The following is a 461373-nucleotide window of genomic DNA, read 5'->3' as shown; positions in this document are numbered from 1 at the left end:
AACCCGTCGCGCCGCCCTCGACCGCGCCGCGCGCGCCACGCCGCATGGTGAGCCGATCCGTCTGGAGAACGATCCGGAATTCCAGGCCTGAAGCGCCGGATCAGGCGACGCGTCGGTCCGCCTGATCGTTCGATGCCGTTCCGGGCCAGCCGTCTTCCGGCAATTCCACCTCGGGAAAGGCGATGATCTTCTCACGCAGGGCCACATGGCGCATCAGACGCCGCGCCGTCAGCGTGTCGATGGCATCGAAGACCTCGTAGACCTCGTTCGGGGCCTCCTGGCCCACACCGGCCTCGCTGCGGATCTGCCAGAACGGCTTCAGCGTGCCCCATTCGAAGCCGATCGCCTTCACCAGCATGGCTGCCGGGTAGAGCGAATCGGCAACGATCAGCCGTTGCACATATTCAGGGGGAATCGCGCTGAGAATGGCCAGCCCGGCAATGGCATCCTCATACTGGCGGCGGCGCAACCAACGCTCCAGATCCGCCTGCTCAACCGATCGCCGGAGCGCGCGCATCGCCACGTAATCGAAGGAAGCGGCCATCATCGCGCGCGAGAAGCGCGTCGGCCCTCCGTCACCCATGGCCGCGGACACGATGGCGACCAGCATCTCGCCCGGCAGCGCGGCATCGCCGTATTCGGCATCGAATTCCTCGCAGACGAGGGCGCCGTCGAGGCTGAGCAGCATGTCGAACTGCGCCGGCGGCATGTCCGGTCGCGAGCAGACCACGCTGCGCAGGATCGCATTGGCCCGCGCCCGCTCGGACAGGATATCGAAACCCTCCTCACTGAAACGCGCGCTGCGGTTGACGGAGAGAGCCAGGACCGTCTCGTCATCGCCCCGTCGCGCGATCGGGGTCGTGACCCGCTCGCCGATTTCGCCACGCCCGGCAAGAGCCTTCAAGTGCTTCTGCCCCCGTTGCTGCGCGACCGTTTCAAGCAACCGTTCCTTGATGCGCAGCGCACTGTTGAGCAACGGCTCGGCCACGCCCGGATCCTCATCCTGGACGAGCTTGTCGACAATGCCTTCCGGCGCGCGCGGATACATGGCCAGTGTCATGGCGAGATCGCGCTTCGTGGCCGCATCGATCCCGTCACTGAGATTCAGGAAAAGATGATCAAACATCGCCGCCCGATCATCGGGGAGCCGCCGGGCCTTGGCTTCGTAGAGCGCGCGCAGGCGTTCGACCACTTCGGACTTGTCCACGTGGACGGCGACATCCTCGCCCCCTTTCGCGTCCGCCTTCTTGGCCTGCTCGATCTGCTGGACGAGCTGATAGATTTCCTGGAGCATGACGTCTGAACCTCGATCGCGACAAGACGGGTGTTTCAGGCCGCGCGGCTTGCCTGTGCGGCGTCTTCACGCTTGCTGTCTCTTTCGGCAGCGAGGGCATTGACCAGATACGGTCGCCACAAGCCGAGCGCCCCGTGCAGGGTCCGGTTGACGTCGATCGCATCGAAGGGCTGGATCATCACATCCTTGATGCCGAACACCTCGAAGGCCCGGTGGGTTTCATCCACTGCCCGATCCATCAGCACGACGGAAATCCTGTCTTCACTGCGGCTGAGAAGCTGGCAGGCGGCCTCGAGGGCCGGCATGTCGGAAAGCGCATGGCTGACGAAGGCCACCTCGAAATCCTGCTTGCGTGTATGCCGGATCGCCCGGCGACCCGTCTCGGCATCAATGGGCTGCAGCCGGAACTGGCTGCGATCCAGCACGTTGCGCAGAATGCCGCGGGTGCGCACGGACGGGTCGACGATCAGTGCCTGTCGCGTCCGGCGAATCTGCTGGAAGGTCTCCAGAAGCCGCGTCACTGCATGATCACGATAGGGCTTCGTCAGAACTTCGTAGGCGTGCAACTGCAGCGCGATCATCGTCCAGTTCTTGCGCAACCCTTCACTGACGAGCACGAGCCGGGTGCCGTTTTGTGCATGCATCAGGGCGATCACGCTCTTGAGCTTGGCGACATCGGTGTAGGGCAGCACCATGTCGAGGAAGACCATGTCGAAGGTTTCTTCCTGCAGGACCTTGAAGAGCTGCCGGCCGGTATCGGCAAAGCGCAGCCGCGCATCTGGCCGTGCCTCGGAAACGATCCGGGCGAGTTGCTGCCGGGATTCGATATCCGCATCCGCAATCAGGATCTTCGTTTGCTGCATGACCGCCTCCTTACGCAACGTTATGGCGGCAATTCGTTGCAAATCCTTTTATTGATCTTCACAGAAACAGTTGGACACCCATGTCGCCGCATTTGTATTCGCTGCTATCCTTAAGGCTTCCTTTCGTCAGATGGATCCCGGATCACGGACAAGATCAGGCACGCCATAACGCTCCATCGCCACGAAAAAGGGGCCGCGCCAGGCGCGACCCCTCGAATAGCCAAACGTGATCGTTGATTGATCAGCGCTTGGAGAACTGGAACGAACGGCGGGCCTTGGCGCGGCCGTACTTCTTGCGCTCGACGATACGCGAATCGCGCGTCAGGAAGCCTTCCTTCTTGAGGATGGCGCGCAGCTCGGGCTCGTAATAGGTCAGCGCCTTGGACAGGCCGTGGCGCACGGCGCCGGCCTGACCGGAGAGGCCGCCACCCTTGACCGTGACCTGGATGTCGTACTGGTCGACACGGTTGGTCAGCTGCAGGGGCTGGTTCATGATCATCCGCAGCACGGGGCGGGCGAAGTAGACTGCGAGCTCACGACCATTGACCGAGATCTTGCCGGAGCCGGGCTTGATCCAGACCCGGGCGATGGCGTCCTTGCGCTTGCCGGTGGCATAGGCGCGGCCATGGGCGTCGAGCTTCTGGACATGGACCGGTGCTTCGACCGGGGTCTCGTCCTGCTGGCCGAGATCGGAGAGGGACTGCAAGGTGGCCATGATCAGAGCCTCCGGTTCTTGGCGTTCAGGGAAGCGACATCGAGCGCTTCCGGCTGCTGCGCCTCATGGGGATGCTCGGAGCCGGGATAGACGCGCAGGTTGCCGAGGATCTTGCGGAAGAGCGGGCCGCGCGGCAGCATGCGCTCGACAGCCTTCTCGACCACGCGCTCGGGGAAACGACCCTCGAGGATCGACTTCGCCGTGCGGGCCTTGATGCCGCCCGGATGGCCGGTATGGTGGTAATAGACCTTCTGATTGCGCTTGCGGCCGGTGAGGACCACCTTGTCGGCGTTGATCACGATGACATTGTCACCGCAATCGACATGCGGCGTGTAGCTCGCCTTGTGCTTGCCGCGAAGGCGCATCGCCACGACCGAGGCGAGACGACCCACGACGAGGCCCTCCGCATCGATGATGACCCACTTCTTCTCGACATCGGCGGGCTTCAGCGAAAACGTTTTCATTGCGCTGTATCCCTAAAGGGGCAAAACCCCGTTCCAAACGAAGAGCCGCCAGCCCGGGAACCCCGAACGCGGCGGCGATGGGGCGGTTTATGCGCAGTTTGATCCCGCGTCAAGGGTTATCTGGGGAGATTGATGCGGCTGGAAGGGTTGATGTGCAAGGGATTGGGGGTGGTGGTATTGGGGTAACGGGTTGTGGGGTATTTGGGTACCGCATCACTTATCCTCCCCCCATCACTTTCCCTTCAACAGCTACCCAGTGCTGCGCTTTGCCATGCCGAAGGCCGTGCTCGAATGCCGCTACGGCCACATGGCCACGCCGGAATACTCCTTCCGCCTGAACGCATCCTACGCCCCGCGCCGCGACTGGAAGACCGACATCACCCACCTCCCCCCGTTCCTCCTCATCGCCGGCACCAACGACGAAGCCTTCCAAAGCGAAGCCTACGAACCAACGATGGCCCCGCTAAATGGAAACGGCACCTACCGCCTGGTGTCCGATAAGACGAATCTGGAGATCCCGGATTCGCAGGAGACGGCGGAGGCGGTGGTGGCGTTTGTTCGGGGGTTGGGGTTGGGGTGGGGGTGGGGGGCGAGTGAGGATGGGTATTGGGATCTCTCAAGGCGTGTTCTTCGGGCGATAGTCCTTTGGATCAAGACAAGAGTCATAGAATGTTTGATCCATGGGGAACCAGTTGGTTTTGTAGATACCCCGCCTTGATGTCGCGTTGGGTCCACAGGGAAAGGGACAACAGATCTCCAGATTCCGCCCCTGCTCTTCCCCGATATCCTTCACTTCCTGCACGACTTCCGCCAAGTCCTGATCCTGGCTGAAGATCACCGCTACATCCCATTGCTTCTTGCGGGCCGTGGAAACAATGTCGAGCACAAGGCGCGTATCTATCCCCTTTTCCTGCGCGACTTGCACCGTTTCCGTATTGCCAAGCGCGTCGGTGACCTGCTGTTCGCGATAGCGCAACGGACGCGTCGTAACCTTGATCCCGGCGCGCTTCATGGCAATGATGCGGCTGTTCCAGTACCCCGCCCACATCGGGCTTATGCGCGTGTCAGGAATCCCTGTGTAAAAGCGAACAAGGTTCGGCGTCCAGCAATGCGCTGCGCAGACAGCAGCGTGCAACTTCCGTGGATCGAAGTTCGGATGATGATGACCGAAGGCATCCTTTGCATGCTGATACAAATTCTGGCCATCAATGAAGGCCATGGCGTATTTGACGGCAGGCTCTGCCGTCATCGGGCGGCCCCCGGAATTGAGGATAACGCATAGCGCCGTATCGTTGGCAGCAGTTCCTGAGAGAATGGGGAGGCACAAAAATAAACCCCGCCGGGGACTGTTTCCAGCCAAGTCCGACGGGGAGCTAATAAAATTCTTATGCCCAATTCGGACACGATTGTCAACGAAAATTCCGCCGTTTTATCCACCGTTGCCGCCATCGCTCGCCCTGCTAAAAACGCACAAATCCGACGAAGCGAAGACCATAAGTTGATTTAAACGGATTCGCAAATCTTAGGGTGCTTCAAACTTCCTCACCCCCGCGGAATCGCATAAGTCCCCGTTGCGTGGCACACCATCTCGCCCTCCCCGTCCGATCGTATCGCCACATCCCCCACCGCGAGCGTCCGCCCCAGCTTCAATAACCTGCATTCGGCGATCAGGTCGCGCTGGGCGGGTTTGCGCATGAAGTTGAAGTTGAGGTTGGTGGTGACGGCGAGGGCGACGGGGCCGAGCTGGGCGAGGATGGCGACGTAGAGGGCGAGGTCGGCCAGCGACATCATGGCGGGGCCGGAGATGGTGCCGCCGGGGCGGATGTGGCGTTCGTGGTAGAGCATGCGCATGCGCGCGGCCATCGGCGCGACTTCCTCGATGATGAAGCTGCGCCCGCCGAGATGGATCTGGGGGAATTCCTCGTCGAGGAAGGCGGTGATCTCCTCGGCGCTCATCTTCAGCGCGGGCGGCGTTGCGTTTGCTTTGCTCATTGTCCTGACGGCTTTCCTTTGGCACTGTGTCTTGAAAGATCACGTGTGCGTGTCCGGGCGGTTTCCTCTGCGTCCATGAGAGCGCCTCGACCCGCGCAAGACAAGACGAATCCGCGCAGAGCGGACAGGCAATCAGGAGGAGGCCATATGGGTTTCGAACAACACGTACCGGCGGCGGACCAGGCGGCGTTTCCCCTGCGGCGCGCGGATGCGGACGGCATCGCCACCATCACCCTGGACCACGCACCCTCGCGCAACGCGCTCTCGGATGCGATGATCGCAGCGCTCTCCGACACGCTCGATTCCATCGCCGAGGATCGCGGCATCCGCGTCGTGATCCTCACGGCGGAGGGCCCGGCTTTCTGCGCGGGGCACCATCTCAAGGAGATGACCGCGCGGCGCGCCGATCCTGATGGCGGGGCAGCGTATTTCGCTGATCTGATGCAGCGTTGCTCGGCCCTGATGCAGAAGATCGTCGCCCTGCCCCAGCCCGTCATCGCGTCGGTCGAGGGCGTCGCCACCGCCGCCGGCTGCCAGCTCGTCGCGAGCTGCGATCTCGCCGTGGCCGGGGCGAAGGCGCGTTTCGCCACGCCGGGGGTGAATATCGGGCTGTTCTGCTCCACGCCGATGGTCGCGCTCTCGCGCAACCTCGCCAACAAGCACGCCATGGAAATGCTGCTGCTCGGCGAGCTCGCGGATGCCGAGACCGCACACCGCTTCGGCCTCGTCAACCGCGTCGCGCCCGAGGGCGAGGCGCTGGCGCAGGCGCGGGCCATGGCGACAACCATCGCCTCGAAATCAGGCCATACCCTCGCCATCGGCAAACGCGCCTTCTATGCGCAGCGCGAAATGGGGCTCGAGGAGGCTTATGACTATGCGGCGAAGGTGATGGCTGAGAACATGATGGCGCGCGACGCCGAAGAAGGCATCGGCGCCTTCATCGAAAAGCGCGAACCGCGCTGGCAGGGGCGATAGGGCGCAAGGCAGGGCGGGGAGGCCCCGCCCCTCACCACATGTCGAGAGCGACGCGGGCCTCGTCCGACATGCGGCTCTGGTCCCAGGGCGGGTCGAAGGTCATGTTGACCGTGACGCTCTGCACGCCCGCGACACCGGCCACCGCATTCTCCACCCAGCCCGGCATTTCGCCGGCGACGGGGCAGCCCGGGGCGGTGAGCGTCATGTCGATGGCGACATTGCGGTCATCGTCGATCTCGACGCGGTAGATCAGGCCGAGCTCGTAGATGTCGGAGGGGATCTCCGGGTCGTAGACCGATTTCAGCGCCATCACGATATCATCGGTCAGACGATCAATCTCCTCCGGCGGCAGGCCGGATTGCGCGCCAATGGCCGGGGCGTTCGGTTCGGGCGTATCAGTGCTCATATCTCTCAAACCTTTCAGGCGAACATGGTTTCCGCCTTGCGCAAAGCCTCGACAAGTTTATCGACCTCCTCGCGCGTGTTGTACAGGGCAAACGACGCGCGGCAGGTGGATGTCACACCGAAGCGGCTCAGCAGCGGCATGGCGCAATGGGTGCCCGCACGGACCGCCACGCCGTAGCGATCGATCACAGTGGCGACGTCATGGGCATGGGCGCCCTTCATCTCGAAGGAGAGGATCGCGCCCTTCTCTTTCGCCTGGCCGATGACCTTCAGCGAATTCATCTCGCGCAGGCGCTCATGCGCATAATCGCGCAGCATGTTCTCATGGGCGACGATGTTGTCGCGCCCGGTATCCATCATGAAACGAAGGGCCGTGCCGAGCGCAATCGCCTCAATGATCGCCGGCGTTCCGGCCTCGAAGCGATGCGGGGGCGTGTTGTAGGTGACCGTCTCCGTCGTCACCTCGGAGATCATCTCGCCGCCGCCCTCGAAGGGGCCGAGCTTGTCGAGCCACGCCTTCTTGCCGTAGAGCACGCCGATCCCCGTCGGCCCGTAGACCTTGTGGCCGGTGAAGACAAAGAAATCGGCATCCAGCGCGCGCACATCCACATGCATGTGCACGGCGCTCTGCGCCCCGTCGACGAGCACCGGCACGCCGCGCGCATGCGCCGCATCGATGATCGCGCGCATCGGGGTAATGGTCCCCAGCGCATTCGACATCTGCGTGATCGCGACCATTTTCGTGCGCGGCGAGAACAGCTTCTCGAATTCCTCGAAGAGGAAATTCCCGTCATCGTCGACCGGCGCCCATTTGATCACGGCGCCCTTGCGCTCGCGCAGGAAATGCCAGGGCACGATGTTGGAATGGTGCTCCATGATCGAGAGGATGATCTCGTCCCCCTCCCCGATCGCCTCAGGGCCTTCCATCTGACCAAACGCATTGGCGACGAGGTTGTAGGCCGCCGTTGCGTTGCGGGTGAAGACGATCTCGTCGGCGGATTCGGCGTTGAGGAATTCGCGACAGGTCTCGCGCGCCTCCTCGAAGCCTTCCGTGGCGACATTGGCCATGTGATGCAGGCCGCGATGCACATTCGCATAGCCCGTCTCCATGGTCTCGACCATACGATCAATCACGGCGCGGGGTTTTTGCGCCGAGGCGGCATTGTCGAGATAGACCAGCGGCTTGCCGTAGACCTCCTGGGACAGGATCGGGAATTCCCGGCGGATCGCCTCGACATCGAAAGCCTGCGGGCTCTTGCTCACGTCCATCGCCTCATCCTTGCTGTCCGCCACCTTCGCGGCGGCGGACTGTTTTGCTGCGCCCCGGCTCATCCGGCAAGGCCGGAGCGCTTCCTGTGCTGTTTACGAACGCGCGGCCAGCCAGGTGCGTGCGACACTCAGAAGCGCCTCGCGCAGATCCTCATCCGTCTCATTGACGGCTTCCTCGACCGCTTCACCGAGGAAGGATTCGATCAGAAGCGCCTCCGCCTCCGGGCGCGGAATGCCGCGCGCCATCAGGTAGAACAGCAGATCGTCGTCCAGCGCACCGCAGGTCGCACCATGGGCACAAAGCACGTCATCGGCGAAGATTTCGAGCTCGGGCTTGTTGTTCATGGTGGCGCCGTCGGAGAGCAGCACCGCCGAGGACATCATCTGTCCGTCGGTCTTCTGCGCCTCCTTCGCCACAGCGATCCGGCCCTGGAACACGCCGGTGGCGGTGCCGTCGATCGCCGTCTTGAACAATTCGCGGCTCTCGCAATGCGGCGCCACATGGTTCACGAACAGCGTCGTATCCGCATGCTGCTTGCCCGTCAGCATCGTCGCGCCGCGCACACCGCCCTTCGTATGCTCACCGGCGAAGGTCATGTAGACCTGATGCCGCACGAGGCCCGGGCGGGCGACGATGTTGAGCGTATCAAACGCCACATGCGCACCCAGATGCGCCGTCAGGGTCGACAGCGCCTGCGCGCCGGTGCCGTGGCCGTCGATGCGGAAATGCGCGACCTGCGCCTCGTCCCCGACCACCATCTCGACCATGTTGTTGGGCTGATGTGCCAGCCCGTCGGCGCTGTCATGGCTCTCCAGCAGCGTCACGCAGGCGCCCTTCTCGACCACGACGAGGCTGCGCGTCGCCGTCGCCATCGCGCTCTCGCCGGTGACGACGAAACGCAGATGCAGCGGCATCGCCACCTTCGTGCCGGCCTTGACGCGGATCACCACGCCATCCGTCATGAAGGCGCCGTTGAGCGCCACGGCGATGTTGTCACCGGCCTCGGGAATCGCGCCGAGATGCGCCAGATCGGCGTGGCCGTCAGCCAGCGCCTGAGACAGCGTCTCCACACTCACGCCCTCGGGCAGGTCCGCGAGATCCGATGCGCTCGCCACGACATGGCCATTGGCGATGGCGATGCGCGCCGCATGCACCCCGGCGAACCAGGGCGAGGCTTCGAGCGCCGCCTTGGCGGCATCGTCCGACAGAGCCGGCGCCAGCGCTGCGGCTTCGCGCATCAGATTGCGCAGATCGGTGTATTTCCACTCCTCGACGCGCCGATGCGGCAGCCCCGCTTCGGTGAAGCGGGCGAAGGCGGTTTCGCGGGCGCCGGCATCGCCGGGCAGCGTCGCCTTCACGCCGGCGAAATGCTCGGCGATGGCCGCCTCGACGGGCGTGTTGATCCTCTCGACATCTGCCATGATCACGCGGCCTCCTGCGCCTTGTAATCGGCATAGCCATTGGCCTCGAGCTCGATCGCGAGCTCCTTGCCGCCAGACTTCACGATCTTGCCGCCCGCCATCACGTGGACGCTGTCGGGCACGATGTAGTTGAGCAGGCGCTGGTAGTGGGTGATCACCAGGAAGGAGCGATCCGGCGAACGCAGGGCGTTGACGCCTTCCGCCGCGATGCGCAGCGCGTCGATGTCGAGGCCGGAATCGGTCTCGTCGAGGATGCAGAAACGCGGCTCGAGCAGCGCCATCTGGAGGATCTCCATGCGCTTCTTCTCACCGCCGGAAAAGCCGACATTAAGAGCGCGCTTGAGCATGTCCTTGGGGATTTCGAGCTGCTGCGCGGCAGCGTTGACGCGCTTGATGAAGTCGGGCGTGGTCAGCTCGGCCTCACCACGAGACTTGCGCTGGGCGTTGAGCGCGGCCTTGAGGAAGGTCATCGTGGCGACGCCCGGGATTTCCAGCGGATACTGGAAAGCCAGGAAGACGCCGGCGGCGGCGCGCTCGGAGGGCTCCATTTCCAGCACGTTCTGGCCGTCGAGAATGATCTCGCCGTCGAGCACCTCATACTCCTCCTTGCCGGCTACGACATAGGAGAGCGTCGACTTGCCCGAGCCGTTGGGGCCCATGATCGCGGCGATCTCGCCGTTATTCACGGTGAGATCGAGCCCGTTGAGGATGCGGTTACCCTCGATTTCGACAACGAGGTTCTTGATTTCCAACATGTTCTTTCCGTCCTTCAGATCGTTGATACGTCGGTGGCGCGCCCCTGGGGCGCTGCCTTCAGCCGACGGAGCCTTCCAGCGAGATCGAGATCAGCTTCTGCGCCTCGACGGCGAATTCCATCGGGAGCTTCTGCAGCACGTCCTTGACGAAGCCGTTGACGATCAGCGCCACCGCTTCCTCCTCGTCGAGCCCGCGCTGCATGCAGTAGAATAGCTGGTCCTCGGAGATCTTGGAGGTGGTCGCCTCGTGCTCGAACACGGCGGAGGCGTTCTTGCTCTCGATATACGGCACCGTATGCGCGCCGCAATTGTTGCCGATCAGCAGGCTGTCGCAATTGGTGAAGTTGCGCGAGTTCGACGCCTTGCGATGCGCCGAGACGAGGCCGCGATAGGTATTCTCGGAGTGACCAGCCGAGATGCCCTTGGAGATGATCCGGCTGGTGGTGTTCTTGCCCAGATGGATCATCTTGGTGCCGGAATCGATCTGCTGGCGCCCGTTCGACACGGCGATGGAATAGAACTCGCCGCGCGAACCGTCACCGCGCAGGATGCAGGACGGGTATTTCCAGGTGATGGCGGAGCCGGTCTCGACCTGGGTCCAGGTGATGACCGAGTTCTTGCCCCGGCAATCGCCGCGCTTGGTGACGAAATTATAGATCCCGCCCTTGCCCTCGGCATCACCAGGATACCAGTTCTGCACGGTGGAATACTTGATCTCCGCTTCATCAAGCGTCACGAGCTCGACCACGGCGGCGTGAAGCTGATTCTCGTCGCGCTGGGGCGCCGTGCAGCCTTCGAGATAGCTGACATAGGCGCCCTCGTCGGCGATGATCAGCGTGCGCTCGAACTGGCCGGTATTCTTCTCGTTGATGCGGAAATAGGTCGAGAGCTCCATCGGGCAGCGCACGCCCGGCGGCACATAGACAAACGACCCGTCGGTGAAGACGGCGGAGTTCAGCGCGGCATAGTAGTTGTCGCTCTTGGGCACGACGGTGCCGAGATACTTTTTCACCAGTTCGGGATATTCCCGCACGGCTTCCGAGATCGAGCAGAAGATCACGCCCGCCTCAGCCAGTTCCTTCTTGAAGGTCGTGGCGACGGAGACGGAATCGAACACGGCATCGACCGCAACCCGGTTCTCGGGAGCAATACCGGCGAGCATTTCCTGCTCACGCAGCGGAATGCCGAGCTTCTCGTAGGTCTTGAGAATTTCCGGATCGACCTCGTCGAGCGACTTCGGCGCCTCGTTCGACTTCGGGGCGGCGTAATAGTAGATGTCGTTGAAGTCGATCTTGGGATAGCTGACGCGCGCCCAGTCCGGCTCCTGCATGGTGAGCCACCGGCGATAGGCGTCGAGGCGCCATTCCAGCATCCATTCCGGCTCTTCCTTCTTGGCCGAAATGAAGCGGATGATGTCTTCGCTCAAGCCCTTGGGGGCCTTCTCCATCTCGATGATGGTCTCGAAGCCATACTTGTACTGATCGACGTCGATTTCCTTAACGCGATCGATTGTTTCCTGCACTGCAGGCATTTCACCCTCCTCTCACGGCTTCAAGGGCCGCGGATTGGCCGTTGAACAACCTGTCGACACGCGGCCTATGCCGCGCATTCCGAATTTTGGTTTCGATTCGAAAGTAGTCTCGCAAAGGCCGCTGTGAAGTGTGTCACCGCGTCTTTTTGCGTGTTCCAACCGAAACTCAGCCGCAACGCAGATTCTGCCAGCGCAGGAGAGACCCCCATCGCCTCCAGAACATGCGAAGATTTCACCTTGCCCGAGGAACAGGCGGAGCCCGAAGAGAGCGCCGCGCCATTCAGATCGAGCGCGATCAGCGCCGTCTCGGCCCGCTTGCCGGGGACGGCGAAGAGAATGGTATTGGGCAGGCGCGGTGCGTTTTCCGAGAAGATCACCGCATCCGGGCAGTTTTCACGGATCGCCGTCTCGAACTCCGCCCGCAGATCCCGCAGCCGGGACTCCTCTTCGCCGAGCGCTTCGCGCGCCACCCGCGCTGCCTCGCCGAAGGCCGCGATGCCCGCGACATTCTCCGTACCGGCGCGCCAGTTGCGCTCCTGCCCGCCGCCGCGCACCAGCCGGTCGAGCACATAGCCCTCGCCGGCGAGAACCAGCGCACCGACACCCTGCGGACCGCCGAGCTTGTGAGCCGAAAGCGTCAGGGCGTCAACGCCGAGCGCATCGATATCGATCCCGATCTTGCCCGCCGCCTGCACGGCGTCGCAATGCATCAGCCCACCCGCCGCGCGCACCAGCGAAGCCGCCTCGGCGACCGGCTGGATCGCACCGGTTTCGTTGTTGGCGAGCTGGATCGAGACCAGCACCGGTGCGCCGCCGAGATCCGCCAGCCGCGCTTCCAGCCAGGCGAGATCGACCAGACCGTCGGCACGGAGCGGGATATGCTCCACCGCCCCCGGGTCGAAGCGATGGCCTTCGAGCACGCAGGGATGCTCCCCGGCGCCGACGAGAAGCGTCTGTGCAGGCGCGCCATCGACGCGCCGAAAGCCCGGCGCCAGCACCAGATTGTTGGCCTCGGAGCCCGATCCCGTGAAGATGACGTGCTTCCCCCGCCCGCCGACCAGATCCGCGACGCGGTCGCGCGCCGTCTCGATAATCCCACGCGCGGCGCGCCCTTCGCGATGCACGGAAGAAGCGTTTCCGACATCACCCAGAACGCGCACGAGCATATCCCGCGCCTGCGGCCGCATCGGCGCCGTGGCGTTGTAATCGAGATAGGTGCGGTTGGTCATGTCCATATCGAGCCGAGGGCTCCTTGCTATCGAAGGCTGTCAAAGATGCGAAAAAAGCGTTTCGCATCACGAAATTCTTGCATTCGCCCCCGCTTGCCATGCTAAGGACCGCCCACCACATAACGGTGACGCGATCCGGGAGCGACCACAGTTTGGAATCATTCTAACGGCTTAGAATAATTCTAAGGCGGATTTAGGGAGCCTCCCGGTCGGAAGTCAAGGCTTCGCAGGGCAATCCGGCAGTTTTTATACGCGCTTTTGCGTATGTCTCACGGGAAAGCGCTGACGAAAGTGTTTGGTGTAGCCACGGCGCGCGACGATGCGGCTGCGCTGCACGGCGTTCAAAGAGGAATATGCATGCCTGAGGTGATCTTCGCCGGCCCCGCCGGTCGACTGGAGGGGCGATACCAGCCCGCCAAGAAGAAAAACGCACCGATCGCCATCGTGCTTCATCCCCACCCGCAATTCGGCGGGACGATGAACAACCAGATCGTCTACAACCTGTTCTACGATTTCGTGGATCGCGGCTTTTCGGTCCTGCGCTTCAATTCGCGCGGTGTCGGGCGTTCACAGGGAGCCTTCGATCACGGCGCGGGCGAGCTGTCGGATGCGGCGGCGGCGCTCGACTGGGCGCAGACCATGAACCCGGATGCCCGCGCCTGCTGGATCGCCGGTGTGAGCTTCGGCGCCTGGATCGGCATGCAACTCCTGATGCGCCGCCCGGAGATCGAGGGCTTCATCTCGATCGGGGCCATGGCCAATCGCTACGATTTCTCGTTCCTCGCCCCCTGCCCCTCCTCCGGCCTGTTCGTCCACGGCTCCGAGGACCGGGTCTCGCCGGTCAAGGAAGTGATGGGCGTCATCGAGAAGGTGAAGACGCAAAAGGGCATCAGGATCGAACATACCGTCGTGGAAGGCGCAAACCACTTCTTCGACGGCAAGGTCGATGATCTGATGGTGCAGGTCGGTGCCTATCTTGACAATCGTCTCGGCCCCAAGCCGACAAGCAGGAGCGAGGCGCCCGTGGAAAGCCGGGAGGCTCCGGCGGCGATCGCACACCAGCCCGACGGGACTCCCGCGAACGATGCCGCGATTGCCGATCCCGCCGACAGCGTCGATACGGCCTCTTCGCGGGGATGACCCCCTCATCGAACCGCAGGATGCGGTTCCCGAATGAATGAAGCGCCGCAGATCACACGATCTGCGGCGCTTTTCTTTCGAATGGTGAGGCCTGGTTCAGGTCACGCAGCGCGTACGGCCTTCAGGAAGGAATCGACCTCGCGGCCGAGGCCGGATGAGCGCGCGGACAGATCCGTCGCGGCACTGAGCACCGAATCTGCGGCACCCTGCGTCTCGCCGGCACCGGCCTTCACCATCTCGATCGATTCGGTGACCTCACCGGTCCCCTTCGCCGCCTCCTGGACGTTACGGGCAATCTCGTTGGTCGCCGCGCCCTGCTCTTCCATCGCGGCCGAAATCGCGGTGGAGATTTCCTTCATACGGTCGATCACGCCACCGATATCCGTGACCGCAGTCACGACCTCCTCGGTAACACCCTGAATCTGGGAGATGTGGCTGGCGATCTCTTCCGTGGCCTTGGCGGTCTGGTCGGCCAGGTTCTTTACCTCCGCCGCGACGACGGCAAACCCCTTACCCGCCTCGCCCGCTCGGGCTGCCTCGATGGTGGCGTTGAGCGCCAGCAGGTTGGTCTGGCCGGCAATGCCATTGATCAGGGAGACGATCTCGCCGATCTTCTGGGCACCGCTGGCGAGACTGCGCGCGACCTGATCGGTCTGACGCACCTGATCCACCGCCGTGTCGGCGATCTGAGCCGATTGCGTCACCTGCTGGCCGATTTCGCGCACGGACGCGTTGAGCTGTTCGGTCGCCGAAGCCACGGCCTGCACATTCGCCGAGGTCTGCTCGGCTGCGCTGGCGACGGACAAGGCGCGGCCATTGGTCTGATCAGCCGTGTGATGCATGCCTTTCGCCGTATCCTGCATGGCGGCGGATGCGGCCGAAAGCTCGCGCGAAAGATCGGAGACGGTCTCTTCGAACCCGCGCAGCAGCCTGTCGAGGGCCTCGGCGCGCCGTTCCTTTGCCTGGGTCTCCTGCGCAAGGCGCGCATCCGCGTCGCGCTTGGCGACGAGCGCTTCCTTGAAGATCCGGACCGATTCGGCCATCTCGCCGACCTCGTCGCGCCGCGAGACCCCCTCGATGGTCGTATCCAGCTCGCCGCGCGCAAGGGACTGCATCCCCTGCCCGAGCCGCCGCAGGGGCCGGGTGATCCCGCGGGCGAGCACGATGCCGAGCGCAACAAGGATCATCCCGGCAAAGCCGGCGATCGCAAGGAAGATATTGCGGCTGTCGGCGATCGCGGTCTCGACATCGTGGACGAAGACACCCGTGCCGATGGTCCATTCCCAGGGCTCGAAACCGACCACATAGGCAACCTTCAGCGCCTCCTCCTCGCCGCCAGGCACCAGCGGCCAGTCATATTCGAAGAAGCCACCACCGGCGCGCGCGAGATCGGCGAGCTCAAGGATGATGGAGCGTCCGTCCGGCAGGCGCAGCCCGCTCTGATCGGTGCCTTCCATCGCCGGCACCATCGGATGCATCACGGTGACCGCATCATAGCCGTGGATGAAGAAATACTCGTCATCGGCATAGCGGATCGGACGCAGCGCATCGGCGGCCCGCGCCTTGGCTTCTTCCATGCTGAGTTCGCCGCGCAAAGCCTTCTGGTGGAAGTCGGCGACGATGCTCGCGGCAGAGTCGGTAATATTCACCAGCTCCTGCTGTTTGGCCGACCACAAGGCACCGGAGAAGCGCGCCGCGCCAACGATGGCGAGGCTGAGGAGTGCGAAAAAACGCGATCGTGATCACGAGATAGAAGCGACCACCGACGGTAAAGGCCGGGATCGCGGAAGTGGCTTGTCTGGCCATGAATCAGCTCCTGCATCACGCAAGGGAAGGTGCGTTGACGCAGCGCAATATGCGTGATCACTTAAAAGAAAATTACATAACGCGATCAATATGCCCGCTTTTGTAGAAAAATCATGAGTTCCGGGACAGGAGCCAGAGGACTCAATATTAAGAGTTGTTTTTTTACGTGTATCCTGCGCTCTTCAGTTGCTCGCTGGATCGGCGAAGCCGGGTGGCAGCAGCAGCATTGGCGCCTCGTCCCCGCTGCCGGGAGAGCCATCCTCGAACAAGCCGGGCCAGAAATCGCGCTCGCGCTCGCGTTCGAGCAACCGGCGGATATCGTCCTGCATGCGCGTGCGCTCGGCTTCCTGCGCAGCCGCCTCGGCCTGACGCGCCGCCTCGGCCTCGGCTGCGCGTGCTGCCTCCTCGCGCGCAAGACGGGCTTCCTCCTCTGCGCGGGCGGCCTCTTCTGCCGCGAGGCGCTCGGCCTCTTCCTGTGCGCGCCGCGCTTCTTCCTCTGCGGCACGTTGCGCCTCGATCTCTGCGCGGCGCGCGCGAGCGATAGCCTGCGCGGCCTCGATGACAGCCGGTCGCACTTCCGCCGCGCGGCGGGCGCGCTCCTCGAGCAGCGCCTCCCATTCCTGCCGTGCCGCCTCGCGGGCACGCTCCATCCGCAATTGTTCAAGGCGTCGCGTGCGCTCGCCTGCCTCGCGCTCGAATGCCTCGATTCGGTCGAGCTCGCGCTGCAGCACGATCTGTGCGACGCCATTGGTCAGCGGCCCGGTATCGACATCGCGCGTCATCGCACCGACGGCGCCGGTCCAGCCGAGCGTGATGCGTGGCGCCGGGCCGCTCCAGCCTGGAGGCGCCGATGCAGCACGCAGGCTGCCGCGAATATCGACGCCGCCCGCGATCAGATCGAAGGCCGCCGCCCCACGCCATCCGGCCTCCTCCGTATTCGGATCCGGCACGGCAAGTGGTTCGAGCCGCAGGCTGCCTCCAACCAGCGTCACCGGCGCGGTGACGGTGTCAGCGTCGAAAATATCGTCGTCGAGAGCACTCTCGACATGCCCCTGCAGGCGCCGCCCGCCGAGCGGATCCTCTTCCCTGAGCGCCCGTTCCAGGCCAAGCGTGATCGCATCGGGCGCCATACCTGTCACGACCAGGTCTTCAAGGAGCAGGTTACCGCCGCCGGAGAGATCGGCAATGGCGCCGGCGAGGCTCTCGCCCGATGCCCCGAAATCCAGCGCGCCGGTCAGTTGCGCCGAGAACGGTGCGTCCGGCATCAGGGCCTGTGCCGACAAACCGGAGAACTCCACCTCGCCGACGGCGGCGAGAGGGCCGTCGGGGGCGCGGCGCAGACTGAGGGCTCCTGAAAGCCCACCTTCGCCGAACCCCGACGCGAAATTCTCGACCGCGAGACCATCCGTGAGCAGCACCAGATCGAATTGCGCCTCACGCGCCACCTGGCCGCGCCCGAGCGCGACATTCCCGGCACTGATACCGATGCGCCCGCTGCGAAACGGCAGCGCGACCCGGCCGAAGGGCGCCTCACTCCAGCCATTCTCCGGCGAATCGCCGCCGGTATCGGTGAGCAGCACGTCGATCAGCGCCGGCAGCGACAGAGCTGCGACGGCGAGTTCGCCGGACAGTGTTTCGCGACCAAGCCGCAGATCGCCGCGCACACGCTCGCCGGCGATCCGTCCGTCCAGTTCCAGCTGCGTGGCGCCGGGTTCCCGCGCAACCGAGACACGCATCTCCCCGGGAGCCGTATCGAGACCCGCATCGCCGAGAGCGAACAAGCCGAGGGCGGGACGCAGATCCTCGCTGCTCAGCCGGATCTCGCCGTCCCAGATCTCGCGGGTGATGGCATCGATCGACAAGGCCCGCGTCGTTCGAAAGCGCAGGCCCGCCATGTCACCCGAAGCGGTTGCCGCATAGCGATCGGCACCCGAGCGGCGCATCTCCATGGTCAGATTGGACGATTGTCCCGCCACGGCGGGGTGGTCGAGATCGACCCAGTCGCGCGTATCGCGGGTGGCGAGGAAGAAGCGAAAGGACTCGGTGCGCCCGCCCAGGGTCGCGGCCGTCGCGCTGAACGGTCCGCCGGCGACCTCGCCCTCCAGCGACAGCCGCAGCGCCCCGGAGGCGAGTTCGTCACCGGGCGGCAGACGGTCGATCGAGATGGCGAGATCGAGTCCGCCCTCGCGAATGAACGGCGGCGCCAGGCCGACCAGACCATCGCGCTGAAAGCGCCCGAGCAGCGACAGCAACGGCGCCGCGCGCACAGCCTGCAACCGTCCTGAAATCAACCCGGCCCCGTCGGGATTGATCCGACCGGAGAGAGACGCCTCGGCGCCTGCGAGCCCGGCAATGTCGAATCGGTCGACGACGAGCGTCTCACCTTCGCTGCGCAGTCGGGCATCGATGCGACCGCCCCCCTCGTCACCATGGCGCACATCGCGTGCGACGAGACCGATGACCAGATCGTTCTCCCCCGCCGTCAGCGGCACCGCGTCGAGGGGCGGCAGATCTTCGAGATCGATGCCGTCGGCGCGTATCTGAGCCTCCACACGTCCGCGCTGCCCGATTTGCGGCGCGCGATACTCCACGCTGCCGCCTATCTGCGCAGCGCCGGCCCGAAAGGCCAGATCGTCTACGCTCACCCCTTCAGGATCAATGGCCACCTGGCCGGCAATGTCGAGTTCGGGCCCGCGCACCAGCCCGAGCCAGGGCCCTTCCAGGCCGATACGCCCGAGATAGCGCGCAAGGCGATCCCCATCGGCGGCAACCAGCCTGGCATCGCCCGCAATCCGGTCGCCCGCGGTCAGATCGACGGCACCGGCAAAGGACAGCCGCGCCTCACCGGGCAGCGTCACCGCGCTTTGCGCGATCTGCAATTCGCCGTTCTCGAGCATTGTACGAAGCGCCACATCGAGCAGTTCCTCGCCAGCGAACCCGACGCTGCCGAGTTCCAGCGCGAGATCAATCGGCGGCAGCGGCGTTCGCGGCCCCTGCTCCCCGAACCAGGACGTCAGCAGCCCGGCACGCGGGCCGGCCATGATCGTGTCGAGCGCCAGCCGGCGTCCGGCCAGTTCGAGCGCAAGGCGCGGGTCGTCGAGGCGCAGGAAGCCGCTGCCCTCGAGCTGCGAGCCGAGCGACGGATCACCCAGTTCGAGCCGCAATGCGGACAGGGCGAAACCGGGCCCCTCACTGGCGAAATCACCACTGAGCACGATCGGGTCCTGCGTGGCGGGCTCCGCCTCCGTCTCGGCGTTGGGGAGGGCGACGATCCGCATCTCGCCGTCGAGGAGCGGGCGATAGCGGGCGGCCTCGGGAAGCAGCTGCAGCGTCGCGTCGATATCGTATCGCAGCGGTGTATCGACACCGCCGACGAGCCGCATCTCCATGGAGAGATCATCGCTGAGCGTCCCGGTACCGAGGCGGAATGTATCGCCGCCATAGACCCCCTCGATCCGCCATGGTCCGGCCAGCGAGGGCGCATTCAGGCGCAGATCGGCGATCTCGGCCCGACGCATGGCGCCGAATTCAGGCGTGATCGTCGTCACGCTGAGCGCGGTGATGGCGAGATCATCGAAAGCGAGCCCGCCCAGCGCTTCGGGCCCCTCGCGCATGCGCTCGGGGAACCGCAGCGCGCCCTCTTCCATCGGAAGGCGCAGATCAGCGCGGGCAATGCCGATATTGCTGAAGCGCACCTGACCGCGCAACAGGGCCGTCAGTTCCATTTCGGCTGCGACACCCTGCGCGACCAGCGAGGGCGATGCGCCGTCGGGGATGCCGATGGTCAGGCCGTCGACCCGCATGCGCGGCGACGGCAGCAGCCGCAGATCGATGGTGCCGCGCGTCTCCACCGGAATGCCGGCGGCGCGCGACAGCGCCGCCTCGAGATCGAGACGCCTCTCCTCCCAGTCGACGAAAGGCGGGATCGCGAGTGCTGCCACGAGGATCAGTATGACGATAGCCGCCAGAGCGGTCAGACTGTCACGCAAGGCCCATGGACCCCTTCACGCCAGCGATCGAATTCAACAGGTTCACCACGGAGTTAACCCCGTGGCATGGCCGAACCATGACGAAACCCGACGCCGCCGTCCAGCTTTGCAAGCCGGATCGGGTCAGAAAATCGCGGTTTTGCATTCCGGCGCAGTCACGCGCGCCGGAATGGCACCTCACCAGGAGACGATCTTGCCGGGATTCATGATATTCTGCGGGTCGAGCGCGTGCTTGATCGCCCGCATCACCGCCAGCGCCTCGGCGCCGTGCTCCGATTCGAGGTATTTCATCTTCATCTGGCCGACACCATGCTCGCCGGTACAGGTGCCCTCCATCTCGAGCGCGCGCTCGACGAGGCGCTCGACGAAGCGTTTCGCCTTGGCGATCTCTTCGGCGTTTTCCATATCGACGAGCGGCAGCACATGGAAATTCCCGTCGCCGACATGGCCGACGATCGGCGCCATCAGCCCCGCTTCGGCGATGTCGTGCTGCGTCGCCTCGACGCATTCGGCGAGCCGCGAGATCGGCACGCAGACATCGGTGGAAATGCCCTTCGCGCCGGGTCGCAGGGCCATGGCCGCCCAATAGGCGTCATGCCGGGCCTGCCACAGGCGGGTGCGTTCCTCAGCCTGCGTGGTCCAGGCGAAGGGACCGCCGCCGAATTCCTCGGCAATTTCGCCAAAGCGCGCTGCCTGTTCCTTGACGCTCTCTTCCGAGCCGTGGAATTCGAGGAAGAGCTGCGGGCGTTCCTCCAGCGTGGTCTTCGAGTAGAGGTTGATGGCACGCACCTGCATCTCGTCGATCAGTTCGATCCGGGCCACCGGAATGCCGGACTGGATGGTGATGATCACCGCCTCGCAGGCCGCCGCAATGCTCGGGAATGGGCAGATGCCACCGGAAATTGCCTCGGGGATGCCGTGCAGCTTCAGCGTGATCTCGGTGATGATGCCGAGCGTGCCTTCGGAGCCGACCATCAGACGGGTCAGATCATAGCCGGCGCTCGACTTCTTGGCGCGGCGCGAGGTCTTGACGATATCGCCGTTGGGCATCACCACGGTGAGCGCGAGCACGTTGTCCTTCATCGTGCCGTAGCGCACCGCATTGGTGCCCGAGGCGCGCGTGCCGACCATGCCGCCCAGCGAGGCATCGGCGCCGGGATCGATCGGGAAGAACAGCCCCATATCACGCAGATATTCATTGAGCGCCTTGCGCGTGATCCCCGGCTGCACCACGCAATCGAGATCCTCTGCATGGACGGCGATCACGGCGTTCATCCGGCTGGTATCGATCGAGACGCCGCCATAAGGTGCATTGGTATGGCCCTCGAAGGAGGTGCCGGTGCCGAAGGGAATGACCGGGACGTCGTGCTGCGCGCACAGCTTCACGACCTGCGAGACTTCCTCGGTGCTCTCGGCGAAGACAACGATATCGGGGGCCTGGTTCTCGACCCAGGTCAGCGTGTTGGCGTGCTGCTCGCACACCGCCTGTGCGGTGGAGACGCGTGCGCCCAGGAGATCCTTGAGCGCCTGCGTCAGCGTTGCGAGCGTGGCGGCGTCGGGGCGCTTGCGCGCGTCGTTGCGGATCATGTCCATCGTTTCCGGCCCTGTCGATTATCGGTTTCTTCGCTTCGTCTCTATCAGAATTCAGGCCCTGGCGCACGCGCCGAAACCGCGCATCCTTCCCGCTCCGGTCTGGGAAAATCGCGCTGCGCGGCCTTGCCGGCGCAACAACGCTCCCGGCGCCGTTGCGGATTTCCCATGGTACGGCGCGCGGCTTCGTGGTCAAAAGGCGCATGAACCAGCGAGCAAAAGGCGAAAAGCGGCGCGATGGCCAGGATGCGAGCGGCAGCGCAGCCTTATCGGGCCCCTCCCCCCTCCTGCGCGGCATTCGCGACGCGCTGGTGCTGCCGGCCTGGATCGTCGGTTTCTCGCTGCTGGGCGTTGGCTCACTCGCGCAGGATGTCGGGTTTCCCTTTCTCGCAGCCGTCCTTTCGACCCTCCTGATGTGGGCCGCGCCTGCGCAGGTGATCCTGTTCGGCGGGATAGCCGGCGGGACGGCGCTGCCGCTGGTCGCGGTGGCCGTTTCCCTCTCCTCGATCCGCCTTCTGCCCATGACGGTCTCGATGATGCCGATGCTGCGCCGGCCCGGGCAGAGCTTGCTCACACAGGTCTTCGTGGCGCATTACGTTGCGGTCACCGTCTGGGTCGAGAGCAACCGGCGCATGCCGACCATGCCGCCGCAAGAGCGCTTCGGCTATTATCTCGGCTTCGCCAATGCCTGCCTGATGGTGGCGACGACGATGACCGGGATCGGCTTTCTCCTGAGCGCCGCAGTGCCGGCCTTTCTCGCCGCCGGCCTGCTCTTTCTGACGCCGTTATTCTTCACCATCGCGCTGATCGCCGGTGCGCGCACGCTGCTCGACCAGTCCGCGCTCGTCCTTGGCGCAGCGCTCGCGCCGCTGTTCACGCTGCTCGTGGGCCCGGATTTCGATCTGCTCGCCACAGGCCTCGTTGGTGGCACGCTCGCCTGGCTGATCGGACGGGGGCGGCGATGACCACCTGGGAAACCACGATCGCGCCGCTATGGCCCTATCTCGTGCTGATCCTGGTCGGCTTTCTGCCGAGCGAAATCTGGCGAGCGCTCGGGGTGGTCGTCTCGCGCGGGCTCGATGAACGCTCGGAGATCATCGTCTGGGTCCGCGCAGTCGCCACCACGTTGCTGGCCGCCGTCGTGATGAAGCTCCTGCTGACGCCCAGCGGGGCGCTGGCTGCTGCGCCCCTGCTCGCCCGGCTGGGCGCCGTTCTCGTGGGGATCGGGGTGTACTTTCTTGCCCGGCGCTCCGTCATTGCCGGGGTCATTGCGGGCGAATTGATATTAATTTCTGTTACGTATTTCGCATTCGCGTAACCAAACCTGCGCAACAAAATATAACCTGGTGTGCAAAATTGGATCATGACTTGCCGAAATTCCGTCGCAGTGTTAACTTTCTATTTTACTCCAGAACAATTGTCGCCCCACACGTATAGTCTGGCAGCGGCTATTGCAGAGGAGGGATCGATGAAACACGAGGGTATTGATCAACTCCATAGCGTTGCACATGTCGCGTCGCACCGCCCGCGGGAAATGCTGACCCGCCGTGAACGCCTCGAGCGCTGGGCGGCCTTGCTCGAACGTCGTCCGAATACCGAATTTGCGCCCTTTCCCGAGGATTACGAAGCGCCGTTCGATGCGCGCAGCCGCCTGCGGTATCAGGCTTCACCAATAGAAATCGCGCATGCGGATCCGCTTTTGCGCGCGCAGGGCCTCGCCGGAGACGGCCTCGGCGACGCCATCGCCTTCTTCGGCCTGAGAGAGGACGACGCGCTCTATGTCCTCGACAATGCCCGGCTGGACGGGCAGAGCCTGGCAAGGCGCCTGCGTGCGATCGCGGCAAAGCGCGACCGCACCATGCTGGCAGCGGGACTCGTGACGGCGGGTGTTGCCGCAGTGCCGTTTCTGGCCTTCATCTTCGGCTGAAGGCCATGCAGGTCAATCTTCGAGGATCTCGCGGCTCGCCACCGTGGTATCGGCGTTGAGGCGGTAGACCATCGGAATGCCGGTGCCGAGTTCGAGGCTCGGGATCGTTTCCGGCGTATAGCCGTCGAGCACCATGATCAGGGCACGCAGGCTGTTGCCATGCGCGGAGACAATGACACGCTCGCCGCGCATCACACGCGGTTGGATCTCGCGGATGTAATAGGGCAGCACGCGTGCGACCGTGTCGCGCAGGCTTTCGCCGCCGGGCGGCTGCACGTCATAGGAGCGGCGCCAGATATGGACCTGCTCTTCGCCCCATTTCGCCCGGGCATCGTCCTTGTTCAGCCCCGCGAGATCGCCATAGTCGCGCTCGTTGAGAGCTTGATCGCTCAAGGTTTCGAGCCCTTCCTGGTCGATCTCGCCGAGGATGAGATCGAGCGTCTTCTGCGCCCGGGTCAGCACCGAGGTGAAGGCGATATCGAAGGACAGCCCCCTCTCCTTCAGCAGGCGCCCGCCGCGCACGGCCTCCTCGACACCGAGTTCGGTGAGGCCCGGATCACGCCAGCCGGTGAAGAGGTTCTGCTTGTTCCACTCGCTCTGGCCGTGTCGCACGAGCACGAGAAGGCGCTCCATCGCATCAATCCTTTCGTTGCGTTCAAACGTCGTTGAGGCCGAGCACATCGGCCATGGAATAGAACCCGGCGGGCTTGCCCTTGCCCCATATCGCCGCGCGCACGGCGCCGCGCGCGAAAAGAATACGCTGCTCTGCCACATGCTGCAGCACGATCCGCTCATGCGGGCCGGCGAAGATGACGGAGTGATCGCCGACCACCGTACCGCCGCGCAGGGTCGCAAAGCCGATATCGCCGGGATCGCGCGCGCCTGTATGGCCGTCGCGATGGCGTACCGAGCGCTCTTCAAGATCGATCGCACGCCCCTGTGCTGCAGCCTCACCGAGCATGAAGGCGGTACCCGACGGGGCATCGACTTTCTGGCGGTGATGCATTTCGAGGATCTCGATATCGAATTCCTCGCCCAGCACCGTCGCGACCTTGCGCACGAGCGCCGCGAGGAGATTCACGCCGAGCGACATGTTGCCGGACTGGATGATCACGGTCTCCTCGCCGAAGGCACGCAGCGCGTCGATCTGCTCGGCGGAGAGCCCGGTCGTGCCGACGACATGCGCCGTATTCGTCTCGGCTGCCAGCGCCGCATAGGCGAGGCTCGCCTCGGGCGTGGTGAAATCGATCAGCACATCGGCCTCGGTGAGCACGTTGCGCGCTTCGGACGAGACGGTGACACCGAGATCGCCGACGCCGCTGACCATGCCGGCATCCTGCCCCACACAGCCTGAGGTCGGGCGTTCGAGCGCGCCGTGCAGAACACAGCCCGGGGTCTCGTCGATCGTCCTGATCAGCATGCGGCCCATGCGCCCCGAAGCGCCGGCCACCACCAGACGGGTTTTTGCCATCAAGGAACTCCTGTCGAAAGCAGCGGGCGGTATAACGGCATAGTCCCGTAAAGAAAAGCGTCGCGCGGCTTTATTCTTCGATACGCAGGCTGACGATATAGGCTGCGATGTCGGCGCGCTCGCGCGGAAACAGCCGGTAAGTCGGCATCGGAAAGTGGTCTTCCTCGAGAAAATCCCACAAGAAGAGCTCGTCGCGTCCTTCGCGGCGCGCGATTTCCGCGAAACTCGGCCCGTCTCCGGCCTCGGCGGGACGCGCCGCGCGCTCGCTTTCGTCGCGCGCATGGCAGGTCGCGCACCATTCCTGCGCCACCGCCTCGCCCCGCTCCGCCGAAGCCGGCTCGGGCATGCCGCCGGCAAACGGCACCTCTTCCTGCGCCAGACAACCGGCGAGCAGAAACGAGCTGACGAGGATGGTCGAGGTCCGGCATATTCCAGGCATGGCGCTCACTCCCACGCGATTATCCGAACCACACACTATATCACGGCCCGAAGCGGAAGAACCCTGTCATTCGGCAAAGCATGCGCGCCGCGCGGTCCGGTCGAAACACGCAATGCTGGCCTTGCGCCACAGCCCTCCCCGTCCTTCATCAGGCGATCTGATCGTAATTCACGAAGCTCAGATCCGTACGGTTCGCGCCGGTCAGTCCGATGAACCAGAATTCCGTGCCGTCGGCGGCCACGAGCGCCGAGCCGCTGCCGTGATCGGTAAGAGTCAGATCCTCCTCGTCCAGCCCGTCGAGCGCGATGTCATCCTGCATCAGGTCGAAATCCTCGATCACGTCCTGCCCGTCGCCGAGGCGGAAGACGAAAGTGTCCGCGCCGGCGCCGCTTGCCATGAAATCGCTGCCGGTCCCGCCATCGAGGATATTGTCGCCATCGACGCCGTCGAGGAAGTCGTCGCCGGCATCGCCGATGATGTGGTTGTTCCGGGTCGCGGAGCCGACCAACGTATCGTCGCCCGTCGTGCCCTGCAGCACTGTCAGTGGCTCGCTGGCATCGATCGGGTTGCCGTCCATGTCGATGAAGCTGAAATCGTCCATCGTCACGCCGGTCAGATCCTCGAAGAAGAAATCCGTCCCGTCCGCGAGATAGATCTGCGCCCCGTTCCAGTACTCATAGAACGAGATATCCGCGCGTGCGACACCATCAAGGGCGATGCGATCCTGGGCCAGATCGAAACCGATGACATTGTTTATCCCGTCGCCGGCGCGGAAGACGAAAGTATCGGTCCCGGTGCCGGAGTGAAGCGCATCGTCACCGGCGCCACCGTCGAGAATGTTCTCGCCGCCCACGGCATGCAGGATATCATCGCCGGCACCGCCGATGATGTGGTTGTTCTCGTCAATCGCACCGAACAACTCGTCATTGCCGGGCGAACCTTCAATGATGACATCAGAAAACGCGATATCGATCGACTGGCCGTTCATGTCGACGAAGCTGAGATCACTCCTTTCGATCCCGGTCACGTCGATCAGCCAGAACTCGGTGCCGTCTGCAGCCACGAGCTGCGTCCCGCCGGTATGGCCGACGACCTCGAGCGCGATCGGGCTGAGACCGTCGAGGGCGATGCGATCCTGCGTGATGTCGAAATCCTCGATCACGTCCTGCCCGTCGCCGAGGCGGAAGACGAAACTGTCCTGGCCCGCGCTGCTCGCCATGAAATCGTCACCGGTGCCGCCATCAAGGAGGTTGTTGCCATCGACACCGTCGAGGAAGTCATCCCCTTCGCCCCCGATGATATGGTTGTCTTGTCCGGCGCTTCCGATGAGGACGTCATCATCTTGCGTACCGGTGATCGCGCCGAGGACCGGCTCGGGTTCGCCCTCCGGTCCGGTTTCCGGCTCGGGCCCGGGCTCGGGTTCAGCCAGTGGTTCGTGGATGAGGGCATTGCCGTCCATATCGACGAAGCTGAGATCGCCAAGGGCGAGATCGGCCAGTCCGATCAACCAGAACTCCGTCCCATCGGATGCGACGAGTTGCATGCCGCCCGTTGAACCGTTCAGGCTCAGCTCGCTGATCGCCAGACCGTCCAGTGCGATGCGGTCCTGTGTGATGTCGAAATCCTGGATGACATCCTGCCCGTCGCCGAGGCGGAAGACGAAGGTATCCTGGCCGGTGCCGCTCGCCATGAAATCATTGCCGGCACCGCCATCGAGGAAGTTGTCGCCGCCAACGCCATCAAGGAAGTCGTTCCCTGCGTCGCCCGTGATCCGGTTGTCCTGCGCCGAGGAACCGATGAGATCCTCATCGTCCTGTGAACCGGAAATTAGCCCCGGCTCCGCTTCCGGTTCGGGCTCCGGTTCCGGGATGAGAGCGTTCCCCGCCATATCGATGAAGCTGAAATCGCCGGGCACGACCCCCGTGACGCCGATCAGCCAGAATTCCGTGCCGTCCGCCGCGATGAGCTGGCTGCCGCCGGAATAGACGTTGAGGCTCAGATCGGCGATCGCCAGCCCGTCCAGCGCGATGCGGTCCTGCGTGATGTCGAAATTCTCGAGCACGTCCTGCCCGTCACCGAGGCGGAAGACGAAGGTGTCCTGGCCGGAGCCGCTGCGCATGAAATCATTGCCGGTGCCGCCATCGAGGAGATTGTCGCCGCCCTCACCATGGAGGAAGTCGTCGCCGTCACCGCCGATGATGTGGTTGCCCTGGCTGGAGGAGCCGACGAGGCTGTCATCACCGTCGGTACCGGTGATCAGGCCATTCGTGGGCTCCGGCTCAGGAAGAACAAGCGCATTGCCGTCCATATCGATGAAGGTGAAGTCGCCCAGGCTCGCGCCGGTCAGATCCTGGAAGAAGAAATCCGTGCCGTCGGCGAGGAATATCTGGGCCCCGTTCGAGTATTGATAGAATGAGATATCCGTCAGATCGACGCCATCGAGGACGATGCGGTCCTGGATCGTATCGAAATCGATGATGTCGTTCACGCCATCGCCGGCGCGGAAGACGAAGCTGTCGACGCCCGTTCCCGCATGCAGCACGTCATCGCCGGTGCCGCCATCGATGACGTTGTCACCGCCGACAGCGTGCAGCGTGTCATCGCCCGCGCCGCCGATGATGTAATCATCGCTGCCCGCGCGGCCGAAGATGACATCATCGCCGGCAAAGCCCAGATGCGTGGCGAAGCCGCCACCCTCGAGCGCCATCATGTTACGGACATCCTGCTGCGACCAGGATGTGCCGTCGGCGAAGATGATCGTCTCCACGCCCCGCCCGAAATAGATGTTGAACTGGCTTCCCAGATGCACGGATCCGGCATCGCCCGCACCGGGCGCGCTTTCGGCGAGATCGAGCGTAATATCGGTTCCGTCACGCATGATGGTGATTGCGTCGGGGTTGATATCCTCGAAGATCAGGCGGTCATCATTGCCGTTGTGAATGCCGTCGGTGATCGTGTCGTGGCCGTCGCCACGCGCGTACAGATAGGTATCGTTGCCGCTGCGGCCATCGAGAATGTCGTCCCCCGGGCCGCCGCGGATCCAGTCGCGCATGCTGGTGCCGGTGATGGTGTCATCGCCGCCCGTACCGCCAAGCGTGTTTGCATCCTCGAGGATCATGAGGCGATCCATGATCTCGCCATCGGAGAAGTGGATTTCCTCGATCCCGTATTGCGTCGAGCGGAAGTGCTCCTGAACCGTGAGCGTTTCGCCAGTCGCCAGAATCGCGACGTGCAGATCAAGGCCGTCGCGGCTGAGGGCCACGTCCGCGCGGGTCAGATCGACGAGGCGCACGACATCGGTATCGTTCAGGCCGGCAGTTTCGATGATCGTGTCATTGCCGTAGCCGGCAGCATGGATATAGGTGTCGCTGCCGAGCCGCCCGCGCAGGACATCATCGCCGGGCCCGCCATCAAGGAGGTCGGCAGCTCTGGTGCCGACCAGCGCATCCACACCGGCTGTGCCCGCCATGGCGGTCATCGCCTTGATGTCGGCACGGTTCCAGCTGGTGCCATCAGCGAAATCGATCAGCTCGATCCCGCGCGAAGTTCCCTCGAAATGCCGCTCGACCGTCATCGTCTCGCCGCTCGCGAGAATGCGCACGACGAGATCCTCGCTCTCGAAGGGCTGATACAATTCGACCGCATCCGGCGCCAGTTCGACGAGAGTCAACCGGTCCGTTTCGTTGGAGCGGCCGTTCTCGCGGATGACGTCGTCGCCGTCACCGAGAGCGAAATGATAGCTGTCGCTGCCACGCCCGCCGGAGAAGATGTTGTCGGCGGCATTGCCGTAGAAGATCTCATCACCGCTGCCGCCGATCACGTTCTCGATCGAGACGAGCGTTTCGGTGACACTGCCCGTACGGGCATATTCTGCGTCGAGATTGAATTCCCAGGAAGCAGAGCTGTAGGAGTAATCGACGGTATCGTTGCCTGCTCCACCATCGAAACTGTTGGTGCCGCGATTGCTTACGAGCATGTCATCGCCCGGGCCGCCGAAGAGGTCGTTGTTGCCGGTGCCCGCCTCGAGCCTGTCGTTGCCCTCGCCGCCATGGAGCGTATCGTTTCCGGATCCGCCATGCAGGATATCATCACCGGCGCCGCCGATGATGGTGTCATCACGATCGTTGAAGCCGAAAATCTCGTCATCGCCGTCGGTTGTCGCGTTTTCGAGATAGTTGGCGCGCAGTTGGCCCGTATACCAGATCGTCTCGTCGGCGAAGACGATACTCTCCACTCCGCGCTGGTGCTCATTGTCGAACTGAGCCACGAGCCGCACCGAGCCGGCATCGCTGCCATCACCATCTGCCGACGCGGCAATATTGAGGATTGCATCGTCGCCCTCACGCGTCACGATGATCTCGTGCGCGAGGATATCCTCCAGGATCAGCCTGTCGTCTCTGCCACCGGCCAGCACTTCCGTGATCGTGTCATGGCCGTCGCCGCGTGCGTAGATGAAGGTGTCATCGCCCTTGCCGCCGGTCAGGACGTCATCGCCCTGCCCGCCGCGGATCACATCGTCGGCATTGAAGCCGGTGATCGTGTCGTCGCCATCGGTAACGGCCTGCGCAAGAACCATCTCGCGCAGATCCTCCTGGCGCCAGATGGTCCCATCGGCGAATTCGATGCGTTCGACACCGCGATAATAGTAATCATTCAGCTGCCTGATCAGCGTCACCGAACCCGCGTCGCCAACGCCCGGGGCCGACGGTGCGATCTCCAGGGTGACGTCGATTCCGTTGCGCACCAGGGTGATCTCGTCGGGCAGGACATCTTCGAAGACGAGAACGTCGTATCGCCCGGCGACCTGCATTTCCTCGATCGTGTCGTACCCGTCACCGCGCGCATAGACATAGGTGTCGTTGCCCTTGCCGCCGTCGAGGAAATCATCGCCCGTTCCGCCACGAAGCGTATCGTTGGTGTTGAAGCCGATGATCGTGTCATCGCCGTCGCTCGATGCCTGCGCGATGAGCATTTCGCGCAGATCCTCCTGACGCCAGACGGTCCCGTCGGCAAATTCGATGCGCTCCACACCGCGATAATGGTAATCATTCAGCTGCCTGATCAGCGTCACCGAGCCCGCGTCGCCGGCGCCCGGGGCAGATGGTGCGATCTCCAGGGTGACGTCGATTCCGTTGCGCGCCAGGGTTATCGCGTCGGGAAGGATATCCTCCAGGAACAGGACATCGCGCCTGCCGTCATTGTGGTCCTCCTCGATCGTGTCGTGACCATCACCGCGGGCATAGACATAGATGTCGTCACCATTGCCGCCTTCGAGAAAATCATCACCCTGTCCGCCGATCAGCATATCCTGATAACCGGTGCCAGCCAGCGTATCGTCCCCGGTCGTGCCTGTCTGTGCTGCAGCGCGGGCGATCTCGAAATGGTCCCACACGGTATCGGTGAATTCGAAGCGCTCGACTGCATAACGCGTCGACCTGAACTGATCCACGATGGTCAGGAACTCGCCGGTCGCATTGATCGTCACGAACAGATCAGCGCCGGTGCGCGTGATCGACACGTCACTGCTGGCGAGCCCGGTGAACTGAACCGTATCGATATCGCGCCGACCGCCGATCTCGCTGATCGTGTCATTGCCGTTGCCCGCTCCCCAGACATAGATGTCGTAGCCGGAGCCGCCGCGCAGGAGGTCGTCGCCGGCGCCGCCTTCGAGAATGTCGTCGCCGCCTGTCCCGTTCAGCGTCTGGCCACTGTCGTCGCCAGTCACCAGATTGAGCGCAACGCCTGCTGCCTGCGCGATCTGGGTGCGCAGCCAGGTCTCGCCGTCGCCGAAGACGATCTGCTCGATACCGCGCCCGTGAGTGCCGAGCTGATTGACGAGGGTGATCGTCGCGCCGTCATGAGCAATGGTCAGGACGATGTCGTGCGAACCCGATGACGCGGGCGCGAAGCTGACATCCGCAGCATTGATCCCCGCGCCGAAGACAAGCGTGTCGCGGGTATGCCTGTCGGGCGCTTCGATGATGGTGTCGTTGCCGTCACCGGGATTGTAGATATAGGTATCCGATCCCGTATCGCCGGTGAGGCTGTCATCACCGCCGCGCCCCTCGATGCGATCGGCATGCGCGGTTGCGATGATCGTGTCGTCGGCATCCGTGCCGGTCATGACACGGTCCTCGATCTCCTGCTGCGTGAACACCCCGCCGCTCTCGAAGCGGAAATTCTCTACTGCAAAATGCTGGTGCGCGCTGCGGAAATGATCGGCGACGGTCAGCGTCTCGCCGGAAGCCTGCGCCGTGAAGACCAGATCGTCGCCGATGCGGGCGATGTCGAGATCGTCGATTGTCAGATCGCCCTTGAAGATGATCGTGTCGTCGCTGCGATAGTTCACGAAACGGATTGATTCCTCGATCCGGTCATTGCCCGATCCGACGCCCCACAGATAGGTGTCGGCGCCGTCGCCGCCGATAAGCACGTCGTTCCCGGCGCCGCCCTCAATCCGGTCACTGGTCCAGAAGCCGCGAATGGTGACGCCGTCATCGGAACGCGCATCCTCGAAATACTGGCGCCAGACGTCGCGCGAGGTCCATTGCGTGCCGTCTTCGAAATGGAAGTGCTCGATCTCGTAGCGACGGTAATTGATCGTCGAATAGCGGTTCTGCCCCCACAGGGTGAGGGTGTCGTCGGTGCCGGCAATACGCAGCATGAGCGAATCATGATCATCGGCGATGCGCAGGACCTCGATATCCTCCGGCGCGATTCCCGGGCCGAACACCACCTTGTCGCCCTTGTCGCCCGCAAGGATGTTGGTTTCGTCATCCCTGATGACGTCCTGGCCGTCGCCGATGCCGAACATGTAGGTGTCATCACCGTTGCGGCCCATCAGCAGATCGTTGCCCGCGCCGCCGGCAAGGACATCATCGCCCTCGAAACCTTCCAGGACGTCGTCACCGTCAGTGCTGGTGAGCAGGATGTCCTGAATGTCCCAGATGCTCATCGTTGCATCGGGGAGACCCTCGAAATGGTATTCCTCGATCCGGTTGAATTCGTATTGCCCGATGCCGAAGACGATGTCGAAATTCTTCTCGATCGTGAGGCTGGAGCCGTCGCTCAGCGTGATGACCAGATCATGGCTGTCGAGCGGGCGTGAGAACGACAGATCGTCCGGGGTGACGCCTTGCTGGAATACCACCTTGTCCTGCCGACCCGACAGGATGTTGTTGCGTCCGTCGATGATGCGGTCGTGGCCGTAACCGAAGCCGAAAATGTAGGTGTCGTTGCCGTCATCGCCCCTGAGAATGTCGTCACCGGGTCCGCCATCGAGCACATCGTCGAAATGGGTCCCCATGATCAGATCGTCGCCATCCGTGCGCGCCGCATCAATGATCTCCTGGCGCAGATCCCGCCAGTGGCTGATTGTGCCGTCTTCCCATTCGAAGATCTCGATCCGGTTGAAGGCGTGGGCGCCGAAGGGGCCGGTCTCGGTGACCCTGTACTGATCCTTGATGCGCAGGAGATCGTCCGTGCCGTCGATGGTGATTAGCAGGTCCGTGCTCGTGCCGTCACGGGTGAAGCTGATATCCTCCACCGCGATATCGGGGCCGAACAGCACCCGGTCCGGGGCGGTGACGAGGACGTTCGTCCGCTTGTCGTCGATGACGTCGTTGCCGTAACCGCGCCCGAACACATAGGTATCGCCGTCATCGCCGCCGGAGAGGTAGTCGTTGCCGGCGCCGCCATCGATGAAATCGGGATAGAGCGCGCCGTAGATCGCATCGTCGCCATCCGTGCCGGTCGTGACGATGCTCATCACGTCTTCCCAGTCGAGCACGGTGCCGTCCTCGAAATGGAATTCCTCGATCCGGTCGAACCAGGCGATGCCGAGCAGATTGAACAGGTCGAGCTTCACCCCGTCGAACTGCCCCTTGATGGTCAGGCTGTCGGTCTCGCTGCCGGCCAGTGTGATCTGGAGGTCAGGCTCTTCTCCGAGGCGCGCGAAGGTGACGTCGTCGACGGTGATGCCCGAGCCGAACACGACCTTGTCGTTCGATCCCCAATCGGTATCGACCAGTCCCGAGATGAAGGTCTCCGGGAAGCGGGAACCTTCGATGATGGTATCGTGGTCCGAACCATGGCCGAAATGGTAGGTATCGCCACCATCCATGCCCCGGATCACGTCGTTGCCGGAGCTGGCCTCGAACACGTCGTCGGTGCCGAAACCGAAGATCTCGTCATCACCGTCGGTGGTCTGACCGGCAATGACCATCTGCTGGACTTCCTGCCAGCTATAGACCGGGCCGTCACGGAAGAAGAAATGCTCGATCCGGCTGTTGAGCGCGAATTTTCCGTAACCCAGCGACGAATATTCGAACTGATCGGTGATCGTGATCGAATCTCCCGTCCACGCAAAGCTGATCACCAGATCATCGCTGTCGCCATCGCGGCTGAAAGTGACGTCGCCGGCGCGAATGCCGTCGAGGAAGATCATCGAGTCCGGTGCGTTCAGCAGCGGATTCGTCATGATGTCGTGGATCGTGTCGTTGCCGTCGCCGCGAGCATAGAAATAGATGTCGCCGTTATCGCCACCCATCAGAAGGTCGTCGCCGAGCAGCCCCTCGATCTCGTCGGCCTTGCCCGTGCCCATGATGACGTCGTCGCCATCCGTGCCGAGACCGACCGCCGCCGCGATGTCTCCGCTTTCGAAGACCGTGCCGTCGGCGAACTGGATCTCCTCGATGGCGCGATCAGGGGATATCGGCATGCCGCTCAGGGAAACCAGCGGCGTCTCGAAATGGCCGGTGACCGTGATCCGGTCGTTCGTGCCGATCACCGAGATGACGAGATCGATCCCGTCGCGGGTGATCTCCACATCATCCGGATTCTGCATGGCGAGGCGGATGCGGTCGCCGGACTGGCGGCCCTCCGCATCGTTGATCACGTTCTGCCCGAAATCCGCGCCGAACACGTAGACATCCTGGCCCGTACCGCCATTGAAGACCTGGTCGCTGCCATCGGCCACATAGACGATCGACCCGCTCGCCCCGGCGCGTGAAAGCGTGGTCGCGCCGGCATCACCGATGCGCAGATCGGCAATGCCGATCCCCGCCGCCAGCGTGGCGAGGTCGAGCGCCGAGGGCGTCGTCTCCAGCGCCGTAACCAGCCCCTGCACGATATAGTCATGGCGCACGTCGATCCCGTCGGCGCGGCGCATGGCCTCGGTGACGTGACGCAGGAGCGGCCCCCACAGGGCATCCCAGGCCTGCTGCGCCGCAGTCGCGTCAGTGGGGAGTTGTGCCAGCGCAGACGAAAAGGCATCCGCGAGTGCTGCGGGCCCCTCCGCCTGCAGCCGGTCGCGCCCCTCGCTATAGCTGACCCCCGCGAACTGCGCCGCGAGCGGCCCCTGCACCGCGAGGCGCGCCGTGGCCTTGTCGAGGGCGGCATCCCAGCTCTCGACAAGCTCGGCGAGATTGTTGCCGATCGGCACGCCGGCCGCGTCGCGCGGGGTCAGTTCGAGTCCGAAATAGGTTTCGAGGAAGGCGAGTTTGCGCGTGTCGAAATCCGTGCCCATCGCATCGGCGGTGACGCCGTCCACCCCCGCCCAGCGATACAGGATCGCCTCGGCATCCGCGCGCAGATCCGCCCAGGAGGTGCCGACGGGGAGATCGGCGAAGGCCGTGACCTGCGCCAGCAGCGCGGCGTCGTCGGTCATCGCCACGCGCAGATCGGTGACGCGGCCGAAACCCTTCAGCGCCGGCAGCGCGGCTGCGGCTGCGGAGACGCTGGTATCGCCGAGATAGCGTGTATTGGTGGGGTCGTTGTCGAGCAGCACATCGGCGATGGTCGAGGTGGTGCCGTCGCTGCGGGTGAAGCCCGCCACCTCGCGGATGGTGTTGCCGTTGACATCCGTCACGTCGGGATCGCCGGTGCTCAGCGAGATCGAGGCGATGCCGGCCTCCGTGAGCGTCTGCAATTCGCCCGCATCGCTCTCGCCGTTCTGGTCGAGGTCGCGCCAGATCTGGAGCGTGTCGAAACCGGCGTCACCGGCATCGATCACGCCATCGGCGTTGGAATCGAGCGCGGCGAGCTCGGTGAAGCCCGATATCGTGGCATTGCCGAACAGCTCCGAGATATCATCAATGCGGCCATTGCCGTTGATGTCGCGCACCAGCAGCGCGTCGCTCGCACCCACCCAGGCAGTGTGGCGCGCAAAACCCTCGCCGCCGAGATCGAAATGGACATCCCCGCGCTCGCGCCGGGTCAGATCGAGCCCGTCCCCGTCGAGATCGAGCACCAGCGGATCCGTGCCGGTATAGCCGCCGGCAAAACCCGCGCGGATGCTCAGTTCGATGTAATTGCGAAACTCCGCCAGCGACGATTTCCCGATCTCCTGCCTGAAGACCACGACCCCGCCCGTCGCCGCGCCGGTCTCGAGGTCGAGATCATAATCCTCGATCACCGCCTGCCCGCCGCGCCCGCGCGCATGCTGGATGATCAACTGGCCGCTTTCGGACATGCCGTAGCGGAAGTTCATCGGCGGTATCACCGTGACCTGCAACAAGGTAGCGGCGATCAGGTTGCCGAAGATTCCGGGCATTCCCATGAATGCTGTCGCGACTGGCATTGAATAGGCCCAGCCGGATTCCATCCAGCTCATCTGCATGCCGCCTGTCAGGCGGAAGCCGTCCCAAAATGCTTTATCTTCATAGCCGGCATCGCGAACGAACGCACCATTGGAAACGACGAACCAGTCTTCTTCACCATCCGGCGCGCCGGTGCCGTCACCGCCCCACATATGCGTTTCACCGCCAGTACTGACGAGAACATCTTCGCCTTCGCCGCCGACGAGGATAGAAAAGTCATTATTGATCGAGATCAGCCAGTCATCACCTGCGCCGCCGCGCAGCGTCGGAATATTGTCGCCTTCACGCTGGCCACCGATGGACACGAGCACGTCATCACCCGCACCGCCATCAGCGACACCGTTGCCGAAATGGAAGATCCAGTCATCCCCGTCTTCGCCATCAAGTTCAGCTTGTTGGACACCGACAAGAATATCATTGGCCCCGCCACCATGGACCTCCGCCTGATCCTTCGCGAACAGCCAGTCACTGCCGGCGCCGCCGTGATTGCTGGACTGGCCGAAGCCGACGAGGATATCCTCGCCGCTTCCGGCATGGTTCACGGAATCATTGAAACCGATGATGATGTCCGGGTCATCATCGGCGATGAAGCTGCCCTGCGAGCGCAGGATGATACCAAAATCATCCCAGACGAACTGTTCGGGCAGGGTCGCATTCGGATCGGCGGAGACACCGTCTGCGCCGACATATTTCTTGAAGACCGCCGCAGCCGTGGCATCGTATTCGATCTCGTCGGTCACCGAGGATAACAGCTTGCCGATGCCCACACCCGCAGCCTGGGCTGCGGCATCGTTCGACTGGATGACGGAGACGGCCCCGATGAAGGCGGAAAGCAGGCCGGCGCTGACGCCGAGGGCGAGCTTGGGGAAGGCGAGGGCGATACGGGCGATGGACGCAAGCGCATCCATTCCCGCCGTGAGGACCACCTGACCCGGGTTCTCATGCATGCCGTTGGTCGCATCATCGACGAGGCCGAGCTTGTCTTCGACATAGACGATGATGCCGTCAGCGTTACGGATCAAAAGGTAATCGGTGGCATCGTCGACCACATAGCCGCTGCCCGTGAAATGCTCCGCCCTGTTGCCGACGCGCGACCCGAAAGTCAGCTGTAACCCCGCCAGCATCGCCGTCATCGTGCCTTCAGAATAGAAGACCGAGTCATTATACGGAAACTGGATATTGCCGGGGAAATAGTTCCCCATCTGCATGGAATCCCAGACGCCATGATCAGCGTTGCGAATATCATCCGCTGTCAGGACGCCGGATTGTCCATCTTCAATGCGTAGAGAAATCTCTGTAATCAATCCACGCAAAATCTGCTCCGAAAAAATATCCAGCGTCTCCGGATAGAGATCCGGATTGCTGTCTTTCGCAATGGAATTCCCGATCAGCGCGGCGCCTCCGAAGAAGCCGCTATAGGTCGTGATCTGCATCTGCATCAGGATCTGATCAGCCGCATCACGGTCGACGTCCCTGATGATATTGTAATAGTAGAGATAAGCACCCGCACGGTCACCACTATCCAGGATCGCAGTCATGGCATCGACATCAGCCATGGTGAGTACGACATTCGACATGACTCGATCTCCGGTCAGCAGGATTCAGTGAAGGTGCACAGGGTGCGCTTGATCATGCGCATGCGGTTATTGGCGAATTCGCGCCCGCCGAAAATGCGCAGGTCGACGAAGTCAGCACTAAATACAATATTTTGTGTCAATCGGGCATCATACTTGCAAAACCATCCCGGATTCTTGGGATTATAACAAACAATTCTAAGAAATTCGTCATCTTCAGATCCAAGAAAGAATTGCTGATTTCCACGGCTTATTTCGAATTCTTTCAGGCCAAATTCGCCGATAGAGCCTTCAAGGTCACGGATACGAAAATCGTTACGGGCAACACCAAGGTCGATGAAGTTATTGGTCGGTCGCAACTGTACGATATGCATCCTGTCACGCATCTCATCGGCAGCCCTGTGCGCGCTCACGCCGTGTTCGCCCATGTATTCACGTATCGCAACGGTCCATGCCTCGCCATCGGGATAGGTCAGCACGAGCTTGACTGATTTTGTTTCGATCAGATCCGGGATCGGCCCGTCGCGGCTGGAAAATTCGCCGGATGCGAAAACGATATACTTGCGCGGAATCAGCAGATCGCGCGTACCGTCCTCGTAAACGAACCGCACTGTGACGGGCGACGGATCATAAGAGAGATGGCGGTCAGGCGCAGCAACCATGCCCGGCACTGCATCGCCCCGGGCCGGCGCGCTCGCGAGCGCCATCATCAGCATCAACGCCGCCACACCCGGCCAGAACGATGGCAATAACCCTTTCAGCCGCACAACCACTACCCCACTCCTCGACGCTTGATGGTATCGTCAATTCGTACCCCATCGATCCGAAAAAACAATCCAGAATTTTAATGATCTGTTAAGAACCACTCACGCTGCGAGGGGTGGCGCCATCTCGTCATTGGCAGCCTCGGCATTCTCCCCCGCCCCGATCACGCTGTCGATCAGCATCTCGCGTCCGACGATGCGGTCGGGGTCGGTGCCGTCCATGCCGTCGCGCCAGCGGGTCTGGCTGTAATCGACGCTGAGCGTGGAGCCGTCGGCGGCGCGGGTGAGGATGCCGTCGCGCTCGGGACTGCCTTGACCGGCCATCACCTTGCCGATGGCGAGCTGGCCGGCATATTGCGTGAAGCTCTGCGCCAGCGCCTGCGCCGCGCGTGCGAGATTGTCGGTCACGCCGGGCGTGTTCAGCGCGGCGCCCAGATCGCCGGCATCATCGAACAAGGCATGGATGCCGCTATCCCCGAAATGATAAATGCCCCCGTCGATCATCGAATAAGCCAGCGTCGTGCGCAGGATGTCGGCGTATGCGTTTGCAACCTTGCTCGTACCGTCGATGCGCGCGGCCCCGGCAGCCTCGCCGATCGCGTCATCGAACAGGGCCGTCACCAGCTCAGCCTTCGCCCCCTGCCAGTCGGCATTGTCCCCGCCAACCTGCTTCTCGCCATAGAGCAGCAGCGTCAGCAATGACTGGCTGTGCAACGCGTTCATGCCGAGCTCGGATTCATGCGAGATGGAGGTGAGATCGTAGGCGCTCTCTGTGCGGGCAGGCAGCGCACCCTCCAGAACTTCGCCTTCGACGAAATAGCCCTGGATATTGGAGAAATCCGGCGCGTTCGGAGACCCGGTGCCGTAGACGAGATCGTACCAGTATTCGGAACCGAGAATAGGTGGTTTGATATAATTATATAATTGCTGCACACTGCTGATATACGTCATGGTGTCGAAGGTTCTCGCCTCCAGGCCGTGCAACCCGGCCACGAACCCGGCCAGCCCGCCGCCCAGCGAATGCCCCGTCACGCTGATCGTGGTATTCTCGCCCGCCGCTTGTTTGACAGCATTGTAGAATTGCAGCGCGAGTTCTCCCTGGCTCGAAGCCGTCACACCAGCACCGAGAGTCCAGCCATTGATGATGTCACCCCAGCTTTGATCATTCCAAAAATATTGATCCGTCCCGCGATAACTGATGATGGTCTCGCCGTTGTAAGTATAGGCGCGGGCGTAGAATGAGGCGGCGATTGAGTCGGCATGCAGGCCGAATTCCGGATTGGTTACGTTATCGTCGCCATTGTCTTTGGTTACATCCAGATACTCGGCGAATCCGATTCCGTTTGCGCCTGGCAGAAGTTCTATGCCCCTGCCATATCCTCTATTGTACGCGTCAAGGGCAAGAAGAGCCTTGAAAACATCGGAATCAATGCTGGATACGTTGCTCATCTCATTCACCTTGTTAAAATCCGTCGTTGAGGAACCCCACCGCCCTTCGATCGGGCTTCTTCGCGAAGTTCATCCCAGTCGCGTGCCATGAATGGAAGTTTCTCTTCGATCTGGCGTGTTACAGGATCGGATGTCATTTCCAGCGTCATGCGGCGAAACTGAATGTTCGGCCCGATTTTTTCCTCAAACTCGTCTGGCGCGACCCAACGGCCCCCGGATGGTTCGTCGCGGCTTTTGAACAAGAGCATTGTTGGAATGTCGGAACCGGTCACTTCACCCTTTCCCGTCCAATTTGGTGCATCGCGCAAATTGCCCGGCGCGTTTGCGCCCAGGGTGCGGCTGGCTAGCGACTGCATCTGTTCCGTATTGCCTCTCGGCCCATGCATCAGCGTCGCCACCACGACCTGCCCGGTCGACAGTTCCACCACCACGGCCTCGCCATGAAAGCGTGTCCAGGGTGAGCCCAATCTGTAGACGGTCCAGGGCGGAGTCGGTGAAAAACTGACGCCGATCACGCTGGAGCCGGTACGGATCTCGCCGTGATCCTCGATCTCCAGCACCAGCCGGTAGTGGTGGGTGTAGTGAACGCGCGATTGGTAAACCGAGCCGGCGGTCAAATAGATGACCGGTATCGCGATCAATAACGCAACGAGGATCGCGATGCCAAGCAGCCCATAGCGGAAAAAACGCCAGAACCCGCTCATCGCGCCATCCCCTGATCCGCCAAGCCCGCAACCACAACCATCCCGCCGCTCTCCTCAGGCGATGCCCGCCCGGAGCACCCTTCGAACCTTACCCCGCCAATCCAAAAAAACAATCCAGAATTTTAATGATCTGTTAAGAACCACTCACGCTGCGAGGGCGGGGGCGTCCTTCGCGAACAGCCAGTCACTGCCGGCGCCGCCGTGATTGCTGGACTGGCCGAAGCCGACGAGGATATCCTCGCCGCTTCCGGCATGGTTCACGGAATCATTGAAACCGATGATGATGTCCGGGTCGTCATCGGCGATGAAGCTGCCCTGCGAGCGCAGGATGATACCAAAATCATCCCAGACGAACTGTTCGGGCAGGGTCGCATTCGGATCGGCGGAGACACCGTCTGCGCCGACATATTTCTTGAAGAGCGCCGCCGCCGTGGCATCGTATTCGATCTCGTCGGTCACCGAGGATAACAGCTTGCCGATGCCCACACCCGCAGCCTGGGCTGCGGCATCGTTCGACTGGATGACGGAGACGGCCCCGATGAAGGCGGAAAGCAGGCCGGCGCTGACGCCGAGGGCGAGCTTGGGGAAGGCGAGGGCGATACGGGCGATGGACGCAAGCGCATCCATTCCCGCCGTGAGGACCACCTGACCCGGGTTCTCATGCATGCCGTTGGTCGCATCATCGACGAGGCCGAGCTTGTCTTCGACATAGACGATGATGCCGTCAGCGTTACGGATCAAAAGGTAATCGGTGGCATCGTCGACCACATAGCCGCTGCCCGTGAAATGCTCCGCCCTGTTGCCGACGCGCGACCCGAAAGTCAGCTGCAACCCCGCCAGCATCGCCGTCATCGTGCCTTCAGAATAGAAGACCGAGTCAGAATAGGGAAACTGGATATTGCCGGGAAAATATTGTTCCATTTGCATGGCTTCCCAGACACTACGATCGGCATCACGAATTTCGCTTGCGCTGAGGACGCCGGAATGATCAGGGTCTTCAACTGCCGCCTCAATTGTCAAAATCAAACCACGCAAAATCTCTTCGGAAAAAATATCAAGCGTCGGGGGATAGAGATCAGGATTGCTGTCTTTCGCAATGGAATTTCCAATCAGCGCGGCACCACCGAAGAAACCACTATAGGTCGTGATCTGCATCTGCATGAGAATCTGATCGGCAGCCGCACGATCGACATCTCTGATCAAGTTGTAGTAATAAAGGTAAGCACCAGCTCGGTCTCCGCTATCCAGAATAGCGGTCATGGCAGCCGTGTCGGCCAAAGTAATGATCTGGTTGCTCATGTTCCGGATCCTTCGAGTAAAATGCTATCAGCACTCTGAGGTGAACGTGCAGACAGTTTCGCGGATGAAGCGCATGCGCTGGTTGGCAAATTCACGGCCACCATGCAGGCGGAAGTCGACGAATGACGCTGTTATCGCGATGTTGTGCGTGATGTGTGCTCTGTAATCACAAAGCCAGCGTGGATTTAATGCCTGGGAACAATCGATATCTCCAAAATAATCGGACTCATCGCCAATGAAGCGAATATTGCTTTTTCCTTGTGTGAATGAAAGCAGACCTGTTTCCGCATCGCGCTCGGCACGCTCTGATCCATAGCTCCGGGTCCGATAGTCAACCGGACCGGATCGCCTGACTACAACCTTATTGAATTCGTATCGCATCTCTGCACCAACCATACGAGCACTGGTGCCATGTTCGCGTATGTAATCGCGCGTTGCGATAGTCCATGCCTCGCCATCGGGATAGGCTATTGCCAAAGTGACAGCATGGGTGTCGATCTGATCAGGAATCGGGCCGTCGCGGCTGGAGAAATCGCCGGATGCGATAACGATGTATTGTCGCGGGATGCGCAGTTCACGCACGCCATCACTATAGCGAAAAAGAACTGTAACCGGAGATGGATCGAAGGAAAGGTGCCGATTGTCACCAGCTACAAAGCCAGGCACCGTGTCGGCATTGGCCGGCGCAATCGCGAGAACGGCGAAGGCTACAAGCGCATGAAACAGCAAGCCAGCTGCACCTCTAATTTTCTGATCTCTTTTTACCATCATTCCAATTCACCTGTCCCTCACCCGTCGCAACTGACGAATTTCAAATAGGAAAACCACCACCAAAGAAGCCGCTATAGGTCGTGATCTGCATCTGCATCAGGATCTGATCAGCCGCATCACGGTCGACGTCCCTGATGATATTGTAATAGTAGAGATAAGCACCCGCACGGTCACCACTATCCAGGATCGCAGTCATGGCATCGACATCAGCCATGCCCAAGTTGAACAGTTGAATTGGACGAAGCGGGAACATTTTTCCGTAAGCCATTGATGTTATTGAGGTGGGGTCGGTGGGCGTCAGTTTGTGTGGTGCTAAATAATGTAAGAATAGGCGTTTCATTGCTTGACGAATGGAGGTTTCTGAGATGCTAATTCGGCATGTTCGTGCGCGAGAAGACCATCAATGGCTACACCTACATCTACCTTGTGGAGAATGTCCGCGAGGGTGGCCGCACGAAGCAGCGCATCATCCGCAATCTCGGACGCAAGGAAACGGTTCTCGCCAGCAAGGATCTCGATCGCCTGGCCGCCTCGGTCGGACGGTTCACGGAACGGGCCATGGTCCTGGATGCCATCAACAACGGTGATGTGGCGCGATACGAAGCTCGTCGCATCGGCGGGCCGCTGCTCTTCGGGCGCCTGTGGCAGCAACTCGGCATCGATCAGGTGATCGCTGATCAGCTTGGGGAACGCGGCTTCGAATTCCCGGTGGAGCGGGCCGTGTTCACCGCGACGCTGCACCGTCTGTTCGTCTCCGGCTCGGATCGCGACTGCGCGTCCTGGATGCAGGATTACGACATTCCCGGTGCCGACGATCTGTCGCTGCACCATTTCTATCGGGCCATGGCCTGGCTCGGAGAAGATCTGCCAAAGGACGAGCAGAAGGATGCGACGCCCTTTTCGCCGCGTACCGTCAAGGACGTGATCGAGGAGGCGCTGTTTGCGCGCCGGCGCGACCTGTTTACCGATCTCTCCATCGTCTTCATGGACACGACCTCCCTGTCCTTCCACGGCGAAGGCGGCGAGACGCTGGGGGCACGGGGCTATTCCAAGGACCATCGCCCTGATCTCAACCAGATGATCCTCGCCGTCATCGTCGATGCCGATGGCCGCCCGGTCTGCACCGAGATGATGCCAGGTAACACCGCCGATGTCGCCATCCTGCTGCCGATCGTGCAGCGGCTGCGCAGCCGTTTCGGTATCACCCGAGCCTGCATCGTGGCGGATCGGGGCATGATCTCGCAGGCCACGATCACGGCGCTAGAGGAACAGGGTCTGGAATATGTGTTGGGTGTGCGCGAGCGCACCGACGCACGCATGCGCCGGGTTCTCGACGATCCGCAACCCCTCACGCCGCTCCTCGTCGAGCGCAGCCAGGGCGAGACGCAGCTCTTCGCCAAGGAGGTCGTCGTCGACGGGGTCCGCTACATCGTCTGCCGCAACGAGGCGCAGGCCGAGAAGGACCGCGAGGACCGCCAGGCCATCATCGCTGCCCTCGATACGCAGTTGAAGAAGGGCGACAAGGCCCTCGTCGGCAACTCCGCCTACAGGCGTTATCTCAACACCACGACGCGTGATGCCTTCGAGATCGATGCCGGCAAGATCGCCGAGGAAGCCCGCTATGACGGGATCTTCGTCCTGCGCACCAACGCGAGGATTTCTCCGCTTCAGGCGATGCTGCGCTACCGGGACCTGCTCACCGTCGAGACGCTGTTTCGTGTCGCCAAGGCGACGCTCTCGACACGTCCGATCTTCCATTCATCCGATGCCGCCATCCGCGGCCACGTCTTCTGCTCCTTCCTCGCCCTGATGCTGCACAAGGAGCTGTTCGACCGCTGCACCGAAGCCGGGATCAAACCCGAGTGGCGCCCGCTCCTGCGTGATCTCGACCGCCTGCAGAGCGGCAAAATCGAAAAGGACGGACGCAGCATTGCCATCCGTACCCCGGTAAGCGGTCAGGTCGGGCCGGTATTCCGCGCCGTCGGCGTGGCGCTGCCGCCGAACATCGCCGAAACCGAAGCTGCTTGACCGCACGACCCTCCGACCGTGGTGCTAAAAGCGCGAAGGCGCCCCCTATCCCATTGAAAATTCATAATTATCGGAAATCAGGTGTTTAAGTTGGGCCATGGTGAGTACGACATTTGACATGAATCGATCTCCGGTCAGCAGGATTCAGTGAAGGTACAGAGGGTGCGCTTGATCATCCGCATGCGGGAATTGGCAAACTCGCGCCCGCCAAAAATGCGAAGGTCGACGAAATCGGCATTGAAGACTATTTCATCAGTTAATCTTGCGTAGTACTTACAAAACCAGCCTGGATTCTTAGGATTGTAGCAGACAGACCGGAGGAATTCGTCCTCTTCAGATGCCAGAAAAAACTGCTGTCTTCCACGACTTATTTTGAATTCCTCCAGACCAGAATCTCCGATAGAGCCTTCAAGGTCACGAATCCGGAAATCGTTACGTGCGACATCAAGATCAATAATATTGTGCGTACGCATCAGCTCAACAATGTGCATCCTGTCACGCATCTCATCGGCAGCCCTACCTGCGCTCACGCCGTGTTCGCGCATATAATCGCGTGTCGCAACGGACCACGCCTCGCCATCGGGATAGGTCAGCGCGAGCCTGACGGAATGGGTCTCGATCAGATCCGGGATCGGCCCGTCGCGGCTGGAAAAGCCACCCGTCGCGAAGAAAATATACTTGCGCGGAATCAGCAGGTCGCGCGTGCCGTCGTTATAAACGAAGCGGACGGTGACAGGGGATGGATCGACAGAGTTATGATAATATTCCCATGCTCCGATTCCCGGCACTGCATCGCCCCGGGCCGGCGCGCTGCCGAGCGCCACCATCAGCATCAACGCCGCCACACCCGGCCAGAACGATGGCAATAACCCTTTCAGCCGCACAACCACTACCCCACTCCTCGACGCTTGATGGTATCGTCAATTCGTACCCCATCGATCCGAAAAAACAATCCAGAATTTTAATGATCTGTTAAGAACCACTCACGCTGCGAGGGGTGGCGCCATCTCGTCATTGGCGGCCTCGGCATTCTCCCCCGCCCCGATCACGCTGTCGATCAGCATCTCGCGTCCGACGATGCGGTCGGGGTCGGTGCCGTCCATGCCGTCGCGCCAGCGGGTCTGGCTGTAATCGACGCTGAGCGTGGAGCCGTCGGCGGCGCGGGTGAGGATGCCGTCGCGCTCGGGACTGCCTTGACCGGCCATCACCTTGCCGATGGCGAGCTGGCCGGCATATTGCGTGAAGCTCTGCGCCAGCGCCTGCGCCGCGCGTGCGAGATTGTCGGTCACGCCGGGCGTGTTCAGCGCGGCACCGAGATCGCCGGCATCATCGAACAAGGCCTGGATGCCGCTATCCCCGAAATGATAGGTGCCCCCGTCGATCATCGAATAAGCGAGCGTCGTGCGCAGGATGTCGGCGTATTTTTCTTCGTCCTTATTCGTACCGTCGATGCGCTCCGCTCCGGCAGCCTCGCCGACATCGTCATCGAACAGGGCCGTCACCAGCTCAGCCTTCGCCCCCTGCCAGTCCGCATTGTCCCCGCCCACCTGCTTCTCGCCATAGAGCAGCAAGGTCAGCAATGACTGGCTGTGCAACGCGTTCATGCCGAGCGCGGATTCGTGCGAGATGGAAGTGAGGTCGTAGGCGCTCTCTGTGCGGGCAGGCAGCCAGTTGTCGAGCACTTCGCCTTCGACGAAATAGCCTTGGATCTTGGAGAAATCCGGCGCGGTCGGCGTTTCGGTGCCGTAGACGAGATCGTGCCAGTAATCCACATCGGCCTGCTCGCCGGGCAGAAGCGGACCCGGCATGGTCACATAATCGTAAAGCCCTTGCGCACCGCTGATATACGTCATCGTGTCGAAGGTTCTCGCCGACAGGCCGTGCAGCCCGGACACGAACCCGGCCAGCCCGCCGCCCAGCGAATGCCCCGTCAGGCTGATCGAGGTATTCTCGCCCGCTCCATCCTTGACGGCATTGTAGAATTGCAGCGCGAGTTCTCCCTGGCTCGAAGCCGTCACACCAGCACCGAGAACCCAGCCATTGATGATGTCACCCCAGCTTTGATCATTCCAAAAATATTGATCCGTCCCGCGATAACTGATGATGATCTCGCCGTTATAGGTGTAGGCTCGGGCGTAGAAGGAGGCAGCGATTGAGGCGGGATCTTGGCCAGGTTCGACCCCGCCTGCGCCATCATCCAGAAGTGACAAGAAACTAGCATCGCCCAAACCTCTGGGAGTTGCCGTGAGATCAATGCCCGGATTATATCCCCGATTATAGGCATCCAGTGCCAGAAGCGCTTTGAAGACATCATTGTCGATACTGGGCTGGCTGCTTATCTCAATCACCTCCTTAAGAATAGACGTCCTGGAAGCCCTCGCCCCATCGCGTTTGCTTCTTCTTTCAGTTCGTCCCAATCGCGCGCCATGAATGGCAGTTTTTCTGTGATCTGGCGTGTGACGGGATCAGAAGTCATTTCCAGTGTCATTCGCTGGAATTGGAACTCGGGGCCAAGTTTCTCGCGAAAAGAATCTGGTGGAAGCCATTGCCGCGAGTAGGGATCATCGCCGCTTTCGAAAAGCAAGATCGACGGGATCAATTCTCCGGACAACTCTGCGGAGCCCTCCCAATTTCGCGCTTCCATGAAGAATCGTGGGTCATCCTGCTGCAAGGCAAGTCGCGCCAGTATTCGCATTCTATATGTATTGGCTGATGTCTCGTAACCATGCCGCAGCGTCGCCACCACGACCTGCCCGGTCGACAGTTCCACCACCACGGCCTCGCCGCGAATCCGCGTTTTGCTGGTTGGAAAGACGTTCCGGAACCATGGTGGTGGCGGCGAGAAGCTCACGCCAATCACGCTGGAGCCCGTGCGGATCTCGCCATGATCCTCGATCTCCAGCACCAGCCGGTAGTGGTGCGTGTAGCGCACGACCGAATGATAAAGCGTATCCGCACCAATCAGAATGAACGGCATCGTGATCAATATCGCAACGAGCGCGGCGATCGTAAGCAACCCATAGCGGAAAAAGCGCCAGAACCCGCTCATCGCGCCGCCCCGTCATTCCCACGCTCCGCAACCAAAACCATCCCGCCGATTCTCCCCACGCACTGCCCGCCCGGAGCAAGCACCGAACCTTAACCCGCCGACCCGAAAAGACAATCCAAAGTATCAATGCTCTGCTAGCAACTACTCACGCGGCCATTGCCGGTGCGGTGTCACCCGATCCCAACAGCGTGGGCGCATCCTTGTCCGCGCCGGGATGCCCCCAATACCTTGTGTCATCAACATAGCTGGAGCCATCGGCAGTTTCGATGCTGCGCACGTCGAGGCCGGCATGGTTGAGGACGGAGAGGATGGTGGCGTTGGAATTGGATGTGTGGATTCCGCCGCCCATGGTGGGCAATTCGTAGCGGTATTCTCCGCTCAGCGCATTTGCAAAATCCGTCATCCCCGCCCATGCGGCATGAGCATCCGTATAGACGCCAGACCCAAGCAGAAGGGCGGTAATGTCGAGGCTGTTGCGGTCTTCGGGGGTGAGATCAGAATGGTCGCCGTTGGGAAGACCATAAGCGTCACCGCTATCGCGGAGAAAACCAGTTTGAGTGCCGAGGTCAGAGTAGTTTCCCATGTCGCCTGCCGGCCCACCCCGAATGACAGAATCGGTTTGGTTGACGACCGCGATAAATTCACCATTATCGAATGTGACATCACGAAAAACCAGATAGAGATGTCCAGCACCAGAACCAGTAACGGGCTTGGATTCGAGAAAGATGCGGCGTTCAGTGATCATCAGTCATTCCGATCATTTTGAGTGTCAGCGAGCCATTGCTCATAATCCATGAGCCATTCAGGGCCAGGCACGGCAGGACATGTCTTGTGATATTGCGCGCTTGGCGGATATGAGCTAAGAGGGCGCAAAGATCTTTTGAATATTGTGAATGGGTAATTTATCGTGACGGTGAAGGTATTGTTTTCTTTCTTACGCCATGCCGCAAGTTGTTCTTTATCTGCAATGAATGAAACACCTATTCTTGCATCCCGCAATATTGGTGCAAAGCCACCAATCCGATGAACATCCAGAAAATAGACGAAACCAACACTGCCAAACTCAGTCCAGTTTGATCTGCGCCTTGCACTCTCGAATGCATCCTCGGAATCCGGAACCGTGGCACGGTAATATGCCCCGAGCGCCCGCATCACGGCATGCGTGGCGGCGATGCGTTCGTAGATCGAGTCCATCCCGTCCATGATATCGTCGAGGCGGCCTTGCAAGTTCTCGTTCATGTCGCGGCCATCGCCCCGCAGACGCGACCAGCGTCCGCTGGCCTGATGCTGCCGCGCCAGCGCCAGCAATTCGCGATAGCGTTCGTTCGAAACCGGGCCGAAGCTGCAATCATCCTGCTCGGGATAGGTGTTGAAATGCGGGGAAATGTAGAGCCAGGCCAGCCAGATGCTGATACCGCCAGCCAGAAGCAGCCAGGTGACCCGCCAGTGCGTCATCGCCGCAGGGCCCTCACTCCCACTCGATCGTCCCCGGCGGCTTCGAGGTGATATCGTAGACGACGCGGTTGATGCCGTTGACCTCGTTGATGATGCGGGTGGCGACGCGACCGATGAACTTCATGTCGAACGGGTAGAAATCCGCCGTCATGCCATCCACCGAGGTGACGGCGCGCAGGGCGCAGACATAATCGTAAGTGCGGGCATCCCCCATCACGCCGACGGTGCGCACGGGAAGGAGCACGGCGAAGGCCTGCCAGATCTCGTCATAGAGGCCGGCGCGGCGGATTTCCTCGAGATAGATCAGATCGGCCTTGCGCAGGATACCGAGCTTCTCAGCCGTGATATCGCCGGGACAGCGAATGGCCAGGCCGGGGCCGGGGAAGGGATGGCGACCGACGAACTTGTCGGGCAGGCCGAGCTCGCGGCCGAGATCGCGCACCTCGTCCTTGAACAATTCGCGCAGCGGCTCGACGAGCTTCATGTTCATGCGCTCGGGCAAACCGCCGACATTGTGGTGGCTCTTGATCGTGACCGAGGGGCCGCCGGTGAAGGAGACGCTCTCGATCACGTCCGGATAGAGCGTGCCCTGGGCGAGGAAGCTCGCGCCGCCGATTTTCTTCGCTTCCGCCTCGAACACATCGATGAACAGCCGCCCGATGATCTTGCGCTTCTGCTCGGGATCGCTGATGCCGGAAAGCTCCTCCAGGAAGGTTTCCTGAGCCTGCACATGCACCAGCGGGATGTTGTAGGCGTCGCGGAACAGCGTCACGACCTGCTCGGCCTCGCCGGCGCGCAGCAGCCCGTGATCGACGAAGACGCAGGTGAGCTGATCGCCGATCGCCTCGTGCAGGAGCACGGCCGCGACGGATGAATCGACGCCGCCGGAGAGGCCGCAGATCACCTTCTCCGAGCCGACCTGCGCACGGATGCGCTCGATCGCTTCGGCGCGAAACGCCTTCATCGTCCAGTCACCGGTACAGCCGGCGATGCGACGTACGAAATTGCGCAGGAGGGCGGCGCCGTGCGGCGTATGCACCACTTCCGGATGGAACTGCACCCCGTAATAGCGCCGGTTTTCGTCCGCGACGGCCGCGAAAGGCGCGTTCTCGGAGGTGCCGATGATCTCGAAGCCTTCCGGCAGCCGGGTCACCCGGTCGCCATGGCTCATCCAGACGGGATAGCGCTGGCCAATTTCCCAGACGCCCTCGAAGAGTGGTGAGGCTGAGATCGCCTCGACCTCGGCGCGCCCGAATTCGCGGTGATGCCCGCCCTCGACAGCCCCGTCGAGCTGGGCCGCCATGGTCTGCTGGCCGTAGCAGATGCCCAGCACCGGCACGCCGGAATCAAAAATCTCCCGGGGTGCGCGCGGTGAGCCCTCATCCGTGACCGAGGCGGGGCCGCCGGAGAGAATCACGGCTTTTGGATTCATGGATCGGAACGCTTCTGCCGCCGACTGGAACGGCGCAATCTCGGAATAGACCCCCTCCTCGCGCACGCGGCGCGCGATCAGCTGGGTGACCTGGGAGCCGAAATCGACGATGAGAATCCTGTCGTGATGTGCCATGCCTGCATCCGTCCCTCGCGCGCGTGAGCGTAAGCGGATGCGTTACGCCGTTTGCTCCGCGCGCGCAACACACGGGCTTCCCCATAGACGGGGAAAACGACCCGGGTTGCGGCGCCTTACCCATCGTGAAGCGGGAGTTTCGCCGCATGGCCGGGCTGCCCAGAGCCGCGCGGCTGCGTTAGGATCGCCCTGACGAAGCATCAACAAGGCGCCACCCTGAACATCCGGTTTGCGCCATCGGAGGAAACGCGATGATACGATCCCCCCTGCCCCGCTCACGCTTCTCGGTGAATTTCGGCACGCTCTTTACCGAAATCCCCCTGCCCGCGCGTCTCGCGGCGGCGAAGGCCTGCGGCTTCGAGGTGGTGGAGTTCCAGTTTCCCTATGATCATCCGATCAAGGAACTGAAAGCCGCGCTCGACGCCACGGGCATGCGGCTCAACAATCTCAACACCCCGCGCGGGGATACCTCCCGCGACGAATGGGGCCATGCCGGGCTCCCGGGGCGCGAGGCGGATTTCCGGCGCTATTTCGCCCAGGCCGTCGATTACGCGACGGCGCTCGGCGCGCCGCTGATCCATGTGATGAGCGGCGGCGTTGTTCCCGGCCAGCACGAGGCGGGGCTGACCACCTATATCGCCAATATCCGCGAGGCGGCGCGCTCCGTCGCCGACAGGGGCCTCACCCTGCTGCTCGAACCGCTGAACCGCTACGACCGCCCCGGCAACCTCGTCTCGCGCTCCGACGACATCGTCGCGCTGATCGACGAGATCGGCGAGCCAAACGTCAAGCTGATGTTCGATTTCTACCACATTCAGGTGATGGAGGGCGATCTCCTGCGCCGCTACGAGCGCCACATGCCCCATATCGGCCACGTCCAGATCGCCAACGCCCCCCTGCGCCTGGCCCCCGACAAGGGCGAGATCAACTACCCCGCCATCTTCGAAGCCATCGCCGCCTCCCCCTATCAGGGCCCTGTCGGGCTCGAATACAAGCCGTCTGGCCGCACCGAGGACGATTTCGCCTGGATGGCGGAATACGGGATCGTTTGAGGGGGCTGAAGTGCTTGCGCGATCCCCCCCCCCCTCTGCGAGCAAAGCCAATCCTTGGCTCAACTGCCGCTACCCATCGGCGCGCAACACCATATATCAGTGTTGGGGCTACACATATCGAGGAGACGGCCCATGATCGGACGACACGCTGCTCACGGCTCGCTGGTTCGTAATCGCATCCTCGCAAGCGCCGCTCCCCTGTTCGCCATGCTCCTCGCCATCCTTGCGGGTACGGTCCTGCTCGCCCCGGTTAACGCCGAGGCACAGCCGCACCATAGCGTCAGTGCGATTACGGTCGATGTTGCGCCGCTGCGGGCGCGCGGCGTCGGCGTCTTCGCCGACCTGCTGCATGATTCGCTGCGCGCGGAACTGCGCTCGCACTACACCATCGCCGCGGATGCACCGCGTCTGCACGTCACCCTGAACAGCTTCTTCCTGAATGCGAACACGTCGATTGACCATGACGACAGTTTCGGCGGGGGCTTTGCGCAACCACCGCTCGACAATCTCGGCGGTGAAGCGCAGCTGATCGCGCCGGACGGGCGCGTGATCGACAGCTATAGCCTGCTTGCGAACAATCCGGCGACAACGGGCTCCCATCGCCCGCCGCCGGAGCGGGAGCAGATCCGCGCCATGGCATTGACCGAGGTATTCGCCGGATGGGTGGTGCGCCGTTTCTGAGGCGCGCCTCAGCCTTCCAGATCAAGTGGCACGAGCGGCTCGTCCTTGACCTTGTCAAGGCTGAGCGCCGTGCGCACGTTGCGCACATTGGGCAGGCTCGTCAGATCGCCGACGAAATTCTGAAAGGCCGTCATGTTCGTGGCGACGCATTTGAGGATGAAATCCACCTCGCCGGAGAGCGTCCAGCATTCGCGCACCGTCGGCCAGTCGGCGATGCGTTCCTGAAACGCCGCGAGATCCGCCTGTGTCTGGCTGGCCAACTGGACCATGGCGAAGCAGATCACCTCGTAGCCGAGCAATTGCGGATCGAGCAGCGTGCGGTAGCCCTTGATGATTCCCGCCTCCTCCAGGGCGCGCACACGCCGCAGGCATGGCGGGGCCGACAGGCCGACGCGCCTCGCCAATTCAACATTGGTAATGCTGCCGTCTTTCTGCAATTCGGCCAGAATCTTGAGATCGATCGCGTCGAGGCGGTCGCGCATGGAAACTCCGTCGTCTATAACGCCCTCCGCGAGGGCGCGTCTACATTATCGCGTTAGCGCATGCACACAAGCCGCGCAACGAAATTGCGCGTGGGAGTTTTCGACGTGCGCCTTCCGACGGTCTGGGCCTTGACGACAGGGGAAGCCGGCATGCGCAGCCAGGTGCTCGGCCTGTGCGACCGGTTGGGCTTCGCCTTCACGGAAAAACGCATCGGATTGCGTGCGCCCTGGCGCTGGCTGCCGGGGCATCTTTGCCCCAGCCCCCTGCGCGGACTCGCCGCAGAGGGTGATGTTATCGCGCCGCCCTGGCCGGATCTGCTGATCTCCTGCGGACGGCGCTCCACAGCCGTCGCCATCGCCATCCGGCACGCCTCGGGCGGTCGCACCCTGACGGTGCATCTGCAGAACCCACGCACGCCTTCGGATCGATTCGATCTTGTGATCGCCCACCCGCATGACGGCATCGAGGGCTCCAACATTCTCCTCACCGAGACGACGATCCACCGCGTCACGCCGGAAAAACTCGAAGCCGCAGCCGTGCGCTTCGGCCCGCATTATGCCGATCTCGCGCGCCCGCGCCTCGCTGTCCTGCTGGGTGGGCGCACGCGTCGTGGCGGCTTCTCGCCCGGAGATATCACCCGCTTCCTCGCCATTCTCGCTGCCTTTCGCGCGCAGGGTCACACCATCATGATCACCCCCTCCCGGCGTACCGAGCCTGCCCTGCGCGAAGCGCTGGCCGTGCGTTTTGCCGATGATCCGCAGATCACGCTCTGGGACGGGACCGGCGACAACCCCTATTTCGGCATGCTCGCCCTGGCTGACCGCATCCTGGTAACCGCCGATTCGACCTCGATGGTGTCGGAAGCCTTGTCAACGGGCAAGCGGGTGGATCTGTTCAGCTTCAGCGGGATGGGGCCGCGCCACCACCTCTTTGCACGGCGCCTCGCCGCGCTGGGACATGTTCACGATCTCGACACCGACGCGGATGTTGCGCAGACACGACCCGCAACCGCGCCCCCACCCGATGCCGGGGCGATCGCGGCAAAGCGGATCAGCGCATTGCTGCGCCAGCGTCTCGGGGATGCGGCGTGACGCCTGTGCGCAAGCGCGTGATCCGGTTGCGGCCTGATTGACAGCACGCGCCCGGCTATCCAAAACAAGGCGCAAAGGGAGAGCTGCCATGGCGCATCACCACGCGAAAGTCATCATCATCGGTTCCGGCCCGGCCGGCTATTCCGCCGCGATCTACGCCGCGCGCGCGATGCTTGAGCCGATCCTGATCTCAGGCATCCAGCCCGGCGGCCAGCTCACCATCACCACCGATGTCGAGAATTATCCCGGCTTTGCCGACGTCATCCAGGGGCCCTGGCTGATGGAGCAGATGCGCGCCCAGGCCGAGCATGTCGGCACGCGCTTCGTCTCCGACCATATCAGCGCCGTCGATCTCTCGCAGCGCCCCTTCCGGCTCACCGGCGATGGCGGCGAAACCTATACCTGCGATTCGCTGATCATCGCCACCGGTGCGCAGGCCAAGTGGCTGGGTCTCGAATCCGAACAGAAATTCTCGGGTATGGGCGTCTCGGCCTGCGCCACCTGTGACGGTTTCTTCTTCCGGAACAAGCATGTCGCCGTGGTCGGCGGCGGCAATACGGCGGTGGAGGAAGCGCTTTATCTGGCGAATCTGGCCGAGAAGGTCACCCTCATCCATCGCCGCGACAGCCTGCGCGCCGAGCGCATCCTGCAAGAACGCCTGATGCGCAATCCCAGGATCGAGATCCGCTGGAACGCGGCAGTCGACGAGATCTGCGGCGGCGGCATGCCCCCGGGGGTCACGCATCTGAACCTGAAGGATACCGTCACCGGCGAGATTTCGGAGCTGCCGATCGACGGTGTCTTCATCGCCATCGGCCACAAGCCGGCGACCGAGCTGTTCGAAGGTCAACTGCCGATGAAGGCGGGCAACTATCTCGTCACCCATCCGGGCAAGACCGCCACCGACGTGCCCGGCGTCTTCGCAGCCGGCGACGTGACCGACGACATCTACCGCCAGGCCGTGACGGCTGCGGGCATGGGCTGCATGGCTGCACTCGAAGCCGAGAAATTCCTCGCCGAGCACTCCGATGATCCGCAGGAGCGGCTGGAAGAATTGCAGCACAAGCAACCGGTCGGCGCCTGGAACTGAGCGCCGGTGTCACGGGCAGCGGCACGCATTCAGCGCCCGCTGACCACCTCGAAACCACCGGCGCGGCTCGCGCGCACGGGGCGCACCATTGTCCCGCTCTGGCGCGGCGGGGTGAAGGATGTGCGCGGGCGTGAGGCGCTCTCGAACATGCGGTTGATCCCGCCGATCACCTCGAAGGAGCGTCGCGATATGCTCCCGTTACGGGTCCGGTCGGACATTCCGGACTCGGGCGCCTGCGCAACCAGCGGCGTTTCATCCGTATCGAGGCCCGGGATGGGCACGATCTCGACATCCTGGTGCGCGAAGCTCATGATTTCGCGCCAGGCCATGGCGGGCAGCGAACCGCCGGTCATGCGCCGGGTCGATTCGTAATTGTCGTTGCCAAACCAGATCGCGGACACATAGTTCCCTGTATAGCCGCCATACCAGGCATCGCGATAGGCATTGGTCGTCCCGGTCTTGCCAGCGGAGACGACCCCGTCGAGCGCTGCACGACGCCCGGTTCCCGCAGTCGGCACGGTGGCGAGCATCCGGTTCATGTCGGAGACGACAGACGTCGCGAGCACCCTCTCCGGCTCGTGGTCGCGACGGCGCGAATAGAGCGGCTCGCCGAAGCCATTCCACACTTCGAGGGCGACATAGGGGTCCACCCGGTTGCCACCATTGGCGAAAACCGCGTATCCCGCCGTCATGTCCATCACGGTCATTTCAGAGGCGCCGATGGGCAGCGATGTCGTGTCCTGCATCGGTGTGCGCACGCCCATGCGCCGGGTCATCTCGATGATCTTCGCCCTGCCCTCCCGGGCATTGCCATTGCCGAGTTCCAGCGAGAAGCGCACGGGAATGGTGTTGATCGAACGCGCCAGGGCGGTCGTCATGGGCATGGCGCCGGCAAATGAGCGGTTATAATTGTTGGGGCACCAATTGCCGATGCAGATCGGCGCGTCGCGCACGATACTGTCTGGACGGTAAGGCAGATGCGACAGAACCGTCGCGTAGACGAAGGGCTTGAAGGCGGATCCAGGCTGGCGCAGGGCCGAGGTCGCCCGGTTGAACTGGCTCGCGCCGTAGTCACGACCGCCAACGATGGCGCGAACGGCGCCGTCCGGATCCATCACCACGGCGGCCGCATCGCGCACCCCATAGGCCTCACCGTGCTGGCGCAGGATGTTCTCCACGGCCTGATCGGCATGCGACTGCAATTCGAGATCCAGCGGCGTCTTGACGATGAGCACGCGTTCATTACCGAAATGACCTTCCCGGGCCATTTCCCGGACCTGCTCGAACGCCCAGTCGAAATAGAAATCCGCCGGCGTGTCCCGACCCCGGTCGATCGCCGTTGCCGGGTTCTGACGCGCCACCTGTACCTGACCCTCGCTCATGAAGCCCGCATTCACCAGATTCGTCAGAACTTCATTCGCCCGTGCGCGCGCCGCCGGCAGGTTGATATGGGGCGAGAAACGCGACGGTGCCTTGAACAGGCCCGCGAGCATCGCCGATTCGGCAAGCGTGAGATCCTTGACCGATTTTCCGAAATAGAAGTCAGCCGCCGCCGCGACGCCGAAATTGCCGCCGCCCATATAGGCGCGGTCGAGATAGAGCTTGAGGATTTCCTCCTTGTCGAGTTGCACTTCCAGCCACAGCGCCAGAAACGCCTCACGTATCTTGCGATCCATCGAGCGTTCGTTGTTCAAAAACAGGTTCTTGGCCAATTGCTGCGTGATCGTGGAGCCGCCCTGCACCACCGCATCAGCGCGCGTATTGACGACGAGGGCCCGGGTCGTCCCGATCGGATCGATGCCCCAATGCGAAAAGAAACGCCGATCTTCCGTGGCCAGTGCCGCCATGATCAGCTCGTCCGGGAAATCCTCGAGGCGCACCGAATCGTCGTGACGGATGCCGCGACGCCCCACTTCCTCGCCCTGGCGATCAAGGAAAGTGACCGCGAAATCCTGCGTGCGCCGCCAGTCCACATGCGTCTCGTAGAAAGCCGGAATCGCGAGCATGACCAGCACGGCACCGGCGGCCACACTCAGGGTTGCCGCCTCGCTGGTGAGATCGAGCAGGGCGCGGCGAATGCCGCGAAACCGGAAGACGCGCATGACGCGGTTGTAAGCACGCCAGAAGCGCTTGAAATCACCCTGCCCCTCGAACGCGGACGCACTCAGCCAGGCGTCGAAATCCGCCGCCCAACGCTTGATCCGAGTCCAGAGGCTTGTTTCCGGGGCCAGACGCAACGAACCCATCCTTGACACCTATGCGCAGGTCCGACCGCGCATAATCACCGAAAGCGAATTATTAAAGGAATATTAACGCGCGGCTAGCCCACTGACACGACAAACCCCGCAATTCACGCAATTTTCTCGAAAACCCGCACATGGCCGGATGCAACCTGTATGGTTAAAAAGAAATATTTTATAAATGTTAATAATCAACAATGCACGCCGCGCAAGACGATTGATCCGGCGCATTGCAAGGCCGGTATCGATCGCCTATCCACGAGCACAGGCAAACGAAAGCGAACATCATGGCAGAACGCCCCTTCTGGCAGGTCAAGAGCCTTGCGGAAATGAGCGCCGAGGAATGGGAGAGCCTGTGCGACGGCTGCGGGCGCTGCTGCCTCGTCAAGCTCGAGGACGAGGATACCGAGCGCGTCGTCTATACCGATCTCGCCTGCCACATGTTCGATGAGGGAACCTGTCGCTGCCGCGCTTACGAGGAGCGCCTGCGCGAGGTGCCCGATTGCGTGCAGTTGACGCCGGAAACGGTGCAGAAGATCGACTGGCTTCCCCCTTCCTGCGCCTATCGCCGCCTCGCCGAGGGGCGCGACCTGCCCGACTGGCACCCGCTCATCACCGGCGATCCGGAGAGTGTGCACCGCGCCGGCGCCAGCGTACGCGATCGCGTCGAAGCCCTGGAAGGCGGTTTCTCGCTCGTGCTCATGGCCGAGAACGACATGGATGGTCTGATGGCGCGGATCGCCGAGTGGCCCGAGGAGGACGTGCCGGACCAAGGCAGCCGGCCCGGGGAAGCCCGGGATGATTGACCTTTCCGGATACCTCGGGGAAACAGCCCTCTAGCGTATCATGCCGTCAGGTGCATACCGGCTGACGGAACGATGCATCGAACAATGACCTGGAGCGCCCGGCCTGACCCCGTCAGGTCGGAACGCGCTAATCGTGGCGCGGAGGGTGCTCGATGACACCCTCGATCCATACTTTGCGCACCAGAACCATCACGGTCACTGCGAGCGGCACGGCCAGCAGAATCCCGATGAAGCCGAACAGCACCCCAAAGATGATGATCGCGAACAGCGCCACCGCCGGCGGCATCGCAACAGCGCGTTTCTGAATGAGCGGCACCAGGACATTCCCCTCCAATTGCTGTACGGCGAACGCGACGAGCAGCGCATACAGCGTCATTTCCAGGGAAATGTTGAAGCCGAAGACGAGAGCGGGAACGGCGCCGAGAACCGGCCCGATATAGGGAATGAAATTCGTGAAGCCGGCAATCAAACCGAGCGCAGCAGGGGTCGGCAGACCGACAGCCCAATAGCCCAAACCCGAAAGCAGGCCCACGAACAGCATGCTCACCATTTGTCCGACGAACCACTTCTTGAGCGCGGCACCGGTTGCGAGCATGACATTCTCGACACCATGGCGCTGGTCTGGCGGAAACAGGCTGGCAAACAGCTTGCGATAGAGCTTGGGATCGTAGGCGAGATAGATCGCCGCCACGATCAGCAAGAGAAGATTGGTGAAGCCGCCGACGACCGTATAGCCGAATCCCGCCGCCTGGCCGAAAAGACTGGCTCCGAACCCGTCATCGAGCTGGCTCTCGATCTCGCCGAGGGGGTCTTCGATACCAAGCCGTGCCGCGAACCCGTCGATCTGTTCCGGGAGTTGCGACAACAGGTCCGTCAACTGCGTTTGCAATTGGGCACCGAAGAAATAGACGAATCCCGCAAGAACCACCCCTACGATGAACAGCGCAACGTAAAAGGAAATCGACCGCGGCACATGTGCGTGGCGCTCCAGAGCAAAGGAAAAGGCGCGCAGGATCACGGCAATCAGGATGGCGGCAAAGACCAGCAGCAACGTCCCGGCCAGCAACCAGAAGAAATAGGCCATGGCGAACAGGCCGAAAACAATCAGGACACGCCTGAAAAATCGCCTGTCATCATGATCAAGGCCACTGAAACGCGGGGGTCTTTCATTCATGCCGCTTCTCTATCCGGATCATCGCGTTGCGCGATCGCCCATGCGAACCCGAACAGACGGCCCGCACGCGATGCGGACAGGAAACGGTCTTCTCTGCCCTCGGTTCCGGCATGGATGATCGCGCGTGCAATCACACCGCCAGCGAATGCCGCCCCGGACTCGGCTGCCAATAGGCATCGAGCCGCGCGGCGACGTTGCGCACGAAGAACCGCGCCTGCGGCGTCACACGGATGCGATACCCCTCGATCCGGCACAGCCCGTCGGCGACGAGCGGCTCGAGCGCCATGAGCGCGGCGTCGAATATCGCCAGTTCCTGCCCGTATGCGCGCGCCATTTCTGCGAGATCGACCTCAAGCCCCGCCATCAATTGCATGATTGCATCGCGCCGCAGACGATCATCCGCAGTCACGGAGACACCACGCACCACCGGCAGATGCCCGGCATCGATCGCCTGCGCCCATTTGCCGAGATGCGGCTCGTTCTGCACATAGCCCTGCGGCAGGGCGCCGATCGATGAGGCGCCGATGCCGATCAGCGTATCCGCCGCGTCGGTGGTATAGCCCTGGAAATTGCGCCGCAGCGTTCCCGCCCGGGCGGCTTGCGCCATGGCATCACCGGGATGCGCGTAATGATCGAAGCCGATCGCCTGCCAGCCGGCCTCGGCGAAGGCAGCCTCGGCTGCGCGCGCCTGTTCGAGCCGCTCGCCGGCACCGGGTAGCAGATCGGCATCGATGGCGTTCTGATGCTTCTTGAACCAGGGCACATGCGCATAGCCGAACACGGCGGCGCGGTCGATGCCGAGATCGAGCATGGTGCGGATCGATCGGCGCACATGGGCGACACTCTGCTTCGGCAGGCCATAGATGAAATCCGCATTCACGCGGGTGATGCCCACACTGCGCAACAGATCCATCGTGCGCACCACATCCTCCAGCGGCTGCACCCGGTTGACGAGCTTCTGCACCTGCGGATCCATGTCCTGGATGCCGAGGCTGACGCGGTTCACGCCGGCTCGCGCCAGCGCCTGCGCCATCTCCGGTTCGAGCGTGCGCGGATCGATCTCGACGGCGATCTCGGCATCAGGCGCGAAGGGGAAGCGCTCACGGATCCGGTCGATCACGGCGGCGAAATCCTCCGGCGCGAGGATCGTCGGCGTTCCCCCTCCGAAATGCAGATGCGCAACGGGCCCGGCCTGCGGTGTGGCCTCGGCCAGCAGATCCGCCTCACGCATCAGCCGGCGCGCATAACGCGCGATGCGGGCATCGTCGTTGAGCACGCTGGTATGGCAGCCGCAATACCAGCACAGGGCCCGGCAATAGGGCACGTGTACGTAGAAGGAGAGCGGCGCGGCGGGATCGAGAGCGCCAAGCCAGTCGCGACAGACGCCCTCGTCGATGCGCGCATCGAACTGGGCGGCAGTGGGGTAGCTCGTATAGCGCGGCACGGTCTCCAGCGCATAAGCCATGGGGATGGTGGTTCGGGGGAGCGTGTTCATGCACCCAGAATCATCCGGAGGCCAAATCCGCGCCTTGATCCTGCTCAAACAGAACACCGTTTTCCGGTGAATCCGCACTCTCCCCGATCTCGGGCAGGCGAAAGCCGATCTCGGCGCAACCCCAATGCCGCCCGCCGAGGAATATCGGCGCGGAGATCACCCGCACCAGCCCTGCATCATCACGCAGATTATGCGCCACACTGGGACGCAGATTGCGCGCATGCCGGCGCGATTCCCGATCCTGACGCAGCTGCCCCGGACGCCAGGGCGGCAATACACCTCTGGCGGGCGCGGAGCCGGCTCCGGCTGCGACATATCCGCCACGATCCATCGCCGCGACATGCGCGATATCCGGATTGCGCTGCAAGAGGCCCGCGACGAAGGCCGCGAGATGAGCCTCGAACAAATCGGCACAGGGATGCCCATAGGTGACGTCCTCACGCTCGCGCGGCGGGTCGAGCTGCGGCGCGATCAGGTCCGCATGCGCGCAGCTGCCCTCGGCGACGGCGCGCTCGAGCGCCGTGCGGATTTCGCGGGCAAAGGCGTGGACGCGGGAGACGAGGCCGTCATCGTGATGCTGCACCGCACTGAGCATGCGCCGCAGAGGCGCCCGGGCGGGGGCGTTCACGGCGTGACCGAGATCGAAGGCGATATGGAGCCCGTACTGGCTGATCCCGGCAACCGTCCCCATCAGCGGCGGCGCGTCCGGCAAGGTCAGGCGCACCGGCTGCCCGCGCCGGAAACCGTCGGGCATATCGAGCGCCACGAGGGCGCCGGTCATCGAAATGTCGATCGTGCGGGCCGCGTATTGGCGCGTGGCGGTGGCGAGCGTGCAATGCGAGAAAAAGGCCAGACGCGGTGCGGCGCGCCGATCGCCCAACGGCGTCTCGCGGATCATCACCATGAATTGCTCGACGAGCGTTTCGATCAGTTCGCGTGAGGCGCGCGCCTCCGCCGCGATGCGCCGCGCCATTCCCGTCGCCTGCGCCGCGGCCGTACCGATCCGCGCAAGGCGATGACGGATCAGCGGCTCGATTTCGGCGGGTGGCAGCGTGTCGGAGGCGAATTCCGTCACCGCCGCATCGAGGGCACGCCGTGTCATGCGCAATTCCGCTGAGAGCGCCCCGGCTTGCGCGCCGGCCTCCTCGATAAGGCCGGCGAGCCGCTCGATCTCCGGCCAGCCGGCCCGCAAGGCGCGCTCCAGCTCGTCGATCTCGCGGGCAAAATCAAAGAACCCCCGCGTCGCCGATGCGGCGCGCACCGCGCACAGACCGCTTTCGAGGGCCGTCTCGCCAATGGCGGCAACGATATCCTGTATCTGCGAAAAGACGGCGAGCCAGATTGCGGGATCGAACGCGGATGCGGCTTCGGGATCCGCAGCGCACTGGTTGTCCGCGATCAGCGAGAGCGCCCGGCTTGCGGCACGCACCTGCGCGGCGGCGATACCGCGCCCGTCACGCTCTGCCCGCGACGCGATTTCGCCCAGGGCTGCCGCTTCCGCACCGACGCTCTCAGCCAGACGGTCGATCGCCGCGACCGCCTCCGGTGCGGGCGCAAGATCGTAGCCCGGATCGATCTCCGCGTCGTGATAAGCGGCGCGCCCATCCTGCCAATCCACGCCACCGCCATGGCCGATCGCGCCGTAAGCGGCAAGCGTATCGTCGAGGATGAAATCGGCCGAAGCCGGACCGCCATCGGCACGGCTCCGCCCGACCCAGTCGAGGGTCATGAAGTCGCGCCTGAAGCGCGCAAGCCGCTGACGGACCGAAATATCCAACGCATTACCCACCGTCAAAATCTGCAATCAGCGTAAACGGAGATTCTTTTCTTTTGATGAATTTCCGATATGGCAAGCGATTGCGGCAACGGATCAGGGCGTTGACGGATCGTGTCGGACGCGCAACCCTCATGATCAGGACATGAGGAGTCGCGGATATGGATGCAGTCGCATCGTCACAACGCAAGTTCGGCATCGGCCAGGCGCCGAAACGGGTGGAAGATCAACGCTTTCTCACCGGCGCGGGTCGCTATACCGGCGACATGATCCCCGAGGGAGCATTGATGGCCCAGGTGCTGCGCGCAAGCCACGCCCATGCGCGCTTCACGCTGTCGGGTCTCGACGAGGCCCGCGCCATGCCCGGCGTGGCCGCGATCCTGACGCATGCCGATGTCGCCGATCTGGGCGACCTGCCCTGCCCCGGCGCCGTGAAGAACAGCGACGGCTCGAAAATGCCGGTCCCGCCCTACCCCGTCCTGGCAAGCGACGTCGCCCGGCATGTCGGCGACGCGCTTGCCTTCATCGTGGCCGAAACCGCCGATCAGGCCCGCGACGCGGCGGAAGCCGTCATGGTGGATTACGAGCCCCTCGAACCCGTCGTCGGCATCGAGGGTGCCCGCGCGCAGGGCGCTTCGCTGGTCTGGCCGGAGTTCGGCACCAATCTCGCCTTCGATTCGCATCACGGCGATGCACCGAAAACCGAGAAAGCCTTCGCGAAGGCTCATCGCACCGTGGCGCTCGACATCGTCAACAACCGGCTCATCGCCAATTTCATGGAGCCGCGCGCCTGTATCGCGGAATATGATGGCGCGCATGAGAGCTGGACGATGACCGTCGGCAGCCAGGGCGTCCACGATATCCGCAATACCATTGCCGATCATATCCTCAAGGTGGATCGCGCCAAGCTGCGCGTGATCACGCCGGATGTGGGAGGGGGCTTCGGCACCAAGATCTTCGTCTATCGCGAATATCCGCTCTGCGCCGTCGCGGCACGCATCACCGGGCGCCCGGTGGCCTGGATCGGCGAGCGCGGCGAGCATTTTCTCGGCGATGCGCAGGGCCGCGACAACCTTACCCGTGCCGAAGTCGCGCTCGACCGGCGCGGGCGCTTTCTCGGGCTGAAGATCGACATCGCGGCTGATCTCGGGGCCTATCTCTCGCAATTCGCGCCCTTCATCCCCTGGGGCGGCGCGCGCATGTCTCCCGGCTGCTACGACATTCCCGCCGTGCATGCGCGGGTACGCGGGTATTACACCAACTCCCCGCCGATCGACGCCTATCGCGGCGCCGGGCGTCCGGAGGCGGCCTATGTCATCGAGCGGCTGGTCGAGCATGTTGCCCGCGAGATCGGCAAGAGCCCGGATGCGGTGCGTGCGCTGAATTTCATCAAGCCCGAAGCGATGCCGCACACAACGCAAGTGGGGCGCATCTATGATTCCGGTGAATTCGAAGCCGCCATGCGCCGCGCCATGGAGGTGGCCGACTGGGCCGGCTTCAAGGAGCGGCTGCGCGCCTCGAAGAAGGCGGGCAAGGCGCGCGGCATCGGCATGGCCTCCTATATCGAGGCCTGCGCCGGCGGCAGCCCCGAGCGCGCCGATATCAGCATGCAGGCGGATGGCGGCGTCGAGGTCCTGATCGGCACGCAGTCGAACGGCCAGGGCCACATGACGGCCTATGCGCAGCTCGTCTCGCAACATCTCGATCTGCCGCTGGAGAAGGTCACCGTCATCCAGGGCGATACGGCCCTGATCGAGACCGGCGGCGGCACCGGCGGCTCCCGCTCGGTTCCCGTCGGTGGCGCGGCGGTGGACGGCGCCTCGCGCGAACTCGCCCGGAAGCTGATGGAGGAAGGCGCGCGGATGCTCGAAGCGGCCGAGAGCGATGTCGAGATCAGCGACGGCACGGTGCGCGTCGCAGGCACCGACAAGGCGATCGGCTTCACCGAGATCGCCGCCCAGGCCGCTGATGCGGGCGCATCGCTGAAGACGCATTTCAAATGGAAGCCACCGGAGGCGACCTATCCCAACGGCACGCATATCTGCGAGGTCGAGATCGACCCGCAGACCGGCGAGACCGAGATCCTGCGCTATACCATCGTCGACGATTTCGGCATGACCATGAACCCGCTCCTCCTTGCCGGCCAGGTCCATGGCGGGCTCGCACAGGGGATCGGCCAGGCGCTGCATGAGCGCGTCGTTTTTGATGAGAGCGGCCAGCTCGTCACCGCCTCGCTGATGGATTACCGGCTGCCGCGCGCGGCGGATCTGCCGAACTTCCATTTCGAGACGCGCAACGTGCCCTGCACCACCAACGCGCTCGGCATGAAGGGCGCGGGCGAAGCCGGCACGATCGGCGGCACGCCGGCCACGATGAACGCCGTCGTCGATGCCCTCTATCGCGCCTACGGCATCAGGCATCTCGACATGCCGGCCACGCCCGACCGCGTCTTCGCCGCGATCAGCTGCGCCCGCGATAGCGCTCCGGGCGGTGGTTGAGCGCGAGGATCATGTTGAGAACGCCGGCGCCGAGCACCGAGAGCGCGAGCTTGTCAGGCGGCAGGTGAAAGGCGGCGGCGACGAGGATGGTGAGATCGACCCCGAGCAGGACATAACCGGCGCGCAGGCCGAAGCGCTCCTGCAGGTCGATCGCCACGAGATTGACGCCGCCGAGCCCGGTTCGATGGCGAAACAGCACCAGCAGTCCCACACCGGTCACCACACCACCGAACAAGGCTGCATAGAGCGGCGCGATCGCGTCGACGCGCACCCATTCAGGCGTATATCGCGTGAAGACCGAGACGAGACCGATCGCGAGCACGGTCCGCAAGGTCGCGGCCATCCCCAGACGCCGCAGCGCCAGCAGAAAGAACGGCACATTGATCAGAAAGAAGATCACCGGGAACCCGTAACCGCTTGCATAATCGAGCAGAAGCGAGAGCCCGGCGAGCCCGCTCGTCAGGATTTCCGCCTGCGCATAGAAGGTGATCCCGAGCGCGACCAGCAGGGTCCCGATGACCAGCGCGATCGCGTCTTCATACAGCCGATGACGCTCTTTTGCCTGCACGGCATCACCTTCGTCAGATATTGCCCGCATTTTCATCACATGATCCTCTGCAATGCAGAATATGTTGCAATGCAGCATGAAAATGCAAGCCCCATGCCGGAAAAGCGACGCGGGAACAACTCTGACTTGAGCAAGTATCGGTCGGACGCGCATCCCTCCGGAGCCGGCATCGCCTCAATGCGCGTGATTGCCGCTCAGAAGGACATGCGCGGGTACTGTATCTGACCCATTGAGGAGTTCCCCCGTCGCCGGCTCCGTCCAGCGCAGGCCGATGATCGCCGCCTCGCGCGCTCCGGAGATCAGATTGCCCGTGATCTGTACGCGCCCCACGCCATCGACGACGGACACGGCGAAACCGTAGCCGCAATCGCGCAGCACGTTGTTGGCCGCGCTGACATCGCGCAGATACGGCCCGTAGCCCAGCCCGATCCCCGCAGCCTCGACATCCTCGACGACATTGCCTGTGACCGCGGCGTCTGCTTCGGCATAGATACCGTTGCCGTAGAGAATCTCGCCGGTGAGCGGGTCCGGGCGGCGAAAGCTGCCGCGCACGATATTGCCCGCGATGACGGCCAGCCGTCCGGTATCGTTGAGATTGGTCGAGACGATCCCGTTCGCCGCCCGCTCGACGATGTTGTTGGCGATGACACAGCCTTCGAATGCGAATTCCGTGAACAGCCCCACCTCGCCGAAATCGGCGCAATTGTTGCCGATCATCTGCACCCGGTCACCGGCATTGTTGCGTATGGCGGAGAAGGCGCATTCGCGGATCACGTTGTCGGAGACGATCACGCCGCCCGCGCGGAAGATGTTGACGGCATTACCGTATTCACCCGACCCGCCGCTCGCCGCGCCGATCCGCTCGATCCGGTTGCCATGCACGCGCGTGCCGTCATCGCCCTTCGACGCGCGCCAGACCAGGATCCCGTTATCGCTGCAATCGCGGATCAGATTGCCCGTGACGGCAAGGCCGCTGGAGTCGTTGGCGAAAACCGCGATACGCGCACCACTGATCGCGCATTGCGCAACAAGGCCGCCACAGCCGCTGAGATCGAAAGCCGTGCCGGCTGCGCCGTCGACCGCGATCTCCAGCAACCGGCAATCCGTGACCTGTTCGAGCCGGAGAAGCGGCGCAGCATGACCGGAAGCGCCCTCGAGGCCGAACCCCGCGAGGCGCACATGCGCGAGATCGCGCCCGTGAAGGATGGGCGCGTCAGCCGCCTGAACCAGCACGGCGCCGCCGCCTGCAACCAGCGTCGCCCCGTCCGGCAGGCGCGCTTCCGCGACCAGATACCGACCCGGCGGAAGATGCAGGCCGGCTCCGGAGCGTGTCGTTTCCCGCAACGCCGCCTCCAGCAGGGGGGCCTGATCGGCCTCGGAATCGGGTCGGATCCCGAATTCGCGGGCATCACGCAGCATCGGGCTCGCGCCGGAGCCCGCCTGCGCCGCCCCCGCCCCGGCGGCAAGCGCGCCGGCGGCGGCGACGAGACCGGTCGGTACGGCGAGTCCTGCGGTGAGCAGGCGGCGGCGATCCGGCTGCGCCGGCGATTGTCCGGAATTGATCTGTTTCTGCTTCATACGCATCAAATTAGCATCGAACCCTTGACGTTTGCTTGCCGGGGCGCGACGCTCGCATCAGGTTGTGGAACGCAGCGAGAGACTGCACCGTCAGCCGGGGAGGGTCAGGCGTGACGAAGCGGGCGGGCTGTCCGCAGCGGCATGTGCGATCCTTGCGGTTTATTGCTCCGGGCTGGACCTGGACCCGGGGACGATGAGAGGCGAGGTCAACCGATGAAGACGACATCTGCCATCATGCGCGGCGGGGCCTGCCGGCTCGACCGGTTCGCGCGCTCCTGCGCTGCCCTTCTGGCACTCGCAATCCTGTTCGCATTCGCCGCGCCGGCCACATCGGCCCAGGCGCAACGCGCCGTCGTGGTGAACGATCTGAACATGCGCACGGGCCCCTCGACCCAGTATCCCGTGATCACGGTGCTGCGCCGTGGCAGCCCCGTTCTGGTGCATAACTGCACGCGCGGGAGCGCCTGGTGCAATGTCAGCCAGCGCAATGCGACGGGCTGGGTATCGGGGCGCTATCTGGATTTCGGCGGCCCCGTCGCGCCGCGTCGCGGAGGCATTCTGCCCTTCATCTCCTTCGAATTCGAGACCCGGGGTCCGTATGTCCATGAGGCTGAGGCACGCGGCTATCGCGATTATCGCGAGCCTGCCTATCGCACGTCACGCCGCAACAGCTGGAGCCATGGCACGCCCCCGCATCAGGGTGGCATCGCGCCGCGCAGCAGCGTGCGCACCCATGTGATCCCGCCGCCCGTGACCCATGATTACGACGTCGCGCTGCGTCGGCAGGACATGCCCGCCGCTCAGCGCGAGCCTGTCACGCAACCCGCGCCGCAACAGCGCACGAGCCGGCTCGGCACGCCGGAAATGGCCGAGCCGCAGCGCCTGGAGCGCCGTCAAGAGTAATCGCAAAGCGGTGATCGGGCCGCATGGATCCCCTGCGGCCCCGTCACGCGCCGCAAAGACGGGTCATCAGGGTGACGAGTTCTTCGCGTTGAAAGGGCTTGCGCAGACGCGGCCAGTCGTCATCCGGCTCATTACCTGGAAGCTCATCGAAGCCGGTCGCGAGCATGACCGGCAATTCGGGACGCTCGGCGCGCAATTTGCGCGCGAGTTCAAGACCGGTCATACCCGGCATGGCGTGATCCGTGATGACGAGATCCACGGCTTCGCCCGCAAGCACACGATCAAGCGCTTCCTGCGCCGAAGTCACGGACTCGGCTGCGTGCCCGAGTTCGCAGACCATATCGGCGAGCGCCATCTGGATCAGCAGATCGTCGTCAACGACGAGCACGTTCAGGGGGGTCGTCTCCCCACCCATTCCAGCCATGCCCCTCAACTCCCCTAAGCATGCGCCGCCGGATTCCGGCGAAACAACCTTCAAGGCCCCCACAGCCCGCAATCCCGTACAGCCTTCGCACTCACGCGCGCATGGCGGCTGCGACCGATAGCGCCGCCGATGCGGATGCTGCGCCCTCTGGCGATCCCGGCGGAAGCGCGAGTTTAGCGCGCCTCCTCGCAAAAAGTCACGTTGATCGCTGCTACATCCCGGCTCCAGCCTGATGCAAGCTTGAAGGCTTACACCCTGCCACAGGCAATGGATAGGGTGCGGCATAAATGATGGTCAAGGCAGCAACAGCGAGCATCAGGCGAAAGTCGTATTGCGGGGAATGGCTGCGCCACAGGCTCGCGGGGATCGGATGTCTCATCCTCATCCTCAGCCTCGTCAGCACCGCCGCATTTGCCGAGGACGTTCCCGCAGAGCAGGCCTCCGATCAACTGCGCTATTGCGAAGCCATTCACGATTCCGCCCGCGAAGCCCGCGCCGCGTGGCAGGCGCAGGCGCTGCTCGAAATCGAGGCGCGCATTGAAGCGCGGCTCGAAGATCTCGCCCGCGAGCGTGCGGCCTATGAGGACTACCTCGCGCGGCGGGAAGATTTCCTGCGCCGCGCCGAGGAAGGCGTCATCGAAATCTATGCCCGCATGCGTCCCGACGCGGCAGCCGCCCAGCTTGCCGTCATGGATAACCCGACCGCCAGCGCCGTGATCGCCAAACTCAACCCGCGTCAGGCCAGTGCCATCCTCAACGAAATGGAACCGGACCGTGCGGCCCTCCTCACCCGCACCGTCGCCGGCTCGGCCCTCGACCAGGAGAATGCCCTATGAAGACCCGTTCCGCCATCATGCCGGTGCTGGCCGGCTCAGTGCTGCTTGCCGGCTGCGCGACCGATTTCTCCGAGGTCGGCGTCGAGCCGGGCATGACCCCGGTCGGCTCCGGTCTGACCGCCTATCACGCCTCCCTCCCCTCCGGCTCGTTCCCGGATCAGAGCGAGCGCGCCTACCATTCCCTGTGGAGCGACAACCGGGAAAACCTCTTCGCCGATGCCCGCGCGTTGAAGGTCGGCGACGTGGTGACGGTACGGATTCGCATGGCCGATCAGGCCCGCCTCAACAATGCGACGGGCCGCTCGCGGGATTCGGGAGCGAATATTGGCTTCGATTTCGGCGGCAATCTCGGCGGACCGGGCGTCGGCGGCGATTTCGGCGCCGGGGTGAATTCGGGCACCAACTCGCGCGGCCAGGGCACGATCGATCGTTCCGAGCGCATCGATCTGAACGTCGCGGCCGTCGTTACCAATGTCCTGCCCAACGGCAACCTGATGATCAGCGGCTCGCAGGAGGTGCGCGTGAATTACGAGATGCGCGTGCTCAATGTCGCGGGCATCGTGCGCCCGCGCGACATCTCCGCGCGCAACACCATCGACTACGAGAAGATTGCGGAAGCGCGCATCTCCTATGGCGGGCGCGGGCGCTCGATGGAGGTGCAGCAGCCGGGCTGGGGCCAGCAGGTCTACGACCGCGTCACGCCGTTCTGAGCCCTGGCACGGATCGTAACCGGAGGAGATGCGCGTCATGAGCAAGGCCGTCACGACGATCGCGGATCGGGACGTCTACGATCCCGGCATGGCGGGACGGGGCGGGGCGGGTCCGTCCGGCAACCATACCGGGGGAGCCGTAAAACCCGGTCGGGGCGGTTTTCTCGCCGCGCTCGCCCTCCTTACCCTTCTCGCCGGAGGCACCGGGCTGGGCCTCGCCTTCATTGTGCATGAGCGGGCGCTGAGCGTCGAGCAGACGAAGACCACGCCCGCGCCGGAGCCGATGCGCTACAAACCGGGGACCAGCCTCTTCCGCCTCGAACCCATCGTCACCAATCTGCGCCATCCACAGGAGACCTTCATCCGCGCGGATATCGCCCTCGTCCTGGACGAGCCCGATGAAGCAGCGCGCACGCGGCTCGCGGCGGAGGTCTCGGGCGACATCATGGCCTATCTGCGCACCCTCGACCTTGCCCGCCTCGAAGGGGCCAGCGGCCTGCAATTCCTGCGCGAGGATCTGTCGGAGCGCGCCACGATCCGCTCGGAAGGGCGTGTGCGCGAGCTCATTCTCGAGACACTGGTCGTGCAATGACACCGATGCGCGGCGCATTCCCGGCCCTCACTCTCGGCCTCGGCCTTGCCGTCTGGCTTCTCACGGCAGAGACCGCGCAGGCCCAGACGATTGATCTGGGCGACCTGATTCCCGATGGTGAGGCCTCGACCACGGGGCGGATTGTCCAGTTGATCATCCTGCTCACGGTGCTCTCCATCGCGCCGGGCATCATGATCATGGTGACAAGCTTTACGCGTATCGTGGTGGCGCTCTCCTTCCTGCGCTCGGGGATCGGGCTGCAATCGACGCCGGCCAATCTCGTGCTGATCTCGCTGGCCCTGTTCATGACCTTCTATGTCATGGCCCCCACTTTCGACCGGGCCTGGCAGGACGGTCTCCAGCCATTGCTGCAAAACGAGATCACCGAAGAGGAAGCCTTCGCACGCACGGTCGAGCCGTTCCGCGAATTCATGCTCACCCATGTGCGCGAGCAGGATCTCGCCATGTTCGTGGAACTCGCCGAAGAGAGCTTCGGCACCATTCAACCGCGGGAGGAGGTGGAACTGCGTGTGCTGATCCCCGCCTTCATGATCTCGGAATTGCGCCGCGGCTTCGAGATCGGATTCATCATCGCCCTGCCCTTTCTGGTGATCGACATCATGGTTGCGACGATTCTGATGTCGATGGGCATGATGATGATGCCGCCCACGGTGATCGCCCTGCCTTTCAAGATCCTGTTCTTCATCCTGATCGACGGCTGGAACCTGCTCGTCGGCGGGCTCGTGCGGTCATTCTTCTAGAGCGCGTTCCGACATGACGAAAGTCAGGCCGGGCGCTCCAGGTCATTGTTCGACGCATCATTGTCCCCGTCAGCCGGTATCCACCTGACGGCATGATGCTCTGGAGCGCGTTCCGACATGACGAAAGTCAGGCCGGGCGCTCCAGGTCATTGTTCGACGCATCATTGTCCCCGTCAGCCGGTATCCACCTGACGGCATGATGCTCCGGCTTTCCACGGCGTCCTGACGCGCGCATCTGTCCAAGCCAGGCCTCGATCATCCGGGTCATGTGAAGCGCTTCGCGGAACGGGCTGAAGGTTTTGCCGAGCGCGAACTTTCCGCCCGGCGGATCGCGCAGGAGAAGAACCGGGCGATAATAGCGGCGCCCGCGTCGTCCATCGCCCTGATCGACCGATACGGCTTCGATATCGCCAAGCGCGACACGGACCCGCTGCGCACCGAAGAAGCTGCGGGTATGCCGCTCGACGATCCCCGCAGCACGATCGAAACGCAGTTCCTGAAACGTGGTCATGGCGATCATGCCGATTGCGCAGACGCCGCTCAGGACGAGGAGAGCTACACCCGCCCCCATATCGTCGCTGCGCAAGCTGCGTATGGCGAGGGTGAGCATCGTGAAGGTGAGAATCGCGAGCAGGATCGGGAGAATGCCTGGCCGGCGCACGAAGATCAGGCAAACATCGTCATGTCGTTTTACACGCAAACCATACCTCATCGCGCCGAAACATCACTTTGGAGCACGTTTAAAGAGTGCTTTCGAGAAAATTGTCAATCTTTCATTGCGGCATGCGCCCGAGGCAGCGCCTAACCCTCCCGGCGTCCGTCCGGATGCGACTTGCCCTTCACGGCGCCAGGCTTGCCGGCGACAAAATCCTCCTCAAGGTAGCGCACGATCTCGTCCGTCGAGACCACCTTGGCCACCGTACTGCTCGCGACCTTGAGCGCAATTTCCTGATTGGCCGTGGCCGTCGCAACGGCATCGCCGACGACCACGACGTCATATCCGCGCGAATTTCCGGCATAGGCGGTGCTGAGCACGCATTCATCCGTCCACAGCCCGACGATGACGATGGTATCGATATCGAGCGCCTTCAGCTTCTCGTCGAGATAGGACCGGCCCGCCTCGTCGAAGGTCCAGAACATGTCGAGATGCTTGCCATGATAGAGCCAGCCCGCGTCGCGCTCCTCCGGCGTTGGCGCGATCTCGGCGAGCGGCTCGAGCCCGGGCGCGCCGGTGAAGACGTAAGCCGCGTTCTCGGGATTGTCCGGATCGAGCCCGCGCGGTCCGTACCAGCGGTCCATGGCATTGGAAATGCCATCGTCAAAGCGCCGGCTCCAGATGCTCCAGGCGATGCAGACGCCCTCGTTGCGCGCGCGCCGTTCGCGAAACGCGTTCACGATACGGGCGAGTTTCGGAAGGATCTCGCCGGCATAAGGCCTATATTCCTCCTGACAATCATCCAGGAGCAACGCGATCCGGCGCGGGCGATCCCCCAGCTCCCATGCGGCCCGGAAGGCCAGCGGGGTCTGGTTCGGCCCGCCGGGCGTCTTGCTGTGATTGGGCATCGGCTCCTGCGCAATCGCCATGTCGCGATGCTTGCGCGGTTTCGCCAGGGCCTCACGCAGGGTCCGGATCTCGCTTGCGTCATCGATCATGATCGGCTTTCTCCTCGGATTGGCTTTACCGACACAACGGCTTTGCGCGCCGACCGTTCCGGAAAGGTGGCCGGCTGCCGCGCGCGGCAATGGTGCCGCCGCGCGCGGTGGCGGATCAGTCCCGGGGGCCCGAAGCGATCGGCGGCGCGGCGCAAGCCTCGCTCTCCAAACGCCAGGCATTGCGGGCGAAGACCCAGGTTACCCAACCAGCGCCCGCACAAAGGATGGCGCCGAGCACCCAGGTCAGGATGGAACCGAGCTGCAAAAGCCCTCCGATCGCCCAGGCGGTCGCGGCTGCCACGCCGATCACTTCCGTACCCACGAGGATAACGGCGCTGATCGCGATGAGCCAGGCGCCGAAGCGCGAGGATTTGTCGTGATTTGCTTGAATGGACATCGATATCTTTCCGGTAAGGCCGCCTCGGGGGCCGCCGATTGCGTTGCCGGATCCGCGAGACGGATCCCGCCTTGTCGAATGGTCGCAATCAGACGGAGAGCGGCGGCGCGCGAGCCCGGAACGCGATGGCGCGCTTGCACGCCGGCACGGCGGCAGGCAGCACCGTCAGACATGTCGGCGACAGGACCGGAACCGCTGACCGGCCTGCCGGCGTGCCGAGACCCTCCTCGCCCTCCATGGGCGCGGGGGCGATGATGAGCGGCTGCGCCGTCAGGGCCGCGTCGATACCGGAAGCGCTCTGCGCCCCGTTCGCGGGGCCGGATTCGACCGGCAGCGCCGGGACGATCAGCAGGAACAGCGCGCAGAACAGTGCAGCCAGCCGCATCGGCAAACCCGAACCGTCAATCGTCATGCCCGCGCCCTCCCGCTGCGACAAGATGCCCTTTATCAGTATGCCTGCTGCAGCGATTGAGCGCAATATCTGCGCTTTGCGGCTTATCCATGTCGCGTGGCACGCATGAGCGGTTGACGGGCAGCCTCGCCGCGGCCAGAACAGGGCACGCGCTTTGCGTTCCTCTCGCGCCGTTACCCGGCCTTCGGCCAGATCATGGATGTCATCACGATCGTCGGCGTCGTCGCCGGCCTCTTCATCATCATCTCACTCAGCGAGCCACTGGCCGAGCGCACAAGACTGCCCTACACCGTGGTCCTGGCCATCATCGGCGTGATCATCGGCATTCTTGCGATCTATGCAGTGGATACCGGGCCGTTTCTGTTCGGCATTCCCGAGACCTTCCTCGTCTTCGATTTCAGCATCCGCTCAAATGTCTTTCTCTATGTTCTTCTGCCCACGCTGCTTTTCCAGGTCTCGCTCGGACTGAACCTGCGGCGCATGGCGGATGACTGGGTGCCGATCCTGGTCATGGCCGTGCTCGCGGTCATCGTCGCCACATTCGCGATCGGCTTCGCGCTCACGCCCTTCACCAGCCTCCCGCTGGCGGCCTGCCTGATGCTCGGCGCCATCGTCGCGACGACCGACCCGTCAGCCGTGGTCTCGATCTTCCGCAACATTGCCGCGCCGCAGCGGCTGACGCGGATCGTCGAGGGCGAGAGCCTGTTGAACGACGCGGCCGCCATCGCGCTTTTCGGCTTTTTCCTGACCTTCGTGATGATGGGAGTGCCCAACCCCACCCTGCGCGACGCGCTGGTCACATTTCCCGTCCTGATCTTCGGCGGCCTCACCGTCGGCTGGGTTGCGGCGCGGTTCTGTGCGATGACGCTGGCCTGGCTCGGGCGCTTTCCACTGGCCCAGATCTCGCTCAGCGTCGCACTGCCCTATCTCACCTATCTGATCGCCGAGCGCTGGTTCGGATTCTCAGGTGTGATCGCCGTGGTCATGGCGGGGATGACGCTGAACTATCTCGGCCCCGGGCGGCTCTCTCCGGCCAATTGGGCCTGGCTGCGTGAGGTGTGGGACCTGCTCGCGCATTGGGCGGGTGCACTGATCTTCCTTCTCGCGGCGCTGCTGGTGCCGGGGCTTCTCGCCGATATTCAGGCATGGGATCTGTTTCTGATCGCTGTCGTCGTGGTCGCGGCCATGGCGGCCAGGCTGTTCATTCTCTATGCCATTCTGCCGTCGCTGACCTGGCTGGGGCTCTCGCCGCGGGTCGAGCCGGCCTACCGGGTCGCGATTCTCTGGGGCGGGCTGCGCGGCGCCGTCACCCTCGCCCTCGCCCTGGCAGTGACGGAAAACCTGCGCGTCACCATCGACATCAAGCGCGAGGTGGGCATCCTCGCCACAGGCTTCACGCTGTTCACGCTGCTGGTTCAGGGAACGACGCTGCGCCGGGTGATCACGTATCTCGGGCTCGACAAGTTATCCCCGCTTGATCGCGCCCTCGCCAACCAGGTCATCGCCGTGGCGCTCGCCAATGTGCGCGAGGAGGTCGCCGGCACGGCGAAACGGCATGAACTGAACCGCGAGATCGTCAGATCCGAGGCCAAACGCTTTGCCGCGCGCCTCGACACCGCCATGCAGAAGGCGGAGACACTGGACGATATTCTCGACCGTGACCGCATCACGCTCGGCCTCGTCGCTCTGGCGGGCCGGGAGCGCGACATGATCCTCGACACGTTCCGCGAACAGCTGATCTCGGCGCGGCTGGCCGAGCGCATGCTCTCGGATGCCGATCGCCTGATCGAGCGAACACGCAGTGGTGGTCGCGACCAGTACCGTGCCACGGGTCGCGTGAGCCTCGCGCGGGGACGCTGGTACGGCTTTGCCGTGCTGCTTCACAACCGTCTGCGCATGTCCGGCCCGCTGGCGCGGATGACGGCGGACCGGTTCGAGATCATGCTCAACCAGCGGCTGATCCTGCGCGACCTGCACGGCCATATCGACGGCAAGATCCGGCGTATCCACGGACGACGCGTGGCGGATCTGCTGCATGAACTGCTCAAGCGCCGCGAGGATGAGACGAAATCGGCGCTCGAAGGATTACGTCTGCAATATCCCGGCTACGCCGAGGAAATCGAGCGGCGCTTCATCCGGCGCATCGCCCTGCGGCTGGAGGAGCGCGAATACGATACCCTTCGTCAGGACGGCTTGATCGGGCGCGAACTGTTCACGACGCTCAAGCAGGAACTCGCAGACAAGCGCAAACGCGCCGAAACGCGCCCCGCACTCGATCTGGCCGTGCAGAAGACCGAACTCATTCGCCGCTTCCCGCTTTTTGCGGAAATGAGCGAGGAAGGCCGTTCGCAGCTCGCGCGCGTCCTGAAAGCGCGCTACGTGCAGCCGGGCGACGTCCTCATGCGCAAATGGGAGACGCCCCGCGACGTCTGCTTCATCGCCTCCGGCGCGGTCGAGATCGAGATGGCCGGCCAGAAGCACAGGCTGGGACGCGGCGAGATGTTCGGCCAGCTCGCCCTGCTCAGCCGCCAGACCCGCCACATCCAGGTCACCGCGATCAGCCATTGCGCCCTGCTCGTCCTCGACGAACCGAGCTTCCGTCGCCTGATGAGACGCAGCGAAACCATCCGCAATGCGGTGGCGGAGAGCGCGAGGCGGCGCGGGGTGACGATTGATGAGCCCGGTTTACCGGGCTGAGGAGGCGGATTCGTGATGCTCGTCATGTTCCATAGCGACCACGGAGGCAAGCTGCAGCGAGGATGGGTCCAGCGCCTTCAATCTGAGCCTGGCGTTCGAAGAACACGCTCCATCAGCCACGGCGCAAAGGACGGAGCGAGCCATGGACGGATGAAGCTATTTATACGTGCCTATATCAACAAATCACAACTTTTTATCAAAAAACCATTCCACCGAGCCGGACACATCCCCGAGTTCCCGCGCTTGCGGGGCGCGCACATACCCGCGCTTTTCATAGAGCGCGTGCGCGTTCTCGAAGCGGGTATCGGACCACAGGATGATGCGGGTAGCGCCGGCGGCGCGGGCGCGGGTTTCAACATGGTCGACCAGCATGCGCGCGAGCCCCCTGCCCCGGCAATCGGGGCGCACGTAAAGCCGGTGAATCTCGATCGTCTGCGGGGCCGGATTATCCATGGCGATGGAGGCGCAGACGCGCCCGCCATCATCCTCGATCACAAAGAAATCGATACCGTTCTCCGCCGCATGGCTCGCCGGACGCAGGAGATCCGGGAGATCGTCATGCGGATCGGTGAAGCAGCCCGGATACTCCGCAAAGCACAGGGTGAGCAGGCCGAACAGGTCCTGTGCATCCCCGTCGCGCACGGGCCGTATCACGCTCATGCCACGCTCACTCAATGCCGAGCTTGTCCTTGAGCATGGCGTTGACCGCCTGCGGATTGGCCTTGCCGCCAGTCGATTTCATCACCTGGCCGACGAACCAGCCCAGCATCGAGGGCTTCGCCTTGACCTGCTCCACCTTCCCGGCATTGGCCGCGATCACCTCGTCCACCGCCTTCTCGATGGCGCCAGTATCGGTGACCTGCTTCATGCCGCGCTCTTCGACGATGGCGCGCGGATCGCCGCCCTCGCTCCAGACGATCTCGAAGACGTCCTTGGCGATCTTGCCGGAGATCACCCCCTCGCCGATCAGATCGACGATGGCGCCGAGCTGGTCGGCGGAAATGGGTGAATCCGCGATGCCGAGGCCTTCCTTGTTGAGGCGCCCGAACAGCTCGTTGATCACCCAGTTCGCCGCCGCCTTGCCGTCGCGACCCTTGGCGACGCGCTCGAAGAAATCGGCAGATTCGCGCTCGGCGATCAGGACGCCCGCATCATAGACTGACAGGCCGTATGCGGCGATGAAGCGCTCTTTCTTCTCGTCCGGCAGCTCGGGCAGATGCGTCGCGAGCTCGTCGACGAAATCCTGCGTGAATTCCAGCGGCAGCAGGTCGGGATCGGGGAAGTAGCGGTAATCATGCGCCTCTTCCTTGGAGCGCATCGAGCGCGTCTCGCCCTTGCCGGGGTCGAACAGCCGCGTCTCCTGGTCGATCGTGCCGCCATCCTCGATGATGCCGATCTGCCGGCGCGCCTCGTGCTCGATGGCCTGGCCGATGAAGCGGATCGAATTGACGTTCTTGATCTCGCAGCGCGTGCCGAGCGGATCACCGGGGCGGCGCACGGAGACGTTCACGTCCGCGCGCAGATTGCCCTTCTCCATATCGCCGTCGCAGGTGCCGAGATAGCGCAGGATGGTGCGCAGCTTGGTCACATAGGCCTTGGCCTCCTCCGAGGAGCGCAGATCGGGCTTGGAGACGATCTCCATCAGCGCAACGCCGGAGCGGTTGAGATCGACGAAGCTCTGGGCGGGGTGCAGATCATGGATCGACTTGCCGGCATCCTGCTCGAGATGCAGCCGCTCGATCCCGACATGGATCTGCGTGCCGTCGGCCATATCGACCACGACTTCGCCCTCACCGACGATCGGGTACTTGTACTGGCTGATCTGATAGCCCTGCGGCAGATCGGGGTAGAAATAGTTCTTGCGGTCGAAGACGGAGCGCAGATTGATCTGGGCCTTGAGGCCGAGCCCCGTGCGCACGGCCTGGCGCACGCATTCCCGGTTGATCACCGGCAACATGCCCGGCATCGCCGCATCGACCAGCGAGACATGCGCATTCGGCTCCGCACCGAAGGCGGTGGCGGCGCCGGAGAACAGTTTGGCCTTGCTCGTCACCTGGGCATGGATCTCCATGCCGATGACGACTTCCCAATCACCCGTGGCGCCCTTGATGAGCTTCTTGTGATCGACCGGCGCGTTCATGAGACATCCATCCTTAGAAACAACCTGCTTCCGGTTAGCCTCCCGCGCCGCCCACTGCAAGACTCGACATGCATCCGCCCTGCGGAAATCCGATGCAACTTCGCGCCCGCAGGCGCGTTACCTGTCGAGAATACCGAACCGAGAAAGCCTGAGGAGGCCCGTCATGACGCAGCGCGATCCCGGGCAGCGGCCCACGGAGCATGATCCGAACGCACCCCATCGCAACCCGAACCTGATGCAGCCGGGTCACGATCCCGATCAGATCGACCAGCGCCCGAAACCCGCGCGCCGCACATCCTCGCTCTGGATCTGGGTGCTCATCGGCGCGGTTGTGCTGATCGGCCTGATCAGCCTGTTGACCTTCGGCACCACGGAGGTCGGACAGGCGCCGACAGCAACGCTACCGCAGGGCGAGCCGACAATCGACGCGCAGTAGACCAGTTCAGGATTTGGCGCGATCACGCAACCTGTGCGCAAAATAGGCCAGGCTTGCCCAGATAATGGCGCCGCCGGTGCGCACTTGCAGCAGCATCGGCTGCTCGCCACCAACGGGTGCGATCCAGGGCAGGCCGAGCGCATTGATGCCCCAGGAGACGGGCACCGAGATCAGCAGGGCCGCGATCGCCGCGATGAAGACCTTGGCGAACTGGTCCGCCTTCCAGCCGAGAAACGCGGCAATGGCGATCAACACCGGATCGAAGGCACCGAGCACCCAGACCTGCAGGGCAACCGTGGGCGTCTCCATGGCATCTCTCCGATACGGGGCGCGAGCGAAAGCATCCGGGCGACGCGGCGTCGCCCGGAAAGCACTGCGAAATCAGCCGACGATTTCCATACCGGCGAAGAACTGCGCGATCTCGATCGCGGCATTCTCGGCGGAATCGGAGCCGTGCACGGAATTCTCGCCCACGGAGAGCGCGAACTTCTTGCGGATGGTGCCCTCGGCGGCTTCAGCCGGGTTGGTGGCACCCATCACTTCGCGATGCTTAGCGACGGCGTTCTCGCCTTCCAGTACCTGCACCACGACCGGCGCCGAGGTCATGAATTCGACCAACTCGCCATAGAACGGGCGTTCCTTGTGCACGGCGTAGAATTCCTGCGCCTGGGCAGTGGTCATGAGGATGCGCTTCTGCGCGACGATGCGCAGGCCCGCTTCCTCGAAAACAGCGTTGATGGCGCCGGTCAGGTTGCGCTTGGTCGCGTCGGGCTTGATGATCGAGAAGGTGCGCTCGATGGCCATGGGAGATCCGTTCTTTTTGGAATGGTATAGATGGTGCGGCGCTTATAGCCGGGCAAGCCCCGGCTCTCAAGCATCTTCGGCGACCTTCATGCGCTTTCGCGCGCCTTGAGCCAGGCCGCGATCCCCTCCCCCGCCGCAACGCCGGTGGCGAAGCAGGCCTGGAGCAGATAACCGCCCGTGGGCGCTTCCCAATCCAGCATCTCACCGGCGATGAAGGTCCCCGGGCGCGCCTTGAGCATGAACGCATCATCAATGGCTGGAAACGCCACCCCTCCCGCCGAGGAAATCGCCCGGTCCATCGGGCGCAAACCCGTCACGGTGAGCGGCGCAGCCTTGATCGCCGCAGCGAGTGCTTCCGGCGCGCGCGGCAGATCGACGCCATGCGCCTCGCGCAAAAGGCCGATCGCGACGGGATCGAGGGCAAGCGCCTTGCGCAGACGGTTGCTGAGCGTGTCGCTGCGTTTCGATTCACCGGCCCGCGTCAGTTTCGCCGCGATCTCGTCGACGCTCAGATCGGGCCGCAGATCGGCAACGAGTTGCGCAGCGCCCGCCCCGGCCAGTTGCTCGCGCAACGGCCGGGACAGCGCATAGACGGCCCCGCCTTCGAGCCCGGTTTCGGTGACCACCGCCTCGCCGCGCTGGATCATGTCGCCGCAAGCCAGCGCGATGCGCTTGAGGGGCGCACCGGCAAAGCGTTCACGGAAAGTCTCGCTCCAGCCGATTTCGCAGCCCACATTGGAGGGCGCGAGCGGGCTGATCGCGACGCCTGCCTTGCTCAGCGGCCCGGTCCAGGCGCCATCGGAGCCGAGCCGGGCCCAGGACGCGCCGCCCAGCGCCAGAAGGGTCGCCGCCGGGCGGATGCGTTGTTCTCCCTCCGGCGTCTCGAAGACGAGCCCGTCCGGCCCGTCGAAGCCGATGAAGCGGTGGCGTGTCTTCAGGGTGACGCCCATCCCGGCCAGCCGGGCGAGCCAGGCGCGCGCCAGCGGCGAGGCCTTGAAGCTCTTCGGGAAGACCCGCCCGCTCGACCCGACAAAGGTCGGCTCGCCGAGCGTATCGCTCCAGTCGCGCAAGTGCTGCGGCATGAAGGACGTGATCGCCTTCGCCAGCAGCTCCGGTGTCTCACCATAGCGCGCGAGAAAGGCATGCTGAGGCTCGCTATGCGTCAGATTGAGCCCGCCGCGCCCGGCCAGCAGGAATTTGCGCGCGGGCGAAGGCATGCGCTCAAAGATCACCACAGCATGGCCACGCTCGGCGAGAGCCTGCGCCGCCATCAGTCCTGCCGGGCCGGCGCCGACAATGGCCACGCCCCCGTCGCCAGCCGCTTCCGGGGCAGCGCTCATGCGTCGCGCTCGTAAACCAGATTGAGCCGCGTGCGTGCGATCTCGCGGTAACCCGCCTCCTGGAGCAGACGCGGCAAATCGGTCTGCCAGCGCTCGGTACCATCCTCGATGATGATCATTTGCGGATGCAACACCTGTGGAGCATTGCGCAAGAAGGGCTCGAGGATGATGTCTTCGGCGCCCTCCACATCCAGCTTGAGTGCATCAATGCGCTCGTAGCCCTCCGCCTCGACCAGTTCCTGCAAGGTCGTGGCCGTAACCCTGATCGCGCCGGCCTGGCCGGAACCCACAACCTTCACCGAGGATTCCCCGCTGTTGCGCGGATCGATGAACAGGGTCAACTCGCCCGGCTTGTCGGCGACGGCGCAATCGACAGCCTTGATCGTGGCGCCAGGGTTCTGGCGGATATTGAAGACGAGGCGGTCGAAGATATCGGGTTGCGGCTCGATGGCCAGAATGCGCGCCCGCGCTCCGGCATGCATGGCCACAAACAGCGAATAGGCGCCGATATTGGCTCCGATATCGACGAAAATGAAACCGTCCCGGATTCGCGTTGCGAGGATCTCGCGCTCCAGCGGGTCGAAGAATTGCGGCGTGAAGAGAACGCGTTTCTCGCTGACATTGTTGTAGGGGAACAACCGCATGTTCGCGCCGAAGGTCTCGATGTCGACCGGCGCACCCGCAAGCCTCTTCAGGGCGATTCGGCGCAACAGAAAAGTCATGCGCTTCGACAGCCAGGTATCAGACGCAGCACGCGTCCATCTGATGATGCGCGCCACGGATCCGGAAGGAGAAAATGCGCCGAAGGGTTTGGTCTCTGACATGGATGGAACGACTCGCTCTGGGCGGGCTCCATGGCCGGCCCTGGTATAAGGTACACCATTTGCATTCTCAGCCGCCATTCGCAAGCGCGCGAGAAGCGACGACGCGCTCCCCATATCCCGGCATCGACGCGCATGGTGTGACGTCGCGTGGTTGGCGAAAGCCGAGATTTCGGCCATGGTGCAGTTCGCGCAATACGGCGAGGTTGAAAAGATGAGTGGCGCGCAGACGCATCACGCTGGTGACGCACCCGCACCCCCGCTGCAATTCCGACAACATCCGCTGCGCGGTCGACTGCTGGCGGAAATGCATGCGCGTCCGTTCGCGCCACTCACAGCGCCGCATCGCGTCATCCATCTCGCCTTCATGACCGATGAGGAAGCGGCAGGCCAGGCGCGGGCACGGCTCGCGCAATGGTGCGAAGCGCGCGGCCTGCCCTTGCCTGCCGAGAGCGCACGCCATCATCGCGCGCAATGCTCCGGCGTCGCCCTGCGCTTCGAAAGTCACGGCGAGTTCACCACCTATACCTGGGAATTTCCCGGCAATGGCGGCGGGGGCAGCGGAGCTGATACGCATGAACCCGCCCCGGATCGTCTTGCGCGCGTCATGGACGGATTGCAGGATCTGCAAGACGATGACAACGGCTGCGGCCTCCTGATGGTCGCCGTGGACCTTACCCTGCATGGCGGGTCGGCTGATCTGAAGAGCGTTTTCGGTGAAGCCAATCTCGCCATTGCCGATGTGGAAGGCGGTGCGGCCCGGGTCATCACGGATTTCCGGGCGGACGCGCATGGTTTCGTGCGCATCCTTGTCGAGGATCGCGGGCTCAGCCCAGCCCAGGGCGGCGCATTGGTGCAGCGGCTTCTGGAAATCGAGACCTATCGCACCATGGCGCTGCTCGGCCTGCCCGAAGCGCAGGCCCTCGCGCCGACGATCCGGCGGATCGAGACCACCCTGCCCGGTCTTCTCGAAGAGATGCGCCACAGCAAGGGTTTTACCGACAATCGCCGGCTGCTGGATGCCCTGACCGGTCTCGCCGCTGAACTGGAGAGCGACGCGGCCGCTTCACTGTATCGCTTCGGCGCCACGCGCGCCTATGGCGATCTCGTGCGGCTGCGGCTGGAGGCGATCGCTGAAAAACCCGTCACGGGTTATGATTCCTGGTCATCCTTCCTCGACAGGCGGCTCCAGCCTGCAATACGCACCTGCCTGTCGACCGAGGAGCGCCAGGCCAACCTCTCCCGCAAGCTCTCCCGCGCCGCGCAGCTTCTGCGCGCACGTGTCGATGTCGAGCTGGAGAGCCAGAACAGCAATCTGCTCCAGACCATGAATGCCCGTGCGCGCACGCAATTGCGGCTGCAGCAGACGGTGGAGGGGCTCTCCGTCGCGGCGATCACCTATTACATCAGCGGCCTTCTGCATCGTGGCCTCACGGGTGCACGCGAGGCCGGTTTCGCCGTCGATCCCACCATCGTGACGGCGGCGGCGATTCCGGTCATCCTGATCGCCCTCGCGCTGCTTGTGCGCCGGATCCGGCACACGCATGATGACGGCTCGGGCTGAGACGATCCGCGTCAGACGTTGATCGGGCCGCTATGCTGATGGAAACCCTTCAGGTCGCGGAAGACCGGGGTGTCGTAATTTTCAGGCACCGGGGCCTCGCCGGTGAGCCAGCGGAACAGGTCGCGATCGGGCACCTCGATCAGCGCTTCGTAAATGTCGAGCGCGGCATCGGTCATCTCGCCGATGCGCGCATCCGCGAACTGGCCCATCAGCAGATCCATCTCGCGGATGCCGCGATGCCAGGAGCGGAACAGGATGCGACGACGACGCACGTCGAGATCGGCGCTGGAGCGGGTGGTGCCGGTCATGAGGCAGTCTCCTTGGATCGCGCGGGTGGCGCCACGCATGCGTTTGGACGGAAACCCTGCGCGCGCCTTTTGGGCGAAATCGCGCGAAGGCCTCGCCGGGTTCGGTCTGACGGGGTATATAGCTTGCCTGCGTGCGAAAACCAGCCATTCCGAGCGAGCGCCGATCCACAGATGTCCCTGCGTCCCGCCATACTCGACCCCTATTTCGCCCCGGCAACGAGCGTGCCGGGCGTCGGGCCCAAGATCGCGCCCCTGATCGACCGGCTCGTCGGTGCGCAAGGCCAGCCGGCGCGGATCGTCGATCTGCTCTTTCACATCCCCACCGGCGGGATCGACCGGCGGCTGCGCGGCTCGATTGCCGAGGCCCCGTCGGCGAGCAGGTGACGCTCGCCGTCACCGTGGTCGATCACCAGCCGGGCCCGCTCAATCGCTCGAAAGCCCCGTATCGCGTCGTCGTCGAGGATGCGACCGGCGATATCGCCCTGATCTTCTTCAACATGCCCCGCCAGCGCATCCAGGGCCTGTTGCCGGTGGGCGCACAAAAGATCATCTCGGGCAAGATCGAATTATGGGACGGGCGGCGCCAGATGGTGCATCCCGATCGCATCCTCGATGCCCGAGAGGCCGACAAGCTGCCCAGCGTCGAACCCGTCTACGGCCAGACCGAGGGCCTGACCTCGCGGTTGATCGCGCGCTTTACCAATGCCGCGCTGGAGCGGGTTCCCGAGCTCCCCGAATGGCAGGATTTGGCCTGGATGCAGCGCAACGCCTTCCCGCCCTTTCGCGAGGCGCTCGCCGCGCTCCACCGCCCGCCCGACGCCGAGGCGGCGAAGGCCGAGGCGCTGGAGCGCAATCCGGCGCGGCGGCGGCTCGCCTATGACGAGCTCCTCGCCTCCCAGCTCGCCCTCGCCATCGTGCGCTCGCGCATGCGCCGCAAGCCTGGACGCACCAATGCGGGTGACGGGCGCCTGGTCGAGGCCTTCACGCAGGCCCTGCCCTTCCCGCTGACGGGGGCGCAGGCGCGGACCGTCAGCGAGATCCGCGAGGACATGGTCTGCGACAAGCGCATGCTGCGCCTCCTCCAGGGCGATGTCGGCGCCGGCAAGACCGTCGTGGGCCTGCTCGCCATGGCGAGTGCCATCGAGGCCGGACGGCAGGCGGCGATGATGGCGCCGACGGAGATCCTCGCGCGCCAGCATTATGAACGCCTCAAACCCATGGTCGAGGCGCAGGGCCTGCGCATCGCCCTCACCACCGGGCGCGACAAGGCGAGCGCACGCCGCGCCGTGCTCGAAGCGCTCGCCGCCGGCAGCATCGACATCGTCATCGGCACGCATGCGCTGTTTCAGGAGAACGTCATCTTCAAGGATCTCGGCCTCGCCGTGGTCGACGAACAGCACCGTTTCGGCGTGCATCAGCGCCTGGCGCTCGGCGCCAAGGGCGAGGCGGTGGATGTGCTCGTCATGACGGCAACGCCGATCCCGCGCACGCTGGCGCTGGCCCATTTCGGCGATATGGACATCTCCGTCCTCGACGAGAAACCGGCCGGGCGCAAACCCATCGCCACCAAGCTGATCTCGCTCGAACGCCTGGGCGAAGTCGTCGGCAGCATCGGGCGGGCGCTGGATGGCGGCGCGCGGGTCTACTGGGTCTGCCCGCTGGTCGGCGAATCCGAGGCGCTCGACCTCGCGGCCGCCGAGGAGCGTGCGGAGGATCTGCGGCGCATCTACGGCGAGGCGGTCGGCCTCGTCCACGGCAAACTGTCCGGGCCGGAGAAAGACGCGGCGATGGAGCGTTTCATCGCCGGCGAGACGAAGATCCTGGTCTCCACCACGGTGATCGAGGTCGGGGTCGACGTGCCGCAAGCCACGATCATGGTGATCGAGCATGCCGAGCGCTTCGGCCTCGCCCAGTTGCATCAGCTGCGCGGGCGCATCGGGCGCGGCGCCGACGCCTCGACCTGCCTGCTGCTCTATAAAGGCCCGCTCGGCGAGACGGCCAAGGCGCGCCTCGAGATCATGCGCGAAACGGAGGACGGATTCCGCATCGCCGAGGAGGATCTGCGCCTGCGCGGCGAGGGCGAGATGCTGGGCTCGCGCCAGTCCGGCCTGCCCGGATTCAGGCTCGCGCGCCTCGAAACCGACGGCGACCTGCTCGCCGTCGCCCGCGACGAGGCCCGCCTCATCATGGAACGCGACCGCGAGCTCGAAGGCAACCGCAGCGACGCCCTGCGCGCCCTGCTCTACCTGTTTGAGCGCGATGCCGGCGTCCGGCTGCTGCGGGCGGGGTGAGTGCCTCGGCCTTCGCAACGCCCCGCGTTACCGCCCCTCGGCCTCGCGCCAGCCGACGACCGCCTCGGGACGCGCGTCGATGCTGGCAAAATACGGCTTGATATCGACGAGTGGCGTGCCGTCGAGACAATCGAGGCCACGCACGCGCAAGGTATTGCCCTCCATGGATTCGAGCCGCGCCACCGACAGCGCGATCGGATTGGGCCGCGCCGGGCTGCGCAGCGCGAAGACACCGCGGCCAGTGCTGTAATGGCGCGGACGCTGGAGGACGATATCGCGGCGCGCCGCGTTCATGAAATAGAGCACGATCACATGCGAGCAGGTCTCCAGATCCTTCAGCCCCGCCGCGTAACGCGGATCAAGCCGGATCGTGCAGATCGCATCCGATTCGCCCGGATTCTTGGGGCAATCGGCGCGGCTCTTCCAGGGCGTCCCGATCTCCCCGATGAAATAGATCCCGGCATCGAACGTCTCGGGCAGATCGACTGCCACCTCACCCTCGCGCAGGCCATACTCGTCAGCGCTCACATCTCACCTCATCGCCCATGACATGTCATGGCGAGGATAGAGCCCCGCGCAGCGTTTGACGAGAGTGGGTAGCGGTTGCCGCATGCACGCGTTGACAATCCCGAACGCTGCTTCACTCTGCGCGCAATGATGAAGCGAGGCGGATCATGATTGCAGACGGATCGTCACAAGCACGCAACCGGGCGCGTATCCTGCAAGGCGCGGGCACGGAACCCGCCGATGCGGTGATTCGCAATGTCCGCCTGTTCGATCTGGTCACCGGCGATCTGACCGAGACCGACATCGCCATTTGCGGCGATACGATCGTGGCAACCTATGGCCGGTTCGAGGGCGAGACATTGTTCGACGCGCAGGGGCTGATCGCCGTGCCCGGCTTTATCGATACGCATCTGCATGTCGAATCCTCGCTGGTGACGCCGCTCGAATTCGACCGCTGCGTGCTCCCGCACGGGGTCACCACGGCGATCTGCGATCCGCACGAGATGGCCAATGTGCTGGGCACCGATGCCTTCGATTACTTCCTCGCCTGCGCCGATCGCACCATCATGGATCTGCGGGTGCAGCTTTCGAGTTGCGTCCCCGCCACCGATCTCGAAACCGCCGGCGCAGCGATCGACGCCGCAGCGCTCGCGCGCTATCGCGATGCGCCCAAGGTGATCGGGCTCGCCGAATTCATGAATTTTCCCGGTATCATCAACGCGGATCCCGCCTGTCTCGACAAGCTCGACGTCTTCGCCGGGCGCCATGTCGATGGGCATGCGCCGCTCCTGCGCGGGGACGGGCTCAACGCCTATATCGCAGCCGGCATCCGCACCGAGCATGAAGCGACCAGCGCCGAGGAAGCGCTGGAGAAGATCCGCAAGGGCATGACCGTGCTGATCCGCGAGGGCTCCGTTTCCAAGGATCTGCACGCGCTCGCCCCGCTGCTCGACGTGGCGACGAGCCCGTTTCTCGCCTTCTGCACCGATGACCGCAATCCCCTCGACATCGCCGAGGAAGGCCATCTCGACCATCTGATCCGCACCGCGATCGCGCTGGGCTGCCCGCCGCTCGCGGTCTACCGCGCCGCCTCGCTCACCGCCGCGCGCGCCTTCGGGCTGAACGATCGCGGCATGATCGCGCCGGGGCGACGCGCCGATATCGTGCTGATCGGCGATCTCGCGCGTTGCGATGTGCGGGAAGTCTTCAGCGCCGGGCGGCGTGTCGATGACGCGCTTTTCGCCACCCGCGAAGCGGTCGCGCCGATCGGGCTGTCGAGCATGAAGGCGCAGCCCGTCAGCGCGGATGATTTCATCGCCCCGGCGCAATCGGCGGAGCAGCCGGTGATCGGCGTGATCCCGGGCCAGATCATCACGCAGCACCTCGAGGCCACGCTGCCGCTCAATGACGGCATTCTCGACATCGATACGGACCAGGACATCGTGCGCGTCTGCGTGGTCGAGCGCCATGGGCGGAACGGCAATATCGGGCGCGGCTTCGTCAAGGGCTTCGGCATGAAGCGTGGCGCCATCGCCTCCTCCGTCGGCCATGACAGCCATAATATTACGGTGGTGGGCGCTGATACGCGCGATATGGCGCTGGCGGTCAATCGCCTGGGCGAGATTGGCGGCGGCTTCGTCGTGGCCTGCGATGGCGCGGTGCGGGCCGAGCTCGCGCTGCCCGTGGCCGGGCTGATGAGCGATCTGCCTTTCGAGCAGGTCCGCGACGCGCTGGTCCCGCTGCGCGAGGCGGCGCGCGCTCTCGGCGTGACCCTGGCCGAGCCCTTCCTGCAGGTCGCCTTCCTGCCGCTGCCGGTGATCCCGCATCTCAAGATTTCGGATCGCGGGCTCGTCGATGTCGACCGCTTCGCGCTGATCTGATCCGGCGCTCAACCCGCAAGCGTCAGATCCGCCAGACGGGCGCGGTTGATCCCGTCGACATCGTCGGAATCCGAGGCGACGGCGAGGCCGACGAGGATGCCAGGCGCCTGCCCGAAGGCGCGTTGATAATCGCCTTCGAGATCGACATTCTCGCTCTGCCATTGCCCGGTCGGCGTGCTTGCCGGGCGCTGGATCAGATAGACGCCCCGCCCGCGCGTATAGGGGTTGGGCACGATGGTGCCGCGCGGCTCGCCCCCGCCCCAGACATAGACGAGCAACTGGCCGCTCCCGGAAAGCAGCAGCCGGCGCAGGCTGGTGCGCCCGGCGGCGGCGGAGGCGCGCGCTTTCCGGGGCAAAGGCGAAATAGAGCGCGATCGCCCGGTCATCACCGCCGCGCCGCGACAGATCGGTGGCCGGCACGCCCTCATCCACCCGCCAGCGCCATGATGCGCCCCGCGCATCGAAAGCGGGCTCTGGCAGCGCGCGATGGATCAGCGACGAGCTCCCCCGCGCCTCGATGGCGAGCTCACGATCCCCCGCACCCGCGTAATCGGTCGCGGAGATGCGCCGGAAGGTCATATGTTCCCAACTCGCCCGCGCGAGATCGGGTCCGAAGGGAACCGCGAGCGCCGCACCCTGAGCATAAGCGAAGCCCGGAATGGCAGCGGAGGCGCAAAACACGCCGGTCGCCGCGATGAATCCGCGACGCGTGGGTAACGACAGGCTCATGCGATCTCCCATTCATGCAATGGCGCACAGACTAACCCAACCGCCGGCAGATGCCGCTCACGATTACGCTAGCCCGGACGGAGGCTCGAACGGCTCCTGAAGGCCGCGCCAGAACTCCCCTCTCCCGCCGTGGAGAGGGGTTGGGGGTGAGGGGCGCATCAGAATCAAGCGAGGCGGTGATGAAGGCGCGGACGTCATCAATGGCGGAGAACAATCGTCACCCCTGGCCCCTTGCAAGGCCGCCCGACGGCGCCTATCGCTAGCCGGAGATCCTGAAACTGCCGACAAGTTGCCATGTCCCTGCCCAGTCCGGAAAGTTCCTTCGCCACCAAGGTCTTCCCCTCGCCCAATCACGGAGAGCGCAGGCCTGACGCGCGCGATGGCGGAGCGGGGATGCCTGCGCCCTGCGACATGCTGATCCTGCATTATACCGGCATGCCCGATAGCGGCGAGGCGCTGCAATGGCTGTGCAATCCGATCGCGCAGGTCTCGGCACATTACTTCGTCTTCGAGGATGGCCGCGTGCTCCAGCTTGTCCCCGAGAGCCGCCGCGCCTGGCATGCGGGGGAAGCCGCCTGGCAGACGTCCACGGATATCAATTCCCGCTCGATCGGCATCGAGATCGCCAATCCCGGCCATGATGGCGGGTTGCCGCCCTTCCCCGAGGCGCAGATCGACGCGGTAATCGCGCTGTCCCGCGATATCTGTACACGTTGGCGCATTCCACCGCAGAACGTGCTGGCCCATTCCGACGTGGCGCCGATGCGCAAGCAGGACCCGGGCGAGCTGTTTCCCTGGGCGCGCCTGCATGAAGCGGGTGTCGGGCATTTCGTCGCACCGGAGCCGATCATCGACGGGCGCTATTTCGCACAGGGCGAGCAAGGCCAGCCAATCGAAGCGCTGCAGGCGATGTTCGCCATGTATGGCTATCCGCTTGCGATCGACGGCGAATTCGGACCGCACACCCATGCCGTCGTCACCGCCTTCCAGCGCCATTTCCGGCCCGGGCGCGTCGACGGCGTCGCCGATGCCTCGACCATCACCACCCTGCGCAACCTCATCCGCGCCCGTCCGGGAGTCCCCTCATGACCCGCGAAACCATCGCCCTGACACCGCAGCCACCCACAGCCGAAGCCTTCGCGCCCTACGGCACGATGCTGGGCCGCGCGATCGATTTCGCCGATGCGCCCCCCGAGCGCCTGTCATGGCACGAGCCCGCGACAGATTTTCGCCACGAGCATGATTTCGACACCGCTGGCGGTGTGCCGGAATTCATCTGGGTGCGCTATCGCAATCCCGGCCCGGAGATCGCGCGCCTCGAAATGCACCTGTTCACCGAGCAGGCCGTGGTGCCGCTGACCGGCGCGCCGATCATCCACATCGTCGGGCGCAGCCTTGCGGATAACCCGGATCAACCCGATCCGGACAGCCTCACCGCCTTCTGCGTACCCGCCGGAACCGGCCTGTGCATGGCACCGGGAATCTGGCATGCGAGCCTTGCACCCAATGGCGAGGCGATCTGCCTGATGCTCACGCGACGCTCGACGCAAGAGGATCTCGTCGGCCACCTCATGCATGGCAGCGACGCCCGTGAGAGCCGCATCGTGACGCTGGCTGATCTGGGCTGGCCGACACTCCGCATCGCCGGCTGACCCCGCCTCATACGGAAGCGCCGTCATAAGCGGGATCCGCCGCGCCGGCACAGCCGGCAGCGTCGCGCTCCACCGCCTGGACGATTCCCAGATGCCGGCGATGATCGCGTGGGCTCGTCACGATCGTATAGCCACGCGCGCGCAGACGATCAGCCGCAGGATGCCCCTCATGCAGGCGCAGGGCGCCGCCGAGCCAGTTGCAGCGCGGCGCCTCTACCGCCTCGCGCAGGCGGAGCCCGCGCATCAGCCGCCCGACCAGGACCTGCATCACCGCGCCGGGTATCCGCTCGCTCCCAGCCGCACCGATGGCGAGACGCAGACCGCCCGCCCCGGTCACGAGGCACGGCGTCATTTCGGTCACGTCGCGCGCGCCCGCGCGCGGATCGCTCGCCATGCGATAGGAATGGGCAAAGAGCACCCCATGCACGGGATCGGCGATGCCGGCGCCGAAATGCGGGCCGATCGAACCCGTCAGCGCGACCATGTCGCCCGCCGCGTCGATCACGCTCAGATGCGTCGTATCGCGATCGGCGCGTATGCCCGGCGCGCCGAAAGCCACGACGAGGCGCGCACCGGTATCGCAGGCACGCGCCTGTTTCCGGATCAGCGTCGCGCGCGCCTGCGCGAAAGCCGGATCGCACAGCATCTCCAGCGGCATGCCGAACGGCTTGGGCGTGAGTGTGCCGATTTCCTGCGGGCGATCAGCCAGGGCGCAGAGCACCGTCAGCGCGATGTGCTCGGCGAAATCGGGATCACCAGGGTCGAACCCGCCGGCCTCGATGATGGCGGCCATCTGCACGAGCGTATGCCCCCAGCCCTGCCGCCCGATCGTGGTGAGCGCATGCCCGGCGAGGGTGCCATGCAGGATTTCGCCGTCGCCGGTCGCATCCTGCGCGAGATCCTCGGCAGTGACGAACCCGCCGGATGCCGCGATGCGCCGGGCCAGGGCCTCCCGCTCGGCGCGATCATGTCCGAGCGCGAGCAGATCATGCGACAGGGCGCGCAGGAGCCGCGCCAGGGCCGGATGCCGGAAATGCTCTCCCGGACCATAGGGCGTCCCGTCCGCCTTCAGATAGAAAAGTCGCGCACCGGGATCAGCGGCGAGCGCACCGCCCTTTTCCTGCCAGATCGCCCCGAGCGCGGGCGGGATCACAAAGCCCTCCTCCGCCAGCCGATACGCCGGCGCGACGATGTCCGCGAGCGCGATCCGGCCCTGCCGACGATGCGCCCGATCAAGCGCTGGCAACAGGCCGGGGACGGGGGTGGCGGCAAAACCGGTTCGCGTCTTGTCGGCTTGCACTTCGGGGAGGACCATCGGCGCGCAGGTGGTGCCATCGATCGCCCAGAAGCGCTCGCCGGTGAGACCGAGTATCTGGCAGCGACCGAACAGACTGAGATTGATCGGATCGGCGACAGCCAGCGCCAGAACCGTCGCGATCGCCGCATCCACCGCATTGCCACCGGCATCAAGTACGTCGCGCCCCGCCCGCGCCGCGTGAGGCGACGACGCCGCGACCATGCCGGCCCCGCACCCGCCACGCTCTTCATTCTCGCTCATGCGCTTGGCCGCCTGTCAGGAAACAATGGGATCGTCCGATCAGGCTTTGTCGGTACAGAAGGTGATCGCGGCGTGAAAGACGAAAACACGCGCAAAAACCTGCGCGACATACCGTAGCTAGCCCCGCCCCGATCTCCCTGCCTCAGGGACCGGTCTGCCATGGCGGCCTGTCGAGCAACGCGGTGAATGCCTCTACGGAAACCGGGCGCGAAAAATAATAACCTTGCAGGAAATGGCAGCCGAAGGCGCGCAGTGTCTGCGCCTGTTCGGCGGTCTCGACACCCTCCGCCGTCACCCTGATTCCGAGCGCCCGCGCCATCGCCGTCGTGGCCTGGATGATTGCGACGGAGGGCGCTTCGTCAATGGCCTCAATGAACGACTTGTCGATCTTGATCGTGTCAATGGGCAGTTTCGCGAGATAGCTCAGGCTGGAATAGCCCGTCCCGAAATCGTCGATGGCGACGCGTATTCCGGCTTCCCGCAAAGCGTTGAAATTCGATCGTGCACGCTCGAAATCATCAATGATGGCCGTCTCGATCACTTCGATCGCGAGACGCTCGGGCGAGAGCCCGGCGGCGGTGAGAGCCTCGAGCGTACCGATGGAGAAGCCGGAGCGGGTAACGTGTTCGGCACAGATGTTCACGCCGATACGCAGATGGGGCCAGGCCTGTGCCTCGCGGCAGGCCTTGTCCAGGACCCACCAGTCGAGCGCGGCGCGCTCTTGCGGCGTCGTCAGGCTATCGAGAACCGCCGCCGGCCCTGACAGAATCCCACCGGGTCCGCGCAGACGCAGCAGCGCCTCGGCACCGATTACCGCATGGCTGCGCGCCTCCACCACTGGCTGGTAGACAAGCGCCAGATCCTGGGTCAGAAACGGTCCGATACGGTCGCGCATTGTCGCCAAATCATTCGTCCATGGCCATCGAAGCCAGCGCATTGCGCAAGCCGGACCGGATGATAGCATCTCGCTCGCTGAGCGAAGTATCATGAATAGCATGATCCGGCAGCTTTATGCGATAGCAATCCACCAGATTTGTTCTGTTCAATGCAATGATGGGAAGGCTGATTTTTCACCCGTTCAGAGCAACTGAATGCATTCACCTGCACAAAAACCCACCCATAAAAGGCCATATATCAGTAAATATCCGAATATGTTCGCGTAGTCGACCGTCGCTGCTCACCCAACGACACAAACCGAGTCATCAATTCGCAGCGCCATGAGCTTGCAGATCGGCACTACAGGCCTTGGGAGCAGCAGGCCCGTTCCGGATCTGAAAAGCTGCATTGCCGTCAAGACGATGCGATCGCACAAAGAAACAGCAATTGCGCAAATGGCAAGTACTGTGTCGACTTATCGTGCATGCAGGTCTTTTCTGCGACATTGCAACGCGCGGGGAAGCTGAAGAGCAGTTTCTGATTTACCGCGCGCTGGAATTCGGCGATGATCGCCTCCGTGAATATTCACGAACGAGGAGAACGGTCATGTCAAAAACCCGGTTCCGTGTACCTCAGTTCCTGATGGCCACGTTACTGGCCCTCGGTTTCAGCCTCGCCCCCGCAATCGCGACTGCGTCGGACAAGGCGCCGCCCGTCAAGCAGGAAGACGAGGCTGGCGGGATGGATGGCGGCTGCGGCTTCTCGCCGCGCCAGGCTGCGACATCCTGAAGAAACGGGCTCCAGCACTGCGCGCGGCTCCTGCGAGGCGACCGCAAGCCGAAAAAGGCCGGCAAAAGCTCACCCTAAAATCGCTCGTCGTCATCGTCCGGCGAGCGATCTTCCTCGACCACCGGGACGGCATAGCTGCCGGTGAACCAGCGTTGCAGATCGACATCCGCACAGCGCTTGGAGCAGAACGGCCTGTAGCGCTCCACCGACATCTTCGCGCAGATCGGGCACGGTCGCGGAGTGAATTGTCTGGGGGCGCCGCCGTCTCCGGATTCGTTCTCGCTCATCCCTTCTCCTCGGCATCGTTGCATGCGCTGTCGCGCTGGTCGATCTCGCGCAGCGCCGTCTTCAGGATCTTGCCGTAATTGTTCTTCGGCAGCGCCTCGACAAATCGGTAATGCCTGGGCCGCTTGAACCGTGCGATCTGCGACAGGCACAGTGCGTCGAGCGTGGCAGCATCGGCCTCGCCCACGATATAGGCGATGACGATCTCGCCCCATTCCGGATCGGGGCGCCCGATCACCGAGACCTCACGCACGTCGGGATGGGTGAGCAGCACCTCTTCGACCTCGCGCGGATAGATGTTGGTGCCGCCGGAAATGATCAGATCCTTCGAGCGGTCCTTCAGCGAGAGATAGCCGAATTCATCGAGGCTGCCGACATCGCCGGTGAACAACCAGCCATCGCGCAGGGTCTTCGCCGTCGCCTCACCATCCTGCCAGTAGCCCGGCATGACCGGGGCGCCGCGGCAGATGATTTCCCCAGCCTCGCCCGGCGGCAGCACGCGCCCCGCCTCGTCGGCGATCGCGACTTCGACATTGCCATAGGCGACACCCGCCGTGGCGAGGCGCTCGCGCCAGCGCGGGTGAGCGCGATCGCCGATCTCCTCGCGAGTAAGCCGGGTGATGGTCATCGGGCTCTCGCCCTGGCCGTAGATCTGCGCGAAGCAGGGGCCGAAGCGATCGAGCGCGCGCACCGCATCCTCGACATACATCGGCGCGCCGCCATAGACGATAGTGCGGAAGGCTGAAGGATCCGCCTCCTCGCGCGCGGCAGTGAGGCGCTTGACCATGGTCGGCGCGGCAAACATCGACGCGTTGCGCCAATGGGCGGCGAGCGCGAAGATCTCGCCGGCCTCGAAGCCGCCGGATTCCGGCACGACGCTCACCCCGCGCCCCAGCACATGCGCCATGATGTAGAGCCCCGCACCATGGCTCATCGGAGCCGCAAGCAGCGTGGCATCGCCGGCGCGCACCGGATCGACTTCCGCCGCATAGGCGTAGCTCGCCGCGATCAGATTGTCGTGGGTGAGCATTGCGCCCTTGGGGCGCCCGGTCGTGCCGCTGGTAAAGAACAGCCAGGCGAGCTCGCTCCCCGCCACAGGCATGCAGGGGATTGGATCTGCCTCGAAGATCCGCGCATAATCAGCGCTATCGATCCGCACCAGCGCTTCGAGCGACACCGGCGCGTGCGCGGCAACGTCATCGCCGAGATCACCACCCGCGATGCAGATCCGGGCGCCGGAGCGCTGCAGGATATAGCCGATCTCGGCACCGTGCAGCTTGGCATTGACCGGCACGCAGGCACAGCCCGCCCACCAGCTTCCCCAGAGGACTTCGAGAAATTGCGGGCAGTTCTTCGTCACCAGCGCGACGCGATCGCCGGGGACGAGACCGTAGCGGTCGCGCAGGGCGCTCGCGAAACGCGCCGCGCGCCCGGCCAGCGTTGCGTAATCCATCGCGACGCGCATGCCGAGCCCCACTGCGGGGGCGTCGGGGTTGGCGCGTCCGGCCTGTTCGAGCCAGGTGGCGATATTCATGACGTCTTGCTTCTTGCGCGTTGTGATCGGGCGTCTTCGTACGCGCCTTACGCAGCGTTCAGCCAGGACAGGCGCACGGGGAAGCCCTCACCTTCGAGCAGCGAGACGGTTTCGTAAAGGGGCAGTCCCACCACATTGGGATAGGAGCCCACGAGCCGCACGACGAAACTGCCGCCCAGCCCCTGAATCGCGTAACCGCCCGCCTTGCCGCGCCATTCGCCCGATGCCAGATAGATTTCGATCTCCTCGGGCGACAACCGCTTGAAGCGCACCCGTGATTCGACCAGCCGCTCGCGCCGGCTGCCCTTCGGCGTGATCACGCTCACGCCGGTATAGACACGATGCTGGCGGCCCGAGAGCAGGCGCAGGCAGGCGGCGGCTTCGTCCATCGTCTCGGTCTTGGGCAGGATACGCCGGCCGAGAGCGACCACGGTATCGGCGGCAACGACGAAGCAATGCCCGAGCGCTTCGTCCTTCTCCGCCACGCGCTGCGCGGCCTGCGCCTTGAGACGCGCCAGCCGACGTGCCAGATCACGCGGCGTCTCCGTCTTCTCCGGGGTCTCGTCGACATCGGCGGGCAACAGCGCATCGGGCTCGATTCCCACCTGTTGCAACAATGCCAGCCGGCGCGGCGAAGCCGAAGCCAGAACCAGCCTCGGCCGCCAGTCCTTATCCTGATCCTTGAACGACAGCACCACAAACCCCGCTTGAAGAACGTATCCCGGCCAAATCGCGCGCGACGGTAAACGATGCGCCGGCCAAATGGAATGCACCATCGGTAATGACGAGCGGTCACCGCACCGCCGGGGCGGCGCAATGGGCGCCGCCGGCGGTTTCGCCTGAACCGAGGGCGAGGATGGGCGGTGCCGTGAAAGGGTTGGGCGGGGCGCTGACGCCCTGATCGACGGCAAAGACGATCAACAGGAAAAGACCGACGGCTAAGGCGACGGGGCGGCGGCTCGAGATGATTTTCATGGCTGGCCTCCCCGCTTCGGTGCGCCTTCGAAACCCAGCCGCGCGCGCAGCTTCACACCGAGGATCGAGCCGGCGAAGGCGGCGGCGAACCAGACCCAGCCATGCAGGCTGCCCGTCGAGATGCCGCTGAAGAAGGCGCCGACATTGCAGCCGAAGGCAAGCCGGGAGGAGTAGCCGAGCAGCAACCCCGCCACGATCGCCGCGATCCAGGCGATGGCGGGCAGCCGCGTGACCGGCTGATCGAAGCCGCGCCGCCACGAGGCGACGAGCATCGCGCCGGCGATGATGCCGATATTCGTTAGCGAGGTGACATCGGTGAGCAGGCTCTGGCGCACGCGCTCCACATTGGCCGGCGCGCCCCAGAATGCGGAACCGGTAAGATCGGCGCCCAAAGCCGTCGCACCCTTCGCCGCCCACAGGCCGAGCCCGTAGACCACGCCCCATGGCTGGCCGGCAATGACGAGGTTGGCGATCGCGAGCAAGGCGATGAACCCCGCCGCGAGCCAGAGCCGGCGCGGGATGCGGCGATGCTCCGGTTTTGCGCCACGAAGCGCGATGATCGCAACCATAGCGAGCAGCACGAGCGTCAGCGCGAGGCCGCCATAGGCGCCGAAGGCGTCGCCGAAGGCGATCACCGGTGCGGTACCGAGCCCGGTCCACCAGTCGAGATGCCAGGCGCCGGCGAAGCTGCCGATGGCGAAGAACGGCAGCGCCACGGCGCCCACCGCATTGCCGCTGCCCGCATTGACGAGCGTACCGGAGCCGCAGCCGAGCACGATCTGCATGGCGATGCCGAAGACGAAGGCTCCGCCGATCATGGCGAAGCCGACCGGCGCATGCGCTCCGATCAGCTCACCGGAATGTGTCTCGATCAGCGGGATCGCGATGATCGCAACCGCGGCGATGGCGATGAGCTGGGCGACGAGCCCCGCCGGTTCGCGCCGCAGGATCAGCGCACGCCACGGCCCGGCAAAGCCGAAGCGCAAACCCTCCAGCACGATCCCGAAGCCAAGGCCGACCGCGAGCAGTAGGCCGTAGCGCGCACCGGCAAAGGCCGCGACGGCGATCACTGCCGCAAGGCCCGCGATCACCAGCGCGACGCGCCAGAAGAGACCGGCGCGGGGTGCGCCGGCTTGCCCGGCGCTATCGGCTGTGAGACTCGTCATCGGATCAGAACCAGCTCTTCACGGACATCCAGAGATGCTGGAGGCGGCCCGGGACATTGTCCATCGGCAGACCGGCCTGCGACCAGGCGACGACGGATTCGGGATAGAGCTTCACGTTTTCGATGCCGCCGAGTTCGCTCAGAGCGAACCAGTTCGTCGCAGCCCAATGGCCGGTATTGCAGAAGGAGACCAGCGCCTCGCCGTTATCGAGGCCGTTCTCGGCCACGAGCCGGCGCACGGTCTCTTGCTCGATCACGGCAGGGCCGGAGCCGAACCAGTTCGCATGCGTGAACAGACGTGCCTGCGGCAGCGTCCCCGGACGCGCCGCCGCGCCATGCGCTGTCTCACCGTTATAGAAAGCCTCCGGACGCGCATCGATCAGCGTGGCGCTGTCTTCGCCATCGACGATGGCGCGGATGTCGTCGCGGGTGGCGATCCAGGCTTCACCGAGACTCACCGTGATCTCGCTCGGGCGCGGCGCGGGGCTGTCCGTCGCGAGCGCGAGCTCCTCGGCCGTCCAGGCCTCGACGCCGCCATTGAGGATGGCGAGATTGTCGATACCGGCGGATTTCAAGGTCCAGTAGACACGCGCAGCGGCGCCGAAATCGCTGACGCTGTCACCCTGGTGGATCACCACGACGGGCCGCCCTTCCTCGACACCGAGGCTGCGGAAGAGCTCGGTCAGCTCGGCATCCGTGAGCACCTGCCCCGGATTCTCCGCCGGGCCGCGCCAGCGCGCATAAGGCGCGTGCACGGCGCCGGGGATATGGCCGGCCTCATAGACGCCGACCCCCTCCGACGCCTCGCCCTGACGGATGTCGAGAAGCAGCAGATCGGCGTCGCGCTTGAAAGCGGCGAGCTCCGCCGGGCTGACGAGCGGCGACAGCTGCGGGGCGGCGTGAGCCGAGGCGGCAAATCCATGAATGCCGAAACCGGCGACGACGATACCTGCGCCGAGCGCGGTGAGGGAGCGTTGCATGATGGAAACCTCCTTTTTGCAATCCTTGTGCGGAGATAATCCATAAAATCAGCATTGCAAGTGTATTTTTTTATTTCACAAATTTTAAAGGTAATTAAGTTGCTGCCAATCTGCGGCATGGCGGCCATTGACCTCGTCGCCCCCCTGCCCCATTCATCCCGCCATCATCCGACCCGGACCGGCGCCATATGCCCCGTGCATATGGCGATCCGGCTTTTTTGCATGATGAAGAGACCGATGACGCAGGATCCGATCGCCAGAGCCGTGGAAGCCTTCGAGACCGGCGCGGGCATCACGCTCGCGAATGCGCCCGACGGCTATGACGCGATCGTGATCGCCCGCATGGCGCGCGCCCTGGCGCCACGCTCGGAAAATCCGGCGGTACTGGTGCATGTGGCCCGTGACGGCCAGCGCGCGCAGGCCTTCGAGCGCGCCATCGGATTCGTTGATCCGAAGATCCAGGTGATGAATTTCCCCGCCTGGGATTGCCAGCCCTATGATCGCGCCTCGCCGACCGGCAGCATCACCGCGCAACGCATGACGACGCTGGCGCGGCTGGCGCGCACGCGCTCGTCAGAGGAACGCCCGCGCATTCTCTCGACCACGGTCAACGCCATCCTGCAGCGCACGCCCCCGCGCAAGCGTATCCTGAAGGACACGTTCTCCGCCGCGCCGGGCAATGTCATCACCATGCAGGCCATCGTGGACTGGCTTGAGGTGAACGGCTTCATGCGCACCGGTACGGTCCACGAGACCGGCGAATACGCCGTGCGCGGCGGCATTCTCGATCTCTATGCCCCCGGCCTGCCGGCACCCGTGCGGCTCGATTTCTTCGGTGACACGCTGGAGACGATCCGCGCCTTCGATCCCGAGACGCAGCGTTCCTCGACGAGCCTGCGCTCGCTCAATTTCGTGCCGATCAGCGAGGCGCGGCTGACCACCGAGACGATCCGGCGCTTCCGGCAGGGCTATGCCGCGCAGTTCGGTGCGCCGACGCGCGACGACATGCTCTATGAGGCGGTCAGCGAAGGCCGGCGCTATGCCGGGCTGGAGCACTGGCTGCCGCTGTTCTACGACGAGCTCGGCACGCTTTTCGATTTCACCAAGGATGCCCCCCTCATCCTCGACGGCCTCGCCGAGGAAGCCGCCGGCGAGCGGCTGACGCAGATCGGCGATTATTACGAGGCCCGCCGCTCCGCGATGCAAACCCCGCAGCCCGGCGTCGCCCCCTATCGCCCGCTGCCGCCGGATGCACTTTATCTCTCGGCAGATGAATGGCAGGCGCAGCGGCGCCAGCGCGCCGGCGCCGTCCTGACACCCTTCGCCGCGCCGCAGACGTCTGAGCGCATCGTCGTCGATTGCGGCGCCCGCCAGGGCCGCAGCTTCGCCGCCGAGCGCGAGGCGGAGGGCGCCAACGTCTTCGATGCCGCGGTCACGCATATCCGTGACCTGCAGAATGATGGCCGCAAGGTCATGCTCGCGGCCTGGTCGGAGGGCTCGCGCGAGCGGCTCGAACACGTGCTGGCCGATCACGGGCTGGAGCGCGTCAGGGCGCTGCGCCGGTTCGACGAGGTGGAGGCGCTTTCCATGACCGAGATCGGCCTTGCGGTCTGGGGCATCGAATCCGGCTTCGAGGCGCGCGATGTCGTGGTGATCGGCGAGCAGGACATTCTCGGCGATCGCCTCGTGCGCGCGCGGCGCCGGGGCAAGAAACCGCAGGACGTCCTCACCGAAGTTTCCGCCCTCACCCCGGGCGACGTCATCGTACATGCCGATCACGGCATCGGGCGCTTCATCGGTCTCAAGACCATCGAGGCTGCCGGCGCGCCGCATGATTGCCTCGAGATCCATTATGCCGGTGGCGATCGCCTGTTCCTGCCGGTGGAGAATATCGAGCTTCTGACGCGCTACGGCTCCGAGGATACCGAGGTTCAGCTCGACAAGCTCGGCGGCGGCGCCTGGCAGGCGCGCAAGGCGAAGATGAAGCAGCGTATCCGCGAGATGGCGGACGGGCTGATCAGGATCGCCGCCGCCCGTGTCATGCGCGAAGCGCCGAAGCTCACGCCGCAGGAGGGCCTCTACGACGAATTCGCCGCGCGCTTCCCGTTCGAGGAGACCGAGGACCAACTCAACGCCATCGACGCGGTGATGAACGATCTTGCCTCCGGGCGCCCGATGGACCGGCTCGTCTGCGGCGATGTCGGTTTCGGCAAGACCGAGGTCGCGCTGCGTGCCGCCTTCGCCTGCGCCATGGCCGGGCGGCAGGTCGCCGTGGTGGTGCCGACGACGCTTCTCGCGCGACAGCATTTCAAGACCTTCGAGGAGCGCTTCAAGGGCCTGCCCGTACAGATCGGCCAGGCCTCGCGCTTCGTCAATTCCGCTGAGCTCAAGCGCGTCAAGGAAGGTATCGCCGACGGTACCGTCGATATCGTGGTTGGCACCCATGCGCTGCTCGGCAAGACGGTGAAGTTCCGCGATCTCGGCCTGATCATCGTCGATGAGGAGCAGCATTTCGGGGTCAGTCACAAGGAGCGCCTGAAGGAGCTGCGCGCCGAGGTGCATGTGCTCACGCTCTCGGCCACGCCGATCCCGCGTACCCTGCAACTTGCTCTCACCGGGGTGCGTGAGCTCTCGCTGATCGCGACGCCGCCGGTCGATCGCCTCGCCGTGCGCACTTTCGTCACGCCCTTCGATCCGCTCGCGATCCGCGAGGCGCTCTTGCGCGAGCGCTATCGCGGTGGCCAGGCGTTCTACGTGGCGCCGCGCATCGAGGATCTGAGCGAGGTCAAGGCCTTCCTCGATCGCGAGATACCGGAGGTGAAGGTCGCGGTCGCCCATGGCCAGATGGCTGCGGGCCAGCTCGAGGACGTGATGACGGCGTTCTACGAGGGCAAGTTCGATGTGCTGCTCTCCACCACCATCGTCGAATCGGGCCTCGACATCCCCACCGCCAACACACTGATCGTGCACCGCGCCGACATGTTCGGCCTCTCCCAGCTCTACCAGTTGCGCGGGCGCGTCGGGCGCTCGAAAACGCGGGCCTATGCCCTGTTCACGATCCCGGAGAACCGCATGCTCACGCCGCAGGCGGAGCGCCGTCTCAAGGTGCTGCAATCGCTGGATACGCTGGGCGCCGGCTTCCAGCTCGCGAGCCACGATCTCGACATTCGCGGCGCCGGCAACCTGCTTGGAGAGGAGCAGTCCGGCCATATCCGCGAGGTGGGTTACGAGCTGTATCAGCAGATGCTGGAAGAGGCCGTCTCCCAGCTCAAGGAGGGCAAGGGCGAGGTGATGGAGGATCAGTGGTCGCCGACCATCGCCATCGGCGCGCCGGTGATGATCCCGGAGAATTACGTCCCCGACCTGCAACTGCGCCTCGACCTCTACCGCCGCCTCGCTGGCATGGAGGATGAGAGCGCCATCGCGGAATTCGGCATCGAGATGGTCGACCGGTTCGGCGAGAAGCCTTCAGAGGTCGATCAGCTCCTGCAGGTCATGCAGATCAAGGTGTTATGCCGGCGCGCCAATGTCGAGAAGGTCGAGGGCGGGGCCAAGGGCATCACCGTCTCCTTCCGCGACAATTCCTTCGCCGATCCGGCGGGCCTCGTCGCCTATGTCGCCGATCAGGGCCCGACGGCAAAGGTGCGCGCCGACATGAAGATTGTCTTCATGCGCGACGTTGCCGATATCGACCGCCGCCTGAAGACCACCCGCAACATCCTGCGGGAGCTGGTGAAGATCGCCGAGGGCAAGAAGGCGGCGTGAGCAGAATACCTCGCTGCCCCCTGCACCCTTCCCGATTGCACGGCAAGCGATGGCGGCGTAACCATGTGCCGGCGCGGCAATCGGGATACGAGGAGACGGCATGACACAGGCGGCGATAGTCCATGATCAGTATCCGGATGCGCATATCCGGAGCATCCTGCAGCAGACGCGCACGATCGCGATCGTCGGCGCCTCGGCCAATCCCGCGCGCCCGAGCTGGATCGTGATCAAGTATCTCAAGGAACGCGATTTCGACGTGATCCCGGTCAATCCGGGGCTGGCGGGAACCGAGATCCTCGGCCTGCCCGTCTACGGCACACTCGCCGATATCCCCCGCCCGGTGGACATGGTCGAGATCTTCCGCAATTCCGCCGCTGCGGGCCCGATCGTCGACGAGGCGCTCGCGCTCGATCCGCTGCCGAAGGTGATCTGGATGCAGCTCTCCGTGCGCGACGACGAGGCGGCTGCGCGCGCGGAAGCGCAGGGCGTCACCGTGGTGATGAACCGCTGCCCGAAGATCGAATATGGCCGCCTCTCCGGCGAGATCGCCTGGCAGGGGATCAACTCACGGGTGATTTCAGCGAAGAAGCCGACGCTTGCCGCGAAGGGTTTCCAGAAACTCACCCTCGGACAGGGTCCATATAGCGGCGGGCGCCGCTGACATATCCCGCCATTGCGTTCGAAAGATCAAAGCACGATGCGTATCGCCACCTGGAACGTCAACTCCATCCGCACCCGACAGAGCCACCTCCTGGCCTTCCTCGAAGAAGCGAAGCCGGATGTGCTCTGCCTGCAGGAGCTCAAGACGACGCCGGAAAACGTCCCGACGGGCGCGATCGAGGATGCGGGCTACAATGTCGTTATCCATGGCCAGAAGAGCTATAACGGCGTCGCCATCCTCTCGCGCCACCCGATCGAGGATGTGCGCACCGGCCTGCCGGGCGATGATTCCGACGCGCATGCGCGCTACATCGAAGCCGTGATCTCCCGTGACGGCGAGGCTGTACGCGTCGCCTCGATCTACCTGCCCAACGGCAACCCGATCGATGACGACAGGAAATTCCCCTACAAGCTCGCCTGGATGGACCGCCTGATCGCCCATGCGCGCGACCTTCTCGCGGACGAGGAAATCTTCGTACTCGCCGGCGATTACAACGTCATTCCGCAGCCGCGCGATGCGGCAAAGCCGCAAGCCTGGGTGAATGACGCGCTGTTCCAGCCGGAGACCCGTTCCCGCTGGCGGGCGCTTGAGGCGCTCGGTCTCACCGATGCCGTGCGCGCCTGCGACGATTCCGACGGGCTCTACACTTTCTGGGATTACCAGGCCGGCGCCTGGCAGCGCAATAACGGTATCCGCATCGACCACCTGCTGCTCTCGCCGCGCGCGGCAGACCGGTTGGCCGGCTATGCGATCCACAAGCATCTGCGCGGCTGGGAGAAGCCCTCTGACCACGTACCAGTCTCGATCGATCTGAATTGACGGCGCGGCTGCGCGCTCAGACCCTGTCGACGACCTTGCCGTCGGCAATGGTGATGATGCGATCCATGCGCGATGCGATCTCGACATTATGCGTGGCGATCAGCGCGGCGAGGCCCGTGGCGCGCACCAGCGAGACCAGCGTGTTGAACACGTGTCCCGCCGTCTGCGGATCAAGATTTCCGGTGGGCTCGTCGGCCAGAAGCAGGCGGGGTGCGTTGGCCACGGCGCGCGCGATTGCCACACGCTGCTGCTCGCCGCCGGAAAGCTCCGAGGGACGATGCGTGGCGCGTGGGCCGAGGCCGAGAAATTCGAGCAGTTCCTGCGCCCGCTTGCGGGCTTCCGCCTTGGGCAGGCCGCGAATGAGTTGCGGCATCACCACGTTTTCCAGCGCCGAGAATTCCGGCAGCAGATGGTGGAACTGGTAGACAAAACCGATCTGCTCGCGCCGCAGCCGGGTGCGACCGGTATCATCCATATGCGCCGTCGCCGCGCCCGCGATGAAGACCTCGCCGGCATCGGGACGCTCGAGCAGGCCGGCCACATGCAGGAGCGTCGATTTTCCCGTGCCTGACGGGGCGACCAGCGCCACGATCTCGCCGGGCCAGATCGCGAATTCGGCCCCCGTGAGGATGTCGAGCGCTCCGTCCGCCTGCGGATAGCGACGCGCGACGGCGGAGCAATAGAGGGCGGGTACGTCTTCGCCGGCCTGTGCCTGGGACATGGCTTCATTCATGGCCATCACCCGTAACGCAGCGCCTGGACCGGGTCCAGCCGCGCTGCGCGCCATGAGGGATAGAGCGTCGCCAGAAGCGAGAGCACAAAGGCCATGACCAGCACCGCGATGACTTCCGAGGGATCGATCTCGGCCGGAATATCCGAGAGGAAACGCACTGTCGGATCCCACAGATCCTGGCCCAGAACCCATGAGAAGAAGTTTTGCACCGCCTCGATATTATAGGTGAAGACGAGGCCGAGGATGAGCCCGGCAATCGTCCCCACGATCCCGATCGAGGCCCCGGTAATCAGGAAAACGCGCATGATCGCGCCCCGGGTCGCCCCCATCGTGCGCAGGATGGCGATGTCGTGCGACTTGTCCTTCACCAGCATGATCAGGCCCGAGACGATATTCAGCGCCGCCACCAGCACGATCAGGGTGAGGATGATGAACATCACGTTGCGCTCGACTTCGAGCGCGGCGAAGAAGGTGCGGTTGCGCTGTGTCCAGTCCGTCAGCAGTACGGGTCTCTCGACAGCAGCGCTGATCGCCTGGCGCGCCTGAAACACACGGTCGGCATCATCGAGAAAGACCTCGATCACGCTCACATCACCGGCGCGATTGAAATAGGTCTGCGCTTCTTCCAGCGGCATGTAGACGAAGATGTTGTCGAATTCCGTCATGCCCACTTCGAAGATCGCCTCGACGGGATAGCCCTTGATGCGGGGCGCGGTACCGAACGCCGTCGTCGCACCCCGCGGTGAGATCAGCGTCAGCGTGTCCCCTGCCCGCAATCCGAGCTGCTCGGCGAGGCGCTGGCCGATCAGCACTCCCTCCTGCTCGCCGAAATTATCGATCGAGCCCTGCCGGATGTTATCGGTAATCGCATCAATGCGGGGCAGATCATCGGGGCGCACGCCGCGTACCAGCACGCCCCCGCCCTCCTCGCTGGATGACGCGAAAGCCTGCCCCTCGACCAGCGGCACGGCACGACGCACACCCGGCAGTTCTGCGATCCGCATCGCAACCTCGTCGTAATCGGTCAGCGGGCTGTCGATCGGCGCGACGAAGATATGGCCGTTGATACCGACGATCTTGTTCAGCAATTCCGAGCGGAAGCCGTTCATCACCGAGAGCACGATGATCAGCGTGGCGACACCCAGCATGATCCCGATGAAGGAGAAGCCGGCGATCACCGAGACGAAGCCCTCCCGTCGGCGCGTGCGCAGATAGCGCAGGGCCAGCATCCATTCGAAGCCTGCGAAAGGTCGCGTCGCTGAGCTCATGGGATCGCTTTCATGCTTGCAGACAGCCACTCACGCTTTCAGGCGCGCGAGGCAATCGTCGACGGCCACGAGCTCTCGCGCGCCGGTGGCGCGGCGCTTCATCTCGATCTTGCCATCCGCGAGGCTCTTGGGGCCGACAATCACCTGCCAGGGCAGGCCGATCAGGTCGGCATTGGCGAATTTTGCGCCGGGGCGCTCCTCGCGATCGTCGTAGAGCACATCGTAACCGGCAGCACCGAGCGCGGCATAGAGCGTCTCGCAGGCGCCATCCGTTGCCGGATCGCCGGGCTTCAGATTGAGCAAGGCCACATGGAAGGGTGCGATCGCATCCGGCCAGATCACGCCGGCCTCGTCATGGCTCGCCTCGATGATGGCGGGGACGAGACGGCTCGGACCGATGCCGTAGGAGCCCATATGCACCGGATGCTCCTTGCCGTCAGGCCCGGTCACCACCGCCCTCATGGGCTCGGAATACTTGGTGCCGAAATAGAAGATATGCCCCACTTCGATACCGCGCGCCGAGAGCTTGTCGGCATCCGGGAGTGCGGCAAAGGCGGCTTCGTCATGTTTCTCGTCGGTCGCGGCATAGCGTGCCGTCCAGGCATCGACGATACCCTGCAAACCGGCCCGATCCTCGAAATCGGTCTCCGCCGCCGGCGTGTCGAAATCGAGATAGGCCTTGTCGCAGAAAACCTCGCTCTCACCGGTGGAGGCGAGGATGATGAATTCGTGGCTCAGATCCCCGCCGATGGGACCGGTATCGGCCTGCATCGGAATCGCCCGCAGCCCCATCCGCGCGAAGGTGCGCAGATAGGCCACGAACATCCGGTTATAGGCATGGCGGGCGCTTTCCTTGTCGAGATCGAAGGAATAGGCGTCCTTCATCAGGAATTCGCGCGAGCGCATCGTGCCGAAACGCGGGCGGATTTCGTCGCGGAACTTCCACTGGATGTGGTAGAGATTGAGCGGCAGATCCTTGTAGGAGCGCAGATAGGTGCGGAAGATATCCGTCACCATCTCCTCGTTGGTCGGGCCGAACAGCATGTCGCGCTCGTGCCGGTCCCGGATGCGCAGCATCTCCTTGCCATAGGCCTCGTAGCGCCCCGATTCGCGCCACAGATCCGCCGACTGGATCGTCGGCATCAGGATCTCGACGGCACCGGCCCGGTTCTGCTCCTCGCGGATGATCGCGTTGATCTTGTTGAGCACGCGCAGACCCAGCGGCAGCCAGGAGAAGATCCCGGCCGATTGCTGGCGCACCATCCCGGCACGCAGCATCAGGCGATGCGAGACGATCTCGGCCTCGCGCGGGGTCTCGCGCAAGGTGGGCAGGAAGTAGCGGCTCAGACGCATGAACGACCTCGGTCAGATCAGGAGTGGCGACACGATACACGGGCGTGATTCAATTTCGCGCACATGACACTTCAAGCGGATAAAACACAAGACTGGAAACGCAGAAGAAGCGTGCTGTTTCGCAACGCCCCGCCGCTTGCAGCAACCTGAAATTTCCAGACACATATATCGGCTTTCGCATGTTTGTTGCACCGCAGCGAATTTTTATGGCATTTTTTTGCGCATTTCTGATGAAAATGTGGTGACAAGTCCGTCGCGGCTGATTATAAACCTCTTCACCAGATCGCCAAGAAAAGCGAACAAGACAGGCGGGGGGCGCGGTCCAAGTCTGGGGAGGAAAGGCGCCACGGCTCGTAAAACGGGCCCAGATAAGAACACAAGGCGTAAATGATAAATACAGGCAAGGCGAAAGCCTTGCTTTTTTCTTTTGTGCACTGGACAGACGAGCGCGCGGCCATTCGAAAACGCCAAATATTCCAGCTCATTTTATCGCTGGCCAGCATCCGGTGAATCGCGGTTCTGCATCTGATCCGGACCGACCGTCCCGGAATGCCGTCAGAGACCGGCCAGCGGCAACAGCAGAATGGTCAGATTGAACACCAATGCAGAGACGATCGTCGTCCAGATCGCCTTCTGACGCAGAGCCGGCGCTGCCGGCGCGCCCGGCTCCGATCCTGCGACCACCTCCCCGCTCTCCAGCTGAGAGCGGACGCCGAAGGGCAGCACGGCAAACAGCATGATCCACCAGACCACGAAATAGAGCGCCAGCGCCCCGGTAATCCCCATATCCAGCACACCGATACCGACAATCAGGGCAGCAATCGTGATGGCGCCGATCATGATCAGCGTCGCGGAGGTTGATGTGGCAATCAGGCGAATCGCGTTGACCATGAGATCATGCCTCCTCGAGTTCGACGAGCGTACCGCAGAAATCCTTGGGATGCAGGAACAGTACCGGCTTGCCGTGCGCACCGGTCTTCGGCTCGCCATCACCCAGCACCCGCGCGCCGGCTTCGACCAGACGATCGCGCGCAGCGCGAATGTCGCCCACCTCGTAACAGAGGTGGTGGATGCCGCCATCCGGCGCCTTTTCCAGAAAACGCGCGATCGGCGAATCCGCGCCAAGGGGCTCCAGCAGCTCGATCTTGGTATTCGGCAGTTCGACGAAGACTGTCGTCACCCCGTGCTCGGGCAGCGGCACGGCCTGCGAGACCCTGGCACCGAGCGTATCGCGATAGACCGCCGTCGCGGCGGCGATATCGCGAACGGCGATGGCCACATGGTTGAGACGCCCGATCATCGCGTTTCTCCTGCCTTCACGACCGACAGGCACCAGCCTCCATCCGGCTGGCCCCATCTGCCCTCATATGGGGCCGTCATACCTCGATAACGAGGACATGGCACGCAGGCTTTTTGCCCCAGGTATTGTTGAGTGTCGAGCGTACGGCACGCAAAACCGCGTTCTCGACGAACTCCGTATCGCGTCGGCGCGCGCGCGGCAGTCCGTCGAGGGTGCGGATCACCGTATCCGCGACAAAGTCGATCAGCTCCTCGCCCTGGCGCGTATAGCGGGGCATCCCCATCACGTCGATCACCGGGTCGCCCGCGATCTCGCCCTTGCCGTCGATGGCAATGGCGATGGTGGCGATACCGGCAATCGAGAGCTTGCGGCGCTCCGGGATCGCCTTGTCGGCCTCGTCGATGACGATCTCGCCATCCTTGTAGAGCCGGCCCACAGGCACGTGATCGATGATTTCCGGCTCTCCGGGCGCGAGGCGGATCATGGCGCCATTGCGCCCCATCACGGCATGCGGCACACCCTGTTCACGGGCGAAACGCACATGCTCGGCCAGATGCTGCGCCTCGCCATGGGCGGGAATCACCGTACCGGGCCGCAGCCAGCCATACATCATCTCCATCTCGCCACGGCGCGGATGGCCGGACACATGGATCAGCCCGTCCTTGTCGGTGACGATGCGCACGCCCTTCTCCGCCAGCGCGTTGACGATGCGCAGGACGGATTTCTCGTTACCGGGGATCAGCCGCGACGAGAAGACGACGATGTCGCCCTGGGAAAACTGGATATCGCGGTGATCGTCATTGGCGATCCGCGCCAGCGCCGCACGCGATTCACCCTGCGATCCCGTGAGCAGGGCCACCACCTTGTTGCGCGGCAGGTGCTGGAAGGCATCCGCCGAGCGGAATTCCGGGATGCCGTCGAGATAGCCGAGCTCCCGCGCGACCGCAACGACACGCTCCATCGCCCGCCCGACCAGCACGACCTCGCGTCCGCAGGCCTGGGCTGCCTGCGCCACGGCGCTGATGCGCGCCACATTCGAGGCAAAGGTCGTGATCGCGACACGGTGCTCCGCCGCCATGATGATCTCGGTGAGCGCTTTCGCGACATCCGTTTCGCTGGGGCTGACGCCATCGCGCATGACATTGGTCGAATCGCTGATCGCAGCGATCACGCCCTCATCACCCAGCGCCTTGAAATCCTCGGCATTGGTGACATTGCCGATGAAGGGGGCGTCGTCCAGCTTCCAGTCACCCGTATGCACGACGAGACCATGCTTCGTACGAATGGCGAGGCTGTTCGATTCAGGGATTGAATGCGAAACCGGAATGAGCTGCACCTCGAACGGCGCCAGATCCACCTTGCCGCCCTGCGGCACCACCGTCACCGGAAGCTTCGGCGCGCCGGGCTCGCTCAGACGACGGGTGGCGAGGAGGTCAGCGGCGAAGCGCGTCATGTAGACCGGCGCCTCGAGCCGCGGCCACAATTCGGCGATGGCGCCGATGTGGTCTTCATGCGCATGGGTGATGATGATCCCGACCAGATCCTGCTTGCGTTCCTCGAGAAAGCGCAGATCCGGATAGACCAGATCGATGCCGGGATAAGCGTCATCGGCGAAGGTGACGCCGCAATCGACGAGAATCCACTTCTTCTTCTTTTTCGGCCCGAAGCCGTACAGTGCGGCATTCATGCCGATTTCGCCCAGCCCCCCCAGGGGCAGGAACACCAGTTCGTCCTGATCAGACGCCATTCAAACAACCTCGTTCATATGTGTTGGTGCGGGGTATATCACATTCCCGCAAAGTATAAATCGCCCGCATCGATCGTCTGAATGCCACCCTCCGTAAGGAACAGCAGCCGGCCATCGCCGTCGAGCCCGACAAAGCGCCCCTCTCGGGCCCCTCCCGGCAGGCGGATCGTGACATTCCCATCGAGCCCGTGGGCGCGTGCAAGCCAGTCCTCGCGCAGAGCCGCCAGCGCGAGCATCGCGTCAGGGGCTTCCCGCCAGCCCGCGAAGCGGCGCGCGAAGGCGCGGGCCAGCGCGTCGAACAAGGCTTCCGGCGTCACATCCGCAACGAGATCGGCGAGTCGCGCCGCCGGATAGGGCGTGTCGTCGGGGGTGAAGGCGATATTCGCCCCGATCCCGGCGATCAGCGCGAAACGCCCGTCGCGCGCATGATGCCCCTCAAGCAGCATTCCGGCAATCTTCGCCCCATCGACCAGCACGTCATTCGGCCATTTCAGCCGCACCCGGGCGGCATGGGCCGGAGCGATTGCGGCGATGGCATCGTGAAGCGCCAGCCCGATCAGATAACCGAACTGCGCCGCATGGCGTTGCTCACAGGGCTCGACCAGCGCCAAGGTCGCGTACATGTTGCCCGGTGGCGAGGTCCAGACCCGACCATGACGCCCACGCCCGGCTTTCTGCATCCGCGCCGTGACCCAGAAGGGCGCTTGTCGCCCTTCCCGCAGCGCGGTGAGCGCGTCGTCATTGGTGGAGGCCGTCTCGCCCTTCGCGAGATGAACGAACCCGCCGGCAATGGCTTCGCGCGCGCCCTCCACCGGATCAGAACAGCGAACGCGCTGCCGCCCCGGCTGCTGCGACGAGCGGCGCCGGCACCAGCCAGAAACCGACGACGAAGACGGCGGAGATTGTCATCACCCCACGCAGCATCCCGGGCATCGGCTCGTATGAGCCGACGGGCTCGTCGAAATAGATGATCTTGGCGATGCGCAGATAGTAATAGGCGCCGATCACAGAGGCGATCACGCCAAGCACCGCAAAGACGGTCAACCCCGCTTCAACGGCGGCCCAGAAGGCATAATACTTGCCGATGAAGCCGGCGAGCGGCGGAATGCCCGCGAGCGACAGCATCAGCATCGCCATGGCGAAGGCAAAGCCCGGATGCGTACGCGCCGTGCCGGCGAGATCATCAATCGTCTCGAGCTCGACCCCGCCGCGCCGCATGCTGAGAATGCAGGCGAAGACGCCCAGCGTCATGACCAGATAGATCGCCATATAGACCAGAACCGCCTGCACTCCCTCCTGCGTGCCGGCCGCAAGCCCGAGCAGCGCGAAACCGATATTGGCGATCGAGGAATACGCCATCAGGCGCTTGATGTCGCGCTGCCCGATCGCGGCGAAGGCACCGAGGAACATCGAGAGCACGGCAATGAACACGATGATCTGCTGCCACTGATCGACGATGGTAGGGAAAGCCCCGATGAAGACGCGAACCGCAAGCGCCATCGCCGCCACCTTCGGCGCGGAGGCGAAGAAGGCGGTGACCGGCGTCGGCGCGCCCTGATAGACATCCGGCGTCCACATGTGGAACGGCACGGCTGAGACCTTGAAGGCAATGCCGGCGGCGATGAAGACCAGACCGAAGATCACACCCGGATTGGCGCCTTCGGCCACGACCGTCGCGATCTCGGGGAAGGAGACCGTTCCGGTGAAACCGTAGACCAGCGAGGAGCCGTAGAGCAGCATGCCGGAGGCGAGCGCACCCAGCACGAAATACTTCAACCCCGCTTCCGTCGAGCGCGCATTGTCGCGATGGAAGGAGGCAATGACGTAGGCCGCGAGGCTCTGCAATTCGAGCCCGAGATAGAGCGCGATGAGATCATTGGCCGAGATCATCACCATCATGCCGATCGCGGCCAGGAGGATCAGCAAAGGATACTCAAAACGGTCGATTCCGAGCCGGCGGAAATGCTCACGCGACATGGCGAGCGCCACGATCGCACCAATCAGCACCAGCGCCTTCATGAAGCGGGCGAACCCGTCGGTGATGAAGGCGTCGGAGAAGGTCACCTGGGTATCGCCCGACATGGTGAGAATGAAGCCGAGGGTGAACGCCATCAGCGCGATCGCCGCCGCCGTCACGACGCCGGTGGAGCGCTCGCCGCGCAGGGCGCCATAGAGCACCAGCGCGAGGACGCCGACCGCCATGATGATCTCGGGCAGAGCCGGACCGAGCACGGGCACGGCATAGAGCGGGATCCCGGATGCGGTGGTTTCAACGGGCATGGCGATTGAACCTCACTGGACCCCGGCCAGCGCAGCGCCGGCCTGGAGAACGGGATAAGCATTGGCGAGCAGGGCCTGTGTCGGCGCGGCGAAGGCGTCGAGGATCACCTGCGGCTGCACACCATAATAGATGACGAGGATGCCGAGTGGCGCCAGCAGGAGAACTTCGCGCCGGTCGAGATCCGGAATCGCCTGAAGTTCCGGCTTCTCCAGCCGCCCGTTCATGACACGCCAGTACAGCCAGAGCGCATAGCAGGCCGAGAGGATGACGCCGGACGTGGCGACGAAGGCGACCCAGAAATTCGCCTGGAACGTCCCGATCAGCGTCAGGAATTCACCCACGAAGCCGGATGTGCCGGGCAGGCCGACATTGGCCATGGTGAAGAGCAGGAAGGCGACGCCATAGAGCGGCATCCGATTAACGAGGCCCCCATAGGCCTTGATCTCGCGGGTATGCATCCGGTCGTAGATCACGCCCACGCACAGGAACAGCGCGCCGGAGATCAGGCCGTGCGAGATCATCTGGAACATCGCCCCCTCGATCCCCTGCGGGGTGAGGCTGAACAGGCCCATCGTGACGAAGCCCATATGGGCCACCGAGGAATAGGCAATGAGCTTCTTCATGTCCTCCTGCATCAGCGCGACGAGGGAGGTGTAGACGATGGCGATGACCGAGAGCGCGAAGACCATCGGCGCGAAATACAGCGACGCATCGGGGAACATCGGAATCGAGAAGCGGATGAAGCCGTAGCCCCCCATCTTCAGGAGGATCCCGGCCAGAATCACCGAGCCGGCCGTGGGCGCCTCCACGTGGGCATCCGGCAGCCAGGTATGGACCGGCCACATCGGCATCTTCACCGCGAAGGAGGCGAAGAAGGCCAGCCACAACCAGGTCTGCAGCGAGACCGGGAAATCATGCGCGAGAAGTGTCGGGATGTCACTCGTCCCCGCCTGCCAGTACATGGCCACGATGGCGATGAGCATCAGCACCGAGCCGAGCAGCGTATAGAGGAAGAACTTGAAGCTCGCATAAATGCGCCGCCTGCCACCCCAGATCCCGATGATCAGGAACATCGGGATCAGGCCCGCCTCGAAGAAGATGTAGAACAGCACCAGATCGAGCGCCACGAAGACGCCGATCATCAGCGCCTCGAGCACGAGGAAGGCGACCATGTATTCCTTGATGCGCGTCTTGATCGTCTCCCAGGAGGCGAGGATGCAAAACGGCATCAGGAAGGTGGTGAGCAACACGAAGGGCAGCGAGAACCCGTCCACGCCGAGCGTGAACCGCGTCGTCTCCATCAGCCAGGCATGCGATTCCACCAGCTGGAAATCCGGGCTGCCCGTATCGAACCGCGCCCAGGCCACCAGCGAGAGCAGGAAGGTGACGATCGTCGTCGCCAGCGCCGCCCAGCGCGCATTGTTGCGGATCGCAGCCTCGTCACCGCGCAGGGTGAGGATGAAGGCCGCTCCGATCAGCGGCAGGATCAGAAGCCCGGAGAGAATACCGAAGCCGAACATCAGCGGGCCCCCGCGATCAGATACCATGTCACCAGTGCGGCGACACCGACGAGCATGGTGAAGGCGTAGTGATAGACATAGCCAGTCTGCAGCCGTACGACCCAGGAGGTGGTGTCGAGCACCCGGGCGGAGATGCCGTCAGGCCCCATCCCGTCGATGATCTTGCCGTCACCGGTACGCCACAGGAACCGCCCGAGCCACTTGGCCGGTCGCACGAAAATGATGTCGTAGAGCTCGTCAAAATACCATTTGTTGAGCAGGAAGCGGTAGAGCATCGGCTGCTCCTGCGCGATACGCGCCGGCACGGCGGTATCACGGACATACATCCAGTACGCGAGCGCAAACCCGATCACCATCATCACGAAGGGTGACCAGACGACCCAGGCGGGAACGTAGTGCAGGTCATGCAGGATGGTGTTGTCGGCCCGCGTGTAGAGCGCATCGCCCCAGAAGGCCTCGTAGCCGTCTCCCACGAAGACGCTCTTGAAGAAGTAGCCGGCAACCAGCGCACCGATGGCGAGCAGGATCAGCGGAATCAGCATCACCGGCGGGCTCTCATGCGGCTTGTGATCATGGTGATGCCCGTGATCATCGCCATGCGAGGTGTCGTCATGCGCGGCGTGACCATGGCCCGCACCCCAGCGCGCCTTGCCGGCAAAGGTCATGAAGAACAGGCGCCAGGAATAGAAGGACGTGAACAGGGCCGCCACGACGGTGGCGATGAAGGCGACATCCGACATGCCGGCACCGGACGCATATGCCGCCTCGATGATCGCATCCTTGGAATAATAGCCCGCCGTGAAGGGAAAGCCCGTCAGCGCGATCGTGCCGATCACCATCATCAGCGCGGTGAGCGGGATCACCTTGCCAAGGCCACCCATGTTGCGCATGTCCTGCTCGTGATGCATCGCATGGATCACCGAACCGGCGCCGAGGAACAGCAGCGCCTTGAAGAAGGCGTGCGTGAACAGGTGGAACATGCCCACGCTGTAGGCGCCCAGCCCCATCGCAACGAACATGTAGCCGAGTTGCGAGCAGGTCGAATAGGCGATCACGCGTTTGATGTCGTTCTGGACGAGCCCCACCGTCGCGGCGAAGAAGGCCGTCAGCGCGCCGATACCGGTCACGACGACGAGCGCCGTCGGGGCATATTCGAACAGCGGCGACATCCGCGCCACGAGGAAGACACCGGCGGTCACCATGGTCGCGGCATGGATCAGCGCCGAGACCGGCGTCGGACCCTCCATCGCGTCGGGCAGCCAGGTATGCAGCAGGAACTGCGCCGATTTGCCCATGGCTCCCATGAACAGAAGCAGGCAGGCGAGCGTCAGCGTGCCCTGCGCATCGAGTCCGAGGAAGACGAATCCCTCGCCCGCCTCGCCGGTTGCAAAGGCCTCGACCTGCGGGAAGATCACGTCGAAACTGGTGGAACCGAACAGATAGAAGACGAGGAAGATGCCGAGCGCGAAGCCGAAATCGCCGACGCGGTTGACCACGAATGCCTTCATCGCCGCCGCATTGGCCGATTCCTTCTGATACCAGAAGCCGATCAGCAGGTAGCTCGCGAGGCCGACACCCTCCCAGCCGAAGAACATCTGCACCAGATTGTCCGAGGTCACCAGCATCAGCATGGCGAAGGTGAACAGCGACAGATAGGCGAAAAAGCGCGAGCGCGACGGGTCCTCGTGCATGTAGCCCATGGAATAGAGATGCACGAGCGCCGAGACGCTGTTCACCACGACCAGCATCACCACGGTCAGCGCGTCGATGCGCAGGGCCCAGTCCACGGCGAGATCGCCCGAGACCATCCAGTTGGCAATGCGCACGACGGTGTCGCCGTCGCCGTAACCGACGGAGAACAGTGCGACCCATGAGAGCAGCGCGGAGATCGCGACGAAGGAGGTCGTCACGATCTCGCTCGGGCGCGGCCCGATCATGCGGCCGAAAATGCCCGCAATGAGGAAGCCGAGAAGCGGCAGGAAGACGATCGCGTGATACATCGTGGACGCCCCTTAGCCCTTCATCGTGTTGATGTCTTCCACCGCGATGGTGCCGCGGTTGCGGAAGAAGATGACGAGGATCGCCAGCCCGATCGCCGCCTCGGCAGCGGCGACGGTGAGCACGAACAGGGCAAAGACCTGCCCGACAATGTCGTTCAGGAAGCTCGAGAAGGCGACGAGATTGATGTTCACCGAAAGCAGGATCAGCTCGATCGACATCAGGATGACGATCACGTTCTTGCGGTTGATGAAGATCCCGAGCACGCCCAGCGTGAACAGGATCGCCGCCAGCGTGAGGAAATGGACCAGGGTGATCATCGCATCGGCTCCTTACACGCCCTCGCGGTTTTTGACCTTGCGGATCTCGATCGAGGTCTCGCGGGTGCGCGCAGCCTGCTTCGCCGCATCCTGACGCTTCACGCCGGGTCGGTCGCGCAGGGTCAGCACGATCGCCCCGATCATCGCCACCAGGAGGACCAGACCGGAAAGCTGGAAGAAATACACATATTTGGTGTAGATCACCGATCCGAGCTGGGCGGTGTTGGTGATTCCCGTTTGCGCCTCTGCTGCTGCCGGGAGGTTAAGCAAGGCCGGATCGACGGTATAGGTCGTCACCACGAGAACCAGCTCGACCAGGAAGATGACACCCACCACCGCGCTGATCGGCAGATATTGCAGCGCGCCCTGGCGCAACTCCGCGAAATCGATGTCGAGCAGCATGATCACGAACAGGAACAGCACCGCTACAGCGCCGACATAGACGACGATGAGGATCATCGCCAGGAACTCGGCGCCCAGCAGAATGAAGAGCCCCGCCGAATTCACGAAAGCGAGGATCAGGAAGAGCACCGAGTGCACGGGATTGCGTGCGGCGATCACCATGAAGGCCGAGGCCACGGTGATGGCGGCAAACAGATAGAAAAAGGCGGCGGTGACCGTCATGCGCTTTCGCTCGAAGCCTGTTGCGGTGGCTTGTCAGGTTCCGCCCGCATGGGTGCGGGCGGCCTGTCTATAGACCCCGTTTCGCGACCGCACAACCCGTGTCCGGCCAAACCCGGCAACCATCCCGAAGATATGCCCCCATGCAGGCCCCGGTCGGTCACCATGAAGAATGCTCAGCGATAAGGCGCATCCATCGCCAGATTGCGCGCGATCTCGCGCTCCCAGCGATCACCGTTATCGAGCAGCTTCTGCTTGTCGTAGAGCAGCTCTTCGCGCGTCTCCACGGAAAATTCGATATTCGGGCCCTCGACGATGGCATCCACCGGACAGGCCTCCTGGCACATGCCGCAATAGATGCACTTCACCATGTCGATATCGTAGCGCGTGGTGCGGCGCGTGCCGTCATTGCGGCGCGGACCGGCCTCGATGGTGATGGCCTGGGCCGGGCAGATCGCCTCGCAGAGCTTACAGGCGATGCAGCGCTCCTCACCGTTGGGATAGCGCCGCAGGGCGTGCTCACCGCGAAAGCGCGGCGAGGTGGGATTCTTCTCGAAGGGGTAATTGATCGTCGCCTTCGGCTTGAAGAAATACCGCAGCGCCAGAAGAAAGCCGGAGACGAACTCCTTCAGGAGGATCGCCTTCGCGGCCTGATCGAGCCTCATAGCCTTCTCCATGACCCACTCCTCATTCGAACATCGTCGACACGGTGGTGCCGAACAGATAGCCGATGACCGGAAAGGCGATCACCGTCAATGTGAACAACGCAACGCGGAAAATCCGGATCCGCCGCTCGTAATCAGCCTTTTCGGCCGCATTGGTCGATCGATCCGTCTCCCGCAGCTTCGCGGTGACATAGCCGCCGATCGTCTTGAAATTCACCAGCCCGATCAGGAAGCCGATGGCCGCCCCGATCATGCCCGCCGGTGAAATCCACTCAATCAAGCCGCCCACCCCTCAACTCGCCCCCGGCGCCCAGCCGGTCAGCTGCAGCACACCGGCCACGATCACCACGGCGGCGAGCGAGATCGGCAGGAAGACCTTCCAGCCCAGCCGCATCAGCTGGTCATAGCGGTAACGCGGCACGAAGGCCTTGGTCATCGCGAACATGTAGAAGCACAGCGCCATCTTCAGGATGAACCAGACCGGACCCGGCACCCAGGTGAAGGGTGCGAACGGGATCGGCGACAGCCAGCCGCCGAGGAACAGGATCGTCATCAGCGCACACATGGTCATGATGGCCACGTATTCGCCGAGCATGAAGAGCAGGTATGGCGTGGAGGAATATTCCACCATGAAGCCGGCGACGAGCTCCGATTCGGCCTCCGGCAGATCGAAGGGCGGGCGATTCGTCTCCGCCAGCGCCGAGATCAGGAAAATCACGAACATCGGGAAGAGCGGCAGCCAGAACCAGCCGAGAATGCCCCAGCCATTGTCCTGTGCCAGCACGATCTGCGTCAGGTTCAGCGAGCCCACGCAGAGCAGCACGGTGATGATCACGAAGCCGATGGAGACCTCGTAGGAGACCATCTGCGCGGCCGAACGCAGCGCGCCGAGAAAGGCGTATTTCGAATTCGAGGCCCAGCCGCCCATGATCACGCCATAGACCTGCAGCGAGGATACCGCGAAGACGAACAGGATGCCGACATTGATATCGGCGATCGCCCAGCCTTCACTGACCGGGATCACCGCCCAGGCCGCGAGCGCCAGCACCACGAGAATGAAGGGCGCGAGCAGGAACAGGCCCTTGTTGGCGCCTGCCGGTATCACCGGCTCCTTGAGCACGAATTTCAAGAGATCCGCAAAACTCTGCAACAGCCCCCAGGGCCCGACCACATTGGGCCCCCGGCGCAGCTGCACCGCCGCCCAGACCTTGCGGTCGGCGTAGAGAATGTAGGCGATGAAGACGAGCAGAGAGACCATCAAGACGAGGCTCTTGAAGGCGATGAGCAGCACGGTGAGGAGAATGTCCGGCATGATGATTGTGTCCCGTATCCTTGCTCACTCGGCCGCTTCGCGGCTCTCCCCGGCGGCGAGCGCCGAGCATTCCGCCATGATCGCGGATGCGCGCGCGATCGGGTTGGTCAGGTAGAAATCCTTGACCGGGCTCGCAAACGGCGCATCCCCCGGCTTGCCCTTCAGACTGGCCGCAGCCTTGACCGCCGCCGCCACGTCGCTTTGCGCGATCGCGTCGATCGCCGCCATATGCGGATAGGCCGCATACAGCTTTTCGCGCAGTTGCGCCAGATTGTCGAACGGCAATTTGTGACCGAGGTGATCGGACAGGGCGCGCAGGATGGCCCAGTCCTCGCGGGCATCGCCGGGCGGGAAGGCCGCGCGGTTGGCGATCTGCACCCGCCCCTCCGTATTGACGAAAGTGCCCGATTTCTCGGTATAGGTCGCTCCGGGCAGGATCACGTCGGCGCGGTGCGCGCCGCGATCGCCATGCGTCCCCTGATAGATCACGAAGGCGCCGGGCGGGATGGCGATCTCGTCCGCACCGAGCAGGAAGACCACGTCGAGCGCGCCTTCGCCGGCCATCGCCTGCGCATCAAGGCCGCCCTCCCCCGGCACGAAACCGAGATCAAGCGCGCCGACGCGGGCGGCTGCCGTGTGCAGCACGCTGAAGCCGTTCCAGTCATCGGTGACGGCGCCGACCTTCTCGGCCGCCTTGGCGGCGAGCGCCATGATCGCCGCGCCGTCCTCACGCATCAGCGCGCCCTGGCCGAGGATGATCAGCGGACGCTCGGCTTCGCTGAGCACCTTGGCGAAGGGATGCTTGCCGGAGACGATCTCGGCCAGCGTATCGGGGCCGGCGCCGAGATAATCATAATCATAGGTCAGATCCGCCTTCTCACCGATCACGCCGATCGGCGGCGGACCCATGCGGAAGCGCTTGCGGATGCGCACATTGACCAGCGAGGCCTCGATACGCGGATTGGAGCCCACGATCAGGATCGCATCCGCCTCCTCGATCCCCTCGATGGTCGAATTGAAGACGTAGGAACCGCGCCCCAGAGCCGGATCGAGCGCCGCGCCGTCCTGACGGGAATCGAGATTGGTCACGCCCAGCGACGCCATCAGTTGCTTGAGCGCATAGATCTCCTCCACCGCCGGCAGATCGCCGACAATGGCGCCGATGCGCTCCGGGCTCGCCGCGCCGACGGCCCTGGCGATGGCGCCGAACGCCTCCTGCCAGGAGGCGGGACGCAGCTTGCCGTTCTCGCGCACGTAAGGCTTGTCGAGGCGCTGGCGGCGCAAGCCGTCGATGATGTGGCGGGTCTTGTCCGTGATCCACTCCTCGTTGATCGCCTCGTTGACGCGCGGCAGGATGCGCATCACCTCGCGACCCCGCGAATCGACGCGAATGGCAGAGCCCACCGCATCCATGACATCCACCGATTCGGTCTTGGTCATCTCCCAGGGCCGCGCCGTATAGGCATAGGGCTTGGAGGTGAGCGCACCGACCGGGCACAGATCCGCGACGCAGCTTTGCAGCTCCGAGCCCATCGCCTTTTCGAGATAGGTGGTGATCTCCATGTCCTCGCCACGCCCGATGGCGCCGAGATCCGGCACACCGGCGATCTCGGTGGCAAAACGCACGCAGCGGGTGCAGTGGATGCAGCGATTCATCCAGGTCTTCACCAGCGGGCCGATATACTTGTCCTCGACGGCGCGCTTGTTCTCGTGGAAGCGGGTCGAATCAACGCCATAGGCCATGGCCTGGTCCTGCAGATCGCACTCGCCGCCCTGGTCGCAGATCGGGCAGTCGAGCGGATGGTTGATCAGCAGGAACTCCATCACGCCCTCGCGGGCCTTCTTCACCGTCGGCGACTTGGTCGAGACCTCCGGCGGCTCGCCATTCGGGCCCGGACGGCAATCGCGCACGCCCCAGGCGCAGCTCGCGATCGGCTTGGGCGCGCCCTTGATCTCGACGAGGCACATGCGGCAATTGCCGGCGACCGAGAGCCGCTCGTGGAAGCAGAAGCGGGGGATCTCGGCGCCCGCCTCCTCGCACGCCTGGAGCAGCGTGTATTCGGCCGGGACGTCGATTTCTTTGCCGTCGACGATGAGTTTGGTCATGGTGCCGTCGTCCTGTTCGTTTCCGCTCGCATCCGCAGGTGACTCTTGATCCGGTTACTCGGCTGCGACGCGCACCGGATCGGAATGCGGGTTGGCCGCGTAATCGTCGATCCGCTTTTCGATTTCATGCCGGAAATGGCGAATCAAGCCCTGAATCGGCCATGCCGCAGCGTCGCCCAAGGCGCAGATCGTGTGGCCTTCGACCTGCTTGGTGACTTCAAGCAGCATGTCGATCTCGCGCTTCTGCGCCCTGCCCTCCGACATCCGCGTCAGCACGCGCCACATCCAGCCGGTTCCCTCGCGACAGGGGGTGCACTGGCCGCAGCTCTCGTGCTTGTAGAAATAGGAGATGCGGGTGATGGCGCGTACGATGTCGGTGGACTTGTCCATCACGATCACCGCAGCCGTCCCCAGCCCCGATTGCAGCCCGCGCAGCGTATCGAAATCCATATGCGCGTCGGCAATCTGCTCGGCCGGCACCATCGGCACAGAGGATCCGCCGGGAATCACCGCGAGCAGATTGTCCCAGCCGCCGCGGATCCCGCCGCAATGGGTGTCGATCAGTTCGCGGAAGGTGATGCCCATCTCCTCTTCCACGTTGCACGGCTTGTTCACATGGCCGGAGACGCAAAACAGCTTGGTGCCGACATTGTTGGGGCGACCGAGCCCGGAAAACCACGAAGCGCCGCGCCGCAGGATGGTACCGGCGACCGCGATCGATTCGACATTGTTGACCGTGGTGGGGCAACCATAGAGCCCGACATTGGCCGGGAATGGCGGCTTCAGGCGCGGCATGCCCTTCTTGCCCTCGAGGCTCTCGAGCAGGGCCGTCTCCTCGCCGCAGATATAGGCGCCGGCGCCGTGATGGACGTAGAGATCGAAATCCCAGCCATGCAGGTTGTTCTTGCCGATCAGCTTTGCTTCATAAGCTTCGTCCACGGCGCGCTGCAAGGCGATGCGCTCGGCGATGTATTCGCCGCGCAGATAGATGTAGCAGGCATTGGCCCCCATGGCGAAGGAAGCGAGGAGGCAGCCCTCGATCAAGAGATGCGGATCATGGCGCATGATCTCGCGGTCCTTGCAGGTGCCCGGCTCCGATTCGTCGGCATTCACGACGAGGTAATGCGGACGCCCGTCATTCTGCTTGGGCATGAAAGACCATTTCAGCCCCGTCGGGAAGCCCGCGCCGCCGCGCCCGCGCAGACCCGATTTCTTCATCTCGTCGACGATCCACTCGCGTCCCTGATCGATCAGGAACTTCGTCTCGTCCCAGGCGCCGCGTTGGCGCGCAGCGTCGAGATCCGGCGAATGGAAGCCGTAGAGATTGGTGAAGATGCGGTCCTTGTCCTGCAGCATGTCGTTTTCCTCTCAGGACTCTCTCTCGCCGGCGGCGAGCGTTTTCGCCTGGCCGACCCAGTCCTCGCGGTCGATCCGCCCGGCGAATGACAGGAACTGCCCGACCCAGCGGATTTCCGGACGCCCCCATTGGGCGATCTGGTCGTAATGATAGATGCCGAGATTGTGCAGCTTTTCCTCGTTGGCCGGGCCGATCCCGCTGATCTTCTTGAGATCGTCGGCCTTGTCCTTGCGCGGCTTCTTCAACGCCTTGGGGCGCGAACCAACCGCGTTGGCCTTTTCCTCGGGAGAGGCATCCCTGGACAGCCTGGCGAGCTTTTCCGCGATGTCCTTGTCCTCGGCTTCGAGATCGACGACTTCCTCACCGACGGCCTTCTGCTGGGCCGGCGCATCGGCGACGGGGCGCTCGGTGGCGCGACCGGCATCGGGATGGCCTTTCTTGGGCGCGACGGCAGCCTCTTTCTCGGCTTTTTCCGCTTCCTTCTCCAGCTTCTCCTTCTCGGCCTTGGCTTTAGCTTCCGCCGCGCGCTGCGCCGCCTCTTCCTCGAAGCGCTTGCGCCAGGCGCCGACGACGGAGCCATCATAGAGCGCGGGATCGGTCAGCGTCTTGACGTCGTCCTGCGGCTCGGAAGACTTGCGCCCGGCCTGCGAGCCGATATTCACCTTCTTGCCGGCGGCGAGATCGTCGAGCAGCTTGTTGAAATTCTCCGGCGTCAGATCCTCGTAGTAATCATCGTTGATCTGCACCATCGGCGCGTTGCAACAGGCGCCGAGGCACTCCACCTCGAGCCAGGAGAACAGCCCGTCCTCGGAGACCGTCTGCTGCGCCCCGATGCGCTCTTCGAGCACCTTGCGTATCTCGTTCGAGCCGCGCAGCATGCAGGGCGTGGTGCCGCACATCTGGACGTAGAATTTGCCCACCGGCTCGAGGTTAAACATCGTATAGAAGGTCGCGACCTCGTAGACACGGATATACGGCATTTCCAGCCGCTCGCTCACCGCCTCGATCGCCTTTTGCGGCAGCCACCCGCCGCAATCGGTCTGGACGCGCCACAGAAGCGGGATCACCGCCGAGGCCTGCCGGCCTTGCGGGTATTTGGCGACGAGTTCCTTCGTCCACGCCTCGGTCTCGGGGGTGAAGGAAAACGCTTTTGGTTGAACCGCTTCCGGTGCGAGCCTGCGAACGGCCATGATCGTGATCGCCTTTTTTCAATTCGCGACACCGCCGAACGGCGCCGCCCGTCAAATCTGTTTCGCCCCGCGAACCGCGCCGCGTTATCCCTCGGCCGGGGCTCAGCGATCGACCTCGCCGAAAACGATGTCGATCGAGCCGAGGATCGCCGCCACATCCGCCAGCATGTGGCCCTTGCAGAGGAAATCCATCGCCTGAAGATGCGCAAAACCCGGGGCGCGGATCTTGCAGCGATACGGCTTGTTGGAGCCGTCCGAGACGAGATACACGCCGAATTCGCCCTTCGGCGCTTCCACAGCCGCGTAGACTTCACCCTCCGGCACGTGGAAGCCTTCCGTGTAGAGCTTGAAATGGTGAATGAGCGCTTCCATCGAGCGCTTCATCTCGCCCCGGGTCGGCGGCGCGAACTTGCCGTCGGTCGTGGTGATCGCCCCCTGCCCGTCCGGCGCACGCAGCTTGGCGATGCACTGCTTCATGATGTGGATGGATTGGCGCATCTCTTCCATGCGCACCATCTGCCGGTCGTAATTGTCGCCGTTCTTGCCCACGGGGATGTCGAAATCCATCTCCTCGTAGCATTCATAGGGCTGCGACTTGCGCAGATCCCAGGCGACGCCCGAGCCGCGCACCATCACGCCGGAGAAGCCCCAGGCATAGGCGTCGTCGATATCGACGACGGCGATATCGACATTGCGCTGCTTGAAGATGCGGTTCTTCATCACGAGGTCGTCGAGATCATCGACCACCTTCAGGAACGGATCGCACCAGGCCTCGATATCGTCGATCAGCTCCGGCGGCAGATCCGCATGCACCCCGCCGGGGCGGAAGTAATTCGCGTGGAGCCGCGCCCCGGAGGCGCGCTCGTAGAACACCATCAGCTTCTCGCGCTCCTCGAAGCCCCAGAGCGGCGGCGTCAGCGCGCCCACATCCATGGCCTGGGTCGTCAGATTGAGAAGATGCGAGAGAATACGCCCGATCTCGCAATACAGAACCCGGATCAGCTGGGCCCGGCGCGGCACCGTGATCCCGGCCAGTTTCTCGATCGCGAGGCAGAAGGCGTGCTCCTGGTTCATCGGCGCGACATAATCGAGCCGGTCGAAATAGGGCGTGGCCTGCAGATAGGTCTTGTGCTCGATCAGCTTCTCGGTACCACGATGCAACAGGCCGATATGCGGATCGACGCGCTCGACGATCTCGCCGTCGAGCTCAAGCACCAGGCGCAGCACGCCGTGCGCCGCAGGGTGCTGCGGGCCGAAATTGATCGAGAAATTGCGAATGTCGTGCTCGCCCATGACGTCAGCGCCTTCCTCAGCCCTTGTCTGCCTGATCGGCCTTCTCGTCGCCCGGGAGCACGTAATCGGTGCCCTCCCACGGCGAGAGGAAATCGAAATTGCGGAATTCCTGCGTGAGCTTCACCGGCTCATAGACCACACGCCCCTCGATGTCGTCGTAGCGCACCTCGACGAAACCGGTGAGCGGGAAATCCTTGCGCAGGGGGTGCCCCTCGAAGCCGTAATCGGTGAGCAGGCGGCGCAGATCCGGGTGATCGGTGAAGATCACGCCGTAGAGATCATAGGTCTCGCGCTCGAACCAGTTGGCGGCGGGAAACAGGTCGATGATCGAGGGAACCGGCGTCTGCGCATCCACCATCACCTTGATCCGGATACGCTGGTTCAGGCGCAGCGAGAGGAAATGGTAGACCACGTCGAAGCGCTTCTCGCGGGCCGGGTAATCCACGCCGCAGATATCGATGAAGCACTTGAACAGGCAGCCTTCGTCGTCGCGCAGCCAGGCCACTGTGTCGCGGATCGCCTCCGGCGCGACGGTGATGGTCAGCTCGCCATGGGTGATCACGGCGTCATCAATGCGCTCACCCAGCCCCTTGCGGATATGCGCCTCGAGCTTTTCGAGGGCCGCGATCTCGTCCTGCGCAATCATCGTCATGATCCTCGACCTCAGCGCTCGATCGTGCCGGTGCGGCGAATCTTCTTTTGCAGAAGCAGGACGCCGTAGAGCAGCGCCTCCGCCGTGGGCGGACAGCCGGGCACATAGACATCGACAGGCACGATGCGGTCGCAGCCGCGCACCACCGAATAGGAGTAATGGTAATAGCCGCCACCATTGGCGCAGGAGCCCATGGAGATGACGTAGCGCGGCTCAGGCATCTGGTCGTAGACCTTGCGGAAGGCGGGGGCCATCTTGTTGGTCAGCGTGCCGGCGACGATGATCACGTCCGATTGACGCGGGCTCGCGCGCGGCGCGAAGCCGAAACGCTCGGCATCATAGCGCGGCATCGACATCTGCATCATCTCGACCGCGCAGCAGGCGAGGCCGAAGGTCATCCACATCAGCGAGCCGCCACGGGCCCAGTTGATGAGATCATCCGTGGAGGTGACGAGAAAGCCCTTGTCGGCCAGCTCGGCATTCACCTCCGAGAAGAACGGATCCTTCGCCTGGGCAGGGTTGTCCTGCGCGCGCTGCAAAAGTGCCGCACCCTCGGCATTGGGCGATAGCACGCGGTTGTCGCGATCGATCAATCCCATTCCAGGGCTCCCTTGTTCCATTCGTAGACGAATCCGACGGTCAGCACGCCGAGGAAGATCATCATCGACCAGAAGCCGAACCAGCCCAGTTCACCGAAGACCACGGCCCAGGGGAACAGAAACGCCACTTCCAGATCGAAGATGATGAAGAGGATGGCCACGAGATAGAAGCGCACATCGAAGCGCATGCGCGAATCGTCGAAGGCGTTGAAGCCGCATTCGTAGGTCGAGACCTTCTCGCTGTCAGGATTGCTGTGCGCGACGATGAAGGGCGCCACCAGAAGCGCGCCACCGATCACCATGGCCAGGGCGATGAAGATCACCAGCGGCAGATAATCCGTCAAAAGATTGTCCATACGTCGACCTTCCCGATCACAATCCCGGCGCATCCGCGACGATCCCGCGCCAGCCGGTCACGCCTTCTTCGCATCCGCAAACCTCGCGGGCGAGGCTTATCCCAGCCACCACGCAAACACAAGAACCGACACGGGAGGATTCCAGACTGGACCTCCTGCCGGCGCATCCGCCCGCAGCCATGCGCATCGGATGCCTTGGCCTGTTACTATAAGGGAAATAGCGATTCGTTTCTCCTTGGGGAGGGTTTGTGATGTTGCGTCGCACCGTTTTTTCGGTCTTTTGTGCCGTTTTCGTGTTCCTGCTCCTTTCCGAAGCGCCAAACGGCGCTGCGCTGGCCCAGAATCGCGCGATCGACATGATGCGCGTCGATTGCGCCCAGTTCGACCGGCTGCGATCGGCGCGCAAGCGCAGCATCGGCGTCTGGCTGCATGGTTACTATATCGGAACCGGCCAGCGCCCGCTGCTCGATATCGACGGGATCGAGGGCGCGGTCGAAGCGCTGATCAGCTTTTGCGCCGAGAATCCCGAAGCCCCCCTTGTCAGCAACGAGACCGCGACGATCCTGCGCGGCGAGGAGCCGCCCGTCGCCGCAAACGGCAGCGGCAGTGGCAGTGACGGCATGAGCGGCAACCGGGCCCGCGAGGGCCTGCGCATCACGGTGCCGTCCGACGCGCCGCGCGATCCACCGCGCGACACTCAGAGCGTGCCAGCGCCCTCCCCCGAGATGCCGATGCGCCCGCGCCCGGTTGATTGAACCGGGATGCCGTGTGCCTTTCCTCCTGCCATCCGTGCGGCTATCGTTGCGCAGGTGGGCGTGATCGTATGTGGTTGAGCACGCTCGATCGCGGCGGGGCAAGGGCTGCTCCAGGAGTCGCACGCAAGAGTCGGGAGTGAGGTGGCATGCGCCGAGACAGCGAGAAAGCGCCCGACTCGATGCGGACCTTGATAATCCTCTGTCTCGCTGTCTTTCTGGCGATCATGGTCGGCTGGCTGCTCGCCGTCGGAAAAGACATCCTGCTTCCGATCGTCATCGCGGTGCTTTCCGCCTATGTGATGTCGAACGCCTCGCGTGCGCTGGGGCGCTGGCCGGTGACACGGCTGCTGCCTTCGCTGGTGCGACGCCTGTTGCTGCTGGTGGGATTCATCGGGGTGATCTTCGCCTTCAACGGCGTCGTGATCGTCGCCGTGCGCGACCTCGTGGCCTCGGCACCGGGCTATCAGGCCAATCTGGAACGGATGGTGACGCAGGTGATGGCCATGTTCGGCACCGCCGGCAATCCCGACTGGCAGGCGGTGCGCGCCGTTACCATCGATCGCATCGACATGACCGGGCTGATCGGCGGGCTGGCGGGCTCCGTCGGCGCCCTTGTGGGTGTGCTGTTCATGGCCGTGGTCTACGCGCTGTTCCTCACGGGCGAGGCCGGCAGCTTCGCTCACAAGATCTCGGTCGCGCTCCCGGGCCAGGGCCAGGCTGACAAGACCATGGCGGTAATCTCCGATATCAACGACCGAATCGCCGATTACCTCGCGGTGAAAACGCTGATCAACATCATCCTCGCCTGCCTGTCTTTTGTGGTGCTGTGGCTTTTCGGGGTGGATTATGCGCTGTTCTGGGCGATCGTCATCGGAATTCTGAACTACATCCCCTATTTCGGTTCGCTTCTGGGCGTCGCCTTTCCCGTGCTCATGAGCATCGCCCAGTTCGGCTCGATCACGCTGACGCTGCTGATCGCGGGAATGCTCACGGCGGCACAAATGTGGGTGGGGAATTTCCTCGAGCCCCGCATGATCGGTCGCAGGGTCAACCTGTCACCCTTCGTCGTCCTGGTCGCCCTGTCGTTCTGGTACGCGTTCTGGGGCGTCCCCGGTGCAATCCTCGCCGTGCCAATGACGTCCATGCTGGCGATCATCTTCGCCGCTTTCGAACAGACCCGTCCGCTCGCCGTGCTGCTGGCCAATGACGTCAGCGTCTTCGAGCGGAGCAACAAGCCCGCCGCCCTGCCCCATCCGGATACGCATCACCCGGAGGTCAGCTCCTGAATCCGGGCGTTGAGCTTCGTCACCATCCCCTCCAGTTCCCTGATTCGGGCGCGCAGTTGCTCCTCGGTCTCATCACTCATGTCCGGCGGCGCTTCGGCCCCCGAGGGCGCGGCATCGAGAAAGGAGACGCCACAGAAATCACCCTGGCGCCAGGCCAGACGAACCTTGCGCGTGACATTCCTCTGGGGGATGTGCAGTTCGAAATGCTCGGGCAGCGTCACGGAGCCGGAAACCTCCAGCTTGGCGCCGCCATCGGAGGTATTGCGGATCGTGCAATCGACCTTCATCATCCCCTTGTTGTAGAGGATTCGCGCGGCCATGAATGACCGCATCCGCTCCGAGCGGCGATGATTGGTGCCTGGGGGTGTCATCAACATGATTGTACAGCCTCGGGTCTCTGTGACCCTCAGAGGCTACAGGAATGTTGCTTCCCAATCGTTAATTTGAAACACGAGATATAAATCCGCCTCTCTTGTGAAACCAGAGATCGCGATAAACCAGTTTTGCATTCAATGAATGTTTATGGAAACTTAATGGTTTTTCATAGCGGACTTCGCAACGCATTGCCCGGTTACATGGACCTGCAGAAGCGTATCGTTTTGCGCGATCCATCCTGCTGGCTCATACGAATCTGCCACACGTGCCGTTGCGGCACGCAAGAGATATTTGCATTCACAAGGCGTGAAGAAACGAGGCGATGGCGCGGGCGACGGGACTCGAACCCGCGACCTCCGGCGTGACAGGCCGGCACTCTAACCGACTGAGCTACGCCCGCTTCCATTCGCGCCGCGTTCGTCTGCGGCGATGGCGCGGGTTTACGGCGCGCCTTCGTCGCTGTCAAGCGCCGCGTGGGCCCTGTATGCCATTTTCTACGGCCATGGCGAAGCGACGCACGACAAACCGTTGAGCCGCCTTTATCGGGAGGCTGTTGCGGCAGTTTTCGAAGCCATGACGCAAAACGGCACCGAGCGAAATTACGCCCGATGCCGCATTCATTCCCGGCGGCGAGACACTGCAGCCGCCGCGCTTTGATTCCGCTCAGATTCCCTCCGCCCCCCGACTCATGGCGGCGATACCGGTACGCGCCACCTCCTTGAGGCCCACAGCCGTCATCAGATTGATGAACCGCTCGACCTCCTCGCTCGCCCCGGTGAGCTCGAAGACGAAGGAATGCAGTGTCGCATCGAGCGTGCGCGCTCCGAAGGCGGAAGCAAGCCGCAGCGCTTCGACCCGATGCTCCCCCTTGCCGACCACCTTGACGAGGCACAATTCCCGCTCCAGTGCTGCCCCGTCGATGGTGAGGTCGTCGACACGGTGTACCGGCACGATGCGCTCGAGCTGGTACTTGATCTGCTCGATTACGTTAGCCGTGCCTGTGGTGACAATGGTGATGCGCGAGATGTGCTTTTCGTGCTCGGTCTCGGAGACGGTGAGGCTCTCGATATTGTAACCGCGTCCGGAAAACAGGCCGGCGATACGGGCCAGGACACCCGGCTCGTTATCGACGATCACCGCAAGCGTGTGGCGGTTGACTGTCTGGGTGACCGTCTGTTCCGGGTAGTGGGTCTGACTGTTCATCGTTGCATCGCCCTGCTGTTTCCTGATTCGCACGTGGTTGAACCGGCCGTGCCCGGTCGTCGCGCCGGGTCACAGCCCTTCGCGGTAATTCTCGATCGCCGGCTCGTCGACTTCGTCATGCGGGACGAGCCAGCTTTCGCGCAAGCCCTGTTCGCGCCATTCCCTGAAGGCGGGCAGCGCGAGCACGGAATCCATATAGGCGCGGATATCGGCCTCGACGGGCCATTGATAGGTGTCGAGCCGGGTCACGACCGGAGCATACATCGCATCCGCTGCCCCGAAATCGGCGCCGAACAGATAGGGCCCGCCGGCGCCGAACCGGTCGCGGGCATCGCGCCAGATCGCGGTGATGCGCGCCACATCCGCCCCCACGTCCGCGCCGCGATCGCGATGGGCGTAGCGCCGCCCGAGATTCATCGGCAGCGCGGCGCGAAGAGCCCGGAAGCCGGCATGCATCTCGCCGGCAATCGAGCGCGCCAGCGCGCGGGCTGCGGGATCGCGCGGCCAGATCGGCAGATCGGGATGCCGTTCCGCCAGCGTTTCCAGGATCGCCAGCGATTCCCAGACCACGGCATCACCGTCGATCAGCACAGGCACCTTGCCGGCGGGGGAATATGCGAGAATGCGCGCCCGGGTCTCGGGCTGGTCGAGAGGGATCACCACCTCCTCGAAGGGCAGCCCGTAATGGCGCATCAGAATCCAGGGCCGCAGCGACCAGGATGAGTAGATCTTGTTGGCAATGACGAGCGTGGGCATCGGATCTCCGGCGGCTACATGATTGGATCTGCTGGGTTCTGTTCAAGCCTATACAAGCACGCGGAGGATGCAACAGCATGGCCCGAGGCAACGTCCGCCAGCGCCCTGGCAGACGCTGGCGGCACCAGAATCAGACCAGCATCTTGCCCTTGTCGTCGATGGCGCTGCTGATATCCTGCTTGTCCTCCGAGAGGTAGTCGTTCAGGAGCATCTCGTTATGCGCCTTGCCCGACGGGATCATCGGGAAGCAGTTCTCGGCCTTGTCGACGATGCAGTCGAAGATCACCGGGCGGTCGATGGCGAGCATCTCCTCGATCGCACCGTCCAGATCGTCAGGTTTGTCGCAGCGCATGCCGACAGCCCCGTAGGCCTCGGCCAGCTTGACGAAATCGGGCAGCGATTCGGAATAGCTCTGCGAGTAGCGCCCGCCATGCAGAAGCTCCTGCCACTGACGCACCATCCCCATATATTCGTTGTTGAGGATGAAGATCTTCACCGGCAGCCGGTACTGCACCGCCGTCGACATCTCCTGGATGTTCATCAGGATCGAGGCCTCGCCGGCAATGTCGATGACAAGCCCGTCGCGATGCGCCATCTGCACGCCGATCGCCGCCGGCAACCCGTAGCCCATCGTGCCGAGGCCGCCGGAGGTCATCCAGCGATTGGGCTCTTCGAAGCCGAAATACTGCGCCGCCCACATCTGGTGCTGGCCCACCTCCGTGGTGACATAGGTGTCGCGTCCCCGACCAGCGGGGCCGAGCGTTGCCTGGTACAGGCGCTCGACGGCGAATTGCGGCTTGATCGTCTCGGTCGAAGGGCGGTAGCCGAGGCACTTGCGCGAGCGCCAGGTCTCGATCTGCTCCCACCATTGCGCCAGGGCCGGCTTGTCGATCTGCGGCGACATCGTGCGGAACAGGCGCACCATGTCCTCGAGCACGTAGCCGCAATCGCCGACGATGCCGAGATCGACCTTGACGTTCTTGTTGATCGAGGAGGGATCGACATCGATGTGGATCTTGCGCGAATTTGGCGAAAAGGCGTCGAGCCGCCCGGTGATACGGTCGTCAAAACGCGCGCCGATGCAGATCATCAGATCGCAGCCATGCATGGCCAGATTGGCCTCATAGGTGCCGTGCATGCCCAGCATGCCGAGGAACTGCCTGTCGGAAGCCGGATAGGCGCCGAGGCCCATCAGGGTCGAGGTGATCGGGAAGCCCGTCAGCCGCACCAGTTCGCGCAGCAGCTGCGAGGCGTGCGGGCCGGCATTGATCACACCACCACCCGTATAGAAGACCGGACGCTTGGCGGCGCCGATCAGCTCGATCGCCGCGCGGATCTTCTCGATATCGCCCTTCACGGCAGGCCGGTAGGTCTTGTGCTCGCTGCTGGTCGGGCGGGCATAAGCGCCGGTCTGGAACTGGATGTCCTTGGGCAGATCGACCACGACCGGGCCCGGACGGCCATTGGCGGCGACATAGAAGGCTTCATGCAGGATGCGCGGCAGATCCGCGATATCCTTCACGAGGTAGTTGTGCTTTGTGCAATGGCGGGTGATGCCGACCGTATCGCATTCCTGGAAGGCGTCGGAACCGATCAGATGGGTCGGCACCTGGCCGGTGATGCACACGAGGGGGATCGAATCCATCATCGCATCGGTGAGACCCGTCACCGCGTTGGTCGCACCCGGTCCGGAGGTGACGAGAACGCAACCGACCTTGCCGGTCGAGCGCGCGTAGCCTTCTGCCGCGTGAACCGCACCCTGCTCGTGGCGCACCAGCACGTGCTCGACCGTGTCCTGATGAAACAGCGCGTCGTAAATCGGCAATACGGCGCCCCCGGGATATCCGAAGATATGCTCGACACCCTGATCCTGGAGGGCGCGCACGACCATTTCGGCTCCGGTCATCATCTCGCTCATGATCGACTTTCCTTTAAGCGTTCTACCGGGGGAACTTTACCGGTTTGTCTTCTGTGTTGAGGGCGGCGTTCGTGTGGGTGGTTCAGGCAATAAAAAAGGCCCCTTCGGGGGCCTCATGCACCATCGCCGGATCGTACGGGTCATACCCGCTCCGTCGATGGCGCCCCAATTACGAGAATAAGCGTGCTCATGGCTCGCGCTTTCCTTTCATAAAGTTGCGCAGAAATTAGCCGAGACTTTCACTTCGGTCAAGCCTTATGCTCACACGCGGCGCGAAATCCCGCGCGGGCGCAAAAGCCCACAGCTGCGACAACCATCGCGCCGCTCACGAAGCACTCCCCTCGCCCACCTGATCCCGCTTGCCAGCGCCATCGTCTGAATCACGCAATGCCCGGCGCAGCACCTTTCCGACATTCGTCCTGGGCAGAGCGTCACGAAATCTGATCTCGCGTGGAAGTTTATAGGGCGTAAGCAGTTCCCAGCAATGGGCACGGATCTGCTGCTCGCTCAACGCCGTATCCCGGCGCACCACGTAAGCGACGACGCGTTCACCGGAATGGGCGTCCGGCACGCCGATCACGGCCGCTTCGGCGATCTGCGGATGATCGGCCAGAACGCTCTCGACCTCGTTGGGATAGACGTTGAAGCCGGAGACGGAGATCGTGTCCTTGAGCCGGTCGACGATGCGCACGAGGCCATCTTCCTGGAGCACGGCAACATCGCCGGTGCGCAGGAAGCCGTCCTGTGTCATGACTTTCTTCGTCTCCTGCGGCTGATTCCAGTAGCGCGCCATGACCTGCGGACCACGCACGCAGAGTTCCCCCTCCGTATCGCAGCCGAGCAGATTGCCCTCCTGATCCCGGATGGTGACATCCGTCGAGGGCAGCGGGTAGCCGATGGCGCCGGAGAACTCTTCCAGGTCGAGCCGGTTGGCCGTGACCACGGGCGAGGTTTCCGAAAGCCCGTACCCCTCGATGATGGCGGTTCCGGTCAGCGCCTTCCATTTGCGCGCAACGGCCTTCTGCGTCGGCATGCCGCCCGCGATTGAAAGATAGAGATGCGCGAAATCTACCTCGCCGATCCGCGAATGGCTGGCCAGCGCGTCGTAGAGCGTGTTGACCAGGACGACACAGTTGAACGGCGTCGTCTTCAGCGTGTCGACGAGGCCCGATATGTCGCGCGGATTGGCGATCAGCACCTGACGCGCGCCGAAATGGAAGAATAGCAGGCAAGCTGTGAGGCTGAACACATGATAAAGCGGCAAGGCCGTGATCATCACCTTGTCTTCATGCGCCTCCATCTCATGCCCGATCCACGCTTCGAGCTGCGCCACATTCGCCGCGACATTGCCGTGCAGCAGCGTCGCCCCCTTGGGCAGTCCGGTCGTCCCGCCCGTATATTGCAGGAAGGCGATGTCGTCCCTGGCGATGTCGCGCGGCCTGTATGCGGCAGCGCCGGGATGGCGCTGAACCGCACGCAGCCTGATCGCATCGGGCAGATCATAGCGCGGGACGACGCGTTTCACGTAGCGCGATACCGCATTGACGAGATGGCCCTTGAGCCCGAGCAGATCGCCCGGCGCGACGAGCACGACGTGCTCCAGCGCCGCCTTCGCCAGATCCGAACGCTCGACCGTATGAGCAAAATTTTCCAACACAAACAAGACTTTCGCCCCGGAATCCGTGATCTGGTGCCTGAGCTCGCGCACGGTGTAGAGCGGGTTGACATTGACGACGACACAGCCGGCCTTGAGGATGCCGAACAGAATGGCCGGGTAGGCCATGACGTTGGGCATCATCACCGCGATGCGATCGCCCCTGCCGTAACCCTGCGCGCTCAGCCAGGCGGCAACGGCCCGCACATGCCCGTCGAGATCCGTGAAGCGCATCCGTACCCCGAAGCTCTCGAAGGCATCGGCCTGGCCGAAACGCGAGACGGCGCGATCATACAGACCGGCGAGATCGGGCACGGCGCTCTCGTCGATCTCGTGCGCCACGAAATCGGGATAGTGATCGCGCCAGGGGCGCGGGATGTCGTGAGAGGCGCAGGATTGCCTGCGCGTGTTCTTCGCGGGCGCCGACGATTTCCTCGATGCGGCTTTCATCGCTCCGCCTCTGGCCGTTTCGCGCTTCCTGCTCGGCTTTCCGCCGGTGTTCTCATCGCACATCGGCGCCTCCCGGATTGCCCCCCAAGCGTGTACGTTGCCCCTTCAAGGAAACGCGAAACCGTGCATCGGGTTTCGCCCCTTGTCCAACCGCCACGGTTTTCCCACCTGCCCGTGCGCAGCGTGACGGTGACGGATTTCGCATTTGCCGGCGGGCGATTGCGCGCTACACAGCAGATATGAGCGACTTCTCTCTCGATACCCGCCTCGAAGCCGATACGATCGCACTCGGTGATCTCGAATTGTGCAGCGTGCGTCTGATGAACGATGCGCGCTTTCCCTGGCTGATCCTGGTGCCGCGCCGGCCCGATATCGTCGAACTGGACGATCTCGCGCCCGAGGATGCACGCCAGTTGATGGAAGAGGCGCGTATCGCCGTGTCGGTGATGCGCAAGGTTGCCGATCCGGACAAGGTGAATGTCGCGAATCTCGGCAATGTCGTCGCGCAGTTCCATCTCCACGTGATCGGACGCTTTCTCTCCGATCCTGCCTGGCCTGGTCCCGTCTGGGGCCATGGCGAACGCCGCACCTATCCCGCCCACGGGGTTCAGCCCCTGATCGACCGTTTCACACAGGCCTTCGCGGAAGCCTGACAATCCCGAGAAGAGGGGCGCCGAAAGGCATGACCGATTTCACGAAGGGCCACCCGCCCATGGGCTTTGCCACCAATGGGCTGATGCGCCACACGAGCGAGCGCGGCGACGATGCGCTCGCACGCCATCGCCACGATCCGCAGGCACGGATCGTGCTCTTCGCCGGCGACATTCCGATTCTGCGCCACACCGAATCAGGGCTCAGCGCCCTTCATCCCGCCGCCATACGCGGCGCTCTGCCGGTCGCGGAGGAGGTCTATCTCGGCACTCTCGACGGCAGCCATGTGCTTGCCCTGCTCACCGCAGCGGATCAGCTGGAGGCTTTCGAGCGAGACGGTACTTGCTTCGTGCTCGATCTGCGCTCCGTCGCCACGCAGGGGCTCGTGCCCGAGCGCGAGGCCGGAATGCTGGCCGAGGCGAAATCCCTGCTTTCATGGCATGCGCGGCACCGCTTCTGCGCGAATTGCGGAGCGCCGACCCGCGCGAGCGCTTCGGGCTTTCGCCGCGATTGTGATGCCTGCGGCACGCAGCATTTTCCCCGCACCGACCCCGTCGCGATCATGCTGATCACCCATGGCGAGCGGATCCTGCTCGGGCGCCAGGCGCGCTTTCCGGCAGGCAATTATTCCTGCCTCGCAGGCTTCGTCGAACCGGGCGAGACGGTCGAGGATGCGGTGCGGCGCGAGACCTTCGAGGAAGCGGGGGTGCGTGTCGGCGAGGTGCGCTACATGCTCTCCCAGCCCTGGCCCTTCCCCTCCTCCCTGATGATCGGCTGCCACGGCATCGCCGCTGATGACAGCCTCGACATCGATTACGAGGAAATGGAGGACGTGCGCTGGTTCTCGCGCGACGACGTCGCACTGATGCTGGAGGACCGCCATCCCGACAATCTGCGCACCCCGCCGCCAGTCGCGATCGCGCATCACCTGGTGCGGCTCTACCTCGCCCGATGAGCCGCGCCCCGGCTCATTCCTCGTCCATCGTGTCGCGCAGCTTGCGGCGGAACGGATGGGCGGGGTAGACGCCGAGCACGTTCAATTCGCGCGAGAAGAAGGCGAGTTCCTCCAGCGCGCGGCGCAGATGCGGCTCGTCCTTGTGGCCATCGACCTCCGCGTAGAACTGGGTCGCGGTGAAATGGCCTTCGATCATGTAGCTCTCGAGCTTGGTCATGTTGACGCCGTTGGTCGCGAAACCGCCCATCGCCTTGTAGAGCGCGGCGGGGATGTTGCGCACGCGGAAGACGAAGCTCGTCACGCAATCCGCCGTGCCGGCGGCGATCTCAAGCGGATCATTGGCAAGGATGATGAAGCGCGTCGTATTGTGCGCCTCGTCCTCGATATCGGCGGCGAGGATTTCGAGACCGTAGACCTCCGCGGCAAGCTTCGGAGCGATGGCCGCGCGGGTCGGATCGGCCAGCTCCGCAATCTGACGCGCGGAGCCCGCCGTGTCGGCACCGACGACGGGGACGAGGTTGAGCTTGCGCAGGGTGCGTCGGCACTGGCCGAGCGCCTGGACGTGGCTCTGAACGGTCCGAATCGTGGCGAGCGTCGCCCCCTTCACCGCCATCAGCTGATGGCGGACGGGCAGGAAATATTCACCGATGATGTGAAGCCCGGATTCCGGGAGCAGATGGTGGATATCGGCGACGCGCCCAGCAACCGAATTCTCGATCGGGATCATCGCAAGCTGCGCCTGGCCTTCCTTCAGGGCGGCAAAGGCATCCTCGAAGGTCGGGCACGGCAGCGGCGTCCAATCCGGATGGACGTCGAGGCAGGCGATGTTCGAATTCGCGCCGCGCTCGCCCTGAAAGGCGATGATCTTGCTCATGAAGGCTCTCCGAGAACGGCGCGGGCGCGCGCCAGGGATTCGGGTGTGTCGACGCCAAAGGGTGCATCATCGACCACGGTGACGTCGATGCGCATGCCGTCTTCCAGCGCGCGCAACTGCTCGAGTTTCTCACGCATCTCCAGAGCCGACGGCGCAAGGCCGATGAAGCGCTCCAGTGCGCGCCGGCGGAAGGCGTAGAGCCCGATGTGATGATAGAGCGGCCCTTCGCCCCACGGTGCACGGGCCCGGGTGAAATAGAGTGCGCGCAGCCGCCCGGCGGAAACGGGTGAGCCGACCACCTTGACGATATTGGGATCATTCGCCTCGTCTTCATCGCGGATCGGACAGGCAAGCGTGGCGATTGCAACGGCAGGGTCCGCCAGCGGCAGGATTGCGGCGGCGATGGCGCGTGGATCAATCGTGGGGAAATCGCCCTGCACGTTAACCACCACGTCATGGCTTCCCTGGGGATCGAGCGCTTCGAGGGCCTCGAAAATCCGGTCCGAGCCCGAAGCGTGATCGGCCCGCGTCATCACCGCGACGCCGCCCGCCGCCTCGACCGCCTGCGCAATCTCCGGCGCATCCGTCGCCACCGCAACCGGACCGATACCCGCCTCGACGGCGCGGCGCCAGACATGCGTGATCATGGGCTCCCCCGCAATATCCGCAAGCGGCTTGCCCGGCAGGCGCGAGGCCGCCATGCGGGCGGGTATCAGGATGACGGGATCCGACATGGCGAATACACTTTTTACGTCTTTTGCGCGATGTAGGCGCTAGATAGCCCCCTCCCCGCTTCGCTGGCAAGCAAGGAATCGCAACGATTGCATTGCAAAAAGCCGCGATGTCGGAAACGACCCTCGACGCGGGCGGCCGATCTCACTATGTTGAAACAAGGCAACTCACTGGCCCGGGCCTTCTACCCGTGGGTGGAGAGGAAAGAGATGTTTGGTGGATTGAAAGTCATTTCCCTGACCGATGCGGCTGCGGATCGCGTCAAGGAGATCATCGCAAATGCGGACAAGCCCATTGAGGGCGTGCGCGTGGGCGTACGCAATGCCGGCTGTGCGGGCATGGCCTATACGATGGAATATGCCGAGACTGCGACGCCGGGGGACGATGTCGTCGAGGACAAGGGCGTGAAAGTCTTCGTCGATCCGAAAGCCGTGCTGTTCCTGCTGGGAACCGAGATGGATTTCGAGGTGACGAAACTTGCATCGCAATTCGTGTTCAACAATCCCAACCAGACCTCGGCCTGTGGCTGCGGTGAATCGGTCGCGATCACACCGGCGAAGCTTGAACCGGTGGCAGAGACCAACAGCCCGGCACGCTGATCTGCAGAACCATCAGCGGGAGGCGACACGATCCTGGATGCGGATGCAATCACGGATGCGATGAGCGCCTTTGGTCCCGTCAGGCTGCGGCGTATGTTCGGCGGCTGCGGCGTGTTTCGTGATGGCTTGATGTTCGCCCTCAAGGCCGATGGCATTCTCTATCTCAAGGCCGACGATGCAGATGCGCCGGCCTTTCACAAAGCCGGTTGCGAACAGTTCCATTATCGCAAGGGCAATCGCGATGTGGCCATGGGCTACTGGAGCGCACCGCTCGCAGCGCTGGAAGATCCCGGTATCATGGCGCAATGGGCAAGGCGCGCACATGCTTGCGCGCAGCGTCAAGCCGCGCGAAAGGCCCGTGGCAAATCAGGGCATGACCGGGATGGCATGCGCGCAAGGCGCTGATCCGGATGCTGCGCCGCGCCAGGTCGCTGCTCATGTGAAAAGCCGATCCGACGAGGTCAGACCGGTTCACGGACTTCGGTGCGACAGGAGGCAGATCAGGCGACTTCCGTCATGCCTGCGCCGTGTTCCTTCTGAAATTCGCTATCGGCATCCGCGATGGTGCGGTTGCGCCCGTTGCGCTTGGCGAAGAACATGCACTGATCGGCGCGCTCCAGCAGCGAGACGGCGGTGTCGCCCTTGCGCATCGCCGACACGCCGACGGAAATTGTCACCTTGCCGAGCGACTCGCCGGTCGAGCGCTTGATCAGTTCGCGGCTCATCACGGATGTGCGAACCCGCTCCGCCGCAGCGCGCGCATTTTCCAGCGTCGTATCGGGCAGGATGATACCGAATTCCTCGCCGCCGAAGCGGGCCAGCGTCGCCTTGCTCTTGACCTGCTCGCGCATGGTCATGCCGACCAGACGCAGCACCTGATCGCCGGTGAGATGGCCATAGGTATCGTTGAAGCGCTTGAAATGGTCGATATCGATGACGACCAGAGCCAGCGGCGAGCGCTCGACCAGCGCCTGGTCCAGCGACTTCACCAGCATTTCCTCGAAATGCTTGCGGTTGGCAATGCCCGTCAGGGGATCGGTGAGCGATTCCATGCGCACTGCTTCGAGCGTCTCGCGCAGGGTGTCGATCTCACCGCGCGTCTCACGCAGGCGCGCTTCCAGCGTTGTGTTGGTGGCGCGCACATCCTTGGTGGCGAGGACGAGAGATGAGACGATCTCGCGCACGCGGCTGCGATCGACACCGCTGTTGAGATCAGCGGCGAAGGCATCGAGCGATTCGCCGTATTTCTGCGTCGAGCCAAGGGCCATGTCGAGCATTTCCATGACCTGGTCGATCTCGGAAATGACGACGGCGCCGGTCTTTTCGGCCTCTTCGGTGAAGCGGTCGGATGAGATGTATTCGGTGTGAAGCGCGTCGATATCGCCTTCATCAATCTTGCCGTTTTCCGCCGCGATCCGCTTGACGGCATCGTTCAAGGCCGGCTTGTGCCCGGCCACATAGGTGTACCAGACCTCGTAGGAACGCGGGGTGGCGGAAGAACCGTACGATTTCATCAGTTCCAGCGCGCGCTGGGAAATCGTGAACGTCCTCTCGACATCTGATCCGGCTTGATTGCGTGACACGACCGTTCTGCCCCTTCACCCGTCCCGGCTCTCTTCACGAGCCTGGAAACAGCCATTAACGACAGTATCTGCGCAATCGATTCAATAAACCCTTAACAACACACAATCGCCGATTTATTTCTTGGACTTGGGCCGCGCCGGGCGTAGCAGGAAGGCGGGGACGTGATCACCAAATCCCGTCTCGGACAAGGCATCGGCCTCTTCGTCACGACGTGAGCGAGAGGGCTTGCGCGCCTTCGTGCGCTCGCCATCGCCGCGTGACGCTTCCAGCTCAACGGGTGCTTTGCCGGTCTTTGCCCTAGCGGCTTCCTTGCCGCGCGAATCACCTGCGACGGGAGCTTCATCGCGAACGGCCCGCTTGCGCGGCGCCCCCTGCGATTCACCAGCCGTCTCGGCATCGTCGACTGGTTGCTCGGGCGGCGGCGCCTTCCGCGTTGCCCTGACCCGCCGGCCCGAGCGCTCCGTATCCGCGTCATCACCGCGCGCCGCAGCCTGCTTGCGCTTGCCGCCACGCCGCGAACGCTGGGACGAATCCTGCTCGTCAGCATCGGCAGCGGATGCTCCGCGAGCATTGCCGGCTTTCAGCGTTGCGAGATCGTCACCGTGCCAGACGACGGCGCCACCGATCAGCTTTTCGATCGCCGACAGCGATTTCTCGTCACCCGGCGTGACCAGCGTGAAGGCCGCACCGGCGCGGCCCGCGCGACCGGTACGACCGATGCGGTGGACGTAATCTTCGGCGTGGTGGGGAATATCGTAGTTGAAGACATGGCTGACGGCGGGGATGTCGAGCCCGCGCGCAGCGACATCACTCGCGACGAGCAGGGTCGCCTCACCCTTGCGGAAAGCGTCGAGCGCGATCATGCGCGAGCGCTGATCCATATCGCCGTGCAGCGCGACGGCATTGAACTTGTGCCGCTGCAGCGAGCGATGCAGCGTTGCGACATCGCGCTTGCGGTTGCAGAAGATGATGCCGTTATCGATCGCGTCCGCTTCGCGGATCAGATCGCGCAGAACCGCACGCTTCGTCGCGGCTTCGTTGCGCGTCGCGACAAGGCGCTGCGTGATCGTCGTCGCCGCCGAGGCCGGCTTCGAGACTTCGATCTGAACGGGATTCGACAAAAATGCATCCGACAAACGCTGAATTTCGGGCGGCATCGTCGCCGAGAAGAAAAGCGTCTGGCGGGTGAAGGGGGTCAGCTTCACGATACGCTCGATATCGGGAATGAAGCCCATATCCAGCATTCGGTCAGCCTCATCGATGACGAGCAGTTCGACACCGGTGAGCAGCAGCTTGCCGCGCTCGAAATGGTCGAGAAGGCGCCCCGGCGTCGCGATCAGCACGTCAACGCCGCGGGTGATCTTGACATCCTGGTCGCCGAAGGACACGCCGCCGATCAGAAGCGCCACGGAGAGCTTCTGGTTGACGCCGTAGCGCTCGAAATTCTCCTGAACCTGCGCCGCGAGTTCGCGCGTCGGTTCCAGAATGAGCGTGCGCGGCATGCGGGCGCGGGCGCGACCGGTTTCCAGCATGGTCAGCATCGGCAACGTGAAAGCCGCCGTCTTGCCTGTACCGGTTTGCGCAATACCGAGCACGTCGCGTCGACCCAATATATGCGGGATCGCCTGTTCCTGAATCGGGGTCGGCTGCGTGTAACCGGAAGCGGTAACCGCCTGGAGAACCTTGTCACTCAGACCGAGTTCGTCAAAAGACATGGAGTGTAGAAACCGTTCCGCAGCGTCTGGGGCTGCATTGCCGCATCCATCCGGCACGACTAAGACGGAGGGACGCGTAATTCGTTTTCAGGCCCAGCCTGAACAAGTCGTGCGCGTGGACCATATGGCGAACGCCCTGTTTGTCAATCATTTGCACGAGAAAGGCCGGCTCATGGCGACGATAATTTTCATTCCCGGGCTGAATTGCGACGCCGATCTGTTCGCCGATCAGATCGCGATGGCGCGCAAGACGCATCGGGTCGCAATCGCGGACACAACCAGAGATGACACCATCACGGCGATGGCGGGCCGCCTTCTCGATGAGAATCCCGACGACGAGCTCATCCTGGTCGGCCTCTCCATGGGCGGCTATATCGCCCTCGAAGCACAGGCGCAGGCGCCGGAGCGGATCAACCGGATCGCGCTGTTCGACACCAATGCCCGCGCCGATGCGCCGGAGGCGGTGGAGAACCGGCAGCGCCTGATCGCCCTCACCGAGGCCGGACGGTTCGACGAGGTCTGCAAGACGCTGTGGAGCAAGCTCGTGGCGCAGGGGCGCCAGCAGGATACGGCGCTCCGTGCTCGCGTCGATGCGATGGCGGCCAGTATCGGCCCTGAGGCCTTCATCCGGCAGGAGCGCGCGATCATGGGCCGTCGCGATCATCGCGCGCGGCTTCCCGAGATCAGGATTCCGGCGCTTGTCATCGTCGGCGACGAGGATGTGCTGACGCCGCCGGCACTCTCGCAGGAAATGGCCGAAGCCCTGCCGCAGGCGACGCTCGGCATCATCCCCGATTGTGGGCATCTTGCGACGATGGAACACCCCGAGGCGGTCAACCGGGCGCTTGCGGCGTGGCTCGCGACCTGATCCGCGAGGCGGGCCTCACAGCCCCCAGCGCGCGCGCAGCTGCGCCGGCGTGGCGCGTTGCAGGCCGACGCTGCCCAGCGCGGTCGCCGTGGCGTCCACGATGGCGGCGTTGTCAGGCGCCCGACGGCCGTCGGGCAGATCGAGATTGTTCTCGAAACCGACGCGGCAATGCCCGCCCAGCAGCGCCGCGAGCGTGACGCAGGCGGTTTCATTCGGCCCGAAGGAGCACAACATCCAGTCCCGGAAGAGCTCCGCGCAATCATTGAACAGCGGCAGGAGGTCGATCGGCATCGCCGTGGTCGGCGGCGTGTATTTCCCGGTCACGAAGATCACCGACAGCTGCGCGGGATCGAAAACGCCCTCGCGCGCCCAGGCGCGGGCCCGGGCGGTGTCGTCGCGATCATACAGAATGATCTGCCCGGCAATGTTCTCGCGCCGCAGCCATGCGGTGAATTCGGCAAACCGCGCCTTGGCATCGTTATCGGGCGCGAGTTCCCGCAGGGCCATCGAGATCGCCTCGGGCCGGAGTTCGCGCACCATCGCCATCTGCGCGTCGGGCCCATAGAGGCCGACGGATTCGGTCGTGGCCTGAATCACCATATCCGGCCCCACCGCGCGGCGGGTTGCGGCGATGGCTTCGCGGTAGAGATCGACATCGAGGCTGTGGCGCTGATCGGGCCGGCGCACATGGATATGCAGCATCGCCGCACCGGCCTCCCGGCAAGCCGCCGCCGTGCGCGCGGTCTCCGCAGCGGTCACGGGCAGCGCCGGATGATCGGCCTGCGTGCGACGCCCGCCATTGGGCGCCACGGCTATGATCGTCGGTGCATTACCTGTTATCTCTTCGCTCAAGCCACCCTCCCCGATCGAACCCCACCGCCCATCATCGGGGATCAGGCCAGCATGTCACCTCCGTGATGCCACGGAGGCCAAAGCCTGACCATGCATACGTGGCGCAGATCCGATGAAAACGCGATTGGGCAAAGCCGCACCCGCTCAACCGATCCTGCGGGCGAAATGCCCTACTTCTTCTGATTGACCGATGCCGCGACTCGGCGCGAGATGAAACGCGGCATCAGGCGGCTGAACTGGGCCGTGATCCGGTTCATCGCCCCCGGTACGACGATGGCGTGACCGGCGCGGTACCCCTCGACGCCGATCCGCGCGACAGCCTCGGCGCTCATCTTGCGACCGGCAAAGAGCTTCGTATCGAGGATGCCCGCACGCTCGCCAAAGCCGCTCTCGGTAGCGCCGGGGCACAGGGCCGTCACCACGACGCCGTGCGGGCGCGCTTCCTCGTAGAGCGCTTCGGAGAGCGAAAGCACATACGCCTTGCTCGCATAATAGGAGGCCATGTGCGGACCGGCCAGGAAGGAGGCGAGCGATGCGACATTGATGATGCCGCCCTGCCTGCGCGCGAGCATGCCGGGCAGGAACAGGTGGCACAAGCGCGTGAGCGCGCCGATATTCACGTCGATCAGATTGATGTGTTCCGCGATCGGGCGGTCGACGAAATCCCCACCGAGGCCGAAACCGGCATTGTTGACCAGCGTGTGGACCGCGATCTCCTTCGCGGCAATCGCATCGAACAACGCCTGGGGCGCCCCGGGATCGGCCAGATCCGCCTCGATTACCTCGACGAGGCCGCCGTTGCGCTGGCGCAACTCGTCGGCGAGCGCTTCGAGCCGATCACGCCGGCGGGCAACGAGGACGAGATTATGCCCTATCCCCGAGAAGACGCGCGCCATATCCGCGCCGACTCCACCCGAGGCACCCGTCACCACCGTCCAGCGTATATTGGCCATGTTTGTAACCCCTCCTGCTTGTTATCGACTTTCATCACATAGGAACATTGTGCGCGCTCTGCCATGACCGGGATCACGCAAGCGGGACCATCAGCATCGCGCCATGGCCTTCACGGTTATTGTTGCACCGCATTGCCATCAGCGAAAGAGTAGATGGTGCGGCGTGCAACGCAACGGCTCGCCGCAGAATATGTGCACAAAAGCGCGAATCGCCGGGCGCAAAGCCACACGGACACCTTCCCTTCGCGAAAATTTCCGTCTATAGCCCTGCACCATCACGACCCGCGTGCAACGCTCGCCGGGCGACGGAGCATGAGGCGGCGTCTCTCACTCGGCGCGCGGCCTCTTTTTTATGCGAACGTCTCCCGCATCTTGACGGATCGATCATGCCCAAACGCACGGATATCTCCTCCATCCTGATTGTCGGCGCAGGCCCCATCATCATCGGCCAGGCCTGCGAATTCGATTACTCGGGCACCCAGGCCTGCAAGGCCTTGCGTGAGGAGGGGTACCGAATCATCCTGGTCAATTCGAACCCGGCCACGATCATGACGGATCCGGAAATGGCGGATGCGACCTATGTCGAGCCGATCACGCCGGAGATCGTCGCCAAGATCATCGAGAAGGAGCGCCCCGACGCGATCCTGCCCACCATGGGCGGGCAGACGGCGCTCAACTGCGCGCTGTCGCTGCAGGCGATGGGGGTGCTCGAGAAATACGGCGTCGAGATGATCGGCGCCACGGCGGAAGCCATCGACATGGCGGAGGACCGCCAGCTCTTTCGCGAAGCCATGACGCGGATCGGGCTCGAATCCCCGGCTTCGCGCCTCGCCAATGCCTCCGATCTCAAGCGCAAGCACAAGGCGCAATACCAGGACGAGATCACCCGGATCGCCGGCATGGACGTGGCGGATGACGAGAAGACGAAGCTCAAGACGGAATTCGAGGCAAAATGGGCCGCCGGCGCCAGCGAGCGGCGCAAGCGCTGCCAGGAATATGCGCTCGGCGAAGCGCTGATGGCCCTGGCCGAGATCGGCCTGCCGGCAATCATTCGCCCCTCCTTCACGCTGGGCGGCACCGGCGGCGGCATCGCCTATAACCGCGAGGAGTTCCTCGACATCGTCGAGCGCGGCCTCGACGCCTCCCCCACGGGCGAGGTTCTGATCGAGGAGAGCGTGCTCGGCTGGAAGGAGTTCGAGATGGAGGTCGTCCGCGACAAGGCGGATAACTGCATCATCATCTGCTCCATCGAGAATATCGATCCGATGGGCGTCCATACCGGCGATTCCATCACCGTCGCGCCGGCGCTGACGCTGACCGACAAGGAATACCAGATCATGCGCGACGCCTCGATCGCGGTCCTGCGCGAGATCGGGGTCGAGACCGGCGGCTCGAACGTGCAATTCGCCATCAATCCCGAGACGGGCCGCATGGTCGTGATCGAGATGAACCCGCGCGTCTCGCGTTCCTCGGCGCTGGCTTCGAAGGCGACGGGCTTCCCCATCGCCAAGGTCGCCGCCAAGCTCGCAGTGGGCTATACGCTGGACGAAATCGCCAACGACATTACCGGCGGCGCCACACCGGCCTCCTTCGAGCCGACGATCGATTACGTCGTGACCAAGATCCCGCGTTTCGCCTTCGAGAAATTCCCCGGTGCGGAGCCGACGCTCACCACCTCGATGAAATCGGTCGGCGAGGCCATGGCGATCGGACGCTCCTTCCCCGAGAGCCTGCAGAAAGCCCTGCGTTCGCTGGAAACCGGCCTCAACGGGCTCGACGAGATCGAGATCGAGGGCCTCGGCAAGGGCGACGACCGCAACGCCATCAAGGCGGCGCTCGGGCGCCCGACGCCGGACCGCCTGCTCAAGGTGGCGCAGGCCATGCGGCTGGGCACCTCGAACGACGAGATCCACGCCTCCTGCCAGATCGACCATTGGTTCCTGGAGCAGATCCGCGCCATTGTCGACATGGAGGAGAAGGTCCGCCGCTTCGGCCTGCCGGAGAGTGCGCGCCTGTTCCGTCGCCTCAAGGCGATGGGCTTTTCCGATGACCGGCTCGGCGTGCTCGCAGGCAAGTCGGAAGCACAGGTCAAGATGATTCGGCACGGGCTGGGCGTGCACCCGGTCTTCAAGCGCATCGATACCTGCGCGGCCGAATTCGCATCACCCACCGCCTACATGTATTCGAGCTACGAGAACCTCTTCGCCGGAGCCCCGGCGGACGAGGCGTTGCCGAGTGACCGCAAGAAGGTCATCATCCTCGGCGGCGGGCCCAACCGCATCGGCCAGGGTATCGAATTCGACTATTGCTGTTGCCATGCCTGTTTCGCGCTCGGTGATGCCGGCTTCGAGACCATCATGATCAACTGCAATCCCGAGACGGTCTCGACCGATTACGACACCTCGGATCGCCTCTATTTCGAGCCGCTGACGGCGGAAGACGTGCTGGAAATCATCGATCTGGAGCGCTCGAAGGGCACGCTGCACGGGGTCATCGTCCAGTTCGGCGGACAGACGCCCCTGAAGCTCGCGCGCGCCCTGGAAGAGGCGCGGGTTCCGATCCTCGGCACCTCGCCCGACGCGATCGACCTCGCCGAGGATCGTGACCGATTCAAGCGCCTGCTCGACAAGCTCGGCCTGAAGCAGCCGCAAAACGGCATCGCCTATTCCGTCGAGCAGGCCCGCCTCATCGCCGGCGAGCTCGGACTGCCACTGGTCGTGCGCCCCTCCTACGTGCTGGGCGGGCGCGCCATGGCGATCATCCACGACGAATCGCAATTCGAGGATTATCTGCTGGGCGTCCTGCCGAGCCTCATCCCCTCGGATGTGAAGGCGCGCTATCCCAACGACAAGACCGGACAGATCAACACGGTTCTGGGCCGCAATCCCCTGCTCTTCGACCGCTATCTCTCCGATGCCGTCGAGGTGGATGTCGATTGTCTCGCCGACGGCAAGGACGTGTTCATCGCCGGGATCATGGAGCATATCGAGGAAGCGGGTATCCATTCCGGCGATTCCGCCTGCTCGCTGCCGGCGCATACGCTGTCCCCGGAGATCCGCGCCGAGCTCGAACGCCAGACGAAGGCCATGGCGCTGGCGCTGGATGTCGGCGGTCTGATGAACGTGCAATACGCGCTCAAGGGCGACGATATCTACGTGCTCGAAGTCAACCCGCGCGCCTCGCGCACGGTCCCCTTCGTCGCCAAGGTCATCGGCGAGCCGATCGCCAAGATCGCCGCGCGGGTGATGGCGGGCGAGACGCTGGAGAGCTTCGCGCTCCGGGAGAAGACATTCGACCATATCGCTGTGAAGGAAGCCGTTTTCCCCTTTGCACGGTTCCCGGGCGTCGACGTCTTGCTCGGGCCGGAAATGCGCTCCACCGGCGAGGTGATCGGGCTCGATTCCTCCTTCGGCACGGCCTTCCTGAAGAGCCAGCTGGGTGCCGGTGTCACGCTGCCGCGCGCCGGCGTCGCCTTCGTGTCGGTGAAGGATGCGGACAAGGCGCGCATCCTGCCGGCGGTGCGCGCCCTGGCGGGACACGGCTTCACCATTCTGGCCACCGACGGCACGCAGCGCTTCCTTGAAGCGGAAGGCGTCGTGTCGCAGCGCATCAACAAGGTCCTCGAGGGACGCCCGCATGTCGTCGATGCGATCAAGAACGGCGATGTGCATCTGGTGCTCAACACCAGCGAGGGGGCGAGCTCGCTTTCCGATTCCCGCTCGCTTCGCCGCGCAGCCCTCTTGCATAAGGTGCCATACTACACCACTCTGGCAGGAGCGATTGCTGCGGTTGAAGGCATCACGGCCTATATGGGCGGCGATCTGCAGGTGCGGTCCTTGCAGGAATATTTCGCCTGACACCGCGAGAGCGGGCCTGCCTTGCGGCAGACCCAGAGATGAATCAGATGAGGCGCGGAGCGTCCGCAAGGAGGCTCCGCGCTTCAATTCGGCTTTGAAGAGAATAAGATGGATAAGGTTCCGATCACGGCCCCCGGTTTCCAGAAGCTCGAGGAAGAGCTGAAGCATCGCCAGCAGGTCGAGCGCAAGCGCATCGTCGAGGCGATTGCCGAAGCGCGCTCGCATGGCGATCTCTCGGAGAATGCCGAGTATCACGCAGCCAAGGAAGCGCAGTCCCATAATGAGGGGCGCATCATGGAACTCGAGAGCCTCATCGCGCGCGCCGAGGTGATCGATGTCGGCAAGCTTTCGGGCGAGCGCATCGTCTTCGGCGCCACGGTGAAGCTCATCGACGAGGATACCGAGGAAGAAAAGGTCTATCAGATCGTCGGCGAGCCTGAGGCCGACGTCCATTCCGGCCGCGTCTCCATCGGTTCCCCGATCGGCAAGGCGCTGATCGGCAAATCGATCGGCGATACCGTCGAAGTGGTGACCCCCGGCGGCGGCAAGTCCTACGAAGTCGTCAGCGTCGCGTTCCGCTGAGCTTGCGGATCATAGCTTCGCGCTCCATGAAGCGCTCGCCAGAACTCCCCTCTCCCTCGTGGAGAGGGGAGAGCGCGCTGCATCGATCGCTTCCAATATAAAGAAAAAACGCCCCGGTTTCCCGGGGCGCTCTATCATTTCAACAAGTCACGCCCCTCACGAACACCCCGTCGTCGACCCACAGGTATCGCACTTCATGCACGTGCCGTTCCTCACCAGCGTGAAGTTGGCGCATTCGGGGCAGGCTTCGCCCTCGTAGCCCTTCATGCGGGCCTCGGCGCGTTTGTCGGCCTTGGTCATGCCGGCGGAGGTGTCCACACGTGGCGCCGAGAAGCCCAGCGCGGAGAGGTCGGCGCCCTCTTCCGCCTCCATGTCCTGCTCCACCACCGGCTCGCTCTTGAGCGCGGTCGCGCCCTGTGACGAGAGGGCGGTGACGACGGTGGCGCCGGAAGTGCCTCCGGAGGCGCCGCCATCGACCAGCATCAGCTTGTCCGTCCGACCGCGGGTGAAGCCCTTGGAGACGTATTTCGCCGCCGTGGCGGAGAGCTTGGACTGGTCGTCGCCCTTGCCGAGCACGTCATGGCCGATATCGGAGGGGTCGACATGGGCGAGGTCGTAGCGGCCGAGATAGGAGATCGCCAGCTCGCGGAAGACGTAATCGAGGATCGAGGTCGCGTTCTTGATCGATTCGTTGCCCTGGACGAAGCCCGCCGGCTCGAAGCGCGTGAAGGTGAAGGCCTCTACGTATTCCTCGAGCGGCACGCCGTATTGCAGGCCGAGTGAAATCGCGATGGCGAAGTTGTTCATCATCGCCCGGAAGGCCGCGCCCTCCTTGTGCATGTCGATGAAGATCTCGCCGATGCGCCCGTCCTGGTATTCGCCCGTGCGCAGATAGACCTTGTGGCCGCCGACCACGGCCTTCTGCGTGTAGCCCTTGCGGCGATCAGGCATCTTCTCGCGCTCGCGCACCCGCTCGACACGCTCCACCACACGCTCGACGATCTTCTCCGCCACCTGCGCGGCGCGCGCGGGGGCGGCCGATTCGAGCAGACGATCGACCGTATCGACCGCATCCTCGTCCTCATCCGCATCATCTTCGATCAACGCGGCGTTGAGCGGCTGCGAGAGCTTGGAGCCGTCGCGGTAAAGCGCGTTGGCCTTCAGCGCGAGGCGCCAGGAGAGCATGTAGGCGCTTTTGCAATCCTCGACCGTGGCATCGTTGGGCATGTTGATGGTCTTGGAGATCGCCCCCGAGATGAAGGGCTGCGCCGCCGCCATCATGCGGATATGGCTCTCCACCGAGAGATAGCGCTTGCCAACGCGCCCGCAGGGATTGGCGCAATCGAAGACCGGGTAATGCTCTTCCTTGAGATGCGGTGCGCCTTCCAGCGTCATCGCGCCGCAGATGTGGATATTGGCCGCGTCGATCTCCTGCTTCGTGAAGCCGAGATGCGCGAGCAGGTCGAAGGACGGATCGTTGAGCTTTTCCGCCGGGACGTTCAGCGTGTTGACGAGGAAATCCTCGCCGATCGACCATTTGTTGAAGACGAACTTGATGTCGAACGCCGCCTTCATGCCGCCTTCGAGGGTGGCGATGATCTCGTCGGTGAAGCCCCTGGCCTTCAGGGTCTGCGGGTTGATGCCCGGCGCCTGCGCCATCGAACCGTGGCCCAGCGCATAGACCTCGATCTCGGCGATCTCGTGCTCGCGATAGCCCAGCGCCCGCAGGGCGTCCGGCACGGCGCGGTTGATGATCTTGAAATAGCCGCCACCGGCGAGCTTCTTGAACTTCACCAGCGCGAAATCGGGCTCGATGCCGGTGGTGTCGCAATCCATCACCAGCCCGATCGTGCCGGTGGGCGCGATCACGGTGGCCTGGGCGTTGCGGTAGCCGTGCTTCTCGCCGAGCGCGAGCGCCTCGTCCCAGGCGCGCTTGGCGCGCTCGACCAGGATCGGCTCCGGGCAGGAGGCGTGGTCGAGGGGGACGGGGTTGACATTGAGCGCCTCGTAGCCGTCCGCCTCGCCATGGGCGGCGCGACGATGGTTGCGCATCACCCGCAGCATGTGCTGCGCGTTCTTCTCATAGCCGGGGAACGGCCCGAGCTCGCCCGCCATCTCGGCGGAGGTGGCATAGGCCACACCCGTCATGATCGCGGTGAGCGCGCCGCCGAGCGCGCGGCCCTCATCCGAATCGTAAGGCAGCCCCATGGTCATCAGCAGACCGCCGATATTGGCATAGCCCAGACCCAGCGTGCGGTACGCGTAGGAGAGCTCCGCGATCTCCTTGGAGGGGAACTGCGCCATGGTGACGGAGATCTCGAGCACCACGGTCCAGAGCCGGCAGAGATGCTCATAGCCTCCGAAATCGAACTGCTTCGTCTCGCGATCATAGAATTGCAGCAGGTTCGCCGAGGCGAGATTGCAGGCCGTGTCGTCGAGGAACATGTATTCCGAGCACGGATTCGAGCCCCGGATCGGGCCCGATTCCGGGCAGGTATGCCAGTCATTCATGGTCGTGTTGAAATGCAGGCCGGGATCGGCGGATGCCCAGGCGGCATGGCCGATCTTCTCCCACAGATCCCGCGCCTTCAGGGTGCGGGCCGTCTTGCCATCGGTGCGACGGATCAGGTTCCATTCGCCATCCGCCTCGACGGCGCGCAGGAAGTCGTCCTTGAGCGAAACGGAGTTATTCGAATTCTGGCCGGAAACCGTGAGATAGGCCTCCGAATCCCAATCCGTGTCATAGATGTCGAATTCGATATCCTTGTAGCCCTGCTTCGCGAACTGGATCACGCGCTTGATATAGTTATCCGGCACGAGCGCCTTGCGGGCGCGCTTGATCTCGCGCTTGAGGGCCGGGTTGCGCTCGGGATCGTAGCAGGCATCGCCTGCCGCCTCGCAATTGACGCAGGCCTTCATCACCGCCTTGAGATGGCGGTTGCACAGTTTGGAGCCGGTGACGAGGGCGGCGACCTTCTGCTCCTCGCGCACCTTCCAGTCGATATAGGTCTCGATATCCGGGTGATCGACATCGACCACGACCATCTTGGCCGCGCGGCGCGTGGTGCCACCCGACTTGATCGCGCCGGCGGCCCGGTCACCGATCTTGAGAAAGGACATCAGTCCCGAGGACTTTCCACCGCCGGCGAGCTTCTCGCCCTCGCCGCGCAGCATCGAGAAGTTCGAGCCGGTGCCGGAGCCGTATTTGAACAGGCGCGCCTCGCGCACCCACAGATCCATGATCCCGCCCTCGTTGACGAGATCGTCCTGCACGCCCTGGATGAAGCAGGCATGCGGCTGGGGGTGCTCATAGGACGAGGTCGAGCGGGTCAGCTCGCCCGTCTTGAAATCCACGTAGAAATGGCCCTGGCTCGGCCCGTCAATGCCATAGGCCCAGTGCAGGCCGGTATTGAACCATTGCGGTGAATTCGGCGCGACCATCTGGTTGGCCAGCATGAAGCGCAGCTCGTCGAAGAAGGCCTGGGCATCGTCTTCGCTGGAGAAGTAGCCGCCCTTCCAGCCCCAATAGGTCCAGCAGCCGGCAAGGCGATCAAAGACCTGCTTTGCGGAGGTTTCCGGCCCGTAGCGCTCCTCCTCCGGCAGCTTGGCAAGCGCCTTCTCGTCGGGCACCGAGCGCCACAGGAAGGAAGGAACGTCGTTCTCCTCGACCTTCTTCAGCGCCGCCGGCACGCCCGCCTTGCGGAAATATTTCTGCGCCAGCACGTCCGAGGCGACCTGGCTCCAGCTCTGGGGAACCTCGAAGTTCTCCAGCTTGAAGACGGTCGAGCCGTCAGGATTACGGATCTCACTGGTGGAGAACCGGAAGGCAATGTCCGCATAAGGCGATTGCCCGGTGGTGGTGTAGCGCCGCTCGATCCGCATCTGTGTAGTCCCTTTGTCTGGCGAAACACCCCGATCGGCCTCGGATCAGGGAAAGCTTCGCCGGCCGCATGTTGCGGCTCTTGTCGCAATCTACTCTGTCTTGACGCTGATGGGTGGCTTTGGCGCCACCCTTGTTCTGCCCCGAATGCCCTGCGATGCCGGCTCCGAAAACGATCTCATGCGCGTGCCGTCGCGTGTTCGCACACCGCTGGTGTTGCGCAACCGACACGCCCTCGAAAACCCTTCCGCAAACCCACTCCGACCGGGCCCGGAGGCCCCGCCGCCGCATCCCGTACGGCATGTCCGGAAGCTATGCCCGACCCGCCCCATACGTCAAGAACTAGTGCTCGGTTCTTTTGCCGACGCTATATCTTGTGGAGATCCTGCGGATTGTGGATAAGGGAAAAACCCTAGCTTAACCCCTTCGAATCCCGACATGAATCGCATTCGTCAGACTGGGATAAAACTTCCTTCACCATGCTGCGCAGGCGCAATAGATGTGGATGCGCAGGGGTCGGCGAGGGCACCCGGCAGGCCGCGCAGAGGCTCACGCATGGTCGAGAGAATCGCCGAAAGATTCGCCCGGAGATTCGCCCGCCACCCGATCAAGGTGACGATATCGGGAAACCGGAAGAAGGCAGGACGTTGCGCTGCATGAAGGGCGCACCTTCCCTGCCCGGAACGGTATCCGGCAATATCGAGCCATGCAGCGTAATCTTCCCTCTCTCTCGCGGAGGGGTTTGCGGTAATGGGCGGTGACGATTACTCTCCACCCTCAATGACGTCCGCGCGCTTCATCTGCGCCGCGCCTTATCCTGATAGGCCCCTCACCCCCAACCCCTCTCCACGGCGGGAGAGGGGAGTGCCGGCGCGCGCTGCATGAACCGCCGTCGCCCTCCTTTCGCCCGCACCGATCATCGATTCGCCGCAAACGAATCGCAAAACCGGGCAGTTGAGGCGCTCGGCACTGGACTTGTGGCGTTTGCAGCGCCATAAGGTGCCTGTTGAAAAAAGGCGACGATCCGCGATGACCTTGAAAGAGTTCTTCACCCAGTTCTTCACCTGGTGGAACGGCCAGACGCTGAACACCCGTTTCCACACCTGGCGCCATGGCGAGCTCATCGGCGAAGACGAGTTCGGCAACCGCTATTATCGCACGAAGGGTGGCGCCAGGGATCCTGCGCTCGGCTATGAGCGGCGCTGGGTGATCTATAACGGGCTGGCCGAGCTGTCGCGCGTGCCGCCGGGCTGGCGCGGCTGGCTGGCCCATACCTATGCCACCGCGCCCTCTCAAGAGGATTATGCCCCGCGCGAATGGCAGAAGCTCGGCGCCGAGAACCATACCGGCACTGCGCAGGCCTATCGCCCGCAGGGCTCGATCCTCACGCCGGAAGAGCGTCCGAAAGCCACGGGCGATTACGCCGCATGGTCGCCGGGCGATTGAGCGCGCCCGCTCACGCACGCGGATTTCCGGAGATGTCGATGGCCCTCCTGCGCCTGCCGGTCGCCCTCACCCTCGGCGCCGCCGTGCTGTTCGGCGCCGCACCCGCCTCCGCGCAGAGCCATATCGAGAATCCGATCGCCGTCTTCAACGGTCTCGACAAGATCACCGCGCGGATCATCGCCTTCGAGGTCGAGATCGACGAGACCATCCAGTTCGGCTCGCTCCTGCTCACGCCGCGCGCCTGCCATACCCGCCCGCCGACCGAGAGCCCCAACACCACCGCCTTCATCGAGGTGGAGGATGTCGCCCTCGACGGGGAAGTCGTTTCGCTTTTCGACGGCTGGGTCTTCGCCGAGAGCCCGGGGCTCAGCGCCATCGATCACCCGGTCTACGACATCTGGCTGACGGGGTGCCGCCAGACATCCCTGGCTGACGCTCCGGCCGACGAGACCTCCGATTCCCCGGACCGACCAGCGCCGGACCAGATTCCGCTACCGCCGCCACGCCCGTTCTGAGAAAGCCTCCGATCCGAAGACGGGAGACCGCCGCGCACGATGCGGGCGGCGTTCATGCGCACAGACACGGCGAGCCGCCGCCCTCCCCTCGCTGACAGCGCAACCGGTTTCAGCCGGCAGCTTGACAGATTCGCGGACGCCCGTAAGTTTGCACAACCTTTAATGGCCAAGCTTGCAGCTTCCTCCGGGAGGACACGGTTTTTCCATGCGGGTTACCATCGGCATTCCTCATCAGGAGTTCATGGCCATGTCGGCACGCCCCGAAACCCTCGAATATCATGGTGCAATCTACGATACGCTCAGCAAGAAATTTCTGGATGAAAAGCATCTGAACCAATACGCGGATGAAATCCGCGACAAAAAATCCCGCGAACTGGTCGCGCATTCGGTGATTCAGGTCTTCAGCCTGACACAGAAGAGCTTCGCACCAAAATTTTCAGAACTTTGCGACTGCCTCGTCAAGAGCCGCATGGTCACCGACAGGGAAGCCGAACTCTTCAAGCGCATTGGTGATGCCTATATCCGCGAGGACGGCGATCAGGCGCAGGCATTGCTCGGGGAATTCGAGAAACTGGACACATCATCGGATTTCGTCCGCAGGGTTCAGGAACAGAACGCGCAAGCGCAAAGCCAATCGCCCGATGCAGAGGGCCGCAGGCGGCGCCTCTGGGGACTGATCGGCGGTTTGATAGGCGCGATCATCGGTGGCGCGATCGCGGGGTGGCCGGGTGTCGGTATCGGCTGGAACATCGGCAAGGAAACGATGCTCCTGGTCTATGACGATTATCGGGCCAACAACCCACCCGCGTCGAATGTCGTGGCAGGCCCCAACGGGGAACCCTGCACCGCACCGATCTGGCGATGATGCACCACCCGCCATACGCCGACTGAAACAGATGCGGGAAATCGGGGCAGGGCGTCACGCGCAGTTGTTCGTGCGCAAGTGTCCGTGCACAAGTGTCCGTGCAGAAGTGTCCGTGCGCAAGCGATGAAACACCCGGATGCCCGGATCGGCATCCGGGAAAGCCTGCGGGTTCAGCGCGCAAACGGGTTGACGCGAATCACCCGCGTACCGTCGGGGAGGCGTTCCGGCTCGGAGGGAGCACGCGCCGAAGCAGCGGAATCGGACGCGTCTGACGTCGTCTCGCGCAGACGGGCCTGCTCGCTCTGCAAGGCCGCGAGCCGCGCCTCGGCCCGGTCGATATCCTCGGCGAGCGCTGCGGACTGGCTTTCGCGCCGGGCGATCAGCGCCTCGAACTGCTCCAGATCACCGATCAGCCGGGAGCGTGTTTCCCGCGCCTGCGCAGCAGCGCTCTCGTCGCGCCCGAGTTGTGCCTGCTTGGCGTCGAGCGCGTCGTTTGCGGCGGTGAGACGGGCTTCGGCTTCACTTCGTGCCGCACGAATCGCCTGCAGTTCTCCATTGCGACGATCGATCATCCGGTCGAGCCGCGCCAGCGCCGCATTCACGGCAGCCGGCGAGGCGTTCTGACCAGTTGCTGCGGCGGATACCCGCGTCGCGGCCCCCTCCTCGCGCCCCAGCTGGGCGATGTCGCGCTGCAGGGCCGAGAGGCTGTCTTCAAGATCGCGCCGGTCTTCGAGAGCACGCACGAGCCTGTCGCGCGCCTGATCGATCTGCGCCTCGATCCCACGCAGCCCGCCTTCGGCCTCGCGTATGGTTGCAAGCGCGTCGGAAAGCGCAACATTGCGTTCTTCGAGGCTCGCATTGTCCGCTTCCAGCGCTGCGATCCGCTCACGGGCAGACGTCTCCCGATCGATACCGCCGAGCCCGGCATGGAAGGCGAAGCCCCATCCCATGGCCGCGATGGCGGCCAGAATCAGCGCAAAGGAGCGCCCTGCCCCACCCGACCGGCTCTGCGCCCGGATCTGATTATCCGCGGTCATACCAGCCTCCGCACCCGTCATCGCCTCTTGCAATCCACTGGAAGACGCCCCCGCGCCTGACTCACGGCGATACTGATTCGCATGGTGGCGCGGGCATTGATCGTGTGCAACGCGATTAAGGCGCCTGCGCGGCGTTATCCAGTCCGGATCGACAAAAACGCAGGCCCCGCCTATCCTTTCATAAAAATCCGGAGGGAGCGGGATGGGGACGGCGCAGGGCGTGACCACGGGCGGAGAACGCAAGAGCCTCTATCAGTTCAGCTATCGGCGCTCGCCGGATCAGGACGGCGCACCGGCGCAACATCCCGTCGTGGTGATCGGCGCCGGGCCGGTCGGCCTCGCCTGCGCCATCGACATGGCGCAGCGCGGCGTGCCGGTGGTGCTGCTCGACGATGCCGACCGCATCGGCGAGGGCTCGCGTGGCATCTGCTACGCCAAGCGCACCCTCGAAATCCTCGATCGTCTCGGTCTCGGCGAGACCTGCCGCGACCAGGGCGTCACCTGGCAGCTGGGCCGTGTTTTCCAGGGTGATGGCGAGGTCTACAATTTCGATCTGCTGCCCGAGAACGGCCACAAGATGCCGGCCTTCGTCAATCTGCAGCAATATTATCTGGAGCATCACCTGGTCACGCGGGCGCAGACCCTTGCGGATGGCGATGGCGCCGCCATTGATCTGCGCTGGCGCAACCGCGTCATCGGCATCGCGCAGGAAGGCGCAACCGACGGCGCCGGTGTCACCCTCACCATCGAGACGCCGGACGGCGCGTATGACCTGCAAGCGGATTGGGTCGTCGCGGCGGATGGCGCGCGTTCGCCCTGTCGCGATCTGATGGGACTCGCCTTCGAGGGGGAAGTGTTCGAGGAGCGATTCCTGATCGCCGATGTGAAGATGAAGGGGGAATTCCCCGCCGAGCGCTGGTTCTGGTTCGATCCGCCATTTCACGAGGGCCGCTCGGCCCTGCTGCACAAGCAGCCCGATGATGTCTGGCGCATCGATCTCGGCCTCGGTGCGCAGGCCGACGCCACCGAAGAGCAGAAGCCGGAGCGGGTCATTCCACGCATCCGGCAGATGCTCGGCCATGGCGATTTCTCGCTCGAATGGGTTTCCGTCTACACGTTCCAATGCCGCCGGCTCGCCCGTTTCGTGCATGACCGGGTTATCTTCGCTGGCGATGCGGCGCATCAGGTCTCGCCCTTTGGCGCGCGCGGGGCGAATTCCGGCATCCAGGACGCGGAAAATCTCGCCTGGAAGCTCGCCGCCGTGATCCGGGGCGATGCGGATGCGCGGCTGCTCGCGAGCTACGACACCGAGCGCATCGCCGCCGCCGACGAGAATATCGGCCATTCCACTCGCTCGACCGATTTCATCGCCCCGCGTACGGCGCAGGAAATGCGCTTTCGCGATGCCGCGCTGGCTCTCGCCGCGAAGGCCGGTTTCGCCCGGCGCATGGTGAATTCCGGCCGCTTGTCGATGCCGACAACCTATCGCGACAGCCCCCTCTCGACGCCCGATGCACAGAGTTGGGGCGGCAGCGCAGCCCTGGGCGCGCCGGCCCCGGATGCGCCGATGCGCACGCCGGATGGCACGATCTGCTGGCTGCTGGAGGCGCTGGACGGCGCCTGCACCCTCCTCCACATGCCCGGCGACGGCGCCTCCGTACCCCGGCATGCGCAGGCCCGCACGCTGGTGATCGGACGCGATCTGATTGATGCCGACGGCAGCTTCACCCGCCGCTTCGACGCCAGCCCCGGCGCCACCTGGCTGATCCGCCCCGACCAACACCTCGCCGCCCGCTGGCGCAGGGCGACGGATGACACGGTTGAGCGCGCGATTGAGCGGATATTCGGGCGGGGATAGAGGCCGCTTTGCGCCCTGACCAAAAAATCTCGGACACCCTTGACGGTTTTTGGGCGCAGCATTTTCCGCTTGAGCCTGGAATTACCTGAAGACAGCTCAATTTCATGCAATCAGCGGGGATTCCAGGCAAGAGACTGAAATTAACATCAAAATACATGAATAATCTGGAAATTAGATTTGAATAAATCTACTTTGTAGCGATTTTAAATTAATGAATTTTTTTCGAAAACGTTTGACTACAATTTTCATTTCACATAATCGAACCAGTATCCTAGAAAGAACGAAATCTGAGTGCAAGTTACTGCGACAGATTAAAAGAAATCTAACCTGGACCCAAAGAAACCTCCGTGCATTGGCCTTCAATGCGCTTTCCACCTGTTTTTCTTGTGCTTTTGTCGCGCTGATCACCTCGGTTCGACAGTTTGTTCAAGAGCCAACGCAATCGTGGGAGTCTTCAATGATCAATCGTCGCACGCTTCTGGGCTCAGCTCTGGCTGCGCCCTTCCTGTCCCTGCTGCCGCGTCAGGCGCGCGCCGCGCAATGGCCGGCGGCTGGTCCGATCCGGCTCGTCGTCGCCCAGGGCGGCGGCGGCAATGCCGATGTCGTGGCGCGCATTCTCGTTGAAGCGCTGGAACCCGTGCTCGGCCAGCGCATCGTGGTCGAGAATAACGGCACCGCCTCCGGCATGCGCGCCACCGAGGATGTCAGCAAGGCCGAGCCGGACGGCTACACGCTGCTGGTGGGGACCTCCTCGCAGCTCGTCCACAACATTGCGCTCTTCGATCCGCTTCCGGTCGATATCGAGAGCACCCTGCGCGGTGTCGCGATGATCAACGAAGTCCCGATGGTCATGTGCGTGCCCAAGGATTCACCCGATACCGATCTCGCCGGGCTGACCGAGCGGGTTCTGGCCGATCCGGCCGCCTTCCAGTACGGTTCCGGCCCGACGGGCACCACGACGCATATTACCGGGGCCCTTTTCCTGCAACGCATCGGCGCCGAGGACGTCGTCCATATCCCCTATCCGCGCAGCCCGGAGGCCATGGTGGATCTGATCGCCGGGCGTCTGAACTTCGTCTTCGATCCGTCCCTGACCGCGATCGGCCAGGTTCAGGGCGATGCCGTGCGTCCGCTCGGCGTATCCGCCCCGGTGCGCCTGCCCGCGCTGGCGGAGGTTCCGACCATGGAGGAAGCGGGGCTGCCCGGCTTCGTCAGCCAGACCTGGAACACCATCTCGGCACCGGCGGACACGCCACAGGAGATCGTCGATACCCTCAACACGATGATCAACGAGATCGTGCAATCTGACGAGATGCGCACAAGGCTGGAGGATCTCGCCTCGATCGTGCCCCCGGCCAAGACGCCCGCCGAAGTCGACGCCTATTATGCCGAACAGCGCGAGACCTGGATCCCGGTCGTGCGCGGCACCGGTGCCAGGCGCGAGGGCTGAGAGGACGCTCTCACCGCATGCCCGCGCCCGGCACCTTCCGGGCGCGGGTCCTGACTTGTCTGAGAATCCCCGAAACCGAGCCGAGGCCCCATGACATCGCAAGCGGAGCATGCGCGCCGTATCCTGCAATCCGCTCCCCTGCTCAGGCTCGGGCGGGCCGTACCGGGACTGGCACTGGTCCTGACCGGGTTGGCCATGCTGATCCTCGCCTATGGCCAGCCGGCCTGGCTGGATGCGCATGTTGGCCCCGGCCTGTTCGCGCAATTGCTGAGCAAGGGGGTGATCGCGCTCGGTGCGATCTGGGCGGCTTTCCGCGCGCTCGATGCCACGCCGCGCCGGCCCGCACCCTGCGCCGAGCCCGCCGACGCGACCGCGCAACGCTGGAGCGGGCCGGCGCTCCTCGGTGCGGTTCTGTTGTTCGCATTGAGCCTGCCGGCCTTCGGGCTGGTGATTTCGGCGGGTCTTGCCGCAACGCTGGCCGCCATCGGCGCCGGCGAGCGCAATCCGGTCGCGCTCGCGGTCACGGTGTGCGCGCTGGTTGTCATGACGATGGTGATCGGACTTACACTTTTGCCGCCCACGGCGCCGCTCTGGCCTCGTTTGTGAAGAGGCCGGGGCATGGATCTGAACGCATGGATCTCGGGATTTGCGCTGGCGCTGACGCCGGAAAACCTCATCCTGTGTGTCGTGGGCGCAGTGGTCGGCACGCTCGTCGGCGTCCTGCCCGGCATCGGCCCGGCGGCAACACTGGCGCTGCTACTGCCGCTGACGTTTACGCTGGAACCGGCGGGCGCGATCATCATGATGGCGGCGATCTATTATGGCGCGCAATATGGCGGCTCGACCACCTCGATCCTGCTGAATGTGCCCGGTGAATGCTCCGGCGTCGTGACGGCGCTGGACGGGCACAAGATGGCGCTGGCCGGTCGGGCCGGGCCGGCAATCGCAGTGGCCTCGCTCGCCTCGCTCTTCGCAGGCCTCGTCACCGCCGTGTTGATTGCAACCATCGCAGTGCCGCTCGCCGGCATGACCACGGCGATCGCGCCAGCGGGGCTGGTGGGACTGATTGCGCTGGGCCTGTTCGCCGCCGCGGTGATCTCGCCCGGCCCGGCGATTCCGGCTCTGGCGCTGATCCTGATCGGCGCGGGTCTGGGTCTCGTGGGAACCGATCTGGGCGGCGGGCAGCCGCGTTTCGCCTTCGGGATACCGGAACTGCGTGACGGCATCGGCTTCGTCCCGCTGGTGATGGGCATATTCGGTCTCGCGGAGCTGATCCGCGCGCTGGAAACGGGCGGGCGCCCGGAGCGCATCAGGCTCGTGCGCTGGCCCTGGCCCACGCGCGCCGATCTGCGCGCTGGCTGGCGCCCCGCCCTGCGCGGAACGGGAATCGGCGCGGCGCTGGGAGTGATTCCCGGGGCGAGCACGCTTTTGGCGGCGCTCGCCGCGCGCGGGATGGAGAACGGCTTTGCCACGAAGGATCGCCCGCTCGGGACGGGCGCGGTTGCGGGCGTCGCGGCGCCGGAAGCCGCGAACAACGCGGCGGCCCAATCTGCGATGGTGCCCCTCCTGACCCTCGGATTGCCCGGCAGCCCGGTCATGGCGGTGCTGGCGGGTGCGCTGATGCTGCATGCGATCATGCCCGGCCCTGCTTTCATCGCGCAGAACCCGGATCTGTTCACGGCCCTGATGGCGAGCCTGATCATCGGCAACGTGATCCTCGTGGTGCTGAACCTGCCCTTTGCCGGGATCTGGGCCTCACTTCTGCGCATCCCCTTCCGCAGGCTGGTGCCGCTGATCATCGTGATCAGCCTGATCGGGGTGCATTCGGTGCAGAACTCGCTGTTCGACGTCTGGCTGATGCTCGGTTTCGGCCTGTTCGGCTGGGTCCTGCTGCGGCTGAAGCTGGAGCCGACCCCGCTCGTCCTCGGCTTCATCCTCGGCCCCGCCTTCGAGGAATACCTGCGCCGCACCCTGCTCTTCTCACGCGGTGATCCCACAGTTCTTCTGACCGACCCCGTCAGCGCCACCTGCCTCGGCCTGATCGCAGCCTGTACATGCTGGATGATCGTCAGGCGCGTACAGGTGATGCGCTGCGGTTGAACGAACGGACAGAAATCATCGCCTTGTCAGGGCCGGCGCATTGCGATCCAGATCGTATGGCGCGCACCGCGCCGGGAGCGGCTGGCGCGGACACGATGCGGCGTGACCGCAAAGCCGCACCGGGCCAGCCGCTTCGCAAATGCCGCGTCGGGCGCAGCGGACCAGACGGCGAGGACGCCGCCGGGCGTCAGCGCTGCGCGTGCCGCATGCAATCCCGCCTCTCCGTAAAGGCTGCCGTTCTCCGAGCGCGTGAGGCCGTCGGGCCCGTTATCGACATCGAGCAGGATCGCGTCGAATTTTTCCCCGGCCTCGCGGATGGCGGCGCCGATATCACCCACCCGCAGTTCCACCCGCGGGTCGCAGAGACAATCCTCGAATACGGCCTTCATGTGCTGCCTGGCCCAGTCGGCCAGTTCAGGCACGATTTCGCTGATGATCAGCCGCGCATCCGGGGGCGCGACCGCCTGCGCGGCGCGCAGGGTGAAACCCATCCCGAGCCCGCCGATGAGGATGCTCGGCGCGGTCTGACCGGCCAGCTGGTCGAAAGCAAGCGTCGCGAGCGCCTCCTCCGAGCCGCCGAGGCGGCTGTTCATCAGCTCGTTGCCGCCTTCGAGACGGATCGAGAATTCATCGCCCCGGCGCAGGAGCCTGAGCCTATCCCCCTCCGGCGTTTGTGCCGTGGCCAGCTGTATCCATGGAAGCATGCGCAACCCTCTGCGATCGAAGCCATCCCGTGGCATAGCCGATCACGGGGAGCGGGTGAAGGATCCCGGGCGCCACGCGCCTGATGCCTGTTTTCTGCAGTATACATGATCCGCGCGTTGCGTTACGTGAACCTGAATCGCACGTTTCGTGCCGGCGGACCGCGCAAGACTGCGGCGCCGATATCCTCCGCAGATTGGCCTTCCATGATCCATACCTTGTCCGAGGCGCTCGCCGAGCGCGGTTATGATAGCCTTACCCAGGTCCAGGAGGCGGTCACCGATCCCGCCCTGCGCGAAGCCGATCTGCTGGTATCCGCCCAGACCGGTTCGGGCAAGACCGTGGGATTCGGGCTCGCGATTGCTCCCACGCTTCTGGATGCGGAAGGCATGCTCGGCCCACCAGGCGCTCCGCTGGCCCTTATCGTCGCACCCACGAGGGAGCTGGCCGCGCAGGTGATGCGTGAGCTCGGCTGGCTCTATGCCAGGGCGGGCGCCCGGATGGCTTCCTGCGTCGGCGGCATGGACATGCGCGACGAGCGCCGCACCCTCGCGCGCGGCGCCCATATCGTCGTGGGCACGCCGGGCCGCCTGCGCGACCATATCCAGCGCGGATCCCTCGACATGAGCGGATTGCGGGTCATTGTCCTCGACGAGGCGGACGAGATGCTTGATCTCGGGTTTCGCGAAGATCTGGAATTCATGCTGGACAAGGCTCCGCCGGAGCGCCGGACGCTGATGTTCTCGGCGACCGTGCCGCCGATGATCGCGAAACTGGCCCAGCGTTTCCAGCGCGAGGCCGTGCGGGTGAAAACCCAGTCCGAGGCAAGTCAGCATGCTGACATCGCCTATCAGGCGCTGCGCGTCGCCGCCCAGGACGCGGAAAACGCCATCATCAATGTGCTGCGCTATCACGAGGCGCAAAACGCCATCGTCTTCGCCAATACCCGCGCGATGGTGAGCCGGCTCACTGCGCGCTTTTCCAATCGCGGCTTTGCCGTCGTCAGTCTTTCCGGTGAGCTGAGCCAGACGGAGCGCACGCATGCGCTTCAGGCGATGCGCGACGGTCGCGCCCGGGTCTGCGTCGCAACCGATGTCGCGGCCCGCGGCATCGATCTGCCCAATCTCGAACTCGTGATCCATGCCGAGCTCCCGAGCAACGCCGATAGCCTGCTGCATCGCTCCGGTCGCACGGGCCGCGCCGGACGCAAGGGCATCTCCGCCCTGGTTGTGCCGCCGAAGGCGGTGAAGCGGGCCGAGCGTCTGCTGGCGAGCGCCCGCGTAACAGCCGACTGGATCACTGCGCCGGGAGCGGACGAGATCCTGCGCCGCGACGAGGAACGTCTGCTCGCCGATCCCGACTGGTCGATGGATGTCACCGACGAAGAAACGGCTTTTGCGAGCCGGTTGCTCGCCCTGTATTCACCGGAGGCGATTGCAGCAGCCTATCTGCGCCAGCATCGCGCCCGGCACTCGGCGCCGGAAGAGCTCGTCCCGGTCGATACGCGACCAGCCGCGAAGGCGCATGCACGCTTCGGCCCGAGCGTCTGGTTCACCCTGTCGGTCGGGCGCGATGACGGCGCCGAGCCGCGCTGGCTGCTGCCGCTGCTGTGTCGCTCCGGAGGGCTCGACAAGGATGCGATCGGCGCAATCCGCGTCCAGCAATCCGAGACCCTCGTGGAAATCTCCGAGACGAGCGTTGCAAAATTCCTGAGCGCATTGGGAAAACAAGGCAGCCTCGAGAAAGGCGTCACCGTCCGGCGCGCTTCCGGTGCGCCGCAGATCGACGCTCCGGCCAGCCCTCGCAAGGCGCGAACCTCCGGCAAATTCTCCGATGCCGGCGCCGGAGGCGCAGGATCCGACAAGAAGTGGAAGAAGCGTTTCACGAAAGCTGATGGCGAGGCGGCGGCTCAATCCGTGAGCAAGAAAAAAGCCGGCAAGGTCGCGGCGGGCAAGGCTGCGGCGGGCAAACGCGGGAAACGGACCGCAGACCCATCGGATCCGCCGAAGCGGTAATGGCGTCCGCAGGCCCGCATCGGCAATGCGCGGCGAAAAGGCGCCGGATGGCCGGTCCTCGCATCAGCCTGTGATGTGCCGAAACGAGGCTTCAGAGCGCACCATCCGACTCCGTCAGGCCGGGCGCGCCACGCCTGTGTATGGAATGGATCAGCGCGTTCACAAAGACGCTCTCCTCGGTATGGCTCACTCTTCAGCTATTGGAGCGTGCGTTTGCGGAGAAACTGCCCTTTGAGGCGCTGAAGGAGCGGTGCAAAGCGATGCTTTGGGCGAAATTTAACAATATTTAGTTGTATTTATTGCTACCCACAAGAGTTCACGGCAAACTGAGTCTGCTTGCCCATTACTCAACTCTCCAGACGAACAAACTCTACCGATGCAGCTAAAACCCTTATTCTAAAAAAATTGCGGTCGATCTCCATGACTGGATCCCCGCTTCACACGATCCGATCCCGTGCCACCGCCCTGTGCTCCTTGAGCACCTCGCCCGATTGCGTGTCGACTTCCTTCATCATCACCTCGTAGCCCCAGAGGTCGGCGAGGTGCTGGAGGGTGCGGCGGGCGTTGGATTCGTCGAGGGGGATGCGGTTGAGGACGTTGTGCTGGACGATCAGGCGGCGGTCACCGGCGAGGTCGACATCGACGATCTGGATATCGGCGTCGAGCCAGGCGACGTCGTATTGCCTGGCGAGCGCGCGGCGCAGGCGGCGGTAGCCGCGCTCGTCGTGGATGGCATCGACCAGCATGTCGGGCTGGGTGTCGTCATCGGCGACGTGGAAGAGCTTGAATTTGCGCATCAGATGCGGGCTCAGATATTGCAGGATGAAGCTCTCGTCGCGGTAATTCGCCCAGATCTCGCGCAGGACCGGCATGTGATCGCCCACGCCCGCAATATCCGGGAACCAGACGCGGTCTTCCTCGGTGGGCTCGCGGCAGATGCGCTCGATATCCTTCATCATGGCGAAACCCAGCGCATAGGGGTTGATGCCCGAATAATGCCGCTCGTGGAATTCCGGCTGGTAGACCACGTTCGTATGCGAGCGCAGGAATTCGAGCATGTCACCGTCGCCGATCTGCCCGGTCTCGTGCAGCCGGTTCATGATCTCGTAATGCACGTAACTGGCGCAGCCCTCGTTCATCACCTTGGTCTGCCCCTGCGGGTAGAAATACTGCGCGATCAGCCGCACGATGCGCAGGCATTCGCGCTGCCAGGGCGCGAGCTTGGGGCCGCTTTTCTCGAGGAAATACAGCAGGTTCTCCTGCGGCAGCTGCAAAAGCGCGCGCCGGCGCTCCAGATCGGCATCGTCGGGCCCGGTGCGTTCCTTGACCGGAACCGTGCGCCACAGATCGTTGTACATCTGCTCTTCATGCTGGCGGCGCTCGCGCTCGCGCTGCTCCTCGCTGCGCAGATCGGGCTGCATCTTGCGTGGATAGCGGTGCACCGCCTGGTTCATCAGCGCATGCGCGGCATCAAGCAGCCGCTCGACCGGCCCGTGGCCGTAGCGCTCCTCACATTCGGCGATATAGCCCTTGGCGAATTCGAGATAATCGAGAATGCCGTCGGCATCGGTCCATTGCCTGAACAGATAATTGTTCTTGAAGAAGTGGTTATGGCCGAACGCCGCATGCGCGATGACGAGCGCCTGCATCGTCGCCGTATTCTCCTCCATCACATAGGAGATGCACGGGTTCGAATTGATGACGATCTCATAGGCCAGCCCGCGCATGCCCTTGCGGTAGGAGGCCTCGTGCGTGGCGAAATGCTTGCCGAAGGACCAGTGCTTGTAGAAGAGCGGCATCCCGATCGAGGAATAGGCGTCGAGCATCTGCTCGGCGGTGATCACCTCGATCTGGTTGGTATAGACGTCGAGACCCAGCTCGCCGATGGCGATTTCCTCGCAGGCCTCGTTGATGCGCCGGAGCGTCTCGAAATCCCAGTCCGCCCCCTCGTAGAGACGGGGCTTCTGCGGCGGGTTCACGGCTGTCTGCGCGGTTTTCGTGCTCATGCGCCGACTCCCTTTTCTGCGCCCTGCTTGCGCTGGAAGAGTTCGCGGAAGACGGGGTAGATGTCGCGGCGGTGGCGCACCTTGCGCATGGCGATCTGCTCGCCGCCCTGACGCAACAGGTCGTAGAGTCGCCACAGATCGCTCTGGCGATAGCCGAAGCCCATCGGCGCCGGATCATCCTCGCGCCCCACCTCCAGATAGGCGAAATACTGGCAGGCGGGCAGGATCGTGTTCGTCAGGAGTTCAGAGGCGCGCGGATTGTCCGAGGAGGTGTTGTCGCCATCCGAAGCCTGCGCAGCATAGATGTTCCATTCCTGCGGCGGGTAGCGCTCGGCCACGACGCGCTGCATCTCCTCCAGCGCCGTCGAGACGATGGTGCCGCCGGTCTCGCGGGAATAAAAGAACGTCTCTTCATCGACTTCCGAGGCTTCGTGCGTGTGGCGGATGAAGACAATCTCGACATGCTTGTAGCGCCGCTTCAGGAAGAGATAGAGCAGCGTGAAGAAGCGCTTGGCGAGATCCTTCATATGCTCGGTCATCGAGCCCGAGACATCCATCAGGCAGAACATCACCGCCTGGGCGACGGGACGCGGATGCGGTTCCGAGCGGCGATAGCGCAGGTCGATCGGGTCGATCCAGGGGATCGCCTTGAGCCGCTTTTGCATGCGCGCGAGCTCCTCGCGCGCTTCCAGCAGCCGCACCGGATCATCGCCCGTCCGCTCCAGCGTCGCGATCTCCTCCTCCAGTGCCGCCGCCGCTTCCGGCCGGGGTCGGCGCAGGGCGATGCGGCGTGAGAGCGAATTGCGCATGGTGCGCGTCAGGGCGAGGTTGGCCGGTGAGCCGGTCACCGAGAAGCCGGCGCGACGCCAGCTCACCTGCTCTGTCGTCGCCAGCTTGCGCTTGGCCAGATCGGGCAGTTCGAGATCCTCGAGGAAGAGATCGACGAATTCCTCATGGCTGAGCGCGAAGCGGAACTCGTCCTCGCCCTCCCCGTCCGGACTGCCCTGTGACCCGCCTCCCCCGCCGGAGCCCGGCGGGCGCGGGATGGTTTCGCCTTCGACATAATCCTTGTTGCCGGGCAGCACGTAATCGCGCATGCCGCCCTGCGCCGCGCGGTGGAAGCGCGGCTCGCGCACGCCCTCGCCGGGGATCGACACCTCCCCGCCGCTCTCCACATCGCGGATCGAACGGTCGCGGGTGGTGTCGCGCACCGCGCGTTTGACCAAGGCTTTCGCCCGCCTGAGAAAGCGCTGACGATTGGCGAGACTCTTGCCGCCGGGATTGAGGCGGCGATCGACAATATGCATCCGGTCGCCCCGTTTCGCGGGTCTTCCTCTCGGTCAACCCGCCTGTTTCACACGCATGTACCACTCGACGAGCCGGCGGACCTGACGCTCGGTGTAACCGCGCTCGGTCATCCGGTCGACGAACTCACTGTGTTTCTTCTCGCTCTCGCTGTCCTTCTTCGAGCCGAAGGAGATCACCGGCAGCAGATCTTCGACCTGGCTGAACATCCGCCGCTCGATGACTTCGCGGATCTTCTCGTAGGAGGTCCAGGACGGGTTCTTGCCGCCATGGCTCGCCCGCGAGCGCAGCGAAAACTTCACCACTTCGTTGCGGAAGTCCTTCGGATTGGCGATGCCCGCGGGCTTCTCGATCTTGGTCAGCTCCTGGTTGAGCAGTTCGCGGTTGAGCAACTGGCCGGTATCGGGATCCTTGAAATCCTGATCCTCGATCCAGGCATCGGCGTAATCGACATAGCGGTCGAACACGTTCTGCCCGTAATCGTGATAGCTCTCCAGATAGGCCTTCTGGATCTCGTTGCCGATGAATTCGGCATAGCGCGGCCCGAGTTCGGCCTTGATGAACTCGATATAGCGCTTTTCCTGCTCGTCCGGCAGCTGCTCGCGCCGCACGGTCTGCTCCAGCACATACATCAGATGCACCGGATCGGCGGCGATCTCGGTGGTATCGTGGTTGTAGGTCGCAGCGAGCACCTTGAAGGCAAAGCGGGTGGAGACGCCGTCCATGCCCTCGTCGACTCCGGCCGCATCGCGATATTCCTGGATCGAGCGGGCGCGCGGATCGACCTCCTTCAGGCTCTCTCCGTCATAGACGCGCATCTTCGAGAAGACATTGGAATTCTCGTGCTCACGCAGCCGTGACAGCACGGCGAAACGCGCCAGCATTTCCAGCGTGCCCGGCGCACAAGGCGCCTCGGCGAGCTCCGAAGTGCGGATCAGCTTGTCATAGATCTGCTCCTCTTCCGTGACGCGCAGGCAATACGGCACCTTGATCACGTAGATCCGGTCGATGAAGGCCTCGTTGTTTTTATTTGTCTTGAAGCTCTGCCATTCCGCCTCGTTGGAATGGGCCATGATGATGCCCTGGAAGGGGATCGCGCCGATATTCTCGGTGCCGACATAGTTGCCTTCCTGTGTCGCGGTGAGCAGCGGATGCAGCATCTTGATCGGCGCCTTGAACATCTCGACGAATTCGAGCATGCCCTGATTGGCCCGGTTAAGCCCGCCCGCATAGGAATAGGCGTCCGGGTCGTTCTGCGACAGCGTCTCCAGCTTGCGGATATCGACCTTGCCGACGAGGGAGGAGATGTCCTGGTTGTTCTCGTCACCCGGTTCGGTCTTGGCGATGCCGATCTGGCGCAGGCGCGAGGGGTTCACCTTCACCACCTTGAAGCGCGAGATGTCGCCTCCGAACTCGTCGAGCCGCTTGAGCGCCCAGGGACTCATCAGCCCGGTCAGGCGCCGGCGCGGAATGCCGTAGCGCTCCTCGATCTGCTCGCCCATGCGCTCGGGATCGAACAGGCCGAGCGGGCTCTCGAAGACCGGGCTGATCTCGTTGCCGGCCTTGAGGACATAGATCGGATGCGCCTCCATCAGCGCCTTGAGGCGTTCCGCCAGCGAGGATTTGCCGCCGCCGACCGGGCCGAGCAGGTAGAGGATCTGCTTGCGCTCCTCCAGCCCCTGCGCCGCATGCCGGAAGAAGGAAACGATGCGCTCGATCGTCTCTTCCATGCCGTAGAACTCGGCGAAGGCGGGATAGACGCGGATGGTGCGGTTCATGAAGATCCGCCCGAGCCGGGAATCCCGGGAGGTGTCGACCATTTCCGGCTCGCCGATCGCCGCCAGGATGCGCTCGGGCGCGCTGGCATACATCATCGGGTCGTCCCGGCAGCCTTCCAGATAGTCCGACAGGGACATTTCCGTTTCGCGCCGCGCTTCGTAACTGCGGGCGAAGGAGGAGAAGAGGTCGTCGCTCGGATACATGCATCTGCCTCCATCAAGCGTCACATTCCTCAGCTAACCTGCTGATTTACAGACAGGTTGCCCGGCAAATGCGGCAGGAGCCAGATCACATTGCGTCGCAGGCGCTCCTGAAACGGAAACGGCTCCAGACCGATTCGTCTCGAATCATCAGTGTGGCACGAAACATATGAAATGCCATCCGGAGCATGGCGGATAAACAGGCGGCGCTTGCGCAAATTGCACTTTAAGGTTGCTCAAAATTTACGCGCTTCGCCGGGAAATCGCGCCGGCACGTCATCCGCGTCAAGCGCGCGATGATTGCCCTCAAAGCCAGATACGAAAACCGTTTGGAGCTTTCGGAATTCGCTTGCGAAAAGGCTTGCTGATGCCGCAAATCCGCCACACCCTACAGGCACCCGGCCTGCCTCGAACTCCTGCGACAAAGCATTCCCATCATGGCCTTCAAAGACGCGCTGCGCCCGGTCCTGGTCCTTCTGGTCGCGACTATCCTGCTCATGGCCGGGTCGGGACCACTCGGGACGATTCTCGGCATCCGCATGAACGAGGCGGAGTTGGCGACGCCGATCATCGGCCTTGTCATGGCGGCCTATTTCGGTGGGCTGACGGTCGGCTCGCTGCAGACTTTCCGCATCGTCACGCGCATCGGCCATATCCGCGCCTTCGCCGCTTTCACGGCGATCGTGACGGCGAGCACGCTGGCCTATCCGGTCCATCTTGATCCTGTCCCCTGGGCGGCGCTGCGCTTCGTGCAGGGTTTCTGCATGGCCGGGCTGTTCGTCTGCATTGAAAGCTGGCTCAACGACTCTGCCACGACGCAGAATCGCGGCGCGCTGCTCGCCAGCTACATGAGTTGCATGTATCTTGCCCAGTCCGCCGGCCAGTTCATGATCGGGGTGCCGGACGAGACCGGCTTCCTGCTCTTCATCATGATGGGGGTGGTGCTCAGCCTCGCCGCCGTGCCGGTGGCGATGACGCGCATGGCGCCGCCACTTCTGCCGGACATCGCTTCACTGAGCTTCAGGCGTCTCTACGAGGCTTCGCCACTCGGGATCTTCGGCTGCATCTCCTCGGGACTGGTGATCGGCGCAATCTATGCGCTGGCACCGGTCTACGCTGCGGGGATCGGTTTTGATCTGCGGCAGACGGCATGGTTCATGAGCGCCATCATCTTTGGCGGCGTGATCCTGCAATGGCCCGTGGGACGCCTGTCCGATCTGATCGACCGACGCCTCGTCATCGTCGGGGTGATCATCGCCGGCGCGCTGACCTCGGTTGCGATGATCGCGGCACCTGCAGGCGGCCAGATTGCTCTGCTGATCCTCGGCGCGGCTTTCGGTGGGATCGCCTTCGTGCTGTACCCGCTCTGCGTCGCCCATACCAATGACCACCTCGAACGCGAGGAGCGGATCGCGGCGAGCGGCGGGCTGGTTTTGACCTATTCCGCCGGCGCCACGCTGGGGCCGCTTCTCGCCGCCGGGGTGATGAACCTCGCCGGCCCTGCCGGGCTTTTTCTCTTCACCGCCGTCGTCGGCTTCCTCTCCGTCGGCTTCGCCGTCTGGCGGCTGAAGGCCCGCGCGCCGGTGCCCGCAGACCAGCAGGGCCGCTTCCAGACCCTGCCGCGCACGACCCCGGTGGCCGCGCCGCTCCATCCGGAATCGGAGGAGGATTTCGGGTTTTCGAGCGCCGCGCCTGCGCAGAACCCCGCGCTCGAGAACGCCGAAGTGCCACGCCCCTGAACTCGGGACGCGGCCTGCTTCTCACCAGCGTGCGCGCAGATTCACGCCCGCGCCCCAATCGTCACCGCGCTGATAGAGCTCGGCGCGAAAATCGGTAGCGTCGTAGCGCAGGCGCCATTCCGTCTCGCCGTCATCGGCGGGTCGGATCACATGCCCGGACAGGGTGCCGCCATCGCCGATCTGTTGCCGGATATGGGCCTCATGCGCGACGCCATCAGGCCCTGCGCTGGCGGCAACGCCGAACCCGGTCCCGCCGCCGGTGGTGAGCGAGAGATCGGCATGCGCACTTGCGCCACCATCCGTTGTCACGGCCGCGTTGCCCCGGATCGCCGCGCGCAGATCATCGGACAGCGCGAAATCGGTGCTGCCGCCGATCTGTGCGCGCAGGCGGGCCGCGCTCCCATCAGACCCGGGCGGCTGCGTGACGACGAGGCCCGACCAGCCGCCATCGGTATCTACCGATCCGGTGGTCGTCACGCCGATACGCGACTCGCTCGGTTCGTGATCAGCGCCGATATGCAATCCCGGCGCCGCTTCGGCACCAATCCAGCAGAAGGCTTCGAACGCCTCGGTCCTTTCCGGCGGAAGCGAACGCGCCGGCGCGGCGAGTGATCGCAGATGCGGATCGTCGGGCGCCTGCCTGCGCAAGAGCGGCTGGGGGCGCATGCCTTCGACGTCCCGCGCCCCGGCCTCATTCCAGAGTGGACCCCGCATGCCGGGTTCCTGCGCTGACATCTCGGCTGCGAAAGCATCCTGCGCAGTTTCGATCAGGGAAAACCGGGGATTCGGGTTGGCACGCTGCTGCGCCTTCGGAGCCATGGCATCGACTGGTATTGAATTCATATCATAACCCTCTTAATATAATGTATTATTATTTATCATAAAAACATGCCATTTTTAATTGTTCAAATCCAGAGGCCACACAAATCTTTCGCATCGCAGCATTCCGGCCCGCATCATCCTTTCGTCGCAGATCATCACCCCACCCCTCCTGATCACACGATTCGCAAGACAGTCCGGCCTTTACAAAAGCGACCTTGTCCCTATTGCTAATGAGGGCAGCCTTGCGCCCCATGCAGGGCTTGGTTCAAATTGAACCCCCAATTCTTCGAGGGAGGAACAACGCATGAAAAAAATTGCAACTGGTCTGGCATTAGCCGGAATTCTCGTCTCCGGCACGGCTCTCGCCCAGCCTGATGACTGGCCGCGCGACCTGACCGTCGGTACCGCCAGCCAGGGTGGCGTCTACTTCGTCTATGGCGGCGGCATGGCGAGCTTCCTCACCGATGAGCTCGACGTGAATGTCTCCGGCGAGGTGACCGGCGGCCCCGTGCAGAACGTCACGCTGGTTCAGACCGGCGAGCACGATATCGGCCTCGTGACCCTCGGCCCGGCCTTCGAAGCCTGGACGGGCCAGAGCGAGTTGGCTCCGGGCCTCGAGCACAAGGATATCCGCGCCCTTTTCCCGATGTACGAGACCCCCTTCCACGGGATCACCCTGCGCTCGTCGGATATCAATTCGGTAAGTGATCTCGACGGGCGCCGTGTTTCGGTCGGCCCGGCTGGTGGAACACCCGGCACCTATTGGCCGCGCATTCTCGAAACGCTCGGTGTGGACGCGACCATTTCCTATGCAGGCGCGGCGGATTCCGCCAGCCAGCTGCAGGACGGGCTGGTCGATGCCTTCGTCTTCGCAGCCGGCCTCCCGACTGCGGCCTTCTCGCAGCTCGCAGCCGAAGCCGACGTGATCACCTTCGGCTTCACGCCGGAAGAGCACGAGCAGGTTCTCGAAGCCTTCCCGGAAGTCTCGGCCTTCACCATCCCCGCCGACACCTACTCCGTGCAGGAGGAGGACCAGGCCTCCGTGGCGATGTGGAACTACGCGATCGCGCATCAGGACATGCCCGAGAGCCTGGCCTACGAGATCACCAAGACGGTGCTCGAGAACAACGAGCGCATGATGCAGATCCATGCTGCTGCGGCGGCTACGCTGGCTGAAAACTGGGACAATAACAGCTTCCTGCCGTTCCACCCGGGTGCCGTGCGCTATTACGAGGAAATCGGCATCGAGATCCCGGAAGATCTGCGCGGCTGACCACGGCATCGCCGTCATTGCATGACTTCGATGGAGGCCGCGTTTGTCGTGGCCTCCGTCGCAAGATCAAGGCCGAAACGGCCATTGGTGGGGTTTCATCGGGAGGGGCGCATGGTCGCCGCGGATGTGCGTGAGGCGCCGGAAGACGCTTCCGGGACAAAGAACATTGCCAGCGGCGTTGATCGCGAGATCTATGCTGGTAACCAGCGCATCTTCGAAGGCCGGAGCCATCAACTCGTTGCGGCCCTGTGCATCGCCTACACGACCTTTCATATCGGTGTGATGAATCTCTATCCGCTGGAGACCTGGGTCTACCGGCTGGCGCACGTGACGGGCGGTCTCGCACTCGGCTTCACCTTGTTCTCCGCGCGCGGTTTCATCGATCCGCAGGGGCGTGCGCATACGCGCTCGCTCGTCGAACTCGCCCTGCTCGGCATCGCGGCGCTTCTGATCCTCACGGCTCTCGGCCGGATCGCGCTCGCCGTCGCGACAGGCGATCTGATCGCGACGGGCGCCCCGCCGGACAAGATGGTCACCACATTCGGCCTGCCGATCATCGCCGGTACGGGTCTGGCGATCCTCGCGACCTGGATTTTCCCGCCGGGAGACCGCGGCAGGCTCGCGCCTGGCGATCTGCTCCTCGCCCTCGCCGCGATTGCGGTGGGCGTCTATATCATTGCCCATGCGCATTTCCTGCGCACCCGCGCCCAGGTCTTCCCGCATCCCAATGACATGTGGGCCTCGATTGCCGGCATTCTGCTGATCCTGGAACTGACGCGCCGTCTGGCTGGTCTGGCGCTCGTCATCATCGTCGCGGCCTTCGTGGCCTATGCCTTCGTCGGGCCGTGGCTGCCAGGTTTCCTGGAGCATCGCGGCTATGCGCCCCAGCGCTTCTTCGCCTTTCTCTATACCGATAACGGCATTCTTGGACCGACAACGGCGGTCTCCTCGACCTATATCATTCTCTTCATCACCTTCGCGGCCTTCCTGCAGGCGAGCAGGGTGGGCGAGTATTTCGTCAATTTCGCCTTCGCGGCTGCGGGCGGTGCGCGCGGCGGGCCGGCGAAGGTCGCGGTGTTCGGCTCCGGTCTGATGGGCATGATCAACGGCACCTCAGCCGGCAATGTCGTCTCCACCGGTTCACTCACGATTCCGCTGATGAAGAAGGTCGGATACAAGCCCCAGACGGCCGCAGCGGTCGAGGCCGCCGCCTCGTCGGGCGGGCAGATCCTGCCGCCGATCATGGGCGCGGGCGCCTTCATCATGGCCGAGATCACCGGCATCCCCTATACCGATATCGTCATCGCGGCGATCATTCCGGCGATCCTCTACTTCCTCTCGGTCTATTTCATGGTCGACAACGAGGCCCTGAAGAACGGCATGAAGGGCCTGCCGCGCAACGAGTTGCCGCAGTTCCGCAAGCTTGCGAAGCAGGCGTTTCTCTTCATTCCGATCGTGATCCTGATCGGTGCGCTGTTCGTCGGTTATTCCGTGATCCGCGCCGGCACGCTCGCCATGGGCGCCGCCGCTGTCGTGAGCTGGCTGACGCCGTTCCGCATGGGCCCGCGCGCCATCCTTTATGCGCTCGAAATCGCTGCGAAGATGTCTCTGCAACTGGTCGCGGTCTGTGCTGCGGCGGGCGTGATCGTGGGCGTGATCGCCATGACCGGTGTCGGCGGACGCTTGTCGGGCGTGCTGATGGCGGTGGCGGATCAAAGCGAGTTTATGGCGCTGTTCTTTGCCATGTGCATCTCCATCATCCTCGGCATGGGCATGCCGACGACGGCGGCTTACGCGGTGGCGGCATCGGTCGTTGCGCCAGGCCTGATCCAGCTCGGTATCCCGCCGCTGACGGCGCATTTCTTCATCTTCTACTTCGCCGTGATGTCGGCGATCACCCCACCCGTGGCACTCGCAGCCTATGCCGGGGCGGCGCTGGCGGGCTCGGACCCGATGCGCACCTCCGTGGAGAGCTTCAAGATCGGCCTTGCCGCCTTCGTGGTACCGTTCATGTTCTTCTACAACAACGCGCTCCTGATGCAGGGCGAATGGCTTGAAATCGCGCGCGTCCTGTTCACGGCGGCGCTTGGCATTTTCCTGCTCGCCGCTGCGATCCAGGGCTGGTTCTTCGGACTGCTCAACTGGGTGCTGCGCATCGTGCTGCTGGTTGCGGCGCTCGCCATGATTCAGGGAGGCTGGGTCTCCGATATCATCGGCATCGGCGTCGGCCTGGCCGTCTTCGTCATCCAGAAGCAGTTCGTCACCGCATCGAATATCGCGCGCGGCCTCGACTGACGAGCGCGCCCCGCAGGACCGGGTTGCGACGGCTCAGCGCGTATTGAGCCGCCGGCCCTTGTTCCACAGCATGAACGGGACGCCGGAGAGCAGGGCGCGCATGGTCTTGCGGCTCTGATGCAGGCCGTTCACGGAAACGCGTGGCAGGGCATGGGGATGATCGGCATGACCGGCAAAGACGTGACCGGGCCGCGTCGTCACCGCGGTGGTGAATCCCGCTTCCTGAGCCAGAGCGAAATCGCGCGGCCCGGCTGAACCGGGATCTCCCACCGGATAGGCGAAATGCGCCACATTGCAGCCGAGCTCCTCGGCGAGGCGGTCGCGTGATTGCACGATCTCGTAGCGCGCCGTGACATCGTCATGCTTGGCCAGCATCGGATGGCTCACCGTATGGGCACCGATGGTGATCAGGGGGTCTCCCGCCACGGCCCTGATTTCATCCCATGTCATGCAGAGCCCGCGCGTCAGGGCGCGGCTGTCGAGACCGGCCTGAGCGGCGAGATCGGCGATAACGGCCAGCAGCGTCGCTTCGTCACCGCTGCGCAGGCGCCAATAGGTGGTCTCGAAGGCGATCTGCTTTTCTGCATCATCGCGCGCCGGCAGATCAAAATCACGCCCGTCATGGGTGAAGAGCACCCGGTCGAGCCTGCGGATCGCCTCCTCCAGTTCGAGCCACCAGAGGCGTCCGTGGCCATCGGCGAAGCCGGTGGTGATGAAGAAGGTCGCCGGCACGGCATGGCGACGCAGGATCGGCAACGCGTATTCCGCATTGTCGCGATAGCCGTCATCGAAGGTGAGGAGCGCGAAGGGTCGCCCACCCTTTTCCCGCAGGCGCTGCGGCAAGGCATCCTGTGCAATGATCTCGTACCCGGCTTCCCGGACCATGCTCACAACCGTTTCGAAGAATGCGGGCGTGATCTCCAGCAGGCGGTTGGGCGCGAAGGTGCCGTAGCTGGCCGGGCGCACATGGTGAAACATCAAGATGATGCCGGTGCCGCGCGAGACGGGCGCCAGCCAGAGATCGGCCCGGCTCCAGTCGATCGCGCGCAGCCCCGTGCGGATGATGGCGGATTTCAATGACATGCACGCTCTCCGGCTCGAGAATCACGCGCCGACGGGGCCCGACCGGCGCTGCGGGCATGTCGGCATCACCTGAACGGATCAGGCAGCGGCAACGCCCGCCCTGCGCCCGACCCCGGCCACCACGACATCCGCCGAACCCATTCCCGCAACACGCGCATAGAGATCGACGAGTTCGGGGTCATCGGCTTCACGATCGGCGGCGATGATGATCGTATCCACCGCACCGGCCAGAGATTTCAGCAAGGCCGTATCGGAGGGATCAGGCACCAGCATGAAGACGAGCCCATAGGTGTGCTGGAAGGCCGTCAGCGCGATATCGAGTCCGTCAGCGTCGTCGATCAACGACGCTGCATCGGCGCGTCCCCTTTCGACGCGATGCAGGGACGATGCCGGATCGCGCCGGATCACGTCGAAGAAGCTGGCACGCTCCGCGATCAGATCACTCAGCCCCGGTACGGATCCGGAGCCGTCATCCTGCATCGAGACGAGGATGCAGCGCCCGGCACGGGCACCGGCCTGGCCCAGCTTTTCGCCGAAACGGCGCAGACGTGCGGCATCGCCGAGCCCGGTGACGAGGACGCGCTGGCCGCGATCCTGACGCTGGTTCTCGCGCAATCTTGCAAGCAGCACGCTGAAATCGTAAGCCGCCTCGCTGTCGACCGATGCTGCCGCGAGAGAGTCCGAGGAGTCCGCCACGGCCTCCTGCGCAGCCGATGATAGCTGCGCCGAAACGGGCACTGAATTCCCGGCGGGTAGCCCATCATCGAGAACAGGCACGGAGGCCTCGACCGTTTCCTCACCGGCCCTGCTGGAGACTGTCCCTGCGGGTACGGTTCCCGGATCATCCGCGGCGGGCTTCGTCTTCTGTGTTTCCTGCCAGGCTGCATCGAGGCGATCTTCCTGCGCGCGCGCCTCCCTGGAATCGGCAACGGCCTTGCTTGCTGCCTGCTTGCGGCGCAGACGCGGCTTGTGTTTCACCGCGTCATCCGCCTTGTCGGCGTGCGCTTCCGCTTGCACGGCGGCAGCCGCGCCTTCGGCGGGCTCTGTGACCGGCTCCTGCGAGACCAGCTCCTGCGAGACCAGTTCCTGCGAGACCAGTTCCTGCCATGTCTCTGGAAGCGGTTCTTTCGGCAATGGCGCGGGCACCGGCTCTGCTTCGCCCGCCACACCGGCTTCGTTTTGCGTTGCCTCGACCGTTTTGGCAATCCCGGTCTCGTCTTCAATCGCCGTCTCGGCCGTCGATCCGGACGATGCTGCGACCGGCTCCGATACGGCGGGGCGCGCCTCGGTCGTTTTCCCGCCGGAGCCGGCTGCGGGTGTCCTGTTTGCAGCGGATCTTGGTGCAGCGACAGCGGCGGCGGGTTCTTGCGCAGGCGCATCGGACGGCGACGCAGCAACGTCATCGCGCGACGCAGCGTCAGGCGGCGTATCGCCCCCCACCGTTGCGTCAGGGCGAACTGCCGGTCCGGCAGATGGCGGGGCGCTTTCGTCGGAGGCGTCATGGGGATCAGCCATGTCCTTCGGGGCAGGAAGCGCGCCGGCATCGGCGTTCTCTGCGCCCCCTTCCAACGTGCCGCGCAGGCGCGCGCCGAGCTTGCGGACGCCGGTCAGCACCTCTTCCTCTGCTTGCGGCTGCGCCGCTTGCACGGGGATTTCGATGAAAGAAGGCTGCCTTGTGCGCCTGGATTGCGGCGGCGCGTCGACGGTATCCGCGCCGGCCATCTGCATGCCGCCATCCGCTTTCGGCTGAGGCGCTTGCGCGACGGAAGTCTTTGGGTCCGTGTGGAAGGCATCCGGGGAAGGGGCATCCGCGCGGGTTTGCGGATGCTCGGCCAGAGCCGCACTGACCGCAGTCGCCCCGCCCGCACCGATCCGGGGGGCGATCGGCACCCCGTCGGGCCAGTTCGGGTCGAGCGCCGGTGCGGCGTCATGGCGTGGCTCGTCCTCGTGAGAATCGGAGTCGCGCCTTTGTGCTGCATGTCCATAGCCCGCAGCCATTGCGGGCGCCGCCGGCGCGCCGCCGGAGACCAGAGCCGCGACGACGACACCGCCGGTCGCGACGAAGGCTGCGCCGAGCGTCGCCAGAACAACGGTGGGCGCCTTGCGCGGAAAAACCGGCTCCCGCGGCACGACGGCACGCGAGACGATACGCGCATCGGGCAATGTCGCATTCTGCGAGCCGCGTGCAATCGCCTCGCGGTAGCGGGTGAGGTAGTTCTCCAACTGCTCGCGCTCGGCCCGCGCCTCGCGTTCGAGAGCGCGCAATTGCACCTCGCTCTCATTGGCTTGCGCGACGACACTCATCTGCGCATCGAGCGCCGCTTCCAGCGATTCGACACGGGAGGCGGCAATGCGCGCTTCGTTTTCGAGAATGCGAACCGTGCGCTCGGCGGAAGCGGTAATCTGCTCATCGAGATCCGCGAGCTGGGCGCGCAGTTCCAGAATGCGCGGGTGCCCGGGTAGCAGCGTACGCTGCTCGAGCGCGATCTGGGAACGCAGGTCGATGCGCTGCTCGATCAGCCGACCGATCAGTTCGTTGCTCGCGACATCGGGAATCTCGAAGGCCCTGCCCTCGGCGATCATCTCACTCAGCAACTGCGCCCGGGCCTCCGAATCGGCCTGGGTCGAGCGGGCTTCCGCGAGCCGCGTGTTGAGATCGCTCAATTGCTGCGACGAAATGCTGGCGCTGTCTCCGGTCAAGAACAGCCGCGAGGAAGCGCGAAACGATTCAACGGCCGCTTCCGCCTCGCTCACACGCTCACGCAAATCCTCGATATTGGTGCCGAGCCAGTCCGAAGCGGCCCGGGCGAGTTCGGCCTGCGCCTCCTCCAGCTGGTCGAGATAGACCTCGGCAATGGTATTGGCGGCCTGGGCGGAAAGATCGGGATCCGCAGACCGGAACTCGATGGCGAGGACGCGCGAGCGCGGCACGGCATAGACGGTGAGGGCGCGGTAGTAGGCATCCAGGATCCGGTCTTCCTCGTTCCCGTCATAGCTTCCATCGGCGATGCCGAGCATGGTGCGCACACGCGTGATCGGATCCATCGGCCCGACCAGTGGATCGAATTCCGTGTTGCCGACGAGCCCGAGCCGGCGGATCGTCTCCCGCGCCACCTCGCGCGAACTGACGACCTCGACCTGGCTCAGCACGGCCTGCTCGTCGATGCTGCCGTCTGGCAATTCGCGCTCGGAGAGGGTGCGGGTGAAGACGCTGTCCCGGTTCTCCAGAAGCACCTGGGTTTCACCGGCAAAACGCGGTGTCGCGGTGAGGACGAAAACGATCGCGCCGATGGCGACGGCAAAGGTAATGGCGAGGATCGTCTTGAACCGCCCGCGCAGCGCCAGCAGGATCTCGCGCAGATCCACCATGCCATCGCGACCGCCCTGGTCAAACGACGCATCTCGAGGTTGCTTCATCTCGCGCTCCATACTGGCTTCCGTCTCGATCCGGATTTGTGCACAGGATGAACAGACAGGGTTTCCGGTTGGTTAAGAAAACCGGTCGACCTGCCGCGTTTCGTCACTTGATTGAATCGCGCAAGGTTCTGTTAACCGTATCAATTTACCGTTTGCGCAGATTCACCCCAGCCGGATGGTCGAAACTCCGATGAACAGGCGCAAGACACTCGCTCTCCTGCTGACAGCGGCTGCACTTCCAGGTTGTGCAGCTTTGACGGTGCGACGCGATGACGAAAGCTTTTCGGCGCGCGATTATCGTCTGGCTACGGACGATCGGGTACGGCTGATCGTGTTCGGGCAGGATTCGCTGTCCAACATCTACATGGTCGATGGCAGCGGGGCGATCACGGTGCCGCTGATCGGCGCCGTCACCGTCGAGGGGCTGACGACGACGCAAGCGGCGGAGCGCGTCGCCGATCGCCTCGGCTCGGGCTTCATCCGCGAGCCGCGCGTCACCGTCGAAATCGATACCTACCGCCCCTTCTACATCATGGGCGAGGTCACGCGGGGCGGTCAGTACGACTATGTTGCCGGCATGAGCGTGGAGAACGCGATCGCGATCGCGGGCGGCTTCACGCCGCGGGCCGTACGCAGTTCCGTCACGGTTTCGCGCAAGATCGGGGATGAAACCGATCGCTTCAATGCGCCGATCGATTACACGTTGCGCCCGGGCGATACCGTGATCGTGCGCGAGCGCTGGTTCTGATGTCCGACATGGAGACTCATGTGGCATACGGGCCGCTTCGCATTCTGCACGTGTTTCGCGCGCCGATCGGCGGGCTGTTTCGCCATGTGATCGACCTTGCCTGCGAGCAGGCGGCACGGGGTCATGCAGTGGGTCTTTTCTTTGATTCCTCGCAAACCAATGCCCGCACCGATGCGATGATCGAACGGGCGCGGCCCGCGCTGGAGCTCGGCATCACCCGGGTAGCGATGACACGAAACCCGTCTGCGCGCGACCTCGCGGCCCTGCGCGCGCTGGCCCGTCTGCAACGTGACATCGGTGCGAGCGTGCTGCACGGGCACGGCTCCAAGGGCGGGCTTTATGCGCGGGCCCTGGCGCGCCGTCACGCCCCTGATGCGGTGCGCGCCTACACGCCCCATGGTGGCAGCTTCCATTTCGGCCCCGGCAATCCCCGCCACCACCTGTACATGGCGGCGGAACGGTGGATGGCGCGCCGAACCGACGTGTTTCTGTTCGAGAGCCGCCATGTCGCGAGCCGTTTCGATCACTATGTCGGCGCCACCGATCGCCCCGCCATGATTGTTCATAACGGCTTGTATCCGGCGGAGTTCGAGCCCGTCGACAATGCGGATGCCGCCTTCGATCTCATCTTCATCGGCGAGATGCTGCTCGCCAAGGGTGTGGATACGCTGCTGCAGGCGATGCGGCTGATCCGGCAGAAACGCGGCAGCGCCCCGCGCCTCCTCGCCGTGGGATCGGGCCCCGACCGGGTCTTGCTGATGCAACGGGCGAGCGAATACGGCCTGATCGAGGATGTGACTTTCGAGGATGCCCAGCCGATCCGCGACGTGCTCGCGCGGGCGCGGATCATGGTGATGCCCTCGCACGCGGAATCCCTGCCCTATGTCGTGCTCGAAGCGGCGGCTGCCGGCATGCCGATAGTCTCGACCAATGTCGGCGGTATCCCCGATATCCTGGCACCTTGCGTCGATACGCTCGTCGAGCCAGGCGATGTTGGCGCACTCGCCCAGGCCATCCTGCGTCAGCTCACCGAGGATGCAGCGGCCACGCATTCCCGGATTGAGCAGACCCGCGCCTTTCTCGAAACGAATTTTTCCGTCGCCAGCATGACCGATGCCGTTCTTGCGGGTTACCAAAAGGGAGCGGAGCGTCGTGCCGCTGCTGTGCCATCACGTTAAGTCTTCCCTCACCGGGCGCTGTTAATGTGAACAGGTCAATTCGCCGAATTGATCAATCATCGGAAATCACAGGCGCGTCATATGAGTATCGATATCCGCGATCTTATGCAGGCAGCCGCATCCGCCAGCATGGACGGCACGGCGAAACAGCAAAGGGGCGAGCGCAATCATCGCGCGAAACGTCCGCCGGCCGAGGCCACCGCTGGGCTGCCCTTGTCGGGCGCCTTCTCGGCCAAGGTTCTCACCGGCACGGTCCGCCTCGTCGAACTGCTCATCGTGGCCGGGCTCGGTATCGGGCTGCACCTCGCCTATCTCGGCAATACCTTCAACAGCTTCACGCTGGCCATGATCGCGGGGCTTTCCCTCGCTGCGCTCATTGCATTCGAAATGGTGCATGTCTATTCGATCCAGGCGTTTCGCACCTTCTTTCGTAACGGGCTACGCCTTCTGACCACCTGGACCGTCGTCTTCCTCATCGGCTTCACCGCGATCTTTCTTCTCAAGGTGGGTGACGAGTATTCCCGCGTCTGGCTCGTCGGCTGGTTCTTCACCGGCGCCGCCGCACTGACGGCGGAGCGGCTGGCCCTTGCCGGACTCGTCGGGCGCATGACCCGGGCGGGGCGTTTCGACCGGCGGACCGCCATCGTTGGAGCCGGCCCGGCCGCGGTCGAGATGATCCGCGCGCTCGATGCGCAGGGCGACAACGGCGTGCGCATCGTCGGCGTTTTCGATGACCGCAATGACGAGCGCACGCCCGATCTCGTGGCAGGCTACCCCACCCTCGGGACCGTGACCGATCTCGTCGATTACGCGCGCAACACGCAGCTCGACCTCGTGATCTTCACCGTCCCGATTGCCGCCGAGGGGCGGATCCTGCAGATGCTCTCCAAGCTCTGGGTATTGCCGATCGATATCCGGCTGGCCGCCCATGCGAGCAAGCTGCGCCTGCGTCCGCGCGCCTATTCCTATATCGGCAACGTGCCGGTTCTCGATGTCTTCGACCGCCCGATCGCGGATTGGGATCTCGTAGTCAAATGGCTTTTCGACAAGCTCGTCGGCCTGTCCATCATGATGTTGCTCGCTCCGGCCATGGCGGCTGTCGCCCTGGCGGTGAAGCTCGATTCGCGCGGGCCGGTGCTGTTTCGCCAGAAGCGCTACGGATTCAACAACGAACTGATCGAGGTCTTCAAGTTCCGCTCGATGTATGTCGATCAGGGTGACGCGGGCGCGGCCAAACTGGTGACGAAGGACGATCCGCGCGTCACCCGGGTGGGGCGGATCATCCGAAAGACCTCCCTCGATGAATTGCCGCAGCTCTTCAACGTCGTCTTCAAGGGCAATCTCTCGCTCGTCGGCCCGCGTCCGCACGCCCTCCAGGCAAAGGCCGCCAACGAGCTCTATGACCAGGTCGTCGACGGCTACTTCGCCCGCCACAAGGTCAAGCCCGGCATTACCGGTTGGGCGCAGATCAACGGCTGGCGCGGTGAGACCGATACGCAGGAGAAGATCCAGCGCCGCGTCGAGCACGACCTGTATTACATCGAGAACTGGTCGGTGCTGTTCGATCTGCAGATCCTGGCGATGACCCCCTTCGCCCTGCTGAAGACGGAGAATGCCTATTGAACACGCTGAGCACCAGTCCGTCGGTCCCGGCTGCGACCGGTTTTTCGCGCGGCACACAATGGTGGACGCTGTTCATCTTCATGTGTGGCGGCGGCGTGGTGCTGATCGAGCCCTCCCCTTACGAATTCGCCTTCTTCCTCGCGCTGTTCGTCTTCATGCTGGGGGGCATGCGCCTCGGAGCGGGGGCGGTGGTGATGGCAGTTCTGCTGATGCTGTACAATATCGGCGGGCTGTTCTCGCTGATCCCCTTCCTTGATGACGGGGATGCGGTGCGCTTCATCGGGGTGTCGTTCTACCTGGCCGTGACGGCCATCTTCTTCGCCGCACTCTTGCAGGACGATGCGCGCTGGCGGATGCACGCGCTGACCTGGGGGCTCGTCAGCGGCGCGACGATCGCGTCGGTGGCGGGAATTCTCGGCTATTTCAATGTGGCCGGGCTCGGTGCGATCTTCACCCTGCATGATCGCGCGGCGGGCACATTCAAGGATCCGAACGTGCTGGGCACCTACGTGATCCTGCCACTCGTCCTGCTGGCACAAGCCATTCTGATCACAGGCAGATTACGGCTGCGCCATGTCGTGCCGCTCGGGATCATCCTCTTTGGCGGCGTGTTCCTGTCCTTCTCGCGCGGCGCCTGGGGAAACATGATCCTGTCCATGGCGCTGATGACGATGCTGACCTTCCTATTCGTGGCCGGGCCACGGCAGCGTCTGCGCATCACCGTGCTCGCCGTCACCGGAATCATCGGCGCAATCGTGGCCCTCGCCATTGCATTGTCCATCGAGGAACTGCGCAGCATGTTCGAGGTGCGCGCCGCTCTCGTCCAGCACTATGACGTCGGCGCCACCGGGCGATTTGGACGCATTTTCCGCGCCATCCCCGAACTGCTCGACCGACCGAACGGCTATGGACCGATGCAGTTCCGAGAGGTCTGGTTCGAGGACCCGCACAACGTCTATCTGAACGCCTTTTCCGCCTATGGCTGGCTGGGCGGACTGTCCTATCTCTGCCTGATCGGCGCCACGCTCGTCGTCGGCTGGCGCCTGATCGCAACACCCTCGGACATGCAGGCCTTCGCCATCGCCGTCTGGTCGGTTCTCTTCGTCCAGATGCTCCAGGGCTTGGCCATCGATACAGACCACTGGCGGCACTTCTATCTGCTGCTCGGGCTGACCTGGGGGTTGTTCGACCGCAACGTCCGGCGTGGCGGATATCAGGCGGGTCGCGCAGTCGGGGAAAGCCGGGGCGGATGACCACCCGGATCGAAGGATCACGATTTCGTGATCGGCATACGGTTGAACGGTCGACCAATTTCGCGCACTGAAATCACTGAAAAGCGGAAAACACAACCTTTGAGAGGCAGGTGATTCGCCTTGCGAAAAGCCGACCGAATCCTTGATCCGCGACAGAAGCCACTTCAGCGGGCCCGCAAATGTGCGATACAAGCTTGACGTGAAATACCAACCCTTTGATTCAATTGATTTAATTTCAATCGCCCATCGAAAGAAAAAACCCGCCGAACCGGACGAAGCCGGCAAGGCGGGTTGAAGGTGCTCTCGATGTAACGCCCCCACAGGCGCAATCAAAAGGTACATCGTCGCGATCACGCGTGCAACATGTTGCAAGACAGGGACAGGCCGACCTGCCGCTTCTCGCCGTCAGCCCTTCTTGTATTTGTCGGTGTCGGCGAGCGACTTCGCGATATCCAGCAGACTGGTACGCAGGCTCGGCACCTTCAAATTCGCGAAGATGAGCAGAAGCTGCCGCCCGTCTGGATCTGCCAAGGCGCGCTGAATCTGGTGATCCTCAAGCGACACGACCTCACCCGTCCCGAAGCCCCCGTCAATCAGACTGCCATAAAAGAAGCCGATCGGCACATCGAGGGCCTGCGAAATCTGGAACAGTCTGGCCGCCCCGACACGGTCGGTTCCGTTCTCATACTTCTGGACCTGCTGGTAGGATACATCGATTTCCCTGGCCAGCTGCTGCTGGTTCAACCCCAGCGCATTCCGCCGGAGCTTGATGCGCCGTCCGATTTCGAAATCGATTTCATTCGGCGACTTCTTGTTGCTCAACATTGCTTCCGTTCTCCCGATCAGATACCGCCGACTCGGCAACCGACACAGATACAACCAGGTTGCAGGCGTATTCCGACAACCCATACGCGCAGCAGCTGGCATAAACGGAACCCCGAACCAAAATGAAACGCGAACATTTCAAAGCCCCGGAACTCCCCTTCTGATTGTCTTAGCGCCTGTGTTGGCAACAATCAATAATGCAACCAACGGGAAATATGCAGCTACGACAACTTTTTACGCGCATTTCCCGCGACGCGCTTGAGGTGCATCGTCAACACTTTGCCCGCCCAGCTTTTGAATTTCAACTGTCAGATACATTTTTTTTCATATTATTACTATAGGTAGCACAACCTGATGCGGAGAGCTCGACTTAGAATTGTTCTCTTTATTAATGTATTTTTTTCAATTACAACTTATACGTTAAATTGTTTTTGCTCCGTTCCAAAAATTGAAAGGCGCGCCCGAACTGCGGACGCGCCTTCGTCATTGTTTCACATCTGGTTGTAAAAGAGGCAGGAAAAGCCCTTGCCTCACCCGGCATTCTCGACAGCGACAATCTGGAACGTCTGCATGTCGCCTTCATCATCCCGGATGGAGAGATATTCGCCGACCTGCATGACGTGATCGCCGAGCCGATAGGCCGGCTCGTCGTCATCATCGCGATTTTCATCGTAATCGATCACCCAGGTTGCACCACCGGTGCCGCCGGGACGATGGCGCAGGAAGCCGACATCCTCCTCGTTCCCCCAGAACCGATGCACGCGGCACAGTTCCTTGTGCTTGCGCCATTCGGCGATATCGATATGCCCGTCCGCATCGAGCGGTGCGACGATGTCGTATCCATGCAGATGCGAACCGGTCGGATGCTCCTTCGTGCGCGCGAGATGCAGGGTGATGCGCTTGAAATGATGGGGGATGGACATGAACGTGTTCCTCCTCAAGGTCGCGGCCTCTGCCGCAATCGTCGATACGGTTTCACCACGCACCTGATGGCGACGCCTTGATCTCGAGCAATCGGCGGCGCGCAGAACGCCGGGATTTCGCGCTTGATCCGGCGCGCCCGGACAGGCACCTTCGCGTCCCGCGCCATCCGGCCGATATCCCAGGGAGAAGCTCATGCCGAGTCTGAAAGCCGCGATCATCCCCGTCACGCCTCTGGAGCAGAATTGCACGCTGATCTGGGATGACGAGACGAAGACCGGCGCCGTCATCGATCCGGGCGGGGATGTCGGACGCATCCGCTCCGGCATCGAAGAACTCGGCCTGACCATCGAGAAGATCGTGCTCACTCACGGCCATTTCGATCATATCGGCGGCGTCGCCGAACTGCGCGCGTTGCTTGATGTCCCCGTGGAGGGGCCCCATCGCGCCGATGAGCCGCTGATCGCCAATCTCCCCGCCATCGCCGAGCAATACGGCCTCGGCACCGTCGAGAGCTTCACCCCGGATCGCTGGCTGGACGAAGGCGATGATTTCGACATTGCCGGCATTCCGTTCGAGATCCTGCATTGCCCGGGCCACTCCCCCGGCAGCCTCGTCTTCTTCCAGAAAGACCAGCGATTCGCGCTCGTGGGCGATGTGCTCTTCCGCGGCTCCGTCGGGCGCGCCGACCTGCCGGGAGGCGATATGGACACGCTGATCAATTCGATTCGCACGAAACTCCTCGTCCTCGGCGACGATGTCGGCTTCATCTGCGGTCACGGGCCGACCAGCAATATCGGCGATGAGCGCGCCAGCAATCCCTTCCTCCAGGATTGAGGCGCGGCCGTGCAAGCATCCGGCGCCGCTCAGCCCTTCGCCTGCGCCTTGACCTGATCGAGCATTTCCTGCGCCTTAGAGCCCTGAAGCTTCTGGATGTCGTCCTGATATTTCAAGAGCACGCCCAGCGTATCAGAGACGAGATGCGGATCGAGCGCCACGGCGTCGAGTTCGACCAGCGCGGAGGCCCAGTCGAGGCTCTCGGCGACGCCGGGGGACTTGAACAGGTCCTCCTTGCGGATGGCCTGAACGAAAGCGACGATGTCCTTCGACAGTTTCGCCGGCGCCTGCGGCACCTTCGCGCGCAGGATCGCGAGTTCGCGCGCCGCATCGGGATAATCCACCCAGTGATACAGGCAGCGGCGCTTGAGCGCGTCGTGGATCTCGCGGGTGCGGTTCGATGTGATGATCACGATCGGCGGATGCGCGGCGCGCACGGTGCCGTATTCCGGGATCGTGACCTGGAAATCGGAGAGGATTTCGAGCAGGAACGCCTCGAAGGCCTCGTCCGTGCGGTCGAGTTCGTCGATCAGCAGGACGGGCGGCCCGGCGGTGTCGGGCTCCAGCGCCTGCAAGAGCGCGCGCTTGATCAGATGGCGCTCGGAGAAGATGTCCCCCTCCAGCCGCTCGCGATCGGCCTCGCCGGTCGCCTCGGCGAGGCGGATCTCCATCATCTGGCCGGCATAGTTCCATTCGTAGACCGCAGATGAGACATCGAGCCCCTCATAGCATTGCAGCCGAATCAGCGAACGCCCCAGCGCCTGCGAGAGCACCTTGGCGATCTCGGTCTTGCCGACACCGGCCTCGCCCTCGAGGAAGAGCGGACGGTTGAGGCGCAGCGCAAGAAACAGCACCGTGGCGAGCGGGCGATCGGAAACGTAGCCCGCATCTTGCAGAAGCTTCCGGGTATCGTCGATGCTGGCGGGAATATCGGACACGCGCTTCATTCCATCTGCATGAGACAACGCCCCGGACCGGGCGGACGCCCGATCCGGGATTCAGATCATTCGACGCGCTCAGCGCCCGGTCGCAGCCGCAACCGCGCGGCGCGCCATCACGCCGACGAGATGCGCGCGGTATTCCGCATCGGCATGAATATCCGTATTCATGTCGCTGGCAGATGCGCTCATCCCGTCGAGGGATTTGGGCGCGAAGCGCTTGGCGAGGGCCTCCTCCGCCTCGCTCCAGCGGAACACGCCGTCTGAGCCCGCCCCGGTCACGGCGACGCGAATATCCGAGCCGCGCTTGGAGACGAAGACGCCGGCCAGCGCATAGCGCGAGGCTGGGTTGCGGAACTTGGCATAGGCCGCCTTGGCGGGGATCGGAAAGGAGACCTTGGTGATGATCTCGCCTTCGTCCAGCGCAGTGTCGAACATGCCCGTGAAGAATTCCTCCGCCGGAATCTTGCGCTTGTTGGTGATGATCGTCGCGCCGAGCCCGATACAGGCGGCGGGATAATCGGCGGCGGGGTCGTTATTGGCGATCGAACCGCCGATCGTGCCGCGATGGCGCACCGCCGGATCGCCGATCCCTTCCGCGAGTTTGGCAAGGCCAGGAATCGCCTCGGCGACGACAGCCGAGGTCGCGACCTCGGCATGGGTCGACATGGCGCCGATCACAACAGCGCGACCCTTCTTCTCGATGCCGCGCAATTCGCCCATGGCGCCGAGATCGACGAGCGCGGAGGGCGCCGCGAGGCGCTGTTTCATGGTAGGCAGGAGCGTGTGACCGCCGGCGACGATCTTGGCATCCTCATTCTTCTGCAGGAGCGCCGCCGCCTGGCGGACATTGCTCGGGCGATGATATTCGAAAGCGTGCATGGGTTCGGTTCTCCGAATTCCTGATGAAGCGCACGGGCAGCTGGTCGCCCGCGCGGAAGCTATCGTTCGAACGGCTCACTCCGCCGCCATCGGCGCCCTGGCCTTGTGGATGGCATGCCAGACCGCGCGCGGCGTGGCCGGCATGGGCACGTCCTCATGGCCCACCGCATTGGTGATGGCGTTGATCACGGCCGGCGGCGCGGCAATCGCACCCGCCTCGCCGCAGCCCTTGATGCCGAGCGGGTTGGACGGGCACGGGGTCACCGTCATGCCGACATCGAAGGACGGCAGATCATCGGCGCGGGGCATGGCGTAATCCATGTAGCTCGCCGTGACGAGCTGGCCGGATTCGTCATAGACCGCGTTTTCCAGCAGCGCCTGGCCGACGCCCTGGGCGATGCCGCCATGGACCTGGCCCTCGACGATCATCGGATTGATCACCACCCCGAAATCATCCACCGCCGTGAAGCGTTCGATCGTGGTCACGCCGGTATCGGGATCGATCTCGACCTCGCAGATATGCACGCCTGCGGGGAAGGTGAAGTTCGTCGGATCGTAGAAGGCGCCCTCCTTCAGGCCGGGTTCGAGATCCTGGCCGGAGAATTTGTGGGCGATATAGGCCTGGAGCGCGATCTCGCCGAACGCCATCGACTTGTCGGTGCCCGCGACGGAGAACTTGCCGTCGGCAAATTCGATATCCTTGTCGGATGCCTCCATCGCATAGGCCGCGACCTTCTTGCCCTTCTCGATCACCTTGTCGATGGCGCGGGTGATCGCCGACATGCCGACCGCGCCGGAGCGCGAGCCGTAGGTGCCCATGCCGAACTGGACCTTGTCGGTATCGCCGTGGACGATGTTCACATTGTTGATATCGACGCCAAGACGCTCGGAGACCAGCTGGGCGAAAGTGGTCTCGTGGCCCTGGCCATGGCTGTGAGAGCCGGTCAGGACCTCGACGGAACCGGTCGGATTGACGCGCACTTCCGCCGATTCCCACAGGCCGACACCGGCGCCGAGCGAGCCGACCGCCTGCGAGGGCGCGATGCCGCAGGCCTCGATATAGCTCGAAAAACCGATTCCGCGCAGCTTGCCCTTCTTGGCGCTCTCGCGCTTGCGCTTGTTGAAGCCCTTGTAATCAGCCATCTCCAGCGCTTTTTCCAGCGAGGCGCCGTAATCGCCGACATCGTAATTCATGATCACCGGCGTCTGGTGCGGGAAGCGCTTGATATAGTTCTTCTTGCGGAACTTGGCCGGATCCATGCCGAGCTCGCGCGCGGCCACTTCCACCAGCCGCTCGACCACGAAGGTTGCCTCCGGTCGCCCTGCCCCGCGATAGGCATCGACAGGCGCGGTGTTGGTATAGACGCCGTCCACCTCCGCGTAGATCGCCGGGATATCGTACTGCCCCGAGAGCAGCGGCGCGTAGAGGTAGGTCGGCACCGATGAGGAGAAGGTGGAGAGATAGGCGCCGAGATTGGCGATGGTATGGGCGCGCAGGGCGAGAATCTTGCCGTTATCGTCGAGTGCGAGCTGCGCGCGGGTGACGTGATCGCGGCCATGGGCGTCGGAAAGGAACGCCTCGGTGCGGTCGGAGGTCCACTTGACCGGACGCCCGACCTTCTTGGATGCCCAGACGCAGACGGTTTCCTCGGCATAAATAAAGATCTTCGAGCCGAAGCCGCCGCCCACATCAGGCGCGATTACCCGCAGCTTGTTCTCCGGCGCGATGCCGATGAAGGCCGAGAGCACGAGCCGCGCCACATGCGGGTTCTGGCTGGTGGTGTAGAGCGTGTAATTGTCCGACCCCATGTCGTATTCGCCGATCGCCGCGCGGGTCTCGATCGGGTTGGGGATCAGGCGGTTGTTGGTGATGTCGAGGGTGGTGACGTGCTTGGCCTTCCTGAAGGCGGCTTCCGTCGCATCCTTGTCGCCCAGATGCCACTCATAGACGGTGTTGTCGGGCGCGACATCGTGAACGACGACCTTCGATTCCCGCGCCTTCGCCGTATCCGCAATCGCGGGCAGGAGTTTGTAATCCACCTCGACCGCCTCGGCGGCATCGCGGGCCTGGGCCAGCGTCTCGGCGACAACAACCGCGACGTGATCACCGACATAGCGCACCTTACCCTGGGCCAGCGCGGGATGCGCGCCGGCCTTCATCGGCGAGCCGTCCTTGGAATGGATCATCCAGCCGCAGATCAGCCCGCCGATATTGTCGGCGGCGAGATCATCGCCGGTGAGAACGGCGAGCACGCCGGGCATGGCCTCGGCTGCGGCCTTGTCGATCCTGGCGATTTCGGCATGGGCATGCGGCGAGCGGACGAAATAGGCATGCGCCTGACCCGGACGGGTGAGATCGTCGGTATAGCGGCCCTTGCCGGTGATGAAACGCTGGTCTTCCTTGCGACGCACGGGGGCGCCGATTCCGGTACCGGTCATGACGTGTTCCTCCTCGAAGCGCTTCTTGGACGAGCGCTTGGCGAAAAATGATCAAATGAGAGCGATCCCGCGCAGTTTCGGCGCGGCAAGGTAAAGATCGACAAGGACTTTCGGCGGCGGGATGACCCGCAGCGCCCGGCTGGTGAAACCGGCATCGTTTCGCCCGATCACTCGGCAGCCTGACGCGCACCGCCCTCGGTCATCGCCTTCGCACCGGTCTCCACCGCGCGTACGATGTTGTGATAGCCGGTGCAGCGGCAGATATTGCCTTCGAGCTCGTGACGGATCGTCGCCTCGTCGAGATCGGAACCGAGCCGGTTCACCATATCGACGGCGGTCATGATCATGCCCGGCGTGCAATAGCCGCATTGCAGCCCGTGATGTTCGCGGAAGGCGGCCTGCATCGGATGCAGCTCGGCGCCGTTTGCGAGTCCTTCGATCGTGACGACCTCACAGCCATCCGCCTGGACAGCGAGCATGGTGCAGGCTTTCACGGCCTTGCCGTCGACATGCACGACGCAGGCGCCGCACTGGCTGGTATCGCAACCGACATGGGTGCCTGTGAGGCGCAGATGCTCGCGAACGAATTGTGCGAGCAGCGTGCGCGGATCGACATCGGCGGTCACGGATTTCCCGTTCACCGTCATCGTGACGCTGGCCATATGCTTCTTCCTCCTCCTGGAACGCCGGGCCGACCGAGTGCCGGCGGCGTGACTTCGACATTTTTGGACGATCGGTCGAGCCATCGGACCCGTCCAGTTTGAAAATCGTCAAAACAGAGTGTGAACCGCTAGAAATCGGCGGTCAAGCATCTCATGATACGACGAAAGGCGCGTTTTTGCGTCGCACGCGCGCAAAACTGCGCTTTCTGTGCCGTGAGGGTCGGATCAGCAGCGTAATTCACCCATGAACGGGGTTTGCCGCAGGCAGAGCCGCACCCCATTGGCAGCGTGGCGGTTTGGAACCATCTTCGCTCGAGACGCAGCACGAAACTGGAGGAGCGTGGCGCAATGGCGCTATCCTGGCTCAAACGACTCGGCGGGCGGGCCAATCCAACCGCATCGACGAACGCATCCACAAGCACGGACACGGCACACGACATGAGTGAAAGCGAAACACCCAAGACCCGCACGACGCGCGGCAAGACCCGCCCCTGGCCGACCGAGCTGCGCGTCTCGCAGGATCGCCGCACGCTGACCGTGACCTATGACGACGGCGCGGCCTTCCCGCTGCCGGCGGAATATCTGCGCGTGGCGAGCCCTTCGGCGGAGGTGCAGGGCCACAGCCCGGCCCAGCGCAAGACCGTGCCGGGCAAGATCAACGTGCAGATCATGCAGATCGAGCCTCTGGGGAACTACGCCGCCAAGATCGTCTTCGACGACATGCATTCCACCGGCATCTACGGTTGGGATTATCTGCGCGATCTCGGCGAGAACCGGGAGACGCGCTGGCAGACCTATCTCGACGAGCTCGCCGCCAAAGGGCTCTCGCGGGAGGCGCAGGGCAAACCGGCCTGATCCGCCATCCCGCCCGCTGCCTCAATCGCCGACATGCGTGCGGAAGCTCTCCGCACTCTCCTCTTCCTGCGCACGCAGCAGCGTGCGCGTGGCCTCATCGATCTCGCGCTGACGGTTCCACATCGCAGCATAGACGCCGCCTGATTCAAGCAGATCCATATGCGTGCCGCGCTCGACGATTTCGCCCTTGTCGAGCACGATGATCTCGTCGGCCCCCACCACCGTGGAGAGGCGATGGGCGATCACCAGCGTGGTACGGTCGCGTGAAACCCGATCCAGCGCATCCTGGATTTCCTTCTCGGTGAAGCTGTCGAGGGCCGAGGTCGCCTCGTCGAGGATCAGGATGGGCGGACTCTTGAGAATGGTGCGTGCGATCGCCACGCGCTGCTTCTCGCCGCCCGAGAGCTTGAGTCCGCGCTCGCCGACCTGCGTATCGTAGCCCTCCGGCAGGCTCTCGATGAAGCTGTCAATCTGCGCCAGCCTTGCCGCCTCGCGGATCTCCGCCTCGGTCGCATCCCAGCGTCCGTAGCGGATATTGTAGCCGATCGTGTCGTTGAACAGCACCGTATCCTGCGGCACCATGCCGATCGCCGACCGCAGGGATTTCTGCTGCGTCTGCGCGATGTCCTGGCCATCGATCCGGATGCGCCCGGATTGCGGCTCGTAGAATCGGAAGAGCAGCCGTGAGATCGTCGACTTGCCGGCGCCCGACGGCCCGACCAGAGCCACCGTCTTCCCAGCCGGCACGCTGAAGCTGATGCCGCGCAGGATCGGACGATCGGCGCGATAGGCGAAATGCACATCCTCGAACGCGACTGCGGCCTGATCGATCACGAGCGGGCGCGCATCCGGCGCATCGCGGATTTCGGGATTGCGGGCGAGGATGGCGAACATGTCGTCGATATCGATGACGGCCTGCTTGATCTGGCGATAGACCATCCCCATGAAATTCAGCGGCATGTAGAGCTGGATCAGCATGGCGTTGACCAGCACGAAACTGCCGATCGAGGCATCGCCCGCCATCACTTCGCGGGCGGCCATGATCATCACCGCGACCATGCCGATGGTGAAGATCACCGCCTGCCCGCCATTCAGCACGGCGAGCGAGGTATAGGTCTGCGTCGAGGCGCGCTCATAGCGCGCCATTGAAGCGTCATAGCGCTCGATCTCACGGGATTCGGCGCCGAAATATTTCACCGTCTCGAAATTCAGAAGCGAATCGATCGCCTTGGTATTGGCGTCGGTATCCGACTCGTTCATCCGCCGCCGGATCTCCATGCGCCATTTGGTGGCATAGTAGGTATAGGTCAGATAGGCGGTGATCATGACTGCGACGACGAGGGCGAAGGACCAGTCGAATTCCCAGGCGAGGATGCCGAGCACGAGGATCAGTTCGATGATCGTCGGGATCAGCGTCAGGATCATCAGCCGCGAGAGTTCCTCAATGGCGTTGCGCCCGCGCTCGAGCACCCGTGTCAGCCCGCCGGTCTTGCGCTCGAGGTGGAAGTTCAGCGACAGGCTGTGCAGATGCGCGAAGAGTTGCGAGGCGATCCGGCGTACTGCGTGCATCGCCACCTTGGCAAAGAGCCCGTCGCGGATCTGCGTGAACAGCGCCATCGCGATCCGCGTCAGACCATAGAGCGCCGTCAGCAATAACGGCGCGCCCCAGAGCCAGTGCAGGGCATCCCCCGGCGCCACGGACGTCGTATCGGAGGTTTCCGTGATCGCAACGAGCGCATCGGTCGCCCATTTATAGGTGAAGGGCACCACCATGGTCGTGACCTTGGCCAGAACCAGAAGCGCGAAAGCGATGAAGACGCGCTGCTGGAGGTCCTTGCGGCCATGTGGCCAGAGATAGGGCCAGAGCCGGAAGAAGGTGGCGTAGAGCGAAGCCTGGGCTGGCGATTGGACCGGTTCTGGTGGGGTGCTGTTCATGATGCCGTCCGGAGGAAACTGACCGGGATATGGCGGTCGCGCCCGGTAATGTCACCCGCTAAAGCATCCATCCTGGAAAAATTCCAATCTGGATCGCCCCGTAGCAGCCCCTATCCTCAGCCCGCCACAGAATTGCTAGAGCATCACGATCGGACGCGATCGCATCGCGACATCAGCGAAAAGAACCAGAAAGGTCTCTCCCGATGCCTGATATGACCGGCCAGCCGCGCGTTCACCTCCAGCACCAGCGTTTCCGCCTTCGTGCCTGGATTCGCACGCGTCTCTGGGCCCAGGTGCTGACGGGCATGCTGCTCGGCTTCGCGACCGGAGTCGTGCTGGGACCCGATATCGGCTGGCTGACGCCCGAGACATCGGAAGCCGTCGGGCGCTGGCTGGCGCTGCCGGGGCAGATCTTCCTCGGCCTGATCGCGATGGTGCTGGTGCCGCTGATCTTCACCTCGATCGTGGGCGGGTTGACCAATGCCGGCTCGGGCGCGGATCTGCGGGCGGTCGGCTCGCGTTTGGCCGGATTCATCATCGTCACCACCGTTGCTGCCGCCTGGATCGGCGTGGCGCTGGCGCAATGGCTCAAGCCGGGAACCGGCATGGCCGGCGCTTTCGGGACCGTCGCGGCAAGCGATGCGGATGCCCTGCCCGAACCTTCCGCCTCGCCCTTCGACGGTGCGCGCGCTCCCGATATCATTGCCGGCATCCTGCCGACCAATCCGGCTGCGGCGATCACACAGGGCGACATGCTGGCCGTCGTCGTTCTCGCCGTGCTCGTCGGCCTGGCCTGCCTGCAGGTCGATCGCGACAAGATCGCGCCCTTCGTGCGCCTGCTCGACGCGCTGCTGTCGATCGCCATGGTGATCGTGAAATGGGCCATGTTCCTCGCACCCTTCGCCGTGTTCGGCCTGATGGCCCAGCTCGTCATGCGGATCGGGCTCGGCACGGTGGCCGGGATGTCGGCCTATGTCGGCACCGTGCTGCTCGGCCTCGCCATCCTCCTCGCGCTCTACATGCTGATCGTGACGCTGCTCGCGCGCGTCTCGCCGATCACGTTCCTGCGCGATGCCGCGGGGACGCTGCTGCTGGCCTTCTCGACCTCCAGCTCCTCGGCAATCATGCCGATGACCATCACCACCGCACGGATGATGGGCGTACCCTCCTCCATCGCCAATATCGTCGTGCCGCTCGGCGCGACCATGAACATGGCCGGCACGGCGCTGTATCAAAGCATCGCCATCCTCTTCCTCGCGCAGATGGCCGGGATCGAACTCTCGCTGCCGCAGGTCGCGCTGATCACGGGCACGCTCGTCGCCTCCTCGATCGGTGCGCCTGGAACGCCGGGGGTGAGCATCGCCATCCTGATCAGCGTGGCGGCCGGCTTCGGGATCCCGGTCGAGGGGATGGTGATCATCCTGGGCGTCGACCGCCTGCTCGACATGTCGCGCACCGCCGTCAACGTCACCGGCGACCTCGTCGCCTGCGTCACCCTGCGCGGCGCGCTCGACGCGCCGGAGGCGGTGGGGGCGGCTGCTGCTGCGTGAATGCAAACGCGTGAACACGAAAGAAGATGACTGTATAATTTATAAACCAACGTCAACCGGAAAGAATTGTGCGTCTTTGAATGTGGGAGCAGAGATAGTTTCAACCTCTCGAACCCAGCCTTGGGGGCTTCCCTCATTTGACGCGTGGCAATGATGCGACCAATCTGGGTTATCCGGTTTAGTAAACGTCACGGTTCCACCATCTTTTTTGACGTGCAACACGGTTTTTAGGCCACTTTCGACTACAGTGGCCACAATTGATCCAACAGCTTTATTCGCCATGGCACTTTCCTTTTACTCTTTTATATTTTTCTCCACTATTCTCATGAGCCACTCCTTGAAGCACGCCTCATCGTCGTCCGTTTTAAATCTCGGGCAGTCGCTTTGAACTTGTCGAGCTTATTCCACTTGTCACTGGACATAACGCCGCACCTTTTCCATAACTTCGCCCCTTCCTCCCGACCACACGGCCGGAGTGAGGTCAGAATTGACTGCGATCTCGCGACTTTGCTGCGTGATAGCGCCCCTATCTAAATTTTCATAAATCAGGAATGGCACGATATCTGAAATATTATGCTTCTGGACTTCCATCGAGAAAAGCACAGCACGAAGAACGGTGACATCATTTGTGGCTGGAAAAATCGCAGCGATCTTTCCGCTCGGAGCGCGCACAACAACGTCAACGGTGTAGTGAGGAAGATTAGGTATCAGCGCTTCAGATAAAGACACGCGATTTTCACTGAATGTATCCTCCAGGGCGCTGATCAGATCCTCCCGAAACGTACTCCTTACTACTTCCCTATTCAAGAACAGTAGGTCTTGAACCCGAGTCAAGAACGCGATGAATGGCAACACCAGCTTGGCGATATCGCCCTTTGCGACCCATTCAGTGCAAAACAACCCGTCCTCTTCTGAAAGAGTAACGCCATGCTCGTCCATAAGACTGGACAGAATTTCCATGCGGTTCTCGGATGAGAAATCGACTCCCTGCCCCTCAAGATCAAACAGAAGACTTCCGCTATCTTCTAGACGCGCGCGCGCTCCCTCCACACGGGCAAAGAAGCTCAAGGTATCACCTGAAAACCACGTAACTGGCGTCGAAATAGCATAACCAACGGGCACTTCTCTGACTACCAGTCCATCGCAGAAGGCGGCGCAAATCTCTTTCTGCAAGTTCACAGGAAGCCACCTCCTTGTGCGAAGCGAAAGCGCGCTGCCGCGATGCTGAGCGCGCTTTCTTCGGTTACATTAAACGGCACCGAGCATTCACTTTTCGTAAACGTGGGCCATGCTGACATAAGATTTTTATCGCGCAAGACACCTGCGAACGTTTCATGAACATTACCGCGAATGAGGTGACAATGCCAGTTCCAATGATCTGTATGAAGTTCATGGAAACAAACAACTTTCAAGGTTTTGCCGGATCTCATGGCCAATGTGGCACGGTAGTACTCCTTTTCCTCGCTGATAGCTACCAAAACAACAAACTGCTCTTGCAGAGCGTTGAAGGTCACCACCCGCCACCTCCACCCCCGACCCAACCTGAGCTTACGACGCGTAAGCGGGAACTTTGCCGTGGGGACTGGTCCCGCTTCCCACCCGCCTATCCTCACGTCTTGTTTGTCGGCACGGATGATATCGGCAACAGAAAGTGGATTATAAGTCGCCATCAATCGCCACTCGCTTCTACAAATATGTTCGCCTTGAATATCGGCAGAAGATTTGCTGTTCTCATTTTGTGCACGAACATACTCTTTGCTCAACCTGTTTCGCGGTCAACCACCGACAGTAATTTTTGCTTTTGGGCGCAGCCAACGCCCTTCTTTGTGTCTTTGGATTTGATGGCCGGCTTATTGCCGACAAAGGTGTCGACAAATTTGATCGCGCCGCGATTCGGGCCGAAATCAATGGTGCTGTAGTTGTGCATGCAGGCCATACTGCGAACAGGCAAAGGGAGCCTTTAGCTTGCATACTTAAGATTGCGTTCTGGGTTGGGTTTGTCAAGGTTGCAATCAACAAAAAAGGGCCGCTGCGGCAGCGGCCCTCTCCCGATCGTCACAACCGTCCGGGCGCGAAAGGCCCGGGCGCTGCGCTCAGTAGCGATAATGGTCGGGCTTGTAGGGGCCCTTCTCCGGCACGCCGATGTAGTCGGCCTGCTCCTTGGACATCTTCGTGAGCTTGGCGCCGACCTTGCCGAGATGCAGGGCGGCGACCTTCTCGTCGAGATGCTTGGGCAGCACGTAGACCTGACGCTCGTACTTGCCTTCGTTCTGCCAGAGCTCGATCTGGGCGAGCACCTGGTTGGTGAAGGAGGCCGACATGACGAAGGAGGGGTGCCCCATCGCGTTGCCGAGATTCACCAGACGGCCCTCGGAGAGCAGGATGATGCGCTTGCCGTCGGGGAACTCGATCTCGTCCACCTGCGGCTTCACGTTGCGCCACTTGTAGTTCTTCAGCGCCGCGACCTGGATCTCGTTGTCGAAGTGACCGATATTGCAGACGATGGCGCGATCCTTCATGCCGGCCATGTGCTCGGCGGTGATCACATCCTTGTTACCGGTCGCGGTGACATAGATGTCGGCGCGCGGCAGGGCGTCTTCCATGGTGACGACCTCGTAGCCTTCCATGGCGGCCTGGAGCGCGCAGATGGGATCGACTTCCGAGACAAGCACGCGGCAGCCGGCCTGACGCAGGCTGTCGGCGGAACCCTTGCCGACATCGCCGAAGCCGGCAACCATGGCGACCTTGCCCGACATCATCACGTCGGTGCCGCGACGGATCCCGTCAACCAGCGATTCACGGCAGCCATAGAGGTTGTCGAACTTCGACTTGGTGACCGAGTCGTTCACGTTGATCGCCGGGAAGAGCAGCTTGCCTTCCTTGGCCATGACGTAGAGACGGTGCACACCCGTGGTGGTCTCTTCCGAGACACCCTTGATCGACTTGGCGATCTCGCCGAACCAGCCCTTGGGCTTCTCGTTGAGGAGGCGCTTGATCAGGGCGAAGAGATACTGCTCTTCTTCCGCACCCGGATTGTCGAGGAAGGCCACGTCGCCGTTTTCGGCGCGCAGGCCGAGATGGACGAGCATGGTGGCATCACCGCCATCGTCGAGGATCATGTTGGGCATGCCGCCGCCGTGCCAGTCGAACAGCTTGGCGGTGTAATCCCAGTACTCCTTCAGGGTCTCGCCCTTGTAGGCGAAGACCGGGATGCCGGCAGCGGCGATCGCGGCGGCGGCGTGGTCCTGCGTCGAGTAGATGTTGCAAGACACCCAGCGGATATCCGCACCGAGTTCCTTGAGGGTCTCGATCAGAACGGCCGTCTGGATGGTCATGTGCAGCGAGCCGGCGATGCGCGCGCCCTTGAGCGGCTTCGAAGCGCCGTATTCCTCGCGCAGGGCCATCAGCCCCGGCATTTCGCTTTCGGCAATCTCGATTTCCATACGGCCGAAATCGGCAAGACCGATATCCTTGACGGCATAATCGTTCGACATGCTTTCCATCCTTTCGTTGCATGAAAGCGGGCGCGACCGCATTGCGGTGCGCCGGCGATTGAGGCTGTCCTATCAGAGCCCGTCGCAAAGAGCAATTGAGATATAAAGATGTCTTTATATCTTTTTCCCGAGACAGCGCCGATCACATGCGTCGGATTGCCGACTTCGATCTGATGCAGCCCTTGATATTAGGCCTCCATTAAGGAGCACAACCGCATTGTGCATCATCGGAAAATACGTTGCAGGAAAAGGTCGTGAAAGTCGTCGTGGTGGAATCGAGTCGCGTCATGGCGCGCGGCGTGGCCAGTCTTCTGGCGCAGCGGGGCCACGAGACCGCGATCTTCACCGATTCCGTCGAGGCGCTGGCCTTCGTGCGTGCCGATGAGAATGTCGATGCGGTACTGACCGGGCTCGAGACCAGCCCACTGGACGGTTTCGAGACATGCTGGGCGCTGCGCCTGCTCGCCAATGCCGGGCGCCCGCTCCACGTGATCGCAATGTCCTCCCTGGCCCACGCACGCAGTCTCTCCGAGGTGCTCGATGCCGGCGCCGACGACTTCATCTCGAAACCGCTCGTCGCGGAAGAGCTGCATGCGCGGCTGCGCGCGGCCGAACGCATGACGCGCCTGCAGCGCGCCCTGTGGCATCAGGCCCAGCGGGATCTGCTGTCCGGCCTGCTCAACCGCCGCGCCTTTTTCACCAGGATGGCCGGATGGAACGAGGATCCGTGCGACGAAGGCAGCATCGGCCTGATCCTGGCCGATCTGGACCATTTCAAGCGGCTCAACGATTGCCACGGGCATGATTGCGGCGACGAGGCCATTCGCCGTGTCGGGAGCCTGTTCGACGCATATGCGCGCGCCCATGCCGGTGCCGCAGCACGCTTCGGCGGTGAAGAGTTCATCCTCGCCCTGCCCGGCTGCGATGCCGGGGCGATTCAGTCGGCCGCCGAGTCGCTGCGCCGCAGCATTGCGACGATCAGTTTCATGTCCAGCAGCGGCGTGCCCATCACCCTCACCGGCAGCTTCGGCATCACGGCGCTTCAACGCGGCGAAACCGTCGAAACCGCGATCAAGCGTGCCGACGACGCGCTCTATGAGGCCAAGCATCACGGACGCAACCGGGTTCGCGTCAAATCGGTCGGCGACGAGGAGCGCGTGGCGCCCCGTATGACGGCAGCCTCCTGAAACCCGCGCCGGCTTTGGGGCTGCGACGTGAAAATCCCGCGCAGCTTGCGATTCAGCGCCGGAACAGGCATATCGACACGCGAAATCAGTCACGGGGAGCGCATGAGCGCCGCACGCCTTTCCATTCTCGTCGCCCTCGTCATCCTGGCGCTCGACCAGGCGACGAAGCTTTATCTGCTCTTCGTCTTCGAGCTCTTCCTGAATGAGCCGGTGCGTCTGGGCCCGTTCGTGGAACTGATCACGGTGTGGAACCGGGGGATCTCCTACGGGCTCTTGCAGCAGGAGACCGAACTGGGACGCTGGGGTCTCGTGGTATTCTCGCTGGCAGCGGCTTTGGGGCTCGGGATCTGGATGCTGCGCACACCGCATCGGTTTCTCGCAATCGCGCTCGCCCTGATCGTGGGTGGCGCCATCGGCAATGCCATCGACAGGATTGCCTATGGTGCCGTATTCGATTTCGTCCACGTGTTCCATGGCAGCTTTTCCTGGTATGTCTTCAACGTCGCCGATGCCGCCATCGTTGCGGGCGTGCTCGGTCTCGTTTATGACTCCTTCGTGCTTGAGCCGCGGCGAAGCCGTGCGGCAGAGCGGGAGGATGTCGTCACTCCGTCACATGATGGCCGCGATTCCGGTTCATCCGGATGAAGATCATCGTCGAATTCTGGAACCAGGGGGTTCTCATCATGCCGCGCACACCCTTGAAGCGCGCCACTTTCGCCGGACTGGCCCTGACGCTCGGGCTCGGCGTCGCTCTTCCCGCACAAGCGCAGGAGGGCACGTTCTTGCGCGACATTTTCGGGCGTATCGGCATCATGGAGCCGGAGCAACCCCAGATCGAATATCGCGAGCGCGCGCCTCTGGTGGTGCCGCCGTCGCGCGATCTTCCGTCACCGCGCCCGCCCGAACAGGTCGGCAGCGCACCAAACTGGCCGGAAGATCGTCGTGACCGGCTTGCGCGCGAGGAGCAGATGGAACTCGAGCGCTTTCAGGAGCGTGCTCGCGCCGGCGACGGAACCAGCGAGGAAACACCGAATTTCCGGATTCCACGTGGCACTGGGCGTGCACCGGTGACTGATCCGAATGATCCCTGGGGCGATGAGCCGCCGGAGTTCACGCGTGAGCAGCGTGAAGCCTTCCAGCGGCAGATGCGCGGCGGCGACGACGCAACGGCCCAGGGTCTCACCCGCCGGAGCCTGACGGATCCGCCGAGCCGTTTCCTGCAGCCCGCGCCGACGGATTGATATCAGGGCACTTCCCCCGGGGCGGATACGCCCCTATCTTCCAGCGAGTCGCCGATGCAGCGACTCGCTTTTTTGTTTGTGGAGAGACGCCACCATGTCCGTGCACCCGGCCGCCGCCATCCAGCGCCACGCTTCTGGAGAGCATGACACGCCGGGCCCCGATATCAGCACCTGCCGTCTCGATAACGGCCTTGATCTCGTCGTCATCCCGGATCGGCGCGTACCCGTCGCCACCCACATGATCTGGTATCGCAACGGCTCCGCCGATGATCCGATCGGGCAATCCGGCATCGCGCATTTCCTCGAACATCTGATGTTCAAGGGCACCGAGCGCCATCCGGCGGGCGCGTTCTCGCAGGTTGTCTCCAGCCTGGGCGGCCAGGAAAACGCTTTCACGTCATACGATTACACTGCCTATTTCCAGCGCGTCGCGAAGGAGCATCTCGCCACGTTGATGGAATTCGAATCCGACCGCATGGCCAATCTCGTGCTCACCGACGAGGTGGTGGCGCCAGAGCGTGATGTGGTGCTCGAAGAGCGCCGCATGCGCGTCGAGACCGATCCGGGCGCGCAGCTCTCCGAGGCAATGGCTTCTTCGCTCTTCGTGCATCACCCCTACGGCATCCCCATCATCGGCTGGATGCACGAGATCGAAACGCTCGATCGCGCGCATGCGCTCGATTACTACAAGCGCTTCTATACGCCGGAAAACGCCATTCTCGTCGTGGCCGGCGATGTCGAGGCGGATGCGGTACGCCGCCTCGCCGAGGCCAGCTACGGGCAGATCGCGCCACGGGGCGCGCGCCCCGAGCGTGTGCGCCCGCGCGAGCCGGATCCGCGCGCCATGCGGCGTGTGTCCGTTGCCGATCCGCGTGTCGACCAGCCGCTGATGCAGCGTCTCTATCTCACCCCCTCCGCCCTCACCGCGCCGGGCCGCGACGCCTTCGCGCTCGAGGTGCTGGCCGAGCTGATCGGCGGCGGGCCGACATCCTATCTCTATCGCAAACTGGTGCTGGAGCGCGGCGTCGCGGTGAATGCGGGGGCCTGGTACATGTCCTCGGCGCGCGACGAGACACGCTTTGCCCTCTACGCCGTGCCCACGCCGGAAGTGAGCCTCGACCAGCTCGAGGAGATGCTCGACCGCGCCATCGCCGCGATCCCGGATGAGGCGCTCGGTGAGAAATCGATCGCGCGCGCCAAGACGCAGCTCATCGCCGAGACCACCTACGCCGCCGACAGCCAGACCTCGCTGGCACGCATCTACGGATCGGCCCTCGCAATCGGCGAGACCATCGAATCCGTGCGCCGCTGGCCGCGCGATATCGAGGCGGTCACGCGCGAGGAACTGGCCGATGTCGCGGCGCGCTATCTCGTGCCGCGCCGCGCCGTGACCGGCCATCTGCTCAAGTCCGACTGAATACGCCCGCCCGAATCCGCGCCTGCTGTCGAAGCCTCCCCGGGAGCCAAGCATGACCATCGCCGTCGAACCCGTCTCCACCGCCCCGGCCCGCGCAGAGCGGCTCGTCACGCCGGCGGGGATCGAAGTCTGGGCGGTGCATTCGCAGGTCGTCCCTGTCGCCGCCATGTCTTTCATCTTCGAGGGCGGCGCCTCGCAGGATCCGATGGATCGGCCCGGCACCGCGCAGATGATGGCGCAATTGCTGGATGAGGGGGCCGGCCCCTACCCGTCCGACGCCTATCAGGAAAAGCTCGCCGAAGCGGCGATCGAGCTCTCCTTCAATGCCGGCCAGGATTCGATCAGCGGCGGCCTGCGCACGCTGACGCGCAATCTCGACGCGGCGATCACCCTGACGCGGCTGGCTCTGGTCGAGCCACGCTTCGACGAGGAGGCGATCACCCGGGTGCGGGCGCAGACATCGGCGGGCATCCGCTATCAGCAGAACGATCCCGGCGTGCGCGCCACCAGGACCTTCTTCGCCACCGCTTTCCCCGGCCACATCTACGGCATGCCCAATGCGGGCACGCTGGAAAGCGTCGAGGCGATCACGCGCGACGACCTCGTCGCGGCACACGGCAAGCTGATCGCCCGCAACAACCTGAAGGTCGCCGTCGTCGGGGCGCTGGACGAGGCGCAGATCATTGCGCTGGTCGACGGGGTATTCGGCGATCTGCCGGCAACGGCGCAGATCACCGCGCCACCGGCGGCGACACTGGCCGGCCTCGGCACGCGCAGGGTCGTCGATCTCGACGTGCCGCAATCCGTGATCCGTTTCGGCATGAACGGAATCGGCTGGCGTGATCCCGATTTCATCCCCGCCTTCGTGCTCAACCACATGCTGGGCGGCGGCGTCTTCACCTCGCGGCTGTTCCAGGAGGTGCGCGAGAAGCGCGGGCTGGCCTATTCGGTCGGCACGGGCCTCGTCAGCCTGCGCGGCGCCGCGATGACATGGGGCTTCACCGCGACCAAGAACGAGCGCGTCGCAGAGGCGCTGGAGGTGATCGCGGGCGAGATCGACAAGCTCAAGACGCAGGGACCGAGCGCGGAGGAACTCACGAAGGCCAAGGCCTATCTGACAGGCTCCTACCCGCTCGCCTTCGACACCTCGACCAAGATCGCCCAGCAACTCGCCCAGATCGCCTTCGAGGAGCTGGGCATCGACTATATCGCGCGGCGCAACGCGCTGGTCTCGGCGGTCTCGCACGATGACGTGATGCGCGCAGCCGAGCGCGTGCTCGGCGACGGGCGCATGCTCGTCGTCGTGGCCGGCCGGCCCGAAGGACTTGCGGGCGACTGATGCATCCTTTGGCAGCGGCGCGCGTTGTCGAGGTCGAAGCTTCACGATAACCGGGTTTTCCCGCATTGGCGGCGCGGTTGTGAAGCGTCACCATTCGCATCGGTCACAGGAGGTTTTCAGATATGGCTTTGCGGCAATCGATCGAGCAGGCGATGGGCAATACGATGGGTGGGGCCGGCATCCCGCGCACCGCCATCGAGGCGGCACTTTCCGTCACCGAGACCGAGCTCCAGCGCCTGCGCGACGAGGAAGCATCCGGTAAGCTTGCTCTGCTTGCCCTTCCCGATGAGACCGGTGATTTCGAGGCGATCGAAAAGACTGCCCGCGCGCTGCGCGACGGCGCGAGCGACGTGGTCTTTCTCGGTACCGGCGGATCGAGCCTCGGTGGTCAGACACTGGCCCAGCTCGCCGATTACATGGTTCCCGGACTCGGGCGCCTTGCCGACGGGCCGCGCATCCATTTCTTCGACAACCTCGACCCGGCCACCTTCGGGCGCGGGCTCGAGGCGCTGCCCCTGGCCACGACCCGGTTCGTCGCGATCTCGAAATCCGGCAGCACCGGCGAGACGCTGATGCAGACAATGGCCGTGATGCGTGCGCTGTCCGATGCGGGCCTGAAGATCGGCGAGCATGTCTTCGGTCTGTCAGAGCCGCGCAAGGAGAATACCAGGAATGCCCTGCGCGATCTGCTGGAGCCGGAGGGCGCGCCCTTCCTCGAACACCATACCGGCATCGGCGGGCGCTACTCGGCGCTGACCAATGTGGGGCTCCTGCCCGCAGCGGTGATGGGGCTCGACATCGCTGCGATCCGCCGGGGCGCCGCTTCGGTCTATGCGCCGATCCGGGCCGGAGAACTGCCGGCAAGGGACATCCCCGTGGCAAACGGCGCCGCCCTGATGACAGCCGCCGCGCTGGAGGGCAAGGCGGTCTGCGTCACCATGGCCTATGCCGACCGGCTGGAGCGGTTCACGCGCTGGTGGGTGCAGCTCTGGGCCGAGAGTCTGGGCAAGGACGGCAAGGGCTCGCAGCCCGTCGCCGCCATCGGCCCGGTCGACCAGCATTCGCAATTGCAGCTCTATCTCGCCGGCCCGAATGACAAGATCTTCACCGTGATCACGACCGATTGCGCCGGCAAGGGTCCGAAGATCGACGCGGCTCTGGCGGAGAAGGCGGGCGAGCCGGGCTTTGCCGGCAAGACCATCGGCGATCTCGTGGCAGCGCAGGGACGCGCCACGGCGGATACGCTCGCGCATAATCATCGCCCGACACGCACCATCCATGTGGACCGGCTCGATGAAGAACATCTCGGCGCGCTGATGATGCATTTCATGCTGGAGACAATCCTCACCGGCTATGCGCTGGGCATCGACCCGTTCGACCAGCCCGCCGTCGAGGAGGGCAAGGTGCTCGCCAAGCAATATCTGGTGGAGGGTGCCGGAGCGTGATGCAGGCCGGGTCATGACGCATCTCGTTCTCGTCGGCGGCGGGCATGCGCATGCGCTTGCGCTGCGCGGCCTCGCCCTTGATCCGGAACCGGGGTTGCGCATCACGCTCGTCGCGCCGGAGCGTTACTCGCCCTATTCCGGCATGCTGCCCGGGCATATCGCAGGGCTTTACGGCTTCGAGGCGATGCATATTGATCTCGAACGCCTCGCAAAAGCGGCGGGGGCGGATTTCGTGCGCGCGCGTGCCACCGGCTTTCATGGCGCGGACAAGCGCATCGCGCTGGATAATGGCGAGAATCTTTCCTTCGACATCGCCTCGATCGATATCGGCATCACGCCCGATCTTGATGCCATTGATGGTTCACGCACGCATGCGCTGGCCGTCAAGCCGATCGGATCGCTCATCCCGAAGCTCGAGGGCCTGATCGCCCAGGCGCAACACCCGGACGGCCCGCGCCGGGTACTCGTCATCGGCGGCGGCGCGGCGGGCACCTGCCTCGCGTTCGCGCTGCTGCACAGATTGCGGCGCGAATCTGATGGCCGCGTGATCGACGTGGCGCTGGCGACGGCGCAGGAGATCACGCCGGAAATCAATGCCGCCGCGCGCTTCTTCCTGCGCCGCTCCCTGCGCCGGGTCGGGATCACCGTGCATGAGCACAGCCGCATCGCGCGCATCGACGCCAATGGCGCGAGGACCGTGGACGGGCGCGATCTCACTGCCGATGCCGTGCTCGTCGCCTCGCATGCGCAGGCGCCGGCGGTGCTCGCCGAGGGTGATCTCGCACGCACGCCGGACGGGTTTCTGGCAATCGGGGAAGATCTGCGTGTGCGCGGCCAGGACGCCGTCTTCGCCGTGGGTGATTGTGCCACGATGACCGCGCATCCGCGTCCCAAGGCGGGCGTCTTCGCCGTGCGTCAGGGGCCTGCCCTTCGCCGCAACATTCGTGCCCTTGTTCGCGGCGAGGCGCTCAGCCCACATATACCACAAAAGGACTGGCTGATGCTGATCGCCACCGGCGACGGAAGCGCCATCGCCTCACGCGGCGGCAGCTTCGCTTTCGCCGGGCGCCTGCCTTGGCTGGTCAAGGATCGCATCGACCGGAAATTCATGGCACTGTTCGATCATGACGCGCTTCCGACGAAGTCGTGAAGCGTGCGGGCCGGTTCACTCTTGACCTGACGGCGCTCCCGTTTTCCAAAGGACATGAAGCTTCATCTGCGACAGGGATACTCGCGTGTTCGAATCGGTACTCATCGCCAATCGCGGCGAAATCGCCTGCCGGATCATCAGGACGGCGCAAGCGCTCGGCATGCGCACCATCGCGGTGCATTCGCAGGCGGATGCGGATGCGCTGTTCGTGCAGATGGCCGACGAGGCTTGGGAGATCGGCCCGGCACCGGCGTCCGAATCCTATCTGCGCATCGACAAGGTGATCGATGTGGCGCTCAAAAGCGGCGCGCAATGCATCCATCCGGGCTACGGCTTCCTCTCCGAGCGCGCCGAATTCGCCGAGGCCTGCGCCGAGAACGGCATTGCCTTCATCGGCCCGCCCGCCTCGGCGATCAGGGCGATGGGCCTCAAGGATGCCGCCAAGGCGCTCGCGCAAAAGGCGGGCGTACCCGTCGTGCCGGGCTATCACGGCTCGAAGCAGGACCCTGATTTTCTGCGCCAGAAGGCCTATGAAATCGGCTATCCGGTGCTGATCAAGGCTGTTGCCGGCGGCGGCGGCAAGGGTATGAAGCGGGTCGACAAGGCCACGGAATTCGATGATGCGCTGGCCTCCGCCATGCGCGAGGCACAGGCCTCCTTCGGCGATCCACGTGTTCTGGTCGAGAAATACGTGCTCTCCCCGCGCCATGTGGAAATCCAGATTTTCGCCGACCAGCACGGCAACGTGGTGCATCTCAACGAGCGCGACTGCTCGCTTCAGCGCCGGCACCAGAAGGTGATCGAGGAGGCGCCCGCCCCGGGCATGACACCGGAAATGCGCGAGGCCATGGGCAAGGCCGCGGTCGAGGCCGCCCGCGCCGTCGGTTATGTCGGCGCCGGCACGGTGGAATTCATCGCCGATGGCCGCGAGGGCCTGCGGCCCGACCGCTTCTATTTCATGGAGATGAACACGCGGCTTCAGGTCGAGCATCCGGTGACCGAGGCCGTAACGGGACTTGATCTCGTCGCGTTGCAATTCCGCGTCGCCCATGGCGAGACTCTGCCCTTCACGCAGGAAGAGGTGCGCCTCGAGGGCCATGCCGTCGAGGCGCGGCTCTATGCCGAGGATCCCGAGAAGGGCTTCCTTCCCTCGACCGGACGGCTCTGGGCGCTGGAACTGCCGGAGGATTTCGGTATCCGTGTCGATTCCGGCGTCGAGGCCGGCGACGAGGTCAGCCCGTTCTACGATCCGATGATCGCCAAGATCATTGCGCGCGGGGCCGATCGCGACGAGGCGCTCGATCGTCTGTCGCGGGCTCTGGGTGAAACGCTCGTCGCAGGCCCGCGCACCAATGCCGCCTTCCTGAAGAAGCTCGTCGACGCGCAGGCCTTTCGCGACGGCGCTTTCGATACCGGCTTCATCGATCAGAATCTCGAAGAGCTCGGCGCCGTGGAACGCCCGCTCGATCCCATCGCCGTCGCGGCGGGGGCGCTCGCTCTGGTGCGGCGCGACCATGACCGCAACGCGCTCGCGGGCAGCGTCGCCGTCGGCGATCTCCCAGGGCCGTGGTGGGCGAGCGACGGATTCCAGCTTGTCGGCCAGCGCCAGACCGGCCTGCCGTTGATGGTGGACGGCGCCCGTGTCGAGGGCGCCCTCACCTGGGACGCGCAGGGCCCGGCCTTCGAATTGCCGGGCGCGCAATCGCCTCCCGGCGCCGTCGAGGCGAGCGTCGTCGAGGCTGGCGAAACCATGCTCGTCCTGCGTGAGGGGCGCCAGACACGCGTCGCGATCCATGATCCGACGGCCGTCGATCTCGAACATCTCGATGCGGGCGGCCTCATCAAGGCCCCGATGCACGGCAAGCTGGTGGCGCTCTTCGTCGAAACCGGCCAGAGCGTCGAGAAGGGCCAACGCGTCGCAGTGGTCGAGGCGATGAAAATGGAACACGTCCTCACTGCACCGCTCGACGGCGTGATCGGCGAGATCGCGGCGGCGATCGGTGATCAGGTTGGCGAAGGTGCGCGGATCACGGTGGTGCTCGAGGAGGGCGATACGGCATGAGCAAACGGCTTGCGATGATTCTGGGCGGTCTGGTCCTCGCGATCGGCATCATCGCCTATGTCGGCTATCTGCTGCAGCAATTCGGTCAGGAATGCGATTCGACCCTGCGACATTGCGATGTCGCACAGGAGGAGATCGCCTTTCTCGAAGGCCAGTGGTGCGCCGCGATCGATCCGCAGGCCCTGCGCGAGCGCATCGTCTTCGAGGAGGAGCGCATCATGCTCCTGCGCGATGGCGCGCTGGCGGAAGGCGACGGTGAATGGCGCGAAATGCGTGTCTTCGCCTCCATGGGAGCGCTGGTCTATTTCGAACATGATCCGCAAACCGGCGACCGCCTGACGGGCGAATTGACGCTGCGCGCCGACGGGCCCGATCGACGCTTCATGGTCGACGGCCCGAATGAGATCGAATGGGTGCGCTGCGGCGAGAGCTGAAGCGCACGACCATGAAGGGATGCATCATGACCGAGACACCGGATACGAGCTTCGATGCAAACGGCACCCCCTTCACCGAATATGCCGACCCGCAGGCCGCGATCGACGCGCTGAGCCGCACCTATGACGACGCCGCCGAGACCCTGCGCGGCGCAATCACGCGCTTTGTCAAGGAAGGCGTCCCGCCCGATCCGGAGACGCGCGCGCGCTTCCGGTATCCGGAATTGCGGGTTGTCTATACCGAAGGCGCCAAGCCCCCACGCACGCAACGCGCCTTCGCCAAGCTTCTCGGCACGGGCATCTATGCCACCACCCTCACGCATCCCGAAGCATTTGCCGGTTATCTCCTCGAACAGCTGACCCCGCTCGTGAACGAATACGGCGCGCGGCTTCAGGTTGGAGCGGGGGCACAGGAAATCCCCTACCCCTACGTCCTGGATCGCGGCGACGAACTCAGCCAGGCCGACGTCTCCGCCAGCGCCCTCGCCCAGCATTTCCCCATCCCCGATCTCACCCAGGTCGGGGACGAGATCGCCGACAGCGTCTGGGATGCGCCCACGGACGCGATGCGCCCGCTCTCGCTCTTCGACGCGGTGCGGGTCGATTACTCGCTGCGCCGGCTGGTGCATTATACCGGCACCGACTGGCGCGCCATCCAGCCCTGGATCCTGCTCACCAATTACCACCGCTATGTCGACCAGTTCGTGCAATGGGCGCTGGAGGAATTGCAGCGCGAGGACAGCGTGCATGAGCGGCTCGTCATGCCGGGCGGCATCAGTGTCACACGCGAACAGGCTGCGCGGATGGATGCCGAAACGCTGATGGCGCAATCGCCCTGGCATCGCCACCAGATGCCGGCCTATCACCTGACGCGGCGTGAGGGCTGCGGCGAGGGCGTGACACTGGTCAATATCGGCGTCGGCCCGTCCAATGCCAAGACGATCACCGATCACCTCGCCGTTCTGCGCCCGCATTGCTGGCTGATGGTGGGCCATTGCGGCGGCTTGCGCCAGTCTCAGACCATCGGCGATTACGTTCTCGCCCATGCCTATCTGCGCCAGGACGGCATTCTCGACAGCCTGGTCCCGCCCGATATACCGATCCCTGCACTGGCCGAGGTGCAGATCGCCCTGCAACAGGCAGCGGGCCAGGTCACCGGCGAGCGCGGCGAGGCGCTCAAGGGGCGCCTGCGCACGGGCACCGTCGTCACCAATGATGATCGCAACTGGGAACTGCGCTGGAGCCAGGAACGACGCCGTTTCAACATCTCGCGCGCCATCGCCATCGACATGGAGAGCGGCACCATCGCCGCCCAGGGCTTCCGCCTGCGCGTGCCCTACGGCACGCTGCTCTGCGTCTCCGACAAGCCGCTGCATGGCGAGATCAAGCTGCCCGGTGCGGCCAATGCGTTCTATCAGCGCGCTGTCGGCGAGCATCTGATGATCGGGCTGGAGACGCTCGAAATCCTGCGCGGCCAGCGTACGGCGCTGCATTCGCGCAAGCTGCGCTCCTTCGATGAGCCGCCTTTCCGCTGATCTCGTGCATACGTGATCGGGCAAGCTGCGCTTACCGATAGGGCAGCATGCCCGATTGCGCAGACGGCGCCGCTGCGGCAGCCTCGACTGCGATCATATCCGGAGAGCGACGCATGCGTGATACCCCCCTTCCCGCCACCCGCACCGGGCGCCTGGAACGCCCCGACGGCGCGGCGATTCATTACGAGGTGACCGGGAGCGGCCCCGCGCTGCTCTTCGCCCATGGTCTGGGCGGCAACCACATGAGCTGGTGGCAGCAGATTCCGGCCTTCGCCGAACGCTTTACCTGTATCGCTTTTTCGCATCGTGGCTTTGCCCCCTCGACCTGCCCGGGCGCCGCGCCCGATCCACGTGACTACGCGGGCGACACCATCGCGCTCCTGGATCATCTGAAGATCGAACGCGCCGTCTTCATCGGCCAGTCCATGGGCGGCTGGACCGGAATCGAAACGGCCCTCGCGCATCCGCAGCGGCTCGCCGGGCTGGTGCTCGCCTGCACGACGGGATCGCTCTCCTTCGACGGGCTCGATGATCCGGAGGTGGCTGACTGGTATGCAAGCCGGGAGGCGATACGCGAAAAGCTCCTCGCGGAGAATGTCCACCCGGCGACGGGCGCGGTCTTCGCCGAAGCGGAGCCCGGTCTGCACCAGCTCTACGGCATGATCGACCGGCTCAATGCCGGCCTCGACAAGGAATCCGTGCGCGCGGCGATCTGGAGCATGCGCAAACGCGGGCCGGAGGATGCCGCGCGCATCGCCTGCCCGGTGCTGATGATCACCGGCGAGGACGACATCGTGATCGCGCCGGCGGGGATACGCGCCGTGGCGCGCCACATTCCGGATGTGCGCGTCTGCAGCGTGCCGGCGACCGGGCACTCGGTCTATTTCGAGCGCGCTGCCTTGTTCAACGCGCTCGTGGAAGATTTCATCGCCGAAATCGGCTGGCGCTGATCAGGTCCCCACCCGCAGGGGCGCGCCGAGCTTGCGCAGGGCCGCAAGCGCGGAGAGCGCGGTGATCCGCCCGGTCTTCGGATTCTCGGAGGGGATATTCTCGATCTCGAGGGAAAACGAGGCGGAATCGGCATCGACCTCGATGCGATGGCAATTGCGGGTCACGCCCGGATCGGCCCAGATCTCGATCGTCGTGGCATCCGGCCCGATACCGGCCAGCGACAGCGCGGCGGCGACATTCACATTGGCGGGGAACCCCTTCGCCGCTTCACCAGCGCTGCCCTTGAAGACGAGAAGCTTTTCGCTCAGACCCTCGACGGAAATGGCATTCTCGACGAGATACGGTGCCCCGGCCAGCCCACGCGGCGGTTTGCGCGTGATCATGCGCACCGAGCGGATCTCGCCCTCGGCGGCGGCGCTGACCGCATCGAGGCCCAGAAGCGCTCCGGTGGGGATGATGATCTGCCCGCCCCTGGCCCGCGCCAGTTCGGCCAGTTCGGGACGCGGCAGAATCGCGCCGGCGGAGAGAATCATGACCTTCTTGCCGGCACCGAGCATGGTAGTGCACAGTTCGCCGACCACGGCGGCGGGGGCGCATTCGACGGCGATGTCGCAATGGGCGGGCAGATCCTGCATCGCGACGATGGGGCAGTCGATCCCCTGTTCGCTCAGCCAGGCCTGCGCCTTGTCGCGTCCCCCGACGGTGACACAGGAGAGTTCCAGCCCGTCGATCCCCTGCGTCAGCGCCTGCGCGAGCTTGCGCCCGATCGCCCCGAGGCCGACGATTCCCACCCGAATTCCGCTCATCATGACTCCTTCCGTAAACGTCGTCCGGACATTGACCGGAGCTGACGGTGTGTCAAGCCCGCGACGCATGCGCCGAACAAGTCTTGTTGCAGCGCAATACAGATTGGAATCTGGATATTCAGAATATTTTTACCAAGATTTCGTGTTTAATTGCCAGATAAAGAAGAAAAATGGCATATTGCGAATCGTATACATGAGCGCGCGCTTTGTTTCTGCCCTTGATCCAATGAAAGGAGGGCGACATGGCGACATGGATTACAGTCGGAATCGTTTTTGCAATCGGCTTTTATGCGCATTACGCGCGCCTTAAGAGCCCGCTCGTCTTCGTGGCCTGTCTGGTGCTGCTGGCGTTCGGCCTGACCATCGATCTGATGATCGACCAACCACCGTCGCGTTTCGCCGATTGAGCCTGTTCATGAATTCTGTGGCGCCGATGCAGGCTGTCGTGTCCCGGCGAGCAGCGCGATGATATCGCACCGCATCCCGGTAATGCGATAGAGCCCGAGAGCGGATCCGACCAGCCAGAACAGCCAGGCGACCAGCACGGCGAGCCCCGCTCCCATCAATCCGAAGGATGGGACCAGGGCGAAATTGCCGAGCGCCAGCACGATCGTCGAAGCGATGCACAGGAGCGCATTGAACATCTGCGCACCCGCGATCGTCAGAAGCTGCACCACCGGCCCCGCAAGCGCGCGCAGAACCTGACAGGCGACGAGCAGGACCAGCACCCAGTGCGCCTGCGCGAAATCCGGATGGAATATTGCGAGGATCATGTCGCCGAACAGAGCCGTCGCGATCAACGCAGCCAGGGTGAAGGCAATGGGGAACGCGGCAGCGGCACGCATGGTGTCGCTGGTTCGCCCGAGGCGCCGTGCAGCCCGGGCATCGGCGAGATCAGGGAGGATGACCTGATGCGCCACCTGCACGCCGAAGCCGATCAGCACCGCGAGTTTCAACGCGATACCGAAAGCGGCGAGTTTTGCCGGTTCGAGCACCATCGCAGCCAGCAGGATGGCGAGATCGGCGAAGATCAGCGTGTAGATGCCCACCGCGATCTGCGGCGCCCCCTCCCGTCGCCAACGCGAGACCAGACGTCGATCCGCGTATACGCGCAAATTGCGCGTGCGCGGGAGACGCTTGCGCAGCAGCAGCCATTGCCCTGTCGCGAGCAATCCGGTCACGGCGAAGAAGGAGATGACGACGATGCGCGCATCCGGGTTTGCGCCCGCGAGGATCATGCATGCAACGATGACGAGGAAGAGCACCGGACGCAGGAAGGTCTCCGGACCATATGCGAGGAAGAAGGCCCGCAGCGACAGGGCGATGCCGGAATTGATGCTGAACAGGGCCAGGATCGGCATGAAGAGCGCCGTGATCGCGAACAGACTGCGCTCCTGTCCGGTCGCGCCGGGCCACAGCATCGCTGCGGCGAGAATCGGCAGAGCGAGGAGCAGGCTGAAGCGCAAGGCATCACGATGGGTCTGTTGCAGGAACGCGGCGAGCGTGCCCGGACGTCCGCGCTCCTGATAACGCGCAATGAATCGCGGCGCGATTTCCGGATAGCCGAAGGAAACGACCGTGGCCGCAACGATGGCAAGCGATGTCGCGGCGAAGAACAGGCCAAGATCCTCCGGCACAAGCAGCCGCGCCAGAACGAGTTGTGTCACGAAACCCGCCCCCGCGCCGCCGAGGCGGATCACCAGGAGGATGAAGGTCATCGACGTCAGAAGTTTGCGCAGACCGGCCAATCTCGACACCCGTTGCAACATCACGTTCCAACGGGTGATAGCACACAGGAATTGAGGAATGCTGAACCCGCGCGCCTCCCCTCGGGAGCGCGGGTGCAGGACGCATTCGCGCGTCAGCTCTCGTAATGGTCAGCGACGAGCCGGTCGAGCAGGCGCACGCCGAAGCCCGAGCCCCAGCTCTTGTTGACGTCGCTGGCCTCCGCCGCCATGCCGGTACCGGCGATGTCGAGATGCGCCCAGGGCGTATTCTTCACGAAACGCTGCAGGAATTGGGCGGCGGTGATCGCGCCGCCATAACGCCCGCCGGTATTCTTCATATCGGCGAACTTGGAATCGATCAGCTTGTCATAGGCCTTGCCGAGCGGCAGCCGCCAGACCTTCTCGCCCGTCGCGCCCCCGGCTTCGCTGAGCTTTTCGCACAAGGCGTCGTCATTGCTGAACAGACCCGCATGATCCTTGCCGAGCGCCACGATGATCGCGCCCGTCAACGTGGCCAGATCAATCATGAATTGCGGCTCGTAGGTCTCTTCGACATAGCTGAGCAGATCCGCAAGGACGAGCCGCCCCTCGGCATCGGTATTGATGATCTCGACCGTCTGGCCCGAAAGAGTCTCGACAATGTCACCGGGGCGCTGGGCCTTGCCGTCGGGCATGTTCTCGACGAGCCCGATCGCACCGATGACATTCGCCTTCGCCTTGCGTGCGGCCAAAGCGTGCATCAGCCCGACAACGGTCGCAGCACCGGCCATGTCGCCCTTCATGTCCTCCATGCCGCCGGCGGGTTTGATCGAGATTCCACCCGTGTCGAAAACCACGCCCTTGCCGATGAAGGCGACGGGCTTTTCGCTCTTCTTCGCGCCCTGCCAGCGCATGATGGCCACGCGCGCCGGGCGCTCCGAGCCCTGTGCCACGCCGAGCAGCGCGCGCATGCCGATCTTGCCGAGTTGTTTCTCGTCGAGAATTTCCACCTCGACCCCGAGCTTCTCGAGCGCTGCGGCGCGTTCGGCGAATTCGACGGGGCCGAGCGTGTTGGCCGGCTCGTTGACGAGATCGCGTGCAAGCATGACGCCATCGGCGAGGCCTGCGCTCTGCCTGGCCGCCTTCTTCAGCGCCTGCGGATCGGCGCCGGCGAGGGTGAGCCTGCCGCCCTTCTTCGGCGCATCGTCGTCATCGTCCTTCTTTTTCGACTTGTAGTGGTCGAAGCGATAGGCGCGCAGTCGCGCCCCGAGCGCGAGCCCGGCAATCGCGGCATCATCGCCCTGGAAACCGGGGAATTCGGTCACGAGCATTGCCTCGCGGCCCGCTGTGGCGCCCGCGATCGCGGCGCCGAGCGCGGGCCAGTCCGGTGTTTCCGCCTCGACCGGTTTGCCCAGACCCACAATGACCAGCCGGTCGACATCGAGCTGGCCCGGCGCAGTGATCGTCATCACCGATTTGAACTTGCCCTTGAACTTCTCGGCCTTCGCCGCGCGCGCAATGATCCCGACCGAATCGCCGAGCAGGCGCGCCGCCTGTGGCCCCGGTGCCAGATCTTCACCGACACACAGGACGAGATCGCCGCTTGCGGGAACCTGCAGTGATTCGAAATCAAGTTTGAAGCCGTCGGACATGGGCACTAGCCTTTCTTTGTCAGCGGGCCGTCGTTTTTTTCGCGCCCCGCAAAACGCACTCATCGAATCCCAACATAGCGGCTCGTCGCGCAGACGGAAGAGGCTGCGCGCGATTGCCGAGAAAGCTTACGTACTTGTGCGGATAAATCATCGCTTCGTTCACAATCTGCGACCAGGCGCTGATTCGCGTCAGCAAGCTAACTCTACGTCATTTTCAGTAACGCTCCCGGCATATCGGCCAAAGGGTCGCAGGATGCCGGAATAAACACGCTTTGTCCGGGAATCGTCACGCGATGCAGGGCTCGATCAGGCGAAAGTCAGCAAAATGCCATGAATTCGTTTCGACAGCCTCTCTCAGAACACCCCGCGATGTCGGCATGGTTGCACAAGATCCGGAGAACATTGACGACAATTACAATTAAAAGTATATTTTCATTTACCGATCTCAAGAGAACAGCAGATCTCCCGGATGGGACACGGACCGCCTCGAAAAGTAAGCGAACTTCCCGACTCGCGAAGCTTGGCCTTTCATAGCATTCTTCGAAAAGGGCGGGGTTCGATGGAGCATGCGATACCGAGGCGAATTGATGCCAGGCCGCCGCTGACGTGATCGACCAGATCGGACCAGTCGACGAACCCGGACGGGGCAAGAGGCGCAAGATGACGGACAGGCATTCGCAGGGATCTGTTCACAAGGCAGCGCAAGCTTCCGCACGAACACCGCGCGATCAGCGGTTTGGCGTCCCCGATCAGCGCAGCCGCCACGCCGCCACGGGACGGGTCGCACTGGCACTGCTTTTGTGTCTGGCGACCATCGCCATCGCAGTCGTGGCCTCGGGGGTCAATATGAGTGATGCGGACGCATCAGGCGACATCGAGCGTGTCGAAGAAAGACGCTGAACCCCGCATGTGCCGGATCACCGCGCTGATCCCCCGGTCGCGCATCGCGCTCTCACCTTCTTCTGACAGGAGCGAACAAGTCGGGGCGTGCCGCGTTATCTGCGCATCATGATCTTGCCCGGTTGCAGGAGCGGCAATTTTTGAAGCGTGACACTGACCAGACACTCAACCGGACGCGGGCGGGCGAGCGCTCTCGCGGGCGCAAGGCGCTGACTCCGCTGGGCATTCCCTTTCGCGGTTATGTCGATGTCTTCTGGCGCGTTGCCAATGCCTTCAACCGCGACCGCGTCAGTGCGAATGCGGCTGGCGCAGCGTTCTACATGATCTTCGCCATCGTTCCCGCCCTCGCGGCGATGGTATCGCTCTATGGCCTCGTCGGCGATCCGTCGCGGCTGCGTGACCAGCTGGTCGATCTTGATGCCTTCCTGCCGCCCGCCATGCTCGACCTGATGGATAACGAGCTCGCGCGCCTGATCGATCAGCGGTCCGACACGCTGGGCCTGACATTCGCCACGACCTTCGCCATCGCCGTCTATGTGGTCAATAACGCCGTCCTGCGCCTGTTCGATGCGCTCAACGTCATCTATGGCGAGCGCGAAACGCGCTCCTATGTGAGTCTGTATGGCACGGCGCTGATCTTCACCATCGGCGCGCTGATCTTTGCGGCATTGCTCGTCAATGTCGTCATCACCATTCCGATCATCCTGAACTTTCTGCCGCTCGGCCCGCTGGCAGGCTGGATCATCACCGTGCTGCCGCTCATCGTGATCTTCCTCGTGGCCAATATCGGGATTGCCGTCGTGTATCGCTACGGGCCGAGCCGCGCACCGGCACGCTGGCGCTGGATCTCGCCCGGCTCCGTCTCCGCCGCGACGGTCTGGGTCGCCGCCTCGGCGGGCTTTTCCTGGTATATGTCACATTTCGCCGATTATTCAGCGACCTATGGCTCGCTCGGCGCGATCGCGGCGGCGATGATGTGGGCCTATATCTCGACGCTGATCCTGCTCGTCGGCGCGGAGTTCAACGCCGAACTCGAACAACAGACGGAATGCGATACGACGATCCCGCCCGTGCGGGAGATGGGCGAGCGCGGGGCTGCTGTGGCGGACACGCTGGGGGAGACGCGCGGCTAGCGCATCATGCCGTCAGGTGGATACCGGCTGACGGAATGATGCGTCGAACAATGACCTGGAGCTTCCGGCCTGACTCCGCCAGCTCCGAGAGCGCTCAGAGGCCGCGCGCTCACTTCGCCTTCATTCAGGCGGCGCTCATGGATGCGCGCAATTGCGCGCGGAAACTGTCGATACAGACACGTTCGCCGCCGCGATCCGCATGCCAGAAGGTCCAGCCGTTACAGGCGGGCAGCCCCTGCGCCAGAGCGCCGATCTTGTGGATCGAACCGATGGCCGGACCGAGCGACAGCCGCCCGTCCGCTCGGATCATGGCCTGGTGGCGGCCACGCGCATCGGTGAGCACCTCGCCCGGACGGAGCATGCCGCCCTCGACCACGGAGAGGAAGGGGATACGCGGCTCGGAACGCTTCTCCGGCGCGGCTTTCAACGCTTCCGGATCAACCGGCTCGACCGCCGCGATCCGCGCACGTGCGGCATCGGCATAGGTGAGATCGCGCTCGCAGCCGATGAAGTTGCGCCCGAGCATCTTCGCCACCGCCCCGGTCGTGCCGGAGCCGAAGAAAGGATCGAGCACCACGTCGCCCGCATTCGAGCTCGCGAGCATGATCCGCGCGAGCAGCGCTTCCGGCTTTTGCGTGGGATGAACCTTGCGGCCTTCCGTATCCTTCAGCCGCTCCTCCCCGGTGCAGATGGGAAACAGCCAGTCGGAGCGCATCTGCACATCCTCATTGGCCGCCTTCATCGCGTCGTAGTGGAAGGTATACCCCTTCGCATCGGGGCTGCGGCTGGCCCAGATCAGCGTCTCATGCGCATTGGTGAAGCGCTTGCCGCGGAAATTGGGCATCGGATTGGTCTTGCGCCAGACGACATCGTTGAGGATCCAGAAATTCAGATCCTGCAGCGCCGTGCCGACGCGGAAGATATTATGATACGAGCCGATCACCCACAAGGTCGCGTTCTTCTTCATGACGCGGCGCACGGCGAGCAGCCAGGCGCGGGTGAACGCGTCATAGGCCGCGAAGCTGGCGAACTGGTCCCAGGCATCATCCACGGCATCGACGCGGCTATGGTCGGGGCGCATCAGGGCGCCCTCGAGCTGAAGATTGTAGGGCGGATCGGCAAAGACCAGATCCACGCTCTCCGCAGGGAGCTTCTCCAGGGCGGCGATGCAATCGCCGATCAGGATTTCATTGACGGGGAGCTTGGTCCCCATCCGAGGCGCCGCCGCGACCCGCCCGGTACGCGAGACCTGTTTCCGGGCGGTTGCGACGGCAGCCCCGGTACGCGAGGTACCCATGGGCATGCACCATTCACTCGAACTACGAGGAGGATCATTGCCGGATAGGGTAAAGATCGTGTTGCCGGGATATTGAAAACGCGTCCCGCTTTGGGGCTGCAATTTTTGCCGGGCGATTGATTCTCAAGGGAAATTTCAGATCAGGAGGCGATCTTCTTCACCCTTCATCAACCATGATCGCAAGGGTGCGAAACTCATTCTGTGGATCGGGCACGGGCCGAAACGATCCAGGGCAAGCAGATGCCCTTGCGTCGGATATCCCACGTTGTGATCGAAGCCATATTCAGGATAGTGCAATGCGGCGAATCGCATGGCCCGGTCACGAATCACCTTGGCGACGATTGATGCGGCGGCGATGCAGGCATAAGCCGAATCGCCCTTGACCACCGCATCCGCGCGAATCGTCAGCCCCGGCGGCACGTCCCGCCCGTCGATCAGTGCATGATCGGGAATGCAGGGCAAAGCGGCCAGCGCGCGGCGCATCGCCTTGAGAGTCGCGCCGCGGATATTGAGCCGATCGATCTCATCGGGCCCGGCGCAGGCAATACCCACCTCGGCGGTTGCCATGATCTGCGCGAAGAGCTCTTCACGCCGCGCGGCCGGGAGCAGTTTCGAATCACACAGACCCTGCGGAATGTTCTGCCTGTCGAGAACGACGGCGGCCACCGTCACCGGCCCGGCCAGCGGTCCGCGCCCGACCTCGTCGATTCCGGCAAAGCAGGCACAAGGGTCGCGATCACGCTCCTGCGAACCATCGAGCACGATGCGCAGTTTCGGGGCCATGTCTCAGATCGAGAAGGAGGTGCCGCAGCCGCAGGAGGAAGTCGCCAGCGGGTTCCTGATCTGGAAGCTCTGGCCGATCAGGTCGTCGACGAAATCGATCTCGGAGCCTTCCATATATTGCGCGGAGATCTCGTCGACGATCACGGCAGCGCCGTCACGTTCGATCACCAGATCGTCGTCCTTCACCTGCGTGTCGATATCGAACGCGTATTCGAATCCGGAGCAGCCGCCCCCGTTGACGCTGATGCGCAGTTTCGAACCCGGCGCCTCCTTTGCCATGATCTGGTTGATGCGCTTTGCCGCGCTCTGGGAGAGTGTGATCGTGTTCATGCGGTCTCGATCCGTTCGATGCCGCGCGACGCTGGAATCACGCGGCTTGCAAATGCCTCATGATGAAATGTAAGGACCTGTGGGCTGGGCCGCAATGGGAAGAGAGGGCGCATGCGCGCATTCGGAGAAAGATGGCGGGCCGATTATGCCTGCGATCCGGCGCGGACACGCGGGCGGCTGGTGATGGAGGACGCTTCCCCCACCCGCAGCGATTTCCAGCGTGACCGCGACCGCATCATCCATTCCTCAGCCTTCCGCCGTCTCAAGCACAAGACCCAGGTCTTCGTCTTCCACGAAGGCGACCACTATCGCACGCGCCTCACTCACACGATCGAGGTGAGCCAGATCGCCCGCGCGCTGGCGCGCTCGCTCGGGCTCGACGAGGATCTCGCCGAGGCGCTGGCGCTCTCGCATGATCTCGGCCATACGCCCTTCGGCCATACCGGCGAGGACGCGTTGCAGGATTGCATGGCGCCCTATGGCGGATTCGACCACAATGCCCAGGCGCTTCGTGTGGTGACGCAGCTGGAGCGGCGCTATGCCGCCTATGACGGGCTCAACCTCACCTGGGAGACGCTGGAGGGCCTCGTCAAGCATAACGGACCGCTTCTCGACGATGACGGCGAGCCGACGCCGCGTTACCGCGAACACGGCGTGCCCGGCGCCATTCTCGCCTTCGACGCGCTCTTCGATCTGCGTCTGGCCACCCATGCCTCCGGCGAGGCGCAGGTGGCGGCGCTGGCGGATGACATCGCCTACAATGCCCATGACATCGATGACGGCCTGCGCGCCGGCCTGTTCACCCTGGAGGATCTGCGCGCCATCCCCTTCATCGCCGGCCTGCTCGACGATATCGACGATCGCTGGCCGGGGCTGGAGACGGCCCGACGCATCCACGAGCTCACCCGCCGTGTGATCACGCGCATGGTCGAGGATGTGGTGGCGGAGAGCGAGCGGCGCATCGCCGCGCTGGCGCCCGCCGATGCCGATGCGATCCGCGCCGCCGCCCATCCCGTCGTGGCGTTTTCACCGGCACTGCGCGAGGCGGATCGCGCTATCAAGAACTACCTCTATCCGAACATGTATCGCCACCGGAAGGTGATCACCGTGAGACGCCAGGCTGACCGGATCGTGCGCGAGCTGTTTGCGCATTTCATGGCTGATCCGCAGGGCATGCCGGCTGAATGGGGCGCCGGTCTCGCGGCGGCGGATGCCCCGCTGCGGGCTCTGCGCGTGGCGGATTACATTGCCGGGATGACGGACAATTACGCGCTCGCGGCGCATCGCGGCATCGGCGGCGATACGCCGGAACTGCGTATCGGCTGAAAGGAGCCTCGCTTGCGTGCCGCGCTGAACCCGCTCATCGACAGCCTCTCGCTGCCGCCGATCCCCGAGGCGCAGGCCTGGGCGCGCGCCTATGACGGGGCTCACGGTCCGCTGATCAATCTCTCCCAGGCCGTGCCCGGCTCACCGCCCCATGCGGATCTGCTCGCCCGTCTGGCCGAGGCCGCCGGCAACGCCGATGCGGCGCGCTACGGCATGATCGAAGGCGATCTCGCCCTGCGCGAGGCCTATGCGGCGGAAACGGCAGCGCAATACGGCGCGGCGCTTGATGCCGGCCAGGTCGCAATCACGGCGGGCTGCAACGAGGCCTTCGCCGTCGCGGCCATGCTCGCGGCGCAGGCGGGAGACGAGGTAATCCTGCCCACGCCCTGGTATTTCAATCACCAGACCACCCTCGCCATGCTCGGCATCACGCCGATCGCCCTGCCCGCGCGCGCGGAGAACGGCTTCGTGCCCGATCCGGCGGATGCCCGCGCGCTGATCACGGCGCGCACCCGCGCCATCGCGCTGGTCACGCCCAACAATCCGACCGGCGCGATCTACCCGCCCGAGACCCTCGCCGCCTTCGCCGCGCTGGCGCGCGAGGAAGGCCTGTGGCTCATCCTCGACGAGACCTACCGCGATTTCCTCGCCGGTGACGGCGCGCCGCACGTGCTGTTCGATGCGCCGGATTGGGGCGATAATCTGATCGCGCTGTATTCCTTCTCGAAATCCTATGCCGTTCCCGGACATCGCCTCGGCGCCATGCTTGCGGGCCCGCAGACGATGGAGGGGATCGTCAAGATTCTCGACAATCTCCAGATCTGCCCCGCGCGCACCGGGCAGATCGCACTGGCCTGGGCGATCCCCAACCTGCGACAATGGCGGGCGGAAAACCGCGCCGACATCCTCACCCGCGCCGGCATCTTCACCGATGTGATCGCGCGCCATCCGGGCTGGAAGGTGGAATCGATCGGCGCCTATTTTGCCTATCTGCGCCACCCCTGGACCGGAACACCCGCCGCCGCCATAGCCGAGCGGCTCGCCCGCGAGCGCGGCGTGCTGGCGCTGCCGGGGTCGTATTTCGGACCGGATCAGGAGGATTTCCTGCGCGTCGCCTTCGCCAATGTGGAAGCGGCGCAGGTCGCGGGGCTCGATGCGCGGTTGGTCGGAATGTAACGCGACACGTCAGACCGCTCAGTAATCGAGACCGAGCACCCGCATATGCCAGCCGGCATAGCCCATCAGGACCGCGAACGGTGCCGGGACAAAGGTCGCCGCGCCAGCAGGGTCGACGCCGTCGAGCCGCGTAATCAGGAACGTGCCCGCCGCCACGCCGATCAGGGCGAAGGCCGCCACAACGAGGGCGCGGCCGAGAAAGTGCAGCACTCTGACCGGCGAGGTCAGCAACAATTCCAGGATGATCGGGAAGAGGCAGAACAGCGTCACCGCGATCGCGATCGTCAGCGCAGCCCAGATCCCCGACGGCCCGATAACGAAGCTCGTAATGGCGGCGAAGAGCACGAAGGTCAGGGCAAAGACCCCGTTCCCGGCGCGCAGTTCATAGCGGATATCCTCGGTGATCCTCAAGATGCCCGCTCCCCGCTTTCGACTTTGCCTTTCGATACGGGAAGCCGGCGTTCCAGCCTGTCAATCGGCGGCGTAGGGCGCGAAGAGCCGCACGACTTCCTCGTAGACACAGCGCTTGAACGGGATGATCAGCCCCGGCGTGGCGGCAAGCTTCTCCCAGCGCCATTCATCGAATTCCGGCTTGTGGCCCGCAGGGCTTGCGATGTCGATCTCGTCATCGCTGCCCTCGAACCGGAAGGCGAACCATTTCTGCGTCTGCCCGCGATAGCGCCCGCGCCAGGCGCGTCCCGCGACATTTCCAGGCAAATCGTAGGCGAGCCAGTGCGGCGCCTCGGCCAGAAGCGAGACGCTGGAGGCGTTGGTCTCTTCAAACAGTTCACGCCGCGCGGCGGTGAGCGGGTCTTCGCCGGGATCGATACCGCCCTGCGGCATCTGCCAAGCATAGGTCTGATCGACATGCTCGGGCCCGGCGGATGCAAGGCGCCGCCCGACGAAGACATGACCCGCCGGGTTGAACAGCGCGACGCCGACACACGGACGATAGGCCGGATCCTGCGCCGGGTCGACGTTCTTCACTGTCACGGGTTTCAGCCTCCCACTTCTTCGGAAAATGCTGCGGAAACCGGCACCAGCGTGATCCCGCGTTCGGCGGCGCCACGCGCCCAGGCCTCGATCCGCGCAATCGTGATCGGCAAGGCCGATGCGGTCGCCATGGCGAAACCCCGCTCGCGCGCCTGCTCCTCCAGCGTACCGAGCATATCGTCGATCGCCTCCTGCTGCGCCACCACATCGAGCAGGATGTCCGCACGTGCCACAGGCACATCCGCCGCCCGGCCCAGCGCGCCGATCTGCGCACGCGAAGAGGCGCCGTCATCGACGATGCCAAGCCCGCGCTGCGCAAGATCGGCGATGATGGGCTCCAATGCATCACGCTGGGCGGTGAAGCGTCCGCCCATGAAATTCACGATACCGGTATAGCCCGTAAACCGTCCCATCACCCAATGCAGATTCTCGAGATTGGCCTCTTCCCCCGCCTCGACCGTGAGCGTATGCGGCCCGGGATCGTTCTGGGGATAATCGAAGGGCTGCATCGGCACCTGCAGCATCACCTCGTGCCCGGCATTGCGTGCCCGCGCAACGAGGCGATCAAGGTCGCCGCCATAAGGCGCGAAGGCGAGGGAAACATCCGGCGGCAGCCGCGTGATCGCATCGCCGGTCACGGACTGGCTGATGCCGAGCCCGGTCACCAGAATGGCGACGCGCGCCGGCGCACCGGCGCTGCCAGGCGGCATGGGGCGGGCATAAACCTCGACCGGACGGGCGCCATCATCACCGATGCGCGGCAATGCGCCGTAACGGCTTTGCTCGACAAGCCGCTGATCCGGAGCCGGGTCGAGAGCGCCGACGGGGTCGGACGCCTCGCGCGGTGATCGCTGCGGCTGATCGGCACGGCTGCGCATGTCGCGCGCTTCCTCGGGGATCGAGATGATGATCGATTGCCCGCCACCGGCCCCGTCCGGCCGTACAACGGTCACGCCGCTGGAACTGTCCTCAACGACACCGGGACTGCCGGGCCGGTCACGCGGCACCTCGGCGATCTGGGCGCCGCCCGTCGGCTCATCGGAAAGATCGCGCGTCGCATCGGCGATTCCGGTCTCGATCGACACCACCGCATGCGGCTCGCCACCGAGCGGATCGTCGTGGATCAGCAGAAAGATGCCCATACCGCCGATCACCAGGGCCAGCACCGCGCCGAGGATGCCTGCCCAAGGCACGCGCGACGCTGCGCCGCGCCCGCTGCCGGAACGGCGCGCGCCGGTAAGCGGCTTCGTCAGATCATCTGCTGCGGCCATGCTGTCGCAAGTCCTCTTCTCCGCGCCACCTTTCCGGCCAACGCGAATCAGTTGTAACGCGCACTACCTTTCCGCAATTCGCCCGCAAGGTCGAGGGCGAAGACCAGGACAATCCAGTTGGATCCCGAACGAAAAACCGGGCTATGGCGTTGATCCGTAACCACGGTGTTTCGCGACCCGCCTGACAGATCGGGAGTCTGCACGACCATGAGCCCGAACCCTCCGACAGACGCAACCCGAACGCCCCATGCCAGCGCGCTCTTTGCCGATCTCTACGCGCTCACAATGATGCGCGCCTATCGCGATGCCGGCATGCGCGGCGAGGCAACCTTCAGCCTGTTCTCGCGAAAGCTGCCGGACAAGCGCAACTTCTTCCTCGCAGCCGGCCTCGACGATGTGCTGACTGCGCTCGAGGACCTGCATTTCACCTCTGCCGAGATCGACTATCTGGCCGGACTCGGCAAATTCGACGACGGCTTTCTGCAGGAACTCGCCGGCCTGCGTTTCACCGGCAATGTCCGCGCCGTGGCGGAGGGCACACCCGTTTTTCCGAATGAACCCTTCATCGAAGTCACCGCGCCGATCATCGAGGCGCAATGGGTCGAAGCGCTGGTGCTCAACCAGATCCAGTTGCAGACGATTCTCGCCTCGAAGGCGGCGCGCATGGTGCTGGCGGCCGATGGGCGACGCGTCGTCGATTTCGGCTCACGCCGCGCCCATGGCTGCGAGGCGGCACTCAAGGGTGCGCGCGCCTTCAGCCTGGCCGGCATCAGCGCGACTTCCAATCTCGCGGCAGGCCGGCGTTACGGTATCGAGACCATCGGCACCATGGCCCACAGTTTCATCCAGGCCTTCGCGCAGGAGCGCGAGGCCTTCGCCGCCTTCCTGCGCAGCTATCCGGAGACCGTTCTTCTGGTCGATACCTACGACACACCACGCGGCGTGGCCCGCGCCATCGCCTGTGCGCGGGAGACGGGCCGCGAGACCCGGCTTGCCGGCATCCGCCTCGATTCCGGCGATCTCGATTCCCTCGCACGCGAAAGCCGCCGCCTGCTCGACAAGGCCGGCATGCACGACACCCAGATCTTCGCCAGCGGCGGGCTCGACGAAGAAGAAATATCAGCCTTGCTCGAGGCCGGCGCGCCTATCGATGCTTTCGGCGTCGGCACGGCGATGAGCGTCAGCGAAGACGCGCCGGCCCTCGACATCGCCTACAAGCTCGTCGCCTATGAGGGGCGCGGGGTGATGAAGCTCTCATCCGGCAAGCAGACATTGCCGGGGCCCAAGCAGGTCTTCCGACGCTTTGCGGACGGCGTCGCGCAGGGTGATCGCATCACGCAAGCCGACGAATGCGCCGACGGTTTGCCGCTGCTCGCAGAGGTGATGTGCGACGGCAAGCGGGTCGCGCCGCCGGAGCCCCTCGACACCATTCGCAGGCATGCTTCCCAGAGCATCGCCACCCTGCCCGCTCCCGTCCGCGCCATTGCCAGAGCCGACCCGCCGTACCCGGTCACGATTTCGCGGCAATTGCGCGCTTTCAGCGCAGAGACCGAGCGAATTCTGCGCGCCGACAGCGATTGAAACCGCGCCGAGCCGCCATAACTGGGACAGGGTTGAAAGGTGGGGGCGGCAACATGAAGAAGCGCTCGCGCATCATTCTCGCCTGCGGCTTCGTGGGTCTGGGCCTCGTCATTGCCTATTTCCTCTTCGCCGGACTGGTCATGCATCGCGGGGCGAGCGATACCCTGCGCGTCGGGCCGCTCGCAGAGCAGCTTACACCCGAAACCCGCCCGGTCGATCCGCGCGAACTGGGCTATCGCGGTGACCCGCAGGAAGCGTTCGGCCTGCCTTTCGAGAGCGTCTCCATTAATGGTGAGCTCGGTCCAGCCGAGGCCTGGTATGTGCCGGGCGCGCGCGCCGAGAGCGATCTCGTCGCGATCTATGTCCACGGCGTCGCCGGAGGGCGTGAGGACGGGTACCGCCATCTCGGGCTGCTGCACGGCGCGGGAATTTCCACGGCCCTGATCAGCTATCGCAACGATGAAGCCGCGCCGGCATCGCCGGACGGCCATTACGGCTTCGGCCTTACCGAATGGCGCGATCTGGAGGGCGCCGTCATCGCGATGCGCGCGCGTGGCTACGAGCGGGTCCTGCTCGTGGGTGAATCCATGGGCGGAGCGATTGTGGGGCAGTTCCTGCGCCATTCGTCGCAAGCCGAACACGTGGCCGGCATCGCACTGGATGCGCCCGCCCTCGATTTCCGCGCCATTCTCGCCTTCATCGGAGGCCGCGCCGGCGCCTTGTTCCCGCATCAGGTCACCGAAGTGGCGATGACGATGTTCAGACTGGAGGGTCCGGTCGATCTCTCGCAGGCGGATGTTCGCGCCGAGATCGTGGGTTTCGACGGGCCGCTCTTCATCGCCCATGGCACGGGCGACACCGTGGTCCCGGTCTCGATCACCGACGAGATCGTCACCCGCCGCCGGGGCATGACCTTCCTCCTGCGCAGCAGCGGCGACCACCTTTTGAGCTACATCGAAAACCCGGAGCGTTACGCGGGGGTATTCAACGGATTTCTCAGCGCGCTGGATTGAGGGGAAGGTGCCTCAGGCGCCCTCGCCGCTCCCGGCCTCTGCGGAGTTCGATCCGGTCTTCGTCGCCTTGGCCTTGGTCGTCTTTGATGCAGCGGGTTTGGATGCCGCTTTGCTCTTCGCGGCAGATTTTTTCGCTGCCGGCTTCTTCTCCTTCGCGGCAGAGGCCTTGCTCGCGGAAGCCTTGCTCGCGGAAGCCTTGCTCGTCGCGGCCTTGCTCGCAGTCTTCTTGCCAGCCGCCTTGCCACCTTTCGCGCCACCCTTGCTGGCCTGCTTGGCGCGGATCAGCTCGATCGCCTTTTCGAGATCGATGCCCTCGGCTTCGAGCCCCTTGGGCAGCGTTGCATTGGTCTTGCCATCGGTGACATAGGGGCCATAGCGACCGGATTTCACCACGATGGGCTTTTCGCTCTCGGGATCCTTGCCGAGCTCGCGCCCAGGATCGCCGCCGCCGCGCCGGCCAGGGCCCTGAGTCTCCTTGGTGACGATCAGATCAATGGCGCGGTTGGCGCCGATCGACAGGATTTCGTCATCACGCCCGATATTGGCATAGGTGCGCTTGTGCTGGACGTAAGGGCCGTAGCGCCCGATCCCGGCCATGATCGGCTCGCCGGTCTCGGGATGCTTCGCGACCTCGCGTGGCAGCGAGAGCAGGCCGAGCGCCATTTCCAGATCGACATCACCGGGCGAGGTACCCTTGGGAATGGAGGAGCGTTTGGGCTTCTCGCCACCCTCCTGCTGCTCGCCGAGTTGCACGAAGGGGCCGAAGCGCCCGTCGCGGACGCTGACCTCGAGCCCGCTCTGCGGATCAGTGCCGAGTATGCGCGTTCCGGGCTGCCCGCCCTCGCCATCACCATCGGCCGGCGCCGAGAGCTGGCGGGTATAGCGGCATTCGGGATAATTCGAGCAGCCGATGAAGGAACCGTAGCGCCCGATCTTCAGCGAGAGAATGCCGTCGGCACAGGAGGGACAGGCGCGTGGATTGCCGCCGTCTTCGCGCGGCGGGAAGATATGGGGACCGAGATAATCGTTGAGCGCGTCGAGCACCTGCGTCGTGCGCAGGTCCTTGGTCTCGCCCACGGCCGCCGAAAAATCCTGCCAGAAATCGCGCAGCACCTGCTTCCAGTCAATCTCGTGATTGGAGATGCGGTCGAGCTGGGCTTCGAGATCGGCGGTGAAATCATATTCCACATAGCGCTTGAAAAACGCTTCGAGGAAGGCGGTGACGATGCGTCCCTTGTCCTGGGCAACGAGGCGCTTCTTCTCGATCGCGACATATTCACGATCCTTGAGCACCTGCAGCACGGAGGCATAGGTCGAGGGGCGCCCGATGCCGAGCTCCTCCATGCGCTTGACGAGGCTTGCCTCGGAATAGCGCGGGGGCGGTTCGGTGAAATGCTGGTTCGCGGCGATGCGCTTGCGGCTCAGGGGGTCGTCGGCAGACATCGGCGGCAGGCGCTTTGCGTCCTCGTCCTCCTCGTCGTCACGGCCCTCCTGATAGAGCGTGAGAAAGCCGTCGAACTTCACCACCTGGCCGGTGGCGCGCAGATCGAGCACGCGCGGGCCGACCTTGGCCGCGATATCGACCGTGGTGCGTTCCAGCTCGGCGGATTCCATCTGGCTGGCGATGGTGCGTTTCCAGATCAGCTCGTAGAGCCGGGTCTGTTCGGCATCGAGATAACGCGCGACCTGACCCGGCAGGCGAGCGAGATCGGTGGGGCGCACAGCCTCGTGGGCCTCTTGGGCGTTCTTGGCCTTGGTGGCGTATTTGCGCGGTACGCCCGGAACATAGGCCTCGCCGTATTCACGCCCTATCACCCTGCGCGCGCCCTGAACGGCGCTGGGATCCATGTCCACGCCGTCGGTTCGCATATAGGTGATGAGGCCGACCGTCTCGCCGCCGATCTCGGTTCCCTCATACAGCCGCTGCGCGATGCGCATGGTCTGGGCCGGGGCCATGCCGAGCTTGCGGGAGGCCTCCTGCTGCAGCGTCGAGGTGGTGAATGGCGGCTGCGGATGGCGTTTGGCCGGCTTCGCCTCGACCTTGGCGACGTTGAAACTGGCAATGTCGAGATCGCGCTTGAAGGCCTCGGCCTCCTCGCCAGTGCCGATATCGAGCCGGGTGATCTTCTTGCCGTCCGCGCCGACAAGACGCGCCTCGAACTGCGCACCGTCCTGCGTCGCCAGCGTCGCCACGAGCGACCAGTATTCGCGCGGCACGAATGTCTCGATCTCGCGCTCGCGGTCGCAGACGAGACGCAAAGCTACCGATTGCACGCGCCCTGCGGAGCGCGATCCTGGCAGCTTGCGCCACAATACCGGCGACAGGGTGAAGCCGACGAGATAGTCGAGCGCCCGGCGGGCGAGATAGGCATCGACCAGCGCCTGGTCGATCTGGCGCGGCTGCGCCATCGCCTTCTGCACGGATTCCTTGGTAATCGCATTGAAAGTGACGCGCTCGACCTTGACGTCCTTGAGCGCGCGTTTCTTCTGAAGCGTGTCGAGCACGTGCCAGGAAATCGCCTCGCCCTCACGATCCGGGTCGGTGGCGAGAATGAGCGTGTCGGCCCCCTTCACGGCGCGGGCAATCTCGGCCACGTGCTTGGTGCTGCGGGAATCGATCTCCCAGATCATCGAGAAATCGGCTTCCGGATCGACGGAGCCGTCCTTGGCCGGCAGATCCCGGATATGACCGAAGGAGGCGAGCACCTCGTAGTCACGGCCGAGATACTTGTTGATCGTCTTGGCCTTGGCGGGAGATTCGACGACGACGACCTTCATTAAGCGCGTTCCCGATCCTGGGGCCTGCAGGCATTGAAAAGATGTCAGGCGCCCAGCCCCGCACGGCGCCGCATGCGTGTAAGTGGGTGAATGTGGGCCGCGTGTCAAATCGCTTCGTACACGCATCACCCGGATCGAACCCGCCCGCCGCCCTGCAGAACGATCCGGCTGTCGCGCCGTGGCGCCGACATGCCATGTTTTTGATCATGCCTGTCGATGACGCAAAACCGCACGCTTGTTCGCTGATTTGCGACATGAACGCAATATCCTGTCGCAACCGGTTCAGATTTGTCGCCACGCCGTACGATTCTCGTGTATAAGCCGCGCGTTGACACATTGAGCGAGGCTGCGCGCCCGGGTATGAGGCGCGCAAGGAGTGATACGATGAACGAACGCTGGACGCCCGATAGCTGGAGATCCAAACCGATCCAGCAGGTTCCGGCCTATACGGACGAGGCCGCCCTCAAAGTCGTCGAGGAGCAGCTTTCGGGCTTTCCGCCGCTGGTCTTCGCCGGAGAGGCGCGCAAGCTGAAAAAGGCGCTCGCCAGCGTCGCCGCCGGCGAGGCCTTCCTGCTCCAGGGCGGCGATTGCGCCGAGAGCTTCGCCGAGCACTCCGCCGACAATATCCGCGATTTCTTCCGCGTCTTCCTGCAGATGGCCGTCGTGCTCACCTTTGCCGGCTCCTGCCCGGTGGTGAAGGTGGGGCGCATTGCCGGCCAGTTCGCCAAGCCGCGTTCGGCGCCGACGGAGACCGTCGACGGGGTCGAGCTGCCGAGCTATCGCGGCGACATCATCAACGGCATCGACTTCGACGCCGCCTCGCGCAATCCCGATCCGGATCGCCAGCTCAAGGCCTATCGTCAATCGGCGGCGACGCTGAATCTGATCCGCGCCTTCGCCACCGGCGGCTACGCCAATCTGGAGAACGCGCATCGCTGGATGCTCGGCTTCATCAAGGACAGCCCGCAATCCTCGCGCTATGCCGAGCTCGCCGAGCAGATCACCCAGACGATCGACTTCATGCGCGCGATCGGGATCAATCCCGAGCAGCATCAGGAGATGCGCATCACCGACTTCTACACCAGCCACGAGGCACTGCTTCTCGGCTATGAAGAAGCGATGACGCGGGTGGATTCCACCACGCCCGGCGAATATTATGCCACATCCGGTCACATGCTCTGGATCGGTGACCGCACCCGCCAGCCCGATCATGCCCATGTCGAATACATGCGTGGCATCGAAAACCCGATCGGCGTGAAATGCGGGCCCTCGCTGACGCCGGACGGCCTGCTGCAGTTGATCGATGCGCTCGATCCCAAGAACGAAGCGGGGCGCCTGACCCTGATCTGCCGCTTCGGCGCCGACAAGGTCTTCGACCACCTCCCCGCCCTGATCCGCGCGGTCAAGCGCGAGGGACGCAACGTGGTCTGGTCCTGCGATCCGATGCACGGCAACACCATCAAGGCGGCTTCCGGCTTCAAGACGCGGCCCTTCGATCAGGTGATGCAGGAAGTGCGCAACTTCTTCGCCGTCCATCAGGCAGAAGGGACGCATGCCGGCGGTATCCATCTGGAAATGACCGGGCAGAACGTCACCGAATGCACCGGTGGCGCCCGCGCCCTCACCGATGCCGATCTCTCCGATCGCTACCACACCTATTGCGATCCCCGCCTCAATTCCGAACAGGCGCTCGAGATCGCTTTCCTGACCGCGCAGCTGATCAAGCACGAGCGTCAGGGCAAGGAACGCCCGCGGACCGAAGCGGCGGAATGAGCTTACGGGCGGGGCAAAAAGCGTCCCGCCCGACCCGCTGCCACGACAGCTCAGTCGCGATCCCGTGTGGCCGCGCCCCGCACGCCATTGCGTATGCTGCCCACGCGACTTTCCCCGGGCATATCCGTGCGCGCTCCCGCCCGCAAGGCCTCGCGGGCAGTCGCGCCGAGCCCCCTCCCCGCCGCGCGCGCATGGTCGATGATCCGTCCGGCATTTGCCGGCGCGGTATTACGCTGCGGCAGGACGATGCTGATCTCGTAGATCGCCTCGATCAGGGCGCAGGCCACGGAACGCGGCGTGCGCCGGAAGATCTCGACCAGCCCGAACACGGTGGCGACATTGCGGGCGAGCGCTTTGTCCAAAGTCAGGAAAATGCGGATCGCGGCCTCTTCCGGGGCGCCTAATGCCAGCAGGGCAAGCGCGAGGCAATCATGACGCGCCGGCTGATCGAAGCGCCATTCAGGCACCACCGTCAGCCCCAGCCCCTGCGCCAGGCGCGCACCGAAAGCCGCCTTCTCGCCGATATCGGCCGCATCGTGCAAGGCCGCGATGCGCTCGCGCGTCGGGCGCACGAGACGCAGGTGCGAAGCCCCGCCCCCGTCCTGCGCCATGGCGCTGCGCAGGGCCGCCCGGCGCGCCTGGTCCGCATGCAGATAGAGCGGCGCCAGCGATCGCGAGGGCAAGTCGGTGCGCGCAAGCAGCGCTTCGGCGAGATCCGGAACACGCCGGGCGCGCGCCACCATATCCTGCAGCAGACGCCCGCCAAGCAGGGCGTGGCTGTCGCGCGCGAGCGCGAGATCGAGCCCGGTTGAGGCAGCCGGCGGCGTCCCATCCGGGATCGGCTCGCGTGACGGGCCGGGCGGCGCGGCAGATGAAGCAGAGCCCCCGCCGCCATGCAGCGGATCGGCGAGGCCGAGTTCCTGTCCCCGCACCACGATCGCCCGCAGGACGCTCTCGGGCGGATCTGGCAGTTGTGCGAGCTGCCTTGCCACATAAAGCAGGGTGTCGGGCTGTGCGCGCGAGATGAGCGCCAACGCGAGGGGTTCGAAGGCCTGCGATCCGTCCCGCGCGCCCGCAGGCGCGCCTGCGAACAGATCGGTCTGCACACGCAACAACACCTGCACCAGATCAGGCCGCATCGCGTCCAGTCCCGCATCAGCGTGACCGGCGAGCATGCTCAGACGCAGCAGATCCTGATGACGCGGCCGCGCGCTGCCCGGCCGCCGAGCGGCATCGGCATATTGATTTCTCAAAGAGAATCCATCGCGCATGGAGGCAGGCACCGGGGTCAGCAAGCATTCACAAAATACACTGTTAACGAAAGATAGAGAAAACCCCTTAGCACTCTCTTAACTGTGGCCGCGATTGAAAGTAGTATTCTTGTAACGACTAATGATGGAAGCGGGTATTTCAAGACGGCGTAAACCAACTGTTAACCATAGCGGCTCGAATGTGCGTCGATCACCACGCCGAGGCCGCAGCAGCGGGGAGTGAGTGTCATGGGAAGACCACACGTGCACAAGGTTCATGCAGCTGCGTCGGGCGGCGCAGAGGTCGTGCGGCTGGCCGATTTCCCCAAACGCACGGCCAGAACCTCGGACATCCGCACCCCGCTTGGGGAGATCTTGCTGTTCACCGGAATTCGCTATGAGCGCCACACGGAACCGACCGAGCCTGATCCGCGCGGTACGCATGAGGAAACCGGCCCGGCCCGCGGTTCGAGGCGGCGCAAGCGCCGCGTGTGAACCGGCAAGGCGCGGTGATTTCGCGCAGCGATCCGGCGCGATCGCCACACTCGCCTGCGCTGCCCTCCTTCTCGTCGGCTGCGCGCGCACCGGGGATCTGGGTCGCCCTGCCCCCTCCATCTGGAATGATCGGGTCATGCCCTTTGCCGGGCTCGTTGCAGCGGAGGCGCGCGGTGAGGCGGTCTCCTGGTTCATGCTGACCGATGACGAGCGGACCTTGCGCGATCGCGCCTGGCGCTTCCTGATGCCGGCCCATGAGAAAGCGTTTTTCCAGCGCCAGCTCGCGGAGCTCGCGCGCACCCGCATTCTGCCACGCCTCGTCATGCATCACGACGAACGCGCCTATCTGCGCCCGCTACGCTGGTCGCGCGGGACATCGCCCGCCCCGCTGTTTAATCGCATCGCCGAGGATGCGAGCGCCGATCGCACGCTGATCACTCCCTTCGTCGCCCTCTCCCGGGCCGTGCTGGCCAGCGACGAGGCCCGTCTGAAGCTCATGATGCAGGCGGGCACGCTCGGTGAATTCGAGGCCAGATCAGCCACTGCACGCATTGCGGAGAACCGCTGCCTGATCGCCTGGGTGCATGCGCAGGCGATCAAACGCGCAGCCGATTACCGCCATGCCGTCGAACAGCTCGCGATCGAAGCACCGCAGGCTCAGGCAATCGGGGCCGAGCGCGAGGTCATCGCGCTCGAGGCGGCTTTGGGAGAATTCGCCTATACGGGCATCGCACCTCTCGATGACGGGCGCTGCGAAAACGCAGACGGCGCGCCCACCACGAAGGTGAGCACGCCGCCGCCGGTCCACGAAAAATAATCTCTGCCCCTCAGGCGTGTTCGGGCTTCGTCGCCACGCGTGGCGCCGCCGCTTCTTTCTCGGCGCTCTGCTTGCGGCGTTCGCGGCGCTCGAGCCAAGCGGTGAACTCACCGACAATGCCCTTGCGGAAGGCGAGCACCACGATCACGAAGACGACGCCCTGGATGATCAGCACCCACTCGCCGAAAGCGGCGAGATAGTTCTGCATCGTGACGATGACCAGCGCCCCCACGATAGGGCCAAAGATCGTGCCCATGCCCCCGACCAGCGTCATCAGCACCACCTCACCCGACATCTGCCACATCACGTCGGTGAGCGAAGAGATCTGGAAGACGATCGCCTTCGTTCCGCCGGCGAGGCCGGCGAAGGTGGCGGAGATCACGAAGGTGATGAGCTTGTAATTGTCGGTCTTGTAGCCGAGCGAAATCGCGCGCGGCTCGTTCTCGCGGATGGCCTTGAGCACCTGCCCGAAGGGCGAGTGGATCACCCGGTAGATGAACAGGAAGCCGAAGGTGAAAATCGCCAGAACGAAGAAATACAGCGCCATGTCGTTGCGCAGATTGATGATCCCGAACAGATGCCCGCGCGGGATCGACTGGATGCCGTCCTCACCGCCGGTGAAGGGTGCCTGCAGGGCGAAGAAGAAGAACATCTGCGCCAGTGCCAGCGTCACCATGGCGAAATAGATTCCCGCCCGGCGAATGGCGATGAAGCCGGCCACGAGGCCGAGCAGCGCGGCGCAGGCCGTCCCCGCAAGGATCGCGAGTTCCGGCGACCAGCCCCAGACCTTGGCGATATGCCCCGTGAAATACGAAGCACCACCGAAGAACATGGCATGGCCGAAGGAGAGCAACCCGCCATAGCCGAGCAGCAGGTTGAAGGCGCAGGCGAACAGCGCGAAGCACAGGATCTTCATCAGATACACCGGGTAGAGGAAGAACGGTGCAACGAGAGCGATCACGATGAAGGCGATGAAGGCGATGAGGGTTCTGTTTTGTGCAGTCATGATCAGCGCCTTATTTCGCTTTGCCGAACAGGCCCTGGGGCCGGATGAGCAGGACGATCGCCATGATCACGAAGATCACGGTGCTCGACGCTTCGGGATAGAATACGCGGGTCAGCCCTTCGACGAGACCGAGGAAATAGCCCGTGATGATCGCACCCAGGATCGAACCCATCCCGCCGATCACGACGACGGCGAAGACCACGATGATGATGTTCATGCCCATCATCGGCGAGACCACCTGAATCGGCGCCGCGAGCACACCGGCAAAACCGGCCAGCGCCACACCGAAACCGTAGGTCAGCGTCACCATGACGGGAACATTGATACCGAAGGCCTGCACCAGATCCGGGCGCTCGACCGCGGCACGCAGATAGGAGCCCAGCCGCGTCTGCTCGATCAGGTACCAGGTCGCAAAACAGACGACGACCGAAGCGACGATCACCCAGAGGCGATAGTTCGGCAGGAACATGAAGCCAAGATTCTGTCCGCCCTGGAGCGGGTTCGGAAACGGCCGTCCGGACACGCCATATTGCTGTCGGAACAGCCCCTCGATCACCAGAACCAGGCCGAATGTCAGGAGCAGGCCGTAAAGGTGATCCAGATGGTACAGATGCCGCAACATCGTGCGCTCGATCACGATACCGACCGCACCGACGATGATCGGCGCCAGAACCAGCGCACCCCAATAGGGAACGCCGAAATAGGTCAGCAGGATATAGCCGGCAAAGGCGCCCATCATGTATTGCGCGCCGTGGGTGAAGTTGATCACGTTCAGCAGGCCGAAGATCACCGCGAGCCCGAGGCTCAGCACGGCGTAGAACGCACCATTGACGAGACCGAGCGTCAATTGCGCGTAGAAGGCCTGTGGCGGGATTCCGAGAAGCTCGAACATCCGTCCTATATCCCCTGTCTGCTTTTCAGGAAGGCGTGAGGGGCGGCAGCCAGGCGCCGCCCCTCACGAACCAGATCACATCGATGCTCAGTCGGCCGAAGCGACGAATTCACAACCACCCTCTTCGAGCGGACGGAACGCACCGTCAGCCGGGATCACGGCGCGCTGGGTGTAGTAATCCCAGGGCCCCGTGGATTCTTCCGGCGACTTCACCTCGAAGAGATACATGTCATGGATCTTGCGCCCGTCTTCGCGGACCATGCCCTCACCGAAGAGCTTGTCTTCCGTGGGGATTTCCTTCATCGCCGCGACGACGGCAGCGCCGTCCTCCGCAGAACCGACCTGCTCGACGGCCTTCAGGTAATGCATGACCGAGGAGTAGACGCCGGCCTGGACCATTGTCGGCTTGTTTCCACCGAACTCCGCCTCGAAATCAGCAGCGAACGCGCGATTCTCATCGTTCTGATCCCAGTACCACGCTTCCGTGAAGATCAGGCCCTGGGCGTTCTCGAGACCGATCGCATGCACGTCGGTGATGAACATCAGGAGCGCGGCGAGGTTCTGCCCGGCCTGGACGACGCCGAACTCGGCGGCGGTGTTGACCGCATTCACCGTGTCGCCGCCAGCATTGGCGAGACCGATGATCTGCGCACCGGACCCCTGCGCCTGCAGGATGAAGGAGGAGAAATCCGTACCCGGGAACGGATGGCTGACCGAGCCGAGAACCTCGCCACCAAACTCTTCCACGACAGCCGTCGTATCCGCCTCGAGAGCATGACCGAAGGCATAGTCCGCCGTCACGAAGAACCACGTCTCACCGCCCGTTTCCACGATGGCGCGTCCGGTGCCGTTGGCGAGCGACCAGGTGTCATAGGTCCAGTGCACCGTGTTCGGCGAGCACTGCTCACCCGTCAGCGCAGCCGTGGCGGCGCCGGAGACGAGGAAGGCCTTGTTGCGGTCGCGGGTCAGTTCGTTGACCGCGAGCGCCACCGAGGAGGTCGGCACATCGACGACGGCATCGACATCATCCTCATCGAACCACTGGCGCACGACGGTCGAGCCGACATCCGGGCGGTTCTGGTGATCAGCCGAGACGATCTCGACATTCATGCCCTTTTCTTCGGCACCGAAATCAGCCACGGCCTGTTCGGCGGCCCAGACCGAACCCTGTCCGCTGAGGTCGGCATAGAGGCCGGACATGTCGGTGAGGACGCCGAGCTTGACGTCGATGGCATGGGCGCTCGTGGCGCTCATGAGGGCGATGGCCGAAAGGCCGTAGAGAAGTTTGCGTGAAACCATTTCTTGTCCTCCGTTGCTGGCGCGGCTCAGACGCCGAGATATTCTTGTAGTTTTTGCATGTTGGAGCCGATCTCTTCATTCCGCATCATCTCGACCACATGGCCGTGTTCGACCACATAATGTCGATCGGCCACAGTCGAGGCGAAGTGGAAGTTCTGCTCGACGAGCAGAATCGTGAAGCCTTTTGTCTTGAGATCGCGAATGATCTCGCCGATCTGCTGGACGATGACCGGGGCGAGACCTTCGGTCGGTTCGTCCAGAAGCAGGAATTTGGCGCCGGTGCGCAGAATGCGCGCGATCGCGAGCATCTGCTGCTCGCCGCCCGAGAGCTTGGTGCCCTGGCTGTTGCGACGCTCGCGCAGACGCGGGAACAGGTCGAAGACCTCGTCGCGGGTCATGCCGCCCGGCTTGACCACCGGCGGCAGTTCCAGATTTTCCATGACGTTGAGGCTGGCGAAGATGCCGCGCTCTTCCGGTACGTATCCGACGCCGAGGCGCGCGATCCTGTCCGAGCGCATCCTGATCATCTCGTTGCCCTCGAAGGCGATCGAGCCCTCGCGCTTGGCGACCATTCCCATGATGCAACGCATCGTCGTGGTCTTGCCGGCGCCATTGCGCCCGAGCAGCGTCACGACTTCCCCGCGGGGGATCTCGAAGGACATGCCGTGCAGGATGTGGCTTTCGCCGTACCAGGCTTCCAGGTTCTCGACCTTCAGAATGACGTCATTCTCAGCCATGGTTCGCCTCCAGGCCGGTCCCCATATACGCCTCCACGACTTCCGGGTTTTTGGAAACTTCGCTGTAAGGCCCTTCCGCGAGGATCTCCCCGCGCGACAGGACCGTGATGATGTCGGAGAGATCCGACACGACGGACAGATTGTGCTCGACCATCAGCACCGTGCGGTCCTTCGAGACGCGGCGGATCAAATCCGCCGTGCGGCCGATATCCTCACGCCCCATGCCCGAGGTTGGCTCGTCGAGAAGCAGCAGCTCCGGATCCAGCGCCAGCGTCGTCGCGATCTCGAGCGCGCGCTTGCGACCATAGGAGAGCTCGGCTGCTGTCTGCGTGGCATATCCGCCGAGGCCGACATCCTCGAGCAGTTCCATGGCCCGGTCGTTGAGCACGTCGAGACTGCTTTCGGAACGCCAGAAATGCAGCGCCGTCCCAAGTTGGCGCTGCAGGGCGACGCGCACGTTCTCCAGCAGCGTCAGATGCAGGAACGTCGCCGAGATCTGGAACGAGCGCACCATGCCGAGCCGGGCGATATCCGCCGATTTGGCCGAGGTGATATCAGCGCCGTTATAGAGAATGGTCCCACGTGTGGGTTGCAGGAACTTGGTGATGAGATTGAAGCACGTGGTCTTCCCGGCCCCGTTGGGACCGATCAAGGCGTGGATCGAGCCACGCCTGACCTTGAGGTCGACCCCTTGAACCGCCGCAAAACCCTTGAATTCCTTCGTCAGGTCACGCGTTTCGAGAATGTAGTCTTCAGCCATTCAGTACGCCCGCCAGAATCTGCTCTCATGCGCAGCCAGACGCAAGAGATCGACAGAATTTCATTGGACAGAACGGAAGAGAGGCTTGCCGGGCTGGTCATGCGCCGAATTATCGGCAACGCGTATCTCCGAATTATCGCGCAAACCTGCTCGCGACGTCGATTACGCCGAACAAAACAGGTGGCTTGCCGCGATCACACCGCGAGAACAGCAATAATCCGCACACCGGCAACGAATGCCATCTCTATCGTCCCCTCCTCGACTTTTCGTTTTTCTTGCACGTCGTATTTTGTTTTTTTGCTCCGTGCGGACCCATCTGTGCACGCAATTTTGCCGCCGTCAAGCGCCACGAAACAGGGATTCCCGTCAGAAACCGGGAGAAATCACGCCCTTATTGCGCTGCGGCGACTTCTGATTGGGTTTTTCACAGAGGTTTTTTGGCGTTTTTGCGCCAGCCCGGCTTGCAACATGACTGCCACGGGTTGCGGTTTGGCGTGAGCGCACACCCGCCCGATCTGAACGCGTGCCCGTCATTCGAGAAACCCATATCGGAATCAACCCTGGGACAGTGCCCTCACGGGTGAAGGCTCTTGCCCAGAATATGTGCATCACGCCCGATCACATGGCTCCCATAGCCAACGATCAGCGGATCGGGCCTGTGGACGACGCGGGTATCCTTGCCCGGATAGTCGAGTGCGGAGAGGAAATGCAGCATGCATGCGAGGCGGGCGCGCTTCTTGTCGTCGGATTTCACCACGGTCCAGGGCGCATCGGCGGTGTCCGTATAGAAGAACATCGCCTCCTTTGCTTCCGTATAATCATCCCACTTGTCGAGGCTGGCCACGTCGATCGGGCTCAGCTTCCATTGCTTGAGCGGATCCTGGCCGCGGGCAGCGAAACGCTTGCGCTGCTCCTCGCGGGTAACGGAAAACCAGTATTTGAACAGGCGGATATCCGAACGCACCAGCATGCGTTCCAGGTCAGGTGTCTGGCGCATGAATTCGAGATATTCATTGGGCGAGCAGAACCCCATCACCCGCTCGACGCCGGCGCGGTTGTACCAGGAGCGATCGAAGAAGACGATCTCGCCGGCAGTGGGCAGATGCGCGACATAGCGCTGGAAATACCATTGCCCGCGCTCCACTTCCGTGGGTTTTTCGAGCGCGACGATCCTGGCCCCACGGGGATTGAGATGCTCCATGAAGCGCTTGATCGTACCGCCCTTGCCGGCAGCGTCCCGCCCCTCGAACAGAACGACGATCTTCTCGCCACTTTCCTTGATCCAGCGCTGGACCTTGAGCAACTCGACTTGTAACGCCGCCTTCTTCTTCTCGTAGACCGCCCTGCGCATCCGCGAGGTATAGGGGTATTCACCGCTCTCGAAAGCATGGCGCACGGCTTCAGGATCGTGGCGCATCCCGGCGAGCCGGTGCTGCGCGGAGACGGCCTTTCCGGCTTTCCCGGCCTCTGGGCCTGCACCGTCTGCCGCGTCGCCTCGCGAAGCCGCCGGGTGCGTCAACGCAGGCTCGGGCGCCGATTCGGGAATGCCGGCGTGAGGCGCCTGATCCTCAGGCTTTGCATCCTTGTCCTGGCTGTCATCCGCATCCATGCGCCCCTCCATTCCGCTTGTAAAACCTTATACGAAGCCGGCGAAGCAGTCTTTGCGGCAGGTCAAGCACGGCCACCGGGCTTCCCGGTCAGGATACGGCCATGGCCGGCGGCTGCGCTTCCTCGCCGAGACTGACCCGCTCGGGCAGGAGCAGGTCGAGATCGCCATCGGCACCCGCAGCGAAACGATGGATGTAGAAATAGGGTTGCGCCATCGGGCTCATGACCGGCGAAGGCGCCGAGATGATGCGGGTCGCGCCACAGGCACCGACCCAATCGATATGGCGATGCCCGTGCATCGCGATGGCGCGCCGCCCGAGCGGCTTGATCTTGCGTACGAAGGCGCTGCCGTTGATCAGAGCGGTCCCGATCCGCGCCGCGAAGGCGGAGACGGGCTTGGGATATTCGATGAGGTGGTGATGCAGCGCGATCAGCCAGCGCGCATGGGGGAACTGGCGCGTGGCAATGGTGAGATCGCGCATCTGCTCGGACGGCACCAGCCCGAGCGCGTTGGTGAAGGAGAAATTCGCCTCGGCATTGGAATTGAGCAGAATCACGCCGAGCCCGTCATCCGGGCGCGGTGGCACGATCATGGGAAAGACCTCGTCCCAGATCCGCGAAACCTGCAGCGAGGCCCGGAAGTTTCCGGTATCGGCGAAGGCGGTGATCGTCTCACGATGCGGCGCAAGCGCCGTGTCGAGCGTCCGCGCGAACCGCCCGGCGCGATGATCCATCACCAGAACACGCTCGCCCTGCACCGCAGCCATGGCCGAAAGCGCGCGCATCTGGCGCAGGTTCTTGCCGATGCTCAGCGGCAGTTCCAGCCGCGCCGGATTCGAGCGATCGACCACGTTGAGATCGTGATTGCCCGGCAGCATCAGGCAGCGCTCACGCAAGTCCGGATAGCGGTTGAGGATGGCGGAGAACTCGGCCCATTCCGTCGAGCGGCCGCAATCGGTCATGTCACCGCTCATCAGCACGATATCGAGCGGGTTCTGCGCATGTGCCCGCGACAACGCCGCAAGCGCCGCTTCGATCTTGCCGTTCCCGCGCGGGCCGCGCCGACCGGCCTCGATACGGAATTCGAAGGCGCTGCCGACCGCATGCAGATCGGAGAGCTGCGCCACACGCCATATCGGCCTGCCCGGCTCCTGCAGATCGAAATCTTCATAATCGCGCGGCTGGTCCATGGTCGCATCGGCAAGGCTCCAGACCAGCGCGGCAACGCCCAGAAAGAGGCCGATCAGAACCGCGCTGTTGGCCAGAGTCGGCACGATCAGACGCTGGGGGACGCGCAGATCCGAGACGCTTCCCACCCAGCGCGTCTCCGGCCAGGCCAGCCAGGCCAGCCAGAGCGCGATCGCGCTGAGAGCAAGGCCGGCAACGGCGGTGGCAATCGCGCTGAAGGTGCGACGCGTGCGCGGCGCCATGCCATAAGGGATCACCCGCTCACCCAGATGGCGAAGCGCCTCGCGGAAGAAGGCGTAGCCCGGCTGCACGACCAGCGAGATCAGCGACCAGAAGCTGCGCTCGGCGGTACGAAACAGCGGTTTGCCGCCATACCATGCGGCAAGCCCGACGATCACCAGAGTGGCGAGTGCGGGCAGGAGGCCAGTGGTGAGAGTGGTAAAGCTGCGCGAGACCTGTGCATACCAGCCCGTTACCACAAGCGGTGCCAGCCCGAGCACGATCGCGGGTACGATGATCATCAGGACGATCGCGAGCGACAGCTTGAGGAAATTGATCTCCACCAGCATCGCGCCGGCCATGATCAGGAGCGAGCGGTCGCGCGGGCTCGCGGCATCGTCCTCGACATCACCCTCGCGGGGGTCGATGAGAAGCTTGCGGTTCGTGTCCTCTGCTTCAGCCAAGGCTGCCCTGCCTCCGTCTCTTCAATCATCACCGGGTCACGTTACGCCTTGGTGACCGAATGTGCGCTCAGACGCAACGTCGCGAGCGCCGCCGCCCATGAAACCTTTCGCGAAAGAATGCGTTCTCCGACCGACGATCATGGCAGGTGATGTTCTGATCAGCTGCCCGATCACGCGGACGGTGCCCTTTCCGGCCTCGGCTTGACGCCCTGGAGCCACAATGAAGAGGAAATCATGACGAATAAAGAACGCAGCCTGAAGAACCTGCAAAAAGCCCTTTCGATGGAACTCACCGCCGTGCACCAGTATCTGCTGCACGCCCATGTGCTTGATGACTGGGGGCTCGACAAGCTCGGCGCGAAGATGCGTGAGGAAATGCAGGAGGAGCTCGGCCATGCCAGCGTGTTCATCGAACGCATCCTCTATCTGCAGGGGGAGCCCGTCGTCTCCGAGCAAAAGGCACCCAAACGCGCCGAGTCGCTGGAGGCCCTCTTCACCTCCGATCTGAAGGAAGAAAACAACGCCATCGCTTTCTACACCAAGGCCTTTCAGGAGGCGGTGGAAGATGGTGACATCGGCACCAAGGCGATTTTCGAACGCATCGTTCTCGACGAGGAAGGTCATGCCGAATGGCTTGATCTGCAGCTCAACCTGCTCAAGCGGATGGGCGAACCGGCCTTCATTTCCAAATACATGAGCAGTTCCGCCGATCATTGATCCCGCGTGATCCCGATTTCAGCCACGACCGGCAGATGATCGGACGCCCACCGCGCCACCGTGGAGCGGTGGGCGTAGACGCGCAAGGGCGAACCGACCCGCCAGGTCACGATCCGGTCGAGCGCAAAAAGCGGCCACCCCGACGGAAAGCTCGCCGGCGAGCGGGTCGGATCACAGCCGGCCAGAAGCGGCGCAATGCTGGGACTGCCTGGAATCCAGTCATTGAGATCACCAAGCAGCAACACCGGTTCCGGCGTCGCCTGCGCGATAATCTCGACAAGCAGGTTCGCCTGGAACCGTCGTTCGCGCAGGGACAGACCGAAATGTGTCACCAGCACCCGAACGCGCTGCCCGGCAATGTCGAGGGTGACGTCGACCACACCACGCGGCTCGCGGGCCCTGTAGAGGATCGAATGGCGCTGCACGGCGAGAACCGGATAGCGTGTGAGCAACATATTGCCGTAATGTCCGCGATGCTCGATCAGATTCGAGCCGGCAATCGCTTCGTAGCCCGGAAGGTGGGCGAGGAATTCGGCCTGTGATTCACCGCCGAGTTCGCGCTCGGGCCGCCAGTTCACTTCCTGCAGGCCGATCACGGGGGCGCCGACCTCGCGGATCACCTGCGCGACGCGCTGCGGGTCATGGCGCCTGTCCGATCCGACGGTACGATGGATGTTGTACGAAGCGGCACGAAAACGGTGGAACACATCGAAACCCTTGTCGCTCAACGGGCAGGGCCCGAAAGTCCCTCGGCGAAACGACGCCAGATGAAGCCGCCAAGCCCCGCGATCGCCGCCAGCACGACAACGAACAGCACGATATTGAACGGGTTCGGCTCGAGAACGAGCGCGCGCAATTGCCCGGAAAACAGGGTAATCGCGGTCACGCCGGGCGCGAGACCCAACACCGTCCCCGCGAGATAGGGCGCAAAGGCGATTCGTCGCGCCCCCGCCGTCATGTTGACGAGACCGAATGGCGCCACGGGTATCAGCCTGATCAGCAGAACCGACAGCACGCCGCTGCGCATCAACGCCTGCCCGACATGTTCGAGCCGCCCGCGCGTGAGCTTGCGCAGGCGCGAGCGACCGATCAGAAGGCCGCTCGCGTAACCGAGGCAGGCCGAGGCAAGCGATCCGGCAGTGGCGATCAACAATCCTGCAAGGGGACCGTAGATCAGGCCCGTGGCCAGAATCAGAATGAGCAGTGGAAACATGACCAATCCGGCGACGAGATAACCCGCAAGCATCAGCGCCACGCCACCCCACCATGACGGGACGAACCCCACCGCACTCAGCCGACCCGCCTCGTCCAGCGCTTCTCCCGGTCGCGTCTGCCAGAAGAGCGCAAAGATGATCAGCGCGACGAGTGTCGCCCCCAGACCGATCAGCGCGCTGCGCAGCTGGCCGCGCGCGAGGGTATCGGCCGTGAGGCTGTCGGCGAGCCGTTCCGGCTCGGGCGTTCCGGTCGGGTCGAGAATACCGGCATCACCGATGATGGCGTCGAGCTGATCGGGCGGTGTGCGCGGAAAATCGATCAGCGTGCGGCCCGTCCGGGGGCGCAGCTTTTCGATCGCCGCCGCCATCGTCCCCTCCCGCGCAATTGCTGCCGCGACATCGGCGGGCTCACAGACCAGGTGCTCTGCGAGAAGCGCATCACGATAGCCGGTCATGCGCTGCATATCCGCACTGTCCGGCTCGGCGGCGAGAGCGATGTCGCATTCGCTGTCGAGGCCCATCGAGCGATTGTTGAGATTGGAGGAACCGATGCGCAGAAAGGTGCCATCGATCACCATCGTCTTGGCGTGCACCATGATCGGCACGTCGCCCGCCTCCCCCGTCATCGGAATGTAGACGCGCAACCGATCGGCGTGATCGGCCTCGCGCAGAAGGGCGAGGACGCGACGCTGATTCATGCCCATCGCCGTCTGCTCGATCCAGCCCGAGGGCTCGCGCGGCAGGATCATGACGATCTCCGGCCCGCCGGCTTCGCGCAAACGCGCCGCCAGCGCCTCGCCGATGCAGGTGGATGTCACATATTGATTCTCGATATAGATCCATTCGCGCGCTGCGGCGATCGAAGAAAGATAGAGCGCCTCGACCTGCCGCATCTCGGTGAGGCCTTTCCAGGCCGGGCGGGTGCGGACGATGGCGACGGGGTGATCGCTGAAATCGGGCTTGAGCCCATCCGGCCATATCACGTCGGAATCACCGCGCCCGGCGGGAGCTGCGCGTTGCTCACCGGTGGCGATTTTCCAGCGCTCGCGGGCGATCTCGCCGATGCATCGGGCCGCTTCGCCGGATACCGCGATCTGGATATCGTGATGGGGTTGCGGAATTTCGCCACTGCCAGGCTCTCGCCGGCCTTCATCGAGCGGGTCATGTGCACGGTTGTCGAGGCGCCCGGCGGAGAAGTCGATCCCGCCGACGAAAGCCACCCTATCGTCGATCACCGCGAGCTTCTGATGCTGGGCCGCCCCCACGGGATGCTGGTTGTCAAGGGCATAGGAGGCGCGGCGGTGTCTGAGCCAGTCGATGCGCAGACGCGGCAGCCATTCGCGATCGATCTTGTAGAGCAGCGGTGAATCCCAGTTCAGCACATGAATACGCAGTTCCTTGCGCCGCTGCAGGAGAAAGGTGAGAAATTCGCCGAGCGTATTGGGAACACCCGGCATCGCCCGGTCGGGATATTCGAGTGTAATGCGGCTGTTGACGTCCCAGCCGATGATCAGGATGGAGCCCTGTGCGTTGAGCGCGGCCCGCTTGAAGGCACTGAAATAGGCCTCGCCATCAACAAGGCACGCGACCCGATCCGCTTGCGCCACCCGCCAGCAGTTTTCACCCTCCTCGAACAGGTGGTCGGCGTGCATATGGTCGGGAGCCTTTCGTTTTCGCTTGGCGATACGATTCGCCGCAAGCACGGGAGCGTCCAGTCTCAGGAATAGCGTGAGACACCGATATGGGGAACCCGCTCACTGCGCCGGCAGCTGGTCGATCGGCGTTGCCTCCACCGCCGGGCCGAGCAGCAGGCGCGCGGCACCCGAGCGCTGGATCAGCGCATTGGCGTCGGGGAGGATGGCGATATCGTGCCACGGGCCCTGGATGTCGAAGGAAAGCGCCGAGACCATGTCGCCATCCGCAACCGCCTCGTTGCTCTGAATGGCAGCGCGGGCGGAGAGGCGCCGGTCGGGGATGAAGAAGATACCCTGCACCACCCCGGAAATGGATGGTGCCTCGAATCCGGCATCGACGACCTTGCCGAGCCCGCTCTCGACGAGAATACCCGCGCGCGCTTCGGTGAACGGGGTCATGCCACTGCGCAGGTTGCGAGAGGCAGTCAGCGGCTGGTTCTCGAAACGCCGTATTGCATCGTCGAGGGATATGCCGACGAATTGACCGTCATGGATCGTCACCTGCCCCTCGCCGACCGCGCGGCGGGCCATGTCGAAGGCATGAATGCCGCGCGCCTGCAGGGTGAATTCACCGTCGGCCCGCCCGGTCACCCAGGTCGCGCCACCGCTTTCACGGAAAGTCGCGCCGAGATCGATCGCATCGACGGAACCCTGCGCCTGCAATTCGATGCCGTCACCGTCCCGGACACGTGTCAGCGCGAACCGCCCCCTGGCCGTACCGCCATGAAGCGTGGCACGGCTGAGCGCGGACTCGATCCGCTCGTCCTTGATCAGAACGCTCATGGCGACGTCGCTCATGCGCAGGCCGCGCAGCCGTGCCTCACTGGCCGAAAGGCGCAGATCGAGATCGGCACCACTCGTCTGCGCAAGATCATACCGCCTGAAGCGCCATGGCCCGGAGGGCATGGCCGATTCGAGGAATGGCGCAGCAAAATCATCGAGAATCAGCGTGTTCGCGGCCAGCGTACCATTGATCGCAAGCCGCCCGTCATCGAGACGCGCCGAAAGAGCGCCTTCGAGACGGCCACCATTGAGCCCGAGTTGCAGCGAAGGCCAGGAGACGACGCTTCCAACGCCACTAACCTCACCTTGAAGCGAAACCGGACCGAGCAACGGGCCGAGCGGCAAGTCATGCCCGCTCCAGACAAGCAGATCGCGCATGGCCGGCGTTTCGAAGGAGACCCGTCCACTCAGCCACGGCGCATCGACCCCCGGCGAAACCGAGCCCGTTACCGCAAGCCGGCCAAAGCGTGAGTTCAAACGCAGGTCGATGGGCGAGTGTTCGTTGGCCAGAAGCGCGGCGGGACGCAAATCGGACAGGGCGATGTTCACCGTCTCGCCGCGGATGCGCAGGCTTCCATTGAGAGCGACGGCGCCCTGCACACGCGGCCATTCCAGCGCCAGCGCAACATTGCGCAGCACCTGACGTGTCCCGTCGCGCTCATCGTCATAGAAGACCTGGACATTGTTGAGCGCGAGACGCGCAATCGAAAACGCGCTGCTTCCGTTGTCAATGCGGCGCCGCACATCGCCGGCAAGGCGGTGCCAGGGACTATCGCCGAACACGTTGATGCTCACATCCACACGGCTGTTCGACAGCGAGACTTCGTCGAGGACAATGCGACCAAACAGCAGGGGCCGCACGGCGAGCTGTCCGCGCAACTCCCCTCCCCGCGCGAGGGGTGTTCCATCGCGCGCGGTCAGGGAGACACCCTCGAATTTCAGACGCGGCAACGGCAGAAAAGCGATGACCGTTCGTCCGGCGACATCAAGCTCGATGCCGAACTCCTCGCGCAGCTGCTCCGCCACATCCGCCGTCAGTGCGCGCGATGAGACCGTCCACGGCGCGAGCGCGAGCGTCACACCGCCGACAACCAGCAATATGGCGAGTAACAGGATCAGGCGTTTTACCGAAAACCTTTTCATGGAACCGCGCTTTGCACCCCATATCGTGCGCACGCCGCCGGATCAGAGACGGTGGCGCACACACATTCAGTCGCTGGCCGCATGCCGTGGCAGACTAGACGGTAACTGCCTTGCGTTTCAAGCGCTTCACCGACCAGCCGAAACCCGCACAGGGGAGTTGCCGGGTTTTCGACAACAAATTTCAGGCTCCGACGCGTCTTTCACGACCATCCGGGCAGCCATGACGGAACTTCACGGCGAGAATGCGTCAGCATGCGCGTGCCGCCCGGGCCCAACGGCCCGCGCCGGGCCTCATTCGAGCGCCTCGATCCCCAATGCCGGGCATTGCGCGAGATCGGAGCGCCCCTCGTCGGGCAATTGCCGGTCGAGGTCGCGCAGCGCAGTGCGCAGGCCTTCTTCCAGGACCGGGTGGTAGAAGGGCATGGCCAGCATCTCGCAGACACGCATCCCGTGCGTTGCCGCAAGGCCGAGCAGATGCGCCATGTGCTCGCCCGCCGGCGCGCAGAACTCGGCCCCGAGAAAGCGCCCGTCGCTCTTGCGCGCATAGAGCCGCATGACACCGTGATTCGCCGCCATCACGCGGGCGCGCCCCTGCCGGGCGAAATCGACTTCACCGATGAGCGTCGTATCCGGGTCGAGATCGGCATGGCGCGCACCCACCATCCCGATATTCGGCTCCGCGAAGGTGATTGCCATGGCCGGTCGGCGCCGCAGCCGCTCGTCACGCGTTGCGACCGCATGGCGCCCGGCGATATGGCCCTCATCCGCCGCCTCGTGGAGGAGCGCGCGCTCGCCATTGGCGTCGCCGGCAAGATAGACCGGCAGATCGGCGATCTGCATCGTTTGGGGATCGACAGGTGGCTGGCCCCTTTCGTCGAGATCGACGCCGAGCGTGTCGAGCCCCAGCCCCTCGAGCTGTGGGCGACGCCCGAGCGCTGCGAGCACTGCATCGGCCTCGAAGCTGCTGCCTGCGCCCCCGACGCGAAGCGCATCCGCATGCGCCGCAAGCTCCGCCGGCGCCCCGAGATGCAGGGCGAAATCCTTTTGCAGGGCCGTGATCGCGCTGTCGCGCACTTTCGGATCGCTGATTCCCGCCACGGTGTCGAGCGCATCGAAACCCGCCACCGTGATCCCGAGCCGCGCCAGGGCCTGGGCCAGTTCGACACCGATGGCGCCGAGCCCGACCACGGCGATGCGGGCCGGCAGATCCGCCTGCTCGAACAGGGTGTCGCTGGTGAGGATGCGCTCCCCGAATGCCCGCCACGGCTTCGGCACGATGGGCGTGCTGCCGGGTGCGAGGATGATCTTGCCGGCGCGGATGCGCCTGTCGCCGACGATCACCTCCTGCGGACCCGCGAGCCGGGCGCGCCCGGAAATGGCGCGTTCGCCCAGCGTCTCGCGCACGCTTTGCGGCCCCTTGACGAAATCATCGCGCAGCCGGCGCACGCGCCGCATCACGGCGGGGATGTCGATCGTGAGATCATCCGCGCCGGATACGCCAAATTCCGACAGACCCTTGCGGGCGTGAAAGGCATCCGCCGCCGCGATCAGCGCTTTCGAGGGCATGCAGCCGACCGCCGCGCAGGTCGTGCCCCAATGCCCGTCATTGATCAGGAGCACGTCCTCGGTATGCCGGCGCACCTCGCGCAGGGCCGAAAGCCCGGTGGTTCCGGCGCCGATGATGACGATTTCGGCTCGTTCGCTCATGCCTCATGCTCCTTCATCAAAAGGATGACGCGATCTCCGGGCTCGGCCTGGACCGGCCATCCGCAAACACGCCGCCGTGAATCACATGGTGGACGAAGCGCAGTTTGTCGATGACCGGACTCGCCAGCGCGAAGGGATAGGCATGGGCGTGGCCCATGCTGCGCGAGAGCGAATTCAGGGCGAGGGTCAGCGGCATCCATTGCGCCATCAGCGCATCGAAATTGCGCGTCTCATAGGGGTCGAGGCCGGCATCGACGCTCAACGCCCCCGTCAGCCCGGTGCGCGGCGTGAGGCGCATGCCGTAGGCGAAGGCGGTCTCCAGCGTATCGACCATGTGGAAGTAATGACTCCAGCTCTCGGCCCAGTCCTCCCAGGGGTGGCAGGTCGCGTAGGTGCTGATGAAGCGTTCGCCCCAATCCACCGGCGGGCCGTTCTCGTAATGCGCCTGCAGCGCGGCGCCGTAACCGACGCGCTCGTCGCCGAACAGGACGCGATACGGCTCCAGCAGGTCCGTGTCCCGCACCAGCCGGTCCCAGTAGTAATGGCCCGATTCGTGGCGGAAATGGCCGAGAATGGTGCGGTAGGGCTCGTCCATCTCCTGGCGCATGCGTTCGCGTTCGACGGGGTCGGCCTCGGCGATGTTGATGGTGATGACACCACCCGCATGGCCGGTCAGGACCCGCTCCGAAAAGCCCGGCCCGTCGGCGAGGAAATCGAAGGCGAGGCCCCGCAGATCACGCGATTGCGGTGTGATCGGGAGGTTGAATCGCAAAGCCGAATAGACGAAGCGGCGCTTTTCCGCCTCCAGCCGCTTCCACAGCCGGCGATGATCCGGATTGGCGAGATTGGGGATGACGCGGTTCAGCCGGCATGAGAGGCACCACGGGTCGTCATCCGCCTCGGCCACCAGCCAGTTGCAGCCTGCATCGGGAGTGTTGTGCGCACAAAGCCGCCAGCGCCCGCCATGGCGATCCTCGGCCATGCCGCAAGCATCACGAAGCATGGCGATATCACAGATATCCGGTGCAAGGCCCAGCCCCGTGCCGCAGGCCTCGCAACGGATCGAATCGAAATGCACGGTGGAGCCGCACACGCCGCAGGAAAACAGTTTCATGAAACCCTATCCGTTGCTGCGCCGGCTGCTACGCGCCATCGAAGCCGGAGAAATCGGCAAACTCCTCAACAGCCGCGCGCTGCGTTTGAAGCGCGTTGATCGGCGCATCGCGATCCTCGTAGCCGAGCGCCATGCCGCAGACAACGACTTCGCTCTCGTCCAGGTTCAATGCCTCGCGCACCACGCCCTGATGCGGCGCGAAGGCCGCTTGCGGGCAGGTTTCCAGTCCGAAGCCGCGCGCGGCCAGCGAGACATTTTGCAGGAACATCCCGTAATCCAGCCAGGAGCCGATTTCGAGGCGCCGGTCGATGGTGAATATCATGCCCACAGGCGCGTCAAAGAAGACGTAATTGCGGCCGTGCTGGGCGTGCATCGCCGCGTGATCGCCCTTTTCGATGCCGATCAGGCCGTACATGTCCCAGCCCACCTTGCGACGGCGCGAAAGATAGGGCTCGAAGAACGTCTCCGGATAATAGCGATATTCCGCCCCGCCCGCCGGGCCGGCATCATGGGCGGCACGCACCGCGCGCGACAGCGCCTCCTTCGCGGCCCCGGCCAGCACATGCACGCGCCAGGGCTGCATGTTCGTCCCCGACGGCGCGCGCGAAGCGATGGCGAGGATTTCCGCGACCCTCTCACGCGGCACCGGGTCCGGCCTGAAGGCGCGCACCGAGCGGCGTCCGGCGATCGCCTCGCGCACATCCAGATGCGTTGCGCTCACGGCTGCGAACCGTCCTCGGCAACGTCTTTTTCAGCCTTCTCGCCCTTCTTGCCGAACATCTTGCCGAACCAGCCTTTCTTGTTGCCGTCGGCGGCTTCCTCCGTCTCCTCGCCTTCAGGTGGCGGGGCGACAATGCTGGAGAAATTGTCGAAAAACTGGCCGGCGAGTTTCTTGGCGGTGGAATCGATCAGGCGCCCGCCGAGCTGGGCGATCTTGCCGCCGACCTGCGCCTTGACGTCGTAATGCAGGATCGTGTTCTCGCCCTCTTCCTCGAGCCGCACCGCAGCCGAGCCCTTGGCATGGCCCGCCGCGCCGCCGGTGCCCTCGCCGCTGATCGTGTAACCTTTCGGCGGATCGATGTCGGAGAGCGTCACCTGGCCTTTGAACGAGGCCTTCACCGGGCCGATCTTGAGCGTCACCTTGGCCGCCATCTCGGTATCGGAATGCTTCTCGATCTCCTCGCAGCCAGGGATCGAGGCCTTGAGCACCTCGGGATCGTTCAATGCGGCCCAGACCACTTCGCGCGGAGCGGCGATGGTGCGCGTGTCGGACATGTCCATGGGCTGTTCTCCCCTTGATTGCTTCAGCGTTGCCACCAGCATAGCCGATCATGGCGGCGATCATAGCCCGCCCGTGGCATCGCCGTTGCGGCAGCCGGGATGGGCGCATTCTCACGGGTGGCTCAGGAGCCGAGCCTGTCCTTGAGCGTGTCACGGATACGCTGCGAGAGCCCGTCGCGGACGTTCCGATAGGCGTCGAGTCGCTGCTCCCGCGAACCCTGTTCGAGCGAGGGGTCTGGCGTCGGCCAGTATTCGACATCCGCCGCAATGGTGCGGGTGAGTTCCAGAGCGGCGTGGTGGGCTTCCGGCGTGAGGGTGATGATCAGATCAAAATTCAGCCCCTCCCATTCCTCCAGCTCGTCGAGGGTACGGGCCTTGTGGCGGCTCGCATCGATGCCGATTTCCTCCATCACCGCGCTCATGAAGCCGTCCGGCTCGCCCTTGCGCACACCGGCGGACTGGATATAGGCGGATTTGCCGAAATAATGCCGCGCCAGACCCTCCGCCATGGGCGAGCGAATCGCATTGTAGCCACAGACGAAGAGCACGGACTGCACTTTGGCGGATTGTACCCGGGTTTTGTCGTCGGCGGCGCTCACGGCGCTCAGCCTTTCCAGTGCAGGGCGAAGATCAGCGTGAAAATCCGCCGCGCCGTATCGAAATCGACGCTCACCTTGCCTTCGAGGCGCTGCGCCAGCAGATCTGCCGCCTCGTTGTGGAGGCCGCGCCGCCCCATGTCGATCGCCTCGATCTGGGCAGCGGAGGCGGTGCGGATGGCGTTGTAGTAGTTGTCGCAGACGATGCCGTAATCGCGGATGATTCGCCTGAACGGTGTCAGCGAAAGCAGATGCGTCATCACCGGCGCGCCGTCCTGCGTCATGATCTCGAAGGAGAGGCGGCGCTCGACGATTCCGAGCTTGAGCCAGTACGGCCCCGCATCGGTTTCGGGAATGCGGAAATGGTTCGATTCGAGGATGTCGTAGATCGCGACCGCGCGCTCGTGTTCCTGGTCGGGGCTGCCGCGCCCGATCGATTGCTCGTCGAGGGTCAGGGCGACGAGGCGGTCGCTCTCGCGGAACTCCGTCTGCTCGCTGCCCCCGTCGCCGCTCATGCCATGATCCTCACAGATTGAGCCTGACCGCAACCGAACGCGCATGCCCTTCCAGCCCCTCCGATTCGCCGAGCGCAATGGCGGCCGGGCCGAGCGCGCGCAGGGCGCCGGGGGTGCAGTGCAGGATCGAGGAGCGCTTCATGAAATCGAGCACGCCGAGGCCGGAGGAGAATCGCGCCGAGCGGGCCGTCGGCAGGACATGGTTGGGGCCGCCCACATAATCGCCGATCGCCTCCGGCGTATGCGCGCCGAGAAAGATCGAACCGGCATTGCGCACGCCGGGCACCAGCGCCTCGGGATCGCGGGTCTCGATCTCGAGATGCTCGGGTGCGATCCGGTTGACCAGCGCCAGCGCGCCGGCGAGATCGGGCACGAGGATCACCGCGCCGTAATCGTTCCAGCTCGCCCGCGCGATTTCCGCCCGCTTCATGGTGGCGAGATGGCGCTCCACCGCATTGCAGACCGCATCGGCGAGGGCTGTATCGTCGGTGACGAGGATGGATTGCGCGGCGGTGTCGTGCTCGGCCTGGGCGAGGAGGTCGATCGCGACCCAGTCCGGATTGGCGGTTTCGTCGGCCATGATCAGCACTTCCGAGGGGCCGGCGATCATGTCGATCCCGACCTGGCCGAAGACCCGGCGCTTGGCGGCAGCGACATAGGCATTGCCCGGCCCGACGATCTTGGCCACCGGGGCGATCGTCTGCGTCCCGTAGGCGAGCGCCGCCACGGCCTGGGCGCCGCCGATCCGGTAGATCTCGTCGACGCCCGCAATCTGCGCCGCGACGAGGACGAGCGGATTGATCACGCCGTCCGGCGTCGGCGAGACCATGACGATGCGCTCGACCCCCGCCACCCGCGCCGGCGCGGCGTTCATCAGGACGGAGGAGGGATAGCTCGCCGTGCCGCCGGGCACGTACAGCCCCACCGCCTCAATCGGCGTCCAGCGCCAGCCCATGGTGACGCCGAGATCATCGGTCATGCGCTGATCGGCGGGTCTTTGGGTCTCGTGGAAACGCACGATGCGCTGATGCGCCAGTTCCAGCGCCTCCAGCGTCTGCGCATCGCAGGCCGAGCGCGCCTTGTCGATTTCCGCGTCGCTGACCCGCAGGGATTGCGGGGTGAGATCGAGCCGGTCGAAGCGGCGCGTATAATCGATCACAGCCGCATCGCCGCGCGCCACCACATCCGAAATGATGGTACGGACGGTATCGTCGACTTCCTCGGAGATTTCACGCTTGGTGCCGAGGAAGGCGGCGAATGCCGCATCGAAATCTTCCTGGCGCGCATCGAGCCGAAACGGCATTACTCGTTTTCCTCAGTTTCGATCGGCGGCGGCGGATCCGCCTCCCAGACGGGGCCCATATCACGCATCTGCGCCTCGATGCACTCGACTTCGAGCCGCAGGGCGCGATCATCGGCGAAGAAGAGGATGATGGCGCCCGATGGGGCGTCGCCCGGCTCGAAGCCGATGGCGATGAGTTCCAGCGCCGTCTCGCGGATGCGCGGGTCAAGATTGCGCATCTGCGCGGCGAGGACGCGTTCGAAATGCAGGCCGGTGAGCCTGCGGCGGCGCGGCGCTTCCGGGGCATGCTCCCACTCGTAGCGCCCGAGGCACAAGGCGAAACGTCGCTCGCTTCGCAGATAGGCCAGATCCGACACGCGCAGCTGCCCATGCTGCAGATGCGCGGAGATCACCGCGAGGTCGTCGCTGTCGAGAGCGAGCAGCTTCAGCGGGTCGCTGACATTTGCCGCCGGGTTTTCGTTCTGCTGCTGATCGTCCATGGCTTGCCGATCCTTGTCGCGCACAGGTTTTCGTAACCGCACCCGCACCCCCTTGCAAGCATGAGGCCTTGCCATCATGCCCCGGCATGCGCAAAACAACGCTGATCGGCGGCGATGGATGCGCCGCCTGTGACGGATTCGCGAGATGCTCAGAAAGATCGCTTCGGTCGGCAGCTGGACGATGGTCTCGCGGATCACGGGTTTCGCGCGCGACGTCGTCATGGCGGGAATCATGGGCGTCGGACCGGTCGCCGATGCCTTCGTCATCGCGCTGCGCCTGCCCAACCATTTCCGCACGATCTTCGGCGAAGGCGCCTTCAACGCCGCCTTCATCCCCACCTACGCCCAGACCCGCGAAAAAAAACGGCACCGAGGCAGGCCATCTCTTCGCAAGTCGGATCTGGACGCTGCTTCTGGCCATCCAGATCGGCATGCTCGTGCTGGCGCTGGCCTTCATGCCCTGGCTCGTCTCGGCCCTCGCGCCGGGCGTGGTGGGCGATGATCAGCGCTTCGATCTTACCGTGACGCTGACGCGCATCACGTTTCCCTATCTGCTCTTCGTCACGCTGGTGACGATGCTCTCGGCCCTTCTGAACGCGCATGACCGTTTCGCCGCAGCCGCTGCGGCGCCGATCCTGCTCAATGCCTCGCTGATCGCGGCACTGGCCCTCGCCTTTCTCTTCCCGACGGCCGGCCATGCGGCGGCCTGGGGCGTGGCGCTGGCGGGGGTGCTCGAATTGCTGCTCGTCTGGGAGGCGGCACGCCGCGCCGGGCTTGCCCCGCGCCTCGCGATTCCGCGCCCGGACAAGGCGGTGAAGCATTTCTTCAAGACTTTCGGCCCCGCCGTGATCGGTTCCGCCGGCGTGCAGATCGCGATGTTTGCCGATACCATCATCGCCTCGCTGATGCCCGTCGGCGCCGTCTCGGCCCTGTATTATGCTGATCGCCTCTATCAGCTCCCCGTCGGTGTGATCGGCATCGCGGCGGGCACCGTGCTGCTCCCCGAGATGAGCCGGCGTATCGCCGAGGGTGATATCGTCGGCGCGCATCGCTCGCAGAATCAGGCGGCGGCGATCATCCTCGCGCTTGCCCTGCCATGCACCGTGGCCTTCGTGATGATTCCCGATCTGATCATGCTGGCCCTGTTCGGACGCGGCGCCTTCACCGCACAGGACGCGGCGGCCTCCGGTGCGATCCTCGCCGCCTATGCGCTCGCCCTGCCCGCCGTGGTGCTGATGCGCTCGGCCTTGTCGAGCTTCTATGCGCGCTCCGACACGGTGACGCCCCTGAAAATCTCGCTCACGGCGGTCGCGGTGAACATCGCCTTCAAGATCGTGCTGACGGGCCCGTTCGGTGTCGTTGGCCTCGCACTCGCCACCGCGATCGGTGCCTGGGTCAATCTCGGCCTGCTGCTCGTCATCGCGCAGCGCCGCGCCTGGAGCGCACCGAACGCGCTTCTGGGCAAGAGCTTGATGATCGCGCTCGCCGGCTGCCTGATGCTGGCTCTTCTCGTCGCCGGCCTGCAAGCGCCCGCCCTCACCTTTGCCGAGCGTCATTTTGAGGCTTTGGCCGCCGAGGCCAGCCTTGCGATCCTCGCCGTAAGCGGCGGGCTGGTCTACGGCATCGTGCTGCTGGCCGGCCTGCGCGTAACCGGCATTGCGCTGCGCCCCTTGCGCAGAAATCCCGACCGCGTCGAAGCGCAGGGCCAGGATATCCAGAGTACCGATTGACGCGACTGGCCTGTTGCCGTCAGTCGCTCTGCCGCTCTTCGCTCGGTGTCCCGTCCGGTGACACCGCCGTGCCGCCACCGAGGCCCGGAATATCCTCGAGCCGCGCGAATTCGGGTGCCTGCGCGATCGCTTCGGAATCGAGGGTGAGGATCACGTCGGAGACGGGGTCATTGAACGAATCGTCGCGCGCGTCGGCGGAGCCGGTCCCCTCGACATCCCGCGCAGTGGCCATGGCCGAGACGGGTATGCCTATTTCGCGCTTCCGGATCCCGAGAAGACCGCCGACGGAGACCGTGATTCCGACGAGCTGGCGATTCTGGTCGATGATGATATCGGCGACCGGCCCGATCGTATCGCCGTCGGCGCTCACGACATCGGCCCCGATCAGGTTTTTGGCGAGCACATGTCCCGGCGTCTGCGCCACGATGAAATCGCCCTGCATCTGAAGATCGGCCGGCGCCGTTTCGGCAGCAGAGGAGGATGTCTGCGCAACGAGCGGAGAGGCCATCACGACGGCCACAAGGGCGCCGATCCCGGCGAGCAGCGGCGCCAGGCGGCTGTATCGGTTCACATTGGTGTGGGGTGAAAACCGCATGACCATGCCCTCCTTCGCCTGCACGCCCGGACGCGAAGAACGCCGCCGGGCAGCATGGTGTTCCATCAGGTTGCGCAGCAAACAGTCGCCTGCGCGCAGATGACACGGATCAAAGACGGGGCGAACGGGTTAGTTCAGAATCCCATCACTCGCTAATGTGAGGAATGGGAAAACCAGCTTCCGATGATGAAACCCGCAAAGGAGAAAGCCATGAAGAAGACATTCGCAGCCATGGCCGTCGCAGCCGCCATGTCCGTCTCCGCTCTCGCCGTATCGGCCCCCGCCATGGCCGAAGAAGATGTCGATCTCGTCACGATCCTCACGGCACCCGATGCCCAGACACAATTGATGTCGATGGTTCTGACCCTGCAGTCGATCCAGGCCGGCGCTTCAGCGCACATCCTGCTTTGCGGCCCCGCCGCCGACATGGCGCTGCAGGAAGCACCCGAATCCGCCACCGCGCCGCAGGAGCCGCGCGGCATGAGCCCGCAGGGGCTGATGCGCACGATCATGGACGAGACCGGAACACAGGTCGAAGTCTGCGCCATCTATCTGCCCAACAAGGGCGTCGGCCCGGATGCGCTGATCGATGGCGTCACGGCGGCAGACCCCGCCGAGATGGGCCGCCGCCTCGTTGCGCCCAATGCCCGGATCATGAGTTTCTGATCGCCTGGACGAATGCGTCGCACGGGTCCGGCCTTTCGCCGGGCCCGTGCGGCCCTGCGCGCGTTCATCCCGGGCCAAGACGAGCCGCGCAGCTGAACTTGCATACTGGAAATCGCGACTGCGCATCGCTGCATGGAACTGTCGTCACCGCTGTCGTTTATCGTCACGCCATTTCACGAAAGGAGTGACTCATGCAGGCAAGGCCGCAAAAGCCGCATTCCCGACATCGCCCCCTCGCGCTGCGAGCAGAATCGCGAGGAGCGTTTCGCGGCGCGATGGCGAAGGCGAGCACGCTTTCACTGATCCTCGCCGGCGGAATCGCCGGCACTGTCATCCTGCCCGCCACCGCGCAGGCGGATTACACCGTGGAGACCGTGGTCGAGGAGCTGGCCAATCCGTGGTCGATGGTCTTCCTGCCCGATAGCCGTATGATGCTGGTCTCGGAGCGTCCCGGTCGCATCCAGCTGATTGACCGCGACAGCGGCGAAATGCACGCGGTTTCCGGCGTGCCAGAGGTTCATGCCGAAGGCCAGGGCGGGCTGCTCGACCTCGCCCTGCATCCGGATTATCCGGAGGAGCCGTGGCTTTACATGAGTTTCTCAGGGTCCGACGCGCGCGGTCGCTCGACCACCTATGTCGGACGCGCGCGCTTTGACGCCGAAGAACGCGCCCTTGATGATGTCGAGGTGCTTCACGTGGTCGAACCGTTCGTCAACAGCAATGCCCATTACGGCTCGCGGCTCGCCTTCGACGATGACGGCCATCTGTTCGTGACCGTCGGTGACCGCAATTCGAAGGATTTCGGTCCGCAGCATTACGCGCAGGACCGCAGCACCGGCCTCGGCTCGATCCTGCGCCTCAACGCGGACGGGTCGATCCCCTCCGACAACCCCTTCGTCGACGACCCTGAGGCCGATGACGCGATCTGGTCCTACGGCCACCGCAATCCGCAGGGGCTCGCCTTCCATCCGCAGACGGGTGAATTGTGGGAGAACGAACACGGCGAGAACAACGGCGACGAGATCAACGTGATCGAAGGCGGCGGGAATTTCGGCTGGCCGATCGCGACCTGGGCGGTGAGCTATCAAACAGGGGAGCGCTTCGCGCCGACGCCGCCGGAAGTTACGGGCACCATCGAACCGGTCTACTGGTGGGAACCCGACCACCCCGAGGGCTTCCCGCCCTCCGGTCTGGCCTTCTATTTCGGTGACGCCTTTCCCGATTGGGAAGGCGACATGTTCATGGGGAACCTCGCGCATCGCTATCTCGGACGCTTCAGCGTCGATGGACACGCTGTCGAGCAGACCGGGCGCCTGCTGGAAGATCAGGAATGGCGCATCCGCGACGTCGCGGTCGGCCCGGATGACGGCTATCTTTACGTCATCGTGGATGGTTCCAGTGCCCCCCTGGCGCGGCTGCGGCCAGAATGAGGCAAGCCGCCGGGATTTCCCCGGGGAACCGGCCCGGGGAAACGGAACGGGGCGGCGTTTTGCAGACAATGGTCGCATGAATCCCGCGCAGTTGATGCGCGCCGCTCATTCCTTCGCGAAGGGACGCAGCCGCAGACGGGTTCGGTGCCCCTGGGCGCCGAGCCGTTCACCCGTGGCATCCTGCCCGCGATGATAGAGCTTCTGCCAGCCGGCCTTCGTGGCATCGCTGTCAGGGCGGTTGAGATCGCGGTTGAAGGCATCCCGGCTCTGCGACCATTCGCGATGGCGCCGCGCGAGATCGGGATCTGCCGAGAGCGGCAGAATTGTCGGCGTTACCTCTTCCAGAACGCCCCGCTGCACCGGATAGATATGACAGAACGGCTCGCCGGCAGCGAAAACGACGCGCTGGGCGCTGCGGGTAAAGCGCCAGTTCATGGTGAAGCTGAACGGCGCCCAATCGGTTTCGACGACGCCCGAGAGCGGCGCGATCGCGTCCTTCGGGGCATTGATCGGCCCGCTCACCATCAGATCCCAGCCCGGTTCGGTGCGGAAGATCACCGGCACATGGAAGGTGAGAACGCCGTGCCCGAAATGCGAGATCGCCGCTGGCAGCTGCCCGGGCGTGCCCGTGACACGGATCGCGTCGAGCCCCTCTCCCCCGTCCCAGACCGCATGCGTCTCGTGCGGACACAGCAACTCCCAGCCATGCGCATTGGCAATGGCGAGCGGCAGGCAGCGATAGGCGAAACGCGCATGCGTCGCGTCCATCCATTGCCGCTCGACAGGCGCCGGGCGCATCTCCAGCTGATGTCCGTCGATGAGGAAGGCCTCGAGCTTCACCGTGCACTCCGTTTCATGGACCGCTGGCGGGGCGCAGTTCCCCCGCGCCCCGCTGCTGCAGGCATTGTCCGGCCTCAGCGGGAAATCCGCAAGGCGTTGATCTGGTTGCCGATATGACGGAACGCATCGACGAGGGCCTGTTGTGAATCGGCCCGGTAGACGTGCCGGTTCGGCGTCGTCGCGCATTGCTCCAGCAAGGCTTCGACATTGGATGCGTCGGTATAACCCTGCGGATCGAACAGCACCGTGTAGAGTTCGATATCGCGCCCCTTGATCCGCTCGCAGACCTCGGCGGTACGCTGGTCGAGCGTATTCATGATCTGGTTGCGGTTGCGGGTGCCGAAACGCTGGCGCGCGACATATCCGGTACCCGCGTAATCCGAGCGGTTCCAGTGGTTGTTCTGCGGAACGAAATCGTTGAAGCCATCCGTCATCAGGATCACGATCTTGCGATGCCCCGGCGCATAGGGCCGCGCCTCCGGCACGAAATCCGGGGACAGCATGCGCCAGGCCCAGACGAGGCCGGTGGCGATATTGGTGCCCGACAAGCCATAGGACATGAAGCTCTCCGCCGCATTGATCAGCGTGCCCCGGTTCCCCGTCAAGGGCACGATCGGATCCGGGCAGGCGAGGTTGGGGCCCCGCTTCGCGACCATGTAGGGCCGGCTGGAGATGGGTGACTGGTCGGGTGTCACGCCGGAATTGTATTTCCAGATCCAGGCGCGGCGCACATGCACGTTCCAGCGATTACCGACCCAACCGGGAACGCCACCGGCATGATCGGGAAGATAGTTGTTCCGGATGCTGCCATTGTGGTCATGCTCATCCGGCCAGAAATACGGCACGAAATAACTGTCAAGATCCGACCCGTTCGGCGCCTCATCACCGACATCAAGCGGATAGGGCCGGCTTTCGACACAGCCCTTCCACGGCACATCCATCGCGTTGAACAGATGGAAATGGTTGGCACGCGGCACACGGCGGTCGCAATCGACCGGGGTTGCGTTCGTCAACGTACCGTAAGGCCAGGAACCGGCGGCCTGCGCTTCGCCTGCACCGAACATCTCGGCGAGGAAACCGGCGAAGCCGCTGCCCTCGTCGGCCCCGTCCGTCGCAACAGCAGTCTCTGCTCCGGAGGGTGCGGGAGGCGCCGGCGGCGCCATGGCGAAGACCGGCCCGTCATCCATCACCGGTGCACGCTGTCCCAGATCCGGATGCGGCGGCGGTGGTGGAGGCGGCGGAGGCGGCGGAGGCCCCGGCGGTGGCGGCGGTGGTGGTGGTGGCGATGGCGGCGGCGGGGGCGGCGGAGGCCCGGGAGGTGGGGGCGGCGGTGGCGGGGATGGCGGCGGTGGCGGGGGGGGCGGTGGCGGGGGCGGCGGCGAATAACAGCGATTGTCACGTATCCCCACGCCCGCGAAATTCTCCCCGTGATGCCGCGCCTGGCCGGACACATCCATCCAGCGCATGTGATCAGGGTGACCGGAAACATTCACTGTCGTAACGTAAGGAACGAGCGAGACGCGGACATTGTCGGTATTGCGCCCCGCCGGCTTGAGTTCGTCGATGAGGCCTCGCGTGGCCTCACGCATGGCGGGGACATGCGTGCGCATCGAGCCGGTCACGTCCAGCGCCACGGCGATTTCAGCCGAATCCACTGCCGCCATGGCCTCGGCGACGATGGAGCCGCTCATGGTCTCCTTGCCCAGCACGCGCGTCAGTGTCGTGGGCAGGGCGTAGTCCATCTCGATACGCGCTCCACGGCGTTCCTGCATGAAGACGATATTCACCTGTGCGAAGTCCACCATGCGCGGCAGGCGCTCCATGATGTAGCCTTCCAGATCGGCCCGGATTTCATCCTGGGTCACGTTCGGGTCGGACATGCGCTGGGCCGCCGCGAGCGCGGCGGCATCGACGAGGCGCTGCGCTTCGACCCTGGCACCGGTCGAACGTCCGTAATCGACGGCCGCACCGGCTATCCCGACGAGCGGGACCGTCGCGAGTGCGAAGACGATGGCGACATTGCCGCTCCGGTCTCGCAAGGCGTTGCGGAGGATTGTGGGCGAAACCCGCTCGAGGAAGGCTGCGGCCCGGCCCGCCAATCGGCGGACGGAAGCCGTGCCGTGCGCCACATTCGCGCGACGCGCTTTACGCAACTGATCCATGGTTACCTCACGAGCAGTGAGACCGGTTCGCCGGTCTTCATTCGTACCGGATTTGCAAATGGGTCGATCGCAAGCAGCGCAACGACACTTCCTCTTGGTAATGTACAAATTTAAAATAATTACTTTCCCGATTCAGGATTTGTGTAAATTTGGGATTACAGAAAATTAATAGCAACTCAGCCGAAACAATTTTAAATTGCCAAATGAATTACTCGCCACGCTTTGCAGGAGCTGGGCGCCGGCAATTCGCACATGATTTCCGGTTCGGATGATGCTAAGGCCCGGACCGGCGCGTTCAGTCGGCAAAATATCGGGGCGCAAAGGTGGCGAAGAGTACACTCGACAAGGATCTCGGCAAGGTCGACACGCTGGAGACGGCGACCGCGTCACGCGCGCGTGCGATGGCGATGCCGGGCCTGCTGCTCGTCTTCTTCATCGGTGCAATCACTCTGGCGAGCCTGTTCGTGATCGAGGGACCGCTGAGCTGGTTCGTCATCGCGGCAGCGGTGATCGCGGCCTATATGGCGCTCAATGTCGGCGCCAATGACGTGGCCAACAATATGGGCCCGGCAGTGGGCAGCCGTGCCCTCTCGCTCGGCGGCGCCCTCGTCATCGCCGCTTTCTGCGAGGCAGCCGGCGCGATCCTTGCCGGCGGTGACGTGGTCAACACGGTTTCGCGCGACCTCCTGCGTCCGGATGATGCGATGCCGGCGCTGCAATTCATCCTGGTCATGATGTCGGCCTTCCTCGCCGCAGCGATGTGGATCAACCTCGCGACCTGTCTCGGCGCCCCGGTCTCGACCACGCATTCCGTGGTTGGTGGTGTGGTGGGTGCCGGGATCGCGGCGGCGGGATTCTGGGTGGTACACTGGCCGATGATCGGCGCGATCGTGGCGAGCTGGGTGATCTCACCCGGCCTCGGCGGACTGATTGCCGCAGCTTTGCTCGGCTTCGTCAAATGGTCGATCCTGTTGCGCGAGGATCGTGTTGCGGCGGCACGGCGCTGGGTTCCGGTGATGGTCGGGCTGATGACCGGCGTTTTCGCCATGTATCTGGCCAATAAAGGCTTCTCGCGCATCTGGAACCCCTCCGCCCTGACCGTCCTGGCGCTCGGCCTGGTCTTCTTCCTGATCGGTTGGGGCATGTCGCGGCCATGGGTGGCCGAGCGTGCCAGGCATATCGAGAACCGTCGCAAGCATATCGCCAACCTGTTCACCGTGCCGCTGATCTTTGCCGCTGCATTGCTTTCCTTCGCCCATGGCGCCAACGACGTCGCCAATGCCGTCGGGCCGCTCGCGGCCATCGTCGCCGCCGCAGAGACGGGATCGTCGGAAGTGGGACGCGTCGCCCTGCCGCTCTGGGTTCTGGTGATCGGCGCGATCGGCATTGCCGTCGGCCTCGCCCTGTTCGGGCCGCGACTGATCAGGATGGTGGGCGAGAAGATCACCAGGATGGACGCGATCCGCGCCTATTGCGTCGCGCTTGCCGCTGCGATCACGGTGCTGATCGCCTCGGCGCTCGGCCTGCCGGTCTCCTCGACGCATATCGCCGTGGGCGCGATCTTCGGTGTCGGCTTCCTGCGCGAGGCGCTGATGAACAAGGGGGTGCCCAACCCGGCCGTGCAGCCGACCTCGCTCTTCCTGCGGGTCGACAAGCTGAACAAGACACCCGAGGACGCCATTGCCAAGGCGCAAAAGCGCGAGCGCCGGCAACTGGTACGGCGCCGGCACGCGCTGGGTATCATCACGGCATGGATCGTGACGGTTCCGGCGGCTGGCACGCTGGCAGGGTTGCTCTATCTCCTGATGCAGGCCTTCGCCGATTTCTGATGGAAATGCTGGCCTTTCAGGCGATCGCCTCGCGCTTGCGCAAATGCGCATGCAGGCTCTTTGTGACCTCGACGAGGCGCGGCTCCGACAGAAGACGGCGCGCCTCCGGCAGCAAGGCCCAATGGCGATGCCGCTGGCGCGACTCCTTCCACGGGTCGAGCTGCCGGGTCACTTCGAGCGGGTAGAGCGCCACGCGCAGGGGCGTCCGGGTCATGCCCTTGATCTTGACCGTGTCGTAACTGCCGAACGGCTCGGGCCAGACCTCCCCCTCGACACCTGCCTCCTCGAACGCTTCGCAGGCAGCGCTTTCGGCCGCTGTCATACCATCGATGATGGCGCCCTTCGGGTAGATCCAGCGACCCGTGCGACGTGACGTGACCAAAAGGAAGGCCACATGACCATCCATGATACGGTAGGGGATCGCGCCGACCTGGATAACCGGGTCGACCCCATCGGCATGACCGGCACGGCGCATCAGGGATGACAGCAAGGCGCACTCCTGCAATTGCGCGGAAGAATCTTCAGCAGCAATTAGCAGCTGCGCGCCTGCTGTACAATCGTATGGCGCCGGGTGCGCAGCGGATCAGTTGCGTGTGCTGCGCCGCTTGCGCCGTTGCTGGCCGAGGCCCATTTCCTTGGCGAGCTCGGAGCGGGCCCGGGCATAGTTCGGTGCGACCATCGGATAATCCGCCGACAGACCCCACTTCTCCCGATACTCCTCGGGAGTCATGTCGTATTGCGTACGCAGATGACGCTTGAGTGACTTGAACTGTTTGCCATCTTCCAGACAGATGATGAAATCCGGCGTGACGGAACGCTTGATCGGCACAGCCGGCTTGGGCGGCTCCGCAGGCAGCTCCGCCGCCTTGCCGGCAAGGCCGGCGAGGGCCCCGTGGATATCGGCGATCAGGCCTGGCAGATCGGCACTCGGAACCGGATTGTGGCTGACATAAGCCGAGACGATATCGGCGGTCAGGTCGATAAATTCAGCGCGATTTTCTTCGCTCATTGCTGTTGCGATTCCCTGAGGTTTTTGTGGATGGAGGCCTCGCGAACCGGTTTCTTCCAGAATATTCTTTTTTTACGGCACCGGCCATCCTGCGGACGTAAAGCGGAACGGCCTGTTATATTGCCGGTATCGAACATAACATCCTCAGGCTTAGTCAATGATTGCCAAGATTGCAAGAAGCAATTCAAGGTATTTAACCGGTGCTTTCCTTCGCAACGTGACCTATGGCCGAATCGTCGATGGCGTCCCATATTACGCATGGAAAGAGATCCGATGCCGCCTGCGGCGCCCCTTGGGATGGAGTAAAAGCATGAGTGACGTTCCCGCTCAGGAGAAAATCGTCAAGAGCGACGAAGAATGGCGCGAACAACTCACGCCGGAGCAATACCAGGTTACCCGCAAGGAAGCGACGGAGCCTGCCTTTTCCGGACCGCACTGGGACGAAAAGCGCGACGGCCTCTATCGCTGCATATGTTGCGGCAATGCGCTGTTTCGATCAGAGACCAAATTCGATTCCGGCACCGGCTGGCCGAGCTTCTATGAACCGATCGCCCCGGACGCGATCGGTGAGCGTGTCGATCGCTCCTGGTTCATGCGCCGTACCGAGACCCACTGCGCACGCTGCGAAGCGCATCTCGGGCATGTCTTCAATGACGGCCCGCGCCCCACGGGCCTGCGCTACTGCATGAACGGCCACGCCCTCGATTTCATCCCGGACGAAGAATGAGCATCAAACTGGCAAAAGCCAAGCCTCCCGTCACCGAGCGGCGGGAGCAGGTGACGCATGCACATGGCATCGCGCTTTCCGACGATTACGCCTGGCTTCGTGCCGAGAACTGGCGTGACGTGCTTGACGACCCCGCCACCCTGCCGGCCCCGATCCGCGCGCATCTCGAAGCGGAGAACGCCCATACCGAGGCCGTCACCGCGCCCCTCGCGACCCTGCGCGAGACCTTGCGCGCGGAGATGCGCGGGCGGATCAAGGAGGATGATTCCTCCGTCCCGGCGCCTCACGGCCCCTTCGCCTATTACCGGCGCTTTCGCGAGGGCGGCGAGCACCCGCTCTTCTGCCGCACACCGCGCGATGGCGGCGAGGAGACGCTGCTGCTCGACGGTGATGCGCTCGCCGACGGCCATGCCTATTTCGCCTTCGGCGGCGTCGATCACAGCCCCGACCACCGGCTCATCGCCTGGTCGAGCGATACCGAGGGTTCGGAGAGCTATACAATCCGCATCCGCGATGCGCAGACCGGGATCGATCACGACGATACCGTAACAGAGGCTGCCGGCGATCTCGTCTGGGCGCGCAACGGCAAGAGCTTCTTCTATGTGGAGCGCGACGACAATCACCGCCCCGTCCGCGTCAAACACCACGTGCTCGGCACGCCGGAAAGCGCCGACGCTCTCGTCTACGAGGAGCCGGAACCCGGCTGGTTCGTCTCGCTCGACGAAACCCGCTCCGGGCGCTTCGCCGTCATCGGCATCGCCGATCACGAGACGAGCGAGGCGCGGCTGATCGATCTGGAGGCGCCTGATGCGCCCCCGCGCCTGGTCGCGGCCCGTGAGACGGGCATGCTCTATGATGTCGAGCATCACCTTGAGCGGAAGCGCCTCGTCATCACGACGAATGCCGGTGGCGCCGAGGATTTTTGCATCGTCACTGCGCCGCTCGCCACGCCGGAGCGCGCGCATTGGCGCGATCTCGTTCCGCACCGCAAGGGCGTGATGATCACTTCCGCCCTCCCCTTCGCCCGCCATCTCGCCCGGCTTGAGCGCGAGGACGCCAATCCGCGCATCGTCATCCGGGAATGGGAGAGCGGCAAAGAACACATCATCGCCTTCGACGAGGAAGCCTTTTCCCTCTCGATGCAGCCGGGCTTCGAATACGACACCGAGATTCTGCGCTTCGGCTATTCCTCGCTGACGACACCGGCGCAGGTCTGGGATTACGACATGGCGTCGCGCGAGCGCACCCTGCGCAAGACCCAGGACGTGCCGAGCGGCCATGACCCCGACGACTACGTCACGCGGCGTATCCTTGCGCAGGCCCCCGATGGCGCGCAGGTCCCGATTTCGCTGATCCATCGCCGCGATGCGCGCGATACCGGCCCCGCGCCCTGTCTGCTCTATGGATATGGCGCCTACGGCATTGCCATGCCGGCGAGCTTTCGCACCAGCATCCTCTCGCTGGTCGATCGCGGCTTCGTCTATGCGATCGCCCATATACGCGGCGGCACCGAGAAGGGCTGGCACTGGTACGAGAGCGGCAAGCGCGAACACAAGCCCAATACCTTCACCGATTTCCTCGCCTGCGCGCAAACCCTCGCCGATGAGGGCTTCACCCGGCGCGGCGCGATCGTCGCCCATGGCGGCAGCGCCGGCGGCATGCTGATGGGGGCGGTCGCCAATATGGATCCCGGCATGTTCGCCGGCATTCTCGCGGATGTGCCCTTCGTCGATGTGCTCAACACCATGCTCGATGCCGAGTTGCCGCTGACGCCGCCAGAATGGCCGGAATGGGGCAATCCGATCGAGAGTCGGGAGGCCTTCGACCTGATCCGCAGCTATTCGCCCTATGACGCGATCACGGCGCAGCCCTATCCCCCGATCCTCGCCCTGGCCGGCCTCTCGGATCCGCGTGTAACCTATTGGGAGCCGGCGAAATGGGTGGCGCGGCTGCGCGCGACGATGACAAGTGGCGGGCCGATCCTCCTGCGCACCAACATGGATGCCGGCCATGGCGGCGTCTCGGGGCGCTTCCGGCAGCTGGAGGAGACCGCCCTCGTCTACGCCTTCGCCCTCGCCTGCACCGGGCATGCGTCATGAAATGACTTCCGTCTCTGGAACCTCCGGGCGACCTCGGCAGTTTATCGCCCGGGGCGTCGCCGTTCGGAGGATCATGATGGCGGAGAAGAAAACGTCGAAGCGCGGTTTTGCATCCATGAGTCCGGAGAAGCAGCGCGAGATCGCCAGCAAGGGCGGTCAGAGCGTGCCGGCCGGCAAGCGGTCCTTCGCCCAGAACCGCGAACTGGCATCCCAGGCCGGCCGCAAAGGCGGGCAGACATCGCAGACGCCGAAGCGTCCGGATGTCCCGTGAAAGGCGCTATGTCTCGTGTGGAGCAACCTGCCAGGCGAAGGCATCGAGCGTACGGCCATGGCTTTCGCTGGCATAAGCCTCCAGAGCTCGTAGATCCTTGATTTGCAGCAATCCGCGGGAGTAGCTGATGATACCTTCGCGCTTGAGCTTCGACCAGACCCCACCCACGGTCACGCGGCGCAGACCGAGGACTTCGGCCAGCGAATCCTGTGTCAGTACGAAAGCCGAGTCGTGCATGCGGCGATTGGCGAAAAGCAGCCAGTTTACGACCTGCGCCTCGGCCTGATCGAGTCGCGCGCTGACGACGGATTCCATCAATTGCACCACGAGCGACTGCGCATAACGCATCATGATCAGCCTGTAGCAGGCAAAGCGCTCCCCGGCCTCATGCATGGCCGACATCGGGATATAGCTCACCTCTCCTGCAACCCGCACCACGGAATTGCTCAGCGAGTGGCCCGCTCCGAGGATCACCGCGAGGCCGAGAAAGCCCTCATTGCCAATGGCCGCCTTTTCCGCAAGCGTGCCGTTTTCCCGCTGACCCATCAAGGAAATGATGCCGGTATGCGGGAATACGGCATGGGTGAAGGGCATCTTGTCGGCATAGAGCACCTCGCCGGTCGCAACCGGACGCCTGAGCGCATACTCTGCGAGAAATCCGCGCGCCTCCTGCGAGAAGGCCCGCAAGATCAGGTTTTCCACGCCAATTCTCCTTCCCGCCGCCGGGAATCGTCCGCGCCGACAGCCGGGGGCGCTGGCCGGGGCGACACTTTGCCCGGGCTCAACGAAACCGGGCCGAATCTGGTTCACATATTGTGAATGTAAAATCTAGATGAGCAAATTCGCAAAGTAATCTATGCAAGACGACAAGCAAAACCCATGGACGATCGGCTTTGGCTCGGAGCCTGCATTTTTACACAACCTTATGTCAATATCAGTTTCAGTTTTATCTTTAAAATAGAATTCGAAGTTGTGCTTCTGCTATAAAAACGTCTTCTTCGTATTGAGTGGCTAAACAAAAGTTTTAACGATTCAGAAAGCCGATATATGCAAAATTTTTGACACATGAAAACGCGATTATTCGCACAAGAAACGCATCTGCCCTAACTGAAAACGGGAAGTGCGGAGTGGTTGGGGGATCACCATGGCTTTATTCAATCTCGCGCGCACCAGGCGCGCGGAAAATCTGGCACACGATACAACTTCCCTTACGGCAAGCACCTTGTCCTTCGCCGTTCTGGCGGACAACCTGCCGGTCAACATTCTCGCCCTCGATCCGCAAACCGGCATCATCACGCATGCCAACCGCACCAGTATCGAGACCTTGAAGCGCATCCGCGCACATCTGCCGAAAGGCTTTGATCCGGACAGGATCATCGGCAGCTCCTTTGACGTCTTCCACGCTCGCCCGGAGCACCAGCGCGCCATCGTGGCCGATCCGAAGAACCTGCCCTGGCGGGCCAAGATCAAGCTCGGCCCGGAGCGGATGGATCTCAACATCACCCCCGTCTTCGACGTTCAGGGCCGCTACGTCGCCGCCGCCCTGACCTGGTCGGTGATCACGGAATTGTCGAATTCCATCGATGCCTTTGATGCCATCATGGAAGAAGCCATGCAGGGCGTGCGTCGTGCCAATGGCAGCATGCGCGACGCCGCCGATAGTGTCATCGGCTCGACCCGTGAAGCGACCGAGACGGCAACCTCCGCCTCCTCAGGGGCCGAGCAGACCAGTGCCAATGTCCAGGCCGTCGCCGCCGCAGCCGAGGAACTCGACAGCTCCATCAGCGAGATCTCGCGCCAGGTGGACCAGTCACGCGGGATCACGAAGAATGCCGTGCAGGAGGCCCGGGAAACCTCGCAGAGCGTGCAGGCCCTCGCGGATGCGTCCCAGAAGATCGGCCAGATCGTCTCGCTGATCCAGAACATCGCCGGCCAGACCAACCTGCTCGCCCTCAACGCCACGATCGAGGCTGCCCGCGCCGGAGAAGCCGGCAAGGGCTTCGCCGTCGTCGCCCAGGAAGTGAAGAACCTCGCATCCCAGACCGCCAAGGCGACCGAGGAGATCTCCGAGCAGATCGCCGCCATCCAGGAATCGACGCAATCCACCGTCTCCGCCATAGGGCGCATCTCCACCACCATCGACACGATCGACGAGACTTCGGTGGCGATCTCGGCTGCGGTCGAGGAGCAGGCGGCGACGACGAGCGAGATCTCGCGCTCGGTCACCGAAGCAGCCACCGGCAGCGCGTCGGTGAGCCAGGCGATGGGTGACGTCGCGCAGGCAGCGCGGCGTTCGGCGGAGTCGGGAAAGAGCATGACAACAAGTGCCTCGACGGTCGATGCGGAATGCGAGCGCGTCGCCCGGGCGGTCGCGGATTTCATCGAACAGGTGCGCAAGATCTGAGCTCACGCGCCAAGGTCCGGAACAGATCAGACGAGGCGACACGCATGCGGAATATCTCGGTCATTCACTCAGGCGCCGGAGAGGAGGATATCCGGTCGATGGAGGAAATCGATCTCGATTGCGCCTGGGAAGAGAAGACGCGCCGGATGGCACGGGCCGTCAGTGATCTGGAGCGCATCGAGACCGAACTGCTCGCCTATCAGACGGCCCTCGACCAGCATGCGATCGTGGGGATCACCGATCGACGCGGCGTGATCACCGCGGTCAACGAACCCTTTTGCCGGATCAGCGGCTACACGCGTGAGGAACTGGTCGGCAAGACCCATGCCGTCCTCAATTCGGGTGTTCATCCGAAAGATTATTTCGTCACCATGTGGCGCACCATCGCGTCAGGCGGGACCTGGCGCGGTGAGATCTGTAATCGCGCGAAATGCGGCAAGCTCTACTGGGTGGACAGCACCATCGCGCCGATCAAGGGCGATGACGGGCAGATCAAGGGCTATCTGGCTATCCGCATCGACGTGACCGAGCGCAAGATTGCCGAAGCCGAGCGTGCGGCGGAGATCGAGGCCCGCACCCGGGCAGAGACGCTGTTGCGCGACGTGATCGAGGCCATTCCCGACGGCATCGCCGCCTTCGACGCCGATGACCGGCTGATCCTGTGGAATGAGGGCTTTCTGCAAACCTATCCCAAGATGGCCGATGGCATTCGCCTCGGCATGAGCTTTGCGGAAATGCTGCATATGGGGGTCGCCCGAGGCCAGTTTCCGCAGGCCGGCAACAGTCCGGGTCGACAGAAGGCCTGGATCGACGCATGCATGCGCATGCACGCGGAAAGCGGTCATACCTTCCTGCGCGATACCGGCGACGAGCGCTGGGTGCAGGTGCGCGAAAGCCGCTCGCCCTCGGGCCATCTCGTCGGTATCCGCACCGACATTACTGCGCTGAAGCGCGCCGAGACGCTCATCCGCAAACAGGCCGAGCGGGACCCGCTGACCGGGCTCGGCAACCGCAAGGCATTGGCAAAACGGCTGGCTGCCGCGATGCGCGCGCGTCGCAAGGATGGCAATTGCGGTGCATTGTTCTTCCTCGATCTCGATAATCTCAAGCAGATCAACGACACGCTCGGCCATGATGCCGGGGATCATCTGATCACCACCCTGGCCGAACGGTTATCCGCCTATGCCCGCGAAGGCGAAACCGTGGCCCGGATCGGCGGTGACGAATTCGCCATCGTGGTTCCGCGTCTGGCGGATATGGCGGAAGCGCAGGCCTATGGCGAGGATCTGCTCGCCACGCTCGATGCGCCCGTGCGCATCCAGGGCCGCAGCGTCGCGCCCCGTTGCAGCATCGGTCTGGCCCTGCTTTCCGAGGATGCGCGCACCGCCAAGGAAGTGTTCAAGCACGCTGATATCGCACTCTATCAGGCCAAGGCGCGCGGGCGCGGTACGCTCTGCCTGTTTGATCCCGCGATGAAGGCCGAGCTGGAGGAACGCCGCGCCATCGCCGACGACCTCGCCGTGGCGCTGCTCGCCGACGAAATCGAGATCGCGCTCCAGCCCAAGACATCCTTCAAGGATGGCCGCCATACCGGCTTCGAGGCGCTCGTGCGCTGGCAGCGCGGGGGTGAACCGGTCCCGCCGCCGCTGATGATCGCGGTGGCGGAAGAGAACGGGCTGATCGTGGCCCTGGGCTATCGCATCTTCGATCTGGCGCTCGCCACCATCCGCAATCTCGTCGATGCCGGTCTCGCACCGGGCAGCGTGGCGGTGAACGTGGCCGCAATGCAGCTGCGTCAGGACGATTTCGTCACGCGCGTGCTGGGCCTTCTCGACAAGCACGGCCTGCCGCCGGCTACGCTCGAAATCGAGGTCACCGAGCATGTCCTGCTCGATGGCGGCGATGACTGTATCGCCCATACGCTCGCCGCCCTCCGCGCCCACGGCATCCGCGTCTCCCTCGACGATTTCGGAACCGGCTACGCCTCGCTGACCCATCTCAAGCGTTTTCCGGTGGATTGCCTCAAGGTAGACCGGTCCTTCGTCCGCGACATCGCACGTGAGCCTGATAACGCGATCCTGACGCGCACCATCATCACGCTGGCGCATTCGCTCGGCATGGAAGCCGTCGCGGAGGGGGTCGAGAGCGTCGCGCAGTACCAGTTTCTGGAGGAACAGGGCTGCGATTACGCGCAAGGCTATCTCATCGCCCGCCCCCTCCCGCGACGGGAGGTGGCCGCTTACCTGCGCGGCTTCACCGCCCCTGCCCGGCTCAGGACAGGCTCGCCAGCAGCCCGGCCATGACGCGGCCGCGGCTCGCGAGCGTCTCGATGCGAATATGCTCCTGAAGCGTGTGCATCATCGCGCCTTCGACGCCGAGACCGTCGAGCGTGGGGATGCCCATCGCGCCGGTGAAATTGCCGTCGGAGCCCCCGCCGGAGCTCTCGTGATAGAACGGCATGCCGACCTGTTTGTGGAAATCCTCGGCCATGGCGCAGAGTTCGAGCCCGCGCTGATCGACCTCCCAGACCGGGCGCGTCACGCCGCGCCGCACATCGAAGACGACCTCGCCCGATGAGGCGAGGGAGAGCATCTTCTGCACGCCCGCATCGAGATCCTCCTGGCGCTTGGCCATGGTCAGCACCTCGGCATCGGCGCGTGAGGAGACGCAATTCACCCATTGCCCGGCATGGATCACGCCGACGGAGAAGGTGCAGGCCTCCGTGGTCATCTCCTCGATCTGGATGATGCGCCGTGCCATCTCGCGAATGGCCGAGCGCCCGTCGGAAAGCCGGGCACCGGCATGGCTGGGACGTCCGATCGTGGCGATATTGAATCGCGCGATCGCGTAGCGACCGGAGGTGACACCGCCCTTGTCGCGACCGGGCTCGGGCACGAGCACCACTTTCGCGCGCGAAGCCTCCGCCTCTATGAGATCGCGCACGGAGGGCGTGCCGATCTCCTCGTCGGGGGTGAACATGATCGTCACCGGCAGCTTCGTCTCGATACCGGCGCGGGCGAGCTGGCGGATGGCTTCGAGGGTGAGATAGTTCCCGCCCTTCATGTCGCAGATGCCGGGCCCGTAGCAGATATCCCCGTCGCGCCGGAAGGGCAGTTTCTCCAGCGTGCCGACCGGATGCACCGTGTCGAGATGGCCGAGGATCAGGATACCGGGCTCGCCGGCATCGGGGTGGGGAAAGCGCGCACGCACGCTGTCGCCGAGCCCCATCCGGCCCGGAATCCGCTCGATGGTGGCGCCCATGCAGGCGAGTTCGCAGGAAGCGAGATCCATCATGCGGTTGACAGCGGCGGCATCCCAAGTCGGGCTCTCGCATTCGATCCATGGGCGAAGCCCTTCGAGCATCGCATCCGCGTCGAAGGGCAGTGCCTTGATATCCATGATTTCTCTCCCGGGAATTCGTTATGTTTGTTTCTGCTTGAGCGTGGCGAGTGTCTCCGAGACCGGGCGGAAATTGCCGAAATCCCAGTCGCGCCCCGGCGCCGCCTCGATCAGCGCGCGCGTGTAATCGGTCTTGGGATCACCCAGCACCGTCGCCGCCGGCCCGTATTCCACCACATTGCCGTGCTGCATCACCATGACATCGTCGCAGATCTGGGCAGCGACGCGCAGATCGTGGGTGATGAAGAGCAAGCCGATGCCGAGCCGCTTCTGAATGTCGTCGAGCAGTTCCAGCACCTGCGCCTGGACCGAGACGTCGAGCGCCGAGACGGCCTCGTCGGCGACGAGCAGATCCGGATCCATGGCGATGGCGCGGGCAATGGCGATGCGCTGGCGCTGGCCGCCGGAGAACTGGTGAGGATAGCGATCGAGCGCCGATCCGGGCAGGCCGACCAGCTCCATCAGCTCGCGCGCGCGCTCCATGGCCTGCTTGCGCGGCACACCGAAATTGGTCGGCCCCTCGATGATCGATTCCCCCACCTCGATGCGCGGATTGAGCGAGCGAAACGGATCCTGGAAGACGATCTGCACCTTCTTGCGATGCGGCTTGAGCGTGCGCTGCGAGATATCCGCGACTTCCGTGCCGGAGATCCGGATCGAGCCCTCCGTCGGATCGATCAGCCGCACGATGCAGCGCGCCACGGTGGATTTTCCGGAGCCCGATTCGCCGACGATCCCGAGCGTCTGCCCCTGGCGCAGCGTGAGATTGACATCCTTCGCCGCAACCACCGAGCGGCCCTTGCGAAACAGGCCGCTCGATTCGTAGGTCTTGCCCAGACCCGTCGTCTGCAGGACGATCGGCCTGTCATTGAGCTTGCGGGCCGGGCGCGGGATCAGACTCGGGACCGCCTGCAGCAGAGCACGGCTGTAAGCCGTCTTCGGATCGCGCAAAAGCGCATCGACCGGCCGCGTCTCCTCGATTTCCCCCAGCCGCAGCACGGTTACATCGTCGGCGATCTCGGCAACGACGCCCATATCGTGCGTGATGAACAGAACCGCCGTCCCCTGCTCCTCACGCAATTCGCGGATCAGCGCCAGGATCTGCTTCTGGGTGGTGACGTCGAGCGCCGTGGTCGGCTCGTCGGCAATGAGCAATTGCGGGCGCAGGATCAGCGCCATGGCGATCATGATGCGCTGGCGCTGGCCACCCGAGAGCTGGTGTGGATAGCTGTAATACAGGCTCTCCACATTCGGCAGATGCACATGCTCCATCATCTCCAGCACGCGCTTGCGCCGGGCCCTGCCATCGAGCCTCGTATGGGCGTCGAGCACTTCCGCGATCTGGTCGCCGACGCGGTGGACAGGGCTGAGCGCCGTCATCGGTTCCTGGAAGATCATCGACATGGCCGTGGCCCGCAGGGCCCGCATGCGCTTCGTCGAGGCTTTGAGGACGTTCTCGCCCTTGAGCAGGATCTCCCCGCGCGTCGGCGCCAGAGCCTTGGGCAAGAGCCCCATCACGGAAAGCGCAGTCAGCGACTTGCCGGAACCGGATTCGCCCACGAGGCACATGGTCTCGCCGGGTTTGATGGCGAGGGAGAGCCCCTTGACCACCTCGTAGCCCGGGTCACCACCCAGTCCGATGCCGAGATTGCGGATGTCGAGTAGCGTATCGCTCACCGGTCGATCCCCCGCTTGGCCATGCGCGGATCGAGCGCATCGCGCACCGCGTCACCCACGAGATTGATGGAGAGAATGGTGACGGACAGCACCAGCCCCGGCCAGAAGATGATGCCGGGATTGATCTGGAAGTAGATCCGCCCCTCGGCCATGATATTCCCCCAGGTGGGCGTTTCCGGGCTGATACCGGCGCCGAGAAAGGACAGGATCGCCTCGATCAGGATGGCGGACGCGCAGATATACGTCCCCTGCACGATCAGGGGCGCGACGGTATTGGGCAACAGGTGCCGCGTCAGGATCCGCCAGGTCGAGGAGCCGGCCGCCATAGCCGCCTCGACATAGGGCTCCTCGCGGGCCGAGAGCACGACCGAGCGCACCAGGCGCACGACGCGCGGCACTTCCGGAATGGTGATCGCGATCAGCACCGTCCACAGGCTGGCGCCCGAGAGCGCCACGATGGCGATGGCGAGCAGGATGTTGGGGATCGCCATCAGCCCGTCCACGACACGCATCAGGATGGCATCAAGGGCCCGGAAGAAGCCCGCGATCAGGCCGACGGCGAGGCCGAGCAGCACGGCCGCGACGGCGGCGCCGACGCCCACGACCAGCGATATCCGCGCACCATAGACGACACGCGAGAACAGGTCGCGCCCGAATGCATCGGTCCCCAGCCAGTTCAATTCGCTCGGCGGCTTCAGCCGCGTGGCCGGCGCAAGCCGCGTCGGATCATAGGGCGAGACCCAGGGCGCGAAGATCGCCGCAAGCACGATCAGCAACAGCATCAGCGACGCAAACGCCACAATCGGGCTGGAGAAGAAGACCTGGCGAAGCTGCGCCATGCGCGATGGCGAACCACTGGTGGGGGCGACTTGCGTGCTCATTGGTAGCGGATCCGCGGATCGAGGAAGACATAGGCGATGTCGATCAGGAGATTGACGACGACATAAACCAGCGAGGCCAGCAGGATCACCGCCTGGATCACCGGATAGTCACGCGCCAGAACGGCATCCACAGTGAGGCGCCCGACACCTGGCAGGTTGAACACGCTCTCGGTGACCACCACGCCGGAGATGATCAGCGCGAAGCCGATACCGATCACGGTGACGATCGGCACGGCGCAATTGCGCAGCGCATGACGCATCAGAACGCGGGTTTCGGTGAGCCCCTTGGCATGGGCCGTGCGCACGTAATCCTCGTTCAGGATTTCCAGCATGGAGGTGCGGGTGATTCGCGCGATCAGTGCGATATAGAGCAGCGTCAGCGAAAGCGTCGGCAACAAGATGCGCTGCGCGAACGGGCCTACCCCCTCGGTGATTGAGCGGAAGCCCTGAACCGGCAACCAGCCAAGCTGCATCGAGAAGATCTGGATCATGACATAGCCGATGACGAAGATCGGCACCGAAAACCCGACCACCGAAATCGCCATCACCAGCCGGTCGATGATCGTACCCTGCTTCCAGGCGGCGATCACGCCCAGCGGCACGGCGATGATGATCGACAAGGTGATCGTCGTCAGCGCCAGGCTGATGGTCGGCTCCAGCCGCCCGGCGATCATCGTGATCACCGGTTGACCCGAGATGATCGAGACGCCGAAATCGCCCCGCAGAAGATCACTGATCCAGTTGAAGAACTGGATGTGGATCGGATCGGTCAGACCGAGCCGTTCGCGGATTGCCGCCAGCTGGGCCGGCGTGGCCGTGTCGCCGGCGATGATCGCAGCCGGGTCGCCCGGCGTCAGGCGCAGGAGCAGGAAGACGAACAGGGCGACGAAGCCCATGACGGGAATCGCGGCGAGAATGCGCTGCACGATATAGCCGAGCATCGGACGCTCTCGTGAGATGAGGAAGGACATGCCCGGAACACGCGTTGTTCACTCTTCACGACGCGCGACCATGCGGGCTCACATTGCTTCGACCCCGGCCACCTCTTGCAGGGTGGCCGGGGAAGAGAAAGCTTGTCAGTTCTTCGTGATATTCCAGAAGAACGGTGCCGGGCCGTCCAGCACCCCTTCAAGGTTGGCGGACCAGGATGCGGGAACGATGTACTCGCCGACGGGCACGTACATCACCTCGTCATAGGCGAGTTCCTGAAGCTGGCGAGCATATTCCACCTGCTCTTCAGGATCAGTCGCCTCGGCATAGGCCTTGCGCAACTCTTCCGCTTCCGGAACGTCCGGCCAGCCGAACCAGCCGCCTTCGGCGCCACGCCCGTTGACCATGTTGTTCACGAGCGGGTTGAACACGTCGGCGCCGACCCAGTTGGTGAAGAACATGTTCCAGCCGCCATCGTCCGGCGCGGCCTGGCTCGCGCGACGCCCGACCAGCGTCTGCCAGTCCATCGCCTGAAGATCGACCTCGAAACCGGCATCGCGCAGGAGCTGCGTCGCGACGACAGGCTGAGTGCGCAGGGTCACCACATCGGTTGGATGCATGATCACCAGCGGCGTGCCGTCATAGCCCGCCTCTTCGAGCAGATCGCGGGCGCGATCCATGTGGCTTTCGGTCGCGAATTCCGCACCGGCATCGCTGGCAAGTGGCGTGCCGCAGACGAACATGGCCGGGCAGACATTGTAGAGATCGGGATTACCGATCATGGCGTCGAGCACATCCTGCTGGTTCAGGGCGGCGAGAGCGGCCTGCCGGATCAGCTGGTTGTCGAAGGGAGGATGCAGGAAGTTCATGCGCCCGATGGTCTGGTAGCCGAGTTCGTTCTGGTTGCGCACCACGAGATCCGGATTGGTTTCCAGGATCGGCAGAAGATCCGCCGGGGGCTGCTCCCAGTAATCGATCTCACCGGCGAGCAGCGCCGAAAGCGCCGTCTGGTCGTCGGCCATGGTCACCCATTCGACGCGATCGACGTTCACGACCTTGCCGCCGGCAGCCCAGCTCGAAGGCTCGTCGCGGGGGACGTAGTCTTCGTTCTTGAGATAGACGGCGCGCACGCCGGGCTGGAACTCGTCCTGCACGAAGCGGAACGGGCCGGAGCCGATCTGCTCGGGAATCGCCTCGGTCGACGGCGTGTTTGCCAGCCGCTCGGGCATGATGAAGGGCACGTTCGATGAGGGCTTGGCCAGGCTGTCGAGCACCAGGCCATAGGGCTGGGTCAGGTTCATGACGACGACGTTATCGCCTTCGCCTTCCATGCTGTCGATATAGGTCATGAGCACCTGGCCCATGCCATCGCGCTCACCCCAGCGGCTGATCGAGGCGATCACGTCGGCGGGGCGCACCGGCTCGCCGTCATGGAACATCAGCCCGTCACGCAGGGTAAAACGGTAGGTCATCCCGTCATCCGAGATCTCCCAATCCGCCATCTGCGGCTGCACTTCGAAATTCGCGTCGAGCGCCACCAGCGTGTCGAATACCATGTAACCATGGTTGCGCGACATGTAGGCAGTGGTGATGATCGGGTCGAGCACACGCAGATCCGAGTGCTTCACCGCACGCAGCGTCTGCGCCTCGACGGGTTGCGCGAGGGCCCCGAGCCCGACCGTCGCGACGCCGAGCGCCGTCATGCCCAGGAGCGACCGCCTGAGCAGCCCGAGCGATGATTCTGCCGGGCGGGATTTCCTGATTTCATTCATTGTCGACTCCTCCGCATGATGATTGCCCTGCGCGCCCCTCGTTGTGATTGGAATGCTTGCACACAGGCATGTCGTATCATCTGACATGCGAAGTCGAGCACCACCCCCCGGGTATGTCAACACGCCACGGCAACGTGTTTCCCCCGCCTTGTGCGGGGGTTTGTGCACGAGGCGGCAGTCAGGGCTCAAGAGAAAGGCGATTTCTGCACAATCAGTGGGACATTGCCATCGCGGCGGGCATGCGACGGGTTCCGAAGCGCCGTATCCGGAATCAAAAGTCCAGTTCACCCTGGGCGACCTCATCGAGCCGGATGACCCCCAGCAGCATCCAGGTCTGGGGCCGCTTTGCGACGTTTCCAACCGCGAAGGCCATGCCCTTGCGTGGATACTCCTCGTTGAATTTCTCATCCATCCATTTGAGCGCCGCTTCGTCGCTGCCATATTCGTTACGGCGTTTGCGAAAGGTCGTGTGCACCTCCCAGTCGCCGCACATGAAATGACGCCGGCGACCGCTATCCTCGAAACGGAAGCGGAAGTCGTATGGCGTCGGCTCAAGCGCCTTCAGATCGGCATCAAGGAAGCTCGTTTGCCGCTCGACCGCAGCGAAATGCTCGCGCTCCCTTGCAATACGCTCGGCTGATTTTCGTTTGAAGTGGAACGATGTCCGGCGCGGCCTGATCAGCGCCAGCGACATTCCCCGGGCCGCAGCCTCATTGATCGACGGCACGATCAGCGGGTTGAGGAAACGGGCGCGCTCGTTTTGCTTCATGTGCCCGGCAACGCGGATGCGATCCTCAAAGACCTTGCAGCTCTCGCGGCGTTTGTCCTGCGGCGGAAGCGCGTACTCGAAATCGACCCAATCCCAACGGCGGAACGTACTGCCCTCATCGAGTTGCCGAAACCGGATCGGATAGAGCCGCTTCCACGAACCATCCGCCGTCACGCCCGCGCAGCACACCGTTTCCTTGTGCTTCTTACTCGGCTGCGGCAAGGCCTTTACGAGGATCAGGGCGCGGGATTGCTGAAGCATGTTGGCCGTATTTTTCCAACTTGTCCGCAAACAGATGAAAGACCTCCGCCGACAAGCGCTCGCCGATCCGCTCGGCGACGATCAGGCGGTGGCAGGTTGCCGGATCGCGCTCATAGCAGAGCAGGCAGGTCGGCTCATCGGCGACATAATCCGCAAGATTCTCGAGTGCATCCTGCGATTCATACAACCTAAGGTGATTCGTATAGATTTTCAAGAATTCTGCATGGCGCCCGGCGCGCGCGGCTTCCCGCCCCGGCTTCGGATCGCCGAGCGCGCGAAAATGGGCGTAGCGGATGCCAGCCACAGCGAGACGCGCCGACAGCTTTGTCTTCGAAAAACCCTTCTTGCGCGAAACCGCAACGGCACGCACATCCGCGAGTTGGCGGATACCCGCTGTTTCCAGCGTTGCCACGAAGCGCTCGATATCGGTGCCCTCATAGCCGATCGTAAAGATCATCGTCATCGCGTCGCTTCCCTCACCCCCGAATCGCGCCCGATGATGGCGGATCACGCCTTAACACAATCCTCACCCGCCATTCACCACCCCCACCACCAGCGCGATGGCGATGACCCATAGCGCACCCACGAGCAAGCGCGAACGCCATGCGCCAGCTTCGCCGGCGCGCTCGATCGAACGCGGGGCGAGGCTGAGGCCATTTTCCGTTTCGCGTTCGAGCTGGGTGAGAAGCCGCTCGGCGCGAAGCGCCATTTCCGGGGCGCGCGCGGCGACACCGGCGAGCGTGGAGAGACCACGGCCCGCATCCTCGATCTTGCCGACGGGGCCGAGATTGCGCTCGATCCATTCGCGCACCACCGGGTCGGAGACCTTCCAGATATCGAGATGCGGGTCGAGATGGCGGCACACGCCCTCGACCACGACCATGGTCTTTTGCAGCATCACGAGCTCGGTGCGCGTCTCCATGTCGAAGATCGCGGTGATCTCGAACAGCAGCCCGAGCACGCGCGCCATCGAGATCTGATCGGCGCGGCGGTTGTGGATCGGCTCGCCGATGGCGCGGATCGCCTGGGCGAAATCGAGCACCGAATGATGCCTGGGCACATATCCTGCCTCGAAATGCACCTGCGCCACACGCAGGTAATCGCGCCGGATGAAGCCGAGCAGGATCTCGGCGAGGAAGCGCTGCTCGCGAAATCCGATCCGCCCCATGATGCCCGCATCGATGGCGACGAGCTTGCCCTGCCCATCCACGAAGAGATTGCCCGGATGCATGTCGGCATGGAAAAACCCGTCGCGAATGGCCTGGCGGAGGAAGCTCTGCAGCACGACGCGCGACAGCACTTCGCGATCATGCCCGGCCGCGTCGATCGCCTCCAGCTTGTTCAGCTTGATGCCGTCGATCCACTCCATCGTGAGCACATCGCGGTCGGTGTAATCCCATTCGGGAACCGGAACGCGGAATTCCTCGTCCTTCTCGGTATTCTCCGCGAGTTCGGAGAGCGCGGCGGCCTCGAGGCGCAGATCCATCTCGATGGTGACGGAACGTGCGAGCGTCTCCACGACCTCGCGCATTCGCAGCCGGCGTGCCTCCGGCGAGATCGCCTCGGCGAGACGGGCGGCGAAGCGCATTGCCTGGAGATCGCGGGCGAAGCGTCCGCGTATGCCGGGCCGTACGATCTTCACGGCCACGGGCTTGTCACCCTGTCGCGTCTTCAACAACGCCTTGTGCACCTGGGCGATCGAGGCTGCCGCGACGGGCGGGCCGAATTCGGCAAAGACCGCGCTGATCGGACGCCCGAGCGTCTCGGTGAGCGTTGCTTCCGCAAGCTCCTGCGGGAACGCTTCCATACGGTCCTGCAAGGCCTCGAGATCGCGCGCAGCGGCAAAGCCGACGATATCCGGGCGCGTGGCAAGGAACTGGCCGAATTTCACATAGGAGGGCCCGAGCCGCGCCATGGCCTTGGCCATGCGCGCCGGGTCGTTTTCCGCACCGCTTCGCTCGAACATTCGGGCGATTTTCAGCCCGAGTTGCGCCATCGGCGGCAGTGGATGCGGATCAACCCGCGAAAACACGCCCTCGCGGGCGAGCACATAGCCGGCCCGGATATTGCGGGCGATATGAACCAGCGCACCGAACACGTCAGATCTTCCAGCCGGAATGCAGACACACGATGCCGCCGGTCATCGCCTTCCAGGTGACGCGCCTGAAGCCGGCCTCCTCGATCATCTGGGCAAAAAGCCCGGGCGACGGGAAACGGCGGATCGATTCGACGAGATAGCGGTAGCTCTCGGCATCGCCCGTCACCATCTTTCCCATCTGGGGAATGACATTGAAGGAATAGAGGTCATAGACCTTGTCGAGACCGGGCATGTCCACCTTCGAGAATTCGAGGCAGAGGAACCGCCCACCGGGCCTGAGAACGCGGAACGCCTCGGACAGCGCGCGCTCCATGCGCGGCACGTTGCGGATGCCGAAGGCGATGGTGTAGCCGTCAAAGCTCTTATCCTCGAACGGCAGATCCTCGGCATTGGCCTCGACGAAATCGACCTGCCCCGCATGCCGCGCCGGCACGCGCTCGCGCCCCACATCCAGCATGTCGCCATTGATGTCGAGCACCGTGACATGCGTTTGCGCGCCGCCCCGATCGAGGATGCGGAAGGCGATGTCGCCGGTCCCGCCGGCCACGTCGAGATGCTTGAAGGGCCGCGTGCGCGAGGGCGAGAGCGCGGTCGCCATGGCGTCCTTCCAGGGCCGGTGCAGCCCCGCGCTCATCAGGTCATTCATGATGTCGTAGCGCCGCGCCACCGAGCGGAAAACGTCATCGACGCGCCCCTGCTTTTCCTCCAGCGGAATATCCTGATAGCCGAAATGCGTGGTGTCGTTGCTCATGCGCCCGCCCGATCTTCAAACTCACGCGTATCTGATAGCGAAACCACGCGCCTCTGGCTATGTAAGGCGGCGAGGAAATTCGTCACGGGGCAAGGATCAATGCCGGAACTGCCTGAAGTCGAAACGGTCCGGCGGGGGCTTCAGCCTGCCATGGAAGGGCGGCGGATCACGCAGATGCGGGTGAACCGGCCCGATCTGCGTTTCCCCTTCCCTGCCCGCTTCGCCGCGCGGCTCACCGGCGCGCGGATCGATTCGCTGGAGCGCCGGGCGAAATATCTGGTGGCGCGGCTCTCCACAGGCGAGGCGCTGATCATGCATCTGGGCATGACGGGTCGCTTCCTGATCGAGACGCCGGAGGCCCTGGTCGCCCCCGGCGCGTTCCACCGCGAGCCGGGCGCCGGAGCGATCCACGACCATGTGATCTTCTCGCTCGAAGGCGATGCCCGCGTCACCTATAACGATGTGCGCCGCTTCGGCTATATGGATCTCGTCCCGCTCGACGGCCTCGCGGAATGCAGGCATTTCAAGGGTCTGGGGCTGGAGCCGCTCGGCAATACGCTCTCGGGCGCTATGATCGCGAAACTGTTTGCCGGCAAGTTCGCCCCGCTCAAGGCGGCCTTGCTCGACCAGCGGCTGATCGCGGGGCTGGGCAATATCTATGTCTGCGAGGCTTTGTTTCGCGCCCGCCTCCACCCGGAAGCGCCGGCCGGCAGCATCGCCACGAAGACCGGGCGCCCGCGCGCTTCGGCGCATCGGCTCGCGGAAACGATCCGCGACGTTCTCACCGAGGCTGTTGCTGCCGGCGGCTCGACCCTGCGTGACTTCGCCCATACCGATGGCACGCTCGGCTATTTCCAGCACGCTTTCCGTGTCTATGACCGCGAGGGCAAGCCCTGCGTCACGTCGGGCTGCGGCGGTACGGTGACGCGTATCGTGCAATCGGGCCGCTCGACCTTCTACTGCCCGCTCTGCCAGAAGCGCTGAGCAGGCCCTCAGGCTGCGGCACGCGCCAGCGTGGCATCCCAGATCGCCGCATAGAACAGCGCACTGCCGGCCAACACGAAGACGTGCCAGATGGCGTTGTGAAAGCGCAATCCCTTCCACAGATGGAATATCACGCCGGTGGAATAGACGATGCCGCCGGCCGCAATCAGCGTCAGTGTCGTCGCAGAAAGCGATTGGTAGACGACGCCCCCCGCCGCCAGGCCGCTCCAGCCCAGCCCGAGATAGAGAATGATCGACAACCGGTCGAAGCGCCCGGGCAATCCGATCTTCAGGGCGCCGCCGATCACTGCGATCAGCCAGATCACCGCCAGCAGGATCGTCGCGCTGCCGCGGTCGTCGAGCAGGACCAGAAAAGGCGTGTAAGTGCCTGCGATCAGGAGGTAGATCGCCGCGTGGTCGAAGCGGCGCAGCACCCATTTCACGCGCGAGGCGGGCCACATGTTGTAGAGCGCGGAAATCGCCTTCACGGCGACGAGGCCGGCTGCATAGATACCCAGCGCGATGGCAAGCGCCGTTTCCGCTCCCGGGGCGGCGACACTCATCAGAAAAGCGACGCCGATCAGCGCGGCGACGAGCCCCGCCACATGCACCGCCCCGTCGGCCCAGAGTTCGGCCCGGTCATGGGTCCATCTGACGCTCGCCGGCGGCGTGAAGGCAGATCGCATGTTACGGCCCCTTGCAGGCTTGCGCGTACAATCCCTGCTATCACGCAGCCTTGTGTCATGCGTGTGGCGAAAAGGCCCGCCGATCAGGCGTTCTCACGCGCACTTCATGGCGCGCACTTTCCCTCTCCTGAGGGACGGGATCAAGGGTGGGGAGAATCCGGCTTCCGGGCTCATCGACGCTGATCATCTTCATCAACGCTTCTCCCCAGCCTTATTCCCTCCCCGCTGGGGAGGAAGGCCAAAAATCGGAAGCCATTGGCATATCACCCAAAATCATGACGTTCCCGCTCAAGCGAGTCCGCATTGAGTGCCTTAAACGCATGGGACAGGGTGAGAAATAATGAGACTGAATGCGACAACCGTAGCCCGTTCAAAGCCGAAAGAGGGTCGCGTCCGTCAAGCTGGTGTAATTTTCTGGATGGCCTGAGGTCATGATCAGGCGGCTTTTGTGGTTATGCTGAGGATGGGATCGATCTCCTCCTTGTCGATCTGTGCGAATGCCTCGACCATCATGTAGCGGCTTGATGTCTGCCATTCGTCATTCTGCTCGAAGAGCACGGCGCCGATCAAACGCATGATGGATGCTTCATTGGGGAAGATCCCGACGACGTCGGCGCGTCGCTTGACCTCCTTGTTCAGACGTTCAATTGGGTTCGTGCTGTGCAGTTTGGTGCGATGCTGGCGCGGGAATGACATGTAGGCCAGCACGTCGTGCTCGCTGGCATCCATGAGATCGGCCAGTTTTGGCCAGCGCGGGCGCAGTTGCTCTGCGACCTTGCGCCAGGTTTCGCCGGCATGGGTGCGGTCGGGTTGATCGAAGGCCTGTCGGATGGCAGCGGCGACGACAGTATGCTGACCACGCGAGACATGGGCCAGGGCGTTGCGCATCCAGTGGACGCGACAGCGTTGCCAGGTTGCTTCGAAGACCCGGGCGATGGCGGCTTTGAGGCCTGTATGCGCGTCGCTGATGACCAGTCTGACGCCCCCCAGGCCGCGAACGCGCAGGGATCGAAGGAACTCGGTCCAGAATGTCTCGGCCTCGGACGGGCCGATACCGAGGCCGATGATCTCACGGCGTCCCTCGGTGTTGGCGGCCACGGCGATTATTGCGGCGACTGGTACGATCCGTCCGCCCTGGCGCACCTTCAGATAGGTGGCGTCGAGCCAGAGATAGGGCCATTCGCCGGTGAGCGGGCGGTTCAGGAACTCGCCGACACGTTCGTCGATGTCCTTGCACAGCTTCGACACCGTGCTCTTCGAAATGCCGCTCAGCCCCATGGCCTGCACCAGCTCATCGACGCGACGGGTCGAGACACCACTGATCCACGCCTCCTGGATGACGGCCACCAGCGCCTGTTCCGAGGTCTTGCGCGCTTCGAGAAAGCCCGGGAAGTAACTGCCTTGACGCAGCTTGGGAACCCGCAGGTTCAGCGTGCCCAGACGGGTATCGAGAGCGCGCTCTCGATACCCGTTACGCCACGTCGTGCGTTCGCCGCTGCGCTCGTGCTTGCCAGCGCCGATCAGGCCTTCGACATCCGCCTCCATGATCAGCTGCAGGACGGCCTCGGCAACGCTGCGCAGAAAGTCTCCCTGATCGTGCTTGGCCAGAAGTTCGGACAGGTCCATGTTCGTCTTGGTCATCGGGGTCTCCATGTGGTCCGGGGTTGAAGTCAGCAAACTCCACCTCGACCATACACCTCGATGGCCACCCAGGATCACACCGTTGACGGCACTGAAATTACACCAGCTCCTTGGACGCTACCGATCGCTCCAAACCGCGCCCTGGACGGCGCATCTATGACGAGGCCACCCGCGAAGCACTCATCGTATTGTGGGAGGCGTCGGATCGGATCTGCGGCAAACGCCTGAAGCCTCTTATCCCCTTGCTGGTTCCGGCGATGGAACGTCATGGCCACCTTGCGCTCGACGATGAGGTCCGGCGTCGTCTGATGGCAATCAATGCATCGACAATCGATCGCCTCCTCGCACCAATTCGCACTGTTGCATCCGGAGGGCGCCGGCGGCGCAATGGACCTCCCTCGGCTGTGCGTAAAAGTGTTCCGATTCGCACGCATTCCGATTGGAACAACCCGGAACCGGGCTTCACGGAAGCAGACCTCGTGGCGCACAGCGGTCCCTCGGCCAGCGGTAATTTCGTGCAGACCCTCATGCTGACCGATATCGCCACCGGTTGGACCGAATGTGCGCCGTTGCTGTTTCGCGAACGGCACTTGCTCGGTTCGGTCCTGAGCGAGCTGCAGAAGTTGCTTCCCTTTCCCCTTCGTGGATTCGATACGGACAACGATACCGTCTTCATGAACGAGACGATGAGCTATACGCGAATCTGGGTGACGCAGTTTGAGGAGGTGGCGTATCGTGGCGGGTGCTGAAGCCTGCCAGAACTTCCAAAAGGAACGATACGCCTATGAAAGATGATATCACGATTACCCCGCTGTACCAGCCCGGATCTGTTGCGGATCCTCTGACAGAAATTGCCCGTGACGGCGCCCGCAGGATGCTTGCGGCGGCACTTCGGGCCGAAGCCGATACCTTTGTGGAGCAATATGCCGAGGAGGCTTTGCCGGATGGCCGGCAACGGATCGTCCGGCATGGTTATGGGCCACAGCGCAGCATTCAGACCGGCATCGGTCCGCTCGACGTGCGCCGCCCGAAAGTCCGCGACCGGGCCACCGATATGCCCGCGGAGAAGAAGGTCCGCTTCACCTCAAGCATCCTGCCGAAATGGGCCCGGCGGTCGAAAAGCCTCGATGCCCTGCTGCCGGTGCTCTATCTGCGCGGGATCTCCACCGGCGATTTCCAGGAAGCGCTGTCAGCGTTGCTCGGGGTAGATGCACCGAACCTGTCGCCTGGTGTCATCTCCCGTCTGACGGGCGATTGGCAGCAGGAATACGATCGCTGGCAGGGCCGTGATCTCTCGGCCCGGCGGTATGTCTATATCTGGGCCGACGGTGTCTATCTGCAGGCCCGCATGGAACCGCAGGCCGAGTGCATACTGGTCATTCTCGGCGCCACGCCGGAGGGGAAGAAGGAGCTCGTCGGCTTCCAGGTCGGCATGCGCGAGAGCGCGCAGAGCTGGCGCGAACTGTTGGTCGACATCAAGGCCCGCGGCCTCAAGGTGCCGCCCGAGATCGCCGTGGGCGATGGCGGCATGGGGTTCTGGAAGGCCCTCGACGAGGTCTTCCCGGGAACGCATCATCAGCGCTGTTGATGGATTGGATGCCCCCTCCCAACGGCATCGCAATGTGCCAACGTGGTGATCTGCAGGTCATTCACGAGAGGAGGAAGCATCCATGGACAACATTAGCATCATCGGCCTTGACCTCGCAAAGCGGGTCTTCCAGGCGCACGGCGCGCGAGCGGACGGTAGCGTCGGCTTCCGCAAGAAGCTGGGTCGCTCGCAGGTTCTCGGCTTCTTTGCCAAGCAGCCGCGCTGCATCGTTGCTATGGAAGCGTGTGCGACGGCCCACGAGTGGGGCCGCGCGATCGGCGAGCTCGGTCACGAGGTCCGCCTGATCCCGCCGATCTACGTCAAGCCGTTCGTCAAGCGGCAGAAGAACGACGCGGCCGACGCAGAGGCGATAGCCGAGGCGGCGGGTCGCCCGACCATGCGCTTCGTCGCGGTCAAATCCGAGGCGCAGCAGGCGAAGGCGATGGCTTTCCGGACGCGGGACCTCCTCGTCAAGCAGCGCACGCAGCTCATCAACGCACTGCGGGGCCACCTCGCCGAGCACGGCCTCATAGCGCCGCAGGGGCCGGCTCATGTCAAGGTGCTGGCGGACGCGCTGGAGGCAGCCGGCTCGCGTCTCGAGACGCTCGTGATCGAGCTGGGGCGCCTCTATCTCGAGCAGATCGAACTGCTCTCCGGCAGGATCGCGGATCTCGACAAGGTGCTGAAGCGCGAAGCGGCGCGGGAAGAAGACACCGCACGACTGATGACCATGCCTGGCGTGGGCCCGCTGACTGCGATGGCGGTCCAGACCTTCGCCCCGCCGATGGAGACGTTCAGGCGTGGACGCGACTTCGCAGCCTGGACGGGGCTCGTCCCTGTCCAGCGATCGACCGGTGGGAAGCAGATCCTCGGACGAACGTCCAAGATGGGGCAGCGCGACATACGGCGTCTCCTGATCATCGGCGCGATGTCGGTGGTCCGCTGGGCCGTCAGGAAGGGCGCGCCGGAAGGCAGTTGGCTCGCACGCATGCTGGCCCGCAAGCCACGCATGGTCGTCGCCATCGCGCTGGCCAATAAGATGGCGCGCGGGATCTGGGCGATGTCGACGCGGGGAGAGAACTTCAGGGGTCCGGTCGCCGCGGTCTGATGACGACATCAGCCGAGGCAGCCGGGCCGTTGGGCGTGTGAGGAAGTCGACAGCAAGGTAAGGGCAAACGATCGGTCAGATCGGGATCGAGAAAAGCATTTGAACCCAAAGAGCCTCGAGCTCGCGCTGTTGATGTGCACTCGATCCGCGTATCTCCATACTGGCCCGCGGTCCGTTCAGAGCCGCATCTCAAGGCCTGATACATGACCGCACCCGATCACGCGCTTGAGCCGAGCAGAAACCTCTTGCACGAACGGGGGCATCCATACATGGGTTCACAAGACGGCTAACGTCCTGAACAAGTTCCCGAAATCCATGCAGCCGGCGGTGAAGGCCGATCTGCGCGAGATCTGGCAGGCCGAAACCCGCGCCGCGGCGGAAACCGCCATCGACACCTTCGCCGAGAAATACGGCGCCAAATACGAGAAGGCCGTGACCTGTCTCACCAAAGACCGCGAAGCCTTGCTGGCATTCTACGGTTTCCCCGCCGATCACTGGGATCACCTGCGCACCGGCAATCCGATCGAGAGCGTGTTCGCCACCGTCAGGCATCGAACCGTGCGGACCAAGGGAGCATTGTCGCAGAAGACCGCGAAGCTCATGGTCTTCAAGCTCGTTCAGGCCGCCGCAAAGACATGGCGCCGCCTGAAGGGCGCGAAGCAGTTGCCAATGGTCATCGAAGGTGTCAGATTCACCAACGGTGTCGCCGTAAACGGTACCGAAAACCGCGCCGCCTGATCAGGCCGTATCACCCAAAATCCCGCATAGCTCCGCAAGCCCCACTCTGTGCCGCTCTCGCGACAGGCGATGGCGATCCTCGCCGAGGCGAAGTCCTCCTCGCGCGGCTCGAAGTACGTCCTGCCCCAATGGTCGCAACCGACGAAGCCTCTCTCGAAGACCGCCTTCAACGAGGCGCTGCGCCGCATGGGATACCCTGTCGGCGCGGTCACCGCGCACGGCTTTCGCTCGTCGGCGAGCACGATCCTGAACAAGCGCCAGTTCGACCGCGACCTTATCGAGATGCAGCTTGCCCACGTCAGCAACAATGTGACCCGCTCGATCTACAACCGATATGATTATTGGGCTGAGCGATCCGGGCTGATGCAGGCGTGGGCCGACATCATCGACGAACTCTGTCGCAGTTGAGGTCTAGTACTACAGTTGCGTATTCCTTTGCATTCTGATTCTGTGTCCGAATCAAGGAGGTTCGGGCATGGGTATTTCGGACTGGTCTGGAACATCGGTGAACTGGGCGGCGGCGTTGGTGGCTTTCAAGCAAGCGCTGGCGCCGATTTTTCCGCGTGTGGAAACATGGCGATCGGCAGGGGCCTTCATTGATGGTGTGCTGTCCGGTGTCGAACGCAAGACGGGCTGGATGCTGGCGGAGCAGGCGGGTCTTGAGCGTCCCTACCGGATCCAGTCCCTTCTCGGTCGAAGCAGTTGGGACAGTGATCAGCTTTGCACCCTCATCCGCGATCAGGCAGTCGATGCGTTGGGGGACAACGGCGTTCTGGTCATCGATGAGACCGGTTTCGTGAAGAAGGGCGATCGCTCGGTCGGGGTGGCGCGTCAGTATTCCGGAACTGCCGGCCGGATCGAGAACTGCCAGATCGGCGTTTTCTGCGCCTATGCCAGCCGCTACGGCCAGACATTGATCGACCGGCGGCTGTATCTGCCGAAGGCTTGGGCGGAGGATATCGAGCGTCGTCGGCGTGTCGGGATTCCCGACGACATTGCCTTCTCCACGAAGCCGGCCATCGCCCGCGAGATGATCGCAAGCGCTCTCGATAGCGGCCTGCAATGTGCGTTCGTACTCGCCGATTCAGTTTATGGAAGCGATTACACGCTTCGCCGAATGCTGGAGGATCGCGGGCAGCCGTATGTTCTCGCGGTCCGATCCAACCAACACCTGCGCTTCCTGCAGGCCGACTGGGGCCTGATCCAGACAGATCCGGCAACGATTGCGGCGGAACTTCCCAAGAAAGCCTGGACGGCGCTCAGTGCGGGCGAAGGTGCCAAGGGCCCCCGTTTGTATCATTGGGCACGGGTCTCATTGGGCTGGGCCACGCCGGAGGGGTTCGAGAGGTGGCTTCTCATGCGCCGTAATCTGCGCAATCGCGATGAAATCGCCTACTACTTCGCTTTCGTCCGAGAGGGAACGAGCCTTGCCGACATGGCAGGCGCTGCCGGGTTGCGATGGACCATCGAGGAATGCTTCCTGCGTGCCAAGGACGATCTTGGCCTCGATCATTGCGAGGCCCGCTCCTGGCATGGTTGGCACCGACACATGGCCCTCGTCATGGCCGCAGCCCTGTTCCTCGCACAGATCGCCGCAGAACAACGAAAGACCGCCTACGCCACCGATGCTGAGAGCAAACGGGACAAAACGAGTCCGGACCGAACAGCCGCATGATCGGCGCCATTGCCGGGCTGATGTCCACCTCGGAAATCCGCCGCCTGATCGCACGCCTCATCCTGACCGAACCTATCGCCACCGCATTCATATGGGCATGGTCCCTCTGGCGAAGGCAGCATCAAAAACAGGCGGCCATCAGCCACAGGAAACGACGCAGGAAGAATAAAAAGCAACTGTAGCACTAGAGCACGTCCCGCGATTGATGGATCGACTGTGATGTGACGATGGCGTTTGCGCGCGATTCAACAGCTACCTTGATGGAGGTGGCTTATGGGAAGAGAACTGAGCGAGGAACTTCGATTACGGATCCTGAGGTCTTCCAACGAAGGCATGTTGGCGCGGCAAATCCGGCGCGTTTCACAATGGGGTTTCCGGGCTCGCGAGAGGCGCGCCCGGAAATATATATTTCAGTTATTGCATATCGGAGATAAGCTTCTGCGCTTGCTCGAACATGGCAGCGCCATCGACTCCACGTTGCTCCATGTCAGATTTCCAAGTTTCGAGCAACGGAGTGGTTAAGGTGATCATCTCCTCGCGAACGGCGTCGTCGAGCTCAATCACCTGATAACCCTCCATTTCGTCGAAACGTGCCTTGTCCTCGAGTTCGCGCGCATCGAGCCCCGCGCCGATTGCACGCGAAAAGTCTAGGCCAGCATGATCGTCAATGACCTCTTTCAGATCGTCCGGCAGGCGTTCATAGCTATCGCGGTTCATAAGCACGATAAAGCGCGGTGCGGCGATCTGGGCATCGGTCAAAATCGACAGGCTATCCTCCAGACCGAAGAGAGTGATCGCTTCCCAAGGAAAGACCGAGCTGTCGATCGTGCCCAACCGCAACGCTTCGGGCATCTCAGTGACCTGCATGCCGACCTGTGTCGCACCGAGTAGTTCCAGCGCCTCCCCGACCACGGCGGACGGGGTGCGCACGCGCAATCCGCTCATGTCTTCCACAGTTTCGACGACCCGACCCGTGGTGAACAGGCCATAGGGGCGATGCATGTAGAGTGCCAATGGCTTTACGCTGCCGTAATCCCGGTCAAAATGACCTTCCTCATACATTGTCCACAATGCAGCTGAACCGTGCTCGGCACGATCGAAGAGAAAGGGAAGCTCGAAGACGCTCGATTGCGGAAAACGCCCACCCGTGTAGCCCTGCACCGTCCAGGCCATATCGATGACCCCGCTCTCAACGAGTTCGTAGGCTTGCGCAGGCGTTCCGAAAACGCCGACGGGCTGAAGGTCGATGGAAATGCGACCATCGCTATCGGCCATCACTGCTTCGGCGAATGGCCGGAGATGATTTTCATGCACATAGCCGCCTTCCGGGGTTAGGCTTGCGAAGCGAAAGGTGAATTCCTGTGCGGCAGCGGGCGCCGAAGTGACGGCTAGGGTCAGAAAAGCTGTGAGAAGATGTCGTTTCATGGGGTTCCTCCATTGGATTATACCCTTTTTGCTCAAGGGTTGGATGCCGGTGCTAGCGCAATGACGGCAAGTAAAGCGTTAGCACCGGAAACAGGATCAGGAGCACCAGCCGAACCACGTCGGCCAGCCAGAATGGGACCACGCCAAGATAGATCGTCGTCAGGTTCAGACCGGGCGTGGTTCCCTTGATAATGAAGACATTCAGGCCGAAAGGCGGGGTGACCAGGCCGATTTCAATGGCGATGATCACGAAGATTCCAAACCATATCGCAGCGTCTCGCGGGGTCATGCCGAGTTCGGGAGCAATGCTCACGACAAGCGGCAGAAGAATTGGCACCGTTAGTGTCATCATTCCGATGCTGTCGATAAAGCAGCCCAGGAAGATGTAGAGAGCCATGATCGTGAAGAGTATCATCAACGGCGACAGGCCGAGATCGATCACTGCAGCCGAAAATACGCGTGGCAGACCGGATATCGACATGAAGAAGCTGAACAAACCGGCACCGATCACGATAAGAAAGATCATCGCGGTGGTGCCTGCAGTCTCAAGAAGAACACCGCGCAAGCCGCGCCAGTCCAGACCGCAGCGCGCTAGGAAGAACATGAAAGTCCCGAATGCCCCGACAGCAGCAGCCTCGGTTGGAGTGAAGATTCCGCCGTAGATTCCTCCGATCACTAGCAGAAAAAGCGTGGTGACACCGCCGATATCGCGCAGGCCTCGTAATCGCGCGCTCCAGTCCGAGCGCGGTCCGGCGGGTGCTGCGGCTGGATTGAGGAACGTGACGATCACGATCGTCACGATGTAGAAGACTACTGCCATCAATCCGGGCAAAAGGGCAGCGATGAACAGGTCCCCGAGAGGGGTCTCGGTAATGATGGCATAGAGGATTAGCATGATCGATGGCGGGATCAATATGCCGAGCGTACTGCCGACCGCGATCGTTCCCGTCGCAAGACTGTCATTGTAGCCGTGTCGACGCATTTCGGGGAGGGCCACCTTGGACATGGTCGCCGCCGTTGCCAGTGATGAACCGCATATAGCACCAAAGCCGGCACAAGTGGCGATCGTCGCCATCGTCAGCCCGCCACGGATATGTCCAACGAAGGCATTAGCAGCGCGAAAAAGCTGTGTCGACATGCCTGCATAGCCCGCGAGCAGCCCCATCATCACAAACAGTGGCACCACCACCAGACTTGCCGAAGCGAGATTGCTCGAAGCCGTAATGCCGAGGGTGTTGAATGCGGGTGTTGCGCCGAGCAGCAGCCATAGCCCACCAAATCCCACCAAACCCATTGCGATTCCGACCGGAACGCCTATGCCGACGAGAGTCAGAAGTACGCCAAAACCGTAGATTCCCGTCCATGCCTGCTCGGTCATGACGCACTACCTTCGAAAGCTTCACTGATTCGGGATACAGCGACAATCAGGCAGACGAACACGCAGGCTCCGAAGCCGGCAGCCACGGCGTACCAAAGCGGCCAGGTCTCAAACTGCAGGATCCACATCCTGTCACCGCTTGCCCGCCGTGATCCCGCAAGGAGCCATAGCCGCCACGCCAGGGCGCCAATGGCTATGGCGCAGACGAGATTGATGGCGCAATCCAGAACCGCACGTGGCCGCGGCGGCAGGGTGGTCGACAGAATGTCGACGCTGACATGGCTGTTCTTGGCAAACCCCCAGGGCATTACCGCTGCCACGGCCAGCGCCAGCCCGTAGGTCATGACGTCCACTGCACCTGCGAGGGGTCTGCTCAGTGTAAAGCGCATCACAACGTCGCAGACCGTAAAGATCATGACGAGGGCGATGATAAGCATGCCCACAATGGCGCTAACCGCGCTCGCGCGCTGGCTGAACGTCTGCAATCTGCAGAATCTGCCGGGAGGCCGATCCGGCGCATGGTTCTCTGCTACCTGTTGCATGGCAACTTTGTTCTCCGTGTAGGTTTGCGCCATCGATCCGCGAGCGGCGCGTTCCATGACGGGACATGCCCGATCGGCGGTATCGCGCCGATGCCCCCCCGATCGCTCTCCCTGTCACTGCTCTTCACCGATCTCCAGTACAACGCGCCCGTTTACCTGTCCGGCTTCGAGCGCCTCCAATGTCTCCGTGCAGCGGTGCCATGCTCGCCGTTCCACGGGGATGGCAGGAACACGCCCGGTGCTAACCAATGCGGCGAGTTCCTCGAACGTGGCGAGATTTCCGACATAGGAGCCCTGTATCCGTAGGACCCGAAGGGGTATTGACGGCAGAGGAATCTTCAACGCGCCGCCGTAGAGCCCCACGACGATGTAGGTCCCTCCCTTGCGCAACACGCCGAGCGCCATCGCCGCGGTCTCCTCCGATCCCACAAAGTCGATGACGGTCGCCGGCGCACCGGCCGATGCAATCTGCTTGTTGGTGTCGGGGGCACGCGCATTGAGTGTCGCAGGAGCTCCGAGCGAGCGTGCGACACTCAACTTTCCATCGTCGATATCAACGACAGTATAGCCTGTTGCACCTTCTGCGACCAACAATGCCACGGCGGTCAATCCGACCCCGCCGGCGCCGATCAGGACCAGCGGAGCGTCCGGACCGAACGGTCGGGCCTTCGCCAGCGCCCCGAAAGCGGTCAATCCCGAGCAAGCATAGGTCGCGGCCAACGCCGGATCGACCCCCTGCATTTCGACCACGTGGCGCTCCGAGGGCACTATGACATGGTCCCCGTATCCTCCAGGGCTGAAAACGCCAAGAAAACGCGGTGTCGCGCAGAGGTGGTCATCCCCTTCGCGACAGTGCGCACAATTGCCACAACCGACCCAGGGAAACACGACACCACGGCGCCCAATCACCGATTCCGGTGCTTCGGGACCTACACTAACAACTTCACCAAACATTTCATGACCGGGGGTGAAGGGAGGCTTCACACCACGACCAGACAATTCCAGCTTCTTGCCGTCACCGAGATCATAGTAGCCATGCCAAAGATGAACATCGGTGTGGCATACCCCGCAATGCGACACGCGGACGAGTACCTCGGTGCCCTTGGGCTGCGGCGTTGGCCGCTCCATTCTCTGCAGAGGTTCGCCGAACTCGGCGACACAATAACAACGCATGCCGTTTATCTCCCCTTGGAATTTTCGTTTGACGGTGCCGGAATCAGCGCATTGCGGTCCAATCCTCTTCGTCGAGCGCGCCGAGATGACCGAAGGTGCCGACACCCTTGAGCCAGCGCCCGCCATCGATGGTGACGCATTCGCCGTGGATATAGGCGGCGGCGTCGCTGATCAGGAATGCCGCGAGTTCGGCCAGTTCCGCCGGATCGCCCGGGCGTCCGGTGAGATTGCCGGTCTCGTGGCGACGCGCGAGTTCGGGCCGCGGGACGAGACGCTCCCAGGCCCCCTTGGTGGGAAAGGCTCCGGGCGAGAGCGCCACGAAACGGATGCCGCGTGGTCCCCATTCCTGGGCCAGGGATCGGGTCATGGTTAATAGACCGGCCTTGGCGATGGCCGAGGGGACGACATAAGGCGAGCCGTGCCAGGCATAGCTGGTGATGATCGACAGGACCGTGCCGGGGGCTTGCGCAGCGAGGCGTCGCTTGCCGAATGCGCTGGTGCAATACAGGGCCCCCTTGAGCGACGTGTCGATGATGGCATCGAGTGCCCGATGGGAGAGGGTCTCGGAGCGGGCGACGAAATTCGCGGCCGCATTGTTGATCAGGGTGTCGGGGCCCTCGCCGTCGGCGAAAGCGGTCTCGAACAGGGCTTCGACCCGGCCCGCATCGCGCAGGTCGACCGGGAAGGTCTCCACCGGATGGGTGGACAACGTCCCCATCTCGGCCGCCGCCCGTTCGAGCACTTCGGAGCGGCGTCCGCAGATCATCACCCGTGCCCCGAGCCCTAGGAAGCGCTCGGCCATGGCCCGCCCGAGCCCGGTTCCGCCGCCGGTGACGAGAATGCGCCGCCCGGCGAGTGCATCATCGCGCAGGACTTGGCGAAAACCGGAGGGTGCCGTCTCGCTGCTCATATGCGTCGCCCCGCCTCGGCATCGCGGATCATGTTGCGCGCGATGATCAGTTGCTGAATCTGGGTGGTGCCCTCGTAGATGCGAAACAGCCGCGCATCGCGGTAGAGCCGCTCCACCGGGTATTCCGCCATGTAACCCGCCCCGCCATGAATCTGGACCGCCCGGTCGGCGACCCGGCCGAGGGTTTCCGAAGCGAGCATCTTGCAGCAGGAGGCCAGCGTCGGGACCGTCTCGCCGGCATCGTAGCGCCTTGCAGCATCGCGCACGAGTGCGCGCGCCGCCTCGATTTCGGCGCGGCTGTCAGCCAGCATGGCCTGGACGAGCTGGAAACCGGCGATCGCCTGTCCGAACTGTCGGCGCTCCATGGCATAGCTCAGCGCCTCCTCCAGCAGGCGGATCGCGGCGCCGACAGAGACGGCGGCGAGATGGATGCGCCCGCGATCGAGCACCTTCATCGCCGTCGCGAAGCCCTGACCCTCGCGCTCCGGGCCGCCGATGATCGCATCGGCGGGGACGCGCACGTCCTCAAACACCACGTCGGCGGTATGGGCGCCACGCTGGCCCATCTTGCGGTCGCTCTTGCCGACCGACAATCCGGGCGTCTCTGCGGGCACGAGGAAGGCGGAGATGCCCTTTCCGGCTGGAGCGTCGGGATCGGTGCGGGCCATCACCGTGAACAGCCCGGCAATCGGGGCGTTCGTGATGTAGCGCTTGGTGCCGTTGATGAGGAAATCCGATCCGTCCCGCCGGGCCGTGCTGCGCAGGGAGGCCGCATCGGAGCCGGCTTCGGGTTCGGTCAGGGCGAAGGAGGTGATCAACTCCCCCGAGGCGATGCGCGGCAACCACCGGCTCTTCTGCTCGTCGTTGCCGTCGATGATGATGCCGAGCGCGCCGATGCCGTTATTGGTACCCAGCCGCGAGCGGAAGGCCACGGAGGCGCGGCAGAGCTCCATCATCACCTCGGCCTCTGTCGCGAGATCGAAACCGAGCCCGCCGTATTCGGCCGGCGTGGAGAGGCCGAACAGGCCCATCTCCTTCATCGCATCGACAAGAGGCTGCGGAATCGCGTTGGTCTCCTCGACCTCTGCCTCCGCCGGGATCAGGCGCTCTTCGACCAGCCGGCGCACGGCTTCGAGGATCTGTGCGGAAATCTCGGTGTCGAGAGGCATGGCTTAGGCATCCTTGAATGCAATCTCTACAGAATGCAGTTTAAAGGGCGCACTAGGAGCGCAAGGTGAATGAGGGCGTTAGGCGAAGACCGTTTCGCAGCATGGTGAAAATGGAAGACAACGCTCTCAACATACCTTGGCCTTTCGTCCCAAACATGATAAGCCGATCCAACCATAAGAATGGCATATGTACAAGAGAATGAACGAAACGAATTTGCCCCAAAACGTTAGAAGCGTCGGCGCCGTGGTTCATGCATTGCAGATCCTGCGTCATCTTGCCGCCGATGGCGCGCCGCAGGGTGTGACAGCGATCTCACGGGCCACGGGGATCAATACTTCGACGTGCTTTAACATCCTGCGCACGCTGGCGGCGGAACGGCTGGTCGTTTTCGATATGGATGCCAAGACCTACCGGCTAGGCTTCGGCGTGGTCGAGCTCGCCCTCGGACTGCTCGGCGCCAATCACGGGGACCTGATCAGGCCCGAGCTGGAACGGCTGGCGCTAAATAACAGCGCATTGATGTGTCTGTGGCACGTGACGGAAGCCGAGCGCATCGTGCTGGTCGACCGGGTCTTCTCCAGCACTTCGGTGCGGGTGGACATGCATGTCGGCACACGCCTTCCAAGCCTCGTCGGAGCGGTCGGGCGGTGCGTGGCAGCGGCGCGCGATTTCGACGAGGCTGAATTGCGCCGGCGCTTTGCCGGCCTGCGCTGGCAAGATCCGCCGCGATTCGAGGATTATCTGGCCGATGTCCAGAGCGTTGCGACCAACGGGTATGCCCGCGATCGGGGGGATCTCTTCATCGGTTTGGATATCGTTGCCGCAATCGTTGTCGACCATACCGGCGCGCCGCGCTACGGGCTGAGCGGCATCGCCATTGCCGGCCAAGTACCGGAGCCGGCGATGGAGCGCCTCGGAGAGGATCTTGTCGAGGTTGCCCAGCGCATAGGGCAGGCCTTGTTCTCGGTCAGGAAATGATTGGCGAAAGGCAAATTGGCATACTGAAAAGTGAATAGCCTTCTCTAGACAGAATATTAATTCTGTGAAGACTAGTAGCTGTAGGGAAAACAAGCTCCGCGCTGGAGGAAAAGGCCGCAATGTCATCCCCGAGCCGTTCAACCCCGAAGCAGTATGAAGATCCGGGCCCACCTGCCGACCTGAGCGCGTTGCTTGCGCCGCTTTCCGTCGCCATTGTCGGTGCCTCGAACGATCCGACCCGAATCGGGGGGCGTCCTGTGCATTATTATCGCCAGGCGGGGTTCTCCGGCGCGCTCTATCCGGTCAACCCCAATCGTGACGAGGTCCAGGGTTACAAGGCCTATCCTGATGTCGCATCGATTCCGCAGGCGATCGACTTCGCCCTGCTCGCCGTGCCGGCGGAGCGGTTGATCCCCTCGCTCGAGGCCTGCGCCGACAAGGGGGCGAAGGCTGCCGTGATCTTCACCGCCGGCTTTGCCGAGATCGGGGAAGAGGGCGCCCGCCGCCAGGAGGAGATCGTCGCCTTCGCCCGTGAGCGCGGCATGCGGCTGCTCGGGCCCAATTGCCTCGGCCTGTTTCATGCCGCCCACGGCCATTGCCCGACCTTCTCCTCCGCGCTCGAGGGCGGGCTGGCGGAGCCTGGTCGCGTGGGCTTCATCACCCAGTCCGGCGCTTACGGCACGCATCTGCTGGTGATGGCGCGCGAGCGCCGGATCGGGGTGAATTACTGGATCTCCACCGGCAACGAGGCCGATATCGGCGTGGCTGATTGCCTCGATTTCCTCGCCGCCGATCCGGACACCGATGTGATTGCCTGCTATATGGAGGGTGTGAAGAACCGCCCGCTCTTCCTGCAGGCGCTGGCCCGGGCGCGCGCGGCGGGGAAAGTGGTCTGCATGATGAAGGTCGGCGTCTCGCCCATGGGCGCCCAGGCCGCCGCTTCGCATACCGCTTCGCTCGCGGGCGCCGATGATATCTTCCAGGCCACCATGGAGGAATTCGGTGTCGAGCGTTGCGAGACCACGGAGGAAATGCTCGACATCGTCTATGCAGCCAGCCGCACGCGTCTGCCGCGCGGGCGCAAGCTCGGTATCCTGACGATTTCCGGCGGTGCCGGTGTGCTGATGGCGGATGCCGCCCATCGCCACGGCCTTGCCGTCCCCCCGATGCCAGGGGCGGCACAGAAGGCCCTGCTCGAGACCAACCCGTTGGCGAGCGCGCGTAATCCCGTCGATATCACCGCGCATGCGATCAACGATTTCGGCCTCGTCGGCAAGAATCTGGAGAGCATGCTGACCGATGGCGGCTACGACATGCTGGTCTCCTTCTTCACTTCGTGGCCGGCCTCGCCGGTCAACGGTCCGAAGCTGCGCGAGGCGCTGATCAGCGGTTCGCAGGGCCATGAGCGCGTGCCGCACGCCCTCGTCGTCTGCGGTCCGCCGGAGACGCTGGCCCCGTATGAGGATGACGGCTTCATCCTGTTCGACGACCCCTCCCGAGCCGTGGCGTCGCTCGCGGCGCTGGCGCGCATCGCCGAGCGCCGTGAGGCGGACGATGACGCCCGGCCGCCTGCCTTGCCCGAACCGGTGCCAGTGATTCCGCAGGGTGCGATCGGGGAGTTCGAGGCCAAGGACATCCTGCGCGGCATCGGCTTCCCGGTCCTGCCGGAGAGACTTGCCGCGACCCGTGCGGAGGCCGTCACTGCCGCGCGGGAGGTCGGAATGCCGGTCGCCATGAAGATCGTCTCACCTGATATTGCCCACAAGACCGAGATCGGCGGCGTCGCCCTCGGTGTGGCCGACGAAGCGGCGGTCGGGGCGGCCTTCGACACCATCATGCAAAACGCCGCGCGGAAGGCACCGCAGGCGCGGATCGAGGGCGTACTGATCTCGCCGATGGCGGGCGAAGGGCTCGAACTGATCGTCGGTGCGCGCTGCGATCCGGTGATGGGGCCCGCGATCATGGTGGGGCTGGGCGGCATCTATGTCGAGGTGATGCGTGACGTCGTGCTGCGGCGTGCCCCGGTCAGTGTTGCCCGTGCGCAGGATATGCTCGGTCGCCTCAAGGGTGCGGCATTGCTCGATGGCGTGCGCGGCCAGCCGGCGGTGGATCGCGCAGCGGCAGCCGAAGCAATCGCGCGGCTCTCGCAATTCGCAGCCCTCAATGACGGACGTTTCGAGAGCATCGAGATCAATCCCTTGCTGGTGCGTGCTGACGGAAAGGGCGCGGTGGCGCTCGACGCGCTGATCACGCCCGCATCCGGCATGACGGAGGAAACCGATGACGCATGACGCAGAGTCGATGCCGCAGCGCGCCCGGCCCTGGCGCTTCGACGATTTCGCGGAGGACGCCATCCTCGGCGAGGCGACACTGATCCTGGACGAGGCGCGGCTAACGCGCTGGGCCGGTCTGTTCGGCCAAACAGCCCCGCCCACCACGGCGCCCGCCGGACTGCTGGTCGCCCTGCTGATGGAAGGTTACATGGACGCGATCAGCCCGCGCCCCCTGGCAATATCCATGCGGGCCAGTGGTTGCGCTTTACCAGCGCCGGGATCGGTGCAGGCGAGGCCCTGACCGTGACCATGCGCTGCAACGGGCGGGAACTGAAGAACGACCGGCGCCGGGTGCGTTTCGGAGCGGAGATGTGTGATCATGATGGGCGTATCGTACTGGAAGGCGAGATGCGGGTGATCTGGGCCGCCTGAGCGTGCCCGGCAGGATCGAGGAGGAGGCTGTCATGGCAGCGGCGGGATGGCCGGAGAGACTGACCGAGGCGCACATGGTCGCTGATGCGCGATCAATCGCGCTCTATGCCGAGATCACCCGGGATTTCAACCCGCTGCATCTCGATGCCGACTTTGCGGCGAAAACGCCCTTCGGAAAGCCGATCGCACACGGGACCATGTCGCTGGCGCTGGTCTGGGAGGCTGTGCGCGCCACGTTCGGTGATGCCGCCATGCCCGGCGAGGCGGAAATCCGCTTCTCCGCCCCCGTCCCCGTCGATGCGCGCATCACCGCGCGGGGCCGTTGCATCGACGATGAGGCGGGGCGTTATGCCTTCGAGGTTGTGCGCGAGGATGATGTCGTGGCGCTCTCGGGCACCATGACCGTTATGCGCAAGGGTGATGGAGCGACGGCGTGAGCTTCGTCATCGGGGCCGGACTGACACCGTTCTCGCGGGATTCCGGAGCCGATACCCTCACCCTGATGAGCCGCGCCGCACAGGCCGCGCTCGACGATGCCGGGCTGGTGCGCGCCGATATCGACGGGCTGGTTACCGGCTATGCCACGACGCTGCCGCATCTGATGCTCGCCACTGTCTTCGCCGAGCATTTCGGCGTGAAGCCGCACTACGCCCATGCCGTCCAGCTCGGTGGCGCCACCGGGGCGGCGATGGTGATGCTCGCCCACGGCCTGGTGAAGGCCGGGATGGCCCGCAATATTCTCGTCGTCGCCGGAGAAAACCGCGCGAGCGGTGCGACGCGCGACGAGGCGATCAAGACATTGGCGCAGGTCGGTCATGGCGAAATGGAAGCGCCATTGGGCGCGACCGTCCCGGGCTATTATGCGCTCCTCGCCTCCCGCTACATGCATGAATTCGGCGTGGCCGAGGCCGATCTCGCTGCCCTTGCCGTGCTGATGCGCGCGAATGCGGCCTGCACCCCCGGCGCCCATCGCGGAGAGCCTGTCACCGAGGCGCAGGTAATGGCCTCGCGCCCGATCGCGCCGCCCCTGAAACTGCTCGATTGCTGCCCGGTTTCGGATGGCGCCGCCGCCTTTGTCGTCGCTGCGCATCCCGGTGAGGGGCCCGCCCTGCGCATCATCGGCTGCGGCCAGGCACATCAGCACCAGCATATCAGTGAACTGGCCGATATCGCCGATACCGGCGCTGCCGCGAGCGCCGCGCGCGCATTCCGCTCAGCCGGGATCGGGCGCGAGGCGATCGGCTATGCCGCAATCTATGACAGTTTCTCCATCACCCTGTGCATGCTGCTTGAGGAAATCGGGATCGTGCCGCGCGGGCAGGCAGGCGCCGCGGCGCGAGCGGGCCATTTCACCCCCGACGGTGATCTGCCGCTCAACACCCATGGCGGCCTGCTCGGTTACGGCCATTGCGGCGTGGCCGGGGCCATGGCGCATCTGGTCGAGGCGCGTTTGCAGATGACGGGACGCGCCGGTCCGCGCCAGGGACGGGAAGCGACCTTCGGCCTGTTTCACGGCGATGGCGGCGTGATGTCCTCCCATGTCTCGCTGATCCTGGAGCGGGTGCGATGAGCAGCGCGCAAGCCGAATCTGCCGGTCTGGAATTCCAGGAATGCCGTGCTTGCAGGGATCGCTGGTACCTGCCGCGCAGCCTGTGCCGGTCCTGCGGCAGCGACCGCATCGAGAATATGCCCGCCGGTGGAGACGGTGTCGTCCATGCTGCGACCACGATCCACCGGGCGCCGGGGCCGGAATTTGCCGATGCGGTACCCTATGGCATCGTGCTGGTGGATCTGGATGAGGGCGTGCGCGTCATGGGCCGCGCACCGCCGGATATCACCATCGGAACGCGGGTGCGTTGTCTCATGGAAAGGGTGGTGGAGACCGACTTGCCGGTCTTCACGCCGCTTGGATAACCGTCCCTTGCCCGGCCCCCCTTGCCTAACCCGTTGGCTCCCGATCCAGCAGGATTCGCGCGGCCTCCTCTTCCGCTTGCGCATCGCCCGGATCGAAGGGGTCCTGCGGCGTGAGTTTGTGGCGGATGATCAGCCGGGCGATGGTGTAGCGGCTGTCATCGCCGCCGCGCGCGGCGCAATCGGTGGCCTCGATCGCCATGATTGCCGCGCTCGCCGCGTGATAGAGCGTACTGGCGGCCACGCGTGCGTGGCGTTCACCGGATGCATCCTGAGCCGCATGGGCGGCAGCGGCGACCGCGCGGGCGAGCGCTGTATCGAGATCGGTGCGCAGATCGGGAGGGATCGTCGGTCGCGCATCCATGGCGGTGGTGAGTTCGCGCTCGAGGGCGCGGGCGCTGTCGAGCTTGCGGGTGGTGCGCACCACGTCGAGGGCGATGATGTTGCTGGTACCCTCCCAGATCGAGCCGAGATGCGAATCGCGCAACAGGCGCGGATTGATCCATTCCTCGATATAGCCGCAGCCCCCGCGCACTTCCATCGCGTCACCGGCCACCTTGCGCGCGTCGCGGCACGCGCGGAATTTCAGGAGCGCCGTGAGCAGGCGCAGGACGGGCCCGGCCTCGTTGCTGCCCGCATCCGCCCGGCGCAACGCCTCGGCGGTGTAGAGCGTCATCGACAGGGCCTGTTCGGTGGGCAGGATCAGCTTGAGCAATTGCCGGCGCATCAGCGGCAGGTCGATCAGGCGGCGCCCGAAGGCTTTGCGATGGCGCGCCACATGCAGCGCCTCATGCAGCGAGCGGCGCATCAGCCCGGCGGCGCGCACGCCGTTCGACAGACGCGAGACGTTGATCATCTCGGTCATCTGGCGAAACCCGTCATCGATGCGCCCCACCGGCCAGGCGAAGGCGCCTTCCAGCGCGATCTCACCGGACGCCATGGAGCGGGTGCCGAGCTTATCCTTCAGGCGTACGATCCGATAGGCGTTGTGGCTGCCGTCCTCGCACCGGCGCGGCATCAGGAACAGGCCGAGCCCGCGCGTGCCAGCCGGCGCGCCTTCGGGGCGGGCCAGTACCATGGCGAGATCGGCATCGGCATTGGAGCAGAACCACTTGTCGCCATGGAGCCGCCAGTTGCCTGCCTCGTCGCGCGTCGCGCGCACCGTGCTGGCACCGACATCCGAGCCCGCGCCCTGCTCGGTCATGAACATCGCGCCCTGGGCCAGCCCGTCGAGATCGCCCGCCGTGAGGGCCGGGAGATGACGGGCGACGAGATCCGGATCGCCGAACTTGCGCAGGGTGCGCGTCAGCGAATCCGTCATCGAGACCGGGCAGCACAGCCCGAATTCCGATTGCACGAAGAGATAGGTGAGCGCGTATTTCGCGATCGGCGGCAAGGGCTCGGGCCAGCCGAGTACCCCGCCGCGATGCGACATCGCCGCCAGGCCGAGTTCACCGAAGGCGATGCGTTCGAGAGCAACGTAATCGGGGTGTTTCTCCAGGCGCTGGTCGTCCTGGCCTGCCCGGTTGCGGTGGTGCAGGATCGGGGTGTTGCGATCCGCACTCGCCGCGAGATCATCGAGACGGGTGGTGATGTCGAGGCCGAGGCGGTCGAGATGCGGCTCGAGATGCGCCAGCAGATCCGGCGGCATGTAGAGCGGCAGCAGCGCGCGCAGGGCAGTATCCGCACGATAGAGGTTGAGCCCGCGCGTATCCGGCAGCGCCGCCTGCGTGGCGAGCGTCTCGGCGGACAGAGTGTTTGCGGCCATATGGTTCATGACGAACTCCTCGGTTCGAGAGTTTCGCGCCGGTTCAGACCGGGTCCCAGGAAAACACGTCGGCGGAGACTTCCAGCGGCGTGAAACCCGCCTTCAGCGCCGGCATGGCGTGCTCGGCGATACTCTGTGCCGACCAGCCTTCACCCCGATGCACGGAGCGGGCGGGGCGGGGCTGGGTGAAGACGAAGATCTCGTTGTTGCGCACGCCGAAGATCTGGCCGCTGACGTCATCAGCCGCGTCGCTCAGCAGGTGGGCGACCAGCGGCGCGATCTTGGCCGGGGTCATCTGCTGGAGCTTGGCCACGCGGGCCTCCTGCTCGGGCGTGTCGGTGGGGATCGAGCCGATCATCCGGCTCCAGGCGAAGGGAGCCACGCAATTGGATCGTACGCCGAAGCGCTGCATGTCGAGGGCAATGGAGCGCGACAGGCCGGCAATCCCCAGTTTGGCGGCGGCGTAGTTGGCCTGGCCGAGATTGCCGATCAGCCCGCTCGTCGAGGTGAAATGCACGAAGGCGCCGCTGCCCTGTTCGCGGAAATACGGGGCGGCGGCGCGCGAGACGTAGAAGGAGCCCATCAGATGCACCCGGATCACCGCTTCCCAATCCTCCGGCTGCATGCGGTGGAAGATCTTGTCGCGCAGGATGCCGGCATTGTTGACCACACCGTCGATGCGCCCGAACCGCCCGATCGTCTCCTCGATCAGCGAGAGAGCCCCTTCCGGTTCGGCGATGGAGCGGGTATGGGCTAGCGCCTCGCCGCCGGTCTGTTCGATCTCGACGACGACCGCCTCGGCCGGCCCCGCCTCGCCGCCTTCGCCCGAGAGTGAGGCGCCGATATCGTTGACCACGACCTTTGCTCCCTCGCGCGCGGCCAGAAGCGCGATGTCACGCCCGATGCCGCGGCCAGCGCCGGTGACCGCGATGACCTTGCCTGCGAGCGCTCCGCTCATGTCGCTACTCCTTCGTGTGGTTATTTGATTCACTTTGCTGATAAGGGCTCCGCCTACAATGTGGCCTGTGTGCCGAGCAGGGCTGTGACCTGGCTCGACAGGGTGCCGCCATTGCCGTGGACGAGGGCCGTCTCGGCCCCTTCGACCTGCCGGTCGCCGCAGCTCCCGCGCAATTGCCGCGCCGCCTCGATCACCAGGAAGATGCCGTACATGCCCGGATGCACGCAGGAGAGTCCGCCGCCATTGGTGTTGACCGGCAGCGCGCCGCCCGGGGCGATATGGCCTTCCGAGACGAAGCGCCCGCCCTCACCCTTGGGACAGAATCCCAGATCCTCCAGAAACAGAATCGTGTTGATCGTAAACGCGTCATAGAGCGCGAGCACGTCGACATCCTTCGGGCCCAGCCCCGCCATCGCATAGGCCTGCGGGCCGGAACGGGCCGCGGCACTCACGGTCAGATCGTCCATCTGGGCGATGGAGCGATGCGACAGGGCGGTGGCGCCGCCGAGGAAATAGACCGGCGCGTTGGGGAAGTCGCGGGCCCGCTCGGCTCGCACCATGATCACCGCGCCGCCGCCATCGGTGACGAGGCAGCAATCGCGCACGCTCAGCGGATCGGAGATCATGCGCGCGGCCAGCACCTCCTCGCGGGTCAGGGGCTCGCGGGCAAAAGCCTCGGGATTGAGCCGCGCCCATTGTCTTGCGGCAACCGCCACATCGGCCAGATTCTCCCGGCTCGTCCCGTATTCATGCATGTGGCGCGCAGCAGCCAGAGCATAGGCGGTGATGGGATGGCGCGGCTCGTATTGCTGCTCGAATGGATGCGGCTCCGACATGGAGATCAGCCGCCCGCCGGCGGTGCGCTGGTTGCTGCCATAGGCGATCAGCGCCACATCGCACAGACCGGCATCAAGCGCCATGGCTGCATGCAGCACATGCGCCACGAAAGTGGAGCCCCCGATCATGCTGCCATCGGAAAAACGCGGCTTGATACCGAGATATTCCGCTACCGAGACGGTAGGCAGGAAATGATAGGACGAGCCGGTGAAGAGACCGTCAATATCGGAGAGTTTCAGCCCGCAATCGTCGAGCGCGGCCTTGACCGAGAGCGCCAGGATCTCGAGCGGGGAATGGCCCGGCATCTCGCCGGTCCCTGCCTGTCCGAGGCCGATAATCGCGGCCTTGCCGCGCAGGGCTTCCGCCTTGTTCATGATGCCACCTCCATGCTGTCGGCGGGGACGAAGACGACAGCCGGCTCGCCCATCAGCTCAACGATGCGGGCCATGACCGGCATGCCGATCTTGACCTCTTCCGGCGCGATCTCGATCACCCGGCTCATCAGGCGCGGTCCTTCTTCGAGGGTCACCAGGCAGATGTTGTAGTCGCCGCCCTTTTCGGGTCGGCGGCGCGCGACCGTGGTTGAATGCACGATGCCACGACCACTGGCTTCGACCCAGACGAGGTCGCCCGTGCCGTCTCCGGGCGAGAGGGTACGCGGGTAGAAGACATGCTCACCCGTGAGGGTATTGCGCTGGATCATGAAACGACCCTCGCGCAGACAGGCACGAAACACCGCTTCCGGGCCTCCTGCTTGCATCGCGTCATTGGTCTCCGTCATCGACTGGATCCGTTGTTTCTCTTTGAGTGTTTTTGTATCGATCATTCAAACAGAAGAATGTCATACTCACAAGAGAATTTAGCCTGCTGCGGTATGCAGATTCCTGTTCCCGCGAGGTCACTGCCTTGAATGTCCCCACGCTTGGTAGAGTCTGAACCAGCGGCGTTGCGTAAGTTGCCGTAAGGCAAAAACTTGAAGTCGAATGAGGCATAAGATCGCTGATATCCGCTTTCGAACATGTCTCATTAAGTGTAAAGCTCGACAGGCATCAATTGTGCATGAGTCTGCTTGGGGTGGCTTTCATTGGTTCGGATGCACCAAGAACGTTATTTATACAGAATATTATTCTCCGAATTGAGACTGGACCCATGACCACCCAAAAGCCCTCTCATTGCAGGCAGGTCTTCGCAAGATGTGACCGGAGCTACGCATGCGAAGAAGCGTGTCTCTTTCTTTGAAGGGACGAGCTACAACATTGACTTTAGGTCGGCGGCAAGCCTCGGCGCTGATGGGTTTGGGTTTCCAAGGTGAAAGCCCCGCGTTCAAGATAATCAAGGCGTGGAGAGCAAGGGAAGCTTTGCCGGCGCCTCTCCGCCCCTCCCTACCGCGCGCCGCGTTGGTGAAAAAGTCGCATGGGTCAAATGTCAGTGGAAATCATATACTTGTTGGGGCCACCTCTCGGCGGAAACTAACATGCAGGCCCTACGATTTGGGCGCGGTAATGGGTAAGCTGCGCGCCTGCGTGCAAAGAAAGACAATCGTCGCTTTCCTCCAGATGCCGGGTTGACACTAACTAAATCACTGTGCAAATTTTGATATATCAGATTCTCAGGGCTACGGGCATGTGGCATCGGTATGGCAGGACGAGATGAATAAAAGCTTCGCATTAGCGGCCCGAACAAGCGATGAAGCCTTGAGGTTGCGCGCCAGCGCGGTTATCCCCGGCGGGATGTGGGGGCACCAGCGTGCGGCGGCGGTGCCCCATCGCTATCCGCAGTTTTTTGTGGGCGGCAAGGGCTGTCGGGTGAGCGACGTGGACGGCAACAGCTATATCGACTTCATGTGCAGCTGGGGCCCGATCGTTCTTGGTCACCAGAACGAAGCGGTGAACCGGGCGGCTTATGGGCAGATTGAACAAGGTGATTGCCTAAACGGGCCGACGCGGCATGCGGTTGAGCTGGCTGAGCTGCTGGTCGAAACGATTCCGCATGCAGCCTGGGCTTTGTTCCAGAAGAACGGAACCGATGCGACAACCGCCTGCGTGACGATAGCACGTGCAGCGACCGGACGACGAAAGATCGTTGTAGCTAAGGGGGCCTATCACGGCGCGGTTCCCTGGTGCTCGCCGTCGCTGGTGGGGGTTACGCAGGAAGACCGGGCGCACATCATCGAATTTGCCTTCAATAATATCACCTCGCTTCGCGAGGCTGTCGATCGGGCCGGATCAGATCTGGCCGGGATTCTGGTATCCTCGTTCCGTCATGATATCTCCCGCACCCTCGAAATGCCGACGCCCGAATTTGCGCAGGCTTGCCGCGATCTGTGCGATGCAGCTGACGCGATGCTCATTCTTGACGACGTGCGCGCCGGCTTTCGGTTGCATTTGGGCGGTAGCTGGGAAGTCTATGGTGTTCAGCCTGACCTCAGCGCCTGGAGCAAAGCGATTGCGAATGGCTGGCCGCTTGCGGCAGTAACCGGGGGCGAGAGCGTGCGCGACGCCGCGTCGCGTGTCTTTGTCACGGGATCCTTCTGGTATGCAGGCGCTCCGATGGTGGCCGCGATAGAGACCATCAGACAACTTCATGCGCTTGATGCACCTGAATATCTGCGACGAATGGGGCAGCGTTTGCGGGATGGTCTTGCGGAGCGGGCATCGCGCCATGGTTTTGAAATCATACAGTCGGGTCCGCCGCAGATGCCGCTTGTGCAATTTGCTGGCGATGACGACTTCGCAATCGGGGAGGCATTCTGCCGCGAAGCGCTGCGGCAAGGCATCTACCTGCATCCACGGCACAACATGTTCCTGTCGACAGCCCATGGGCAAGCTGACATAGACGAAGCTCTTGATGCGGCGGACAAGGCCTTCGCAGCCTTGGCGCGCCGCACATGACTGACAAGAGCAAAGACTTTCGACGGAACCTATTGCGATGACAACGGTGGCAACTTTATTTCAAGCGTCTCAGGAGCCGCTCGAGATGACCAGTCTGTCGACGCAGGTTTATGACCGGTTGCGCACCGATTTGATGTCGGGAGACCTTAAGCCTGACCAGCGTTTGAAGATTCGAGAGCTTGCGGCCAAAATGGGTACGTCGGAGACACCCGTACGCGAGGCCATTGCCCAATTATCCCGGGATGGTGCTATCGAGGTCAAACCCCGATATTTCGTACGTGTACGGCGCCTTGATCTGGCGGAATATCTGGAAATCCGTGATATTCGCCTGAATCTTGAGCCTCTGGCAGCGGAAAGAGCGCTTCCGCATATCACCCCCGCCGATATCGCGGATTTGACGGATGCGCATCGACGCTTGATCGAGGCGGAAAAGAGCCAGGAATGGCAAGCCGCAGTTCAATGTAATTTTGAGTTTCATTTCGGTCTGTATTGGCGCGCGCCGATGCCGAATCTCATCTCGATTCTGGAGGCTTTGTGGGTGCGGATCGGCCCGCTTCTGTCTGAGCTGTATCCAGATGCGCATCCGACTTATGCGCAACGACATCAGCACGAGAATGTGCTCACGGCGCTTCGCACCGGAGACGTATATGGTCTTCGGGAGGCGATCCGACAGGATTTGATCGAGGGCGGCAGCAAGCTTCTCCGGCAGATCGAGTCCAAGGAGAACAGGCGGCCTTGACTGGCCCTAGGCCAGCAGCCGGTGCCGCAACTATGATATATCATATGTCTCTGAACGTTACGTTGGGGAGAGTAAGATGGTTGATCACAAATCACCGCAGAACCGCAATATGGGCCGCGAGTTCCTTGAGGACAGAGCAAAGTTCATCAGAACCGAAACGGTTCGCCTGACCCGTATCGCAGGGGCCGGCCACTACTCATCCACGTTTTCTTGCGCGGAGTTGTTAGCGGCCTTGTATTACGCGCATCTGCGTTTCAATCCGGCGAAGCCGCAATGGGAGGATCGCGACAGGTTTGTTCTTTCGAAGGGGCATGCGGCCATCGGCCTGTATCCGGTGCTCGCCGACCTTGGGTTCTTTGACGCTGCTGAACTCGAAACCTACACGCGGTTTGGCAGCCGGTTCGGCGACCATCCGGACATGAAGAAGGTGCCAGGCATCGACTTTTCATCAGGCTCGCTCGGTCACGGTCTGTCGATCGGTCTGGGAATGGCGCTTGGCGCCCGTGTTCAGGGGCGGTCTTTTCGCACCTTCATCATGCTCGGGGACGGCGAACTCTGCGAGGGACAGGTTTGGGAAGCTGCGATGGCCGCGTCTCATTACGAACTGCAAAATCTCGTCGCGATCGTCGATCGCAACCAGCTGTGCATCGATGGTTTCTGCGACGACATCATGGCTGTGGAGCCATTGGAAGACCGTTTCCGGAGTTTTGGCTGGGAAACGACGCGAATCGACGGGCATGATCTCGATGCAGTGCTTGCCGCCCTGGATGCCCTGCCACCCGCTGGGAGCGGGCGCCCGCAGGCGATCATTGCCGATACGATCAAGGGGCGCGGTGTCAAGCGCATGGAACTTAGCCTCGACTGGCATGTCGGGAACCTGGTCGGGGACGATTACGACGATGTCCTCGCGGAACTGGAAGCTGGTCTCCAGCCATTCGAGGAAGAGGTTGCGCAATGAGCACGCAGAGTCAGGACCAAAGCGAGATTTTTCGCGGAACGGCAGACGGCAAGACGCTCCTGAAGGATTCCCGCTCCGTGCAGGGAACGCCGGCGGCGTCCATGCCCGCCTTCATCCTCGGCGAGGAGCTTGCCGACTTGGCCGACAACGATCCCCGGATCGTGGTTGCGACCGCAGATCTGGCCACCGCCAATCGCACGAGCGACTTCCGGGCGCGGCATCCCCGGCGATTCTTCGACTTCGGGATCGCTGAGCGGAACATGATCACGGCGGCGGCTGGTATGGCGTCGACCGGATTGATCCCCTATGTGGCGACATTCGCTGCGTTCAGCGGAATCCTGGCCGCCGAGCAGATACGCACCGATTGCGCCTACCCAAAGATGCCCGTTCGTATCGTCGGAAGTCATTCGGGCATGTCCATGGGATTCTATGGAACGTCGCACCATGCACTTGAAGATATCGGCATGATGCGCACCGTCGCCGATTTGACGATCGTCAACGCCACGGACGCAAACCATCTTCGCGCGATCCTGCGAAAGTCGGTGGACCATCCGGGAGCGATGTATATCCGGCTCGGACGCGGGCGTGACCCTGTCGTCTACGACACTGTCCCATCAGATTTCGCGTTCGGGCGCGCCACGCGGCTTCGCGATGGCTCTGACATCACGATCATGACCTATGGGGCCCAGGTGCGCCCATCTCTGGATGCGGCGCAGCGCATGGAAAAGGCGGGGTTCTCGGTGCGCGTCGTCGACATGCACACGATCAAACCGCTGGATTTCCATGAAATCAAGGCGGCTGTTGATGAAACCGGCGCAATTCTAACGGTCGAAGAGCACAACGTCATCGGAGGATTGGGCTCGGCAATGGCGGAAGCGCTCATTGATCTGCCCCGCATCCCGTTCCAACGTCACGGGGTGCCTGACAAATTCGTTGAAGTGGGGCCGCCCGCCGCGCTCTACGCCCATTATCAGCTTGATGCAGAGGGTATCTATAATGTGGCGAGTGCATTCCTGAAGCCGCGCGGGTGACGAAAGCGCCGCTCGTTTCAGGCATGGTTGGCATGACAGGGCGACATAAGGTGTTCCTTTTGTTGCCCGGCGCGAATGGAATCTAGCCAAGCCCGCTTCATCACGACAGGAAGTTACCCGGGGCTTGTTCAACGTCTTGACAGCCGATCTCATCGGCGTTCTGATATATTATATTTCAAACAGGGGGTGACCATGCCCAAGTCGATCCCAAGTGACAAAACGACTGGCTCCGAGGGCTCCCAAAGCTCCATCGAAGTCATTCGGGACGTCTGGGGCATTCCCCACATCCGCGCGGCAACTGCCGGCGACGTCTTTTTCGCCAATGGCTTCGTGCATGCCCAGGATCGGTTGTGGCAGATGGATGCCGCGCGTCGGCGTGCGGTCGGACGTTTCGCCGAGTGGGGCGGGCCGTCCGCGCTCGGACTCGATATCCTCTCCCGGCGGCTTGATATTGCGGGCGTGTCCCGCCGCGACATGAAGGCTCTTTCCCCTCAGACTGCCATGATGATCGAGCGCTATACAGACGGCGTCAACGCCTTCATGGCTTCCTGCAGGGGGAATGACGAGCTGCCACTGGAATATCGGTTGCTGGGTGAGAATCCGGAGCCATGGGAGCCATGGCACTGCGTGGCGGTCATGCGCCAGCGCGGATTATTGATGGGGTCAGTCTGGTTCAAGTTATGGCGTGCGGCGGCTCTGCGAACGATTGGCCCCGAAGCAGTCAATCTGCTTCGGTACGACGATGGAGGCGTCGAACGTTTCGTTGTTCCGCAGGGCGCAGAAGGACGACGCTGGATCGCCTCTCTCAACGATCTGGCGCCGGCGATCGAAGCCCTGGCGGCGATGGTGTCGCCCGAAGCCACGCTTGGCGGCTCCAACAACTGGGCGATCGACGGTCGGCATACCGTGGCCGGCAAGCCGATCATCGCGGGCGATCCGCATCGAGCCTTCGATATCCCCGGAATGTATGCGCAGCTGCATCTGACCTGCGATGCATTCGACGCTCTGGGCTTCTCGGTTCCCGGCGTGCCGGCCTTCCCGCATTTCGCACATACGGACCGCGTCGCGTGGTGCGTGACGCATGCCTTCGCTGATATCCATGATCTTTATGTGGAGCGCTTCGATGGAAGCAATGGCGAGCGCTACGCGACCGATGCCGGCTGGCGCGAGACCGAGCTGCGCGTTGAGACCATAATCGTCCGCGGAGCTGAGGCCGAAACCGTTACGGTGCACAGGACGCGGCATGGCCCGATCATCGCGGGCGATCCACGAGAGGGCTTCGCGATCGCATTGCGTTCCCTGCAGATCGACGACGTCGACCTTTCGCTGGATTGCCTCCTTCCGATGCTGCATGCGCGCGACCTCAACGCGTTCTATGAGGCGACCCGGGGCTGGGGCGTTATTGATCACAGCCTCGTCGGCGCGGATGTGGATGGCCATATCGGCGTGTCAATCCGAGCGATCGTACCCCGCCGCGATCGCCTCAATGGCTGGCTCCCGGTTCCAGGCTGGACCGGCGAGCATGAATGGCGGGGGATGATTCCCTTCGAGGAGATGCCACGCGAGATCGACCCTTCTTCGGGGTGCATCATAACCGCCAACAACCGGCCCGTACCCGAAGACTGGCCGGATTATATCGCGACCGATTGCCATCCATCAACGCGGGCGCGACGCATCAGCGAGTTGCTTGAGAGAGATGAGCGCCTCGATGGATCTGCGATGCGCCAGATTCTCGCTGATACCCATTCACAGCCTGCGGTGGAAATCTGCTCCCGCCTTTGCCAGGTCCCGCCGCGCAGCGACGCGATTGGCAGAATCCAGGACGCCTTGCGCGGCTGGGGTGGCGCAATGGATATCGGACTACATGCCCCCTCCATCTATTATCTGGTCCGACAGGAGATGACGCGGATTCTGGCTCGCCGATCCGGGCTGGAGGGAGCAAGCGTCGATGCTCTGGCCCAGGTTCCGCCCGGGATACCGGCGGTCAACCATCTTTGGTGGACGCTGCCAAACCTGCTTCGAACCGAGGACGTCAGCCTTCTCGGCGGCGCTGGCTGGGATGATGTGGCAAGCGAGGCCATGGAACGCGTGGGGAAAGATTTTCCGCTCACGCCATGGGGCCAGCTGCACCGTCCATCCTTCGCGCATCCCCTCGCGGCCATGTTTCCCGATCATGCCCCGATGATGGCTCCAAGCTCGAGCGCCATTGGGGGAGACGGCGACTGCGTCTGTGCGACGGGGGCCTATCCTGGCGCAGGGCCGAGCAGCAGCTACGGGTCCGTTGCCCGGTACGTCTTTGATCTTGCGGATTGGGACTCCAGCCGCTGGATCGTCTTTCATGGGTCGTCAGGCGATCCACATAGTCCGTTCTTCAGTGACCAGAACGAACTCTGGTCGCGTTTGGAAATGGTGCCTGCACTGTATTCGGCGAGGGCGGTCGACGCCCATGCTGTCTCGCGCTCTTATCTTGAACCGACTTCGCCGGATCTGGATTGAGGTTGGGAACACGTTTCCTGAAAACACGAACAAACCGGCGAAAACAACGCTTTGCCGGCATCCAGGCGGGAAAAATCAGTTCCCGCACATAAAGAGGGGAGTAGACGATGATGAGGACCAGAAAGAATCACGGTCGGTCGACTGTCGCCATTCTAAGTGTGGCTGCGGCGCTCGGTCTCAGCCTCGGCATGACGGCCCATGCACAAGAACCAAGGCAGGGCGGCACCCTGATCTACGCCAACAATTCAGGGCCAGGAGCCCTGGATCCGCAGATGTCGGCCAGCCTCGTCGAACTCGAGGTGATCCATCACATGTATGAAGGACTGGTCACGATCGACGAGGTCTACGACACGGCCAAGATGCTCGCCGAGAGCATAGACATCAGCAATGACGGCAAGACTTTCACCTTCAAACTTCGCGAAGGCGTGCTGTTCCATGACGGGAGCGAGATGACGTCGGAAGATGTTCTGGCAACCTTCGAGCGCTACGCCAGGATCAGCCCCAACGCTTCGGCCCTGGCCAATGTGGAGCGCTACGAGACGCCCGATCCATACACTTTCATCGTGCATCTCAATGAGACCAACGCCGTCTTCGTCGATGTGCTGAAGACCCCGGTTTATCCTTTCGTGATCCTCCCCGCCTCTCACAGGGATGTGGAGCCGCGGCAGATCGAGCCGATCGGCACCGGACCGTTCAAGCTCGGCGAATGGGTGCGCGACAGCCATCTGGTGATCGAGCGCTTTGACGACTATGTGGCCGACGAGCGCTTCGAGCCGAGTGGGTATTCCGGCCGCAAGACGGTGCATCTTGATGCAGTCCGTTACAATTTCATCCCAGAGGCGAATGCCCGTGTGGCCGCCATGCAGACGGGCGAAGCGCACATCACAACCGCTCTTTCGGCGGAGATTGCAAGACGGTTCGATGGTCAGGAAGGGGTGCGCGCTCTCACCGTGTTTCCTTTCTGTCAGCACTATCTGATCGTGCATTCTCAGCAGCCGCCAACCGATAATGCGTATATCCGGCAGGCGATCCGAACCGCCGTCAATGTGGAAGACATCATCGCCGTGACGGGTGAAGAACCGCGCCTGAACCACTCCATGGTCTATCCGGGCGGGGCCTATTATGGCGGGGAAATCACTGCGGGCAGATACAACCAGAACGATCCCGAAGCGGCGCGTGCGCTCCTTGACGAAGCAGGGTATGCCGGTGAGGAGATCCTGCTTCAGTCCAACAACAACTATGATTACATGCGCGATTCGATTCTGGTGCTGTCCGAGCAGCTGTCAGCGGCCGGAATGAACGTCCGCGTTGATCTGACGGACTGGACAACGAATGCTTCAAACATGCAGACGGGCGCCGGCGGCTGGAACGTTTCCACGACGTCGTTCTGCTCGAATCCACTGTTGGGTCCGCAGCAGTGGCAGACGATGATCTACAACTTCCCCCACGTCAAAGATAACAACGTCCTCGATTCCGCTTTCGAGAAATTCTACACCTCGCTCGATTTCGAAGATCGCAAGGACGCATGGCTGACCATCGAGCAGGAAGTTCTTGATCAAGCATACATGATCAAGGTCTCTGATCGCGGTTCAACGCGGGCGATAAACTATGAAAAACTCCAAGGGTTCAGCGAATATTACATGAACTTCTTCTGGAATGTCTGGCTTGAAGAGTGATACACTCTTGACCGTCAAGCAATCGGCTTGCTGACAACTTTAAACATCAGGAAGCCGTCATCTGCCGAAGGCCCGGTCGGGCCTTCGGTCCGCAGTCTGAAAACGAAAAACACAGCATGATCCGCCTTACTGCATTCCGACTGGCCCAAGCGATCCCTGTCATGGCGCTCGTGGCGATCTTGACCTTTCTCCTGATGCACCTTCTGCCGGGAGATCCAGCGGTCATTATCGCTGGCGATGGCGCTGATCCGCGTGCGATCGCACAGATCAGGAGCGATCTCGGGCTCGACCGGCCGGTCCTCGAGCAGCTGTGGATCTGGTTGTTCAACGTCCTCCAGGGGGATTTCGGTCGCTCCTTGATGCTCAACCAGCCTGTCACAACGGCGATCGCCGAACGCCTGCCGGTGACTTTTTCCCTGGCGCTGGTCTCGTTCATGATCACCATACCCGTTGGAATCATCCTTGGGGTGGTTGCGGCCTGCTACAGAGATAGCTGGGTTGATACCTGCGTCATGGGAATAGCCCTGATCGGCGTCTCGGTTCCCAATTTCTGGCTGGCGATCCTGTCAGTCATCCTGTTTTCGGTGACGCTGGGTTGGCTTCCTTCCGCCGGCTACGTGCCTATCTCGAACGGCCTCTGGCCCTGGTTCATATCCCTGCTGCAGCCCGCCATGGTGCTTGCCCTCTTCCAGATCGGCTATCTCGCGCGCATGACGCGCTCGGAGATGCTCGAGGTGCTGGACCAGGATTTTATCCGAACGGCACGGGCGAAAGGCGTTTCGGAGATATCAACGATCGCCAAGCATGCCTTCCGCAACACACTTGTGTCCGTCATCACGGTTTCGGGGTATATCTTCAGCCTGCTCGTCGGCGGCTCGGTCGTGATCGAGCAGATATTTGCGCTCCCCGGGGTGGGGCGCCTTCTCGTGCAGGCGATCATGGCGCGCGACTTTCCTGTCGTTCAGGGCGCCTTGCTGTTTCTTGGCTTTGCATTCGTCCTGATCAACGTCCTTATCGATCTCCTCTACGCAGTCGTCGATCCGCGGGTGCGCTATGACTGATATGGTCAACTCGAGCTCTCCAGGTGCAGTCGTGCTGCCGGTTGCCCGCCCGCCGGCCAGTCCGTGGCAGATCACGGTGAAACGGCTGTTGCGGCACCGCTCCTTCAAGGCGGGCGCGGCGATCCTGAGCCTGATCATCGCGCTTGCGCTCCTTGCACCGTTCATCAGCAACGGCTCGCCGAACGCAATGTCGATCGCAAACCGCTTCACAGCCCCGTCGTTTGCGTATCCCTTTGGCACCGATAATTTCGGACGCGATATCTGGACAAGAGTTCTTTACGGCGCACGGATATCCTTGTGGATCGGCCTCTCGGTAGCCCTGCTTGCAGCAGCGGGAGGAGCGGTCGTGGGCTTGTGTGCGGCCTGGTTCAGAAGGCTCGACAGCCTGTTGATGCGAGTCATGGACGCACTTCTTGCATTCCCGGCAATTCTGCTCGCGATCGGTATCAGCGCCGCGCTGGGTCCTCAGCTTTCCTCGGTCATCATCGCGCTGACAGCTGCCTATATTCCACGCTGTGCGCGGATTGTGCGCGCATCCGCTCTGGTGATCAGGGAACTCGACTATGTTGACGCAGCCCGGGTCAGTGGCGCCGGGAGTCTGCGGATCATCTCCCGTCATATCCTGCCGAACTGCATGGCGCCGCTGCTCGTCACGCTGACTTTCATCTTCGCCTACGCAATCCTCGCGGAGGCGGCGTTGAGCTTCCTCGGTATCGGCACGCCGCCACCGCATCCGAGTTGGGGAAACATCGTGGCGCAAGGGCGCGACTACTCGGTCGAGGCCTGGTGGATCATGCTGTTTCCGGGGCTGGCGGTCAGCATCTCGGCTCTGGCCATCAATCTTCTCGGTGACGGTCTGCGCGATGTGCTTGACCCCAGGCTCAAGGTCGAAGGATGAGGCGCATGATGGAACCAATTCTCGACGTTCGCGATCTTGCCGTCGATTTTCGCAGTGACGACGGCTGGGTGCATGCTGTCGATGGGGTGAACTTCGCCCTGGCCGAAAACGAGGCGCTCGGAATTGTCGGCGAATCGGGGAGCGGCAAAAGCGTGACGGCGCTTTCGATCCTTCGTTTGCACGCGCGGCGCAATACGCGCCTGACGGGACAGATCCAGTTCGGCGGCCAGGATCTCCTTTCGCTCCCGGAAAACAAGCTTCGTCGCGTCCGCGGCAAGGATGTCGCAATGATCTTCCAGGATCCGATTCATTCTCTCAATCCCGTCCTGACGATTGCTGACCAGATCGGTGAGACACTGCGCATCCATCAGGGTCTCGATCGTACAGCAGCGCGCAAGCGCGCGATCGCTCTTCTCGATCTTGTCCGGATCCCGGACGCGGCGCGGCGGGTCGATGAATACCCGCATCGTCTTTCTGGAGGTCAACGGCAGCGCGTCATGATTGCGATCGCCATCGCATGCCAGCCGCGCCTTCTGATCGCTGACGAACCGACGACGGCGCTCGACGTCACCATCCAGACACAGATCATCGAACTTTTGCGCGAGCTACGTTCGGAGTTTGGAATGTCGGTCATTCTCATCTCGCACGATCTTGGTCTGGTGGCGGAGTTCGCGGATCGGGTGATCGTCATGTATGCGGGGCAAATCGTGGAGAAAGGGTCCGCCGCGACGCTGTTTCGACGACCGGTCCATCCATATACGGAGGGCCTTTTGTCGGCGATACCCGATATCGATGCTGACAGCGAGCGATTGGCGACGATTCCAGGTTCCATACCAGAACCCGGCCGGCGACCAACGGCGTGTCGTTTTGCACCGCGCTGTCGATATCACCAACTCCCTTGCAGTGAAACAGCCCCGGAAATCGCGCTTGTTGCGCAGGATCACGAAGCGCGGTGCCCGGTTCGCGCACGGCAACTGGAGGGCGCGAAATGAGCGTACGGATTGTTGAGGTGCAAAACCTGAGCTGTGAATTTGCCGCCGGGCGCGGGCGGGACGGTCGTCGGCAGAAACTGAAAGCTGTCGATAATGTTTCATTCGATGTAGGGCGAGAGGAAACCCTTGGCCTGGTGGGAGAATCCGGGTCAGGAAAATCAACTATTGGCCGGCTTCTTGTGGGGCTCCTCAAAGCCAGTTCGGGCGAGATCCGTCTCTTCGGGCAGTCCGCGACAGGGCCTGGCGATGCGAAGGCGTTGGCCAGGGTCCGAAAGCGCATTCAGTTCATTTTCCAGGATCCGCATGCAGCCCTCAACCCGCGAATGCGTATCGGCGACGCGATTGCCGAACCGCTTGATATCGCGGGCGGCTGGTCGAAACGCGACCGCGCTGACCGCATCGGCGAATTGCTGGAAATGGTAGGGTTGTCGCACAGCTTCGCGATGCGCTTTCCGCATGAGTTCTCAGGCGGTCAGCGGCAGCGCATCGTCATCGCGCGCGCGCTTGCGCTCAATCCGGAATTCGTCGTCTGCGACGAACCCGTCGCGTCGCTCGACGTCTCGATGCAGGCTCAAATCGTCAATCTTCTCAAAGACCTTCAGGAACGCCTTGGGCTCAGTTACCTGTTCATTGCACATGATCTCGCCGTGGTGCGTTCCGTGTCGCACCGCGTGGCTGTGCTTTATGCCGGCCGGATCGTGGAGATCTCCGAGAGGCGTAGCCTGTATCAGGATCCCAGGCATCCGTATACGCAGGCGCTGCTCGATGCCGTCCCGCGACCGCAAGTCGGACGTCGCCCGCCGCCGATCAAGGGCGAGATCATCAGTCTCATCGATCGTCCTGAGGGCTGCAGCCTGTGCCCACGCTGCCCCTCTGCAATGGAGATTTGTCGTCGCGTCGATCCTGCGCTGCGAGAGATCGCGCCGGGTAAGCATGTGGCCTGTCATCTCTATTCCTGATCCGATTTCTGCAGAAGGCGCTCCTCCAATGTCCCAATCCGATCTCCTGTTCCTCCCGGCGACCGAGGCCGCGGCGCGAATCCGACGGCGCGAACTGTCTCCAGTCGAATACCTTGACGCCATTCTCGCCCATTCTCATCGGCAGCAATCCCGGATCAACGCCTTCGCGACCATTTGCGACGAGCGGGCGCGCGCGCAGGCGCGGCAGGCCGAGGAGGCGGTGATCGCGGGCGCTCGGCTGGGGCCGCTCCATGGCGTACCCGTGCACGTCAAGGACCTGTTCCCGACGAATGGGGTGCGCACATCCTATGGATCCGCCATTTATGCGGACAATGTGCCGGATAGGGACGACGTGCTAGTGACGCGTCTCCAGGATGCAGGCGCCATTGTCTTCGCGAAAAGTCATACCCCGGAGTTCGGGCACAAGGGTACGACTGATGGTCCAGCATTCGGGATCACGCGCAATCCGTGGAACCTCGATCGAAACGCGGGTGGTTCCAGCGGCGGCGCGGCCGCAGCTGTCGCTGCCGGTTGCGGCCCGCTCGGTCTCGGTACGGATGGCGCCGGATCAATCCGCATACCAGCCGCCTATTGCGGCGTTGTGGGCCATAAGCCGACCTCCGGGGTTATCCCGTTCGAGACCGCGATCGACGCATTCTTTTCGTATGCGGCGGCGGGCCCTCTGTCGCGGACAGTTGCGGATTCGGTTTTGATGCATGACGTCCTGATCGGCCCGCACGCAGCGGACCCATTGTCGCTCGCGGCCCCGGATTTCTCGAGGCTGTCGCCGCGTTTAGTGGGGAACGACCTGAACGGCTTGCGTGTCGGCTGGATACCGCGCATGGCGAATCGGCTGGTCGCACGCGACGTCGAGGATAATGCGCGCGCCGTGCTCGACCTTCTCTCGGTGCGTGGAGCCGAAGTGGAAGAAGTGACTGAGGCCATAGACTGGATGGAAATCGCCGGTCGCGTGATGTATCAGGGCAATATCAGCGTTGCGTTCGGGAAATACGTCAAGGAGTGGGGTGCAAAAATGGACCCTGTCTTGCTGGCTTTCATTGAGCGGGGAAGCAAATATACATTGTCTGATTATCGTTCTGCGCAATATACGAGGACGGTTCTTTTTCGCACTATACAGAAACTCTTTGAGCGCTACGATGTCCTAGTCTCACCGACGCTAACGCGTACCGCGCTTGCCGTCGATTTCGACGTCGCAAACGACGAGGTGATGGTTGATGGCGAACCGAATGGCATCACCCGCCAGGGCATGTCTCCCTACGCTTATCCCTTCAACCTGACAGGTCATCCGTCTTTGGCTCTCCCGTCCGGCTTCGCAACGGATGGACTTCCCACCTCCGTCCAGCTCACCGGACCCTGGTATTCCGATCTCGACATGTTCCGGCTTGGCGCGATCATTGAAGCTGATCGTCCATGGGCGCAAGACCGTCCCCCGGAAGCGTGAGGTGCAAAAATGGCCAAACACCGCGACCACGCTCGTCCCGAATTCACGGACGCCAACCGGCGAGCCCGCAAAGTGTCCGTCATGCATCCGGACGACGCCTGGCATCTGGGGCATTGGTACGAGGCGCCGCGGGAAGATCCCGCTTCACCGGAAATCTACGTCTACACGGACGAGCTTTCCTTCTCCCCAGGACAGGATGTTGCTTTTCGCGCCTCGTGCACCGGAGTAACCTGGACACTTCAGATCTGGCGCGATGGTCTTCGGCCCGAGCTTGTCCATGAGGCCTTTGATCTTCCAGGAGCGTTCCATCCCATGCCGCCATGCGCCTACCGGGATGGCTGCGACTGGCCGGTGGCGCATGTCTGGCGGGCACCTGACGATGCGGCGTCCGGATTCTACCGTGTGGCCGCCTGGACTCAACGCGCGGACGGGTCTCGGTTTCTACAGCATCATTTCTTCGTCATCCGTCCGGACCCGGCCATGCCGCGCTCCGGACGCTTTCTGCTGATCCTGACCACCTCGACCTGGATCGCTTATAACGACTGGGGCGGATCGAATGCCTACGACGGCGTCGATGGTCCCAACGGGAATGCGTTCTCGCCTGTCCTCAGCACCTGCCGGCCTTGGACCCGAGGACTCGTCTGGCTGCCGCCGGGTGCGCCGCGCCTTTGCGATACCACGACCCGCGGCCCCTGGGACGCCCCGCGCTATCCCACCAAGGAATTCGCCTTCAGCAACGGCTTCGCGCAATACTACGCCTCTGCCGGTTGGGCCCAGTTCGAACGGCATTTCGTCGTCTGGGCCGAAGCCGAGGGTTACGCCTTCGACATGATCACCCAGCATGATCTGCATTTTCGGCCTGAGATCATTGAGGGCTATTCGTGTCTCGTCGTCGTCGGCCATGACGAGTACTGGACTCGCGAGATGCGGAAGACTATCGATCGGTTCGTTGAGGATGGAGGCGGCTGCGCCCGCTTCGCCGGGAATTTCTACTGGCAGATCAGGTTCGAGGATGAAGGTCGACGACAGGTCGCATACAAGAGCCGCGCGCGAGACGAGGATCCTGCGCCGGCGCATCTGCGGACAGGCCCCTGGGAGGATCCGGAAATCGGCTGGCCGGGGGCCGCGACCTTCGGAGTGAACGGTATGCGTGGTGTATATGCCTCTTGGGGCGGGTTTGCGCCACGTGGAGTCCGCGGTTTCACCGTCTACCGTCCCGGACATTGGTGTTTCGAAGGCCTCGACATGCATTACGGAGATCTGCTCGGACATGACGCCGGGATATTCGCCTATGAGGTGGATGGTCTCGAACATACATTCCGGTATGGCCTTCCCTACCCGACCCACGAGGACGGCGCTCCGCATGATCTGGAGATCATCGGGCTGTCTCCGGCCGTTTTTGCCGAGGAGATGCATGTCGGTGAAGGGCATCGTTACTATCTGAAGGATGGCGGGATCGCTTCCAAAGCGCGTCTGCTTTCCGGAGAAGCGACTCCGGAAGCCATTGATCGTCATCAATATGGCTGCGGCGTGATCGTGTCGTTCCCAAAGGGCAAGGGCGAGGTCTTTTGCGCGGGAGCCAGCGAATGGGTGTCCGGGTTGGCGAAGCAGGACTTTTACGTTCAGGGCGTGACGCGAAATGTCCTCGATCGGTTTCTCAGATTGCAAGACGAGGGCAGCGATGGTCACGTTGAGTCTGGTCTTCGCAGCTGATCGTTTCGCTTGATATCCGCCTTCGACGCGTCGATCACCATTGCTTAGCAAGGTGGGTTCTCGCGTCACGAGCGATCAAGGGAAGAAGTATGGCCTCGTCAGATCACGTATAAAATTCCTGCGATAGGTGCGGGGCGCGGTGAGGAAGCGGGACTTGAAGGCGCGCGTGAAGGCTGTGGGCGATGCGAATCCTGTGGCCATGGCGATTTCCGTGACTGACAGTCCCGAATACATGAGCAGGTGGCGCGAAGCGTCAAGACGGATTGCGAGGTAGCGGCTAGACAAGGTTTTTCCCAGATCGCGCCGCGACAGGCTTTGCAGTTGCCTTATCGAGATCCCGATCATCTCAGCCAATTCGGGAATGCTAAGGGGCGCTTCGATGTTCTCTTCCATGAGCCTGTTGACAGCGCGAAGATGCGGGTTGGCTATGAAAGTCTGGCCGCCTAACGGGCTCCCTTGGAGCGTAGTATCCGGCCGAGCACCGGCGCTGATCAGATCCGCGGCCACGAAGCGCGCCACCATCGAGCCGTGATCCCGCTCAACCAGCGCAAGAAACAGATCATGGCAGGCAAGGTGGCCGCCACATGTCAGTCGCGTACCGTCGATGACATAGATTTCCTCTCCGAATTCGACACGCGGAAATTGTCCGGCGATAGAAGGCCGCACTTCCCAATGCGTCGTGGCTCGGCGCCCGTCGAGAAGGCCTGCTTCGGCCATAAACACGGCGCCGTAATCGATGCCGCAAAGATCGACTCCCCGTCGCGCGTGCAGGCGAAGCCAGCGCTGAAGACTTCGCTTGTATTCCTCAGGCTGGTCGTATGAGGAGGCCGTCACGGCGAGATCGAGAGGAATGGCCTCATCAAACGTTGCGTCCGGAACGATGCAGATTCCGATCCCGCTCCGCACCGGCGCGCGCGTCGGCGCTAGAAAAATGAACTCATAGGCCGGGCGCTGCAGGAATCGATTGACCGACCTGAATGGTTCGCAGGCGAGCAGCACGGAGGACAGAGACATCGCAGGCGATACAGCCACGCCTACGCGTCTTTGCTTCAACTCGGCCGGAACCGCCTGTTCATGCCGAGATGCATCAATCCGGGGCATTGAATTTCCCGTTTCTCTTTGGCCGCCGCTGCGTTTCGTGTCGAAAACACTGCGCTTTATGGCAAGCATGTCAAGTCATGGCGGCTCTACACTCCGTGGTTGGAAGTGACTTCCTGACAGGTAATTCTGCAGGTCGGCAGCGGAGGATCAGGGCGGCGTTGAATCAGATTCGCTATGTGGTTGGGCGCGTCTCGCGCGCAAAGTGAAAACGAAAAGCCCCAGGCCTGGCATGTCAACGATCGGGCGATATCGCAACAGAGGAGAACGAGGATGTCATTCATTGGTTTTTTCAAGGGGGCAAGATGCGCCACCCCGCCGGTACTGGCGTTCGGCGCCGCAATGATGATGCTTTCGCACGCTACGCTACCCGTACAGGCGCAGGCGCAGGAAGAGACGATCGTCATCGCGCGCGACATGGATCTGGATACGCTGGATCCGCATCGAGCGTTCTGCGACACCTGCCAGATCTACCTCAGTGCGGTTTATGAGCGGCTGGTGGATCTTGCGGCGGACAATCGCAGCATCGTCCCTCTGCTGGCTCGCGAATGGTCGATAAATGATGACCAGACGGAATTCACGTTCAATCTTGATCCGGACGCTCGGTTCGCTGACGGCGAAACCGTGACCTCAACAGACGTCAAATGGAGTCTCGAGCGACTGAAGAACCTGCAGGGCAATCCCTCCTTCCTGATGAACGGCGTCACAGATATCGACGATTCCGATCCGGGCGTGGTTGTGATTCGCACCGAGGCGCCGAATTCCGAATTGCTCGGCATCCTTGCGGCGCCTTATGCAGCGATTGTGCAAAGCGAGCTCGCGATTGCGAACGGCGCGGTGTCAGGTCCCGGCGCGGAATCCGACGACCAGGCTGAGGGATGGTTTCTCTCCAATTCCGCCGGTAGCGGAGCGTTCGTTCTGTCAAGCTATGCGCCGGACGATGAGTTGAGGCTTGTCCGTAATGACGAATATTGGCGTGAGGCTGGAGCCATCCGCCAGGTCGTCATCCGCCAGGTGAAGGATGCCGTGACGCAGGCGCAGATGCTTGAGAGCGGCGCGGTGGATATCGCGATGCAGGTTGACGCCGATATCGCGGCGACGGTTCGTGCCCCGAACGTCATCGTGGAAACCGTGCCTTCATTCAACTTCGTCTACATCGCCTTCGGCGCCGGAGCCGACGGGATGCCGATCGAAATGTCGCGCACCGTCCGCGAGGCGCTGGCGTTGGCGATCGACTACGATGGCGCGATCGAATTCGTTGTCGGCGGCGCCGGGGCGAAGCAAGCCGCTCCGATCCCTAACGGCTTCCCTGGAACCCAGAACCTACCATTGCCCGAACGCGATATTGGTCGTGCACTGGCGCTTCTCGCGGAGGAGGGGCATGAGAACGGGTTCACCCTTGAAGCGGTGTATCCGTCTGTCAATGTCTACGGCGTGGATCTCAGCCTGCTCATGCAGAAGGTTCAGCAGGATCTTGCAGATGTAGGCGTCCAGTTAGAACTGCAGCCGGTTACGTTCGCCGTCTGGCGTGAGCGGATCATGGCGAGCGGTATTCCCGTCACCGCTGTCTACTATGCGCCGGACTATTTCGGATCCGGCCAGTATGCGCAGTTCTTCGGCATGCAGGAAGGCTCGCCATGGCATGGGCGCGCGCATGCTGCGAAGGCCGAGAGGGTGACCAATCCGCGTATGGCTGAATTGCTGGAGGCGGCGCTCGCGGCGCCCTCCGATCAGATCGAAGCCGCCTTCCAGGCAGTGGCTGAGGAAATGATCGAGGACCGGATCATCATCCCGATCCTCAGTCCCAACCTGATCCTCGCCTATCGTGACAACTTGCAGGGCATGCGCTACAGCGCCTGCTGCAATCTCCCTCTCGGCGAACTGTCCCTCGACTGACCTCGTTGACGGGCGGCGAATCTCACGGTGCGCCGCCCATCCTTGCAGTGCTTTTCTCGACTTTTGTGGCGACATTCTTTGAGGCGCGGGAGCGGAAATGACGGGATTTATGGTGCGACGGCTGATCGCGATGCCGCTTCTGCTCCTTGGCGTCGCCACCCTGGCGTTCTTTCTCACGCACGTTACCAAGGCGGATCCGCTCTCGGCCGTCGTGAGCGAGCGTCAGATGAACAACCCGGCGGTCGTCGCCGCCGCCAAGGCGCGATGGGGACTGGATCGCCCGCTTCCGGAGCAATACGTCGTCTATATCTCGAATCTGGCCCAGGGAGAGCTGGGCACGAGCTTTCGTACGCGCCGACCGGTCAGCGACGACATTTTTGCGCGCCTCCCGGCGACGCTGGAACTCGTCCTCTTCGCGATGGTCTTCGGGGTCTTTGGTGGTGTCTGGCTGGGGATCGCCGCAGCGCACTGGCGGGATTCGGTCATCGATCACACGGCCCGCCTATTCGCCCTAATCGGCTCGTCCATGCCCGTGTTCTGGACTGGGCTGATTTTGCTCTACGTGTTTTCCGTCGCGCTTGGGTGGCTTCCAGGGCCGGGTCGAATAGATCCAAGAATCGCCTCTCCCGCCGCCGTAACAGGCTTCTACACGGTCGATTCCTTGATCGCAGGCGATCTCGAGCGATTGCAAGTTTCAATTGCTCATCTGTTGCTGCCGGCTTTCGTTTTGGGATGGGCGGTCATGGGCATTATCTCGCGACTGGTGCGCGGGTCAATGCTGGATGTCCTCGAGCAGGACTACATCCGCACTGCGCGCGCCAAAGGCGCCGGCGAGCCGCGCGTCCTCGTGCGGCACGCACTGCGAAACGCCCTAATCCCGACCTTGACCATCATCGGGCATTCCTTCGCCTATCTGATCACCGGGGCAGTGTTGACGGAGACCATATTCTCCTGGCCAGGCATCGGATCCTATGCGGTCGATAGCGCGCGATCCCTCGACCACCCGGCAATCATCGGAGTCACTTTGATCGGAGCGACGGCCTTCCTCCTTGCGAATCTTGTGACCGACATTCTTTATGCGGTGTTTAATCCGCGAATCCAGCTCGGCCGTGGCGATGCTTAGGATGCGTCTTCAATCCTTCGTCAGACCCGGTTGGCTGACGCTTCCAGTCCTTGCCGGTATGGCGGTGATCGGTTTCTGGGTCATCACCGCAGTGAGCGTCGAGCTTTGGGGCTTGCCGGATCCCCTGCGCACGGTCGCACGCCGGCTGCAGCCGCCATCCGCCGCTCACTGGCTGGGCACTGACGCGCTCGGGCGCGATGTGCTGAGCCGAACTCTTTATGGCGCGCGGTACTCGCTTGTCATCGCGTTGATCGTAGTCAGCGCGGCTGTCGCGTTCGGCGCTTTGCTGGGCGCGCTTGCGGGGTTCTTCGACGGTATCGTGGATACTGTCATCATGCGCCTGGTCGATGTGACCCTAGCCTTTCCGCCGGTACTCCTCGCCATGGCGGTTGCCGCGACCCTGGGGCCAGGTCTCGAGAACGCCGTCGTCGCCTTGATCGCCGTCTGGTGGCCAATCTATGCCCGAATGATGCGCGCCCAGGTGCTCGAGGTGAAGACCCGCGAGCATGTGGAAGCGGCTATCGCCGGCGGCGCCACCAGAATTCGCCTGCTATGGAAACACATCCTGTCTCTCTGCTGGACCCCGATCATGATCAACGCGACAATGGATATCGGGCAGGTGATCCTGCTTGCCGCTGCTCTGAGCTTCATCGGACTGGGAGCAACCCCACCGACTCCGGAATGGGGCGCGATGATTTCCGACGGTGCGACGCAATTCTATTCTTGGTGGATAGCCTTTGGCCCTGGCATGGCCATTCTCACGATCGTGCTCGGCTTCAACTTTATCGGCGACGGGCTGCGCGATCTATTTGATACGCGCAAAATCCGATGACATTCGCCCAGAGTCCAGCGAACGCAGCTTCGGCGCTTGAAATCCGAAAACTGTCCGTGACATTCCCGGGCGGCCTGAAGGCCGTCCGCGAAGTAGACCTGACATTGTCCGAGGGAGAGATCCTCGGTGTTGTGGGCGAATCAGGTTCCGGCAAATCCATGACCCTGCTCGCAGCGATCGGTCTTGCCCCGCGCAACGCGATCGTGACGGGTTCGGCCCGCCTGAATGGGGAGGAGCTAATCGGAGCGCGCCCCGAGCGCCTGCAAGCACTACGCGGCAATCGGATCGCGATGATTTTCCAGGATCCACTCAGTGCACTCAATCCCGTATTGACGGTCGGCGAGCAGATTGCGGAAGCGATACGTCTGCATCGCCCGAAGCTGAATACGCGCGCTGTCGGCGAACGCGTCGCGGAGCTCCTTGATATCGTCGCGGTTCCCGAGCCGCGCCGGAGAGCGCGACAGTATCCTCATGAGTTCTCGGGCGGCATGCGTCAAAGAGCGATGATCGCAATGGCGATCGCCAATGATCCAGCGATTCTCATCGCGGACGAGCCAACGACAGCGCTCGATGTAACGGTTCAGGCGCAGGTGATCGCGGTACTGGATCGACTGCGACGCGAACTTGGGATCGGCGTCGCTCTCGTCACGCATGATCTCGGCGTCGTCGCCGGGACAGCCAACCGTGTGGCGGTCATGTATGGGGGCGGGGTGGTCGAGGAGGCGTCGACGGATGACCTTTTCGCGCGGCCGTTGCATCCCTACACCCATGGTCTGATAGCGTCTCTGCCACGGGTCACGGATTCAGGCGGGCGGCTGAGCGGGATTCCCGGGGCTCCGCCGATGCTGTCGAACCAGCGTCATGGCTGCGTCTTCGCACCGCGATGCCACATGGCGCAGGCGCGCTGCTTTGAAGAGGAGCCGCCTCTGCGAGCGGTGGCGCATGGGCGCAGCGCGTGTCATTTCGCGGAAGTCGCTCACGCGCCGGAGCCTGAAGAGGCCGCGCCTCGGGCCGAGCAATCCGTACAAACCTCCACACCGGTGCTCAGCGTGCGCGAGCTGACCAAGGAGTTTCGAGTTGCAACCGGATTGCTGGACAAGATCCTTCCCGGCCGCGCCTCCGGCCGATTGAGGGCGGTCGCAGGGCTCTCCTTCGACATTGCTCCCGGCGAAACGCTCGGGCTTGTGGGCGAATCGGGTTGTGGAAAATCCACGCTTGGGCGTTGCGTCCTGAATCTGGTTCGACCCAGCGGCGGCTCGGTCCGGTTTCGTGGTCAGGAACTTGTCGGTTTGTCGCGTAACGCCATGCGACCGCTACGCCGCCATCTGCAGATGGTATTCCAGGACCCTTTCGCCTCCCTTCATCCCAGGATGACCGTCAAGGAGATCATCGCCGAGCCACTCCGGCTTCTCGATATTGGGCTCGAGCGATCTGGCCCGAAGGTCGCGGAACTGCTCGATCTTGTGCATCTCGACCCGGTCTTTGGCAAGCGCTATCCGCACGAGCTCTCCGGCGGTCAGCGCCAGCGGGTGGGTATAGCCAGGGCACTGGCGTCTGAACCGGAATTGCTTGTACTCGACGAGCCGGTCTCGGCCCTTGATGTCTCGATTCAGGCCGGCGTCCTGAACCTGCTTGCCGAACTTCAGGACCGTCTCGGCATCGCCTACCTGTTCATCGCGCACGATCTTGCTGTCGTGCGTCATGTGTCCCACCGGGTGGCGGTCATGTATCTGGGACGAATTGTCGAGATTGCGCCAGCGCGGCAGCTCTATGGCGCTCCCATGCACCCCTACACCCAGGCTTTGCTGTCAGCTGCGCCCCTTCCGGATCCAGTGGCCGAGCGAAATCGCCGAGCACGGACGCTTGAGGGCGAAATACCATCGCCGATGTTCCCGCCCTCAGGGTGCCCGTTCCGAACGCGATGCTGGAAGGCCCAGCCAGTTTGCTCGGCTTCTGATCCACCTCTCGTTGAGAGTGACGGACACACGGTCGCCTGCCATTTTCCGGATGTGGAAGCGCCGCTTCCTGCGGAAGAGCGTCCAAGCCGGATTTCTCAAGCCTAGCAATGGTGTCTAGCTGATCGACCTTCTTTGCTAAGGGGTAGAACAATTCGGCGCCGGCAATCTTGCCGACAGGATGCGAAAGCATTTGACTGCCATGCCTACTCTGCCACTCTATGCCCCTCTCAAATGAGGCGGATATGACGCGCTTTAGTTTCTCCTACGACGAATCGCCACTCAATAATTCACTCGGTTTTCGAGAGGGTGCACAAGGAACCCATACGAGTCGCACGATGATGTCCACGGAGCTTGCGCGGCTGCTGGAAGCAGGTGCTGACGCCTCGTCCGCGCAACGGCTCATCGTTGAAGAGAATATCCTTGGAAAAGCAACCATGGCCGGACGACGCCTGGCCCTCCAGAGACTCCGTGAGCTGTATGCCCTTGATCGTACCGTTCCGGTCTATCAGGTCCTTGCTGATCTCTGGAAACGAGAGCCTCAATCGCTGCCGCAACTTGCACTCCTGGCTGCTCTTGCCCGTGATCCACTTCTGCGGGTGACTGCTAAGCCGATTCTGGTTCTGCCTCCGGGGCGTGAGTTGGTGCGTGATGAAATTCGGCATGCGATTTCGACTTCGGTCGGCGCGCGTCTCAATCCGGCCACTCTGGACAAGGTCGTCCGCAACACTGCCAGCAGCTGGACGCAATCCGGACATCTTGTCGGCCGTACATTCAAGAAACGGCGGCGAATCGAGGCGAAACCCGCAGCACTCGCCTTTGCGATCTGGCTCGCCCAGGCATCCGGCTTCACTGGTAATGACGTTCTTTCGAACGGATGGGTTACGACGCTCGACCTTGATCAGGAGCGTCTCGAAATCCTGCTGGAACGCGTTCGCGCTGCAGGTCTCGTGGAGATCCGTCAGCTCGGCCCACATGTGGAGATCAACTCCTCGCGCCTCCTGACTAGGGCGGCGGCATGATCTCGAAGATCGACCGTCTCGCCCGGGTCTTCGGGCAGCATGTTGCGATCGGCTGGCCGGCGAGCTCGTCCGGAGCCCAGCGGGTGATCATGATCGTCTACGATCCCGCCGATGAGCGGCTGCTGCGGCGCAAACTCGATGTTTTCGCTCACGAAGCCGCCGCCGCCGGCAAGAGCTGGAAGCCGCTCGACCTCACCTCTGTCTTCGCGGAGTGGATCGCAGCTCATCGCTACCGCGAGGTCTACTTCGAGGAGCCGGACGAACTGCACGCAATCGGCGAGGAGCGCATCGCTGCTGCGGCTGCGGAAATCATTGAAGCCGCACTTCGAGACGACACACACGGGCCGGACGCCATACTCGGTGTCATGGGCGTTGGCTCACTCTACGGATTTGCAAGCGTTGCCGACGTGCTTTCGCGCGTTGAACACGCAATTCAAGGCAGACTCGCCGTCTTCTTTCCTGGCCGCGTGCAGGATGGCCGGTATCGCCTGCTCGACGCCCGCGAGAGCTGGGACTATCACGCTGTATCGATTACCCTCGACGCCGCTGGAGACGCTTGATGAAGATTATTGCCGATGTCCTCGATCGTGATCCGCGGGAGAACCGGCTCATCAATAACGGGCAGGCCCGCATCGGCTCTGACGAGGTCGAAACGCGCGGCGAGCTGACGAGTTTCGTCTGCGAGGGGCGCTACGCGGATGGGATAGTCCGGATCTTGGAGAGTTTCACCCGCGATGTTGAAAAGTCGAGCCAGCAGGCGGCTTGGGTCAGCGGGTTTTACGGGTCCGGGAAGTCGCACCTGCTCAAGATGTTGACCTGTCTTTGGGAGAACCGCGCGTTTTCTGACGGCATGACGCCCTCGCAACTCGTTCCCGATTTGCCCGATGATGTGCGCGCGGCACTCAAGGAGCTCGAACGCGAAAGCACCCGCGCCGGTGGCACCTTCGCGGCTGCCGGCTCCATGCTCTCCGGCCAGGCCGAGCGACCGCGCTATTCCGTGCTCGCGATCATCCTGAAGGCCGCCGGGCTCCCCGGAGATTTCGGGCAGGCGCGCTTCGTGCTGTTTCTCAAGGAGCGCGCTATCGAGAAGGAGGTCCGCGCAGCGATCGAGGCAAAGGGTGGGACGCTGGAACAGGAGGTCGAGGACCTTTTCGTCAGCCCGCTGATCGCCGACGCACTCTTGAAGCTCGACAATACACTGGGCTCGACCACGAAGGATGTCCGCGATGCCATCCGGGCTCAGTTTCGCTCGCCCGGTTACGACATCACGAAGGATCAGTTCACCGACATGGTGCGCCGTGTGCTGCGCCTGCAAAGCCGGAACGACAAGCTCCCGCTCACGCTGATCGTTCTCGATGAAGTCCAGATCTATGTCGATAGCAGCCAGGATCGGGCCGGCGCGATGGCGGAGATTGCGGAGACGTTTGCCAAGGAGTTCGACAGCCGCGTCATGCTCGTCGGCGCCGGGCAGAGTGCGCTCACGGGCATGCCTCAGCTCATCCGGCTGCTCGACCGTTTCACGATCCGAATCCAGCTCGACGACACGGATGTCGAGACCGTCACGCGCAAGGTGCTCCTGCGCAAGAAGGCCGCCGAGCGCGATACGGTTGCGCAGGTCCTCGATATGCATGCCGCCGCGATCTCGCGCCAGCTCCAATCGACCCGTGTCGCGGAGCGCCCGGAGGATCGCGCGATCCGGGTCGACGATTATCCGCTCCTGCCAGTGCGGCGCCGCTTCTGGGAAGTGTGTTTCCGCGCCCTCGATCGCCAGGGAACGCAGGCGCAGCTGCGTTCGCAATTGCGCATCCTGCACGACGCGCTCGGTGACATCGCAACCCGCCCGCTCGGATCAGCAGTTGCCGGCGATGTGCTCTATGACGCGCTGAAGGCAGCCCTCGTCCAATCGGGCGATCTGCCACGCGATGCCTATGAGCGTATCGAAGCATTGCCGGCCTCATATCCCGGTGACGGTGCCCTGCCGAAGCGTATCGCGGCGCTGGCGTTCCTGATCTCGCGGCTTCCGCGTGAGTCGGGCGCGGATATCGGCGTGCGGGCAACGCCCGAGCACCTGGCCGATCTGCTGGTGGAAGATATGTCGACCGATCAGGGTGCGTTTCGCGCGCAGCTGCGCGATCTCATCGCCCGCATGACGGATCAGGGCGATCTCGTCGCGATCGGCGACGAAGTGCGCATCCAGACGGCGGAGGGGCGCGCCTGGGAAGAGGATTTTCGCAAGTATCGCGGCACCTATATCAATGATTTCGCCGCGATCGGCGACAAGCGCGACGCACTGATCGCGGACGCCCGCGATGCCATATTGCGCCATATCTCCGGCATCCACGGCGATTCCAGGGTTCCCCGCAAGCTCGTCCCGCATCTCGGCGACAAGCCCCCCGTGCCCGATGACCGCAATGTCCCGCTCTGGGTCCGCAGCGGCTGGCAGGTGAACGAGAAAGAGGCCCGCGATTCAGCCCGTGCCCTCGGCTCCGATGACGGCATCGTTCACCTCTATATCCCGAAGCCTCCCGGAACCGAGCTGCGTGACGCGCTCGCCGAGATGCTCGCGGCGCAGGCAACGCTGCAACAGCGGGGCTCCGGTCACGGATCGAGCGGCGAGGAGGCGCGTCGCGGGATGCTGACGCGGGAAGCGAATGCCGCGCAGCGTGCGCGCGATCGCATCAATGCACTGGTGAGCGAGGCCATCGTCTATGTTGGCGGCGGCGCGGAGATGAAGGAGGCGAGCCTCGGGGCGCGCCTCGAAGCCGCCAACGAAATCGCGCGCAAACGCTTCTTCCCGCGCTTCAAGGAGGCGGATTTTTCGAACTGGGACCGTGTCCGTCGCACGGCCCGCGAAGGCGGCGAGCAGCCCTTCTCGGCGATCGGCCATTCCGGCGATGCCGACCAGCATCCGGTCGGGCGCGCCATTCTGGGTGAGATCGGCGCGGGCCGCACTGGCGCGGAACTGCGTCGCACTTTCGAGCGCGCACCCTATGGCTGGCCGCAGGACGCCATCGACGCGACGCTGGTGGCCTTGTTGCGCCTCGGCAAGCTGAGAGCGACGCTCAACGGTGAGCCGACATCGCCGCAGAATCTGGACGCACCGAGCGTCGGGCGAGCGACATTCCAGGTCGAACACGTGGATATCGGACCGCGCGACAAGATCAGGCTGCGTGGTTTCCTGCAAAAGCTCGTCCCCGTGCAGAACCAGGACGATCTCGCCGCTCCGGCAAAGGATTTCATGAAGGCGCTGCGGGCGCTGGGCGAGAAGGCGGGTGGTGAAGCTCCGCTCCCGGCTGCGCCGCGGCTGACTTTGGAAGACGAAGCACAGGCGCTTTCCGGCAATGCACTGCTCAAGCTTCTGCTCGACCGGCGCGAGGAGATCGAAGGGGCGATCGAATCCTGGAAGGCGCGCGAGGAACTCAAGCAGAAACGGCTCGTGCGCTGGGCGATAGCCGAGCGGCTGGCGCGTCATGCAGAGGGCATCCCGGAGGCCGCGACGGCGCTGATCGAGATACGCGGTGTCAAGGAGGGCCGCCAGCTGCTGGAGGCGCAGGATCCGCTTTCCGCACCGATCGCAAAGCTGCGCGAAATCCTCGTACAGAAGCTGACAGTGGCGCACCGCACACTGTCCGAGCGGATGCGCGAGGCCTTCACGGAGCTCGGCAAGCTGGATGCTTATGCCGCGCTCGATTCCGGCGCCAAGGAGAATCTCAACCGCGATGTCGGCCTCGTCATCCCCAGCGCACCGAATGTCGAGGACGACGCGGCTCTGGCCGATGCCATGGATGCGCGTCCTTTCCACGCCTGGTACGACGCGCTCGATGCGGTGCGCGAACGCCAGGCCCGGGCAGCAGAGAAGGCGGCGCGCATGGCCGAGCCGACAGTGCAGACGGTGACGCTGGAGCGCGCCACTTTGCGCAGCGAGGAGGATGTCCGGGCCTGGTCGCAGCGCCAGGAAGAAAAATTGCTTGCCGCCATCGCGCGCGGACCTGCGCTCGTCGGGTGAATCATGCTGGACTGGCCCGCAAAAACACGCGCGCTCATCTCCCCTCTCCACGAGGGAGAGGGGAGCCGCCTCCATGAAGCGCAAGCCTGCATCTCCCCTCTCCCCGGTGGAGAGGGGCCGGGGGTGAGGGGCGGTGAAGGACAATCTCCGCCCTCGATGGCAGCGCTGTCCTCAACCGATGCACCCCATTCTGCACCCCCCTCACCCCCATCCCCTCTCCACGAGGGAGAGGGGAGCCGCCTCCATGAAGCGCAAGCCTGCATCTCCCCTCTCCCCGGTGGAGAGGGGCCGGGGGTGAGGGGCGGTGAAGGACAATCTCCGCCCTCGATGCCGGCGCTTTCCTCCACCGATGCGACCCTTTCTGCACCCCCTCACCCCCATCCCCTCTCCACGAGGGAGAGGGGAGCCGCCTCCATGAAGCGCAAGCCTGCATCTCCCCTCTCCCCGGTGGAGAGGGGCCGGGGGTGAGGGGCGGTGAAGGACAATCTCCGCCCTCGATGCCGGCGCTTTCCTCCACCGATGCGACCCTTTCTGCACCCCCCTCACCCCCATCCCCTCTCCACGAGGGAGAGGGGAGTCGCCTGCATGAAGGGCGCGCCCGCATCTCCCCTCTCCCCGGTGGAGAGGGGTCGGGGGTGAGGGGCGGTGAAGGACAATCTCCGCCCTCGATGGCAGCGCTGTCCTCAACTGATGCGACCCTTTCTGCACCCCCCTCACCCCCAACCCCTCTCCACGAGGGAGAGGGGAGCCGCCGTTTCAAAAACCAGGTAACGATAGCCGATCATGCCCATTGCCCTTGACCGCGATATCCGCCGTATCCTCGAACGTGTCGTGCGCGAAGCACGCATCGCCGCCGAAAAGGGGGCGCTGAACGCACTCAGTGAACTCGGCGTCGCCGATGCCAGGCGCCCCTCCTGGCTGACCCCCGAGCAGGCCGAACTGCGTAGACGCCTGCGGGCGCATGCCCGGGCGCTTGGCGACAATCTGAACCCCGATGATACGATGCGGCTCTCCCGGCTCGTGCGTGAGATCGCCTATGCTCATTGGCACCGGGCGCTGTTTGCGCGTTTCCTGCTGGAGAACGGCCTGCTCGTTGATGTCGAGGCCGGCAACGCCCCGGTCAGCGCGGCGGATATCCGTGCCATTGCCGAGGAGGAGCGCCGCGATGTCGCCGAGGTGGCCGCCGAATTCGCCGCCCCGATGCTGCCGGAGATCTTTCCCGCCGATGATCCCGTGCTCGCCTTGTCCCTCCCGCCCGAGGCCCGTCAGGCGATCGCGCAGCTCGTCGACGGGCTCCCCGCACAGACTTTCAAGGCGGACGACGCGCTGGGCTGGACCTATCAGTTCTGGCAGGCGGACCGGAAAAAGCAGGTGAACGAGAGCGAGGTGAAGATCGGCGCGGACGAGTTGCCCGCCGTCACCCAGCTCTTCACCGAGGATTACATGGTCCTCTTCCTTCTGGAGAACACGCTCGGCGCCTGGTGGGCCGGCAAGCAGCTCGCCGCCAACCCCGCGCTCGCCCGTGACGCTGCGGATGAAGAGGAGCTTCGCCGCAAGCTCTCGCCCGAGGGCTATCAATGGACCTATCTGCGCTTCGTGCGCGATTCCTCCCCTCTCCCCGGTGGAGAGGGGCCGGGGGTGAGGGGCGGTGAAGGACAATCTCCGCCCTCGATGCCGGCGCTTTCCTCCACCGATGCGACCCTTTCTGCACCCCCTCACCCCCATCCCCTCTCCACGAGGGAGAGGGGAGTCGCCTGCATGAAGGGCGCGCCCGCATCTCCCCTCTCCCCGGTGGAGAGGGGTCGGGGGTGAGGGGCGGTGAAGGACAATCTCCGCCCTCGATGGCAGCGCTGTCCTCCACCGATGCGACCCTTTCTGCACCCCCCTCACCCCCAACCCCTCTCCACGAGGGAGAGGGGAGCCGCCTGCATGAAGGGCGCGCCCGCATCTCCCCTCTCCACGAGGGAGAGGGGAGTAGCGGCGTGTGGCGGCCTGCCGCCGGCACATTCCCCGGCTGGCCGCAGGCGGCGCGGGAGATCACCATGCTGGATCCCTGCATGGGGTCGGGGCATTTCCTCGTCTTTGCGCTCGATATCCTCGTGGCCCTGCGCAAGGCCGAGGAGGGGCTTGATGAGGAGGCGGCTGTCATGGCCGTGCTGGCCGACAACCTGCACGGCCTCGAGATCGACCCGCGCTGCACCCAGATCGCCGCCTTCGCGCTGGCGCTGACGGCGTGGAAACGCATCGGTCGCGTGCGTCCGCTGCCGGCGCTGAACCTCGCCTGCTCGGGACTCGCCATCGGCATGGGCCGGGCCGAATTCATCAAGCTCGCCGAAATGATCACGGAGGCCGAGGGCTTTGCCGGGGGCGATGCCGATCTGATGGGGCGCGCGCGCAATCCGATGGAAGAGCAGGCGCTTGCCCGCCGGCGTGGCGGTCTGGAGCGGCTCTACGACCTCTTCGCCCAGGCCCCGGTGCTGGGCTCCCTGATCGACCCCCGCCGGGCGCTCGGCGATTACGGCGACATCCTCGCCGAAGGTTTCGACGGCCTCGCCGAGGTGATCGGCAAGGTGCTCGACAAAGCCGGCGGCGATCCGGATACCCGCGAGGCGGCAGTGACGGCGCAGGGGCTGGCCAAGGCGGCGGAGCTGCTGGGGCGACGGTTTACGCTGGTGGCGACGAATGTGCCGTATCTTGTTCGCGGGCGACAGTCCGTCAAATTGAGGGAATTTCTCGATACCTATCATCGAGAGGCACGCAACGATCTTGCCACGGCCATACTGGGGCGCTTCAGCAGTGCTCTGAAAGCCTCCGCCACGGTTGCTGTTGTTAAGCCAAGTTCATGGCTGTTTCTCGGCGCCTTTAGGAAGTTCCGATCAACTGCTGTAAAGCGGATGCGTCTCAATTTTGTTGCTAGGCTCGGCCCCGGCGCTTTCGAAACCATCGGTGGGGCTGTGGTAAATGTCGCGCTCGTTTCGCTAAGCTCAAGACTGGCTGAACAGAATGACGCTTTCCTCTCCGTCGATGCGTCCGATCAAGGACAGATCGTTGAAAAAGAGTTCTCATTGATGTCCGGTGAGATGGCATTCCCCATTCAGTCGGCGATCGCCTCAAACTCTGATGCAATTATCACCCATGAAACATCCGCAAATCGAGGGCCTCTTTTATCTGCTTTTGCAGAAGTTCTGCAGGGCGTCGGCTCAACCGATATGTCTAGATACACCTTCTATTTCTGGGATTTGAGCGAGGTTTCTTCTAGCTGGCAGCCACAACAGTTTAGGCCGGATGTGCAGGGCGGCTGGTCGGGCTGCTACAGCATTTTGCGTTGGGAGAATGGAAAGGGACCGCTCGCCGAAATTCAGACCGCTCACAAAGGTCTCCGCGCCTACGGGTGCCGGGGCGTCGGCTTGTCGGTAACCGGATCGATGCTTTTCTCCTTCTTTGGAGCCGCCCGGTTCGACTCGGGTATAGCGGTAATTCTGCCTCGGGCCGAAGAGCATTTACCGGCAATAGCTGCTTATACATCAAGCGAGGAATTCAAGGAGAACGTTCGAAAAATCGATCAAGCACTAAGCGTCACCGAAGCATCATTTCTGAAAGTCCCCTTCGACCTCCCCCACTGGCAACGCATCGCTGCCGAAAAATACCCCAACGGCCTCCCCAAACCCTATTCCAACGATCCCACGCAATGGCTCTTCGACGGCCACCCGCGCGGATCGGCGGATCCGAACAATCCCGACGCGGATGGCAACCCGACGCGGCCCGGCATGGCGGAGCATCCGTTGCAGGTCGCGGTGGCGCGGCTGCTCGGTTATCGCTGGCCGCGCCAGACGGGCTCGTCCTTCATGGATTGTCCGGCGATCGACGCGCCCGACGAGATCGACGCGTCGGGGCGGGTCGATGCGGACGGGATCGTCTGCCTTGCTTCGCTCGCCGGCGAGGCCGGGGCGGCGGAGCGGCTGCGGGGCGTGTTGCAGGCCGCCTGGGGGGCGGATTGGGGCGAGGGCGTCGTGCGCGCCTGCCTGCAGGCCGAGGAGGCGCGGGCTGAGGATCTCGAGGGCTGGCTCGCAAACGCGTTTTTCGACGGTCATTGCAAGCTGTTCCACCAGACGCCCTTCATCTGGCACGTCTGGGACGGGCTCGCCGGCGGGTTCTCGGCGCTGGTGAATTACCACAAGCTCTGCGGCCCCGATGGCGGCGGGCGGCGTCTTCTGGAGAAGCTGCGTGATACCTATCTCGGCGAATGGATCGCCCGCCAGCGCCGCCTCGTCGCGGATGGCGACGCGCTTTCCGAGGAACGCCTCGCCGCTGCCGAGCATCTGCGCGGGGAACTGACGAAGATCATCGAGGGCGAGCCGCCCTACGACATTTTCGTGCGCTGGAAGCCGCTCGCGCAACAGCCCATCGGCTGGGAGCCCGATATCGACGACGGCGTGCGCCTCAACATCCGCCCCTTCCTCACGGCGCGCCCGCGCAACGCCCGCGCGAAGAAGGCCTGCATCCTGCGGGTGACGCCCAACGTCAAAAAGCACACCGGCGCCGATCGCGGCACGGAGCCCTATCGCGAAAAGGCGGATTATCCGTGGTTCTGGGCGCAGGACCACGATGTCGAGACGCAGGATTTCACCGGCGGGCCGGAATTCAAGGGGCGGCGGTATAATGATTTCCATTATACGCGGGCGTTCAAACAGGCCGCACGGAAATGAAGCGCACTCTCCCCTCTCCCTGGTGGAGAGGGGCTGGGGGTGAGGGGGGATCAGAATGAGGCACGGGGGTGATGACGAGGATGGCATTGACGGGCGAGATCAATCCTGCACGCCCCTCACCCCCGCCCCCTCTCCACGAGGGAGAGGGGAGATTGGCTGCTTGGGGAGAAAGTGATGCCGACACGCTATCGTGACGATCCGGAAGCGGCGCCAATGCCCCGAGCGAAAGCGCGGGCGCGTGCCATGCGTCGGGAGCCGACAGAGGCGGAGCGGCGGTTGTGGTGGCATTTGCGGCGAGGGATTCCCTTGCGCGGGACGAGCTTCCGGCGGCAAGTTCCATTGGGGAATTACATCGCGGATTTTTGCTGCCTGAAGGCAAAACTCGTCATCGAGGTCGATGGCGGACAGCATACCACGGATGCAGGAGAGGTTTATGATGCGGCAAGAACGCGCGTGCTGGCCGGACAGGGCTTCACCGTCATCCGCTTCAGCAACACGGAAGTACTGCAACAAACGCAAGCCGTTATTGATACGATCTACGCGCGACTGGCCGAGAGATGTCCGGAGTGCGTTGAAGAATGAAACTGCCGGGCGATGACGGGGGCGCTCCCCTCTCCCTGGTGGAGAGGGGCTGGGGGTGAGGGGGGATCAGAATGAGGCACGGGGGTGATGACGAGGATGGCATTGAGGCCGGTGATTTATCCTGCACGCCCCTCACCCCCGCCCCCTCTCCACGAGGGAGAGGGGAGTTCTGGCCCGCCCTTCATGCAGGGGCGTGCCTCTCCCTGGTGGAGAGAGGAGAAGAAGTGAGGAATGGTGATGACGCGCCCGGCTACCTTCGTTGACGGTCTCGCCAATGCCCTGCTGGGCGCAGCCGATGCGTTCGAGCGCGGCACGCATTGGTCGGCGGCGTTGCTGTGGCCGGATCCGGAGCGGCAGTTTACCGCCGTGTTTCCACGCTTGCGGGAAATGCTGGCGGCGCGCGGGGTCGCTCTCTACCAGTTGGGAGATTACGCGCCGAAACAGGGAACCGGCCCGGCAATCTGGCTGCGCTGCCTGATCGATACCGATCTCCCGGGCGCTTCGCCGGGCGAGGGTATGGTGCCCGTGATCCTGCTTCCCGATATCACCAGCACCGCGCTCAAGCATCCGCAGACGCTGCCGCGCACGGTGCGCCCGCTGGTCGAGCTGCAATATCGCGGCGAGGTTTTTCGCAACCGCCGTCAGGCACGCGACTGGAATGTCGGGCCGTTCCTGCGCTCGCCCGAGCAGGGCCTCGGCCTCGATGTCGCAACCGACCAGCGCACCGATGAAGCCGCCGCCGCCGCGCTGTCGACCCTGCTCGATTATCCCCTCGTCGACCTGCCCGACCGCAAGCTGACGGCAGAGGACTTTCATCGTCTGATCGAGCCCGACGAGGTGCGAGGGCTGTTGCTGTGGATCTCCGATCCCGATGGCGCCAGGACGGGCCGGAGCGCGGGCGAATGGGCAAGCTTCAAGGCGCTCATTCGCGCAACATATGGAATCGACATTGATGCCAAAGGCGCGCGGCAGCAGGCCGTGACACGCCTGAGCAAGGGCGAAGGCGCATGGGGGCGGGTTCTCGCGCGGCTCGATGACGCTCCGCAACAATGGCGCAGCATCTGCGAGTTGATGCGCGAAGCCGAGCCGAAGCAGGATGGGCTGTTCGATGAGCCGGCGCCTGGCACATCCGCGGACAATCTGCATCGCGAAACGCTGCTGGCGGGTGAACTGGAACGGGCGGCGGATCTCCCGCATGCGGAAGCCGCCGCCCGTATCGTCGCCCTCGAAGACCAGCACCGCCCACGCCGCGCCACGCGCTGGGCGCGTCTCGACGAAGCACCGCTCGCCATGGTGCTCGAACCGCTGGCGCGGCTTGCCGCCGGTATTCGCGAGCCGTTGCCGGGGGGAGACATTCCCGGAATCGCCCAAGCCTATGCCGACGAGGGCTGCGCGATCGACATGGCCCTCATCGACGCCCTTGCAACTGCGGGCGCTCACGCGGCACTCATCGGCAAGATTGCCCGGGCACTCTATCTGCCCTGGCTCGAAAATCTGGCGACCCGCTTTCGCCAGGCAGTGGAGGAAGCCGGCGCATCGGCGCGTCCGCAGCCGATCAAGGCGGAGCCAGGCACCTGCATGCTCTTCGTCGATGGCCTGCGCTACGACCTCGCGCGCCGCCTCGTTGAGCGTCTTGGCGCATCGGAAAGCCTGCGCCTGTCGTGGCGGCTGGCCCCCGTCCCCACCATCACCGCGACGGCGAAGCCGATTGTCACCCCCGTCGCAGATCAGATTGACGGCGCCGGACGCGTTGCCGATTTCCTCCCGCTGGAACGATCAAGCGGCAGACCCGCCACGACAGATACCCTGCGCGCGGCCATGACGGCACGCGGCATCGATGTCATGCGCGGCAACGATCTGCGTGGTCCCTCCGGAGCGGATGCAATCGGTTGGAGCGAATGCGGCAATCTCGACAAGGACGGTCATGCGATGGGGGCGCGACTGGCGGCGCAGGTAGCCGGTGAGATCGAGGCCATCGCCCATCGCGTCGAGGCCCTGCGGCGCGCCGGCTGGGCCCGCGTGCGCATCGTCACGGATCACGGTTGGCTTCTCGTCCCCGGCGGCTTGCCGAAGGCGACGATTGCGAAATCGATCATCGAGACCGCCTGGTCGCGCGTGGCGCGTCTGGGCGATGGAGCCGCACCAGAGGTTCGAACTGTTCCCTGGCACTGGGACGAGAGCATACGGATCGCAGTCCCCCCCGGCGCGAGCGCGTTTCGCGCAGGGGAGGAATACGCGCATGGCGGGCTCTCGCCGCAGGAATGTGTCATCCCCGATATCCTCATCGGTGAGGAGGGAGGTGCGAGCCGGAATGCGGCGGCGATCGGGAGCATCGCGTGGCGTCGCTACAGGCTGACTGTCGTGTTGACGCGCGAGGCTCCCGGGCTCGAAATCGAAGTGCGCCTGTCCGAGCGCGATCCATCGACCCGGGTCGCCGCAGAGCGGATCGGGGGCGAGGGCGAACGGATCGAGTTGCGCCTTGATCCCGACATGGACGAAGAGACACCCGTTGTCGTCGTACTGACCGATCCTCACGGGACGGTCGTCGATGCACGCAAGACGAAAATCGGAGAACGCTGACGTGAGCTTCACACTCGATCGCCTGGACGACATCGGCTCGCGCGCCTTTGAGGGCTTCGTCGTGCGCAAGGATCTGGTTCGGCGCTACGCCAAGGCCTATCCGGTACCCGCCTATGTCGTCGAATTCCTGCTGGGACGCTACTGCGCCTCTACCGACGAAGCGGAGATCGCGGAAGGGCTGGAGATCGTCGAGAAGCAACTGAAAGACCGCTGCGTTCGTACCGGGCAGGAGGAAGTCTTCAAGAACGAGGCGTTCCGTAAAGGGTCAGTGCGGCTGATCGACGTGATCCGCGCCCGACTCGATGCAAAGAACGCGTGTTACGTCGCAGAACTCCCCAGTCTCGCCCTCAGGGATGTGCGCATCCCCGATGCCATGATCGAGGAAAACGAGCGCATGCTGATCGACGGCTTTTACGCGGAGATCACGCTCTCCTACGACAGCGTCATCGCCCAGGAGAAAAATGGCCGCCCCTTCGGCATCGAGGCAATGCGTCCGATCCAGATGTCGCGCTCGGATGTGCTCGACACGCTCTATGCCGGGCGCCGCGCCTTCGACACGACTGCCGACTGGATCGATTTCCTGCTGCGTTCGACCGGGCTCGAACCATCCGCCTTCGATGAGCGCGCCAAGCGGGTCGCCCTGCTGCGCATGATCCCGTTCGTCGAGCGTAATTACAACTTTGTCGAGCTTGGCCCGCGCGGCACCGGCAAGAGCCATCTGTTCCAGCAGATTTCGCCCTATGCCCACCTGATTTCCGGTGGCAAGGCGACGGTGGCCCGGATGTTCGTGAACATGGCCAACGGCCAGCGCGGCCTCGTCTGCCAATATGATGTCGTCTGCTTCGACGAAGTCGCCGGCATTTCCTTCGATTCGAAGGACGGCGTCAACATCATGAAGGGCTACATGGCCTCCGGCGAGTTTTCGCGCGGCAAGGACAGCATCCGCGCCGAGGGCGGTATCGTCCTCGTCGGCAACCTCGACGTCGATCTGGAGCAGGCGCAGCGCTTCGGGCACCTCCTCTCGCCGCTCCCGCCGGAAATGCGCGACGATACCGCCTTCATGGATCGACTGCATGCCTACGCGCCCGGTTGGGACTACCCGAAGCTCGACCCGCGCGCGCATCTCACCGATCATTTCGGCCTGGTCTCGGATTTCCTCTCGGAGAGCTGGACGCGCCTGCGCTTTTCGTCGCGCGCGAACGTCCTCGACGGACGTATCCACTTTGGTGGCGCGCTTTCAGGGCGCGATATCGAAGCGGTGAGAAAGAGCGTCAGCGGGCTGGTCAAATTGCTGCATCCCGATCCCGCAGCGGAAGTTCCCGATCAGGATCTGGAGTGGATCGTGCGGCTGGCGCTCGAAAGCCGCCGGCGGGTTAAAGAACAGCAGAAACGCGTGTTCAAGAGCGAGTTCAGGAACACGCTGTTCAGCTACACGCTGGGTCTCGACGGTGTTGAGCAGTTCGTCGCGACACCCGAGCTGCATTCGGACGAGGCGATTGATGCCGAACCGCTCCCACCCGGTCAGGTTTGGGCGATCGGCCCCGGTGGCAACGAAACCGGGCCTGGGCTCTATCGTATCGAGGTGACGGCCCAGCCGGGTGCGGGGCTGCGCATCCTGAACCATCCGACGCCGCCGGCCTTTCGCGAAAGCGTCCGCGTGGCGGAGCAGAATCTCTATGCGCAGGCCAAAGGTCTCATCGGTGATCGTGATCCGCGCGCACATGAATTCACCGTCCAGCTGCGGGCCATGGATGCGGACAGGAGCGGGGCGTCCCTTGGTGTTCCCACGCTCGCCGCCCTGTGTGGCGCCATGCTCGGCAAGAATACGCGCGGATCGACGATTATTGCCGGTTCTCTCGCGCTCGGCGGTTCAACCGAGCCATTGCCGAGCGCGATCCGTATTGCCGAGCTGGCAGTCGAGAAACAGGCACAAACGCTACTTCTTCCGGTTTCCGTTCGACGGCAGCTGATCGACCTCCCTGATGAAATCTGGACGAAGATTTCGATCGAGTTCTACCGCGACGCTGCCGATGCTGCCTTCAAGGCGCTGGAGGATTAGCCATTTGTGAAAAAGCCCCGAGTCGAAGCCCACACCTGCTTAGTTGGTGATGCGAATTCAATCTTTAACTACGGGCGTCGCCAAACAAGGCGTCGTCGATCAGCGTCTCGATACCCGCCCAAGCCCTGTCGAGACTCGACGCCGGGTCGAGACGCGAGTTAAAGGCCCCAACGGTCCCAGATCGGTGCCAGCATGAACGATCCCGACCCTGCATTTGTTCGCTCAAAGCTCTACTTCTGATCGAAAAATGTCTGTGTAAACCCTTATGACTTGCGTATGACCTCTTTCCTTTCGGTCGCGCGTTGCCGTGGCGTGGCCCCGATGATGTGTGGCAGCTTGAACCAGTCCGCCTTGTCTTCGCCGTTATCGACCTCGTCATTCTCCGTGTTGCCCGCCACCCGCATGATCGATCAAGCTTAGCCATGTGAGCCCTTGCCGCGTATCGCTCGCGCCCCTGAGCCTCGCGAGAGCCGGAATCATCGGGGCGGATTCGTATCGGCGCATTTATCGGGCGCGCTCCTGCCCTGTCGCCTAGTTGCGCCCTGGTATCGGGCCGGTGATATCGCCTGGTAAATCGGTGCACGAATTCGCATGGGAAAATTCCAATCGGGTTCGTTTCAAATGAATCATAAATTCTAGTTGCGAATAAGTTGCAAGTGCATCTGGATTGAATCGATATTGCCTTGAATGCGTGATGCATTTGAAGTGACTTCGCGGGAACGTGTTAGCGGCGCGTGAAGGTTAAGCGGGCGTTAATGGGCATGAGACAAGTTGAGACAATGCCTTGCCGTTTGAGACAGGTTAACACGCGCTTAAAGAGTTTGAGACAATTTGACCGTCGCTCCGGGTCCTTCCTGCGGGGATACTCGGTCGCGGGGGGCGCTGAGCCCCGGTGTTTGACAGTTTTTCGGCTGAAAATCCTTATTTTTGTCCGCTCACACCTCGAATTTTTTATTTTTTAAAGATACACACAGATACACAGGGTGTGTATATATAATTTGGATCTAAGTTATTGATATATATATAGATATTATTATATATACACAGATACACACCCCCACACCCTTTTTTGAAATCACACTCGAATCCACCCTCGAAAGCCCCCCACAGGCACCCCCTGTGTATCTGTGTATTTGTGTATATATACGCCTCAAACCTGTACGCCATAAGGGTTTGAAAGATACACACCCCGTGTATCAAGTGTGTATGTATAAAAAAAGCCCGCCGAAGCGGGCCTTTTCGAAAATGTCAGGGATTTAAACGTAGAACTGGACATTCCCTTTTTCGTCCCACCTCGTTTTCACCTTATATTCCTCTTGCAGAATACGAGAGACCTGTGCTGCGTCATGCACTGAGATAATCCGGAGCGGCAGCGACCGTCTCATCAACTCGTCCCTCGAAATTCCATCCGATCCCGCATGCCCAATCATCAACGAAAGTGCTTCCGCGATTTCTCTCAGATCGTCGATATGAACCCCGTCCTCAGTGACCTCCTGATCAGCCTTCACATAGTAGAGCCATGTGCCGATTGATTGGATAAATTTCACCTGGACTCCATAATCACGTTGAAGTCGGGCGATGACCACCTCCCGATCATCTCTACTGAGCTTGCGGAATGACGCGCATCGCGCAGCCAAACCTCTCTTATATATACCATCTTCACCTTCCAGCTTGATCACCTTTAGGCATTCCCTACCAGCCTCATCCAGGGCGCGGTCATGCTCGGCGGCTTCATTCACTTCTGGGCTGAAAAAGGCTTTCCGGACCTCCTCAAGAATCTCAGACGCGTCGATTTTCAACGTGATCTCACTCATCACTCTCTCCTTTTGCTATGTAAATGGCTGTTGACCGTCCGCGCTTTGATTTACTCTGGACCCTCCTGACTCCGTGGACGCGCAGAAGCCGGTCGATGACCTCCTCGCGATCCCGACTTTCGAGGTTGGCGAAGGGGCGACACCTATTCAGCAACACGCCTTCGCTAACCCCCTTCGGGCCGAAGCTGGCGATCTTCTTTGCTACAGTCTCGGCAATGGGATCGAGGCGATGCCTACCGACCTGCGTTACGAACTGCTGTGCGAAGCGGTCATCGCAGTGCTCGACGAAATCGCTCGCCCATTTGATGTGGTTCAGTCCGATTCTGCTGCGCCTGTCGCTGAGCGCAATGAAGAGGGACAGGCGCATGGCCTTCTCGCGCGTTCGCCCCCAAAGCCCTTGGAAGCCGCTGCCGTCGCGCTTCATCCTTCGCATTTTGCGGGTGTAGCGCTCATCGATCATGTCGAGGTAATCCGACGCCTCTTTCGTGAACGGGATCACCTCGGGCTCAGGCGGATTCTTCGGGTCCATCAAGTCTCCGATGGTGCCAATCTCGTCTTCCCCCTCGGCATAGGCGCTGAAATGCTCTCTGATCCATGCGGAAACGGACTTCGGCACCTCCTGGGGGAGAGCGTTATTTTTCTTCACGTAGTCGATATCACTCTGCATGAAGATGAAGCGGTTGAGGAATCCGTCATTTACATCCTCAGCACCGAGGCTTTTGTATAGAACCTCCGGCGTGGTGAGGCCGAAATAGGTAAGCGCGGGTCTTACGACATATCGACCTTCGGTGGCCTCGATCTGTTCCGGCGTCTTATGCATCGTTGAGTAAGATTTTGGGGCCATCCGCCCATCAGCACGTCCGAAAATCTCCATAAGGGTAGATTGCTCGTCGGCTTTATTACTGTCCCCGCTTTTGCGTGAACTCATGAGGTAGCGACCGAACTCGTCGGTGATGGTGATGTGCTTCGGCTTCCGCAAAAGGGCCGAGATCACGCCTGCGTTTGACGTATAGGATGAGTAGCCGATGAGTTCCTCGGCCCCGCCCGCGACCAGCGCCTCCTCGATCGTCTTCTTGATGTGTTCCTTACCGGCAGCCGTCTCCGCGATGGCGGCGAAGAATGCGCTGCTGTAATTGTCCCTATCAGTGACGAAGCCGCGACCGCAGACGACGGAGCCGAGCGCCAGGGCGGCGAGAACGGCCAATTGCGGCTGTGGAACCTTCGCCGTCGCCATGTAGTAGTCCACGAAATCGCCCAACACGCCGGGCGGCTTCCACAAGTGCTTCGGAAGCCTGATGAGGTGTTTGAGGGATTCGAAGTCGATGGGGTCGTCGTCGCCCTCGACCGGCTCAACCTCCTCATCCGGCAAGTCCTCGAACTCGTCGGCGATCTCGTCGTACTGCGCCTCGTACTCGGCCTCGCGCGCCTCTTTGGCGATGGTGCGCATCGTCACGAGGCTGCGGCGGTCGGTCTTGAACGTCTTCCACTGTGCCCGGTTCTCGCGCTTGTCGTAACCGCGCCCCTGTTTCGACCACCGGTCAAAGAGCACCCACCCGTCGTCGCCGAACTCATGCTTGAGGGCCATGCCGACCCTGAGCCATGTGTCGCGGTCGTCGGCCCAGGGCTGCACCATCTCAAGCATGTGCTCGGCGTCGCCGAGGCTGAGCCCGAGAGGCTCGATCGAGCCGGTCTCGCCGCGCTCGGTATCTTCGATGCGCTCCTCGATCTGATCGGCGTCGATCTCGGGCAGATGGCGCTCGTCGAACTCTTCCTTCCACCGGTATCTCTTGGCCGTGTCCGGATGGATCGACGGCGGAAGCGCAACCTGCTTGCCGGTGCCGAATAGCTCGACCTCGGCGCACCTCACCGACTTCCCATCGACCTTCTTCGCTTCGTCGCTGCGCCAGAGCTTTTTGCTGTGGAGAGGTCGGTCACAGAGGAAATAGAAGTGGCGCGACTTGCCGCCGCTGCCGCTGATGACGGTCGGAAATTCCGAGACGTTGAGACCCGTGATGTGCTCGATGGCGTCGATTGCGTCGTCGAGGTAGAGGTCGTCGCGGATATCCATGTCGATGACGTGGAGGTAGAGCCCATCCACCTTCGACGGCTTGCCCAGGCGCACGCCGACGTTCATCCCTTCGCGGTATTTCCGCTTGAGATCGGCGTAGCTGAGGGTCGGTAGATTGGTCCAATCGGCCTCGACCGGGCGCTTTGTCCGCTCACGCAACCAGAGAAGTGAGAATCCCGCTTCTACGAGCGGCTTTATGTCTTTCAGCACCGCATCACCCGTTCTGTCCCCCGAGAATCACAGAACGATTCGTCAGTCTTTCATGACGAAAGGGATGAGGTCTTCCAGCGTAATCAGCGATCCGCTGAGGCGAGTGAGCGGAACAGCCTGCTTCTGAGGAAGGAAATCTTCCCTGACCCAATTGTAGAAACCCTGTGGCGCGATCCTAAAATCGTTGCACAGTCGCGTGACCTTCAGTGTATACGGCGTATTTACGTGCCGATATTCAGGCAGCTTCTCGTAGAGAAGGGCAAAAAGCTTGGATTCCTTGTTGATTCTCTTGTGCCTCTTCCCAAGGCCGGTGCGGTTCGATGTCATTGGCTTCCCAATCAATCAATTGCCCACTTCATGTTTAAATATCACTTATAAAGTGATTTATGGAAAGAGTCGCCTCCAAACTCCAGATAATCAACAGGTTGATTGAATCGCACTCTTTAAGGCCTTAAAGTTCTATAATTCCTACATAATTTACCGCGTGGACTGCTCTTCAGTCGCGCCTGAGAGTGCAGTCGCATGCACGCCTAAAAATCCGTTTCACAAGTTAAACTTGACTTTCATAATTTGATGCGCGATTGAATCGATGATCGAACCCGGTCAAAAGGATCGACAATGAGTCCCATCAATGCACCCGACCACGAGTTTTCACACCGTATGAAAGTGGCCCTCGAAGGCAACCCGAGAATCCCCGAGAAAAACAAGGGCATGTTCAGTTGGGTGAGGAACGAACTCCGTGAAAAACATGGGATCGAGGTCACCCTAGAGACCGTGAGAAAATGGTATGCAGGGACCATACGACCACGAGCGAAAAAACTTGAGGCGCTTGCAGAGATATTGAGTGCCGACACCGCATGGCTCGCCCATGGTAGCACGATCATGCAGGACACCCTCGACACCGCGAGGCACCGCGCCTCGTCACACGGAGCCATCAATGTGGTTGCCGGTCTCCTGCAGATCGAAGGGGTGAGTATCGCCTTCCCGGAGGACGAGAATGAAGCGCAGCGAAGCCATTTCTTTGGAATCCACCAGGGGCGCCATAGTGGGGTTTTCGTATCCCACGGCCAGAAAAGGGCCGGGGCCTACCGTTTCGAGTTCCCGAGCGTTGGGGAAAAGGTGAAGCTCGTTTTCACCATAATCGATGAGGAAGATGAGTTTCGCATGTTCATTCCTGCTGAAGCCGATATCAGGGAGGATGCGAATTATCGAGGCGGCTTCTACACAATTTCGGCGATGCTCAAGGGCCATGAGATGCTGATGAACGACAAACTCCTGCTGCAGCTTGCCAAAAAGGCGTCCCTTATTTTTAAGGAACCGGTACCTCAAATGAACAACGAGCGCCGTGATACGCGGTGAGACAACCTGAGACAGATTGAGACATCAAACCGTTGCTCAGTAAAGATTCGTGAGACAGGGTGCGACAGGGTGATACGCGATGACACAGGGCTTTCCCTCCCCGCTGGGGAGGAAGGCCAGGACGCGCGCTCCATGAAGGGCGATTTCCCTGCCCAGCAAACCATGGATGGAACATGCCCACCATCCGCCGCGCGACACATCCGCGCGGCGGCGGGGCGTTGCCTCACCAGCTCCCGGTATTCTCCATCGAGGCCCAGGGTTCCTGCGAGGGCAGCGGCTCGCCGCGTTGCAGGAGTTCGATCGAGATCCCGTCCGGCGACTTGACGAAGGCCATGAAGCCGTCGCGCGGCGGGCGGTTGATGGTGACGCCTTGGTCCATCAGCTTCTGGCAGGTGGCGTAGATATCGTCGACGCGATAGGCGAGATGGCCGAAATTGCGCCCGCCACCATATTCATGCTCGTCCCAGTTATAGGTGAGTTCAAGCAGCGGCGCGCGCGTCTCCTGGGCGCGTTCGATATCCTTGTCGGCGGCAAGGAAGATCAGAGTGAAGCGCCCCTTCTCGTTCTCGACGCGACGCATTTCCGTCATGCCCAGCTTGTTGCAGAAGAAATCGAGCGCCTTGTCGACATCGCCGACGCGGATCATCGTGTGCAGGTATTCCATGGCCATCCTCCCTTTCGAAACCTTCCCGGATATGGGGTGTTGTCGGCGAGCCTGTCAAACCGGCGCGACGGGATGAGTGGCCAATACCGCCTCGGCAGATCGCCGCGCGTTCAGGCCCTGCCCGCGCTGTCAAGGAACGCGCGGCGCTCGCTGAGAGTTGCAAGAAAGTCGTCGATCACGACGGGGCGGCCAAAGAAATACCCCTGATAGGCTTCGCAGCCACCTTCGAGCAGACGCGTCAACTGGCCTGCGGTCTCGACACCCTCGGCGATGACGGCGAGATCGAGGGCCTTGCCCATCCGGATGATGGTCTCGACAATCGTGGCAGCGCGCTCGCTCTCCAATATGTCGGCAACAAAGGCCTGATCGACCTTGATCTCGTCGAAGGGCAGCCGCTTCAGATAGGTCAACGAGGAATAACCGGTCCCGAAATCATCAAGCGAGAAACGGAAACCTTTCTCACGCAGGGACTGCATGCGTCCGATCGCAAAGTCCATATCGTCGAGGAACAGGCTCTCCGTCAGTTCGAGCTTGAGGCAGGCAGGGTCGACGCCGTGATATTTTGCCGCGAGTTCCATCAGGATCGCAAAATCCGGCTCCCGGAATTGCCGGGTGCTGATATTGATGGCCATGGTGAAGCCGGCATCGCCGGATTCGGCCTGTATCCGGGCAAGTTGTTCGCAAGCCATTTCCACGACCCGGCGTCCGATCGGGACGATCAGACCGGTCTCCTCCGCCACCGGGATGAAATCCGCAGGGGAGACGAAGCCGCGCTCCGGATGACGCCAGCGCACCAGCGCCTCGGCGCCGGTAATCGCACCGACGCGGTCGACCTGTGGCTGGAGATGCAGGAAGAAGGCGTCTTCCTCGAGGGCCATGCGCAGATCCGCCTCCAGACCGGCCCGGCGCATCACCGATTGCTCCATCTCCATGGTAAAGAAGCGGATATTGTCGCGCCCGCTCGCCTTGGCCTCGTACATGGCGAGATCGGCATGACGCAGCAGCGTCTCCACGTCACCTGTCTCGGAGCCGAAGACACGGATACCGATACTGGGGGAAACGTAGTGATTATGGCCCGCGAGATCATAGGAGCCGTTGAGGCCGGTGCGCAGCCGTTCCGCAACCTGGCCGGCCTGAATGCCGGCCTCGCGCAGATCCGGCGACAGGTTGCGCAGGATGACCACGAACTCGTCACCGCCGAGCCGCGCGACGAGATCGCCGTCACCGACGCGGCTGCGCAGGCGCTCGGCGACCGCCACCAGCAGGCTGTCTCCCTTGTCGTGCCCGAACGTGTCGTTGAGTGTCTTGAAATTGTCGAGGTCGAGAAAGAGCAAAGCCGCATAACGCCCGGAAGCGGCCGTCTCGGTCAGCGCCTCAGCCAGCCTGTGCATCAGCTGCGGTCGGTTGGGCAGATTGGTCAGGGCATCGAAGAAGGCCAGCCGCTCGACCTCTTCCAGGGCGGCATGGCGCTCGGTGATGTCGACCATGGTACCGAAGACGCCCGTCATCACACCATGCATGTCATGCTCGGCCTCGCAATAGATCTCCACGCGACGCGACTCGCCGACGCGATGCGAACAGCGCGCCTCCCAACGCAATTCGCCGACGCCGCCGGCGAAGAGGCGGGCGATGCGCTTGCGGAATGCCTCGCTGTCGCGCGCATCCATGAAACCGTCGAGATTGGCACCGAGCGCGTCTTCGGCGGGAATGCCGAGCAGATTCTCGAATGCATCGTTCAGGAAAATCAGTTTGCCCTGCTTATCGGTGCGAAAGATCACTTCACGCACGCGGTTCACCACGTCACGATAGCGTTTTTCGCCGTCACGCAAGGCCGTATCCGCACGTCGGCGCGCCATGGCACTGGCGAGAATATCGGCAAAGACCCGCAACAGATGACTCTCCAGCGCGCTCCACTCCCGCAACGCCACAACGGCATCGAATCCAACGAATCCGATCAGCGTCTCGTCTTCGATGACCGGCATGAGAATGACCGAGCGGATGTCCTGCGCTTCGAACAGCTTGCGCTCCTCGCTCCAGCTCGCCGGCAGGCTGGCGACATCGTTCACGATCACGGTTTCATGATTGGCGAGATGACGGAAGACCGAGGTGATGCCGGAGACGGGGAAATCCTGCAGCATGTCGATCTGCGGTGTGATCCCCTGTGCCACCCATTCATGGGTATTGGTCATGGTCTTCGACTCGGCGTCGAAGACGAAGAGATAGCTGCGGTCGGCACCACAGAACCGGCCGATGCGCTGGAGCGCGAGGGTGACCAGATTGTCCCAGTCAGCGTCGCGCATGTTGACGAATTGCGTCGACAGCGCCGTCAGAAGCCGCATGAAGGCCTCGCGGTGCTCCAGCCGGATCTGCGCGCGCCGCGCCTGCGTCGTCTCGCGGGCGACGCCGATCACGCCCAGCGCCTCTCCGGCCGCATCGCGCAAAGGCGACAGACGCAGATCGTACCAGAGCTCCTCGCCCTCGCAGTCGACGGGGAAGTCGATGGTTGTCGCAATGCCGCATTCACGCACGCGCACCATGCATTCGTCGATCAGGCCGATCAGCGCCGACGGGAGGGATGAATCGGGAAGCCTGCGCCCGAGCAGGCCGGCGGGATCGAAGACCCGCCGCTGCGTCTCCGGCACGAAAACTTCGCTGAAACGCGCATCGCGATCGAGAACGAGCACGACATCGTCGATGCTGGAGAGCAAGGCCCGGAAGCGCGCCTGGCTCGCATGCAGGGCCACGGCGCGCTCACGCAACACGCGTTCCGTCTGCGCGCGACGCCCTCCCACGAAGAAGCTGACGAGGGTCAGCCCAAGCGTCAGCGGCAACCCCGCAGCCAGGGCAGGCACGGCGGAGTCGACGAAGGCGGGAGTCTCGTGCTCCGGCGCTTGCAGGCCGAGCAGGAGCATTCCATCACCGGCAAAGACGGGCACGAAACGGCAGATATCGTCCGCCCCGCAGCGTTCTGAGCCATTGGCTGCCGCATCCGGATCGAAACCCGGGAACACGCCGACAGGTGGATCCCGGCCATCCTCACCGGCAAGCCTGATCCCGAGCGACACGACCGTCCCGCGCGCAACGGCCGAACCGAGCACATCATCGAGAAGATAGGCATGCAGCAGATCATGCGCGAGCCGCGATTGCGCTTCGGACGTCCTCGGATCGGCATGCGGCAGCGTGGATACCGTACGCGCCAGCGCGGTATTCACCTGCTGGCCCAGATGATGCGCGGTTCTCATGAAATCGCGATGCGCGCGGTCGATCCGCGCGTCGTGAATGGCGAGGGCGATGATCAGCATCGTGATACAGCCGAACACGACGAAATAGACGGCCTCGGCGGCGCGCAGCATCCGTGAGTTTCGCGCGCCGCTGCCCCAGCGATAATGGAAGACCACACTCCCCATCATCAGCAGGACGATGAGCGGCACGAACAGGCTGATCGCGTCATGACGCGCCATGTCACGCACGGCGACGAGTTGCACCAGCGGTATCACCCCATGCAACACGACATGGCCGCTCTCCAGCCGCCGCACGGATGCGACAAGCGCACCATCCGCCGTGATCACAGCATCGGACCTCGCGCCCGCCTCGGCCTGCGGATCGATCTGCAGATCGACCAGGCCGCGTGGATCGGTCCCGATCAGAAACGACGCACCCTCATCGGGAATGAACGCGATACCGGATACCGGATAATCGGGGAGGGTCGCGAGTTTCGCGACCAGCCGCGCGACGCGGTCTCTCGCCGCAGCGCCGGGGGCATTGCCGTCAAAAGAAGCTTCCAGCAGGCGGGGATCGAAGGTATCCGCGATGGCCTCGATGGCGAAGCGTGTTTCGGCCTGAAGGTTGCGCTCCGCCACATCCGCACGCCAGGCCATCGCCGCGAGCATGCAGGCAATCAATACGGCCCCACCGATAACGGCGAAGGCCGCGCGCAAAAGTGACGGTTTGGCTTGCCTGATCATGGTTCCGCCGGTCGACTGCATACGCGGACCGTAGGGGAAACATGTAAAAGGATTCGCAATCACATCAATTCAAATCAGCTTTTCTCATAATTTTCTCGGTTGCCTCCGGGCTTTTTTCCTGCGCTGACGAACAGTCCCGCCGCTGCATCCGCGCGACTGTTCAATCGAGCTGATCATGCAGATACCCGGCAATCGCGGGCATGCCTTGAATCCCGATAGCGTTGGCCCTGATCACCTTTTCCAGAAGCGGATTCAGCGGGGTGTCGAAATCGGGATCGATGCGAAACTTCTCCACGACGGGCGCCGGCGGGCGGCGTGGCGCGCGGATCGAGCCCGCCCCTGTCCGTGAGCCTTTCCGTGAAGGGCGTGCCCCTTTCTTCAAAGGCGACGCGCTGGGGCACGATCCACGCGTCATTGTCGTGAAGCACGTGAATGCGCGGGCTCGCGGTTTCGGGAGCCGGGATGATCTGCATCTCGCAAAGTCTCCTCCTCACAAATACGTTTAAACCAAGGTGTTTAGAAATAATTACAACATAAAACCGTAATTCCGCAACGTAACACGGAACGCGTTGCATTTTGGAGCTGATTGCGGCAATCAGGGAGAATGAAATCGCACGCTTGCAAGAAAGACCAGCCGGGTTTCGCGCGGGAGAGGCAGCCGCGATGACGCGCCACGCCACCGTTTCTTCCGCGACGCCCGACGATGCGATGGGCCTGCCGCGACCGCAGCGCATCGTCGTCCTGCTCGCGCTCGCCGCCCTGATCGGCATGACCGCCCATGTCTTCACCGATGCCGGCTGGCGGCTGGCCGCGCTCTGGCTGATCGGCGCCGGGCTCGGCTTTGCGCTCTATCACGCCGCTTTCGGCTTCACCGGCGCCTATCGCGTGATGATCACGCGTGGCAAGAGCGCCTCGGTGCGCGCGCAGATGCTGATGCTGGCTGTCGCCGTCGTGATCTTCTTTCCCGCGATCGAGGCCGGCTCCGTCTTCGGCAATCCGGTACGCGGCTTCGTCTTTCCCGCCGGGTGGGAAGTCGCGCTTGGCGCGTTTCTCTTCGGGATCGGCATGCAACTGGGCGGCGGCTGCGCCTCGGGCACGCTCTACACCTCCGGCGGCGGCGATACGCGCAGCCTGATCACCCTGACCTTCTTCATCATCGGCATGACCATCGGCGCCTGGGACATGGAGCGCTGGCAGGATCTGCCGGCCCTGCCCCCGATTTCGCTGCCTGAGACCCTCGGCCTCTGGCCGGCGCTGACGCTCCAGCTCGCGCTCTTCGTCGCCATCGCCTGGCTGCTGGCGCGGCGCGAACGCCGGCTGCACGGCCATGTCGAGCCGATCTTCACGCGTCACCCGCGCCACTTCCTGACAGGCCCATGGCCCTTCGCCTGGGCGGCTTTGGCGCTGGCGCTCCTCAATGCGGCGACGCTGGTCGTTGCGGGCAGGCCCTGGGCGATCACCCAGTCCTTCGCGCATTGGGGCTCGCTGGTGGTGGACCATCTGCGCATCGATGATCCCTTCTTCTGGGCCTATTGGAGCGACCCCACACGCGTCGATCTGCTGCACCGCCCGCTGGACCGCGATGCGATGACGCTGATGAACGTCTCGCTCATTCTCGGCGCCTTCCTCGCCGCCGGTTTTGCGGGACGCTTCCGGCCCGGCTGGCGGATCGGCCTGCGCCCGCTGGCGGCGGCGATCATCGGCGGCCTCCTGCTCGGCTACGGTGCACGCATGGCGCTGGGCTGCAATATCAGCGCCTTCTTCTCCGGCGTCGCCTCGGGGAGCCTGCATGGCTGGATCTGGATCATCGCGGCCCTGCCCGGAACATGGCTCGGCACCTCTGTGCGCCCCCTCTTCGCCCTTGATCCGAAGAGCAGTGAGGCGAGCCATAAACACATAAATTAATGTAAAAATAAATATTCAAACGGCTGTTGATGTATTTTTATGCCTGCGTTAATCTGACGGTGTAATTTGATTGGTTCCACGGAATTGGGGAAGTCGATGTCTTTCTTGTCACAGGCCCTGCGGGGCGGCGCGCTGGCGCTGGTACTGGGGGCGGTTGCACCAATCGGCGCGGCGCAGGCCGAGGAAATCCGCACACCGATGATCGCGCAGGGCTGCGCCGGTTGCCACGGCCAGTCCGGTGTCGGCACGGGCTCCGTGCCGCAGATCGCGGGCTATGGTCGCGATGCCTTCATCACGACATGGGAATCATTCCGCAAGGACGAGCGCCCTGCGACCATCATGAACCGCATCGCACCCGGCTATACCGACGACGAAGTCGCCGCACTCGCCGATTATTTCTCGCAGCTGCGCTGAGGGTTTTGCCATGAACGGATTTTCGAACGGATTTTCGCCCAAACTCACGCGCCGTCACTTCGGCGCCCTCCTTGCCGGCAGCGCCTTCACCCTTGCCGCCCCCGCGATCCTGCGCGCAGATTCCGGCCCGCGCCTCGTGGTGATCGGCGGCGGTTTCGGTGGCGCCAGCGCCGCCCGGTTCGCGCGGATCAGCTATCCGGACGTGAACGTCACGCTGATCGAGCCCTATGACAGCTTCGTCACCTGCCCCTATGGCAATCTGATCCTGGGCGGCAAGCGCGCGCTGCCGCAGATCACCCACAGCTATGACGGCCTGCGCGCGCGCGGCGTCGATGTGGTGCAGAACCGGGCCAGGGATATCGATCCGGTCGCGAAGCGGGTCACGCTGGCTGACGATACCCGGATCGCCTATGACAAGCTCATCGTCTCGCCGGGCATCGCCCTGCGCCGGGATGCGATCGAGGGCTATGACGAGGCCGCATCCGAGATCTTCCCGCATGCCTGGATGGGCGGTGACGGCAGCCAGATCAGCATTCTGCGCCGCCAGCTCGAGGCGCTGCCCGAAGGCGGCGTCGTGGGTCTGGCGATTCCGCCCAATCCGTTCCGCTGCCCGCCCGGCCCCTATGAGCGCATCTCGATGATCGCGCATCATCTCAAGCAGCATAATCCGCGCGCCAAGATCCTCGCCTTCGACGCCAAGGACGGCTTTTCCAAGCAGGGCCTGTTCCAGGACGGCTGGGCCGAGCTCTACGGCGACATGATCGAGTGGATTCCCGCCAGCCAGGACGGCACCATCACCGCCGTCGATCCGCAGGAAAGGGTCTTCATCAGCGAGTTCGGCGAGCGCCACAAGGTGGATGTCGGCAATGTCATCCCGCCGCAATATGCCGCCGCCATCGCCCGCGATACGGGCCTTGCCGATGACAGCGGCTGGGTGCCGGTCGATCCGCTGACCTTCGCCGCCGAAGCCGCGCCGGACATTCACGTGATCGGGGACGCCAATATCGGATCGCCGATGCCGAAATCCGGCTATGTGGCCAATTCCACCTCGAAGCAGGCCGTCGCCGCAGCGATCGCCGATCTGCGCGGCGAAGCGGCGCCCGCGGATCCGGTCTATTTCAATACCTGCTATAGTCATCTTGGCGATGATTACGCCGTTTCGGTTGCGGCGATCTTCCGCAAGGATGGCGAAGGCGGTATAATGGCAACTCCGGATTCGGGTGGCCTCTCGCCGCGCGGGCCGCTCTCGGAGCTGGCCTATAACCGCCGTCGCGAGGCCGAATATGCCGATGCCTGGTATGACAGCATCACGACGGACATGTTCTCGTAAGGAGGACTTTGCATGACGATCCATCGCCGCGCATTTCTGAGCGCTTCCGCCGCCCTTGTCGCCCTGACGATCAGCCCCAGGCCGTTCGCCTGGGCCGATCTCGATGACGAGGTCGCAGCAGCGATCCGCGCGGCGATCAATGGACGCGACGTGACCGAGGGCGGCATCGAACTCGACCTTCCCGAGATCGCGGCGAACGGTGCCTCGGTGCCGCTCGGCGTGATCGTGGAAAGCCCGATGACGGCGGATGACCATGTGCGCGCCATCCATGTCTTCGCCACGCGCAACCCCGCCCCCGGGATCGGCGTCTTCCATCTGAGCCCCGCCAACGGGCGCGCGGAGGTTACGACACGCATCCGTCTGGCCGACGACCAGGAAGTCATCGTTCTGGCCGAATTGTCAGACGGCACGCTGCTGCGGCAGAGCGCCTTCGTCGAGGTTTCCGTCGGCGGCTGCACCACCTGAGCCAGCGAGAGAAGGAAGAGCCATGTCACGCCCCCGCGTCCGCCTGCCCGGTTCCGCCTCCGCCGGTGAGGTAATCGAGATCCGCACGCTGATCGATCACCCGATGATCACCGGCCTCTCCTCCCCCGAGCCGCGCGACATGCTCGAGCGGCTGGAAGTGCGCATGAATGGCGAGCCGGTTTTCACCTATCATTTCGACAATGGCAGTTCCGCCAACCCGTACCACGTCTTCTTCGTGCGCATCGAAGAGACGAGCGATTTCAGCTTCGTCTGGACGCATGAGGATGGCGATGAGTTCACCTTCGAGGGGCAGGTGAGCGTGGGGTGATGCGGCAAGCCCTCGCCGTGAAGGTTGCTCCGTGTAGGCCTGCAATCACCATGCGGACCGGAGGAATTCTCTGAAAACCGCTCTTTCGAAGCAGCAAGCTTGAAGCAGTCGCCTGTTTACGCTCACATGCGGCAATGAAGCTCTTTGCCAACAGACCCATCGCGATTCGGCTGGCGGTCTCGGCGCTGTTCTGGAGTTTCACGATCCTGCTGGTGGCCGGGGTGATCCTCGTGGCACTGTATCGTGAGACCACCGAACAGACCTTCGACCGGCGGCTTCTCGTCTATGTCAGCGCGCTCTCGGCGGATATCGCGGCGGGTGACGAGTCGCGCGGGGCGCAGGCGGCGGGGGATCCGTTTTTCGATCTGCCGCTCTCGGGCTGGTACTGGCAGATCGCACAGCCCGGCGCCGCCTTGCGTGATATCCGCACCTCGCTCTCGCTCGTCGGCGCGACCCTGCCCGCCCTGGATGCGCAGGCCGAGGCGGATCCCGAGAGCGGAATCCGGCGCGGTTATGCCGAGGGTCCCGACGAGCGCGCTTTGCGCCTGATCGAGCGCGATATCCGTGTCGGCGAGGACACGCATTACATCATCAGCGTCGCCGGCCCCTCCGACGAGATCGATTCGGATGTGCGTGGCTTCACGCTTGCAATCAGCCTCACCTTCGCTGCACTTGGCCTGGCGCTCGCCCTGTCGACCCTGCTGCAGATCCGCTTCGGCCTCTCACCCCTGCAGCGCCTGCGCGCGGCGCTGATCAGCGTGCGGCGCGGCGAGGCTGAGCGGATCGCCGGCGATTATCCGCGCGACATTGCGCCGCTGGCCGGCGAGATCAATCTGCTGATCGAGAGCAATCGCGACATTCTGGAGCGCGCCCGCACCCAGCTCGGCAATCTTGCCCATGCGCTGAAGACACCGTTGACGGTGCTCGTCAACGAGGCCCAGGGGCGTGACGATACCCTCGCTCGCACCGTCGGGGAGCAGGCGCGGATCATGCGCGATCAGGTGACCTATCATCTCGACCGCGCCCGCGCCGCCGCGCTTGCCGGTACGCTCGGGTCGATCACCCCGGTCAAGCCGGTGGCGGAGGCGCTCGCGCGCACCTTTGCACGCATCTATCGCGACAAGGATATCGCGTTCGATTTCAACGGGCTGGAGGCCGCGCAGTTTCGCGGCGAGAAGCAGGATCTCGAGGAGATGCTTGGCAATCTGCTCGACAACGCCTGCAAATGGGCCGAATCCCGCGTCTCCCTGCATGCGCGTGCCGGTGGCGACGACGAAGCGCCGCGGCTCATCCTGATCATCACCGATGACGGCCCCGGCGTCCCCGATCCGGCGGCGCGGGCGCAGATGCTGCAACGCGGCCAGCGCCTCGACGAATCCAAGCCCGGTTCGGGTCTCGGCCTGTCGATCGTCGCCGATCTCGTCGCGCTCTATCGCGGGCGCCTGCGCCTGGAAAACGCCGCAAAGGGCGGGCTGGAAATAATCCTGGAGCTTCCCGGAAACAGCAGCTGAGGCCGCGGGTCATTCAGCCGCCATTCAGGCGCGATCAGCTTGATGAGCCGGGTTGGTATCTCAGCGCTCTGCCCGGCCATGCATGCCGGATTGCACGCTGTGGCATTTTTGGAAAGATCGCATCATCGCATTCGTCAGCGGCCAACCGACTGACGGCGTGATGCCGTTGGGAGAATTGAAAATGCGTTTCGGTAAAGCAGCCGCTGGTGCGGCACTCATCGGTATCGCGGCACTCGGCGCCTGCGCGCCACAGGGCATGGGGCCGCGTCAGGAAGTCGGCATCGTCTCCGGCGCGCTGATCGGGGGCACGGCCGGCAACCTGATCGGGCGCGGTGACGCAGCCTCGACGCTTGCCGGCGCGCTGCTCGGTGGCATCATCGGCGGCAGCATCGGTGCGGATCTCGACCAGCAAGAGCAGCGTCTCGCCGCACGTGCCGAGTTTCAGGCGCTCGATACGGGCCGCCCGATGACCTGGCAGGGTGATCGCCGCGATGTCCGCGGCGAGGTGATACCCGGCCCACGCTTCTCGGAAGGCCGTCAGTTCTGCCGCGAATATACGCACACGATCTATATCGGCGGTCGCCCGCAAGAGGGTTACGGCACGGCCTGCCGCCAGCCTGACGGTTCCTGGCGCATCGTCAGCTGAGGCGGCGTCAGCGGAAGGCGCATCAGCGCGCCTTCCGCTGATCGGCAATGCGGCCCGATACAGACGCAGCGCCTGCGCGCTCACGCGATCACGGGCAGAGCCTTCGCGCGATAGCTATGCGTGATGCGGCGGTCGCGCTCAGGGTCATGCATTTCCATGCGGAACTGGCTGGCCGGGCGCACGCCGCCCCTGGCACCGAACGTCCCACACATCATCGCAGTGCCCGGCGCGAGCCGCTCGCCCTGCGCGAAGGGCGATGTCGCCATCAGCTCGGCGAGCGGGCGGATCGCCGCGAGTGTACCCTGCTGGTAGAGCTGCCATTCGGCATCGTCAGCGTCGCGGATCCAGGAGGTCAGGACGAGATCATCCAGGCGATCACGCAGATCATCGAAACGCCAGAGCTGCCGTGCAACGGGTTTGGCGCAGGCCTGCTTCGAGAAGGCGACGGAGACGCTCTCCAGCTTGCGGTCGGTATGATCGGAGCCGAGCCCGAGCCAGAGGGCTTCACCATCATCGATGATCAGCGGCTCGATTTCGCCGGAGGCCTCACCACCGAGAAATTCGACATCCTGCGCCTGCGTCAGCAGTTGCGCCGAAAGGCGATAGAATAACGGGACCCGCGAGGGTGCCGGTACGCCGAGCGCGGCGAGCTCCGCGATATGGTGATCCACCGCCGCACGGTCCCGCGCGGTCCAGCCGGCCACGACGAGATTGTCGATGGCGATCGTCTTCGTACCGGTTTCGTCGGTATCGCATTGCAGGGTGACGCTCACGGTGCCTCCAGAGGTTTTTTTGAGAGTTTTTCTTGCTTGATACGAGACGGGGCGCGCTTGCCGCACGCCCCGTCGCATTCGACACTTCCATCAGCCGATCGCCTATAATCCCGGCAGGAACAGGGCGAGCTGCGGAAACAGGATCAGCGCCAGGATCATGATGAACATCCCCACCACATAGGGGAAGGCGCCGATCATCACATCCGAGAAGCGCCCCTTCGCCCGCGCCGCCTGCACAACGTAGAGGTTGAGCCCCACCGGCGGCGTGATCAGCGCCATCTCGACGAGCACGATCACCAGGATACCGAACCAGATCGGGTCGAAGCCGAGCCCGACCACGACCGGCACCACGATCGGGATCGTCGCGATCATCAGCGCCATGGTCTCGATGAAGAAGCCGAGCACGATGTAGAGCGCGATGATGACGAACAGGGTCTGGTACGGCCCGAGACCGAGATTGTCGAGCAGGGCCGACAGCTCGCGCCCGAGACCGGCTGCGCCGAGAGTGTAATTCAGGAAATAGGCACCAACGATAACAAACATCACCATGGCCGTGGTGCGCACGGTGCCGATCAGGGAATCGATGATCACCTTCAGCGTGAGCCCGCGATTGGCGGCGGCGATCAGCGCGGCCATGGCGACACCGATCGCAGCCGATTCCGTTGGCGTGGCCCAGCCGGCATAGATCGAACCGATCACCACACCGAAAAGCGCGAGCAACGGCACCAGATGCTTGAGCCCGGAGAACCGTTCTCCCCATGAAGCACTGCGGCTCGGCCCGCCGAGTGAGGGATACAGCTTGCACAGGATCGCGGTGATCACCATGAAGCCGACCGCAAGCAGCAGCCCCGGGATCAGGCCCGCGAGGAAGAGGCGCGGGATCGAGGTTTCGGTGAGGAAGCCGTAGATGATCAGGTTGATCGAAGGTGGGATCATGATCCCCAGCGTTCCTCCGGCGGCGATCGCACCGGCAAACAGACGCTGATCGTAGCCAAGTTTCTCGGCCTGCGGCATCGCCACGGTCGCCACCGTCGCGGCCGTCGCGACCGATGAGCCAGAGGTGGCGGAGAACATCGTCGCAGTGCCGATATTGGCGTGGATCAGGCCGCCAGGCAGCCAGGAGAACCAGGAATCGAGCGCGCGGTAGGTGCGCTCTGCGATACCGGCGCGAACGAGAAACTCGCCGAGCAGCACAAAGAACGGGATCGCGATCAGGAGACCGCTGTCCGAGGAGGACCAGACCCGCTCGCCGAGTCCACGGATCAGCGGGAACGGCGAGTAGAAGTAGTCGACCCCGAAGCCAAGCAGGAAGAGCACGACGCCCACCGGCAGGGAGAGGGCAAGCAGCCCCAGAAGCGCACCACCGACGGAAAAAATCATACCTCTTCCTCCACTTCGGAGCCGATACCACCGACGGACTGGACCGTATCGAAACGCTGCATCAGCATCAGGGCGATGATACAGATGCTCACCATTGCGGCCACGACAGTGAGCCAGGCCCACCCGGCCAACCAGATCGATTGGGGAATCCACAAAGGTGTTTCCAGCGGCGTATTGGCGCGCGAACCCGTCTCCCAGGAACGATGGAAGACCCGCCAGCCATAGGATGTGACCAGCGCCGCGACGAAGGTCAGCGAAGCAGCGGCCGCGAGATCGAAGATTGCGCGGCTCGCCGCCGGAAGCTGTCCCGTCAGCACGTCGATGCGCACATGGGCGCGCTCAACCAGCGCATAGGAGAAGCCCCAGGCGGCGACACCTGCTATCACGTATCCGGAAATCTCGTCCGACCCGCCAAGCCCCCTGTCTGCAAACTGACGCAGGAAGATGTCAACGAGGATGAAGATCACGGTCGCGAGCAGAACGACGCCGCCGATCAGGGCGATGGCGTAGTTGATCCGGCTCAGGAGGCCGAAGACACGCATCGGCCAGGATTGCGCACGTCGTTCGCTCATTGCGTCGTCTCCGCTCAGTTCGTGGAGATTTCGATATCGACCACCTGGCCGACCGTCTCGTTCCAGCGCGTCACCCATTCGTCACCGGCACGCTCGGCCCAATCGGGCAGAACGCGGGTGGTGAGGGCTTCGAGGGCGGTGGCCATGTCCTCGTCGGAAGCCTCGACCAGGATCATGCCCGCATTGTCGCCAGCGGCACATTCGCCGTCGGTGAGGCAGGCGATGTCACGCTCCAGCGCGCCCTGCGCATCGGCCCAGGCCGGCTCCTCGAACTCGGTGGTGATCGCGTTCTGGATGAAGGTCTGCGTCTCTTCCGAGAGGCTCTCCCAACGCTCCAGGTTCATCGCGGTCACGACGGGGTCCCAACCGCCCAGCGGGATCACCAGAAGATGCGTGGCGCTCTCCCACCAGCCGGCGCTGTAACCGGAACCGGCGCCGGTAATGGCGCAATCGACGACACCGCGCTCAAGCGAACCGGGGACCTCGCCGAAACCGATATTGACACCCTCGGCGCCCAAAGCTTCGAGGAACTGGGTGGTCATGCGGCCCGAACCGCGCACGCGCTTGCCTTCGAGATCGGCGAGCGAGGTGACCTCGTCGCGGCAGAAGACGATCTGCGGCGGATAGGGCGCAATCGCGAGAAGCTTTGAATCGAAGCGATCGCGCATCGAATCGGCAACCCACTCGCGCGCCGCATCCACGGTCGCTTTTGCGGTATCGGCATCCATGGCGATCAGCGGCACGTCCAGCGCCTCGAGCTCGGGCGCATCGGAGACGGTGTAATCAGCCACCGTCATGCCGACATCGAACACACCGTCACCGAGCAGGCGATACACATCATCACCACTGGAGCTGAGCTGGTTGAAGGTGGTCATGTCGACCGTGATCTGCCCGTCGGACATTTCAGGCAGCGTCTCGGTCCAGAACGGCGCCTCGAACTGCTGGTAAAGCGGCAGGCTGCTCCAGGAGCCGACGACCGACAAGGTGACCTCGTCAAGGTCGTTCGCGCTGGCGGCGCCACCGAAAGCGAAGGCGGCAATGCCGGCAAGAAGGCTCGTTTTAAGCGATCGGTTCATGTTTGAACTCCTTTTCCCCTGTGGATGCGGCTCTCAATGAGCCGCGTTGAGACCGATGGATGCTCCCTCGGCCGGCACGTCCGTAACCAGCATGTAGCCCGGTTCGTGCGTGATCGCGATGTCGGGCCCGGCATTGCGGATCGCCATTTGTGGCGTCACGCCGCAGGCCCAGAAAACAGGTATGTCGCCGGGTGCGACGACCGGCGGATCGCCGAATTCCGGATTGTCGAAATCCTTGATGCCGATCTGCGCAGGGTCACCGATATGCACCGGCGCGCCATGGGCCAGCGGCTGGCGATCGGACAGCACGATCGCGCGGATCGCATCCGCCGGCGAGAAGGCGCGCATGGATACGACGAGCGGGCCGTGAAAGGGGCCGCTCGGACGCGTCTCGATATTGGTGACATACATCGGCACGTTCCGCCCGGCCTCGATATGGCGCACCGGGATGCGGGCGCGCTGCAGCGATTCCTCGAAGGAAAACGAGCAACCGATGACGAAGGAGACGAGATCATCGCGCCAGTCGGCGGACAAGTCCTCGATACGGTTACGCTGACTGCCACCAGCGAAGACCCTGTAAAAAGGCACGTCAGTCGCAATGTCGAGATCTTCACCCAATGCAGCAATACCACGCTCACCGGGGCGCGATACACCAAGCAGAGGGCATGGTTTCGGGTTGTTGACACAAAAGCCGAGGAAATCATCGGCATAGGCCTTGGGCAAGATCGCGAGGTTACCCTGCAGATAACCGCCGGCCTGCCCGGTCGTGGGATTCGCGAAAGATTTCGCGCGGATCAGCCGGCGCAATTGCTCCGGCGATGCGATCGTCGTCATCATGTTCCCCTGCCGATATACGTTCGCGCCTAGGCAGGAACGCTTCTGCATTCTGAATTATGAAGACGAGTTTCACAAAGCCAAACGTTCGTGTCAATCGATCAAATATTGATCAAAATGATCTTAAATTCAGATCATTTGATGATATCAGCAACAGCCAGCTGTGCAGCCGTTCCGATTTCATCCATCACATTTCCTGGCTGTTCCGGCAGATGGGCAAAATCGAAGGTCAGGTCCGACATCGCGGCATCGACGGCCACCGGCACCGTGCGCAGCAACCCCTCCGCGAGATCGCGCGCCGCCATCGGTTCGGGCAGCAAGCCGATACCGAGCCCGGCCCGAGTCAGATGCAGTGTCGTCGAAAGCGACGCGCAGGCGTGCAGAAGCGGCGGCGGCAACCGCGTCATCGGCAATTTGTGCTCAAGCTCGGCATGCGGCAGCGTCCCGCGGGAAAAGGTGATGATCGGGTAGCGCGACAGCGCTTCGATATCGAGCGGCCCCTCCTCGAGCGCGTAACCGCGTGCAGCATACCAGGCCAGGGGACAACGATAGATCGGACGGCGCACAGCCATTGGCGGCACCAGCGAGGTCATCATCACGGCAATGTCGATATCGGCATCAAGCAATTTGCGCGCGAGATCCGGCGACGTGTCGACCGAAAGCTCGAGACGCATTTCGGGCAGGCTCTCAGCGAGTCGCGTCAACATTCCCGCGAGCCAGGTATGCACGATGGTCTCCGCCACGCCGATGCGGATCGTGCCGGCGAACCCACCCTGTGGTCCGAGCGCGGCAGCGATCTGGTTGCGCATCGCGACGAGGCGCTCGCCCTGCTCCAGAAACGCCCGGCCCTGCGGTGTGAGTTGCGCCCCACGCCGGCGGCGGTCGAAGATCGTCAGGCCGAGCCGCCCTTCGAGCCCGGAGACACGTGCCGATATCGCGGATTGCGTGAGATTGAGTTTGCTTGCGGCGGCGCGAAACCCTCCCCAGCGCACGATTTCGCGCACGATCTCGGCATCGCGGATATCAAACATGACACGTCACTTTCTGCCACTCGCGCGACAATCCCCGCAACGCGCCCGAGTCTCGAGGCAAGCGGCAACCCCGGTTCAGAAGATGTTCGAGCGCTCGTATTGCACCGGCCAGACAACGTGATCGGCACGCAAGCGATTCGCTGCATGCAGCGCCCAATGCGGATCATACAACAGGACCCGCCCCAGAATCACCAGATCGGCGCGCCCTCCGGCGAGAATTTCCTCAGCCTGTTCCGGTGCGGAGATCAGACCCACGGCGCCGGTGGCGATCCCCACCTCACGGCGAATCGCCTCGGCAAACGGGACCTGATAACCGGGATAAGGCCTTATCGCCTGGCGATGATCGACGCCACCGGTCGAGCAATCGATCAGATCCACATCCCCGCGCTGCGCCAGCATCCGCGACAGCGCGATCGCAGCCGGGAGATCGAGCCCGCCCTCGACCCAGTCCGTGGCCGAGATGCGCACGAAGAGCGGCAACTCGGCCGGCCATTCGCTGCGCACCGCGTCAATCACCTGATTGAGCAGCCGCGCCCGGTTTTCGAGCGAGCCACCGTGGGAATCGGTGCGGTGATTGCTCAGCGGCGAGAGGAAGGAATGGATCAGATAACCATGCGCCGCATGCACCTCGACGATCCGGAAGCCCGCCTCGCGAGAACGGCGCGCCGCATCGCGGAACTCTTCGACCACCCGGTCGATATCCGCCTGGCTCATCGCGCGCGGCGGAGGCGATTGCGGGGTCTGGGGAAGCGGTGACGGGCCGATCGCCTCCCATCCGCCATCGCCGACGGGGATGGGCTTCGTGCCTTTCCATGGCTGCGAGACGGAAGCCTTGCGCCCGGCATGCGCGAGCTGGATCATCGGCACGGCACCGAGGCTCGCCACATGCGACGCGATTCGCGCCAGCGCATCACGCTGTTCGTCGTTCCAGATACCGAGACAATGCGGCGTGATCCGCCCGATATCGCTGACATGCGTCGCCTCGATGCACAGGATACCGACACCGCCCGCAGCACGCGCGGCGATATGGCCGAAATGCCAGTCATTGGGCATCCCGTCCTGCGCGGAGTACTGGCACATCGGCGACATCATGATCCGGTTGCGTGATTCAACCGTGCGAAAACTGATCGGTCGAAACAGATAGGGGTTGCGCGCAGGGCGCTGGACACGACGGGCGTCTTCACTCATGGGCGGACTTTCCTGGCAGCGGGCGCAATCGGCGGGAAACAATGACAGATGGCTGTCATAGAGAAGCCCACGCCGCACAACCGGGTCAATGGCGGGAAGTCAGATCCCGCTTGCGCTTTTCAGCGCTCGACCCGTTCCCAGCCGCGCCCACCGAGCCGTTCCTGCGGCATGAAACGCTCTTTGTAGGCCATTTTGGGCGAGCCCTGAACCCAGTAGCCCAGATAGACGTAATCCAGACCCATCCGGGCCGCCCGCTCGATATGCTCGAGGATGAGATAGGTGCCGAGGCTGCGACGCGGCACATGGGGATCGAAAAACGAATAGACCATCGACAGGCCATCCGATAGCACATCCGAAAGACACATCCCGAGAAGCGGGCCCTCGCCGCGCCCGTTGATGCGCGAATCCGGCCCGCTGCGCCGGTATTCCACGACCATCGTATTGATATGGCTGTCCTCGATCATCATCGCGTAATCGAGCATCGACATATCCATCATCCCGCCATCGGCGTGGCGTGCTGCAAGATAGCGGCGAAACAGCGCATATTGCTCCGACGTGCCGTAGTTTCGTCGGACCTCGCCGACGAGATCGGCATTGATGCGTGTGAGCCTGCGCATATTGGCGGACGGCTTGAAATCCGCGACCGGCACACGCACGGAAACGCAGGCGCGACAGTTCTCGCAGGCCGGACGATAGGCGATCGTCTGTGAGCGGCGGAAACCACCATGGGTGAGGATATCGTTGAGCTCGCCCGCGCGATGCCCGATGAGATGCGTGAAGACCTTCCGCTCCTCGAGCCCGTCGAGATAGGGGCACGGCGTCGGCGCAGTCAGGAAGAACTGCGGTGTATCGCGCGAATGTCTGGTCACGCCGTTGCGGCTCCGGGTTCGATGTATCACGCCCTTTCAGCAAAGATAACACCGGATGGGCCATCGACAACGGGTGTTTTTGTCAGGCCCTTGCCGATTCCTGAAGACAGCATCGATTCTTTGCAGAATACCACCGCCGTCAGAGGCGCGCGCGCAGGACGATGAGATTGACGATCAGATCCCGCCCCAATCTGGCATCGCCGCGCAGAAAACCGATGACGACATCGACGAGCAGGATGAGGAAGGTGGAAGCCGCGAAATAGAACAGCAGCGCGTGGGCCGCCGCACGCAGCGGATCGATCCCTTCACCGCTCGCCGCATCGACCACGCGCAGCCCGCACAGGCGCATGCCGATCGTGCTCGCCCCCGGTCCGCCCATGGTGAGAGCGGTATAGAGGACGGCGGCACCCGGTCCGAGGATCGCAAACAGCAACCAGCCGAGCCGGAAGGTCACAAAGCCCAGAATGGTGATCGCCAATGCCAGCACCACGATAAAGGCCATGATGATCACAAGATCGATCAGCAGAGCCACGAAGCGCCGGCCCAGGACACCCGTCGTCCCGCCGGCAGCGAGGGGAATTGTCTGTGGTATCGTCGTCGCCATCCTGCCTCCTCCGGCCTCATGGTCCCGCCTGCATCAGACCGCGCGGATCGATCCGGCGCGGTTCGTACCCCTCGTCACGCAAAGCGGCGAGGATCTGCGCGGTATGCGCTGCGTCGCGTGTCTCGATCGTCAGATCGACGGTGACACCCTTCGCAGGCACATCGAGATAAAGACGTCCATGCGACACTTCCAGGATATTTGCACCGAGTTCGCCCAGACGCGTCGAGACCCGACCGAGCAGGCCGGGACGATCATGCGAGTAGATCCGGAAAGCCACAACGCGCTCCTCGCGCTCCAGCTCGCGCACCATCACCGATGCGAGGATGCGGGCATCGATATTGCCGCCACACAGAACGACACCGACATTGCGCCCGGCGAACAGATCCGGCCGCGCCAGCATGGCCGCGATGCCGGCGGCGCCGGCGCCTTCCGCCATTGTGCGCTGGTAGGTGGCGCAGGCATTCACGGCGCTCTCGATCAGATCCTCCTCCACCACGACGATCTCCTCTACCAGATCCCGCACGATCGGCAAGGTCAGGCGCCCGGGATGCTTGACCGCGATGCCTTCCGCCAGCGTCGCGCCGCCGATCGGACGGTCATCCCCCGTCAGCACGTTGTGAAACGAGGCATAAAGCGCAGCCTCAACACCGATGATCCGGATTTCGGGGGCGAGCGCCCGTGCGGCGACGGCGATCCCCGAGATCAGGCCGCCGCCGCCGATTGGTACGACAAGCGTATCGATATCCGGGCATTGCGCCAGCATTTCGAGCGCGATCGTCCCCTGCCCCGCCATCACCAGCGGATCATCGAAGGGGTGCACCATGGTCAGGCCTTCGCGCGCAGCGATGGCTTTCGCCTCGGCCTCGGTCTCGACGAGCGTTTCGCCGTGCAGCACGACCCGCGCACCATGGGCGATGGTATTCTCGACCTTCACCAGAGGCGTGGCTTCAGGCATGACGATGGTCGCCGGGATCTTCATGCGCCGGGCATGATAGGCCACGGCCTGGGCATGATTGCCGGCCGACATGGCGATGACGCCCGCAGCGCGGGCATGCGCATCAAGCGCCGCGAGCCGGTTGACGGCGCCGCGTTCCTTGAAGGCCCCGGTCGCCTGCATGTTTTCCAGCTTCAGCTGCACCTGCGCGCCGGTCAGCTGCGACAGGCGCGGCGAATGGATCATCGGGCTGGTGATGACATGCCCGTCGATCACGCGCGCTGCGGCACGAATATCATCGAGCGAGATCGCATGTTCTTCGCCGCTGGCTGACATGATCGTCTTCCTGATCGTATCGGGAGGCGGGCAATTGCAGCAGGCGCATCACCACCCAAACGGCAGCTGTTCGAGAGCGGGCAGAACGAAAATCGCTTGGACCGCGCGTTGATCGGCAACGCGAATCAGGTGGCCCGGCATCAGGCCCCAGAGGGCTGTGCCGACTCAGCGCCGGCGATTGCCACCACCACGGGCCGGCGGGCGCGGGCCCGAAAAGCCGCGATCGTCCTTGTGACGGAAAACGAGGCGCCCCTTGTCGAGATCATAGGGCGACATTTCGACGGTCACGCGGTCACCGGCAATGGTCTTGATGCGGAACTTGCGCATCTTGCCAGCGGTGTAAGCGATCACCTCGTGGCCGTTTTCGAGCTCGACGCGGAACTTGGCATCCGGGAGAACCTCGGTGACGACACCCTCGAACGTGATCAACTCTTCTTTCGACATCCATAACTCCTGGCCATTCGCGGCAAAAGCCGCCGCTCGTTGAGCGACGGCTTACATCCGTTTGCGAAGACGAGCAACGTCTTCATGCAAGTGGATCGACGGTCAGGCAGCCTGGAGATTGACTGCGGAGGACTTGCCGGTGCGGCGATCGTCCTGGATCTCGTAGGAGATCTTCTGGCCTTCTGCGAGGCCGCGCATGCCGGAGCGCTCGACCGCAGAAATGTGGACGAAAACGTCCTTGCCGCCCTCATCCGGCTGAATGAAGCCGTAGCCCTTTTGATCGTTGAACCACTTAACGGTGCCGGTATTCATAGTGTTTTGTCCTAGATAGTGCATAGTCGTAGAAAATCGAGCCCGCGCGCGGCGGAGCGCGATTCATGAAGTCGAATTCAGGAGAGATAGTCTGCGCGTAGGCTCACGTTTTTCAGCGAGCAAAGCGGCCCAGTCGTCCGGCCTAAAGATCGATTTGACGAATATGCACTATTTCGCACCCCGGCACAATACGTGAAAAGGCCGACCTCTCCTTTCGACGGCCATTTCGCATCCTGCTTCCCGCCCCACCGCTCTGGACAGGATTGCGGCCCTGCGCCAGATCTGCGCCATTATCGTTTGAGGCGGGCAACAACAGAACAAACCGGAGGGACGCCCGATGTCGCTCGAAACCGACAACCGCATGGAGGATCCCGATCGCATTTATCGTCTTCTGATAGACGCGCATCGCGGCCTGACCGACGAGCAGAGCGCCGTCCTCAACACGCGCCTCGTCCTGATCCTCGCGAACCAGATCGCCGACGAGGCCGTGATCGGCGAGGCGATTGCGCTGGCGAGGGCCGATATGGGCGATCACGGATCGGGGCGCGGCTCTGCGCCGGAACCTCCCTGACACGATGCCGGCCTGCCGCATCACCGCGTGTCGAAATACCAATGGGCGCGCATGCGGGCGGGATGTATCGACAAGTGTGATCACGGCCTGAACGAAAAGGAGGGCGCCATGGGCCTGAAGCAAGGCTGGAACGGACGGTTCTACGAGGATTTCGAGCCGGGCGACACCTACAAGCATGCCCTTGGGCGCACGGTCACGGCCACGGACAATTCCTGGTTCACGCTGCTGACGCAAAACACCGCGCATCTGCATTTCGACGTGAATTATGCCGAGCACACAGCCTTCGGGAAGCCGCTGGTGAATTCCTGTTTCACCATCGCCCTCGTCACCGGGCAGAGCGTGGCGGATATCTCGCAGAACGTCTTCGCCAATCTGGGCTGGGACGAGGTGCGTCTGCCGCATCCCGTCTTCGAGGGCGACACCATCTATTCCGAATCGACCGTGCTGGAAAAGCGCGAGAGCGGATCACGACCGGATGTCGGCATCGTCAAGGTGGAGACCATCGGCACCAACCAGCATGGCGATATCGTGATCTCGTTCAAGCGGACCCTGCTCGTCTACAGGAAAGGCCAGGGCCCTGGTGACAAGCACCGGCCCGAGCCGAAGCGCAAAGCGTGAGGAGGATGTGATGGGAGAGGCGGGCATGATCGACAGCCATCAGGACATCCGCGAGGCGGTAATCCGTCTGTGCGCCGATTTTCCGGGCGAATACTGGCGCAAGCTCGACCGCGAGAACGCCTATCCGTCGGAATTCGTCGATGCGCTCACGCAAGCCGGCTATCTCGCCGCGCTGATCCCCGAGGAATACGGCGGCGCCGGCCTGCCACTCTCGGCGGCGGCGGCGATCCTCGAGGAGATCCAGCGCGCGGGCGGCAATGGGGCTGCCTGCCATGCGCAGATGTATGTCATGGGAACGGTCCTGCGCCATGGATCGGAGGCGCAGAAGCAGGCCTACCTCCCCGATGTGGCGAGCGGCAAGCTGCGGCTCCAGGCCTTCGGCGTGACGGAGCCGAGTTCGGGCACGGATACCACCTCGCTCAAGACCTTCGCCCGGCGCGAGGGCGATAGCTACATCGTCAACGGCCAGAAGATCTGGACGAGCCGGGCGGAATATTCCGATCTGATGATCCTGCTCGCCCGCACCACCCCGCGCGACCAGGTGGCGAAGCGCACCGAGGGACTCTCCGTCTTCATCGTCGATATGCGCGAGGCCATCGGCAACGGGCTGACCATCCGCCCGATCCGCACCATGATGAACCACGCCACCACCGAGATCTTCTTCGACGATCTGCGTGTACCGGCGGAAAACCTCATCGGCGAGGAAGGCAAGGGCTTTCGCTATATCCTTTCGGGCATGAATGCCGAACGCATTCTCATTGCGGCAGAATGCATCGGCGATGCCAAGTGGTTCATCGAGAAGGCAACGACCTACGCGAAGGAGCGCAGCGTGTTCGGGCGCCCGATCGGCCAGAACCAGGGCGTGCAGTTCCCCATCGCCAAGGCCTATGCCCAGATGCGCGCCGCCGAGCTGATGGTGCAGCAGGCGATCGCGCTCTACGAGGCCGGCGGGAATTGCGGGGCGGAGGCCAACATGGCCAAGATGCTCGCCGCCGACGCTTCCTTCGAGGCGGCCAATGTCTGTGTCCAGACCCATGGCGGCTTCGGCTTCGCCGAGGAATACGACGTCGAACGCAAATTCCGCGAAACCCGCCTCTACCAGGTCGCCCCGATCTCCACCAACCTGATCCTCTCCCACCTCGCGGAGCACGTGCTGGGCTTGCCGCGGTCGTTTTGAGGGGGCCGATTGCACGTGGCAAGGCAAAGTCATGGCATGCCATGAGGAAGGATCGGTGGCGGATGAATCTCTGTCATCACTGACGGTCGCACGCTTCATCACGCGCGCCTCTTTCTGACAGGTCCCCGTCACCCGCCCGGCGGCAATCATGATCGGCGCACCCGGCGCTTTCCCAAATCCGCAAGCGCGGCGATGCGACTGGCCTTTTGGGTGCGAGGCTGCATTGTCGGGCCGATAGTACGGTGAAAGATTGCGGGGCGGGTTTTCCTATCATGATGATATTTGCGACGCTGCTCTTCGCCTACACGCTCAGCCAGTTCTTCCGCGCCTTTCTCGCCATCGTCTCCGTCGATCTCAGCCGCGATCTCGGGCTCGATTCCGCGCAGCTCGGCGCCGTCTCGGCGATCTGGTTTGCCGCCTTTGCCCTCGCGCAATTCCCCGTCGGTTATGCGCTCGACCGCTATGGCCCGCGCCGCACCATCGCCACCACCATGATCTTCGCCGTGATCGGCTGCGGCCTGATGGCAGCTGCGACGGGGTTTGTCTCCGCACTCACGGCAATGGCGGCGATCGGAATCGGCTGCTCGGCGATCCTGATGGGCAGCCTCTATCTCTTCGCGCGCAATCACGCGGCGGAGAAATTCGCCATGTTCACATCCCTGTTCGTCGGCCTCGGCGCACTCGGCAACCTGCTCGGCACGACGCCGCTGGCGCTCGCGGTGGAACTCTTCGGCTGGCGCTGGAGCATGGTCGGAATCACCGCGATCACGGCACTCTCGACGCTGCTCGCCTTTCTCGTCCTGCGCGATCCGGAGCGGATCGACAGCAGCGACGGCAGCGGCGGCATGATCGACGGCCTCGTCGAGATCGTCAGCCTGCGCACGCTCTGGCTGATCCTGCCCATCACCTTCGTCAGCTATGCCGTCGTGATCGCCACGCGCAGCCTGTGGATCGCACCCTTCTTCTCGCAGGTCCATGGTTACAGCGTCACCGCCACCGGGAATGCGGCACTGCTGATGGCGATCACCATGTCGATCGGCGCGCTCGCCTACGGTCCGCTCGAGCGCCTCATCCGTGATGCCAAACGCACCGCCGTCATCGGCAGCGCCGTCACGGCAGCAGCCTATCTCGCCCTTGCCGGATTCGGCGCACAGAGCGCGGCAGCCAGCGTGGCGCTGATCGGGCTGATCGGAGGGGCGGGGTTGACCTACGGCATCATCATGGCCCATGCGCGCCTGTTTTTCCCCCGGCACCTGATCGGGCGCGGCGTGACCTTCATGAACTTCATCTTCATCTCCGGCGCGGGCATCATCCAATGGATATCCGGCCAGTTCATCAATGCCAGCGAGCGCGCGGGACTGGATGCGGGCGAACGCTATGCCACGCTCTATGGCGCCTTCGGCTTGCTGGTTGCCGCAGCGTTGGCGCTGTATCTGTTCGCATCGGCGCGACCGGGACCGCAGGACCGGCATCAGCCATAGATATTATAACATAAACTTTCTTGCTGACACCAACCGAATACTTGCGCTCATTCGAAAATCGCGCTCCACTCGTCCCCACAAGGCATCAATGCCGCAACGAGGGGAAGTCGATCATGTGCACACATTGCGTGATGGAGAGCGTCAAGCGCCGGATGATGAGCCGGCGGGATCTGTTTCGCCGCGCGGCCACCGGCAGCGTCGCGGCAGCTGCCGCAACGAGCGGCATCATGGCCGCCACGCCGGCTGCGCGGGCCCAGGGGGCGATGCGCGTCGAGGACATGACGCACGAGCTGTTCCCGGAGTTTCCGACCTATTTCGGCGAGCAGCAATTCTTCGTGGAGGAGGTCTTCACCTGGGATGAACACATGTTCAACCTCAACGTGAACACCATCAACGAGCATACCGGCACCCATATCGACGCACCGCTGCATTTCTCCGAAGACGGGCAGAGCGTCGCGGAAATCCCGCTGAGCAATCTCGTGGTCCCGCTCGCCATCGTCGATATCCGCGAGAAAGCCGCAGCCGATGCGGATGCGCAGGTGACCCCGGACGACCTGCGCGCCTGGATCGCGGAACACGGCCCGCTTCCGGAGAATTGTTGCGTGGCGATGAATTCGGGCTGGGATGCCTTCGTCAACGATGCCAAGTTTCGCAACGCCGATGATGACGGCGTCATGCATTTCCCCGGTTTCCATGTCGAGGCCGCGCAGATGCTGCTTGAGGAGACCGGCGCCATCGGCATCGCCGTCGACACGCTGTCGCTCGATCACGGCCCCTCGCCGGACTTTGCGACACATTACGAATGGTTGCCCACCAATCGCTGGGGGCTCGAATGCATCGCCAATCTCGACGCCCTGCCCGCGACCGGCGCCACGCTCGTCCTTGGGGCGCCGAAGGTCCGGGGCGGCACAGGCGGGCCGTCACGCGTCTTCGCCATGCTGTGACGGCACCGCCATGCTCTGCGCGCGCCCGGAGCGGTCCGGGCGTTGCGCGATCGGTGGCGACCAGGCCCGACAAGCAGAAATCCGCTGACCCGTTATGAATCTCGCCGTATTCACGCGCTCGTGATCAATCTGAAAACATTGCTCTTCCGTAAGACTGGTTATCTTGATCGCAGATGATCAGACAACGGAGGAAATCAATGAGAAAGACTTTCCTGGCAACCGTCGTTTCGGCCTGGATGGCCTTGGGCGGCACCGCGATGGCGGATAATATCGTCGAAACCGCGCAGGAAGCGGGCACTTTCGAAACGCTGCTCGCCGCCGCACAGGCCGCCGGCCTCGCCGACGCTCTGGCAACCGGTGAGAATCTCACTGTTTTTGCTCCGACCGACGACGCCTTCGCAGCTCTGCCGGATGGCACCGTCGAAGACTTGCTGCAGCCGGAAAACCGCGATCAACTCGCGGCTATCCTGTCCTATCATGTCCTGCCGCGTGTTCTCACATCGAACCAGCTCCCCGGCCGTGAGATCCACATTCGCACGATCAGGGAATCCGGCGATCGATTGCTGGCGATCAGCAAGGATGCGCATACCGGCGCCGTCGTGGTGGATGGGGCCAACGTGGTCGCAGCCGATGTCATGGCCGATAACGGGGTGATACACGTCATCGATGCGGTGATGCTCCCCTCGGACTGATCGCACCTCGGACTGATCGCAGACGAACAATCCATGGCCGTCCGGGTGATCCCGGACGGCCGTGTTGCGCCAACCTCGCGCCTATTCGACGGTGACGGATTTGGCCAGATTGCGTGGCTGGTCCACGTCCTTTCCCATGAAGACCGCCGTGTGATAGGCCAGCATCTGCACTGGCAGCGCGTAAAGGATCGGCGCCACCATGGGCGCGACATCGGGCATCACGATGGTCGCCATCGTCTCGATCCCGGCCTCCTCCGCACCCTTTTGATCCGTGATCAGGATGATGCGCCCACCGCGTGCAGCGACTTCCTGCATGTTGGAGATCGTCTTCTCGAAAACCTCGTCATGCGGCGCGACGACGATGACGGGAACGCTCTCGTCGATCAGCGCGATCGGCCCGTGCTTGAGTTCACCTGCCGCATAGCCCTCGGCATGAATATAGGAGATTTCCTTGAGCTTGAGGGCGCCTTCGAGTGCCATCGGATAGGACGGGCCACGCCCCAGATAAAGCACGTCGCGCGCCTTCGACAGATCCCGCGCCAGCGCCTTGATCGCGGCCTCGTGCCGGATCGCCTCGTTCATCAGGCCCGGAACCGAGACCAGGGCATCGACCATCGCGCGCTCATTTGGCTCGCTCAGGCTCCCGCGCGCGCGGCCGGCCTGGAGCGCGAGGGCGAAGAGCACGGTGAGCTGGCAGGTGAAGGCCTTGGTCGAAGCCACGCCGATTTCCGGCCCGGCCAGCGTCTGCGCCACCGCATGGCTCTCACGGGCGATGGAAGAGGTCGGCACATTGACGACGCTGAGCACCCTCTGCCCGTGCTCCTTGGCGTAACGCAAACCCGCCAGGGTATCCGCCGTCTCGCCTGATTGCGAGATCACGATCATCAGCCCGTTCTCGTCGAGCGGCGCGTCGCGATAACGGAATTCGGAGGCGACATCGATCTCGACGGGGATGCGCGCGAAGCGCTCGAACCAGTATTTCGCCACCAGCCCGGCATAATAGGCGGTGCCGCAGGCGGTGATGGTAATGCGCGACAGCGCCTTCCAGTCGACATCCACACCATCCGGCAGGCGCGACAGGCCGCTCGCCATGTCGGTATAGGCAGCGAGCGTACGCCCGACCACTTCCGGCTGCTCGTGGATCTCCTTGGCCATGAAATGGCGGTAATTGCCCTTCTCGGCCATGAAGGCGCCGGCGGCGATCTGCTGGGCCGGTCGCTCGACCGGCTCGCCTTCCTCGGTGAAGACCTGAAGCGATGTCTGCGTCAGCACCGCAATATCACCTTCTTCGAGATAGGTGATCGTCTCGGTGAAAGGTGCCAGCGCCAGCGCGTCGGAGCCGAGGAACATCTCGCCCTCACCGTGGCCGATGGCGAGAGGTGAGCCCCTGCGGGCGCCGATCATCAGATCCTCGCGGCCCCGGAAGAGGAAGGCGAGCGCGAAGGCGCCGCGCAGGCGCGGCAGCACCTTCTTCACGGCAGCGGCGGGATCGAGCCCACCGGCAATCTCGTAGCTGACCAGACGGGCGACCACTTCCGTATCCGTCTCCGATTCGAAACGCACGCCGGCATCTTCGAGCTCATGGCGCAGGATGCGGAAATTCTCGATGATGCCGTTATGAACGATGGCGAGATCGTCCGTGGCATGGGGATGGGCATTCGCCTCGTTGGGCCGGCCATGGGTGGCCCAGCGCGTATGGCCGATGCCGATGATGCCGTCGAGCGGCTGGCGGTCGAGCCTGTCTTCGAGATTGCGCAGCTTGCCTTCGGCCCGGCGGCGCGCCATCGCACCCCGGCTCAGCGTCGCGACGCCGGCTGAATCGTAGCCGCGATATTCGAGCCGCTTGAGCGCATCGACGATGCGTTCCGCCACGGGCTCCTTGCCGATGATCCCGACGATGCCGCACATATTCGCTACCCCTTTGGCAAAATCCGCGCCGCGCCGCAGCGCAAGGCACGACTGTATGCCGGTCATGGGTAAGTCATGACCCGCCGCGCACCCAAATCAACTTATCTGACGCTTTATTGCAAAATTGCTTAAACCGTCTCGGTTTTTCAGCCTTCCGGCTTTCCCGTCTTGCGTGCGCGGAAGGCGCTCGCCCAGCCCGCCCGCGAGAACTGGCGCCCGCGCGCAATGGCGAGCGCATCGTCGGGAACATCCTGCGTCACCACGGAGCCGGAGCCCACATAGGCTCCCTCGCCGATCGTGACCGGCGCCACCAGCGCGCTGTTGGAGCCGATGAAGGCGCCTTCGCCGATCCTTGTGAGATGCTTGTCGAAACCGTCGTAATTGCAGGTGATCGTGCCCGCGCCGATATTGGCGCGCGCACCGATCTGCGCATCGCCGATATAGCTGAGGTGGTTGACCTTGGCGCCCGGCCCGACCTGCGCCTTCTTGATCTCGACGAAATTGCCGACCTTGACCTTCTCCGCCAGCCTGGTCCCGGGGCGCAGGCGGGCAAACGGGCCGATCTGCGCGCCCGCGCCGATCTGCGTGCCCTCGATATGGGAGAAGGCATGGATGACGGCGTTGTCACCCACGCTGACACCGGGGCCGAAAAAGACATTCGGCTCGATCACGACGTCACGCCCGATCACGGTATCAGCGCTCAGATGCACGCTAGCCGGGTCGATCAGCGTCGCGCCGCCGGCCATCGCTTGCAAGCGCAGACGCTCCTGCATCACCGCCTCGGCCGCAGCGAGCTGGGCGCGGTCGTTGACGCCCTGGACGATCCGCTCGGGCGCGCGCACGATCGCGATCGTCTGTTTGCGCGCCGTTGCGAGCGCCACTGCATCGGTGAGGTAATATTCGCCCTTGGCATTGTCGTTGCCGATCGCATCGAGAAGGCCCAGCACCGTATCGCCGCGGAAAGCCATCAGGCCGGCATTGCACAGCGAGATCGGCTTTTCCTCGATGCTCGCATCCTTCTCCTCGCGGATCGCGCGCAGATTGCCGTTCTCGACGATGAGGCGCCCGTAACCGGTCGGATCGAAGGCGTCGAAGCCGAGCACCGCCATCGCAGCGCCGTCGCCGAGCGGCGCGCGCAACCTGGCGAAGGTCTGCGCATCAATCAGCGGCGTATCGGCGAAGGCGATGATGACATCGTCCGCCGGCGCCTCCAGCGCATCCCGCGCAGCCAGCACAGCATGCGCCGTACCCAGCCGCTCGCGCTGCTCGAAGATGACGCAATCCGGCGCGAAGGCGCGCGTGGCTTCGGCGACATCGGCGCGATCGGGCCCGACCACGACCGCGATGCGCGTGGCGCCCGCCGCCTGAACGGCACTCAGCACATGGCCGAGCATCGGCCTGCCGGCGATTTCATGCATCACCTTTGGCTTGTCCGAGCGCATCCGCGTGCCCTCGCCGGCGGCAAGAATGATGGCGAGACAAGTGCGGGAAGAAGAATCGTGCGACATGGCCTGATCCGATTGCTGCGGGAACCGGCTGCGTCATTGCCCGATCACGGGCTGCAGCGCAATCATGTGCGCGCGCATTCCGATGCGCGCGGATGAATGGCATGTCGGAACACAACCTTGAGGAACTTGCAAAATCGCGCGCGAATACGGCGTCACAGGCGAAATCGTCATACGGGAGATGCGAAAAAGAGATGTTTTTGACGAATTTTTGAAATTCCAAAAAAAAGGCCGCAAGAATTGCGGCCCAAGTTCAGGGAGGAAACGAACCCACAAGGGGGCGATTCAGAGATGAAGACCCGAATCACTCATAAAAACTAAGTCAAACCGCAAATTTTTTCAAGCATGACAGTTTTGACTCGGATCCAATACATGGGCATAATATGAATCAGCGTAAATCTTTTACTTACGCGCGGCCTTTCCAAAATAAAAATCTCGAAATAAAAATTAACAAGCCGAAATCGAACATGTTTCAGCACGCTGGAAGAAAGCGTGCAGAGCCCTGCCCGATCCGCTACCGGCTCACGCACGTACACGATCCCGTCAACAGCTTGCACGGGGCTTGCATCATCACCCAGCCGGGCCTCAAGTGACAACGCGCATACCGGGCAACCGGCAATGGGGGCATGATGGTCAGGCGTCAGGACAAAACATGGTCGATCACCCGACGAAGAATACGGATATTGCAGATGATACCGCGCCGCCAAAGCTCAACGGCAAGCGCGGGCTGTGGCGCATCGCGCCCTTCGTGGTTCTGGCCGCGCTGATCGCGGGATTCTTCGCGCTCGGCCTCGACGCCCATGTCAACCTCCAGACAGTCGCGGACAACCAGGCGGCGCTCACCCGCTTCGTCGAAGAGAATTTCGCCATCGCGATCATCGCTTATCTCATTTTCTACGCCGTCTTCGTTGCCGTCTCGATCCCCGGTGCCGCCGTTGTCACGGTGACGGGCGGATTTCTCTTCGGCACATTGCTGGGCGGCACGCTCACGATCATCGGGGCCACCGCCGGAGCGACCGCGATTTTCCTGATCGCCCGCACGACACTGGGCGATTTCCTGCGCCGGCAGGCCGGGGGGGCGGTTTCACGGATGGCCGAGGGTTTTCGCAAGGACGGGTTCAATTATCTGCTGGTATTACGGCTGGTCCCGGTCTTTCCCTTCTTCGTGGTCAATCTCGCCCCCGCTTTCCTCGGCTTGAAGCTGACGAGCTTCATCGCAGCCACGTTCATCGGAATTGCCCCTGCGACCTACGTGTTCTCTTCGGTCGGCGCGGGACTGGGCAGCGTGCTCGCGCGCGGCGAGGAGATCTCGCTGGGCAGCGTGATGACGCCGCAGATCATCACCGCCCTCGTCGGCCTCGCCCTGCTCGCACTGATTCCCGTCGGGGTGCGGCGCTGGCGCGAATGGCGCGGATTGCGCCGCTGATGCCAACAGGCGCGAATCTGATGACGCACAATCATATTTCTCTCGGGGGAGACAACCATGCGGGTTCGCAAGATCACCTTTCAAGGCCATTCCGATGCATCGCTCGCGGCGCGGCTCGACCTTCCGGAAGGGCCGATTCGGGCCACCGCGCTGTTTGCCCATTGCTTTACCTGCTCGAAGGACATTGCCGGCGCACGCCGCATTGCCGGACGGCTGGCCGCACTCGGCATCGCCGTGTTGCGCTTCGACTTTACGGGGCTGGGCCATTCCGAGGGCGAGTTCGGCAATACCGGGTTTTCCTCGAATGTCGCCGATATCGTGGCGGCGGCCCGCTGGCTCGCCGATGAGGGCATGGCGCCGCAGCTTCTGATCGGCCATTCGCTTGGCGGTGCGGCGGCGATCGCGGCAGCGCCGGAACTGCCGGACCTCAAGGCGCTCGTGACCATCGGCGCGCCCGCCGATCCCTCTCATGTGCTGCACAATTTCGGCAGTTCGCTCGCTGCCGTCATGGAAGACGGCAGCGCCACGGTGGAGCTTGCGGGCCGGCCCTTCGAAATCCGCCGCGACTTCGTCGAGGATGTCCGCGCCGCGCGGCTCGATGCAGCTCTGGCGAAGCTGCGTACAGCGCTGCTGGTAATGCATGCCCCGCGCGATCATGTGGTCGGGATCGAGAATGCCGCCGAGCTCTTCACCGCCGCGCGCCATCCCAAGAGCTTCATCACCCTCGACGATGCCGATCACCTGCTCAGCCGCGAGCGCGATGCAGAATATGCCGCCGACGTCATCTCCGCCTGGTCGGCCCGCTATCTCGATCTTGCCGAGGAAGCATCTGCGGACAATGCCCCGGAGGGCGTGGTGCGGGTGGCCGAGGCCGATCCGGCAGGGTTTCGTCAGGATGTCACGGTGAACGGTCGCCACCAGATCGTCGCCGACGAGCCGCAAGCCCTGGGCGGCAGCGATCTCGGGCCGAGCCCCTATCAGCTGCTCTCGGCGGGGCTGGGCGCCTGCACCACCATGACCATCCGCATGTATGCGCGCCGCAAGAAGATCGCGCTCGACCATGTCACCTGTGACGTGACCCACGAGAAGAGCCATGCGGCGGATTGCGAGGGCTGCGAGGCGAATCCGGGCAAGATCGACGTCTTCCACCGCCGCATCCGCCTCTCGGGTGATCTCGACGAGGAGACCCGGCACTCCCTCCTCGCCATCGCCGACAAATGCCCCGTCCACCGCACCCTGCATGCGCAGGCGCGGATCGAGACGGAACTCGTGGAGGTGTGAGTCCGCGCGCCTCCGCGATTTGGTTCGCCCCGCACTCCCGTGCTTGAAATCCGGGCCGGGGAGGAAGCGCCATGCCGGACAAGGTCGCAAACGTCACGACGCGCCGCCCTCGTCGCGGCGGTCGAGGAGGAGTTCCGGCTGCACCATGCCCGCGCCGTGGCCATCGTGGCGTGATCGATGCTGTTTCTGGGCCTGCCCTCGGCGCGCAGCTTCACACCGGTGGAGGTCACGGTCGCCGGCATGCCCTACCTCGATTTCATGGACCAGTTCGCCGGCACCAACACGGTGATCATTTCAGGTGTCGTCGGCGCGGGGCTGCTCTGCTGGCTGATGCCGCCGCAGAAGATCGTCCATGCGCTGGGCGCGAAGAGCCGCTGGTGGTCTTGGCAGATATTCATCGTCGGACGCAGCCTGCCCTTCCTCGCCATCGGCTTCGTGATCTGGCTGTTCTTTGCGGGGTGACAGAACGCAAACCACCCCCGCAAGCGTGTCGCGGAGGTGGTCGAAGCAGGTAGAACCATGCGGTGTGGTCAGGCGATCAGTTACCGAAATCGATGGAGCCGGGGCCCGGGCAGCGGGTCATGGCGCCGCCGTCATCGACGCTGATATTGGGATCGAACTCGGCCTCATCGGCATCCGGGCGATAGACGGTCGCACCGCTACGACCACCTTCGGCGACGAGGATCGTCAGCCCGGATTCATCGGCGGCGGCCTGCAGGTCTGCAGCAGAATACGTGCCGCGCGGACCGGTAATGGCCACGTGACCGCCAGGCTCGACGATATCGCCGCTGAAGTCCTTCAGCTTGGCGGCGAGGTCATTGAGCGCGTCATCACCCGAATCGTGGACAAGGATCACCGATGGCGCATGGTCGCGACCGACGAATGCGTTCTCCTGACGCGCACGATCGACGAGAAAGTCGAGATCGAAGCCCCCAAGACGCATAACCGCAGGGCTTTCGAGATCAGGGATCCCGGTACAGGCGATAAGCGGGGCTTGCGTGGCAGCCAGGCTGCTCAGCCCTTTGGTGGCAACGGGTTCTGGCTGAGACGGCAGGCCAAAACCGCCGAGCGGCGCGGCGGCCTTTTCCGCAGCAGGAGTTGACACGGAAGGGCGAGGCGCAAGTGACGCAATCATGGATATCTCCTTAATGTAGCATAAAAATTAATTAACGATGCTTGGTTATCATTTCTGAAAAAGATTTCAATGTTTTTTGCGCTCGGGAAGCGTTTTGCCCGGGCCTGCCTGCATCGCCCGGCGACCTCGACCGCGCGCTGCTCCGTCAAATCCGGGAATCACCGACTCACATCGTCGCAACGGCTATCCAGGGCGTCGTGCGCGGAAAGACGAGGATCGCACCAAATGCCAGCGCAACGCCGTAGGGCACGCCGTTCGCCGGATTGTGCAGTCGCTCGATCCAGTCGACGCGCTGGGCTGTAGCCGGCAAGGGCAGGCGACGCATCAGCAGGATGAAAATCGTCAGGATGCCGCCGAAGATCGCGGCAATGAAGAAGTATTCGATCATCAGGCTGAAGCCCACCCACAAACATGTCGCGGCAGCGAGCTTCACGTCGCCACCGCCGACCCAGCCGGCGGCGAACATCGCGATGCCGATGGCGAGGATCGAGGCTCCCGCTGCGAGATGCATGGCGATTGTCCACCAGTCCAGTCCGAGAAACGGCACGGTCACGACGAACAATCCGCCCAGCGCCAGCGACAGCCAGTTCGGGATCGTCATCGTGAAGACGTCGTAGATCGCCGCGAGGATGATCAGTGCCGGAGCGGCGAGAACGAGAATGGTAAGGATCGACATGGCAGACTCGCATCACATTGCTGGATCGGGCCCGCCCATCGTCCGATGCATACCCGGCCCCGACTTCTCCAGGCAATGATGCACGCCAATGACGAATATCCGGTAAAGCCTGATCGGGACCCCGAAGGCCATGGACGCGCATGCAAGGAAAGCGATTTCGCCCCGGCCACCCTGCGGCGCGATGACACATCCGTGAGCGGATGTGAGGGCACGAACACAAGAGCGTGCGCGGCGTAACGAAATGCGGCACCGGCGCGAACCCCTTCCCGGAAGCTGATGCGGTTTCCGTCACGCAACACAGAAGGGAATGACTCATGTCGGATAGAAAATTGCACACCAAATCGCTGGCGCTCGCCGGATCCATCGCCATGGCGCTGAGCTTCGCCGCTGTCCCGGGCGCGGTGCATGCCGACGAAATGGAGAAGTGCTACGGCGTCGCGCTTGCGGGCGAAAATGACTGCGCCGCCGGCCCCGGCACCACCTGCGCCGGCACCTCCACTGTCGATTACCAGGGCAATGCCTGGAGCCTCGTCCCCGCCGGCACCTGCGAGGATATCGATACGCCGCACGGCCCTGGCTCGCTGGAAGAGATCGAACGCCCGGCCTGATCCCGGCGCGCGGCTGACGCTTCGAGCGGAGCAATCGATGCCAGCGTTCCCCTCTCCCTTGCGGAGAGGGGACAGGGGTGAGGGTGGAACCGCGACGTTTCCCGGTGATGCAATTCGCCCTGCATCAGCGCCCCTCACCCCGCTTCATCAGCGCCCCTCACCCCCCGGCCCCTCTCCTCGGAGGGAGAGGGGAGATCGCGCTGCATCAGAGGCGCGCGCTGACAAACAGAGCGTTGAGAAAAGGAGAGTGGCATGAACAGGACAAGCAACGCCTCCCATCTGCCGGAAGGCGTCGGGATCGGGTTCAAGGCAGAGCATTTCGAGGCACTCACCGCGCAAAGGCGCGATCTCGCCTTCATCGAGATCCATGCCGAGAACTACATGGCTGCAGGCGGCCCGGCGCATCGGCGCCTCGAGCGGCTGCGGGCCGATTACGCGCTCTCCGTGCATGGCGTCGGCCTGTCGATCGGCGGGGCCGGCCCGCTCGATGCTGCGCATCTCACGCGGCTCGCCACCCTGTGCGCGCGCTACCAGCCGGAGAGCTTCTCAGAGCATCTTGCCTGGTCGAGCCACGACAATGTCTTCCTCAACGACCTGCTCCCGCTGCCCTATACTGACGCGACGCTCGCGCTGATCTGCGATCATATCGACCAGGTGCAGGAGAAGCTGGGGCGGCAGATGCTCCTCGAGAACCCTTCGACCTACGTCGCATTCACCGAGAATACGCTCGGGGAAACACAGTTTTTGCGCGAGATCGTCGCGCGTACCGGCTGCGGCCTCCTGCTCGACGTCAACAACGTCTTTGTCTCCGCCACCAATCACGGGCTCGATGCGCGCGCCTATCTCGCGGATTTCCCGTTTGCCGCCGTCGGCGAGATTCATCTCGGCGGGCATGACGCGGACACACTGCCCGACGGCTCACCGCTTCTGATCGACGCCCACGGCTCACCTGTGGCGGATCCGGTCTGGACCCTCTACGCGGAAACGCTCGCGCGTGCCGGGCGGGCACCGACCCTGATCGAATGGGACAACGACGTGCCCGATTTCGCGACCCTGATGGCGGAAGCGGAGCGCGCAGGCGCCGTGCTGGAAGCGGCCCGCCCAACGGGAGGTCGTCATGTCGATGCCGCATGATGCGCCGGTCGCAGGCGAAGCCGCCTTCGCGCGCGCATTGTTCGACGATGCGCTGCCCGCCGGCCTCGCCGCCTATCCCCCCGAGATCGCGCAAGCGCGTTTCGCGGTCTATCGCAACAATGTCGCGAGCAGCCTGATCAAGGCGCTCGAAGCGCGGTTCCCGGTGATCGAACGCCTCGTCGGCGACGCCTTCTTCAAGGGTGTGGCCCATGCCTTCATCCGGGCACATCCGCCGCGTTCGCCCGTCCTGATGGAATATGGCGACGCTTTTCCCGCCTTCCTCGCCGCCTTCCCGCCGGCCCAGAGCCTGCCTTATCTCGCCGATGTGGCACGCATCGAATATGCCCGCGGCGAGGCTTATCGCGCCGCCGATGCCGAGCCGGTCGCGCCCGCCGCGCTGGCGGAATTCGCACAAGCTGATCCAGGCGCCTTGCGCATCACGCTGCATCCGAGCCTGCGCCTCGTTGCCTCGGACCACCCCGCCTTCACCATCTGGCGGATGAACCAGCCCGGCGCGACCCCGCAGCGCATCACCGCGCCGCAGCCCGAGACCACGCTCATTGCCCGCCCGCATGACGCGGTGATCACGCTCGCCGTATCACCCGGCGAAGCAGCCTTCATCGCCGCGCTGCAGGCCGATCCGCATTTCGCCGATGCCGCGCACGCTGCCCATGCGCGCGATCGCACCTGCGAACCCGGCATCGCCCTAGGGCGCGCCCTCTCGCTCGGCCTCGTGAGCGCGCTCGCCCTTGATGATTCGACAACCCCGACCGGAGACCAGCCATGAATGCCGTCGAAACGCCTGCCGCCCAGACCGTCAGACCACCACTCGTCCAGCGCCTCGCCGTCTGGATCGAGACGGGCAACGGCATCATGGCCAGGACGCCGCATGAGCTGATCGCGCTGGCGGCCCGCATCTTCCCCGCCGCCGTGTTCTGGCTGAGCGGGCGCACCAAGGTCGATGGCTTTGCCTTGAAGGATTCGACCTTCTTTCTCTTCGAGCATGAATACGCCCTGCCGATCATCGATCCGGCGCTCGCGGCCTATCTGGCGACCATGGCCGAGCACGTCTTCCCCGTGCTCCTGGTGATCGGCCTCGCCACCCGCTACGCGGCGCTGTCGCTCCTGATCATGACGGCGGTGATCCAGATCTTCGTCTATCCCGGTGCCTGGGTGACGCACGGGCTCTGGGCGGTGGCGTTTCTCTATGTGATGGCACGCGGCCCCGGCATGCTCTCCCTCGATGCCCTGATCGCGCGGCGCTATCGCAAGACGTGACCGACGTCTTCGCGGAACGTCTTGCGGGATTCCGGGCCCGAGCGGGTCCGGAATTCCGCGATGATGAATCCGCGTTAACCCGAAGCCCCAAATTCGCCATGATCGCGCCGCGTGGCAGTCGCGATCAGCATCGAATATCCGGCTCATCGCAACGACGCGATGCCATCAGACATGCGAGACGAGTTTGAGATCATGATTGCCGCGCAGATGAACGACCCTGCTCCGATTGCCCCCGCCATGCCGGATCAGGCGCCGGTGCAGATCGGCACGATCCGTGACCTGCGGAGCGATCCGCCCGCCTTCGCGCCGACGGAATCGACCGCGCCCGGCAAACCGGGCCCCACGCTCCATCCCGGCTTCGGCCCCCTCGCCCTTCCCGCCCTCGTCGCAGCAACCCGTGTCATGCGTGGCGCGACGAACAAGGGGGGCTGATTCGCTTCGACGTGAATCAAGCGGCGGATGCATCGCGCATCCGCCGACGCGCGTTATAGCAGAACGCGAATCAGGAAGGTGTTGGGCGAGACCGCGCCCAGCAGCACGACGCTGAGCATTGATGCGGCGATCCAGGCGATGAACACCGCGATCATTCCGTGACCTGCCCCTTCCCGCATCGTGCTGACGAGCGCGGCGAAATTCCCGCTCAGAACGAGCACATGCGGCGCCATCGCCACCGCCAGCAGCGCCCATGGCGCCATGCCGGCACCGAATTGCGCCAGCCAGAACTGTGCCAGCGCTACCAGCACGATCGCCGCTGCCACGTTCCACATCAGAAAGAACCCTGCATACCACGCGTCCTGCGCCCCGCGTTTCCAGGCGAAGAGCGCATAGCCATGCGTCACGGCGACAAAGACGGCGAGAAGTGCGGTAATGGCATACATGGATTTGGCTTAAACGATCCTCGACATAAGGGAAATGTCGGCCTCCCGATTTCCCTCCCCGCTGGGGAGGACGGCCAGGGCGTGCCAAGTTGTGCGCCAATACAACCAAAACCCCTCTTTTCAATGCTCGATACGTGTTTTACTGTCGCCACAGGGTCGGTGAAATCCGGCTCCGGGGCGTCGAAACCCCTTCCTGTAGCGGTCGGTGCGACCGAAAAGGCACCTCCTCGACCTTCATGGCCGGGGAGGCGCTGGCGTATGTCCAAGGCTGCGGTCCAAAGGCCAGTGCGGTCGTCTACAGGCGGCTTTCGAACTCCCCGGTCACCAGAGCGAACCTCTGGTGACCAACCTAACCCGGTTTCAGGATGGTTTTGGGGGAGTTTCGATCATGGACGACATCTCGGCTTTTCAGGCGTTTCTCGGCACCTATCAATCGCTGGCGGACTGGATCAAGGCGCTCTGGCTGATCGTGCCGCCGGCCTTCATACTGCTTCTGACGGCGCTGCTCCTGCGCGCAAAACGCCCCGTGCCGGAGGTCGACGGCGAGTTGGTCTATACCGTGCACCGCGACGCCGCCGGCCAGTACCGCATCCTGCGCCACACGCCCCCCGACGATACCCCGGCCTTGCTCCCGCTGGAGCCTGACACGCCCGCCCTGAACCCGCCGGAACGGCGCAACTCAGCATGAAGACAGCAACAAGCATCGCTGCCATGGTCAACGCGACGGGAACAGGGGCCGGAAGAGAGGGAGGGGCGGAACACTGGCCGGGGTCGGGGTTGAGGCGACGGCGCGGCTTCAATTGATTTCGCGACCGCGCTGCGCGCGGAGGCCCGTCGAGACACCGCAGCCCGGCACTCTGCCCCGCAGTTGGCGCACAAATAGGTGCCGCTTCAAACGTCCCAAACATTCTCCACTTCAAATGCGACAGTTTCTTGATTTGTTCTCGCGAATCTGGTTTAGAGGGATCTCGCTTGGTGTATCGTAACCCCACTGGTGAAATTGGCATGCGAACGAAACTGCGGAAATCAATCGAACTCTTTGCTGGAGCTGGGGGGCTTGGAATTGGGCTGGCACAGGCAGGGTTCGAGCCTCAGATTGCGGTTGAAAACGACAAGTGGTGTTGCGACACATTGAGAAACAACCATAAGATATTAGGCGTCAATTGTGAAATTGAAAACACATCTTCGGGGATTATTGAGAATGACATCCGAAATATAGACTTTTGCGAATTCGAGAATGTAGTCGACCTCGTGTCTGGCGGCCCGCCGTGCCAGCCATTTAGCTTGGCCGGCAGGCATCGTGCGTATGAAGACGCGAGAGATTTGTTTCCAGAGGCGGTCCGAGCCGTGCGCGAGTCGAGACCAAAAGCATTTATCTTTGAAAATGTAAAAGGCTTAACGCGTTCAAAATTTTCTGACTATTTTTCATATATACAGCTTCAACTTGAGCACCCCGAAATCATGACAAATAATGATGAAGATTGGCACGATCATTTTAAGAGGCTTCAACAACACCATACTTCGAGCTCTAGATTTGGGTTGCATTACAATGTCGTGACAAAAGTTCTAAACGCTGCCAATTTTGGCATTCCCCAAAAGCGTGAACGTGTAATATTTGTTGGCTTTAGAGACGACATTAATGCACGCTGGTCGTGCGACGATGGACCTTTCACTGAAGAATCAATGGTATGGGATCAAGTTTTTGGCTCATACTGGGAAAAACATGAAATTCCCAAGAAAGACAGAATACTGAATTACAGATCTTTGTTAATTGCCAAACGCCTTTCGCGTGATGAAAAACCTAAGACATTACCTTGGCGCACAATACGGGATGCAATTTCTGACTTACCAAATCCGGAATATGAGAACAATATTCGCTTTCCAGACCATCGCCTCCAATCCGGCGCACGGAGTTATGCGGGACACACGGGAAGCTACATTGATGAACCATCTAAAACCTTGAAGGCAGGTGTTCATGGTGTACCTGGCGGAGAGAACATGATCCGTTGGGCAAATGGCTCTGTTCGATATTTTACTGTTCGAGAAAGCGCTAGAATTCAAACATTTCCTGACAATTTCAAATTTTATGGCGCTTGGTCAGAGTGTATGCGACAATTGGGAAATGCGGTGCCCGTCGCACTAGCAAGCTGCGTGGGGGAATCAGTAAATTTAAGGCTAACCTCAACTGAGATATAGTAATGTCATCGAAACCAGAAATAGAAAAAGCAAAAGAAACTGCTTTTGCAATAAAAGAATTCGAGAATTTGATTCGGGGGACAAATTTAACCCCTCCATCACGAAAGCGAGTTCTTGATGTAATTGAACAAATGAAAGAGAGATTGCAGAGACTAGAGTGTGAAATTGATCCCGTTTCACTTCCAGAAGCTTTTTTTGACCCTAGTGAGCCATCTCTTATTGGTCACTTTGTAGCCCTCGCTCTAGTTTCACAGAAAAAACATTATCTGAGTGAAATCACTCCATTTTATGGTTCGGGTGTTTACGCTTTGTACTATGAAGGAGACGCGCCAGTATATTCAAATATTTCCAAAACTGAAACACCGATATATGTTGGTAAAGTAGATCCCCCAACTGGGGCTACATCAATTATCCAGCAAAAAACGAAGATATTTGACAGACTTAGAGAACATCGAAGGAATATAGATATTGTCACCGGCATCGAGCTTTCTGATTTCCGCTACCGCGCACTTGCTGTCCAAAGCGGCTACCAGACCGCAGCAGAATCACATCTCATTGGTGTTTTTAAGCCAATCTGGAACAATGAGACAAAAATTCTTTATGGAATTGGAAAACATGGGGATTCCGCTGACACAAGATCTAACAATAGATCACCTTGGGATACCATACATCCCGGTCGAAAATGGGCCGAAGGAAACCCAGAAGCTAAAGGTGCAGAAACCATTAAATCAGAGGTTGAGATGCATTTCAAAAATGTGAAAATATTCAAATCAACTCAAGACGTGTTTAGCGCGTTCATAGATGGAATAAAGCGAACCGAGAGAAATATCATCAAAGAAATATCCGAAAGTTCTTCAGATAAGTAAATCCCTCACCCCCCTATCCACAAAACATCTTCGCATTCGCCGTCCATTCCCCAAATCCCGTTGCGACCATGTGGCGGATGACGGCGCAGACGTAGCGTTTCTGGGCGGGGGTGTTGGCGCGGCCGGCGTGGTAGCGGGCGACGGCGCGGGTCCAGTCGCCTTCGCGGTCGCGCAATTCGCGCAGGAAGCGGGCGGCGTATTCGACGTTGAGCGCCGGGTCGAGCATATGGGCGGGGCTCTCGAATTCCTGCTTGTGGTAATGGTGGTTGATCTGCATGCAGCCGAGATCGATCAGCTTGACGCCGCGCCGGCGCTCGCGCTCGAATTCGCGCAGTGCATCCGCCGCGCTCTCGCCGAAGAAGCTGCGCCCGGCAATGTTGAGCGCATAGGGGTGCAGCGCGCCGCGCCGTCCCGTCTCGGTGAGGCCGATGGCGAAGAGCACGGCCAGCGGCACGTCGTATTTGGCCGCAGCGCGGGTCATCTCCGCCTCGCAGACGGGATCGGCCTCGGCGCGCGCGGGCGCCTTTGCGTCAAAGATAAATATCGCCGCCGTCAGACAGGCGAGGGCCGTGAGAATTCTCATGTTGCCTGCTCCCTTCGTGATCAGAGCGTTCGCTCCCTTCACCACCTTGCCGCGAACCACGGTTCGAGCCGGCTTCACCGTCCCCATGGCCGCCCGGCCCCGCGCCGTTCTGTCCGGCCCCGTTGCCGCCGACATTCCCGCGCCCGGCCTGGGCGGGATCGCCGCTCTGGATGGTGATGCTTTCCGGGCTGAGCCCGCTCTTGCGGATGAGATTGCCGATCAGATCCTTGTCGGCGCGCACCAACTCCAGCGCACGCGGCTCGGAGACGGTGATTTCCATGCGCATGGCGCCATCGGAGAGATGCATCGCCACGCTGATCTTGCCGAGCGAGACCGGCGTGAGCTGGATGGCGAGCATCTTCACAGGCCCGGCAGGCCGGGCCCCCTCGCCGCGCAGGCTGCCCGCGAGCGCCTGGTCGAAGCCGCCTCCGCGCATATCCGCGCCGCGCGTCTCGCCGCCGCGCATCTCGCCTGCCTGCGCCGCGAGATTCGGCCCCGCCTCGCGCATGAAGGCAGCGCCCTCGTCGAAAGCTCTGGCGAGCGCGTCCAGATTGCCCGCTCCCAGCGCGGCCTGCGGGACCGGCGCGAAATGCGTTGCCTGCGAGACGATCCGCGCCTCGCCGATCCCCGAAGCCTGGCGTGCGCCGAGCCCGGAATGGCCCGGATTATCGCGCAGGGACAGATGCAGGCTCTCATCCGATTGCATCGCCGCCCCGGCAGCGGCCTGCTGACCGGCCTGCATCCGGGCCGCGTTCTGTGCGGATGCGGGATCGCCGGCGGCAGATGGCCCGGCGAAATGCCCGGGAGCGGGTTGGCCAGGTATCGTTTGTCCCGCGACGGCCTGCGGGTTCGCCGCAGCATCAGTTTGCGCACCGCCAGCGCCTTCAAGCTGACCGGCGAGGGCACGCAGACGCTCCAGCGAGGCGAAGAAGCGCGCCGCCGGATCCTGCGCCTGTGCCACGGCTTTCTCCTCATCCTCCGGCGCGAGGCGCGCGAGCGCGTCCGCGACGGCCTTCGCGGCAATATCGCGCGTCGGGCGCGCGCCCGCTTGCCCATCAGCGGTCGCAGCGAAATCTGCGATCGCGCGCCCGGCCTGCGCGGCGAGATCCCCCATTCGCGCCGCGACGGCAGCATCATCGGGACGCGCGCTCGCCTGATCGAGACCGGCGGCGCCCGCTTCCCGGCGCCCCTCACCCGCACCCTCGCGCCGCGCCCGTTCGGCGGCGATCGCCTCCGGGCCGCGCCACGCATCCGTGCCACCGCCCTTCTCGCCGGCCTTGTCACCGGCCTTGTCCAACGCGCGCCCCTGCGACTGGCCGCTACGGCCACTTTGACGGGCGGCGTGATCCGCCGGAGGCGGGTCGAAACGGGTCAATGCGGCGCTCATCGTGTTTGCCCTTCGAGCAGGAGATCGATCTCGTCGAGCGCGGCCATGGCGCGCTGCATGATCGCGGTTTTCGGATACAGAGCGGCTTCGAGCGCGGTCTGCGGCGGCGTCTCCCCGGGAGCATCCGCATCGGCGATATCGACTTCGACGTCATCGGCATCGGCCTCGGCATCGGCGTCTTCTCCGGCACTCGGGATATCGCCTTCCAGCTCTGCCTCGGCTTCAGCCTGGGCCTCGGAATCGGTCGCGTCGGGGGCATCCGCGCGGTCAGCCTCGTCCAGCTCCGCCTCGTCCTCCACACCCACCGCCGCGCGCAGAGGCTCGCCGATGGCGGCGGCGGTGGCCATGGCCGCTTCGAGGACGGGCAGGTCCGCCTCGGGCAATCTGTCGGGATCCAGCGCAAGCAGAATCTCGACAGCCGGCTCGTAAGAGGGCGTCACGATCTGCGCTGCGGCGAAATAGAAGCGTGCGCGCTCTTCCTCGTCACTGTCACCGGCGGAGAAGCCGATGGCGCGCTCGGCAGCCAGGCGGGCCAGGTCGAGCGCGCCCGAAAGCAGCGCGTGGCGGGCGAAGAAGAGATAGAGATCCCGCTTGCCCTCGCCGTCCATCTGCGCGAGCACGGCTTCGAGCCGCAGGAAATCCTCGACGCTCTGCGCGAAATCGAGCGTCGCCAGCAGCGAGATGAAACGCTGGCGGAAATTGCCGGCATAGACCGAGTTGCGGTAGCGGCGCAGATACTGCACGGCGAGAAATTCCAGCTGCTCCAGTTCGCCGCGCTGGCCCTCGACGAAGATCTCGCGGCGCAACGCCGCCTCCTCGGCGAGCGTGCCCGGCGCAAGCAGACGCGCCAGTGAAAGCAGACGCACCGCCTCCTGCGGATCCTCGCGCACGATCAGCGCCGAGCGGGCAATGGCGATCTGCGCCCCGAGATAGCCGGGCAGCGCCTGCGGATCGAAGCCCGCGAGCCGCTCGCGGGCATCCTCCTCGCGGCCATGCACATAGGCGAGCGCACCGGCCAGAAGGTCGGGATCGATCGCGGGCGCGGGATCGAGGGCGAGCATGCGCTCCAGCACGATCGGCGGACCGCCGCCCAGAACAAAACTCACCGCCGCATTGGCGTTGCGCTTGTCGGCGAATTCCGCCGGATCGGCGCGCAGGAAGGTCTCGGCGACGCGGGTGATCAGCGCCCGCTGGCCCTCATGGGCGCGGATATCGCCATGGGCAATGCGCTCCTGCAGGGATTGCAGCGTGCGCAGCATGGCATAGGGCTGGCGCGCTTCCTCGCGCCGCTCCTGCGCGATCTGCGCTTCGCGCGTCGCTTCACGCGCGGCGATACGCGCCTCGGATTCACCGACAGCCGGAGCGGGAGCGAAAAGGAGTGTCGCGAGCCCCACACCGGCGAGCAGGATAAGACGCAGGAGGTCGCGCAGGCAGGGAGCAATGCGGGCCGTCATGCCGGGCGCTCCAGCAGCAGGATCTCGATGCGCCGGTTTTCCGCCGCATCCGGGTCGGCAGGAACCTTGAGCATGCGGTCCGCATGGCCCTCGACGCGGGCGATGCGCCCCTCGTCGAAACCGCCATGCACGAGCATGTGATAGGCCATATGCGCGCGCGCGGTGGACAGGCGCCAATTGTCGTATTCTTCGGAACGGAAGGGCCGGCCATCGGTATGCCCCCGGATCACCAGTGGTTCCGGACGCTGGCCCAGCACCTGGGCGAGGGTGCGCAGCACACCGACGACTTCCGGCCTGGGCTCGGCGGAGCCGATCGCGAACATGCCGAAATCCGCCGCATCGGTCAGGCTGATCAGCATGCCTTCCGGCGTGGCGCGCACTTCCAGAAGCGGTTGATCGGCGAGCTGCGGCAATTCCGTATCGATCTGTCGGGCGATCTCGGCACGCAACGCGGCGGCTGCGACCTCGGCCTCGCTCGGCGCTTCCTCGGTGAGCACTTCCTCCACGGTCTTTGCCAGCTCGATCTCACCCTCGACGCTCGATTCCTCCAGCAGGCCGGGCTCGGCATCGGTGAAGGTGTCGAGCGCGGGCAGAGGCTCCTGCGCGATCTCGGCGATCGCGAGCGCCTCGACATCGGCGGCGGGCTCCTCGACCACCTCGATCACGATCATGCCCTGCCCGCTGAAATCGGTTTCATCATCCGGCACCACCGTCTCGGTCTCATCGCTCTCGACGAAAAGCGGAAACGGCAGTTGCGCTTCGTCGGTGGCGGGTTCGCCCTCGCCGGGGCCGAGTTCGGGAAAGGCGGCGCCGGCATCGGTGAGGCCGCGCGGGCCGGTCGAGCCATCGCCATCGGCGCGGGCGATGCGCGGCTGTGGCGCGGTCTGCCAGTAGACCGGGTCGAAGGGATCGCGGAACGCATCGCCACCGGGCAGGCCGGGCTCGCCGCTCTCGCCGGGAGAGACGTCGATCGCGGCACTCGGCGGCTGGCGCTCGTCGAGCTCGGCGGCGAGCTCGGCCAGGACCGCATAGGGATCGTGGAAGAGCTCGCTTTCGGAGAAGCGCGGGCGCTCGCCGCCGGCGACATCGGACCCTTCCCCGCCCTCACCCGGATCACCGCGCGGGGGCACGATAGTGGAATGCTCGTCGCCATCAACGCCGCTCGACGAGGATTCGGGATCGCGCAGGCCTTTGCGGTCGCTCGTCGCCTCGGCCAGATTGATCGGGTTGAAATAGTTCGCCACCATCTCCTTGGCGTCGTCATCAGTGACGTTGATGAGCCACATCACCAGAAAGAAGGCCATCATCGCGGTCATGAAATCGGCGAAGGCGATCTTCCAGACGCTGTTCTTGGCTTCACCTGCGTCAGGGTCGCGCTTGCGGCGCACGATGATGATTTCCTGGGGTTGCTTGTCGTCCATGACCGGGATTCCTCAGGGCTGGCTGACATCGCCGGACAGGATCCGGGACCATTGCGCGATCTGGGTTTCGAGGGTGGTATCGGCGCAGCTGACGCGGATATCGGCGCGCCCCGGCACCGCATGCATGACGAGACCGGGGTGCTCGGGCAGGGCCGCGCGCAGGGCGTCGATCAGATCCTGCGGACCCTCGACGCGGATCTCGGCACCGGCCTCGCCGGCGGCGAAGAGGCGCTCCAGCATGCGCGCCATCTCGGCGCAGGCCTTCTCCCGCAGGGCTTCGGCGAGAAAGGGCTCAAGCGCGCGGGCAAGCTTCCCGGCAAGACGCAGGCGCAGCTCCGCCAGCCCCGATTCGAGCGCCTCGGTGAGGCGTGCCGATTCCTCCGCGACCCATGTGGCGCGCGCTTCCCCGAGCGCGCGTTCATGCATTGCGGTGAGTTCGGCGGTCACAATCTCGCGGGTTTCACGGGCGGCCTCGGCGCGACCGGCCGCATCAGCCTGCGCACGCGCCTGTTCGAGCGCTTCCGCCAGCTGCGCATCGGCCTGGGCCTGGGCTTTTGCGCGACCTTCCTCATAGCCGCGCTGCCAGGCATCCTCGGAAGCTCCGGCGCGCCGGATCTCCGCCATCGGGCGAACCGGGCGCTCAGCATGGAGCGGCTCTGGCGCTGGAAGGAGCTGGAATTCCTCGAGACAGCTCTGGATCGGGCGCACCATGATCACGCATCCTCGCTTTCACGCATCCATTGGCGCAGGATGTGCACGGCCTGCTCTTCGTTGAGATTGACGATCTGTTCGAGTCGTCTGACGTTGTTCGTGTTGAACCTCGACGAGACGTCGGCGATCAGATCGACATCCCCTGAGCCACCCGCCATCCGGTCGGCCAGGGCAGCGGCCCCGTACCCGCCCCCTTCGCTCTCGATCGCAAGCGGCGTCGCGGCCTGATCGATCGCCTGCTGCTGCTCGCTCTGCGGACGCTGCACGATGGCGTTGACGGCGGGGCGCAGGCCGAACCAGATCACCATCGCCGCCACCAGCAACATGGCGAGTGCGCTGACGATGTTGCCGGTCTGGCGCAAGAGGATCTCGCTCATGGCAGGACCGGGCACGGGTTCGAAATTGCCGTAATCGTCGAGGAAATTCACCACCGCAACCTTGAGCGTATCGCCCCGTTCCTCGCGCAAACCGGCGGCGGAGGCCGCGAGCGCCTCGATCTCGGCAATCTGCGCAGCGAGTTCCGCTTCGCCCGCATCCTCACCCAGAGCCGCCGTGAGGCGTGAACGGTTGACCAGCAGCGCGATCGAGACATTCTCGATGGCATAGCCCTCGCTGCTGGTCTGGATCTGCGTGGATGATATCTCGTAATTGGTGAGATCCTCCCGGCGCTGCACCTCCTCGTTCGACTGCTCACCCGGCACCGCGCCGACTTCCTCTTCGGGGATGTTCTGTTGCACGGTGGTGGGGGTATCGCGTGAAAGATTCTCGGCGGTTTCGTTTTCGCGAATGATGCGGATCGAGCGTTCGACGCGCGAATCAGGATCGAAAATGGTCTCGTTGATCACCCGGCGATCCGTATTCAGGCTCGCCTTGGCGCTGACCTCGAAATTGTCGAGCCCCAGATAGGGAGCGAGCGTGCGCCGGACATTGCTTTCGATATCACGGTTTACCCCGGCGGTCAGCGTCGCCATCTGTGCGGTGGCGCCGTTGCTGCCGTCATCGCCGGAGGCCAGCAGCGTACCGTCGGTGGAAAGCACCGTGACACGCTCGACGCTCATCCCCGGCACGGCGGCGGCGACGAGGTGGCGGATCGATTGCGCCGCGCCGCCCGCATCAGGCGATTCCATGCGCACCACCACCGAGGCCGAGGGCGGGCGCTGTTCGCGGCGAAAGGAGCCGGGATCGGCCATGACGATATGCACCCGCGCCGCCGAGACCCCGCGTATCGCCTGGACCGAACGCGCGATTTCGCCTTCGAGCGCACGCACCCGGGTGACTTCCTGCATGAAGGAGGTGATGCCGAGCGAGCCGAGATTGTCGAACAGTTCGTAGCCGGCATTGGCGCTGTAGGGCAGCCCCTTCTCGGCCAGCAGCATGCGCGCCCGCGCCGTCTGCGAATGCGCCACCATCACGGCATCGCCGGCGGTATTGACGTCGAATTCGATGCCGGCCTCGGTCAGCGCCGAGCCGATGCGGGTGACGTCCTCGCGCTCGAGCCCGGAATAAAGCACAGTGAACTGGGGCCGGCTGAGATAATAGGCCGAGAGGCCGATCGTGGCAAAAACCGTCAAGCCGACCAGCGCCAGTATCATCAGACGCCGGGCTCCCAGTTCCTGCAGGCTCACCCATAACTTGTCGGCATGTTCGCGCGCGCTCATCGTGCCTCTCGCCCTGTTCCGCCTCATCGATGCGGGCAGCCGCCCTCGGGGCCCGCCGACGCATCGAAGGCAGTGTGGCGGTTCAATCTTGTCCGAGGATTGCGTCTTGCCGTTCGCGCCATAGATACTCACCGTCATCGAATGCCGTCGGTCCCGGCGGCGACGAGGGGGAGGACGGGTTTGAGCGAGGACGAGACTCCACCGGAACGAGATCAGATGCCGGATGGCGCGGGCCAGCCGGCTCAGACCGGTCCGACGCTGAAGATCGCGCCGTCGATGAGCCTCGTCGAGGCCACACAATGGGATGCCTGCGCGCTCGCCGCCGCGACGCCGGACGAGCGCGACGATCCCTTCATCCGCCACGCCTTTCTGTCGGCGCTGGAAGATGCCGGTTGCGTGCGCGCCGAGACCGGCTGGGGACCGGCGCATGTGCTGCTCGAAGACGAAGGCGGCGGGCTGATCGGCGCCGTGCCCTGCTATCTGAAAGGCCATTCGCGCGGCGAATACGTGTTCGATCAGGGCTGGGCGGATGCCTATGAGCGCGCCGGCGGGCGCTATTATCCCAAGCTCCAGGTCTCCATCCCCTTCACGCCGGTGACCGGCCCGCGTCTGCTCGCACCGCCCGGAGAGGATGGCAAAGCGATCCGCAGCCAGCTGATTTCGGGCCTGCGCGCCCTGCGCCGCCAGACCGGCGCCTCCTCGATCCATGCCACCTTCCTGCGCGAGGATGATTTCAACGCCTTCGCGAGCGACGACTTCCTCACCCGCATCGACCAGCAGTTCCACTGGTTCGACGAGGGCTACGGCGATTTCGAAGGCTTCCTCGCCAGCCTCGCCTCACGCAAGCGCAAGGCGATCCGGCGGGAGCGGCGCGATGCGCTGGCGGAGGATATCACGGTCGAATGGGTCACCGGCGCCGATCTCAGCGAGGCGCATTGGGATGCGTTTCACGCATTCTATGAGGATACCGGCGCGCGCAAATGGGGGCGGCCCTATCTCAACCGGCAATTCTTCTCGCTGATCGGCGAACGCATGCCGGAGCGGGTGCTCCTGATCCTGGCGAAGCGCGCCGGGCGCTACATCGCGGGTGCGATCAACTTCATCGGCAAGGACGCGCTCTACGGGCGCAACTGGGGCTGCATCGAGGATCACCCCTTCCTGCATTTCGAGATCTGCTATTACCAGGCCATCGATTACGCCCTCGCCCACGGTCTGACGCGGGTCGAGGCCGGGGCACAGGGCGAGCACAAGCTCACGCGCGGCTATCGCCCGGTGACGACGCGCTCGGCCCATCTCATCGCCGATCCCGGCCTGCGCCGCGCCGTGGCGGATTATCTGCGCCGCGAGAGCGGTTACGTCCGCGCCGTCAGCGAGGAACTGACCGAGGCCCTGCCCTTCCGGCGCGACCAGCGCGACGGGAAAGCCTGATCCGGCCTTGACCGGAGGGCCACGGGGGGCACACTCGCTGGCAGACGATTCATGGCCATGCAAAGCATGGACCGGCCAGCAAGGAGAGTGAGCCGATGAGCACGCAGCCCGAAACCGCCTATGACGACAGCAACGTCTTCGCCAAGATCCTGCGCGGTGAATTGCCCTGCCACAAGGTCTATGAGAACGACGACGTGCTCGCCTTCATGGATATCATGCCGCGCGGAGACGGGCATTGCCTCGTCATCCCAAAGAGCGCGGCGCGCAACTGGCTCGATGCCAGCGCGCATCAGCTCGCCTCGGTCGCCGAGGCGGCGCAGCTGATCGCACGCGCGGCGATGAAGGCCTTCAAGGCGGACGGGATCACTATCCAGCAGTTCAATGAACCCGCCGGAGGGCAGGTCGTGTTTCATCTGCATGTCCATGTGATCCCCCGTTTCGACGGCGTGCCCCTGCGTCCGCATACGGGCGAGATGGCGGATCAGGCGCAGCTGGCACAGCATGCCGAAACGCTGCGCGCGGCGCTTCCGGGCTGAATTCTGATCGAAACAACAGTTTTTTCAAAGACTTGTGAGCGTTCCGGGGACTCGTTCGGAACGCTCTTTTTATGCACCCAATGAATTATGAAGACCACGTTAACCATAAGTACGTAATAAGTATTACGATTACGTATTATTAATTGACTTCAAGCATCAAAAATTAAATAGTCAATGCATCGGGATTTCAGATATCTTAATCAGGAGTGAGCAAGATGAACACGACACCGGTTACCTTCACCAGCACCCGCCAGAGCAACGTCGACGATCGTCGCCTCGACAGCGCGCAGCAGGATTTCAACAACGCACTCAAAAGCGTCGATCAGGATTTCGATTTCGGTTCGAAAGCGCCGAGCCTGACCAATCTCTACAAAACCGGCGATACGAGCCGGAGAGAGATCGAACAGCAGTTGCGCTCTGTCAGCACGGGACACAATGCAGACCCTACTCCTGCGAGCCTGTCCCGTCAGAGCAACAGCTGGGTTGAGGCCGGCTCTACGGGCTGGGAGCCGCCGACAGCACGCCGCGATGCGTCAAACGACGATACCACCACGACGACGATGGGTCGCACATCGCGCAGCGATGAACAGCGCCGCACGGATGACCAGCGCCGCACGGATGACCAGCGCCGCACGGATGAAAAGGTCCGCAGCGATGACGCGCGCGGCAGCGATGACAATGTCGCCCCGGTAACGATGCACTCGCGTTCGAACGTCACGCCGTCGGTTCTCCAGAATGTCGGAAGCATCGGTGCGAGTAACGGCCAGAGCGCATTGTTCGTGCACAGTGAAGAAAAAGTCAGCGTCGACACAATCCGCAATACGCTGAACAACCGCTTCCCTGATGGCAATATATCTGTCGCGCAACTGGTCGAGCAGTTCAATATCAGTGAGCCCCGCGCGAAGAATTTCATGCGCCATCATGGCACCGCCGGTGAACTCAGCATCGATGCCTTCATGCGGCATGTGTCGCGCTGGCAGGACGAAGACGGCAATCTGACGCAGGCGCGCTTCGAATCGGCGATTCTCAATGGCGCCAGCCACCTCAACGTCAACCGCTTCGAATATGAAGAAGGCAAAGGGTATGAGTTCCGCGGCTTCAAAGAACTGTACCGTCGCGCCGGCGGGGACCTGCCTGACGAGACACTTCTCAAGATATTCAACCAACTCAAGTCCCTTGACATGAAGGGCAGCGACGAACACGTGGAGCGCTCCGAATTGTTCAAGCTTGGCATCGCACCCGATGATGCTGGCGATGTAGAAGTCAGCCGCATTCTCAGAGCCTTTGATATAGCCGCATTCGGGGAGCCGGAATCGGCGCCGACACCGACGCCGATTTCAACGCAGAAGCCGGCACTTCCTACGGTTGACTGGACGCCGCCGAATCCGGGTAATGGCCATTCGCAGACGATAGCGCGCCCGAATGGGGTCCCGTATATCCTGCAACAGGGCAATATCCAGAATATCTTCGACCCGTCTTTCTTCGCTGGTGGAGGCACCGCGTCCTCGAACGAGTGGAGAAGCGGAAACAACACCTTCAAGAACATCTGGCCCTGAGTCTGACACCCAAGTGAGGCGGGCGGCATCCGCAAGGATGCCTGCCGGACCCCTCCTCCTGACCCGGCCCCGAGCCTGCCTCGAAAGCCGCGCCATAACAGGCGCGGCTTTTTACTCTTCAAATACATGCAAAATTATTATACAATATGTATATTAAATATTTTTATTGACTAGGAAAAAATTTTTATATATAGTTAATTCGAATTTGAATGGGAGTTTGAGTTATGAGCAATAATATTGAATTAAATATGACAGGCCCCAACGTCGCTTCAAATTTTCAACCGACTACTCCTGGCATAGGTTGGCTTGATGGGGCCGTTCACCACGACTCTAATGATCAAGCATATCAACGCCCTACGCAACGCGGCCGCCAGGATCCCGGCTATGGTCCAGATGAGGCGTACAATGGCAATCTTGTCGCCACCTACCAGCCAAGCTCGAGCTCGAGCGATTGGCCCATCACTGCGGGGCAGGAGCTCACTTCTATGCTCACGCCCGCGTATCCGAACCAGGCGTCGTTGCTTGCGCTCAAGGAGCGCCTCCTGTCGCAAGCCGGCGGTGATGCGATGCTTAACAAGGAAGAAGGTGCAAAAGCCCTGCGTATCTCTGAGCAGCAGATGGATTTGATCATCAAGAATCTGGGTGGCGCCGATGCCACTTCTGTCTCCGTTGAGCAGGTCATGGAACATTTCGAAGAATACGCCAATCAGGATCCGCTTCAGCTTATCACCGACAGTGGCATCAACGCGGCAATCATGGATATGATGGGCGGCCTCGGCAATTTCGACGTCTGGGCCGGCGAGGATGATCACATCAACCAGAACGAATTCTGGGGCCTTGCGCAGGCACTCAGCGATGGACTGACCGTCAATGATGAAACATTCAATATCGAGCGCCCGGAAGCCAACGCAATTTTTGCGCAGCTTTCCGGCTCAGATGGCCTGATTGATCGCAACGAGCTCGCTCCGATTGCCGAAGTTCAGGAAGACGGGACTTTCGACTGGGAAGCCGCCCAACAACAGCTCGTCGAACGCGCGGCAGCGGTCGGTCAAGTCGGGTCCGGCAACAATAACGGGCAAAGCGGCTCCGGTAGCACCGGGTTGCCAGGCGCTCACCCACAACCGGACAACAACTGGGTTTATTTCGACCCCGACAGCACCTTCGACAATACCGGCGGCGACGATCCCTGACCGCCGTACCCCGTTTCGGGCCCCTGCCGCTCACTCCCGATACATCGGGGGCCCGTCGAGGCCGCGCTCTTTCGAGAGCGCGGCCTTCGCCGTTTTATCACTCATCTCGCGGCTCACCCCTTGCCGAAACGCGCCTTGATCTCCGCGACGATTCCCTCCACGCCGAAGCGCACCGGGTCGGTCGCGGGTAATCCGTAAGTCTTTTCGATCCTTGCGAGCTCGTCGCGGGCCTCCGCCTCGTCAAGCGCCTGCGTGTTCACCGCGATGCCGACGCAGCGGATGGCGGGATTGGTGAGGCGGCCGCAGGCAATGGTCATGTGGATGACGTCGCCGATCGTCGGCAGCGGGGTATTCACGCCGCGCATGTTGCGCCGGGTCGGCTCGTGGCAGACGACGAAGGCATCCGGCTGGGCGCCGTGCAGCAGGCCGAGCGAGACGCCGGCGAAGGAGGGGTGGAAGAGTGATCCCTGCCCTTCGATCAGATCCCAGTGATCGGGCTCTGCTGTCGGCGAGATCCATTCCACCGCGCCGGAAATGAAATCCGCCACCACGGCGTCGATTGCCGCGCCGCGCCCGGAAATGAACACGCCGGTCTGGCCGGTGGCGCGGAAATCGGCATCGAAACCGGCATCACGCATGCCTTTTTCCAGCGCGAGCGCGGTGTATTTCTTGCCCACCGAGCAATCCGTCCCCACCGTCAGGAGCCGCATGCCCGGGCGCTTGTCGCCCTTGCCGGTGGCGAAACGCTCGTTGCTCATGCGCACATCGTGCAGCTTGCGCCCGTTGCGCTGCGCCGCCGCCGCGATCTCGGGAATATCACCCAGACGCATATGCAGGCCCGACGCCACGTCGAGGCCGGAATCGAGCGCATCGACGATGATCGACACCCAGTCATCGGGCAGCACGCCGCCGGCATTGACGACGCCGATCACCATGGTCCTGACGCCCCTATCGGCGGCCTCGCGCGGGTTCATGTCGGGGAGCTTCGCATCCGCGTTGCAGCCGGGAAGCCGCATCTGGCCGATGCACCATTCCGGGCGCCAGTCGACGATGCCGAGCCCGGTCTTGGCCGCGAGCGCATCGCGGGCATCGCCCAGGAAGAGGAGATATGGATGTTCGATCTGCATGGATTCCCCGCTCGCTTGCTGCGCCTGCCGGCGCTTGTTCTGCTTCAAAACTGCGCGAAAGCGCGCGCCATGCAAGCCCCCGCGTGGCGTTTTTTGTCGAAAGCCCGCCTGTGCCCCCGCGCGCGCGTCATCATTGGTGGGTTGCGCAAGGGGTAAGATTGTGAACCGCCCCGGTTCGTGCTAACGCCGCGCCATCAGGTCGAGGCGATGCGCCTCCCGCAACGCAGAGTGAGACGATGATCGAGCGCTACGCCCGCCCGGAAATGACCGCCATCTGGTCGCCGGAGACGAAATTCCGCATCTGGTTCGAAATCGAGGCCCACGCCACCATGGCCTTGGCCGAAATCGGCGTGGTCCCGCGCGAGGCCGCGCAGATCGTCTGGGAAAAAGGCTCCGCCGCCACCTTCGACGTGGCGCGCATCGATGCGATCGAGCGCGAGGTCAAGCACGACGTCATCGCCTTCCTCACGCATCTGGCCGAGATCGTGGGGCCGGAGGCGCGCTTCGTGCATCAGGGCATGACCTCCTCCGACGTGCTCGATACCTGCTTCAACGTGCAGCTCACCCGCGCCGCCGACCTCCTGCTGGCCGATCTCGATGCGCTGCTCGCCGCGCTGGAACGCCGCGCATTCGAGTACAAGCTGACGCCGACGATCGGGCGCTCGCACGGCATCCATGCCGAGCCGACAACCTTTGGCCTGAAGCTCGCCCAGGCCTATGCCGAGTTCGACCGCTGCCGCAGCCGCCTCGTCGCCGCGCGTGCAGAGATCGCCACCTGCGCCATTTCCGGCGCCGTCGGCACCTTCGCCAATATCGATCCGCGCGTGGAGGAATACGTGGCCGAGAAACTCGGCCTCACACCCGAGCCGGTTTCCACCCAGGTGATCCCGCGCGACCGCCACGCCATGTTCTTCGCCACGCTCGGTGTGATCGCCTCCTCGATCGAGCGGCTGGCCACCGAAGTGCGCCATCTCCAGCGCTCGGAAGTGCTGGAGGCGGAAGAGTATTTCTCCCCCGGCCAGAAGGGCTCCTCGGCCATGCCGCACAAGCGCAACCCGGTTCTGACCGAGAATCTCACCGGTCTCGCGCGCATGGTACGCTCCTACGCCCTGCCCGCCATGGAGAACGTGGCGCTCTGGCATGAGCGCGACATCTCGCATTCCTCCGTCGAGCGCATGATCGGCCCGGATGCGACGGTGACACTGGATTTCGCGCTCGCGCGCCTCACCGGGGTGATGGACAAGCTGGTCGTCTATCCCGAAACCATGCAGAACAATCTCGACCGCTTGGGCGGGCTGGTGCATTCGCAGCGCGTGCTGCTGGCGCTCACGCAAAAGGGCGTCTCGCGCGAGGATTCCTATCGCCTCGTGCAGCGCAACGCCATGCCGGTCTGGCGCGGCGAGGGGGACTTCCTGACGCTGCTCAAGGCGGATCCGGAAGTCAGCGCGAAGATGAGCGATGCCGAGATCGCGGAATGCTTCGATCTCGGCTACCACCTCAAACAGGTCGATACCATCTTCACGCGGGTCTTCGGGCGCGCCTGAGGCGCGTCAATCGAGGCGCGTCAATCGAGGCGCGTCATGCCGGCAGTGAAGCGCTTCCAGTTTCTGACGTAACCTTCGGCGGAGCCGCGCAAACCCGCGATTGCCGCCTCGTCGAGGGTGCGCACGGCCTTGGCCGGGGCGCCGACGATGAGGGAATTGTCGGGAAATTCCTTGCCCTCGGTGATCAGTGCATTGGCGCCGATCAGGCAGTTGCGCCCGATCCGGGCGTGATTGAGGATCGTCGCGCCCATCCCCACCAGCGACCCATCGCCGATCGTGCAGCCATGCAGGATGGCGCGGTGGCCGATGGTGCAGCCGGCGCCGACGCTGAGCGGCGCGCCCATATCCGTATGCAGCACGGAATGCTCCTGGATGTTGGAGCCTTCACCGATATCGATCAGTTCGTTATCCCCGCGCAAAACCGCACCAAACCAGATCCCGACATCATCGGCGAGCCGGACCTTGCCGATGACATGCGCATCCGGCGCGATCCAGAAGCGGCCCACCTGCGGGGTTTGCGGTGCGACGCCGTCGAGTGCATAGAGCGGCATTCTGCGCCCTCCCTTTTGATTGTTCTGAAGCATCAGGGAAGCGGGCGCGGACATGGCGTGTCAAGCACCGCATGCGCAAACCGTTTCGAGCGCATCACCCGAACAGGAAGTGCAGGGCGTCGCGCACGAGCGATCCGGAGGCGAGGCTCCACAAACCGGCAATGATCGTCGCGGCCATGACGAAGCCGATGGGGCGATCCTCGTAGCGGCGTCCGCGCACGGTATTGCGCATGATGATGAAGGGAGCGGAGAATGCCAGCACCGGCAGGCTGGCGACCACGATCGGCCCCTTGCCGAGCAACAGGTTGAAGCTCGCCCGCCGGGCCGTCAGCGCCTCGAACATGCTGGCCAGCGCGCCAGCGAAGGCGAAGCCGACGAGGATCGTCACGAGGCTCGAAATGTTGGACGCATCAAAACTCATCGCGCTTTCCCGATACTCTCTCACCACCGTCCCGAACCAGAACGGCCAGTGTGCACCAGCTTTAACGAATGATTAAGCCTGATCGCGCGACAAGGTTAACGCGTGCAGCATGATCGCGCGGCGCGACACGGGGCGGGAAATGGCGCGGGAATCGGTCTTCTACAGGCAACCTCATCCGGCAATCGGGCAGCGCCAGGCTGGCCCGCCGCAAAAGCTGATCCGCGCCGATCTGCTGGTCCTGGTCCTGATCGTACTCGTCTGCGCGGCAGGCATCGCCGCCTTCAGCATGAGCCGGCATCTGCTTTTGCCGACAAAATCCGAACCGCAGGAGCCGATCATGCATGATCTGCGCTTCGCCGGACAGTCGCTGCGCGTGGCCGAGCACTGGCTCGCGATCAGCGACGGCGTTCCGGGGCGGTTGAGCCTGCGCATACCGCTTGCCGATATCATCGGAGATGCTGCCGCCCCCGAGGCACAGCTCATCGTCGCCCTCGCCGCGCCCGATCGCGCAGTGGCACCGGCGGATCGCCCGCGACTGATTTACGCGCGCTTCCTGTCGAGCGATGCCAGCACTTTCGGCGGCAATCTGGTGCGCCGTTCGTTTCGTGACGATACGCCCTATGCCGGAGAAGTGCTGCTGCTCGCGCCGCCAGAGGGCCGCAACTTCGCAGCACGTTGCGCCCAACGCGGCGACGGGCCCGTCGCGCCGACTTGCTCAGCGGAGCTGCGTCGCAACGGCCTCGACATTCAACTGCAGATGGCCAAAGCGGACGTGCGGCACTGGGAGCGTATCGTCCTCTGGCTGAACACGGATCTGCTCGCGCCGCACGAGTGAATCGGCGGCGCGGGATGGGCGCCTTGCCGGCGCAGGTTCAGTCTTCCAGATCCGTGTCCAGGATCGCCATCTGGAAATTGAACGAGCGATCGCCATCCTCGTCATCGAGGAAGAGCACGCCGATGAATTCCTCACCGATATAGACCTCGGCCGAATCGTCTTTCTTGGGGCGCCCGACGACACGGATCGCGTGATTTGCGAAAGTCTGGCGGAGATAACGCTCGACTTTCGCCATTTCGGATTTGTTCACCAGTTGCTCCGCTTTTCTGATTTGGGGACGCGAACGGCTTGCCATGTTGCGCGGGCCGGCGCAACCCGCCGCAGGCGGATCGCGTCACGCTGCGTCAGCGCCCCTGCTTCTCGGCCAGAATCTGGTCCATCGTCCGCGCCGGCTCGGCGCAACCCGCCGTGCCGACGACGCGGGCGGGAACGCCGGCGACCGTCGTATTATGGGGCACGGGTTCAAGCACCACGGAGCCGGCGGCGACGCGGGCGCAATGGCCAACCTCGATATTGCCCAGGATCTTGGCCCCGGCCCCGATCAGCACGCCGCAGCGAATCTTGGGATGGCGATCCCCGCTCTCCTTGCCGGTGCCGCCGAGCGTCACATCCTGCAGGATCGAGACATCGTCATCGACGCTCGCCGTTGCACCGACGACGAGGCCGGTGGCGTGATCGAGGAAGATTCCCTTGCCGATCGTCGCCTGTGGATTGATGTCGGTCTGGAAGGTCTCGGAGGAGACGCTCTGCAGATAGAGCGCCAGATCGCGCCGCCCGCGATGCCAGAGCCAATGCGCCAGACGATAGGTCTGGATGGCGTGAAACCCCTTGAAGTAGAGCAAGGGCTCGATCAGCCGCGTGCAGGCCGGATCCCGGTCGATCACGGCGATGATATCGGCGCGAAAGGCCGCGCCGATGCCCGGCTCGTCCTGGACGGCTTCCATATAGGTCTGGCTGATCAGATCCGCCGAGAGCGCGGGATGCGCCAGCCGCGACGCCACCCGGTGAATCACCGCCGCTTCGAGCGAGGGCTGATTCAGCACGCTGGTGAGCACGAAATTGGTGAGCGCCGATTCGTTGCGCGCAACCGCTTCAGCCTCATGCCGGACCTGATCCCAGATCGGATCGAGATTCCCGACCACGCCGCGCCGCTGCGAAACGGCGGCATCGCTCTTCGTTTGCGTCCGCGCCATCGGCCTGTCCTCCCGTTCTGCGCAATACGCGCATTCCTCTTATTATAAGCCTTGATCGAGCCGATCCAAGAAGCTTTCGACCGCATTGGAAAACACATCGTTGCGATCACCCGCCACCATGTGGCGTGCCTGCGCCACGTCGATAAACTGCGCATGCGGCACCAGTTCGCGAAACGCCTGCGCCGCCTCGGGTGTGACGAGTTCGCTGGAACCGCCGCGCACCAGCAGAACCGGAACCCGGATCGCACGGGCGCATCGATGTAAAGCCGCCTCCGATTCGCGCCAGTCGGCATTGACCGAGCCGGGCCCGTCGAGGAAAGCAGGGTCCCAGTGCCAGTACCAGCGCCCGTCATCGGCGCGGCGCAGGTTCTTGCGCAGACCGTCGAGCGAGCGCGGGCGGGGGCGGTGCGGCAGGTAGCGCGCCACCGCATCCGCCGCCGCGTCGATCGTCGCGAAACCCTCGCGCGCCTGCGCCATCATGAAGGTCTGGATACGGTCCACCCCGCGCGGATCCATCTGCGGCACGATATCGACGAGGACCAGCGCGCGAAAACATGGCGCGGCCTGCGGGTCGTCACCCAGCGCGAGGATCGAAGCGAGACCACCGAGCGAGGCGCCGATGGCGACGGGTGCCCGCCCGCCATCCTGCATCAGCACCTGCGCGACGCGGCGCGCATCGGCGCCGAAATCGCGAAAGCCGTAGGCACCGGAAGCGAGCCAGTCGCTCTCGCCATGGCCGCGCTGGTCGAGGGCGATTGCCCGCCAGCCGCGCCCGGCGAGGCGCTCGGCCGTTCCGCCCCAGGCGTGACGCGTCTGCCCGCCGCCATGCAGCAGCAGCGCCGTCGGGGCCGATGCGCGCGCAGCCTGCTCCCCGGCGAAGAATTCATCACCGACGAGGCGGTTGTCATGGGCTCCGGTGAAGCTGATCGTCACGCGCGTTCATCCAGGAATTGCAGCACACCGGCGCGGTGGGCCTTGTCGCCGACGGCAAGGTTGTGGTCGCGGCCGGGAATATCGAGCGCCTGCGCATCCGGCATCAGCGCCGCGAGCTTATGCGGCGAGCCGGCGATTTCGTCCTTGGTGCCGACGCTGATCAGGGTCGGCACCGTGATGCGCTCGATCTCGGCCCGGGTCAGCGTCTGGCGTGAGCCACGAATGCAGGCGGCGAGCGCCTTCAGATCGCTCCCGGTCTGCTCGGCGAAGAGGCGAAACATCCGCTGCAGCGGATCGGTGAGCTCGTCGGCGGAGGCGACTTCCATCGCATCGGCGATGCCCATCGGCAGGCCCACACCCTCGACGAGATGGATCCCGAGCCCGCCCATCAGCAGGCTGCGCACCCGGTCGGGATGGGCCAGCGCGAGATGGGAGCTGATCCGCGCGCCCATGGAATAGCCCATGACGTCGGCGCGGGGAATGTCGAGATGATCGAGCAGCCGGCGCGCATCCTCGGCCATGATGAAGCTGTCATAGGCGGCGGGATCATAAAGCTTCTCGCTCTGCCCGTGGCCGCGATTATCGAGCGCGATGACGCGGCGCCCGGCCCGCGCGAGCGTCTTCACCCACAGGGTGTTCACCCAGTTGACGGCATGGTTGGAAGCGAAACCGTGGATCAGAATGATCGGCTCGCCGCGATCCTCGCCCTCGGCGGCGACGTCGATGAAGGCGATGCGCACGCCGTCGGATGAAAAGCTCTGCATGGTCGATATGGCCCGAATGAATTGTCGTCGATCACGTGCGAAGCGGCTGCACCGCCTCGCACAGGGTATGGACCAGGCGCGCCCGTTTGCGCAATGGCCGCGATGCGACAGGCGCCATGAGCAAACCGCGTGGCGGGTCACGACTCATTCGCCTCTACCCAAGCCGTACGCTTGTTGCTAATGAGCGCGCAACAAACCGTCATGCCGGAGCGCTCATCATGTCTCACGCCGATCTCGCCGCCACCATCGATGCCGCCTGGGAGGATCGCGCCTCCGTTTCCGCCGCCACCACCGGCGCGGTGCGCGAGGCCGTCGAAACCGCCCTTGCCATGCTCGATTCCGGCAAGGCCCGCGTTGCCGAGAAGCAGGGTGATGACTGGGTCGTGCATCAATGGCTGAAGAAGGCCGTGCTGCTCTCCTTCCGCCTCAACGACATGGCAGTCATTGCCGGCGGGCCGGGCCAGTCGGTCTGGTGGGACAAGGTCGCCTCCAAGTTCGATGCCTGGGACGCGGCGCGCTTCAAGGAGGCAGGCTTTCGCGCGGTGCCCAATTGCGTCGTGCGCCGTGGCTCGCATATCGCCAAAGGCGTCGTTCTGATGCCGTCCTTCGTCAATCTCGGCGCCTATGTCGATGAGGGCACCATGGTCGATACCTGGGCCACCGTCGGCTCCTGCGCGCAGATCGGCAAGAACGTGCATCTGTCTGGCGGCGTCGGCATCGGCGGCGTGCTGGAGCCGCTACAGGCCAACCCGACCATCATCGAGGACAATTGCTTCATCGGCGCGCGCTCCGAAGTGGTCGAGGGCGTGATTGTCGGCGAGGGTTCCGTGCTCTCCATGGGCGTCTTCCTCTCCGGCTCGACGAAGATCGTCGATCGCACCACGGGCGAGATTTTCCGGGGCAAGGTGCCGCCCTACTCCGTCGTTGTCCCCGGGACGATGCCCGGCAAGCCCTTCCCCGATGGTACGCCCGGCCCGTCGCTCTCCTGCGCCGTGATCGTCAAGCGCGTCGATGCGCAGACCCGCGAGAAGACCAGCATCAACGAGCTCCTGCGCGACTGACCCGGAGCGGGATGATGACCAGCGACGCACCGGCACCCGATCTGCCCTCCGCACTCGCCTTCGCGCAGGCTCTGATCCGCTGTCCCTCAGTGACGCCCGAGGAAGGCGGCGCGCTGGGTGTTGTCGCCGATGCTCTGAAGCAAGCCGGGTTCACGATCTCGCGCCCGGTCTTTTCCGAGCGCGAGACGCCGGATGTGGAAAATCTCTACGCCCGCTACGGCACCAAGAGCCCGCTTCTGGTCTTCGCCGGCCATACCGATGTGGTGCCGCCCGGCGACGAGGGTGCCTGGCGGCATCCGCCCTTCGCGGGCGAGACCGAAGGCGGCATGCTCTACGGGCGCGGCGCGGTGGACATGAAGGGCGCCATCGCGGCGATGCTCTCAGCCGTGCTCGGCTTCATCAGGCGCCATCCCGATTTCAACGGTTCCATCGCCTTCCTGATCACCGGGGACGAGGAAGGCCCGGCGATCAACGGCTCGGTCAAGCTGCTGGAATGGGCGCATAAACGCGGCGAGCGTTTCGATCATTGCCTGCTCGGCGAGCCGACAAATCCGCACAATCTCGGCGACATGATCAAGATCGGCCGGCGCGGCTCGCTCACGGGCGCCATCACCGTGGAGGGCGTGCAGGGCCATGTCGGCTATCCGCATCTCGCCCGCAATCCGATCGACGGCATGGTGCGCCTGCTCGCCGCGCTCAAGGCCGCGCCCTTCGATACGGGCACCGCGCATTTCGACGCCACCAATCTCGAAATCACCACACTCGATGTCGGCAATCCGGCGACGAACGTGATCCCGGGCGAGGCGCGCGCCGTATTCAACGTGCGCTTCAACGATATCTGGACGCCCGAAACACTTGCCGCCGAGATCGACCGGCGGCTGCGCGAGGCGGCGGGCAACGAAGTCACCTACCGGCTCGATCTGGAGCCGACCAACGCGATCGCCTTCCTGACACCGCCCGACGCCTTCACCGGCTTCGTGCAGGATGCGATCGAGGCTCAGACAGGCATCCGCCCGCAACTCTCCACCACCGGCGGCACCTCGGATGCGCGCTTCATCAACAGCTATTGCCCCGTGGTCGAATTCGGCCTCGTCGGCCAGACCATGCACAAGGTGGATGAACACGTCGCCATTTCCGACCTCGAGGGGCTCGCGGCGATCTATCACGGAATTCTGATGCGCTATTTCAAGGTCGCTGCCACAAAATAGAGCCAGTCTCCGACCATTTGCAGAGCCGTTGTCGCATCACCTGCATTGGCGCGGCGGCATCGAACGCGCTACAACGCGCCGGATCCGGAAAGCCGGAACTCGCAACAAGCAACGGAGTCTTCATGCGTACCGAGAGCCCCCGCGCGATCCGCCTCGAGGAATACCGCCCGAGCGATTACCTGATCGACCGGGTCGATCTCGACATTTCCCTTGATGCGCATGCCACGAAGGTGCGGGCCATGCTCGCGATCCGGCCCAATCCGGAAGGCACGCCCGGCGCGCCGCTCACGCTCGATGGGGATGAACTCGCGCTCGAAGCACTCGCGCTCAACGGCGAGACGCTGGCGGAAACCGCCTATACCTGCCAGCCGGACCGGCTCACCATCGCGAACCCGCCCCGGGACGCGTTCAGCCTGACCATCGAGACGGTGATCGATCCCACCGCCAACACCAAGCTGATGGGGCTGTATCGCTCGAACGGGGTCTATTGCACCCAATGTGAGGCGGAAGGTTTTCGCCGCATCACCTATTTCCTCGACCGCCCCGACGTGATGGCAGTCTATACCACCCGCATCGAAGCTGCCCGCGAAGAGGCGCCGATCCTGCTGGGTAATGGCAACCCCGTCGCTGCCGGCGATCTCCCCGGCGGGCGTCATTTCGCCGTCTGGGACGACCCGCATCCCAAACCGTCCTATCTCTTCGCGCTGGTGGGCGGCGATCTGGGCAGCGTCACGCGCGACTTCGTGACGAAGGGCGGGCGCGCGGTGCGGCTGGCGATTTACGTGGAAAGCGGCAAGCAAGAGCGCGCGCATTACGCGCTGGACGCACTGGAGCGCTCGATGCGCTGGGATGAAGACGTGTTCGGGCGCGAATACGATCTCGACGTGTTCAACATCGTCGCCGTTTCCGATTTCAACATGGGCGCGATGGAAAACAAGGGCCTCAACATCTTCAACGACAAATACGTGCTTGCCTCGCCAGAGACCGCGACCGATGCCGATTACGCGCATATCGAGGCGATCATCGCGCATGAATATTTCCACAACTGGACCGGCAACCGCATCACCTGCCGCGACTGGTTCCAGCTCTGCCTCAAGGAGGGCCTGACCGTCTTCCGCGATCAGGAATTCTCCAGCGACGAGCGCTCGCGCGCGGTCGAGCGCATCAACGCGGTGCGCACCCTGCGCGCGCGCCAGTTCACCGAGGATGCCGGCCCGCTGGCCCATCCGGTGCGCCCGCGCGAATACCGCGAGATCAACAACTTCTACACGGCGACCGTTTACGAGAAGGGCGCCGAGATCATCCGCATGCTCAAGATCCTGCTCGGCGACGACGCCTTCGCCTGCGGCATGGATCTGTATTTCGCGCGCCACGACAACGAGGCCACCACGGTCGAGGCTTTCCTTGCCTGTTTTGCGCGAGCCTCGGGTCAGGACCTGACGCATTTCGCGCTCTGGTACGAGCAGGCCGGCACGCCGCGTGTCGTCGTCTCGAGCCATTACGATTCCGACAAGCGGCAATACCGCCTCGATTTCGCGCAATCGACCCCGTCCACACCAGGCCAGCCGACGAAGGATCCGCTGGTCATCCCCATCGCGCTCGGCCTCGTCGATCATGATGGCGGGGCGCTCGATCACCGGGCGGAAGGCCTGAGCGACGGCGTCTTCGTGCTGCGTCATTCCAGTGACAGCCTGATTTTCAGGGATGTCGACGCGCGCCCCGTGCCAAGCGTGCTGCGCGGCTTCTCCGCGCCGGTGCGGCTGAGCCTCGATCTCGACGATACCGGTCTCCTGACGCTGGTGCGCCATGACAGCGACGCCTTCAACCGCTGGCAGGCGGGCCAGAATGTCGCCACACGGCTCCTGACGCGCGCGGCCCGCGACGAGGGCGATGCCGCCGGCGAAACCGCCACGCAGGCGCTGGCCGAGGCGCTGGGAAGCTTTCTCGATGCGCAAGCCGCGCAGGATCCCGCCTTCGCAGCCTTGATGCTGACCCTGCCACCGGAATCGGAGATCGCTCAGGAGATCGGCAAGGATGTCGATCCCGACGCGATCCACCGGGCTCGCGAAGCCCTTCGCGACACGATCGCGCGCGCGCTCGCGCCACGCCTCGAGGCCCTGCGCGCGATACCGGTCGCAGCCGGCCCCTACAGCCCGGATGCCGCGTCCGCCGGTGTGCGGGCACTGCGCAACATCGCACTCGACCTCCTGGTCAAGGCCGATGCTGCGGGAATCATTGAAGCGCTCGCAGCCCAATATGACAATGCCGACAACATGACGGATCGGCTCGCCGCCCTGACCAGCGCCGTCCATAGCCCGACGGTGCCGGACGCCCTGCGTCAGCGCCTGCTCACCGATTTCCGCAACCGCTTCGACGACGAGCCGCTGGTCATCGACAAGTGGTTCGCGCTGCAATCCGGCCGCGCCGAACCCGACACCCTCGCCGCAATCGCCGAGCTGATGCAGGATACCGCCTTCTCCATCAACAACCCCAACCGCGTGCGCGCGCTGATCGGCGCCTTCGCCATGAACAATCCGACCCAGTTCCACCGGGCGGACGGCGCGGGCTATGATTTCCTCGCCGATCAGGTGATCGCGCTCGATGCGCGCAACCCGCAGGTCGCGGCCCGCTTGCTGACCGCCTTCAATTCATGGCGCATGATGGAGCCGGGACGGCGGGCGAAGGCGCAGGCGGCGCTCGAACGCGTCGCATCGCGTGACGGCCTGTCCGGCGACGTCGCCGATATCGTGCAGCGCACGCTCGACTGACTTGATCCCGGTTCCGGGTGATTTGCCTCCGCAGTGGATAATTCGCAGTGCGGCAGCCTCATTGTGCGCTGCCGCAATTCCGGGATTGTGACGCCTTGCGCGCGAATCACCGGACAGACGTTTCGGTCCGACTTCACGGCCATCACGAATAGATTCGAAATTCCAAAGCCTTGAATCATACTCAGTGCGAGCGCTTCAAACCGTGCGGCGTAGAATTTCGCGAACCTTAAAAATTGCTGAATGCAAGTCTGGACAAAAATTTTCTACAGGATTCTATTATGTGTGATTCGGGCAGATGCGGCACGTCTCCCGGGACCAGATAACCGAACACCATGGGGGTCTGCGCATGACCGGCGCGGAGACAACGTGCGCTTCTGCGCGCGGCGGGAGCATATTGGGCGTCATCGGGGCTGGCGCTCACCCGGCACTCGGACGGCTCGAGCGCGCCGACCCATGGCTCAAGCGCGCCGTTCCCGTCCTGCTCGGCATCTTCCTCATCACTCTCGGCACCACCGTCTTCCTCCAATCCCGCAGTGATCATCAGGCGGCCCTTGTCCAGGCCGCGACCGAAGCCACGCTCATCGGTGAGCTGGCAGTCAACAGCCTCGTCGACAGGTCCGAACATGCGCGTCAGGCCGGCCTCGACACATTCATGCAGGAACTCCCCCCCGAGCTCGACCGGACAGGCCGTTTTCTCGCCCTGGCCGATCGCGATGGTGCAATTCTCGGAATTGCCGGGGGCAAATACCGGCCTGCCGGCGTCAACACCCTGCACGACCTGCTCGGGCAGGATCCGGCCCTGCATGCCCTGAGCGCGGATGCCGGTGCCGTCTCCGCGACACTGCCCGATGAAACCGCCGTGATCGCCAGCCTGCATGCGCTGGGCGACGGCGCGCATCTTGCGGTGATCCATACGGCGCAGAGCATCCTTGCCGCGAGCCGGCAACGCAGCCAGTCACAGTTTTCACTGCTGGCGGCCACCATCGTCGTTCTGATCGGCCTCGGTGCCGCCTATTTCCTGCAAGCCTCGCGGGCGCGTACGGCGGACCATATCTGCCAGAAGGTCGGGCGGCGGATCGATTCCGCTCTCAACCGCGGACGCTGCGGCCTGTGGGACTGGGATATCGCACGCGGGCGCATCTACTGGTCGGATTCGATGTATGCCATGCTCGGCTATAGCCGCGAGGACGAATTCCTCTCCTTCGGCGACGTCAACGGCCTGATTCACCCCGACGACACGGATTTCTTCGCCCTTGCCGATGAACTCGCCGCTTCGCGCTCATCGGTGGTCGATCACGAATTCCGTATCCGCGACATACAGGGCCGCTGGGTCTGGCTGCGCGCGCGGGCCGAGCTCGTCGATGATCAGGATGACGGGTCGCGGCATCTGATCGGGATCTGCGTCGATGTCACCGACCAGCGCCAGCTCGCACAGCGCACCGCCGAGGCCGATATGCGCCTGCGCGACGCGGTCGATGCGATCTCGGAGGCCTTTGTGCTCTGGGATTCGGGAAACCGGCTGGTTCTGTGCAATTCGAAATTCCGCGAGTTGCACGGGCTCGACCATGCCAAAGCCGCGCCGGGCACCGCCTATGCGCTGGTCATGGCGGAAGCCGATCAGCCGATCGTCGAGCAGGAACTGCCCCGCAATGCCGGACGCGAGACAGGAGCGCGCAGCTTCGAGGCCGAGCTCGCGGACGGGCGCTGGCTGCAGATCAACGAGCGCCGCACCGGTGACGGCGGCTATGTCTCCGTCGGCACGGACATTACCGCGCTCAAGCGCCAGGAGGAGCGCCTGCTCGATTCCGAGCGCCGCCTCAAGGCCACCATCAGCGATCTGCGCGTTTCCCGCCAGAAGCTCGAAACCCAGACCCAGCAACTCGCCGATCTGGCCGAGCGCTATCTCGAACAGAAGGCCGAGGCCGAGGGCGCAAGCCGCGCCAAATCCGAATTCCTCGCCAATATGAGCCACGAATTGCGCACGCCCCTCAACGCCATCATCGGCTTTGCGGAAGTCATGGAAAGTGGCGTCTTCGGTCCGCTGGGTAACGGCAAATACGGCGAATATTGCCATGATATTCGCTCATCGGGAGAATATCTGCTCTCGGTGATCAACGACATCCTCGACATGTCGCGCATCGAGGCCGGACGCATCAAGCTCGAGAAGCAGGATATCGCGGTGGATGACGTGATCGAGCGCGCATCGCGCATGATCGGCGAACTTGCCCGCGCCAAGGGGCTCGAATTCACCATCGAGAAAGCGCCCCAGGCCCGGCTCTTCGCCGACGAGCGCGCCATCCAGCAGATCCTCGTCAATCTCCTGCAGAATGCCGTCAAGTTCACCGAGGAGAACGGGCGCATCGCACTCAGAGCGCGCGTGGTCAACGATGCGATCAATCTCTACGTGGAAGATGACGGTATCGGCATCCCGCAGGAAGCCATGAAGAAGATCGGCCGCCCCTTCGAGCAGGTCGAGAGCGAGTTCTCGCGCACCTATCAGGGGTCCGGGCTCGGCCTTGCCATCGCCAAATCCCTCGCGGAACTGCATGGCGGCAATCTGCGCATCCGCTCGCAGGTCGGCATCGGCACGATCGTGCTCGTCCACCTGCCGCTCAACAGCTATCAGGCCCTGCCGCACGCAGCGTGACGGGATCGGCCTGGCTCAGGCTTTCTGATCGCCCTTGCGTTCGGGATAGGTCTGCTGCGGCGACGGAAAGCGCCGCTCACGCACCTCCTGCGCATAATCGGCAAGCGCCCGCTCGGCCTGCGCCCCGATCTCGGCATAGCGCCTGACGAATTTCGGTGTGCGCGGGGTGAGCCCCAGCATGTCGTCGAGCACGAGGATCTGCCCGTCGCATTGCGCCGAAGCCCCGATGCCGATGACAGGCACATGCACGGCTTTCGTGATCTCCACCGCGAGCGGCTCGGCCACGGCTTCGACCACAACGGAGAAGGCGCCGGCCTCGGCAATCGCCTGCGCATCGGCAATCATCTGCGGCCATTGCGCCCGCTCGCGCCCCTGCGCGCGAAAGCTTCCCAGCGTTGCGATCGCTTGCGGCGTGAGCCCGGTATGACCCATCACCGGAATGCCCCTTTGCGTGATGAAGCGCACGGTCTCCGCCATATGCGCCCCGCCCTCGAGCTTCACCGCGCCGCAGCCGGTCTCCTTCATGATCCGCGCCGCCGCCTCGAAAGCCTGCACGGGACCGGCCTCATAGGCAGCGAAGGGCAGATCGACCACGACCAGGGCCCGCGTCGAGGCGCGCATCACCGCCTGCGCATGCAGGATCATCATGTCGACAGTCACCGGCAGGGTCGAATCGTAGCCATACACCACCATGCCGAGCGAATCGCCGACGAGAATGACATCCGCCACCTGATCGACGAGCCGCGCCATTGGTGCCGTATAGGCGGTGAGCGCGACGATCGGCGCAGCTTCGGCATCGCCTTTGCGCGCGGCGATGTCCGGCGCCGTGAGCCGGCGGTTGGCCGATTGTGCCGACATGACGTTCTCCTCAGGCCGTGAAGACGGGCACCCCGATCAGCAGATAATGCAGCCAGAAGGCGAATGCGACATAGGCGACGAGCCCGATCACCAGCGCGATCAGGTCGTATTTCGCCTGCGGACGGGTCACCGGCGCGCTGACGGCGGAGGGTGCATCCTTGCGCCGCTTTACCGAAATCCGTGCGACCACGGCCCAGGCAAGCAGCGAACCGAAAAGAATGATCGAACCGAGATCGCCATTGGCGAGCAGATGCGCCAGCGCCCAGATCTTCACCGCAGCGAGCATCGGGTGCTTCGCCTTCGCCTTGATATAGCCGGGCATATAGGCGGCCGGCAGGAGGATGAAGGAGAACAGAACGAGCAAGGCCGCGAGATGCTGTGTCCAGATCGGTGGCCACCAGATCTGGATATAGCCGTCAGCGCGGTATTGCGCAAAACCGATCACGATCAGAACGAAACCGAGCAGTGCCAGAGCCGAATAAACGCCCTTGTAACCGTTCAGACCCAACTTCGCGATCACCGCCGCGCGCCGTTCACGCATCATCGTGAAGCTGTGGACGCCGATGAAGAGCACCAGCCCGAGAATCAATAACGCCATCTGTTCCTCCGGATCCCGAATGCAATGCTTCTAACGCGGAAACCCCGGCTTTGCGACCGCAAAAACGGCGCAGGCAAGCAGGCCAGCGCTGACGGACGGGTTCGCCTGCCCAAAATCCCCAGACCCGGCTTGTATGCGCGCGCTGGACAGCGGCACGCTGCTCGCGTTTGCCTGTCGGCGCCCAGAAGCGCATCGCGGCGCCGCCCGAGAGCGCGTCGCGGTCGCGACGAGAATGAAATCGGGAGAGATACCATGGCAGGCTTGACGCCGATTGCGCCGGATGCCGTACCGCCGCGCGAAGACTGCGTCCTGCGCGACATGCTCGAAGACCGTGCGCGCACGCATCCCGAGCGCGATTGCATCCGTTTCTGGCACGGGCGCGAGCGCGCGCCGGAAGTGTGGAGCTACGGCGAACTCCTCGACCGCGTGCGCGCACGCGCTTGCGCCCTCGCGCAGGCCGGCATCCGTCAGGGGGCGCATGTGCTGTGCTGGATGGGCAACGGCCCGGATCTGCTCGTGACCTGGTTTGCGATCAACTATCTCGGCGCCGTCTACATCCCGCTGAACACCGCCGCGCGCGGGCAATCCCTGGCGCAGATCCTCGACAATGCCGATGCCCGCCTGATGATCGCCCATCCCACCCTGGTCGCCCGGCTGCGCGAGATCGATCACGGTGCCCTGCGCGATGTCCTGACGGTCGCGGGCGATGGTGAACCCACCGCCATTGCCGGCCTCACCATCGCCCCCCTGCGCGACCCGGTCGGCATCGATGAGACCGCCCTCGCGCTCGAAGCGCCGATCCGGCCCTTCGACGTGCAGGCGGTGATGTATACCTCCGGCACGACCGGCGCACCCAAAGGCGTGCTCTTCACCTATATCCAGCATTACACGATGGGGCCGGAAGCCATCGAGGCGATCGGGCCCGATGATTGCTGCATGATCGCCGGGCCGATCTTCCACTGCGGCAGCACGCTCTATGTCCATGCGAGCCTCGCCCGCAGCGCGACCATGGCGATGATTCCGGAATTCCGCACGGGTGATTTCTGGCAGGCAATCCGCGATACCGGCTCCACGGTGGTGCTGCTGCTCGGCGTGATGGCGAATTTCCTGCTCAAGGCGCCGGCTGATGCGAAGGATCGCGACCACCCGCTCGCGAAGGTCTATATCGTCCCCTTCGGCGAAGACGCCCCGCGTTTCCGCGCGCGTTTCGGTGCCGCGCTCTACACGGTCTACAACATGACCGAGATCGCGAGCCCCCTCATCGCGGGACCGGGGATCGGAGAAGACGGCAATGATGCGGGCCTTGCAGGGATGCCGCGTGCGCCCTTCGAACTGCGTATCGTCGACGAGAACGACATCCCCGTCGCAAGCGGCGGCATCGGCGAACTGGTGATCCGCTCGCACCGCCCCTGGGCGCTGTTCGCGGGTTATTACCGCAACCCGCAGGCCACGGCCGAATCCATGCGAAACGGCTGGTTCCACACGGGAGATGCGTTCCGGCGGGACGATCAGGGCCGGTACTTCTTCGTCGATCGCATCAAGGACGTGATCCGAAGGCGCGGAGAGAATATTTCATCCTTCGCGCTCGAAGCCGAGATCACCGCCCATCCTGCCGTGCGCGAAGCGGTGGCGGTGGCGGTGGCGAGCGACGAGACCGAGGACGACGTCCTCGCCATCGTCACCCCCGTGGAAGGTAAAACCATCGACGCGGCGGAACTGGTCGCGTTTCTGGCCGAGCGCGTGCCGCATTTCATGGTGCCCCGCTATATCCGCGTGACACGGGATCTGCCCAAGACCGCCAGTGGCAAGCTGCAGAAACACGCGTTGCGCCATGACGGCGTGACGCCCGACACTTTCGATCGCGACGCCGCCGGAATCCGGCTGAAACGCGAACGCCTCTCCTGACGAAGGCGTCAGCGCGGAGCGCGTTTGGCCAGGATGCGCTGCAGCGTGCGGCGGTGCATGTTGAGCCGGCGTGCGGTCTCGGAGACGTTGCGTCCGCACAGTTCATAGACGCGCTGGATATGCTCCCAGCGCACGCGATCAGCCGACATCGGATTCTCCGGCGGATCGGCGCGCCCCTCCGGACCGGCCTTGAGCGCGGCATCGATCTCGTCCGCATCCGCCGGCTTGGCGAGGTAATCGAAAGCGCCCATCTTCACGGCTGTCACCGCCGTGGCGATATTGCCGTAGCCGGTGAGCACGACACCGCGCGCTTCCGGACGCCGCTCCTTCAGCCGGGTGATCACCTCGAGCCCGTTTCCGTCGCCGAGGCGCATGTCGATGATGGCGAAAGCGGGGGGCGCGGCGTCAACCTGCGCGATGCCCTCGGCCACGCTCTCGGCGACGGTCACCCGATAGCCACGGCTCTCCATGGCGCGGGCCAGGCGCGTCGAGAACGGGCGGTCGTCATCGACGATGAGCAGCGCGTTATCTCCTTCGATCACGGCATCCCGCTCGATTTCGGCCTCGATCATCATTCTCTCTCCTCGTCTCAAGGCGCGCTCTGCCGGCTTTCGATGCGCGAGCGCCGCCCTCGTTCGAATTACGTGCGGGGATCGCGATCCGATGACCCGCGCGTGCCGAAAACCTGTTCCGATTCCAAAATAGGCTCATCGGGCGCGTTATCCAGTTCCTGCATGTCGAAAGCGGGATCACGCCATTCGAAAGTTTCGCGCCGCCAGAGGATGCGCGCGATCGCGCCGTGCCCTGGCGCGGGCTGGTTGGTGAGTGTGAGTTGCGCGCCGGTGCGCTCGATCAGCGTCTTGGCGATGAAGACCCCCAGCCCGTGACCCTGCATGCGCTCGCCGCGCCCGCGTTTGTCCGCGCCCCGGCTCGTCACATAGGGCTCGCCCAGCCGCAACAGGATATCGGGGCGAATACCGGGCCCGTCATCGTGAATCTCGACGCGCACCTCGCGCGCATCCCAGCGCGCGATCACATGCACGTCGGAATCGGCAAAATCGACGGCGTTGTCGATCAGATTGGCCAGACCGTAGATCAGCCCGGCATTGCGCTGGCAATAGGGCTCGGCGCCCTCACCCCGGATATCGACATGCAGCGGCACACCGATACCGCGCTGCGGATCGACGATCTCCTCGATCAGATGCCCCAAGGTGATTCGCTCCAGAAACCCGCGTTTGTCCTCCGCACTCAGCGAGGTCAGCTTGCCGAGGATGGCGCGGCAGCGCTCGGCCTGATCGCGCAACAGGGCGAGATCCTCCGCCGTCTCCGTATCCGCCGGGGCGCGCCGGGCGAGCTCCTTGGCGACGACGGTGATCGTCGCGAGCGGCGTTCCCAGTTCATGCGCGGCGGCAGCGGCGAGTCCGTCGATCTGGGAGAGATGCTGCTCGCGCGCGAGGACCAGCTCCGTCGCGGCCAGCGCCTGCGCGAGCTGGCGTCCCTCCTCCGCGATGCGCCAGGCATAGACGCCGATGAAGGCGGCGCCGAGCAGGATCGCGAACCATTTGCCGCTGATATAGAGAAACGGCATCTGGAAAGTCTCGCCCGGTATCCAGGGCAATGGCAGATGCGCGAGCGCCAGCAGCGTCGCGCAGCCTACGGCAAGCAACCCCAGAAACAGCGTGCGCAAAGGCGGCAGGGCCGTCGCCGAAATCAGGACGGGGGCGAGGAAGAGCAGGCTGAAGGGATTCTGCAATCCGCCGGTGAGGAAGAGCAGCAAGGCGAGCTGGACGATGTCGAAGGCAAGCAGGCCCGTCGCCGTATCATCGTGCAGGCGATGGCTCGCGGGATAGCGGATGCGGATGGCGATGTTGAGGACCGCCGAGAGACCGATCAGCGTGAGGCAGGCGGCGAAGGGCAGCGTATAGCCGAGCCCGAAATGCACGCCGAACACCGCGAGGCTCTGCCCGGTCACGGCGAGCCAGCGCAGACGCACCAGCGTATCGAGACGCAGACGCCGGGCATTCAGGCTGAGATCTTGCGGATCGTAACTCATCACGCCCACAATCTAGCGCATGCGCGGGGGATGGGGATGGCCTTTGCGCGAAAATCAGCCCAGACGCCCGAGCACGGGGAAAGTCTCCAGCATCCAGAAGGCCATCATCTCGATACCGCCGGTCAGGAATGCGATTCCGGTGAGAACGAGCAAGCCGCCCATCGCCTTCTCGACCATGCCGAAACGGCTCTTCATGCGTTTGAGGAAATTCACGAAGGGCCGCATCGCGAAGGCGGCGAGGATGAAGGGAATGCCCATCCCGGCGGAATAGACCATCAGCAGGAAGGCGCCCTGCGCCACGCTCTGCTCCGTCCCCGCAACCGCGAGGATGGCGGCGAGGATCGGGCCGATGCAGGGCGTCCAGCCAAAGGCGAAGGCGAGCCCCATCACATAGGCACCCCAGAGGCCGACATTCGAACCGCCCTGGAAACGCGCCTCGCGATAGAGCAAGGCGATGCGGAAGACGCCGAGGAAGTGCAAACCCATCAGGATGATGATGACCCCGGCAACGATGCCGAACAGATCCATGTATTGCCGCACCAGCTGCCCCAGGGCGGAAGCCGTGGCACCGAGCAGGGTGAAGACGGTGGTGAATCCCAGAACGAACACGATCGCCGTTCTGATCGCCCGTTTACGCAATTCCGGATCATCCGAATCCTCGATCTGATCCAGCGAGGCGCCGGCCAGATAGGTCATGTAGGGCGGCACCAGCGGCAGCACGCAGGGCGACAGGAAGCTGATCAATCCGCCGGTGAGGGCGGCCAGTATCGAAATTTCCATCATGCCCCGCTTCTAGCTCCCGATCACGCGCAGGAAAAGCCACCACGGCACGCTCTCGCGGCCTCGTGATCCTGCGTGATAGACTGTTTGCGACACGGTTCCATTGGGAAAGATCAATAAGGGGCGCATCAGGATGACGCAGCGCAGCGAAACAGGCCTGCCGACGAGCCTCACCGGGCCGACCAACAGCCTCGCCGATATTCCCGGTCTGCGCCTCGGCCAAGCCCATGACACGGCACTCGCCTCGGGGGTCAGCGTCGTGCTTTTCGACGAACCGGCCACCGTCGGCACCTCGGCGCTCGGCGGTGCTTCGGCAGGGCGCGATCTTGCCGCCCTGGCGCCCGATGCCACGGTAGAGACCGTCCACGCACTCGTCCTCTCCGGCGGCTCGGGATACGGACTCGACGCAGCTTCGGGGGTCCAGGCCTGGCTGCGAGCACGCGGTATCGGTTTCCGCCTCGGCGCGGCGCTGATCCCGATCGTGCCACAGGCGATCTGTTTCGATCTGCTCAATGGCGGCGACAAGGATTGGGGCCGCTACCCGCCCTATCGCGAACTCGCTTATACGGCCTGCGAGGATGCTGGCGCGCGGGTGGCGCTCGGCTCGGTCGGCGCGGGATACGGGGCGACGACGGTCGACCTGAAAGGCGGCGTCGGCTCCGCCTCGGTACGGCTCGCGAGCGGTCACATGGTGGCGGCGCTCGCGGTGGTGAACGCTGTGGGCTCGACATTAATCGAAGGCGGGCCGCATTTCTGGGCGGGCGGGCTCGAAATCGGCGACGAGTTCGGCGGGCTCGGCTGGCCACTGACACCGCCCGGCGCCCGTCATCGCCCGCATTGGAAGGGCGGGCCGCAACCGGGCACCACCCTCGCCATCATCGCGACCGATGCCGCCCTGACCAAGGCGCAGGCCACGCATGTCGCCATCGCCGCGAATGACGGACTCGCCCGCGCGCTCGACGTCACCCACGCGCCCTTCGATGGCGATACGATCTTCGCCGCCGCGACAGGGGCGCGTCCACTTGCCGACCCGGTTCAGGATCTGACCATGATCGGCGCCATGGCGGCCAACGTCCTGGCCCGCGCGATCGCGCGCGGCGTGTTCACGGCGACATCTCTTCCCCATGAGGGCGCCCTTCCCGCCTGGCGGGATCGCTTCGGCGGTTGACGGTGCGTGCCCGATACCGCAATGCGTCACGCACGGTTTTGGGCATGGTCGAGCGTCTCGGCCTCGACCTGATCGGCACGCAGGCGCCAGTCAGGAATCCGTTCCAGCTGCCGGAACTGCCCCTGCGCATCATCGACAGCGCCAGCCTCGCATTCGGCCTGGACATCGAACCAGCGTTGGCAGATCAGTGCTTCGTGCCCGGTCGCGTCACAGACACGTTTCAGAAATCGTACGCGAAACAACGGCATGGCGCCCTCCAATGTTGCGCCCCCCGATCAGCCGGGACGTTCGCGCCCTGTCTGACCGTGGAAGATTGCCCCAACGGAAGGAGGGGATCAAGCGAGTCCTGCCCCCCGGAGACCACGATCAGGGTTTTCACTCAGGGTTTTCGCGCCAGAATTCTCACGCCGGTGATTTTCATTCGCCCCCGAATCTGCGCTACAAGGAAAGCATGAACCAGCCTGTCTCCAATGCCGCCGAATTTACCGTCTCCGAACTCTCCGGCGCGCTCAAGCGCACCATCGAGGATGCGTTCGGCCATGTTCGCCTGCGCGGCGAGATTTCCGGCTTTCGCGGCCCGCATTCCTCGGGCCATTGCTATTTCTCGCTCAAGGATCAGAATGCGCGCATCGACGCGGTGATCTGGCGCGGGATCTATGGCCGCCTGCGCATCAAGCCGCAGGAGGGGCTGGAAGTGGTCGCCACGGGGCGGATCACCACATTCGCCGGCAAATCCAGTTATCAGATCATTATCGACACGATCGAACCCGCCGGCGTCGGCGCGCTGATGGCGCTGCTCGACGAGCGCAAGCGCAAGCTCGAGGCGCAGGGCCTGTTCGCGCCGGAACGCAAGCGCCCCCTGCCCTATCTGCCGCGCGTGATCGGCGTCGTCACCTCGCCGACCGGGGCGGTGATCCGCGACATCCTGCATCGCCTGCAGGACCGGTTTCCGCGCCACGTCCTGGTCTGGCCCGTGCGCGTGCAGGGCGAGACCAGCGGCGAGGAAGTGGCAGCCGGCGTGCGCGGGTTCAATGCGCTCGAACCCGGCGGCGCCATCCCGCGTCCCGACGTGATCATCGTGGCCCGGGGCGGCGGCTCGATCGAGGATCTGTGGGGGTTCAACGACGAGGATCTGGTGCATGCGGTGGCCGGGAGCGCCATCCCCGTCATCTCCGCCGTCGGTCACGAGACCGACTGGACGCTGATCGACCTCGTCGCCGACCGGCGCGCGCCGACGCCGACGGGCGCGGCGGAAATGGTGGTGCCGGTGCGGCTCGATCTGCTCGCCACCGTGCATGATCTCGCCCATCGCCACGAGGATGCGATGCTGCGCCGGCTGGAGCGGCTGCGCGCGGATCTGCGCTCGGCGGCGCGCGCCCTGCCGACGCCGGACGAGATCCTGTCCACCAAGCGCCAGCGGCTCGATCTCGCCGGCGCGCGCCTGCCGGCGGCTTTGCGGGCCAATGCGCGGGGGCTGGAGCGGCGGTTCTCGCAGATCGGGCAGCGGCTGGAGCGCGCCTCCCCGCGCCTCGCCGCGGCCCGCGCCCGCGCTGCGCTCGATGCTGTCGGCGAGCGCCCGCGCCAGGCGCTCTCGGCCCTGACCACGCGGCTGCGCCCGCGCCTCGACGATCTCGGTGCGCGCCTGCGCTATCTCCACGCGGCGGGCCTGCGCGAGCGCCGGGCGTTGTTGGAAAGCCGCTTTTCGCTGCTGCGCAGTTACAGCCATGAGGCGACGCTCGAACGCGGCTTCGTGCTGGTGACGGATGGCGATGGCGCGCTGGTGCGCGACGGCGTCACTTTGCGCACGCATGATCCTGTCATCCTCACCTTCCATGACGGCGCGCGCGCTGCGCAGATCACCGATGGTGCCGACCCGGGATCCGGTGCGAAGCCGCCGGCACCGGACGATGCGGATACTGGAGCCCAGAGCACCAAAGCCGCGAGCCGGAAGCAAGCGGGCACGAAAGACGCCATGACCAAGCCTGCCATGACCAAGCCTGCCACGACCAAACCCGCTGCGCGCAAACCGGCGATCGGCCAGGGCTCGTTGTTCGATCTGTGACGAAGGTATTCGAACCGGATCCGGCCATCGACATCGCCGCGCAGCGCGAAGCCTTCATCCGCGCCCATACCCGCCTCACGCCGGTCTCGCACACGCCGGAGATCAGCCTCCATGTGGCGGATGAGGCCACGGCGCTCTGGGAGAAGACCGAGGAGGAACTCGGCGCGCTCGGCCTGCCGCCGCCCTTCTGGGCCTTCGCCTGGGCGGGCGGGCAGGCGCTCGCGCGCTACATCCTCGACAATCCGCAGATCGTGCGCGGCAAACGCGTGCTCGATTTCGCCGCCGGCTCGGGGCTCGTCGGTATCGCCGCCGCAAAGGCCGGAGCGGCGCGGGTGGAGAGCGCCGATATCGACCCTTTCGCGCTGGCCGCGATGCCACTCAACGCCGCCGCAAACGGTGTGACCCTCGAACCGCGCGGGACGGATCTGATCGGTTCACGGGAGGACTGGGACGTCGTTCTCGCCGGCGATATCTGCTACGAGCGCGACCTCGCCGCGCGCGTCATCGCCTGGCTGGAGGCGCTGCATCGCGCCGGCACCACAGTGCTGATCGGCGATCCGGGTCGGGCCTATCTGCCAAAGACGCTGACACGGCTGGCTGAATACAGCGTCCCCACGACGCGCGTTCTGGAGGATGCCGAGATCAAGCGCAGTGGCGTGTGGGGGTTTGCTGTACCGGGTTGAACCGAAGCCCTCAGCCGCCTTCCGCCACCCGCGTCGGCGGCTCCGGTGCCATCTCTGCATTGGCATCGCCCGCGCGCGTCTCCCAGCCCAGATCGGGGAGTGCGACGATGCGGGCGCCGCGCAGATCGTTGCGGCAGACGATGTAGCCGCGCTGTTCCATGTATTGCACCAGACGCCGGGCACGACCCGGTGAGCGGCTGCCGCAGATGCGGGCGATCTCGCCGTCGGGCGGACATGGCGCGCCCTCCAAGGCGGCGCGAGCGAACAGCAGGTAGACGCCCTGGATGTCCTCGGGCAAACCCTCGGCGCCGCGCAAAGCCGCCTCCCATTGCGGGTTCTCCGCAATCTGCGCGTCGACGCCCGCCCGCGCCACGGTGAGGCGACGGCGGAATTCGGCGAGATCGGGCGGGCCGCCCGGCACGCGCCTGATCCGGCAGCGCACCAGAAAATCCTGATACAGCACCGCATGCGAGCGGAAGGCGGCATCGGGATCGGAGAGGATCTCGCCCATCACCGCATTCAGCCCCGCCTCGCGCGCCTGTGGATCGGCCTCGGGCGCGTCCGGCGCCGTCATGGCCGGGCGCTCGCGCACGACCCGGGCGAGGAGATCGTTGGTCGAGGGCATCGGCGCGGGGGCGGGCCGGCGCTGGACCTGCTCGCGCTCGTGTTCGCGCTCCTCGGCCGTGGGCGGGGCGAAGATCAGATCGCGCGCCTCTTCCGCAGGCTGCTCGGGCAACGGCATCAGCTTCGGCGAAGTCGAGCGCGCCTGCGTTTCCACATCGCCGATGCGAATCGGGATCGGGCGGCGCGACAGGGCGGGTCCGAGCGCGATGAAATGGCCGCGCGCGAGATCGCGGAACGCCTCCGCCTGGCGGCGCTCCATGCCGAGCAGATCGGCAGCGCGCATCATGTCGATATCGAGAAAGGTGCGCCCCATCAGGAAGTTGGAGGCCTCCGCCGCGACGTTCTTGGCGAGCTTCGCGAGACGCTGCGTGGCGATGACGCCGGCGAGCCCGCGTTTGCGGCCGCGACACATCAGATTGGTCATGGCGCCGAGCGAGACCTTGCGCGCATCGTCGGAGAATTCGCCCGCAGCGGTGGGCGCGAAGAGCTGCGCCTCATCGACGACGACGAGCATCGGGTACCAGTGATCCCGCTCGGCATCGAACAACCCGCCCAGAAAGGCCGCCGCCGCGCGCATCTGCTGCTCGGCCTCGAGCCCTTCGAGATTGAGCACGACGGAAACCCGGTGCTGGCGCACCCGCGCGGCGATGCGCTGGAGATCAGCCTCGCCGCGCTCGGCATCGACGACGATATGGCCGAAGCGCTCGGCCAGCGTGACGAAATCGCCCTCCGGATCGATCACCGCCTGCTGCACCCAGGGCGCGCTCTGTTCGAGAAGCCGGCGCAGGAGATGCGACTTGCCCGAGCCGGAATTGCCCTGGACCAGCAGACGCGTGGCCAGAAGCTCCTCCAGATCCAGCATGGCCGGGCTCTCGCCCGGATCCGTCACGCCCATATCCACACCGACCGTCATGCCCGCTCCCGCCGCATTGCACCGGATGCGGTGATAACACAGCAGCCGCGCGAGAGCAGGCCGTGCAAAGCGCCCTCCACAGATTCGACAGGGCTGCGCGCACAGGCGCATCGAACCAGCGGGGGCTCTGTGTCGTTATCCTGTCCGGAACGATGCGGTTAGCAAGGAGGTTACCATGTCAGCCAATGACAAGCTGCACGATCGTCCCTGGAGCTACGAGGAAGTCCAACTGTTACGGGAGATGGTGAATGAAGGCATCACCGATTCGGTCATCAGTCTGAAGATGAAACGCTCCATCGCTGATATCCATGCCAAGCTCTCGGAACTCGGGCTCGTGGCCAAAACGGGTTAAGGCGATCGGGTTTGCGCCCGGCATCGGTGTCGAGCGGTGCTGCGGCCTTGTGCGCCGTCACGAATGGGCATGGCGAAATGCTGCCTGATGCGCTTAAATCCCGCGACGCAATCGCGGGGCGGGAAGAGTCATGGGCTATATCGACAGCTGGTACGCACGCACGCTCTCGGATACGGTGGCGTATCCGATGCTCGAAGGCGAGCATGAAGCGGATGCCTGCATCATCGGTGGCGGCTTCGCCGGATTGACGGCGGCCCGGGAACTGGCGCGCGCCGGCAAGCGCGTCGTGGTGCTCGAAGCGGAACGTGTCGGATGGGGCGCGTCGGGGCGCAATGGCGGCTTCGTCTCGCCGGGCTACGCTGCCAGCCTCTCGCTGATATCGCTCTATGCCGGCTCCGAGCGCGCAAAAGCGCTCTACCGGCTCTCGATCGAGGGGGCCGATATGGTGCGCGAGAGCGTCGATGCGCTCGGCGCCCGCGATGCCTGCAAGCCGGTGCACGGCAAGATCGGCGTGATGCGCTACCCAGCCCGCGACGCGCTGATGCAGCGCCGGGATCAGCTCGCCCGCGATTTCGGCTACGAAGTCGCATACATGCCGCGCGAGGACGTGCGCGCGGTTCTGCGCTCGGACAAGTATTTCGACGCGCTCCACGATCCGCAGGCCTTCCATTTCCACCCGCTGAACCATGCCCGCGCCATGGCCCGCGATATCATCGCCCATGGCGGCGCGATCTTCGAGAACAGCGCCGCGATCGGCGCCGTGCTCGACGCGCCGGAAAAGCGCCTGCGCACGATCGGCGGCAGCGTGCGCGCCCGCGACATCGTCCTCGCCGGGGGCGGCTATACCACCGATCTCGTGCCGGAATTACGCCGGGCCTATCTGCCGATCGCGACCTATGTGCTGCTTACCGAGCCGGCACCTGAGCGGATCGCGCAGGCCGTCACAAGCCCCTGCGCGATTTCGGACAACCGCCGCGCGAACGACTATTACCGCCTCGTTGATGACGGTCGGCGGCTGCTCTGGGGCGGGCGCATCACCACGCGTCGGGCCGAGCCGCGCGACCTCGCCGCGCTCCTGCGCCGGACCATGATCTCGACCTATCCGCAATTGTCTGATCTGCGCGTGGAGATCGCATGGTCAGGGTTGATGTCCTATGCGCGCCATCTGATGCCGCAGATCGGACGGCTGCGCGAGGGGGTGTATTACTGCACCGCCTTCGGCGGCCATGGGCTCAACACCACCGCCATCGGCGGACGCGTCGTCGCCGAGGCGATCACCGGCGAGAGCGACCGAATCCGCCTGTTCGAACCCTTCGGCCTCGCCTGGAACGGCGGCCACTTCGGCACGGCGGCGGTGCAGCTGACGTATTGGAGCTATCAGGCACGGGACTGGTGGAAGGAACGCCGGGCGGCGTGAGGGGATAGAGGGGGCCGGGTTCGTTTTTTCTCAGCCTGTGAAGTGGCTGCTCTGACGGGTGTTGAAGATCTTCGGTTTGCCGTAGCGCGGCCCTGGCGGTTGCAGTGATCAAGCCCAATCGCCGCATCTCATGCGGTGATTAGGCTTCACAATCTCCGCAAGGCATGCCGGCATCAGTGCCAGGCCGGTTACGTCCGGACCCGATTTTCACGGGCATCGGGATGTCGTCATTGGCCTTCGTGCACCGGATTCGATTTTTCTTGGGCAGCGCCGCCGTTCCCAGGCACCCTGAGCCTCATCGCCGGGTTTCGGCGCGTACGGATCAGCGAGCGTATGCCAGATCCATCTGTATGCCATCATGGTCGCTCAAAGCGCGACCACCGCCAGGATTACGCGGGAGACGCCCCGGACATTCTGTCGCACTTTCGACATAATTTATTTTTGATTTATGAAAAACAGAAACACAATTTTAAATTTTGAGTGAGGCGTGAAGCAATGCAAGCGACAGACAAGATCAGCCAGGTCAGCATTCACTTCCCAATCAGGTTTTCGGCTGTGGCCGCTCTGGTGCTGGTTCTGCTTACCATCGTATTCTGGGCCGTTTCGGGCGATACGATCGAAACACTGGTGTTTTTCGCCGTGGGCGCCGCTGCGACCGCGCAGATCACCACGGCCTTTTTCACCGCACGCCTTCTCGGCTTCCAGATCTCGACCCGCGATGCGGAAATCGAGCGGGAACAGCGAGCCGATGCTCGTGAGGAGTTGCGCAAGCAGCGTGAAGAAGCCCATGACGCGTTTCTGTTGCGCCGGGAGGCGATCCGTTTCGGTGAACGCTGGAATCATCCGGAGATGCGGGAGGCACGCGCGACCCTCAGGAGCATTCTTGACAAGAACGGTGATGCTGGCGCACTCGACGCCTATCTCAATGAGAACAAGCTCGACGTGAATCACGTCCTCAATTTCATCGAGGAGATGGCGACATGCTGCCGCCATGGCCTCGTCGACGAGCCGCTCATGCGCAAGCAGTTCGACTATGTAGTGTGCAAGACGTGGCGATCTCTCTCAACCTGGATCGACGGACAGCGCAAAGCGAGTGTCGACGCGATCTGGGAGGACATGGAATGGCTCTACGACCAGTGGAAGACACCTTGAAACCGACTGGTGCAACGGCTATCTTCGCTATCAAAGAATGCGGTTCGTGAAAGGAACGAATATGTCTTGGAAATACACCCTCTGAGCACTCTTCTCTGATCTTGAACGTATACGGCCTGCCACCCGGCAGGCCGTTTTCATTCTCGGACGCAGCCGCCCCTCACACCGCAACCTTGAACGCGGCCTCGGTCCTGGCCTTGATCTCGTCCACGGTCACACCGTCGGCGAGTTCGATCAGGGTCATGCCGCCATCGCCTTCCTTGTCGATGGAGAAGACGCCGAGATCGGTGATCACCATGTCGACGACGCGGGTGCCGGTCAGCGGCAGGTCGCAGCCCTTGAGCAGCTTGGGCGATTCCGAGCCGTCCTTGCCCTTGGCGACATGCTCCATCACCACCACGACCTTCTTGACGCCGGCGACGAGATCCATCGCGCCGCCCATGCCCTTGACCATCTTGCCGGGGATCATCCAGTTGGCGAGATCGCCGTTCTCGGCCACCTGCATGGCGCCGAGGATGGACAGGTCGATATGGCCGCCGCGCACCATGGCGAAACTGTCGGCTGACGAGAAGAAGCTCGTCGTCGGCAGCTCCGTCACGGTCTGCTTGCCGGCATTGATCAGATCGGGATCCTCCTCGCCCTCATAGGGGAAGGGGCCCATGCCGAGCATGCCGTTCTCGCTCTGCAGCTGCACGCTCATGCCTTCGGGGATGTAGTTCGAGACCAGCGTCGGAATGCCGATGCCGAGATTGACGTAGAAGCCGTCGCGCAATTCCTTTGCGGCGCGCGCGGCCATCTGTTCACGGGTCCAGGCCATGATTGTTCTCCTTCACGCGTGATTCAGGCTGCGGGCTTTTCGCGGGTGGTGCGCTTCTCGATCATCTTCTCGACATCCGGCACATGGATCATGCGCTTGACGTAGATACCCGGCGTGATGATGTGGTCGGGATCGAGCGCACCCGGCTCCACCAGATGCTCCACCTGCGCGATGGTCATGCGCGAGGCGGTGGCCATCATCGGATTGAAGTTTCGCGCGGTCTTGCGGTAGATCAGGTTGCCTTCCGTATCGCCCTTCCAGGCATGCACGAGCGAGACATCGGCGAACAGCCCCGTCTCCATCACGTAATCATGCCCGTCGAAATTGCGCACTTCCTTGCCCTCGGCGATCAACGTACCCACCCCCGTCTTGGTGAAGAAGGCGGGGATGCCCGCACCGCCGGCGCGAATGCGCTCGGCCAGAGTGCCCTGCGGGTTGAATTCGAGCTCGAGCTCGCCGGCCAGATATTGCTGCGCGAACAGCTTGTTCTCGCCGACATAAGACGAGATCATCTTGCGGATCTGGCGCGTCTCGAGCAGCAGGCCGAGGCCTGCCCCGTCAATGCCGGCATTGTTCGAGACCACCGTCAGATCCTTGACGCCCGATTCCTTGACGGCCTCGATCAGCACGTTCGGGATGCCGCACAGGCCGAAACCGCCTGCCATGATGGTCATGCCGTCGCGCAGAACGCCGGCCAGTGCTTCCTTCGCACTCGCGTGCACTTTCTTCATCGCCAGTCCTCTCCCTCCAGCATGCGCAATCAGCCGAAAACGGCTGTGGATGCGGTCTTGATGTGCACCGCACTCAAAGGCTTGCCGTCGGGTTAGTCAAGCCGCACGGGCGCGAATGCCGGGGCGCAGAGCGCCGCAAGGCCGACCTGCCAATATCCGGGTGAGCCGGAGCGCCTTGATTCACGCGCTCACGCGCCCGATCATCGGATCTCGGCGCAAAGCGCAGCGAAATGCCGTCAGCGGCAGGATGGAGTCACCATGAACGCGAAAGACACGAACAGGGCCGTCGGCGGTGAGTCAGGCACGGACACACGCCCCGCCCATCCCGCCAATCTCTCCATGCTGGAAAAGCGCCGCATCGAGGCGGAGATTCTCAAACACGTCTACGATGTCCTGAAGGAACGCGGCGACATGGCGCTGGCGCAGGATACGATTCGCGAATCCGTGCGCCGTTCCTCGATCGAACAAGCCGGGCGCTTCGCCGCGCAGACCGCCGGCGGCACCTCCCTCGACAGTTTTGTCGAGGCGACGAAGCTTTGGGAGAAAGAGGATGCGCTGCGCATCCGCGTCAAGGAGCGCACCGAGACGACCTATGTCTTCGATGTCGAGCGCTGCCGCTATGCCGAGATGTACAAGGAGATGGGGCTCGGCGAGATCGGCCACCTGCTCTCCTGCCAGCGCGACGCCACCTTCTGCCAGGGCTACGATTCCCGCCTGAAATTCACCCGCAGCCAGACCATCATGCAGGGCGCCTCCCATTGCGATTTCCGTTACGACTTTCTCAGCGACGCGGAGAAGACGCAAGCGGATGACTGAGGGCGCCGGCGCCCCGGGGGCGACGATCCCGGGGGCCGGTAACACGCTCGCGAGCACCAATGCTCACATGGTCGGCAGCTTGTAGTCCGCGTAACGCTCGCGCAGGGTCAGCTTCTGGATCTTGCCGGTAGCCGTATGGGGGATCTCCTCGAGGAAGATGATGTCGTCGGGGAGTTGCCACTTGGCGATACGCTGCGCCATGTGCGCGAGGATGCTCTCCTTGTCCGGCTCGCGCCCGGGTCGGGGCACCACGATCAGCAACGGGCGCTCGTCCCATTTGGGATGACGCACGCCGATCACGGCTGCTTCCGCCACATCCGGGTGACCGACGGCGATATTCTCCAGATCAATCGATGAAATCCACTCGCCGCCGGATTTGATGACATCCTTGGAGCGGTCGACGATCTGCATGTTGCCGTGCTGGTCGATCGTGGCGACGTCGCCGGTATCGAAGAAGCCGTCATCATCGCAGATCACGTCGTCGCGGTGATAATAGGATTGCGCCACTGCCGGGCCGCGCACCATCAGCTTGCCGAAGGCGACCCCGTCCCAGGGCAGTTCGCGCCCGTCATCATCGACGATCTTCATCTCGACGCCAAATGGCGGGAAGCCGACCTTTTCCTTCAGATCGAGCCAGGTCTCGCCATCGACCTCGCCGTAATCCGGCTTGAGCGTGCAGACCGAGCCGAGCGGGCTCATCTCGGTCATGCCCCAGGCATGGACCACTTCGACATCATAGACGTCGCGGAAGGTCTTCGTCACCGCACGCGGACAGGCCGAGCCGCCGATCACGACGCGCTGCAGATCGGGCAGGCGGTCACCGCTGGCCTCGAGATGCTGGAGCAGCGAGAACCAGATGGTCGGCACGGCCGCCGAGATCGTCACCTTCTCCTCGACGAGGAGTTCGGCGAGCGAGGCGCCATCCAGCTTGGGGCCAGGAAAGACCAGCGCGGCGCCGGCCATGGGCGCCGAGAAGGCGAAGGACCAGCCATTGGCGTGGAACAGAGGCACCACGGGCATGGCCGTATCGCGCGCCGACAGGCCGAGATAATCAACGCCGTTCACGGTCAGGGAATGCAGCACGTTGGAGCGGTGCGAATAGACGACACCCTTGGGATTACCCGTGGTGCCGGAGGTGTAGCACATGCCCGCAGCTGTGTTCTCGTCGAAGCTCTTCCAGGTGAAATCGTCATCGACCTCGGCGATGTAATCCTCATAGGCGACGGCGTTCTTGAGCGTGGTCTGCGGCATATTGGCCGCATCGGTGAGGATGACAAAGCGCTCGACGCTCTCCAGCCGGTCGGCCAGCTTCTCCACCAGCGATACGAAGCTGAGATCCAGCAACAGGATGCGATCCGCCGCATGGTTGATGATGTAGATGATCTGGTCGTCAAACAGGCGCGGATTGACCGTGTGGTAGATCGCGCCGATCCCGGTAATGCCGTACCAGCTCTCCAGATGCCGCCAGGTGTTCCAGGCGAGAGTCCCGACCCGGTCGCCGAGGCCGATTCCATCTTTCTCCAGCCGCTTGGCCAGCTGCAGTGAGCGGCTGCGCACCTCCTTGTAGGTGGTGCGATGGATCGGGCCCTCGACGGAGCGCGATATCACGGGGCGATCCGGGTGCTGGATGGCGGCGTGGTCGATGACACGATGAATCAGCAGGGGCCAGTCCTGCATCAGGCCGAGCATGGCGTTCTCTCCGTTTCTCGTCCGCTGCGCGGATTCTTGGATTGATGAAGCTTGGAACGGTGTAGCACAGGTTACGCGCAGACGCGGCAGAGGCCAATGCCGTTCCCACACGCAACGACACGGGATTACATTTTAAAATTGCTTTATGTATTCAAACAATCCATCTTATTGCGACTCAAGTCAATAAATGTAAAAATTTCGACAAACTGTTATTTTACACAATTTTAAATCCAGCATGTTTTGCTCCTCTACAAGTCGCCTGAGGATGAAAACGTGTCCCGCATCGCCTTCCTGATTGTCTTCGTCCTGCTGACGCTTGCTGCTCCGCTGGCGCTGATCGCCGGGCCGAAAGATATGGGCGAGGGCGTCGCGGTGGTTTTCGCACCCTGGATCGACGAGGCGACGGCGATGAGCCGGGTCGGCGAAGCCGGCGGTGCGGTGATCCGTGCCGGCAATCTCGGCTTCATCAGCGTCGCCATGCCCGCTTCCCCCGATTTTGCCGCCGATATCCGCAAGGCCGGCGCCTGGCTGCTGCTTGACCCGCAGGTGGTTGGCGGCTGTCTCACGGAAGCAGAATCGTGACCGCGCCTGCATCTTGTATTCGAAGGAAACCGAAATGACTGATGTCACGACCCTGCGGACGGCCACGGCCAGGCTGCTATCCGCGTTGATGGTCATGCATGTTCTCGTCATCGCCGCCGTTGCATCCGTCTTCGGCGGCGACATCATGACGAAATCGCTGCTTGCCCTGGCCATGGCTGCGCCGGGCGTGCTGCTCACGATGAAGCGTCCCGAGGACGTCGCAACCCGCTTTGCCATCGCAATAGGCCTCGTCGCCCAGGTCTCGCTCATCGTCTTCGCCATGAGCGGCCATCCCTGGCAGCTCGACGTGCACATGTACTATTTCGCCGTTCTGGCCATGCTCGCCGGTTTCTGTGACTGGCGCGTGATCGTGGCGGCAGCCGGTGTGACCGCCGTGCACCATCTCAGCTTCAACTTCATCCTGCCGGCTGCGATCTTCCCCGGTGGCGCAAGCCTTACGCGCGTGATGATCCACGCGGTGATCGTGGTGCTGGAGACCGCCGTCCTGGCCTGGGTCGTGATCACGCTCGCACGCATGATGGAACTGTCGCGTGCCGGGGTCGAGGCCGCCGAGGAAGCGCGGCGCAAGGATGTCGAACTCGCCGAGATCCGCGCGCAGGAAGCCGAGAAGGTCAGTGCCCGCGCCGCGACGGTCGATCGGCTCGCGGCAGATTTCGAGAACGAGATCCGCCTTGCACTCGCCACGCTCGACGAAGCCTTCACCGCCATGCGCGCCAAGGCCGATGCCCTCGAAGCCATCGCGGCGAAGACGGGCTCCGGCGTGTCCGACGTGCTCACGAGCTCGGAACGCACCACGGCGAATATCCAGAATGTCGCGGCTTCGGGCGAGGAGCTCGCCGCCTCGATCGCGGAGATCGGTCGTTCGGCCACGCAATCCTCCGATATCGCCCGCCGGGCGGTGGAGGGCGCGCGCCGCACTGACGGCCAGGTGCAGACACTCTCCGATTCCGCACGCAGCATCGGTGAGGTGGTCGATCTGATCCGCTCCATCGCCGAGCAGACCAATCTTCTGGCCCTCAACGCCACCATCGAGGCCGCACGCGCCGGTGAGGCCGGCAAGGGCTTTGCCGTCGTGGCGCAGGAGGTCAAGACGCTCGCCTCGCAGACGGCCAAGGCGACCGAGGATATCGCCTCCAAGGTTGCGGAGATGCAGGCGGCGACCAAGGATTCGGTCACCTCCATCCAGGATATCACCACCACCATCGACGAAATGAGCGAACTCGCCTCCAGCATCGCCTCCGCCGTGACCCAGCAATCGGCGGCGACCCAGGAAATCGCCTCGAATGTCCAGGAAGCGGCAAACGGCGCCAAGGTCGTGAACGAAACCGTGGACGTGGTCGGCACGCTCTCGGGCGAGACCAACGACGCCTCGGGCGACATCATTTCGGCGACGCAGGCTCTGGCGCAGGAAGCGCAGAAGATTCGCGAGCGGGTGGACGGGTTCTGCGCCTCGGTGCGCGCCGCCTGAGGCCGCGCGCACCGATCTTGACATGCCGCCGTGACAAGCGAGCCCTCGCGCGATTTGCGCGAGGGTTTTTTATGTTGAGTTCCGACATCTTTGCAACCGATGATGCGCAGGGTGCATAGCCGCGCTTTCACCATGGTTAATATGTGCCATCGCGTACCGTGGCGGCTTGAGGCGCGGGAAAGAGCACATCGGTGCGCCCGGTCAGGCGATAGGCGACGAGTCCGACATATTCGTGCATTGCAAGGTCGAACCGACGCAACCCGTCGGAGATCGTGGAAAAGCCCCGCAGGCTTCCCTCATGGCCAATGGTGCGGAAATCCACCGGATAGGGCAAGACCGCGAAACCGGCCTCGCGGAACACGCCGATGGAGCGGGGCATGTGGAAGGCGGAGGTGACCAGCAGCCAGGTCTCGCCCTCCTGCGGCTGCACCATGTCCCGCGAGAACACGGCATTTTCATGCGTGTTGCGCGAACGCTCCTCGATCAGGATGCGGGCGGGGTCGAGGCCGAGGCTTTCCAGCATCAGCGCACCGGCGCGTGCCTCGCTGGTATCGCTTCCCGTGAGCGCGCCGCTTCCACCCGAGAGCAGCACACGGGCATCGGGAAAGCGCCGGGCGAGTGCGCGCCCGACAACCAGCCGCTCGGCGGATTCGTTGAGGACGGGCTGGCCGAGGCCGATACTCGCATCCGGATCCTGCGCTCCGCCGAGGATGACGATGCCGTCAATCGCACCGGTGAGCGGTTCGGCGATCGGAAAGCGCCCCTCGAGCGTGCGCAGGAAAAGGCTCGCCAGCGGCGTCATGCCGAAGACGAACAGCCCGGCACAGGCGATTCCGGCCAGGACGAGCCCGCTGTGACGCAGGTGCGTCAGTGCCGCCAGCAGCAGGCCGAAGGCGATCAGCAGCGCGAGCAGGTTGGACGGCGCCAGCAGGAACCAGATGACCTTCGAGAGCACGAAGAACATGCCATGTCCCTCCGGATATCGCGCGCCCGTGACCGCGACAGATCGCCACCCGTTACCGCCCCACACCGGTTGTCGATCGGCACGAAAAGCCCCGGACGCAGACGCCCGGGGCCGGATCAGCCTGGAGCCATCGGGCACATTGCCCGATGAGACTTACTTCTTGCCGAAGCCGAGATTGCCGAAGCGCGAATTGAAGCGCGAGACACGCCCGCCACGGTCGAGCAGCTGCTGATTGCCGCCGGTCCAGGCCGGATGCGTCCTGGGGTCGATTTCAAGGGTCATGGTGTCGCCCTCCTTGCCCCAGGTCGAGCGGGTTTGATACTCGGTCCCGTCGGTCATCACCACCTTGATGAAGTGATAATCCGGATGGGCTGTCGCTTCCTTGCGTGCCATAGCTTTAACCTCATGATGCCGTTCCGGCGGATTTTTGGTGGCCGCCGGAGGCCCGTGGCGATATGTCGAGCCTGTCGAGAAGATCGCGGCGCTATAACCCAGTCGGGACGGCAATTCAAGCACAGCCTGCGCGAATCGCGCATATGAGGGAACCGAGTATCCAGACGATGTCGCAACAGCACAGAAATCCAGAACGGAATATTTCGAAAGAGGGGCGCCCGAAAGACAGACTTGCGCGCGCCAATCTGGCGGCCCTGCGCCCGCTTCTGGGTTATGCGCTGCGCTACAAGGGGCGCATCGCCGCTGCCATGGGCGCGCTCGTCATTGCCTCCGTGGCGACGCTGGCCGTGCCGCTGGCGGTGCGCCGCGTGATCGATTTCGGGTTCGGCCAGGATCGCGCCGAGCTCGTCTCGGCCTATTTCGGCATGCTGATCCTCGTGGTGGCCCTGCTCGCACTCGGCAGCGCGCTACGTTATTACTTCGTCATCACCCTGGGCGAGCGCGTTGTCGCGGATGTGCGCGCTGCGGTCTTTGCCCGGCTGACCAGCCTTGATCCGGCCTTCTTCGATGCCGCGAAAGCGGGTGAGCTGACCTCGCGGCTCACCGCCGACACCACCCAGATCAAGAGTGCCTTCGGCGCGAGCATCTCGATCGCCCTGCGCAATGTGGTGCTGCTCATCGGCGCTGTCGCATTGATGATCTGGACCAGCCCGACGCTCTCCTCCCTCGTGGTCTTCGCCCTGCCCTTCATCGTGCTGCCGCTGGTCTTCTCCGGTCGCAAGGTGCGCCGGCGCTCGCGCATCGCACAGGATCGCCTCGCCGATGCCTCGGCCTATGCCTCGGAGGCGGTGGGTGCGGTGCGCACCATGCAGGCTTTCGGAATGGAGGGCGAGACCGCCCGGCGCTTTGCCCGCGCGGCGGAGGACGCGTTCGATGCGGCGCGCATCTCGACACGGGCACGCGCCTTCCTCACCGGAACGATCATCTTTCTCGTCTCTTCGAGTGTTGTACTGATTCTCTGGTACGGCGCGCAGGGCGTGATGCGCGGTGATCTCAGCGCCGGCGAGCTCAGCCAGTTCGTGCTCTATGCCGTCTTCGCCGCCAGCGCCATGGGCCAGCTCTCGGAGGTCTATGGCGAGCTCGCCCAGGCGGCGGGCTCCGCCGAGCGGCTCGGCGAAATCCTCGAAACGCTGCCCAATGTGGCCGCGCCGGCAAATCCCCAGCCGCTGCCCGAGCCGCCGGTCGGCTCGCTGGCTCTGGCCGGCGTGCATTTCACCTATCCCAACCGCAGCGACATTCCCGCCCTCGACGGGATTGATTTCGCGCTGAAACCGGGCGAGCGCGTGGCTCTCGTGGGCCCTTCCGGCTCAGGCAAGAGCACGGTGCTGCAATTGCTCCTGCGTTTCTATGATCCGCAACAGGGCCGTATCCTGATCGACGGCGTGCCGGCCCAGCGTGCCGATCCGGCAGCCTTGCGTCGGCGCATCGCTCTGGTGCCGCAGGAGGCGACGATCTTCGGTGCCAGTGTGCGCGACAATATCCGCTACGGCCAGCCGGATGCGGATGAGACAGCCGTACGCAACGCCGCCGAACAGGCCAGCGCGCATGGCTTCATCATGGAGATGCCGCAGGGCTACGACACCCTGATCGGCGAGCGCGGGGTCACGCTGTCAGGTGGCCAGCGCCAGCGCATCGCCATCGCCCGCGCCATCCTCAAGGATGCGCCCATCCTCCTCCTCGACGAGGCGACGAGCGCGCTCGATGCCGAGAGCGAGCACGCGGTGCAGGAAGCGCTCGATCATCTGATGCAGGGGCGCACCACGCTCGTCATCGCCCACCGCCTGGCCACCGTGCGTTCGGCGGATCGCATCCTGGTGATGGATGGCGGGCGCATCGTCGAGAGCGGCGATCACGACAGCCTGATCAAGCGCGGAGGCCTCTATGCGAGACTGGCGCGGCTGCAATTCGCCGACAGCGATGCGGCCCGGGCCGAGGCCGCGCAATAGAACGAGACGGGGCTGCGCACGCATTCGGCGCGCTTCGGCGCAATCCGGATTGCCGGGTTGCGGGCTCAACTTCGCGCGCCGACAGTGCTACATCCGTGCCACGGTTTCAATGCCGCGTGGGCGGCACAGCTACGGAGACACAGCATGGATCTCGGCCTCAAGGGCAAACGCGCCCTCGTTCTCTCCTCCAGCCGCGGCCTCGGCAAGGCCTCGGCGGAATCGCTCGCGGCAGAAGGCGCAGAGGTCTTCATGACCGCCCGCTCCGCCGACAAGCTGGAGGAGACCGTCAAGGCGATCAACGCGAAGGGCGGCAAGGCGCACGCCTATGCCGCCGATCTCACCAAGGATACCGACAAGATCTATGAAGCGGCCGTCGCCGCCATGGGCGGCGTCGATATCCTCATCGCCAATACCGGTGGCCCGCCCGCCCGCGTCGCGGCGGAGGTCGAGCCCGGTGACTGGACGCCCCAGTTCGAGGCCATGGTGAAGCCGGTCTTCCGCCTCGCCCAGCTCGCCCTGCCCGGCATGCGTGAGCGCGGCTGGGGCCGCATCGTCACCATCGCCTCCTCGGGCGTGATCCAGCCGATCCCGAATCTCGCCATGTCGAACGCCCTGCGCTCTGCCATCGTGGGCTGGGCCAAGACGCTGGCCTCGGAAGTCGCGAAGGACGGGATCACCGTCAATCTGGTGCTGCCCGGGCGCATCGAGACGGATCGCACCAAGGAGCTCGACGAGGCCAATGCCAAGCGCAGCGGCAAGAGCCCGGAAGAAGTCGCTGCCGCAAGCCGCGCCTCCATCCCCGCCGATCGCTACGGCACGACGGAGGAATTCGGCGACGTCGTCTGCTTCATGGCCTCCGACCGCGCCAGCTACATGACCGGCGGCCTGATCCGCGTTGATGGCGGCTCGATCCGCAGCGTGTGAGATCGTTTGACGAGAACGCATCGCGCGCCGGAGACGGTGCGCGGTGCGGGATAGCCGGACCGGAGGCAAGCCTGAGAGGCGCGGCTCACGCACGGCAAACCGCACAGGGTATTTCCCTGAAATGCGGGCGGTTTTTCGGAAAAGACTTGACTGAAAACCTGAAACAGGCAAATGACGCGGCGTGAAAGCACTTTTTGAATGCTTTTCAGCAAATATACAATCCAGGATTTTTTATATGCGCTCATTTAGTATAGTGTTCGTTGTGGCAACGACATTAGGGCTCGCTTCTTGCCAGACCATTGGAAGCTATGGACGGTCCATGGCCAGCGGTTATGGTGAAAGCCGCGCCGTCGCGGAAAGATGCCCGGATTATGAAATGGCATCAGATTTTTTTACCGCAGCAATGGTCGTTTGCCTCACCAGCAAGGAAGATGATCGCGAGTGCGAAATGGAAGAATTCATGACGCATGCTCCCCGCCAGACGCAATTTTATCGCACCATCTATTCTATCGGATCCGATGAATTCATATGCCAACGCGCTGAAAGCATCTACGCGGAGCGCAGAAGAAGCTTTCTCAAACCCGTCGCCGCGAACTGAACGAAAGCCACCGATACTAACCGTCAAAAAACGCCCCCACCTCTCTCAATCAACCCGCCGCGCGAAATAAGCCCGCACCAGTCGCGTGCGCGCCGCCTCGGCCAGCATCCCCGCCACCAACCCCCAGAACGGATCGATCGCGAGCACCATGAGCCCCGTCACCGCGATGACGGGCCAGCAGGAGGGGCGGGAATCGAAAACGCGGCGGGTGAAGATCAGGGCGCCGGCGGTGACCAGCAGCAGCGCGCCGAGGCCGGCCAGCGGGATCACCGCGAGCAGCGTGTAACCCAGATCCCCCGGCGCCAGCGCGATCGCGCTTAGCACGAGGGCGAGGATCACCAGAGCACCGCCGGAGCGGGCGCCGAAGCGGTGATGGGCGGCGAGCCCGCCGGCACCGTGGCACATGGGCAGGGCGCCGAAGGGCGTCAGCGCGAGATTGGCGAAACCCGTGGTCAGGCACAGCCGGCGCGGCGTCACATGGGCGGCCTGTTCGCGGAAATGATCGCCCGCGATCAGGGCGGTGAGCAGGATCGCGTTGGTGAAGGTCAGGGCGAGCTGCGGCAGCACGAGATTGGCCAGGGCGCCGTGCCAGTCAGCAAGAGCCGGCCAAGCCGGCGGCGCGAAGCCGGCATCGGCAGAGACGGTAATGCCCGGCACCCCGAGCAGCATCCCCAGCCCTGCCATCGCCACCAGCGCGACCGGCACGGCCGGGATCTGCGTGAAGCGCAGGCCGATCGCCAGAATGGCCAGCGCCACTGCCGCGATAAGGTAGGCGCTCGCCATCAATTCGAAGGCCACGACGGCAAGCGCCATACCCAGCCCCAATTGCAGCCCGGCGAGGACGGATTGCGGCACGAGCCGCACCACCCGCGTGATCCAGCCGCTCGCGCCGAGGCCGAGCAGAACGATCCCGATCAGAACGCCCGATAATGCCACGGCCTCCGGGCCGATCTGCGTGGTGAGCATCACCGCCGCAATCGCCTTCATCGGCTGGACCGGAACGGGCAGCCGGTAGATCAGGGCGCTGGCGATGAGGAAGACGGCGAAGCCGAGAAAGACGGGCGTGGGCGCAAGTCCCGCAACGGCAATCGCGCCGAGTGTCAGCGGCAGGAGCGTGCCGAGATCGCCGAAGGCGCCACTCCATTCCCCGGGCCCGAATCCGAACGGGCGCCCCGGCAAAGGCGTCGTTCTTCCCGAGAAAGGGGTGCCGGTCGATTCGCTCACGTATTCCTCCGCCCTGAAAGCGCTGATCGGGAATGCCCCCGATGGCGCGAACGCGCGTATCATATAGCATTTTGTCAGATGCTGCACGGCCTCGAACCCGAGCCGGGGTTCGGGGGTTGTCACGGGACGCGAACGACGAAAAATTTGTCGGGAAGGCGGGGCGCGCGCGCACCGAAAGCAGGCGAGAAGGAGAAAGCGGGTTGCTGGAAATCAACGAAACCTATGCGAGCGACATCGTGCGGCTGCGGCTTTCGGGCATCGTCACTTCTTACGAAGTCGAGCAGGCGATTCCGCAGCTCGACCGCCTGTTTTCGGAGCGCAAGCCGCTCAGGCTTCTTGTGGAGCTCCTCGGTCTGGAGAGCATCGAGCCGATGGCGGCCTGGGAAGAGCTCTCCTTCCTCGCCCGGCATCGCGACGAGACGGCGCGTGTGGCCCTGATCGTCGATACGCCCGGGGAGCGCATTGTGGCGCGCGTCACCGAGTTTTTCACCGGTGGTGAACACCGCGAATTCCACCACGGCGAGGAAGCCGAGGCCCGCGCCTGGCTGCGCGCGACACAAGAGAGGATCAGTTCATGACGATTCGCGACGAAAGCCCCGTCGAGCTCAATATCAGCGTGAGTACCGTGCACGAGATCATACTGCATGCCCGTGCCTACGACGTGAAGGTCGCCCCCGGCGTCGGCGCCGAGGGTTCGAACCCGATCGATGACGACGAAATGCGTATCCTGGAAAGCCGGCGCGATGATTATACCGGGCCCGAGCTGCGCGCCGTGATCAACGGCCTCAATGACAGTGAAGCGGTCGATCTGATCGCCCTCGCCTGGATCGGGCGCGGTGATTTCGATCGCGCCAGCTTCGAGGAGGCCCGCGCGCTGGCCGTGGATCGCCATGGCGACAAGAATGCGGATTACCTGATGGGCATGCCGCTGCTCGGCGATTACCTCGAAGAAGGTCTTGCGGAACTGGGTCATCCGGTATCAGAGGAAGGCGAATGACGCGCCCGCCTGACGCTCCGGGATGACGGTTCCCGTACCAACCCGTATCGAACCGCCGGATCCGCAGCTGCTGACCGATTTCGCTGCTGCCTTGCTGGCTCAGCTCGTCGATCCGCTGGTCATCGGCCAGATCGTCCTGATTGCGGTGATCGGCGTGATCGCCTTTGCCGTGGGGCGGCGGTTCGAATTGCGATTCGAGCGCCATGCACGGCGTATCCGCGACAATATCAGTCTGTTGCGGCTTGCAGTGATCATCATGCGGCGCATGGTGATGATCACGCTGGCCGCTCTGCTCTGGCTGGCCTATGGCGCCATTCGCGCAGCCGATTTGGCCGTCGATGCCCATCTGGTCTTCCTCGCCGCCGCGCTCGCCAGCGCCTGGGTGCTGATCTCCATCGTCACGCGCCTGATCCGCAACCGGGTGGTCGGTCGCCTTGCGGCCATCCTGGCCTGGAGCTTTGTCGCCCTGCGCCTGACGGGTCTGTGGGCGCCGCTCGCGAGCGGTCTCGACGCCACGGCGATGGAAATCGGCGGGATGCGGCTGTCCTTGCTGGTGATGCTGCAGGCGGGCTTCATCGTCGCGGCGGCACTCTGGGTCGCGATCGTGCTCGGGCGGGTGATCGAGGATCGGCTGAGCCATACCGAGGAGCTGACGCCCAGCCTGCGTGTGCTGATCGGCAAGCTGGTGCGCATCGGCCTGATCGTGCTCGCCACGGTGATCGCACTGACTTCGATCGGGATCGACCTGACGGCGCTGACGGTCTTCTCCGGCGCGCTCGGGGTGGGCATTGGTTTCGGCCTGCAGAAGGTCGTCTCGAATTATCTGTCCGGCATCATCATCCTGGCCGACAAGTCGATCAAGCCGGGTGACACCATCTCGCTCGGGGACAAGGTCGGCTGGGTGCGCTCGATCCGTGCGCGCTTCGTCTCGATCGTCACCCGCGACGGCGTCGAGTTCCTGATCCCGAACGAGGATTTCATCACCAATCGGGTGATCAACTGGTCCTTCAGCGACAATTTCGTGCGCATCGACGCGAATTTCGGCGTCTCCTACGACAGCGATCCGCATCAGGTTCGCGCGCTGGCCGTGGAAGCCGCCGGCGCCGTCGAGCGGGTGCAGAAGCAGCCCGCACCCGTTTGTCATCTGCTCGGCTTCGGCGATTCATCTCTCGATTTCGTGCTGCGCTTCTGGATCGCCGACCCGCGCAACGGTCTCACCAATGTGCGCGGCCAGGTCTTTCTCGCCCTGTGGGACGCGTTCAGGGAGGCAGGTGTCAAGATCCCCTACCCGCATCGCGAGGTGATCCTGCAGGACCGGCAGCCGGCGGGCTGACCCGAACCATCAATCCACCGGCATATTTACCATCCGGAAACCATGCGGCCTCATGCTTAACGCATTCTTGCCGGATGCGGGCGTGGCGCCGTGCGCCGCCTCGCGACCGGCGCGGCGGAGTGCGTGATGAAACATGTCGTGGTCTTGATGGGCGGCTGGTCCGCCGAGCGGGAGGTCAGCCTGAAGAGCGGGGCCGCCTGCGCCGATGCGCTGGAGGGCGAGGGCTACCGGGTGACGCGGCTCGATGTCACGCCCGACATCGCCTCCACGCTCGCGACATTGCAGCCCGATATCGCCTTCAACGCCCTGCACGGGCCGATGGGCGAGGACGGACGCATCCAGGGCCTGCTCGAATATCTGCGCATTCGCTACACGCATTCCGGGGTGCTCGCCTCGGCTCTGGCCATGGACAAGGTCAAGGCCAAGACCGTGATGGCGGCTGCCGGCGTGCCAGTTCCCGTGGGGAAAGTCGTTAACCGGTTCGCCGTGGCGAAAACGCATGTGCTGCAGCCGCCCTATGTGATCAAGCCGATCGCCGAGGGCTCGTCATTCGGGGTCATCATCGTACGCGACGAAGCCCGTCCGCCGCCGCAGGAACTGAGCGGAACGGATTGGAGCTTCGGCGATGAAGTGCTTGCGGAGCAATATGTTGCGGGCCGGGAACTGACCTGCGCGGTGATGGGGGACACAGCCCTCGACATCATCGAGATCAAGCCCGCGACGGGTGGCTTCTACGACTACGACGCGAAATATGCGAAAGGCGGCTCGATCCACGTCCTGCCGGCGGAAATTAAACCGAATATTTACCAACACATTCAACAGTTGGCGTTAACGGCGCATCAATCTCTCGGGTGCCGCGGGGTGAGTCGCACAGACTTCCGATATGATGACGGGCCGGGCGGAACCGGCCTTCTCGTCGCTCTGGAAGTCAACACGCAGCCCGGCATGACCGAGACGAGCCTGGTGCCCGAAATCGCCGCCCACAAGGGCATATCATTTGGTGAGCTTGTACGATGGATGGTCGAGGACGCCAGTTTGAACCGCTGAAGACCGGTGCGACCGGTCGCGCGGATGCGCGTGCGCGGCAGGCTCCGGGTGAGACCGGAACCGGCCCCGGGCGGCGCGTGCTGCAGCGTCTCGCCTCGCTGACCTTCGGCGCGCTTCCCTTCACCCGCTATCGCGACCCTGCGCGCCGGTCCCGTCCGCGCAATGCGCTGGAACGGCTGGAGCGGCAATTGCCGCGTTTCGTCGGCCTGTGGCTCGCACTCGGATTCTTCGGCACCACTGCCGTGACCGGCCTCGCCGCAAGCGGACAGATATCGCAGTTCTTCGAGGAGCGCGGACGCCCGCATCATATCGCTGCGCAGATCTTCGGTTTCGGCATCTCCGAGATCGCCATGACCGGCCTGATCCAGCTGCGCGAGCGCGAAATCCTCAATGCTGCGGGGATCGACCCCCGCGTCGCCCTGCCCTTTCTCAACGTCACGACGGCGCGCGAATCACTCGAATCGCTGCCGCTCGTGCGCAGCGCCACCGTGCGCAAGCTTTACCCTGACGGCGTCGTCATCAATGTGGTCGAACGCGAACCCTTCGCCCTGTGGCAGGTGGATGGCGACGTCTATGTCATCGCCATGGATGGGGAGGTGATCGACTATTTCCGCCCCGATCCGCGCTATCTGCCGCTGCCGCAGGTCGTCGGTGAAGGTGCGCAGGCGCGTCTTGCGGAATATTTCGAACTGATCGATGCCGCCGGCGCGCTGAGCCAGCGCATCCGGGCCGGGACACTCGTCGCCGAGCGGCGCTGGACGCTCAAGCTCGATAACGGCATGGATGTGCGCCTGCCTGAGGACGAGCCGGTCGAAGCGTTGCAGCGGCTCGCGCGCCTCGATGCCGAGCATGACCTTCTTGAAAAGGACGTGATCGCCATTGATCTGCGCATGCCGGATCGTGTGGTCGTGCGGCTGACGGCGGAATCGTGGTCCGCCTATGAGGCGGAGATGCGCAAGCGTCCCCTGCGGGGTCGGGAGGTGCGCACATGAGCCCGACCAACCCCCTGAACCAGAGCATGACGCCGCGTCTGAAACCCTTGCCACCGCGGCGCTCCACCATGCTCTCCGTGCTCGATATCGGCACCACGAAGGTGGTCTGCATCGTCGCCCAGCTCCAGCCCTGGGAAGGGATCGAGACCCTGCGCCGGCGCAGCCATCTGGTGCGCGTCGTCGGGATCGGTCATCACCGTTCGCAAGGCCTCAAGGGCGGCGTCGTCGTCGATCTGGAAGCGGCGGAGAACGCGATCCGCCAGGCGGTACATGCCGCCGAGCGCATGGCGCGGGTGGAAATCCAGTCGGTGATTCTCGGCCTGTCGGGCGCGCGCCTCGGTTCGCAGCATTTCGAGGCCCGGATCTCGGTACGCGGCGGCCCGGTCGGCGAGGAGGATCGCGCCCGGGTGCTGCGTCTGGCGGCGACGGACGGGATCGCGCAGGATCGCATCGCCGTCCACGCCCTGCCGACGCGCTACAGCCTCGACGCGCAGACCGACATCGCCGATCCTTCCGGCATGATCGGCGACAATCTCGGCGTCGCCCTTCATGTGGTTTCGGCCCAGTCGGCAGCGGTGCGCAATCTCATGCTCGCGGTGGAGCGTTGCCATCTCGGGGTCGAGGCCGTGGTCGCTTCGCCGTTTGCCGCAGGGCTCTCCGCCCTCGCTGATGATGAGAGCGAAATGGGGGCCGTGGTGATCGATTGCGGTGGCGGCGCGACCGGGATTTCCGTGTTCGAGAACGGCCATCTGGCCCATGTCGATGCTTTTGCGGTGGGTGGCCATCACGTCACCATGGATATTGCGCGCGGGCTCTCCACCGGCATCGCGGCGGCCGAACGGCTCAAGCTGGTGCACGGATCGGCCATGGCCGATCCAGCCGATGAGCGCGACCTTTTCACGGTGCCGCAGATCGGCGACGAGGAGCGCAGCGCCACGACGCATCTGCCGAAATCGCAGCTGGTGAAGATCGTCCAGCCGCGTATCGAGGAAATTCTGGAACTGGCGCGCGACCGCCTCGCCGCCGTGGGTTTCACACCGCGCCCGGGTCGGCGCGTGGTGCTCACCGGAGGCGCGTCACAGCTGGCCGGGCTGCCGCAACAGGCCGCCCGCATTCTCGAGGGGCAGGTCCGCATCGGCCGCCCCCTCGGCATCAAGGCCCTGCCAGAAGCTGCGAAAGGCCCGGCCTTCGCGGCGGCGACGGGGCTGCTGGTCTATCCGCAGATCGCGCATGAAGAATATTTCGACATGCGCAATGGCGGATTTTTCGCAGGAACCGGAACCGACGGCTATCTCTCGCGGGTAGGGCGCTGGCTGCGGGAGAGTTTCTAGAGCATCAGTCCGTCAGGTGAATACCGGCTGACGGAAAGAATGATGCGCCAAACAACGGTCTGGAGCGCCCGTCCCGATTCCGTCGGGAGGGATGGCTCCAAAGGCCAGGTCAAGCATCCGGATCCGGCGCAGCCGCATCGGAACCGGGGATGAAAGCGTAAGGCGCGGTCCGCTGCGCCGGGTCACGGAAAAGGCCACGAGGGGGCCGAGAGGGCACGAAGTCATGGCAATCAGTCTGCAAGCTCCGGAAATCCGGGAACTCAAGCCGCACATCACCGTCTTCGGCGTCGGCGGCGCGGGCGGCAATGCGGTCAACAACATGATCGAATCGGGGCTTCAGGGCGTCGATTTCGTCGTGGCGAATACCGACGCCCAGGCGCTGACCTCGTCCAAGGCACAGCGTCTCATCCAGATGGGCATCGCCGTGACCGAGGGTCTCGGCGCCGGCTCGCAGCCCGATATCGGGCGCGCGGCGGCGGAAGAGGTGATCGACGAGATTCGCGATCAGCTCTCGGGTGCGCATATGGCCTTCATCACCGCCGGGATGGGCGGCGGGACGGGCACGGGTGCCGCCCCGGTCATCGCCCAGGCGGCCCGCGAGATGGGCATCCTCACGGTTGGCGTGGTGACCAAGCCCTTCCAGTTCGAGGGCTCGCGCCGCATGCGCCTGGCCGAATCGGGCATTCAGGAACTGCAGCAATCCGTCGACACGCTGATCGTGATTCCCAATCAGAACCTGTTCCGCGTCGCCAACGAGAAAACCACCTTCGCCGATGCCTTCGCCATGGCCGACCAGGTGCTCTATTCCGGCGTGGCCTGCATCACCGACCTGATGGTCAAGGAAGGCCTGATCAATCTCGACTTCGCCGATGTCCGCGCCATCATGCGCGGCATGGGCAAGGCGATGATGGGCACCGGCGAGGCCAGCGGTGACGATCGCGCCATGACCGCTGCTGCAGCGGCGATCGCCAATCCGCTGCTCGACGACGTGTCGATGCGTGGCGCGCGTGGCCTGCTGATCTCCATCACCGGCGGTCCGGACCTGACGCTCTACGAAGTCGATGAAGCCGCCACGCGCATCCGCGAGGAGGTCGATTCGGAAGCCAACATCATCCTCGGCGCGACCTTCGACGAAGGCCTCGAGGGCGTGATTCGTGTCTCCGTCGTGGCGACGGGAATCGACCACGAAGTCGGTGTCGATGCCGGTGAGGTGACCGCCACCGAGCAGCGCATCGCGGAAGTCGCCGAGCGTCTGCGTGCCGAGGCCCGCGCCCGTGCTGCCCAGGCGGCGGCGCAGCGTTCGCTGGTTCAGGGCAACAAGTCCGCCGAAGCCTCTCCCGTCGCGCCTGCGCAGCCCGCTCCCGCCGCGCAACCGGTCGGGGAAGCGCCGGCTGCACGGGCTCCGGCCGAGCCGGCGGATGATTCGGCCAAACCGGAGGCCGCCGCACCGACACCCCGCCCCGATCCGTCTGAGGCTGTGGCGCAGGCGCTCGCCGAACCTGCGGCTCAGCCGCGCGGTGAAGCGAACCCGCCGCAGCAGGAACAGGTCCGTGCGCAACAGCCCGCACCGCAGGCGCCGGTCGCACGCTTCGCCCCCGTGGCCGAGCAGGCTCCCGCAGCGCAGGCCGCAGCGCAGCCCGCGCCTCAACCTGCTGCGCCGCAGATGCCCCCTGTCGCAGCCAATGCGCCGGTCTCCGGAGCCTCGTCCGAAATGCCTCATTCGGCCGGGCAGCAGGGTCACGATGCGCCCTTCATGCCGCCACAGCCCGAGCAGGTGCTGCGGGCACCGCGCATGCCGCGTGTGGACGAATTGCCGGTCCCGGCGCAGAACCAGATCCGGGCGCACCATGAGGCCGAGGGCAAGCGCCCGAGCCTGTTGCAGCGTCTGGCCACGGTCGGTTTCGGACGCCGTGAGGAGAATCAGCAGCCGGTGCACGGCCATGATCATGGCAATGAATACGGGCATGATCACGGGTATCAGCCGGAGCCGGCGCCGCGTCATGAGCATTCGGCTCATGCCGGCGCGATGCCCGCAGCTGCGCCGAGCGCACAGGCTCAGGCGACCCGGCAGGCTGCCGCACAGCCGCAGCCCCAGCCCCAGTCCCAGGCCCCGGTACAGCGCCCGGCCGCGCCCGGCATGTCGCCGGCCCATGCGGAATTCGCCAAACGTCCGGCGGCGCCGCAGGGATATCGTCCGGCTCAGGGGCAGCTCGACGCCCATGGCCGCGGCCAGGCCCCGGCACGCAGCCTCGATGACGATCAACTGGAAATTCCGGCTTTCCTGCGCAGACAGGCGCAGTGAGTCGGCGTCATCCTCGCGCCATCGCTTGAACACAATCCGCCCCGGATCCATCATCCGGGGCGGATTTCTTTAAAAGCCAAAAGATTTCAATATATTAGCGAAAGCTTCGAATTTCGTATCAATTGTAACAGAGCGAAAGAAAGCGTGATTTGGCCTGTAGGTTTGCCATGATTATGGTGCGTCCAGATAACAACGGGCCACACGGCACGTAAGCCGTGTCGGGGCATCAACAACGGACAGGGCCTGATCGTGGCACGGGAAGCGATTTCCGGTGACGGCTCTTGCCGAGGTGAGCATAATGAAACAAACGCATCAGATCACGCTGGCCTCCTCGACTGTCGTTTCGGGGATCGGGGTTCATTCCGGCGACAGTGTGAAGATGGCTCTCCACCCTGCCGATGCTGATCACGGTATCGTATTCCTTCGTACCAATCTCCCAAACGGCGTTGATCGCCTGATCGATGCGCGGCACATGAATGTCGCGGCGACGGAGCTGTGCACCGTCGTCGGCGACCGCAATACCGGTGCCGTCGCCACGATCGAGCATCTGATGGCGACCCTGTCCGGGCTCGGTGTCGACAACGTGCTGGTCGAGATCGACGGTCCGGAGCTCCCCATTGTGGATGGCAGTGCCGCGCCCTTCGTCGATGCGATTGATGCGGTCGGCCTCGTTGCCACCGAGGCGCCGCGCCGAGCCCTGCGCATTCGCCGCCCCGTGCGGGTCGATGCCGGCAAGGCCTTCGCGGAACTTACGCCGCATGACGCGCCCCTGCGCCTCGATGTCGAGATCGACTTCGCCGATTCCGCAATCGGCCGGCAGCGCTGGGTGCATGAATCCCATCCCCGGGCCTTCCGCCGTGATATTGCCCGCGCCCGCACCTTTGGCTTCATGCGCGATGTCGAACATCTGTGGAAAGCCGGCTTTGCGCTCGGCGCCTCGCTCGACAACACGGTCGCGCTCTCTGAAGATGGCGTCGTCAATCCGGAAGGCCTGCGCTTTCCCGACGAGTTCGTTCGCCACAAGCTGCTTGATGCGATCGGCGATCTCGCCCTTGCCGGCCATCCGATTCTTGGCGCCTATCGCTCCTATTGCGGCGGTCACCGCCTCAATTACGCCGTTCTCGAAGCCTTGTTCTCGGATCGCGCCAATTATGAACTGGTGGAGCTCGCACCGCGCCGTGAACATGCTGCGAGCAATGTCGGCGCACCGGCCTTCGGCAATTCCCTGCGCTGAACCGTCCACCAGCCAAATATGTGCCCGCATGTCGCGCCGATGCCTCGGTATCGTGCTTCCTGCATGACGGGGTGCGATCAGCCTTTGCGTCGCGGGCGCGGCTGCGCTAAACAGCCTCGACGGCGTAGCTCGGGCGACGTCAGGATTTCGGAGGTTTGACGGAGCATGTCTTTCGCGAATGCGTTTTTCGGCGCAAAAGCGGGTATCTCCCGCGCGCTCGTCGTCGCTGGTCTGGGGCTCGCCCTTGCCGGCTGCGATACCATGACGTCGCTCAATCCGTTCGATCGCGCGGAGCGTTACACGCCCGAGATCATCGAGCAGAAGCCGGCGGAGGAACTCTACAATGAGGGCCTCGCCCGGATCGAGAGCCGGGATTACCAGCGCGCTGTCGAGAGCTTCACCGATCTCGAGGACCAGTATCCGGTCTCGGACTGGGCGAGAAAAGCGCTGGTGATGAAGGCCTTCGCCTATTACAGCGCCAACGCCTATGATGACGCGATCGGCGTGGCACAGGGCTATCTGCGCCAGTATCCGGGCAGCGAAGATGCAGCCTATGCGCAATACATCATGGCCATGGCCTATTACGACCAGATCCCGGATATCACGCGTGATCAGGAACGCACACAGCGTGCCATCCTCGCATTCCAGGAACTGATCGATCGCTATCCTGACTCGGAATATGTCGAGGATGCCGAAGCCAAGCTGTTGCTTGCCTATGATCAGCTGGCCGGCAAGGAGATGGAGGTCGGGCGCTACTATCTGAACCAGCGCAATTATACCGGCGCGATCAACCGCTTCCGCAATGTGGTCTCCGAGTATCAGACGACGCGCCATGTCGAGGAGGCGCTCTCGCGCCTGACCGAGGCGTATTTCGCGCTCGGAATCACTGACGAAGCGCAGACGGCGGCTGCGGTTCTGGGGCATAATTTCCCGGAGAGTCGCTGGTATCGCGATGCCTATGTGCTGCTCGAATCAGGTGGACTGGAGCCGCGCGAGAACCGGCAATCATGGATCAGCCGTGCCTTCGCCGATTTCACGCGCGGCCTGATCAGTTTCTAGAGCCGGCAAAACCCATGCTGGTTCAGCTCTCGATCCGCGACATCGTCCTGATCGACCGGCTCGAGCTCCAGTTCGATGCCGGGCTGAGCGTGCTCACCGGCGAGACGGGTGCGGGCAAGTCAATCCTGCTCGACGCCTTCGCCCTTGCTTTGGGCGGGCGCGGTGACGGGTCGCTCGTACGCCATGGTGAATCGCAGGGACAGATTACCGCCGTCTTCGATATCGCCACGAACCATCCTGCGCGTGCTGTCGCGGCAGAGGCGGATATCGATACCGAGGGCGACCTGATCCTGCGTCGGATGCAGATGGCGGATGGGCGTACCCGGGCCTTCATCAATGATCAGGCGGTCAGCGTCCAGGTTCTGCGCGCGGTTGGCACGAGACTGGTCGAGATCCACGGCCAGCATGATGACCGCGCCATGATCGATCCGGCCACACACCGCGCGATTCTCGACGCCTATGGCGGGCATGAATCCGCCGTCGCCGCCGTACGCGACGCAGCCGCCACCGTGTCGCAGGCGCGCAAGGCGCTCGACACGCAGCGCGCGCGGATCGAGAAGGCGCGCCGTGACGCCGATTATCT

Annotated in this window: 399 protein-coding genes, 1 tRNA gene and 9 pseudogenes (2 of these 409 cut by a window edge); 185 read left to right on the top strand and 224 right to left on the bottom strand. The window is 63.6% G+C overall.

Features of this window, described 5'->3' with window-relative positions; all coding sequences use genetic code 11:
* On the top strand, window positions 1–91 hold the 3' end of the coding sequence (locus GA0071312_RS11775) for a nitrile hydratase accessory protein (RefSeq protein ID WP_238947299.1). It extends 293 nt beyond the left edge of the window; only the last 91 of its 384 coding nucleotides appear in the window; its start codon lies beyond the left edge, outside the window; its stop codon occupies window positions 89–91.
* Between the two features lie 9 nt (window positions 92–100).
* Here the strand turns inward: GA0071312_RS11775 and GA0071312_RS11770 are convergent, their stop codons facing one another.
* From GA0071312_RS11770 to GA0071312_RS11745, 6 genes are all read right to left on the bottom strand, one after another.
* The gene (locus GA0071312_RS11770; protein WP_074445130.1) at window positions 101–1294 is read right to left on the bottom strand and encodes a DUF2336 domain-containing protein; all 1194 of its coding nucleotides are present in this window, start codon (window positions 1292–1294) and stop codon (window positions 101–103) included.
* Window positions 1295–1329: 35 nt separating this feature from the next.
* Window positions 1330–2157 carry a response regulator gene (locus GA0071312_RS11765; RefSeq protein ID WP_074445129.1) on the bottom strand — a complete coding sequence of 276 codons (828 nt, stop codon included), beginning with the start codon at window positions 2155–2157 and terminating at the stop codon, window positions 1330–1332.
* Window positions 2158–2398: 241 nt separating this feature from the next.
* The gene (rpsI, locus tag GA0071312_RS11760) at window positions 2399–2872 is read right to left on the bottom strand and encodes a 30S ribosomal protein S9 (RefSeq protein ID WP_074445128.1); all 474 of its coding nucleotides are present in this window, start codon (window positions 2870–2872) and stop codon (window positions 2399–2401) included.
* A 2-nt stretch (window positions 2873–2874) separates the two neighbouring features.
* Window positions 2875–3336 carry a 50S ribosomal protein L13 gene (gene rplM, locus GA0071312_RS11755; RefSeq protein WP_074445127.1) on the bottom strand — a complete coding sequence of 154 codons (462 nt, stop codon included), beginning with the start codon at window positions 3334–3336 and terminating at the stop codon, window positions 2875–2877.
* A 616-nt stretch (window positions 3337–3952) separates the two neighbouring features.
* Window positions 3953–4585, bottom strand: a complete 633-nt coding sequence (locus tag GA0071312_RS11750) for an NYN domain-containing protein (RefSeq protein ID WP_074445126.1) — start codon at window positions 4583–4585, stop codon at window positions 3953–3955.
* A gap of 293 nt (window positions 4586–4878) precedes the next feature.
* Window positions 4879–5328 carry a PaaI family thioesterase gene (locus tag GA0071312_RS11745; RefSeq protein WP_074445125.1) on the bottom strand — a complete coding sequence of 150 codons (450 nt, stop codon included), beginning with the start codon at window positions 5326–5328 and terminating at the stop codon, window positions 4879–4881.
* Window positions 5329–5475: 147 nt separating this feature from the next.
* Here GA0071312_RS11745 and GA0071312_RS11740 point away from each other — a divergent pair, with 147 nt between their 5' ends.
* Window positions 5476–6303: an enoyl-CoA hydratase gene (locus GA0071312_RS11740; RefSeq protein WP_074445124.1), complete on the top strand. Its 828-nt coding sequence runs from the start codon at window positions 5476–5478 to the stop codon at window positions 6301–6303.
* A gap of 31 nt (window positions 6304–6334) precedes the next feature.
* Here the strand turns inward: GA0071312_RS11740 and GA0071312_RS11735 are convergent, their stop codons facing one another.
* From GA0071312_RS11735 to GA0071312_RS11710, 6 genes are all read right to left on the bottom strand, one after another.
* Window positions 6335–6709: an SUF system Fe-S cluster assembly protein gene (locus GA0071312_RS11735; protein ID WP_074445123.1), complete on the bottom strand. Its 375-nt coding sequence runs from the start codon at window positions 6707–6709 to the stop codon at window positions 6335–6337.
* Window positions 6710–6723: 14 nt separating this feature from the next.
* Window positions 6724–7977: a cysteine desulfurase gene (locus GA0071312_RS11730; RefSeq protein ID WP_074446128.1), complete on the bottom strand. Its 1254-nt coding sequence runs from the start codon at window positions 7975–7977 to the stop codon at window positions 6724–6726.
* 93 nt (window positions 7978–8070) lie between these two features.
* Complete coding sequence (sufD, locus tag GA0071312_RS11725) at window positions 8071–9399, bottom strand: Fe-S cluster assembly protein SufD (protein WP_074445122.1); 1329 nt, start codon at window positions 9397–9399, stop codon at window positions 8071–8073.
* Window positions 9400–9401: 2 nt separating this feature from the next.
* Window positions 9402–10154, bottom strand: coding sequence for a Fe-S cluster assembly ATPase SufC (sufC, locus tag GA0071312_RS11720; protein ID WP_074445121.1), 753 nt, complete (start codon window positions 10152–10154; stop codon window positions 9402–9404).
* 58 nt (window positions 10155–10212) lie between these two features.
* On the bottom strand, window positions 10213–11685 hold the full coding sequence (gene sufB, locus GA0071312_RS11715; protein ID WP_074445120.1) for a Fe-S cluster assembly protein SufB: 1473 nt from the start codon (window positions 11683–11685) through the stop codon (window positions 10213–10215).
* Between the two features lie 65 nt (window positions 11686–11750).
* Window positions 11751–12920 (bottom strand): cysteine desulfurase family protein, encoded by a 1170-nt coding sequence (locus GA0071312_RS11710; protein WP_074445119.1) that lies wholly within the window; start codon window positions 12918–12920, stop codon window positions 11751–11753.
* Between the two features lie 351 nt (window positions 12921–13271).
* Between GA0071312_RS11710 and GA0071312_RS11705 the strand changes: the two are divergent.
* Window positions 13272–13913, top strand: a pseudogene (locus GA0071312_RS11705) (alpha/beta hydrolase); the annotation flags it as partial.
* Between the two features lie 242 nt (window positions 13914–14155).
* On the opposite strand, the gene GA0071312_RS11700 reads toward GA0071312_RS11705, so the two are convergent.
* From GA0071312_RS11700 to GA0071312_RS11690, 3 genes are all read right to left on the bottom strand, one after another.
* A complete protein-coding gene (locus GA0071312_RS11700; RefSeq protein ID WP_083204530.1) occupies window positions 14156–15730 on the bottom strand; it encodes a methyl-accepting chemotaxis protein in 1575 nt (524 codons plus the stop codon).
* 312 nt (window positions 15731–16042) lie between these two features.
* Window positions 16043–19849, bottom strand: a complete 3807-nt coding sequence (locus GA0071312_RS11695) for an AsmA family protein (protein ID WP_074445118.1) — start codon at window positions 19847–19849, stop codon at window positions 16043–16045.
* 177 nt (window positions 19850–20026) lie between these two features.
* Window positions 20027–21442: an FAD-binding oxidoreductase gene (locus GA0071312_RS11690; protein ID WP_074445117.1), complete on the bottom strand. Its 1416-nt coding sequence runs from the start codon at window positions 21440–21442 to the stop codon at window positions 20027–20029.
* A 200-nt stretch (window positions 21443–21642) separates the two neighbouring features.
* On the opposite strand from GA0071312_RS11690, the gene GA0071312_RS11685 reads away from it, so the two are divergent.
* The 3 genes from GA0071312_RS11685 to GA0071312_RS11675 all read left to right on the top strand — a co-directional run bounded on the left by GA0071312_RS11685 (window position 21643) and on the right by GA0071312_RS11675 (window position 23366).
* Entirely contained in the window at window positions 21643–22404 is a 762-nt protein-coding gene (locus GA0071312_RS11685) for an AzlC family ABC transporter permease (RefSeq protein WP_083204529.1), read from the top strand.
* On the top strand, window positions 22401–22757 hold the full coding sequence (locus GA0071312_RS11680) for an AzlD domain-containing protein (RefSeq protein ID WP_074445116.1): 357 nt from the start codon (window positions 22401–22403) through the stop codon (window positions 22755–22757). Before GA0071312_RS11685 ends, GA0071312_RS11680 begins: the two co-directional genes overlap by 4 nt.
* 150 nt (window positions 22758–22907) lie before the next feature.
* On the top strand, window positions 22908–23366 hold the full coding sequence (locus tag GA0071312_RS11675) for a hypothetical protein (protein ID WP_074445115.1): 459 nt from the start codon (window positions 22908–22910) through the stop codon (window positions 23364–23366).
* Between the two features lie 12 nt (window positions 23367–23378).
* Here the strand turns inward: GA0071312_RS11675 and GA0071312_RS11670 are convergent, their stop codons facing one another.
* From GA0071312_RS11670 to GA0071312_RS19685, 10 genes are all read right to left on the bottom strand, one after another.
* The gene (locus GA0071312_RS11670; protein WP_074445114.1) at window positions 23379–23999 is read right to left on the bottom strand and encodes a 2,3-bisphosphoglycerate-dependent phosphoglycerate mutase; all 621 of its coding nucleotides are present in this window, start codon (window positions 23997–23999) and stop codon (window positions 23379–23381) included.
* A gap of 22 nt (window positions 24000–24021) precedes the next feature.
* Entirely contained in the window at window positions 24022–24837 is an 816-nt protein-coding gene (gene dapB / locus GA0071312_RS11665) for a 4-hydroxy-tetrahydrodipicolinate reductase (protein ID WP_074445113.1), read from the bottom strand.
* A 70-nt stretch (window positions 24838–24907) separates the two neighbouring features.
* Entirely contained in the window at window positions 24908–25276 is a 369-nt protein-coding gene (locus GA0071312_RS11660; protein WP_074445112.1) for a c-type cytochrome, read from the bottom strand.
* A gap of 148 nt (window positions 25277–25424) precedes the next feature.
* On the bottom strand, window positions 25425–37451 hold the full coding sequence (locus GA0071312_RS20330; RefSeq protein WP_074445111.1) for a calcium-binding protein: 12027 nt from the start codon (window positions 37449–37451) through the stop codon (window positions 25425–25427).
* Window positions 37452–37465: 14 nt separating this feature from the next.
* Entirely contained in the window at window positions 37466–38221 is a 756-nt protein-coding gene (locus GA0071312_RS11650; protein ID WP_131817791.1) for a hypothetical protein, read from the bottom strand.
* 93 nt (window positions 38222–38314) lie between these two features.
* The gene (locus GA0071312_RS11645; RefSeq protein ID WP_131817790.1) at window positions 38315–39661 is read right to left on the bottom strand and encodes a Tle-like phospholipase domain-containing protein; all 1347 of its coding nucleotides are present in this window, start codon (window positions 39659–39661) and stop codon (window positions 38315–38317) included.
* A gap of 5 nt (window positions 39662–39666) precedes the next feature.
* Entirely contained in the window at window positions 39667–40365 is a 699-nt protein-coding gene (locus tag GA0071312_RS11640; protein WP_074445108.1) for a hypothetical protein, read from the bottom strand.
* Between the two features lie 144 nt (window positions 40366–40509).
* Window positions 40510–41664 carry a hypothetical protein gene (locus GA0071312_RS11635; protein WP_131817789.1) on the bottom strand — a complete coding sequence of 385 codons (1155 nt, stop codon included), beginning with the start codon at window positions 41662–41664 and terminating at the stop codon, window positions 40510–40512.
* Between the two features lie 27 nt (window positions 41665–41691).
* On the bottom strand, window positions 41692–42435 hold the full coding sequence (locus tag GA0071312_RS19690) for a hypothetical protein (protein WP_131817788.1): 744 nt from the start codon (window positions 42433–42435) through the stop codon (window positions 41692–41694).
* A gap of 40 nt (window positions 42436–42475) precedes the next feature.
* Window positions 42476–42703 carry a hypothetical protein gene (locus tag GA0071312_RS19685; protein ID WP_131817787.1) on the bottom strand — a complete coding sequence of 76 codons (228 nt, stop codon included), beginning with the start codon at window positions 42701–42703 and terminating at the stop codon, window positions 42476–42478.
* 110 nt (window positions 42704–42813) lie between these two features.
* Here GA0071312_RS19685 and GA0071312_RS11630 point away from each other — a divergent pair, with 110 nt between their 5' ends.
* A complete protein-coding gene (locus tag GA0071312_RS11630) occupies window positions 42814–44463 on the top strand; it encodes an IS1634 family transposase (protein WP_074443290.1) in 1650 nt (549 codons plus the stop codon).
* A 134-nt stretch (window positions 44464–44597) separates the two neighbouring features.
* Here GA0071312_RS11630 and GA0071312_RS11625 read toward each other — a convergent pair whose 3' ends face one another.
* From GA0071312_RS11625 to guaA, 6 genes are all read right to left on the bottom strand, one after another.
* On the bottom strand, window positions 44598–45353 hold the full coding sequence (locus tag GA0071312_RS11625) for a hypothetical protein (protein WP_131817786.1): 756 nt from the start codon (window positions 45351–45353) through the stop codon (window positions 44598–44600).
* Window positions 45354–45446: 93 nt separating this feature from the next.
* Window positions 45447–46811, bottom strand: coding sequence for a Tle-like phospholipase domain-containing protein (locus GA0071312_RS11620; protein WP_476707473.1), 1365 nt, complete (start codon window positions 46809–46811; stop codon window positions 45447–45449).
* Window positions 46808–47512 carry a hypothetical protein gene (locus GA0071312_RS11615; protein ID WP_074445104.1) on the bottom strand — a complete coding sequence of 235 codons (705 nt, stop codon included), beginning with the start codon at window positions 47510–47512 and terminating at the stop codon, window positions 46808–46810. The genes GA0071312_RS11620 and GA0071312_RS11615 overlap by 4 nt, the downstream gene beginning before the upstream one ends.
* A gap of 145 nt (window positions 47513–47657) precedes the next feature.
* Complete coding sequence (locus GA0071312_RS11610; RefSeq protein WP_074445103.1) at window positions 47658–48257, bottom strand: hypothetical protein; 600 nt, start codon at window positions 48255–48257, stop codon at window positions 47658–47660.
* The gene (locus GA0071312_RS11605) at window positions 48257–48967 is read right to left on the bottom strand and encodes a hypothetical protein (protein WP_074445102.1); all 711 of its coding nucleotides are present in this window, start codon (window positions 48965–48967) and stop codon (window positions 48257–48259) included. The genes GA0071312_RS11610 and GA0071312_RS11605 overlap by 1 nt, the downstream gene beginning before the upstream one ends.
* A 13-nt stretch (window positions 48968–48980) precedes the next feature.
* Complete coding sequence (guaA, locus tag GA0071312_RS11600) at window positions 48981–50534, bottom strand: glutamine-hydrolyzing GMP synthase (RefSeq protein WP_074445101.1); 1554 nt, start codon at window positions 50532–50534, stop codon at window positions 48981–48983.
* A 251-nt stretch (window positions 50535–50785) separates the two neighbouring features.
* On the opposite strand from guaA, the gene GA0071312_RS11595 reads away from it, so the two are divergent.
* Both GA0071312_RS11595 and GA0071312_RS11590 read left to right on the top strand, forming a co-directional pair.
* Window positions 50786–51586, top strand: coding sequence for a hydroxypyruvate isomerase family protein (locus GA0071312_RS11595; protein ID WP_074445100.1), 801 nt, complete (start codon window positions 50786–50788; stop codon window positions 51584–51586).
* Window positions 51587–51718: 132 nt separating this feature from the next.
* Window positions 51719–52267 carry a hypothetical protein gene (locus tag GA0071312_RS11590; protein ID WP_131817785.1) on the top strand — a complete coding sequence of 183 codons (549 nt, stop codon included), beginning with the start codon at window positions 51719–51721 and terminating at the stop codon, window positions 52265–52267.
* Between the two features lie 8 nt (window positions 52268–52275).
* Here the strand turns inward: GA0071312_RS11590 and GA0071312_RS11585 are convergent, their stop codons facing one another.
* Window positions 52276–52749, bottom strand: a complete 474-nt coding sequence (locus tag GA0071312_RS11585; RefSeq protein ID WP_074445098.1) for an Lrp/AsnC family transcriptional regulator — start codon at window positions 52747–52749, stop codon at window positions 52276–52278.
* A gap of 105 nt (window positions 52750–52854) precedes the next feature.
* Between GA0071312_RS11585 and GA0071312_RS11580 the strand changes: the two genes are divergently transcribed.
* Both GA0071312_RS11580 and trxB read left to right on the top strand, forming a co-directional pair.
* Window positions 52855–53841: a mitochondrial fission ELM1 family protein gene (locus GA0071312_RS11580; protein ID WP_165604022.1), complete on the top strand. Its 987-nt coding sequence runs from the start codon at window positions 52855–52857 to the stop codon at window positions 53839–53841.
* An 88-nt stretch (window positions 53842–53929) separates the two neighbouring features.
* Window positions 53930–54931 carry a thioredoxin-disulfide reductase gene (trxB, locus tag GA0071312_RS11575; protein ID WP_074445096.1) on the top strand — a complete coding sequence of 334 codons (1002 nt, stop codon included), beginning with the start codon at window positions 53930–53932 and terminating at the stop codon, window positions 54929–54931.
* A 29-nt stretch (window positions 54932–54960) separates the two neighbouring features.
* Here trxB and GA0071312_RS11570 read toward each other — a convergent pair whose 3' ends face one another.
* On the bottom strand, window positions 54961–57168 hold the full coding sequence (locus GA0071312_RS11570) for a transglycosylase domain-containing protein (protein WP_420819963.1): 2208 nt from the start codon (window positions 57166–57168) through the stop codon (window positions 54961–54963).
* 290 nt (window positions 57169–57458) lie between these two features.
* Here GA0071312_RS11570 and GA0071312_RS11565 point away from each other — a divergent pair, with 290 nt between their 5' ends.
* Window positions 57459–57977 (top strand): YcgN family cysteine cluster protein, encoded by a 519-nt coding sequence (locus tag GA0071312_RS11565; RefSeq protein ID WP_074445094.1) that lies wholly within the window; start codon window positions 57459–57461, stop codon window positions 57975–57977.
* A gap of 127 nt (window positions 57978–58104) precedes the next feature.
* Here the strand turns inward: GA0071312_RS11565 and GA0071312_RS11560 are convergent, their stop codons facing one another.
* From GA0071312_RS11560 to GA0071312_RS11550, 3 genes are all read right to left on the bottom strand, one after another.
* Window positions 58105–59151 (bottom strand): AI-2E family transporter, encoded by a 1047-nt coding sequence (locus GA0071312_RS11560; RefSeq protein WP_083204527.1) that lies wholly within the window; start codon window positions 59149–59151, stop codon window positions 58105–58107.
* 130 nt (window positions 59152–59281) lie between these two features.
* Complete coding sequence (gene hemN / locus GA0071312_RS11555) at window positions 59282–60646, bottom strand: oxygen-independent coproporphyrinogen III oxidase (RefSeq protein ID WP_074445093.1); 1365 nt, start codon at window positions 60644–60646, stop codon at window positions 59282–59284.
* Between the two features lie 10 nt (window positions 60647–60656).
* Entirely contained in the window at window positions 60657–62423 is a 1767-nt protein-coding gene (locus GA0071312_RS11550; protein ID WP_074445092.1) for a PilZ domain-containing protein, read from the bottom strand.
* 158 nt (window positions 62424–62581) lie between these two features.
* Between GA0071312_RS11550 and GA0071312_RS11545 the strand changes: the two genes are divergently transcribed.
* The gene (locus tag GA0071312_RS11545) at window positions 62582–64918 is read left to right on the top strand and encodes a xanthine dehydrogenase family protein molybdopterin-binding subunit (RefSeq protein WP_074445091.1); all 2337 of its coding nucleotides are present in this window, start codon (window positions 62582–62584) and stop codon (window positions 64916–64918) included.
* Here the strand turns inward: GA0071312_RS11545 and GA0071312_RS11540 are convergent.
* Both GA0071312_RS11540 and GA0071312_RS11535 read right to left on the bottom strand, forming a co-directional pair.
* On the bottom strand, window positions 64881–65522 hold the full coding sequence (locus GA0071312_RS11540) for a DUF6198 family protein (RefSeq protein ID WP_238947192.1): 642 nt from the start codon (window positions 65520–65522) through the stop codon (window positions 64881–64883). The genes GA0071312_RS11545 and GA0071312_RS11540 overlap by 38 nt on opposite strands.
* Before the next feature lie 138 nt (window positions 65523–65660).
* Complete coding sequence (locus GA0071312_RS11535) at window positions 65661–67064, bottom strand: TIGR03808 family TAT-translocated repetitive protein (RefSeq protein ID WP_165604021.1); 1404 nt, start codon at window positions 67062–67064, stop codon at window positions 65661–65663.
* A gap of 213 nt (window positions 67065–67277) precedes the next feature.
* On the opposite strand from GA0071312_RS11535, the gene GA0071312_RS11530 reads away from it, so the two are divergent.
* The gene (locus GA0071312_RS11530; protein WP_074445090.1) at window positions 67278–67967 is read left to right on the top strand and encodes an SH3 domain-containing protein; all 690 of its coding nucleotides are present in this window, start codon (window positions 67278–67280) and stop codon (window positions 67965–67967) included.
* A 43-nt stretch (window positions 67968–68010) separates the two neighbouring features.
* Here GA0071312_RS11530 and GA0071312_RS19990 read toward each other — a convergent pair whose 3' ends face one another.
* Window positions 68011–68391, bottom strand: a complete 381-nt coding sequence (locus GA0071312_RS19990) for a response regulator (RefSeq protein WP_165604020.1) — start codon at window positions 68389–68391, stop codon at window positions 68011–68013.
* Window positions 68392–68678: 287 nt separating this feature from the next.
* Between GA0071312_RS19990 and GA0071312_RS11520 the strand changes: the two genes are divergently transcribed.
* Genes GA0071312_RS11520 through fliP form a run of 4 tightly spaced genes read left to right on the top strand, consistent with a single transcriptional unit; the run spans window position 68679 to window position 71290 of the window.
* A complete protein-coding gene (locus tag GA0071312_RS11520) occupies window positions 68679–69227 on the top strand; it encodes a MotE family protein (RefSeq protein ID WP_083204523.1) in 549 nt (182 codons plus the stop codon).
* Window positions 69224–69937 (top strand): flagellar basal body L-ring protein FlgH, encoded by a 714-nt coding sequence (gene flgH / locus GA0071312_RS11515; protein WP_074445088.1) that lies wholly within the window; start codon window positions 69224–69226, stop codon window positions 69935–69937. Before GA0071312_RS11520 ends, flgH begins: the two co-directional genes overlap by 4 nt.
* Before the next feature lie 37 nt (window positions 69938–69974).
* Window positions 69975–70529: a flagellar basal body-associated FliL family protein gene (locus tag GA0071312_RS11510; protein ID WP_238947191.1), complete on the top strand. Its 555-nt coding sequence runs from the start codon at window positions 69975–69977 to the stop codon at window positions 70527–70529.
* On the top strand, window positions 70526–71290 hold the full coding sequence (fliP, locus tag GA0071312_RS11505; RefSeq protein WP_108721864.1) for a flagellar type III secretion system pore protein FliP: 765 nt from the start codon (window positions 70526–70528) through the stop codon (window positions 71288–71290). Before GA0071312_RS11510 ends, fliP begins: the two co-directional genes overlap by 4 nt.
* Window positions 71291–71417: 127 nt before the next feature.
* Here the strand turns inward: fliP and GA0071312_RS11500 are convergent, their stop codons facing one another.
* The 4 genes from GA0071312_RS11500 to GA0071312_RS11485 form a co-directional block, all read right to left on the bottom strand.
* Entirely contained in the window at window positions 71418–71990 is a 573-nt protein-coding gene (locus tag GA0071312_RS11500) for a hypothetical protein (RefSeq protein WP_074445087.1), read from the bottom strand.
* A gap of 101 nt (window positions 71991–72091) precedes the next feature.
* Window positions 72092–72943: an isochorismatase family protein gene (locus tag GA0071312_RS11495; RefSeq protein WP_074445086.1), complete on the bottom strand. Its 852-nt coding sequence runs from the start codon at window positions 72941–72943 to the stop codon at window positions 72092–72094.
* Window positions 72944–73058: 115 nt separating this feature from the next.
* On the bottom strand, window positions 73059–73340 hold the full coding sequence (locus GA0071312_RS11490) for a hypothetical protein (RefSeq protein WP_074445085.1): 282 nt from the start codon (window positions 73338–73340) through the stop codon (window positions 73059–73061).
* Between the two features lie 88 nt (window positions 73341–73428).
* A complete protein-coding gene (locus tag GA0071312_RS11485; protein ID WP_074445084.1) occupies window positions 73429–73752 on the bottom strand; it encodes a hypothetical protein in 324 nt (107 codons plus the stop codon).
* Between the two features lie 195 nt (window positions 73753–73947).
* On the opposite strand from GA0071312_RS11485, the gene GA0071312_RS11480 reads away from it, so the two are divergent.
* Entirely contained in the window at window positions 73948–76449 is a 2502-nt protein-coding gene (locus tag GA0071312_RS11480) for a cation:proton antiporter (protein WP_074445083.1), read from the top strand.
* 183 nt (window positions 76450–76632) lie between these two features.
* On the opposite strand, the gene GA0071312_RS11475 is transcribed toward GA0071312_RS11480, so the two are convergent.
* Together GA0071312_RS11475 and gatB are read right to left on the bottom strand one after the other, a co-directional pair.
* The gene (locus tag GA0071312_RS11475; protein WP_074445082.1) at window positions 76633–77109 is read right to left on the bottom strand and encodes a GNAT family N-acetyltransferase; all 477 of its coding nucleotides are present in this window, start codon (window positions 77107–77109) and stop codon (window positions 76633–76635) included.
* A 7-nt stretch (window positions 77110–77116) separates the two neighbouring features.
* Entirely contained in the window at window positions 77117–78589 is a 1473-nt protein-coding gene (gene gatB, locus GA0071312_RS11470) for an Asp-tRNA(Asn)/Glu-tRNA(Gln) amidotransferase subunit GatB (RefSeq protein ID WP_074445081.1), read from the bottom strand.
* 163 nt (window positions 78590–78752) lie between these two features.
* On the opposite strand from gatB, the gene GA0071312_RS11465 reads away from it, so the two are divergent.
* A complete protein-coding gene (locus GA0071312_RS11465; protein ID WP_074445080.1) occupies window positions 78753–79025 on the top strand; it encodes a hypothetical protein in 273 nt (90 codons plus the stop codon).
* A gap of 6 nt (window positions 79026–79031) precedes the next feature.
* Here GA0071312_RS11465 and GA0071312_RS11460 read toward each other — a convergent pair whose 3' ends face one another.
* From GA0071312_RS11460 to GA0071312_RS19985, 5 genes are all read right to left on the bottom strand, one after another.
* A complete protein-coding gene (locus tag GA0071312_RS11460) occupies window positions 79032–79334 on the bottom strand; it encodes a hypothetical protein (RefSeq protein ID WP_074445079.1) in 303 nt (100 codons plus the stop codon).
* A gap of 72 nt (window positions 79335–79406) precedes the next feature.
* Window positions 79407–79829, bottom strand: coding sequence for a nucleoside-diphosphate kinase (ndk, locus tag GA0071312_RS11455; protein ID WP_074445078.1), 423 nt, complete (start codon window positions 79827–79829; stop codon window positions 79407–79409).
* A gap of 86 nt (window positions 79830–79915) precedes the next feature.
* Window positions 79916–81169: a TIGR03862 family flavoprotein gene (locus GA0071312_RS11450; RefSeq protein ID WP_074445077.1), complete on the bottom strand. Its 1254-nt coding sequence runs from the start codon at window positions 81167–81169 to the stop codon at window positions 79916–79918.
* The gene (locus GA0071312_RS11445) at window positions 81166–81993 is read right to left on the bottom strand and encodes an FkbM family methyltransferase (protein WP_074445076.1); all 828 of its coding nucleotides are present in this window, start codon (window positions 81991–81993) and stop codon (window positions 81166–81168) included. The genes GA0071312_RS11450 and GA0071312_RS11445 overlap by 4 nt, the downstream gene beginning before the upstream one ends.
* A 67-nt stretch (window positions 81994–82060) precedes the next feature.
* Window positions 82061–82348, bottom strand: a complete 288-nt coding sequence (locus GA0071312_RS19985; RefSeq protein ID WP_165603971.1) for a hypothetical protein — start codon at window positions 82346–82348, stop codon at window positions 82061–82063.
* Between GA0071312_RS19985 and GA0071312_RS11440 the strand changes: the two genes are divergently transcribed.
* Window positions 82298–83554 (top strand): DUF3422 family protein, encoded by a 1257-nt coding sequence (locus GA0071312_RS11440; RefSeq protein WP_238947298.1) that lies wholly within the window; start codon window positions 82298–82300, stop codon window positions 83552–83554. The two genes, GA0071312_RS19985 and GA0071312_RS11440, sit on opposite strands and share 51 nt — an antisense overlap.
* 11 nt (window positions 83555–83565) lie before the next feature.
* On the opposite strand, the gene GA0071312_RS11435 is transcribed toward GA0071312_RS11440, so the two are convergent.
* Complete coding sequence (locus GA0071312_RS11435; RefSeq protein ID WP_074445075.1) at window positions 83566–83862, bottom strand: FAD assembly factor SdhE; 297 nt, start codon at window positions 83860–83862, stop codon at window positions 83566–83568.
* Window positions 83863–84033: 171 nt separating this feature from the next.
* Here GA0071312_RS11435 and recG point away from each other — a divergent pair.
* Window positions 84034–86153: pseudogene (gene recG, locus GA0071312_RS11430) on the top strand (ATP-dependent DNA helicase RecG).
* Between the two features lie 27 nt (window positions 86154–86180).
* On the opposite strand, the gene tsaA reads toward recG, so the two are convergent.
* Window positions 86181–86681 carry a tRNA (N6-threonylcarbamoyladenosine(37)-N6)-methyltransferase TrmO gene (gene tsaA, locus GA0071312_RS11425; protein ID WP_074445074.1) on the bottom strand — a complete coding sequence of 167 codons (501 nt, stop codon included), beginning with the start codon at window positions 86679–86681 and terminating at the stop codon, window positions 86181–86183.
* A gap of 146 nt (window positions 86682–86827) precedes the next feature.
* On the opposite strand from tsaA, the gene ade reads away from it, so the two are divergent.
* Entirely contained in the window at window positions 86828–88540 is a 1713-nt protein-coding gene (ade, locus tag GA0071312_RS11420) for an adenine deaminase (RefSeq protein WP_074445073.1), read from the top strand.
* Window positions 88541–88548: 8 nt separating this feature from the next.
* Here ade and GA0071312_RS11415 read toward each other — a convergent pair whose 3' ends face one another.
* Both GA0071312_RS11415 and GA0071312_RS20590 read right to left on the bottom strand, forming a co-directional pair.
* Window positions 88549–88926, bottom strand: coding sequence for a DUF3047 domain-containing protein (locus GA0071312_RS11415; protein WP_165604019.1), 378 nt, complete (start codon window positions 88924–88926; stop codon window positions 88549–88551).
* Window positions 88910–89119 (bottom strand): annotated as a pseudogene (locus GA0071312_RS20590) (DUF3047 domain-containing protein); the annotation flags it as partial. The gene GA0071312_RS11415 and the pseudogene GA0071312_RS20590, both read right to left, overlap by 17 nt.
* Before the next feature lie 444 nt (window positions 89120–89563).
* Here GA0071312_RS20590 and GA0071312_RS11405 point away from each other — a divergent pair.
* Window positions 89564–90358, top strand: a complete 795-nt coding sequence (locus GA0071312_RS11405; protein ID WP_074445071.1) for an N-acetylmuramoyl-L-alanine amidase — start codon at window positions 89564–89566, stop codon at window positions 90356–90358.
* The gene (locus GA0071312_RS11400; RefSeq protein WP_074445070.1) at window positions 90355–90921 is read left to right on the top strand and encodes an ureidoglycolate lyase; all 567 of its coding nucleotides are present in this window, start codon (window positions 90355–90357) and stop codon (window positions 90919–90921) included. Before GA0071312_RS11405 ends, GA0071312_RS11400 begins: the two co-directional genes overlap by 4 nt.
* Before the next feature lie 7 nt (window positions 90922–90928).
* On the opposite strand, the gene GA0071312_RS11395 is transcribed toward GA0071312_RS11400, so the two are convergent.
* Window positions 90929–92479 carry a gamma-glutamyltransferase gene (locus tag GA0071312_RS11395; protein ID WP_074445069.1) on the bottom strand — a complete coding sequence of 517 codons (1551 nt, stop codon included), beginning with the start codon at window positions 92477–92479 and terminating at the stop codon, window positions 90929–90931.
* Window positions 92480–92621: 142 nt separating this feature from the next.
* Complete coding sequence (locus GA0071312_RS11390) at window positions 92622–93374, bottom strand: EAL domain-containing protein (protein WP_074445068.1); 753 nt, start codon at window positions 93372–93374, stop codon at window positions 92622–92624.
* Window positions 93375–93961: 587 nt separating this feature from the next.
* On the opposite strand from GA0071312_RS11390, the gene GA0071312_RS11385 reads away from it, so the two are divergent.
* On the top strand, window positions 93962–94144 hold the full coding sequence (locus tag GA0071312_RS11385; RefSeq protein ID WP_074445067.1) for a hypothetical protein: 183 nt from the start codon (window positions 93962–93964) through the stop codon (window positions 94142–94144).
* Window positions 94145–94218: 74 nt separating this feature from the next.
* On the opposite strand, the gene yacG is transcribed toward GA0071312_RS11385, so the two are convergent.
* The 6 genes from yacG to GA0071312_RS11355 all read right to left on the bottom strand — a co-directional run bounded on the left by yacG (window position 94219) and on the right by GA0071312_RS11355 (window position 99083).
* Entirely contained in the window at window positions 94219–94431 is a 213-nt protein-coding gene (gene yacG / locus GA0071312_RS11380; protein WP_074445066.1) for a DNA gyrase inhibitor YacG, read from the bottom strand.
* Complete coding sequence (locus tag GA0071312_RS11375) at window positions 94428–95963, bottom strand: AMP-binding protein (protein WP_074445065.1); 1536 nt, start codon at window positions 95961–95963, stop codon at window positions 94428–94430. The genes yacG and GA0071312_RS11375 overlap by 4 nt, the downstream gene beginning before the upstream one ends.
* Window positions 95964–96010: 47 nt before the next feature.
* Window positions 96011–96658, bottom strand: coding sequence for a Maf-like protein (locus GA0071312_RS11370; RefSeq protein WP_074446119.1), 648 nt, complete (start codon window positions 96656–96658; stop codon window positions 96011–96013).
* Between the two features lie 97 nt (window positions 96659–96755).
* Window positions 96756–96938, bottom strand: a complete 183-nt coding sequence (locus GA0071312_RS11365) for a hypothetical protein (protein ID WP_074445064.1) — start codon at window positions 96936–96938, stop codon at window positions 96756–96758.
* Window positions 96935–98104 carry a YeeE/YedE family protein gene (locus GA0071312_RS11360; protein ID WP_083204518.1) on the bottom strand — a complete coding sequence of 390 codons (1170 nt, stop codon included), beginning with the start codon at window positions 98102–98104 and terminating at the stop codon, window positions 96935–96937. Before GA0071312_RS11360 ends, GA0071312_RS11365 begins: the two co-directional genes overlap by 4 nt.
* A gap of 4 nt (window positions 98105–98108) precedes the next feature.
* Window positions 98109–99083 carry a sulfurtransferase gene (locus tag GA0071312_RS11355; RefSeq protein WP_074445063.1) on the bottom strand — a complete coding sequence of 325 codons (975 nt, stop codon included), beginning with the start codon at window positions 99081–99083 and terminating at the stop codon, window positions 98109–98111.
* Window positions 99084–99305: 222 nt separating this feature from the next.
* Here GA0071312_RS11355 and mfd point away from each other — a divergent pair, with 222 nt between their 5' ends.
* The 3 genes from mfd to xth all read left to right on the top strand — a co-directional run bounded on the left by mfd (window position 99306) and on the right by xth (window position 104328).
* Window positions 99306–102848 carry a transcription-repair coupling factor gene (gene mfd / locus GA0071312_RS11350; RefSeq protein WP_238947190.1) on the top strand — a complete coding sequence of 1181 codons (3543 nt, stop codon included), beginning with the start codon at window positions 99306–99308 and terminating at the stop codon, window positions 102846–102848.
* 100 nt (window positions 102849–102948) lie between these two features.
* A complete protein-coding gene (locus GA0071312_RS11345) occupies window positions 102949–103509 on the top strand; it encodes a CoA-binding protein (protein WP_074445061.1) in 561 nt (186 codons plus the stop codon).
* Between the two features lie 36 nt (window positions 103510–103545).
* On the top strand, window positions 103546–104328 hold the full coding sequence (gene xth, locus GA0071312_RS11340; protein WP_074445060.1) for an exodeoxyribonuclease III: 783 nt from the start codon (window positions 103546–103548) through the stop codon (window positions 104326–104328).
* Window positions 104329–104344: 16 nt separating this feature from the next.
* On the opposite strand, the gene GA0071312_RS11335 is transcribed toward xth, so the two are convergent.
* The 22 genes and pseudogenes from GA0071312_RS11335 to GA0071312_RS11230 all read right to left on the bottom strand — a co-directional run bounded on the left by GA0071312_RS11335 (window position 104345) and on the right by GA0071312_RS11230 (window position 126999).
* Window positions 104345–105049, bottom strand: coding sequence for an ABC transporter ATP-binding protein (locus GA0071312_RS11335; protein WP_074446117.1), 705 nt, complete (start codon window positions 105047–105049; stop codon window positions 104345–104347).
* A 17-nt stretch (window positions 105050–105066) separates the two neighbouring features.
* The gene (locus GA0071312_RS11330) at window positions 105067–106329 is read right to left on the bottom strand and encodes a lipoprotein-releasing ABC transporter permease subunit (protein ID WP_074446116.1); all 1263 of its coding nucleotides are present in this window, start codon (window positions 106327–106329) and stop codon (window positions 105067–105069) included.
* Between the two features lie 30 nt (window positions 106330–106359).
* Window positions 106360–107682 (bottom strand): proline--tRNA ligase, encoded by a 1323-nt coding sequence (gene proS, locus GA0071312_RS11325; protein WP_074445059.1) that lies wholly within the window; start codon window positions 107680–107682, stop codon window positions 106360–106362.
* 555 nt (window positions 107683–108237) lie between these two features.
* Window positions 108238–108573: a DUF1467 family protein gene (locus GA0071312_RS11320; protein WP_074445058.1), complete on the bottom strand. Its 336-nt coding sequence runs from the start codon at window positions 108571–108573 to the stop codon at window positions 108238–108240.
* A 4-nt stretch (window positions 108574–108577) separates the two neighbouring features.
* The gene (gene mce / locus GA0071312_RS11315; RefSeq protein ID WP_074445057.1) at window positions 108578–108982 is read right to left on the bottom strand and encodes a methylmalonyl-CoA epimerase; all 405 of its coding nucleotides are present in this window, start codon (window positions 108980–108982) and stop codon (window positions 108578–108580) included.
* A 76-nt stretch (window positions 108983–109058) separates the two neighbouring features.
* Window positions 109059–110729 (bottom strand): ribonuclease J, encoded by a 1671-nt coding sequence (locus GA0071312_RS11310; protein WP_074445056.1) that lies wholly within the window; start codon window positions 110727–110729, stop codon window positions 109059–109061.
* 38 nt (window positions 110730–110767) lie between these two features.
* Window positions 110768–111541 (bottom strand): biotin--[acetyl-CoA-carboxylase] ligase, encoded by a 774-nt coding sequence (locus tag GA0071312_RS11305; RefSeq protein WP_074445055.1) that lies wholly within the window; start codon window positions 111539–111541, stop codon window positions 110768–110770.
* A gap of 4 nt (window positions 111542–111545) precedes the next feature.
* The gene (gene nuoN, locus GA0071312_RS11300) at window positions 111546–113009 is read right to left on the bottom strand and encodes an NADH-quinone oxidoreductase subunit NuoN (protein ID WP_074445054.1); all 1464 of its coding nucleotides are present in this window, start codon (window positions 113007–113009) and stop codon (window positions 111546–111548) included.
* Window positions 113010–113021: 12 nt separating this feature from the next.
* On the bottom strand, window positions 113022–114530 hold the full coding sequence (locus tag GA0071312_RS11295) for an NADH-quinone oxidoreductase subunit M (protein ID WP_074445053.1): 1509 nt from the start codon (window positions 114528–114530) through the stop codon (window positions 113022–113024).
* On the bottom strand, window positions 114530–116530 hold the full coding sequence (gene nuoL, locus GA0071312_RS11290) for an NADH-quinone oxidoreductase subunit L (RefSeq protein WP_074445052.1): 2001 nt from the start codon (window positions 116528–116530) through the stop codon (window positions 114530–114532). The genes GA0071312_RS11295 and nuoL overlap by 1 nt, the downstream gene beginning before the upstream one ends.
* Window positions 116531–116542: 12 nt before the next feature.
* Window positions 116543–116848 (bottom strand): NADH-quinone oxidoreductase subunit NuoK, encoded by a 306-nt coding sequence (gene nuoK / locus GA0071312_RS11285; protein ID WP_074445051.1) that lies wholly within the window; start codon window positions 116846–116848, stop codon window positions 116543–116545.
* Window positions 116849–116860: 12 nt separating this feature from the next.
* A complete protein-coding gene (locus GA0071312_RS11280; protein ID WP_074445050.1) occupies window positions 116861–117472 on the bottom strand; it encodes an NADH-quinone oxidoreductase subunit J in 612 nt (203 codons plus the stop codon).
* A 173-nt stretch (window positions 117473–117645) separates the two neighbouring features.
* Window positions 117646–118134: an NADH-quinone oxidoreductase subunit NuoI gene (gene nuoI / locus GA0071312_RS11275; RefSeq protein WP_074445049.1), complete on the bottom strand. Its 489-nt coding sequence runs from the start codon at window positions 118132–118134 to the stop codon at window positions 117646–117648.
* A gap of 22 nt (window positions 118135–118156) precedes the next feature.
* Complete coding sequence (locus GA0071312_RS11270) at window positions 118157–118423, bottom strand: hypothetical protein (protein ID WP_131817783.1); 267 nt, start codon at window positions 118421–118423, stop codon at window positions 118157–118159.
* A 3-nt stretch (window positions 118424–118426) separates the two neighbouring features.
* Complete coding sequence (gene nuoH / locus GA0071312_RS11265; protein WP_074445047.1) at window positions 118427–119446, bottom strand: NADH-quinone oxidoreductase subunit NuoH; 1020 nt, start codon at window positions 119444–119446, stop codon at window positions 118427–118429.
* Between the two features lie 24 nt (window positions 119447–119470).
* On the bottom strand, window positions 119471–121552 hold the full coding sequence (nuoG, locus tag GA0071312_RS11260) for an NADH-quinone oxidoreductase subunit NuoG (protein ID WP_074445046.1): 2082 nt from the start codon (window positions 121550–121552) through the stop codon (window positions 119471–119473).
* A 54-nt stretch (window positions 121553–121606) separates the two neighbouring features.
* The gene (gene nuoF, locus GA0071312_RS11255) at window positions 121607–122908 is read right to left on the bottom strand and encodes an NADH-quinone oxidoreductase subunit NuoF (protein WP_074445045.1); all 1302 of its coding nucleotides are present in this window, start codon (window positions 122906–122908) and stop codon (window positions 121607–121609) included.
* A 12-nt stretch (window positions 122909–122920) separates the two neighbouring features.
* Window positions 122921–124099, bottom strand: a complete 1179-nt coding sequence (gene nuoE, locus GA0071312_RS11250; RefSeq protein ID WP_074445044.1) for an NADH-quinone oxidoreductase subunit NuoE — start codon at window positions 124097–124099, stop codon at window positions 122921–122923.
* A gap of 102 nt (window positions 124100–124201) precedes the next feature.
* Window positions 124202–125392, bottom strand: a complete 1191-nt coding sequence (locus tag GA0071312_RS11245; RefSeq protein WP_074445043.1) for an NADH-quinone oxidoreductase subunit D — start codon at window positions 125390–125392, stop codon at window positions 124202–124204.
* A gap of 16 nt (window positions 125393–125408) precedes the next feature.
* A complete protein-coding gene (locus tag GA0071312_RS11240) occupies window positions 125409–126044 on the bottom strand; it encodes an NADH-quinone oxidoreductase subunit C (protein WP_083204517.1) in 636 nt (211 codons plus the stop codon).
* Between the two features lie 11 nt (window positions 126045–126055).
* Window positions 126056–126547, bottom strand: a pseudogene (locus GA0071312_RS11235) (NuoB/complex I 20 kDa subunit family protein); the annotation flags it as partial.
* An 86-nt stretch (window positions 126548–126633) separates the two neighbouring features.
* Window positions 126634–126999: an NADH-quinone oxidoreductase subunit A gene (locus tag GA0071312_RS11230; protein ID WP_074445041.1), complete on the bottom strand. Its 366-nt coding sequence runs from the start codon at window positions 126997–126999 to the stop codon at window positions 126634–126636.
* A 251-nt stretch (window positions 127000–127250) separates the two neighbouring features.
* On the opposite strand from GA0071312_RS11230, the gene GA0071312_RS11225 reads away from it, so the two are divergent.
* Both GA0071312_RS11225 and GA0071312_RS11220 read left to right on the top strand, forming a co-directional pair.
* Window positions 127251–127754, top strand: a complete 504-nt coding sequence (locus GA0071312_RS11225; RefSeq protein WP_074445040.1) for an HdeA/HdeB family chaperone — start codon at window positions 127251–127253, stop codon at window positions 127752–127754.
* Window positions 127755–127933: 179 nt separating this feature from the next.
* Entirely contained in the window at window positions 127934–129040 is a 1107-nt protein-coding gene (locus tag GA0071312_RS11220) for an AI-2E family transporter (protein WP_083204516.1), read from the top strand.
* Here the strand turns inward: GA0071312_RS11220 and GA0071312_RS11215 are convergent.
* The 6 genes from GA0071312_RS11215 to GA0071312_RS11190 form a co-directional block, all read right to left on the bottom strand.
* Window positions 129019–129411, bottom strand: coding sequence for a PilZ domain-containing protein (locus GA0071312_RS11215; RefSeq protein ID WP_074445038.1), 393 nt, complete (start codon window positions 129409–129411; stop codon window positions 129019–129021). The genes GA0071312_RS11220 and GA0071312_RS11215 overlap by 22 nt on opposite strands.
* Window positions 129412–129738: 327 nt before the next feature.
* Window positions 129739–129815, bottom strand: a tRNA-Asp gene (locus GA0071312_RS11210).
* A 263-nt stretch (window positions 129816–130078) separates the two neighbouring features.
* On the bottom strand, window positions 130079–130618 hold the full coding sequence (gene ilvN / locus GA0071312_RS11205) for an acetolactate synthase small subunit (RefSeq protein WP_074445037.1): 540 nt from the start codon (window positions 130616–130618) through the stop codon (window positions 130079–130081).
* A gap of 69 nt (window positions 130619–130687) precedes the next feature.
* Entirely contained in the window at window positions 130688–131374 is a 687-nt protein-coding gene (locus tag GA0071312_RS11200; RefSeq protein WP_074445036.1) for a glutathione S-transferase family protein, read from the bottom strand.
* 130 nt (window positions 131375–131504) lie between these two features.
* On the bottom strand, window positions 131505–133292 hold the full coding sequence (locus tag GA0071312_RS11195; RefSeq protein ID WP_074445035.1) for an acetolactate synthase 3 large subunit: 1788 nt from the start codon (window positions 133290–133292) through the stop codon (window positions 131505–131507).
* 325 nt (window positions 133293–133617) lie between these two features.
* Window positions 133618–135396 (bottom strand): AMP-binding protein, encoded by a 1779-nt coding sequence (locus tag GA0071312_RS11190; protein WP_083204676.1) that lies wholly within the window; start codon window positions 135394–135396, stop codon window positions 133618–133620.
* A 239-nt stretch (window positions 135397–135635) separates the two neighbouring features.
* Here GA0071312_RS11190 and GA0071312_RS11185 point away from each other — a divergent pair, with 239 nt between their 5' ends.
* Together GA0071312_RS11185 and nudC are read left to right on the top strand one after the other, a co-directional pair.
* Complete coding sequence (locus tag GA0071312_RS11185) at window positions 135636–136049, top strand: HIT domain-containing protein (RefSeq protein ID WP_074445034.1); 414 nt, start codon at window positions 135636–135638, stop codon at window positions 136047–136049.
* A 29-nt stretch (window positions 136050–136078) separates the two neighbouring features.
* Entirely contained in the window at window positions 136079–137002 is a 924-nt protein-coding gene (gene nudC, locus GA0071312_RS11180) for an NAD(+) diphosphatase (protein ID WP_074445033.1), read from the top strand.
* Between the two features lie 13 nt (window positions 137003–137015).
* Here nudC and GA0071312_RS11175 read toward each other — a convergent pair whose 3' ends face one another.
* Entirely contained in the window at window positions 137016–137876 is an 861-nt protein-coding gene (locus tag GA0071312_RS11175) for a prephenate dehydratase (RefSeq protein WP_074445032.1), read from the bottom strand.
* The gene (locus GA0071312_RS11170; RefSeq protein WP_074445031.1) at window positions 137873–138610 is read right to left on the bottom strand and encodes a 3-deoxy-manno-octulosonate cytidylyltransferase; all 738 of its coding nucleotides are present in this window, start codon (window positions 138608–138610) and stop codon (window positions 137873–137875) included. Before GA0071312_RS11170 ends, GA0071312_RS11175 begins: the two co-directional genes overlap by 4 nt.
* A 207-nt stretch (window positions 138611–138817) precedes the next feature.
* Between GA0071312_RS11170 and sufA the strand changes: the two genes are divergently transcribed.
* Window positions 138818–139207: a Fe-S cluster assembly scaffold SufA gene (gene sufA / locus GA0071312_RS11165; RefSeq protein WP_074445030.1), complete on the top strand. Its 390-nt coding sequence runs from the start codon at window positions 138818–138820 to the stop codon at window positions 139205–139207.
* Window positions 139208–139267: 60 nt separating this feature from the next.
* Window positions 139268–139612: a TfoX/Sxy family protein gene (locus GA0071312_RS11160; RefSeq protein WP_083204514.1), complete on the top strand. Its 345-nt coding sequence runs from the start codon at window positions 139268–139270 to the stop codon at window positions 139610–139612.
* 95 nt (window positions 139613–139707) lie between these two features.
* Here the strand turns inward: GA0071312_RS11160 and GA0071312_RS11155 are convergent, their stop codons facing one another.
* Together GA0071312_RS11155 and GA0071312_RS11150 are read right to left on the bottom strand one after the other, a co-directional pair.
* Window positions 139708–140790, bottom strand: a complete 1083-nt coding sequence (locus GA0071312_RS11155) for a GGDEF domain-containing protein (protein WP_074445028.1) — start codon at window positions 140788–140790, stop codon at window positions 139708–139710.
* A gap of 114 nt (window positions 140791–140904) precedes the next feature.
* On the bottom strand, window positions 140905–142506 hold the full coding sequence (locus GA0071312_RS11150; protein ID WP_074445027.1) for a DEAD/DEAH box helicase: 1602 nt from the start codon (window positions 142504–142506) through the stop codon (window positions 140905–140907).
* A 172-nt stretch (window positions 142507–142678) separates the two neighbouring features.
* Between GA0071312_RS11150 and GA0071312_RS11145 the strand changes: the two genes are divergently transcribed.
* Window positions 142679–143374, top strand: coding sequence for an alpha/beta fold hydrolase (locus GA0071312_RS11145; protein WP_074446112.1), 696 nt, complete (start codon window positions 142679–142681; stop codon window positions 143372–143374).
* Between the two features lie 15 nt (window positions 143375–143389).
* Here GA0071312_RS11145 and GA0071312_RS11140 read toward each other — a convergent pair whose 3' ends face one another.
* Complete coding sequence (locus GA0071312_RS11140) at window positions 143390–144226, bottom strand: beta-keto acid cleavage family enzyme (protein ID WP_238947189.1); 837 nt, start codon at window positions 144224–144226, stop codon at window positions 143390–143392.
* A gap of 170 nt (window positions 144227–144396) precedes the next feature.
* The gene (locus GA0071312_RS11135) at window positions 144397–145179 is read right to left on the bottom strand and encodes an SDR family NAD(P)-dependent oxidoreductase (RefSeq protein ID WP_074445026.1); all 783 of its coding nucleotides are present in this window, start codon (window positions 145177–145179) and stop codon (window positions 144397–144399) included.
* A 386-nt stretch (window positions 145180–145565) separates the two neighbouring features.
* Between GA0071312_RS11135 and carB the strand changes: the two genes are divergently transcribed.
* On the top strand, window positions 145566–149036 hold the full coding sequence (carB, locus tag GA0071312_RS11130; protein ID WP_074445025.1) for a carbamoyl-phosphate synthase large subunit: 3471 nt from the start codon (window positions 145566–145568) through the stop codon (window positions 149034–149036).
* 108 nt (window positions 149037–149144) lie between these two features.
* A complete protein-coding gene (greA, locus tag GA0071312_RS11125; RefSeq protein ID WP_074445024.1) occupies window positions 149145–149618 on the top strand; it encodes a transcription elongation factor GreA in 474 nt (157 codons plus the stop codon).
* Window positions 149619–149774: 156 nt separating this feature from the next.
* On the opposite strand, the gene GA0071312_RS11120 is transcribed toward greA, so the two are convergent.
* Entirely contained in the window at window positions 149775–153500 is a 3726-nt protein-coding gene (locus tag GA0071312_RS11120; protein WP_074445023.1) for a vitamin B12-dependent ribonucleotide reductase, read from the bottom strand.
* Window positions 153501–154533: 1033 nt separating this feature from the next.
* On the opposite strand from GA0071312_RS11120, the gene GA0071312_RS11115 reads away from it, so the two are divergent.
* The 3 genes from GA0071312_RS11115 to GA0071312_RS11105 all read left to right on the top strand — a co-directional run bounded on the left by GA0071312_RS11115 (window position 154534) and on the right by GA0071312_RS11105 (window position 156324).
* Entirely contained in the window at window positions 154534–154944 is a 411-nt protein-coding gene (locus tag GA0071312_RS11115) for an NADH:ubiquinone oxidoreductase subunit NDUFA12 (RefSeq protein ID WP_074446111.1), read from the top strand.
* Between the two features lie 32 nt (window positions 154945–154976).
* The gene (locus tag GA0071312_RS11110; RefSeq protein ID WP_083204512.1) at window positions 154977–155459 is read left to right on the top strand and encodes a DUF2155 domain-containing protein; all 483 of its coding nucleotides are present in this window, start codon (window positions 154977–154979) and stop codon (window positions 155457–155459) included.
* 205 nt (window positions 155460–155664) lie between these two features.
* Complete coding sequence (locus tag GA0071312_RS11105; RefSeq protein ID WP_131817782.1) at window positions 155665–156324, top strand: hypothetical protein; 660 nt, start codon at window positions 155665–155667, stop codon at window positions 156322–156324.
* Between the two features lie 170 nt (window positions 156325–156494).
* Here GA0071312_RS11105 and GA0071312_RS11100 read toward each other — a convergent pair whose 3' ends face one another.
* Entirely contained in the window at window positions 156495–157361 is an 867-nt protein-coding gene (locus tag GA0071312_RS11100) for a coiled-coil domain-containing protein (protein ID WP_074445021.1), read from the bottom strand.
* A 202-nt stretch (window positions 157362–157563) separates the two neighbouring features.
* Between GA0071312_RS11100 and GA0071312_RS11095 the strand changes: the two genes are divergently transcribed.
* The 4 genes from GA0071312_RS11095 to GA0071312_RS11080 all read left to right on the top strand — a co-directional run bounded on the left by GA0071312_RS11095 (window position 157564) and on the right by GA0071312_RS11080 (window position 162769).
* Window positions 157564–159219, top strand: a complete 1656-nt coding sequence (locus GA0071312_RS11095; RefSeq protein ID WP_074445020.1) for an FAD-dependent oxidoreductase — start codon at window positions 157564–157566, stop codon at window positions 159217–159219.
* A 457-nt stretch (window positions 159220–159676) separates the two neighbouring features.
* Window positions 159677–160669 carry a Bug family tripartite tricarboxylate transporter substrate binding protein gene (locus GA0071312_RS11090; RefSeq protein ID WP_074445019.1) on the top strand — a complete coding sequence of 331 codons (993 nt, stop codon included), beginning with the start codon at window positions 159677–159679 and terminating at the stop codon, window positions 160667–160669.
* 90 nt (window positions 160670–160759) lie between these two features.
* Window positions 160760–161275 carry a tripartite tricarboxylate transporter TctB family protein gene (locus GA0071312_RS11085; protein ID WP_074445018.1) on the top strand — a complete coding sequence of 172 codons (516 nt, stop codon included), beginning with the start codon at window positions 160760–160762 and terminating at the stop codon, window positions 161273–161275.
* Window positions 161276–161287: 12 nt separating this feature from the next.
* On the top strand, window positions 161288–162769 hold the full coding sequence (locus GA0071312_RS11080; protein WP_074445017.1) for a tripartite tricarboxylate transporter permease: 1482 nt from the start codon (window positions 161288–161290) through the stop codon (window positions 162767–162769).
* Window positions 162770–162795: 26 nt separating this feature from the next.
* Here GA0071312_RS11080 and GA0071312_RS11075 read toward each other — a convergent pair whose 3' ends face one another.
* Window positions 162796–163473 carry a spermidine synthase gene (locus tag GA0071312_RS11075; RefSeq protein ID WP_074445016.1) on the bottom strand — a complete coding sequence of 226 codons (678 nt, stop codon included), beginning with the start codon at window positions 163471–163473 and terminating at the stop codon, window positions 162796–162798.
* Between the two features lie 204 nt (window positions 163474–163677).
* Here GA0071312_RS11075 and GA0071312_RS11070 point away from each other — a divergent pair, with 204 nt between their 5' ends.
* On the top strand, window positions 163678–165486 hold the full coding sequence (locus GA0071312_RS11070; protein ID WP_083204675.1) for a DEAD/DEAH box helicase: 1809 nt from the start codon (window positions 163678–163680) through the stop codon (window positions 165484–165486).
* A 437-nt stretch (window positions 165487–165923) separates the two neighbouring features.
* On the opposite strand, the gene GA0071312_RS11065 is transcribed toward GA0071312_RS11070, so the two are convergent.
* The 3 genes from GA0071312_RS11065 to GA0071312_RS11055 are packed head-to-tail and all read right to left on the bottom strand — an operon-like array spanning window position 165924 to window position 170779.
* Window positions 165924–167492, bottom strand: a complete 1569-nt coding sequence (locus GA0071312_RS11065) for a SpoVR family protein (RefSeq protein ID WP_074445015.1) — start codon at window positions 167490–167492, stop codon at window positions 165924–165926.
* Window positions 167489–168799, bottom strand: a complete 1311-nt coding sequence (locus GA0071312_RS11060) for a YeaH/YhbH family protein (RefSeq protein ID WP_074445014.1) — start codon at window positions 168797–168799, stop codon at window positions 167489–167491. Before GA0071312_RS11060 ends, GA0071312_RS11065 begins: the two co-directional genes overlap by 4 nt.
* Window positions 168800–168832: 33 nt before the next feature.
* Window positions 168833–170779 carry a PrkA family serine protein kinase gene (locus GA0071312_RS11055; protein ID WP_074445013.1) on the bottom strand — a complete coding sequence of 649 codons (1947 nt, stop codon included), beginning with the start codon at window positions 170777–170779 and terminating at the stop codon, window positions 168833–168835.
* Between the two features lie 434 nt (window positions 170780–171213).
* Here GA0071312_RS11055 and GA0071312_RS11050 point away from each other — a divergent pair, with 434 nt between their 5' ends.
* On the top strand, window positions 171214–172515 hold the full coding sequence (locus GA0071312_RS11050) for an MFS transporter (RefSeq protein WP_074445012.1): 1302 nt from the start codon (window positions 171214–171216) through the stop codon (window positions 172513–172515).
* A 21-nt stretch (window positions 172516–172536) separates the two neighbouring features.
* On the opposite strand, the gene GA0071312_RS11045 is transcribed toward GA0071312_RS11050, so the two are convergent.
* Complete coding sequence (locus GA0071312_RS11045; RefSeq protein ID WP_131817781.1) at window positions 172537–173358, bottom strand: hypothetical protein; 822 nt, start codon at window positions 173356–173358, stop codon at window positions 172537–172539.
* A 283-nt stretch (window positions 173359–173641) separates the two neighbouring features.
* On the opposite strand from GA0071312_RS11045, the gene GA0071312_RS11040 reads away from it, so the two are divergent.
* Together GA0071312_RS11040 and GA0071312_RS11035 are read left to right on the top strand one after the other, a co-directional pair.
* Complete coding sequence (locus tag GA0071312_RS11040) at window positions 173642–174610, top strand: TAXI family TRAP transporter solute-binding subunit (RefSeq protein ID WP_074445010.1); 969 nt, start codon at window positions 173642–173644, stop codon at window positions 174608–174610.
* Window positions 174611–174721: 111 nt separating this feature from the next.
* Window positions 174722–176905 (top strand): TRAP transporter permease, encoded by a 2184-nt coding sequence (locus GA0071312_RS11035; RefSeq protein WP_074445009.1) that lies wholly within the window; start codon window positions 174722–174724, stop codon window positions 176903–176905.
* Between the two features lie 33 nt (window positions 176906–176938).
* Here GA0071312_RS11035 and GA0071312_RS11030 read toward each other — a convergent pair whose 3' ends face one another.
* On the bottom strand, window positions 176939–177988 hold the full coding sequence (locus tag GA0071312_RS11030) for a polysaccharide deacetylase family protein (protein ID WP_074445008.1): 1050 nt from the start codon (window positions 177986–177988) through the stop codon (window positions 176939–176941).
* 78 nt (window positions 177989–178066) lie between these two features.
* Complete coding sequence (locus tag GA0071312_RS11025; protein WP_165604017.1) at window positions 178067–181405, bottom strand: GumC family protein; 3339 nt, start codon at window positions 181403–181405, stop codon at window positions 178067–178069.
* A gap of 190 nt (window positions 181406–181595) precedes the next feature.
* Here GA0071312_RS11025 and GA0071312_RS11020 point away from each other — a divergent pair, with 190 nt between their 5' ends.
* The 4 genes from GA0071312_RS11020 to GA0071312_RS11005 all read left to right on the top strand — a co-directional run bounded on the left by GA0071312_RS11020 (window position 181596) and on the right by GA0071312_RS11005 (window position 186207).
* Window positions 181596–182153, top strand: coding sequence for a polysaccharide biosynthesis/export family protein (locus GA0071312_RS11020; RefSeq protein WP_420819962.1), 558 nt, complete (start codon window positions 181596–181598; stop codon window positions 182151–182153).
* Window positions 182154–182173: 20 nt separating this feature from the next.
* Window positions 182174–183331 (top strand): glycosyltransferase, encoded by a 1158-nt coding sequence (locus GA0071312_RS11015; RefSeq protein ID WP_165604016.1) that lies wholly within the window; start codon window positions 182174–182176, stop codon window positions 183329–183331.
* A gap of 81 nt (window positions 183332–183412) precedes the next feature.
* Window positions 183413–184954, top strand: coding sequence for an undecaprenyl-phosphate glucose phosphotransferase (locus GA0071312_RS11010; protein WP_074445004.1), 1542 nt, complete (start codon window positions 183413–183415; stop codon window positions 184952–184954).
* The gene (locus GA0071312_RS11005) at window positions 184951–186207 is read left to right on the top strand and encodes an O-antigen ligase family protein (RefSeq protein ID WP_074445003.1); all 1257 of its coding nucleotides are present in this window, start codon (window positions 184951–184953) and stop codon (window positions 186205–186207) included. Before GA0071312_RS11010 ends, GA0071312_RS11005 begins: the two co-directional genes overlap by 4 nt.
* A 405-nt stretch (window positions 186208–186612) precedes the next feature.
* Here the strand turns inward: GA0071312_RS11005 and GA0071312_RS11000 are convergent, their stop codons facing one another.
* Together GA0071312_RS11000 and GA0071312_RS10995 are read right to left on the bottom strand one after the other, a co-directional pair.
* Window positions 186613–187029: a helix-turn-helix domain-containing protein gene (locus GA0071312_RS11000; RefSeq protein ID WP_165604015.1), complete on the bottom strand. Its 417-nt coding sequence runs from the start codon at window positions 187027–187029 to the stop codon at window positions 186613–186615.
* Window positions 187030–187562: 533 nt separating this feature from the next.
* Complete coding sequence (locus GA0071312_RS10995; protein WP_074446109.1) at window positions 187563–187955, bottom strand: hypothetical protein; 393 nt, start codon at window positions 187953–187955, stop codon at window positions 187563–187565.
* 193 nt (window positions 187956–188148) lie between these two features.
* Here GA0071312_RS10995 and GA0071312_RS10990 point away from each other — a divergent pair, with 193 nt between their 5' ends.
* On the top strand, window positions 188149–188790 hold the full coding sequence (locus GA0071312_RS10990; protein ID WP_074445001.1) for an MBL fold metallo-hydrolase: 642 nt from the start codon (window positions 188149–188151) through the stop codon (window positions 188788–188790).
* A 29-nt stretch (window positions 188791–188819) separates the two neighbouring features.
* On the opposite strand, the gene GA0071312_RS10985 is transcribed toward GA0071312_RS10990, so the two are convergent.
* The 4 genes from GA0071312_RS10985 to GA0071312_RS10970 all read right to left on the bottom strand — a co-directional run bounded on the left by GA0071312_RS10985 (window position 188820) and on the right by GA0071312_RS10970 (window position 193711).
* On the bottom strand, window positions 188820–189728 hold the full coding sequence (locus GA0071312_RS10985) for an AAA family ATPase (RefSeq protein ID WP_238947188.1): 909 nt from the start codon (window positions 189726–189728) through the stop codon (window positions 188820–188822).
* Window positions 189729–189806: 78 nt separating this feature from the next.
* Window positions 189807–190610 (bottom strand): FAD binding domain-containing protein, encoded by an 804-nt coding sequence (locus tag GA0071312_RS10980; protein WP_074444999.1) that lies wholly within the window; start codon window positions 190608–190610, stop codon window positions 189807–189809.
* 75 nt (window positions 190611–190685) lie between these two features.
* Entirely contained in the window at window positions 190686–193049 is a 2364-nt protein-coding gene (locus tag GA0071312_RS10975; protein ID WP_074444998.1) for a xanthine dehydrogenase family protein molybdopterin-binding subunit, read from the bottom strand.
* A 167-nt stretch (window positions 193050–193216) separates the two neighbouring features.
* Complete coding sequence (locus GA0071312_RS10970) at window positions 193217–193711, bottom strand: (2Fe-2S)-binding protein (RefSeq protein ID WP_074444997.1); 495 nt, start codon at window positions 193709–193711, stop codon at window positions 193217–193219.
* 438 nt (window positions 193712–194149) lie between these two features.
* Here GA0071312_RS10970 and GA0071312_RS10965 point away from each other — a divergent pair, with 438 nt between their 5' ends.
* Window positions 194150–194566, top strand: coding sequence for a gamma-butyrobetaine hydroxylase family protein (locus tag GA0071312_RS10965; protein ID WP_074444996.1), 417 nt, complete (start codon window positions 194150–194152; stop codon window positions 194564–194566).
* Between the two features lie 21 nt (window positions 194567–194587).
* Here the strand turns inward: GA0071312_RS10965 and GA0071312_RS10960 are convergent, their stop codons facing one another.
* A complete protein-coding gene (locus tag GA0071312_RS10960) occupies window positions 194588–196501 on the bottom strand; it encodes an ABCB family ABC transporter ATP-binding protein/permease (protein ID WP_074444995.1) in 1914 nt (637 codons plus the stop codon).
* Between the two features lie 203 nt (window positions 196502–196704).
* Between GA0071312_RS10960 and GA0071312_RS10955 the strand changes: the two genes are divergently transcribed.
* The gene (locus GA0071312_RS10955) at window positions 196705–198051 is read left to right on the top strand and encodes a dicarboxylate/amino acid:cation symporter (RefSeq protein WP_074444994.1); all 1347 of its coding nucleotides are present in this window, start codon (window positions 196705–196707) and stop codon (window positions 198049–198051) included.
* Window positions 198052–198090: 39 nt separating this feature from the next.
* Here GA0071312_RS10955 and GA0071312_RS19680 read toward each other — a convergent pair whose 3' ends face one another.
* The 5 genes from GA0071312_RS19680 to ahcY form a co-directional block, all read right to left on the bottom strand.
* A complete protein-coding gene (locus GA0071312_RS19680) occupies window positions 198091–198333 on the bottom strand; it encodes a PH domain-containing protein (protein WP_131817780.1) in 243 nt (80 codons plus the stop codon).
* Window positions 198334–198462: 129 nt separating this feature from the next.
* Window positions 198463–199230: a DUF1828 domain-containing protein gene (locus GA0071312_RS10950; protein WP_074444993.1), complete on the bottom strand. Its 768-nt coding sequence runs from the start codon at window positions 199228–199230 to the stop codon at window positions 198463–198465.
* Window positions 199227–199814, bottom strand: coding sequence for a hypothetical protein (locus GA0071312_RS19675; RefSeq protein ID WP_131817779.1), 588 nt, complete (start codon window positions 199812–199814; stop codon window positions 199227–199229). Before GA0071312_RS19675 ends, GA0071312_RS10950 begins: the two co-directional genes overlap by 4 nt.
* Window positions 199811–199978, bottom strand: a complete 168-nt coding sequence (locus tag GA0071312_RS19980) for a hypothetical protein (RefSeq protein WP_165604014.1) — start codon at window positions 199976–199978, stop codon at window positions 199811–199813. The genes GA0071312_RS19675 and GA0071312_RS19980 overlap by 4 nt, the downstream gene beginning before the upstream one ends.
* Before the next feature lie 166 nt (window positions 199979–200144).
* Window positions 200145–201545 (bottom strand): adenosylhomocysteinase, encoded by a 1401-nt coding sequence (gene ahcY, locus GA0071312_RS10945; protein WP_074446108.1) that lies wholly within the window; start codon window positions 201543–201545, stop codon window positions 200145–200147.
* Window positions 201546–201799: 254 nt separating this feature from the next.
* Between ahcY and GA0071312_RS10940 the strand changes: the two genes are divergently transcribed.
* The 11 genes from GA0071312_RS10940 to GA0071312_RS10890 all read left to right on the top strand — a co-directional run bounded on the left by GA0071312_RS10940 (window position 201800) and on the right by GA0071312_RS10890 (window position 214305).
* Window positions 201800–202732, top strand: coding sequence for a GGDEF domain-containing protein (locus GA0071312_RS10940; RefSeq protein ID WP_074446107.1), 933 nt, complete (start codon window positions 201800–201802; stop codon window positions 202730–202732).
* Between the two features lie 102 nt (window positions 202733–202834).
* Window positions 202835–203377, top strand: coding sequence for a signal peptidase II (gene lspA / locus GA0071312_RS10935; RefSeq protein ID WP_074444992.1), 543 nt, complete (start codon window positions 202835–202837; stop codon window positions 203375–203377).
* A complete protein-coding gene (locus GA0071312_RS10930; protein ID WP_074444991.1) occupies window positions 203374–203973 on the top strand; it encodes a hypothetical protein in 600 nt (199 codons plus the stop codon). Before lspA ends, GA0071312_RS10930 begins: the two co-directional genes overlap by 4 nt.
* Before the next feature lie 94 nt (window positions 203974–204067).
* Entirely contained in the window at window positions 204068–205390 is a 1323-nt protein-coding gene (locus GA0071312_RS10925; RefSeq protein ID WP_074444990.1) for a M16 family metallopeptidase, read from the top strand.
* 52 nt (window positions 205391–205442) lie between these two features.
* A complete protein-coding gene (locus GA0071312_RS10920) occupies window positions 205443–206729 on the top strand; it encodes a M16 family metallopeptidase (protein WP_074444989.1) in 1287 nt (428 codons plus the stop codon).
* 122 nt (window positions 206730–206851) lie between these two features.
* Window positions 206852–208174, top strand: a complete 1323-nt coding sequence (locus GA0071312_RS10915) for a glucose-6-phosphate isomerase (protein ID WP_074444988.1) — start codon at window positions 206852–206854, stop codon at window positions 208172–208174.
* Between the two features lie 13 nt (window positions 208175–208187).
* Window positions 208188–209324 (top strand): FAD-dependent oxidoreductase, encoded by a 1137-nt coding sequence (locus GA0071312_RS10910; protein ID WP_074444987.1) that lies wholly within the window; start codon window positions 208188–208190, stop codon window positions 209322–209324.
* A gap of 85 nt (window positions 209325–209409) precedes the next feature.
* Window positions 209410–211386, top strand: coding sequence for an acetyl-CoA carboxylase biotin carboxylase subunit (locus GA0071312_RS10905; RefSeq protein ID WP_074444986.1), 1977 nt, complete (start codon window positions 209410–209412; stop codon window positions 211384–211386).
* Window positions 211383–211820 carry a hypothetical protein gene (locus GA0071312_RS10900; RefSeq protein WP_074444985.1) on the top strand — a complete coding sequence of 146 codons (438 nt, stop codon included), beginning with the start codon at window positions 211383–211385 and terminating at the stop codon, window positions 211818–211820. The genes GA0071312_RS10905 and GA0071312_RS10900 overlap by 4 nt, the downstream gene beginning before the upstream one ends.
* Window positions 211821–211846: 26 nt before the next feature.
* Window positions 211847–213355 carry an AMP nucleosidase gene (locus GA0071312_RS10895; RefSeq protein WP_074446106.1) on the top strand — a complete coding sequence of 503 codons (1509 nt, stop codon included), beginning with the start codon at window positions 211847–211849 and terminating at the stop codon, window positions 213353–213355.
* Between the two features lie 113 nt (window positions 213356–213468).
* Window positions 213469–214305 (top strand): alpha/beta fold hydrolase, encoded by an 837-nt coding sequence (locus GA0071312_RS10890; RefSeq protein WP_074444984.1) that lies wholly within the window; start codon window positions 213469–213471, stop codon window positions 214303–214305.
* Here the strand turns inward: GA0071312_RS10890 and GA0071312_RS10885 are convergent, their stop codons facing one another.
* Window positions 214306–215115, bottom strand: a complete 810-nt coding sequence (locus GA0071312_RS10885) for an aspartate dehydrogenase (protein ID WP_238947186.1) — start codon at window positions 215113–215115, stop codon at window positions 214306–214308.
* Between the two features lie 239 nt (window positions 215116–215354).
* Between GA0071312_RS10885 and GA0071312_RS19975 the strand changes: the two genes are divergently transcribed.
* Window positions 215355–215519 (top strand): hypothetical protein, encoded by a 165-nt coding sequence (locus GA0071312_RS19975; RefSeq protein WP_165604013.1) that lies wholly within the window; start codon window positions 215355–215357, stop codon window positions 215517–215519.
* A 6-nt stretch (window positions 215520–215525) separates the two neighbouring features.
* On the opposite strand, the gene GA0071312_RS10880 is transcribed toward GA0071312_RS19975, so the two are convergent.
* Together GA0071312_RS10880 and GA0071312_RS10875 are read right to left on the bottom strand one after the other, a co-directional pair.
* The gene (locus GA0071312_RS10880; protein ID WP_165604012.1) at window positions 215526–216869 is read right to left on the bottom strand and encodes a lipopolysaccharide biosynthesis protein; all 1344 of its coding nucleotides are present in this window, start codon (window positions 216867–216869) and stop codon (window positions 215526–215528) included.
* 104 nt (window positions 216870–216973) lie between these two features.
* A complete protein-coding gene (locus GA0071312_RS10875) occupies window positions 216974–218470 on the bottom strand; it encodes a leucyl aminopeptidase (protein ID WP_074444982.1) in 1497 nt (498 codons plus the stop codon).
* Between the two features lie 660 nt (window positions 218471–219130).
* Here GA0071312_RS10875 and GA0071312_RS10870 point away from each other — a divergent pair.
* Complete coding sequence (locus tag GA0071312_RS10870) at window positions 219131–219370, top strand: hypothetical protein (protein WP_131817778.1); 240 nt, start codon at window positions 219131–219133, stop codon at window positions 219368–219370.
* Between the two features lie 140 nt (window positions 219371–219510).
* Complete coding sequence (locus tag GA0071312_RS10865) at window positions 219511–220503, top strand: YihY/virulence factor BrkB family protein (RefSeq protein ID WP_074446104.1); 993 nt, start codon at window positions 219511–219513, stop codon at window positions 220501–220503.
* A 124-nt stretch (window positions 220504–220627) separates the two neighbouring features.
* Here the strand turns inward: GA0071312_RS10865 and GA0071312_RS10860 are convergent, their stop codons facing one another.
* From GA0071312_RS10860 to erpA, 3 genes are all read right to left on the bottom strand, one after another.
* Window positions 220628–221800: a site-specific DNA-methyltransferase gene (locus GA0071312_RS10860; protein ID WP_083204507.1), complete on the bottom strand. Its 1173-nt coding sequence runs from the start codon at window positions 221798–221800 to the stop codon at window positions 220628–220630.
* Window positions 221801–221935: 135 nt separating this feature from the next.
* Window positions 221936–222583 (bottom strand): ribonuclease HII, encoded by a 648-nt coding sequence (locus GA0071312_RS10855; protein ID WP_074444980.1) that lies wholly within the window; start codon window positions 222581–222583, stop codon window positions 221936–221938.
* A 3-nt stretch (window positions 222584–222586) separates the two neighbouring features.
* The gene (gene erpA, locus GA0071312_RS10850) at window positions 222587–222913 is read right to left on the bottom strand and encodes an iron-sulfur cluster insertion protein ErpA (protein ID WP_074444979.1); all 327 of its coding nucleotides are present in this window, start codon (window positions 222911–222913) and stop codon (window positions 222587–222589) included.
* A gap of 111 nt (window positions 222914–223024) precedes the next feature.
* Between erpA and GA0071312_RS10845 the strand changes: the two genes are divergently transcribed.
* Both GA0071312_RS10845 and GA0071312_RS10840 read left to right on the top strand, forming a co-directional pair.
* Window positions 223025–224239 carry a deoxyguanosinetriphosphate triphosphohydrolase gene (locus tag GA0071312_RS10845; RefSeq protein ID WP_074444978.1) on the top strand — a complete coding sequence of 405 codons (1215 nt, stop codon included), beginning with the start codon at window positions 223025–223027 and terminating at the stop codon, window positions 224237–224239.
* Window positions 224240–224251: 12 nt separating this feature from the next.
* Complete coding sequence (locus GA0071312_RS10840; protein ID WP_074444977.1) at window positions 224252–225415, top strand: aminotransferase; 1164 nt, start codon at window positions 224252–224254, stop codon at window positions 225413–225415.
* Between the two features lie 18 nt (window positions 225416–225433).
* Here the strand turns inward: GA0071312_RS10840 and GA0071312_RS10835 are convergent, their stop codons facing one another.
* The 3 genes from GA0071312_RS10835 to GA0071312_RS10825 are packed head-to-tail and all read right to left on the bottom strand — an operon-like array spanning window position 225434 to window position 227679.
* The gene (locus tag GA0071312_RS10835; RefSeq protein WP_074444976.1) at window positions 225434–225826 is read right to left on the bottom strand and encodes a hypothetical protein; all 393 of its coding nucleotides are present in this window, start codon (window positions 225824–225826) and stop codon (window positions 225434–225436) included.
* A 60-nt stretch (window positions 225827–225886) separates the two neighbouring features.
* A complete protein-coding gene (locus GA0071312_RS10830; RefSeq protein WP_420819970.1) occupies window positions 225887–226417 on the bottom strand; it encodes an RNA pyrophosphohydrolase in 531 nt (176 codons plus the stop codon).
* Window positions 226414–227679, bottom strand: coding sequence for a divergent polysaccharide deacetylase family protein (locus GA0071312_RS10825; RefSeq protein WP_074444974.1), 1266 nt, complete (start codon window positions 227677–227679; stop codon window positions 226414–226416). Before GA0071312_RS10825 ends, GA0071312_RS10830 begins: the two co-directional genes overlap by 4 nt.
* 207 nt (window positions 227680–227886) lie before the next feature.
* Between GA0071312_RS10825 and GA0071312_RS10820 the strand changes: the two genes are divergently transcribed.
* Window positions 227887–229260, top strand: coding sequence for a nicotinate phosphoribosyltransferase (locus GA0071312_RS10820; protein WP_074444973.1), 1374 nt, complete (start codon window positions 227887–227889; stop codon window positions 229258–229260).
* A 53-nt stretch (window positions 229261–229313) separates the two neighbouring features.
* On the top strand, window positions 229314–230273 hold the full coding sequence (locus GA0071312_RS10815; protein WP_074444972.1) for an alpha/beta hydrolase family protein: 960 nt from the start codon (window positions 229314–229316) through the stop codon (window positions 230271–230273).
* A gap of 12 nt (window positions 230274–230285) precedes the next feature.
* On the opposite strand, the gene topA is transcribed toward GA0071312_RS10815, so the two are convergent.
* Window positions 230286–233051, bottom strand: a complete 2766-nt coding sequence (gene topA / locus GA0071312_RS10810) for a type I DNA topoisomerase (protein ID WP_074444971.1) — start codon at window positions 233049–233051, stop codon at window positions 230286–230288.
* A 384-nt stretch (window positions 233052–233435) separates the two neighbouring features.
* Between topA and GA0071312_RS10805 the strand changes: the two genes are divergently transcribed.
* The gene (locus tag GA0071312_RS10805; RefSeq protein ID WP_074444970.1) at window positions 233436–234824 is read left to right on the top strand and encodes a class II 3-deoxy-7-phosphoheptulonate synthase; all 1389 of its coding nucleotides are present in this window, start codon (window positions 233436–233438) and stop codon (window positions 234822–234824) included.
* A 50-nt stretch (window positions 234825–234874) separates the two neighbouring features.
* Here the strand turns inward: GA0071312_RS10805 and GA0071312_RS10800 are convergent, their stop codons facing one another.
* Complete coding sequence (locus GA0071312_RS10800; protein WP_131817777.1) at window positions 234875–235963, bottom strand: hypothetical protein; 1089 nt, start codon at window positions 235961–235963, stop codon at window positions 234875–234877.
* Window positions 235964–236323: 360 nt separating this feature from the next.
* Between GA0071312_RS10800 and GA0071312_RS10795 the strand changes: the two genes are divergently transcribed.
* The gene (locus tag GA0071312_RS10795; RefSeq protein ID WP_131817776.1) at window positions 236324–236569 is read left to right on the top strand and encodes a hypothetical protein; all 246 of its coding nucleotides are present in this window, start codon (window positions 236324–236326) and stop codon (window positions 236567–236569) included.
* A 136-nt stretch (window positions 236570–236705) separates the two neighbouring features.
* Window positions 236706–237386, top strand: coding sequence for a hypothetical protein (locus tag GA0071312_RS10790; protein WP_083204506.1), 681 nt, complete (start codon window positions 236706–236708; stop codon window positions 237384–237386).
* A gap of 10 nt (window positions 237387–237396) precedes the next feature.
* Here GA0071312_RS10790 and GA0071312_RS10785 read toward each other — a convergent pair whose 3' ends face one another.
* The 8 genes from GA0071312_RS10785 to GA0071312_RS10755 all read right to left on the bottom strand — a co-directional run bounded on the left by GA0071312_RS10785 (window position 237397) and on the right by GA0071312_RS10755 (window position 245559).
* Window positions 237397–238392, bottom strand: a complete 996-nt coding sequence (locus tag GA0071312_RS10785; RefSeq protein WP_074444967.1) for a branched-chain amino acid ABC transporter permease — start codon at window positions 238390–238392, stop codon at window positions 237397–237399.
* Window positions 238393–238402: 10 nt separating this feature from the next.
* Window positions 238403–239284 carry a branched-chain amino acid ABC transporter permease gene (locus tag GA0071312_RS10780; protein WP_074444966.1) on the bottom strand — a complete coding sequence of 294 codons (882 nt, stop codon included), beginning with the start codon at window positions 239282–239284 and terminating at the stop codon, window positions 238403–238405.
* Window positions 239285–239371: 87 nt separating this feature from the next.
* Window positions 239372–240583 carry an ABC transporter substrate-binding protein gene (locus GA0071312_RS10775; protein WP_074444965.1) on the bottom strand — a complete coding sequence of 404 codons (1212 nt, stop codon included), beginning with the start codon at window positions 240581–240583 and terminating at the stop codon, window positions 239372–239374.
* A 26-nt stretch (window positions 240584–240609) separates the two neighbouring features.
* Window positions 240610–241320: an ABC transporter ATP-binding protein gene (locus tag GA0071312_RS10770; RefSeq protein WP_074444964.1), complete on the bottom strand. Its 711-nt coding sequence runs from the start codon at window positions 241318–241320 to the stop codon at window positions 240610–240612.
* Window positions 241313–242080 carry an ABC transporter ATP-binding protein gene (locus GA0071312_RS10765; protein WP_074444963.1) on the bottom strand — a complete coding sequence of 256 codons (768 nt, stop codon included), beginning with the start codon at window positions 242078–242080 and terminating at the stop codon, window positions 241313–241315. Before GA0071312_RS10765 ends, GA0071312_RS10770 begins: the two co-directional genes overlap by 8 nt.
* 194 nt (window positions 242081–242274) lie before the next feature.
* A complete protein-coding gene (locus GA0071312_RS19970) occupies window positions 242275–242430 on the bottom strand; it encodes a hypothetical protein (protein WP_165604011.1) in 156 nt (51 codons plus the stop codon).
* 224 nt (window positions 242431–242654) lie between these two features.
* Window positions 242655–243689 carry a polyphosphate kinase 2 gene (gene ppk2 / locus GA0071312_RS10760; RefSeq protein WP_074446101.1) on the bottom strand — a complete coding sequence of 345 codons (1035 nt, stop codon included), beginning with the start codon at window positions 243687–243689 and terminating at the stop codon, window positions 242655–242657.
* Window positions 243690–243777: 88 nt separating this feature from the next.
* A complete protein-coding gene (locus tag GA0071312_RS10755; protein WP_074444962.1) occupies window positions 243778–245559 on the bottom strand; it encodes a metallophosphoesterase family protein in 1782 nt (593 codons plus the stop codon).
* A gap of 234 nt (window positions 245560–245793) precedes the next feature.
* On the opposite strand from GA0071312_RS10755, the gene GA0071312_RS10750 reads away from it, so the two are divergent.
* Window positions 245794–246276: a bacterioferritin gene (locus GA0071312_RS10750; RefSeq protein WP_074446100.1), complete on the top strand. Its 483-nt coding sequence runs from the start codon at window positions 245794–245796 to the stop codon at window positions 246274–246276.
* On the opposite strand, the gene GA0071312_RS10745 is transcribed toward GA0071312_RS10750, so the two are convergent.
* The 11 genes from GA0071312_RS10745 to GA0071312_RS10695 form a co-directional block, all read right to left on the bottom strand.
* Window positions 246270–247004 (bottom strand): endonuclease/exonuclease/phosphatase family protein, encoded by a 735-nt coding sequence (locus GA0071312_RS10745; protein ID WP_165604010.1) that lies wholly within the window; start codon window positions 247002–247004, stop codon window positions 246270–246272. The genes GA0071312_RS10750 and GA0071312_RS10745 overlap by 7 nt on opposite strands.
* The gene (locus tag GA0071312_RS10740) at window positions 247001–249142 is read right to left on the bottom strand and encodes a VTT domain-containing protein (protein ID WP_074444961.1); all 2142 of its coding nucleotides are present in this window, start codon (window positions 249140–249142) and stop codon (window positions 247001–247003) included. The genes GA0071312_RS10745 and GA0071312_RS10740 overlap by 4 nt, the downstream gene beginning before the upstream one ends.
* A gap of 102 nt (window positions 249143–249244) precedes the next feature.
* Window positions 249245–251110, bottom strand: coding sequence for an AsmA family protein (locus GA0071312_RS10735; protein WP_083204505.1), 1866 nt, complete (start codon window positions 251108–251110; stop codon window positions 249245–249247).
* A 291-nt stretch (window positions 251111–251401) separates the two neighbouring features.
* Window positions 251402–252817, bottom strand: a complete 1416-nt coding sequence (locus GA0071312_RS10730; protein WP_074444959.1) for a dihydrolipoyl dehydrogenase — start codon at window positions 252815–252817, stop codon at window positions 251402–251404.
* Between the two features lie 16 nt (window positions 252818–252833).
* The gene (locus tag GA0071312_RS10725) at window positions 252834–253931 is read right to left on the bottom strand and encodes a zinc-binding metallopeptidase family protein (protein WP_074444958.1); all 1098 of its coding nucleotides are present in this window, start codon (window positions 253929–253931) and stop codon (window positions 252834–252836) included.
* Between the two features lie 28 nt (window positions 253932–253959).
* The gene (locus GA0071312_RS10720) at window positions 253960–254652 is read right to left on the bottom strand and encodes a nitroreductase (protein ID WP_074444957.1); all 693 of its coding nucleotides are present in this window, start codon (window positions 254650–254652) and stop codon (window positions 253960–253962) included.
* Entirely contained in the window at window positions 254649–255212 is a 564-nt protein-coding gene (locus GA0071312_RS10715; RefSeq protein ID WP_083204504.1) for an SRPBCC family protein, read from the bottom strand. The genes GA0071312_RS10720 and GA0071312_RS10715 overlap by 4 nt, the downstream gene beginning before the upstream one ends.
* Before the next feature lie 122 nt (window positions 255213–255334).
* Complete coding sequence (locus GA0071312_RS10710) at window positions 255335–255811, bottom strand: arsenate-mycothiol transferase ArsC (RefSeq protein ID WP_275262067.1); 477 nt, start codon at window positions 255809–255811, stop codon at window positions 255335–255337.
* Between the two features lie 5 nt (window positions 255812–255816).
* Window positions 255817–256323, bottom strand: coding sequence for a UPF0262 family protein (locus GA0071312_RS10705; protein WP_074444956.1), 507 nt, complete (start codon window positions 256321–256323; stop codon window positions 255817–255819).
* 10 nt (window positions 256324–256333) lie between these two features.
* Complete coding sequence (gene hisD / locus GA0071312_RS10700) at window positions 256334–257626, bottom strand: histidinol dehydrogenase (RefSeq protein ID WP_074444955.1); 1293 nt, start codon at window positions 257624–257626, stop codon at window positions 256334–256336.
* The gene (locus GA0071312_RS10695; protein ID WP_074444954.1) at window positions 257626–258105 is read right to left on the bottom strand and encodes a DUF2948 family protein; all 480 of its coding nucleotides are present in this window, start codon (window positions 258103–258105) and stop codon (window positions 257626–257628) included. Before GA0071312_RS10695 ends, hisD begins: the two co-directional genes overlap by 1 nt.
* Window positions 258106–258250: 145 nt before the next feature.
* Here GA0071312_RS10695 and murJ point away from each other — a divergent pair.
* Window positions 258251–259835, top strand: a pseudogene (murJ, locus tag GA0071312_RS10690) (murein biosynthesis integral membrane protein MurJ).
* Window positions 259836–259854: 19 nt separating this feature from the next.
* Here murJ and GA0071312_RS10685 read toward each other — a convergent pair.
* On the bottom strand, window positions 259855–260430 hold the full coding sequence (locus tag GA0071312_RS10685; RefSeq protein ID WP_165604009.1) for a PRC-barrel domain-containing protein: 576 nt from the start codon (window positions 260428–260430) through the stop codon (window positions 259855–259857).
* A gap of 210 nt (window positions 260431–260640) precedes the next feature.
* Between GA0071312_RS10685 and GA0071312_RS10680 the strand changes: the two genes are divergently transcribed.
* Together GA0071312_RS10680 and GA0071312_RS10675 are read left to right on the top strand one after the other, a co-directional pair.
* Window positions 260641–261096, top strand: a complete 456-nt coding sequence (locus GA0071312_RS10680) for a DsrE family protein (protein ID WP_238947184.1) — start codon at window positions 260641–260643, stop codon at window positions 261094–261096.
* A gap of 275 nt (window positions 261097–261371) precedes the next feature.
* Window positions 261372–262526 (top strand): PQQ-dependent sugar dehydrogenase, encoded by a 1155-nt coding sequence (locus tag GA0071312_RS10675; RefSeq protein WP_083204503.1) that lies wholly within the window; start codon window positions 261372–261374, stop codon window positions 262524–262526.
* 105 nt (window positions 262527–262631) lie between these two features.
* On the opposite strand, the gene GA0071312_RS10670 is transcribed toward GA0071312_RS10675, so the two are convergent.
* Both GA0071312_RS10670 and GA0071312_RS20495 read right to left on the bottom strand, forming a co-directional pair.
* On the bottom strand, window positions 262632–263366 hold the full coding sequence (locus GA0071312_RS10670; RefSeq protein WP_074444951.1) for a DUF6065 family protein: 735 nt from the start codon (window positions 263364–263366) through the stop codon (window positions 262632–262634).
* A gap of 74 nt (window positions 263367–263440) precedes the next feature.
* Entirely contained in the window at window positions 263441–265528 is a 2088-nt protein-coding gene (locus GA0071312_RS20495; protein WP_083204502.1) for a TadE/TadG family type IV pilus assembly protein, read from the bottom strand.
* A 323-nt stretch (window positions 265529–265851) separates the two neighbouring features.
* Between GA0071312_RS20495 and GA0071312_RS10650 the strand changes: the two genes are divergently transcribed.
* Window positions 265852–267357: an inorganic phosphate transporter gene (locus tag GA0071312_RS10650; protein WP_074444950.1), complete on the top strand. Its 1506-nt coding sequence runs from the start codon at window positions 265852–265854 to the stop codon at window positions 267355–267357.
* Window positions 267358–267373: 16 nt separating this feature from the next.
* On the opposite strand, the gene GA0071312_RS10645 is transcribed toward GA0071312_RS10650, so the two are convergent.
* Window positions 267374–267847 (bottom strand): NUDIX hydrolase, encoded by a 474-nt coding sequence (locus GA0071312_RS10645; protein WP_131817774.1) that lies wholly within the window; start codon window positions 267845–267847, stop codon window positions 267374–267376.
* A 93-nt stretch (window positions 267848–267940) separates the two neighbouring features.
* Window positions 267941–268366 (bottom strand): Ros/MucR family transcriptional regulator, encoded by a 426-nt coding sequence (locus GA0071312_RS10640; RefSeq protein WP_074444949.1) that lies wholly within the window; start codon window positions 268364–268366, stop codon window positions 267941–267943.
* Window positions 268367–268676: 310 nt separating this feature from the next.
* Here GA0071312_RS10640 and msrB point away from each other — a divergent pair, with 310 nt between their 5' ends.
* The 3 genes from msrB (at window position 268677) to GA0071312_RS10625 (ending at window position 271463) form a co-directional block, all read left to right on the top strand.
* Window positions 268677–269093 (top strand): peptide-methionine (R)-S-oxide reductase MsrB, encoded by a 417-nt coding sequence (gene msrB / locus GA0071312_RS10635; protein ID WP_074444948.1) that lies wholly within the window; start codon window positions 268677–268679, stop codon window positions 269091–269093.
* Window positions 269090–271192, top strand: a complete 2103-nt coding sequence (locus tag GA0071312_RS10630; RefSeq protein WP_083204500.1) for a S9 family peptidase — start codon at window positions 269090–269092, stop codon at window positions 271190–271192. Before msrB ends, GA0071312_RS10630 begins: the two co-directional genes overlap by 4 nt.
* Window positions 271193–271268: 76 nt before the next feature.
* Window positions 271269–271463 (top strand): con-10 family general stress protein, encoded by a 195-nt coding sequence (locus GA0071312_RS10625; protein ID WP_108721861.1) that lies wholly within the window; start codon window positions 271269–271271, stop codon window positions 271461–271463.
* A 6-nt stretch (window positions 271464–271469) separates the two neighbouring features.
* Here the strand turns inward: GA0071312_RS10625 and GA0071312_RS10620 are convergent, their stop codons facing one another.
* Window positions 271470–272165 (bottom strand): Crp/Fnr family transcriptional regulator, encoded by a 696-nt coding sequence (locus tag GA0071312_RS10620; RefSeq protein WP_083204499.1) that lies wholly within the window; start codon window positions 272163–272165, stop codon window positions 271470–271472.
* 520 nt (window positions 272166–272685) lie between these two features.
* Between GA0071312_RS10620 and GA0071312_RS10615 the strand changes: the two genes are divergently transcribed.
* Together GA0071312_RS10615 and GA0071312_RS10610 are read left to right on the top strand one after the other, a co-directional pair.
* Complete coding sequence (locus tag GA0071312_RS10615) at window positions 272686–273867, top strand: methyl-accepting chemotaxis protein (RefSeq protein ID WP_238947183.1); 1182 nt, start codon at window positions 272686–272688, stop codon at window positions 273865–273867.
* Window positions 273868–273911: 44 nt separating this feature from the next.
* Window positions 273912–276170: a bifunctional diguanylate cyclase/phosphodiesterase gene (locus tag GA0071312_RS10610; RefSeq protein WP_165604008.1), complete on the top strand. Its 2259-nt coding sequence runs from the start codon at window positions 273912–273914 to the stop codon at window positions 276168–276170.
* On the opposite strand, the gene GA0071312_RS10605 is transcribed toward GA0071312_RS10610, so the two are convergent.
* From GA0071312_RS10605 to ubiE, 9 genes are all read right to left on the bottom strand, one after another.
* Window positions 276139–277266, bottom strand: coding sequence for a M20/M25/M40 family metallo-hydrolase (locus GA0071312_RS10605; RefSeq protein ID WP_074444946.1), 1128 nt, complete (start codon window positions 277264–277266; stop codon window positions 276139–276141). The two genes, GA0071312_RS10610 and GA0071312_RS10605, sit on opposite strands and share 32 nt — an antisense overlap.
* Window positions 277267–277287: 21 nt before the next feature.
* The gene (locus GA0071312_RS10600; protein ID WP_074444945.1) at window positions 277288–278943 is read right to left on the bottom strand and encodes an ABC transporter ATP-binding protein; all 1656 of its coding nucleotides are present in this window, start codon (window positions 278941–278943) and stop codon (window positions 277288–277290) included.
* Window positions 278940–279824 carry an ABC transporter permease gene (locus tag GA0071312_RS10595; protein WP_074444944.1) on the bottom strand — a complete coding sequence of 295 codons (885 nt, stop codon included), beginning with the start codon at window positions 279822–279824 and terminating at the stop codon, window positions 278940–278942. The genes GA0071312_RS10600 and GA0071312_RS10595 overlap by 4 nt, the downstream gene beginning before the upstream one ends.
* Window positions 279821–280765, bottom strand: a complete 945-nt coding sequence (locus tag GA0071312_RS10590) for an ABC transporter permease (protein WP_074444943.1) — start codon at window positions 280763–280765, stop codon at window positions 279821–279823. Before GA0071312_RS10590 ends, GA0071312_RS10595 begins: the two co-directional genes overlap by 4 nt.
* A gap of 135 nt (window positions 280766–280900) precedes the next feature.
* A complete protein-coding gene (locus tag GA0071312_RS10585) occupies window positions 280901–282526 on the bottom strand; it encodes an ABC transporter substrate-binding protein (RefSeq protein ID WP_074444942.1) in 1626 nt (541 codons plus the stop codon).
* 271 nt (window positions 282527–282797) lie between these two features.
* A complete protein-coding gene (locus GA0071312_RS10580; protein WP_238947182.1) occupies window positions 282798–283586 on the bottom strand; it encodes a hypothetical protein in 789 nt (262 codons plus the stop codon).
* Window positions 283501–284019, bottom strand: coding sequence for a DUF488 domain-containing protein (locus GA0071312_RS10575; protein WP_074444941.1), 519 nt, complete (start codon window positions 284017–284019; stop codon window positions 283501–283503). Before GA0071312_RS10575 ends, GA0071312_RS10580 begins: the two co-directional genes overlap by 86 nt.
* A gap of 63 nt (window positions 284020–284082) precedes the next feature.
* The gene (gene ubiB / locus GA0071312_RS10570) at window positions 284083–285654 is read right to left on the bottom strand and encodes a 2-polyprenylphenol 6-hydroxylase (protein WP_074444940.1); all 1572 of its coding nucleotides are present in this window, start codon (window positions 285652–285654) and stop codon (window positions 284083–284085) included.
* Window position 285655: 1 nt separating this feature from the next.
* Entirely contained in the window at window positions 285656–286405 is a 750-nt protein-coding gene (ubiE, locus tag GA0071312_RS10565; RefSeq protein ID WP_074444939.1) for a bifunctional demethylmenaquinone methyltransferase/2-methoxy-6-polyprenyl-1,4-benzoquinol methylase UbiE, read from the bottom strand.
* A 99-nt stretch (window positions 286406–286504) separates the two neighbouring features.
* Here ubiE and mutM point away from each other — a divergent pair, with 99 nt between their 5' ends.
* Complete coding sequence (gene mutM / locus GA0071312_RS10560) at window positions 286505–287389, top strand: bifunctional DNA-formamidopyrimidine glycosylase/DNA-(apurinic or apyrimidinic site) lyase (protein WP_074444938.1); 885 nt, start codon at window positions 286505–286507, stop codon at window positions 287387–287389.
* An 8-nt stretch (window positions 287390–287397) separates the two neighbouring features.
* Here the strand turns inward: mutM and trhA are convergent, their stop codons facing one another.
* Together trhA and GA0071312_RS10550 are read right to left on the bottom strand one after the other, a co-directional pair.
* The gene (gene trhA, locus GA0071312_RS10555; protein WP_074444937.1) at window positions 287398–288075 is read right to left on the bottom strand and encodes a PAQR family membrane homeostasis protein TrhA; all 678 of its coding nucleotides are present in this window, start codon (window positions 288073–288075) and stop codon (window positions 287398–287400) included.
* 435 nt (window positions 288076–288510) lie between these two features.
* Window positions 288511–289716 (bottom strand): IS256 family transposase, encoded by a 1206-nt coding sequence (locus tag GA0071312_RS10550; RefSeq protein WP_074444054.1) that lies wholly within the window; start codon window positions 289714–289716, stop codon window positions 288511–288513.
* 137 nt (window positions 289717–289853) lie between these two features.
* Here GA0071312_RS10550 and GA0071312_RS10545 point away from each other — a divergent pair.
* The 7 genes and pseudogenes from GA0071312_RS10545 to GA0071312_RS10515 all read left to right on the top strand — a co-directional run.
* A pseudogene (locus tag GA0071312_RS10545) lies at window positions 289854–290405 on the top strand (transposase); the annotation flags it as partial.
* Window positions 290406–290500: 95 nt separating this feature from the next.
* Window positions 290501–291301, top strand: a pseudogene (locus GA0071312_RS10540) (IS256 family transposase); the annotation flags it as partial.
* Between the two features lie 85 nt (window positions 291302–291386).
* Window positions 291387–292412 (top strand): IS110 family RNA-guided transposase, encoded by a 1026-nt coding sequence (locus GA0071312_RS10535; RefSeq protein WP_074443356.1) that lies wholly within the window; start codon window positions 291387–291389, stop codon window positions 292410–292412.
* A gap of 270 nt (window positions 292413–292682) precedes the next feature.
* A pseudogene (locus tag GA0071312_RS10530) lies at window positions 292683–293150 on the top strand (transposase); the annotation flags it as partial.
* A gap of 45 nt (window positions 293151–293195) precedes the next feature.
* A pseudogene (locus GA0071312_RS10525) lies at window positions 293196–293558 on the top strand (tyrosine-type recombinase/integrase); the annotation flags it as partial.
* A 67-nt stretch (window positions 293559–293625) separates the two neighbouring features.
* Window positions 293626–294825, top strand: a complete 1200-nt coding sequence (locus tag GA0071312_RS10520) for an IS701 family transposase (protein WP_074444935.1) — start codon at window positions 293626–293628, stop codon at window positions 294823–294825.
* A complete protein-coding gene (locus tag GA0071312_RS10515) occupies window positions 294822–295007 on the top strand; it encodes a hypothetical protein (RefSeq protein ID WP_074443744.1) in 186 nt (61 codons plus the stop codon). The genes GA0071312_RS10520 and GA0071312_RS10515 overlap by 4 nt, the downstream gene beginning before the upstream one ends.
* Window positions 295008–295239: 232 nt before the next feature.
* Here GA0071312_RS10515 and GA0071312_RS10510 read toward each other — a convergent pair whose 3' ends face one another.
* Genes GA0071312_RS10510 through GA0071312_RS10485 form a run of 6 tightly spaced genes read right to left on the bottom strand, consistent with a single transcriptional unit; the run spans window position 295240 to window position 301422 of the window.
* A complete protein-coding gene (locus GA0071312_RS10510; protein WP_074444934.1) occupies window positions 295240–296250 on the bottom strand; it encodes a TRAP transporter substrate-binding protein in 1011 nt (336 codons plus the stop codon).
* A gap of 52 nt (window positions 296251–296302) precedes the next feature.
* Entirely contained in the window at window positions 296303–297628 is a 1326-nt protein-coding gene (locus GA0071312_RS10505) for a TRAP transporter large permease (protein WP_074444933.1), read from the bottom strand.
* A complete protein-coding gene (locus GA0071312_RS10500; protein ID WP_074444932.1) occupies window positions 297625–298227 on the bottom strand; it encodes a TRAP transporter small permease in 603 nt (200 codons plus the stop codon). The genes GA0071312_RS10505 and GA0071312_RS10500 overlap by 4 nt, the downstream gene beginning before the upstream one ends.
* Window positions 298228–298284: 57 nt before the next feature.
* Window positions 298285–299343: an alcohol dehydrogenase gene (locus GA0071312_RS10495; RefSeq protein ID WP_074444931.1), complete on the bottom strand. Its 1059-nt coding sequence runs from the start codon at window positions 299341–299343 to the stop codon at window positions 298285–298287.
* A gap of 43 nt (window positions 299344–299386) precedes the next feature.
* Window positions 299387–300253: an SDR family oxidoreductase gene (locus tag GA0071312_RS10490; RefSeq protein WP_074444930.1), complete on the bottom strand. Its 867-nt coding sequence runs from the start codon at window positions 300251–300253 to the stop codon at window positions 299387–299389.
* Entirely contained in the window at window positions 300250–301422 is a 1173-nt protein-coding gene (locus GA0071312_RS10485; RefSeq protein ID WP_074444929.1) for an acyl-CoA dehydrogenase family protein, read from the bottom strand. The genes GA0071312_RS10490 and GA0071312_RS10485 overlap by 4 nt, the downstream gene beginning before the upstream one ends.
* A gap of 244 nt (window positions 301423–301666) precedes the next feature.
* On the opposite strand from GA0071312_RS10485, the gene GA0071312_RS10480 reads away from it, so the two are divergent.
* The 7 genes from GA0071312_RS10480 (at window position 301667) to GA0071312_RS10455 (ending at window position 307020) form a co-directional block, all read left to right on the top strand.
* Window positions 301667–302401: an IclR family transcriptional regulator gene (locus GA0071312_RS10480; protein ID WP_238947181.1), complete on the top strand. Its 735-nt coding sequence runs from the start codon at window positions 301667–301669 to the stop codon at window positions 302399–302401.
* Between the two features lie 119 nt (window positions 302402–302520).
* Window positions 302521–304692: an acetate--CoA ligase family protein gene (locus tag GA0071312_RS10475; protein WP_074444927.1), complete on the top strand. Its 2172-nt coding sequence runs from the start codon at window positions 302521–302523 to the stop codon at window positions 304690–304692.
* On the top strand, window positions 304682–304975 hold the full coding sequence (locus GA0071312_RS10470) for a hypothetical protein (RefSeq protein ID WP_074444926.1): 294 nt from the start codon (window positions 304682–304684) through the stop codon (window positions 304973–304975). Before GA0071312_RS10475 ends, GA0071312_RS10470 begins: the two co-directional genes overlap by 11 nt.
* 2 nt (window positions 304976–304977) lie before the next feature.
* Complete coding sequence (locus GA0071312_RS20490) at window positions 304978–305106, top strand: hypothetical protein (RefSeq protein WP_275262064.1); 129 nt, start codon at window positions 304978–304980, stop codon at window positions 305104–305106.
* Between the two features lie 32 nt (window positions 305107–305138).
* Window positions 305139–305543: a MaoC family dehydratase gene (locus GA0071312_RS10465; RefSeq protein WP_275262063.1), complete on the top strand. Its 405-nt coding sequence runs from the start codon at window positions 305139–305141 to the stop codon at window positions 305541–305543.
* Entirely contained in the window at window positions 305540–306676 is a 1137-nt protein-coding gene (locus GA0071312_RS10460) for a thiolase family protein (protein WP_074444925.1), read from the top strand. Before GA0071312_RS10465 ends, GA0071312_RS10460 begins: the two co-directional genes overlap by 4 nt.
* On the top strand, window positions 306673–307020 hold the full coding sequence (locus GA0071312_RS10455; RefSeq protein WP_074444924.1) for a Zn-ribbon domain-containing OB-fold protein: 348 nt from the start codon (window positions 306673–306675) through the stop codon (window positions 307018–307020). The genes GA0071312_RS10460 and GA0071312_RS10455 overlap by 4 nt, the downstream gene beginning before the upstream one ends.
* A 25-nt stretch (window positions 307021–307045) precedes the next feature.
* On the opposite strand, the gene GA0071312_RS10450 is transcribed toward GA0071312_RS10455, so the two are convergent.
* From GA0071312_RS10450 to GA0071312_RS10435, 4 genes are read right to left on the bottom strand one after another with little or no spacing between them, the layout of a single operon-like run.
* Window positions 307046–308794: an acyl-CoA dehydrogenase family protein gene (locus GA0071312_RS10450; protein WP_074444923.1), complete on the bottom strand. Its 1749-nt coding sequence runs from the start codon at window positions 308792–308794 to the stop codon at window positions 307046–307048.
* Window positions 308795–308828: 34 nt separating this feature from the next.
* A complete protein-coding gene (locus GA0071312_RS10445; protein ID WP_074444922.1) occupies window positions 308829–309743 on the bottom strand; it encodes an SDR family NAD(P)-dependent oxidoreductase in 915 nt (304 codons plus the stop codon).
* A 53-nt stretch (window positions 309744–309796) separates the two neighbouring features.
* Window positions 309797–310954: a thiolase gene (locus GA0071312_RS10440; RefSeq protein ID WP_074444921.1), complete on the bottom strand. Its 1158-nt coding sequence runs from the start codon at window positions 310952–310954 to the stop codon at window positions 309797–309799.
* Complete coding sequence (locus tag GA0071312_RS10435) at window positions 310951–311361, bottom strand: Zn-ribbon domain-containing OB-fold protein (protein WP_074446089.1); 411 nt, start codon at window positions 311359–311361, stop codon at window positions 310951–310953. The genes GA0071312_RS10440 and GA0071312_RS10435 overlap by 4 nt, the downstream gene beginning before the upstream one ends.
* Before the next feature lie 868 nt (window positions 311362–312229).
* Between GA0071312_RS10435 and GA0071312_RS10430 the strand changes: the two genes are divergently transcribed.
* From GA0071312_RS10430 to GA0071312_RS10375, 12 genes are all read left to right on the top strand, one after another.
* On the top strand, window positions 312230–313471 hold the full coding sequence (locus tag GA0071312_RS10430; protein ID WP_074446088.1) for an aminotransferase class III-fold pyridoxal phosphate-dependent enzyme: 1242 nt from the start codon (window positions 312230–312232) through the stop codon (window positions 313469–313471).
* A gap of 85 nt (window positions 313472–313556) precedes the next feature.
* A complete protein-coding gene (locus tag GA0071312_RS10425) occupies window positions 313557–314210 on the top strand; it encodes a GntR family transcriptional regulator (RefSeq protein ID WP_238947179.1) in 654 nt (217 codons plus the stop codon).
* 76 nt (window positions 314211–314286) lie between these two features.
* The gene (locus GA0071312_RS10420) at window positions 314287–315168 is read left to right on the top strand and encodes a transketolase (protein ID WP_074444919.1); all 882 of its coding nucleotides are present in this window, start codon (window positions 314287–314289) and stop codon (window positions 315166–315168) included.
* Window positions 315165–316199: a transketolase family protein gene (locus tag GA0071312_RS10415; RefSeq protein WP_074444918.1), complete on the top strand. Its 1035-nt coding sequence runs from the start codon at window positions 315165–315167 to the stop codon at window positions 316197–316199. The genes GA0071312_RS10420 and GA0071312_RS10415 overlap by 4 nt, the downstream gene beginning before the upstream one ends.
* Window positions 316200–316391: 192 nt before the next feature.
* Window positions 316392–318695: a penicillin acylase family protein gene (locus tag GA0071312_RS10410; RefSeq protein ID WP_074444917.1), complete on the top strand. Its 2304-nt coding sequence runs from the start codon at window positions 316392–316394 to the stop codon at window positions 318693–318695.
* 188 nt (window positions 318696–318883) lie between these two features.
* Window positions 318884–320371 (top strand): ABC transporter substrate-binding protein, encoded by a 1488-nt coding sequence (locus tag GA0071312_RS10405; protein ID WP_074446087.1) that lies wholly within the window; start codon window positions 318884–318886, stop codon window positions 320369–320371.
* Between the two features lie 116 nt (window positions 320372–320487).
* Window positions 320488–321432, top strand: a complete 945-nt coding sequence (locus GA0071312_RS10400; protein ID WP_074444916.1) for an ABC transporter permease — start codon at window positions 320488–320490, stop codon at window positions 321430–321432.
* A gap of 1 nt (window position 321433) precedes the next feature.
* Window positions 321434–322330 carry an ABC transporter permease subunit gene (locus tag GA0071312_RS10395; protein ID WP_074444915.1) on the top strand — a complete coding sequence of 299 codons (897 nt, stop codon included), beginning with the start codon at window positions 321434–321436 and terminating at the stop codon, window positions 322328–322330.
* A gap of 8 nt (window positions 322331–322338) precedes the next feature.
* On the top strand, window positions 322339–323322 hold the full coding sequence (locus tag GA0071312_RS10390) for an ABC transporter ATP-binding protein (protein ID WP_238947294.1): 984 nt from the start codon (window positions 322339–322341) through the stop codon (window positions 323320–323322).
* Window positions 323319–324281 (top strand): ABC transporter ATP-binding protein, encoded by a 963-nt coding sequence (locus tag GA0071312_RS10385; protein WP_074444914.1) that lies wholly within the window; start codon window positions 323319–323321, stop codon window positions 324279–324281. Before GA0071312_RS10390 ends, GA0071312_RS10385 begins: the two co-directional genes overlap by 4 nt.
* A gap of 28 nt (window positions 324282–324309) precedes the next feature.
* Window positions 324310–325743, top strand: coding sequence for an amidase (locus tag GA0071312_RS10380; RefSeq protein WP_074444913.1), 1434 nt, complete (start codon window positions 324310–324312; stop codon window positions 325741–325743).
* A gap of 9 nt (window positions 325744–325752) precedes the next feature.
* Window positions 325753–327456, top strand: a complete 1704-nt coding sequence (locus tag GA0071312_RS10375; protein ID WP_108721858.1) for a N,N-dimethylformamidase beta subunit family domain-containing protein — start codon at window positions 325753–325755, stop codon at window positions 327454–327456.
* Window positions 327457–327531: 75 nt separating this feature from the next.
* Here GA0071312_RS10375 and GA0071312_RS10370 read toward each other — a convergent pair whose 3' ends face one another.
* Window positions 327532–328626, bottom strand: a complete 1095-nt coding sequence (locus GA0071312_RS10370) for a GlxA family transcriptional regulator (protein ID WP_083204494.1) — start codon at window positions 328624–328626, stop codon at window positions 327532–327534.
* Window positions 328627–328827: 201 nt separating this feature from the next.
* On the opposite strand from GA0071312_RS10370, the gene GA0071312_RS10365 reads away from it, so the two are divergent.
* The 12 genes from GA0071312_RS10365 (at window position 328828) to brxL (ending at window position 349315) form a co-directional block, all read left to right on the top strand.
* On the top strand, window positions 328828–330450 hold the full coding sequence (locus GA0071312_RS10365; RefSeq protein ID WP_108721857.1) for an ABC transporter substrate-binding protein: 1623 nt from the start codon (window positions 328828–328830) through the stop codon (window positions 330448–330450).
* 97 nt (window positions 330451–330547) lie between these two features.
* Entirely contained in the window at window positions 330548–331573 is a 1026-nt protein-coding gene (locus GA0071312_RS10360) for an ABC transporter permease (RefSeq protein WP_074444911.1), read from the top strand.
* Window positions 331566–332405 carry an ABC transporter permease gene (locus GA0071312_RS10355; protein ID WP_074444910.1) on the top strand — a complete coding sequence of 280 codons (840 nt, stop codon included), beginning with the start codon at window positions 331566–331568 and terminating at the stop codon, window positions 332403–332405. The genes GA0071312_RS10360 and GA0071312_RS10355 overlap by 8 nt, the downstream gene beginning before the upstream one ends.
* Window positions 332402–334468, top strand: coding sequence for an ABC transporter ATP-binding protein (locus GA0071312_RS10350; RefSeq protein ID WP_074444909.1), 2067 nt, complete (start codon window positions 332402–332404; stop codon window positions 334466–334468). The genes GA0071312_RS10355 and GA0071312_RS10350 overlap by 4 nt, the downstream gene beginning before the upstream one ends.
* Window positions 334469–334605: 137 nt before the next feature.
* The gene (locus tag GA0071312_RS19670; protein WP_131817772.1) at window positions 334606–335382 is read left to right on the top strand and encodes a hypothetical protein; all 777 of its coding nucleotides are present in this window, start codon (window positions 334606–334608) and stop codon (window positions 335380–335382) included.
* A complete protein-coding gene (locus GA0071312_RS10340; protein WP_083204493.1) occupies window positions 335379–335942 on the top strand; it encodes a hypothetical protein in 564 nt (187 codons plus the stop codon). Before GA0071312_RS19670 ends, GA0071312_RS10340 begins: the two co-directional genes overlap by 4 nt.
* Complete coding sequence (brxC, locus tag GA0071312_RS10335; protein WP_074444907.1) at window positions 335942–339388, top strand: BREX system P-loop protein BrxC; 3447 nt, start codon at window positions 335942–335944, stop codon at window positions 339386–339388. The genes GA0071312_RS10340 and brxC overlap by 1 nt, the downstream gene beginning before the upstream one ends.
* Window positions 339389–340171: 783 nt before the next feature.
* Complete coding sequence (locus tag GA0071312_RS10330; RefSeq protein WP_074444906.1) at window positions 340172–341200, top strand: hypothetical protein; 1029 nt, start codon at window positions 340172–340174, stop codon at window positions 341198–341200.
* A gap of 170 nt (window positions 341201–341370) precedes the next feature.
* Window positions 341371–344094 carry a BREX-1 system adenine-specific DNA-methyltransferase PglX gene (locus GA0071312_RS10325; RefSeq protein WP_074444905.1) on the top strand — a complete coding sequence of 908 codons (2724 nt, stop codon included), beginning with the start codon at window positions 341371–341373 and terminating at the stop codon, window positions 344092–344094.
* Window positions 344095–344268: 174 nt separating this feature from the next.
* Window positions 344269–344676: an endonuclease domain-containing protein gene (locus GA0071312_RS10320; RefSeq protein ID WP_238947175.1), complete on the top strand. Its 408-nt coding sequence runs from the start codon at window positions 344269–344271 to the stop codon at window positions 344674–344676.
* 237 nt (window positions 344677–344913) lie between these two features.
* The gene (gene pglZ / locus GA0071312_RS10315; protein WP_074444903.1) at window positions 344914–347256 is read left to right on the top strand and encodes a BREX-1 system phosphatase PglZ type B; all 2343 of its coding nucleotides are present in this window, start codon (window positions 344914–344916) and stop codon (window positions 347254–347256) included.
* 1 nt (window position 347257) lies between these two features.
* Window positions 347258–349315 (top strand): BREX system Lon protease-like protein BrxL, encoded by a 2058-nt coding sequence (brxL, locus tag GA0071312_RS10310; RefSeq protein WP_238947174.1) that lies wholly within the window; start codon window positions 347258–347260, stop codon window positions 349313–349315.
* Window positions 349316–350571: 1256 nt separating this feature from the next.
* Here brxL and GA0071312_RS10305 read toward each other — a convergent pair.
* The 3 genes from GA0071312_RS10305 to GA0071312_RS10295 are packed head-to-tail and all read right to left on the bottom strand — an operon-like array spanning window position 350572 to window position 353734.
* A complete protein-coding gene (locus GA0071312_RS10305) occupies window positions 350572–351129 on the bottom strand; it encodes a hypothetical protein (protein ID WP_074444901.1) in 558 nt (185 codons plus the stop codon).
* Window positions 351122–353407 (bottom strand): PriCT-2 domain-containing protein, encoded by a 2286-nt coding sequence (locus GA0071312_RS10300; RefSeq protein WP_074444900.1) that lies wholly within the window; start codon window positions 353405–353407, stop codon window positions 351122–351124. The genes GA0071312_RS10305 and GA0071312_RS10300 overlap by 8 nt, the downstream gene beginning before the upstream one ends.
* 42 nt (window positions 353408–353449) lie before the next feature.
* Window positions 353450–353734: a hypothetical protein gene (locus GA0071312_RS10295; RefSeq protein WP_074444899.1), complete on the bottom strand. Its 285-nt coding sequence runs from the start codon at window positions 353732–353734 to the stop codon at window positions 353450–353452.
* Between the two features lie 291 nt (window positions 353735–354025).
* On the opposite strand from GA0071312_RS10295, the gene GA0071312_RS10290 reads away from it, so the two are divergent.
* Window positions 354026–354766 carry a hypothetical protein gene (locus tag GA0071312_RS10290; RefSeq protein WP_131817771.1) on the top strand — a complete coding sequence of 247 codons (741 nt, stop codon included), beginning with the start codon at window positions 354026–354028 and terminating at the stop codon, window positions 354764–354766.
* A 223-nt stretch (window positions 354767–354989) separates the two neighbouring features.
* Here GA0071312_RS10290 and GA0071312_RS10285 read toward each other — a convergent pair whose 3' ends face one another.
* The 3 genes from GA0071312_RS10285 to GA0071312_RS20485 form a co-directional block, all read right to left on the bottom strand.
* On the bottom strand, window positions 354990–355430 hold the full coding sequence (locus GA0071312_RS10285; protein ID WP_074444897.1) for a VOC family protein: 441 nt from the start codon (window positions 355428–355430) through the stop codon (window positions 354990–354992).
* Between the two features lie 110 nt (window positions 355431–355540).
* Window positions 355541–359320, bottom strand: coding sequence for a sensor domain-containing protein (locus GA0071312_RS10280; protein WP_165604007.1), 3780 nt, complete (start codon window positions 359318–359320; stop codon window positions 355541–355543).
* Between the two features lie 235 nt (window positions 359321–359555).
* Entirely contained in the window at window positions 359556–359690 is a 135-nt protein-coding gene (locus tag GA0071312_RS20485) for a hypothetical protein (protein WP_275262059.1), read from the bottom strand.
* A 368-nt stretch (window positions 359691–360058) separates the two neighbouring features.
* On the opposite strand from GA0071312_RS20485, the gene GA0071312_RS10275 reads away from it, so the two are divergent.
* The 7 genes from GA0071312_RS10275 to GA0071312_RS10245 all read left to right on the top strand — a co-directional run bounded on the left by GA0071312_RS10275 (window position 360059) and on the right by GA0071312_RS10245 (window position 365994).
* Window positions 360059–361300 carry a YeeE/YedE family protein gene (locus GA0071312_RS10275; RefSeq protein WP_238947173.1) on the top strand — a complete coding sequence of 414 codons (1242 nt, stop codon included), beginning with the start codon at window positions 360059–360061 and terminating at the stop codon, window positions 361298–361300.
* Between the two features lie 96 nt (window positions 361301–361396).
* On the top strand, window positions 361397–361714 hold the full coding sequence (locus GA0071312_RS10270; RefSeq protein ID WP_074444895.1) for a c-type cytochrome: 318 nt from the start codon (window positions 361397–361399) through the stop codon (window positions 361712–361714).
* A gap of 10 nt (window positions 361715–361724) precedes the next feature.
* Window positions 361725–363044 carry an NAD(P)/FAD-dependent oxidoreductase gene (locus GA0071312_RS10265; protein WP_074444894.1) on the top strand — a complete coding sequence of 440 codons (1320 nt, stop codon included), beginning with the start codon at window positions 361725–361727 and terminating at the stop codon, window positions 363042–363044.
* Window positions 363045–363056: 12 nt separating this feature from the next.
* Complete coding sequence (locus GA0071312_RS10260; RefSeq protein ID WP_074444893.1) at window positions 363057–363509, top strand: thiosulfate oxidation carrier protein SoxY; 453 nt, start codon at window positions 363057–363059, stop codon at window positions 363507–363509.
* A gap of 22 nt (window positions 363510–363531) precedes the next feature.
* Window positions 363532–363837 (top strand): thiosulfate oxidation carrier complex protein SoxZ, encoded by a 306-nt coding sequence (locus GA0071312_RS10255; protein WP_074444892.1) that lies wholly within the window; start codon window positions 363532–363534, stop codon window positions 363835–363837.
* A 134-nt stretch (window positions 363838–363971) separates the two neighbouring features.
* Window positions 363972–365348, top strand: coding sequence for a sensor histidine kinase (locus GA0071312_RS10250; protein ID WP_074444891.1), 1377 nt, complete (start codon window positions 363972–363974; stop codon window positions 365346–365348).
* Window positions 365349–365529: 181 nt separating this feature from the next.
* Complete coding sequence (locus GA0071312_RS10245; protein ID WP_074446081.1) at window positions 365530–365994, top strand: hypothetical protein; 465 nt, start codon at window positions 365530–365532, stop codon at window positions 365992–365994.
* An 80-nt stretch (window positions 365995–366074) separates the two neighbouring features.
* On the opposite strand, the gene GA0071312_RS10240 is transcribed toward GA0071312_RS10245, so the two are convergent.
* The 12 genes from GA0071312_RS10240 to GA0071312_RS10185 all read right to left on the bottom strand — a co-directional run bounded on the left by GA0071312_RS10240 (window position 366075) and on the right by GA0071312_RS10185 (window position 376347).
* Window positions 366075–366767: a DUF2848 domain-containing protein gene (locus GA0071312_RS10240; protein ID WP_238947172.1), complete on the bottom strand. Its 693-nt coding sequence runs from the start codon at window positions 366765–366767 to the stop codon at window positions 366075–366077.
* 102 nt (window positions 366768–366869) lie between these two features.
* Entirely contained in the window at window positions 366870–368147 is a 1278-nt protein-coding gene (locus GA0071312_RS10235) for a TRAP transporter large permease (RefSeq protein ID WP_074444890.1), read from the bottom strand.
* Complete coding sequence (locus tag GA0071312_RS10230; RefSeq protein WP_238947171.1) at window positions 368144–368719, bottom strand: TRAP transporter small permease subunit; 576 nt, start codon at window positions 368717–368719, stop codon at window positions 368144–368146. The genes GA0071312_RS10235 and GA0071312_RS10230 overlap by 4 nt, the downstream gene beginning before the upstream one ends.
* 14 nt (window positions 368720–368733) lie before the next feature.
* Window positions 368734–369795 carry a TRAP transporter substrate-binding protein gene (locus GA0071312_RS10225; RefSeq protein WP_074444889.1) on the bottom strand — a complete coding sequence of 354 codons (1062 nt, stop codon included), beginning with the start codon at window positions 369793–369795 and terminating at the stop codon, window positions 368734–368736.
* Window positions 369796–369828: 33 nt separating this feature from the next.
* Entirely contained in the window at window positions 369829–370632 is an 804-nt protein-coding gene (locus GA0071312_RS10220) for a putative hydro-lyase (protein WP_108721855.1), read from the bottom strand.
* Between the two features lie 131 nt (window positions 370633–370763).
* On the bottom strand, window positions 370764–371660 hold the full coding sequence (locus GA0071312_RS10215) for a LysR family transcriptional regulator (protein ID WP_074444888.1): 897 nt from the start codon (window positions 371658–371660) through the stop codon (window positions 370764–370766).
* Window positions 371661–371735: 75 nt separating this feature from the next.
* On the bottom strand, window positions 371736–372848 hold the full coding sequence (locus GA0071312_RS10210; RefSeq protein WP_074444887.1) for an NADH:flavin oxidoreductase/NADH oxidase: 1113 nt from the start codon (window positions 372846–372848) through the stop codon (window positions 371736–371738).
* 119 nt (window positions 372849–372967) lie between these two features.
* Window positions 372968–373717: an arginyltransferase gene (locus GA0071312_RS10205; RefSeq protein ID WP_074444886.1), complete on the bottom strand. Its 750-nt coding sequence runs from the start codon at window positions 373715–373717 to the stop codon at window positions 372968–372970.
* Between the two features lie 139 nt (window positions 373718–373856).
* Complete coding sequence (locus GA0071312_RS10200) at window positions 373857–374321, bottom strand: RDD family protein (RefSeq protein WP_074444885.1); 465 nt, start codon at window positions 374319–374321, stop codon at window positions 373857–373859.
* Between the two features lie 16 nt (window positions 374322–374337).
* Window positions 374338–375591, bottom strand: a complete 1254-nt coding sequence (locus GA0071312_RS10195) for a threonine ammonia-lyase (RefSeq protein WP_074444884.1) — start codon at window positions 375589–375591, stop codon at window positions 374338–374340.
* A gap of 165 nt (window positions 375592–375756) precedes the next feature.
* Window positions 375757–376035, bottom strand: a complete 279-nt coding sequence (infA, locus tag GA0071312_RS10190; RefSeq protein WP_074444883.1) for a translation initiation factor IF-1 — start codon at window positions 376033–376035, stop codon at window positions 375757–375759.
* A 102-nt stretch (window positions 376036–376137) separates the two neighbouring features.
* Window positions 376138–376347, bottom strand: a complete 210-nt coding sequence (locus GA0071312_RS10185) for a cold-shock protein (RefSeq protein WP_074444882.1) — start codon at window positions 376345–376347, stop codon at window positions 376138–376140.
* A 337-nt stretch (window positions 376348–376684) separates the two neighbouring features.
* Here GA0071312_RS10185 and GA0071312_RS10180 point away from each other — a divergent pair, with 337 nt between their 5' ends.
* The 6 genes from GA0071312_RS10180 (at window position 376685) to GA0071312_RS10155 (ending at window position 381830) form a co-directional block, all read left to right on the top strand.
* Complete coding sequence (locus GA0071312_RS10180) at window positions 376685–376918, top strand: DUF2783 domain-containing protein (protein WP_074444881.1); 234 nt, start codon at window positions 376685–376687, stop codon at window positions 376916–376918.
* A gap of 108 nt (window positions 376919–377026) precedes the next feature.
* The gene (locus GA0071312_RS10175) at window positions 377027–377536 is read left to right on the top strand and encodes a MaoC family dehydratase (RefSeq protein ID WP_074446077.1); all 510 of its coding nucleotides are present in this window, start codon (window positions 377027–377029) and stop codon (window positions 377534–377536) included.
* A 25-nt stretch (window positions 377537–377561) separates the two neighbouring features.
* Complete coding sequence (locus GA0071312_RS10170; RefSeq protein ID WP_238947170.1) at window positions 377562–378713, top strand: acyl-CoA dehydrogenase family protein; 1152 nt, start codon at window positions 377562–377564, stop codon at window positions 378711–378713.
* Between the two features lie 272 nt (window positions 378714–378985).
* Window positions 378986–380194, top strand: coding sequence for an MFS transporter (locus GA0071312_RS10165; protein WP_074444879.1), 1209 nt, complete (start codon window positions 378986–378988; stop codon window positions 380192–380194).
* Window positions 380195–380307: 113 nt separating this feature from the next.
* Complete coding sequence (locus GA0071312_RS10160; RefSeq protein WP_074444878.1) at window positions 380308–381138, top strand: cyclase family protein; 831 nt, start codon at window positions 380308–380310, stop codon at window positions 381136–381138.
* Window positions 381139–381335: 197 nt separating this feature from the next.
* Window positions 381336–381830: a fasciclin domain-containing protein gene (locus GA0071312_RS10155; protein ID WP_074444877.1), complete on the top strand. Its 495-nt coding sequence runs from the start codon at window positions 381336–381338 to the stop codon at window positions 381828–381830.
* Window positions 381831–381911: 81 nt separating this feature from the next.
* On the opposite strand, the gene glmS is transcribed toward GA0071312_RS10155, so the two are convergent.
* Together glmS and glmU are read right to left on the bottom strand one after the other, a co-directional pair.
* On the bottom strand, window positions 381912–383738 hold the full coding sequence (gene glmS, locus GA0071312_RS10150; RefSeq protein WP_074444876.1) for a glutamine--fructose-6-phosphate transaminase (isomerizing): 1827 nt from the start codon (window positions 383736–383738) through the stop codon (window positions 381912–381914).
* A gap of 146 nt (window positions 383739–383884) precedes the next feature.
* On the bottom strand, window positions 383885–385246 hold the full coding sequence (gene glmU, locus GA0071312_RS10145) for a bifunctional UDP-N-acetylglucosamine diphosphorylase/glucosamine-1-phosphate N-acetyltransferase GlmU (protein WP_074444875.1): 1362 nt from the start codon (window positions 385244–385246) through the stop codon (window positions 383885–383887).
* A gap of 649 nt (window positions 385247–385895) precedes the next feature.
* On the opposite strand from glmU, the gene GA0071312_RS10140 reads away from it, so the two are divergent.
* The 3 genes from GA0071312_RS10140 (at window position 385896) to GA0071312_RS10130 (ending at window position 388412) form a co-directional block, all read left to right on the top strand.
* Complete coding sequence (locus GA0071312_RS10140; RefSeq protein ID WP_083204491.1) at window positions 385896–386669, top strand: TVP38/TMEM64 family protein; 774 nt, start codon at window positions 385896–385898, stop codon at window positions 386667–386669.
* A 57-nt stretch (window positions 386670–386726) separates the two neighbouring features.
* The gene (locus tag GA0071312_RS10135; protein ID WP_074444874.1) at window positions 386727–387950 is read left to right on the top strand and encodes a bifunctional alpha/beta hydrolase/OsmC family protein; all 1224 of its coding nucleotides are present in this window, start codon (window positions 386727–386729) and stop codon (window positions 387948–387950) included.
* Window positions 387951–388127: 177 nt separating this feature from the next.
* The gene (locus GA0071312_RS10130) at window positions 388128–388412 is read left to right on the top strand and encodes a hypothetical protein (RefSeq protein ID WP_074444873.1); all 285 of its coding nucleotides are present in this window, start codon (window positions 388128–388130) and stop codon (window positions 388410–388412) included.
* Between the two features lie 76 nt (window positions 388413–388488).
* On the opposite strand, the gene GA0071312_RS10125 is transcribed toward GA0071312_RS10130, so the two are convergent.
* Both GA0071312_RS10125 and GA0071312_RS10120 read right to left on the bottom strand, forming a co-directional pair.
* A complete protein-coding gene (locus tag GA0071312_RS10125; protein ID WP_131817770.1) occupies window positions 388489–389085 on the bottom strand; it encodes a hypothetical protein in 597 nt (198 codons plus the stop codon).
* A gap of 166 nt (window positions 389086–389251) precedes the next feature.
* The gene (locus GA0071312_RS10120; RefSeq protein ID WP_074444871.1) at window positions 389252–389761 is read right to left on the bottom strand and encodes an A24 family peptidase; all 510 of its coding nucleotides are present in this window, start codon (window positions 389759–389761) and stop codon (window positions 389252–389254) included.
* Window positions 389762–390075: 314 nt separating this feature from the next.
* Here GA0071312_RS10120 and GA0071312_RS10115 point away from each other — a divergent pair, with 314 nt between their 5' ends.
* From GA0071312_RS10115 to GA0071312_RS10095, 5 genes are all read left to right on the top strand, one after another.
* Window positions 390076–390369 carry a BufA1 family periplasmic bufferin-type metallophore gene (locus tag GA0071312_RS10115; protein WP_074444870.1) on the top strand — a complete coding sequence of 98 codons (294 nt, stop codon included), beginning with the start codon at window positions 390076–390078 and terminating at the stop codon, window positions 390367–390369.
* Between the two features lie 252 nt (window positions 390370–390621).
* Window positions 390622–391503, top strand: coding sequence for an MNIO family bufferin maturase (gene bufB / locus GA0071312_RS10110; protein ID WP_074444869.1), 882 nt, complete (start codon window positions 390622–390624; stop codon window positions 391501–391503).
* Complete coding sequence (locus tag GA0071312_RS10105; RefSeq protein ID WP_083204490.1) at window positions 391487–392290, top strand: HvfC/BufC N-terminal domain-containing protein; 804 nt, start codon at window positions 391487–391489, stop codon at window positions 392288–392290. The genes bufB and GA0071312_RS10105 overlap by 17 nt, the downstream gene beginning before the upstream one ends.
* Window positions 392287–392781, top strand: coding sequence for a DoxX family protein (locus tag GA0071312_RS10100; RefSeq protein WP_074444867.1), 495 nt, complete (start codon window positions 392287–392289; stop codon window positions 392779–392781). The genes GA0071312_RS10105 and GA0071312_RS10100 overlap by 4 nt, the downstream gene beginning before the upstream one ends.
* 171 nt (window positions 392782–392952) lie before the next feature.
* Window positions 392953–393213 (top strand): hypothetical protein, encoded by a 261-nt coding sequence (locus GA0071312_RS10095; RefSeq protein WP_131817769.1) that lies wholly within the window; start codon window positions 392953–392955, stop codon window positions 393211–393213.
* A gap of 53 nt (window positions 393214–393266) precedes the next feature.
* Here the strand turns inward: GA0071312_RS10095 and GA0071312_RS10090 are convergent, their stop codons facing one another.
* Window positions 393267–393659 (bottom strand): hypothetical protein, encoded by a 393-nt coding sequence (locus tag GA0071312_RS10090; RefSeq protein WP_074444865.1) that lies wholly within the window; start codon window positions 393657–393659, stop codon window positions 393267–393269.
* Window positions 393660–394047: 388 nt separating this feature from the next.
* Between GA0071312_RS10090 and GA0071312_RS10085 the strand changes: the two genes are divergently transcribed.
* The 3 genes from GA0071312_RS10085 (at window position 394048) to GA0071312_RS19165 (ending at window position 396721) form a co-directional block, all read left to right on the top strand.
* Window positions 394048–394347: a hypothetical protein gene (locus GA0071312_RS10085; protein WP_074444864.1), complete on the top strand. Its 300-nt coding sequence runs from the start codon at window positions 394048–394050 to the stop codon at window positions 394345–394347.
* A gap of 287 nt (window positions 394348–394634) precedes the next feature.
* Window positions 394635–395855: a DNA cytosine methyltransferase gene (locus GA0071312_RS10080; RefSeq protein ID WP_238947169.1), complete on the top strand. Its 1221-nt coding sequence runs from the start codon at window positions 394635–394637 to the stop codon at window positions 395853–395855.
* 2 nt (window positions 395856–395857) lie between these two features.
* Window positions 395858–396721, top strand: a complete 864-nt coding sequence (locus GA0071312_RS19165) for an Eco29kI family restriction endonuclease (RefSeq protein WP_083204489.1) — start codon at window positions 395858–395860, stop codon at window positions 396719–396721.
* 13 nt (window positions 396722–396734) lie between these two features.
* On the opposite strand, the gene GA0071312_RS10070 is transcribed toward GA0071312_RS19165, so the two are convergent.
* From GA0071312_RS10070 to fliF, 6 genes are read right to left on the bottom strand one after another with little or no spacing between them, the layout of a single operon-like run.
* A complete protein-coding gene (locus GA0071312_RS10070; RefSeq protein ID WP_074444861.1) occupies window positions 396735–397304 on the bottom strand; it encodes a lytic transglycosylase domain-containing protein in 570 nt (189 codons plus the stop codon).
* Window positions 397252–398691, bottom strand: a complete 1440-nt coding sequence (gene fliK, locus GA0071312_RS10065) for a flagellar hook-length control protein FliK (RefSeq protein ID WP_074444860.1) — start codon at window positions 398689–398691, stop codon at window positions 397252–397254. The genes GA0071312_RS10070 and fliK overlap by 53 nt, the downstream gene beginning before the upstream one ends.
* On the bottom strand, window positions 398688–400145 hold the full coding sequence (locus tag GA0071312_RS10060) for a hypothetical protein (protein WP_074444859.1): 1458 nt from the start codon (window positions 400143–400145) through the stop codon (window positions 398688–398690). Before GA0071312_RS10060 ends, fliK begins: the two co-directional genes overlap by 4 nt.
* Complete coding sequence (locus tag GA0071312_RS10055) at window positions 400142–401566, bottom strand: MotB family protein (protein WP_074444858.1); 1425 nt, start codon at window positions 401564–401566, stop codon at window positions 400142–400144. The genes GA0071312_RS10060 and GA0071312_RS10055 overlap by 4 nt, the downstream gene beginning before the upstream one ends.
* Window positions 401567–401578: 12 nt before the next feature.
* Window positions 401579–402277 (bottom strand): hypothetical protein, encoded by a 699-nt coding sequence (locus tag GA0071312_RS10050; protein WP_074444857.1) that lies wholly within the window; start codon window positions 402275–402277, stop codon window positions 401579–401581.
* A 2-nt stretch (window positions 402278–402279) separates the two neighbouring features.
* A complete protein-coding gene (gene fliF, locus GA0071312_RS10045) occupies window positions 402280–403935 on the bottom strand; it encodes a flagellar basal-body MS-ring/collar protein FliF (RefSeq protein WP_074444856.1) in 1656 nt (551 codons plus the stop codon).
* Window positions 403936–404151: 216 nt separating this feature from the next.
* Between fliF and GA0071312_RS10040 the strand changes: the two genes are divergently transcribed.
* The 4 genes from GA0071312_RS10040 to GA0071312_RS10025 all read left to right on the top strand — a co-directional run bounded on the left by GA0071312_RS10040 (window position 404152) and on the right by GA0071312_RS10025 (window position 408645).
* On the top strand, window positions 404152–405363 hold the full coding sequence (locus tag GA0071312_RS10040) for a GNAT family N-acetyltransferase (RefSeq protein ID WP_074444855.1): 1212 nt from the start codon (window positions 404152–404154) through the stop codon (window positions 405361–405363).
* Window positions 405364–405458: 95 nt separating this feature from the next.
* Window positions 405459–405899 carry an HIT family protein gene (locus GA0071312_RS10035; RefSeq protein WP_074444854.1) on the top strand — a complete coding sequence of 147 codons (441 nt, stop codon included), beginning with the start codon at window positions 405459–405461 and terminating at the stop codon, window positions 405897–405899.
* A 215-nt stretch (window positions 405900–406114) separates the two neighbouring features.
* Complete coding sequence (locus GA0071312_RS10030; RefSeq protein ID WP_074444853.1) at window positions 406115–407455, top strand: hypothetical protein; 1341 nt, start codon at window positions 406115–406117, stop codon at window positions 407453–407455.
* Between the two features lie 224 nt (window positions 407456–407679).
* Entirely contained in the window at window positions 407680–408645 is a 966-nt protein-coding gene (locus GA0071312_RS10025) for a hypothetical protein (protein ID WP_131817768.1), read from the top strand.
* Window positions 408646–408758: 113 nt separating this feature from the next.
* Here the strand turns inward: GA0071312_RS10025 and dgcN are convergent, their stop codons facing one another.
* Window positions 408759–409772 carry an N-acetyltransferase DgcN gene (gene dgcN / locus GA0071312_RS10020; protein ID WP_074446075.1) on the bottom strand — a complete coding sequence of 338 codons (1014 nt, stop codon included), beginning with the start codon at window positions 409770–409772 and terminating at the stop codon, window positions 408759–408761.
* Here dgcN and GA0071312_RS19965 point away from each other — a divergent pair.
* Both GA0071312_RS19965 and purB read left to right on the top strand, forming a co-directional pair.
* The gene (locus GA0071312_RS19965; protein WP_165604006.1) at window positions 409758–409928 is read left to right on the top strand and encodes a hypothetical protein; all 171 of its coding nucleotides are present in this window, start codon (window positions 409758–409760) and stop codon (window positions 409926–409928) included. The genes dgcN and GA0071312_RS19965 overlap by 15 nt on opposite strands.
* Before the next feature lie 80 nt (window positions 409929–410008).
* On the top strand, window positions 410009–411316 hold the full coding sequence (gene purB / locus GA0071312_RS10015; RefSeq protein ID WP_074444851.1) for an adenylosuccinate lyase: 1308 nt from the start codon (window positions 410009–410011) through the stop codon (window positions 411314–411316).
* 20 nt (window positions 411317–411336) lie between these two features.
* Here the strand turns inward: purB and GA0071312_RS10010 are convergent, their stop codons facing one another.
* Window positions 411337–411867, bottom strand: coding sequence for a gamma carbonic anhydrase family protein (locus GA0071312_RS10010; protein ID WP_074446074.1), 531 nt, complete (start codon window positions 411865–411867; stop codon window positions 411337–411339).
* A 94-nt stretch (window positions 411868–411961) separates the two neighbouring features.
* Window positions 411962–412288 carry a DUF6949 family protein gene (locus GA0071312_RS10005; RefSeq protein ID WP_074444850.1) on the bottom strand — a complete coding sequence of 109 codons (327 nt, stop codon included), beginning with the start codon at window positions 412286–412288 and terminating at the stop codon, window positions 411962–411964.
* Between the two features lie 109 nt (window positions 412289–412397).
* Between GA0071312_RS10005 and GA0071312_RS10000 the strand changes: the two genes are divergently transcribed.
* A complete protein-coding gene (locus tag GA0071312_RS10000) occupies window positions 412398–413123 on the top strand; it encodes a hypothetical protein (protein WP_074444849.1) in 726 nt (241 codons plus the stop codon).
* A gap of 37 nt (window positions 413124–413160) precedes the next feature.
* Here GA0071312_RS10000 and GA0071312_RS09995 read toward each other — a convergent pair whose 3' ends face one another.
* The 4 genes from GA0071312_RS09995 to GA0071312_RS09980 form a co-directional block, all read right to left on the bottom strand.
* Window positions 413161–413358, bottom strand: a complete 198-nt coding sequence (locus GA0071312_RS09995; protein ID WP_414706522.1) for a DUF3126 family protein — start codon at window positions 413356–413358, stop codon at window positions 413161–413163.
* A gap of 109 nt (window positions 413359–413467) precedes the next feature.
* Window positions 413468–414316 (bottom strand): serine O-acetyltransferase, encoded by an 849-nt coding sequence (gene cysE / locus GA0071312_RS09990; protein WP_074444848.1) that lies wholly within the window; start codon window positions 414314–414316, stop codon window positions 413468–413470.
* Between the two features lie 42 nt (window positions 414317–414358).
* Entirely contained in the window at window positions 414359–415249 is an 891-nt protein-coding gene (locus tag GA0071312_RS09985) for an alpha/beta fold hydrolase (protein WP_074444847.1), read from the bottom strand.
* On the bottom strand, window positions 415246–416013 hold the full coding sequence (locus tag GA0071312_RS09980) for an alpha/beta fold hydrolase (RefSeq protein ID WP_074444846.1): 768 nt from the start codon (window positions 416011–416013) through the stop codon (window positions 415246–415248). The genes GA0071312_RS09985 and GA0071312_RS09980 overlap by 4 nt, the downstream gene beginning before the upstream one ends.
* A gap of 218 nt (window positions 416014–416231) precedes the next feature.
* Here GA0071312_RS09980 and dapD point away from each other — a divergent pair, with 218 nt between their 5' ends.
* The 4 genes from dapD to GA0071312_RS09960 all read left to right on the top strand — a co-directional run bounded on the left by dapD (window position 416232) and on the right by GA0071312_RS09960 (window position 423697).
* The gene (gene dapD / locus GA0071312_RS09975) at window positions 416232–417074 is read left to right on the top strand and encodes a 2,3,4,5-tetrahydropyridine-2,6-dicarboxylate N-succinyltransferase (protein WP_074444845.1); all 843 of its coding nucleotides are present in this window, start codon (window positions 416232–416234) and stop codon (window positions 417072–417074) included.
* Window positions 417075–417088: 14 nt separating this feature from the next.
* Entirely contained in the window at window positions 417089–418282 is a 1194-nt protein-coding gene (gene dapE, locus GA0071312_RS09970; protein ID WP_074446072.1) for a succinyl-diaminopimelate desuccinylase, read from the top strand.
* Between the two features lie 122 nt (window positions 418283–418404).
* Window positions 418405–421050 carry an aminopeptidase N gene (pepN, locus tag GA0071312_RS09965; protein WP_074444844.1) on the top strand — a complete coding sequence of 882 codons (2646 nt, stop codon included), beginning with the start codon at window positions 418405–418407 and terminating at the stop codon, window positions 421048–421050.
* A 346-nt stretch (window positions 421051–421396) separates the two neighbouring features.
* Window positions 421397–423697 (top strand): PAS domain-containing sensor histidine kinase, encoded by a 2301-nt coding sequence (locus GA0071312_RS09960; protein WP_074446071.1) that lies wholly within the window; start codon window positions 421397–421399, stop codon window positions 423695–423697.
* Between the two features lie 15 nt (window positions 423698–423712).
* On the opposite strand, the gene panB is transcribed toward GA0071312_RS09960, so the two are convergent.
* Together panB and GA0071312_RS09950 are read right to left on the bottom strand one after the other, a co-directional pair.
* Window positions 423713–424555 (bottom strand): 3-methyl-2-oxobutanoate hydroxymethyltransferase, encoded by an 843-nt coding sequence (gene panB, locus GA0071312_RS09955; RefSeq protein ID WP_074444843.1) that lies wholly within the window; start codon window positions 424553–424555, stop codon window positions 423713–423715.
* Between the two features lie 10 nt (window positions 424556–424565).
* Entirely contained in the window at window positions 424566–425153 is a 588-nt protein-coding gene (locus GA0071312_RS09950; RefSeq protein WP_074444842.1) for an NnrU family protein, read from the bottom strand.
* A 252-nt stretch (window positions 425154–425405) separates the two neighbouring features.
* Here GA0071312_RS09950 and GA0071312_RS09945 point away from each other — a divergent pair, with 252 nt between their 5' ends.
* Window positions 425406–427058 carry an AMP-binding protein gene (locus tag GA0071312_RS09945; protein ID WP_074444841.1) on the top strand — a complete coding sequence of 551 codons (1653 nt, stop codon included), beginning with the start codon at window positions 425406–425408 and terminating at the stop codon, window positions 427056–427058.
* An 8-nt stretch (window positions 427059–427066) separates the two neighbouring features.
* On the opposite strand, the gene GA0071312_RS09940 is transcribed toward GA0071312_RS09945, so the two are convergent.
* The 3 genes from GA0071312_RS09940 to GA0071312_RS09930 form a co-directional block, all read right to left on the bottom strand.
* On the bottom strand, window positions 427067–427633 hold the full coding sequence (locus GA0071312_RS09940) for an ActR/PrrA/RegA family redox response regulator transcription factor (protein WP_074444840.1): 567 nt from the start codon (window positions 427631–427633) through the stop codon (window positions 427067–427069).
* Window positions 427634–427698: 65 nt separating this feature from the next.
* A complete protein-coding gene (locus tag GA0071312_RS09935; protein WP_420819961.1) occupies window positions 427699–429114 on the bottom strand; it encodes an ActS/PrrB/RegB family redox-sensitive histidine kinase in 1416 nt (471 codons plus the stop codon).
* Between the two features lie 51 nt (window positions 429115–429165).
* The gene (locus tag GA0071312_RS09930) at window positions 429166–429894 is read right to left on the bottom strand and encodes a cytochrome c biogenesis CcdA family protein (protein ID WP_074444838.1); all 729 of its coding nucleotides are present in this window, start codon (window positions 429892–429894) and stop codon (window positions 429166–429168) included.
* 130 nt (window positions 429895–430024) lie between these two features.
* Between GA0071312_RS09930 and GA0071312_RS09925 the strand changes: the two genes are divergently transcribed.
* The gene (locus GA0071312_RS09925; protein WP_074446070.1) at window positions 430025–431059 is read left to right on the top strand and encodes a P1 family peptidase; all 1035 of its coding nucleotides are present in this window, start codon (window positions 430025–430027) and stop codon (window positions 431057–431059) included.
* Window positions 431060–431085: 26 nt separating this feature from the next.
* Here GA0071312_RS09925 and GA0071312_RS09920 read toward each other — a convergent pair whose 3' ends face one another.
* Window positions 431086–431307 (bottom strand): hypothetical protein, encoded by a 222-nt coding sequence (locus tag GA0071312_RS09920; RefSeq protein ID WP_074444837.1) that lies wholly within the window; start codon window positions 431305–431307, stop codon window positions 431086–431088.
* A gap of 203 nt (window positions 431308–431510) precedes the next feature.
* Between GA0071312_RS09920 and xseA the strand changes: the two genes are divergently transcribed.
* Window positions 431511–433121, top strand: coding sequence for an exodeoxyribonuclease VII large subunit (xseA, locus tag GA0071312_RS09915; RefSeq protein WP_074444836.1), 1611 nt, complete (start codon window positions 431511–431513; stop codon window positions 433119–433121).
* On the top strand, window positions 433118–433804 hold the full coding sequence (locus GA0071312_RS09910; protein WP_238947168.1) for a class I SAM-dependent methyltransferase: 687 nt from the start codon (window positions 433118–433120) through the stop codon (window positions 433802–433804). The genes xseA and GA0071312_RS09910 overlap by 4 nt, the downstream gene beginning before the upstream one ends.
* A 10-nt stretch (window positions 433805–433814) precedes the next feature.
* Here GA0071312_RS09910 and GA0071312_RS09905 read toward each other — a convergent pair whose 3' ends face one another.
* Window positions 433815–435341 (bottom strand): helicase HerA domain-containing protein, encoded by a 1527-nt coding sequence (locus GA0071312_RS09905; RefSeq protein WP_074444835.1) that lies wholly within the window; start codon window positions 435339–435341, stop codon window positions 433815–433817.
* 175 nt (window positions 435342–435516) lie between these two features.
* Here GA0071312_RS09905 and GA0071312_RS19960 point away from each other — a divergent pair, with 175 nt between their 5' ends.
* From GA0071312_RS19960 to GA0071312_RS09895, 3 genes are all read left to right on the top strand, one after another.
* Entirely contained in the window at window positions 435517–435693 is a 177-nt protein-coding gene (locus GA0071312_RS19960) for a hypothetical protein (RefSeq protein WP_165604005.1), read from the top strand.
* Between the two features lie 187 nt (window positions 435694–435880).
* The gene (locus GA0071312_RS09900; RefSeq protein ID WP_238947292.1) at window positions 435881–437110 is read left to right on the top strand and encodes an NAD(P)/FAD-dependent oxidoreductase; all 1230 of its coding nucleotides are present in this window, start codon (window positions 435881–435883) and stop codon (window positions 437108–437110) included.
* 495 nt (window positions 437111–437605) lie between these two features.
* Complete coding sequence (locus tag GA0071312_RS09895; RefSeq protein ID WP_083204488.1) at window positions 437606–438262, top strand: DUF4760 domain-containing protein; 657 nt, start codon at window positions 437606–437608, stop codon at window positions 438260–438262.
* Window positions 438263–438422: 160 nt separating this feature from the next.
* On the opposite strand, the gene GA0071312_RS09890 is transcribed toward GA0071312_RS09895, so the two are convergent.
* Entirely contained in the window at window positions 438423–439079 is a 657-nt protein-coding gene (locus GA0071312_RS09890) for a 3-oxoacid CoA-transferase subunit B (RefSeq protein ID WP_074444832.1), read from the bottom strand.
* A gap of 23 nt (window positions 439080–439102) precedes the next feature.
* Window positions 439103–439810 carry a CoA transferase subunit A gene (locus GA0071312_RS09885; protein ID WP_074444831.1) on the bottom strand — a complete coding sequence of 236 codons (708 nt, stop codon included), beginning with the start codon at window positions 439808–439810 and terminating at the stop codon, window positions 439103–439105.
* A 258-nt stretch (window positions 439811–440068) separates the two neighbouring features.
* Between GA0071312_RS09885 and GA0071312_RS09880 the strand changes: the two genes are divergently transcribed.
* Window positions 440069–440626 carry an L-2-amino-thiazoline-4-carboxylic acid hydrolase gene (locus GA0071312_RS09880; RefSeq protein ID WP_083204487.1) on the top strand — a complete coding sequence of 186 codons (558 nt, stop codon included), beginning with the start codon at window positions 440069–440071 and terminating at the stop codon, window positions 440624–440626.
* Between the two features lie 63 nt (window positions 440627–440689).
* Here the strand turns inward: GA0071312_RS09880 and GA0071312_RS09875 are convergent, their stop codons facing one another.
* Window positions 440690–442315 (bottom strand): long-chain-fatty-acid--CoA ligase, encoded by a 1626-nt coding sequence (locus GA0071312_RS09875; RefSeq protein WP_074444830.1) that lies wholly within the window; start codon window positions 442313–442315, stop codon window positions 440690–440692.
* A 273-nt stretch (window positions 442316–442588) separates the two neighbouring features.
* On the opposite strand from GA0071312_RS09875, the gene GA0071312_RS09870 reads away from it, so the two are divergent.
* Together GA0071312_RS09870 and GA0071312_RS09865 are read left to right on the top strand one after the other, a co-directional pair.
* On the top strand, window positions 442589–442897 hold the full coding sequence (locus GA0071312_RS09870) for a hypothetical protein (protein WP_131817766.1): 309 nt from the start codon (window positions 442589–442591) through the stop codon (window positions 442895–442897).
* 34 nt (window positions 442898–442931) lie between these two features.
* Window positions 442932–444386, top strand: coding sequence for a methyl-accepting chemotaxis protein (locus tag GA0071312_RS09865; protein ID WP_074446067.1), 1455 nt, complete (start codon window positions 442932–442934; stop codon window positions 444384–444386).
* A 136-nt stretch (window positions 444387–444522) separates the two neighbouring features.
* Here the strand turns inward: GA0071312_RS09865 and GA0071312_RS09860 are convergent, their stop codons facing one another.
* Window positions 444523–445350: a YdcF family protein gene (locus GA0071312_RS09860; RefSeq protein ID WP_074444828.1), complete on the bottom strand. Its 828-nt coding sequence runs from the start codon at window positions 445348–445350 to the stop codon at window positions 444523–444525.
* Window positions 445351–445503: 153 nt separating this feature from the next.
* A complete protein-coding gene (gene rpmE, locus GA0071312_RS09855; protein ID WP_074444827.1) occupies window positions 445504–445743 on the bottom strand; it encodes a 50S ribosomal protein L31 in 240 nt (79 codons plus the stop codon).
* A 167-nt stretch (window positions 445744–445910) separates the two neighbouring features.
* Between rpmE and GA0071312_RS09850 the strand changes: the two genes are divergently transcribed.
* From GA0071312_RS09850 to GA0071312_RS09840, 3 genes are all read left to right on the top strand, one after another.
* The gene (locus GA0071312_RS09850; protein ID WP_074444826.1) at window positions 445911–447749 is read left to right on the top strand and encodes an ABC transporter transmembrane domain-containing protein; all 1839 of its coding nucleotides are present in this window, start codon (window positions 445911–445913) and stop codon (window positions 447747–447749) included.
* 144 nt (window positions 447750–447893) lie between these two features.
* A complete protein-coding gene (locus GA0071312_RS09845; RefSeq protein WP_074444825.1) occupies window positions 447894–448673 on the top strand; it encodes an SDR family oxidoreductase in 780 nt (259 codons plus the stop codon).
* A 319-nt stretch (window positions 448674–448992) separates the two neighbouring features.
* On the top strand, window positions 448993–449271 hold the full coding sequence (locus GA0071312_RS09840) for a hypothetical protein (RefSeq protein ID WP_074444824.1): 279 nt from the start codon (window positions 448993–448995) through the stop codon (window positions 449269–449271).
* 45 nt (window positions 449272–449316) lie between these two features.
* Here the strand turns inward: GA0071312_RS09840 and GA0071312_RS09835 are convergent, their stop codons facing one another.
* Window positions 449317–450495 carry a putative sulfate/molybdate transporter gene (locus tag GA0071312_RS09835; RefSeq protein WP_238947167.1) on the bottom strand — a complete coding sequence of 393 codons (1179 nt, stop codon included), beginning with the start codon at window positions 450493–450495 and terminating at the stop codon, window positions 449317–449319.
* A 200-nt stretch (window positions 450496–450695) separates the two neighbouring features.
* Between GA0071312_RS09835 and GA0071312_RS09830 the strand changes: the two genes are divergently transcribed.
* From GA0071312_RS09830 to recN, 10 genes are all read left to right on the top strand, one after another.
* Window positions 450696–451073, top strand: a complete 378-nt coding sequence (locus tag GA0071312_RS09830) for a SpoIIAA family protein (RefSeq protein WP_165604004.1) — start codon at window positions 450696–450698, stop codon at window positions 451071–451073.
* Complete coding sequence (locus tag GA0071312_RS09825; RefSeq protein ID WP_074444822.1) at window positions 451070–451492, top strand: DUF3775 domain-containing protein; 423 nt, start codon at window positions 451070–451072, stop codon at window positions 451490–451492. The genes GA0071312_RS09830 and GA0071312_RS09825 overlap by 4 nt, the downstream gene beginning before the upstream one ends.
* A 22-nt stretch (window positions 451493–451514) precedes the next feature.
* Window positions 451515–452825, top strand: a complete 1311-nt coding sequence (locus tag GA0071312_RS09820; RefSeq protein ID WP_083204482.1) for a mechanosensitive ion channel family protein — start codon at window positions 451515–451517, stop codon at window positions 452823–452825.
* Between the two features lie 123 nt (window positions 452826–452948).
* A complete protein-coding gene (locus GA0071312_RS09815) occupies window positions 452949–453872 on the top strand; it encodes a D-alanine--D-alanine ligase (protein WP_074446063.1) in 924 nt (307 codons plus the stop codon).
* The gene (locus GA0071312_RS09810) at window positions 453839–454864 is read left to right on the top strand and encodes a cell division protein FtsQ/DivIB (RefSeq protein WP_083204481.1); all 1026 of its coding nucleotides are present in this window, start codon (window positions 453839–453841) and stop codon (window positions 454862–454864) included. The genes GA0071312_RS09815 and GA0071312_RS09810 overlap by 34 nt, the downstream gene beginning before the upstream one ends.
* Window positions 454861–456195 carry a cell division protein FtsA gene (gene ftsA / locus GA0071312_RS09805; protein ID WP_083204480.1) on the top strand — a complete coding sequence of 445 codons (1335 nt, stop codon included), beginning with the start codon at window positions 454861–454863 and terminating at the stop codon, window positions 456193–456195. Before GA0071312_RS09810 ends, ftsA begins: the two co-directional genes overlap by 4 nt.
* 223 nt (window positions 456196–456418) lie before the next feature.
* A complete protein-coding gene (gene ftsZ / locus GA0071312_RS09800; protein WP_074444821.1) occupies window positions 456419–458497 on the top strand; it encodes a cell division protein FtsZ in 2079 nt (692 codons plus the stop codon).
* A gap of 298 nt (window positions 458498–458795) precedes the next feature.
* The gene (lpxC, locus tag GA0071312_RS09795) at window positions 458796–459731 is read left to right on the top strand and encodes a UDP-3-O-acyl-N-acetylglucosamine deacetylase (RefSeq protein WP_074444820.1); all 936 of its coding nucleotides are present in this window, start codon (window positions 458796–458798) and stop codon (window positions 459729–459731) included.
* A 165-nt stretch (window positions 459732–459896) separates the two neighbouring features.
* Window positions 459897–460790 (top strand): outer membrane protein assembly factor BamD, encoded by an 894-nt coding sequence (locus GA0071312_RS09790; RefSeq protein ID WP_074444819.1) that lies wholly within the window; start codon window positions 459897–459899, stop codon window positions 460788–460790.
* Window positions 460791–460804: 14 nt separating this feature from the next.
* Window positions 460805–461373 carry the 5' end (the start) of a DNA repair protein RecN gene (gene recN / locus GA0071312_RS09785; RefSeq protein WP_074444818.1) on the top strand. The gene runs 1111 nt beyond the window's last position, so the window shows 569 of its 1680 coding nt (coding positions 1–569); it begins with the start codon at window positions 460805–460807; its stop codon lies off the right edge, out of view.

This window comes from Saliniramus fredricksonii (assembly GCF_900094735.1).
GTDB classification, from domain to species: domain Bacteria; phylum Pseudomonadota; class Alphaproteobacteria; order Rhizobiales; family Beijerinckiaceae; genus Saliniramus; species Saliniramus fredricksonii.
The sequence above is the reverse complement of the archived record's forward strand: the minus strand, read 5'-3'. Positions and strand labels throughout refer to the sequence as shown.

Excerpts from the sequence above, each read along its gene's own strand:
- GA0071312_RS19680 (WP_131817780.1), bottom strand. The coding sequence starts at position 198,333 with ATGGCGAATAAAGCTGTTGGATCAATTGTGGCCACTGTAGTCGAAAGT.
- GA0071312_RS19690 (WP_131817788.1), bottom strand. The coding sequence starts at position 42,435 with ATGATGGTAAAAAGAGATCAGAAAATTAGAGGTGCAGCTGGCTTGCTG.
- GA0071312_RS10775 (WP_074444965.1), bottom strand. The coding sequence starts at position 240,583 with ATGGTTTCACGCAAACTTCTCTACGGCCTTTCGGCCATCGCCCTCATG.
- GA0071312_RS11475 (WP_074445082.1), bottom strand. The coding sequence starts at position 77,109 with ATGAGCGTGATACGGCCCGTGCGCGACGGGGATGCACAGGACCTGTTC.
- GA0071312_RS10965 (WP_074444996.1), top strand. The coding sequence starts at position 194,150 with ATGAGTGAAAGCGAAACACCCAAGACCCGCACGACGCGCGGCAAGACC.
- GA0071312_RS10130 (WP_074444873.1), top strand. The coding sequence starts at position 388,128 with ATGCTGTTTCTGGGCCTGCCCTCGGCGCGCAGCTTCACACCGGTGGAG.
- GA0071312_RS10100 (WP_074444867.1), top strand. The coding sequence starts at position 392,287 with ATGAATGCCGTCGAAACGCCTGCCGCCCAGACCGTCAGACCACCACTC.
- GA0071312_RS10370 (WP_083204494.1), bottom strand. The coding sequence starts at position 328,626 with ATGCTTGCCATAAAGCGCAGTGTTTTCGACACGAAACGCAGCGGCGGC.
- ade (WP_074445073.1), top strand. The coding sequence starts at position 86,828 with ATGATTGCAGACGGATCGTCACAAGCACGCAACCGGGCGCGTATCCTG.
- GA0071312_RS09920 (WP_074444837.1), bottom strand. The coding sequence starts at position 431,307 with ATGCCGTTGTTTCGCGTACGATTTCTGAAACGTGTCTGTGACGCGACC.
- glmU (WP_074444875.1), bottom strand. The coding sequence starts at position 385,246 with ATGTCGCACGATTCTTCTTCCCGCACTTGTCTCGCCATCATTCTTGCC.
- GA0071312_RS11390 (WP_074445068.1), bottom strand. The coding sequence starts at position 93,374 with ATGCGCGACCGTATCGGACCGTTTCTGACCCAGGATCTGGCGCTTGTC.
- GA0071312_RS10790 (WP_083204506.1), top strand. The coding sequence starts at position 236,706 with ATGCCCTTTGCCGGGCTCGTTGCAGCGGAGGCGCGCGGTGAGGCGGTC.
- GA0071312_RS10425 (WP_238947179.1), top strand. The coding sequence starts at position 313,557 with ATGACCAGTCTGTCGACGCAGGTTTATGACCGGTTGCGCACCGATTTG.
- GA0071312_RS11200 (WP_074445036.1), bottom strand. The coding sequence starts at position 131,374 with ATGCCCACGCTCGTCATTGCCAACAAGATCTACTCATCCTGGTCGCTG.
- GA0071312_RS10490 (WP_074444930.1), bottom strand. The coding sequence starts at position 300,253 with ATGAGCAGCGAGACGGCACCCTCCGGTTTTCGCCAAGTCCTGCGCGAT.
- GA0071312_RS09890 (WP_074444832.1), bottom strand. The coding sequence starts at position 439,079 with ATGGCCTGGACCCGTGAACAGATGGCCGCGCGCGCCGCAAAGGAATTG.
- GA0071312_RS10890 (WP_074444984.1), top strand. The coding sequence starts at position 213,469 with ATGCGTGATACCCCCCTTCCCGCCACCCGCACCGGGCGCCTGGAACGC.
- ndk (WP_074445078.1), bottom strand. The coding sequence starts at position 79,829 with ATGGCCATCGAGCGCACCTTCTCGATCATCAAGCCCGACGCGACCAAG.
- GA0071312_RS11385 (WP_074445067.1), top strand. The coding sequence starts at position 93,962 with ATGTCAAAAACCCGGTTCCGTGTACCTCAGTTCCTGATGGCCACGTTA.
- GA0071312_RS11480 (WP_074445083.1), top strand. The coding sequence starts at position 73,948 with ATGGATGTCATCACGATCGTCGGCGTCGTCGCCGGCCTCTTCATCATC.
- GA0071312_RS10125 (WP_131817770.1), bottom strand. The coding sequence starts at position 389,085 with ATGATTGCGTCACTTGCGCCTCGCCCTTCCGTGTCAACTCCTGCTGCG.
- GA0071312_RS10055 (WP_074444858.1), bottom strand. The coding sequence starts at position 401,566 with ATGGACGACAAGCAACCCCAGGAAATCATCATCGTGCGCCGCAAGCGC.
- GA0071312_RS11220 (WP_083204516.1), top strand. The coding sequence starts at position 127,934 with ATGCGGACCTTGATAATCCTCTGTCTCGCTGTCTTTCTGGCGATCATG.
- GA0071312_RS10105 (WP_083204490.1), top strand. The coding sequence starts at position 391,487 with ATGTCGATGCCGCATGATGCGCCGGTCGCAGGCGAAGCCGCCTTCGCG.
- GA0071312_RS11440 (WP_238947298.1), top strand. The coding sequence starts at position 82,298 with ATGCATGCGCGTCCGTTCGCGCCACTCACAGCGCCGCATCGCGTCATC.
- brxC (WP_074444907.1), top strand. The coding sequence starts at position 335,942 with ATGAAGATTATTGCCGATGTCCTCGATCGTGATCCGCGGGAGAACCGG.
- GA0071312_RS09850 (WP_074444826.1), top strand. The coding sequence starts at position 445,911 with ATGTCGCAACAGCACAGAAATCCAGAACGGAATATTTCGAAAGAGGGG.
- GA0071312_RS10340 (WP_083204493.1), top strand. The coding sequence starts at position 335,379 with ATGATCTCGAAGATCGACCGTCTCGCCCGGGTCTTCGGGCAGCATGTT.
- mfd (WP_238947190.1), top strand. The coding sequence starts at position 99,306 with ATGATGAAGAGACCGATGACGCAGGATCCGATCGCCAGAGCCGTGGAA.
- GA0071312_RS11710 (WP_074445119.1), bottom strand. The coding sequence starts at position 12,920 with ATGGACATGACCAACCGCACCTATCTCGATTACAACGCCACGGCGCCG.
- GA0071312_RS10605 (WP_074444946.1), bottom strand. The coding sequence starts at position 277,266 with ATGGATATCAAGGCACTGCCCTTCGACGCGGATGCGATGCTCGAAGGG.
- GA0071312_RS10440 (WP_074444921.1), bottom strand. The coding sequence starts at position 310,954 with ATGAACAAGGCGGAAGCCCTGCGCGGCAAGGCCGCGATTATCGGCCTC.
- GA0071312_RS10155 (WP_074444877.1), top strand. The coding sequence starts at position 381,336 with ATGAGAAAGACTTTCCTGGCAACCGTCGTTTCGGCCTGGATGGCCTTG.
- ilvN (WP_074445037.1), bottom strand. The coding sequence starts at position 130,618 with ATGAACAGTCAGACCCACTACCCGGAACAGACGGTCACCCAGACAGTC.
- rpmE (WP_074444827.1), bottom strand. The coding sequence starts at position 445,743 with ATGGCACGCAAGGAAGCGACAGCCCATCCGGATTATCACTTCATCAAG.
- GA0071312_RS10225 (WP_074444889.1), bottom strand. The coding sequence starts at position 369,795 with ATGAACCGATCGCTTAAAACGAGCCTTCTTGCCGGCATTGCCGCCTTC.
- GA0071312_RS11160 (WP_083204514.1), top strand. The coding sequence starts at position 139,268 with ATGAGCGCCTTTGGTCCCGTCAGGCTGCGGCGTATGTTCGGCGGCTGC.
- GA0071312_RS10395 (WP_074444915.1), top strand. The coding sequence starts at position 321,434 with ATGGTCAACTCGAGCTCTCCAGGTGCAGTCGTGCTGCCGGTTGCCCGC.
- GA0071312_RS10695 (WP_074444954.1), bottom strand. The coding sequence starts at position 258,105 with ATGGACGATCAGCAGCAGAACGAAAACCCGGCGGCAAATGTCAGCGAC.
- GA0071312_RS10930 (WP_074444991.1), top strand. The coding sequence starts at position 203,374 with ATGAAGATCATCGTCGAATTCTGGAACCAGGGGGTTCTCATCATGCCG.
- GA0071312_RS11415 (WP_165604019.1), bottom strand. The coding sequence starts at position 88,926 with ATGACCGGGCGATCGCGCTCTATTTCGCCTTTGCCCCGGAAAGCGCGC.
- GA0071312_RS10820 (WP_074444973.1), top strand. The coding sequence starts at position 227,887 with ATGAGCCCGAACCCTCCGACAGACGCAACCCGAACGCCCCATGCCAGC.
- GA0071312_RS10815 (WP_074444972.1), top strand. The coding sequence starts at position 229,314 with ATGAAGAAGCGCTCGCGCATCATTCTCGCCTGCGGCTTCGTGGGTCTG.
- GA0071312_RS10250 (WP_074444891.1), top strand. The coding sequence starts at position 363,972 with ATGAAGCTCTTTGCCAACAGACCCATCGCGATTCGGCTGGCGGTCTCG.
- lpxC (WP_074444820.1), top strand. The coding sequence starts at position 458,796 with ATGAAACAAACGCATCAGATCACGCTGGCCTCCTCGACTGTCGTTTCG.
- GA0071312_RS11110 (WP_083204512.1), top strand. The coding sequence starts at position 154,977 with ATGTCGATGGCCCTCCTGCGCCTGCCGGTCGCCCTCACCCTCGGCGCC.
- GA0071312_RS10960 (WP_074444995.1), bottom strand. The coding sequence starts at position 196,501 with ATGAACAGCACCCCACCAGAACCGGTCCAATCGCCAGCCCAGGCTTCG.
- GA0071312_RS11465 (WP_074445080.1), top strand. The coding sequence starts at position 78,753 with ATGACGCAGCGCGATCCCGGGCAGCGGCCCACGGAGCATGATCCGAAC.
- GA0071312_RS09840 (WP_074444824.1), top strand. The coding sequence starts at position 448,993 with ATGGCCAGCGGTTATGGTGAAAGCCGCGCCGTCGCGGAAAGATGCCCG.
- dgcN (WP_074446075.1), bottom strand. The coding sequence starts at position 409,772 with ATGCAGATCGAACATCCATATCTCCTCTTCCTGGGCGATGCCCGCGAT.
- GA0071312_RS11690 (WP_074445117.1), bottom strand. The coding sequence starts at position 21,442 with ATGGACATGATCCGCAACGACGCGCGCAAGCGCCCCGACGCCGCCACG.
- GA0071312_RS10500 (WP_074444932.1), bottom strand. The coding sequence starts at position 298,227 with ATGGAACGCGCCGCTCGCGGATCGATGGCGCAAACCTACACGGAGAAC.
- GA0071312_RS11360 (WP_083204518.1), bottom strand. The coding sequence starts at position 98,104 with ATGACGAGTCTCACAGCCGATAGCGCCGGGCAAGCCGGCGCACCCCGC.
- gatB (WP_074445081.1), bottom strand. The coding sequence starts at position 78,589 with ATGAACGCGCCGGTCGATCACAAGAAGCTCATCAAGGGCGCCACGGGT.
- yacG (WP_074445066.1), bottom strand. The coding sequence starts at position 94,431 with ATGAGCGAGAACGAATCCGGAGACGGCGGCGCCCCCAGACAATTCACT.
- GA0071312_RS11435 (WP_074445075.1), bottom strand. The coding sequence starts at position 83,862 with ATGACCGGCACCACCCGCTCCAGCGCCGATCTCGACGTGCGTCGTCGT.
- GA0071312_RS11610 (WP_074445103.1), bottom strand. The coding sequence starts at position 48,257 with ATGATCACTGAACGCCGCATCTTTCTCGAATCCAAGCCCGTTACTGGT.
- GA0071312_RS11145 (WP_074446112.1), top strand. The coding sequence starts at position 142,679 with ATGGCGACGATAATTTTCATTCCCGGGCTGAATTGCGACGCCGATCTG.
- GA0071312_RS09880 (WP_083204487.1), top strand. The coding sequence starts at position 440,069 with ATGAACGCGAAAGACACGAACAGGGCCGTCGGCGGTGAGTCAGGCACG.
- GA0071312_RS10920 (WP_074444989.1), top strand. The coding sequence starts at position 205,443 with ATGACCATCGCCGTCGAACCCGTCTCCACCGCCCCGGCCCGCGCAGAG.
- GA0071312_RS09810 (WP_083204481.1), top strand. The coding sequence starts at position 453,839 with ATGGATGGTCGAGGACGCCAGTTTGAACCGCTGAAGACCGGTGCGACC.
- GA0071312_RS10980 (WP_074444999.1), bottom strand. The coding sequence starts at position 190,610 with ATGCACGCTTTCGAATATCATCGCCCGAGCAATGTCCGCCAGGCGGCG.
- carB (WP_074445025.1), top strand. The coding sequence starts at position 145,566 with ATGCCCAAACGCACGGATATCTCCTCCATCCTGATTGTCGGCGCAGGC.
- GA0071312_RS10855 (WP_074444980.1), bottom strand. The coding sequence starts at position 222,583 with ATGGCCCCGAAACTGCGCATCGTGCTCGATGGTTCGCAGGAGCGTGAT.
- GA0071312_RS11075 (WP_074445016.1), bottom strand. The coding sequence starts at position 163,473 with ATGCTTCCATGGATACAGCTGGCCACGGCACAAACGCCGGAGGGGGAT.
- GA0071312_RS20495 (WP_083204502.1), bottom strand. The coding sequence starts at position 265,528 with ATGGATCAGTTGCGTAAAGCGCGTCGCGCGAATGTGGCGCACGGCACG.
- GA0071312_RS09995 (WP_414706522.1), bottom strand. The coding sequence starts at position 413,358 with ATGGCGAAAGTCGAGCGTTATCTCCGCCAGACTTTCGCAAATCACGCG.
- GA0071312_RS10470 (WP_074444926.1), top strand. The coding sequence starts at position 304,682 with ATGACGCATGACGCAGAGTCGATGCCGCAGCGCGCCCGGCCCTGGCGC.
- GA0071312_RS10585 (WP_074444942.1), bottom strand. The coding sequence starts at position 282,526 with ATGAATGAAATCAGGAAATCCCGCCCGGCAGAATCATCGCTCGGGCTG.
- GA0071312_RS11765 (WP_074445129.1), bottom strand. The coding sequence starts at position 2,157 with ATGCAGCAAACGAAGATCCTGATTGCGGATGCGGATATCGAATCCCGG.
- GA0071312_RS11590 (WP_131817785.1), top strand. The coding sequence starts at position 51,719 with ATGATCGGACGACACGCTGCTCACGGCTCGCTGGTTCGTAATCGCATC.
- ppk2 (WP_074446101.1), bottom strand. The coding sequence starts at position 243,689 with ATGGATGCGGATGACAGCCAGGACAAGGATGCAAAGCCTGAGGATCAG.
- GA0071312_RS11230 (WP_074445041.1), bottom strand. The coding sequence starts at position 126,999 with ATGGACAATCTTTTGACGGATTATCTGCCGCTGGTGATCTTCATCGCC.
- GA0071312_RS11245 (WP_074445043.1), bottom strand. The coding sequence starts at position 125,392 with ATGGGCGAGCACGACATTCGCAATTTCTCGATCAATTTCGGCCCGCAG.
- GA0071312_RS10845 (WP_074444978.1), top strand. The coding sequence starts at position 223,025 with ATGCGCGCATTCGGAGAAAGATGGCGGGCCGATTATGCCTGCGATCCG.
- xth (WP_074445060.1), top strand. The coding sequence starts at position 103,546 with ATGCGTATCGCCACCTGGAACGTCAACTCCATCCGCACCCGACAGAGC.
- GA0071312_RS19670 (WP_131817772.1), top strand. The coding sequence starts at position 334,606 with ATGACGCGCTTTAGTTTCTCCTACGACGAATCGCCACTCAATAATTCA.
- GA0071312_RS10795 (WP_131817776.1), top strand. The coding sequence starts at position 236,324 with ATGGGAAGACCACACGTGCACAAGGTTCATGCAGCTGCGTCGGGCGGC.
- GA0071312_RS10175 (WP_074446077.1), top strand. The coding sequence starts at position 377,027 with ATGGGCCTGAAGCAAGGCTGGAACGGACGGTTCTACGAGGATTTCGAG.
- GA0071312_RS10210 (WP_074444887.1), bottom strand. The coding sequence starts at position 372,848 with ATGAGTGAAGACGCCCGTCGTGTCCAGCGCCCTGCGCGCAACCCCTAT.
- GA0071312_RS11050 (WP_074445012.1), top strand. The coding sequence starts at position 171,214 with ATGGCCTTCAAAGACGCGCTGCGCCCGGTCCTGGTCCTTCTGGTCGCG.
- GA0071312_RS10400 (WP_074444916.1), top strand. The coding sequence starts at position 320,488 with ATGATCCGCCTTACTGCATTCCGACTGGCCCAAGCGATCCCTGTCATG.
- GA0071312_RS09865 (WP_074446067.1), top strand. The coding sequence starts at position 442,932 with ATGACTGATGTCACGACCCTGCGGACGGCCACGGCCAGGCTGCTATCC.
- GA0071312_RS11670 (WP_074445114.1), bottom strand. The coding sequence starts at position 23,999 with ATGGAGCGCCTTCTCGTGCTCGTGCGACACGGCCAGAGCGAGTGGAAC.
- GA0071312_RS11485 (WP_074445084.1), bottom strand. The coding sequence starts at position 73,752 with ATGACGATTGACGGTTCGGGTTTGCCGATGCGGCTGGCTGCACTGTTC.
- GA0071312_RS09860 (WP_074444828.1), bottom strand. The coding sequence starts at position 445,350 with ATGTTCTTCGTGCTCTCGAAGGTCATCTGGTTCCTGCTGGCGCCGTCC.
- GA0071312_RS11675 (WP_074445115.1), top strand. The coding sequence starts at position 22,908 with ATGAAACACGAGGGTATTGATCAACTCCATAGCGTTGCACATGTCGCG.
- nuoE (WP_074445044.1), bottom strand. The coding sequence starts at position 124,099 with ATGGCCGTTCGCAGGCTCGCACCGGAAGCGGTTCAACCAAAAGCGTTT.
- GA0071312_RS10000 (WP_074444849.1), top strand. The coding sequence starts at position 412,398 with ATGATCGCGCGGCGCGACACGGGGCGGGAAATGGCGCGGGAATCGGTC.
- GA0071312_RS10060 (WP_074444859.1), bottom strand. The coding sequence starts at position 400,145 with ATGACGGCCCGCATTGCTCCCTGCCTGCGCGACCTCCTGCGTCTTATC.
- GA0071312_RS11645 (WP_131817790.1), bottom strand. The coding sequence starts at position 39,661 with ATGAGCAACGTATCCAGCATTGATTCCGATGTTTTCAAGGCTCTTCTT.
- GA0071312_RS10265 (WP_074444894.1), top strand. The coding sequence starts at position 361,725 with ATGAACGGATTTTCGAACGGATTTTCGCCCAAACTCACGCGCCGTCAC.
- nudC (WP_074445033.1), top strand. The coding sequence starts at position 136,079 with ATGACCGATTTCACGAAGGGCCACCCGCCCATGGGCTTTGCCACCAAT.
- GA0071312_RS10275 (WP_238947173.1), top strand. The coding sequence starts at position 360,059 with ATGACGCGCCACGCCACCGTTTCTTCCGCGACGCCCGACGATGCGATG.
- GA0071312_RS10390 (WP_238947294.1), top strand. The coding sequence starts at position 322,339 with ATGGAACCAATTCTCGACGTTCGCGATCTTGCCGTCGATTTTCGCAGT.
- GA0071312_RS19975 (WP_165604013.1), top strand. The coding sequence starts at position 215,355 with ATGGCGACATGGATTACAGTCGGAATCGTTTTTGCAATCGGCTTTTAT.
- msrB (WP_074444948.1), top strand. The coding sequence starts at position 268,677 with ATGAGTGACGTTCCCGCTCAGGAGAAAATCGTCAAGAGCGACGAAGAA.
- lspA (WP_074444992.1), top strand. The coding sequence starts at position 202,835 with ATGAGCGCCGCACGCCTTTCCATTCTCGTCGCCCTCGTCATCCTGGCG.
- GA0071312_RS10185 (WP_074444882.1), bottom strand. The coding sequence starts at position 376,347 with ATGAATACCGGCACCGTTAAGTGGTTCAACGATCAAAAGGGCTACGGC.
- GA0071312_RS09960 (WP_074446071.1), top strand. The coding sequence starts at position 421,397 with ATGACCGGCGCGGAGACAACGTGCGCTTCTGCGCGCGGCGGGAGCATA.
- GA0071312_RS11035 (WP_074445009.1), top strand. The coding sequence starts at position 174,722 with ATGGTCGCCGCGGATGTGCGTGAGGCGCCGGAAGACGCTTCCGGGACA.
- GA0071312_RS09950 (WP_074444842.1), bottom strand. The coding sequence starts at position 425,153 with ATGGCGTTATTGATTCTCGGGCTGGTGCTCTTCATCGGCGTCCACAGC.
- GA0071312_RS11660 (WP_074445112.1), bottom strand. The coding sequence starts at position 25,276 with ATGCCTGGAATATGCCGGACCTCGACCATCCTCGTCAGCTCGTTTCTG.
- GA0071312_RS20330 (WP_074445111.1), bottom strand. The coding sequence starts at position 37,451 with ATGTCGAATGTCGTACTCACCATGGCTGATGTCGATGCCATGACTGCG.
- GA0071312_RS10195 (WP_074444884.1), bottom strand. The coding sequence starts at position 375,591 with ATGTCAGCCAGCGGCGAAGAACATGCGATCTCGCTCGATGATATTCGT.
- trxB (WP_074445096.1), top strand. The coding sequence starts at position 53,930 with ATGGCGCATCACCACGCGAAAGTCATCATCATCGGTTCCGGCCCGGCC.
- GA0071312_RS11095 (WP_074445020.1), top strand. The coding sequence starts at position 157,564 with ATGGGGACGGCGCAGGGCGTGACCACGGGCGGAGAACGCAAGAGCCTC.
- GA0071312_RS10435 (WP_074446089.1), bottom strand. The coding sequence starts at position 311,361 with ATGACGGAGACCAATGACGCGATGCAAGCAGGAGGCCCGGAAGCGGTG.
- GA0071312_RS09825 (WP_074444822.1), top strand. The coding sequence starts at position 451,070 with ATGACGATTCGCGACGAAAGCCCCGTCGAGCTCAATATCAGCGTGAGT.
- GA0071312_RS11405 (WP_074445071.1), top strand. The coding sequence starts at position 89,564 with ATGTCCCTGCCCAGTCCGGAAAGTTCCTTCGCCACCAAGGTCTTCCCC.
- GA0071312_RS11585 (WP_074445098.1), bottom strand. The coding sequence starts at position 52,749 with ATGCGCGACCGCCTCGACGCGATCGATCTCAAGATTCTGGCCGAATTG.
- GA0071312_RS10455 (WP_074444924.1), top strand. The coding sequence starts at position 306,673 with ATGAGCAGCGCGCAAGCCGAATCTGCCGGTCTGGAATTCCAGGAATGC.
- GA0071312_RS11530 (WP_074445090.1), top strand. The coding sequence starts at position 67,278 with ATGAAGACGACATCTGCCATCATGCGCGGCGGGGCCTGCCGGCTCGAC.
- hemN (WP_074445093.1), bottom strand. The coding sequence starts at position 60,646 with ATGAACACGCTCCCCCGAACCACCATCCCCATGGCTTATGCGCTGGAG.
- GA0071312_RS10515 (WP_074443744.1), top strand. The coding sequence starts at position 294,822 with ATGATCGGCGCCATTGCCGGGCTGATGTCCACCTCGGAAATCCGCCGC.
- GA0071312_RS11085 (WP_074445018.1), top strand. The coding sequence starts at position 160,760 with ATGACATCGCAAGCGGAGCATGCGCGCCGTATCCTGCAATCCGCTCCC.
- GA0071312_RS11185 (WP_074445034.1), top strand. The coding sequence starts at position 135,636 with ATGAGCGACTTCTCTCTCGATACCCGCCTCGAAGCCGATACGATCGCA.
- GA0071312_RS11045 (WP_131817781.1), bottom strand. The coding sequence starts at position 173,358 with ATGAATTCAATACCAGTCGATGCCATGGCTCCGAAGGCGCAGCAGCGT.
- GA0071312_RS10285 (WP_074444897.1), bottom strand. The coding sequence starts at position 355,430 with ATGGAATACCTGCACACGATGATCCGCGTCGGCGATGTCGACAAGGCG.
- GA0071312_RS09895 (WP_083204488.1), top strand. The coding sequence starts at position 437,606 with ATGCAAGCGACAGACAAGATCAGCCAGGTCAGCATTCACTTCCCAATC.
- GA0071312_RS10385 (WP_074444914.1), top strand. The coding sequence starts at position 323,319 with ATGAGCGTACGGATTGTTGAGGTGCAAAACCTGAGCTGTGAATTTGCC.
- GA0071312_RS11295 (WP_074445053.1), bottom strand. The coding sequence starts at position 114,530 with ATGTTCGGCTTCGGTATTCTCTCCGGGCTTCTGATCCTGCCGCTGATC.
- GA0071312_RS11100 (WP_074445021.1), bottom strand. The coding sequence starts at position 157,361 with ATGACCGCGGATAATCAGATCCGGGCGCAGAGCCGGTCGGGTGGGGCA.
- GA0071312_RS10050 (WP_074444857.1), bottom strand. The coding sequence starts at position 402,277 with ATGGTGCGCCCGATCCAGAGCTGTCTCGAGGAATTCCAGCTCCTTCCA.
- pglZ (WP_074444903.1), top strand. The coding sequence starts at position 344,914 with ATGACGCGCCCGGCTACCTTCGTTGACGGTCTCGCCAATGCCCTGCTG.
- GA0071312_RS11630 (WP_074443290.1), top strand. The coding sequence starts at position 42,814 with ATGTTCGTGCGCGAGAAGACCATCAATGGCTACACCTACATCTACCTT.
- GA0071312_RS10040 (WP_074444855.1), top strand. The coding sequence starts at position 404,152 with ATGCCGGATGGCGCGGGCCAGCCGGCTCAGACCGGTCCGACGCTGAAG.
- guaA (WP_074445101.1), bottom strand. The coding sequence starts at position 50,534 with ATGGCACATCACGACAGGATTCTCATCGTCGATTTCGGCTCCCAGGTC.
- GA0071312_RS11135 (WP_074445026.1), bottom strand. The coding sequence starts at position 145,179 with ATGGCCAATATACGCTGGACGGTGGTGACGGGTGCCTCGGGTGGAGTC.
- erpA (WP_074444979.1), bottom strand. The coding sequence starts at position 222,913 with ATGAACACGATCACACTCTCCCAGAGCGCGGCAAAGCGCATCAACCAG.
- GA0071312_RS10910 (WP_074444987.1), top strand. The coding sequence starts at position 208,188 with ATGACGCATCTCGTTCTCGTCGGCGGCGGGCATGCGCATGCGCTTGCG.
- GA0071312_RS10575 (WP_074444941.1), bottom strand. The coding sequence starts at position 284,019 with ATGACGATGATCTTTACGATCGGCTATGAGGGCACCGATATCGAGCGC.
- GA0071312_RS10610 (WP_165604008.1), top strand. The coding sequence starts at position 273,912 with ATGCGGAATATCTCGGTCATTCACTCAGGCGCCGGAGAGGAGGATATC.
- GA0071312_RS10380 (WP_074444913.1), top strand. The coding sequence starts at position 324,310 with ATGTCCCAATCCGATCTCCTGTTCCTCCCGGCGACCGAGGCCGCGGCG.
- GA0071312_RS10520 (WP_074444935.1), top strand. The coding sequence starts at position 293,626 with ATGGGTATTTCGGACTGGTCTGGAACATCGGTGAACTGGGCGGCGGCG.
- GA0071312_RS11020 (WP_420819962.1), top strand. The coding sequence starts at position 181,596 with ATGAACAGGCGCAAGACACTCGCTCTCCTGCTGACAGCGGCTGCACTT.
- ftsA (WP_083204480.1), top strand. The coding sequence starts at position 454,861 with ATGAGCCCGACCAACCCCCTGAACCAGAGCATGACGCCGCGTCTGAAA.
- GA0071312_RS11560 (WP_083204527.1), bottom strand. The coding sequence starts at position 59,151 with ATGAATGAAAGACCCCCGCGTTTCAGTGGCCTTGATCATGATGACAGG.
- GA0071312_RS10410 (WP_074444917.1), top strand. The coding sequence starts at position 316,392 with ATGCCCAAGTCGATCCCAAGTGACAAAACGACTGGCTCCGAGGGCTCC.
- GA0071312_RS11040 (WP_074445010.1), top strand. The coding sequence starts at position 173,642 with ATGAAAAAAATTGCAACTGGTCTGGCATTAGCCGGAATTCTCGTCTCC.
- GA0071312_RS10330 (WP_074444906.1), top strand. The coding sequence starts at position 340,172 with ATGCCCATTGCCCTTGACCGCGATATCCGCCGTATCCTCGAACGTGTC.
- purB (WP_074444851.1), top strand. The coding sequence starts at position 410,009 with ATGATCGAGCGCTACGCCCGCCCGGAAATGACCGCCATCTGGTCGCCG.
- GA0071312_RS10430 (WP_074446088.1), top strand. The coding sequence starts at position 312,230 with ATGAATAAAAGCTTCGCATTAGCGGCCCGAACAAGCGATGAAGCCTTG.
- GA0071312_RS11395 (WP_074445069.1), bottom strand. The coding sequence starts at position 92,479 with ATGAGCGAGAATGAAGAGCGTGGCGGGTGCGGGGCCGGCATGGTCGCG.
- GA0071312_RS11225 (WP_074445040.1), top strand. The coding sequence starts at position 127,251 with ATGTTGCGTCGCACCGTTTTTTCGGTCTTTTGTGCCGTTTTCGTGTTC.
- GA0071312_RS10140 (WP_083204491.1), top strand. The coding sequence starts at position 385,896 with ATGGTCGATCACCCGACGAAGAATACGGATATTGCAGATGATACCGCG.
- GA0071312_RS10825 (WP_074444974.1), bottom strand. The coding sequence starts at position 227,679 with ATGGCCGCAGCAGATGATCTGACGAAGCCGCTTACCGGCGCGCGCCGT.
- GA0071312_RS10375 (WP_108721858.1), top strand. The coding sequence starts at position 325,753 with ATGGCCAAACACCGCGACCACGCTCGTCCCGAATTCACGGACGCCAAC.
- GA0071312_RS10915 (WP_074444988.1), top strand. The coding sequence starts at position 206,852 with ATGGCTTTGCGGCAATCGATCGAGCAGGCGATGGGCAATACGATGGGT.
- GA0071312_RS11150 (WP_074445027.1), bottom strand. The coding sequence starts at position 142,506 with ATGTCTTTTGACGAACTCGGTCTGAGTGACAAGGTTCTCCAGGCGGTT.
- fliF (WP_074444856.1), bottom strand. The coding sequence starts at position 403,935 with ATGAGCGCGCGCGAACATGCCGACAAGTTATGGGTGAGCCTGCAGGAA.
- GA0071312_RS11030 (WP_074445008.1), bottom strand. The coding sequence starts at position 177,988 with ATGTCATTGAAATCCGCCATCATCCGCACGGGGCTGCGCGCGATCGAC.
- GA0071312_RS10785 (WP_074444967.1), bottom strand. The coding sequence starts at position 238,392 with ATGACTGCACAAAACAGAACCCTCATCGCCTTCATCGCCTTCATCGTG.
- GA0071312_RS10925 (WP_074444990.1), top strand. The coding sequence starts at position 204,068 with ATGTCCGTGCACCCGGCCGCCGCCATCCAGCGCCACGCTTCTGGAGAG.
- GA0071312_RS10675 (WP_083204503.1), top strand. The coding sequence starts at position 261,372 with ATGGCGAAGGCGAGCACGCTTTCACTGATCCTCGCCGGCGGAATCGCC.
- dapE (WP_074446072.1), top strand. The coding sequence starts at position 417,089 with ATGACCAGCGACGCACCGGCACCCGATCTGCCCTCCGCACTCGCCTTC.
- GA0071312_RS09790 (WP_074444819.1), top strand. The coding sequence starts at position 459,897 with ATGTCTTTCGCGAATGCGTTTTTCGGCGCAAAAGCGGGTATCTCCCGC.
- fliP (WP_108721864.1), top strand. The coding sequence starts at position 70,526 with ATGACACCGATGCGCGGCGCATTCCCGGCCCTCACTCTCGGCCTCGGC.
- GA0071312_RS10350 (WP_074444909.1), top strand. The coding sequence starts at position 332,402 with ATGACATTCGCCCAGAGTCCAGCGAACGCAGCTTCGGCGCTTGAAATC.
- GA0071312_RS10505 (WP_074444933.1), bottom strand. The coding sequence starts at position 297,628 with ATGACCGAGCAGGCATGGACGGGAATCTACGGTTTTGGCGTACTTCTG.
- GA0071312_RS10975 (WP_074444998.1), bottom strand. The coding sequence starts at position 193,049 with ATGACCGGTACCGGAATCGGCGCCCCCGTGCGTCGCAAGGAAGACCAG.
- GA0071312_RS10870 (WP_131817778.1), top strand. The coding sequence starts at position 219,131 with ATGACGGACAGGCATTCGCAGGGATCTGTTCACAAGGCAGCGCAAGCT.
- GA0071312_RS10405 (WP_074446087.1), top strand. The coding sequence starts at position 318,884 with ATGACGGCCCATGCACAAGAACCAAGGCAGGGCGGCACCCTGATCTAC.
- GA0071312_RS10590 (WP_074444943.1), bottom strand. The coding sequence starts at position 280,765 with ATGCTCGGCTATATCGTGCAGCGCATTCTCGCCGCGATTCCCGTCATG.
- GA0071312_RS10220 (WP_108721855.1), bottom strand. The coding sequence starts at position 370,632 with ATGATGACGACGATCGCATCGCCGGAGCAATTGCGCCGGCTGATCCGC.
- GA0071312_RS10685 (WP_165604009.1), bottom strand. The coding sequence starts at position 260,430 with ATGCGGTTTTCACCCCACACCAATGTGAACCGATACAGCCGCCTGGCG.
- cysE (WP_074444848.1), bottom strand. The coding sequence starts at position 414,316 with ATGGCGCGGACGCAAACGAAGAGCGATGCCGCCGTTTCGCAGCGGCGC.
- GA0071312_RS10770 (WP_074444964.1), bottom strand. The coding sequence starts at position 241,320 with ATGGCTGAGAATGACGTCATTCTGAAGGTCGAGAACCTGGAAGCCTGG.
- GA0071312_RS11640 (WP_074445108.1), bottom strand. The coding sequence starts at position 40,365 with ATGAGCGGGTTCTGGCGTTTTTTCCGCTATGGGCTGCTTGGCATCGCG.
- GA0071312_RS11320 (WP_074445058.1), bottom strand. The coding sequence starts at position 108,573 with ATGGTCAACGCGATTCGCCTGATTGCCACATCAACCTCCGCGACGCTG.
- GA0071312_RS11310 (WP_074445056.1), bottom strand. The coding sequence starts at position 110,729 with ATGGCGTCTGATCAGGACGAACTGGTGTTCCTGCCCCTGGGGGGGCTG.
- GA0071312_RS10445 (WP_074444922.1), bottom strand. The coding sequence starts at position 309,743 with ATGAGCGGAGCGCTCGCAGGCAAGGTCATCGCGGTCACCGGCGCTGGC.
- GA0071312_RS19685 (WP_131817787.1), bottom strand. The coding sequence starts at position 42,703 with ATGGCTTACGGAAAAATGTTCCCGCTTCGTCCAATTCAACTGTTCAAC.
- GA0071312_RS11615 (WP_074445104.1), bottom strand. The coding sequence starts at position 47,512 with ATGAGCGGGTTCTGGCGCTTTTTCCGCTATGGGTTGCTTACGATCGCC.
- GA0071312_RS10680 (WP_238947184.1), top strand. The coding sequence starts at position 260,641 with ATGAAGAAGACATTCGCAGCCATGGCCGTCGCAGCCGCCATGTCCGTC.
- GA0071312_RS10245 (WP_074446081.1), top strand. The coding sequence starts at position 365,530 with ATGCGTTTCGGTAAAGCAGCCGCTGGTGCGGCACTCATCGGTATCGCG.
- GA0071312_RS10180 (WP_074444881.1), top strand. The coding sequence starts at position 376,685 with ATGTCGCTCGAAACCGACAACCGCATGGAGGATCCCGATCGCATTTAT.
- GA0071312_RS11685 (WP_083204529.1), top strand. The coding sequence starts at position 21,643 with ATGAACCAGCGAGCAAAAGGCGAAAAGCGGCGCGATGGCCAGGATGCG.
- GA0071312_RS10595 (WP_074444944.1), bottom strand. The coding sequence starts at position 279,824 with ATGAGCACGCAAGTCGCCCCCACCAGTGGTTCGCCATCGCGCATGGCG.
- GA0071312_RS19965 (WP_165604006.1), top strand. The coding sequence starts at position 409,758 with ATGTTCGATCTGCATGGATTCCCCGCTCGCTTGCTGCGCCTGCCGGCG.
- GA0071312_RS11345 (WP_074445061.1), top strand. The coding sequence starts at position 102,949 with ATGACACAGGCGGCGATAGTCCATGATCAGTATCCGGATGCGCATATC.
- GA0071312_RS11010 (WP_074445004.1), top strand. The coding sequence starts at position 183,413 with ATGAGTATCGATATCCGCGATCTTATGCAGGCAGCCGCATCCGCCAGC.
- GA0071312_RS19990 (WP_165604020.1), bottom strand. The coding sequence starts at position 68,391 with ATGGCTGGAATGGGTGGGGAGACGACCCCCCTGAACGTGCTCGTCGTT.
- GA0071312_RS10090 (WP_074444865.1), bottom strand. The coding sequence starts at position 393,659 with ATGTATGCCATTACCGCACTTCTCGCCGTCTTTGTCGCCGTGACGCAT.
- GA0071312_RS10355 (WP_074444910.1), top strand. The coding sequence starts at position 331,566 with ATGCTTAGGATGCGTCTTCAATCCTTCGTCAGACCCGGTTGGCTGACG.
- GA0071312_RS11090 (WP_074445019.1), top strand. The coding sequence starts at position 159,677 with ATGATCAATCGTCGCACGCTTCTGGGCTCAGCTCTGGCTGCGCCCTTC.
- trhA (WP_074444937.1), bottom strand. The coding sequence starts at position 288,075 with ATGCGATCTGCCTTCACGCCGCCGGCGAGCGTCAGATGGACCCATGAC.
- GA0071312_RS10420 (WP_074444919.1), top strand. The coding sequence starts at position 314,287 with ATGGTTGATCACAAATCACCGCAGAACCGCAATATGGGCCGCGAGTTC.
- GA0071312_RS10415 (WP_074444918.1), top strand. The coding sequence starts at position 315,165 with ATGAGCACGCAGAGTCAGGACCAAAGCGAGATTTTTCGCGGAACGGCA.
- GA0071312_RS09820 (WP_083204482.1), top strand. The coding sequence starts at position 451,515 with ATGACGGTTCCCGTACCAACCCGTATCGAACCGCCGGATCCGCAGCTG.
- GA0071312_RS11080 (WP_074445017.1), top strand. The coding sequence starts at position 161,288 with ATGGATCTGAACGCATGGATCTCGGGATTTGCGCTGGCGCTGACGCCG.
- GA0071312_RS11195 (WP_074445035.1), bottom strand. The coding sequence starts at position 133,292 with ATGAGCGAGATGATGACCGGAGCCGAAATGGTCGTGCGCGCCCTCCAG.
- GA0071312_RS10995 (WP_074446109.1), bottom strand. The coding sequence starts at position 187,955 with ATGTCCATCCCCCATCATTTCAAGCGCATCACCCTGCATCTCGCGCGC.
- GA0071312_RS10735 (WP_083204505.1), bottom strand. The coding sequence starts at position 251,110 with ATGAAAAGGTTTTCGGTAAAACGCCTGATCCTGTTACTCGCCATATTG.
- GA0071312_RS10235 (WP_074444890.1), bottom strand. The coding sequence starts at position 368,147 with ATGATTTTTTCCGTCGGTGGTGCGCTTCTGGGGCTGCTTGCCCTCTCC.
- GA0071312_RS11365 (WP_074445064.1), bottom strand. The coding sequence starts at position 96,938 with ATGAAAATCATCTCGAGCCGCCGCCCCGTCGCCTTAGCCGTCGGTCTT.
- GA0071312_RS10165 (WP_074444879.1), top strand. The coding sequence starts at position 378,986 with ATGATGATATTTGCGACGCTGCTCTTCGCCTACACGCTCAGCCAGTTC.
- GA0071312_RS11120 (WP_074445023.1), bottom strand. The coding sequence starts at position 153,500 with ATGCGGATCGAGCGGCGCTACACCACCACCGGGCAATCGCCTTATGCG.
- nuoF (WP_074445045.1), bottom strand. The coding sequence starts at position 122,908 with ATGCTGCAGGACAAGGACCGCATCTTCACCAATCTCTACGGCTTCCAT.
- GA0071312_RS10475 (WP_074444927.1), top strand. The coding sequence starts at position 302,521 with ATGTCATCCCCGAGCCGTTCAACCCCGAAGCAGTATGAAGATCCGGGC.
- panB (WP_074444843.1), bottom strand. The coding sequence starts at position 424,555 with ATGTCGGCACAATCGGCCAACCGCCGGCTCACGGCGCCGGACATCGCC.
- GA0071312_RS11535 (WP_165604021.1), bottom strand. The coding sequence starts at position 67,064 with ATGAAGCAGAAACAGATCAATTCCGGACAATCGCCGGCGCAGCCGGAT.
- GA0071312_RS09940 (WP_074444840.1), bottom strand. The coding sequence starts at position 427,633 with ATGATGATCGAGGCCGAAATCGAGCGGGATGCCGTGATCGAAGGAGAT.
- GA0071312_RS10280 (WP_165604007.1), bottom strand. The coding sequence starts at position 359,320 with ATGCTCGCGGCGATGGCCTGGCGTGCGGATGTGGCGGAGCGCAACCTT.
- GA0071312_RS10320 (WP_238947175.1), top strand. The coding sequence starts at position 344,269 with ATGCCGACACGCTATCGTGACGATCCGGAAGCGGCGCCAATGCCCCGA.
- GA0071312_RS10230 (WP_238947171.1), bottom strand. The coding sequence starts at position 368,719 with ATGAGCGAACGACGTGCGCAATCCTGGCCGATGCGTGTCTTCGGCCTC.
- topA (WP_074444971.1), bottom strand. The coding sequence starts at position 233,051 with ATGAAGGTCGTCGTCGTCGAATCTCCCGCCAAGGCCAAGACGATCAAC.
- GA0071312_RS11770 (WP_074445130.1), bottom strand. The coding sequence starts at position 1,294 with ATGCTCCAGGAAATCTATCAGCTCGTCCAGCAGATCGAGCAGGCCAAG.
- mutM (WP_074444938.1), top strand. The coding sequence starts at position 286,505 with ATGCCGGAACTGCCTGAAGTCGAAACGGTCCGGCGGGGGCTTCAGCCT.
- GA0071312_RS10510 (WP_074444934.1), bottom strand. The coding sequence starts at position 296,250 with ATGAAACGACATCTTCTCACAGCTTTTCTGACCCTAGCCGTCACTTCG.
- GA0071312_RS10035 (WP_074444854.1), top strand. The coding sequence starts at position 405,459 with ATGAGCACGCAGCCCGAAACCGCCTATGACGACAGCAACGTCTTCGCC.
- GA0071312_RS09980 (WP_074444846.1), bottom strand. The coding sequence starts at position 416,013 with ATGCAGAGCTTTTCATCCGACGGCGTGCGCATCGCCTTCATCGACGTC.
- nuoI (WP_074445049.1), bottom strand. The coding sequence starts at position 118,134 with ATGAGGCTCGATCAGGCCGCGAAGGCGATCCTCCTGAAGGAGTTCGTC.
- infA (WP_074444883.1), bottom strand. The coding sequence starts at position 376,035 with ATGTCGAAAGAAGAGTTGATCACGTTCGAGGGTGTCGTCACCGAGGTT.
- GA0071312_RS11605 (WP_074445102.1), bottom strand. The coding sequence starts at position 48,967 with ATGACGCACTGGCGGGTCACCTGGCTGCTTCTGGCTGGCGGTATCAGC.
- GA0071312_RS10070 (WP_074444861.1), bottom strand. The coding sequence starts at position 397,304 with ATGAGAATTCTCACGGCCCTCGCCTGTCTGACGGCGGCGATATTTATC.
- GA0071312_RS11190 (WP_083204676.1), bottom strand. The coding sequence starts at position 135,396 with ATGAAAGCCGCATCGAGGAAATCGTCGGCGCCCGCGAAGAACACGCGC.
- GA0071312_RS10260 (WP_074444893.1), top strand. The coding sequence starts at position 363,057 with ATGACGATCCATCGCCGCGCATTTCTGAGCGCTTCCGCCGCCCTTGTC.
- ahcY (WP_074446108.1), bottom strand. The coding sequence starts at position 201,545 with ATGTCGAACGATTATGCCGTCAAGGATATCGGTCTTGCCGATTTCGGC.
- proS (WP_074445059.1), bottom strand. The coding sequence starts at position 107,682 with ATGCGTCTGAGCCGCTACTTCCTGCCCACCTTGCGCGAGACCCCGCGC.
- GA0071312_RS10115 (WP_074444870.1), top strand. The coding sequence starts at position 390,076 with ATGTCGGATAGAAAATTGCACACCAAATCGCTGGCGCTCGCCGGATCC.
- GA0071312_RS10900 (WP_074444985.1), top strand. The coding sequence starts at position 211,383 with ATGAGCAAACGGCTTGCGATGATTCTGGGCGGTCTGGTCCTCGCGATC.
- GA0071312_RS11510 (WP_238947191.1), top strand. The coding sequence starts at position 69,975 with ATGAGCAAGGCCGTCACGACGATCGCGGATCGGGACGTCTACGATCCC.
- GA0071312_RS11215 (WP_074445038.1), bottom strand. The coding sequence starts at position 129,411 with ATGACACCCCCAGGCACCAATCATCGCCGCTCGGAGCGGATGCGGTCA.
- GA0071312_RS19980 (WP_165604014.1), bottom strand. The coding sequence starts at position 199,978 with ATGCACAACTACAGCACCATTGATTTCGGCCCGAATCGCGGCGCGATC.
- GA0071312_RS10970 (WP_074444997.1), bottom strand. The coding sequence starts at position 193,711 with ATGGCCAGCGTCACGATGACGGTGAACGGGAAATCCGTGACCGCCGAT.
- GA0071312_RS10120 (WP_074444871.1), bottom strand. The coding sequence starts at position 389,761 with ATGTCGATCCTTACCATTCTCGTTCTCGCCGCTCCGGCACTGATCATC.
- GA0071312_RS10365 (WP_108721857.1), top strand. The coding sequence starts at position 328,828 with ATGTCATTCATTGGTTTTTTCAAGGGGGCAAGATGCGCCACCCCGCCG.
- GA0071312_RS10025 (WP_131817768.1), top strand. The coding sequence starts at position 407,680 with ATGAGCAATAATATTGAATTAAATATGACAGGCCCCAACGTCGCTTCA.
- GA0071312_RS11280 (WP_074445050.1), bottom strand. The coding sequence starts at position 117,472 with ATGACGGTCACCGCCGCCTTTTTCTATCTGTTTGCCGCCATCACCGTG.
- GA0071312_RS19960 (WP_165604005.1), top strand. The coding sequence starts at position 435,517 with ATGTCAGCCAATGACAAGCTGCACGATCGTCCCTGGAGCTACGAGGAA.
- GA0071312_RS10450 (WP_074444923.1), bottom strand. The coding sequence starts at position 308,794 with ATGAACCATATGGCCGCAAACACTCTGTCCGCCGAGACGCTCGCCACG.
- GA0071312_RS10640 (WP_074444949.1), bottom strand. The coding sequence starts at position 268,366 with ATGAGCGAAGAAAATCGCGCTGAATTTATCGACCTGACCGCCGATATC.
- GA0071312_RS11105 (WP_131817782.1), top strand. The coding sequence starts at position 155,665 with ATGCGGGTTACCATCGGCATTCCTCATCAGGAGTTCATGGCCATGTCG.
- GA0071312_RS10200 (WP_074444885.1), bottom strand. The coding sequence starts at position 374,321 with ATGGCGACGACGATACCACAGACAATTCCCCTCGCTGCCGGCGGGACG.
- GA0071312_RS11450 (WP_074445077.1), bottom strand. The coding sequence starts at position 81,169 with ATGAGCGCTGCCCCGGAAGCGGCTGGCGACGGGGGCGTGGCCATTGTC.
- GA0071312_RS10485 (WP_074444929.1), bottom strand. The coding sequence starts at position 301,422 with ATGCCTCTCGACACCGAGATTTCCGCACAGATCCTCGAAGCCGTGCGC.
- GA0071312_RS11400 (WP_074445070.1), top strand. The coding sequence starts at position 90,355 with ATGACCCGCGAAACCATCGCCCTGACACCGCAGCCACCCACAGCCGAA.
- GA0071312_RS11240 (WP_083204517.1), bottom strand. The coding sequence starts at position 126,044 with ATGACGATGATTGCGCAGGACGAGATCGCGGCCCTCGAAAAGCTCGAG.
- GA0071312_RS11490 (WP_074445085.1), bottom strand. The coding sequence starts at position 73,340 with ATGTCCATTCAAGCAAATCACGACAAATCCTCGCGCTTCGGCGCCTGG.
- GA0071312_RS10730 (WP_074444959.1), bottom strand. The coding sequence starts at position 252,817 with ATGAGCGAACGAGCCGAAATCGTCATCATCGGCGCCGGAACCACCGGG.
- nuoG (WP_074445046.1), bottom strand. The coding sequence starts at position 121,552 with ATGACCAAACTCATCGTCGACGGCAAAGAAATCGACGTCCCGGCCGAA.
- GA0071312_RS11025 (WP_165604017.1), bottom strand. The coding sequence starts at position 181,405 with ATGAAGCAACCTCGAGATGCGTCGTTTGACCAGGGCGGTCGCGATGGC.
- GA0071312_RS11735 (WP_074445123.1), bottom strand. The coding sequence starts at position 6,709 with ATGAGCACTGATACGCCCGAACCGAACGCCCCGGCCATTGGCGCGCAA.
- GA0071312_RS10010 (WP_074446074.1), bottom strand. The coding sequence starts at position 411,867 with ATGCCGCTCTATGCACTCGACGGCGTCGCACCGCAAACCCCGCAGGTG.
- pepN (WP_074444844.1), top strand. The coding sequence starts at position 418,405 with ATGCGTACCGAGAGCCCCCGCGCGATCCGCCTCGAGGAATACCGCCCG.
- GA0071312_RS11740 (WP_074445124.1), top strand. The coding sequence starts at position 5,476 with ATGGGTTTCGAACAACACGTACCGGCGGCGGACCAGGCGGCGTTTCCC.
- GA0071312_RS11335 (WP_074446117.1), bottom strand. The coding sequence starts at position 105,049 with ATGTCCCAGGCACAGGCCGGCGAAGACGTACCCGCCCTCTATTGCTCC.
- GA0071312_RS09930 (WP_074444838.1), bottom strand. The coding sequence starts at position 429,894 with ATGATGGAAATTTCGATACTGGCCGCCCTCACCGGCGGATTGATCAGC.
- dapD (WP_074444845.1), top strand. The coding sequence starts at position 416,232 with ATGTCTCACGCCGATCTCGCCGCCACCATCGATGCCGCCTGGGAGGAT.
- nuoL (WP_074445052.1), bottom strand. The coding sequence starts at position 116,530 with ATGTATCACGCGATCGTCTTCCTGCCGCTTCTCGGCTTCCTCATTGCG.
- GA0071312_RS10740 (WP_074444961.1), bottom strand. The coding sequence starts at position 249,142 with ATGCACGCCGACCACCTGTTCGAGGAGGGTGAAAACTGCTGGCGGGTG.
- GA0071312_RS10495 (WP_074444931.1), bottom strand. The coding sequence starts at position 299,343 with ATGCGTTGTTATTGTGTCGCCGAGTTCGGCGAACCTCTGCAGAGAATG.
- GA0071312_RS10135 (WP_074444874.1), top strand. The coding sequence starts at position 386,727 with ATGCGGGTTCGCAAGATCACCTTTCAAGGCCATTCCGATGCATCGCTC.
- GA0071312_RS10625 (WP_108721861.1), top strand. The coding sequence starts at position 271,269 with ATGGCGGAGAAGAAAACGTCGAAGCGCGGTTTTGCATCCATGAGTCCG.
- GA0071312_RS10750 (WP_074446100.1), top strand. The coding sequence starts at position 245,794 with ATGACGAATAAAGAACGCAGCCTGAAGAACCTGCAAAAAGCCCTTTCG.
- GA0071312_RS11680 (WP_074445116.1), top strand. The coding sequence starts at position 22,401 with ATGACCACCTGGGAAACCACGATCGCGCCGCTATGGCCCTATCTCGTG.
- GA0071312_RS10170 (WP_238947170.1), top strand. The coding sequence starts at position 377,562 with ATGATCGACAGCCATCAGGACATCCGCGAGGCGGTAATCCGTCTGTGC.
- xseA (WP_074444836.1), top strand. The coding sequence starts at position 431,511 with ATGAACCAGCCTGTCTCCAATGCCGCCGAATTTACCGTCTCCGAACTC.
- GA0071312_RS10535 (WP_074443356.1), top strand. The coding sequence starts at position 291,387 with ATGGACAACATTAGCATCATCGGCCTTGACCTCGCAAAGCGGGTCTTC.
- greA (WP_074445024.1), top strand. The coding sequence starts at position 149,145 with ATGGATAAGGTTCCGATCACGGCCCCCGGTTTCCAGAAGCTCGAGGAA.
- GA0071312_RS11065 (WP_074445015.1), bottom strand. The coding sequence starts at position 167,492 with ATGAGCACGAAAACCGCGCAGACAGCCGTGAACCCGCCGCAGAAGCCC.
- GA0071312_RS10705 (WP_074444956.1), bottom strand. The coding sequence starts at position 256,323 with ATGAGCGGCGACGGGGGCAGCGAGCAGACGGAGTTCCGCGAGAGCGAC.
- GA0071312_RS10885 (WP_238947186.1), bottom strand. The coding sequence starts at position 215,115 with ATGATGAGCGGAATTCGGGTGGGAATCGTCGGCCTCGGGGCGATCGGG.
- GA0071312_RS10465 (WP_275262063.1), top strand. The coding sequence starts at position 305,139 with ATGGCAGCGGCGGGATGGCCGGAGAGACTGACCGAGGCGCACATGGTC.
- GA0071312_RS10780 (WP_074444966.1), bottom strand. The coding sequence starts at position 239,284 with ATGTTCGAGCTTCTCGGAATCCCGCCACAGGCCTTCTACGCGCAATTG.
- GA0071312_RS11170 (WP_074445031.1), bottom strand. The coding sequence starts at position 138,610 with ATGTCGGATCCCGTCATCCTGATACCCGCCCGCATGGCGGCCTCGCGC.
- sufB (WP_074445120.1), bottom strand. The coding sequence starts at position 11,685 with ATGCCTGCAGTGCAGGAAACAATCGATCGCGTTAAGGAAATCGACGTC.
- GA0071312_RS10805 (WP_074444970.1), top strand. The coding sequence starts at position 233,436 with ATGAACGAACGCTGGACGCCCGATAGCTGGAGATCCAAACCGATCCAG.
- GA0071312_RS10305 (WP_074444901.1), bottom strand. The coding sequence starts at position 351,129 with ATGAGTGAGATCACGTTGAAAATCGACGCGTCTGAGATTCTTGAGGAG.
- GA0071312_RS10860 (WP_083204507.1), bottom strand. The coding sequence starts at position 221,800 with ATGGGTACCTCGCGTACCGGGGCTGCCGTCGCAACCGCCCGGAAACAG.
- GA0071312_RS11545 (WP_074445091.1), top strand. The coding sequence starts at position 62,582 with ATGGATGCAGTCGCATCGTCACAACGCAAGTTCGGCATCGGCCAGGCG.
- fliK (WP_074444860.1), bottom strand. The coding sequence starts at position 398,691 with ATGAGCGCCGCATTGACCCGTTTCGACCCGCCTCCGGCGGATCACGCC.
- GA0071312_RS11750 (WP_074445126.1), bottom strand. The coding sequence starts at position 4,585 with ATGACGGCAGAGCCTGCCGTCAAATACGCCATGGCCTTCATTGATGGC.
- GA0071312_RS10255 (WP_074444892.1), top strand. The coding sequence starts at position 363,532 with ATGTCACGCCCCCGCGTCCGCCTGCCCGGTTCCGCCTCCGCCGGTGAG.
- GA0071312_RS10765 (WP_074444963.1), bottom strand. The coding sequence starts at position 242,080 with ATGGCTGAAGACTACATTCTCGAAACGCGTGACCTGACGAAGGAATTC.
- GA0071312_RS10990 (WP_074445001.1), top strand. The coding sequence starts at position 188,149 with ATGCCGAGTCTGAAAGCCGCGATCATCCCCGTCACGCCTCTGGAGCAG.
- GA0071312_RS10295 (WP_074444899.1), bottom strand. The coding sequence starts at position 353,734 with ATGACATCGAACCGCACCGGCCTTGGGAAGAGGCACAAGAGAATCAAC.
- GA0071312_RS10550 (WP_074444054.1), bottom strand. The coding sequence starts at position 289,716 with ATGACCAAGACGAACATGGACCTGTCCGAACTTCTGGCCAAGCACGAT.
- GA0071312_RS11055 (WP_074445013.1), bottom strand. The coding sequence starts at position 170,779 with ATGTATCCGAGCGACGACCTCTTCTCCTCCTTCGCCCGCAGTTACGAA.
- GA0071312_RS11375 (WP_074445065.1), bottom strand. The coding sequence starts at position 95,963 with ATGAATATCGCCACCTGGCTCGAACAGGCCGGACGCGCCAACCCCGAC.
- GA0071312_RS09900 (WP_238947292.1), top strand. The coding sequence starts at position 435,881 with ATGCTCGAAGGCGAGCATGAAGCGGATGCCTGCATCATCGGTGGCGGC.
- GA0071312_RS11175 (WP_074445032.1), bottom strand. The coding sequence starts at position 137,876 with ATGAGCAAGATCATCGCCTTTCAGGGCGAGCGCGGCGCGAATTCGAAC.
- dapB (WP_074445113.1), bottom strand. The coding sequence starts at position 24,837 with ATGGCAAAAACCCGTCTGGTGGTGGCCGGCGCTTCGGGGCGCATGGGC.
- hisD (WP_074444955.1), bottom strand. The coding sequence starts at position 257,626 with ATGCCGTTTCGGCTCGATGCGCGCCAGGAAGATTTCGATGCGGCATTC.
- GA0071312_RS09905 (WP_074444835.1), bottom strand. The coding sequence starts at position 435,341 with ATGACGGTCGGTGTGGATATGGGCGTGACGGATCCGGGCGAGAGCCCG.
- nuoK (WP_074445051.1), bottom strand. The coding sequence starts at position 116,848 with ATGATCACCCTGGTCCATTTCCTCACGCTGGCGGCGATCCTGTTCACG.
- GA0071312_RS09945 (WP_074444841.1), top strand. The coding sequence starts at position 425,406 with ATGGCAGGCTTGACGCCGATTGCGCCGGATGCCGTACCGCCGCGCGAA.
- GA0071312_RS10215 (WP_074444888.1), bottom strand. The coding sequence starts at position 371,660 with ATGTTTGATATCCGCGATGCCGAGATCGTGCGCGAAATCGTGCGCTGG.
- GA0071312_RS11595 (WP_074445100.1), top strand. The coding sequence starts at position 50,786 with ATGATACGATCCCCCCTGCCCCGCTCACGCTTCTCGGTGAATTTCGGC.
- GA0071312_RS19165 (WP_083204489.1), top strand. The coding sequence starts at position 395,858 with ATGTCATCGAAACCAGAAATAGAAAAAGCAAAAGAAACTGCTTTTGCA.
- GA0071312_RS11460 (WP_074445079.1), bottom strand. The coding sequence starts at position 79,334 with ATGGAGACGCCCACGGTTGCCCTGCAGGTCTGGGTGCTCGGTGCCTTC.
- GA0071312_RS10085 (WP_074444864.1), top strand. The coding sequence starts at position 394,048 with ATGGACGACATCTCGGCTTTTCAGGCGTTTCTCGGCACCTATCAATCG.
- glmS (WP_074444876.1), bottom strand. The coding sequence starts at position 383,738 with ATGTGCGGCATCGTCGGGATCATCGGCAAGGAGCCCGTGGCGGAACGC.
- nuoH (WP_074445047.1), bottom strand. The coding sequence starts at position 119,446 with ATGCCGGACATTCTCCTCACCGTGCTGCTCATCGCCTTCAAGAGCCTC.
- sufA (WP_074445030.1), top strand. The coding sequence starts at position 138,818 with ATGTTTGGTGGATTGAAAGTCATTTCCCTGACCGATGCGGCTGCGGAT.
- sufC (WP_074445121.1), bottom strand. The coding sequence starts at position 10,154 with ATGTTGGAAATCAAGAACCTCGTTGTCGAAATCGAGGGTAACCGCATC.
- GA0071312_RS10715 (WP_083204504.1), bottom strand. The coding sequence starts at position 255,212 with ATGGACATGTCCGACACGCGCACCATCGCCGCTCCGCGCGAAGTGGTC.
- GA0071312_RS10360 (WP_074444911.1), top strand. The coding sequence starts at position 330,548 with ATGACGGGATTTATGGTGCGACGGCTGATCGCGATGCCGCTTCTGCTC.
- ubiE (WP_074444939.1), bottom strand. The coding sequence starts at position 286,405 with ATGAGCAACGACACCACGCATTTCGGCTATCAGGATATTCCGCTGGAG.
- GA0071312_RS11540 (WP_238947192.1), bottom strand. The coding sequence starts at position 65,522 with ATGAAAATGCGGGCAATATCTGACGAAGGTGATGCCGTGCAGGCAAAA.
- GA0071312_RS19985 (WP_165603971.1), bottom strand. The coding sequence starts at position 82,348 with ATGGATGACGCGATGCGGCGCTGTGAGTGGCGCGAACGGACGCGCATG.
- GA0071312_RS10290 (WP_131817771.1), top strand. The coding sequence starts at position 354,026 with ATGAGTCCCATCAATGCACCCGACCACGAGTTTTCACACCGTATGAAA.
- GA0071312_RS10955 (WP_074444994.1), top strand. The coding sequence starts at position 196,705 with ATGCCTGATATGACCGGCCAGCCGCGCGTTCACCTCCAGCACCAGCGT.
- rpsI (WP_074445128.1), bottom strand. The coding sequence starts at position 2,872 with ATGGCCACCTTGCAGTCCCTCTCCGATCTCGGCCAGCAGGACGAGACC.
- GA0071312_RS11070 (WP_083204675.1), top strand. The coding sequence starts at position 163,678 with ATGATCCATACCTTGTCCGAGGCGCTCGCCGAGCGCGGTTATGATAGC.
- GA0071312_RS10160 (WP_074444878.1), top strand. The coding sequence starts at position 380,308 with ATGTGCACACATTGCGTGATGGAGAGCGTCAAGCGCCGGATGATGAGC.
- GA0071312_RS11355 (WP_074445063.1), bottom strand. The coding sequence starts at position 99,083 with ATGCAACGCTCCCTCACCGCGCTCGGCGCAGGTATCGTCGTCGCCGGT.
- GA0071312_RS11495 (WP_074445086.1), bottom strand. The coding sequence starts at position 72,943 with ATGATCGATGACGCAAGCGAGATCCGGACCCTGCGTGAGGCCCTGGCG.
- GA0071312_RS11445 (WP_074445076.1), bottom strand. The coding sequence starts at position 81,993 with ATGTCAGAGACCAAACCCTTCGGCGCATTTTCTCCTTCCGGATCCGTG.
- GA0071312_RS11520 (WP_083204523.1), top strand. The coding sequence starts at position 68,679 with ATGATGGTCAAGGCAGCAACAGCGAGCATCAGGCGAAAGTCGTATTGC.
- GA0071312_RS11745 (WP_074445125.1), bottom strand. The coding sequence starts at position 5,328 with ATGAGCAAAGCAAACGCAACGCCGCCCGCGCTGAAGATGAGCGCCGAG.
- sufD (WP_074445122.1), bottom strand. The coding sequence starts at position 9,399 with ATGGCAGATGTCGAGAGGATCAACACGCCCGTCGAGGCGGCCATCGCC.
- flgH (WP_074445088.1), top strand. The coding sequence starts at position 69,224 with ATGAAGACCCGTTCCGCCATCATGCCGGTGCTGGCCGGCTCAGTGCTG.
- GA0071312_RS11635 (WP_131817789.1), bottom strand. The coding sequence starts at position 41,664 with ATGAGCAACCAGATCATTACTTTGGCCGACACGGCTGCCATGACCGCT.
- GA0071312_RS10095 (WP_131817769.1), top strand. The coding sequence starts at position 392,953 with ATGCGAGACGAGTTTGAGATCATGATTGCCGCGCAGATGAACGACCCT.
- GA0071312_RS11565 (WP_074445094.1), top strand. The coding sequence starts at position 57,459 with ATGGCAGAACGCCCCTTCTGGCAGGTCAAGAGCCTTGCGGAAATGAGC.
- GA0071312_RS09875 (WP_074444830.1), bottom strand. The coding sequence starts at position 442,315 with ATGCTCGGCCTGATGCAGGACTGGCCCCTGCTGATTCATCGTGTCATC.
- nuoN (WP_074445054.1), bottom strand. The coding sequence starts at position 113,009 with ATGCCCGTTGAAACCACCGCATCCGGGATCCCGCTCTATGCCGTGCCC.
- GA0071312_RS10800 (WP_131817777.1), bottom strand. The coding sequence starts at position 235,963 with ATGCGGCCTGATCTGGTGCAGGTGTTGTTGCGTGTGCAGACCGATCTG.
- GA0071312_RS10005 (WP_074444850.1), bottom strand. The coding sequence starts at position 412,288 with ATGAGTTTTGATGCGTCCAACATTTCGAGCCTCGTGACGATCCTCGTC.
- GA0071312_RS11330 (WP_074446116.1), bottom strand. The coding sequence starts at position 106,329 with ATGAGCTCAGCGACGCGACCTTTCGCAGGCTTCGAATGGATGCTGGCC.
- GA0071312_RS10725 (WP_074444958.1), bottom strand. The coding sequence starts at position 253,931 with ATGAAACTGTTTTCCTGCGGCGTGTGCGGCTCCACCGTGCATTTCGAT.
- GA0071312_RS10895 (WP_074446106.1), top strand. The coding sequence starts at position 211,847 with ATGACCGAGACACCGGATACGAGCTTCGATGCAAACGGCACCCCCTTC.
- GA0071312_RS10270 (WP_074444895.1), top strand. The coding sequence starts at position 361,397 with ATGTCTTTCTTGTCACAGGCCCTGCGGGGCGGCGCGCTGGCGCTGGTA.
- ftsZ (WP_074444821.1), top strand. The coding sequence starts at position 456,419 with ATGGCAATCAGTCTGCAAGCTCCGGAAATCCGGGAACTCAAGCCGCAC.
- GA0071312_RS10630 (WP_083204500.1), top strand. The coding sequence starts at position 269,090 with ATGAGCATCAAACTGGCAAAAGCCAAGCCTCCCGTCACCGAGCGGCGG.
- bufB (WP_074444869.1), top strand. The coding sequence starts at position 390,622 with ATGAACAGGACAAGCAACGCCTCCCATCTGCCGGAAGGCGTCGGGATC.
- GA0071312_RS11060 (WP_074445014.1), bottom strand. The coding sequence starts at position 168,799 with ATGCATATTGTCGATCGCCGCCTCAATCCCGGCGGCAAGAGTCTCGCC.
- GA0071312_RS10875 (WP_074444982.1), bottom strand. The coding sequence starts at position 218,470 with ATGTCCGACGGCTTCAAACTTGATTTCGAATCACTGCAGGTTCCCGCA.
- mce (WP_074445057.1), bottom strand. The coding sequence starts at position 108,982 with ATGATCGGGCGTCTCAACCATGTGGCCATCGCCGTTCGCGATATCGCC.
- GA0071312_RS09925 (WP_074446070.1), top strand. The coding sequence starts at position 430,025 with ATGACGCAGCGCAGCGAAACAGGCCTGCCGACGAGCCTCACCGGGCCG.
- rplM (WP_074445127.1), bottom strand. The coding sequence starts at position 3,336 with ATGAAAACGTTTTCGCTGAAGCCCGCCGATGTCGAGAAGAAGTGGGTC.
- GA0071312_RS09845 (WP_074444825.1), top strand. The coding sequence starts at position 447,894 with ATGGATCTCGGCCTCAAGGGCAAACGCGCCCTCGTTCTCTCCTCCAGC.
- GA0071312_RS10030 (WP_074444853.1), top strand. The coding sequence starts at position 406,115 with ATGAACACGACACCGGTTACCTTCACCAGCACCCGCCAGAGCAACGTC.
- GA0071312_RS09885 (WP_074444831.1), bottom strand. The coding sequence starts at position 439,810 with ATGAAGAAAGTGCACGCGAGTGCGAAGGAAGCACTGGCCGGCGTTCTG.
- GA0071312_RS11730 (WP_074446128.1), bottom strand. The coding sequence starts at position 7,977 with ATGGACGTGAGCAAGAGCCCGCAGGCTTTCGATGTCGAGGCGATCCGC.